General features: G+C 63.8%; 393 protein-coding genes, 1 tRNA gene, 5 pseudogenes and 2 riboswitches (1 of these 401 only partly in view). Of the genes and pseudogenes, 189 read left to right on the top strand and 210 right to left on the bottom strand.

Annotated features, from left to right (window positions below; genetic code table 11):
- Window positions 1-264: 264 nt before the first annotated feature.
- Complete coding sequence (locus ACO07C_RS27735) at window positions 265-1,821, bottom strand: glycosyltransferase family 39 protein (RefSeq protein ID WP_421917404.1); 1,557 nt, start codon at window positions 1,819-1,821, stop codon at window positions 265-267.
- A gap of 315 nt (window positions 1,822-2,136) precedes the next feature.
- Here ACO07C_RS27735 and ACO07C_RS27730 point away from each other — a divergent pair, with 315 nt between their 5' ends.
- The 4 genes from ACO07C_RS27730 to ACO07C_RS27715 all read left to right on the top strand — a co-directional run bounded on the left by ACO07C_RS27730 (window position 2,137) and on the right by ACO07C_RS27715 (window position 4,462).
- Window positions 2,137-2,706, top strand: a complete 570-nt coding sequence (locus tag ACO07C_RS27730; protein WP_421917403.1) for a DUF4337 family protein — start codon at window positions 2,137-2,139, stop codon at window positions 2,704-2,706.
- 67 nt (window positions 2,707-2,773) lie between these two features.
- Entirely contained in the window at window positions 2,774-3,475 is a 702-nt protein-coding gene (locus ACO07C_RS27725; RefSeq protein WP_421917402.1) for a hypothetical protein, read from the top strand.
- A 16-nt stretch (window positions 3,476-3,491) separates the two neighbouring features.
- Window positions 3,492-3,656, top strand: coding sequence for a hypothetical protein (locus ACO07C_RS27720; RefSeq protein WP_421917401.1), 165 nt, complete (start codon window positions 3,492-3,494; stop codon window positions 3,654-3,656).
- Window positions 3,657-3,784: 128 nt separating this feature from the next.
- A complete protein-coding gene (locus ACO07C_RS27715; protein ID WP_421917400.1) occupies window positions 3,785-4,462 on the top strand; it encodes a hypothetical protein in 678 nt (225 codons plus the stop codon).
- Window positions 4,463-4,527: 65 nt separating this feature from the next.
- Here ACO07C_RS27715 and ACO07C_RS27710 read toward each other — a convergent pair whose 3' ends face one another.
- From ACO07C_RS27710 to ACO07C_RS27685, 6 genes are all read right to left on the bottom strand, one after another.
- Window positions 4,528-4,848 (bottom strand): hypothetical protein, encoded by a 321-nt coding sequence (locus tag ACO07C_RS27710; RefSeq protein WP_421917617.1) that lies wholly within the window; start codon window positions 4,846-4,848, stop codon window positions 4,528-4,530.
- A complete protein-coding gene (locus ACO07C_RS27705) occupies window positions 4,848-5,048 on the bottom strand; it encodes a hypothetical protein (RefSeq protein ID WP_421917399.1) in 201 nt (66 codons plus the stop codon). Before ACO07C_RS27705 ends, ACO07C_RS27710 begins: the two co-directional genes overlap by 1 nt.
- Window positions 5,033-5,272 (bottom strand): ABC transporter permease, encoded by a 240-nt coding sequence (locus ACO07C_RS27700; RefSeq protein WP_421917398.1) that lies wholly within the window; start codon window positions 5,270-5,272, stop codon window positions 5,033-5,035. The genes ACO07C_RS27705 and ACO07C_RS27700 overlap by 16 nt, the downstream gene beginning before the upstream one ends.
- Before the next feature lie 94 nt (window positions 5,273-5,366).
- Complete coding sequence (locus ACO07C_RS27695; RefSeq protein WP_421917396.1) at window positions 5,367-5,570, bottom strand: hypothetical protein; 204 nt, start codon at window positions 5,568-5,570, stop codon at window positions 5,367-5,369.
- Window positions 5,571-5,582: 12 nt separating this feature from the next.
- Window positions 5,583-6,233, bottom strand: a complete 651-nt coding sequence (locus ACO07C_RS27690; protein WP_421917394.1) for a lysozyme — start codon at window positions 6,231-6,233, stop codon at window positions 5,583-5,585.
- Between the two features lie 260 nt (window positions 6,234-6,493).
- Entirely contained in the window at window positions 6,494-7,237 is a 744-nt protein-coding gene (locus ACO07C_RS27685) for a glycosyltransferase family 25 protein (RefSeq protein ID WP_421917393.1), read from the bottom strand.
- 274 nt (window positions 7,238-7,511) lie between these two features.
- On the opposite strand from ACO07C_RS27685, the gene ACO07C_RS27680 reads away from it, so the two are divergent.
- A complete protein-coding gene (locus ACO07C_RS27680; protein WP_421917391.1) occupies window positions 7,512-7,655 on the top strand; it encodes a hypothetical protein in 144 nt (47 codons plus the stop codon).
- A 390-nt stretch (window positions 7,656-8,045) separates the two neighbouring features.
- Here ACO07C_RS27680 and ACO07C_RS27675 read toward each other — a convergent pair whose 3' ends face one another.
- From ACO07C_RS27675 to ACO07C_RS27590, 18 genes are all read right to left on the bottom strand, one after another.
- Window positions 8,046-8,561, bottom strand: a complete 516-nt coding sequence (locus tag ACO07C_RS27675; RefSeq protein ID WP_421917390.1) for a GNAT family N-acetyltransferase — start codon at window positions 8,559-8,561, stop codon at window positions 8,046-8,048.
- A gap of 68 nt (window positions 8,562-8,629) precedes the next feature.
- The gene (locus ACO07C_RS27670; protein ID WP_421917388.1) at window positions 8,630-9,241 is read right to left on the bottom strand and encodes a hypothetical protein; all 612 of its coding nucleotides are present in this window, start codon (window positions 9,239-9,241) and stop codon (window positions 8,630-8,632) included.
- Window positions 9,242-9,420: 179 nt separating this feature from the next.
- Window positions 9,421-9,864, bottom strand: coding sequence for a hypothetical protein (locus ACO07C_RS27665; RefSeq protein WP_421917387.1), 444 nt, complete (start codon window positions 9,862-9,864; stop codon window positions 9,421-9,423).
- Between the two features lie 11 nt (window positions 9,865-9,875).
- On the bottom strand, window positions 9,876-11,849 hold the full coding sequence (locus tag ACO07C_RS27660) for a hypothetical protein (RefSeq protein WP_421917386.1): 1,974 nt from the start codon (window positions 11,847-11,849) through the stop codon (window positions 9,876-9,878).
- Between the two features lie 235 nt (window positions 11,850-12,084).
- Window positions 12,085-12,369: a hypothetical protein gene (locus tag ACO07C_RS27655; RefSeq protein ID WP_421917385.1), complete on the bottom strand. Its 285-nt coding sequence runs from the start codon at window positions 12,367-12,369 to the stop codon at window positions 12,085-12,087.
- Window positions 12,370-12,653: 284 nt separating this feature from the next.
- The gene (locus ACO07C_RS27650; protein WP_421917384.1) at window positions 12,654-13,298 is read right to left on the bottom strand and encodes a hypothetical protein; all 645 of its coding nucleotides are present in this window, start codon (window positions 13,296-13,298) and stop codon (window positions 12,654-12,656) included.
- Between the two features lie 94 nt (window positions 13,299-13,392).
- On the bottom strand, window positions 13,393-13,707 hold the full coding sequence (locus tag ACO07C_RS27645; protein ID WP_421917382.1) for a hypothetical protein: 315 nt from the start codon (window positions 13,705-13,707) through the stop codon (window positions 13,393-13,395).
- 286 nt (window positions 13,708-13,993) lie between these two features.
- Window positions 13,994-14,152, bottom strand: coding sequence for an HNH endonuclease (locus tag ACO07C_RS27640; protein ID WP_421917381.1), 159 nt, complete (start codon window positions 14,150-14,152; stop codon window positions 13,994-13,996).
- Window positions 14,153-14,283: 131 nt separating this feature from the next.
- Window positions 14,284-14,751 (bottom strand): hypothetical protein, encoded by a 468-nt coding sequence (locus ACO07C_RS27635; protein ID WP_421917380.1) that lies wholly within the window; start codon window positions 14,749-14,751, stop codon window positions 14,284-14,286.
- An 8-nt stretch (window positions 14,752-14,759) separates the two neighbouring features.
- Window positions 14,760-17,291 carry an HNH endonuclease signature motif containing protein gene (locus ACO07C_RS27630; protein ID WP_421917378.1) on the bottom strand — a complete coding sequence of 844 codons (2,532 nt, stop codon included), beginning with the start codon at window positions 17,289-17,291 and terminating at the stop codon, window positions 14,760-14,762.
- A complete protein-coding gene (locus ACO07C_RS27625) occupies window positions 17,292-17,729 on the bottom strand; it encodes a hypothetical protein (protein WP_421917376.1) in 438 nt (145 codons plus the stop codon).
- A 77-nt stretch (window positions 17,730-17,806) separates the two neighbouring features.
- Window positions 17,807-18,466 carry a hypothetical protein gene (locus tag ACO07C_RS27620; RefSeq protein WP_421917374.1) on the bottom strand — a complete coding sequence of 220 codons (660 nt, stop codon included), beginning with the start codon at window positions 18,464-18,466 and terminating at the stop codon, window positions 17,807-17,809.
- 215 nt (window positions 18,467-18,681) lie between these two features.
- On the bottom strand, window positions 18,682-21,147 hold the full coding sequence (locus ACO07C_RS27615; protein ID WP_421917373.1) for a hypothetical protein: 2,466 nt from the start codon (window positions 21,145-21,147) through the stop codon (window positions 18,682-18,684).
- Window positions 21,144-21,746 (bottom strand): hypothetical protein, encoded by a 603-nt coding sequence (locus ACO07C_RS27610; RefSeq protein ID WP_421917372.1) that lies wholly within the window; start codon window positions 21,744-21,746, stop codon window positions 21,144-21,146. Before ACO07C_RS27610 ends, ACO07C_RS27615 begins: the two co-directional genes overlap by 4 nt.
- Before the next feature lie 197 nt (window positions 21,747-21,943).
- Window positions 21,944-22,510, bottom strand: a complete 567-nt coding sequence (locus ACO07C_RS27605) for a hypothetical protein (RefSeq protein WP_421917371.1) — start codon at window positions 22,508-22,510, stop codon at window positions 21,944-21,946.
- 165 nt (window positions 22,511-22,675) lie between these two features.
- Window positions 22,676-23,665, bottom strand: a complete 990-nt coding sequence (locus ACO07C_RS27600; protein WP_421917369.1) for a Coat protein — start codon at window positions 23,663-23,665, stop codon at window positions 22,676-22,678.
- 42 nt (window positions 23,666-23,707) lie between these two features.
- On the bottom strand, window positions 23,708-24,616 hold the full coding sequence (locus ACO07C_RS27595; protein ID WP_421917367.1) for a hypothetical protein: 909 nt from the start codon (window positions 24,614-24,616) through the stop codon (window positions 23,708-23,710).
- A gap of 249 nt (window positions 24,617-24,865) precedes the next feature.
- The gene (locus ACO07C_RS27590) at window positions 24,866-25,441 is read right to left on the bottom strand and encodes a hypothetical protein (protein ID WP_421917365.1); all 576 of its coding nucleotides are present in this window, start codon (window positions 25,439-25,441) and stop codon (window positions 24,866-24,868) included.
- 311 nt (window positions 25,442-25,752) lie between these two features.
- Here ACO07C_RS27590 and ACO07C_RS27585 point away from each other — a divergent pair, with 311 nt between their 5' ends.
- Together ACO07C_RS27585 and ACO07C_RS27580 are read left to right on the top strand one after the other, a co-directional pair.
- On the top strand, window positions 25,753-26,079 hold the full coding sequence (locus ACO07C_RS27585) for a YMGG-like glycine zipper-containing protein (protein WP_421917364.1): 327 nt from the start codon (window positions 25,753-25,755) through the stop codon (window positions 26,077-26,079).
- 172 nt (window positions 26,080-26,251) lie between these two features.
- Entirely contained in the window at window positions 26,252-26,557 is a 306-nt protein-coding gene (locus ACO07C_RS27580) for a hypothetical protein (RefSeq protein ID WP_421917363.1), read from the top strand.
- Window positions 26,558-27,139: 582 nt separating this feature from the next.
- Here ACO07C_RS27580 and ACO07C_RS27575 read toward each other — a convergent pair.
- From ACO07C_RS27575 to ACO07C_RS27530, 10 genes are all read right to left on the bottom strand, one after another.
- Entirely contained in the window at window positions 27,140-27,463 is a 324-nt protein-coding gene (locus ACO07C_RS27575) for a hypothetical protein (RefSeq protein WP_421917362.1), read from the bottom strand.
- Complete coding sequence (locus ACO07C_RS27570; protein WP_421917360.1) at window positions 27,460-29,622, bottom strand: hypothetical protein; 2,163 nt, start codon at window positions 29,620-29,622, stop codon at window positions 27,460-27,462. Before ACO07C_RS27570 ends, ACO07C_RS27575 begins: the two co-directional genes overlap by 4 nt.
- Before the next feature lie 340 nt (window positions 29,623-29,962).
- Window positions 29,963-30,283 (bottom strand): hypothetical protein, encoded by a 321-nt coding sequence (locus ACO07C_RS27565; RefSeq protein WP_421917359.1) that lies wholly within the window; start codon window positions 30,281-30,283, stop codon window positions 29,963-29,965.
- Window positions 30,280-32,070 (bottom strand): portal protein, encoded by a 1,791-nt coding sequence (locus ACO07C_RS27560; protein ID WP_421917358.1) that lies wholly within the window; start codon window positions 32,068-32,070, stop codon window positions 30,280-30,282. The genes ACO07C_RS27565 and ACO07C_RS27560 overlap by 4 nt, the downstream gene beginning before the upstream one ends.
- Window positions 32,071-32,545: 475 nt before the next feature.
- On the bottom strand, window positions 32,546-33,019 hold the full coding sequence (locus ACO07C_RS27555) for a hypothetical protein (RefSeq protein WP_421917356.1): 474 nt from the start codon (window positions 33,017-33,019) through the stop codon (window positions 32,546-32,548).
- Between the two features lie 13 nt (window positions 33,020-33,032).
- Window positions 33,033-33,392, bottom strand: coding sequence for an STAS-like domain-containing protein (locus tag ACO07C_RS27550; protein WP_421917354.1), 360 nt, complete (start codon window positions 33,390-33,392; stop codon window positions 33,033-33,035).
- Window positions 33,389-34,591, bottom strand: coding sequence for a hypothetical protein (locus tag ACO07C_RS27545; RefSeq protein WP_421917353.1), 1,203 nt, complete (start codon window positions 34,589-34,591; stop codon window positions 33,389-33,391). The genes ACO07C_RS27550 and ACO07C_RS27545 overlap by 4 nt, the downstream gene beginning before the upstream one ends.
- Before the next feature lie 532 nt (window positions 34,592-35,123).
- Window positions 35,124-35,249 carry a hypothetical protein gene (locus ACO07C_RS27540; protein WP_421917352.1) on the bottom strand — a complete coding sequence of 42 codons (126 nt, stop codon included), beginning with the start codon at window positions 35,247-35,249 and terminating at the stop codon, window positions 35,124-35,126.
- Window positions 35,236-35,787, bottom strand: a complete 552-nt coding sequence (locus ACO07C_RS27535) for a hypothetical protein (protein WP_421917351.1) — start codon at window positions 35,785-35,787, stop codon at window positions 35,236-35,238. Before ACO07C_RS27535 ends, ACO07C_RS27540 begins: the two co-directional genes overlap by 14 nt.
- A 1,032-nt stretch (window positions 35,788-36,819) precedes the next feature.
- Complete coding sequence (locus ACO07C_RS27530) at window positions 36,820-37,398, bottom strand: hypothetical protein (RefSeq protein WP_421917350.1); 579 nt, start codon at window positions 37,396-37,398, stop codon at window positions 36,820-36,822.
- A gap of 406 nt (window positions 37,399-37,804) precedes the next feature.
- Here ACO07C_RS27530 and ACO07C_RS27525 point away from each other — a divergent pair, with 406 nt between their 5' ends.
- Entirely contained in the window at window positions 37,805-38,083 is a 279-nt protein-coding gene (locus tag ACO07C_RS27525; RefSeq protein WP_421917349.1) for a hypothetical protein, read from the top strand.
- A 650-nt stretch (window positions 38,084-38,733) separates the two neighbouring features.
- Here ACO07C_RS27525 and ACO07C_RS27520 read toward each other — a convergent pair.
- From ACO07C_RS27520 to crcB, 10 genes and pseudogenes are all read right to left on the bottom strand, one after another.
- Window positions 38,734-39,039, bottom strand: a complete 306-nt coding sequence (locus ACO07C_RS27520; RefSeq protein ID WP_421917348.1) for a hypothetical protein — start codon at window positions 39,037-39,039, stop codon at window positions 38,734-38,736.
- A 246-nt stretch (window positions 39,040-39,285) separates the two neighbouring features.
- Window positions 39,286-41,613, bottom strand: a complete 2,328-nt coding sequence (locus ACO07C_RS27515) for a TNT domain-containing protein (protein ID WP_421917346.1) — start codon at window positions 41,611-41,613, stop codon at window positions 39,286-39,288.
- Window positions 41,614-41,933: 320 nt separating this feature from the next.
- Window positions 41,934-42,086 (bottom strand): hypothetical protein, encoded by a 153-nt coding sequence (locus tag ACO07C_RS27510; protein ID WP_421917345.1) that lies wholly within the window; start codon window positions 42,084-42,086, stop codon window positions 41,934-41,936.
- Window positions 42,087-42,712: 626 nt separating this feature from the next.
- The gene (locus ACO07C_RS27505) at window positions 42,713-43,144 is read right to left on the bottom strand and encodes a hypothetical protein (RefSeq protein WP_421917344.1); all 432 of its coding nucleotides are present in this window, start codon (window positions 43,142-43,144) and stop codon (window positions 42,713-42,715) included.
- 175 nt (window positions 43,145-43,319) lie between these two features.
- A complete protein-coding gene (locus ACO07C_RS27500; RefSeq protein WP_421917343.1) occupies window positions 43,320-45,419 on the bottom strand; it encodes a hypothetical protein in 2,100 nt (699 codons plus the stop codon).
- 528 nt (window positions 45,420-45,947) lie between these two features.
- Window positions 45,948-46,706, bottom strand: a pseudogene (locus ACO07C_RS27495) (terminase large subunit domain-containing protein); the annotation flags it as partial.
- A 248-nt stretch (window positions 46,707-46,954) separates the two neighbouring features.
- Window positions 46,955-47,643, bottom strand: a pseudogene (locus ACO07C_RS27490) (terminase large subunit domain-containing protein); the annotation flags it as partial.
- Window positions 47,594-47,950 carry a hypothetical protein gene (locus tag ACO07C_RS27485; protein WP_421917342.1) on the bottom strand — a complete coding sequence of 119 codons (357 nt, stop codon included), beginning with the start codon at window positions 47,948-47,950 and terminating at the stop codon, window positions 47,594-47,596. The pseudogene ACO07C_RS27490 and the gene ACO07C_RS27485, both read right to left, overlap by 50 nt.
- Window positions 47,943-48,347, bottom strand: a complete 405-nt coding sequence (locus ACO07C_RS27480; RefSeq protein WP_421917341.1) for a hypothetical protein — start codon at window positions 48,345-48,347, stop codon at window positions 47,943-47,945. The genes ACO07C_RS27485 and ACO07C_RS27480 overlap by 8 nt, the downstream gene beginning before the upstream one ends.
- Window positions 48,348-48,746: 399 nt before the next feature.
- Window positions 48,747-49,178 carry a fluoride efflux transporter CrcB gene (gene crcB / locus ACO07C_RS27475; protein ID WP_421917340.1) on the bottom strand — a complete coding sequence of 144 codons (432 nt, stop codon included), beginning with the start codon at window positions 49,176-49,178 and terminating at the stop codon, window positions 48,747-48,749.
- Window positions 49,179-49,246: 68 nt separating this feature from the next.
- Window positions 49,247-49,309, bottom strand: a riboswitch (Fluoride riboswitch).
- Between the two features lie 247 nt (window positions 49,310-49,556).
- Here crcB and ACO07C_RS27470 point away from each other — a divergent pair.
- Window positions 49,557-49,826, top strand: coding sequence for a hypothetical protein (locus ACO07C_RS27470; protein WP_421917339.1), 270 nt, complete (start codon window positions 49,557-49,559; stop codon window positions 49,824-49,826).
- A 21-nt stretch (window positions 49,827-49,847) separates the two neighbouring features.
- Here ACO07C_RS27470 and ACO07C_RS27465 read toward each other — a convergent pair whose 3' ends face one another.
- Window positions 49,848-50,216 (bottom strand): phospholipid-binding protein, encoded by a 369-nt coding sequence (locus ACO07C_RS27465; protein ID WP_421917337.1) that lies wholly within the window; start codon window positions 50,214-50,216, stop codon window positions 49,848-49,850.
- A gap of 225 nt (window positions 50,217-50,441) precedes the next feature.
- Here ACO07C_RS27465 and ACO07C_RS27460 point away from each other — a divergent pair, with 225 nt between their 5' ends.
- The 4 genes from ACO07C_RS27460 (at window position 50,442) to ACO07C_RS27445 (ending at window position 52,837) form a co-directional block, all read left to right on the top strand.
- Complete coding sequence (locus ACO07C_RS27460) at window positions 50,442-50,747, top strand: hypothetical protein (protein ID WP_421917336.1); 306 nt, start codon at window positions 50,442-50,444, stop codon at window positions 50,745-50,747.
- 83 nt (window positions 50,748-50,830) lie between these two features.
- Window positions 50,831-51,427, top strand: a complete 597-nt coding sequence (locus ACO07C_RS27455; RefSeq protein ID WP_421917334.1) for a TMEM175 family protein — start codon at window positions 50,831-50,833, stop codon at window positions 51,425-51,427.
- A gap of 2 nt (window positions 51,428-51,429) precedes the next feature.
- Entirely contained in the window at window positions 51,430-52,176 is a 747-nt protein-coding gene (locus tag ACO07C_RS27450; RefSeq protein ID WP_421917333.1) for a hypothetical protein, read from the top strand.
- A 226-nt stretch (window positions 52,177-52,402) separates the two neighbouring features.
- A complete protein-coding gene (locus tag ACO07C_RS27445) occupies window positions 52,403-52,837 on the top strand; it encodes a cupin domain-containing protein (protein WP_421917332.1) in 435 nt (144 codons plus the stop codon).
- Window positions 52,838-53,198: 361 nt separating this feature from the next.
- Here the strand turns inward: ACO07C_RS27445 and ACO07C_RS27440 are convergent, their stop codons facing one another.
- Both ACO07C_RS27440 and ACO07C_RS27435 read right to left on the bottom strand, forming a co-directional pair.
- Window positions 53,199-53,618: a DoxX family protein gene (locus ACO07C_RS27440; RefSeq protein WP_421917331.1), complete on the bottom strand. Its 420-nt coding sequence runs from the start codon at window positions 53,616-53,618 to the stop codon at window positions 53,199-53,201.
- A 96-nt stretch (window positions 53,619-53,714) separates the two neighbouring features.
- A complete protein-coding gene (locus tag ACO07C_RS27435) occupies window positions 53,715-54,527 on the bottom strand; it encodes a sterol desaturase family protein (protein WP_421917330.1) in 813 nt (270 codons plus the stop codon).
- A 289-nt stretch (window positions 54,528-54,816) separates the two neighbouring features.
- On the opposite strand from ACO07C_RS27435, the gene ACO07C_RS27430 reads away from it, so the two are divergent.
- The 5 genes from ACO07C_RS27430 to ACO07C_RS27410 all read left to right on the top strand — a co-directional run bounded on the left by ACO07C_RS27430 (window position 54,817) and on the right by ACO07C_RS27410 (window position 56,850).
- Window positions 54,817-54,990 carry a hypothetical protein gene (locus ACO07C_RS27430; protein ID WP_421917329.1) on the top strand — a complete coding sequence of 58 codons (174 nt, stop codon included), beginning with the start codon at window positions 54,817-54,819 and terminating at the stop codon, window positions 54,988-54,990.
- A gap of 318 nt (window positions 54,991-55,308) precedes the next feature.
- Complete coding sequence (locus ACO07C_RS27425) at window positions 55,309-55,500, top strand: hypothetical protein (protein ID WP_421917328.1); 192 nt, start codon at window positions 55,309-55,311, stop codon at window positions 55,498-55,500.
- A gap of 602 nt (window positions 55,501-56,102) precedes the next feature.
- The gene (locus ACO07C_RS27420) at window positions 56,103-56,282 is read left to right on the top strand and encodes a DUF3606 domain-containing protein (RefSeq protein WP_421917327.1); all 180 of its coding nucleotides are present in this window, start codon (window positions 56,103-56,105) and stop codon (window positions 56,280-56,282) included.
- Between the two features lie 71 nt (window positions 56,283-56,353).
- A complete protein-coding gene (locus ACO07C_RS27415) occupies window positions 56,354-56,605 on the top strand; it encodes a DUF982 domain-containing protein (RefSeq protein WP_421917326.1) in 252 nt (83 codons plus the stop codon).
- On the top strand, window positions 56,605-56,850 hold the full coding sequence (locus ACO07C_RS27410; RefSeq protein WP_421917325.1) for a DUF982 domain-containing protein: 246 nt from the start codon (window positions 56,605-56,607) through the stop codon (window positions 56,848-56,850). Before ACO07C_RS27415 ends, ACO07C_RS27410 begins: the two co-directional genes overlap by 1 nt.
- Before the next feature lie 76 nt (window positions 56,851-56,926).
- On the opposite strand, the gene ACO07C_RS27405 is transcribed toward ACO07C_RS27410, so the two are convergent.
- The 4 genes from ACO07C_RS27405 to ACO07C_RS27390 all read right to left on the bottom strand — a co-directional run bounded on the left by ACO07C_RS27405 (window position 56,927) and on the right by ACO07C_RS27390 (window position 59,295).
- Complete coding sequence (locus ACO07C_RS27405; RefSeq protein WP_421917323.1) at window positions 56,927-57,178, bottom strand: hypothetical protein; 252 nt, start codon at window positions 57,176-57,178, stop codon at window positions 56,927-56,929.
- A 138-nt stretch (window positions 57,179-57,316) separates the two neighbouring features.
- On the bottom strand, window positions 57,317-57,598 hold the full coding sequence (locus ACO07C_RS27400; RefSeq protein WP_421917321.1) for a hypothetical protein: 282 nt from the start codon (window positions 57,596-57,598) through the stop codon (window positions 57,317-57,319).
- A 32-nt stretch (window positions 57,599-57,630) separates the two neighbouring features.
- Window positions 57,631-58,602, bottom strand: coding sequence for an SDR family oxidoreductase (locus tag ACO07C_RS27395; protein ID WP_421917319.1), 972 nt, complete (start codon window positions 58,600-58,602; stop codon window positions 57,631-57,633).
- A 162-nt stretch (window positions 58,603-58,764) separates the two neighbouring features.
- Entirely contained in the window at window positions 58,765-59,295 is a 531-nt protein-coding gene (locus ACO07C_RS27390; protein WP_421917318.1) for an MgtC/SapB family protein, read from the bottom strand.
- Window positions 59,296-59,933: 638 nt separating this feature from the next.
- On the opposite strand from ACO07C_RS27390, the gene ACO07C_RS27385 reads away from it, so the two are divergent.
- A complete protein-coding gene (locus ACO07C_RS27385; RefSeq protein ID WP_421917317.1) occupies window positions 59,934-63,986 on the top strand; it encodes an autotransporter domain-containing protein in 4,053 nt (1,350 codons plus the stop codon).
- A gap of 81 nt (window positions 63,987-64,067) precedes the next feature.
- Here ACO07C_RS27385 and ACO07C_RS27380 read toward each other — a convergent pair whose 3' ends face one another.
- Window positions 64,068-65,132, bottom strand: coding sequence for a PAS domain S-box protein (locus tag ACO07C_RS27380; protein WP_421917316.1), 1,065 nt, complete (start codon window positions 65,130-65,132; stop codon window positions 64,068-64,070).
- Window positions 65,133-65,969: 837 nt separating this feature from the next.
- On the opposite strand from ACO07C_RS27380, the gene ACO07C_RS27375 reads away from it, so the two are divergent.
- The 5 genes from ACO07C_RS27375 to ACO07C_RS27355 all read left to right on the top strand — a co-directional run bounded on the left by ACO07C_RS27375 (window position 65,970) and on the right by ACO07C_RS27355 (window position 68,906).
- Window positions 65,970-66,263, top strand: coding sequence for a hypothetical protein (locus tag ACO07C_RS27375; protein WP_421917315.1), 294 nt, complete (start codon window positions 65,970-65,972; stop codon window positions 66,261-66,263).
- 92 nt (window positions 66,264-66,355) lie between these two features.
- A tRNA-Gln gene (locus ACO07C_RS27370) sits at window positions 66,356-66,429 on the top strand.
- A 147-nt stretch (window positions 66,430-66,576) separates the two neighbouring features.
- On the top strand, window positions 66,577-66,783 hold the full coding sequence (locus tag ACO07C_RS27365) for a hypothetical protein (RefSeq protein ID WP_421917314.1): 207 nt from the start codon (window positions 66,577-66,579) through the stop codon (window positions 66,781-66,783).
- Window positions 66,784-66,879: 96 nt separating this feature from the next.
- Entirely contained in the window at window positions 66,880-67,620 is a 741-nt protein-coding gene (locus ACO07C_RS27360; RefSeq protein WP_421917313.1) for a GGDEF domain-containing protein, read from the top strand.
- 278 nt (window positions 67,621-67,898) lie between these two features.
- Window positions 67,899-68,906 (top strand): aldo/keto reductase, encoded by a 1,008-nt coding sequence (locus ACO07C_RS27355; RefSeq protein ID WP_421917311.1) that lies wholly within the window; start codon window positions 67,899-67,901, stop codon window positions 68,904-68,906.
- Window positions 68,907-68,941: 35 nt separating this feature from the next.
- Here ACO07C_RS27355 and ACO07C_RS27350 read toward each other — a convergent pair whose 3' ends face one another.
- Together ACO07C_RS27350 and ACO07C_RS27345 are read right to left on the bottom strand one after the other, a co-directional pair.
- Window positions 68,942-69,775 carry a class I SAM-dependent methyltransferase gene (locus tag ACO07C_RS27350; RefSeq protein WP_421917309.1) on the bottom strand — a complete coding sequence of 278 codons (834 nt, stop codon included), beginning with the start codon at window positions 69,773-69,775 and terminating at the stop codon, window positions 68,942-68,944.
- Between the two features lie 87 nt (window positions 69,776-69,862).
- Complete coding sequence (locus ACO07C_RS27345) at window positions 69,863-71,821, bottom strand: AI-2E family transporter (protein WP_421917308.1); 1,959 nt, start codon at window positions 71,819-71,821, stop codon at window positions 69,863-69,865.
- A 197-nt stretch (window positions 71,822-72,018) separates the two neighbouring features.
- Here ACO07C_RS27345 and ACO07C_RS27340 point away from each other — a divergent pair, with 197 nt between their 5' ends.
- From ACO07C_RS27340 to ACO07C_RS27330, 3 genes are all read left to right on the top strand, one after another.
- Entirely contained in the window at window positions 72,019-72,588 is a 570-nt protein-coding gene (locus ACO07C_RS27340) for a TetR/AcrR family transcriptional regulator (RefSeq protein WP_421917307.1), read from the top strand.
- A 127-nt stretch (window positions 72,589-72,715) separates the two neighbouring features.
- Window positions 72,716-73,585 (top strand): SDR family NAD(P)-dependent oxidoreductase, encoded by an 870-nt coding sequence (locus tag ACO07C_RS27335; RefSeq protein WP_421917306.1) that lies wholly within the window; start codon window positions 72,716-72,718, stop codon window positions 73,583-73,585.
- Window positions 73,582-74,538, top strand: a complete 957-nt coding sequence (locus ACO07C_RS27330) for an SDR family oxidoreductase (RefSeq protein ID WP_421917305.1) — start codon at window positions 73,582-73,584, stop codon at window positions 74,536-74,538. Before ACO07C_RS27335 ends, ACO07C_RS27330 begins: the two co-directional genes overlap by 4 nt.
- Window positions 74,539-74,554: 16 nt before the next feature.
- Here ACO07C_RS27330 and ACO07C_RS27325 read toward each other — a convergent pair whose 3' ends face one another.
- Window positions 74,555-75,940, bottom strand: coding sequence for a protoporphyrinogen/coproporphyrinogen oxidase (locus tag ACO07C_RS27325; protein WP_421917304.1), 1,386 nt, complete (start codon window positions 75,938-75,940; stop codon window positions 74,555-74,557).
- 398 nt (window positions 75,941-76,338) lie between these two features.
- On the opposite strand from ACO07C_RS27325, the gene ACO07C_RS27320 reads away from it, so the two are divergent.
- The 4 genes from ACO07C_RS27320 (at window position 76,339) to ACO07C_RS27305 (ending at window position 82,996) form a co-directional block, all read left to right on the top strand.
- Window positions 76,339-77,301, top strand: coding sequence for an AraC family transcriptional regulator (locus tag ACO07C_RS27320; protein ID WP_421917302.1), 963 nt, complete (start codon window positions 76,339-76,341; stop codon window positions 77,299-77,301).
- Window positions 77,302-77,448: 147 nt separating this feature from the next.
- Complete coding sequence (locus ACO07C_RS27315) at window positions 77,449-78,426, top strand: AraC family transcriptional regulator (protein WP_421917300.1); 978 nt, start codon at window positions 77,449-77,451, stop codon at window positions 78,424-78,426.
- Window positions 78,427-78,617: 191 nt separating this feature from the next.
- Window positions 78,618-79,628: a DUF3592 domain-containing protein gene (locus ACO07C_RS27310; protein WP_421917299.1), complete on the top strand. Its 1,011-nt coding sequence runs from the start codon at window positions 78,618-78,620 to the stop codon at window positions 79,626-79,628.
- 305 nt (window positions 79,629-79,933) lie between these two features.
- Window positions 79,934-82,996, top strand: coding sequence for an autotransporter outer membrane beta-barrel domain-containing protein (locus ACO07C_RS27305; RefSeq protein WP_421917298.1), 3,063 nt, complete (start codon window positions 79,934-79,936; stop codon window positions 82,994-82,996).
- A gap of 65 nt (window positions 82,997-83,061) precedes the next feature.
- Here ACO07C_RS27305 and ACO07C_RS27300 read toward each other — a convergent pair whose 3' ends face one another.
- Together ACO07C_RS27300 and ACO07C_RS27295 are read right to left on the bottom strand one after the other, a co-directional pair.
- Window positions 83,062-84,123 (bottom strand): D-alanine--D-alanine ligase family protein, encoded by a 1,062-nt coding sequence (locus ACO07C_RS27300; protein WP_421917296.1) that lies wholly within the window; start codon window positions 84,121-84,123, stop codon window positions 83,062-83,064.
- A gap of 16 nt (window positions 84,124-84,139) precedes the next feature.
- Entirely contained in the window at window positions 84,140-84,763 is a 624-nt protein-coding gene (locus tag ACO07C_RS27295; protein ID WP_421917295.1) for a C39 family peptidase, read from the bottom strand.
- 147 nt (window positions 84,764-84,910) lie between these two features.
- Between ACO07C_RS27295 and ACO07C_RS27290 the strand changes: the two genes are divergently transcribed.
- Together ACO07C_RS27290 and ACO07C_RS27285 are read left to right on the top strand one after the other, a co-directional pair.
- Window positions 84,911-85,555, top strand: coding sequence for a GntR family transcriptional regulator (locus ACO07C_RS27290; protein WP_421917294.1), 645 nt, complete (start codon window positions 84,911-84,913; stop codon window positions 85,553-85,555).
- A 139-nt stretch (window positions 85,556-85,694) separates the two neighbouring features.
- Window positions 85,695-85,910, top strand: coding sequence for a CsbD family protein (locus ACO07C_RS27285; RefSeq protein ID WP_421917292.1), 216 nt, complete (start codon window positions 85,695-85,697; stop codon window positions 85,908-85,910).
- Between the two features lie 53 nt (window positions 85,911-85,963).
- On the opposite strand, the pseudogene ACO07C_RS27280 reads toward ACO07C_RS27285, so the two are convergent.
- Window positions 85,964-86,471, bottom strand: a pseudogene (locus tag ACO07C_RS27280) (GNAT family N-acetyltransferase).
- On the opposite strand from ACO07C_RS27280, the gene ACO07C_RS27275 reads away from it, so the two are divergent.
- A complete protein-coding gene (locus ACO07C_RS27275) occupies window positions 86,400-86,735 on the top strand; it encodes a hypothetical protein (RefSeq protein ID WP_421917628.1) in 336 nt (111 codons plus the stop codon). The pseudogene ACO07C_RS27280 and the gene ACO07C_RS27275 overlap by 72 nt on opposite strands.
- 132 nt (window positions 86,736-86,867) lie before the next feature.
- Here ACO07C_RS27275 and ACO07C_RS27270 read toward each other — a convergent pair whose 3' ends face one another.
- From ACO07C_RS27270 to ACO07C_RS27255, 4 genes are all read right to left on the bottom strand, one after another.
- A complete protein-coding gene (locus ACO07C_RS27270) occupies window positions 86,868-88,322 on the bottom strand; it encodes a S1 family peptidase (RefSeq protein WP_421917290.1) in 1,455 nt (484 codons plus the stop codon).
- 4 nt (window positions 88,323-88,326) lie between these two features.
- Window positions 88,327-88,956, bottom strand: coding sequence for a hypothetical protein (locus tag ACO07C_RS27265; protein ID WP_421917288.1), 630 nt, complete (start codon window positions 88,954-88,956; stop codon window positions 88,327-88,329).
- Window positions 88,957-89,241: 285 nt separating this feature from the next.
- Window positions 89,242-90,507: a class I SAM-dependent methyltransferase gene (locus ACO07C_RS27260; protein ID WP_421917286.1), complete on the bottom strand. Its 1,266-nt coding sequence runs from the start codon at window positions 90,505-90,507 to the stop codon at window positions 89,242-89,244.
- Between the two features lie 310 nt (window positions 90,508-90,817).
- The gene (locus tag ACO07C_RS27255; RefSeq protein ID WP_421917285.1) at window positions 90,818-91,543 is read right to left on the bottom strand and encodes a pyridoxamine 5'-phosphate oxidase family protein; all 726 of its coding nucleotides are present in this window, start codon (window positions 91,541-91,543) and stop codon (window positions 90,818-90,820) included.
- 70 nt (window positions 91,544-91,613) lie between these two features.
- On the opposite strand from ACO07C_RS27255, the gene ACO07C_RS27250 reads away from it, so the two are divergent.
- The 3 genes from ACO07C_RS27250 to ACO07C_RS27240 all read left to right on the top strand — a co-directional run bounded on the left by ACO07C_RS27250 (window position 91,614) and on the right by ACO07C_RS27240 (window position 94,059).
- Window positions 91,614-93,041 carry a PLP-dependent aminotransferase family protein gene (locus ACO07C_RS27250; protein ID WP_421917284.1) on the top strand — a complete coding sequence of 476 codons (1,428 nt, stop codon included), beginning with the start codon at window positions 91,614-91,616 and terminating at the stop codon, window positions 93,039-93,041.
- A 138-nt stretch (window positions 93,042-93,179) separates the two neighbouring features.
- Entirely contained in the window at window positions 93,180-93,557 is a 378-nt protein-coding gene (locus tag ACO07C_RS27245) for a DUF4189 domain-containing protein (protein ID WP_421917282.1), read from the top strand.
- Window positions 93,558-93,867: 310 nt separating this feature from the next.
- Complete coding sequence (locus ACO07C_RS27240) at window positions 93,868-94,059, top strand: YodC family protein (RefSeq protein WP_421917280.1); 192 nt, start codon at window positions 93,868-93,870, stop codon at window positions 94,057-94,059.
- Between the two features lie 48 nt (window positions 94,060-94,107).
- Here the strand turns inward: ACO07C_RS27240 and ACO07C_RS27235 are convergent, their stop codons facing one another.
- Window positions 94,108-94,959, bottom strand: coding sequence for an SPFH domain-containing protein (locus ACO07C_RS27235; protein WP_421917279.1), 852 nt, complete (start codon window positions 94,957-94,959; stop codon window positions 94,108-94,110).
- A gap of 295 nt (window positions 94,960-95,254) precedes the next feature.
- On the opposite strand from ACO07C_RS27235, the gene ACO07C_RS27230 reads away from it, so the two are divergent.
- The 3 genes from ACO07C_RS27230 to ACO07C_RS27220 all read left to right on the top strand — a co-directional run bounded on the left by ACO07C_RS27230 (window position 95,255) and on the right by ACO07C_RS27220 (window position 96,609).
- Complete coding sequence (locus ACO07C_RS27230; RefSeq protein ID WP_421917278.1) at window positions 95,255-95,599, top strand: hypothetical protein; 345 nt, start codon at window positions 95,255-95,257, stop codon at window positions 95,597-95,599.
- A gap of 244 nt (window positions 95,600-95,843) precedes the next feature.
- The gene (locus ACO07C_RS27225; RefSeq protein WP_421917277.1) at window positions 95,844-96,269 is read left to right on the top strand and encodes a hypothetical protein; all 426 of its coding nucleotides are present in this window, start codon (window positions 95,844-95,846) and stop codon (window positions 96,267-96,269) included.
- A 109-nt stretch (window positions 96,270-96,378) separates the two neighbouring features.
- Complete coding sequence (locus ACO07C_RS27220) at window positions 96,379-96,609, top strand: hypothetical protein (protein WP_421917276.1); 231 nt, start codon at window positions 96,379-96,381, stop codon at window positions 96,607-96,609.
- A gap of 137 nt (window positions 96,610-96,746) precedes the next feature.
- Here the strand turns inward: ACO07C_RS27220 and ACO07C_RS27215 are convergent, their stop codons facing one another.
- From ACO07C_RS27215 to ACO07C_RS27205, 3 genes are read right to left on the bottom strand one after another with little or no spacing between them, the layout of a single operon-like run.
- Window positions 96,747-99,005 (bottom strand): xanthine dehydrogenase family protein molybdopterin-binding subunit, encoded by a 2,259-nt coding sequence (locus ACO07C_RS27215; RefSeq protein WP_421917274.1) that lies wholly within the window; start codon window positions 99,003-99,005, stop codon window positions 96,747-96,749.
- A complete protein-coding gene (locus ACO07C_RS27210) occupies window positions 98,995-100,053 on the bottom strand; it encodes an FAD binding domain-containing protein (protein ID WP_421917272.1) in 1,059 nt (352 codons plus the stop codon). Before ACO07C_RS27210 ends, ACO07C_RS27215 begins: the two co-directional genes overlap by 11 nt.
- Window positions 100,050-100,562 (bottom strand): (2Fe-2S)-binding protein, encoded by a 513-nt coding sequence (locus tag ACO07C_RS27205; RefSeq protein ID WP_421917271.1) that lies wholly within the window; start codon window positions 100,560-100,562, stop codon window positions 100,050-100,052. The genes ACO07C_RS27210 and ACO07C_RS27205 overlap by 4 nt, the downstream gene beginning before the upstream one ends.
- A gap of 458 nt (window positions 100,563-101,020) precedes the next feature.
- On the opposite strand from ACO07C_RS27205, the gene ACO07C_RS27200 reads away from it, so the two are divergent.
- From ACO07C_RS27200 to ACO07C_RS27160, 9 genes are all read left to right on the top strand, one after another.
- Window positions 101,021-101,671: a TetR/AcrR family transcriptional regulator gene (locus ACO07C_RS27200; RefSeq protein ID WP_421917269.1), complete on the top strand. Its 651-nt coding sequence runs from the start codon at window positions 101,021-101,023 to the stop codon at window positions 101,669-101,671.
- A 271-nt stretch (window positions 101,672-101,942) separates the two neighbouring features.
- The gene (locus ACO07C_RS27195) at window positions 101,943-103,601 is read left to right on the top strand and encodes an ATP-grasp domain-containing protein (protein ID WP_421917268.1); all 1,659 of its coding nucleotides are present in this window, start codon (window positions 101,943-101,945) and stop codon (window positions 103,599-103,601) included.
- A gap of 41 nt (window positions 103,602-103,642) precedes the next feature.
- Entirely contained in the window at window positions 103,643-105,187 is a 1,545-nt protein-coding gene (locus ACO07C_RS27190) for a hypothetical protein (RefSeq protein ID WP_421917266.1), read from the top strand.
- Window positions 105,188-106,660 (top strand): pyridoxal phosphate-dependent decarboxylase family protein, encoded by a 1,473-nt coding sequence (locus ACO07C_RS27185; RefSeq protein ID WP_421917265.1) that lies wholly within the window; start codon window positions 105,188-105,190, stop codon window positions 106,658-106,660.
- A gap of 241 nt (window positions 106,661-106,901) precedes the next feature.
- Window positions 106,902-108,110 (top strand): ABC transporter substrate-binding protein, encoded by a 1,209-nt coding sequence (locus ACO07C_RS27180; protein WP_421917264.1) that lies wholly within the window; start codon window positions 106,902-106,904, stop codon window positions 108,108-108,110.
- Window positions 108,111-108,133: 23 nt separating this feature from the next.
- Window positions 108,134-108,907 carry an ABC transporter ATP-binding protein gene (locus tag ACO07C_RS27175; protein WP_421917616.1) on the top strand — a complete coding sequence of 258 codons (774 nt, stop codon included), beginning with the start codon at window positions 108,134-108,136 and terminating at the stop codon, window positions 108,905-108,907.
- A complete protein-coding gene (locus tag ACO07C_RS27170; RefSeq protein WP_421917262.1) occupies window positions 108,900-109,610 on the top strand; it encodes an ABC transporter ATP-binding protein in 711 nt (236 codons plus the stop codon). The genes ACO07C_RS27175 and ACO07C_RS27170 overlap by 8 nt, the downstream gene beginning before the upstream one ends.
- 286 nt (window positions 109,611-109,896) lie before the next feature.
- Window positions 109,897-110,784, top strand: a complete 888-nt coding sequence (locus ACO07C_RS27165) for a branched-chain amino acid ABC transporter permease (protein WP_421917261.1) — start codon at window positions 109,897-109,899, stop codon at window positions 110,782-110,784.
- A 1-nt stretch (window position 110,785) separates the two neighbouring features.
- Window positions 110,786-111,757 (top strand): branched-chain amino acid ABC transporter permease, encoded by a 972-nt coding sequence (locus tag ACO07C_RS27160; RefSeq protein ID WP_421917259.1) that lies wholly within the window; start codon window positions 110,786-110,788, stop codon window positions 111,755-111,757.
- A 26-nt stretch (window positions 111,758-111,783) separates the two neighbouring features.
- Here ACO07C_RS27160 and ACO07C_RS27155 read toward each other — a convergent pair whose 3' ends face one another.
- The 3 genes from ACO07C_RS27155 to ACO07C_RS27145 form a co-directional block, all read right to left on the bottom strand.
- On the bottom strand, window positions 111,784-112,059 hold the full coding sequence (locus tag ACO07C_RS27155) for a hypothetical protein (protein WP_421917258.1): 276 nt from the start codon (window positions 112,057-112,059) through the stop codon (window positions 111,784-111,786).
- Between the two features lie 97 nt (window positions 112,060-112,156).
- Entirely contained in the window at window positions 112,157-112,915 is a 759-nt protein-coding gene (locus ACO07C_RS27150) for a DUF899 domain-containing protein (RefSeq protein WP_421917257.1), read from the bottom strand.
- Between the two features lie 15 nt (window positions 112,916-112,930).
- Complete coding sequence (locus ACO07C_RS27145; RefSeq protein WP_421917256.1) at window positions 112,931-113,122, bottom strand: hypothetical protein; 192 nt, start codon at window positions 113,120-113,122, stop codon at window positions 112,931-112,933.
- Window positions 113,123-113,256: 134 nt separating this feature from the next.
- On the opposite strand from ACO07C_RS27145, the gene ACO07C_RS27140 reads away from it, so the two are divergent.
- The 3 genes from ACO07C_RS27140 (at window position 113,257) to ACO07C_RS27130 (ending at window position 116,407) form a co-directional block, all read left to right on the top strand.
- Window positions 113,257-114,477, top strand: a complete 1,221-nt coding sequence (locus tag ACO07C_RS27140) for a helix-turn-helix domain-containing protein (RefSeq protein WP_421917254.1) — start codon at window positions 113,257-113,259, stop codon at window positions 114,475-114,477.
- Window positions 114,478-114,553: 76 nt separating this feature from the next.
- Entirely contained in the window at window positions 114,554-115,183 is a 630-nt protein-coding gene (locus ACO07C_RS27135; protein WP_421917253.1) for a DUF5074 domain-containing protein, read from the top strand.
- 393 nt (window positions 115,184-115,576) lie between these two features.
- Window positions 115,577-116,407: an aldo/keto reductase gene (locus ACO07C_RS27130; protein WP_421917251.1), complete on the top strand. Its 831-nt coding sequence runs from the start codon at window positions 115,577-115,579 to the stop codon at window positions 116,405-116,407.
- Window positions 116,408-116,487: 80 nt separating this feature from the next.
- Here ACO07C_RS27130 and ACO07C_RS27125 read toward each other — a convergent pair whose 3' ends face one another.
- From ACO07C_RS27125 to ACO07C_RS27110, 4 genes are all read right to left on the bottom strand, one after another.
- Entirely contained in the window at window positions 116,488-116,760 is a 273-nt protein-coding gene (locus ACO07C_RS27125; RefSeq protein WP_421917250.1) for a hypothetical protein, read from the bottom strand.
- A gap of 211 nt (window positions 116,761-116,971) precedes the next feature.
- Window positions 116,972-117,277 (bottom strand): hypothetical protein, encoded by a 306-nt coding sequence (locus tag ACO07C_RS27120; protein ID WP_421917249.1) that lies wholly within the window; start codon window positions 117,275-117,277, stop codon window positions 116,972-116,974.
- Window positions 117,278-117,402: 125 nt separating this feature from the next.
- Complete coding sequence (locus ACO07C_RS27115) at window positions 117,403-118,605, bottom strand: MFS transporter (RefSeq protein WP_421917248.1); 1,203 nt, start codon at window positions 118,603-118,605, stop codon at window positions 117,403-117,405.
- A gap of 169 nt (window positions 118,606-118,774) precedes the next feature.
- Entirely contained in the window at window positions 118,775-119,362 is a 588-nt protein-coding gene (locus ACO07C_RS27110; RefSeq protein ID WP_421917247.1) for a dihydrofolate reductase family protein, read from the bottom strand.
- Window positions 119,363-119,471: 109 nt separating this feature from the next.
- Here ACO07C_RS27110 and ACO07C_RS27105 point away from each other — a divergent pair, with 109 nt between their 5' ends.
- Both ACO07C_RS27105 and dinB read left to right on the top strand, forming a co-directional pair.
- Window positions 119,472-119,888: a winged helix-turn-helix transcriptional regulator gene (locus tag ACO07C_RS27105; RefSeq protein ID WP_421917245.1), complete on the top strand. Its 417-nt coding sequence runs from the start codon at window positions 119,472-119,474 to the stop codon at window positions 119,886-119,888.
- A 337-nt stretch (window positions 119,889-120,225) separates the two neighbouring features.
- A complete protein-coding gene (gene dinB, locus ACO07C_RS27100; RefSeq protein ID WP_421917244.1) occupies window positions 120,226-121,473 on the top strand; it encodes a DNA polymerase IV in 1,248 nt (415 codons plus the stop codon).
- 58 nt (window positions 121,474-121,531) lie between these two features.
- On the opposite strand, the gene ACO07C_RS27095 is transcribed toward dinB, so the two are convergent.
- Window positions 121,532-122,554: an LLM class flavin-dependent oxidoreductase gene (locus ACO07C_RS27095; protein WP_421917243.1), complete on the bottom strand. Its 1,023-nt coding sequence runs from the start codon at window positions 122,552-122,554 to the stop codon at window positions 121,532-121,534.
- A gap of 147 nt (window positions 122,555-122,701) precedes the next feature.
- Between ACO07C_RS27095 and ACO07C_RS27090 the strand changes: the two genes are divergently transcribed.
- Window positions 122,702-123,133 carry a hypothetical protein gene (locus tag ACO07C_RS27090; RefSeq protein ID WP_421917241.1) on the top strand — a complete coding sequence of 144 codons (432 nt, stop codon included), beginning with the start codon at window positions 122,702-122,704 and terminating at the stop codon, window positions 123,131-123,133.
- A gap of 71 nt (window positions 123,134-123,204) precedes the next feature.
- Complete coding sequence (locus ACO07C_RS27085) at window positions 123,205-123,999, top strand: alpha/beta hydrolase (RefSeq protein ID WP_421917240.1); 795 nt, start codon at window positions 123,205-123,207, stop codon at window positions 123,997-123,999.
- A 53-nt stretch (window positions 124,000-124,052) separates the two neighbouring features.
- Here ACO07C_RS27085 and ACO07C_RS27080 read toward each other — a convergent pair whose 3' ends face one another.
- Together ACO07C_RS27080 and ACO07C_RS27075 are read right to left on the bottom strand one after the other, a co-directional pair.
- Window positions 124,053-124,652 (bottom strand): hypothetical protein, encoded by a 600-nt coding sequence (locus ACO07C_RS27080; protein ID WP_421917238.1) that lies wholly within the window; start codon window positions 124,650-124,652, stop codon window positions 124,053-124,055.
- A complete protein-coding gene (locus ACO07C_RS27075; protein WP_421917237.1) occupies window positions 124,649-125,848 on the bottom strand; it encodes a cytochrome P450 in 1,200 nt (399 codons plus the stop codon). Before ACO07C_RS27075 ends, ACO07C_RS27080 begins: the two co-directional genes overlap by 4 nt.
- 223 nt (window positions 125,849-126,071) lie before the next feature.
- On the opposite strand from ACO07C_RS27075, the gene ACO07C_RS27070 reads away from it, so the two are divergent.
- Window positions 126,072-126,956 (top strand): Lpg1974 family pore-forming outer membrane protein, encoded by an 885-nt coding sequence (locus ACO07C_RS27070; RefSeq protein ID WP_421917615.1) that lies wholly within the window; start codon window positions 126,072-126,074, stop codon window positions 126,954-126,956.
- Between the two features lie 31 nt (window positions 126,957-126,987).
- Window positions 126,988-127,839 (top strand): alpha/beta fold hydrolase, encoded by an 852-nt coding sequence (locus tag ACO07C_RS27065; RefSeq protein WP_421917236.1) that lies wholly within the window; start codon window positions 126,988-126,990, stop codon window positions 127,837-127,839.
- Window positions 127,840-127,894: 55 nt separating this feature from the next.
- Here the strand turns inward: ACO07C_RS27065 and ACO07C_RS27060 are convergent, their stop codons facing one another.
- Entirely contained in the window at window positions 127,895-128,452 is a 558-nt protein-coding gene (locus tag ACO07C_RS27060) for a cytochrome b (RefSeq protein ID WP_421917235.1), read from the bottom strand.
- 420 nt (window positions 128,453-128,872) lie between these two features.
- Entirely contained in the window at window positions 128,873-129,760 is an 888-nt protein-coding gene (locus ACO07C_RS27055) for an EamA family transporter (RefSeq protein ID WP_421917234.1), read from the bottom strand.
- Window positions 129,761-130,046: 286 nt separating this feature from the next.
- On the opposite strand from ACO07C_RS27055, the gene ACO07C_RS27050 reads away from it, so the two are divergent.
- A complete protein-coding gene (locus tag ACO07C_RS27050) occupies window positions 130,047-130,970 on the top strand; it encodes a glycosyltransferase family 8 protein (RefSeq protein ID WP_421917233.1) in 924 nt (307 codons plus the stop codon).
- A gap of 43 nt (window positions 130,971-131,013) precedes the next feature.
- Here the strand turns inward: ACO07C_RS27050 and ACO07C_RS27045 are convergent, their stop codons facing one another.
- The 7 genes from ACO07C_RS27045 to ACO07C_RS27015 form a co-directional block, all read right to left on the bottom strand.
- On the bottom strand, window positions 131,014-131,955 hold the full coding sequence (locus ACO07C_RS27045; RefSeq protein ID WP_421917232.1) for a carbohydrate kinase family protein: 942 nt from the start codon (window positions 131,953-131,955) through the stop codon (window positions 131,014-131,016).
- Window positions 131,948-132,463: an ureidoglycolate lyase gene (locus ACO07C_RS27040; RefSeq protein WP_421917231.1), complete on the bottom strand. Its 516-nt coding sequence runs from the start codon at window positions 132,461-132,463 to the stop codon at window positions 131,948-131,950. Before ACO07C_RS27040 ends, ACO07C_RS27045 begins: the two co-directional genes overlap by 8 nt.
- Window positions 132,460-133,230 carry a BtpA/SgcQ family protein gene (locus ACO07C_RS27035; protein WP_421917230.1) on the bottom strand — a complete coding sequence of 257 codons (771 nt, stop codon included), beginning with the start codon at window positions 133,228-133,230 and terminating at the stop codon, window positions 132,460-132,462. The genes ACO07C_RS27040 and ACO07C_RS27035 overlap by 4 nt, the downstream gene beginning before the upstream one ends.
- Window positions 133,231-133,399: 169 nt before the next feature.
- The gene (locus ACO07C_RS27030; RefSeq protein WP_421917229.1) at window positions 133,400-134,149 is read right to left on the bottom strand and encodes a GntR family transcriptional regulator; all 750 of its coding nucleotides are present in this window, start codon (window positions 134,147-134,149) and stop codon (window positions 133,400-133,402) included.
- 10 nt (window positions 134,150-134,159) lie between these two features.
- A complete protein-coding gene (locus tag ACO07C_RS27025) occupies window positions 134,160-135,026 on the bottom strand; it encodes an ABC transporter substrate-binding protein (protein WP_421917228.1) in 867 nt (288 codons plus the stop codon).
- 46 nt (window positions 135,027-135,072) lie between these two features.
- On the bottom strand, window positions 135,073-135,837 hold the full coding sequence (locus ACO07C_RS27020) for an amino acid ABC transporter ATP-binding protein (protein ID WP_421917227.1): 765 nt from the start codon (window positions 135,835-135,837) through the stop codon (window positions 135,073-135,075).
- Window positions 135,834-136,775 carry an amino acid ABC transporter permease gene (locus tag ACO07C_RS27015; RefSeq protein ID WP_421917226.1) on the bottom strand — a complete coding sequence of 314 codons (942 nt, stop codon included), beginning with the start codon at window positions 136,773-136,775 and terminating at the stop codon, window positions 135,834-135,836. The genes ACO07C_RS27020 and ACO07C_RS27015 overlap by 4 nt, the downstream gene beginning before the upstream one ends.
- A 408-nt stretch (window positions 136,776-137,183) precedes the next feature.
- Between ACO07C_RS27015 and ACO07C_RS27010 the strand changes: the two genes are divergently transcribed.
- Together ACO07C_RS27010 and ACO07C_RS27005 are read left to right on the top strand one after the other, a co-directional pair.
- Window positions 137,184-140,234, top strand: a complete 3,051-nt coding sequence (locus ACO07C_RS27010) for an NB-ARC domain-containing protein (RefSeq protein WP_421917225.1) — start codon at window positions 137,184-137,186, stop codon at window positions 140,232-140,234.
- A 208-nt stretch (window positions 140,235-140,442) separates the two neighbouring features.
- Window positions 140,443-141,945 carry a helicase HerA domain-containing protein gene (locus ACO07C_RS27005; RefSeq protein WP_421917224.1) on the top strand — a complete coding sequence of 501 codons (1,503 nt, stop codon included), beginning with the start codon at window positions 140,443-140,445 and terminating at the stop codon, window positions 141,943-141,945.
- A gap of 54 nt (window positions 141,946-141,999) precedes the next feature.
- Here ACO07C_RS27005 and ACO07C_RS27000 read toward each other — a convergent pair whose 3' ends face one another.
- The 3 genes from ACO07C_RS27000 to ACO07C_RS26990 form a co-directional block, all read right to left on the bottom strand.
- Window positions 142,000-143,166, bottom strand: coding sequence for a sugar ABC transporter substrate-binding protein (locus ACO07C_RS27000; RefSeq protein WP_421917223.1), 1,167 nt, complete (start codon window positions 143,164-143,166; stop codon window positions 142,000-142,002).
- Window positions 143,167-143,272: 106 nt separating this feature from the next.
- Window positions 143,273-144,631, bottom strand: a complete 1,359-nt coding sequence (locus tag ACO07C_RS26995) for a sensor histidine kinase (RefSeq protein WP_421917222.1) — start codon at window positions 144,629-144,631, stop codon at window positions 143,273-143,275.
- Window positions 144,632-144,772: 141 nt separating this feature from the next.
- The gene (locus tag ACO07C_RS26990) at window positions 144,773-145,921 is read right to left on the bottom strand and encodes an amidohydrolase (RefSeq protein ID WP_421917221.1); all 1,149 of its coding nucleotides are present in this window, start codon (window positions 145,919-145,921) and stop codon (window positions 144,773-144,775) included.
- 178 nt (window positions 145,922-146,099) lie between these two features.
- On the opposite strand from ACO07C_RS26990, the gene ACO07C_RS26985 reads away from it, so the two are divergent.
- Together ACO07C_RS26985 and ACO07C_RS26980 are read left to right on the top strand one after the other, a co-directional pair.
- Window positions 146,100-146,480, top strand: a complete 381-nt coding sequence (locus ACO07C_RS26985; protein WP_421917220.1) for a nuclear transport factor 2 family protein — start codon at window positions 146,100-146,102, stop codon at window positions 146,478-146,480.
- Window positions 146,459-147,088: a DNA-3-methyladenine glycosylase gene (locus tag ACO07C_RS26980; RefSeq protein ID WP_421917219.1), complete on the top strand. Its 630-nt coding sequence runs from the start codon at window positions 146,459-146,461 to the stop codon at window positions 147,086-147,088. Before ACO07C_RS26985 ends, ACO07C_RS26980 begins: the two co-directional genes overlap by 22 nt.
- A 12-nt stretch (window positions 147,089-147,100) precedes the next feature.
- Here ACO07C_RS26980 and ACO07C_RS26975 read toward each other — a convergent pair whose 3' ends face one another.
- Entirely contained in the window at window positions 147,101-148,273 is a 1,173-nt protein-coding gene (locus ACO07C_RS26975) for a GDSL-type esterase/lipase family protein (RefSeq protein ID WP_421917218.1), read from the bottom strand.
- A 447-nt stretch (window positions 148,274-148,720) separates the two neighbouring features.
- On the opposite strand from ACO07C_RS26975, the gene ACO07C_RS26970 reads away from it, so the two are divergent.
- Both ACO07C_RS26970 and ACO07C_RS26965 read left to right on the top strand, forming a co-directional pair.
- Entirely contained in the window at window positions 148,721-150,757 is a 2,037-nt protein-coding gene (locus ACO07C_RS26970) for a putative bifunctional diguanylate cyclase/phosphodiesterase (RefSeq protein ID WP_421917217.1), read from the top strand.
- Between the two features lie 131 nt (window positions 150,758-150,888).
- The gene (locus ACO07C_RS26965) at window positions 150,889-151,323 is read left to right on the top strand and encodes a DOPA 4,5-dioxygenase family protein (protein WP_421917216.1); all 435 of its coding nucleotides are present in this window, start codon (window positions 150,889-150,891) and stop codon (window positions 151,321-151,323) included.
- A 168-nt stretch (window positions 151,324-151,491) separates the two neighbouring features.
- Here the strand turns inward: ACO07C_RS26965 and ACO07C_RS26960 are convergent, their stop codons facing one another.
- Complete coding sequence (locus ACO07C_RS26960; RefSeq protein ID WP_421917215.1) at window positions 151,492-151,875, bottom strand: VOC family protein; 384 nt, start codon at window positions 151,873-151,875, stop codon at window positions 151,492-151,494.
- A 211-nt stretch (window positions 151,876-152,086) separates the two neighbouring features.
- On the opposite strand from ACO07C_RS26960, the gene ACO07C_RS26955 reads away from it, so the two are divergent.
- On the top strand, window positions 152,087-152,506 hold the full coding sequence (locus ACO07C_RS26955; RefSeq protein WP_421917213.1) for a VOC family protein: 420 nt from the start codon (window positions 152,087-152,089) through the stop codon (window positions 152,504-152,506).
- A gap of 95 nt (window positions 152,507-152,601) precedes the next feature.
- Here ACO07C_RS26955 and ACO07C_RS26950 read toward each other — a convergent pair whose 3' ends face one another.
- Together ACO07C_RS26950 and ACO07C_RS26945 are read right to left on the bottom strand one after the other, a co-directional pair.
- Window positions 152,602-152,835, bottom strand: a complete 234-nt coding sequence (locus tag ACO07C_RS26950; RefSeq protein WP_421917212.1) for a hypothetical protein — start codon at window positions 152,833-152,835, stop codon at window positions 152,602-152,604.
- A gap of 190 nt (window positions 152,836-153,025) precedes the next feature.
- Window positions 153,026-153,913 carry an SDR family oxidoreductase gene (locus ACO07C_RS26945; protein WP_421917211.1) on the bottom strand — a complete coding sequence of 296 codons (888 nt, stop codon included), beginning with the start codon at window positions 153,911-153,913 and terminating at the stop codon, window positions 153,026-153,028.
- Between the two features lie 116 nt (window positions 153,914-154,029).
- Here ACO07C_RS26945 and ACO07C_RS26940 point away from each other — a divergent pair, with 116 nt between their 5' ends.
- From ACO07C_RS26940 to ACO07C_RS26895, 10 genes are all read left to right on the top strand, one after another.
- A complete protein-coding gene (locus ACO07C_RS26940) occupies window positions 154,030-154,845 on the top strand; it encodes a helix-turn-helix transcriptional regulator (protein ID WP_421917614.1) in 816 nt (271 codons plus the stop codon).
- Between the two features lie 148 nt (window positions 154,846-154,993).
- Window positions 154,994-155,995, top strand: a complete 1,002-nt coding sequence (locus ACO07C_RS26935; RefSeq protein WP_421917210.1) for a hypothetical protein — start codon at window positions 154,994-154,996, stop codon at window positions 155,993-155,995.
- Between the two features lie 151 nt (window positions 155,996-156,146).
- Window positions 156,147-157,748, top strand: a complete 1,602-nt coding sequence (locus tag ACO07C_RS26930) for an ABC-F family ATP-binding cassette domain-containing protein (RefSeq protein WP_421917209.1) — start codon at window positions 156,147-156,149, stop codon at window positions 157,746-157,748.
- 87 nt (window positions 157,749-157,835) lie between these two features.
- Complete coding sequence (locus ACO07C_RS26925; protein ID WP_421917208.1) at window positions 157,836-158,069, top strand: hypothetical protein; 234 nt, start codon at window positions 157,836-157,838, stop codon at window positions 158,067-158,069.
- Between the two features lie 208 nt (window positions 158,070-158,277).
- Complete coding sequence (locus ACO07C_RS26920) at window positions 158,278-159,393, top strand: calcium:proton antiporter (protein WP_421917207.1); 1,116 nt, start codon at window positions 158,278-158,280, stop codon at window positions 159,391-159,393.
- A 228-nt stretch (window positions 159,394-159,621) separates the two neighbouring features.
- Window positions 159,622-160,503, top strand: coding sequence for a metal ABC transporter solute-binding protein, Zn/Mn family (locus ACO07C_RS26915; RefSeq protein WP_421917206.1), 882 nt, complete (start codon window positions 159,622-159,624; stop codon window positions 160,501-160,503).
- Complete coding sequence (locus tag ACO07C_RS26910; RefSeq protein WP_421917205.1) at window positions 160,500-161,294, top strand: metal ABC transporter ATP-binding protein; 795 nt, start codon at window positions 160,500-160,502, stop codon at window positions 161,292-161,294. The genes ACO07C_RS26915 and ACO07C_RS26910 overlap by 4 nt, the downstream gene beginning before the upstream one ends.
- Complete coding sequence (locus tag ACO07C_RS26905) at window positions 161,278-162,150, top strand: metal ABC transporter permease (RefSeq protein WP_421917204.1); 873 nt, start codon at window positions 161,278-161,280, stop codon at window positions 162,148-162,150. The genes ACO07C_RS26910 and ACO07C_RS26905 overlap by 17 nt, the downstream gene beginning before the upstream one ends.
- A 48-nt stretch (window positions 162,151-162,198) precedes the next feature.
- Complete coding sequence (locus ACO07C_RS26900) at window positions 162,199-162,579, top strand: Fur family transcriptional regulator (RefSeq protein ID WP_421917203.1); 381 nt, start codon at window positions 162,199-162,201, stop codon at window positions 162,577-162,579.
- A 120-nt stretch (window positions 162,580-162,699) separates the two neighbouring features.
- Window positions 162,700-164,292, top strand: a complete 1,593-nt coding sequence (locus tag ACO07C_RS26895) for a putative bifunctional diguanylate cyclase/phosphodiesterase (protein ID WP_421917202.1) — start codon at window positions 162,700-162,702, stop codon at window positions 164,290-164,292.
- A gap of 35 nt (window positions 164,293-164,327) precedes the next feature.
- Here the strand turns inward: ACO07C_RS26895 and ACO07C_RS26890 are convergent, their stop codons facing one another.
- On the bottom strand, window positions 164,328-164,642 hold the full coding sequence (locus tag ACO07C_RS26890; protein ID WP_421917201.1) for a hypothetical protein: 315 nt from the start codon (window positions 164,640-164,642) through the stop codon (window positions 164,328-164,330).
- A gap of 311 nt (window positions 164,643-164,953) precedes the next feature.
- Between ACO07C_RS26890 and ACO07C_RS26885 the strand changes: the two genes are divergently transcribed.
- Together ACO07C_RS26885 and ACO07C_RS26880 are read left to right on the top strand one after the other, a co-directional pair.
- Window positions 164,954-165,094, top strand: a complete 141-nt coding sequence (locus ACO07C_RS26885; protein WP_421917200.1) for a hypothetical protein — start codon at window positions 164,954-164,956, stop codon at window positions 165,092-165,094.
- Window positions 165,095-165,404: 310 nt separating this feature from the next.
- Window positions 165,405-166,796 carry an FAD-binding oxidoreductase gene (locus ACO07C_RS26880; protein ID WP_421917199.1) on the top strand — a complete coding sequence of 464 codons (1,392 nt, stop codon included), beginning with the start codon at window positions 165,405-165,407 and terminating at the stop codon, window positions 166,794-166,796.
- Between the two features lie 140 nt (window positions 166,797-166,936).
- On the opposite strand, the gene ACO07C_RS26875 is transcribed toward ACO07C_RS26880, so the two are convergent.
- The 3 genes from ACO07C_RS26875 to ACO07C_RS26865 form a co-directional block, all read right to left on the bottom strand.
- Window positions 166,937-167,086, bottom strand: a complete 150-nt coding sequence (locus ACO07C_RS26875) for a hypothetical protein (protein WP_135902868.1) — start codon at window positions 167,084-167,086, stop codon at window positions 166,937-166,939.
- Between the two features lie 76 nt (window positions 167,087-167,162).
- Window positions 167,163-167,447: a PRC-barrel domain containing protein gene (locus tag ACO07C_RS26870; RefSeq protein WP_421917198.1), complete on the bottom strand. Its 285-nt coding sequence runs from the start codon at window positions 167,445-167,447 to the stop codon at window positions 167,163-167,165.
- Window positions 167,448-167,674: 227 nt separating this feature from the next.
- Entirely contained in the window at window positions 167,675-167,998 is a 324-nt protein-coding gene (locus tag ACO07C_RS26865; protein WP_421917197.1) for a DUF2934 domain-containing protein, read from the bottom strand.
- A 729-nt stretch (window positions 167,999-168,727) separates the two neighbouring features.
- Here ACO07C_RS26865 and ACO07C_RS26860 point away from each other — a divergent pair.
- Window positions 168,728-169,213, top strand: coding sequence for a hypothetical protein (locus tag ACO07C_RS26860; protein WP_421917196.1), 486 nt, complete (start codon window positions 168,728-168,730; stop codon window positions 169,211-169,213).
- 126 nt (window positions 169,214-169,339) lie between these two features.
- Here the strand turns inward: ACO07C_RS26860 and ACO07C_RS26855 are convergent, their stop codons facing one another.
- From ACO07C_RS26855 to ACO07C_RS26835, 5 genes are all read right to left on the bottom strand, one after another.
- Complete coding sequence (locus ACO07C_RS26855) at window positions 169,340-169,792, bottom strand: DoxX family protein (RefSeq protein ID WP_421917195.1); 453 nt, start codon at window positions 169,790-169,792, stop codon at window positions 169,340-169,342.
- 305 nt (window positions 169,793-170,097) lie between these two features.
- Window positions 170,098-170,577 carry a tetratricopeptide repeat protein gene (locus ACO07C_RS26850; protein WP_421917194.1) on the bottom strand — a complete coding sequence of 160 codons (480 nt, stop codon included), beginning with the start codon at window positions 170,575-170,577 and terminating at the stop codon, window positions 170,098-170,100.
- Between the two features lie 31 nt (window positions 170,578-170,608).
- Window positions 170,609-171,580 (bottom strand): MBL fold metallo-hydrolase, encoded by a 972-nt coding sequence (locus ACO07C_RS26845; RefSeq protein ID WP_421917193.1) that lies wholly within the window; start codon window positions 171,578-171,580, stop codon window positions 170,609-170,611.
- A 113-nt stretch (window positions 171,581-171,693) separates the two neighbouring features.
- Window positions 171,694-171,939 (bottom strand): hypothetical protein, encoded by a 246-nt coding sequence (locus ACO07C_RS26840; protein ID WP_421917192.1) that lies wholly within the window; start codon window positions 171,937-171,939, stop codon window positions 171,694-171,696.
- Between the two features lie 381 nt (window positions 171,940-172,320).
- The gene (locus tag ACO07C_RS26835; protein ID WP_421917191.1) at window positions 172,321-173,445 is read right to left on the bottom strand and encodes a KamA family radical SAM protein; all 1,125 of its coding nucleotides are present in this window, start codon (window positions 173,443-173,445) and stop codon (window positions 172,321-172,323) included.
- Between the two features lie 236 nt (window positions 173,446-173,681).
- Here ACO07C_RS26835 and ACO07C_RS26830 point away from each other — a divergent pair, with 236 nt between their 5' ends.
- Window positions 173,682-175,343 carry an acyl-CoA synthetase gene (locus tag ACO07C_RS26830; protein ID WP_421917190.1) on the top strand — a complete coding sequence of 554 codons (1,662 nt, stop codon included), beginning with the start codon at window positions 173,682-173,684 and terminating at the stop codon, window positions 175,341-175,343.
- 58 nt (window positions 175,344-175,401) lie between these two features.
- On the opposite strand, the gene ACO07C_RS26825 is transcribed toward ACO07C_RS26830, so the two are convergent.
- A complete protein-coding gene (locus tag ACO07C_RS26825) occupies window positions 175,402-175,683 on the bottom strand; it encodes a hypothetical protein (RefSeq protein ID WP_421917189.1) in 282 nt (93 codons plus the stop codon).
- A gap of 212 nt (window positions 175,684-175,895) precedes the next feature.
- Here ACO07C_RS26825 and ACO07C_RS26820 point away from each other — a divergent pair, with 212 nt between their 5' ends.
- Complete coding sequence (locus ACO07C_RS26820; protein WP_421917187.1) at window positions 175,896-176,870, top strand: hypothetical protein; 975 nt, start codon at window positions 175,896-175,898, stop codon at window positions 176,868-176,870.
- Window positions 176,871-177,092: 222 nt separating this feature from the next.
- Window positions 177,093-178,013, top strand: coding sequence for a hypothetical protein (locus tag ACO07C_RS26815; protein WP_421917186.1), 921 nt, complete (start codon window positions 177,093-177,095; stop codon window positions 178,011-178,013).
- A gap of 102 nt (window positions 178,014-178,115) precedes the next feature.
- Here the strand turns inward: ACO07C_RS26815 and ACO07C_RS26810 are convergent, their stop codons facing one another.
- Window positions 178,116-179,738, bottom strand: coding sequence for an ABC-F family ATP-binding cassette domain-containing protein (locus ACO07C_RS26810; RefSeq protein ID WP_421917185.1), 1,623 nt, complete (start codon window positions 179,736-179,738; stop codon window positions 178,116-178,118).
- A 153-nt stretch (window positions 179,739-179,891) separates the two neighbouring features.
- Window positions 179,892-180,665, bottom strand: coding sequence for a Crp/Fnr family transcriptional regulator (locus tag ACO07C_RS26805; RefSeq protein WP_421917184.1), 774 nt, complete (start codon window positions 180,663-180,665; stop codon window positions 179,892-179,894).
- Window positions 180,666-180,904: 239 nt separating this feature from the next.
- Between ACO07C_RS26805 and ACO07C_RS26800 the strand changes: the two genes are divergently transcribed.
- The gene (locus tag ACO07C_RS26800) at window positions 180,905-183,016 is read left to right on the top strand and encodes a catalase (RefSeq protein ID WP_421917183.1); all 2,112 of its coding nucleotides are present in this window, start codon (window positions 180,905-180,907) and stop codon (window positions 183,014-183,016) included.
- A 102-nt stretch (window positions 183,017-183,118) separates the two neighbouring features.
- Here ACO07C_RS26800 and ACO07C_RS26795 read toward each other — a convergent pair whose 3' ends face one another.
- Window positions 183,119-184,282 (bottom strand): alpha/beta hydrolase family esterase, encoded by a 1,164-nt coding sequence (locus ACO07C_RS26795; RefSeq protein WP_421917182.1) that lies wholly within the window; start codon window positions 184,280-184,282, stop codon window positions 183,119-183,121.
- Between the two features lie 125 nt (window positions 184,283-184,407).
- Window positions 184,408-185,145, bottom strand: a complete 738-nt coding sequence (locus ACO07C_RS26790) for a 2OG-Fe(II) oxygenase (protein ID WP_421917181.1) — start codon at window positions 185,143-185,145, stop codon at window positions 184,408-184,410.
- Window positions 185,146-185,387: 242 nt separating this feature from the next.
- Between ACO07C_RS26790 and ACO07C_RS26785 the strand changes: the two genes are divergently transcribed.
- Genes ACO07C_RS26785 through ACO07C_RS26775 form a run of 3 tightly spaced genes read left to right on the top strand, consistent with a single transcriptional unit; the run spans window position 185,388 to window position 189,488 of the window.
- Window positions 185,388-185,840, top strand: a complete 453-nt coding sequence (locus tag ACO07C_RS26785; protein ID WP_421917180.1) for a (2Fe-2S)-binding protein — start codon at window positions 185,388-185,390, stop codon at window positions 185,838-185,840.
- A gap of 19 nt (window positions 185,841-185,859) precedes the next feature.
- The gene (locus ACO07C_RS26780; protein WP_421917179.1) at window positions 185,860-188,166 is read left to right on the top strand and encodes a molybdopterin cofactor-binding domain-containing protein; all 2,307 of its coding nucleotides are present in this window, start codon (window positions 185,860-185,862) and stop codon (window positions 188,164-188,166) included.
- Between the two features lie 2 nt (window positions 188,167-188,168).
- Window positions 188,169-189,488, top strand: a complete 1,320-nt coding sequence (locus ACO07C_RS26775; protein ID WP_421917178.1) for a c-type cytochrome — start codon at window positions 188,169-188,171, stop codon at window positions 189,486-189,488.
- Window positions 189,489-189,540: 52 nt separating this feature from the next.
- Here the strand turns inward: ACO07C_RS26775 and ACO07C_RS26770 are convergent, their stop codons facing one another.
- The 6 genes from ACO07C_RS26770 to ACO07C_RS26745 form a co-directional block, all read right to left on the bottom strand.
- Window positions 189,541-190,140, bottom strand: coding sequence for a methylated-DNA--[protein]-cysteine S-methyltransferase (locus tag ACO07C_RS26770; RefSeq protein WP_421917177.1), 600 nt, complete (start codon window positions 190,138-190,140; stop codon window positions 189,541-189,543).
- 120 nt (window positions 190,141-190,260) lie between these two features.
- Window positions 190,261-190,509 (bottom strand): hypothetical protein, encoded by a 249-nt coding sequence (locus tag ACO07C_RS26765; RefSeq protein ID WP_421917176.1) that lies wholly within the window; start codon window positions 190,507-190,509, stop codon window positions 190,261-190,263.
- Between the two features lie 11 nt (window positions 190,510-190,520).
- The gene (gene alkB, locus ACO07C_RS26760; RefSeq protein WP_421917175.1) at window positions 190,521-191,171 is read right to left on the bottom strand and encodes a DNA oxidative demethylase AlkB; all 651 of its coding nucleotides are present in this window, start codon (window positions 191,169-191,171) and stop codon (window positions 190,521-190,523) included.
- The gene (gene ada / locus ACO07C_RS26755; protein ID WP_421917174.1) at window positions 191,171-192,268 is read right to left on the bottom strand and encodes a bifunctional DNA-binding transcriptional regulator/O6-methylguanine-DNA methyltransferase Ada; all 1,098 of its coding nucleotides are present in this window, start codon (window positions 192,266-192,268) and stop codon (window positions 191,171-191,173) included. The genes alkB and ada overlap by 1 nt, the downstream gene beginning before the upstream one ends.
- Window positions 192,269-192,382: 114 nt before the next feature.
- Window positions 192,383-192,832, bottom strand: coding sequence for an ester cyclase (locus ACO07C_RS26750; protein WP_421917173.1), 450 nt, complete (start codon window positions 192,830-192,832; stop codon window positions 192,383-192,385).
- 205 nt (window positions 192,833-193,037) lie between these two features.
- Window positions 193,038-193,517 carry a hypothetical protein gene (locus ACO07C_RS26745; RefSeq protein ID WP_421917172.1) on the bottom strand — a complete coding sequence of 160 codons (480 nt, stop codon included), beginning with the start codon at window positions 193,515-193,517 and terminating at the stop codon, window positions 193,038-193,040.
- A 152-nt stretch (window positions 193,518-193,669) separates the two neighbouring features.
- Between ACO07C_RS26745 and ACO07C_RS26740 the strand changes: the two genes are divergently transcribed.
- Window positions 193,670-194,272: a DUF922 domain-containing Zn-dependent protease gene (locus tag ACO07C_RS26740; RefSeq protein ID WP_421917171.1), complete on the top strand. Its 603-nt coding sequence runs from the start codon at window positions 193,670-193,672 to the stop codon at window positions 194,270-194,272.
- A gap of 165 nt (window positions 194,273-194,437) precedes the next feature.
- Here ACO07C_RS26740 and ACO07C_RS26735 read toward each other — a convergent pair whose 3' ends face one another.
- Window positions 194,438-195,961 carry an acid phosphatase gene (locus ACO07C_RS26735; RefSeq protein ID WP_421917170.1) on the bottom strand — a complete coding sequence of 508 codons (1,524 nt, stop codon included), beginning with the start codon at window positions 195,959-195,961 and terminating at the stop codon, window positions 194,438-194,440.
- Window positions 195,962-196,237: 276 nt separating this feature from the next.
- On the opposite strand from ACO07C_RS26735, the gene ACO07C_RS26730 reads away from it, so the two are divergent.
- Both ACO07C_RS26730 and ACO07C_RS26725 read left to right on the top strand, forming a co-directional pair.
- A complete protein-coding gene (locus ACO07C_RS26730; RefSeq protein ID WP_421917169.1) occupies window positions 196,238-197,515 on the top strand; it encodes a cytochrome-c peroxidase in 1,278 nt (425 codons plus the stop codon).
- A 229-nt stretch (window positions 197,516-197,744) separates the two neighbouring features.
- The gene (locus ACO07C_RS26725) at window positions 197,745-198,470 is read left to right on the top strand and encodes a 3-keto-5-aminohexanoate cleavage protein (protein ID WP_421917168.1); all 726 of its coding nucleotides are present in this window, start codon (window positions 197,745-197,747) and stop codon (window positions 198,468-198,470) included.
- Window positions 198,471-198,473: 3 nt separating this feature from the next.
- Here the strand turns inward: ACO07C_RS26725 and ACO07C_RS26720 are convergent, their stop codons facing one another.
- Together ACO07C_RS26720 and ACO07C_RS26715 are read right to left on the bottom strand one after the other, a co-directional pair.
- Window positions 198,474-199,157, bottom strand: coding sequence for a YoaK family protein (locus ACO07C_RS26720; RefSeq protein WP_421917167.1), 684 nt, complete (start codon window positions 199,155-199,157; stop codon window positions 198,474-198,476).
- Between the two features lie 678 nt (window positions 199,158-199,835).
- Window positions 199,836-200,729, bottom strand: coding sequence for an SDR family oxidoreductase (locus tag ACO07C_RS26715; protein ID WP_421917166.1), 894 nt, complete (start codon window positions 200,727-200,729; stop codon window positions 199,836-199,838).
- Between the two features lie 126 nt (window positions 200,730-200,855).
- On the opposite strand from ACO07C_RS26715, the gene ACO07C_RS26710 reads away from it, so the two are divergent.
- On the top strand, window positions 200,856-201,815 hold the full coding sequence (locus tag ACO07C_RS26710; RefSeq protein WP_421917165.1) for an AraC family transcriptional regulator: 960 nt from the start codon (window positions 200,856-200,858) through the stop codon (window positions 201,813-201,815).
- Window positions 201,816-201,990: 175 nt separating this feature from the next.
- Here the strand turns inward: ACO07C_RS26710 and ACO07C_RS26705 are convergent, their stop codons facing one another.
- The 5 genes from ACO07C_RS26705 to gcvA all read right to left on the bottom strand — a co-directional run bounded on the left by ACO07C_RS26705 (window position 201,991) and on the right by gcvA (window position 207,859).
- Complete coding sequence (locus ACO07C_RS26705) at window positions 201,991-202,278, bottom strand: GIY-YIG nuclease family protein (protein ID WP_421917164.1); 288 nt, start codon at window positions 202,276-202,278, stop codon at window positions 201,991-201,993.
- Between the two features lie 343 nt (window positions 202,279-202,621).
- Entirely contained in the window at window positions 202,622-203,722 is a 1,101-nt protein-coding gene (locus ACO07C_RS26700) for a serine hydrolase domain-containing protein (protein WP_421917163.1), read from the bottom strand.
- A gap of 120 nt (window positions 203,723-203,842) precedes the next feature.
- On the bottom strand, window positions 203,843-205,441 hold the full coding sequence (locus ACO07C_RS26695; protein WP_421917162.1) for an ABC transporter substrate-binding protein: 1,599 nt from the start codon (window positions 205,439-205,441) through the stop codon (window positions 203,843-203,845).
- A 58-nt stretch (window positions 205,442-205,499) separates the two neighbouring features.
- Entirely contained in the window at window positions 205,500-206,651 is a 1,152-nt protein-coding gene (locus ACO07C_RS26690; protein ID WP_421917161.1) for an NAD(P)/FAD-dependent oxidoreductase, read from the bottom strand.
- Between the two features lie 308 nt (window positions 206,652-206,959).
- Entirely contained in the window at window positions 206,960-207,859 is a 900-nt protein-coding gene (gene gcvA, locus ACO07C_RS26685; RefSeq protein ID WP_421917160.1) for a transcriptional regulator GcvA, read from the bottom strand.
- Window positions 207,860-207,989: 130 nt separating this feature from the next.
- On the opposite strand from gcvA, the gene ACO07C_RS26680 reads away from it, so the two are divergent.
- The gene (locus ACO07C_RS26680) at window positions 207,990-208,694 is read left to right on the top strand and encodes an SDR family oxidoreductase (RefSeq protein ID WP_421917159.1); all 705 of its coding nucleotides are present in this window, start codon (window positions 207,990-207,992) and stop codon (window positions 208,692-208,694) included.
- Between the two features lie 234 nt (window positions 208,695-208,928).
- Here ACO07C_RS26680 and ACO07C_RS26675 read toward each other — a convergent pair whose 3' ends face one another.
- Complete coding sequence (locus ACO07C_RS26675; RefSeq protein WP_421917158.1) at window positions 208,929-211,019, bottom strand: EAL domain-containing protein; 2,091 nt, start codon at window positions 211,017-211,019, stop codon at window positions 208,929-208,931.
- 114 nt (window positions 211,020-211,133) lie between these two features.
- Window positions 211,134-212,144, bottom strand: coding sequence for a LacI family DNA-binding transcriptional regulator (locus ACO07C_RS26670; protein WP_421917613.1), 1,011 nt, complete (start codon window positions 212,142-212,144; stop codon window positions 211,134-211,136).
- A gap of 369 nt (window positions 212,145-212,513) precedes the next feature.
- On the opposite strand from ACO07C_RS26670, the gene ACO07C_RS26665 reads away from it, so the two are divergent.
- Window positions 212,514-213,500, top strand: coding sequence for a sugar kinase (locus ACO07C_RS26665; protein WP_421917157.1), 987 nt, complete (start codon window positions 212,514-212,516; stop codon window positions 213,498-213,500).
- Window positions 213,497-214,777 (top strand): D-tagatose-bisphosphate aldolase, class II, non-catalytic subunit, encoded by a 1,281-nt coding sequence (locus tag ACO07C_RS26660; RefSeq protein ID WP_421917156.1) that lies wholly within the window; start codon window positions 213,497-213,499, stop codon window positions 214,775-214,777. Before ACO07C_RS26665 ends, ACO07C_RS26660 begins: the two co-directional genes overlap by 4 nt.
- A 49-nt stretch (window positions 214,778-214,826) precedes the next feature.
- On the opposite strand, the gene ACO07C_RS26655 is transcribed toward ACO07C_RS26660, so the two are convergent.
- The 4 genes from ACO07C_RS26655 to choX form a co-directional block, all read right to left on the bottom strand.
- On the bottom strand, window positions 214,827-215,402 hold the full coding sequence (locus ACO07C_RS26655; protein WP_421917155.1) for a hypothetical protein: 576 nt from the start codon (window positions 215,400-215,402) through the stop codon (window positions 214,827-214,829).
- Window positions 215,403-215,546: 144 nt separating this feature from the next.
- Window positions 215,547-215,681, bottom strand: coding sequence for a hypothetical protein (locus ACO07C_RS26650; RefSeq protein ID WP_421917154.1), 135 nt, complete (start codon window positions 215,679-215,681; stop codon window positions 215,547-215,549).
- Window positions 215,682-215,851: 170 nt separating this feature from the next.
- The gene (locus ACO07C_RS26645) at window positions 215,852-216,697 is read right to left on the bottom strand and encodes an alpha/beta fold hydrolase (protein WP_421917153.1); all 846 of its coding nucleotides are present in this window, start codon (window positions 216,695-216,697) and stop codon (window positions 215,852-215,854) included.
- Window positions 216,694-217,632, bottom strand: coding sequence for a choline ABC transporter substrate-binding protein (gene choX, locus ACO07C_RS26640; protein ID WP_421917152.1), 939 nt, complete (start codon window positions 217,630-217,632; stop codon window positions 216,694-216,696). Before choX ends, ACO07C_RS26645 begins: the two co-directional genes overlap by 4 nt.
- Window positions 217,633-217,715: 83 nt before the next feature.
- Here choX and betI point away from each other — a divergent pair, with 83 nt between their 5' ends.
- The 7 genes from betI (at window position 217,716) to ACO07C_RS26605 (ending at window position 222,557) form a co-directional block, all read left to right on the top strand.
- Window positions 217,716-218,339, top strand: coding sequence for a choline-responsive transcriptional repressor BetI (gene betI, locus ACO07C_RS26635; RefSeq protein WP_421917151.1), 624 nt, complete (start codon window positions 217,716-217,718; stop codon window positions 218,337-218,339).
- 160 nt (window positions 218,340-218,499) lie between these two features.
- A complete protein-coding gene (locus ACO07C_RS26630; RefSeq protein ID WP_421917150.1) occupies window positions 218,500-218,898 on the top strand; it encodes an EF-hand domain-containing protein in 399 nt (132 codons plus the stop codon).
- Window positions 218,899-218,919: 21 nt separating this feature from the next.
- Window positions 218,920-219,477: an RNA polymerase sigma factor gene (locus ACO07C_RS26625; protein WP_421917149.1), complete on the top strand. Its 558-nt coding sequence runs from the start codon at window positions 218,920-218,922 to the stop codon at window positions 219,475-219,477.
- Window positions 219,478-219,492: 15 nt separating this feature from the next.
- Window positions 219,493-220,002 (top strand): hypothetical protein, encoded by a 510-nt coding sequence (locus ACO07C_RS26620; RefSeq protein WP_421917148.1) that lies wholly within the window; start codon window positions 219,493-219,495, stop codon window positions 220,000-220,002.
- Entirely contained in the window at window positions 220,002-220,472 is a 471-nt protein-coding gene (locus tag ACO07C_RS26615; protein ID WP_421917147.1) for a periplasmic heavy metal sensor, read from the top strand. The genes ACO07C_RS26620 and ACO07C_RS26615 overlap by 1 nt, the downstream gene beginning before the upstream one ends.
- A gap of 216 nt (window positions 220,473-220,688) precedes the next feature.
- Window positions 220,689-221,237, top strand: a complete 549-nt coding sequence (locus ACO07C_RS26610) for a hypothetical protein (protein ID WP_421917146.1) — start codon at window positions 220,689-220,691, stop codon at window positions 221,235-221,237.
- Window positions 221,238-221,243: 6 nt separating this feature from the next.
- Window positions 221,244-222,557, top strand: coding sequence for a DUF1254 domain-containing protein (locus ACO07C_RS26605; RefSeq protein WP_421917145.1), 1,314 nt, complete (start codon window positions 221,244-221,246; stop codon window positions 222,555-222,557).
- A 180-nt stretch (window positions 222,558-222,737) separates the two neighbouring features.
- Here the strand turns inward: ACO07C_RS26605 and ACO07C_RS26600 are convergent, their stop codons facing one another.
- A complete protein-coding gene (locus tag ACO07C_RS26600; protein WP_421917144.1) occupies window positions 222,738-222,941 on the bottom strand; it encodes a glycine zipper 2TM domain-containing protein in 204 nt (67 codons plus the stop codon).
- Window positions 222,942-223,344: 403 nt separating this feature from the next.
- On the opposite strand from ACO07C_RS26600, the gene ACO07C_RS26595 reads away from it, so the two are divergent.
- Window positions 223,345-223,572, top strand: coding sequence for a GcrA family cell cycle regulator (locus tag ACO07C_RS26595; RefSeq protein WP_421917143.1), 228 nt, complete (start codon window positions 223,345-223,347; stop codon window positions 223,570-223,572).
- 42 nt (window positions 223,573-223,614) lie between these two features.
- Here the strand turns inward: ACO07C_RS26595 and ACO07C_RS26590 are convergent, their stop codons facing one another.
- Complete coding sequence (locus ACO07C_RS26590) at window positions 223,615-224,277, bottom strand: glutathione S-transferase family protein (protein WP_421917142.1); 663 nt, start codon at window positions 224,275-224,277, stop codon at window positions 223,615-223,617.
- A gap of 327 nt (window positions 224,278-224,604) precedes the next feature.
- Between ACO07C_RS26590 and ACO07C_RS26585 the strand changes: the two genes are divergently transcribed.
- From ACO07C_RS26585 to ACO07C_RS26575, 3 genes are all read left to right on the top strand, one after another.
- The gene (locus ACO07C_RS26585; RefSeq protein WP_421917141.1) at window positions 224,605-224,985 is read left to right on the top strand and encodes a pentapeptide repeat-containing protein; all 381 of its coding nucleotides are present in this window, start codon (window positions 224,605-224,607) and stop codon (window positions 224,983-224,985) included.
- 420 nt (window positions 224,986-225,405) lie between these two features.
- Window positions 225,406-225,687 carry a DUF5076 domain-containing protein gene (locus tag ACO07C_RS26580; RefSeq protein WP_421917140.1) on the top strand — a complete coding sequence of 94 codons (282 nt, stop codon included), beginning with the start codon at window positions 225,406-225,408 and terminating at the stop codon, window positions 225,685-225,687.
- A 40-nt stretch (window positions 225,688-225,727) separates the two neighbouring features.
- On the top strand, window positions 225,728-226,417 hold the full coding sequence (locus ACO07C_RS26575; protein ID WP_421917139.1) for a hypothetical protein: 690 nt from the start codon (window positions 225,728-225,730) through the stop codon (window positions 226,415-226,417).
- 43 nt (window positions 226,418-226,460) lie between these two features.
- On the opposite strand, the gene ACO07C_RS26570 is transcribed toward ACO07C_RS26575, so the two are convergent.
- A complete protein-coding gene (locus ACO07C_RS26570; RefSeq protein WP_421917138.1) occupies window positions 226,461-226,925 on the bottom strand; it encodes a hypothetical protein in 465 nt (154 codons plus the stop codon).
- 347 nt (window positions 226,926-227,272) lie between these two features.
- On the opposite strand from ACO07C_RS26570, the gene ACO07C_RS26565 reads away from it, so the two are divergent.
- Window positions 227,273-227,713: an ester cyclase gene (locus tag ACO07C_RS26565; RefSeq protein WP_421917137.1), complete on the top strand. Its 441-nt coding sequence runs from the start codon at window positions 227,273-227,275 to the stop codon at window positions 227,711-227,713.
- 91 nt (window positions 227,714-227,804) lie between these two features.
- On the opposite strand, the gene ACO07C_RS26560 is transcribed toward ACO07C_RS26565, so the two are convergent.
- On the bottom strand, window positions 227,805-227,924 hold the full coding sequence (locus ACO07C_RS26560) for an NAD-dependent epimerase/dehydratase family protein (protein WP_421917136.1): 120 nt from the start codon (window positions 227,922-227,924) through the stop codon (window positions 227,805-227,807).
- A gap of 82 nt (window positions 227,925-228,006) precedes the next feature.
- On the opposite strand from ACO07C_RS26560, the gene ACO07C_RS26555 reads away from it, so the two are divergent.
- The 5 genes from ACO07C_RS26555 to ACO07C_RS26535 all read left to right on the top strand — a co-directional run bounded on the left by ACO07C_RS26555 (window position 228,007) and on the right by ACO07C_RS26535 (window position 230,030).
- A complete protein-coding gene (locus ACO07C_RS26555) occupies window positions 228,007-228,330 on the top strand; it encodes an ArsR/SmtB family transcription factor (protein WP_421917135.1) in 324 nt (107 codons plus the stop codon).
- On the top strand, window positions 228,327-228,752 hold the full coding sequence (locus tag ACO07C_RS26550) for an SRPBCC family protein (RefSeq protein ID WP_421917134.1): 426 nt from the start codon (window positions 228,327-228,329) through the stop codon (window positions 228,750-228,752). Before ACO07C_RS26555 ends, ACO07C_RS26550 begins: the two co-directional genes overlap by 4 nt.
- A 59-nt stretch (window positions 228,753-228,811) precedes the next feature.
- Window positions 228,812-229,033, top strand: coding sequence for a hypothetical protein (locus tag ACO07C_RS26545; protein WP_421917133.1), 222 nt, complete (start codon window positions 228,812-228,814; stop codon window positions 229,031-229,033).
- A gap of 95 nt (window positions 229,034-229,128) precedes the next feature.
- Window positions 229,129-229,521 carry a VOC family protein gene (locus ACO07C_RS26540; RefSeq protein WP_421917132.1) on the top strand — a complete coding sequence of 131 codons (393 nt, stop codon included), beginning with the start codon at window positions 229,129-229,131 and terminating at the stop codon, window positions 229,519-229,521.
- A 107-nt stretch (window positions 229,522-229,628) separates the two neighbouring features.
- Window positions 229,629-230,030: a DUF1801 domain-containing protein gene (locus ACO07C_RS26535; protein WP_421917131.1), complete on the top strand. Its 402-nt coding sequence runs from the start codon at window positions 229,629-229,631 to the stop codon at window positions 230,028-230,030.
- Between the two features lie 17 nt (window positions 230,031-230,047).
- Here the strand turns inward: ACO07C_RS26535 and ACO07C_RS26530 are convergent, their stop codons facing one another.
- The 3 genes from ACO07C_RS26530 to ACO07C_RS26520 are packed head-to-tail and all read right to left on the bottom strand — an operon-like array spanning window position 230,048 to window position 234,166.
- A complete protein-coding gene (locus ACO07C_RS26530) occupies window positions 230,048-232,348 on the bottom strand; it encodes a molybdopterin cofactor-binding domain-containing protein (protein WP_421917130.1) in 2,301 nt (766 codons plus the stop codon).
- Window positions 232,341-233,705: a c-type cytochrome gene (locus ACO07C_RS26525; RefSeq protein WP_421917129.1), complete on the bottom strand. Its 1,365-nt coding sequence runs from the start codon at window positions 233,703-233,705 to the stop codon at window positions 232,341-232,343. The genes ACO07C_RS26530 and ACO07C_RS26525 overlap by 8 nt, the downstream gene beginning before the upstream one ends.
- A 2-nt stretch (window positions 233,706-233,707) precedes the next feature.
- Window positions 233,708-234,166, bottom strand: coding sequence for a (2Fe-2S)-binding protein (locus tag ACO07C_RS26520; protein WP_421917128.1), 459 nt, complete (start codon window positions 234,164-234,166; stop codon window positions 233,708-233,710).
- Window positions 234,167-234,372: 206 nt separating this feature from the next.
- On the opposite strand from ACO07C_RS26520, the gene greA reads away from it, so the two are divergent.
- The 3 genes and pseudogenes from greA (at window position 234,373) to ACO07C_RS26505 (ending at window position 236,690) form a co-directional block, all read left to right on the top strand.
- Window positions 234,373-234,855 (top strand): transcription elongation factor GreA, encoded by a 483-nt coding sequence (gene greA / locus ACO07C_RS26515; RefSeq protein WP_421917127.1) that lies wholly within the window; start codon window positions 234,373-234,375, stop codon window positions 234,853-234,855.
- Window positions 234,856-235,022: 167 nt separating this feature from the next.
- Window positions 235,023-235,463 carry a hypothetical protein gene (locus tag ACO07C_RS26510; RefSeq protein ID WP_421917126.1) on the top strand — a complete coding sequence of 147 codons (441 nt, stop codon included), beginning with the start codon at window positions 235,023-235,025 and terminating at the stop codon, window positions 235,461-235,463.
- Window positions 235,464-235,715: 252 nt separating this feature from the next.
- Window positions 235,716-236,690: pseudogene (locus tag ACO07C_RS26505) on the top strand (nucleoside hydrolase).
- Between the two features lie 386 nt (window positions 236,691-237,076).
- Here ACO07C_RS26505 and ACO07C_RS26500 read toward each other — a convergent pair.
- Genes ACO07C_RS26500 through ACO07C_RS26490 form a run of 3 tightly spaced genes read right to left on the bottom strand, consistent with a single transcriptional unit; the run spans window position 237,077 to window position 240,100 of the window.
- A complete protein-coding gene (locus ACO07C_RS26500) occupies window positions 237,077-238,027 on the bottom strand; it encodes a restriction endonuclease (protein ID WP_421917125.1) in 951 nt (316 codons plus the stop codon).
- Entirely contained in the window at window positions 238,024-239,289 is a 1,266-nt protein-coding gene (locus tag ACO07C_RS26495; RefSeq protein ID WP_421917124.1) for a three-Cys-motif partner protein TcmP, read from the bottom strand. Before ACO07C_RS26495 ends, ACO07C_RS26500 begins: the two co-directional genes overlap by 4 nt.
- 22 nt (window positions 239,290-239,311) lie before the next feature.
- Window positions 239,312-240,100 carry a DUF5131 family protein gene (locus ACO07C_RS26490; protein ID WP_421917123.1) on the bottom strand — a complete coding sequence of 263 codons (789 nt, stop codon included), beginning with the start codon at window positions 240,098-240,100 and terminating at the stop codon, window positions 239,312-239,314.
- A gap of 436 nt (window positions 240,101-240,536) precedes the next feature.
- Between ACO07C_RS26490 and ACO07C_RS26485 the strand changes: the two genes are divergently transcribed.
- A complete protein-coding gene (locus ACO07C_RS26485) occupies window positions 240,537-241,034 on the top strand; it encodes a hypothetical protein (RefSeq protein ID WP_421917122.1) in 498 nt (165 codons plus the stop codon).
- Between the two features lie 285 nt (window positions 241,035-241,319).
- Here the strand turns inward: ACO07C_RS26485 and ACO07C_RS26480 are convergent, their stop codons facing one another.
- Window positions 241,320-242,213 (bottom strand): LysR family transcriptional regulator, encoded by an 894-nt coding sequence (locus ACO07C_RS26480; RefSeq protein WP_421917121.1) that lies wholly within the window; start codon window positions 242,211-242,213, stop codon window positions 241,320-241,322.
- Between the two features lie 118 nt (window positions 242,214-242,331).
- Here ACO07C_RS26480 and ACO07C_RS26475 point away from each other — a divergent pair, with 118 nt between their 5' ends.
- The 4 genes and pseudogenes from ACO07C_RS26475 to ACO07C_RS26460 all read left to right on the top strand — a co-directional run.
- Window positions 242,332-243,057, top strand: a complete 726-nt coding sequence (locus ACO07C_RS26475) for an SDR family oxidoreductase (protein WP_421917120.1) — start codon at window positions 242,332-242,334, stop codon at window positions 243,055-243,057.
- A gap of 7 nt (window positions 243,058-243,064) precedes the next feature.
- Complete coding sequence (locus tag ACO07C_RS26470) at window positions 243,065-243,412, top strand: Atu4866 domain-containing protein (RefSeq protein WP_421917119.1); 348 nt, start codon at window positions 243,065-243,067, stop codon at window positions 243,410-243,412.
- Between the two features lie 167 nt (window positions 243,413-243,579).
- Window positions 243,580-243,960, top strand: coding sequence for a hypothetical protein (locus ACO07C_RS26465; protein ID WP_421917118.1), 381 nt, complete (start codon window positions 243,580-243,582; stop codon window positions 243,958-243,960).
- A 105-nt stretch (window positions 243,961-244,065) separates the two neighbouring features.
- Window positions 244,066-244,167: pseudogene (locus ACO07C_RS26460) on the top strand (hypothetical protein); the annotation flags it as partial.
- A 102-nt stretch (window positions 244,168-244,269) separates the two neighbouring features.
- On the opposite strand, the gene ACO07C_RS26455 reads toward ACO07C_RS26460, so the two are convergent.
- Window positions 244,270-244,983 carry a helix-turn-helix transcriptional regulator gene (locus ACO07C_RS26455; RefSeq protein ID WP_421917117.1) on the bottom strand — a complete coding sequence of 238 codons (714 nt, stop codon included), beginning with the start codon at window positions 244,981-244,983 and terminating at the stop codon, window positions 244,270-244,272.
- 94 nt (window positions 244,984-245,077) lie between these two features.
- Here ACO07C_RS26455 and ACO07C_RS26450 point away from each other — a divergent pair, with 94 nt between their 5' ends.
- The 3 genes from ACO07C_RS26450 to ACO07C_RS26440 all read left to right on the top strand — a co-directional run bounded on the left by ACO07C_RS26450 (window position 245,078) and on the right by ACO07C_RS26440 (window position 248,160).
- Window positions 245,078-245,512 (top strand): VOC family protein, encoded by a 435-nt coding sequence (locus ACO07C_RS26450; protein ID WP_421917116.1) that lies wholly within the window; start codon window positions 245,078-245,080, stop codon window positions 245,510-245,512.
- A 103-nt stretch (window positions 245,513-245,615) separates the two neighbouring features.
- The gene (locus tag ACO07C_RS26445; protein WP_421917115.1) at window positions 245,616-247,007 is read left to right on the top strand and encodes a DUF1800 domain-containing protein; all 1,392 of its coding nucleotides are present in this window, start codon (window positions 245,616-245,618) and stop codon (window positions 247,005-247,007) included.
- A gap of 4 nt (window positions 247,008-247,011) precedes the next feature.
- The gene (locus ACO07C_RS26440; protein ID WP_421917114.1) at window positions 247,012-248,160 is read left to right on the top strand and encodes a DUF1501 domain-containing protein; all 1,149 of its coding nucleotides are present in this window, start codon (window positions 247,012-247,014) and stop codon (window positions 248,158-248,160) included.
- On the opposite strand, the gene ACO07C_RS26435 is transcribed toward ACO07C_RS26440, so the two are convergent.
- Window positions 248,138-248,296, bottom strand: a complete 159-nt coding sequence (locus ACO07C_RS26435; protein WP_421917113.1) for a hypothetical protein — start codon at window positions 248,294-248,296, stop codon at window positions 248,138-248,140. The two genes, ACO07C_RS26440 and ACO07C_RS26435, sit on opposite strands and share 23 nt — an antisense overlap.
- A 686-nt stretch (window positions 248,297-248,982) precedes the next feature.
- Between ACO07C_RS26435 and ACO07C_RS26430 the strand changes: the two genes are divergently transcribed.
- The 10 genes from ACO07C_RS26430 (at window position 248,983) to ACO07C_RS26385 (ending at window position 261,254) form a co-directional block, all read left to right on the top strand.
- Window positions 248,983-249,864, top strand: coding sequence for an AraC family transcriptional regulator (locus tag ACO07C_RS26430; RefSeq protein WP_421917112.1), 882 nt, complete (start codon window positions 248,983-248,985; stop codon window positions 249,862-249,864).
- Window positions 249,865-250,126: 262 nt separating this feature from the next.
- Window positions 250,127-251,188: a sugar ABC transporter substrate-binding protein gene (locus tag ACO07C_RS26425; protein ID WP_421917111.1), complete on the top strand. Its 1,062-nt coding sequence runs from the start codon at window positions 250,127-250,129 to the stop codon at window positions 251,186-251,188.
- 75 nt (window positions 251,189-251,263) lie between these two features.
- Window positions 251,264-252,091, top strand: coding sequence for an ATP-binding cassette domain-containing protein (locus ACO07C_RS26420; protein WP_421917110.1), 828 nt, complete (start codon window positions 251,264-251,266; stop codon window positions 252,089-252,091).
- Window positions 252,088-253,347, top strand: a complete 1,260-nt coding sequence (locus ACO07C_RS26415) for a sugar ABC transporter permease (RefSeq protein ID WP_421917109.1) — start codon at window positions 252,088-252,090, stop codon at window positions 253,345-253,347. The genes ACO07C_RS26420 and ACO07C_RS26415 overlap by 4 nt, the downstream gene beginning before the upstream one ends.
- A gap of 39 nt (window positions 253,348-253,386) precedes the next feature.
- On the top strand, window positions 253,387-254,115 hold the full coding sequence (locus ACO07C_RS26410) for an SDR family oxidoreductase (protein ID WP_421917108.1): 729 nt from the start codon (window positions 253,387-253,389) through the stop codon (window positions 254,113-254,115).
- 88 nt (window positions 254,116-254,203) lie between these two features.
- Window positions 254,204-255,826 carry an FGGY-family carbohydrate kinase gene (locus ACO07C_RS26405; protein ID WP_421917107.1) on the top strand — a complete coding sequence of 541 codons (1,623 nt, stop codon included), beginning with the start codon at window positions 254,204-254,206 and terminating at the stop codon, window positions 255,824-255,826.
- A gap of 158 nt (window positions 255,827-255,984) precedes the next feature.
- Window positions 255,985-257,121 carry a flavin-containing monooxygenase gene (locus ACO07C_RS26400; RefSeq protein ID WP_421917106.1) on the top strand — a complete coding sequence of 379 codons (1,137 nt, stop codon included), beginning with the start codon at window positions 255,985-255,987 and terminating at the stop codon, window positions 257,119-257,121.
- A 435-nt stretch (window positions 257,122-257,556) separates the two neighbouring features.
- Window positions 257,557-258,279: a Crp/Fnr family transcriptional regulator gene (locus ACO07C_RS26395; protein WP_421917105.1), complete on the top strand. Its 723-nt coding sequence runs from the start codon at window positions 257,557-257,559 to the stop codon at window positions 258,277-258,279.
- A 179-nt stretch (window positions 258,280-258,458) separates the two neighbouring features.
- Window positions 258,459-259,592 (top strand): helix-turn-helix domain-containing protein, encoded by a 1,134-nt coding sequence (locus ACO07C_RS26390; protein ID WP_421917104.1) that lies wholly within the window; start codon window positions 258,459-258,461, stop codon window positions 259,590-259,592.
- An 81-nt stretch (window positions 259,593-259,673) separates the two neighbouring features.
- The gene (locus ACO07C_RS26385; RefSeq protein ID WP_421917103.1) at window positions 259,674-261,254 is read left to right on the top strand and encodes a serine hydrolase domain-containing protein; all 1,581 of its coding nucleotides are present in this window, start codon (window positions 259,674-259,676) and stop codon (window positions 261,252-261,254) included.
- Between the two features lie 27 nt (window positions 261,255-261,281).
- Here the strand turns inward: ACO07C_RS26385 and ACO07C_RS26380 are convergent, their stop codons facing one another.
- A complete protein-coding gene (locus tag ACO07C_RS26380) occupies window positions 261,282-261,701 on the bottom strand; it encodes a hypothetical protein (protein ID WP_421917102.1) in 420 nt (139 codons plus the stop codon).
- On the bottom strand, window positions 261,698-261,988 hold the full coding sequence (locus ACO07C_RS26375) for a hypothetical protein (RefSeq protein ID WP_421917101.1): 291 nt from the start codon (window positions 261,986-261,988) through the stop codon (window positions 261,698-261,700). The genes ACO07C_RS26380 and ACO07C_RS26375 overlap by 4 nt, the downstream gene beginning before the upstream one ends.
- 266 nt (window positions 261,989-262,254) lie before the next feature.
- On the opposite strand from ACO07C_RS26375, the gene ACO07C_RS26370 reads away from it, so the two are divergent.
- Window positions 262,255-263,016 (top strand): helix-turn-helix domain-containing protein, encoded by a 762-nt coding sequence (locus ACO07C_RS26370; RefSeq protein ID WP_421917100.1) that lies wholly within the window; start codon window positions 262,255-262,257, stop codon window positions 263,014-263,016.
- A gap of 114 nt (window positions 263,017-263,130) precedes the next feature.
- Here ACO07C_RS26370 and ACO07C_RS26365 read toward each other — a convergent pair whose 3' ends face one another.
- The 3 genes from ACO07C_RS26365 to ACO07C_RS26355 form a co-directional block, all read right to left on the bottom strand.
- The gene (locus ACO07C_RS26365; protein WP_421917099.1) at window positions 263,131-263,727 is read right to left on the bottom strand and encodes a YdeI/OmpD-associated family protein; all 597 of its coding nucleotides are present in this window, start codon (window positions 263,725-263,727) and stop codon (window positions 263,131-263,133) included.
- Window positions 263,728-263,759: 32 nt separating this feature from the next.
- Complete coding sequence (locus ACO07C_RS26360) at window positions 263,760-264,989, bottom strand: aromatic ring-hydroxylating oxygenase subunit alpha (protein WP_421917098.1); 1,230 nt, start codon at window positions 264,987-264,989, stop codon at window positions 263,760-263,762.
- Window positions 264,990-265,174: 185 nt separating this feature from the next.
- Complete coding sequence (locus ACO07C_RS26355) at window positions 265,175-266,815, bottom strand: peptidoglycan D,D-transpeptidase FtsI family protein (protein ID WP_421917612.1); 1,641 nt, start codon at window positions 266,813-266,815, stop codon at window positions 265,175-265,177.
- A 156-nt stretch (window positions 266,816-266,971) separates the two neighbouring features.
- On the opposite strand from ACO07C_RS26355, the gene ACO07C_RS26350 reads away from it, so the two are divergent.
- Window positions 266,972-267,529 (top strand): TetR/AcrR family transcriptional regulator C-terminal ligand-binding domain-containing protein, encoded by a 558-nt coding sequence (locus ACO07C_RS26350; RefSeq protein WP_421917097.1) that lies wholly within the window; start codon window positions 266,972-266,974, stop codon window positions 267,527-267,529.
- Between the two features lie 27 nt (window positions 267,530-267,556).
- Here the strand turns inward: ACO07C_RS26350 and ACO07C_RS26345 are convergent, their stop codons facing one another.
- The gene (locus ACO07C_RS26345; RefSeq protein WP_421917096.1) at window positions 267,557-268,987 is read right to left on the bottom strand and encodes a cryptochrome/photolyase family protein; all 1,431 of its coding nucleotides are present in this window, start codon (window positions 268,985-268,987) and stop codon (window positions 267,557-267,559) included.
- A gap of 394 nt (window positions 268,988-269,381) precedes the next feature.
- Complete coding sequence (locus ACO07C_RS26340) at window positions 269,382-276,302, bottom strand: hypothetical protein (protein ID WP_421917095.1); 6,921 nt, start codon at window positions 276,300-276,302, stop codon at window positions 269,382-269,384.
- Window positions 276,303-276,953: 651 nt separating this feature from the next.
- Between ACO07C_RS26340 and ACO07C_RS26335 the strand changes: the two genes are divergently transcribed.
- Window positions 276,954-277,166 (top strand): ParD-like family protein, encoded by a 213-nt coding sequence (locus tag ACO07C_RS26335; RefSeq protein ID WP_421917094.1) that lies wholly within the window; start codon window positions 276,954-276,956, stop codon window positions 277,164-277,166.
- Entirely contained in the window at window positions 277,163-277,939 is a 777-nt protein-coding gene (gene map, locus ACO07C_RS26330) for a type I methionyl aminopeptidase (RefSeq protein ID WP_421917093.1), read from the top strand. Before ACO07C_RS26335 ends, map begins: the two co-directional genes overlap by 4 nt.
- Before the next feature lie 29 nt (window positions 277,940-277,968).
- On the opposite strand, the gene ACO07C_RS26325 is transcribed toward map, so the two are convergent.
- Window positions 277,969-279,483: an FAD-dependent monooxygenase gene (locus ACO07C_RS26325; protein ID WP_421917611.1), complete on the bottom strand. Its 1,515-nt coding sequence runs from the start codon at window positions 279,481-279,483 to the stop codon at window positions 277,969-277,971.
- A 532-nt stretch (window positions 279,484-280,015) separates the two neighbouring features.
- On the bottom strand, window positions 280,016-280,660 hold the full coding sequence (locus ACO07C_RS26320; protein WP_421917092.1) for a TetR/AcrR family transcriptional regulator: 645 nt from the start codon (window positions 280,658-280,660) through the stop codon (window positions 280,016-280,018).
- Window positions 280,661-280,856: 196 nt separating this feature from the next.
- On the opposite strand from ACO07C_RS26320, the gene ACO07C_RS26315 reads away from it, so the two are divergent.
- Window positions 280,857-281,153, top strand: coding sequence for a GCG_CRPN prefix-to-repeats domain-containing protein (locus ACO07C_RS26315; RefSeq protein WP_421917091.1), 297 nt, complete (start codon window positions 280,857-280,859; stop codon window positions 281,151-281,153).
- A gap of 1,276 nt (window positions 281,154-282,429) precedes the next feature.
- Window positions 282,430-283,614 carry an alpha/beta fold hydrolase gene (locus ACO07C_RS26310; protein WP_421917090.1) on the top strand — a complete coding sequence of 395 codons (1,185 nt, stop codon included), beginning with the start codon at window positions 282,430-282,432 and terminating at the stop codon, window positions 283,612-283,614.
- 15 nt (window positions 283,615-283,629) lie between these two features.
- Here the strand turns inward: ACO07C_RS26310 and metH are convergent, their stop codons facing one another.
- Both metH and ACO07C_RS26300 read right to left on the bottom strand, forming a co-directional pair.
- On the bottom strand, window positions 283,630-287,439 hold the full coding sequence (gene metH, locus ACO07C_RS26305) for a methionine synthase (RefSeq protein ID WP_421917088.1): 3,810 nt from the start codon (window positions 287,437-287,439) through the stop codon (window positions 283,630-283,632).
- Between the two features lie 115 nt (window positions 287,440-287,554).
- Window positions 287,555-288,127 (bottom strand): histidine phosphatase family protein, encoded by a 573-nt coding sequence (locus ACO07C_RS26300; RefSeq protein WP_421917087.1) that lies wholly within the window; start codon window positions 288,125-288,127, stop codon window positions 287,555-287,557.
- A 105-nt stretch (window positions 288,128-288,232) separates the two neighbouring features.
- A riboswitch (adenosylcobalamin (AdoCbl) riboswitch) is annotated at window positions 288,233-288,382 on the top strand.
- Between ACO07C_RS26300 and ACO07C_RS26295 the strand changes: the two genes are divergently transcribed.
- The 3 genes from ACO07C_RS26295 to ACO07C_RS26285 all read left to right on the top strand — a co-directional run bounded on the left by ACO07C_RS26295 (window position 288,383) and on the right by ACO07C_RS26285 (window position 290,156).
- Window positions 288,383-288,592, top strand: coding sequence for a CbtB domain-containing protein (locus ACO07C_RS26295; RefSeq protein WP_421917086.1), 210 nt, complete (start codon window positions 288,383-288,385; stop codon window positions 288,590-288,592).
- 161 nt (window positions 288,593-288,753) lie between these two features.
- A complete protein-coding gene (locus tag ACO07C_RS26290; protein WP_421917085.1) occupies window positions 288,754-289,500 on the top strand; it encodes a CbtA family protein in 747 nt (248 codons plus the stop codon).
- 2 nt (window positions 289,501-289,502) lie between these two features.
- On the top strand, window positions 289,503-290,156 hold the full coding sequence (locus ACO07C_RS26285; RefSeq protein ID WP_421917084.1) for a hypothetical protein: 654 nt from the start codon (window positions 289,503-289,505) through the stop codon (window positions 290,154-290,156).
- 12 nt (window positions 290,157-290,168) lie between these two features.
- Here ACO07C_RS26285 and copD read toward each other — a convergent pair whose 3' ends face one another.
- The 3 genes from copD to ACO07C_RS26270 form a co-directional block, all read right to left on the bottom strand.
- Complete coding sequence (gene copD / locus ACO07C_RS26280; protein WP_421917083.1) at window positions 290,169-291,053, bottom strand: copper homeostasis membrane protein CopD; 885 nt, start codon at window positions 291,051-291,053, stop codon at window positions 290,169-290,171.
- A complete protein-coding gene (gene copC / locus ACO07C_RS26275) occupies window positions 291,050-291,436 on the bottom strand; it encodes a copper homeostasis periplasmic binding protein CopC (RefSeq protein ID WP_421917082.1) in 387 nt (128 codons plus the stop codon). The genes copD and copC overlap by 4 nt, the downstream gene beginning before the upstream one ends.
- Before the next feature lie 208 nt (window positions 291,437-291,644).
- Window positions 291,645-291,971 (bottom strand): DUF2946 family protein, encoded by a 327-nt coding sequence (locus ACO07C_RS26270; RefSeq protein WP_421917081.1) that lies wholly within the window; start codon window positions 291,969-291,971, stop codon window positions 291,645-291,647.
- A 233-nt stretch (window positions 291,972-292,204) separates the two neighbouring features.
- Here ACO07C_RS26270 and ACO07C_RS26265 point away from each other — a divergent pair, with 233 nt between their 5' ends.
- The 4 genes from ACO07C_RS26265 to ACO07C_RS26250 all read left to right on the top strand — a co-directional run bounded on the left by ACO07C_RS26265 (window position 292,205) and on the right by ACO07C_RS26250 (window position 295,347).
- Window positions 292,205-292,570 carry a hypothetical protein gene (locus tag ACO07C_RS26265; protein WP_421917080.1) on the top strand — a complete coding sequence of 122 codons (366 nt, stop codon included), beginning with the start codon at window positions 292,205-292,207 and terminating at the stop codon, window positions 292,568-292,570.
- Between the two features lie 103 nt (window positions 292,571-292,673).
- Window positions 292,674-293,225, top strand: coding sequence for a copper chaperone PCu(A)C (locus tag ACO07C_RS26260; protein WP_421917079.1), 552 nt, complete (start codon window positions 292,674-292,676; stop codon window positions 293,223-293,225).
- Window positions 293,206-293,832 (top strand): SCO family protein, encoded by a 627-nt coding sequence (locus tag ACO07C_RS26255; RefSeq protein ID WP_421917078.1) that lies wholly within the window; start codon window positions 293,206-293,208, stop codon window positions 293,830-293,832. The genes ACO07C_RS26260 and ACO07C_RS26255 overlap by 20 nt, the downstream gene beginning before the upstream one ends.
- A gap of 114 nt (window positions 293,833-293,946) precedes the next feature.
- On the top strand, window positions 293,947-295,347 hold the full coding sequence (locus tag ACO07C_RS26250) for a PepSY-associated TM helix domain-containing protein (protein WP_421917077.1): 1,401 nt from the start codon (window positions 293,947-293,949) through the stop codon (window positions 295,345-295,347).
- 93 nt (window positions 295,348-295,440) lie between these two features.
- Here ACO07C_RS26250 and ACO07C_RS26245 read toward each other — a convergent pair whose 3' ends face one another.
- Entirely contained in the window at window positions 295,441-296,766 is a 1,326-nt protein-coding gene (locus tag ACO07C_RS26245) for an aromatic ring-hydroxylating oxygenase subunit alpha (RefSeq protein WP_421917076.1), read from the bottom strand.
- 109 nt (window positions 296,767-296,875) lie between these two features.
- Between ACO07C_RS26245 and ACO07C_RS26240 the strand changes: the two genes are divergently transcribed.
- The 3 genes from ACO07C_RS26240 to ACO07C_RS26230 all read left to right on the top strand — a co-directional run bounded on the left by ACO07C_RS26240 (window position 296,876) and on the right by ACO07C_RS26230 (window position 298,716).
- The gene (locus tag ACO07C_RS26240) at window positions 296,876-297,901 is read left to right on the top strand and encodes a LysR family transcriptional regulator (protein ID WP_421917075.1); all 1,026 of its coding nucleotides are present in this window, start codon (window positions 296,876-296,878) and stop codon (window positions 297,899-297,901) included.
- Between the two features lie 186 nt (window positions 297,902-298,087).
- Complete coding sequence (locus ACO07C_RS26235) at window positions 298,088-298,363, top strand: hypothetical protein (RefSeq protein ID WP_421917074.1); 276 nt, start codon at window positions 298,088-298,090, stop codon at window positions 298,361-298,363.
- A 44-nt stretch (window positions 298,364-298,407) separates the two neighbouring features.
- Complete coding sequence (locus ACO07C_RS26230; RefSeq protein WP_421917073.1) at window positions 298,408-298,716, top strand: hypothetical protein; 309 nt, start codon at window positions 298,408-298,410, stop codon at window positions 298,714-298,716.
- Between the two features lie 171 nt (window positions 298,717-298,887).
- Here ACO07C_RS26230 and ACO07C_RS26225 read toward each other — a convergent pair whose 3' ends face one another.
- The gene (locus ACO07C_RS26225; RefSeq protein ID WP_421917072.1) at window positions 298,888-299,994 is read right to left on the bottom strand and encodes a transporter substrate-binding domain-containing protein; all 1,107 of its coding nucleotides are present in this window, start codon (window positions 299,992-299,994) and stop codon (window positions 298,888-298,890) included.
- 165 nt (window positions 299,995-300,159) lie between these two features.
- Between ACO07C_RS26225 and ACO07C_RS26220 the strand changes: the two genes are divergently transcribed.
- Window positions 300,160-300,504: a VOC family protein gene (locus tag ACO07C_RS26220; protein WP_421917071.1), complete on the top strand. Its 345-nt coding sequence runs from the start codon at window positions 300,160-300,162 to the stop codon at window positions 300,502-300,504.
- 96 nt (window positions 300,505-300,600) lie between these two features.
- Here the strand turns inward: ACO07C_RS26220 and ACO07C_RS26215 are convergent, their stop codons facing one another.
- The gene (locus ACO07C_RS26215) at window positions 300,601-301,488 is read right to left on the bottom strand and encodes a LysR family transcriptional regulator (protein ID WP_421917070.1); all 888 of its coding nucleotides are present in this window, start codon (window positions 301,486-301,488) and stop codon (window positions 300,601-300,603) included.
- A gap of 45 nt (window positions 301,489-301,533) precedes the next feature.
- Between ACO07C_RS26215 and ACO07C_RS26210 the strand changes: the two genes are divergently transcribed.
- Window positions 301,534-302,547, top strand: coding sequence for a DMT family transporter (locus ACO07C_RS26210; protein ID WP_421917069.1), 1,014 nt, complete (start codon window positions 301,534-301,536; stop codon window positions 302,545-302,547).
- Window positions 302,548-302,616: 69 nt separating this feature from the next.
- Here the strand turns inward: ACO07C_RS26210 and ACO07C_RS26205 are convergent, their stop codons facing one another.
- Window positions 302,617-303,522, bottom strand: coding sequence for a S1C family serine protease (locus ACO07C_RS26205; protein WP_421917068.1), 906 nt, complete (start codon window positions 303,520-303,522; stop codon window positions 302,617-302,619).
- A gap of 377 nt (window positions 303,523-303,899) precedes the next feature.
- On the opposite strand from ACO07C_RS26205, the gene yghU reads away from it, so the two are divergent.
- Both yghU and ACO07C_RS26195 read left to right on the top strand, forming a co-directional pair.
- Entirely contained in the window at window positions 303,900-304,772 is an 873-nt protein-coding gene (gene yghU, locus ACO07C_RS26200; protein WP_421917066.1) for a glutathione-dependent disulfide-bond oxidoreductase, read from the top strand.
- A gap of 316 nt (window positions 304,773-305,088) precedes the next feature.
- Entirely contained in the window at window positions 305,089-305,367 is a 279-nt protein-coding gene (locus ACO07C_RS26195; protein WP_421917065.1) for a hypothetical protein, read from the top strand.
- A gap of 53 nt (window positions 305,368-305,420) precedes the next feature.
- Here ACO07C_RS26195 and ACO07C_RS26190 read toward each other — a convergent pair whose 3' ends face one another.
- Entirely contained in the window at window positions 305,421-306,185 is a 765-nt protein-coding gene (locus ACO07C_RS26190; RefSeq protein ID WP_421917064.1) for a hypothetical protein, read from the bottom strand.
- A 120-nt stretch (window positions 306,186-306,305) separates the two neighbouring features.
- Window positions 306,306-307,502 (bottom strand): PLP-dependent aminotransferase family protein, encoded by a 1,197-nt coding sequence (locus ACO07C_RS26185; protein WP_421917610.1) that lies wholly within the window; start codon window positions 307,500-307,502, stop codon window positions 306,306-306,308.
- A 665-nt stretch (window positions 307,503-308,167) separates the two neighbouring features.
- On the opposite strand from ACO07C_RS26185, the gene ACO07C_RS26180 reads away from it, so the two are divergent.
- On the top strand, window positions 308,168-308,908 hold the full coding sequence (locus tag ACO07C_RS26180) for a sulfotransferase family protein (RefSeq protein WP_421917063.1): 741 nt from the start codon (window positions 308,168-308,170) through the stop codon (window positions 308,906-308,908).
- Window positions 308,909-309,011: 103 nt separating this feature from the next.
- Here the strand turns inward: ACO07C_RS26180 and ACO07C_RS26175 are convergent, their stop codons facing one another.
- Together ACO07C_RS26175 and ACO07C_RS26170 are read right to left on the bottom strand one after the other, a co-directional pair.
- Window positions 309,012-309,101: a putative RiPP precursor gene (locus ACO07C_RS26175; RefSeq protein ID WP_421917062.1), complete on the bottom strand. Its 90-nt coding sequence runs from the start codon at window positions 309,099-309,101 to the stop codon at window positions 309,012-309,014.
- 473 nt (window positions 309,102-309,574) lie between these two features.
- Window positions 309,575-309,673 carry a putative RiPP precursor gene (locus tag ACO07C_RS26170; protein WP_421917061.1) on the bottom strand — a complete coding sequence of 33 codons (99 nt, stop codon included), beginning with the start codon at window positions 309,671-309,673 and terminating at the stop codon, window positions 309,575-309,577.
- Between the two features lie 587 nt (window positions 309,674-310,260).
- Here ACO07C_RS26170 and ACO07C_RS26165 point away from each other — a divergent pair.
- Complete coding sequence (locus tag ACO07C_RS26165) at window positions 310,261-310,566, top strand: DUF982 domain-containing protein (protein ID WP_421917060.1); 306 nt, start codon at window positions 310,261-310,263, stop codon at window positions 310,564-310,566.
- 192 nt (window positions 310,567-310,758) lie between these two features.
- Window positions 310,759-311,064 (top strand): hypothetical protein, encoded by a 306-nt coding sequence (locus ACO07C_RS26160; protein ID WP_421917059.1) that lies wholly within the window; start codon window positions 310,759-310,761, stop codon window positions 311,062-311,064.
- Window positions 311,065-311,104: 40 nt separating this feature from the next.
- Here the strand turns inward: ACO07C_RS26160 and ACO07C_RS26155 are convergent, their stop codons facing one another.
- On the bottom strand, window positions 311,105-311,308 hold the full coding sequence (locus tag ACO07C_RS26155) for a hypothetical protein (protein ID WP_421917058.1): 204 nt from the start codon (window positions 311,306-311,308) through the stop codon (window positions 311,105-311,107).
- 201 nt (window positions 311,309-311,509) lie between these two features.
- Between ACO07C_RS26155 and ACO07C_RS26150 the strand changes: the two genes are divergently transcribed.
- Both ACO07C_RS26150 and ACO07C_RS26145 read left to right on the top strand, forming a co-directional pair.
- Entirely contained in the window at window positions 311,510-311,962 is a 453-nt protein-coding gene (locus ACO07C_RS26150; RefSeq protein WP_421917057.1) for a GNAT family N-acetyltransferase, read from the top strand.
- A 300-nt stretch (window positions 311,963-312,262) separates the two neighbouring features.
- Window positions 312,263-313,261 (top strand): DUF535 family protein, encoded by a 999-nt coding sequence (locus ACO07C_RS26145; protein WP_421917056.1) that lies wholly within the window; start codon window positions 312,263-312,265, stop codon window positions 313,259-313,261.
- A gap of 58 nt (window positions 313,262-313,319) precedes the next feature.
- Here ACO07C_RS26145 and ACO07C_RS26140 read toward each other — a convergent pair whose 3' ends face one another.
- The 4 genes from ACO07C_RS26140 to ACO07C_RS26125 all read right to left on the bottom strand — a co-directional run bounded on the left by ACO07C_RS26140 (window position 313,320) and on the right by ACO07C_RS26125 (window position 316,242).
- Complete coding sequence (locus ACO07C_RS26140) at window positions 313,320-313,703, bottom strand: type II toxin-antitoxin system VapC family toxin (protein ID WP_421917055.1); 384 nt, start codon at window positions 313,701-313,703, stop codon at window positions 313,320-313,322.
- Entirely contained in the window at window positions 313,700-313,957 is a 258-nt protein-coding gene (locus tag ACO07C_RS26135; protein ID WP_421917054.1) for a type II toxin-antitoxin system Phd/YefM family antitoxin, read from the bottom strand. Before ACO07C_RS26135 ends, ACO07C_RS26140 begins: the two co-directional genes overlap by 4 nt.
- A 97-nt stretch (window positions 313,958-314,054) precedes the next feature.
- Window positions 314,055-315,254: an amidohydrolase family protein gene (locus ACO07C_RS26130; protein ID WP_421917053.1), complete on the bottom strand. Its 1,200-nt coding sequence runs from the start codon at window positions 315,252-315,254 to the stop codon at window positions 314,055-314,057.
- A 436-nt stretch (window positions 315,255-315,690) separates the two neighbouring features.
- The gene (locus tag ACO07C_RS26125) at window positions 315,691-316,242 is read right to left on the bottom strand and encodes an isochorismatase family protein (protein WP_421917052.1); all 552 of its coding nucleotides are present in this window, start codon (window positions 316,240-316,242) and stop codon (window positions 315,691-315,693) included.
- Between the two features lie 134 nt (window positions 316,243-316,376).
- Between ACO07C_RS26125 and ACO07C_RS26120 the strand changes: the two genes are divergently transcribed.
- Both ACO07C_RS26120 and ACO07C_RS26115 read left to right on the top strand, forming a co-directional pair.
- Complete coding sequence (locus ACO07C_RS26120) at window positions 316,377-316,787, top strand: hypothetical protein (protein WP_421917051.1); 411 nt, start codon at window positions 316,377-316,379, stop codon at window positions 316,785-316,787.
- Entirely contained in the window at window positions 316,763-317,092 is a 330-nt protein-coding gene (locus tag ACO07C_RS26115) for a hypothetical protein (RefSeq protein WP_421917050.1), read from the top strand. Before ACO07C_RS26120 ends, ACO07C_RS26115 begins: the two co-directional genes overlap by 25 nt.
- 48 nt (window positions 317,093-317,140) lie before the next feature.
- Here the strand turns inward: ACO07C_RS26115 and ACO07C_RS26110 are convergent, their stop codons facing one another.
- Both ACO07C_RS26110 and ACO07C_RS26105 read right to left on the bottom strand, forming a co-directional pair.
- Window positions 317,141-317,848, bottom strand: a complete 708-nt coding sequence (locus ACO07C_RS26110; RefSeq protein ID WP_421917049.1) for a hypothetical protein — start codon at window positions 317,846-317,848, stop codon at window positions 317,141-317,143.
- A 142-nt stretch (window positions 317,849-317,990) separates the two neighbouring features.
- Entirely contained in the window at window positions 317,991-320,036 is a 2,046-nt protein-coding gene (locus tag ACO07C_RS26105; protein WP_421917048.1) for an amidase, read from the bottom strand.
- Between the two features lie 539 nt (window positions 320,037-320,575).
- Here ACO07C_RS26105 and ACO07C_RS26100 point away from each other — a divergent pair.
- Both ACO07C_RS26100 and ACO07C_RS26095 read left to right on the top strand, forming a co-directional pair.
- On the top strand, window positions 320,576-320,851 hold the full coding sequence (locus tag ACO07C_RS26100) for a hypothetical protein (protein WP_421917047.1): 276 nt from the start codon (window positions 320,576-320,578) through the stop codon (window positions 320,849-320,851).
- Complete coding sequence (locus tag ACO07C_RS26095) at window positions 320,848-321,222, top strand: outer membrane protein (RefSeq protein WP_421917609.1); 375 nt, start codon at window positions 320,848-320,850, stop codon at window positions 321,220-321,222. The genes ACO07C_RS26100 and ACO07C_RS26095 overlap by 4 nt, the downstream gene beginning before the upstream one ends.
- A gap of 38 nt (window positions 321,223-321,260) precedes the next feature.
- On the opposite strand, the gene ACO07C_RS26090 is transcribed toward ACO07C_RS26095, so the two are convergent.
- On the bottom strand, window positions 321,261-321,974 hold the full coding sequence (locus ACO07C_RS26090; RefSeq protein WP_421917045.1) for a GntR family transcriptional regulator: 714 nt from the start codon (window positions 321,972-321,974) through the stop codon (window positions 321,261-321,263).
- A 264-nt stretch (window positions 321,975-322,238) separates the two neighbouring features.
- On the opposite strand from ACO07C_RS26090, the gene ACO07C_RS26085 reads away from it, so the two are divergent.
- The 6 genes from ACO07C_RS26085 (at window position 322,239) to ACO07C_RS26060 (ending at window position 328,096) form a co-directional block, all read left to right on the top strand.
- The gene (locus ACO07C_RS26085) at window positions 322,239-323,327 is read left to right on the top strand and encodes an ABC transporter ATP-binding protein (RefSeq protein ID WP_421917044.1); all 1,089 of its coding nucleotides are present in this window, start codon (window positions 322,239-322,241) and stop codon (window positions 323,325-323,327) included.
- Window positions 323,328-323,361: 34 nt separating this feature from the next.
- The gene (locus ACO07C_RS26080) at window positions 323,362-324,651 is read left to right on the top strand and encodes an ABC transporter substrate-binding protein (protein ID WP_421917043.1); all 1,290 of its coding nucleotides are present in this window, start codon (window positions 323,362-323,364) and stop codon (window positions 324,649-324,651) included.
- Between the two features lie 117 nt (window positions 324,652-324,768).
- Complete coding sequence (locus ACO07C_RS26075; protein WP_421917042.1) at window positions 324,769-325,686, top strand: ABC transporter permease; 918 nt, start codon at window positions 324,769-324,771, stop codon at window positions 325,684-325,686.
- Between the two features lies 1 nt (window position 325,687).
- A complete protein-coding gene (locus tag ACO07C_RS26070; protein WP_421917041.1) occupies window positions 325,688-326,506 on the top strand; it encodes an ABC transporter permease in 819 nt (272 codons plus the stop codon).
- Between the two features lie 2 nt (window positions 326,507-326,508).
- On the top strand, window positions 326,509-327,255 hold the full coding sequence (locus ACO07C_RS26065) for an aspartate/glutamate racemase family protein (RefSeq protein WP_421917608.1): 747 nt from the start codon (window positions 326,509-326,511) through the stop codon (window positions 327,253-327,255).
- A 4-nt stretch (window positions 327,256-327,259) separates the two neighbouring features.
- A complete protein-coding gene (locus ACO07C_RS26060) occupies window positions 327,260-328,096 on the top strand; it encodes a GNAT family N-acetyltransferase (RefSeq protein ID WP_421917040.1) in 837 nt (278 codons plus the stop codon).
- Between the two features lie 137 nt (window positions 328,097-328,233).
- On the opposite strand, the gene ACO07C_RS26055 is transcribed toward ACO07C_RS26060, so the two are convergent.
- Window positions 328,234-328,668 carry a hypothetical protein gene (locus ACO07C_RS26055; RefSeq protein ID WP_421917039.1) on the bottom strand — a complete coding sequence of 145 codons (435 nt, stop codon included), beginning with the start codon at window positions 328,666-328,668 and terminating at the stop codon, window positions 328,234-328,236.
- Between the two features lie 47 nt (window positions 328,669-328,715).
- On the opposite strand from ACO07C_RS26055, the gene ACO07C_RS26050 reads away from it, so the two are divergent.
- Window positions 328,716-328,973: a hypothetical protein gene (locus ACO07C_RS26050; RefSeq protein ID WP_421917038.1), complete on the top strand. Its 258-nt coding sequence runs from the start codon at window positions 328,716-328,718 to the stop codon at window positions 328,971-328,973.
- A gap of 34 nt (window positions 328,974-329,007) precedes the next feature.
- On the opposite strand, the gene ACO07C_RS26045 is transcribed toward ACO07C_RS26050, so the two are convergent.
- The 8 genes from ACO07C_RS26045 to ACO07C_RS26010 all read right to left on the bottom strand — a co-directional run bounded on the left by ACO07C_RS26045 (window position 329,008) and on the right by ACO07C_RS26010 (window position 336,705).
- Window positions 329,008-329,778 carry an exodeoxyribonuclease III gene (locus ACO07C_RS26045; protein WP_421917037.1) on the bottom strand — a complete coding sequence of 257 codons (771 nt, stop codon included), beginning with the start codon at window positions 329,776-329,778 and terminating at the stop codon, window positions 329,008-329,010.
- A 299-nt stretch (window positions 329,779-330,077) separates the two neighbouring features.
- Window positions 330,078-330,716, bottom strand: coding sequence for an alpha/beta family hydrolase (locus ACO07C_RS26040; protein ID WP_421917036.1), 639 nt, complete (start codon window positions 330,714-330,716; stop codon window positions 330,078-330,080).
- A gap of 91 nt (window positions 330,717-330,807) precedes the next feature.
- Window positions 330,808-331,926, bottom strand: coding sequence for a tetratricopeptide repeat protein (locus tag ACO07C_RS26035; RefSeq protein WP_421917035.1), 1,119 nt, complete (start codon window positions 331,924-331,926; stop codon window positions 330,808-330,810).
- Window positions 331,923-332,831 (bottom strand): Ku protein, encoded by a 909-nt coding sequence (locus tag ACO07C_RS26030; protein WP_421917034.1) that lies wholly within the window; start codon window positions 332,829-332,831, stop codon window positions 331,923-331,925. The genes ACO07C_RS26035 and ACO07C_RS26030 overlap by 4 nt, the downstream gene beginning before the upstream one ends.
- A 361-nt stretch (window positions 332,832-333,192) precedes the next feature.
- Window positions 333,193-333,480 (bottom strand): GIY-YIG nuclease family protein, encoded by a 288-nt coding sequence (locus ACO07C_RS26025; protein ID WP_421917033.1) that lies wholly within the window; start codon window positions 333,478-333,480, stop codon window positions 333,193-333,195.
- Between the two features lie 116 nt (window positions 333,481-333,596).
- Window positions 333,597-336,098 (bottom strand): DNA ligase D, encoded by a 2,502-nt coding sequence (gene ligD, locus ACO07C_RS26020; RefSeq protein WP_421917032.1) that lies wholly within the window; start codon window positions 336,096-336,098, stop codon window positions 333,597-333,599.
- An 83-nt stretch (window positions 336,099-336,181) separates the two neighbouring features.
- The gene (locus ACO07C_RS26015) at window positions 336,182-336,406 is read right to left on the bottom strand and encodes a hypothetical protein (protein WP_227346058.1); all 225 of its coding nucleotides are present in this window, start codon (window positions 336,404-336,406) and stop codon (window positions 336,182-336,184) included.
- Between the two features lie 119 nt (window positions 336,407-336,525).
- A complete protein-coding gene (locus ACO07C_RS26010) occupies window positions 336,526-336,705 on the bottom strand; it encodes a Flp family type IVb pilin (RefSeq protein ID WP_421917607.1) in 180 nt (59 codons plus the stop codon).
- A 497-nt stretch (window positions 336,706-337,202) separates the two neighbouring features.
- Between ACO07C_RS26010 and ACO07C_RS26005 the strand changes: the two genes are divergently transcribed.
- Complete coding sequence (locus ACO07C_RS26005) at window positions 337,203-337,514, top strand: EthD family reductase (protein ID WP_421917031.1); 312 nt, start codon at window positions 337,203-337,205, stop codon at window positions 337,512-337,514.
- Window positions 337,515-337,870: 356 nt separating this feature from the next.
- On the opposite strand, the gene ACO07C_RS26000 is transcribed toward ACO07C_RS26005, so the two are convergent.
- The 3 genes from ACO07C_RS26000 to ACO07C_RS25990 form a co-directional block, all read right to left on the bottom strand.
- Entirely contained in the window at window positions 337,871-338,587 is a 717-nt protein-coding gene (locus ACO07C_RS26000) for a Stf0 family sulfotransferase (RefSeq protein WP_421917030.1), read from the bottom strand.
- A gap of 61 nt (window positions 338,588-338,648) precedes the next feature.
- Window positions 338,649-338,957 carry an EthD family reductase gene (locus ACO07C_RS25995; RefSeq protein WP_421917606.1) on the bottom strand — a complete coding sequence of 103 codons (309 nt, stop codon included), beginning with the start codon at window positions 338,955-338,957 and terminating at the stop codon, window positions 338,649-338,651.
- A gap of 84 nt (window positions 338,958-339,041) precedes the next feature.
- On the bottom strand, window positions 339,042-339,389 hold the full coding sequence (locus tag ACO07C_RS25990; protein ID WP_421917029.1) for a hypothetical protein: 348 nt from the start codon (window positions 339,387-339,389) through the stop codon (window positions 339,042-339,044).
- Between the two features lie 266 nt (window positions 339,390-339,655).
- Between ACO07C_RS25990 and ACO07C_RS25985 the strand changes: the two genes are divergently transcribed.
- A complete protein-coding gene (locus ACO07C_RS25985) occupies window positions 339,656-339,877 on the top strand; it encodes an alkylphosphonate utilization protein (RefSeq protein WP_421917028.1) in 222 nt (73 codons plus the stop codon).
- 24 nt (window positions 339,878-339,901) lie between these two features.
- On the opposite strand, the gene ACO07C_RS25980 is transcribed toward ACO07C_RS25985, so the two are convergent.
- Entirely contained in the window at window positions 339,902-340,129 is a 228-nt protein-coding gene (locus tag ACO07C_RS25980) for a hypothetical protein (RefSeq protein WP_421917027.1), read from the bottom strand.
- A gap of 407 nt (window positions 340,130-340,536) precedes the next feature.
- Between ACO07C_RS25980 and ACO07C_RS25975 the strand changes: the two genes are divergently transcribed.
- Window positions 340,537-340,824 carry a hypothetical protein gene (locus ACO07C_RS25975; RefSeq protein ID WP_421917026.1) on the top strand — a complete coding sequence of 96 codons (288 nt, stop codon included), beginning with the start codon at window positions 340,537-340,539 and terminating at the stop codon, window positions 340,822-340,824.
- Between the two features lie 363 nt (window positions 340,825-341,187).
- Here ACO07C_RS25975 and ACO07C_RS25970 read toward each other — a convergent pair whose 3' ends face one another.
- On the bottom strand, window positions 341,188-342,108 hold the full coding sequence (locus ACO07C_RS25970) for an HNH endonuclease (protein WP_421917025.1): 921 nt from the start codon (window positions 342,106-342,108) through the stop codon (window positions 341,188-341,190).
- 134 nt (window positions 342,109-342,242) lie between these two features.
- Between ACO07C_RS25970 and ACO07C_RS25965 the strand changes: the two genes are divergently transcribed.
- The 4 genes from ACO07C_RS25965 to ACO07C_RS25950 all read left to right on the top strand — a co-directional run bounded on the left by ACO07C_RS25965 (window position 342,243) and on the right by ACO07C_RS25950 (window position 345,059).
- Window positions 342,243-342,671 carry a very short patch repair endonuclease gene (locus tag ACO07C_RS25965; protein ID WP_421917024.1) on the top strand — a complete coding sequence of 143 codons (429 nt, stop codon included), beginning with the start codon at window positions 342,243-342,245 and terminating at the stop codon, window positions 342,669-342,671.
- A 1-nt stretch (window position 342,672) separates the two neighbouring features.
- On the top strand, window positions 342,673-343,854 hold the full coding sequence (locus ACO07C_RS25960) for a DNA cytosine methyltransferase (RefSeq protein ID WP_421917023.1): 1,182 nt from the start codon (window positions 342,673-342,675) through the stop codon (window positions 343,852-343,854).
- Window positions 343,851-344,615: a GIY-YIG nuclease family protein gene (locus ACO07C_RS25955; RefSeq protein ID WP_421917022.1), complete on the top strand. Its 765-nt coding sequence runs from the start codon at window positions 343,851-343,853 to the stop codon at window positions 344,613-344,615. Before ACO07C_RS25960 ends, ACO07C_RS25955 begins: the two co-directional genes overlap by 4 nt.
- Window positions 344,616-344,720: 105 nt before the next feature.
- Window positions 344,721-345,059 carry a hypothetical protein gene (locus ACO07C_RS25950; RefSeq protein WP_421917021.1) on the top strand — a complete coding sequence of 113 codons (339 nt, stop codon included), beginning with the start codon at window positions 344,721-344,723 and terminating at the stop codon, window positions 345,057-345,059.
- Window positions 345,060-345,142: 83 nt separating this feature from the next.
- On the opposite strand, the gene ACO07C_RS25945 is transcribed toward ACO07C_RS25950, so the two are convergent.
- The 3 genes from ACO07C_RS25945 to ACO07C_RS25935 form a co-directional block, all read right to left on the bottom strand.
- On the bottom strand, window positions 345,143-345,745 hold the full coding sequence (locus ACO07C_RS25945; RefSeq protein ID WP_421917020.1) for a DUF6456 domain-containing protein: 603 nt from the start codon (window positions 345,743-345,745) through the stop codon (window positions 345,143-345,145).
- A gap of 292 nt (window positions 345,746-346,037) precedes the next feature.
- On the bottom strand, window positions 346,038-346,262 hold the full coding sequence (locus tag ACO07C_RS25940) for a hypothetical protein (protein ID WP_421917019.1): 225 nt from the start codon (window positions 346,260-346,262) through the stop codon (window positions 346,038-346,040).
- 13 nt (window positions 346,263-346,275) lie between these two features.
- Window positions 346,276-347,004, bottom strand: a complete 729-nt coding sequence (locus tag ACO07C_RS25935; protein ID WP_421917018.1) for a YdaU family protein — start codon at window positions 347,002-347,004, stop codon at window positions 346,276-346,278.
- 203 nt (window positions 347,005-347,207) lie between these two features.
- Between ACO07C_RS25935 and ACO07C_RS25930 the strand changes: the two genes are divergently transcribed.
- Window positions 347,208-347,486 (top strand): DUF982 domain-containing protein, encoded by a 279-nt coding sequence (locus ACO07C_RS25930; protein WP_421917017.1) that lies wholly within the window; start codon window positions 347,208-347,210, stop codon window positions 347,484-347,486.
- Between the two features lie 117 nt (window positions 347,487-347,603).
- Window positions 347,604-347,909 carry a DUF982 domain-containing protein gene (locus tag ACO07C_RS25925; protein ID WP_421917605.1) on the top strand — a complete coding sequence of 102 codons (306 nt, stop codon included), beginning with the start codon at window positions 347,604-347,606 and terminating at the stop codon, window positions 347,907-347,909.
- Window positions 347,910-348,088: 179 nt separating this feature from the next.
- On the opposite strand, the gene ACO07C_RS25920 is transcribed toward ACO07C_RS25925, so the two are convergent.
- The 3 genes from ACO07C_RS25920 to ACO07C_RS25910 all read right to left on the bottom strand — a co-directional run bounded on the left by ACO07C_RS25920 (window position 348,089) and on the right by ACO07C_RS25910 (window position 349,612).
- Window positions 348,089-348,823: a GcrA cell cycle regulator gene (locus ACO07C_RS25920; protein WP_421917016.1), complete on the bottom strand. Its 735-nt coding sequence runs from the start codon at window positions 348,821-348,823 to the stop codon at window positions 348,089-348,091.
- 145 nt (window positions 348,824-348,968) lie between these two features.
- A complete protein-coding gene (locus tag ACO07C_RS25915; protein WP_421917015.1) occupies window positions 348,969-349,355 on the bottom strand; it encodes a hypothetical protein in 387 nt (128 codons plus the stop codon).
- Window positions 349,352-349,612, bottom strand: a complete 261-nt coding sequence (locus ACO07C_RS25910; protein WP_421917014.1) for a transcriptional regulator — start codon at window positions 349,610-349,612, stop codon at window positions 349,352-349,354. The genes ACO07C_RS25915 and ACO07C_RS25910 overlap by 4 nt, the downstream gene beginning before the upstream one ends.
- 82 nt (window positions 349,613-349,694) lie before the next feature.
- Here ACO07C_RS25910 and ACO07C_RS25905 point away from each other — a divergent pair, with 82 nt between their 5' ends.
- The gene (locus ACO07C_RS25905) at window positions 349,695-350,390 is read left to right on the top strand and encodes an XRE family transcriptional regulator (RefSeq protein WP_421917013.1); all 696 of its coding nucleotides are present in this window, start codon (window positions 349,695-349,697) and stop codon (window positions 350,388-350,390) included.
- Between the two features lie 117 nt (window positions 350,391-350,507).
- Window positions 350,508-351,602 carry a GSU2403 family nucleotidyltransferase fold protein gene (locus tag ACO07C_RS25900; protein ID WP_421917012.1) on the top strand — a complete coding sequence of 365 codons (1,095 nt, stop codon included), beginning with the start codon at window positions 350,508-350,510 and terminating at the stop codon, window positions 351,600-351,602.
- A gap of 82 nt (window positions 351,603-351,684) precedes the next feature.
- Here the strand turns inward: ACO07C_RS25900 and ACO07C_RS25895 are convergent, their stop codons facing one another.
- Entirely contained in the window at window positions 351,685-351,987 is a 303-nt protein-coding gene (locus ACO07C_RS25895) for a hypothetical protein (RefSeq protein ID WP_421917011.1), read from the bottom strand.
- Between the two features lie 331 nt (window positions 351,988-352,318).
- Here ACO07C_RS25895 and ACO07C_RS25890 point away from each other — a divergent pair, with 331 nt between their 5' ends.
- The 3 genes from ACO07C_RS25890 (at window position 352,319) to ACO07C_RS25880 (ending at window position 354,317) form a co-directional block, all read left to right on the top strand.
- A complete protein-coding gene (locus ACO07C_RS25890) occupies window positions 352,319-352,678 on the top strand; it encodes a hypothetical protein (protein ID WP_421917010.1) in 360 nt (119 codons plus the stop codon).
- Complete coding sequence (locus ACO07C_RS25885) at window positions 352,675-353,121, top strand: hypothetical protein (RefSeq protein WP_421917009.1); 447 nt, start codon at window positions 352,675-352,677, stop codon at window positions 353,119-353,121. The genes ACO07C_RS25890 and ACO07C_RS25885 overlap by 4 nt, the downstream gene beginning before the upstream one ends.
- Window positions 353,122-353,183: 62 nt before the next feature.
- Complete coding sequence (locus ACO07C_RS25880; RefSeq protein ID WP_421917008.1) at window positions 353,184-354,317, top strand: serine hydrolase domain-containing protein; 1,134 nt, start codon at window positions 353,184-353,186, stop codon at window positions 354,315-354,317.
- 13 nt (window positions 354,318-354,330) lie between these two features.
- Here the strand turns inward: ACO07C_RS25880 and ACO07C_RS25875 are convergent, their stop codons facing one another.
- Entirely contained in the window at window positions 354,331-354,582 is a 252-nt protein-coding gene (locus ACO07C_RS25875) for a hypothetical protein (RefSeq protein WP_421917007.1), read from the bottom strand.
- Between the two features lie 209 nt (window positions 354,583-354,791).
- Between ACO07C_RS25875 and ACO07C_RS25870 the strand changes: the two genes are divergently transcribed.
- From ACO07C_RS25870 to ACO07C_RS25860, 3 genes are all read left to right on the top strand, one after another.
- Window positions 354,792-356,045: a GGDEF domain-containing protein gene (locus ACO07C_RS25870; RefSeq protein ID WP_421917604.1), complete on the top strand. Its 1,254-nt coding sequence runs from the start codon at window positions 354,792-354,794 to the stop codon at window positions 356,043-356,045.
- Between the two features lie 150 nt (window positions 356,046-356,195).
- A complete protein-coding gene (locus ACO07C_RS25865; RefSeq protein ID WP_421917006.1) occupies window positions 356,196-356,447 on the top strand; it encodes a hypothetical protein in 252 nt (83 codons plus the stop codon).
- Window positions 356,448-356,652: 205 nt separating this feature from the next.
- A complete protein-coding gene (locus ACO07C_RS25860) occupies window positions 356,653-356,877 on the top strand; it encodes a hypothetical protein (RefSeq protein ID WP_421917005.1) in 225 nt (74 codons plus the stop codon).
- A gap of 96 nt (window positions 356,878-356,973) precedes the next feature.
- Here the strand turns inward: ACO07C_RS25860 and ACO07C_RS25855 are convergent, their stop codons facing one another.
- From ACO07C_RS25855 to ACO07C_RS25835, 5 genes are all read right to left on the bottom strand, one after another.
- Window positions 356,974-357,471, bottom strand: coding sequence for a ferritin-like domain-containing protein (locus ACO07C_RS25855; RefSeq protein ID WP_421917004.1), 498 nt, complete (start codon window positions 357,469-357,471; stop codon window positions 356,974-356,976).
- 103 nt (window positions 357,472-357,574) lie between these two features.
- Window positions 357,575-357,973, bottom strand: a complete 399-nt coding sequence (locus tag ACO07C_RS25850; protein ID WP_421917003.1) for a GFA family protein — start codon at window positions 357,971-357,973, stop codon at window positions 357,575-357,577.
- Complete coding sequence (locus ACO07C_RS25845; protein ID WP_421917002.1) at window positions 357,970-358,152, bottom strand: hypothetical protein; 183 nt, start codon at window positions 358,150-358,152, stop codon at window positions 357,970-357,972. The genes ACO07C_RS25850 and ACO07C_RS25845 overlap by 4 nt, the downstream gene beginning before the upstream one ends.
- Window positions 358,153-358,397: 245 nt before the next feature.
- Window positions 358,398-359,246 carry an undecaprenyl-diphosphate phosphatase gene (locus ACO07C_RS25840; protein WP_421917001.1) on the bottom strand — a complete coding sequence of 283 codons (849 nt, stop codon included), beginning with the start codon at window positions 359,244-359,246 and terminating at the stop codon, window positions 358,398-358,400.
- A 147-nt stretch (window positions 359,247-359,393) separates the two neighbouring features.
- Window positions 359,394-359,855, bottom strand: coding sequence for a hypothetical protein (locus ACO07C_RS25835; RefSeq protein ID WP_421917000.1), 462 nt, complete (start codon window positions 359,853-359,855; stop codon window positions 359,394-359,396).
- Between the two features lie 304 nt (window positions 359,856-360,159).
- Here ACO07C_RS25835 and ACO07C_RS25830 point away from each other — a divergent pair, with 304 nt between their 5' ends.
- The gene (locus ACO07C_RS25830; RefSeq protein WP_421917603.1) at window positions 360,160-361,044 is read left to right on the top strand and encodes an AraC family transcriptional regulator; all 885 of its coding nucleotides are present in this window, start codon (window positions 360,160-360,162) and stop codon (window positions 361,042-361,044) included.
- An 82-nt stretch (window positions 361,045-361,126) separates the two neighbouring features.
- On the opposite strand, the gene ACO07C_RS25825 is transcribed toward ACO07C_RS25830, so the two are convergent.
- The 7 genes from ACO07C_RS25825 to ACO07C_RS25795 all read right to left on the bottom strand — a co-directional run bounded on the left by ACO07C_RS25825 (window position 361,127) and on the right by ACO07C_RS25795 (window position 365,940).
- Window positions 361,127-362,092 carry an anti-sigma factor family protein gene (locus ACO07C_RS25825; RefSeq protein ID WP_421916999.1) on the bottom strand — a complete coding sequence of 322 codons (966 nt, stop codon included), beginning with the start codon at window positions 362,090-362,092 and terminating at the stop codon, window positions 361,127-361,129.
- Window positions 362,089-362,661, bottom strand: coding sequence for a sigma-70 family RNA polymerase sigma factor (locus ACO07C_RS25820; RefSeq protein WP_421916998.1), 573 nt, complete (start codon window positions 362,659-362,661; stop codon window positions 362,089-362,091). Before ACO07C_RS25820 ends, ACO07C_RS25825 begins: the two co-directional genes overlap by 4 nt.
- Window positions 362,662-362,674: 13 nt before the next feature.
- Window positions 362,675-363,013, bottom strand: coding sequence for a cupredoxin domain-containing protein (locus ACO07C_RS25815; protein WP_421916997.1), 339 nt, complete (start codon window positions 363,011-363,013; stop codon window positions 362,675-362,677).
- A 12-nt stretch (window positions 363,014-363,025) separates the two neighbouring features.
- On the bottom strand, window positions 363,026-363,982 hold the full coding sequence (locus ACO07C_RS25810; protein ID WP_421916996.1) for a metallophosphoesterase family protein: 957 nt from the start codon (window positions 363,980-363,982) through the stop codon (window positions 363,026-363,028).
- 272 nt (window positions 363,983-364,254) lie between these two features.
- Entirely contained in the window at window positions 364,255-364,677 is a 423-nt protein-coding gene (locus tag ACO07C_RS25805) for a hypothetical protein (RefSeq protein ID WP_421916995.1), read from the bottom strand.
- A gap of 81 nt (window positions 364,678-364,758) precedes the next feature.
- A complete protein-coding gene (locus ACO07C_RS25800; protein WP_421916994.1) occupies window positions 364,759-365,265 on the bottom strand; it encodes a MarR family transcriptional regulator in 507 nt (168 codons plus the stop codon).
- 144 nt (window positions 365,266-365,409) lie between these two features.
- On the bottom strand, window positions 365,410-365,940 hold the full coding sequence (locus ACO07C_RS25795) for a dihydrofolate reductase family protein (protein ID WP_421916993.1): 531 nt from the start codon (window positions 365,938-365,940) through the stop codon (window positions 365,410-365,412).
- Window positions 365,941-366,235: 295 nt separating this feature from the next.
- Between ACO07C_RS25795 and ACO07C_RS25790 the strand changes: the two genes are divergently transcribed.
- The 3 genes from ACO07C_RS25790 to ACO07C_RS25780 all read left to right on the top strand — a co-directional run bounded on the left by ACO07C_RS25790 (window position 366,236) and on the right by ACO07C_RS25780 (window position 367,357).
- On the top strand, window positions 366,236-366,406 hold the full coding sequence (locus ACO07C_RS25790) for a hypothetical protein (protein ID WP_421916992.1): 171 nt from the start codon (window positions 366,236-366,238) through the stop codon (window positions 366,404-366,406).
- Window positions 366,407-366,488: 82 nt separating this feature from the next.
- Window positions 366,489-366,857 carry a hypothetical protein gene (locus ACO07C_RS25785; protein ID WP_421916991.1) on the top strand — a complete coding sequence of 123 codons (369 nt, stop codon included), beginning with the start codon at window positions 366,489-366,491 and terminating at the stop codon, window positions 366,855-366,857.
- Between the two features lie 56 nt (window positions 366,858-366,913).
- Window positions 366,914-367,357 carry a hypothetical protein gene (locus ACO07C_RS25780; RefSeq protein ID WP_421916990.1) on the top strand — a complete coding sequence of 148 codons (444 nt, stop codon included), beginning with the start codon at window positions 366,914-366,916 and terminating at the stop codon, window positions 367,355-367,357.
- 76 nt (window positions 367,358-367,433) lie between these two features.
- Here ACO07C_RS25780 and ACO07C_RS25775 read toward each other — a convergent pair whose 3' ends face one another.
- Window positions 367,434-368,360, bottom strand: a complete 927-nt coding sequence (locus ACO07C_RS25775) for an NAD(P)-dependent oxidoreductase (RefSeq protein WP_421916989.1) — start codon at window positions 368,358-368,360, stop codon at window positions 367,434-367,436.
- Window positions 368,361-368,568: 208 nt separating this feature from the next.
- The gene (locus ACO07C_RS25770; RefSeq protein WP_421916988.1) at window positions 368,569-369,309 is read right to left on the bottom strand and encodes an SDR family oxidoreductase; all 741 of its coding nucleotides are present in this window, start codon (window positions 369,307-369,309) and stop codon (window positions 368,569-368,571) included.
- Between the two features lie 98 nt (window positions 369,310-369,407).
- On the opposite strand from ACO07C_RS25770, the gene ACO07C_RS25765 reads away from it, so the two are divergent.
- Window positions 369,408-370,310, top strand: a complete 903-nt coding sequence (locus tag ACO07C_RS25765; protein ID WP_421916987.1) for an AraC family transcriptional regulator — start codon at window positions 369,408-369,410, stop codon at window positions 370,308-370,310.
- 28 nt (window positions 370,311-370,338) lie between these two features.
- Here the strand turns inward: ACO07C_RS25765 and ACO07C_RS25760 are convergent, their stop codons facing one another.
- The 4 genes from ACO07C_RS25760 to ACO07C_RS25745 all read right to left on the bottom strand — a co-directional run.
- Window positions 370,339-370,890 carry a sugar O-acetyltransferase gene (locus ACO07C_RS25760; protein WP_421916986.1) on the bottom strand — a complete coding sequence of 184 codons (552 nt, stop codon included), beginning with the start codon at window positions 370,888-370,890 and terminating at the stop codon, window positions 370,339-370,341.
- 162 nt (window positions 370,891-371,052) lie between these two features.
- Window positions 371,053-371,514, bottom strand: a complete 462-nt coding sequence (locus ACO07C_RS25755; RefSeq protein ID WP_421916985.1) for a GNAT family N-acetyltransferase — start codon at window positions 371,512-371,514, stop codon at window positions 371,053-371,055.
- A gap of 84 nt (window positions 371,515-371,598) precedes the next feature.
- Window positions 371,599-373,992, bottom strand: coding sequence for a tetratricopeptide repeat protein (locus ACO07C_RS25750; RefSeq protein ID WP_421916984.1), 2,394 nt, complete (start codon window positions 373,990-373,992; stop codon window positions 371,599-371,601).
- A gap of 75 nt (window positions 373,993-374,067) precedes the next feature.
- A protein-coding gene (locus ACO07C_RS25745; protein WP_421916983.1) for a hypothetical protein crosses the window boundary here: on the bottom strand, window positions 374,068-374,136 show its final stretch. 408 nt of this gene lie beyond the right edge of the window; only the last 69 of its 477 coding nucleotides appear in the window; the start codon falls outside the window, past its right edge; its stop codon occupies window positions 374,068-374,070.

The following is a 374,136-nucleotide window of genomic DNA, read 5'->3' as shown; positions in this document are numbered from 1 at the left end:
ATCGGCAAGGGCGGACCCGGCCATCGCGGATATTGCGACAACGGCGAGAAGTGTGTTTCGCAGGATTGTGGTCATATGAACTCTCCGATGATGTGTTTGCGTCTACGATGATGTGTCGCGCATCGAGACGGAATGGTTCACGGAGAATGCGAAAATCTTGCCTGGGACGGCCAATTGCATCGCGGGACGAATACCAGTTACCTGTAGTCAGCGGCCGCTATTGCGGAATGTGATCGGTGGTCGCGCGGCCAGCCCGGCAATTCGTCATTTTCCCTGGCTTGCCGCAACCGGCAGGTCGGGCGTTCCCGGTGGGACGGCCACGAAGCTCACCGGCACGGGCGGGGCCTTGAGCGACCAGTTGAAAAGAACGGTCTTGACCGGAAGATCCTTTACCCACGCCTGGACCTGCGCCGGTGGCGCACCTGTTCCTTGCCAGACGATCAGCATGCCCTGTTCCTGCAATCGCTGCGGCGTGATCCAAGGGGCGAACTGCATGTCGAGATCGGTGAAGATCGACGGCTTGTCGTAAGCTTTCAGGCCCGCGACCATGGCCACGCCGGTCTCGCCGCCGACGATGCCGAGCGGTGCCTGCACCTTTTCATGCCAATAGGCTTCCGCCTCGTCTGCAATCGCTTGCGAAGGCCAGCAGACAGGCTGCATGTGACCGAACAGGTTGCAACTGGACCAGCGGATTCCCGCATAGGCGCTGGACACAACGACGATGCAAGCGGCCGAGCAGATCATCAGCGCGCGCATCTCCCGGCTGCCGAGCCTCTGGCCGAGAAGAGCAAGCGCAACCACGCCCACAAGATTGTACATCGGCGCGCCCCAGGCCTCGCCGATGCCGGAAAACAGCGAGGCGATCATGACGATGATCGCCGGGCCGAGCCCCATCCAGAGCACATACAATAGCGCACGGCGTTCGACAGGTGGCTCGCGCTCCGGCTCGGTGTCCGGTGCCGCCCCTCGACGGAACAGGCCCGATATCGCGAGCACGACAAAAAAGCCGATAAGCGCCGAACATTGAACGCCGATGTAATAGAGGCGCGCCCGGTTTGCCATCACCCATGAATCCCGATTTGCGACATAGGAGAAGGGCAAGAAGTCCATGCGGATAAGCGCGATGGTGACCGGGGTAATGACAGCCAGGAACACCGCAAGTGCGAGCCACGGCCATGGTGTCGCAAGCCGGCTACGCGCGCGCGGGTCATACAGAATCCATAGTCCGCCGAACACGAGCAGCAGGCCGGTGGAGAATTTGGCGTAGATGCCGACGCCGGCGACCAGCCCCAGCGCAAGCCACCAGCCCGGCCCGTTTCTGGAAACGCTGCGCCACAGCAGCCAGCAAATGGCTGCCCAGAACGGCATCTGGGCATAGTCGTGATTGAATTGCGGCGTTGGCCAGCCAAAGAAATAGATCGACGGCATCAACAGGACGGCGGCCAGCGCGCGCCTGCCGCCGAGGATGTCGCGGCCCAGTAGATAGACGAATATGAAGGTCGACGTAACAACCAACTGGCTCAAGAGATATTGCGGCCATCGGAATGAGCCCGTCAGGAGATGGGCGGTTTCGAGCAGCCATGCGGGAAGCTGCGGATGCTTGTAGGTCAGGAGAACCCACTCGCGTCCCCACATGAACCCTTCGACGACATCGCCGGGCGGCGCAACCGCCACCAGCGCCGGCAACGCAGTCCAGAAGATGATCTGCATCGCGCACAGAAGCGACAGAGCATAGGCAGGATGACGCGACAGGACCGACAGGGTCGATACGGAATGTCTGTCTTGCGTAACGGGCGCGTTTGCCGGCAACCACTTATTCATAGGGTCTTCGATTTCATGTCGCGTTTGGATCATACCGGGCGGGTTAGGCCTGTGCCTATGGCATAGACTTGCGGCCGGAGCCAGCGGGGGAACAACAGCCCGGGATCGCTTGCTGCCAGTCGCGTGCTGTCCCACCGCACAGCCAGGCGCCCTCGCCCCGCGGTCAAGCTACCGTTTCTCCTCGCGTGGCAGGAATTGCCGCCTCCGGCACCGCCCAAACCTTACGGAAATGTATAATGACGCCACCATTGCAAAACCAAGATTGCAGCGGAGATTGCCACGCGACGCCCCTTACCTCGAATCCAGGCAAACAAAATGGCAATGGAAGACGCCACCCAGGAGCATCTCGAAAACGCCGAGCATGCCGAACACGCCGAGCGTGAAGGCAACCCGTTCATCACCACTGTCTCGGTCACCATAGCGGTCCTGGCCGTTCTGGCGGCGACCGTCGGCAGCTTTGAATCGCTGGAGACCGCCGAGACCATCAACGACAAGAGCGAAGCCGCCTACCTGCAGAACAAGGCGAGCGACCAGTGGAGCTTCTTCGAGGCCAAGAGCATCAAGAAGAACAGTTATGAGATCGCCGCCGCCATGGGCGGGCCAGCCGCCGCGCAATTTCAGGCCGGCGCCAAGCGCAACGAGGCCGACAGCGCCGACATACAGGCCAAGGCGCAGGACTATGAGAAACAGGTCGACGAGAAGTTGCGCGACAGCGAGATCCGCGCCGGGCGGCACCACGTCCTGACCTTTGCCGTGACGGTGTTGCACATCTCCATTGCCGTGGCGACGCTGTCTATCATCATGCACGGCAAGCGGTGGCCGTGGATCGGGTCGCTGATCCTGGGCGCATTGGGCCTCGTCGCGGCAGGCTTCGCCTACGTCTGATCGATATCGACCCACGCCGCCTTCAAGATACCCTTCATCAAGATTTATCCATTGACAGGACTTTGCGATGAGCCAGCATGCCGTCATCCATCATCGTGCCCTCGACTTCTGGCTGGCGCGCGCGGCCGTGCTCGTGATCATCTGCCTGCAGCTTCTGGTCATCAACGATCTGTCCTTCGGTCCGCGCTGGCTGGCGCCGGCACTCGAAACGGCCCTGCTGATACCCTTGTCGGTGGCGACGGCCTGGACACAGGCCGAGGCCAGGAAAGCCGCCCAGGATCATCAATGGCACTCGATCGGCGAGTTTCGTGTGTTGATCCGCAGGGCGGCCCTTGTCATGACCGGCGTCATCAGCATCATGAATTGCGGTTCGCTGTTCCTCTTGGTGCGCGCTCTTCTGGCGGGTCACGCCGGCGGCGGAACCACCCTTCTCGTCGATGCCCTCAACATCTGGGTCACCAATGTCATCGTCTTCGCGCTGTGGTTCTGGAGCACCGACCGCGGCGGCCCGCCGACCTGCGGTCTGGTCAAGCGCGCCCAGTCCGATTTCCTGTTTCCGCAAATGACGCTGAACGACAGCGACCTGCGCAACTGGCTGCCGGGCTTCATCGACTATGTGTTCCTCGCCTTCACCAATGCCACGGCTTTTTCCCCAACCGACACCATGCCGCTTTCCCCACGCGCCAAGCTGTTGATGATGGCCGAGGCGATGATCTCGCTGCTGACGATTGCTCTCGTTGCCGCCCGCGCGGTGAATATTCTGACGTGAGCCTGGAGCCGGATCTATGCCGGCCAAGAGCATTTTCCGTTTCGCCGAAACGCAAAAAAGGCCCGCCCGGCGAACCGGAGCGGGCCTGAAGATTTTCCCGAACAACGGGCTGAGACAATTACTGTGCCTGCCGCTTGCGGGTGTTGCCGCCAGGCTGGTTGATGCTGATACGGCGCCTTGAGAGACATGCTGCACATGCCGCCATTCAACGGCCGCCAGCCGCCAGGGGCGAAGTCACGCAGTTGCGAGTTGGATGCCGCCTTGAAGGGGCGCACTATCATTCCGTCGATTCAAGAGGGGGAGAAACCCATGGCGTTCGACTATTGCCACCCGACTGCACCACACAAGAAACTGCGCATTCCCAATTGGTACGTGTCGAGCTTGATGATGGACCGGGCGCTCGACGCCGTGGCGCGCAAGGTCAAGAACCTCGACCGCGAGCACGACATCCCCTACCTGGCCGGCTATTCCAAGGACGGCAAGACGATCTATATCGACCGGCATATGCCAAGCGAATGGCAATACAAGGGCCGCACGATCAACACCGACCGCTTCCTGCTGTTGCACGAGGAGGTCGAGAAGACGCTGATCGACCAGTTGGACCTGCACTATCTGCACGCCCATCAGATCGCCACGCGGGCCGAGGAAGCCGCGGTGCGGGCGGCCGGCATCTCCTGGCGCGAGTATGACCGCTTCATGCAGAATTACGTGAAGAAGATGGACGACGAACGGCTGACCAAGGTGCCTGCCGATCTCGACCTGAAACCCTATCGCGACGAGCACGACACCGACCTGCTGGAACGCATGGCCGCCGACGTCGAGAAAGGCATCCAACCGGCAGGCGTCGACAAGCCCGGCCTGCACGACAGGATCAAGGGCCAGTTGAAGACGATGCTGGCACATTCGCATCTGCACGAGCCAAACGGCAGTGTGGAATCGAAAGTAAGGCCGGCCACCACGAAAGGAAACCGGAAGGCGCCGAAATAAGTCCTACGCCAACCGGTATCGCGTAGGTTTTGCGTGAAATAGCGGATGAAAGGCCGCCTAGAGGCCTATTTGCCTTCGGGTCCCGGCTTGAACCTGCGCACGATCACCTCGAACAAGATGTCGGAAATCCACATCGCCGACACACCGATAAGGAAAGCGGCGGCCAGCGTCGTGGTGTCGTCGTCGGCGAGCGGCAGGCCCGTGGCGCGGAAATACTGCACGACGGGCAGCGTCAGATAGGCTGCCGCCAGCGCGCCGCAGATCGGCGACGCCACCATTTCGCGCAGCTTGTAGCGATGGCGCGACAAGGCCCTCAGGATGCCGCCGGAAAGACCGGCGACCACTACCGGCGCCTTGATGCCGAGCGCGTCGAGAAACTCGTGCATCATGGCGCCCACCCGCACAACATTCGTCCCTTGCGGTTGTGCCCGAGTACCGCCTTCACCTCGGCGTCGGACAGTGTATCCACGGCAGAGGAAGAAAGCCGAAGCGGGCTCGAGATCGAGCAAAAACCGCCTTTGGTCGTGGAGCAACCGCCGAGCGCGATCAACATCGCGACCGGCAGCATTCTCAGTCCCTTGCCCATGATTTCAGCTCCCTTCGGGCTTGATCGGCAGGCAATGCCCCGATGTCGTTCTGGACCTGGTCGGCAATGTCGCGCGCCACGGCTTCCGCCGTCGCCTGCTTGGCCCGTTCGGCCTTGACGCCGGCCAGCCTCTGTTTGAAGCCGAAACCAAGCGCCCCGATGATCGCAGCCCCGATTGCGAGGATGGTTGGACTGCCGAGCAGGAAGGCGAGAACCCCGGTCATAGCAGCCATCCGACGATGGCACCGACGACAAAGCCGATTGCGCCGCCAATTGCGTAGGGCAAGGCCTCGTTGATGCAGGCGGTGAAGACTTCCTTCATTTCGCCCACCCGAACCTGTGGGCCGCCCAGTACCAGCCCTCCGACAAGCCAGCCATCGCCAGCCCTAGCCCCGTTTCGACGGCCATCTGGATATCCGGGTCGACCGAGAAGGCCGATGCGTCGTCGGCCCCGATAATGCCACGCGCCACGAGGATGCCCGCGCCGTAGCGAAGGCCGATGCGGATGATAACGGACAGCATGTGCGTTGCCTTTCAGAAAAAGGAGTGAAACCAGGCGGTAAGCTCGTGCCACCAGTTGGCGAAGGTTGCGGCAATGATGATGACGACGCCGACGGCGGCGGCCGGCTTGCCCGCACTCTTGCGGGCACCAGGCACGGTTTCGGCTGGTGGCTCGGAAGTGCCGGCTGTGGATGTTTCGACCGCGGAGTGCTGCGGAGCGGCTGCCAAGGCCGCTTTGAGGAACTGGGCGCGCTCATCCCGCCGGCGGCTGGCAAGACCCTTCAAGACGACCTTCTTGCCCGCGAACGTGCCCTTGTTCCAGGCCAGCATCGCATCCGCGGCGCCGGGCCGGTTCCCGGCATTGAGGTTTTTCAGGACAGACGAGCGCCTGAAGGCGCCCGCGCCGATGTTGAACACCAACGAAACCAGCGCATCGAATTCGTTCTGGTTGAGCGGCACAACAACCATCGAGGTGACAGACGCTTCAACGCTTGCCAGATCGCGAGACAGGATCTGGTCGGATTGCGCGGCGGTGATCGTCAGGCCTTGTTTGACCTCGGGCGGCCCGGCAGCCGAAGTATGGCCAACGCCAATCGTCCAGACGCCCACGCTGTCAAGATAGGCGACGAGCTTGTTTCCTTCGCGACGAGCGATAGCGGCCCGCCCGGATGGGCTGGTCTGCATGGGCTTTCCTTTCTGATGATGATCAGGAGTTGCGAATCTGGCCAAACAGCCGCGGCGCGCGACGCGGCCATGGAGATTTGACCGGCCAGCGGAGCGCCTGCATGGAACGAAGCAGCGGCGTGTGTTCGCCCGCACGCGCGTCCCCACGGATGGAGAGCACCCATGGACCGATCCGGCATTTCCGATCAATGCCATGCGGCGAAGCTTGCCGTTTCAGGACCCGGATCCCCGGCAAACGTAACGCCTAGAAAGATAACCCGCTAACGATGGGGCCTGGAGGTGTAGCCAAACAACTGGCGCCGGTATTTCTTCCAGTTCCATTCCAGGCGCTGATAGATGCGCGCGCGCGACTTTCGACCGATGATCGAGGTCGAGAACGTCCCGTTCTGCGTGCCCTGTTCGACAATCGGGCGTTCGAACCACAGAACCTCGACCCCATTTTGGGCATCGATACGATCGATCTGATGGTCGATCGGCAAGGTGATCTTGTTGGCCGCGAACCAGGCACACCGCGCTTCCGCGACGCGCCGCGTGATCAGGTATGAATCCGTGTTGCGGCAGTGTGGCGCGGGATACAGGTGCCTGCCCTTCTTCAATCGCCACAGTGCCGTGTAGTAATTTCCGCCATTGCCGAGATAGACGACGGCATTCCGGTCCGGATCAGCGAATTCGGCCAGGCCCTCGTTGAATTTCCGGGAAAAGCGATTGGACAGAATGACATCGTCCTCGAAAACCAGGCAATACGGATAGCCGCTGGCCAGGAACTCCTGCCAAACGCCGATATGCTTCATCGCGCATGAAATCTCGGCCGGCAGCAACTTCTCGGAATCGACACGCCGCGCTTTTTCTTCAGCGGAAATGTCGGAGATGTCCCAGTCCAGGAACCAGTTTACCGGAATGCCATGCCGCGCGAAGCCTGAGGTGATGTGGCGCTCTCGGTCCTCGTAGCCTCGCTTGACGTGGCACACGCGGACAAAAACCCTGGCGGTTGGAAATTCTGTCATGGCCAGCCTGTACTGTTCCGGATCGCGAAAATCCAGAGATAGCATTCAGCCCGCACTCGGCGCCAGAAGAACGCCTATCGGGCGCGGAACTCGCGACAATCGCCTACCCTTGCCGCGTCGAAGCCGATTTTCAGGTAGCGCCAGCCATATCAAGCCCCCTCTCAATGCAAGCCAGCACAAATCCGCTTCCGGCCCTTTGCACCGACATTACAGCCGGTCCTGAAACTTTGTCGTGGACCCGCGCGTTGCCCTTGCGGATGCAAGAGGAGTTCAGATGGGTTTCGTGGACGGAGGAGTGACGGCGCTGGTCGTTCTTTTCATCATCCTGTTCGTGATCTCCGCCATGCGGGATTTGAACAGTGCCCCATGCTTCCACCGCCTGCGCTCCTGGATGCAAAGCCGAGAACATAACGATTGACTGCATTCGCCACGGTCATGCGGCGGATGATTTCAAGCGTTGGGGAAATTTGATGAAACCCGACGCGGCAGATGCCGTTGGTGGTTTCGCCCCTGACGCAAGAATGCGCCGCGAGACGCGTCCGGTGCCAGGCACATATAGCTGCGTGCCCGGATGGGCTGGTTTTCAAGGGTGTACCTTTCATGTGATAGTTGGGTATGGTCGCCCCAAAGTCGGTGCTGATGAACTTCGATGTCGAGACGATATGCGACGGCGTAGCCGAGGCTTATGCCGCGCTTCAGGCCTGCAAAGATCTCGAGGCGGCGAAGACCCCCGGCCAGGATGACCCCGTCAGACCGGGAGCCTACGGATGGCGAATGGGTCCACATCATGCATATAGCCAGTTGCCCCTCAGAGGCGAAGGGACTTAGCCAATGCTAAAGTTCCAAGTCTCAAGGCCGTAAGAGGCCCAACTATTCGCTTGTGCATTCGGATCATAGGCATGCCGTCGTGAAAGCCGGCCGGCCGAGGACTCCGCCGAAGCGAGCGGCGGAAACCAGCCCTCCTGTAAAGACGGATGGCCCGGTCATTGTCAGCCCGTACGATGAGGCGCAACGTACTGTACCCCCTGCAAACGGCCTCTGCGGCCGCCGCATGCAAAAGCGCTGCGCCTGCGCCTTTCCCCATTTCGCTTGATATAACAGCGATGGCGTCGAGCGTCGCCGTTGCTCTGCCCTTGCGAAATATTAGGACACAGTATCCGACAGTCGTTTTGCCCATCTCGGCCACCAGAACATCACCATCTGAAATCAAGATATCGAGCTTCTCCCGCCTATGAGAATTTGCCTTGAAAGCTCTAAACCCTATCTCCGCTATAGCCTCCAAGTCCTGATTTTGAGCAGTTCGAATGTTCACGGTATCACACATATACACCAGCCAGTAATCGTTGGTCGGGATTCTCAAACGTTGTAAATACTTATTGCGGATCGTCGCGTCTAGACCGACCAACGCCGCTGAAAGGATGCCCTGATGGCGTCTAGTTGAGCTTGAGTAAGCATCGTGTTGAAAAGCGCGAGACCGTAGAGCCGCCGTCCGCTCGCCATGTACGCGGAGCCATCTGATACCGTGCCATAGGCTATCTTGCGGGTAGCTGCCGTAGTGGCGGGCACTAAGTTGGTCGTGTAGTTAGCAGAATTATAGGTCCCATTTAAATAACTCACAAAGTCGCGACTTGTGTTTGAGTTATATCTTGAACCGTCTGCACGAATTACCAATGTATTTGCTGGATATGACACCAAGTTACCTGATCCATCACTATTACTTCCATTATTTATTTGTAGCCAAGGACTTCCATTAGAAATGTAGGTAGTAACCCCTGGACCGCCCGTGGTCGCATTGACCGCCCCGTTCTTCGTATTGAACCCAACACCGTAGCCGCTCGAATAGAACTCCACGGTTAAAAAGGTGAAGTTCCAAGCCGTTTGGTGAAGGCTGTCAACGAGGGCGTCGTTGGCAGTTAGCTTGTTCATACCTCCCGCACCTGCCGAGGATAGGAAAACATCGCCACGCTCGCTTCCGATCTGTCCGTTGAGCGTTAGGCCGGTCATCAGAAAGTCCCGACCATTCCCGCTTGTATCAAGAAGGGTGGAGCCTCCAGCGGCCGGCAAGGACCGTACGTCGCCGGGATCAAGGCAGATTTGGAGGTTAGCCGTGCCGATGGCATCCCGTATGAGCTGCTGCATAGATTTCCGGTAGCCAACCGAACGGGGGATCAAACCCGGCAGCACTATGCGCTCAGCTCAAGGACAACCTTAAGCTCCTCCAAGGTCATCTCGTAGCTGGCGAGCAGCGCGGTCAACTTCTCCAAAGCGGTCGGGGGCTCTGGTGGTGGTGGGATAACCTCCGTGGCGAACGACTGGCTAACCGCCCCGGTTCCGTCGTCGGCGTACGCAGGATTGCCCACCGTGCGGTAGCCTTCCGGAACGGTGAATGGCACGGCAATCTTTCCGCCAACCGCCTCGATTTCTTCAAGGCTCCAGATACCGAGATCATAGAATCCCCGGATCATGCCACCGTTTAGGCTCACCGGAACGGGGTATGGGTCACAGGCCATCTCCGCCGAACGGCCATCCGCGTAGGTAGCCGTATAGGTGGTCACGGTGCGGCTGCCCTGCACTGTCTCGTGCCACTCAACCCAGATCTCACCATCTTTTCGAACGAGTATCGACATAGTGTGTCTCCTTAGGTTCTCACAACGCCTGTCACAATGATGCGGCTTGAGGTGTCAACGAAACCGACGATGAAGACGGTATCCGTGGTAGCGATGCTGATTGGGAAGACTTCCACGCCAGTGGCAATCACCCAGTTAGCGCCCTTGTCTAGCGTCCGAGTGGAGGTGGCGGCCGTGACCTTGAGGACAAACCCGAACAGAGGATTGACATTGCTGGGATTGCCGAGAACTCGGTTGCCGGCAAGGACTACGAGGGCGTTGTTGCCAAGCGACATGTCCCAAGCGATGGTGGCTGCGTCGGTCAGCGTCTGGTAGGCCACAGTGCTTTTGAGGGCCGCTGCCGTGAGGAGCTTTGACGCCGTCCCCAGTTGGAACTCTGAATTTGATGCGATCGCGCCAGGGGCCAGCATGGCATAGGTCAGCAGGCCGGCCGGCACCATGCCCGCCGTCAACTGGCCGAAGCCCAAGGCAGAGGCCGCGCGCCTAAGCAGGGTGTCGTCCGAGCCGGCCGCGATGTCAGCGCGCGCGCCGCTGGAATTGGCAGATCGGCCGAGCACGGAAAGAGCAGCGCTGTCCGCAAGGGTGTTGAGCGCGATAGCGTTGGTCGGCGGTGAGAACGTTCCGGTGAATGAAGCGTTCGCTTTCGGCGCCAAGCTCGACACAGCTACGCCGCTGTCCTTAACAACCTTACCGGTCGCACCATTGAAGGTCGCCAAGTTGTCGCCGATTGACGATGCGGGGCCTGTGACAACATCCGTCACTCTCACGCCACTATCCTTGCCGGCCTTTCCTGTCGTGCCGCCGAAGGTGACTATATTGTCGGTCACGGAGGATGCCGGCCCGATGAAATCGCCGCTTCCCAGGCCATCCGCGCCCTTATCCCCTGCCCGGTCGAACATCAGCCAGATGCCGTTCGCTGTCGTCGGCAATGCGCCGGCGCCGTTTATGAAAGCCAGGCTCAGCTTGCGGAAGCCGGCGCCATCGACGACCGATCCGGTCACATTGTAGACGTAGGAGATCGCGGCGTTCGCCTTGGAGCGCAGGGTCAACTGGCCCTTGATGGTGTTGGTGCTGTCGTCGAACGTGTCGAGAATGCCGCTCACCGTGGCGCCGCTGGCGTCGAGATTGTCGACATAGGCGGCCGTGGCCAAGGCGGCCGAGGCATTGTTCAGCCGCAGCGTGCCGTTGCCGGGGTCGGCGTCGGTGGTGGCCGTCGAGAAAGTGTAGCCCAGCGCCCCCACCGAGGTCGCCGCCGCCGAGGCTGACGTCGCCGCACTGGTGGCCGAGGCTGCGGCGTTGCTTGCCGAGGTGGCAGCCGCCGTGGCGGAGCCGGACGCGGCGCCGGCCGAGCCCGCGGCGGCGGTGGCGGAGCTGCCGGCATTGGTGGCCGAGCTCGCCGCCGTGGAGGCCGAACCGGATGCGGCGCTGGCCGAATTGCCGGCATTGGTGGCGGAGTTCGCCGCCACGGAGGCGGAACCGGACGCCGCCGTGGCCGAGCCGGCGGCCGCGCTCGCCGAGGTGCCGGCATTGGTGGCCGAGGTCGCCGCCGCGTTCTTGGAGGTCAATGCCGCGGCGGCACTGGCGGCGGCCGCATTGGCTGCGCCCACGGCGTCGCCCAGCGTGTCCTCCGACAGATAGAAGGCGATCGTGATGGCGTCGGCGCCGATCACCGGGTCGAGCGCCTGGAACGCGTAGACGAAGTCCGCCGACACCGCGCCCTGCTGCACATGCACCGTGGTGCCCTTCTGCAGTGTGCGCGCGGTCCGGGCGTCGGCGGCGCGATACCAAACGCCTTCGCTCGCGGTATAGATGCCGTTCTCGCGGGCGTCCGCCTGGTCCTTCACCAGCACGCGGTCACCGACATCGACTGAGACACCATCGATGGTCTGAAGCCCATGGAGGGCGATGTTTGCCGTGGTCGCCAGGCGCACGGGTTCGCGTTCCCCTGTCAACAGGCGAACGGCGGCGGTTGCAGGTCGGGCCATAAGGGCTTTCTCCATGAAAAAAGCCCCGCGAAAGCGAGGCTGAAGATGTCGGGTTCAATATACTGGCGCGAGCGGAGGCGATGGCCCTGCTTGGGCCGCCTCCGCCTTATCGGATCACCGCCACGACACCGCCAAAGGAGGTCTCGTCCTCATCCAGATCGAGGATGTCAGGTCCGGCTCCCGTTTCCAGCGGCTTCCTGAAATTCTGGCCGTGTCGATAATATTTGCAGCCGGATCAGCCGGCCGGCTGGCTCTGCTGACGACGGCCGCGAACGATATCCACCACGAACCAGATCAACTGGGCGCCGATGTAAGGCGCGATTGAGGACCAGTCCGGCGCTCCGGCATCGGCGTTGCCGTAGGCCGACGCGATGCAGGCGAGCACCCCGGAAATCAGATGCAGCAGAACAAGGCGCAACACGCCTCCATTCCAGCGCCTGCTTGCCCAGAACAAAAGGCGGCTCAGTAAAAACGTCGGAACCAACGCACCCAGAAGCATTGCAGCAAAACCAGCGCCCATAAAATCCCCCTATGCCAACACTCAAATCTATCTTGTGAGTGACTTCCACAATTTTCTCGATATCGAATTCATCGGCGCCGCAGATTTCCATGCGGGCTTCACCGGCTTGTGTATGTTTAGGCGTGTTCCAGGTGGCATCACTCTCACCTTCGCGATGATTTGGGCCATGATGTGCCCATAGACACTACGGCGGCGAGCCATCGCCCCATTGGAAAAACCTCCACATTCATTGGACAGCCTGCAGCGTTTCTTCGATTCTAAACTCATACAACCTAAAGTTGCCGTTAGTCAATATGCGCGCAGTTCGCGCTATTGCCGTCGAAGTAGCGGCAGGATCTTTTCATCGAGGAATTTGAACGTCCATCCAGCATCTCCGCGTTGGCGGGATTGGCATCAACATTGACAGGGATCAGCTTTGCTACCGACTTCCCCCGGCGCGCGGCCTTAACCCATTCCTCCATAGCTCCGATATATTCGTCCAGCGCCTCGTACGGCGTCGTAGCACCGTCGCCAGGTATAAACGCCGAAGGAACATCCCCCACAATCAACCATATCCATTTGGGACATCCGGTCTGCCGGGGTGAAATTTCAAAAAGGAAAATATAGATTATTCCTTCCGCGCCATAGCCAAGATACTCGCCTTTGATGGTGCACACCCAGTTGTAGAATTCGAGATATTGGCGCGCCTCGATCCGCGCAAAATCAAGGTCGTCTTCGCCGGTACTGATATTGGCAGGAGGCAGACGAGTAACGCTGCTTAAGTCCGGATTGGCATCGTTCTTCATGGCTGGCTCCGGGAGAGAGGTTGACACTTGGACCAGCGTGCAGCTCGGGCGCCTCGTAGCCTTAGCCGGAAATCCAATCGCTTGCTTCGAGCGGTCTTTTGCCTTGACGTAGGTTACGATGCCGATTTCGGGCAGTTCGGCCATCAGGCGGGCCGCGGTGCGGCCGGCCGCTAGGGAGGAGGTGGCGTGCATCCTCGCCTGGATCCGGGAGGAATGAACCTAGTTCAGTAAGAACCGCTCAAATCCCGAAGTTTTCATCGACGAACATCTCGGAAAACTCCTGTGGAGAAAGCGTTACGTTGTTGTCGCGAGCAATTTCAAGGTTCCTTGCCCATAGCTTGCGTATTTCCGCTGGTATTTCCTCGGATAAATGAACTGATGCGGCAATTGCACCCTGCCACTGTCCATCGCCTCCATAGAGAGCGTGCAGTTTGGGAGCCATCGCCTTCAGGGATCTATCTACTTCTTCGGGCAGTTCTCCAATCGCCCATAAAACATAGAATTCTAGAAGTTTGAGCAACGGTTTTCCGTCATAACGCGGATTGTGTTCCATTTCATTTCCTATGCGTCATATGTAGCGTATTCTATAAGCCTCTGGCAGGTTTCTGATAGACTAGGTTTTTGCGGCAGTGAAGGAAGCCAGCCCTCAATAAATTCTCTAGAGATAAATATCTCAAGGAAATATTCCATACCCGCTTCGGAGGCTTCCAATGGCAATCCTCCGGATTCTGGCTCGGTAGCAACCATCGCGTCCGAATTCTCTGTCCACGGCTCAGCTGCATAAATCGTGTCGTACTCGTCAAACTCAGACAGCCTCGCGACTATCTCAATCAACCTGCCTACTTGCCCCATTGAGAAAACCCTCCGCCACGATTCGGATGCAGAACCTTCTGGAATATGCTGCCATTACGATGTTGGGATCTAGGGACGAGTTGCATAACTCCGGGTTTATCGCTGTGATGCCACGAGAAACCGTCGGGTGCCGTTCGGGGAGCCAACCTGGGCGTCGAATCTCCGAGAGAGATTGCCAAAAGCGGCCGCGTCTAATGGAGCGCTTTTGATTTACCTAAGCGCCAGCGCTGACGCGACGACGTATCGCCCTGCAAGCGATGTAGTGAGAGCCAACGCGCTATTTTTTAAGCAACGGGAGTACATTGTCGTAAAGAAACTTGAGACGCCCCCCCAACATTTCGGCATAGGCAGGCGTGGCAGGCACGTTTACCGGGATGATGTCTTCGACTGACTTTCCATCTCGCGCAGCTTCAACCCACTCTTCCATGGCACCTATATATCCGTCCAAGGCAAGATAAGGTGTCTTGCCGTAATCGCAGTCTATATACGCCGGAGGCACGTCGCCAACAATCACCCACACCCATGATGGCACATTCGGCTTGGCAGGTACGAACTCGAATAGAAAGACGTATATGACGCCGTCAAGTCGATATCCAAGGTATTCGCCTTTAATATCCGACACCCAGCTATGAGATTCCAAATATTCGCGCGCTTTGCGACGGGCGCCTTTGAATTCCACACTGCCCCGCGAATTGCCGGGCGGCAATGGCTTTACGCTACTTAGATCAGGACTTGCATCATCCATACCTATTGTCACTGCTTTGACCCTCTCTTGCCGCCGCCCAAACGGCCCCATCTCTTGTAATCGCCCCGCTCCTTGTGATGCTTGATATGGTCAGCTCTACTGAGGGGCTCGAAGTTCCACACGTCGTCTGTCCCGCCTTCAGACCGTGCACGCTTGTGATGAAGATCCATGTTCCAGCCTGTATCGGGATCTATGGGCCAGTCCTTCTTATAGTGCACTTCCCACTTTCGACGAAGAGGCCTGGAACGTGCCTCGAGCCAGCCTGGCAGCTCGTGAATTGCAGGTGACGCTTCCTTCAAGAACTGATTGCCGGCACCCCACAGCGCGCCGGAAACTACTCTGCTGCCGATTGGTTCGTCACGGCCCGTGGCTTCGACCGCGCCATAGGTCGCCCCCTCAACACCCATAAGGCCAGTGCGCGCAAGAAGGCCGGACAAGCCCTTCATTGTGGCTGTGCCAAACCTGCCACTGAGGGTAATGCCGGCCTCTCCAAGACCTCGGCCCGTCAGATACGCGCCAAGTGCCTCTGCAGCCGCTCCAGCAGATCCAGATCGATCTCTCGCATTTTGAGTTCCCGCACGCTCAGCCGCGAGTTCTTCCTCGTAGTTGCTCCCCGAGATCAACGAATTCATGTGTGCGGCGAATTTGTCCGCGTAGCCTAGCGTTGCTCCGTCAGCCATCAGCCGCACGATGTCATTGAGGGCGACGAGCGGCTTCAGAGACGCAGGCAGGGCGTCGAAAGCCGCCAGATTTCGGTTCACGCGTTCCTCTGCGGACACCGGAATTGAGTTGCCGGCGATGCTTCGCGCAATCCGCGACTGGTTCTCGTCGGCCAGTTGTAACGCGATGGCTGCCTGAACACCCGGATCTGACGTGCCCGCGAACAGATCACGCAGGATTGAATCCCGCTCGCGTTGCGGCACGTTCTCATCATTCAAGGTGTCGACAAGGTACTTGACGACAGACTGCGGCAGCGGCTGGATGTTTTTGATGCCAAGCTGCTGCTGCACGGCGACAGAACGGGCAATCGCCTTCTGATAGGCAGCCGGATCATAACTGTCTTCGCTCGATATCGCATTCCATGAAGCGTCGGCTGCCGGGTCGATTTTGCGGGCAAAATCGGCGGGAGCGGCGGCCCGAGCTTCCAAGACTTGCTTGGCAGCGGCCGCGGTTATCACAGACTGCGAATGATCCTGCTCAGGCGTCGCACTGCCTGGCTTGGGCATGGCTTCCAAGACCTTCGCCTCAATGGCGCCTTTCGGCATTCGAGCCATCTCGAATGCCTGACGGCCGACATCGAAGGTCCTGCGGAGGTTCTCGGATTGATTTCGGCCCTCCTCAGTGCCGAAAACTGTTGTAAAATCCTGGTCGCTCGGCGTTTTTCCGAAGTAGTTGCCGGTATACATGAGGTCGGCGGGTGCATTCTGGTAAGCAAGCTGGACGTTGGTGCGCGCGTCGAAGATTTGCGCCGTCGTTACCGCCTGAGCCTGCAGGCCGAGATCCTGCATGGCGTTTGGAGAGAGATCGGCGATCCAAGGAGCAGCAGCCAGGACGGCTGCCCGATCAGCCGGCGCGGAATTGTCGTTCTGAACGCGATCGCCTTTCGAGGTCGCAGCCCCAGAGCCATTCGCCGGGGCAAAGCCAGGAACCTGTTGGAAAGCCTCCTGACTATCTTCTGGCGGAACGGCTACCTGTCCGTTCGGCGCGCTCAGTTGGACGGAAGAAACGTTGCCGGCGGGCACATCATCGGAAGCGTCGGCGCTCTTGTCCGCTGTAGCGGCGCTGCCCGCAGAACTGGCCGCCTCAACGACGCGACCTGCTGACGCCCCCGCTTGCGCAGCACCCAGCAATTCGGCGGCGCGCTTCGGGTCCTTGGCGATGAGTGCCTGGACCCGCGCCTTTGCGGTGGCGCCGAACCAGTCCGTCATGGCCTGCAGCTTGGTCTGCGAGTCAGCGCCCATCTTGGCGATCAGGTCGAGGCCGTCCTGCAGCTTTGCCTCGAATGCCGCGCTGTCGTCGGGGTCGCCCTGCGCGATGGCAATGGCGTTGGTCTGCAGCACCGTGTCGACCTGCGCCATTTCATAGTCATTACGTCGATCGCGCTGCCGTATCCCCATGCGCCGCGCGCCAACCGTGCGCGTCGGCTCTCGCTGCGTTGCGAATGCGGCACGCTGGCTCGCGGGCATGTTCGCCAGCGCCTCATCGAACAGCGTGTCGAACAGGCCGGTCTTGACCACTAGGCCGGTACGCGGATCGACCTGGCCGTACATGGTTTCGTGAAGGCCGGCGCCGTCGGCCGGCGCGTTCGCCGCAACCTCGTCTTCCGCCTGCGCCACCCGGCCGTTGAACCGGCGGCGCGCAAGTTCGGCGTCGAACGCCTCCTGCTGGTCTTTCATCTGCTGGTAGCGCTCGGCGACAGCGGAGAGCCGGTCGCCAAAGCCTTGGATGACCGCGGCGATCGGCGAGCCGTTGGAATATTGAACCGCATTGCCGGTATCGAGCCGACGCTGGGCAATGGAGAGCGGAATGACGTGGACCATTTAGTAGAGCCCCGTATAGCCTTGGAAGATCGCCGCGCTCGCCCGGGGCGAGAGTGACGAACCGCCGAAGGTCACGGCCTTGGGCTGGTCTTGGAGTCTGGAGAGACCACCAACGAGCGCACTGCCCGCGTCGAAGATGCTTGCCGTCAGCTTCTGCTTGCCGGAAAAACGCGAGATATCGGCTTGGGTGTAGACATTGTTCTGCCGCAGCCGCGAGCCGTACAGCATCGCGTCGAGGTCCATCTGCCCCTGCCTGGCACTGGCCGCCAGCACCTCGGTCGGCGAGCCGGCGATGCCGACGCCCGATGCACCGGCCTGGGCACGCGCCTGCGCCTGCAGCAGGTCTTGCTTGCGGCGCTCCTGGCCTTGCTCGAATGCAGCGGATTGCGCTTCGGCCTGCGCCTGCTGCTCGTAAGCCTTGGCCTGGTAGTCGGCCATCTGCTTCTGCTGCTGCCCTTGCATAAGAGCACCGCCGACGGAAATAGCCGTTCCGAGAAGAGCGAGTGTGCACATGGTCAGCCTCGCTCGCTTGCAACTGGAATGAACTTGGTCTTGACGCCGTCGACAGGCGCGCCCAGTGCCGGGCGCGGGTCGAGCGCTCCGCCGGGGCTGAGAAAGGACAGAAGCAGCCTGTCGGCCTGAACGGCCGGACGGCTGAGCCGGGAGGGTGCGGCCGCGCGTGGCCCGGCCATGGCGGCGCGGCGTGTGGCGGTCAGGTTCACTTTGAGCTCGGCCACGCCGGCTGCATCGAACAGGCCGTTGGCGGTGGTGATCGCGCGGTTCAGCGCATCGGCCTCGAACAGTTCCTGGCGCAGCTGCTCGATCAGCCGGTGGACGCACCGCCAGCGCGCGCCGAGGGCCGCCGCCTTGGCGGCGATCTCCTCGCCGAGTGCCGTGATATCGGCGCGGGCCTCGCTGGCAGCCGCCTCCTTGCGGCGCTTGCCGGCGACATCGATTGTCTTTTCCAGCAGCGCGATCGCGTCGTTGCAATCGTCAAGCGCCGCACGCGCGGCGGCCAGGTCGCCATCGCCGAAGACCGCCCGGTCCTCGGCTTCGGTCAGATGGTCCTTGCGCGTGATCGCATCGCTAAGGTCGGTGTCCAGCAAGGCGATGACGGCGGCAAAATCGGCAGCCGTCCGCGCCCTGCCGAGGTGCTCGGCATAGGGGGATGTCATGGGGGATGTCCTTATTCCGGAGAAAGATTTGCTTGGGCGAACGCGGCGCCGGAGCGTCAATCTCCCCCCTCGAGGGGGAGATGGCCGGCAGGCCAGAGGGGGTCGCCTCGCGTGAGGCGCTGGCCTTCTCTTTTCGAAAAGAGGAGGTCGCGTCCCGTCGTGCCGCCCCCCTCTGTCGCCTTCGGCGACATCTCCCCCTCGAGGGGGGAGATTAGCTACGGCTCGGCGTCGAACACCGGCGTTAGCGCGCGGATCGTGCAGGGCGTCGGGTTGGCGTGGCGGATTTTCACCTGGCCCTGCCCCTCCCAGCTGTCGTCGATGGGGACGTCGACATTGCCGGTGAACAGGGTGGCCTTACCGTCCGGCGCAACGATACTGGGCATTCTCACCGGCTCCCAGCGGCCGCGGATCAGCGACTGCACCTCGAGCCCGGTCGTGTCGGTCTCCATGAGGGACAGGATGACCTTACCGACCTTCTTGCGGCGGCCGATGACGGAGCCGTCGCGGCCGCCCACATCGAGTTCCAGCGTGTTGGCTTCCGAGCCTGTACGCAATCCAACCTGCCACTTGCCGGCCTGGGCCCCGCCGGGCAATGTCACCTGGCCGGAGGCAACGGCGAGGCCCTTGTAGACCTTGCCGTCCGCCAGCACATCGACGCGCTGCCCGTTGAGATGGTCTATGCCGCCAACGACATTGACCGCCGCGCCCACATAGGTCAGGCCGCAATCGACCTGAAACGCGTCTTCCAGCGCACCATATTCGAACGGCGTCGTCATGATCTCGATGTAGCGCCGCGTGACTCCGCCGATCGTGCGCTTGACGAACAGCCAGATGTCGTCGACGCCGCTCTGTCCGGGCGTCACCACGGCGCTTTCGACGATCGCCCAGTCCGAGCCGGCAAAGCCGCCGCCGATCCGGTGGCGGTGCAGGCCGCGCACATCCTGCGAAGGCTGATGGGTATAGCCGCCCAATTCGCCGGTCTGGAGCGGAAACCACAGTACCGGATCGGGGTCGGTCTGGAACGCGAGTTCGACCACGCCCTTTTTCGGAATGTGTTCGGAAATCTGCCCGATATCGTCGGAAGAGAACTTGTTGGCGGTTGTCTGCGTCAGCTCCGCGATCGCCTTGCGGCTGCGGGTGACGTAGAGGAACGACTGGCCGGCATCCACGGGGCGGATGCGGGCGCAGCCGAATGTGCGCGAACGCCGGTTCTTGAACGACGACGGCGTCAGAGCCTCGTCGATGCCGGAGCCCGACAGCGCCCGCACGCCGCCGCTTGTACCGATCATCAAGGCGCCGTCGGAGTCGGCGATCCAGACGATGTCGTTGGCCTGCCCGCCGCCGGCCTGGATGAACTCCAGCGCGTCATCATCCTTCTCGCCCAGTGCGAAATTGTTGAAGTCGCCTGTCTTCGAAGCATAGACTGAGAACCTGCGGCTGAAGGCAAGCCGCTCTTCATAGAGCGATCCGCTTTCGACATATTTGCCGGGCACGAATGTGCCAAGCCGCCAGCGCGTGATCGGGCTGAGATTTGGCAGGGCATGACCATAGAGCACGATCTTGACCACTGTCGCGCTGGTGCGACTGGTGATCTTCGCCCAGCGCCACACGCCGTCCGAGCCCAGAAGCCGGATGGCGCGGCCGACATCGGTCGGCTGGAATCCGCTGTTCGCGTTGATCCCCACGATCGAGGATGCCGTCAGGTCGAACGGCGTCTGGTCGCTGGCGGCAAGGTGAAAGGCCAGTTCGGCTGCATAGGTGTCAGCTGCGTCGTCACCGCCGCCGGCCGAGAATTTCAGTTGGTAGTATTCGAAGGCGGCCTTGTTGCCGAACTCGTAGAAGCGCGTCTCGCTGTTCGCCCATCCTGTCTCGGCGGTGCGGGTGTCGAGCGTCACCCAGTTGGTGCCGTCGTTCGAACCCTGGATTTCCCAGGCGGAAAAGTAGTTGTAGGCGTTGGTCGCCCTCAGCTCCGTCGTCAGCCAGTAGGCGTCCACGACGCGCTGCGCGCCGCCGGGGTTCCGGTAGCGGATGTATCCGGTGGATCCGCCATCCAGGGCAACCGCCTGCGCTTTGTTGCGGTCGAACATCTGATAGGCGCTTGCAGTACCGCTCGCCGTGGAAGCGGTGCCGCTGGGCGCGGTGTTGCTGGTCATCTGCGGCGTCAGATGGCCCGTACCGCCCGGCGTCAGCGTGGTCGCCGTGTCGTTGATCGGGTCATACGGTCCGTCGAGGAATTCGTAGTCGCTCAGCGTCCATGCCGTGTGCGCGGTGCGCGTCAGCACCTTTGGCGGGTAATTCCTGTGCGTGATCCACATCTGGTCAGCGGACTGAACGTAGGCGAGGTCGAACAGGTCGGCCTCCAGATAGGGCGACGCCACCTCCACCGTACCGACGCGCGCGCCATAGGCGTAAACGCGGATGTACTGGTCGCCGAACTCCAGGCAATAGGCTTGCTCGGAGGAAAAGATGAACGGAACGCCGCGCGTCTTCTTCGCCGGGTTTTTCACCTCTCCGACGAAATAGGTGCCGCCGCGCTTGCGGATGCCGCCATGCGGCAGCGTGACGAAATTCTCGCATTTCGCCAACGCCGCCCGGTAAAGGTCGAGCGAGGCGCGGGCATGCAGGCGCGGCGAGATCTCGCCGCGAACGAACGTGTCCTGGATCGGATAGAGCGCGGTCATCGGCGGTATGCCCTGTTGTCGCCGCGCTGGATTGTCCAGGAGGCGGGGTAGGACCGGCCGCCACGCTGGATGGCATTGGCGGTGAAGGCCGCGTCGACCGCCCGGTCATAGGCCGCGCGGGCGACGTCGATCATGCCGGACTTGTGGGTCAGCGGATGCGCGATCTTGATGGCGAGCGCGGCCACCAGCACCTCCGTGAACAGCGCGTCCCAATCGTTGGGATCGGTCAGGTTCGCGACATAGCGGATGGCCAGCGGGCCCGGCTGGTCGGAATAGATCAGCCCAGCCTCCTGCCGCCATGAGATCGGAATCCCGTCAGGCTCGCCATTGTGCGTCGGCGGCATGGGACGCAGGCAGTCGGCGGGAAGCTCGTAGGCGAAGTTCAGCGTACCATCGCCGCCGCCGGTATCGGCGCCGGTGACAGACGCCGACAGGATGGCGAACACCCAGGCATGCCTGGTCAGCTCCCCTTCCCGCGTCAGGTCGAAATGCAGGTTGAGCAGCCGGGCGGCCTTGACGTCCTGGTCGAGACTGTCGATCGGCGCCTCGTCGAGCACGGCGAGCGCCATGTTGGCGATATCGAGCGGTGTGGTGGCCATGGCTCAGCGCCTCGTCCATATAGGTCGAGCAAACGTCATGATTTTCTCCAGGCATGAAAAAAGCCGCTTGCGAAGCGGCTGAAAAAATTTAGATCCAATAGATAAGGCCGCTTTGGGCTACCAATCTCTCGCCGGCGGCGAGGCTGATAGTTTCAACGCCTCATCATTTTCGCATTGTTCAGCCCAATAAGTCACCGTCACTTCCTCGGAATGACAATGCTCTTCGCTAAATCCAACCACGTCTTTCTAGCGATCTCGTAGTCGCCCTCGCTGCTATTGCAAGTGAGCGTGACCACGCCGAACGGCGCTTCTTCAACCATCATCCACGTCCGCGTTGGTGAGCCCAGAAAACTTAGACGGACCGAGGAGATAGAGACTTCCTTTCCGTCGATCGTCACCATGGCCGGCTTGTCGACGACAACGGGATTCAAACCAGACATGGAAGCCTTCACGATAGCATTCTTGTTTATCTCGTTGCGAAATCGATCGAAGAACTCCTGCGATCTCAGACCGGTCGGGGTCATGGTCAGCACAACATCACAATCGCCACCGCAAGCCGAAGCCATGCAGGACAGCAAGATGTCCTGTTGGTCGAGCCTGGCCCACCATAGATTGTTTTGATAGGTCAGGCTGACGCCCTTGACGGGTTCGGAAATTTCGCCCGACACTGCAGGTGCGGCAGTGGAAAGCAGGAACAGAATTGTGGCTGCGAGGCGCATGGGAAAGATCGTGCTTTCTGATCTCGGAGTGGCTGAATAGCTCATCGCCAGTCTCTTCCAAACAAGTCGGCTGCACCATCCGTGGGCGACAGCAATCCACAGTTGCTGGACCGCCTGCCGCCTTTCGAAATCTCTCGTGCCAAGGTTTGAAAAGAGAATGCCAGTATTCCTGAAAGGAGCGGGCGCTCTTCGCACCCGCCCCTCTCGAAATCAGGCCTCGGTCGTCTTCAGCGCGATGAACGACATGTTCTTGACGCTCGACGCCGTGCGGTCCCAGTTCGCCGCCAGCGCCAGTTCCGCGTCGGTGGCGAACTCGCCGGCAAGCGACGCGGCGAGGAAGCGGGTGCCCGGCACATGCGGCACGAAGTGCCGGCGGCCGACCATTTCGGTTACGCCGCCGCCATGGCCCTGGCGCGGCTTACGGTCGAACTCCAGCGGGCCGCCTTCCGTGTTGACCGGAAGCTCGTTCCACAGGATCGCCTTGTCCTTGAACATGAAGGCCGTGTAGACGCCCGCCGTCACCGGGATGTCGTCGTCGACCACGGCCCGCAGCCCCATGTAATAGGGGATCAGCGGCCCGCCCTGCTGCGAGGACGGGACATAGTCGATGAGGTCGGCGAGCTTCAGCGCCTTCATCTGCTTGGAGTGCATCCAGATCGTCTTGAACTTGTCGGCGCGGTCGCCCATCAGGTAGGCGGCCTCGATGATGTCCGTGTCGACGATGGAGGCGCCGGTGGTGCGCACCAGGTCGCCGCCGTCATTGGCAATGTTGTCGGCCAGCACGCCCTTGAGGATGCCCAGCAGCGTCAGCTTGTTGGCGCGCTGCCAGTAGTCGGTCTGGCGGCGCACGATCAGCTTCTGCGGATCGTCGCCGGCCAGGATCGAGGTCAGGTCGGGAATGCCCCAGGCCTGGGCACGAACATTGCGGGCCGCCACTTCGCGGCGCGCGCCGACCTTCTTCATTTCGATGGAGTCGGCCGGGTTGTCGTTGACCGGCTCGGACGGATCGTTGCCCAGATCCTTCCAGCCGGGCATGTCGACCGAGCGCCCTCCCATCGAAAGTTTCGCGGAGATGGACGGGTCGGAAAACAGGATTCCGGCCTGATAGATCTCGAGGGACTGCACATGCTCCTCGAACGAGTATTGCGCATAGACGGACGGAACGATCGCGTCCGCGATGCGGGTATAGGCGTCTGCCATTATTGTCTTCCTTCAGGTTTGAATTGGCGGCTGGTGCCCAAATCACAATGGGTTGTCGGGCATCCACAGGGCCGGATTTTCGCCGGCCTCGCGTGCCAGCCGCCGGGCTCGTGCGGGGTCGCTTTTGACGAGGGCTGAAATCGCCGTCAGGTTGCGTTCGCCGGCGGCGTTGCGCTTGAACGGATTGCCGCCGCTCGAACGCACCCCACCGTCGATCGTGTCTTCGCGGAACATCGCTTCGCCAATGGCATGGAACGCCTTGGCGATCTGCGGGTCGGTCAGGGCCCCGTCGGGCAGGAGAATGCCCTTCGCCTTGTAGGCATTGACCAGACCGAGCTTCTTCATCGCCCGGTTGGCGACCTCCAGGCGCTGGCGAAAGCCGTCGCTGTTGGTGGGTCCCCAATCCTTGACAAGGTCGTCATGCGTGGTCTCCACCGAGCGGGCGAGCGCGATCTGCTGCGCTTTGGCCTGCTGGGCCATGTAGCCGACGAACTTGTCGTGATAGGCTTGGGCGATCTTCGGCGAGGCGCCGGCCTCGACCGCCCACGCCTTGGAGGCGTTGGCGAGCTCGTCCGAATAGGCGAAGGTTTCGGGCAACCCTTCCGGGCGCCGGTACTCGACCTTCTCGGACGATGTCACCGGACGCATGGTCTCCGGCAGCCGGGCATGGAACCTGTCCCAGTCTTCCTTCGGCGCGTCCGGCGCAGGAACGCGCAGGCTCTCGCCCTGCTGCCGCTCCAGTTCCGCATAGGATGTGAAAACCCGGTCGAGGCTTTCAGGCTTGGTCCAGCCCTTGGCTTCAGCGATTTTACGGTTGCCTTCGGAAAGACCGTCAAACCAACCAGGGCCGGCCGGCGGGGCGGACCCGTTGTCCCCGTTGGCCGGTGGCCGTGCAAGGTTGCCCGCCGGCTGCTGCGCAGCCACGGACCCGGCGTCTGCCAGATCTGTCATGTGATGTGTTCCTTGTTGAGGTTCAGAGAGAATTTGTCGCTGCCAAAATCGACGAACAGCGCGAAAAGAGTGCCGGCGAAAAGGCTTGATATCTCCCCCCTCGAGGGGGGAGATGGCCGGCAAGCCAGAGGGGGTAGCCGCGCATCGAGCGCTGGCGTCCTCCTTTCAACTCAGAAGGTCGCGCCCCGTCGTGCCGACCCCCTCTGTCGCCTTCGGCGACATCTCCCCCTCAAAGGGGGAGATTAGCGCCTAGACATTGTCGCCCCAGTGCTCCCACAGCAGCGTGATCGTGCCGGTCACCGCCAGCGTGCCGTCGCCGTCGATATCGGTGCCCGTCGCAAAGGCGAGGTTGAGAAACAGGTCGGCCGGGGTTGTCGTGCCGTCCAGGGTGAAGGCTGTGGCGACGACATCGGCGGCCGAGGCCGTCGAAAGATTGGTGCCGGCGCCATCCAGCGTGCGAGCCGTGGAGGCCAGCACATTGACCATGTTGGAAGACAGCGCGGCACTGGCGGCGGCCGCGGAGCCGATGCCCCAGGTCAGCGCCGCGTTGTCGTTGATCGTCGAGGCCCGCGCCGTCAGCACCGCGAATTGAAGCCGGGCGGTGCCACCCTTGATGCGGATCTTGCCCTCGGCGAAATCGAAGATCTTCTGGCTGGCATAGGCCTGCGCATCGGTGATGGGCACCTGCATCGCGTTGAAGGAAAACACGCTTCGGTAGGCGCCGCCCTGCCCGCTGGTGCGGACCGAAAGCCCGGCCTTGGGTGGAACAAGGCCGCCGTCTCTGGCGGCGGCACGGGAAAGCGTCCGGGGAAGACCTCGGGCCATGTTGTATCTCCATTCTTGTGGATTCTTGGGGGTGGTGTGTCTGTCGGCTGCACCCGCCGCGGGCAGAACTGTCCTGACGACGCTTGAATCGTTTCGTCAGCGCAACGCGCCATCATCCTGTTCCGGATGATCTTTCCGGGCGCGTCCAACCCATGTCCAGGGCGCTTCCATTGCCATCCAACCATCAAGATGGCGGAAACCATGTCTGATATTGCAACGGAAACCATGTCTTGTATCGTATGGCATCGCGCCTAGGTTCCGCCGCAATGCGCCCGCACTGGACCTCAGGGCTTCAGGAGAGGATCTCGAAGATGATTATGAAAAAGACCATCGCGGCCGTGCTGATGACTGTTGCGACCGTCGCGCTGGCAGGCTGTGAGACGCAGACCGAATCCCAGCAGCGTGCAACCACCGGCGCGCTGGTTGGCGGCGCTGGCGGCGCTCTCGTCGGCCAGGCCATCGGTGGCAACACCCAGAGCACGCTCATTGGCGCCGGCGCCGGCGCCCTTCTTGGCGCCGTTGTCGGCAGCTCGACCACGCCGCAGCCGCGCGGCCAGCAGATGTGCCGCTACCAGGACCGCTACGGCCAGATCTACACCGCGCCCTGCGACGACCGTTACTACAACGGCAATTATTGATCGTTGGCCCCCTTCTCCCCGTTCCACGGGGAGAAGGTCCAGGCAGAGCGCCGAGGGTCGGACGACGCCGGCCTTGAAAGTCTGTTTCGCGCTGTAGTTGCACTGCAGCTTTGCTCTTATCGCAATTCGCGCTATCGTTTCCTCCGGTTTTGGGGGTGACGATGCGGAGCTGATGATCCTGCTGCTGGTCCTGTGCGCCGATAGCGCACTGGCCAATGAGGCCGACCGACTTGAACTGAAAATCGGCGGTTGCCTGGCCTTGCCGGGGGCGGCGGTCGACAATGCCGTCAAAGCTACTTTCGAGGTGACCTTGGACAAAGCCGGCAAGGTCGAGTCGGTTGCCGTTGTATCCTATGACTCGCATTCAAAGGTTGCGGCGGGAGTCGCCCGGATGCTTGCGAAATCGCTCCAGAGATGTTGGCCGCCAGGCGTCAAAACCAGCCCGGTGCGCGTCACCGTGGATTTGAGCAAATTCTAGCTATCAATCCGCGAAGTTATTATCCACGAACATCTCGGCGAATTGTTGGGGCGTGAGCGTTACATTGTGGTCTCGGGCGAATCGGCCTGATCCGCCACAGGTAATTCGTCCGGCGAATGCGGGGAACCCTAACGTGACTCTGCTACTCCAAGCAGACAGTTCCTGGGCACACACGATAGGGCAAAACCCAAGGTTGAAAGAAGCGCCGCCGAAGCGGAAAGCAGCTCGCTCAAGCTCAGAATGCCAGTATCCATCGACAACCCAGGCGTGCGATCAGCGTCCACGGAAAAGCTCTTCCGAAATTTTTGAAGCACCACCGATCTCCGATCGTTACCTTGTAGCCTCGTGAAGTAGATGCTTTATTTGATAATATATTTGGTATCCCAGACTGCGATTAACAATGGAATCGAGTGGATGCATATTATACGTCGCGCCATAACCTCCTAGAAACAAATCACGTACATGATCCACGTCTTTGCGGGTAGGTGCTTTATTGCCTTCGGCTTTTCACCTGGCACTGGCTAAAACAACTAGAACTGCCACCGTCATCACAAGACACCGATAACATCTCAATAAGCCATGTCAATAGCCGCTAAATTCAACTATTTTACAACCTTCAACACGAACAAAGACGATAATATTCAAATTTCCAGTTAAATAACCGTCTCTATTAGACACATCGTCACAATTTACCTCAAAATCAGATGACGAACTCACAATATTCGGGATAACAAATAAGTGATTGCCCTTTGAAACAGCATACTCGACACCAAGGAATTTTATATTCCCTCCTGGATAGTCCTTCATGGAAACTACGAATAAACAAGCGCTTAATACCTCTATAATGATCAAAACAATCAAAAGCGCAGCGACACATCCAGCAATCCAGGAGGCGAAGCGTTTCATTTTTTTCTCGTATGCACAGGTTCAATTTGCAGATAACCGAAGCGAAAAGCGAGGTCCGCGATATCGTTTGGGGTCAAGTCTGTATCTTTCAATGCTTCGGCCAGTTCGCGTGCTTTCGCATCGCCCTCATTGTTCCACCCTTTGGTACTCTCCGCGCGAGAGGAAGCTATTTTACCATAAACGGCTCCTATGGGGTCTCCAAAGAACGCTCCCCATTGCCCCGGCCCATTTGGGTTGAATGCCAACTTTGATTCGTCGATGACCGCAGACTGTAGGATCCCATTTACATCACGTTTCATCCCCGGCGGAAATATAAGTTTGTCTCTCACTCCTTCCCGACTTACAACGGCCGCAAACGTGACCTCTTTACTTTTCTGCCGAGCTCCCTCGTCTTGAAGAAACGGCCTAGCCCGCTTGTCGAAATCCTCTTGCCCAAGAGGCACCGGGGCAAGCTCCTGCTCGGCCTCCCGAGCCGTTTCCCCCATGGCAGCCGTCGTAATCGGATCGATTTGAGCAGGCATTGAGACACGAGCCTGGCTCAGTTGTTGGAACAGGGCGGCTCGAACGCCGGAACCTGTTACTCCCGAGCGCAACCGATGCAGCAGAACATTCTTGTCCCCCTGGGACACATCCTTGCTGTTCAGGGTTTCGGCGATGTTTTGAGCAATAGCTTGCGGCAAGGGTTGAAGATTTTCGATACCCAGTTGTTTCTGCGCGGCAACGGATGTCGCTATGGCTTCTCCATAGGCACTAGGGTCGGAGCCGCCTGACTCGATCACCTTGTTCCAAGCAGCATCCACACTGGGGAAAACCTTACGGACATAGCCGGCCGGATCGGCTCGCCTCGTAGTCAGCACCCGGAGAGCGGTCGTGGCCGCAACTTGATACCGTGATTGATCCTCTTGCGAACTTCCTGGGCCTGGCTCAGCATCCCGAAGCGCGGCCTGAATTCCCTGGTTTGAAGAAAAACGCATGTTGAAGGTCTGCTGACCGATGTCGATTTTGCGATTGAACTCCTGGAACCGCTTCCCGCCGTCCTCCGCGCCATAGATGGCGGCAAAGTCCGCCGGGCCGGGCATTGCGCCGGAATAACTCCCCGTATCGGCAATCGCCGCCGGGGCATTGTGCACGGCGAGGTCGATGTTGGCACGCCCATTGATCAGTTTCCCGGCCGTCGCTACACGCGCCTGCATGTGGAGAGCGTTAGCGGTATCAGGTGAAAGATCGGCAAGCCAGGAACTGACCGGCGCACCTTTTTCATCGGGCGCGACAGCATCGCCTCGAACCGCGAGTGGGCTGGCATCGCGATCGTTGGCGACACCCTTTGCCTGCTGGCTCGCGTTGTTCGCACTTGCGTCTTTGAGAATATTTGTCGGGCCTTTTGCGAAAACATTTGCGCTGCCAACGGCCGCAGCGGCACCAACTGCATGACCTGCTGACGCCCCAGCCTGCTCGGCACTCAGCAATTCGGCGGCACGCTTCGGGTCCTTGGCGATGAGTGCCTGGAGTCTCGCTTTTGCCGTAGCGCCGAGCCAGTCCGTCATGACTTGCAGCTTGGTCTGCGCGTCAGCACCGATCTTGGCGATGAGGTCGAGGCCGTCCTGGCGCTGTGCCTCGAATGCCGTGCTGTCGTCCGGGTCGCCCTGAGCGATGGCGATGGCGCTGGCCTGCAGCGCCGTGTCGACCTGGGCCTGCTCGTAGTCCTGCCGGCGCTGAAGCTGCCGCTGCGCCATGCGCCGCGCGCCGGCCGCGTACAGCGCGCCCTTCTGGTCGACGAAAGCAGAGCGCTGGCTCTCGGGCATGTTCGGCAGCGCCTCGTCGAACAAAATGTCGAACAGGCTGGGCTTCACCACTTTTCCGCTGCGCGGATCGACCTGGGCGGAATACATGGCGTCATGCAGGCCGGCGCCATCGGGCGCGGCGTTCGCCGCCACCTCGTCCTCCACCCGCGCCACCCGGCCGTTGAACGCGCGGCGCTTCAGCTCGGCGTCGAACGCTTCCTGCTGGTCCTTCATCTGCTGGTAGCGCTCGGCGACGGCGGAAAGCTGATCGCCAAAGCCCTGCATGGCGCCGCCGATCGGCGACCCCTGCGGATATTGCGGCGCATTGCCGGTATCGAGCCGGCGCTGGCCAACGGAAAGGGGGATGACGTGGACCATTGGCGGCTTCCTGCTTGAATGGCTTTGAACAAGGCGCGCGCGCCACTGGCGATCACGGCAGTGCCGATCGCGCGCAGCTGGCCGCCGCGTTTTTGCGGGATTTTCAGACTGAGGATTTTGGGGACGCGCCCAGCGTTGACCGGACTTTCGTCATCCCATGGCGAAGCCAGGAGCGAAGCGACGCGCGCGGACCACGGGATCCATGCCGTGACTTTCGAGCGGTGCAGCGGTTCAGAATTCTGATGCGCGGCAATCTTCGGCGATGGCCACGGCATGGATCCCCGGGTCAAGCCCGAGGATGACGAAACGGCGGCACTCGCGACACTAGGCGGCGCCTAGCCTACCCCTCTGCCCTCGCCGCCTTCTCCAGCGCCACCAGTTGGTCCTCGTCCAACGTCAGAAATCCCATGATGTGCTGCACCACCTCGGCGCGCGCATTGCTCAAGGCGCTGTGCAGCTCGAAACCGCCGGGCGTTTTCGTCCTGGCCATCCACTCGCCATAGGATGGGCGCCGATAATAGCCGGTCACCGCCGCGAGATCGGCCAGAACCATCTCGCCATCCTCGCCTGAAAAGACCCTGAGATACGCCTTTGTCAGCGCATCCCGTGCCTTAGCCGCGCTGCCGGCCTGCGCGGAGTGGGCAAAGCGTTTGCCGCTCATGCGCCGCCCGCCGCGCTGGAGCCGGCCGGCGCATTTTGTGTCGCCGGCGCGCCCTGCCCGGCCGGTCCACCCGCGCCGCCGCCTTGCAACAGTCCCTGCAACCCATCGAGCAGCCCGCTGTCGCGCGCCTGCACCGCGGCCGGCACGGCGTCCTTGGCCACCTTGCCGGCGGCGGCGATGGCCGCCATGCCGGTCTGCGCCTGCTGCGCCTGCGCGCGGGCACTGCGCATGCCGTCCACCTCTTGCTTGCGGCGAAAAATGCGCTGCGGGCTGCGGCCGGCGCTCTGCACGATCTTGATCGCCTCGTCGCCGTCGATATTGTCCATGATGCCGGGGTCGAACTGCGCCATCTGCATGGCCGTCGTCACCACCTGGATGGTGTCGCGCGCCTCGGCCGAACGCCTCAGCACGTCGAGCGGGCCGGTGAAGGTCGGCCGCACCGCCTTGCCGGCGAGGCTCTCAGGCGGCATGAAACGGCTGTCCTCGTCATAGAGGCCCTTGTCCTCGAGAATGCCGAGCTCGCGGTCGAGATTGGTGGCGAAGCCCGCCTGGATGATCGAGCCGGAGGGGCCGAGCAGCGCGCCCTTCTCCTCCTGCCGGATCAGCGCTTCCGTCGCGGTCATCTGCGGGTTCTGGACCAGCGTCTGGAACAGGTTGACGAACATCATGTCGCGAATTTCCTCGGCCCGGCTCTGCGCGTAGTTGAAGGCATAGGTCGGGTTCTGCCCGGTGGTGATCGGCGCGATCAGCGGCCGCCCGCTGTCGTCGATCAGGCCGGGATAGTTCTCGCCGGGATTGAGCACCGGCACATAGTCGAGCCTGGCTTTCGAGGCGGTTGCCGGATCGGTGATCTGCTGCAACGCGCGCAGGCCCGAACGGCGCACGGCGTTCTCCTCGCGCACCGTGGTCAGCGCCTCGATGGTCGGCGAGATGCCGTAGGGGTCGCCCTCGTAGCGGCGCCAGTTGAAGCACGACACCGGAAAGGTGCCGAAACCGCTTTCGCGCACGATCACCTCCTCGTCCTCGATGACGTGGTAGGAGGCGTAGGCCGTGTCGAGATACTGGTATGAGCCGCCCAGGCGATACATCTTGCGCTCTTCGCGCGGCTGGATGCACTGGATCAGCGAGATCTTCTCGTCGCACTTGGCGGGATCGTCGACCAGCACCTTGATGCGCGCCGGCAGCTTTTCGTAGCCCAGCAGCTGCGCCGCCTGCCGCGCCGTGCGCTCGTAGCGGCGGTGGAACGTATCGACCTGGCCCCAGCGGTTGCGGCTCAGATACCCCTCGGCCACGGGGATCGAGGCATAGCGGATCAGCGTGTTGTCGAACCCCTCCTCGGCGTAGAGATAGGCCGGGCCATAGCGCACGACATTGCGCAGGCAGGCCTGCGTCGCCGGCACGAAGTTGGAATTGGCGGAGTAGCGCAGCGAGAACAGGAAATCGCGCAGCGCCTCCGCCCACTCCTTCTCCTCGTCGGTCTCGTCGTCGTTCATGGCGGCGGTCGACAGCCCATGCCATTTTTCCGACTGAGGAATGATCAGGCTTTCCAGCCCCGCCGCCAGCCGGTTGGCGGCCGAATTGATGGTGTTGGCGTAGACACGGCTGCCCCGCCGCTCCTGCCGCTCGGCCTGCGAATCCGCGCGCCCGCCGCGCCGCCCGCTCCAGATGTCGGGCGCGTCGGGGTCGCAGAACTCGGAGACGGCCTCCCAAACGGCCTCGTACTGGCTGCGCTCGGTTTCGAATTCGGACTGGCGCAAAAGAATATCACGGGCGCGGGAATCGCTCATGGAGTGCCTCACTAAGATACGGAAGGGAATGGGAATTATGAGGACGGCGAAGCTGCCTATCTCCCCCCTCGAGGGGGTGAGGAGTGGTCCGCGCGGCGGATGGAAAGCCAATTGCTTGGCGCTCCGAACGACGAACGCCGGCAGGCCAGAGGGGGTCGGCACGACTGGGCGCGGCCTCTTGCGACAGATCAAGGTTAACGCTCCACGCGCGACGACGCCCTCTGTCGCCTTCGGCGACATCTCGCCCTTGGGGGGAGATTATCCTCGCCGCTTCAGCGACCGCGCGTGCCGGCGCCATATCCACCAGTCCCACACGCGCTTGCGGAACGTGCGCTTCATCGCGGTCATGGTCAGACCCCCAGCAGCACGCGGCGCTGGCCGGTCAGAGTCCGATAGTGGCGCGCTTCACCGCAGGGGTGGCCGGCCGAGCAAGTGCTTTACGGTCCTAAAGCTCTGAGGGTTATAGTGAAAAAAATCACTTAAACAAATATGCCCATAGCCACCATATGAATCGTCTCAGAGACATAATATCGGTTCGAGTGAGCCTTAGCAGATGTACAATCTGCACAGCAAGATCGAAGGATTCCATAGCTCGCGCAGGATCTGCTTTGCGATCTGCGCTCTCGAAATTGCCACCAGTTGCTGATTCATAGACATTACGAGAGAGTCTCTTGTATTCGTCAGCTCTCCGACCACAGACTTTCAATATCAACGGATAAAGCAACGTCGTAGCTGCGTGATGCGCCTTCACTTTCCCCGCAACAAGTATTTCGTCTGACGCATCCTTGGGCTCTTTCAACCAGTAAGATTGGGCCGAGTCACCCAACTTCTCAATGTCTTTTATATGTTCATTGACTAGAGCGATTTCTTCAGACCGCATCAGCCGATATTGCTGCAAAAACCAACCTATCATCGCGCCAATAAACGCGAATGCGAGCTTGTCTAACACCGGGAATTTTCCCTCAGTGAGGTTGGATTACGGGCCTAGCCTGTTTGATGTAGGACTCTATCATTTCTTTAAAAAATTGCAGGTGCGGCTTATGACAGCGAATTTCGAGGTGTCGCAACAGATCGGCTTGCGTAAACGCTCCAGTCCGGATCAAGCCACCAAAGGCCTCCTCCAAAAACGACGAGCCGAACGACCTTACACCGTCGATGTCTATAACCAATCTTTGATTGGGGCCTTGCTCAATGGCAGCGCTCAATGCTGGCACAAGCACCTCTTTGCGAAACCGCTCACCATTAAACGTGCCATCGTTCGGCACTCGACCGGAGGGATACGGGCTGAATTCGGAAGCTACGTCGATCATATTTTGAGTCATGATCTTATGTCCGAAAGTTGGACTGACCACTCTACCAGAGTACCACCTATCGAGTGCGACAAGGATCCAGAGCTTAGACGTTTACCGTGCGTCGTTTGTCGGCACCATCCGCCTCTGCTATAAATCGTCAGGATGCCAGGCCCAATTTTTTGGAGCGTTTCGAACATTTGAGGGAGACCCTTGCCTCGATGTTTCTCATCCGTTCTTGACCCGCCATAACGCATGGCAGCCCGTATGTAGGTACCATCGTCCTCGTACTCAAATTTCTTATCTGGCTTTAGCGCCAGTGCCAAGAACCTTACGACCTTCTTCAAACGATCCAAACGAGGATAGGTTGCGGGTATTGTGGCCCCTTGATCGTACACAACGACGGTTAAGGAATTCGCATCGCGATCCGCAGTGGCAGCCACCCAAAGGCTCTCAATATGATCATACGGTAAGGGAATACCATTTCCATATGCATGATTTGTGACGTTACTGATGGCCTCGCTGAGCCCTGTAAGAAACTCGATAATTATTTTTTCTGGCAAGGCCTGGTCAGGACTGAGAAACTTTCCTAGTTGCTGTAAAGACTTATCAATTGTTTCCAAATCATCGGAATTTTTCGAGCTAACGATACGCATCGTTTGCTTTTTTTCTTCTTCGAGTACAAGATTCTTCAACGGAGGGGTAAGGCCGACAATTTCGAAGAACCCGATCTGATATAGTTTTGCAAACACGGCGTCGTGCCATTTGTCCAGCTCAACGGTCGGCGGAACGATATGCAGCAACTTTCCGATGCGCTCATATTCGGCGGCAAGCACAACCGCCGCAGCAGTCGAGATCTCCTTCAGTTTGGAGAAATCAAAGTAACCCGATATCTGAGGAAGCGCGCCTGGGCGGCTCGATCGTTCAACGAAAGGGACACCTTTATCTATCGCATTTTGAGACGATCGACGTAGTCTTTCGAACCACGCGAAACTTGCGGCCCGGTTTCGATCGAAGCAAAGCAGCGACGGAGGAATGATGGGCTTACTTAGACATATAGCCCATTCCGGATCGCCGCCCTCCCAAATTTGGACCCGGCTGACAGACCGCATCCCAGGTGTATCGAACTTGGCAGCCCACCTTCTTCCACCACCTTTTTTCCCATGACGTCTCGCTTCGTTTTCAGCACGCAGCGAAAGCCACTTGCGGCGACTCAGGTCCAGTCTCTTCAAGTTCGTCTTCTCGTATGCGGAAAGTCACAAGAGTTTTTATCGGCTGTGTCTGGAAACAGATCTTCTAAGCGCAGCCAACAGAATAGCGAGAGAAAAAAAAGAAATTGATGCCGGCAGTTGGTCGAGCAACGTCTTGAGGCCTGACCAAGAAGCCGAACTGTCGGTAAGCGGCACCCCTACGACGCGAAGCAAGTTGCCCGCAGACAGTGATACCCAGATGCCGTCCCTGAGATACCTCATACACTGCGCGAACACGACAACAAATGCATAAAGTATCAGAGCGGCGGTTCCCAAGATCTGCGTCGCGTAAACGTACTCAGCGCACCGACGAACAAAACTCTCCAGTATTCCCCTGACTGACGAACGCCCACCATTTGATATCATTGATCCCCCGATCACCTAACGATGGAGTATTTACGATCTCAGCGCAATGGATTACGCCCGCCTCGCCGCTTCAGCGACCGCGCGTGCCGGCGCCATATCCACCAGTCCCAAACGCGCTTGCGGAACGTGCGCTTCATCGCGGTCATGGTCAGACCCCCAGCAGCACGCGGCGCTGGCCAGTCAGGTCGGTGGGCGACAGGTCGGTCTTGACCGTGCCGGCGGTGCCGTTGTTCTGCTCGAGTTCGGCCCGCAGCGCGGCCTCACGCGCCTGCACATCCTTGTCGGCGATCGTCGGCGCCGCCGGCAGCGGCTTCAGTTCCGGTGGTTTTTGAAACAGACACATGGTTCCAACCTTCTCTTGTCCAATCGTAGAGGAAAAAATCTTCGCCGTTGCGGCCGTAGCCCGGCAACAGGCAGCGTTGCGCGGCACCGAGCCGTCCGAGCCAGCGCAGCGCAAGCTCATTGCCGGCCAGCGCCCGCGCCTCGACCCGCCAGGCGCCCCCTGCCGCGACCCGAGGCCCAAGCACCGTGTGAAAGAACTCCGTGATCCCCGGCACGCAGCGCTTCATGCGGCGCGTGCCCCAGCTCCAGGCGATCCATAGCCCGCTCCGCTGCTCGGCTGCGCCGAACCCCGCTTCGGGATTGCCGTCGAGCTCGGCGACATAGGCAAAACCCTGCAACGCCGTCAGCGCCAGGAGCGCCGGCGACCAATGGTCAAGCTGGCAGTCGATCTCGGCGCGATCCTCGGCACGAAGATTGGCCGCGATGTAGGAAAGATCGCGCAGCGTGGCGGGTATGATGCGGACGGTCATGGATGGCCTTTCGTCAGTCGGCTAAGCCATCGTCGGCAAAGGAAGCGCCAATGCCACCTTTCGTCATCCTATGGCGGGGCAAGCAGCGTAACGACGCGGCGCTGACCCTAGGACCAGCCCTGACCCGCGAGGCGGCGACGATGCGGCATTCAGAGGCGCCACGTTCCGTGGCGATCGTTGCGGCATCTATCCGAACCGACCATCGCCCAAAACAAAACCCGCCTCGAGGGCGGGTCCTTGGCGCAAATCAGCACCATGGATAAAATATACCATTGCTGCCCTCACACCGTCAATCGGCTTACAAGAAAAAATTCCTATTTCGTACTATGCTGAGACCGCACTGATCGGCTCCAGCGCGCTTGTCGAAAAATGTCATGCCCGCCGCCTGGACGCTTGCGACAGCCAGACGAGCGCTCTAACGTGAGATGCAACCATAGAGGGTAATTTTGAAGCCATTTCTCGGCACCGCTGTTGCGGCATTGGCGCTGCACACAATGGCGACGTATTTCGCCGTCGGATGCTCGGCGACGTCACTGGGATAGAATGGCTCCGAATATCAGCAACATGTACATGGACATCAATCCGGGGACACTGAGCGCGGCAGCGCCAAAAAGAAGAAGCGCACGCTGAAGCGGCGCAATCTCTTGAAATTTTACGCCAGTCACCGCCAAGGATATCGCGAGTACGAAGCTGACAAGTCCAAACAAGACTATCAAAAAAAGCTGCATATAATCACCCCGCCTTAGATCGATGCCAAATAAATCAACTCCACGGAAACAGCCATATTATCCTGTACACAGCGAAATCCCATATAACCATAAACCCTGGCATGCTGATAAGTGCGGAAACGTAGATAATGCCATTACGCAATTTAGGCCCGATATTTTTGAAGAACACACCGAACGCGGCCAGGCCTATCGCAAACAAGAGCGAGACAAGGCCAAAAAAATAAAAACCCATCCGCTGCCACCTTAAAATCAATCTCGAATCACGACCGGGAAGACAACAGGACACTGAAATCATTCCGGATCGCTACCAGTTCCCAAACGACATGCCGTTTCCGAACCGTGCCCTACCAACGGTCGATTGCGCGTCGTCGTAAGCCCTTTTCGCCTCATCGCGAATATGAACCTCACCAGCGACCTTGGCTTGAAAGGCTTTCATCGCGCCCCAGGCATATTCATATGCTTCATCCCGCTGCTTTTCGGTCTTCAAGGCTGGATCCGTAACGTAATGCTTATTGTCGAGATATGATCTCAAGGATGATATAAGTTTCCTGTCTGCGGCGATAGTCTCGTCCGGCGTCTTCGCGTCATCATAATCTTTGTCATGTTGCTTATAAAAGCCATCCTGAATATCAAAGGGCGGCAAGTCAAAACCGCCACCCCTGGCCCCGCCCGTCCAGCCTGGACCGCCGTAATTTCCGTATGTGGGCAGATGCGCCCAATCTTGACTTTCGTTATTTCTGCTATGGCTTTTGCTTCCGCCATGACCACGCCATGTTTCGGAGAGCCCTCTAAGAAAAGTTACTCTGTAGAATTCGTCCTCAGGGTGAGTGATGGACGATTTTTTGGCGGATCCGCGACCTGCAAGGAGAAAAGCGACTGCCACGCACAGTTCGAAAAAGGTTTTCGAATAAGCTTTATCGACTACAGAGATGGCTACGGATTGTCAGTATATAACATTGGTGATGACACTAAATTATTGCGATGCTGTTCATTTAAAAACGGTAAGGAGACTATATACCTAAATAAATCCGATATTAAGCAAATTGTAACTTTATATTACCTGTCCGGAGACAATCTGGTATATAGGATACCCAAGAAATACGGCGACATATACATAAATATTTCGAAGAGAAATTAGAAAATGATAAGAATTAATATATATAATTTATACCTGGATCGTTGGTCCTGGCGCTTAGATTCTGCCTTGCAGCCTCCGCGAGCACATCGCGATCTCCTTGATCTTCATCTTGTGAGCTTCCCGGGCCAGGCTCGGCATCGCGAAGCAAGTCATGCACCGCCTGGCTGGGCATGAACCGCATGCCAAAGGCTTGGCGGCCGACATCAATCTTTTGAGCAAAGTCTCGGTGCTGCTTCCCGCCCTCTTCGGCACCATCAACGGCGGCAAAGTCCGCTGGGCCAGGTACAGTGCCGGAATAACTGCCTGTTTTGGCGATAGCGTCCGGGGCATTCTGCGAAGCAAGGGCGATGTTGGTGCGCGCTTCGACGAGTTGGGCGGTGGTCCCGGCGTGCGCCCGGTCGATCAGTCACTTAATGTCATCTTGAGATAGATAAGCGAGAGCGTCGGCGGCCAACCTTCCGACGCGGTTGCCTTTCGCTGCCGCCGCCTTGAAGCTGCCCGAGACAGAGCCGCTTGCGGCTTGCATAGTATTACCCGCAGTCTCGCCGCCGTCGGCCGGCGTTCGGGCTATCGTCTGCCCTACCTGAACGCTCCCAGCGGATCACTCTGCCTGCCAGGCCGCCACGCCGCCTTGAACTCCGAGGAATCGACCACCGCTTCGCGCAGCATCATCACGCCGTGGCATGTCGCCGCCAAAAATCAATCTTAGGTTGCGACAAGTATATCTACTTGGAGCGCAGTTTTAATAAGCGCACCCCGAAGTCGCCGGACTGCACATTGCCGCCAAGCAGCCTTCAAAGTTGGGTGCAACCAATGTGCACCGGCAGATGGACCTTTCCGAGCCATTTGGACCCGGAGCAATCACGTATTTTCCGACTACTCCTTTTGGAAGCGCTCTCGCCACGACTGCCTCATACCCCTCACCAATCGCTGCCTTTTGGTGGCTATGGAGCCTTCTGCCCGCCCTGTCGCGCCGGAACTGACCGACTCAATTGCGCTCGGTTACGGTGACGGCACTGTTACCAGTAATTCGTGACTCGACCGAAAACCGTGGATTGTCGAGCGTACTGTAGAGGCTGCTCATGTCCTCGGGGCAGCTAAAACGCTTTGCAATCCTCTCGCAAGATCCGCCCTTCTCATGCGCAAACTGTCGCTGCCAGGATTCAGGAGCAGCATCTGGTCATCACTGAGGATCGAGATGAGAAGACTGCGGTCGATCGAAATACCTTGTTTTTCGAAACCGCTGCCGGCCGCCTCTCGCTTGAATGTCGCCTCGTCGACAAAAATCGGAATGAACGATTCTCCGTTTATGATAAAGTCCTGGAGCCGAATGTCGTGGCCTTTGTCGTCCTCCCAGCCACCGATAACAATGACATGGTCGTTCATCTTAAAATCCTCTTGGTCCTTGTCGCGATGTATGACTTGCCATAAGTATTTTCAAAAGATATTCCAAAGCATCAGATTCCGTCTTAAACCTCTCGCATCTCGACTGGGAGCCGCGCTCAGTGTAATATACACACCACGCATTACCGATCTTATCCAAAACAAATGAATCATCTTTGGTATCATACAAGCTGTAAGAATGAGACATAATATTCTCGCCATCAATGGCCGAATAAAACTCATCTCTGGTCATTCCGGCAACCTCCTTAGGTATCCCTCTACATCGATCGCATCCCCAATCGAAGTACGGAATTTATACTGCTTACCGCCGCCACCTTGACCAAACCAGGGCGCACTCTTTCCTGACAGAACCTTAACAGGCTTTGCAACCTCGTACACGTTGTATGGCTTGAACTCTACAGTACCAGGAACGAGGCTCCGCATCCAAACAGGAGTACCTTCGGGAGCCGCGAAGGCACCCGTTTCGATCCCGTAGCGATCAATACGGGCTCCGACAGGTAACGTCTCCTCCACAATAGGTCCGAGGAAGCCGTCATTGGGCGGGTAGTAGGAGTATAGGCTGGTGCCGGTCTCCGCTTTCGCTCCTGCGTCAGCAGTCTGACCGGGAGCGACCTTGGAGGTTGGCGTATTTGCGGCCTCCAGACCACCAATGGATCGTTCCGCTTGCCCTGCCGCCCTGGAGCCGAGCCATTCAATCGCTCGCGCTATTCCTTTCCCAGCACCTTCGCCCAAGGCCCAGGTCGCCGCATCAGATCCCTGATGCATCATAAGGTTCTCAACGTCGTTCGCCGGCTTGTAATAGACGTCCTTGTTTCCTGGAGACTCGATGCTGGCTCCGCCAAGTGAAGCAAGGTTGGAGCCCATCCGGTCACTGACCTGGCCCAAAAATATCCCCGCATTCGCAGCCAGCTTGCCAAGCGCTTTGGCCTGCGATGCAAATATGGAACTGGTGGATGGCGGTTGATAACCAGTCTCGGCCGGCATGATCCAACCAAGACCGGCGGTGGCCAATTGCCTACCCACGGCCGCTCGAGCAACAGGGCCGGATGTTTTCCTAAGCAGGGCGATTATTTTCGCGTTCTTTTCCTGCTGATACGTACTAGGACTGTCACGACTGTCCGAAAGCTCTTGAATAATGGACTGCGGCACGAGCTGTAGGTTCTCGATACCCAGTCTTTCCTGCGCGGCAAGAGCCATGATTATCGCTTTGTCGTAAGCTTCCTTGTCATAGCCGTTGGGGTCTTCGAGCCCGCCGCCCACCACAGCTTTCCAGGCCGTAGCGATGGCCGGCATCGACTCCGTGGCCGAACCCCAGGCATCGGTTCGTCTCCCGGCGAGAACTCGCATTGCCGCGACGCCGGTCGCCAGGCGATGCAGATTGTCTTCCTGTGATCCGCCGGACTCCGAAGTGGCATTTAGAAAGGCGACATTGACCGCCTTGTTCGGCATGGTCCTCATGTCGAAGACCTGCCTGTTGACATTGACCTGCCATTCGAGACCCTGCCGACGCCTGTCGCCCTCATCGAGGCCGTAGATAATCCTGTAGGCGTCCTTGCCCGGCATTGGGCCGGAATAAGCGCCTGTGCGTGCGATCTCGCCCGGCGCCTCCGCCTCCGCGCGGCCGATCGCGACGCGCGTCTCGATGTCTTGAGTGAACTTGACCAGCTTTGCCTTTAAGGTCAGAGCTTCCTGTTCCTGCTGCGGAAGATCGTCCCTGAACGCCTGCGCTATGCGCTCATCGGGAGTCTGCGTGCCGACGCGAGCTTCTTTTCCGGGCGCCATCTTTGGGCCATCCGACAAGGAACGGCCCCGCCCGCCATCCTCGGTGGCCTCGCTGCCGGAGGCCGGCGTGCCCACACCAAACATCTCCAATGCACGCTGCGGATCCCTGGCGATCAGCGCCTCGAAGCGCGCCTTGGCGGCAGTGCTGAACCAGTCCTTGGCCTTCTGCTGCCTGATCCCTTGGTCGACCCCCATCTTGTCGATCAGGTCGAGCCCTTCCTGGCGGGCGGCCTCGAAGGTGACGAGGTCGTCAGGATCGGCCTTGCCGATGGCGATGGCGCTGGTCTGCAGCGCCGTGTCGACCTCAGCCTGCTCATAATCGTTGCGGCGCTGGCGCTGCCGTATCGCCATGCGCCGCGCGCCAACCGCGAGCAGCGTGTCCTTTTGGTTGGCGAAAGCGGCGCGCTGACTCTCGGGCATATTCGGCAGCGCCTCGTCGAACATCACGTCGAACAGGCTTGGCTTCACTTTTCCGCTGCGCGGATCGACCTGGGCGGAATACATGGCGTCAAGCAGGCCGGTGCCATCAGGCGCGGCGTTGGCCGCCACCTCGTCTTCCGCCTGCGCGACCCGGCCGTTGAACCGGCGGCGTGCCAGGTCGGCGTCAAACGCCTCCTGCTGCGCTTTCATCTTCTGGTAGTGCGCGGCGACCGCGGAAAGCTGGTCGCCAAAGCCCTGCATGGCAGCGCCGACCGGCGAGCCGTTGGGATATTGAACGGCATTGCCGGTATCGAGCCGGCGCTGGGCAATGGAGAGAGGAATGATGTGGACCATTGGCGGTTTCCTGCTCGCATGACTTTGAAAGGGCGCGCGCCATCGGCGATCACGGCAGGGCCGGATCGCGCGCAGCTGGCCGCCGCGTTTTTGCGGATTTTCAGACTGAGGATTCTGGGGACGCGCCCAGCGTTGACCGGACTTTCGTCATCCCATGGCGGAGCAAGGAGCGAAGCGACGCGCGCAGACCACGGGATCCATGCCGTGACTTTCGAGCGGTGCAGCGGTTCAGAATTCTGATGCGCGGCAATCTTCGGCGATGGCCACGGCATGGATCCCCGGGGCAAGCCCGAGGATGACGAAGTGTTGGGGCCTTGCCCCTACCGAAACGCCCCCAGCGGATCGCTCTGGCCCTTCGCCGGCCTTGCCGCCTTGAACTCCGCCGGATCAACCAACGCCTCGCGCAGCATCATGACGCCGTAGCGCGTCGCCGCCATCAGATCATCGCGCAGTTTTACCACCTGCCCGTCCATGATCGCGTGATCGCCAAGTCCGCCAGAAGAAGTGAGGACTCTGCACTCCTCAGCGAAATGTTTCTGCCACCCTTGGTCTCGAAGGGCCAAGCATTGCTACTGGCCATCGTAAAGCTCGATCACAGCAAATGGTATTCCCAATGATTGCAGCAAATCGAGAACACGCTCTGAGATGACAAGATCATAGTTCGCTGCGATCCCGAAGTCGTCGCGGCCTGCCTTCCCATTCACTTTCAACCAGACGAGGGGTGGAAGTTCCTGCCCAGGTTGATCCTCACGAAACTCTTGGGATATTGTCACTTCGACGCCGCGAAGGTCGCACCTGAAAAGCCCATCTTCTGCAGCGCGCGCTGGGTTTCCTCAGTGACGAGGTAACATGGGAACGTCGTTACGAGCACATCACCGAACCAGCCCTGTACTTCGTAGTGAAGCTTGGTCGCAAGCGGTGGATGAACGCTCGGCTCAAGAACGGTGGTTGCCAAGCCCATCAGCGACGTTTGGCTCTATGTAGAAGAGTCCTGTCGACCCGTCGGTGGCGTGCCCTCGTGTCACTCCGGCAGGTTTGGACCTCAGGGCAGCAATCCATCGTTTCAACGCCCCCCACCAAGAGCCGCCAAGGTCAAGGATCAAGAAACTTCAAAAGGCTCTATCAAGGCATTGGAGATTCCCAACGGCTTGAGTGCATCGAGAACGCGCTCGGAAACGACGAGGCGGTAATCTCTCGCTATTCCAAAATCGTCGCGGCCGGCATTCCCGTTCACTTTCAGCCATACGAACGGCGGAAGCTTCTGGTCCGGCTGCATTTCCTCAAAGAGGTCAGAGGTACTTACTTCGACCGGACCGAGTATCACACCGGAGATACCTATTTCCAATAGCGCGCTTTTTGCTCCTTCGGTGACAATGAAGCACGGAAAACTCTCGAGCAACACGTCGCCAAGCCAACCTTGAAATTCGTAGTGCAGCTTCGTTATGATTGGCGGATGGACACTCACATCCCTCACCGTGTGGTCGCCAAGCCCGCCCGCCACTTCGGGCTCTATGTAGAAATATAGCATCATTTACCTACTGGCGGGTTGAACAAATGGCCAAATCTTCTATCGATTTCAGCGGCTTTATCAAGGAATTGTTGCTTTGTCGGATTGGCGAATTCTCTATAAAATTGATTCCAAGCCAACCTAATATCTCGAAGATGCAAGGTTGCATTTAGATCTTTCGGAATTCCTACCAGATTTTCTAGAGAATGCATGAATTTTCGTCAAAAAGACCTGGAAATTTTTTAAGGACATCCTGTTCTATTCTGTGATGTATGAAAACTTTTCCTATTAGCTCTGGATATTTTTCAAAGAAGACCCTTTGATATTTCTTTGAAAAAACCCTTCCAAGGTCTATCGCCAGACTTTCGGCGACAGGAGCCTCTTTAGCAAGGCCAGTACCCAACCACCGAAGACCTGCGGCTCCCCCGGCAGTTACCCCAGAGGCAGAACCAACCGGCAGTTGACTAAGTGCATCCAACGGATCGTCGCGCAGATCCCGGAGAAACAGCCCGATGTCGTGCGGGATGCGGCCTAGTGCCTCGAAACTCTCGCTGAGATAATCGCCGAAGTCCTCCGCTGCTTCACGGAATGCCGACCGGGGCTCGCCAGGGTCCGCTGACGGAGGCCGGCTTTGCCCTGTCGCATTTGTGATGATTGGGTCGACTTGGGGTGGTTGAGGAAGGCGGGCTTGGTCCAACTGCTGAGATAGGGCCTCGCGAGCAGCCGGATCGGGCGCTGCCGCCAGAAGATCACGCAGGGTGATGTCCTTCTCAGCCTGCGGACCGTCTTCGTCGCTAAAGGCGTCGGCAAGATCCTGAACAATGGCCCTCGGTAAGGGTTGGAGGATCTCGACCCCCAGTTGCTTCTGGGCTGCAACAGAGGCGGCGATGGCCCATTTGTACGCCTCCGGATCGCTGATCCTGGACTTGCTGTCTGGATCCGTTGCCGCCCTCCAGGCGGCGTCAACATTGGGGAAGACCGCACGAACATAACCAGCAGGGTCTTCCCGCCTCATGCTCAGAGTCTTGAGGGCAGCAGCAGCGGTAGTCTGATAGCGTGTCTGTTCCTCCGTGGAACTGCCCGGCGCAGGCTCTGCATCGCGTAGCGCTGCGTGGATCGCCTGATTGGGCATGGTCTGCATGCCGAAGGCCTGACGGCCGACATCGATCTTTTGGGCAAAGTCCCGGTACTGTTTCTCGCCCTCTTGAGTGCCGTAAACGGCGGCGAAGTCCGCAGGGCTAGGTACAGTGCCGGAATAACTGCCTGTTTTGGCGATTGCGTCCGGGGCGTTCTGCGAAGCGAGGGCGATGTTGGTGCGCGCCACGATCAGTTGGGCCGTATTCGCCGCGTGTGCCTGGTTGATCAGTCGCTGAATGTCATCTGGAGACAGGTCGGCGAGATGGTCGGTCGCTGGCTTGATCGCCATTGGGTCGGGCGCCAGATCGCTGTCCCCAAACGCCTGCTCCACTCGCTCGTCAGGCGTCAGCCTGCCGACGCGATCGCCTTTCGCTGCCACCTCATCCGAACTGCCCGAAACGGGGATCCACTCCATGGGCTGAACGTCGGCGGCATCGCTGCTGACAGCCGGTGTCCCGACACCAGCCATCTCCAGCGCTCGCTTGGGATCCTTGGCGATCAGCGCCTCGAAGCGCGCCTTGGCGGCGGTGCTGAACCAGTCCTTGGCCTTCTGCTGCCTGATCCCTTGGTCGACACCCATCTTGTCGATCAGGTCGAGCCCTTCCTGGCGGGCGGCCTCGAAGGTGACGTGGTCGTCGGGATCGGCGTTGCCGATGGCGATGGCGCTGGTCTGCAGCGCCGTGTCGACCTGCGCCTGCTCATAATCCCTGCGCCGCTGAAGCTGCCGCTGCGCCATGCGCAGCGCGCCGGCCGCGTACAGCGCATCCTTCTGGTTGGCAAAAGCGGCGCGCTGGCTCTGAGGAATGTTCGGCAGCGCCTCGTCGAACATCATGTCGAACAGGCTGGGCTTCACCACTTTTCCGCTGCGCGGATCGACCTGGGCGGAATACATGGCGTCATGCAGGCCGGCACCGTCGGCCGGCGCGTTCGCCGCCACCTCGTCTTCCGCCTGCGCCACCCGGCCGTTGAACCGGCGGCGCGCCAGGTCGGCGTCGAACGCCTCCTGCTGGTCCTTCATTTGCTGGTAGCGCTCGGCGACAGCGGAAAGCTGGTCGCCAAAACCCTGCATGGCGCCGCCGACCGGCGATCCCTGCGGATATGGCGGCGCATTGCCGGTATCGAGCCGGCGCTGGGCAATGGAGAGAGGAATGATGTGGACCATTGGCGGCTTCCTGCTCGAATGACTTTGAAAGGGCGCGCGCCATCGGCGATCACGGCAGGGCCGGATCGCGCGCAGCTGGCCGCCGCATTCGAAAGATCATGATGAAATCGGGTTGCGTGCCCCACGGCCGGAAGCAACTCGCCCGCGGCAACTTGACACCGCGCAGCCAACGCGCTGGCGCCGGCGCGGGAACGACGCCGGGCGAATACAGCTCTTTCGGAAGTATTGAACCTGTATTAGAATAACAATCAGAAGCGGGGGAACTTCCTATTGTTGTTTAAACGATTGCTGACTGCGATTCGCCTAGCATGGAGTGCAAAGCTGATAAGCCGGATTGAGATGGAGAACTATCGCTGCACGATGACATTCAAGATTTGGGAAAAAGAGGACGGCGAAAGGGCCGTCTACTTGGAGGGTTATCGAAACGGTGAAAGCAACAGTTATCCCTTCTCTCCACAGGAATTCGATCGCTTCATGGAAGCGGCCACCGCAACTCAAAAGGCACTTCACGAACCGGGCAAGAGGTAACTACCGAAACGCCCCCAGCGGATCGCTCTGCCCCGCCGGCCGTCTTGCCGCCTTGAACTCCGAGGGATCGATCACCGCCTCCCTCAGCATCATCACGCCGTAGCGTGTCGCCGCCATCAGATCGTCGCGCAGCTTCACCACCTGGCCGTCCTTGCGGTGGTAGAGCCGGAACTCCTCGAACCAGTCGGTCAGCGTCGAAAAAACCTTGAAGCGGCCGGACTGCATGCGGTCCAGAATTTCCATCAGCCCGGCCTCGACCGAGACGGAGCCGTCGGCGAACCGGGCATGGCCGGACAGCATGTTCAGCCCATGCGCCTGATACTGCCGGGCGAGCGCCACGCCCGCCCCCTCCAGCGTTTCGCGGCGGCCGTCGCGCGGCCATGCCCAGGGCAGCCATTCGCCCCAAGGCTTCAGCGTCAGCGCCTGCATGGCCGGTGTCTGCTGCGAAGCGCGGATGGCTTTCGAGACATAGACGACATCAGCCTCCGTATCCCAGGCGAGTTCGACGGCCGCCGACGGATGGTCCCAGCCGAAGTCGAGCGCCCCGATGCGCGGCCAATAGCGCGGCAGCCGGAACGGCTCGCGGACGATCAGCTCCTCGGCCACCGGAAAGATGCGGCCCGAACCCAGCACCGGAATGCCCGCTGCCCGCGCCTCGCGCTCATGCGCGGGATAGGCGGCCACGATCGCCGCGCGCTCCCGCGGCGTATAATGCTCGGCATCGTCGATGGTCATGAAGGTGACGTGGCGGGACATAGACGGCTTCCTGAATCATGTTGAGAGGTGCCGGTGGGATCGTATTGTTCTGGCGCGATTTTCCGGCCTGACGCGGCGGCTATGCCTTCTCCCCTTGTGGGAGGAGGTGGATCAGCGCGCAGCGCCGAGACGGTTGAGGGGTGCTGGACTGAGCATCGGCGGCGCAAAGCTGGAGTCCCTCTCATCCGACCGAGCTTCACTCGGCCACCTTCTCCCACAGGGGGAGAGGAAGAAACGTCGCGCATTGAGCCGTCCGTCACCCCTTCCCCATCCCCTCCACCTCACCCGCCGACAAGAACAACAGCACCACATCGCTCATCCCGAGCAGCGGCGTGAAGGTCACGATGGTGATGCCGCCGGTCGCGTTGGTGCGGGTCAGGCCTTCGGAATAGATGTCCAGCGGCGGCTCCTCGTCGAACCACACGCCGTGCAGTGTTTCGCCCTGCCACTTCTCTCGGCCCTTTTCATAGCTCTTGAACGACAGCACACTCTCGCCGGCCTGCACGTCGCCGCCGCCGCCATGGCGCACCACGACGCTGTCCAGCGCGCCCGGCGCGCCACGCCCCATGATGGTGTTGACGATGGCGTCGCCGGGGATCATGCCCGTGCCCCAGGCCGCCTGCCGCTGCGGCGGGCCCATCAGCACGCGCTGCGGGTTGTCGCGCGTGCCCTCGCCCGTCACGCCGGCGGCCCACAGCCGCACGGCGCCGTCGAAGACCTTGCCTTGCCACCAGTCCGGATAGCGGCCGGTCAGGTGCATGGCCCATTCCGCCCCGCCGGCCCTGGTCTTGCCCAGCTGGTTGCCGGCCATGAACAGGCGTTCGCGGTTGACGGCGCCCGCCGCGTGGAACTCGGCCTGGCGCCGATACGGCCTGTAAACAGCCAGGAGATTACCGCGCCGCCTGCGGTCCAGTTCCGCCAGCAGCGCCAGATATTCCATCCTCGCCGAGAAGGAAGGGCCGGACGACGGCTTCGAGCGCCCGGATGCGGATGCGGATTTCGTCATCGCTCAGCGCGTCCAGTTGGTTGATGGTGACATTGAGATCCTTGGGCAGCACCGAAAGCACGATCTTGAGATACTGGTCGGGCTTGTCCGCCCGCACCTCTGCGATCACGCCGGCGCCGTGCGCCTTGAAGTCCGCCCGAACCGCCTCGAGGAAATCGTCGCCCAGCGTCTGCTTCGCCCGCTTGGGCCGGGCTTTCGCGGATGGCCTTCGGGAGCCGCCGATATCGCCGGCGTCAGCCATGGGCGGGGCCTTCGGCGGCTCCGGGTTCAACGATCCGGGCCCGCCCTGCCTTCTTGCCCTTGCCGGGCTTCTTGCGCTTGGGCCTGGCCTTGCGCGCCGCCCTCTTCGGCCCTTGCGCGGGTGCGGCAAAGGGCACGATGTCCGGCTTCGCCTCGGTCCTGTTCAGCAAGGCAAGACCAATCGCAAGGCCCTCAACGCCGGCCGAGCCCGACGGAAAACCGAACCCGCCGGCGGCATCGACCGCCCCGCCCCGCACCATCCCGATCAGCACGCCCGCGCCCACCGCCTCGACGCGCCCGGCCGAAACGTCGGGAGCCGCGCCCGCGAACAGGCCAATGGCACTGACGACCTCGCGGCCGTCATCGCCGGTGATGATGGTGGCATAGCGTGTGGACATGGGATGTCTCGGATTTGGTGTGGAAGATCGTTGGCGTGGATCTGAACGAGGAAGCATTACTTCGCGGCCCCTCTGTCCTGCCGGACATTTCCCCCACTTGTGTGGGGAGATCGGCAGCCTCAACGTCCCGCCATGCTTGCAACGTTGGCGATTGGCGAAAGCCGTGGTTACAGCCAATCTCCCTCCTTGTGAGGGAGATGTCCGGCAGGACAGAGGGGGGCGTCGTGGAGCGCCGGCATTCAATGTCGGCGTTCGTCTTGTGGGACCGCCGAAAACAAACCCACCTCGGCGGCGGGTCATAGGCGCAAATCAGCACCATGGACGAATATGTAGCACAGCTGCCCTCAGCCGGTCTACGGGTTTTAAGAAACAATTCCTAAACGTCTCGCAACCATGAGCCTACCCCTCCTCCTCGATCACACTCTGCGCGATCTGCGTTGCGCCGCCATTGATCCGCGCCGCGATGGCATGCCCGAGCGCCACGGCGCCCACGCACAGCACCACCGACAGGCCGATGTTCAGCACCGCCCGGCCAAGCCCACCCGCCCGCATCAGGTCGAGCGTCTGCAGGCTGAACGACGAGAAGGTCGTGTAGCCGCCGCATAGGCCGATCATCACGAACAGGCGCAGGCTTTCGGACGCCGGATAGCGCCCGCCGGCCAAGGTCAGCGTGCCGAAGAAGCCGATCAGCAGCGAGCCGCTGATGTTGATGATGATCGTGCCCCAGGGCAATTGGCTGCTCACCGGCAGTGCCCATGTGGAAACGAGATAGCGCGCCAGCGTGCCCAGCGCACCACCGACCATGACGACAAGGCAATTCGTGAAAGACATGCTCGATCCTCTCTGAGGCGAGCACGAAGCCCGCCATTGCGGCGGGATCGACAGACTCCCACCGCGGTTTCGCGGCAGGAGTCATCAGCCATTATCGGCGGTTTCGGGAGAACTCCATTCCCATCAAATTCAGGATGCCAGACATAGACCTGCTCGACAAGCCGGCGGTTTGGCGGCTGAAAACAAAAAACCCGCCTGGCGGCGGGTCTGGAAGGTCACGGCGCAAATCAGCACCGTACTTGGGACGATAGCATATCTGCCCTCACCCGACAAGCATTGCCGCCCGAGGACCGGCATCGTCGCCGCAACCTTGCACGGGCTGGTCTTTAGCCGGCACTTGTGGGATCATCATGTTCCGCGGCCTTGTGGGAGAGGACGATGGACAGACCAGCCATGGCATCCGTGTTCAGGATGCGGAATGCGCCGGCCACGGTTTCCGGCATCCGCAGCCTTGGCCAGGGTCAGGCTGATCCCGTGTTCCGCCCACGCTCGCTCGGCGAGGCCATACAGATCGTCGCTTCCGCCTACCCCCATTACGACATCAGCGCCGCCGTCATTGCCTATGGCGATCCGTCCACCCCGCGCCTCGGCAGCCTGGAGGCGAAGATGCTTTGGCGCGAGTATGGCGAACGCTGGCGCGAGGCGTAGACCCTTTCCTGTCTGGCGCCGTTACGGAAACCGTCTTCGCGCCTTGGCCGTGGCGAGCGCCTTGCCGCCGGCATCGAGCGCCCGCACCGAGATCTCATAGGTGTGCGGCCTCGGCGGGCATGGTCCGCGATAGCTGAAGGCTCCATAGGGCAAGGTCTTCTGGCCGCCGAAGGCCAGCGTGCCGCCGCCATGTTTGAAGCCGGGCGCATCGAGATCGACCATGTTGAAGGCCAGTGTCTTCGTGCCGGCGGGAACGCCCGAGAGCGTGATCGGCGGCGATTTCGCATCGAAGCACTTGGCCGTAGGCCCCCATTCGAAGGTCATGCCCATGTCGGCGGAGGCAGCCGTGGTCATCGCCAGGGCAAAACCAAGGGCCAGGTAAAGGCGCAAGACAACCTCCCTGCTTCGAAACCAGATCGCCATCATAGCCGCTTTTCGCGGGCAAGGCATCGCGGCCGCGCCGGAACGGCCAGACGCACATGAAAACAAGCCTTTAGGCACATTGCATGAATCAGTTCATGGGCGGCGCGTCTTGCCGGTCTTCGGCATTTGCAGGCCGCCGTCCGGATCGGAACCGGGCTTCGCGCGTTTGGGACCATCAATGGGAGCAAAGCCATGAACGTCGCCAATCTGCAAATCGAAGGCCTGCTGATGGCCATCGCCGCCATCAACCACGCGCTTGTTCGCAAGGGGGTGCTCTCGGCCGAGGAGATCGACGTCGCCTTGCGCAAGGCCGAGGCCAGCGAGACCGGCGAGGAACGGTCCGGGGGCATGTCGTCGTCGAGCCGCGACGCCGTCAATTTTCCGATCCGGCTGCTGGAACTGGCCAACCAGTGCCAGCCGGAAGCCGACATTCCCTCATTTTCGAAACTGGCGCGAATGGTCGGGCAGATGAAGGAAGCCTACAACGACCAGGTGTAAGCGAAAGCCCGCCCTGCCCTGGTCGCTCGATCTGGGATTGTCGCGTCTATCCAGGTTTATACGCCTTCGCGTATAAGCAGAGGATGACGGCAACATCCTACCTGCCCCGCAATCGCCTGGATGCGCTCGTCGATGGCATTATCGCCATCACCATGACGCTGCTCGTCTTCGGGCTGAAGCTGCCCGACGATATCCATGGCGATCTGTTCGGTGCGCTCGGCACGCTGCGGCCGAAGATCGTCTCATGGGTGGTGAGCTTCCTCATCCTGGCGCTCTGCTGGCAGCGCCACGTCAGGGACTTCCGACACGTCGGTCATATCGACGGGCGGCTGTTCAGGCTTGTCGTGCTCTGGTTGCTGGTGACCAGCGTCGTGCCCTTCACCACCTCGCTGATCGGCGAGCATGACGAGCTGCCGCAGTCGCACATCATCTACGCCGTCAACATCGTCGCCATCCAGCTGGTTGCCGTGTTGCGCAACCTGCACCTGAAGGCGCACCCGGCGCTGTTTACCGACGGCACGGCCGAGGGCCACGACACCGGCTGGCGGGCGGCATTGATCATCGGCGTCAGCGCGCTGGCCAGCGTCGCCATCGCCTTCGTGCGCCCCACCGATGCCTCGCTCGCCTACTTGCTGATCTGGCCGCTCAGCCTGCTCGCCAATTGGCTAAGGCCGCAATAGCGATGCAGCCCGACGCCGAGCTTCAGCGCCTGATTGACGAATGCTATGCGGCGTTTTCAGACTATCCACGGCCGAGGACCCTGCACGCCTCGCCGCTCCGCGATCCCGCCGAAATCCTGAAGACATTGACCTCGGCGCCTTTGCGCCAACTCACTGGCGAGCAGATCGGACCTTACGCCGGCTATGCGCTGACCACGGTTGGCGATGTCTTCGACTATAAGCATTTCCTGCCACGCATCCTCGAAGAGGCGGTGCACGAGCCGTTCTGGGTTGGCACCAACCCGCCGGTTATCGCCGGCAAGCTCAGGAGGGCAGAATGGCTACAATGGCCGGCACACGAACAGGCAGCCATCCGCGCACTGTTTACCGGAGCGTGTGCGCAAGCAGTCGAGGAGCATCCTGATGACGCGGACTGCGCTAATTGGATTTGCGCCATGGCCATGCTCGCATTGGATCTGACGGCCATTATGGAAGCATGGCTTATCGCGTCATCTGCAAATGCCACCGTGCAACTGGCCTATTTCGTATCAAGCACATCGGGGTTTTTGTTCGCGACCGACGTCTTCGAGAGTGCTTATTGGGGCAACCTTGACGAGGACCAAATCTATTGGATGCGACAATGGGTGCTCAGCGAGCCTGTATATCGGGTATTGTTGACGACACAGCGACAGCTCAATCCTTCCAGAGACGAGAATGTCGACAAAGCCCTTGAGTTTTTAGCCTCCTTGAAGTCGCCGAGGCTACATTAGGGCCGCTATTTCGGTACGGCCGGCGTGCTGAGTTCGACGAACGGCACGGGCGAGCCGGGGATCATCGATTGCTTCACTTTTATGGATTGTGGATTGGCAAAGGTGAATTCACCAACGCCGCGTCCGGCCGGACGTTTTCCGAACACAGATAGCGCTTGGCCTTTTTCCACGGTGGGATGATGATGCCCTTGCCTGGCGCGGCGTGCGCCGGCCGAGGGAGCGGAAGATGGCGATCGAAACGATACGCATGGGCGGGCTGGAACTGCGGTTCCTGCAGTCCAGGGAGACCACCGGCGGCAGCATCGACATGTTCGAGATGACGGCGCAGCCCAACGCCCGCATGCCGGTCCCCCATTATCACGACAGCTGGGACGAGGCCGTCTATGGGCTGGACGGCACCATCAATTTTCACATCGACGGTCAGGACGTCGCCATCGGCCCCGGACAATCCGCCTTCATCAGGCGCGGCGTGGTGCATGGCTTCACCAACAGGACGCAAGCGCCGGCGACATGCCTCTGCGTACTGACGCCGGGTGCGCTGGGACCCGGCTACTTCCGTGAGATCGCGGCACTCCTTGGCGCCGGCGCGCCCGATCCGGCGAAGATGAAGGAAGTCATGCTGCGCTATGGCCTGATCCCCGTCGCGCCGCAACCGGGCTGACGCGAGGAGGCAGCCAGGGCGACTGCATCAGGGCGTATAACCAAGCATCGTCATCGCCGACAATCCGGCAACAAGGCCAATGGCGATGACCACCCCGAAATACCGCTCCAGGAGACTGGACGGCTTTTCCCAGCTATGTCGCATTTTGAAAACTCCCGCCCCACCAAACTGGGGCGAAACAAGGCTACGTCAAGGGCCAGCGCCCGCGGGCCGGCATGTCGCGATCTGGATCTGTGCGCTTTTCGCACGCCCGGCTCACACCCCGAGCCATGAAGGCCGCCAAATCGCAGGCCTGCCGATAACCGGCGACCACCATGACGACGCGGCGGTCGCGAGCCACATCGTCAGCGCATGGCCGGGGTCAGGACCTGGCGGGATTCAGCGTCAGTACCCGGCCCGGCCCATTGGCGGCGGCAAACAGCAGTCCGGCCAGGAACGTAAAATGGTCGACGAAAAAGCCGAACTCGTCCTGGTTGGCGGCCCAGTGTCCCGGCCCATGGAAGGAAAAGCCAAGGAACAGCACGTAGACGGCGGCGGCGAGGGCAGCCTGCGAAAAGAAGGCGCCGGTCAGGAAGCAGATCACCAGGGCGCATTCGAGCAGCGCCGCGCACCAGGCCAGGAACAGCGGAACGGGAAAGCCAGCCGCGGCGATGTAGCCGGCGGTCGCTCCCATGCCCAGGAACTTGAACGTCACGGCCATCAGGAAGACGGCGGCGAAGATCAGGCGGCCAATGAGAATGGCTGTTGTCTTGAGCGGCGATGGAACGGCTTGCGATAACATGACTTGGTCCTTCAGGGCGCGGGTTTCCACCCAAGGACGACGAAGGGTTGCCGCTTCCGACAGGCCCGCGAAACTTTTTGCCGGATGCCGTTTGGCTCAGCTGTCCTTCGGCGATTCGGCGGCCAGCCGTGGCTGCGCCAGTGCCGCGGCGTTGGCCACGAACGGATAGGCCAGCTGCTGGTGGTAGAGGTGGGGAACAGGGTCGTCGACGCCGTATTTGTCCGGCATCCGGTCGGGCATGAACAGCGTGCCGCCCAGCATGTCGAGGAAGGGCAGCTGCCCGGCGAAGTTCTTGTCATAGGCCTCGCGCTGGTTGGCATGATGCCAGTGATGGAACTGCGGCGAGGCAAGCAGCCATTTCAGCGGCCCGAACCTGATGCGCGTGTTGGAATGGATGAGCAGCGATTGCCACTGATAGATAAGCGTGAAGATCAGGATCGCCGAGCTGGAAAAGCCAAGCGCGAACAGCGGCAGGAACGAGGCCGATTTGGTCAGGATCTGGTCGACGGGGTGCACCCGGTGCGCCGCCAGCCAGTCCATCTCCTCGATCGAATGGTGGATGGAATGGAAGCGCCACAGGAACGGCACGGCGTGAAACGCGCGATGCGCCAGGTAGAAACCGGTGTCGGCGATCACCAGCACCTCGATCGCCTGCAGCCAGACCGGCTGCGACTGGACAGCGGCCGTCACGCTGTCCGGAACGACCCGGTGGACGGCCAGCATGGCGAAGCCGATGACCAGCAGCAGGCCGAGCTTGATGAGGATGCCGTTGAAGGCCAGGTAGACGAGGTCGTTGAGCCAGTGGCGCCGCGCCGGCGACTGCTCGGCATGGAGCGGCAGCAGCCGCTCCAGCGGCAGGAAGATCAGCGCGATGATCAGGATCGCCTTGAGATCGATAAGATTGGACACCCTGCACTCACTGTCTGACGCGGGCCGCGCACGCCGCCGCCGCGGCCGTTACGGCCGTGGCATGCGAAAAAGCCAGACTAGCCGCGCAGGATGAACGGATCGTTGACATGCGTCGGCGGCGATCGTCCTTGAGCCGGATCGCCATCTGCCCTATAGGCCGCGCGCGGGCTGTTGCACCGGCACGAGAACCGGACCCGGTTTCGGCAGGCGCGGTGCATGATTCAAGGGACTTGGGACAGGTTGCGCTTCCGCTTGAACGCGCAAGGATGTTCCAGGAAGGAATGGGGACATGGAACAAAAACTGCAGTCATTGCTGGCACGCCTGAAGGCCGAACAACGCCAGCTCCTCTACGCGGCGGCCGAGATGGAGACCATGCCGAGCGCAAGCACATTGCAGATGGTCGCACGGCTGGAGCTCAACATCGCCGCGATCGAGAACACCCTGGCTGACGACCAACGCTGAGGAGCCTTGCCCGGAAGATCCTGCCGGCGCTTCCGGCGGATTGGCGCGCGCCGGCCCATGCATCGCCGCTGGCCTGCCCTCCAGCCGGATGGAACGTTATATGTCCGCGCGACCGTGGCCCGGATTGAAGCCGTTGGCCGCACGGACCTTGGTGCGGACCGGCTGACATCCCTGTGACGTGTTCGCCAGCCGGCCGACGGAGCGGGTGGCAAAAAAGCCTCCAAGCCGTTGAATCCATGCGGCCGGGCCGCGGAAATCGATTCCGATTCACCTGCCGGTGTTATAGATTCGCGCTCAGTGACGGAGGGGATATCGGACATGGCCAAGGCACTCACCATCAGTGCGCCGCAACACCAGGCAATGCACGCCGCCTATGAAAAGGAATGCAGGGAGGTGATCGCCCCTCACCTTGAAGCATTGCTCGAAAAGGTCGAAGCCGCCGGCTGGGACCGCAGGCAGGCCGCCTCGGCAATCATGTATCTGTCGGCCATGCACCTGAAGCCGGCCTGAAGCCGGCAAGGCTTCATCTCGGAACCGGAACAAGATGGTCTCGCATGTCCGCGATGGCCTCTGGCTCCGGCATGACGCGCGACCCGCACAAAATCGTGAAACTTGTCTGTAACGAGTTCCGTGCTAATTTAAGCGCGGGCTTAAATGCCGTGGCAGGCATGTTTCGAGTGGGGCGTATGTCGGGCGTTAGTGCGAAGTACGGAGCGCGGTCGTATCTGGTCCGGTCGGAGATGCCGGAATGCCATGGCTGCGGCGGCGCGGGCCAGGTCTTCCATTGTAGCCGCTGGGACAACTCCAACGGCCATTGCTGTCCGGCAGGGACGCATCAGCGCGGCTGCCCCGGGCAGAGCGCCCCCTGCACGGTCTGCCGGGAAAGCCGGGAGGCCGGCGCGGGGCTGGCACTGCAGGCCGACCAGACGCCCTCCTGATCGCGCCGGTCGCCCGAAATCGCTGGAGGTAACCGGGCGATGGAACCTTGCCGTTGTTTACCGCGCCTGCCATCCCCATCTTTGGCTTGAACAGGCCGGGCCGCCCGCGAACCGTCGCGGAAATCCAGCAGCAGCGAGAAATCCGCTCCCCGGCAACAGATGTGAGGATCCCACATGACGGACGACAAATCGAAGACCAAGGAAGACCGCAAGCTGGTCGCTAGCGAAGAGCCCTATGAGGTCGCTGCATTCGCCAAGAAATACGGCATCCCGCCCAGCGAAGCCAAGACCATCATCAAGCGCTACGGGCCGTCGCGCAAGAAGCTCGACTCCTACATGGCGGCACGGAACTAAAACCGTTCGGGGGCAAGGAACCTCGGACAATGAGTGACGTTATCCGGCGTTCCAAGCGACGGAGAACCAAGTTGAACGACAAGTTCTTCCCCCACCCTGTCAGGTTGAAATTCGGCCCGGCACGGGAGCGTGTGGTGCGCAGCGCCTGGGAAGGCCTCGAATGCCTGGGCGACTGGCCGACACATGAAGGCCGGCGCTACCGGGCAGCGATGCGTTGCTGCCGCGATGCGCTCGACGGCTGGACGCCGCCCGCGAAGGCGATGAAGGCCATTATCGACGCGGCGCGCGAAGCGGAACTCCTGTCCCATGGCGGGAGATCCTGATGGTCGACCCGCGCCTGGCCGCACCGATACGGATCAAGCCGCATGGTTCGGACACCATCCGCACTGTGTCGACGCTCAAGGACGCGAGCGAGATCCTGATCGATTGGCCGCATGCCAAGCGCGGCCCGTTCTATCAGGCCGCGCGCGAAACGGTCGAAGCCGCGATGAATGGTAACGGGAGTGCTTCTCAAGCACAGGAAGCCTTTGGCGCCCTGTGCGACCATGCGGGCGTGGTCGCTGAATAGGGCTATCGTTTCTATCGGCGGGCCGTTGGCTTGAAACCGACCCATCCATTGGTACGGGGTGTTCAGCCCAACGCGCTTAAGGCGCCGCTCCAGCCTCGACGATCGGATGCGAAGAATCAAATCCAAGGCTCTTGGGCGCCATCAACATCAAGGCGATCACGATGGCGATCGAGGCGAGAAACGTGGCGGTACTGGCAATATCTCTCACGATGATATCCTTTGCAATTCTATGATCGTGACAGAAACGCTCGTCGGGAAGCGAAGTTCCGCTCGAAACGGCAAGTGTTTTATGCGCACCAGACGTGCCTGTTCTCTTCGCGCCAGACATGCCGTTCTGCCGCTTGACACACCATTCGTGAGGCCCCGCGAAATCCGAACAAAGCACGTGGCTGCTCCAGCCGCCCCCGCCTCCGGAGCTTCTTTGGCGGCAGGCTCGCCAGGCATGGAGATATGGCAAACGGCTGGGCTATTGCTTCGGCGGCTGGGCCGGCACTTCGCCCGGCTTGATCACCGGCGTGTTGCCCTGGGCCGGAGGGGGCGTCGTCATGCCCTGGTCGCCGGTTACCGGCGGCTTCAGCACACCGCCGCAATTGTCCAGCGTCTCGCTCAGCGTCTTGTCAGCCGGCTTTTGCTTGCCATCCGTCGACGCACGGCATTTGTCGCTGGTCGGGTTTTCGTTCAGCTGTGTTTGCGCCGCGGCGGGCGCCGCGAGCATCATGGTTATGGGCAGCATGAGAAGCACTCTCATCCTCGCCTCCTTCTTCTCGTAGGGGAGCAGCTTCAATAGCCGCCGATGACCGGCAGGATTTCGCCGGTGATGTAGCTGGAGCACTGCGGCGAAGCCAGGAACACATAGGCCGGCGCGATCTCTTCCGGTTGCGCCGGTCGCTTCATCGGCACCTCGGCGCCGAATTGCGAGACGTCCTTCGCCTGCTTTTCGGATGGATTGAGGGGCGTCCAAACCGGCCCCGGCGCCACCGCGTTGACGCGGATACCCTTGCCGATGAGATTTCCCGACAGTGCCCGCGTGAAGGCATGGATCCCGCCCTTGGTCATCGAATAGTCGATCAGCTCTTTCGAGCCGTCGATGCCGGTGATCGACCCGGTGTTCACGATCGCGGAGCCAGGCTCCATATGCGCGACCGCTGCCTGCGCCATATGGAAGTAACCGTAGAGATTGGTCTTCAGCGTGGTGTCGAAATGCTCCTCGGTCAGGTCGGCGAAATCCGTCGAATGCACCTGGAAGGCCGCATTGTTGACCAGCACGTCCAGGCGGCCGAACCGTTTGACCGTGGCCTCGACGGCCTTGCGGCAGAAGGCGCGCTTGCCGACATCTCCACGCAAGGCCAGGAAGCGTCGGCCCTCGGCCTCGACAGCCCGCCCGGTCGTTTCCGCGTCCTTGTCCTCCGACAGGTAGACGACAGCGACATCCGCGCCTTCGCGCGCGAAAAGCACCGCCACCGCCCGGCCGATGCCGGAATCGCCGCCGGTAATCAGCGCCACCTTGCCGTCGAGCTTTCCCGATCCCGTCCAGAAGGGCGCGTCATAGAGCGGCGCCGGCCTGATCTCGGACTCGTGGCCGGGCTTGCGATGATGCTGTTTCGGGAATGGCGGCTCCGGATATTCGCGCGCGCCCGCCTGCATGGCGCCCTTGGACTTGGATTTCGGCGCGGCGCGATCGTCCGCATCGACCTTGCGCTGCACGCGTCGCTGCCTTTGCGTCGCCTTCGACGTATTGGACTTGGTCAGCATGGGCATCTCCTTCGGTTACGAAGGGCTAACGTCCATGTTGCAAAAAGGTTGGCCCGAAAAAGCCGACGCTGTCCGCACTGGCCAAGCAGTTGTGGACATGACGGCCGTCAGAGGCGCCCTTCGCGAAACGGCGCCCCTCGCGCGGCATCGCGTCAGGCCGCTCTAAGCCCGGCGTTTCGCTGTGGCGGCGCGGGGCGATTTCGCTTGTGTTTTCTCTGGCTCGTCGGTCGTGGGGATCTGAAATCGTGCCAGTAGGCCCGAGACGATCAGCACCAGCAGCGTGCCGAACCCCGCCACCTGCCACAGGCCGAGCCCGCATGCGAGGCCGATACCGCCGGCAAGCCACATGCCGGCGCCCGTTGTCAGGCCGCGCACCTCTCCCCTGGAAAAGATGATCGAGCCGGCGGCGAGGAAGGCAACGCCGGCGGTGACCGCCTCGACGACGCGGATCGGATCCACCTTGACCGAGTCCATGGCGAACATCGGCGCATGGATAATCTCAATGGTGAGGATACCGAATGTCGCCGCCGCGACGCAGACCAGAACATGGGTGCGCAGTCCGGCAGGACGATTGCGCCACTCACGCTCGAAGCCGATGACGGTACCGAAAATCGTCGCCAGCAGCAGCCGAGCCGCTATCACCGGGAACGATGTGTAAGTGGGATGGCCGAATTCCTCGACGAGTTGTTCCATGATTTCTCTCTGAACGACTGGTGCCCATAACGTGGCCGCCGGGTGCGGGTTCCTTCTATCGGCGCAAACGTCTCGAAGTTCCGCCGAACCCTGCGCGCAACATCTCGCATTGGTTTCCCAACGCCGGCGATTGTCGTCTTGCAGTGCCGTCGCCGCCTTCCCCGCGCGACAGCGCCTTGCACGCCAGCACAACCTGCGCGGCGCGGGTCAAGCCAGGCCATTGCGGAAATTTGCTGGACGAACTCCTTCATCGCAACCCATTCAGCTTCGTTAATAGCGTACGATAACCACTATTTTCCATTATTTTCAATTGGATAGCCTATTAAGATGGATCGCCGCGTCAAGCTGATTCCAACTGGTCCAACCAGAATCCGGCTGCCACCTCAGATTGCCGGTTGCGTTCACGAGAAATTGATCCGATAAGCATCCTGGGGTCTTGGGGGTCTTGGTTCGGGTGCATAACCCTTGCCGGCCTTGGGCTTTTGACGGCTGCCAAGCCGATCAAAACCCGTGGTCGCGGCAAGTTATCGCCTCATCGAGATACGGCTTCATCGTCTGGAGCGGCCTGTCGATTTCGACAGGCCAGTTCGTCGTGTTCGACCGTGAAGGGTCGACCGGCAGGAGCGCGGGGTTATTTCATGATTTCGAGATTTGAGAGTTCGGTCGCATCGGGCAAGAAGGCACTTCTTGGCAGCGTTTCATCCACCTCGATGGTGGCGGCGCTGGTGGCCGGCGCCATTATACTGGCCTTGGCGGCATCACCGTCACACGCCGGCGGCGGTGGCGGCGGGGAGAACCCGCCGGGCGGCGCAGGCGGCCAGGACAGCGTGACAGGCGCGGGTCAGGACGGCGGCAATTCTTCCGCGGGGGGCTGGGCGGGCGGCGGCGGCGGCGCAGGCATAATCGGTGGAAACGGGGGCGCTGGCAGCATCAACGCTTTTCCCGGAGGGGCCGGCGGCTTGACACCCGGCGCTGATGGCGCGGCGGCTACGAGCGGAGATGGTGGTCGCGGCGGCGGCGGCGGCGGTGCTCACGGCTATGTCGGCGCCACACTGCCAACCTCGGCAACAGCCGGCGGCAAGGGCGGCGATGGCGGCGGCAACAGCGGAACCGCCTCCGCCGACGCCGGTGGCGGTGGCGCCGGCGGCTATGGCGCGGTCATCACAGGTTCAGGCGACCTCGCCACCTTGACCCAACAGGTCAGCGGCGGCAATGGCGGCAATGGTGGGGAAACCGCCATCTCGGCCGTCGACGCCTATGGTGGCGGCGGCGGTTCGGGCGGCAACGGGCTTGTCATGACCGCTAGCGGCGCGGCGCTGACAATTGCAACCACGGTGAGCGGCGGCAATGGCGGCAATGCGGGTCAAGCGTCCGCGGCGGCCAACCGGCGCGCGAAAGCTGGCAATGGCGGCATCGGCCTGTCGGGCAACGGCCTTTCGGTCACGATCGCATCGGGCGCTTCCGTGCTCGGCGGCAATGGCGGCGTCAAGGACCCGAACGACCCCGGCATCACGAATGTCGGCACGGGCGGCGTCGCGATCTCCGGCTCGGGCCTCAAGATCATCAATGCCGGCACGATCAAGGGTGGCTTGTCCGGCAATGGCGTTCAGGCAAGCGCCATCAACTTCACCGGCGGCGTCAACAGCCTCACCATTGCCGGCAGTTCCGTGATCCAGGGCAAGGTGAGCGCCTTCAGCGCGGCGGACACGTTTGGCCTCGGCGGATCCGCGAACGCCTCCTTCGATCTCTCGCGGCTCGGCGCTTCAGGTTCGGGTGCCCAGTATGAAGGCTTCGGCATACTGGAGAAGTCAGGCAGCAGTATCTGGACCGTCTCGGGCACGCCGGGCACGGTCATGGCGTGGTCCGTCAAGGAAGGCACGCTCGATCTCGGCGCCACCACGCAGACCGCTACCGGCTTCAAGCTCACCGGCGGCGAACTCAGCAACGGCACGCTCAGCAGCAGCGGCAGTTTCGACCTGAGCGCGGGCACGGTGTCGGCCGTGCTGGCGGGAACCGGCGGCCTGCACAAGATCGGCTCCGGAACGGTCACGCTCAGCGGCGTCAACACCTATACCGGCGGCACGACCATCGATGGCGGCGGCACTCTGGCGCTATCCGGCGCGGGCAGCATCGCGTCCTCGAGCGGCGTGATCGTCAGCGGAACGTTAGACATCTCGGCCACCACCGACGGCGCTTCGATCAAGACGCTGACAGGAGGCGGCAAGGTTGTGCTGGGTGCCAAGACACTGACCGTCAGCGCGGCCTCGGGTTCGTTCGTGAACGTCATCGAAGGCGCTGGCGGCCTCACCATCGCCGGCGGCACGCAAAAGCTCGACGGGATGAACACCTATACCGGCAAGACCACCATCGACAGCGGCGCCACGCTGGCACTCACGGGACAGGGCCGGGTCAACGCGTCGAGCGGGGTCGAGGTCAATGGCACATTCGATATCTCGGCGTCGGTAGGTGCACAGATCAAGGCGCTCACCGGCAGCGGCGCCGTCGAGCTCGGTGACAAATCGCTCATCATCACGGCCGCGTCGGGCACCTTCTCCGGCGCCATCCACGGCACCGCCGGCATATCGGTCAGCAGCGGCACACAGATACTGACCGGCGCGAACGATTTCAGCGGCGGCGCGGGCATTTCGTCCGGCGCGACGCTGCAGATCGGCGACGGCGGCACGGTGGGTTCCCTCACCAGCAACGTCACCAACTATGGCACGCTGGCCTTCAAGCGCTCCGACGAGGTGACCTACGCGGGCACCATCACCGGGCCCGGCGGCGTCACCGTGGGCGGCGGCGGAACGTTCATCTTCACCGGCGCCAACAGCGGCGGCAACAACGCGACAATCGCGTCGGGTACCACGCTGCAACTCGGCAATGGCGGCACCACCGGCTGGATCGGCGGCGTCGGCAACTTCGCCGGCACAATCACCAATGACGGCGCGCTGATCTACAACCGCTCGAACGCTGTGACCTGGAAGGGCGTGTTCTCCGGATCGGGCACCATCGAGCAGGCGGGCGGCAACTCGCTGACCCTGACCGGCGACAGTTCCGGCTTCACCGGTAGCACGACCGTCTCGTCCGGCTCGCTGATCGTCGGGGTGGCCGGCGCAGGCAAGCTCGGCGGTGACATCGAGGTCAAGTCCGGCGCCCGCCTCGGCGGCTCCGGCACCATTGGCGGCGACGTCACAATCGCGTCGGGCGGCACGCATGGTGTTGGCAACTCGATCGGCAGCCAGACCGTTGGCGGCGACTATACGAACCACGGCATCTTCGAAGTCGAGGGTTCGCCCACGGCGGCGGACAAGCTCGTCGTCGGCGGGACGGTAGACATAACAGGCGCGAAGCTGAAGTTGGCCTTGTCTCCGACAACGCCGGCAAGCTGGAGCGTGCTCAACGGCCCGTATACGATCATCGACAATCAAGGCAGCAGCGCCGTCATCGGCGAGTTCGATGTCAGCCCGCTCAACAACCTGATCTTTCTCGACCACCTTCTCAACTATCAGGGTGGCGACGGCAATGACGTGATGCTGAGCCTGATCCGCAACGATATAGACATCGCCGACATTGCGGAGACATCCAACCAGGAAGCCACCGCCCAGGCCATTGATGGCCTTGGCACGGGCAATCCGCTGGCCTTCGCCATGCTGATGCTCAGCAATGAGGACGCCGCGCGCCAGGCGCTCGATGCCTTGTCCGGAGAGATGCACGCGGCGGCCAAGGGCATGCTTGTGCAGGACAGCCATTACGTGTCCGACATGGCCACGGCGCGTATTCGCTCGGCGCTGGATGAGGTCGCCGCGCCCGCGCTTCCGGTCATGGCTTATGGCGAGGGCGGCCCGGAACTGGTGGCCGCTAACACCCAGCGCTTCGCCGTCTGGGGCCAGGCTTTCGGCTCCTGGGGCCGGATCGATGGCAACGCGAATGCGGCGGGCCTCGACCGCAGCACCGGCGGCTTCATTGCCGGCGCCGATGGCGCGGTGGGCGACGCCTGGCGGATTGGCGTGCTGGCCGGCTACAGCCACTCGTCCTTCGACGCGGACAACGACGCCTCGTCGGGCTCGAGCGACAATTACCATCTGGGCGTCTATGGCGGCGGCCGGTGGGGAGCATTCGGGGTGCGCGCCGGCGCGGCCTATAGCTGGCATAGCATCCAGACCGACCGCACCGTCGGCTTCCCCGGTTTCGACGATGCGCTGAGCGCCAACTATGACGCAGGCACGACGCAGCTGTTCGGTGAGGCCGGGTACCGGATCGAGTCGCCTATCGCCGCCTTCGAGCCCTTCGCCAATCTCACCTACGTCAACCTGCACACCGACGGTTTTGCCGAAAGCGGCGGCGCCGCCGCCTTGACGAGCGCGGCGTCCAACAACAGCGTGACGTTCAGCACGCTGGGCGTCAGGGCTTCCACCGATGTCTCGCTGGGCGGCTTGCCGGCAACGGTTCGCGGCACGCTGGGCTGGCGCCATGCCTTCGGCGACATCACGCCGACATCCAGCGTCAACTTCACTGGCAGCGATGTCTTCTCTGTCGCCGGCGCGCCGATCGCCGTGGACGCAATGCTCGTAGAGGCCGGCATCGACTTCGCCGTCAGCGAGACGGCAAAGTTCGGTCTGACCTATTCCGGTCAGTTCGGCAGCCGGTCGAGCGACAATGGCTTCAATGCCAAATTCGGCCTGGCGTTCTAGGCACCCAGCGACAAGGCACCGGTTTCAAGAACCGGTGCCTTCAGTCCGCCGGCCGCCCCGCGGACGGCGGAGTTGGACCCTTTAGAGGCCGAAAGCCGGCACGCTGTCCGTGGCCGTTATCTCGACGCCGAGTTGCGGAACGATGATCGAGTCCAGCGGCGCGGTCAGTTCCCATGTGAGATGGCCGGCACTGCGCTCCAGAACCGCCGAACCGTTCAGCGATTGCGGCGTGACCCGCTGCAGCACGATGGTGCCGAAACCCTTGCGTGTGCTTTCGGCTTGCCCGGCATGGACGGGCGATGTTTCGTCCCAGAGCAGGTGGATTTCCCGTCCGCCCGAAACCCCGGTAACGATCTGCCAGGTGATCTCGAGCCGTCCGGCCGCGCCCGACAGCGCGCCGTATTTGGACGAGTTGGTGCCAAGTTCGTGAAAGGCCATGCCGAGATTCTGCACCGCGTTTGATTGCAGGGTCAGGAGCGGGCCGGACAGCGAAATCCTGTCCTCATGGCCGAATGGCTTGAGATGCTCCTGGATGAGGTCGAACAGGCTGGCGCCCGCCCATTCCGAATTCACCAGGAGGTCATGCGACCGCGACAGGGCCATGATCCGCGCGCGGATCAATTCCTCGAACTCGCGCGGGTCTGTTGAGCGCCTGCCCGTCTCCCGGACCATCGAGAGGATCACCGCGAACTGGTTCTTGACGCGATGGTTCACCTCCCGCATCAGGAGCCTGATCCGGCGCTCGCTCTCCTTGGTCGCGGTGATGTCGCGCGCGATCTTCGACGCGCCGATGATCTCGCCTGCTTCGTTGCGGATCGGCGAGACGGTAAGCGACACCGCGACGAGGGTGCCATCCTTGCGCCGCCTTACGGTCTCATAGCTTGCCACGCGCTCGCCATTGCGAACCCTGCCGATGATATCGGCCTCTTCGTCCCTGAGATGATCGGGGATCAGCATCAGGATGGACCGGCCCACCGCCTCTTCGGAGGTGTAGCCGAACATGCGTTGGGCCGCGCCGTTCCAACTGGTGATGACGCTGTTCAAATCCTTGCTGATGATGGCATCGAAGGAGGAATCGACAATCGCGGCCAGCCACGCGCCAGCAGGGGCGACGGTCAGGGCACCGATGCCGGCCAATTCTGTCATGCCCCTGCTTGCCTCTCCGTTCCGCACCCGTCACGGAATTCTGTCGCCCACGCCAAGCAATGCGCGGCGAGGCATTTTGGTTGCGATCGACAGGCGACATTCTGCGTTCGCGGTCGAACGGCATTGTCAGGAAGCGTTGTCAGGGCGCCCGGCGAAGCGGGCCGGCGACCTCCGGCCGACACCTCGGTAGCCGTAGATACCGATCTCGTCCGGCTGCAGCGGGCCTGCGTCGGGGGCGAAACGACGCCGGCCGATGCCGAAGCGTCATCAATATCCAGGCTGCCGTCTGTCGGCCTCGCCATTGCCCGTGGCTGCTAAAGGATCAGCAAGTCCGTGGTGTTGACGGGAACTATCAAAGAGATGCCTGGCCTCACTGCCCGGCTACGTTCCACATCGAACGGCGCACCAGGATCCCGAGCCAGGGCATCATGCCCCATGCCGCCATGATGGGCCGATCATGGCGGAAAATTGCTAACAACGGAGATCGGGAGGTCTCAGCCGGGATAGATCCCGGCCTCGTCGGCGTTATCGGGTGGGACCACCGATGAATTTTCCTGCTGACACTGCTCATAGCTGTGTTCCCGACTTCCGCAGCGCGAACAGCACATGGCTGGGCGGTCCTCGTTTCCGGTCCACCTCGGCGTTTCGTAGGGTTTTCTGCTGTCCATGACCAGCAATGCACACATGCGACTTGGTTGCCAGACATGTTGTCACCAAGCGGTGTGGCCGGATTTGGGCATCGGCCGCTCGGGCCGCTCGCCGCATCGTGACCGGGCTGTTGCGGAACCATGTCGCAAGATGCGAATTTGACTGAGAATGCTTTGTGAGGATGCCGTCATGACCATTCGCAACATTACGCTATGCGCCGCCGCCGTGCTGATCGCCGCGACAAGTGTCGCCGAGGCCCGGCCGGACGCGCGCAAAATGACCTGCGAACAGGCCCAGGGGCTGATCAGCAGCCGGCACGCGGCGGTGCTGACCACCGGCCAGAACACCTATGACCGCTACGTCCGGCAATACGGCACGGAGTGCGACTTTCCCGAAGTGCCGGTGCCGGCCTATGTCAGGACACTCGACGGCACCTGCCCTCTCTATCGTTGCGATGAGCCGTCGAACAGCTTCCCGAATTGATCCGCTCGATGTCAGACGGAAACGCACCGTAATGCGCTCGGCGCGTTGATCCCGCGGTCCGAACCGGCTAGGGGTGGTGCCACGTTGCCTTTTCCCGCTTCGTCTAATGGTAGGACAGCGCCCTTTGAAGGCGTGAATCGTGGTTCGAGCCCATGAGCGGGAACCAGCTTCCAAGCACAGGATGACAACCCGCCGGATCGAACGGCAAATCCTGAATCCTTGCTTTCGCGGGATCGCCACCTGGCTTTCTTTGAACCATTTCGTGCCGCTCGCGTTGACGGATGAGACCCATCGGAAGCATCGGAGACCAGCCATGACCGTCAGTTGCCGCGTATCGATCGACAACCGCCCGGAATCGACCGACGTCATATTCCAGGCGGTTCCGCGCATCGGCGAAAGCGTATCGCTGCCGATCGATGGCAACACCCAGGATCTGCGCGTGTCCCGTGTCGTCCATATGCCCAATGGCTCGCTCGACGGCGCCGCCATTGTGGTCGAGGTCACGACCAGCATCCTCTAGCGCCGCCTACGGTGGTGGGCCTTTGCCGGATTATTTTTGGCTGCCCTTAACACTTGGACGCTATCAGCCGGCCTGTCGAAAACACAGGGGCCGGGCATGTGGAAGATCGCGTTCAAGGCCGTATTGGTGACTCTGGGCGTCATCGCCGTCAGCCAGATCCTGTCCTTTGCGATCCGCGCTTCGGCCGGTCAGCCCTTCACCCTGTTCGTGTTCGCGATGAACTCGATACTTCCGGTCGTCACCGCCTTCCCTGCCGCCTTCATCATCTTCCTGCAGAACGGCAAGTTGAAACGCGCGCTCGCCGAACTGTCGCAGGCGCATGCGCGGCTGCATGAAAAATACAGGCGCGATGGCCTGACCGGCTTCCTCAGCCGGGAAGCGTTCTTCGACCAGATGAAGCGAAGCCGCCGGCAGAGCGATTCAGGCGCGCTGTTGCTGATCGACGCCGACCACTTCAAGCGCATCAACGACACGTTTGGCCACCTGACCGGCGACGAGGCGCTGGTGATGATCTCGAGGACGATCCAGGGCTCGATCCGGGAGCTGGATTTCGTCGGCCGTGTCGGCGGCGAGGAATTCTGCGTGTTCCTGCCCAGCACCAGCCGCGAAGAGGCGGCGACGATCGCCGAACGCATTCGCGCCTCCGTTGAGCAGATCGACTTTCGTCCGAACGGCGCGAGCCGTCACGGGCTCACCGTCAGCATCGGCGTCGCCATGGCGCAAGCCGGCCAAAGCCGCACCCAGCTGATGCGGCAGGTCGACCGCTGCCTTTACGAAGCCAAGGAACAGGGCCGCAACAGGGTGGTCTTCGCGCAACCGCTGGAACTGGCGGCCTAGATCCTCCGGGGCCGAGTGGGTCATCCGGCGTCCGCGTAGATGCGCAAAAACAACTGGTTGGAGCGCAATCGTGATTCAGTGCTGAAAGGCCGGCCCATGCCGGGCAGCGAGCCGATCCTCGGTTGCCGGCGCAAATCCCAAGCCGTCATGATCCGTCGACAGCCCGACCACCGAGAGCCTGGGGGAATTGAGCGCCTGGGGGAATTGAGCGCCTGTGGGAATTGAGCGAGCGCTCTATATAGTCCCTGTCATCCCCTTCCCTCCCGGAGATCCCAACCATGACCCTCAGGACACGCAAGCTCGGCAGCCAGGGGCTGCAGGTATCGGCCATCGGCCTCGGCTGCATGGGCATGAGCCAGTCCTATGGCCCGGCCGACGAGGCCGAATCCATCGCCACGCTGCACCGCGCCATCGAACTTGGCTGCACCTTCCTCGACACCGCCGAAGTCTATGGCCCGCATGCCAACGAGGCCCTGCTCGGCCGCGCGCTGAAGGGCAAGCGAGACCAGGTGACGATCGCAACCAAGTTCGGCTTCAAGCTCGTGGACGGTAAGCAGGTCGGCGCCGAGCGCGACAGCCGGCCCGCAACCATCAGATCCGCCGTCGAAGGCTCGTTGAAGCGGCTCGCCACCGACCATATCGACCTCCTCTACCAGCACCGCGTCGACCCGGCCGTGCAGGCCGAGGATGTCGCTGGAACCGTTGGCGAACTGGTCGCCGAAGGCAAGGTGCGGTTCTTCGGCCTGTCGGAAGCCGGTGCCGCCAACATCCGCCGCTCGCATGCCGTGCATCCGGTGACGGCGGTGCAGAGCGAGTACTCGCTGTGGGAGCGCAACCTGGAGCCGCGGATCATCCCGCTGCTCAGTGAACTTGGCATCGGCCTGGTGCCGTTCTCACCGCTCGGCCGCGGCTTCCTCACCGGCGAGGTCAAGCGCGCGGAAGACTATCCCGAGGGCGATTACCGCCGCAACGATCCGCGCTACCAGGGCGCCAATTATGACGCCAATGTCGAGGCGGCGGCCAAGGTGCGCGACATCGCGACGGCCAAGGGCGTCAAGCCCGGCCAGGTCGCGCTGGCATGGCTGCTGCAAAAGGGCACGGATTTCGCGATCGACATCGTGCCGATCCCCGGCACCAAGCGCAGAAAATATCTGGAGGAGAACATCGCCGCCGCGTCGCTGAAGCTCGACGCCGCCGAGATGACAGCTCTGGACGAGGCGCTGGCGCCGGGAAAAATCTCCGGCCCGCGCTATCCCGAGCGCACCATGGCGACGATCGACCGGTAAGGAAGAGCACGGCCCCGAGAGGGGCCGAGCCGGGCTTACGGCTTCTGAAATTTCAGGATGAAGCGATCGCTCTCGCCGATGGCCGCGTACTTTGCGTGATCCTGCGCGCCGAGCTTGAAGGTCGGCGGCAAGGTCCACACGCCGGCCGGATAGTCCTTTGTATCCTTCGGATTGGCGTTGACCTCGGAGCTGCCGACAAATTTGAAACCGGCCGCCTCTGCAAATCCGATCGCGACGTCCTGGCGGACATAGCCGGACTTGGCGAGCGGATCCTGCGGCTCGTCCGGCTTGCCCCGGTGCTCCTCGATCCCAAGAATGCCGCCGGGCTTCAGTGCCTTGTAGAAGGCGGCGAAAGCATCCGCGGTCGTGCCCGCGCTCATCCAGTTGTGGATGTTTCGAAAGGTCAGCACGAAGTCCGCGCTTCCTGGCGGCGCGATTGCGTGCTTGTCCGCGGCAAATTCGGTGACTTCGACCTTGCCGTAGTCCGTGGGATCGGCGGCGAGCTTGGCTCCCAGGGCCGCATTGTCTTTCTGGACTTCGGCCGAAGGCGACGCCTTCTCGCCATTCGCCGCGATATAGCGACCGTTCTGCTTCAGGTAGGGCGCCAGGATCTCGGTCCAATATCCGCCTGCGCCAGGAAGGATTTCGACGACCGTGCTGTCGGGCTTCACGCCAAGGAATGTCAGCACTTCGCCGGGATGGCGATACTTGTCCCGCACGCTGTTGGCCTGTGAGCGCTGAGCGCCGCCGATCAGGCTCTGGAGTACCGGATCGACACTTTCCGCGAATGCCGCCGAAGCGCAAAAAGCACTGATCGAAACGCCGAGCAGAGCGACAAATTTCAAGGCAATGCGACGACTCGGGGACATGAAATCATTCTCTTATGCATTGACGCGGCATCACACTCCGTCGGTGGGCCCGCTATGTCAACAAATGCAGGTGATCCGGTCTCGACCCTAGCTCGCGGCCGCGGCCGGAACCTTGCCGGGAGCGGGCCGCTTGCGGCGCATGCGGCGCTTGACGACGAGCTTGAGGGCCACCGGCGGATCTTTTGACAGCGCGCCCAGCACCGCGTCCACCATGCCATGCGCCACGAAATCCGCGTTCATGTCCTGTGCCAGCCTGGCGGCGGCCTCCTTGTCGTCGTTGCCGGCCTCCGACCAGAACACGATGCCCACCCGCAGGGCGGACTTCGCACGCTTCAGCCGACGAACCAGAAACCGCGCGTGCTTGACGGAATCCCGGTTCAGGAAACCGACCACGACGGTGTCGATTGTTTCGAGTTCAAGACGACGAATGCTCGAGGGTTCCATGTCGGCGAAGCCGGCCTTCGTTGCCGTCGCGCCCTGGACTTCCAGCACCTGCGCCAGCATGGCGGCGGCGGCATCGTCGAGTTCGCCACGCCCACCCGCGCAAAGCACCGACATTCCGGCGCCATCCGGCAACTCGACGTCATCCTCGACCTCGCTGTCGTCGCCCGCCTCCCCGGTCCCGATCGGGCCATCCTCCTCGTCCGCTTCCTCTTGTGCGTTCTCATCGAGATTGGCCACCAGCGTCAGGGCGCTGGCCGCCACCTGCCGTCTTTGGAGGTCGCCCATGACGCCGCGCACGCGATCGCGTTCGCCCAGCAGAAGTGCTGGAATGGCCACCTTGTCGTAAAAGTCGACCAGGTATTTCTCTTCCAGCATCTCCTCGGCGTGGTCGGTGGCTTCGTCCGGATCACCCGCCAGCAGCCGCTGGTAGAGCCTTGCATGGGGTTCCAGCACAGGCTCGTTGCCGAACAGAACGTCCAGGAATTCAAACTGCGGCACGTGCCTGCCCAGCACCACCAGGCAGACCGTGAGCGGCGTTGACAGGACCAGTCCCAGCGGCCCCCAGAGCCATGTCCAGAACACGGCTGCAACGATGATCGCCAGGGGTGACAGCCCCGTTCGCGAACCGTAGAGCCAGGGTTCGACCACGTTGCCGGTGATCAGTTCCATCACCACGAACAAGCCCGCCGTCCACAGGACGAGCGACCAGCCGGGTGCCACGGCCAGCGCCAGGAACAGCGGCAACAGCATGCCTATGGCCGGGCCGATATAGGGAACGAAACGCAACGCCAGCGCCAGCAGCCCCCACAGCAGCGCATTCGGAATGCCGAGGATCCACAGGCCGAGCGTGATGGGTATGGCGTAGACGATGTTGACGACCAGTTGCATGAGCAGATAGCGGCCCACCCGCTTGCCCGCATCGCGAAGCGCCTCGGTGGTGCGGTGAAGGTCGCCGTAACCGACAAGCCGGATGAAGCGGTCGCGCAGATCCTCCCGCTCGAGCAGCATGAATATGACGACGATGATGATCAGGCCGGCCGATCCGAGCGGGCTGATCAGCGGGCCGACGATGTTCTGCAGGACTTCGAGCGGTTTTTCGCGCGAGACGATTTCGACGGGCACTGGCTCGCGCGGCGATTTGTCCGCGGTGGCGGCCGGCAGCGAGGTGTCCTGCTTGTCGATCTCCTGGCCGACACGCTCGACCACGCCGCTCAGCCTGGCAATGATCCCTCCCCCGACGCCGGTTTCCTTGAGGGAACGGATCTTGGCCAGGATGTTGGTCTGGTAGGCCGGGATGTTTTGCGCCAACTCGCTGACTTGCGAGGCGATCATGAAGCTGAACAGGGCAAGGACCGCGAAGGCGCCGAGCACGCTGGCGATGACGGCCGGAAGCCGGGGAATGCCGACCCGCTTGAGCACTGAGACCAGCGGTGCAAGCGCGAAGGTCAGCAGCAGCGCGATCGCGATCGGCAGGAAAACCTCGCGTCCAAAATACAGCGCCGCTACCGTCGTGACGATGGTTGCCACATTGGGCAATGATGTCCGGGGCTGGGGCGCGGCGGCCGCAAGGATATCATCCAGGCCACGAGCCGGAGACGCCATGCCGTTTCGACGATTGGCCGCCACTTGATGTCTTCCCCTGCTGTCAGCCATGATCGGCTATATTGAGCCGGCATGCAACTTCCGCCGGCGGCAAAACCGCGGATCACCCGCCATCGCGCAATGTTGGGATGCCCATACTTGACAAAACCCGCTTCCCCCCATAAATGAGTGACCACTCACTCAAATTGGTTTCTAGCATGGCCCGCCCCCTCAGTGACGAAAAGCGCCAAGCAATCCTGGCCTCGGCCGCCGCCCTGGTGGCGACGCTCGGGACAGGCGCGCCAACCGCTAAGATCGCCAGGGATGCCGGCCTCGCCGAAGGCACGCTCTTCAACTACTTCGCCAGCAAGGACGAGTTGCTCAACCAGCTCTACCTGGAGATCAAGGCCGATCTCGGCAGCGCCCTGCTGACGTCCTATCCATCGCAAGCCAGCGTGCGCGAGCGCAGCCGCCACGTCTGGAACAACTTCATCGACTGGGGAGCGAAACACCCGATGAAACGCAAGGCGATGCGCCAGCTCACCGTCTCCGAGCGGATCACGCAGGAGAGCAAGCAACAGGGCAACGCGGCGTTCGGCGACATCAACAGGATGATCGAGGAAAGCCTCGCCGACGGCGTGCTGAAAGGCTGCCCGATGGCCTTTGCCGGCGGCATTTTCGAAGCGCTGGCGGAGACGACGCTCGAATTCATCGCTCGCGACCCACAGCGGCGCGAACACTACAAGGACGCCGGGTTCGCGTTCTTCTGGAACGGTATTTCCAAATAACGGCCCGGATAGCGCCTCAAGCAGCAAAAACGCGGATCACGATCACTACAAACCACGGCCAAATCAATGTCAATAAATGAGTGCCTAATCACTCTTTTATTGATCAACTCCCTGAAAGGACAACACAATGTCGAACATATGGTTGATCACCGGCAGCGCCCGCGGACTGGGTCGCGATATCACCGAGGCAGCACTTGCCGCCGGGAACAACGTCGTGGCGACGGCGCGCGATGTCACACGCCTCGCCGATCTCGAAAGCCGCTACCCCGGGCAGATCAGGAGCTTCGCGCTCGACGTCACCGATGCGAACGCGGCGCGGGCATCCGTGGACTTCACGATCGCAACGTTCGGCCGCCTCGACGTTCTCGTCAACAATGCCGGCTTTGGCCATGTCAGCCCCTTCGAGCAGACCGAGGAGGCGGATTTCCGGTCGCAGATCGACACCAACCTTTACGGCGTGATCAATCTCACCCGGGCAGCGATCCCCGCGATGCGCGCCCAGCGCTCCGGCCATATCATCAACATCTCCTCGATCGGCGGACGGACGGCCACGGCCGGCCTCAGCGCCTACCAGGCGGCAAAATGGGCTGTGGGCGGCTTCACCGAAGTCCTGGCGCTTGAGCTCGCCCCCTTCGGCGTCAAGGTCATCTCGGTCGAGCCCGGCGGCATGCGCACCGACTGGGGCTATGCGGCTGTCGCCGACGCCCCGGCGCTGATGCCCGACTATGAACCAACCGTCGGCGCGGTTCTGGGCATGCTCAAGGCCTATGCCGGCAATGCGATCGGCGACCCGCGAAAGGTCGCCGATGTCATCGTCGATCTCACAAAGCATGACACACTGCCCGCTCATCTGATCCTTGGCAGCGATGCGCTCTATGTCTTCGGTCAGGCAGAGGCGGTACGCCAGCGGGCGGCCAAGGAATGGGCGCCGGTCAGCACCTCCATCGACATAGAGGGCGTCGACCTGTCCTTCCTTTCGGGAGCGATGCAATCATGAGCACCTGGACGACACATGACATCCCGCCGCAGCACGGACGCAAGGTTGTCATCACCGGCGCGACCGGCGGCCTCGGCTACGAGACCGCGCTGGCGCTGGCACGCGCCGGAGCGGACGTGCTGATGACCGGACGCAACGCAGCCAAGGGCCGGGACGCGCTGAGCCGCGTCCAGGCCGCTGTCTCCGGCGCGACTGTGCGTTACGCCCATCTCGACCTTGCCGACCTGGCTTCGGTCGAGGCCTTCGCCGGCCAGCTTGCCGGCCAACAGGATGCGATCGACCTCCTGGTCAACAATGCCGGCGTGATGACGCCGCCGACCCGCCACGAAACCGTTGACGGCTTCGAACTGCAGTTTGGCACCAATTATCTCGGCCATTTCGCCCTGACGGGACGCCTGCTGCCGATGCTGCGCAAGGGGCGGCAAACGCGCGTCGTCAATCTCAGCAGCGGCGCCCATCGGATCCAGGCGGCGATCCATTTCGACGATCCGCAGTGGCGCCAAGGCTACCGACCCTGGGCAGCCTATGCTCAGTCCAAGCTGGCCATGATCCTGTTCGCCTTCGAACTGCAGCGGCGCAGCGACGCCCGTGGCTGGGGTTTGCTGAGCAACGCGGCACACCCCGGCTATGCCCTCACCGATCTGCAAACCAGCGGCCCGCGCATGGGGCGTGGCGGCCGTCCGTCACCGTTCGATCGGCTTGGCTGGCTGATCGCGCCGGTTCTTGCCCAATCGGCCGCGCAGGGCGCGTTGCCGACGCTGTTCGCGGCGACGGCGCCCGATGCCAGGCCGGGCGGCTATTATGGCCCGCAAGGCCTGTTCGAGATGAAGGGCGAGGTCGGCGAGGCGAGGATCGGCAAGCAGGCGCGGGACAAGGCCGTCGCCGCCCGGCTCTGGGACGTCTCGCGGGACTTGACCGGCGTCAGCTGGCCAAGCCTGTCGCCAGCTGGCTGAAGGATGACGTACCGCCTCACGCGGCGCGGACGCGCTCTTCCTCGGATGGGGTCATCATCCGCTGGATTTCCGCCGCGAAGGGCAGGTCCGCCGGCACTCCGCCGACATAGTCGGCGACGTCGCCCATGCGCCTGATGGTGCGCCAGTAAACGTCCTCCATCAGGCTGTGCGCGAATTCGCCATTGCGGCCGATGCTGTAGAGACCGTCGACGCCGGTCGAATTGGCGAAGCGCTGCCGCTGCTCCTCGTATTTCATCAGATACACCGGATACGAGATCGGCGTGCGGATGACGCCGCCTCCGCCGATGAAGGCGCGGCGCAGTTTCGGATACATCTCGCAGATGCCGTCGAGGCAGACCTGGGCGAGCGTCTCGTCGTTCATCGTCCAGTGCTTGTCGCCGACCTCGCAGCCTATGTCGAAGGTGATCAGCGTCTTGCCCTCGGGCGCCAGCCAAGGCATCGAGATCGGCGTTTCCGTCAGCCGGAAGAAGGGCTGAGCGCGGTCCGGCACCCACGTCACCGTATCCGGCAGCAGGCCACGGCCCATGAAGCGCAGGTTGACGAAGATCATCGGCCGGTAGCGGAACGCCGCCATCGGCTCCAGTGCGCTGGTGCCGCTGACCAGTTTCGGCAGGATATGCACGGGCGCCGTGCTGATCGCGGCGGAGACCTCGATCGTCTCGCCCTTGACCCGCACCGCCTTCACCTGCTCGTCCTCGACCAGGATTTTTTCGACCGGCGATTCCAGCCGGACCAGATCGCTGACCGCGTTGGCGACCGGTTCGAGCAGCTTCGCCATGCCGCCTTCGGGATAGACGTGGTAAACGTCGGCGCTCTCCGGCATCTCGTGCGAATAGCCGTTGCACACCGCCCTGCCCGTCATCTTCGCCGCCGCGTTCAGATAGAGCGACTTGAGGATGCGCGGACCGAACTTGCTGCCGATCGCCGGCGACAGTTCCTCGGCCGCCGCGCCCGACCACGCTTCGGCCAGCGGAATGGCGACCTCCTCGGCCAGCGTCGTGCCATACTTCTTGGTGAACCAGTCGGCGGCCGACACCACCTTGCGGTCGCGGGTGCGCTCGGCGATGGCCGGCGGCGCGAAGCGCGGCGACAGCATCAGGCCGAACGGGTAGCTGTAGGACTTGCCGCGTAGATGCACGGCCTCGCCATAGTGCTTGACGGTCCGGCATATGCCGCCGGCGCCGAGCGCGTTGGCCAGCCGGTTGCTGACGAAATGCGCCCCGAAATCGTACGAGAATCCGTCGGCGTCCTTGAACGACGAGGCCATGCCGCCGATCGATTTGCCGGCTTCGAAGACCAGGGTCGGCAGGCCTCGCTTCTTTAGTTCCAACGCGGCAGTCAAGCCGGCAATGCCGGCGCCAATCACAGCAATCGGTTTCATGAGCGTTCCACGGCTGATGTGCATTCAGACGCGAGAGGCGTACCCACCAACATTGAAGGTGGGCGAAACCGATTGATTAAAATCCGAGCTTTTGCCGGCAAATGGCTGGGAGCGCTTGCTCACATTGTCGTGAACGAAGGCCGCAAACCGCCGACGGGCCCACGCGTCACGGGGCCGGCTTCCGACATGAATCAGCCCTCATAAGGCCGCCAGTTGCGAGCAAACAGGCGTCAAGGCGGTGGTTCGCGGCAATACTCGCGCCTGGACGGGAGCATGGCCAAGCCCGAGCCGGAGCGCTTGCTGCATCGCAACACCGCAGCCTAGGATGACGGACGGATGGACCGCCACCCTCGGCATATCCGCCTGCCACCAGTCCACGCCAGCGGGTGACCGGACAAATGGACACGCTTCGAATTACCACCGCCGGCTTGCCAGCCGCGCACCGCCTTGAGAACTTTCGCGAGGTTTTCGGCCGAAGGCTGTTCCGGATCGAGATGGAGCCCGAGCCCGGCATCGATTTCGATGTCGACATCACCTTGCAGGCCTTGCCCGGCCTGCGCATCTCCAACGGATCGCACTCGGCGATGCGCAACCGGCTTACCCGCGAATTGATCGACAGCGACGATCTGACCCTCGTGATCATGCAGAGCGGGCTGGCGACCGCCAGACAGCGAGGGCGCGAAGAGACGATCGGCGATGGCCAGGCAATCGTCACCGCCAATGACGAACCTGGCAGCGGCACAGGGCATTCACGCGTGCACCTCACCAATTTGCGATTTGCGCGCAAACGGCTCGCTCCGCGACTGGCGAATGCGGACGCGAGCGTTCTTCGTCCGCTGTCGAGGGATAACCAGGCGTTGCGGCTGCTCACGTCCTACCTCCGGATCGTAGGCAGCGACCTGTCGGGATCAACGCCCGGCTTGCAACAGGCTTCCGCCGACCATGTCCACGATCTCGTCGCTCTTGCCCTCGGCGCGACGCGCGAAGCCGCCGAGATCGCCAGGGGACGCGGCGTGCGGGTTGCCCGGCTGCGGGCGATCAAGGCGGACGCCGTGGCCCACATCACCGCGAGTTGGCTCTCCATCGATGCCCTTGCCGCGCGTCACGGCGTATCCCCGCGCTACATCCGCTCGCTCTTCCAGGGCGAGGAAACGACCTTCACCGATTTCGTGCTGAACCAGCGCCTGGCGCGTGCGCATGCACTTCTATCCGATCCTCGCCTTGGCGATCGCCTCGTCAGCACCATCGCATTCGCGGTAGGGTTCGGAGACCTGTCCTATTTCAATCACCGTTTCCGCCAGCGGTACGGGGCAACCCCGTCCGATGTACGTGCCAAGGCGCTGCTGGATTGCGAAACGTAGCGCGTTAGGGGATAGCGCCGCGCTGCCGACCGTGTTGCCGCGGCTGAACCCTCCTGTTCCTCACAGCCCAAGGCGACACGCCATCCAGCCCAAGAACCCGCTGGCTCCTCCCTATAGCTTCCCCCCGCTATTGGCTGGGGATCTGCAGTGCAAGAGGATGAGCCGGCCTTCCGGTTTTCGACGGATGAATTGCCGGAGCGCGACCGGCTGCCGATCTGGCGCGAAGCCTTTGGCCGCCGCATCGTCAAACTGGGTATGGAGCCCGTGGGTGACGGGCCGCTGCGTATCGAGGGCCATATCCAGGCGCTGCCGAACCTGGCCATCGCGTCTTTTTCCAGCACGCCGGCCAGGGTCACGCGGACCAGGGCTCTTGCGTCCGACAGCAGCGACGATCTCGTTCTCGTCATTTCGAACGGAGGCGTGATGTTCCATCAGGGCAATAAGGAGGTCGAGCTTGGAACCGGCGAGGCCTTGCTGTGGTCGAACGCCGTGCCCGGCGGCTGCCTCCACAACGTCCCGATCGACCGGCTGCTTACACTCGCCATACCTCGCATCGCCCTCACCCAGACCCTGGCCAATCCGGACAGTGCCCTGATGCAGCGCATTCCCCGCGACAATGAAGCCGTGCGGCTCCTGGCCGGCTATGTCAAAATACTGCAAGGCGAGATCGGCGCCATGTCGCCGGAGCTCAAGGCGGCAAGCAGCGCGCATGTGCAGGACCTCATGGTGCTGGCGCTGGGCGCCAATCGCGATGCAGCCCACCTCGCCAGGGGGCGCGGCGTTCGCGTGGCGCGGCTGCAGGCGCTCAAGGCCGATATACTCGCCAATCTGACCAGGCGAGACCTGTCGATCGACAGGCTGGCGGCACGCCACGGCATTTCGCCACGATACATAAGGGCCTTGTTCGATGGCGATCAGACCACATTCACCGATTTCGTGCTGAACCAGCGCCTCGCACGCGCCCATCGCTGCCTTCAGGACATTCGCTTTGCCGGTTACATGATCAGCACCATCGCCTTCGAAGCCGGGTTCGGCGATCTGTCCTATTTCAATCTTGCCTTCCGGCGCCGCTACGGCGTCACGCCATCCGACATTCGCGCCAAGGCAATTCCAGGAAAAGGGTAAAACGGTTTTCCGTCCGGACTTGCGTAAACAACGAGATCGCGAGCCGCAACGCCAAGGGCGGCAGCGCCAGGCCTTTGAGGACAATCCGGCCGTTGGTGCCGCATGGCCCAAGCCGCCGCGCCGTCCAGCCCAAGCACCATTCCGCCTCTGCCCGCTATCCTTGCGCGGCTATCGCCGTTTTGGGTCCAGTGATGATCTCGCCACAACAACTCTTATGGGCACGAATTGCCACGGGCATTCTCGCGCTGTTGATCGTCAACCAGGCTGTCGGTATCCAGCGCCTTCGCCGCAAGGCCGCAAAGGGCCGGAAATGGCCGTCGACCAAGGGGGAAATAATCGCCTCCGATGTCCAACCCTATTCCGTCGATGACGAAACAGGCGACGAGCGTTCCTGCGTCTCGATCGGCTATTCCTATGCGGTCAAGGGCAAGACCTACAAGGGCGACCGAATAGGCTGGAGCAAGAAAACGATCATGCCGACGCCGGCAGCCCTCAGCCTGTCGGCGCGTTACCCCGTTGGCGCGTCCGTGCCGGTTTTTCATGACCCCGACAAACCGGGTTCATCCCTGCTGGAGCCTCGCGGCCAAGGCAGGTCCGCGACGATGATGCCGATGGTGCTTTTTCTGATCGTCGTTTCGGTGATCGAGATCAGCCTGCTTCCGCTCGCCTTGCTCGGATACAATCCGACCACGCCGGGCGGGATGCCCCTGTTCGGCTTCTTCCTGCCGCTTGCCGGCCTTGCCATGGCGATCGGCGGCGTCCTCTCGTATCTGCGGCTGCGGCGGATGGCCGTGGCGAGTAGGCATTGGCCCAAGGCAGCGGGCAAAATCATCTCCGCCACGGTCTCGACGGTCCATGAGCACGAGCGTGGAGACACTGAAGGCACGATCAGCCGCGCGACGAAAAAATACCGCGCCGATATCCAATACGCCTACCGTGTCGGTGAACGTGGATTCGCGGCCGCGGCAATCACCCTGGGATGGACGCCATTGTACGGGCTCGCGCGGGACGCGGAGGCCGTGATCGCGAAATATCCCGTCGGCGCGAAAGTGGACGTCTACTACGACCCGGCAAATCCCGAGGTCGCGGTCCTTCAACCCGGCGGCAAGGATGGAGTCCTGACGCCGTTGATCTTCGCGATCGTCTTCGGGGTCGGCAGCGCCCTGTTTGTCTGGGTCTTCGCGACGATGCGATTTGGCTAGCACAGTCTGCCGACCGTGAGTGTTGAGGGCTTTCGCCGCGACCCTAATCGCCCGTCAAGCTGGCCGTTGCAAAACCGCAACATTGCTGTCGCGTCCGCGTTTGGTGCCGCGCAGCCTTAGTCGCCGCGTCACCCAGCCCAAGCCTCCAATGTCGGTTCGGCCCACTAAATGCGCCCCAGCTTCACCGCGTGATTTGGGCTCCCGATGATCCTTGCATTGCTCTCAAAACGAATTCGACGCGCACTTCACCAACATTCTCCCGAAGGTTCCCAATCATGATCGTCTCGTCACCTGGATTGCGTCTGGTGAAGTCATATCGCTCAGCCAGGCTGGCCGCGCTGCTGCTTGCCGGCACTGCCTTCGCGGGGTTGCCGGTATCCTCGGCCAACGCGATTGAGACATGGACGGGCACGGCCTCGACCAACTGGTTCACCGCCGGCAACTGGAGCACCGACGCAACCCCCACGAGCGGGGACACCGTCATGATCGACACGACAACTCCAAACATCGCCACCATCAACGGCGGCAATGCCAACAGCGACATCCTGCAAATTGGCACCACCGGAACCGGCGCGTTGAGCATCCTGAATGGCGGCGTTCTCAACAACACCGGCGCCGCCTTGTTGGGCATCTCCACGAGCGGTGACGGTACCGCGACGGTGAGCGGCGCCAACTCGACCTGGAACGTCAATGACGACACGCTGAGCGTGGGTTTCAGGGGGACCGGCTCATTGACGATCCAGAACGGCGGGCAGGTCAACGCTGCTTTCGCCAGCGTTGGCGAGATGGGTGGCACGGGAGCCGTTTCGGTGGACGGAGCCGGGTCCGATTGGACCATTCAGAATGGCCTTGGCCTGGGACAAGGCAGTTTGACAATTACGGATGGCGGCGCGGTGACCGTCAACAGCGACTTCGAACTCGGCAACAGGTCAGGTCTGACTGGCACGACAACAGTCGACGGCACAGGGTCCAGCCTGGACGCAAAAGGGGATCTGTCCATTGGCGTGGCGGGCGGAATCGGCGGGCTGACGATCCAGAACGGCGGTCTGGTCTCCGACGAGAACGGCTATGTTGGCAATCAGGCAAGCGGCAACGGCACGGTCGTCGTGGCAGGCGCGGGTTCAACCTGGACCAACAGCACGGCGCTTGTTGTCGGTGGAGACCTGACGACCGGCGGCACGGGCGCGCTCACGATTGAAAATGGCGGTACGGTGAGCAACGGAGCAACCGCGATCGGCTACGCGGCGGACTCAAACGGGTCGGTGACGGTCACCGGCACGGGCTCATTCCTGTACAGTACCGGCAATCTGCAGGTCGGATATCTGGGTAGAGGCACGCTCACGATTGCCAATGGAGGTGCGGTTACGGACCTGACCGCCAATATCGGCTTCGCTACCGGCACGGGCACCGTCACGGTCGACGGCATCCACTCGAGCTGGAGCAACACGGGCGATCTTTACATCGGCACTGGCACCGGCGGTTCGGGCACCCTTGCCATCTCGAACAGCGCCGGCGTGTCGGTGGATGGCAATCTTTACCTGTCGTATGCGCTCGGTTCGACCGGCACGCTCAATATCGGCGCGGCGCCCGGATCGGCTGCCGTGGGCGCTGGTACGCTCGATGCCGCGTCCGTACAATTCGGGGCCGGTACAGGCACCATCAACTTCAACCACGACAGCGCGAACTACGTCTTCGCACCCGCGATCAGTGGTTTCGGCACCATCAACCAGATCGCCGGCACGACGAACCTGATCACCGATTCCAGCGGCTTCACCGGGTCCACCAACATCACTGGCGGCGAACTGGCGGTGTACGCCTCGCTGTCCGGCTCGCTGGTGACGGTGTCGGGGGGCGGTATTCTCGGCGGCACCGGTGTTGTGGGCGGCATCAACGCTCACTCCGGCGGCATCATTGCCCCGGGCGACGGCATCGGCACGCTCAATGTCGCCGGCAATGTCGCGCAGGCGTCCGGCTCGACCTATCAGGTCGAACTGGACTCGACCGGCTCGTCCGATCTCCTCAAGGCGACGGGCACGGCGACGATCGACGGCGGTGCGCGGATCGACGTGGTCAAGCTCGACGCGGCCCCCTATGTCGTGGGCACGCATTACATGGTGCTGGAGGCCGACAGCGGCGTTACCGGAACCTATACGCTGACCGGCGACCTCGGCACGGCCTTCCTTGGCCTGACCGACAGCTACGATGCGGATCATGTCTATCTTGATGTTGTCCAGAGGACCTTCGCGCAGGTCGGCCAGACCCCCAACCAGATCGCCACCGGCGGTGGAGCGGAGAGCCTGGGTAGCGGCAATTCGCTCTATGATGCCATCGTCGTGCTGCCGACGGTCGCCGCCGCTCAAGACGCCTTCGACCAGCTTTCGGGTGAAATCCATGCCTCGACCAAGGGCATGCTGCTGGAAGACAGCCACTTCATCCGCGACGCCGCCACCAGCCGCATCGATGCCGCCTTCGGCGATGCCGGCGTGGCCGCCCTGCCGGTGATGGCCTACGGCGACGGCGGACCGGAAATTGTCGCCGCCGACACCGACCGTTTCGCCCTATGGGGCCAGGCTTTTGGCTCATGGGGCAATATGGATGGCGACGGCAACGCCGCTGCCTTCAGCCGCTCCACCGGCGGCCTGCTGGTTGGAGCCGACACGCTGGTCGGCGGCTGGCGCGTCGGTGCGCTCGGCGGCTACAGCCATTCCTCCTTCGACGTCGACGATCGCAACGCCGCTGGTTCCAGCGACAACTACCATGTCGGCCTCTATGGCGGCACCAACTGGGGGGCACTCGCCTTCCGCACCGGTGCCGCCTACAGTTGGAGCAGCATCTCGACCAAACGCTCCGTCGTCTTCAACGGCTTCGCCGATGCCCTGTCGGCGGGCTATGATGCCGGCACCGCGCAGGCCTTCGGCGAGCTCGCCTACAAGGTTGAAGCCAATCGCTTCAGGTTCGAGCCCTTCGCCAACCTCGCTTATGTCGATGTGAGAACCGGCGCCTTCACCGAAACCGGTGGTGCGGCAACCCTGACCAGCACCGGCACAAGCACCAACGCCACCTTCACCACGCTGGGCCTGCGCGGCTCGACCGATTTCGCGCTTGGCGGCATCGACGCCACGGCGCGCGGCACGCTGGGCTGGCGCCATGCCTTTGGCGATGTCACACCAACCTCGACGTTGGCCTTTGCCGGCGGCGATGCGTTCACCATCGCTGGCGTGCCCATCGCTCGGGATACGGCCGTCGTCGAGGCCGGGCTTGACCTGAAAATGTCGGCCAATGCCACGCTTGGCGTTTCCTATGACGGCCAGTTCGGCGGCCGTGCCGCCGACAACGGCGCCAAGGCAAACCTCAATGTGAGGTTCTGAGCCCAGTCGGTTAGTGCTTCCCCAAAAATGGTCTTGGTCGCATTCCCTCACCAGCGTTCAGGACATCAGGCCAGCCGCGCCGCATGCCGCGCCAGGGCGTGCGCGATCACCGTTTCCACGACCTCCTCGTAGCTGATGCCGCCCGCCGCCAGCGCCTTGGCATACATGCTGATATTGGTGAAGCCGGGAATGGTGTTGACCTCGTTGAGCAGCAACTGGCCATCGGGGCGCAGGAAGAAATCGACCCGCGCCATGCTCTGGCAGCCCAGGGCGAGAAAGGCCTGGCGAGCCATCTCCCTGGCCTTGTCGGCGATTGCGGCGGGCACATCGGCGGGCGCCTTCACCACCGCTCCGTCGGCATCGATGTATTTGGCTTCGTAGGTATAGAAGCCGTGCTTGTCGGCTGGGATGATCTCGCCCGGCAGCGACACGGTCAGCGTGCCGTCGGCGCGCTCCAGCACCGCGCACTCGATCTCGCGGCCCTCGATGAATTCCTCGATCAGCGCCTTGTCGTCGTAACGCAATGCCGTCTCGACAGCGCCCTGGTAACCATCCCTGTCATCCACCTTGCTCACGCCGAAGGAAGACCCCTGGCGGGCCGGCTTGGCGAAGAATGGCAGGCCCAGCGCTCCGGCAATCTCCTGGAAGGAATGGGCATCGTTTCGTCGCAAGGTCACCGAGCGGGCGACGGCAATGCCGGCCTCGCGCAGCAGACGCTTGGCCATGTCCTTGTCCATGGCAGCGGCGGAGGCGAAGACGCCGCAACCGACATAGGCGATATCGGCGACCTCGGCGTAACCCTGCACCGACCCGTCCTCGCCGAAAGGACCATGCAGCACCGGAAAGAGCACATCGACCGGCGCGATATCCGCTCCCGAGACGGCCACCAGCCTGCCGCAGCCACCGGGCAACAGGGCGACTTCGATCCCATCAGCCGTTTCGAGGTCCCCTTCGGGAACCTCGTCCCTGGTCAGCAGCCATCTGCCGCTTCTGGTGACGGCGATCGGCACGATCCCGTGGCGCGTCCGGTCGATCGCCTTCATCACATTGGCGGCGGAAAGGCGCGACACGTCGTGCTCGGCCGAGCGGCCGCCAAACAGCACCGCGACCCTGGTCTTGCTGGTCATGGAAAATCCCCGAATGTCAAATGGTCACGGCTATGCCGCGATTGGCAAAGAAGCGGTCGAACACCGCCGGCGGCAATACTGCGTTTTCCTGTGTGGCGCGATCATGGCCGGACGGGTTGTGAAAGCAGAACCCGGCCTGCGAGGCTGCGGTGACCAGCACCAGATGGCCGCCCTTGCGGGGCGGCTCGCGCTCGGGCCAGCGAATGCCGGCGGAGACCGAGGCGATGAAGAAGCGCGAGCGAGCCAGCAGCGAAGGGATGTCGGATGTCGCCACTCCGGTCATCACCCGCGCCTCCAGCCCGAAAGCTTCCTTTACGAAGGTGACGAACGGCGCGTAGATCAGCCCCTTGATCGACCCGTCCTCGGGGTTGACGACATAGCCGCCATGCTCGGCGCAGCGGCGCGCCAGTTCCAGCGTCGGCACGATTTCGCCGCGCGCCGCCAGGATCATCTTCAGGCAGGCCATGCCGCAGACATTGTCGGCCCACACGGCATATTCATCGAGCGTCGCGGCGCCGGAATTGCGCCAGAGCGGATCGCGCCTCAGCGCCACCCTGGCGCCTTCCGCCAGCACCGCCATGGTCATGTCTGGCGTCTCCCACTGGCTGAAGAACGGGACGGCTTCAGGCGCGGCGGTCATGCAAATCCCCAAGCAAATCAGGCAATTACCTATACCATCGTATACGAGGATACGGATTGACAGGCAATCACGGACCCATTCATGAATGGTGATGCCGGAAAAAATGGGCGACAAATGGACCCGCTTGGCAAACTGAGCCCGAGCGCCGTGAACAGGCCGAGAACCGCCGCCGACCAGGTGGCGGAAGTTCTGCGGGAAGCCATCGTGACGGGGGAGATACCCGCCGAGACCACTTTGCGCCAGGACGATCTGGCGGCGCGTTTCGAGCTGAGCAGAATGCCGGTCCGCGATGCGCTGAGGTTGCTTGAAGCCGAAGGCCTCGTCTCGATCCATCCCACGCGCGGCGCATTCGTATCCCGCATCGACGCCAGGGAAGCCGCCGAGATCTACGCGATACGCGCGCTGATCGAAAGGAAGGCGCTGAAACTGTCATTCCCGCATCTCACCGCGGCGGTCCTGGACAGGGCTGATGCCATTCTGCTGGAGATCGACCACGAACAGGAGGTCGGCCATTGGGGCCAGCTCAACCGTGACTTCCACATGGAGCTGTACAGCCTCTGCGGAAACAGCCGTCTCCTGCTGCTCGTCGAACAGTTGCACCGCACCGCCGACCGCTACGTTCGCCTGCTGATGTCAAACTTCGACCATCGGTCACAGTCGCAGCACGAGCACCGCCAGCTTCTCGAAGCGTGCCGCAAGGGCGACCGGAGCGCGGCGCTGCATCTGCTGAAACAGCATCTCGAACAAGGCCGCCGCAAGCTCGTCAAGCACGGCGCGCGAGAGAACGCCTGAGGCCGGCGCGGTCCACACGCCGATATCATTCACACTCCTTCGAGGCCACGAAGACATGCCTGGCCACCATTTCGATGGCATGGAACTTCCTGCCGCGACTGACGTTCCCATTGGCAACATCAACTGAAGGAGCCACACCATGGGAAGCACAAGCGATAAAGCCGCGGGCCTCGCGAACCAGGCAGCCGGTAGCGTCAAGCAGGGCGTCGGCAAGGCTGTAGGCAACGAAAAGCTTCAGGCCGAAGGCGCTGCCCAGGAAGCCAAGGGCAAGGTCCAAAAGGCCGTCGGCGACGTGAAGGCAGCCGCCAAGGACGCCACCAACAAGGCAGCCGCGGCCGTCAACAAGAACCTCTGATCATCCGTTGGGAAACAAAATGGGCCAGCCGGCAGGCTGGCCCATTTTCGTTGCTACAGCGCCATCTTGTAGCCGAGATGGCTGGCGGTGAAACCAAGCCGTTCGTAGAAGGCATGGGCCTCCGTCCGTCCCTTGTCGGTGGTCAGCTGCACATGGCTGCAGCCGCACGAACGGCATTTTTCGATCGCCCATTCGAACATCTTGCCGCCGATGCCGCCCGAACGACGCTGCCTGGCAACGCGAACAGCCTCGATCTGGCCCCGCGAGGCGCCCTTCCTCGACAGTCCTGGAATGAAGGTGATTTGCAGGGTGCCGATCACTTCCGCGCCATCGACTGCCACGACCAGCAATTGGTTGGGATCGGCTTCGATCGCACGGAAGGCATCGAGATAGGACGGCGCCAGCGGGATGGACGGATCTTCGCGGGTCGCGCCCAGCGGCATCGTCGGCCAGCAGCGCGACGATGGCAGGCAAGTCCTGGACATCGGCGTGCCGGAACACGATCTCGCTTTTCTTCTCGTCGGCGGTTCCGTCATTGGCCAGGGTATCGACATCGATCATGTCGCGATATCCAAATCTGGCGAGCGGATACTGCCCGTCATGAAGATTCCGTGCCAGATTCCTCAGTGCGGCAAAATCCATCCGCTTGGCGCCCGTGGCATATGCGTCTTTCCACTGAACCTCGATTTTCTGGGCAAGCTCGCTCAATTCGACGGCAAATTCCTCCTTGGACAGCAAACCTCTCTTGGCCAGGTGCCTGACGAGGGTTTCCAGAATGAGCCCATGGCCGTTCGCAAGGGAATAAAGCGCCAATGGATCTTCTGACATTTTGCAACCCTACGGACTTTCCGGTCGAACGCAGGATGACACCCCGCCATCAACTTGGCCCACCCCGCCATCAACTTGGCCCCAAGCCGGATACACTCGGTCGAGCAGGCTGAACAGGCGGATGCGCCCCTAGAAAAGTGGATAGGTCGACATCTGCGTCGCGAGCACGAAATACGCCCATTCCTCCACATAATTCGGGTCAAATGAACACAAGCCGACCCGCCCGGCCGCGTTCCAGCATAGATCGACCCGGCTGTTGATCGTTGCCACGCCGACGAAAGAGCCGCCGCGCGCCATGAGGGTCTCGAACTGATGGATGGCGAGGGCCCGGCCCGGAGCCAGATTCTGCTTTCCAACGAAAAAGGCCCTGCGGTTGACCATCAGGCCATCCTGGCGGGTTTCCGGCCCGTTGAAGCTCAGTACCTGATCCGCATAGAAGCCGATATTGGGCATCGCGATGGGCGTCATCAAGTTGTTCTCGAAGGCCAACGCGGCCTGCTGAGCCTGAACCGCGTTGGACGCTGGGCTGCCCCACACCACCATGTAGAACAGGCCGTCGGCGGAGTGCGCCACACAGCCACCGCCATACTGTTGCAATGCGGCGCTGGCGGGCACGACAACCGTCGCTCCGCTCGCCTTGTGGACCCAGATGTCGAACTGGAGTTTCTCGATCTCCGAACGGGGGCTGCCGGAGAAATTGACCGTGGTGCTCAGCCGCAAGGAGTTGTCCGACGATGCCGCGATCTCGGCGAAGGACACCCGTGCCGACTGCACGAAGTCCAATTGGCCACAGCGGATGGACGATTGCGGCTCGGATCGCCCGCCATAGGCAAATTGCGTTTGAGATACGTTTGCGCTCGATGCCGTCGAGTCCTTCGACGTCCGCAGGCTTTGCAGCAGCTTCGCGGGCCAGCCCCAGCTGGCGGCGACGGCGCCATTCTTCAAGCCGCCCGCGACAATGGCGACCACATTGCCGTTCGCATCGAAGATCGGACCGCCCGACATGCCCGGATAAAGTGGGCGCGAGAAGCGATAGATCGTCGTCAGAAGGTCGATGCCGGTTTCGCGGCTGATCTCCGCGCGGTTCTCCGGCGGCAGCATGTCCCGCAGAATATTGCTGCCGATGGAGATGGCAAGGTCGAGATCGCCAAGCGTCGGCTGCCCCACGGCATAACCGATGGCCTTGAGCGGCTCGGCCCTGTCGACATTGTCGGCCAGCGACAATGCGGAACTGTTGGGTGGCTGGTCGACATGAAGAAGTGCCAGATCCTTGTCGATCAGAACATGCGTGACCGACGCCGCCCGTCTCGGCTGGCCATCGGTTCTTTCGTACCACAACTCGATCTGACCGCAGCCTGCGACGACGTGGTTAGCGGTAACGATCTGGTCGGCACTGCCGAAGGCGAAACCCGTTCCTGTCCGCTCATGCGGAAGGCCGCTGCAATTTGTCGCCGTGATCTCGACCACCGCGGCCGCCACCTTGTCTGAAACATCGGGTGAAATCTGCGGCCATGCGGCGTTGCCCCCGCAAAACCAGACGACCGCGGCGGCCAAGGTGATGTTCAGGCGGGTTCGCGCGCGCATGGCCCTAGCTCCCGCAGAGATAGAATTCAGCGGCATCCAACATCGCCGCCTGGCGGTCGTCCGGCAATCGCCTGATCCTTGCCGCGACGTCGCTGAACGGATCGCCATACCCGGCCAGCCGGGACAGCCGCTCGGCGACGGACAGCGTCTGATCGCGGTGCAGGTTGTTGCATTGGTCGCCGCCATAGCTGAACAGGCTTGCCATGCTGGCCTTGACCACCGGATTGTCCGAGGCCGCGGCCTGGGCGGCGGCAGGCAGCAGGCCGAAATTACGGAATCGGGCCAGGGCGCGGGCTTCGTCCGCGGAATATCCGGCGTCGGTCAACTCGGCGACGAGCGCCTTTGGGCTGGGCGACAGAAGGTCGTGCGTGCGTATGGCGACCCCAGCGACCAGCGCCACTGCGGCCACGAGCGAAAAGGCGGTAAGCCGCACCGCGCTCGCCGATGTGAAGATGACGCTCGTGTCCTTGTTCAGGCCGACAAGAGCGACGATCAGGGCGACGAGCGAACCAAGGACGGAACCAACGACGCTCGACGTCGTCATGCCGATCAACAACCCGACCAGCAGGCCGAGTGCTGAACCCGCGATCAGGTCCTGCGCCGGCGACGAGCTTCCATCGGCTTGATCGGCCATGTCCCCACCCCTTCTGGAAACGCTGCACCATGCATCCGATGAACGCCCCTGCTTGTCGATCAAGTCGTTCTGCAGTCTTTCGAAATTTCCAAGCAGAACGCCAAGCAATCACCGGCCATCGGCCCGGATCAGGGAAATCGATTTCAAGAAATCAGAGATTTACAACGCTTCCTCGGCAAGAGTTGCACAACTGGTGACGCCCGGCCAATCAAAATAACGTAGGCATACGCAGGCGGTAGCGGCATTTGGCCATCGCCGGGAACCACGACCGCGACCGTTCGCCGTTCAGGAGCCTGCGGCCCTCTGCCCCTGCCCCGCATGCGCCATTCCATGCAGTTCCAGCAGCTTCTCGCCGTCGGCGATGTAATCGCGTGTCATCGGCAGCGTATCGTTTTTCCTGGCGATCTGGATCTGGAACACCACCAGATCCTGCCAGCGAAACGAGGCTTCGGAGGCCGCCAGATAGAACTCCCACATGCGGCAGAAACGCTCGTCATAGATCGCCCTGGCCTTGTCTCGGTTGGCGGCGAAGCGCTCGCCCCAGTGTTTCAGCGTCTCGGCATAGTGCAGGCGCAGGATTTCCACGTCGGTGACGACCAGCCCGGCCTTCTCGATCGCGGGCAGCACTTCCGACAGCGCCGGCACATAGCCGCCCGGAAAAATGTGTTTGCGCACGAAGGCGCTGGTCACCGAAGGTGGCCCGGAGCGGCCGACCGTGTGCAGCAGCATGACACCGTCTCGGTTCAGCAGCTTGGCGCATGTGCCGAAGAAGGTCTTGTAGTGGTTGACGCCGACATGCTCGAACATGCCGACCGAGACGATGCGGTCGAACCGTGCTCCGAGTTCCCGGTAGTCCTTGATCTCGAAACGGGCCCGGTCCGCCATCCCCTCCGAAAGCGCCCGTTCGGTCGCCACCGCATGCTGTTCGCCCGACAGCGTCACCCCCAGCACATCGAGGTTGAAGGCGCTGGCCAGATAAAGCCCAAGCCCGCCCCAGCCGCAGCCGATGTCGAGCAGCTTGAGACCGGGCTTCAGTTGCAGCTTGGCGGCGATATGGCGCTTCTTGGCCGACTGCGCCTCGTCGAGCGTCATTTCCAGCCTTGGGAAATAGGCGCAGGAATATTGCAGGTCCTCGTCGAGAAAGAGCCGATAGAGATCGACCGACAAATCGTAGTGCACCTCGACATTGCGGCGCGCGCGCTGCGTCGTGTTGATCTGCTGGAATCGCCGGAAGGTGTGGCGCACCTTGTCCAGCGCCCGCGTCCAGGCCGTATCGATGCCCTCGGCGTCGCCGATGTTCTGGAACACGATGCGCATGAGGCCGAGCACCCCGCCCTCGGGAAGGTCGACCTCGCCGCTCATATAGGCTTCCGGCAAGGCAAGCATCGGGTCGATGGTGATGGCGCGCTCGGCCCTGGCGGTCTTGATGTGGATATGCGCCGGCGCGCCAGTGTCATCGCCGAACCGGTCGGTCACGCCGTTCGGACTGGTCACCATCAGGCGGCCTTGCCGCACCAGGCTGGTAAGAACATGACGCAACAGGATATTCATCGCACGCCGCCCCGCTGATTGCCTGACCGATGGTTAGGCAATCATCGTGACGCTTGTTTGTCTGGGTGGCGTGGGTTGGCGCATGCGTTGCTCAGCCGCACAAGTCGGCGCTGCCCCCTCATTGTCCTGCCGTACATTTCTCCCCGTATAGTGACGGGGAGAAAGACGCTGTCGAGAATGATTTCGCCAATAATCAACACAGCAAAAAGAGCGCCAAGGTTTGTGACAAGCCCCTTCTCCCCGTCACTATACGGGGAGAAGTGCCCGGCAGGGCGATGAGGGGCGGCGCCTACCTTGGCCCTTGTCGCCCTCAGTCCTCGCCATCATAGGCCAACTGCGCTTCCGTCAGCGCCCGATCGAGCCGGGCGCCCTCGACATAGCGCGACAGATAGTCCGGCCGCTCCATGCCGGGGAGCAGGCGCGGGCATGGTTCGGCGGCACCTACCACCATGCTGACCGGGATGACGCCCGCCCACACCGGATGCTCGTAATCCTCCTCGTCGTCGGCGACGCCCTTGGCGCGCACTTTCGCCGACGCCTCCTCGATGCGCATGCCGATCACCATCGTCGCCTTGGCTTCCTGGGCCGAGATCGGCCGCAAGGTTGCGGCGCGCCCGGGGTAGAAGCGGTCGACCACCCCGGCCAGCGCCTTCAGCTTCTCATGCGGCTCGTCGATGATGCGGGCCGTCCCGAAACACATGGCGGAACGATAGTTGGCGGAATGGTTGAAGCCCGAGCGCGCCAGCACCAGCCCGTCGAGATGCGACACGGTCAGGCAGGCCGGCGTGCCCGCGCGCAGGTGGCGCAGCATGCGGCTGGCCGACGAGCCGTGCCAATAGAGCATGTCGTCCTCGCGCCAGTGGATGGTCGGCGTGCAATAGGGCTGGCCGTCGAACGTGTAGGCGACATGGCAGAGCAGACCGGCATCAAGCACCGCGAACACAGAGGCGTGGTCGTAGCTGCCACGGTCGTGGCGCCGCTTCACGCGGTTGCGCTTGCTGGTCGGAAAGCTGGCTGTTGTCGGAATCTCGTTCACGGCGCTTGCATCCTGTTTGTGGGTCTGCCAACCATGCGTCGGAAAATTGGTCCGAAAAAGAACCAATCATATGGATAAAATTCAGACCAATCTCCCGGACTGGTCGACGCTGATCCCCGTCTTGCCGGGCGAAGGCCCGCGCAGCCACGAGCTTTACGCGGCACTCAGGCGCCTTATCGAGACCGGCGCGCTGGCCGCGGGCGCCAAGCTACCGACGACGCGCGACCTTGCCCAGCGTTTCGGCCTGTCGCGTTCGGCGGCGGTTGCCTGTTTCGAAATGCTGATCGCCGAGGGATTTGCCGTCGCCAAGGTCGGTGCCGGAACCTTCGTCGCGGCCGACGTGCCGCATCTGCCGGCGACGCTGAAGCGGGAGCGCGCCGACGATATCGACGTCTCGACGTCCCTGCCCTGCGGTCTAGGTGTCGCCGTGTCGGACCCGCGCACGCTCAGCCTGTTCCGCATCCGCTTGTCGCGCCACCTCGCCCGCCCCGGCCCCGAGCATTTTCGTTACGGCGATCCGCGCGGCGGGCTGGAAATGCGTACTGCGATCGCCGCCTATCTGCGGACCGCGCGCGGCGTGCGCTGTAATCCCAGCCAGATCGTGCTGACCTCCGGCACGCAACAGGGGCTGGACCTCCTGGCCCGCGCCGCCATCGGGCGCGAGGATGCCGTGTGGATCGAAAACCCGTGCTATCCGATGGCGCATGCGGTGCTCGCAGGCACCGGCGCCAGGGTGGTCGGCGTGCCCGTGGATGCCGAAGGGCTCGATCCGGATCTCGGCGAAAGGCTCTGCCCCGGCGCCCGCGCCGCCTATGTCACGCCCTCGCATCAATATCCGCTCGGCGTGACCATGACGATGCGCCGCCGTCTCGCACTGCTCGACTGGGCGAGGCGTAACGATGCCTGGATCTTCGAGGACGATTACGACAGCGAGTTCCGCTATGGCCGCCCGCCGCTCACCTCCTTGCAAGGCATGGATGGCACGGGCCGCGTCGCCTATCTCGGCACGTTCTCGAAAATCCTCTTTCCCGGATTGCGCATTGGCTATGTCGTGGTGCCCGAAGCGCTGCTCGATGACGTCATGGCGGTCAGGGCGCGCTCCGACCGCTTCCCTTCGACACTGGCCGAGGGCGCGCTGACCGACCTCCTCAACGAGGGTCATTTCGCCGCGCATCTGCGCCGGGTGCGCCGGCGTGTCCAGGCCGCGCGCGACGTGCTGGTCGCCGGTCTCGAGGCGCATTGCGCGGACCATCTCGACGTGATCGTGCCCGAGCAGGGCCTGCATCTGGTGGCGACATTGAAGCAAGCCGGAGCGGACAGCAGGTTTGCGGACACCAGCCTTGCCGAAGCCGCCATCGCAGTCGGCGTCGGCGCACGCGCCCTGTCGTCGATGTTCGTCGACGGCCCCGCGCGGCATGGCCTGGTGCTGGGTTTCTCCGGCTTTTCAGACGACGACCTGCGTATCGCCACGGCAAAGCTCGGCAGGCTGTTTGGATAGATGCAGGGTCCCCGCGCGGCAGGCGTGAACGGTCGTGGCAAACTCGCGGGATACACGGCTGCGTTTGTTCCTTGTGGGACTCGGCGCCCCGTGGCAGAGCACGGCAAATCCCCTGCAGCAAGCGAGACTGAAAAACAGATGTTCACTCGAACCCGCACCACGGCAGCCCTGACCCTCCTGGCATTCGGCGGCCTGCTGTTTGTCGCTGTCTCCGCCAGCGCGGATTCCTGGGGGGCCATCTCCATCGACTTGAAGACGGCGGAAACCGAACCCTATTTCGGTGTCGGCGGCGGCGGCAGCGAGGACGAGGCAACCGCCAACGCCCAGAAATTCTGCGCGGAAGCCGGCGGCGCCGAATGCAAGACCGTCGTCACCTACCCGCAATGCGGCGCCTATGCGGCCAGCAAGAAGGGCGGCGGCTGGGGCAAGTCCACCACCCAGAAGACCGCCGAGGACCAGGCGATGGCGGGCTGCAATGACGATGGCTGCAAGATCGTGACGTCGGACTGCAACTGATGCCTGTCGCCCAAAGGCGCTGGCCGGCCTTGGGCGATGCATGCACAGACCACACCCCTCAAGCGCGTCGCCCCGTCGACCGCGACGCGCTTTTGGACTTATTCAATCGAAAGCTAATACTTCCTGCCCCCCGTTGCGAACAGCAGCGTCCGCGCACAGCAAGCGCGACGCGCCCTTCAATGTAATCAGGTGCCGAACCAGCGCGGATCTTGGCCACTGGAATGATATCGACTGCCGCATACTTGCTGCTTGTCCGAGAGCGCCATCGGGGATTACCATCGGCCGTTGTCAAACGTCGGGAGGAACCATCATGGCCGGCACTTTCAAGACAGGTGACGTCGTCAAGCTGAAATCGGGAGGTCCGGAGATGACCGTCAGCGACGGTTCCGCGTCGGGCTCGTATCTATGCCACTGGTTCAACCGCGAGGGTGACATCTGGACCCCGCAGCATGTCGGCTTCAAACCCGACCAGTTGAAACTGGTTGAACAGTCCTCGACGTGAGTTTGCGCCTGAACAGCTTCCGTGCGAAGGGACATGTCGCTTCGGCCCCTACGCAGTACCTTTCAGCGCCGCCGCTTGGCCCGCGCGCACCAGGGCGCCGGCCGGGTTCAGGCTGTCGACCATGGCGGTGGGGATGAGAATCGTGGCGCCGCGTTCCTTCGTCGTCTCGTAGATGATGTTCATGGCGCGCAGCTGCAGCGCCGCCGGATTGCCGGCATAGATGGTGGCTGCCTCGACGAACTTGCCGGCGACCTCCGCTTCGGCGGAACCGAGGATGACGCGCGCCTGTTTCTCGCGTTCGGCCTGCGCCTGGCGCGACATCGCATCCTGCAGCGCAACGGGAATGGCCACGTCACGAATCTCGACCGACATCACCGTGACGCCCCACTGGGTGGTCTTGAGGCCGATGACATCGCGCAGATGCTCGTCGGCCGCCTTGCGGTCGGACAACAGCGACGACAGCATCGAGGAGCCGATCATCTCGCGCAGCGATGTCTGGGCGACACGGTCGATCGCTTCACGGTAATTGGTGATCTCGAGCGCCGCCTGGCGCGCGTCATGGACGTGCCAGAAGATGATCGCGTCGACATTGACCGGCACCGTGTCCTTGGTCAGCGCCTGCTCGGCGTTGAAGGCCGTGGTCTGGATCCGCTCGTCGATCACGGCCACCACATTGTCGATGACCGGAATGATCAGGAACAGCCCGGGGCCCCTGACGCCCTGCAGGTTGCCGGCGCGCAGGACGACGAATTTCTGCCAGGTGTTGGCCATCTTCAGCGAGGCGAAGATGAGCAGCGCGATGATGATGAAGGGCGCGCCGAGCCACGGGCTCGTCGTGACGCCGAGGCCAATGCCCAGGAGGCCAAAGACGCTGGTGAGGAACAGGGTGATCGGGTTCATGATCGTCTCTCCGTTGGTGCGACCTCTCCTGGTCGCGCAATGCCGCGGCAAGTGTCGCAAAGGGCGTCAATCGGCCCCGTCGCTGGGGCCGTTGGCCGGCAATCCATGGAAACGAACATGACTGCGCCTCTTGGAGGACAATCGTCATCTGGCTGATGTCATATGGTGACGGGCTGGCTGGCCGTCAAAGCCGGCGCTTGTCGCGCGAAGTTGATGACGGCCAATCTCCCGGTGCGGCTCCAGGGGGCCGGCGATCATTAAATTGTTCGGATGCCGATTAACGCATCGGCGATCAATGCTTGCTATCAGTCGCCTTGTTATGAAAGCGACAGCTAACATGCGAAAATCCCTTCTCGTCCTGGCGGCGCTCTGCGGCGCCTGCTTTCCCGCGTTCGGCGCCCAATCGAAGGCCGACGGCAAATGGCCGTCCTTTGTCTTTTTTGGAGACAGTGAAAACCAGACCATCGATCCTTCCCTTTATTTCAAGGAACAGGAAGGCAAGCCCGCTCCGGAACCGCTGAGCAGCATTGGTTCCGGCAACGCCGCAACCCCAGGCGCCGCACAGCCCGTCGCTGTGAGCGGCGATGCCCACGGGACCGGCAAATTCGTAAAGCCATCGTTCTCGGGCGCCCGGCAGTAACGCTTTCTGGCCGGCAGTCGCTGGAGCCCATCGCGCTCGCGGCCTGCCGAAACCATTGTCTCGACCATCAATCGCATCCAGAGCAATTCCAGGAATAGAATGAAACGGTTTTTCCGGGAAGCGCGCGGCGCTTTCCTAGGAATTGCGTCAAAACAACGAGATGGCGCGGTTCGGCGTTTCCGCGAAACGATGAACTGCTGTAGAGCTTCGCGGGCACGATTCCAGTTTCGCGCTTGGGGGAAAGATGAGCCTTGTCCGGATCGGCCTGCTGGCCGCGATCGTGTCCGCCGCGCCTGTCGGTGTTGCCGCGGCCTACACCGATGAGGATTCGTATACGGCGGTCAGCGGCACGGCCATGAGCGTGACCGGTGACATCCAGTTCGATGATTTCGGCATAACATTCGCGAATGGCGAAACGCTCAAATTCGCCGAACTCGTCGACGACCATTTCAGTGTCGGTGGCGAGGATGTTCCAGCTTCCGTCTATCGCGTCGGCCGGCCGCGCGACCCCCAGCTCGAAAATGGCAACCGCCTGTGCGGTGCCGGTCCCGTGACATTCATAGCGAGCTGGGCTTCAGGAGAAAGCGGCTCGGTCATTGCCGTGTTCACCGGCGAGGACGCACCGTCGAGTGATGACGAGATGTGCGCCTCATACACTTACGAACAATAATCCCGACAGGGCAACCCAGTCGGGCAAGCCGCTTCTGGACCTTGCCGGCCGGAAATGTTGGTGGTTACCTGACGTGCGGATGATCCCGTAACGTGACTGGAGACCTGACTTGGCTAAATGGTTCGTGGAGGAAATGACACTGATGGGAGCATCGGGCGAGCCGATCGAGGTCGAGGCCGCCACTGCGGTTGCCGCGGCAAAGAAGGCCCTGAAGCACAACCTCAAGGAGAGCAATGACGGCGGCAGGCTCAAGGCGAAAGCCTGGCAGCTTCCGGTGCCCGGAAACCCTCCGCAAATCATCTATCTCTACGAGCCGGCCAAGCACGAGCACCATCAGTGATGTCGATCGAGGCCCCTAAAGAAAACCCGCCTCGAAAGGCGGGCTTCCAACGATGGCAAGGTGAGTGAGGACACCTGACGCGCAAGCGGCTGCCGTTCGGGCGTTCGCTCGGAAAGCCAGGGCTTTGCGTCCGCTCCTCAACCCATCACATCCTCGATGCGGATCGGAAAGCGCCGGGGGCGCGCGCCGGTGGCGTGCCAGACCGCGTTGGCGATGGCGCCGGCGGTGCCGGTAATGCCGATCTCGCCGACGCCCTTGATGCCGAGTGCGTTGACGTAGGGGTCGTGCTCCTCGATCAGCAGCGCCTCCACCGAAGGCACGTCCGCGTTCACCGGCACATGGTATTCGGCGAGATTGGCGTTCTGGATCCGGCCCGAACGCCGGTCGGTGATGGCCTCCTCGTGCAGGGCGAAGGAAACGCCCCAGATCATGCCGCCGAAATACTGGCTGCGCACCATGCGCGGGTTGACGATCCGACCGGCGGCGAAGGCGCCGACCAGTCGGGTAACGCGGATCTGGCCGAAATCGGGATCGACCTTCACCTCGGCGAAGACCGCCCCATGCGCATGCATGGCATAGGCTTCCTGCGCGGCGGGATCGGAGCCGCTCTTGCCCCGGGCCTCGACCTCCTTGAGGCCGGCGCGGGCCAGGATCTCGCCATAGCTTTCGCTGCGGCTCTCGTCGTCGCGGCGATAGAGCCGGCCATTGCGCGCCAAAACGCCCTCATTGCCGGCGCCAAACAGCGGCGAGGCCTCGTTGCCGGTAGCGAGATCGGCGAGCTTGGCGATGACGGCGGCACCCGCATTGTGGATCGCCATGCCCGCTGTCGCCGTGTGGCCGGAGCCGCCGGCAATGCCGGCATTGGGCAGGTCGGAACTGCCGGCCCGGAAATCGACGTCGTCAATGTCGAGGCCGAGCCCGTCGGCGGCGATCTGCGCGAAGGCGGTCCAGGCGCCCTGTCCCATGTCCTGCGCGCCGGTTTCCATCAGGCCGCTGCCGTCGGCCCGCAGCACCGCGCGCGCCTCGGCCTGGAACATCAGCGCCGGGAATGTCGCCGTGCCCATGCCCCAGCCGGTGAGGAAGCCATCCTCGTCGCGCATCCGGCGCGGCTCGAGCGGCCGACCCATCCAGCCGAACCGCACCGCGCCCTGTGCGTAGCATTCGCGCAGCGCCTTGGAGGAGAACGGCTTGCCGGTCATCGGCTCGACCTCGGCATAGTTGCGCAGCCGGAACTCCAGCGGGTCCATGCCGCAGGCGTGCGCCGCCTCGTCGATGGCGCTCTCCAGCGCGATCGACCCGGTGGCTTCGCCGGGCGCCCGCATGAACAGCGGCGTGCCGGTGTCGAGCCGCACGGCGTCGTGCGAAGTGGTGATGGCCGGGCTGGCGTAGAGCGTGTGCGATGCGTCCGCCGCCGGCTCGAAGAAGTCGTCGAAGGTGCTCGATGTGGTCCTGGCGTGATGGTCGATGGCCGTCAGCCGCCCCTCGGCGTCCATGCCCATGCGCAAGGTCTGGCGGGTCGGCGCGCGGTGGCCGACCGGCCCGTACATCTGCTCGCGCCGCAGCACCAGCTTGACCGGGCGGCCAACGAGGCGCGCCGCCAGTATACCCAGCACCTGAGGGCCGGAAATCATGCCCTTGGAACCAAAGCCGCCGCCCAGGAACGGGCTGCGGATGTGGATGTTTTCCGGCGCGATGCCGAACAGCCCCGCGATGCGGCCCTGCGCCATGGCAAGGCCCTGGCTCGGCGTGTCGATCGACAGAGTGTCGCCGTCCCAGGCGGCGACGATGGCATGCGGCTCCAAGGCATTGTGATACTGGGCCGGGGTCTCGTAGGTGGCTTCGATGCGCGTGGCAGCGGACTTCATTCCGGCCTCGACATCGCCCTTGTGATGGACGGCGGGATTGCCGACGCCGACACCGGCCGGCACGAAGCTTTCGGCGCCATCGAGACCGACGCGCGCCGGCAGCGCTTCATAGCGCGGCGACAAAAGCGCCGCCCCTTCGGTCGCCGCCTCCAGCGTCTCGGCGATCACCACGGCGATCGACTGGTTGGGGTAGCGGACCCCATCGTTCTGCAGCAGTTCCATCCGGAACATGAAGGGATGGTCCTTGGCATCGGGATCGACGGCAAGCGCCGGGCGGTTCTTGGGCGTCATCACCTCGACCACGCCGGGATGCGCCTTGGCCGCCTCGACATCGAGCGAAGCGACCCGGCCGCGCGCGATGCTGCTGACCGCCAGCACCGCGTAGAGCATGCCGGGCGGATGGTTGTCGGCGGCGTAGCGGGCCGAACCGGTGACCTTCAGGAAGCCGTCGCGGCGGGTCAGCGGTTGGCCGATGCTGGAGCCCTGGCGGGTGTGCGCGGGTTGCTGGTTGAGGCTGAGTTCAAGCGTCATGATGCACTCCGGGAAGGGAGGAAAAGGGAGAGGCAGGCAGCGCGGGCAGCCGCTCGGGCGTTCCCGAATGGGCCGACGTCAGCGCTCTGACCACGATGCGGCGGGCAAGCTCGATCTTGAACGCATTGTCGCCGGAAGGACTGGCATCCGCCAACGCGGCATCTGCGGCGCTGGCGAAGGTCTCGGCGTTCGCCTCCGCGCCAAGCAGGATGGCCTCGGCCGAACGCGCCCGCCACGGCTTGGCCGCGACGCCGCCAAGCGCAAGGCGCGCCTGACGGATCTTGCCGCCTTCGACAATGAGCGCGGCGGCCGCCGAGACGACTGCGAAGGCATAGGAAGTGCGCTCGCGTACCTTCAGGTAGCGGGCATTGCCGGCGAAGGAGGCGGCTTCCGCCGGCAGTCGCACGGCGACGATGAGGTCACCGGGCTCCAGCGTGTTTTCCCGCTGCGGCGTCTCGCCGGGAAGCCGGTGAAATTCCTCCAGCGTCACATGGCGGCGGCCCTCCTTGCCTTCGATCTCGACCACGGCATCGAGCGCCACCAGCGGCACGCAGAAATCCGACGGATGGGTGGCGATGCAGGCATCGCTCCAGCCGAGCACGGCGTGCAGGCGGTTCTCGCCGCCCAGCGCGTCGCAGCCTGAACCAGGTTCGCGCCTGTTGCAGGCGCTGGCGGTGTCGTAGAAATAGCTGCAGCGGGTGCGCTGCAGGAGATTGCCGCCAACGGTGGCGGCATTGCGAAGCTGCGCCGACGCGCCCGACAGCAGCGCCTCCGCCACCGACGGATAGGCCTTGGCGAAGTCCGCATCGTGGGCGAGGTCGGCATTGCGGACCAAAGCGCCGATGCGCAAGCCGCCATCGTCAAGCCGCTCGATGCGGTTGAGTTCCGGCAGCCGCGTGATGTCGACGATGCGTTCGGGACTGGTCACGCCGCCCTTCATCAAATCGAGCAGGTTGGTGCCGCCGGCCAGATAGGCCGAACCCGGCTCCGCCGCGGCGGCGATGGCCTCTGGGATGGTGGCGGGCCGGATATAATTGAAGTCTCTCATGCCGCGGTCCTCCGCTCGATCTTTTCTGAAGCCTTCTTGGCCAGGTTCTCCTGCGCCTCCAGCACGGCCTCGACGATGCCGCCATAGGCGGCGCAGCGGCAGATGTTGCCGCTCATGCCCTCGCGGATGCGCTCGGGGTCGTCGCCGGCCTGCCCCTCGTCGATGAGGCCGAGCGTGCTCATGATCTGGCCCGGCGTGCAGAAGCCGCACTGGAAACCATCATGGGCGATGAAGGCGGCCTGCACCGGATGCAGTTCCTGGCCGTGGGCAACGCCCTCGATGGTCAGCACCTCGGCGCCGTCATGGCTGACCGCCAGCGCCAGGCAGGAATTGATGCGCTTGCCGTCGACAAGCACCGTGCAGGCGCCGCACTGGCCGCGGTCGCAGCCCTTCTTGGTGCCGGTGAGTTCGAGCCGCTCGCGCAGAAGGTCGAGCAGGGTTACGCGCGGATCGACCTCGAGTTCGTGTCGGTGTCCGTTGATGGTAAGCGAAATGGGAAGGCTGGTCATGGGCGTCTGGCTCCAGTTTGCTTGACGCGGATGGGGGGTGAACTGGTGTCGGGGAAGGATACGGCAAGGGTGGCGCATACGTCGGAGAGTGTGATCTCCCTCCTCGAGGGGGAAATGTCGCCAAAGGCGACAGAGGGGGTCGGTTCGACCGGATGCGACCTCCTCGGGCCGTACGAGGTTGGCGCTCCACGCGAGAGGACCCCCTCTGCCCTAACGGGCATCTCCCCCTCGAGGGGGGAGATCACGCTCGCAAGCGCCTTCACCAATCTCTTGCCGTCGGTGGCGGCTTGCGGTCTGGAAAGACATGACATACGCGATCCCCGGACTATATTGGTGACAGGCCCGTTATTGTTGAGAAGCAGGCTCATGTAAACGGAGGCGCCTCCGCTTATGTATAGGTAGACCGCCGCCTCCCGGTTTCAAGCGGGTCGGGCGGAAAATTCGTAACGGAGTGAAAATTGGCCGCGCAGCCATCCGCCCTGACCGCCGAGAAGGCCACGGACCCGTCCGACGCCGGCGCCGTCGCGGGCAAGACCTTGCGCGCGGATGCCCGGCGCAACCGAGACAGGCTGATCGAGGTCGCCGCGACCGCCTTCGCCGAACACGGCGTCGATGCCTCGCTGGAGGAGATCGCGCGGCGCGCGGGCGTGGGCATCGGTACGCTCTACCGGCATTTCCCGACCCGCGAGCATCTGGTCGAGGTCGTCTACCGGCGCGAGGTCGAGGCCGTCTGCGCGGCCGCCGGCGACCTCGCCCGCCAGCATCCGGCCGATGTCGCGCTGGAACAGTGGATGCAGCGCTTCGTCGACTACATCGCCACCAAGCGCGGCCTGTCGACCAGCCTGCGCATCCTGATCACCACGAACTCGACCTTCCTGTCCGAAACGTTTGGCCGCGTCTCGCAGGCCTTGCGCCAACTGGTCGACGCCGCTGTCGCCGACGGATCGATCCGAGGCGACGTCGACAGTTCCGACGTGCTGCATGCGCTGTCGGGCATCTATTCGTCGCCCGACACCAAGGACTGGCGCGACCGCTCGCGCCGCCTGGTCTCGCTGCTGATGGACGGGCTGAGGTTCGGGGCGAAGAAGAGCACGAAGGCCGGCGGATAGGAAAAGCGGCTTCCGCCTCCGCCCCCGCCAAGCGACCCGAAGCAAGCGAAGTCGCTTCGTGCGGCAGCTTCTGTGATCCGTAAGGCACGATTGTTCCGGCCCATGCACGGAACCCACAAGGCTCGCACAAGCGCGGGGAGCCAAGGTGGGACCGCACATCGTGCAAGCGGCGTGGAGGCCGAATCGGCCGTAGCCACCGCGTGACAGAAGGCTTGACGGCTTGAAAAGCGCGGCAGCTCAAATCGAGACATTTGAAGATACCAACCTGATCATGGGCAAGGCACCCATCGTGCGGGCCGTCTTTGAGGGGCGAGATATCTCACCTTTGTGGGACAGGTTGTTCGGGCGCGTTTCCGCCGATCTCACCGATGCTGCCGCATTCATGGATGTATCGATCCTGCTTCATGCAATCGGCGAGCAAGACAAGGCGGCGCTCAGCCAGAAAGCCGCACTCGAGATCAGTCGAACATATCGGATACGCAACGGACGCGGCACCGGCCCCAACGTCCTTGTCTTCGTCACCGCCGGCGACTTCATGGCCAACACGCCGATCGAATTCCTGCTTGAGGAGTCCGACGCGAACATCCTGCTCCATTATGTCGATGCCGATACGCCGGATCTGAAGGACGTTCCCGAACATGATGTAGCGTTCGTGGCCGTCGGCGAGTCGGCGGCAAATCTCGCCGTGTTGGAGAACCTTGAAAGGCTGCTGCACGGTTGGGCCGGCCCCATAATGAACAATGCGCCACGCCTCATCGTGGGTCTTTCCAGGGATGGCGTCGCGGAAGCTCTTAAGGAAGAGCCTTCGATACTTGCCCCGCCCGCCGCGCGCGTTGATCGAGCCGCGATCGAGAAACTAGCTTGCGGAGAAACGGAGGTCGGCTCGATCCTCGTGGCAAACACATTCCCGGTAGTTGTTCGTCCGCTTGGCACGCATGCCGGCAAGGGGATGGAGAAAATCTCCACACGAGCGGAGCTTTCGACATACCTGAACACCCACGACGAAGGCGAATTCTACGTCACGCCATTCATCGACTACAGCGGCACGGACCACAAATTCCGCAAGCAGCGCATCGCATTCATCAACGGGCGCACCTATGCCAGCCATCTCGCGGTTTCCGAGCATTGGATGGTGCATTACCTGAACGCCGGAATGACCCAGCATGAAGACAGGCGCGCAGAGGAAGCGTTGTGGATGGCAAACTTCGACAGCGACTTCGCGGTGCGCCACGCGCGTTCATTCGATGCGCTTCATCGGCGGCTCGGACTGGACTACTTCGCCATCGATTGTGCCGAGCTTCCCGACGGACGACTGCTCGTCTTCGAGGCGGATGTCGCGATGATCGTCCATGCGATGGATTGGGAGAGTATCTTTCCCTACAAGAAGAGTGCCATGCGCAAACTCTTCGCGGCTTTCGAACATGCGCTGGTACGGCGCGCCGCGCGGATGCTGCCAACACCGGCCACCGAATGCGCCCATACGGGAAAACCAGCCGTCTACCAGAGGACCCATGACGACTGCCTGGTTTGCGCCCTGGCGATGTTCACCGGCCGAACCTATGACGAAATCCAGGACGTCGCGCGAGGCTGCGACCCCGCGTACCCGCTCGGCGGCCCGATGAGCCACTCCATCATGCGCGGCGTCGCCAACAAATGCGGCTTCGTTCTTCTGAGCGGCATCTACATGCTGTGGGCCAAACCCGCGATCATAGGCGTCATCTCGCCGACCGTCCCCGATGCAGGGCACGCCGTCTTCTGGGACGGCGAGAAAATCATCGACCCCGGTTTCTGCGAACGCGTCGACCGTGCCTATGTCGACCGGTGCGGCCTGGAGTTCACGCAGCGTGCGACCGATCTCGAACCGCTGATCAGCCACGACATCCAGATTTCCTCCCTGGCCGGTGCGGTGGCGGCTCATGAGCCGCTTTGACCTGGACCACCTCGCTGCCGCCCTGGATACGGAGAACCATCATGCCCGCAGTTCAGCGCGGTAACCTGCGGGCCCTGGACGCCCGCTTCTCGCGAATCGGCCAAAGCGATCACCTTTCCCATTCGCCGGCGTCCGTTTCATTACTCCTCGGGACGGGTGGCGACAGGCGCATCTGGCCGGATCCGGTCACGCGGCGTAATCGCTATGGAACGCTGGCAGCGCCGGCGGATGATGAGATTTCATTCTCCTCGACAACGGCGAGCAACGTTTCCGGCGAAGGCTTCCTGGCGGCGGGCATCGCATTGCGGCGGCTCATCGATCTGGAATCGCCCTCGCCTGTCCCCTACGATGAATGGTTCGCCGACATTCGCCAGGCAATTGCGCGCAGCCTTGGCTGCGTCGATGCCGAAATCGTGCTGGCCGCCTCTGGCACGGATGCAGAGCTCATAGCGCTGTGCCTGTTTGCCGGCCTTTCGAAACGCCCACTGACCAATGTGCTTGTGGCCCCCGACGAAACGGGAAATGGCGTTCCAAGGGCGGCTGCCGGATGTCATTACTCCGATCTGACCGCGCTCGGCGGCGCCGTGGAAGCCGGAGCCCCGCTGGAGGGCCTGTCGCCAGGCCGCATCGAAGTGCGCACGATTGCCATCCGCAATGAAACGGGCGAGCCCCGGTCTCAGCATGAAATCGATGCCGATGTCATCGCGGCAGTCGAGCGGGAACTGAGGCGGGACCGGGATGTCCTCGTTCATGTGCTCGATACGTCGAAGACGGGTTTGCCGGCGGTATCGCGCCCGGCCGCGCGCCACATGGCCGCCCTCGCCCCCGGACGCGTGCACATCATCGTCGATGCCTGCCAGTTACGGGGCTCCATTTCCAGCCTGAGGAAGGACCTCGCCGACGGCTTCATGGTGGCGATGACCGGATCGAAATTCATCGCCGGTCCTCCGTTTTCGGGCGCGCTTCTCATCCCTTCCACATTCGCTGAAGCGTTTGCGACAAGGGCCGGCATTCCGGAGGGCCTTGCGGAATACACCGCGGCACAGGACTGGCCGGCGGCCCTTCGCCAACGGACGAGCTTCGCGTTCACGTCGGAACTGAATCTGGGCCTGGGTTTGCGTTGGATCGCGGCCTTGGCCAATCTCGAGGGCTATGCCGCAATCGCCGAATCCCGGCAACGCCTCATCAAGGAGGAATTTGTCAGCCTGGTGCGCTCTCGAATTGAGGACATGAAGGGCGTCTCGCTTCATCCGCATGATGATGGCGGCCACCTCGGCTCGCGAGCGATCGTCCCATTGACGATCACGACGGCCTCGGGCTCCCTCGCCTCGTTCGAGGACTCCCAGAATATCCAGGTGCTTATGCGCACTCTCGGCCAGGGGCCCATCTGCCATATAGGCCAGGCCGTGCGTCTGGGATCGCGCGCGGTCCTGCGCGTTGCCGGCTCAGCGACGGATGTGGCCGCTGTCTCGGCGCGCATGACAGAAGGCCAGTCCCTGCCTCAGGCGATGGAGCCGATCAGGGCCAGGCTGGACGTTTTCTTCGACGGATTGTCAGCGGCCCTTCAGCACCTCAGAGGTGCCTGATTGTCACTTTCCGCCAATGGGATATTCGCCGCTGCTGGCGATCTCGCCGAGCCCAGCCTCGATCCGGCGGACTGGGATCAGTTCCGCCAGACCGCCCATGGCTTGCTCGACGACATGATCACCCACATCGAAACGATCCGGCAGCGGCCGGTATGGCAGGCGCCGGCCGATGAAACCCGCCAGCGGTTTACCCGCCCGTTGCCGAACGGATCGCGCGAACTGGGCGACGTGCTGGATGACGTGCGCACGCACATCATCCCCTTCGCGACCGGCAATCTGCATCCGCTGTTCATGGGTTGGGTGCATGGCGCCGGCACGCCGATCGGGATGGTGGCGGAAATCGTGGCCAGCGGCCTGAACATGAACTGCGGCGGCCGCGACCATGCCGGCATCGTGGTCGAACAGCAGATCGTGCGCTGGATGGGTGAGGCCCTCGGTTACCCCGCCGGCGCCAGCGGCCTGTTCCTCACCGGCTCCTCGATGGCGAACTTCGTCGCCGTCACCATCGCCAGGACCGAGGCGCTGGGCCAGTCGGTCCGGGATACCGGCCTGCGCGGCGAAAGCCAGCTTGTCGCCTATACGTCCGCCCAGGCCCATTCCTGCATTGCCCAGGCGATGCAGCTGTCCGGCATCGGATCGGCGAATCTGCAACTGGTCGAGGTCGATGCGGCCGGGCGGATGCTGCCCGGCGCTTTGCGCGCGATGATCGCGGAAGACCTCGCCAAGGGGTTACTGCCCTTTCTCGTCGTCGGCACCGCAGGCACGGTCAACACCGGGGCCATCGATCCGCTCGCCGATATCGCTGACATCGCGTCGCGGGAAAATCTCTGGTTCCATGTCGATGGTGCGATCGGCGCTCTCGCCATGTTGTCGACTTCCCTGCGCGACCTGTTCAAGGGCATTGAACGGTCGGCGTCGGTGGCGCTCGACTTTCACAAATGGGGCCAGGTTCCCTACGATGCCGGATTCCTGCTGGTGCGGGACGGCGATGCCCAGAAGCGAACATTCGCGCAGCCCGCGGCCTATCTTCAGCGCGCGGACCGTGGGCTTGCCGCCGGCGAGACCTGGCCCTGCGACCTGGGTCCGGACCTGTCGCGCGGCTTCCGGGCGTTGAAGACATGGATGACGATCGAGGCGCTGGGAGCCGATCGTATCGGACAGTCGATCGCACACACCTGCATGCTCGCGCGCTATCTCGCCGAGCACCTGGAACGCCACCCGGCATTCAAACTGAAGGCACCGGTCGCCCTCAACATCGTCTGTTTCGGCATTAGAGGGGCGAACGCCGAGTTTGTCCGAAACCTGGTGCTTGACCTGCAGGAATCCGGCCTGGCTGCGCCTTCATGGACCACCCTCGACGGCGAATTGGTGGTGCGCTGCGCCATCGTCAACCACCGCACGACCATGGCCGATATCGATCGGTTCCTAGATATTCTCACCAGATATCTCGCCGATCGCGGTGTAGGGAGCTAGCCTCCGCAAAGGGACCACCTGCCCATCGCATGGCAATCGACCAGAGCAGGAACGACGGCGTGCTACGAAAGCAGCAGTTCTCGTGACCGCGTGTCGATGCTACGACTTCGCATGGGCGGTTCGGGGTTGCGAACGTATGCTGCAAACATACTATATTTCCAGGAAAATCGGGGGCGTTCTTGAAGCAGTGACAAGGCTGACGCCGGGTTGACCGACGGATGGCCGCAAGGGAGGAGTTCCAGTGAAGACGACGTACCTCGTTTCGGCCGCGTTTTTCGCGGCGACCATGGTTTCGGCATCGGCGGCCGAAATCTCCGACGGCAAGGTGAAGATCGGCATCCTCAACGACCAGTCCGGTGTCTACGCCGATTTCGGCGGCAAGTGGTCGGTCGCGGCGGCCAAGATGGCGGCCGAGGATTTCGGCGGCAAGGTGCTGGGCGCGCCGATCGAGATCGTCGACGCCGACCATCAGAACAAGCCCGACATCGCCTCCAACATCGCCCGCCAGTGGTATGACACCGAGCAGGTCGACGCCATCATGGAGCTGACGACGTCCTCGGTGGCGCTGGCTGTCCAGGGCATTTCCAAGGAAAAGAAGAAGATCGACATCGTCACGGGGGCGGCCGCCACCGATCTCACCGGCAAGCAATGCTCGCCCTACGGCTTCCACTGGGCCTACGACACGCATTCGCAGGCGGTCGGCACCGGCGGCGAACTCGTCAAGCAGGGCGGCAACAGCTGGTACTTCATCACCGTGGACTACGCCTTCGGCTATTCGTTGAAGGACCAGACCTCCAAGCTGGTCGAAGCCGCCGGCGGCAAGGTGCTGGGCGAGGTGCGCTATCCGCTGGGCTCCACCGATTACTCGTCCTTCCTGCTGCAGGCGCAGTCCTCCGGCGCCAAGATCGTCGGCCTCGCCAATGCCGGCCTCGACACGTCCAACGCCATCAAGCAGGCGGCGGAATTCGGCATCGTCGCCGGCGGCCAGCGGCTTGCGGCCCTTCTGTTCACGCTGGCCGAAGTCCATGGCCTCGGCCTCCAGGCGGCGCAGGGCGTCGTGCTGACCGAAGGCTACTACTGGGACCGCGACGACAAGAGCCGCGAATTCGCCCAGCGCTTCTTCAAGCGCACCGGCCGCATGCCCAACATGATCCAGGCCGGCACATACTCGGCGGTGACGCAATATCTGAAGGCGGTCGAGAAGGCCGGCACCGACGAGACCGAGGCGGTCGCCAAGCAACTGCATGAAATGCCGGTCAACGACGTCTTCACGGCGAACGGCAAGGTCCAGGCCGACGGCTCCATGGTGCACGACATGTATCTCTACCAGGTCAAGAAACCGGAGGAGAGCAAGAAGGACTGGGACTACTACACCTATCTGGCCACCATTCCGGGCGACCAGGCCTTCATGAAAGCGCAGGACAGCGGCTGCCCGCTCGTCACCAAGTGAGGGCAACGGCCGCCGTGGCCGTGATGCCCGCGAGCGCGGATGCGGAACCTCGGGTGGTCCTTTCCGCCCGAGGCCTCAAGCGTGACTTCGGCGGCTTCCTCGCCGTCAACAATGTCGACCTCGACGTCCACCACGGCAGGATCCACGCGCTGATCGGCCCCAATGGCGCGGGCAAGACCACCGTCTTCAACCTGCTCACCAAGTTCCTGCAGCCGACCAGCGGCCGGATCGAACTGCTGGGACGCGACATCACCCGCACCGCGCCGGCCAGGGTGGCGCGCATGGGGCTGGTGCGGTCGTTCCAGATATCGGCCGTGTTCCCGCATCTCAGCGTGCTCGACAATGTCCGTGTCGCGCTGCAGCGGCCGAATGGCCTCGGCGTCCAGTTCTGGCGCTCTCTGTCGGCGCTCGACAGCCTCACGCCGCGCGCCGAGGAACTTCTGCGGTCCGTGGGCTTGGACGATGCCAGGAACCGCTCGGCCGGCGATCTTTCCTACGGCCGCAAGCGCGTTCTGGAGATCGCCACGACGCTGGCGCTCGACCCCAAGGTGCTGCTGCTCGACGAGCCGATGGCCGGCATGGGGCATGAGGATGTCGGCACGGTTTCCAATCTCATCCGCTCGATTGCCAGGGATCGCGCCGTGCTGATGGTCGAGCACAATCTGACGGTCGTGGCCGATCTCTGCGACTGGATCACCGTTTTGCAACGCGGCGAGATCCTCGCCGCCGGCGACTACCAGACAGTCAGTTCGGACGAGCGCGTCAAGGTCGCCTACATGGGGACTGATCATGGCTGAGGCGGCTCCCCTCCTCCGCGTCCGCGATCTCAACGCATGGTATGGCGAAGGCCACGCGCTGCACGGCGTCAACCTCGACGTCTTCGAAGGCGAGACGGTCACGCTCATTGGCCGCAACGGCGTCGGCAAGACGACGACCCTGCGCGCCATCATGGGACTGATCCGCAAGCGCACCGGCCAGGTCAGCTTCGCCGGCCAGGATCTGATGCGGTTGCCGCTGCACAAGACCGCCCATGCCGGCATCGGCTTCGTGCCGGAAGAGCGCGGCATCTTCGCCACGCTGACCGTCGACGAAAACCTGATCCTGCCGCCGGTCGTCGCCAAGGGCGGCATGAGCGTCGAGGAGATATTCGCGCTGTTCCCGAACCTCAAGGAGCGCCGCAACAGTCCGGGCACGAAACTGTCCGGTGGAGAACAGCAGATGCTGGCCATCGCCCGCATGCTGCGCACCGGGGTCAAGCTGCTGCTGCTCGACGAGCCGACCGAGGGCCTGGCGCCCGTCATTGTCCAGCGCATCGGCGAATTGCTGGCGACGCTCAAGCAGCGCGGCATGACGATCCTGCTCGTCGAGCAGAATTTCCGCTTCGCCAGCCGCGTCGCCGACCGTTTCTACCTGATGGAACACGGCAAGGTGGTGGGTGAATTCCCGGTTGGGGAATTGTCGTCGCACATGACGCAGTTGCACGAGGTTCTGGGCGTATGACCGCGAAAGTAGCCTTTATCTGCCTGGCGTCGCCGCTGCCCCTCACCTGCCTGCCGGCATCCTCTCCCCGTATAGTGACGGGGAGAGGGGCGCTGTCATTGATGATTTCGCCAATCAGCAGCGTTGCAGGAACGGCGCCTAAGCTGCGTTCAGCCCCTTCTCCCCGTCCTTATACGGGGAGAAGTGCCCGGCAGGGCGATGAGGGGCAGCGCAAACGCCGACAATTGGCCGGTCCCGGCTCAATTGCCCTGCTCGCGAATGCAGCGGCCCTTTTGGTGACGCCGCCATGACCATGATCTTCGGAATCCCCGTCCAGGCATTGCTCGGCCAGTTGCTGGTCGGCCTCATCAACGGCTCGTTCTACGCCATGCTGAGCCTGGGGCTGGCCATCATCTTCGGCCTGCTGCGCATCATCAATTTCGCCCATGGCGCGCAATACATGCTCGGCGCCTTCGTCGGCTACCTGCTGCTCGTCCATCTGGGCATAGGCTACTGGCCGGCCCTCATCCTCGTGCCGCTGGTCGTCGGCGTTTTCGGCATGGTGGTCGAACGCCTCGCGCTGTCCAGGCTCTACGACCTCGATCCGCTCTATGGCCTGCTCTTCACCTTCGGCCTCGCCTTGGTCATCGAGGGTGTCTTTCGCTACTTTTACGGCGTTTCCGGCAATCCCTATTCCGTGCCGCCGCTGCTCGCCGGCGGCACCAATCTGGGCTTCATGTTCCTGCCCAACTATCGCGGCTTCGTGGTGGTGGCGTCGCTCATCGTCTGCTTCGGAACCTGGGCGCTGGTCGAGAAGACGCGACTCGGCTCCTATCTACGCGCGGCGACGGAAAATCCCCGGCTGGTGCAGGCCTTCGGCGTCAACGTGCCGTTGCTGCTCACCCTGACCTATGGGCTGGGCTCGGCGCTGGCCGGCCTTGCCGGCATCTTGGCCGCCCCCGTCTACCAGGTCAGCCCATTGATGGGATCGGACCTCATCATCGTCGTCTTCGCCGTGGTCGTCGTCGGCGGCATGGGGTCGATCCTCGGCGCCATCGTCACCGGCTACATGCTGGGCCTGGCCGAAGGGCTGACCAAGGTGTTCTATCCCGAAGCCTCCAACCTGGTGATCTTCGTCATCATGGCGATCGTGCTTCTGGTCCGGCCGGCCGGCCTGTTTGGAAGGGACGCCTGACATGGTAGCTGTCACGCCCCAGGATGCCGCCGCCAAAACCTCGGCCCGGCTGGAATGGGCGCTGGTGGCGCTGGGCATCGTGGCGCTGCTGGCGGCCCCCTTCTTCGTCTATCCCATCTTCCTGATGAAGATGCTTTGCTTCGCGCTGTTCGCCTGCGCCTTCAACCTTCTGCTCGGCTATACCGGCCTGCTCTCCTTCGGCCACGCCACCTTCTTTGGCGGCGCCGCCTATTTCTGCGCCCATGCGATGAAAGTATGGGGCTGGCCGCCCGAAGCCGGCATACTGCTCGGAGTCGCGGGGGCTGCCCTGCTTGGCCTCGTCATGGGCTTCTTCGCCATCCGTCGCCAGGGCATCTATTTCGCCATGATCACGCTGGCGCTGGCGCAGATGTTCTATTTCTTCTGCGTGCAGGCGCCCTTCACCGAAGGCGAGGACGGCATCCAGGGCGTACCGCGCGGCCACCTCTTCGGTCTCATCGACCTCAATGATCCCCTGAACATCTACTATGTCGTGCTGACGGTCGTCCTGATCGGCGTGTTCGCCATCTGGCGCATCGTCAACTCGCCCTTCGGCATGATCCTGCGCTCGATCCGCGAAAACGAGAACCGCGCGATATCGCTCGGTTATTCCGTCGCCAACTACAAGCTGGCCGCCTTCGTCATGTCGGCGGCGCTGGCCGGACTGGCCGGCGCGCTCAAGGCCATCGTCTTCCAGTTCGCGACGCTCACCGACGTCACCTGGCAGATGTCGGGAGAAGTCATCCTGATGACCCTGCTCGGCGGCATCGGCACCATGGTCGGCCCGATCATCGGCGCCGGCCTCGTTGTCGGCCTGGAAAACACGCTCGCCACCTCCGGCTTCCCCGTGACCATCGCCACCGGCCTGATCTTCATGATCTGCGTGCTGGTCTTCCGGCGCGGTATCGTCGGCGAATTTTATGCGCGGGTTTTCAAGACGAAGGATGGCGCGTAGCTGGGGTCGGCATGACCGACCCCCAGCTATTGCCGGGCCTGCCGACCGGATAGCACCCTCAACCAGGGGGCCAGATGAAAGGCGCTCATCAGGAGATACATTACCGGCATGCCGGTGAGAGGCGACGCATCCGGCATCCCCATGCACAACATGGAAGCATTACCGCCAAGAACGCAGGTGGCCAGCGCCATAAGCGCGAAGATCGGCGCGGCGGCCAGGCACAGCCAGTCGGCGATGCCCAGAGTGGCCGTCCTGGTGTTTTCGGGAACTACCCCACCGGCGGCTGCGTGGATATCAGTCATGGTCTTTATCCTTGATGGTTACCGGCCAGGACTTGGGTTCCTCGCCCCCGCCGAAGGTGGGGCGAGGAACCCAAGCTGGTCTCAGACCCGCCAATCCTTACTGGGCGCTCTTCTCGCGGAAAGCCGCCTCTCCGGCATCAGACACCTCGACCCACCTCTTGTCGGGCGCCGCACCTTCCTCGTAATTGTCGTGCCAGTTCCACCATTTGTAGGTCTGGGTCTGCGGATAGCCTTCGGGCGAATCCTCCCAGACCTCCTGGCGGCCGAGCGGCGTTATGTCGAGATAGCTCCAGACGGTGCCCATGACCTCGTCGCCACGGTTGTTGATGAAATAGGTTCGGAACACCCGGTCGCCATCGCGGAAGAACACGTTGTGGCCGTGCCATTCATCGACGCCGAAATCCTTGTCGAAGCTGTCGGTGATCGTGTACCAGGGCATCTCCCAGCCCATGCGGTTCTTGAGCCTGGCGATGTCGGCCTGCGGCGCCCGCGAGGCGTAGGCCAGCGTGGTGTCGCGGGCGTTGAGATGGGCGAGATGCGAGACCTGGTCGGCGCCGAGCGAACAGCCACGGCAGGCATGATCGGGCCAGCCATAGACGCCCGGTTCAAAGAAGGCGCGGTAGACGATCAACTGGCGGCGGCCTTCGAACAGGTCGACGAGGCTGACCTTGCCATTGGGGCCTTCGAACACATAGGCCTTGTCCACTTCCATCCATGGCATGCGCCGCCGCTCGGCGGCCAGCGCGTCCCTGGCGCGCAGCGTCGCCTTCTCCTTCATCAGCAGTTCCTCGTGCGCGCCCTCCCAGGCCTCCTGGGAAACGATCGGCGGCGTCTTCATGGCTACGTGCTTGTTCATCGGTCTTCTCCTTGATCAATCTGTCGTCGCGTCGTTACGGCGCGGTGCTGTGAGCCGGTCCTGGGCCAGGCTGGTGTCGCCGGGCCGGGAGGCGGGAGTGACAAGCGTGGCGGGATTTGCGTCCTCGGGCCCGCCGCAGCAGGGGTGGCGGGCGCGCGCGGACGTGGCGGTTGCCGCCCCATGGGTCAGGTCGTCGCAACTGTGCATGTTCGGTGTTCTCCTTGGCGTGCCGCGCATTGCCCGCGATTTTCTGGGCCGAGGCGGCTTGCCGGTTGACGGTACGGACGTAAGTTAGGACCGCGGCGCGCCGGGGTGGGAGTTACAAGTGTGACGGGATTCGAATGGACTCGCTGATCACCGCGGCCGGGCTGGCGCTGGCGGCGGGTGATCCGCTCGGCGCGCTCGACCGCGTCGCCTTGCGCGACGATGCCCCGGCGCTGGCGCTGCGCGGCATCGCCATGGCGCAGCTTGGCGAGTTCGAGCGCGCCAAGGCGCTGCTGAAGCGCGCCGCCCGCGCCTTCGGCCCGAAGGAGGCGGTGGCTCGTGCCCGATGCGTCGTCGCCGAGGCCGAGATCGCGCTGGTCTCGCGTGACCTCGGCTGGCCGGCCAAGGCGCTCGACGCCGCCCGCGCAACACTGGAAAAGCATGGCGACCGGCTGAACGCGGCGCATGCCGGCCATCTGAAAGTGCGGCGCCTGCTGCTGATCGGCCGTCTCGACGAGGCCGAGCAGGTGCTGGCCGGGCTGGATCCCGCACCGCTGCCGCCGGCATCGCGCGCGGCACACGAACTCGCCGTCGCCGGCATCGCCATGCGGCGTCTCAAGACAAAAGCCGCGCGCACGGCGCTCGAATGGGCGCGGCTCGCCGCCCGCCATGCCGGCATTGCCGGCCTCTTGGCGGAGGTCGACAGCGCGTTCCTGGCACTGGACACGCCGGCGGCGCGCCTGATCGCAAACGGCGAGGAACGCCCGCTGCTGCTCGCGGAGGTCGAGGCGCTTCAGGCATCGCCGTCGCTGGTCGTCGACACGTTCCGCCATGCCGTTCGCAAGCAGGAAACGGCGGTTTCGCTGGCAACGCGTCCGGTGCTGTTCGCGCTGGTACGCGCGCTCGCCGAGGCATGGCCGGGCGACGTGGCGCGGGCAACGCTGATCGCTAGGGCTTTCGGCGGCAGGCATGCCGATGAATCGCATCGTGCGCGGCTGCGCGTCGAGATCGGCCGGCTGCGGGCCGAACTGCGGGAGTTGGCCGACATCGGCGCCACCAGCCGAGGTTTTGCGCTGGCGCCGCGCCAGCCAGGCGCTGTTGTGGTGCTGGCGCGGCCGATCGAGGAGCGGCACGCTTCGGTGCTGGCCTTGCTGGCCGACGGCGAGGCGTGGGCGAGTTCGGCCCTGGCCCTGGCGCTCGGCGGCGGCCAGCGCAGCGTGCAACGCGCGCTCGAGCAACTGGCGGAAGCGGGCAAGGTGCAGTCGTTCGGGCACGGGCGGGCGCGCCGCTGGATGACGCCGCCGGTGGCGGGATTCACGACGACCTTGTTACTCCCGGCGCCGCTGCCGAACGGCTAGAGCATGAGGCCGGACCGACTGCCAGCGAGGCGGCGTTCAAGCAGGACATGTCCGATCATTCTGGAGAGAACAAGACATGAAACACTCAACGGCGGAAATCCTGCGCGAGTATCCCTTTCCGGAGGCGGAGACGGTCGCCGGCGTGAGCTTCGATGGGGAAAACGTCTGGTTCGCCGCTGGCGACATGCTGAATGCCTTCGACCCCGAGACTGGAAAGACGCTGCGCTCGATCGATGTCGCCGCCCATGCCGGCACGGCCTATGACGGCAGGTATTTCTATCAGATCGCAGGGGATCGCATCCAGAAGATCGACCCCGACACCGGCAAGGTCCTGTCCACCATCCCCTCCCCCGGCGGCGGCCGCGATTCCGGAATGACATGGGCCGAAGGCAGGCTGTGGGTCGGGCAGTACAGGGAGCGCAAGATTCACCAGATCGATCCCGAGACCGGCGCGATCCTGCGCACCATCGAATCCAACCGCTTCGTCACGGGCGTGACCTGGGTCGACGGCGAGCTGTGGCACGCAACCTGGGAGGCCGAGCAGAGCGACCTGCGCCGCGTCGACCCGCAAACGGGAAAGGTGCTGGAGACGCTGGACATGCCCGCGGGCATGGGCATTTCCGGGCTGGAATCCGACGGCGGCGACCGCCTCTTCTGCGGCAGCGGCAACGCCCGCGTCATCCGCGCGGTGCGGCGGCCAAGGTAGCGCGCAGTTCGTGGGACGCGCCAGCCCTGCCACGGTCCGCTAGTCTAGTCAAAATCGCGAAAGGCAGCGCTGCCCCTCATCTGCCTGCCGGCATCTTCTCCCAGTATAGTGACGGGGAGAAGGGGCCGGCCGCTACCTTTGCTCCATACTCCGCAACGTTTATAGTTGGCGAAATCATCGGCGCATGCGTCCTTCTCCCCGTTCACGGGGAGAAGATGCCGGCAGGCAGATGAGGGGCAGCACGGCGGCTGAGGATAGAGCTGCAACATCCGTGACCACCACCCGCAACATCGGCAATTTGTCCACCGCGACTGGTCGTCACCCGATGTAGTGCCTAGATAGGCTGAGCGCCGGACCATGCGTCCGGCCCTCCCGCCTCAGAAGGACACGACCATGCCCCAGCAACTGAAATTGAACGACGGCGCCACCATCCCCCAGATTGGCCTTGGCGTCTGGCAGGTCGACCCCAAGGTGACGGCAAAGGTCGTGGGCTGGGGCATCGAGGCCGGGTACCGGCTGATCGACACCGCCGAAGGCTACAACAATGAGGAAGGCGTCGGCGAGGCGATCCGCGCCGCCGACGTGCCGCGCGGCGATCTGTTCATCACCTCGAAATTGCGCAATGGCGCCCACAAGCGCGACGCGGCGCTGAAGGCGTTCGACGACACGATGGCCAAGCTCGGCATCGACCAGCTCGACCTGTTCCTGATCCACTGGCCGGTGCCCAGCCAGGACAGATATGTCGAGGCCTGGAAGACGCTGATCGAACTGAAGAAGGACGGTCGCATCAAGTCGATCGGCGTTTCCAACTTCAACCGCGACCATCTGGAGCGGATCATCGGCGAGACCGGCGAAACGCCCGTCGTCAACCAGATCGAGTTGCATCCGCGCCTGCAGCAGCGCGACCTCCGGGATTTTCACGCCCGGCACGGCATCCACACCGAAAGCTGGAGCCCGCTCGGCTCAGGCCGCCTGCTGAGCGATCCGACCATCGAAACAATAGCCCGGAACCATGGCAAGTCCGTCGCGCAGACGATCATCCGCTGGCATGTTCAGGAAGGCCTGATCGTCATCCCGAAGTCCATCCACCAGGACCGCATCGCCGCCAATTTCGATGTCTCCGACTTCGAGCTGACGGCGGCTGATATGTCGACCATTCGCGGCTTGGACTCGCCAGACGGCCGTACCGGCCCGGACCCGGCGACGGCGGCGTTTTTGTTCTGACGGCGCATAGAGAGAACTCCATCCCGATTCCATCGGGATGGAGACCCTAACCTCTTCAGGCTACCGGCCCTGCGGGGCGCCTATCTTTTCGATTCAACAAGGATCACCAGCGATTCTGGCACGACCCCATCATGCGCCATCGCTTCGGCGGCTTTCTGGCTGGTCATGGCCGCCGCCAGGGCGTCCATGTCCGGAACATCCATCATCAGGGCCACCCGGGTCGGGTTCCGCGGATCGACAAATGTGCGGATGTTGGTGACCCCGAGCGCCCCGAACAGTTCCGCGCGCTTGGGCGAGTTGAGCCAGTGCCTGGCGTCCTTGGTGATGGTGTGATGGCCTATGACTGTTGGCATGGCGTCCTCCCAAAGGCGGCGCCGACGGTCGAATTCTTCGGCCTTATGCCCGCGATCCACCTGCACGGTCAGTGAGCGCCGTTTCAATCGGGCTGTCAATTAGCAATTGCTCATATGAATCGGGCCACCACGCAAGATCGCCGGATGATCTGAAATGCCTTTGCACCGAGGCTGCGGCGTTGTCGCTACCGGCCGCGTGAAACGCCCCGTCCTATATCCCCGACCCATCCAGTTGCTGGGCGTCTTCGCCCTCCCAAGGCGCCGGCATCGAACCGCGGCCCGCATTGGCGGACGGCAGCGGCATCCAGCACTTCAACTCCGGCTCGGCATATTCGATGACGCGTCCCGGCGAAGAGTCGGAAGCGCGCCATCCCTCGCTGGCGAACTGGTCGGCGCGCGACCAGTAGGCGAGGTCGACTTCAGCGGGGCCTTGTTCGGACGGCCGGACCGTAACCAGGATTCGGCTGCCATCCCTTGGCGCCGTCGACATGTGGCGCCAGCGTTCGGGCTCGTCCATCGCATTTCCTCCTGCAGTCGGCTCTCGGCCATTCCCGGGTCGATACTCGCTTCGCACCCCGGAACGGTCAACCCGATCTTTGCTCGGGCATGGCGATATCCAGCCTGATGGATCGCCCCTGCCCTCTATGCCGGCTGCAATTCCCGGCGCGGCAGTGGCGGGAAGGCAATCGCGATGCCCGCCGCGCCCAGCCCGACGATGGCCGAGCCGATGAACAACCAGGAATAGCTGGCATAGGCATCGAACACCATGCCGCCGGCGAGCGGCCCGAAGGCCATGCCGAGGCTGGACAGCATGGTCGCGGCGCCAAACACCGAGCCGAGGATGCGCTGCCCGAAATACTCGCGCGCCAGCACCGCGTAGAGCGGCATGACGCCGCCATAGGTGGCGCCGAAGATGACGGCCAGCATGTAGAAATGCTCGAGTTGGCTGACCGCCAGATAGGCGGCGATGACCACTGCCTGTATGGCGAGCCCGGCGATCAGCACGGGCTTGACGCCCAGCCGGTCGGCAAGCAGGCCATAGAGCAGCCGGCCACCCAGGCCCGCCAGGCCCTCGACGCTGTAGATCGAGACCGCCGCCATGGGCGCCACGCCGCACAGCATGGCGTAGCTGACCATGTGGAAGATCGGCCCCGAATGCGCCGCGCAGCAGGCAAGGAAGGTAAGGCCCAGCACGATGAATTGCGGCGAGCGCAGCGCCTGCCCCAACGACAGGCCCGCCCCTTCCGCGACCGGCTCCGGGCCGGTCGCGTTCACGGCGGGCTTGGGCGGCTGTCGCACCAGGAACACCACCGGTATCAGCAACACCCAGGCCATCACGCCGATGTCGAACATGGCGGTGCGCCAGTCATAGGCCGAGATCAGCCAGCGCGCGAAGGGCGAGATGGTCATCGGCGCGACGCCCATGCCGGCCGAGACCAGCGACACCGCAAGGCCGCGGTTGGTGTCGAACCAGCCGGTGGTCAGCGCGATCATCGGCGCGAAGAAGGAACTGGCGGCAAGACCGACCAGCACGCCGTAGGTCAGTTGAAAGGACAGCAGCGAGCCCGCCCGGCTGGCCAGCACCAGCGCCAAGCCGAGCATGACCGCGCCGATCATGACGACGGGGCGCGCGCCAAAGCGGTCGTAAATCGCGCCCCAGGCAAAACCGCCGAGCCCCATCACCAGGAAATTCAGCGTCATGGCGCTCGAAATGCCGGCGCGCGACCAATTGGTGTCGAGGGCCATCGGCTCCAGGAAGATCGCCAGCGAAAACATCGCGCCCAGCGCGACACAGGTCATCACGGCGCCGGCGGCGACGATGACCCAACGATAGGAAAGGCTCATGCTTTTCTCCCGAATGGTGTCCGCACGGCGTGGCTTGCCCGGGCTTCACCACGCCGCTTGCGTCCGGAGGACGCCGGCGCGGACCCTGTTCCGACAATCCGGTTGCACTTTTTATCCAGTCGCCGCGAAAACTCCATTCCGATGGCTGTGCGCCACAATGCGCCATGGCTCATACAGCGGGCGCGTAGCGGTTCACCACCATGCCGCAGGCATAGGCCTTCGAGCCGAGCAGCCGCGGCCGAGAGAACCCGCCGGCATCGAATATCCGAACGCCGTCGCCAAGCACCGCCGGATTGATGAACAGCTGCAGCTCGTCCACCAGCCCGGCCGCGATCAGCGCCGATGCAAACCCCGCCCCGCCGAAGACAGCGATGTCTCCCTGCCCGGCGGCTTTCAGCCTGTTGACCTCGCGTGGCAGGTTGGCGCTCACAACCGTCGTGCGCTCCCACCGCGATGCCTTGATCTTGTCGGTTGGCACCACCTTGCGGATATCGACGACGCGTTGCGCGAAGGCATAGAAACTGTCTCGCGGGTAGTTCCTGGCCGCCTTGCCCCAATGGCTCAGGTACCCCTCCTCGGCCATCTTGCGGCTGAGCAGGATGGTGTCGATGCCGACGAACACGGCGTTGAAGTCCTGCTTCAACGCATCGTCCCAGGGACAGTCGCCGCCCCAGTTCCAGAGTTGCCAGTCATGCCCGGCATCCGTGCCGACAAATCCATCGACCGACATTTGCATCTGCAGGATGAGCTTTCTCATGCGGCACCTTCCGTGAGCGTGACAGGGCTTAATGGTTTACAATTGGAACTGTTGATCTTCTGTCAAATTGATGTCAATAGTAAAGCGATTTAAAAATGGAACCATAGAGATGTCGACGACGCGGAAATCCGGCTGCCCCATCAACCTGTCGCTTGAACTGCTCGGCGACCGCTGGACGCTGCTGATCATCCGCGACCTGGTATTCGCCGGGAAGAAGCATTTTCGGGAGTTCCTGCAATCGGACGAAGGCATCTCCTCGCGCACGCTGGCCGAGCGGCTGCAGACATTGCAGGATGAAGGCATCCTCACCCGCGGCGACGATCCCAGCCACAAGCTCAAGGCGATCTACCGGCTGACCGAGGCTGGAATTGACCTTGTACCGGTGCTTGCGACCCTGGGCGCCTGGGGAGCCCGGCACCGCAAGGCGGACAGCGATCTGGCTGATATCGCCGAGGGTCTGGCGGCCGGCGGCGATGCCGCGCTGGAACGGATGAAGGCGGCGTTGCGGGCGGAGCATATAGTCTAGGCGAGGATCGTCCGACATCCCTCTTCAGCTACCTTTAGTCAGCGCCGCCCCTCATTGTCCTGCCGGATATTTCTCCCCCTAGAACGGGGAGAAAGAGGCTGGCCGCAACGCCGATCCCTTCTATGCAACGCAGACAATTGGCGAAGCCATCGATGAAAGCACCCTTCTCCCCGTTCACGCGGAGAAGATGGCGGCAGCAGATGAGGGACAGCGCAGGCGTCGACGAACCCAACGCGAAGATCGCCGTAGAATGCATTCAAGCCCTCACACTTGACAATCATCCGCCTTTGTTCTCTATTTGTTCGCATCTATCAGCAACTGCGGATGTGCGGTCGGGATGGAAACGACAGCCACCGTCCTGCATGCCGATCTCGACGCTTTCTACGCCTCGGTCGAGCAACTGCTCGATCCGTCGCTGCGGGGCAAGCCGATCGCCGTCGGCGGCGGTGTGGTGCTCGCCGCATCCTATGAAGCAAGGGCTTACGGCGTGCGCGGCGGCATGCCCGGCCGCAAGGCACGCGAGCTTTGCCCGCAACTGATCTTCGTCGGCGGCAATTTCGGCGAATACCAGCGGCTGGGCGATGCCGCCATAAAAGTGCTCGACGATTTCACGCCGCTGGTCGAACGCATCTCCATCGACGAGGCCTTCGCCGATGTCGCCGGCTGCACCCATCTGTTCGGCCCGCCGGCTGACATCGCCGCCACCATTCGCCGCCGCGTGAGGGCCGAACTCGGCCTGCCGATCTCGATCGGCGTCGCCCGCACCAAGCATCTGGCCAAGATCGCCTCGCAGGTGGCAAAACCCGACGGGCTGGTGGTCGTCGATCCCGGCACCGAGCTTGAATTCCTCCACGAACTGCCGGTCGGGCTGATGTGGGGCGTCGGCCCGGTGACCAGGGCGAGGCTCGCCGAAATCGGCGTCGAGACCATCGGCCAGTTGGCCAAGACGCATGGCGGCGCGCTGCAGCGCCTGCTCGGTCCGGCGGCCGGCGAAAAACTCGCCGCGCTCGCCTGGAACCGCGACCCGCGAAAGCTCGAGACGCATCGCCGCGCGCGCTCGGCCGGTGCCCAATCGGCGCTTGGCATCAAGCCGGCCGTGGTGAGCGTGTTCGTGCCGACGCTGCTGCACCTGGCCGACCGGGTCGCCAGCCGGCTGCGCGCCAAGGCGCGGCTGGGCCGCACGGTAACGGTGCGCGTACGCTTCGCCGATCTCAGCGCCGTCACCCGCTCGATCACGCTGGAGCAGCCGATTTCGGCGACCGCGATGCTGGCCGAGATCGCCGAGGACCTCGTGCGCGGCGTGCTCGCCGCCCATCCCCGCGAGAAGACGATATCGCTGCTGGCGATCTCGGTATCGCATCTGGAGGAAAGTGCCGAACTGCAACTGGAATTGCCGCTCGGCCTCGCCGACGAGAAGCGCCGCCCCGGCACGAAAAAGGGCATGGCGCGCTTCGGCGCCGACCGCGCCATCGACAAGATCCGCGAACGCTTCGGCAAGCAGGCCGTCGGCTACGGCACGGTGGCGCTGGAAGCAGCGCGCTCGGTTCCCGATGAATTCAGGGAACTGGCCGAGAAGGAGCTTTGATCAAGGCGCCGTATTACATTCATATCGCGGATCGACGACCAGGACAGTTATTCGTCTGTCAGCGCCAGCCCAGCGCCGGAGCGACATGGGTCAGGATCGCCTCGATGATATGCGCGTTGTAGTCGACGCCGAGTTGGTTGGGGACGGTCAAAAGCAGCGTATCGGCTTCCGCGATGGCTTCGTCCCCGGCCAATTCCTTGATCAGCACGTCCGGCTCGGCGGCATAGTTGCGACCGAAGATCGCCCTTGTGTTCTCCTCGATGAAACCGATCTGGTCGCTGCTCTGTCCGCCCCGCCCGAAATAGGCGCGGTCGCGATCGTCAACCAGCGCGAAGATGCTGCGGCTGACCGAGACGCGCGGCTGGCGTTCGTGCCCTGCCGCCTTCCACGCCTCGCGATAGATGCGGATCTGTTCGGCCTGCTGGATGTGGAACGGCTTGCCGCTTTCGTCGAATTTCAGCGTCGAGCTCTGCAGGTTCATGCCGAGCTTCGCCGCCCATTCGGCGGTGGCGTTGGTGGCCGCGCCCCACCAGATCCGCTCGCGCAGGCCCTGCGAATGCGGCTCGAGGCGCAGCGGACCGGGCGGGTTGGGAAACATCGGTCGTGGATTGGGTTGCGCGAATCCCTCGCCGCGCAGCACGTCCAGGAACACTTCGGCGTGGTGCCTCGCCATGTCGGCGTCGGCCTGCCCCTCCGGCGGAGCGTAGCCGAAATACTTCCAGCCATCGATCACCTGTTCGGGCGATCCGCGGCTGATGCCGATCTGCAGGCGTCCGCCGGCGATCAGGTCGGCGGCGCCGGCATCCTCGGCCATGTACATCGGATTCTCGTAGCGCATGTCTATGACCGCGGTGCCGATCTCGATGCGGCTGGTCTTCGCGCCGACAGCCGCCAGCAGCGGGAATGGCGAGGCGAGCTGGCGGGCGAAATGGTGCACCCGGAAATACGCCCCGTCGGCGCCCAGTTCTTCCGCGGCGACGGCCAGATCGATGGACTGCAGCAACGCGTCGGAAGCCGAGCGCGTTTGCGACTGGGACGAAGGCGTCCAGTGACCGAAAGACAGAAAGCCGATTTTCTTCATAGCGCGAATGGATAGCACGCGCGGCCAATGCCGCAAGCCTTCCGACAATGGGCGGGGATGAGGACGATCGCCGCGCTTGTGCCTATGGCTTAATGGCATGCGATCGGATTAAGAAGAAATCCGTCTCAATCTCGATCAAACAGTCCCATGCGCCAGCTCCTGATCTCCCGTGTACCCAGCAATCCGGTATCCTTCGGACTCGTGTGCAATTTCGTGGCGCACTATCCGCCTTTCGACGGTTACGAGTTCGGGCTTATGGCGAAGACCTTGCGCTATCAGCTGGAGCAGCAGACTCACATGGTCGGCTCGATCGACGATGCGATCGTCGCCTATGTCGGCTGGATCGAAACCAGCCGGGAGATCGCCGAGGCCTGGGCGATCAACGGTGGACCCCTCAATCCCTTTCCCGGCGGTGGCGCCACGGCCGTTACGGTGCTGGCCACGCGATCGTCATCCCACATCCTGCCGCTGATCAAGGAAGCCAAACTCCTCAACCTGGACAAGTCGGTGTTCTGGAAGCGCGATTTCATCGACAGCCGCGGCGCGGTCAAGCGGGCCGTCCGCAAGCGTGACATCTGATGGACGGCGGGCAATCCTTCGAAGCGCTGACGCAGGAAATCCTCATCCGCCTGGACGAACGATACGCCTCGATGTTCGTGCGCATCTGGCGCCCGATCGGTACGCCGCGCGCCACCGTCTTCTGCCTGCACGGCTTCACCGGCAACGGCTCCGACTTCGATTATCTGGCCGCCTTCCTTTGCCGCAACGGCTTCCTGGTGGTCTGTCCCGACTTGCTCGGGCGCGGCCGTAGCGCCTATCTGGGCTCGGGCTATGATATCAACATCTATTATAAATGCCTGCGCGCTCTCGGCGAATTTGCCGGCAAGGAGAACCACTTCATCGGCTCCTCCTGGGGCGGCACGATCCTGCTGCTGTTCCTCTATATGACCCGCTCCAAGGCCAGCAAAGTGGTCCTGAACGACGTGCCCATGCTTGGTGGTTCAAACGTCGATTCAATGCGAAGCGAGATCATCAGGGATAGCCAAGAAAAGTTTCCCACCCGCCAGGAAGCCGAAGCCTACGTCCGCGCCACGCGAGACTTCCTCGGCCCTGTCGACACTGCTGTCTTCGACCGGTACGTTGCCAACAAGGTCGTCCCGGGCGCCGATGGTTTTCGCCTCGCTTATGATCCAGCAACCACAGAAAGCTTTGGCACAATGACCGGACGGGACTACGACCTGTTCCTCGTCGCCGCCAAGATCGACGCTCGGTTCTTGCTGATGTATGGCCGCGAAAGCCGTTTCATCGATCGTCAGGCGCTCGCCCGCGCGCGGCAGCAACGCCCGGACGTTTGGGTTGTCGACAATATCGATGCCGGTCACCCACCGTCGCTGATGACACTCGATCAGGCACTGCTTATCCTGGGATTTCTGACTGCCGTCTAGGAGCGACGGAGGACAGGACAAGTCCCACGCCGCCACGATACGGCGGGGATCCGCTAGGATGGCATATCCATGGCCTGGGAACCGATCATTTCGATCTGGCACCAAGGCCGGCCCCGCCGGGTGATAGCGCAGCTTTGCAATATCTGTTCTCTGCTTGACGACATCAGGCTTATCCGCTCCACAATCGCGGCTGGCGCCCGTTGGAGGCGTAGCGACCTCAGCACGAAGTGCCTGCTCACCGCCGCCTGGAAGCGGTGAAATACCATGGCCAGGATGTCGGCATGAGTTCGGCGGCCAAATACTATGTAGTCATGGCGCCTCCCACGTCGCGGCAGCGCAAGATGCGGCACCAGCGGAGGCTCCGGCAACGGACGTTGCGTTACGGCTTCGAGGTTTATGATGAACAACTCGACCGGGTCGCCCATTGACGGCGTTATGGACACGGCCACCGCAATGCCGCTGCACCGCGTGCTCCGGATGACCGCGCGCTCTGCCAACGGCCGCAGAAACTTCAGGTCGAGTCGGTCGAAATCCGGAATACGTGCTTCCAGAAGCGTCACGATATCAAGGCCGCGAATGTAGCGGCGGCGCCCGACATGTTCAAAGGCAAGCACTTCCCCGTCCATGAACATGGTCTTGCCGATAACGGTCAACGCCTTGAAACACCGAGCGAGGATCCGCCGGCTGGCCGCAGCGCCAGACCGTAGTCGAAACGGATCACGTTGTCGGCACGGGCAAAAGAAAAGCGGCGCACGAGCGCCCGCACCGCTTCCTTCACTTCAAGTCGCCCCAGACGGGCACCGCCGCACATACGCGGTCCGGTAAGGAACGGAATGAAAGCCCGCCGGTCGAAACTGTCCTCCATGAACTCCCCGCGGCTGGCGTCGAAGGTTCGAGGGTCGCTCCAAAAGGCCGGATGCTGGTGCACACCGACGATCGACAGCAGGATCAACTGCCCCTCTCTCAGACTTTTTCCGTCGAGCAACGTGTCGGCACCGACTTCACGCACAAGGAACGGTATCGGCGGCAGGTAGCGCATGGTCTCGTTTATCATGCAATCGGCATAGGGGGTCTGGTTGTTGTTGGAGTCGATCTCCGACTGGATGCGCTCTTGCACCTGCTGGTTGGCCCCTAGCCGGTCCATGACCCAGGATACGGTCGCCACCGTTGTCTCGACGCCAGCGAAAAGGTTCATCACGAACTCCTCGATAGGCGAAAAGCCTTCGATGCCGCGGGCCTTGTCGGAGAAGCGGTGCATCTCCGCCGCCGAGCGGGGATGGGCCATCAGTTGCGAGCCGAAATCAGCGATTACCGCACGAGCATCATGGATGGCACTGTTGCGTTCCAAGGTCGTCGGCGGAACCCAAGAATAATACTGCAAACGCCTCAGCACGTCCCGCACCCGATCAAGGAGCGCCGCAGTCGGGGCGATGTCCGGAACCAAGCCGAGCGCGCCGTAGAAAATAGTCAAGGACGCGGCAAAGAGAGCCTGCTGGATACCAGGCATCGAAGCATCGCAATCGTCCAACTGCTTGTTGTAGACGGTCGAAATCGCTCGCTCGCTGGACGGTTTCGCGGCAGCCAAATAGCGGTCTTGCGTGATCGCGCGCCGCGCCGCCCAATCCTCATCGTTGGTGTTGAAGCGGCTAAGGCCGAGGGCCGAAATCAGCGAGAAATTCTTGCGGAATACAGCCGGCGACTTGACGATCTGGTCAACGGTTTCGGGATGGTCGAAAACCGTAAGATTGCCGATCTCCCTAGGCGCGGCATGCTGCAGACCGCTTTGGCCAAAAAGCGCATAGACAAGGTTGTTGAGAACGCTCTCGATTTGCGTCGGATTGTCCACCATGCCCCCTGTCAGCCGCAGCCGGCCAGCCCTGTCGCGACGCTTATCATATCTGTTCGACGGCGCTACCGCGCCACTGTGGCAAAGGCGTAACACCACGCCGTAAAGTTGCTGAGCGGGCTTGTTGCAATATGCCGTTAGGTTATGTCTGAAATGCTGGATTTGGGGCAAGATTCTAAGGGGTTAAGTAATGCGGGCTAGGGCATCTGGTAAACTATTGGCGACCGTGGCGGCATCCGCGGCTTCAGTGACTTCCGTCGGCGTGGTTGCAGCGCGCGCGGAGGATGCGAAGGTCACGGACCAGTCGGTAATTGACTCGCGGGTCAAGATCGCATTCGAAGGTGCATTCTTCCCGAACAACGTCCACAGCGCCGATAAGCTCGGCAATTCGGACAAGCTCGGCATGGGCGACAGCAAGAACCAGTTCTCCGGATCGATAGCGCTGACCAAGCAGATTTCCAATGATCTGGATTGGCGTCTGGCCGGTGCCTTCCACGTTGGAAAAGACTGGTCGGTTGGCGCGAGCGAGACGGTGCCGGGCGGCACTCTTGCTGCTTCTCTCAGCGACGGCTTTTCCTTCCAGACAGTAGACTTCGATATCGGCAAGCATGTTAAGGTTCAAACGGCCGATATCCGTTTCTTCGGCGGCTTGCGCCTCCTCCATGCCGACCAGAAGGGATTCGATTATTCCTTTTCAGCGACCCCTACCGATCCCGCCGACAAGGGCGGCACATATGACAAGATCGGCACTTCGGAATATTGGGGCGTCGGCCCGCGCGTCGGTGCCGAGGCCTATTATCCTCTGGGCGAAACCTGGGGTTTGACAGGTGGGGTTTCCGGCTCGGTCATGTGGGGCCGCCGCACCGACCGTCTAGGGGCGACCCTCACCAATAATGAAGGAGGACGCCAATCGGCGACATTCTTCAGCGAGTCTTCGAATGAGACGGTTGCCAACGTCGATGCCTCGGCCGGCTTGAGCTGGACCCCGCTCAAGGGGGCTACGTTTACCGCCGGGTACAAGATCGAGCAGTGGCATAACCTTCTTGAGAATTCCGACCACCGCAACCAGACGTTTGATGGCCCATTCCTTCGCCTGGAAGTGAAGATGTGACCACGGCGACCCGCACGCGGTGATTGGAGCGGTGTTCGAGTCCAGGATCGCGACCAACGGCGGCGTGAAACTGCACTACACGACGGCGGGCTCGGGCCCGCCGATCGTTTTCCTGCACGGCTTTCCCGATCACGGCATGGGCTGGCGACGCCAACTGGAGACGCTGTCGTCCCGGTATCGCGTGTTGGCGCCGGATTTGCGCGGCTTCGGCCGGAGCGATGCGCCGCCGGGCTTTGCCAGCTACGCGCTGCCGAATCTGGTGGAGGATGTGCTTGCCGTTCTGGCAGCTGAAGGGCTTACCCAGGCCTCGGTCGTCGGCCATGACTGGGGCGGCATGATCGCCTGGTGGCTGGCCATGCGCGTGCCGCAAGTCGTGCGCCACCTCGTGCTCTTGGCCGCGCCGCACCCGCGCAACTATCTACGCGCGCTGGCCGATCCGGCTAACGCGGGAACGACTGCCTATGTTCGCCGTTTGCAGGAACCCGGGACCGCAGCGGCCCTGCGCCTTGAGGAACTGACCGCCTGGATCGCCGACGGCCCCGACAAGCAGGCTCTGGAAGACTCGCTCAGGCGGTCCGATCCTGAGGCAATGCTAGGCTATTACAGGGCCAACATCCCTCTCGGCAGGGTGCCCGACATCGGCCCGCTGCCGCTGGTCAGGGCCCCGACCCTGGTGATGTTCGGCACCGAAGATCCTTATGTTCCCGCCAGTGCCTTCGACGGCACATTCCGCGAGGTGGACAATGTCACTGCCGTCGTAGCCCTGCCAGGCGCCGGCCACTTCATCCATTATCATCAGGCGGCTTTCGTCACCCAGCAGATCGAAGCGTGGGTGGCTCGGCCGCTTTCGGCCTACAGGCACCTTACCCAGACCGGTTCTTGATTGGCTGGAATGAAGCGGCTCGTTGAGACCAAGCGCCTGAGGCACGGTGGAGCGGTCAAAGCATCCGCCGCATCACTCCGTCCTTGAGGAAAAGATGGTGCCAGAGCGCCGCCAGGACATGCAGGCTGAGGATCGCGTACAGGCAATAGGCGCCATACTCATGGATTTCGGCGGCGGCTTTCTCCAGCGGCTTGTTCAGCGGCAGGAGGTCGGGCCACTGGAAGAGCCCGAACCATGGCAGGTCGTGGCCACCGGCCGCCGAGGTGGTGTAACCAGCGAGCGGCATCACGATCATCAGGGCGTAGAGCAGGATATGCGTGCAGCGCGCGGCATAGTGAACGAAGGTCCCAAGCGGCGGCCGATTGGCAGGTTCACCGAAGGACAGCCGGAGAGGCACTCGGATGGCGATCAGGAAAAGCGCGGTCATGCCGAGCGACTTGTGCAGGTCGAGCAAAGCGCGGCGGAGCGGCGTGCCCTGCACGAGATAACTGCAATAGAGGCCGATGACGAGCGCCGAGATGACGACGATGGCCATCAGCCAGTGCAGGACGCGCTGGGACGGTCGGTACCGCGACATTGGCACATCCGAGGCGGTCTCGGTGAAAGTGGACATGGGATTCTCCGGTCTTCCTGCAAGCGATGGCCCAGGCGATCTGTCGGAATATGGTTGATTTGAGGGCTTGGCCGTTCACCTCTTTGCGAGCGGATCGGCCACCGTCACCCTCCAGCTCTCTATGAACGCAGCCGCGGGGACACGACCAATGGCCGTGTTTTGGTCTCCGCTTGAGACCGCCAACGGCTGAAATGTCGGAACGGAAGACCACCCAGGGCGATATGGATCATGGCGTCGGAAACGCCGATGCGGCCTCCGTATCGGGCTCAACCGAGCTCTTGGGCAGGCCCGATGAGAAGCCCTTCAGGACGGCATGGCCGGGCGTAGGCGAAGCTCGGCCCCGCCTATGCCGGCCAGTTTGCTGGCGGCGGCCAGAGCCATGGCTCCAGCGGCAATCGGACCGTGACGTTCCGACCAGGCCTACTCCGGCGACGGCACCGGCGGCTTCGTCGTCACGGCAGCGCCGAAGGCGGCGGCGATCACGGCGGCGATGCCCGCGCATTGCAGCCCGGACAGCACTTCATGCAGGAACAGGAAACCCATCAGCGCGCCCAGTGCCGGCTCCAGGCAGGTCAGCGTTCCGTAGAGCCGCGCCGGCATCCTCGTGAGTGCCGCCATCTCCAGCGAAAACGGCAAGGCGCTGGAGAACAGCCCGACGATGACGGCGCTGACCAGGATCGATGGCGCGAACAGCGCGGATCCCGCCTGCGCCACGCCGAACGGCAGCACCAGCACGGCGGCGATGGCGATGCCCCACGCCGTCGTCTGGCCGCCGAGTTCAGCGCCCGCCTTCTGCGCGAAGACGATGTAGAGTGCCCAGCAACCGCCCGCCGCCAGCGCCAGCATCACCCCGGTCGGGTCGATCGCCCCGCTTGCATGGAGGAGCGGCGACAACAGCAGGATGCCGGCGACGGCCAGCACGATCCAGGCAAAGTCGCTGGCGCGCCGGGAGGCTAGCGTCGCCACCAGCAGCGGCCCGGAGAATTCGAGCGCCACCGCGATGCCCAGCGGGATTGTGGCGAGTGCGGCGTAGAACAGCAGGTTCATCGCCGCCAGCGTGACGCCGTACGCGGCAAGCCAGGGCCAGACGGCGCGAGATGGCCTGACCCGCCACGGCCGCAGCACCGCCGCCAGCATCAGCGCGCCGACCACGAGCCGCAACGTCGTCGTGCCTTGCGCGCCGATAAGCGGAAACAGGCCCTTGGCGAAGGCCGCACCGATCTGGATCGACACCATGGCGCCAAGCAGCGCGGTGATGGGCAGGGCTTTCGCCCCGGAAACAGGCTTGGCGGCCGACGACGATATCATGGCTTCCTCCCGCCGCGAGGAGATTCCCGACGGCATGGGAGGCAGATAGAGTCCGCCGGCCCGCATGTCGTGAGGCAGTGGCGCTGGCTTGATGGGGCACGGAGCAAGCCCAGGGTTGGCGGCCATGGGCGGGCAAGAAGCTCTATTGGCTGATCCACCGGGGCTGGTCAGGGCGGCATCGAGCTTTCAGCGCCGATCGATTTTGGGCGAACTGAGCCGTTGACGCCAGACTCTATTTTGGGTCTCAAAGTGGCCAGTGATTCCGCAAGCGATCCATGGGGTAGTCTTGATCATCGTCAGTGCAAGCGACAACAATTTTGTTCCGGGCCTATTTACACTTGTCTACTCCGCATGGCTTCACAATCGTGCGGTCAAATTCTTCATAATAAGCGTCGACATTGAACCGGAAAATATAAGCTCACTGCTGACTTTTTGCAGGAAACATCAAATTTCCTGTAAGATCATCCATGTAAACGACGGGTTCGCACGCGGACTTCCGACGAACGAGCAATGGACAGGCGCGGCATACGCCAGATTTCTTATTCCCGATTTGCTCCCGAACGAGAGCAAGGCGATATATCTTGACGCGGATGCCGTTGTGGTTTCCAGCCTGGACGACCTCTGGTCCATGAATATGGGGGATAATCTTGTCGCAGGCGTTCTGGATGGATTTGTCCATCAGGGAGAACTCGACTCTATCGAATTGACCGCGGACGAATATATAAATTCCGGCGTCCTTGTCATGAATCTGGACGCCTGGCGTAGGGAAAATATCGCCGACAAGATGTTCAAGGAAGCGCGGAGATCGAAGAAGATCACCTTTCCGGATCAGACCGTTTTGAACTCCGTGGCACGCGGCCGCGTGCTTCTTCTTGGAAGAGAGTGGAATTTCTGTTCGGGCAGATATGTTTCCTATGAACGCAAGACCCCGAAGATACTCCATTTTTCCGGCGATGGAAAACCATGGGTGATAAGGAACGCCCCGTTTTCGAGCATATACAATTCGTACCGGATTTTGTCCGGGTCAAACATACCCGCGGCGTCTGTCGATCAGAAACTCATCTCCGCACGAAAAATGGCGATGGGTCTTGTACGGTTGAGGTGGAAATACTGGAGCGTGGCACTGGCTTTCATGTATTACAAGTTCACGTTCATGGATCCGCACATTCGGAAATTGAGGAAACAGGTCGAAGGCGCGCGCTCAGCCTAGGGCATGAACCCGAAAACCGGCCTCCACTTTTCGGGATCATGCTCTAGCTCCTCTTCCCGGCAAACTCCGCCCTGAACTTTTCGACCGTTTCCAGCGTGGCGACGCCGCCCTGCGGGCCCTCGATGGTGACCGCGCGGGCAGCCGCCGCGATGGCCAGTTCCAGCGCCTCGGACAATTCCAGGCCTTCACCCAGCGCGTAGGTCAGCGCGCCGCCGAACGTGTCGCCGGCGCCGGTCACGTCGACGACGGGAACCTTGTAGCCCCGGACCGCGATGCGGCCTTCCCCATCGAAAGCTTCGGCGCCGACGGCGGCCAGCGTGCGGATGACCGTGCCGACCTTGTGCCGGCGCATCCAGGCATTGACGCCGGCGAGATCGATGTCGCCGAAGGCGTGGCCAAAGCCGATCTGGTTCATGATCAGCACGTCCGCGCCATGCAGGTAATTGAGGTCGCCGTCGGCAAAACCGTCGACATCGAGATCGAGGATCAGCTTGCGGCCATGGCGGCGGAAATCCTGAAACAGCACCTTGCCTTGCAATCCGCCCGCCCGCAGCCGCCTGGTGCGGCCAAGGCTCATATAGAGGTATCCCGGCGTGCGCAGCGCGGCCAGAGCCTCGGGGGGCAGGTGCATCGGCTGGTTGCCCATCTCGATGATGAGAACCACATGCTCGCCGCCGGTGAGGAAGATCAGGTTGCGCGAATCCGCCAGCGAGGGATCGCGCAGCATGTGGCGCGTCGAGACGCCGAGGTGTTCCAGCGCCGCGCACAGCCGCGCCGACAGCGGGCTGTCGTTGAGCAGCGAGATGAATTCCGTTCGGCCGCCAAGCCCGGCATGGACGCTCGCCGCATTGGCGATCATGCCGCCGACATAGCTCTTCACCTCCCTAACGGTGGCCTTGTCGGCGATGCCGGGCCAGCGCTCGGCGGTGAAATAGTCGTCGAGAGCGACATCGCCGATAAAGAAGGCGGCGCGCGCCTCAACCATGCGAATAGCCCTCGGCGGTCACATGCACCGGCCCGCCCTCGACATCGACCCAGACCGAACCGAAGCCGCAGGTCGCCATCCAGTAGTAATGCGTCGGCGCGTCGATCCCCCGGCAGGCATCGTGCCAGGTGCCCTTGTGCATGACCACGACCGTGCCCGGCTCGATGATGAAGGCGCGGATGTCCCCGGCCTTCGGCCGCGCCGCGTCCGTGGGCGCCCCCACCGCCAGCACGATCGGCCTGGCCGCGCAGAACAGCGCCTCCTGCGTGTCGGGATGGCGCTCCATCTTCACCGTGTCGAACGGCCCGCCCTCGCCCAGCGTGAAGCCGAGGCTGCCATTGCTGCCGAGCAGCGGCGCGGCCGTGTAGACATCCGTCCAGCCGAGGCCGGAGGAGCGCACCAGCCGCGCCTCTCCCTCCGGCGTGCCGGGTGTCGCCATGGAATGGACCGTGCCATAGGCGGAGAAATCCGCGTCGCGAACCGGAACGGCGTTGATGCTGATCGTCATTCCGCGGCTCCTGCTCTCGCCGCCATCGGCTGGTGGCGGATATCGGCGACGACGCCCATCAACTCCCTGACATGCGCCTCGTCGACGATGCCGGTGTCGACATACGTATCCTTGAAGAAGCTGCCGACAATGGCGCCGTCGGCGAGCGCCAGCTGTTCGGCGGCATTGGCTGATGTCAGCCCCGCACCGATCAAAAGTGGGAAGCCGCCGCCGGTCAGCGCGCGAAAACGCCGGACTTTGTCGAGGTCTGTCTCCTGGCCGGTGGCGTCGCTGGTCACGACGAAGGCATCGCAGCGTTGCATGCCCAGTTGCAGGTCTTCCGCCTCTGTGCGGCCGGAATTGACCGGCTGGTACTTGAACCGCACGCCGCCCAGCAGCAGCGATTTGACACCTTCCCGAAGCGCCTTGAGCTCGGCGGCGAAATCCGCGTCCTCGTCCGGGCGCAGATGGCCGGCGACCGAATCCATCTGGATGAAGTCGACGCGGAACTGGCGGGCAAGCTCGAACGCCAGATGATGGTCGCGCAGCACGTTGAGCCCGACCAGCGCGCCGGGCTTGCGCGTCTCCAGCCATTCCAGCACGCGGCGGACATCGTCCTTGTCGCCAAAATAGTTCTCGACGATGACGCCGTCGACGCCGTTGGCCAGCAGGATTTCGGTTTCGCGCCGCGCGATGTCCAGCCGCTCGGCCGGCGTTGCGCCGGTCAGGTGCAGCATGCCGAGAATGGGTTTTGGCGTGACGAAGGTCTGTTCGAAGCGGGAGTCCAAGGCAATTTCCAATCAAGATGGGATGTGAATGCAAGATGGGATGTGAAAGTCTGTCGCGCCGCCTGTCCTCCCCCCAGGATCGCCGACCGGCCGGACGCGATGATGCTAACGAAAACAAGGACTTGAGCGCGCCGCCTGACTCAGTTCCGCAGCGGCGCGCCCGGAAGTGTCAGGCGGCGGGTGACTGGCCGCCGCCGGCGCTCCACGAGGTGCCGACGCGCATTTCCAGCGTCGGCGAGTAGATGACGGAGGTTCTTTCAACCAGTTCGTCGCTGCTGGAAAACACGTCGCCGGTGGCGCACAGGAAGCCGGGCACGTCGAGCCCATCGCCGAATACTTTTGCGATGAGCGCGGAGGGCGCCACCACGGAAAGCGTCAGTTCCGAGCGCGCCGGCGAGACGCCGTAATGGTCGCGCAGCACCTGGTAGAGCGACTGCTTCTCGAAATCGAAGCCGTCGAGACCGGGATAGCGCTTCAGCGACAGCCACGACGTGTCGAGGTTGAGGAACAGCGTCACGTCCTCCACCGCGATGCCGCGCGCGCGTACCAGCTTCAACACCCGCCCGTTCGCCCCGTCCTCCACCGCCTGCTCCAGCAGCGCGGTGACCGGGCGCTGTCCGCGTGCCCGCGAATAATCGGTGAAGCCGCCGAAATTCCAGACGCTATTGTTGATGGGCGCGTAGCTGACGATCGTTCCCTTGCCGCGAAACTGGCGCACCAGACCCTCGTTCACCAAAAGCGCGATAGCCTTGCGGACCGTGCTGCGGGTGATGCCATGCTCGTCGCGCAGCACGTTCTCGGAGGGGATGGCATCCCCTTCCGCGTACTGCCCCTCGAGGATCCGCAGGCGCAGGATGCGGTAGAGCTGCGTGTACAGCGGAACCGGTGCGTGCGGATCAAGAACGATCGTGTCAGCCATCAGGCGCCCCTTACCTGCCGGCGTTGACGGTGAATTCCGGCACGGCGGCGTTTTTCAAGCCATAGCGGTCGAGGATCGCGACATAGCTGCCGTCAGCCTTCATGGCCTCCAGCGTTGCCTTGACCGCCCCACGCAAATCACCAGAATCCTTGGCGAAAGCAATGCCGTAATGGCCGGGCTCGAGCAGGTCGCCGATCGTGTAGAACTCGCCCGGCTTCTGCTTCTGCAGTTCGAGGATGCCCTCGAAACCCATGATCGAGGCCTGGGCGCGGTCCTGCTTCATCTGCAGGATGTGCTCGGCCTCGGTCGGCAGCTGCAGCACGGTGAGCGGCTGGGCTTCCGTGCAGGTATCCTTGCCGACGCGCTCGACCAGGCCCACCCAGCTGGTGCCGGTGGCGACCGCGACGGACTTGCCGCACAGGTCCTTCACCGACTTGATGGTGTCCTGGTTCTTCACCATCGAATAGAGCTGGTTGCCGGTCTGGAAATAGTCGATGAAATCGAGCTGCGTCTGGCGCGCGGTGAGATCGGAAAACGCCGTCCAGATCATGTCGGCGCGGCCGGTGGTCACCGAGGTGATCAGCTGCGGGAACTCGACATTCTGGAAATTCACCTTCAGCCCGAGACGGTCGGCCACTTCCTTGGCCATGTCGATGTCGGCGCCCTTGAGATCGGTGGAGCCGGCATCGGAATATTCCATCGGCGGATAGGCAAGGCTGATGGCGATGTTCAGCGCGCCGCTGTCGCGCACCTTGGCCGGCAGCATGGCGCGCAATTTGTCGTCGGTGCCGGCGTGGGCGGCCGAGGCCAGTACGCCCAGCGAAACCATGGCGCCGGCGAGGATCCGCGAGAGCGTCGCGGCGGTGGAAGTCGTCATGTCAGGCTCCTTGTTGTGAAGATGTTGCGGAAGTTGGCGGGGGCGTTCAGGCGAGCACGCGGCTGAGGAAGCTGCGCACCCGGGGGTCCTTGGGGTTGGCCAGCACCTCGGCCGGCGGGCCCATTTCGCGGATCTCGCCGTCGACCATGATGGCGACGCGGTCGGCGACATCGCGGGCAAAGGCGATCTCGTGGGTGACGACGATCATCGTCGTGCCGGTGGCGGCGAGCGCGCGCATCACGTCCAGCACCTCGCCCACCAGTTCGGGGTCGAGCGCCGAGGTCGGCTCGTCGAACAACATGATCTTCGGCTTCATGGCCAGAGAGCGCGCGATCGCCACGCGCTGCTTCTGGCCGCCCGAAAGCTGCGCCGGATAGGCGCCGCAGTGGTCGGCGAGCCCGACGGAGGCCAGCAATTCCCGCCCCCGCGCCTCGGCTTGGCGCTTCGGCTCCTTGCGCACGGTGACCGGGCCTTCGATGACGTTTTCCAGCGCCGTCATGTGCGGAAACAGGTTGAAGTGCTGGAACACCATGCCGATCTCGCGCTGCTGCAGGCGCAGCCGGCGCGGCGGCAGTTCGTGCAGCGTATTCCCCTTCAGCTCGTAACCGATGATCTCGCCATCGACCCAGACGACGCCGTCATCGAGGTCTTCCAGATGGTTGATGCAGCGCAAAAGCGTGCTCTTGCCGCCGCCGGAAGGCCCCAGGATGCACAGCACCTCGCCATCGGCGACCTCGAAGTCGACGCCGCGCAGCACCTGGTGCGCGCCGTACTTCTTGTGGATGTTGATGGCCTTGACGATGGTGGTCATGCCTTGGACTCCTCGACCCCGCCCGACAGCGGCGTGTTGCTCCTGAACGGCATGCGGAAGGAGAATTTGGCGGGAGCGCCGGCCACGCCGCGCCCAAAATGCTGCTCGATATAATACTGGATGATGCTGAGCACGGTGGTGCCGGCGAGGTACCAGATGCCGCAGACGAACAGCAGCTCGATGACCGCGCCGTTGATGAAATAGATCTGCTGCGCCGCGTTCAGCATCTCGCCCATCGAGATGGCGGCGGCGAGCGAGGAGAATTTCAGCATGCCGATGGCCGAATTGCCCATCACCGGGATGATCAGCCGCATGGCCTGCGGCAGGATGATGCGCCGCAGCGTCTGGAAGCGCGACATGCCAATCGTCTTGGCGGCTTCCGTCTGGCCGTGGTCGACCGACGAGATGCCGCCGCGCACCACCTCGGTCATGTAGGCGCCCTCATTGATGCCGAGCCCGAGCAGTGCGGCGACGAAGGGCGTGACGACATCGACCATGCGCGCCTCGTAGAGGCCGGGAATGACCAGCCGCGGAAACACCAGCGCGATGTTGAACCAGATCAAAAGCTGCAGCATCACCGGCGTGCCCCGGAACACCCAGACATAGAGCCAGGCGACGAAGCGGGTGACCGGATTGGCCGACAGCCGCATGATGGCAAACAGCGTGCCCAGCGACACGCCGATGATCATGGCGAAGAACGAGATCAGCAGCGTGTTGCCGAAGCCGCGCACGATGACGCCAGCCGTCAGGAACTCGCCCACCGTCGCCCAGTGGATCTGCCCATGCGCGAAAGCCTGCACCAGCAGCGCAAGTGCCGCGACCACGACGACAGCGCCGATCCAGCGCCCGACATGCTTCAGCCGCACGATCCTGTAGCTGCGCTGGCTGAGCGCCCCGACATCGACGCGCACCGCGCCGGAGGCACGTTGGAGAGTCATCAAGCTGTGTTCCCGAGTATTGGTATTGTAGGGTTAGGTGTACAACTTGATAGGGCGGAATTGGGGGCGGAGTCAATTGGGGTGTGGGGGATTTTGGGTGGAGGGGGTGGCGCCGGAATTGGTGTATGGTAGCGTTCACAGGCGCAGCGACTGATGATCACGCTGCCTTGCAGATCACGAACGCGGAGATCAATGACGCACCGATCAAAATCGGTGTCAGTGGGCGCCTTGATCAAAGCTCGACTAGATGACGAGCGCACTCTTCAAGCTGTAAGTTCCCAGCATTTGGCGGTTTTACCATGTGTCGTTTGCGGCATTTATCCACGGCTTTATTCAACGCGAAGCGTGGCCTAACGAGAGGCAGCGCTACATGGTAAGCCCTTCAATACGGGGACTGGGTATCTTTACATGCTGAATGAAGACATGACCTTCTTTGACAAGGACGCTCTGCTCTACCGTTTACACGAAGGCCTTGAACAATCGGACAAGGATGTCGTCTTTGTCCTAGGTGCACCGCTTACTGCTCCATGTGAAAGTGTGCCGGGCGTTGCTGACGTTAACGCCGTAGTGGAACTCATCAGATCCGAATTTTCATCGAAGCAGGCCCAACTCGAAAAACTCGACGCCACGCTGAAGATGTCCACGAACATATACCAGTCGGCTTTCGACTTTCTATCCGGAAGGGCGGGGCAGGATGCAGCGAACCGCATCATTAAGCGGGCCGTCGGCCAAGCTCTGGTAGCAACCGGAGAGTCTGACTGGACTGAGACGATCGGCAAACTCCCTGAGGATTCACTTAGGGCCTTGGACGCCGATCCTAAGGTCTGGCATCTCAGCCCCGGCGTCGCCTCGCTTGGTGCGCTGATCGCGAGATTTCCAGACCGGTTTGGTCAGATTGTCCTCACCTCGAACTTCGACCCACTCGTAGAGGTGTCGGTCGTTCGGAGCGGTGGGGCCGCCTGGCGTACATCTCTGTCCGTCGATGGTTCGATATTTCAGAGCACTGCATCTGGATGCCAAGTGATCCACATTCATGGCTTTTGGCATGGCACAGATACCCTCCACACCAACAGACAGCTCATCAAGAATCGCCCTACCCTCAAAAACGATCTTCTGAAGCTCCTTCAAAACAAGATTGTCGTTGTGATTGCTTATGGCGGCTGGCCGGACATATTCACTGGCGCGTTAAGTGGCGTTGTCAGCAATGACAATCTTTTCCCGGAAATTCTCTGGACTTTTTACGGAGACCACCCGAGCTTCAGCGATCATCTCTACGCCACCCTGCAGCCCGGCATCGATCGCAATCGTGTTACATTCTACAAAGGAATCAATTGCCACGAATTTTTCCCAGAGCTCCTAGGCCTGTGGGACAAGAAGATCGCACCTCCCGGCGCCGAGCCTATGTCTGGCACAGGGCAGTTGCCCGCGCCTTCGGTCCGTTTCCATGATCGGGCTAAGTTGTTCCGTCTACCGCCGCTCGAGTGCGACCGTCCTCCGAGCGTCGAGATATGGGTTGGCCGCGAAAATGAACTACGTGCGCTAGAAACCTCAAGCGCAAAGGTAGTGATCATTTGCGGCATTGGCGGCGAAGGCAAATCGGTTCTCGCTGCCCATTATATAACCACCCTCGAAGAGCGGGAGGGGCGCTACCGCTTTTGGGATTGGCGCGACTGCAAAGAGCAGAGCGATCGGATACGAACGCAAATCGTCGAAATCATCGTCCGATTTTCGAACGGTACTATTTCCGCAGATGGGCTTGCCGATGCGGAGGATGGCGAGCTTGTTGAGGTATTGATCGACCAGATCAAGCAGGCCAACGCGGTCTTGGTTTTCGACAATGTCGATAGCTACGTCGATCTCGAGAATCGCACATTTACCGGCATTATCGATATGCTCATCCAACGTATGTCTGCATCCGACGTGGGCAGCCGGATTATTCTCACCTGCCGCCCCGATGTCCAGTATTCGGCATCGTCCGTCATAACCTTTGTCATGAAGGGCATATCGGAAGACGAGGCCATCGAGCTTTTTGCCAAGCGTGCCCCCAATCAGGAGATTCCTGAGGCCGATATACGCGAAGCGCACGCGCTAACCAAAGGTCATGCTTTCTGGCTGGACCTTCTTGCGGTCCAGGTTACCAAAGTCCCCGGTACGACACTGCGCAAGCTGCTCAACGATATGCGTCGCGGGCGCGAAGACATTCCGGACGTGCTCTCATCCATCTGGGACAAGCTCGCTCTCAGGGAGCAGACCCTGCTCCGCTTCATGGCGGAGGCAGTTCGACCAGAAACGGAGAAGACAATCGAAGGCTTCGCCGCCTCTCAACTCAATTATAAAAACTTCAGCCGGGCGCTCCGATCGCTGATTTCTCTCAATCTGATCGTCGTGAAACCCGAAACCGACGCCCCCGACCTCTATGACCTTCATCCCCTCGTACGCCAGTTTGTCCGAGCAAAGTTCGAACGCACGGAGAGGACCAGCTTCATACGTGTGGTCATAAATCAGTACGAACTGATTATAGGCACGATCGAATCCATGCTCGGCATTCACTTGCCTTTTCCTATGCTAGAGCGCTGGTCGCAAAAGGCGGAGCTCGAAGTCTCGGCCGGCCTCTATGAAGAGGCGTTCGAAACCTTGGTAAAAGTTGAAGACGCGCTCATCGGCGGCGGCCATGTACAAGAATATGTCCGGGTCGGGCGCCTCCTCTTTGAATCGATCGATTGGGAAACCGCACCCACGCAGTACAAGAGATTTGACAAGGTCGTGGGCGTGATGGTTGGCGCGCTTGACCAACTGGGTGATACGGAATCCGCAGACAGCTTCTTAGCTCGGTACGAGGACACAATTCCTCAGAAGACTGCGCGCTACATCCAATTCTGCGACGTTCGGGCTTATTCGTACTGGCAGCGAGGCGATTTTGATTCCGCTGTCGATTGGGCCATGAAGGGCGTCACCTTAAAGAGCGAGACCAACGTCGACACAGAATTTGATTGTCGACACACATTGGCACTCGCGCAACGGGATGTCGGCCAGCCAGCAGCAGCGTTGGATTATTTCCGACAGGGCTTTGAGATAGAGGACTTTGTAGCCGGGACAGAAATCGTTTCTTCGGACGGTGCGATGTTCGGCAACGTAGGGCGCTGCCTGCACTTCATGGGACGATTGGATGAGGCGCTTGCCTGCTACAAGCGATCGATGGCGATCCTGGAAAAGGGCTCCTCTTCGATGAGCAAATCCAACGGCGCCTATGCGCGGCGCTGGATCGGTCAAATTCTCGCGCAAAAAGGCGATACCTCCAAGGCCACAGCATTTTTCGTCGATGCTATCCGAATGCTGGGAGCCTCCGCACCAGTGCGTGTACGCCAGCTCTGCGCGGACTTAGAGGAAATTCGCGGTAGCGACGCCATCGTCGGTGACGAAAAGGCTGCGCGGATCGTGAGCGGGTGGATGCGCAGCTGAATAACCGTCGTTCAGTCGTCGGAACCGGCTTCCCGACGCCCATCATTCCTCTCCGCAAGACACAAAATTCGCGCTTAAGTAGCACGCGAAGTCGAGAGCCCATAACCTTCGATTGCAACCCGTTGTGCGCAACGCCCCGCCTGCCCGCATCCCCGCTCGACGGGTCGCACCCGGGTTGATAAGCCCTCCGCTCAAGGAGAGTCGAGACATGACCGTTGCGATCGAGATGGGACAGACGACAGCGGGCGCGCCCGCTACGCTCGATCTCGAGGAACTGCTGGCCACGCGTCTTCTGGTGCAGGGCAATTCGGGCTCGGGCAAGTCGCATCTGTTGCGGCGGCTCCTGGAGCAGAGCGCGCCCTGGGTGCAGCAGACCATCATCGACCCCGAGGGCGATTTCGTCTCGCTGGGCGAGCGTTACGGCCATCTGGTCATCGACGCCGAGGAACATACCGAACGCGGCCTGCAGGCGGCCGGCGAGCGGGCGCGCATGCACCGCGTCTCCACCGTGCTCAACCTCGAAGGGCTCGACGCCGAGAACCAGATGCGGCGCGCCGCCGCCTTCCTTGGCGGGCTGTTCGAGGTCGCCCGCGACCACTGGTACCCGATGCTGGTGGTGGTGGACGAGGCGCAGCTGTTCGCGCCCGCCGTGGCCGGCGAAGTGTCCGACGAGGCGCGCAAGCTGTCGCTGGGCGCCATGACCAACCTGATGTGCCGTGGCCGCAAGCGCGGGCTGGCCGGCATCATCGCCACGCAGCGGCTGGCCAAGCTCGCCAAGAATGTCGCGGCCGAAGCCTCCAACTTCCTCATGGGCCGCACCTTCCTCGACATCGACATGGCGCGCGCCGCCGATTTGCTCGGCATGGAGCGGCGGCAGGCCGAGGCGTTCCGCGACCTGGAGCGCGGGCATTTCATGGCGCTCGGGCCCGCTCTGTCGCGCCGGCCGCTGGGCCTGCGCATCGGCCCGACCGACACCAGCCCGCGCAACGGCACGCCGCGCCTGATGCCGCTGCCGGAATCGGCGCTCGAGGATGCCCGCTCGATCATCCTGGCCGCACCGCCGCCCGAGACCGTTCGGGCGCCGCGCCGCCAGCCCTCGCCCGATCTGCTCGACCAGCTGATGGCGGCGAAGTCGGCGGCGCTGGAAATCCGACCCGAACCGGCGGAACCCGCCGTCAGCGCCGAGGACCTCGCCGAGCGGCGCGAGCGCATGGACGGCATACTGTCAGCCATCCTGGCGCAGCCCGACGCCGGTTTCCGCGTCATCGGCGTGCTCTACCAGGAGTTCGTGGTACGCTGCCGCATCGAGGGCCTCGCCTCCGTCGTGCCCGATCTCGGCGGCTTCCGCCGGATGCTGACGCGGGCGCGCGCCGGCGTCGGTTCCAACATGGCGAACGACGACGCCTGGCAGGATGTCTCGGTGCGCGCGTCGCTGCTGCCCGAGGACATGCAGGGCGTGTTCATGATGATCGCGCGCGCCGCCAAGGAAGGCTGGCCCTGCCCCAGCGACGCGGCCATCGCCCGCGCCTATGGCTCGCATTCGCTGCGCCGCGCGCGCCGCCTGCTCACCTATATCGAGGAACAGGGCCTGATCGTGTGCCAGTATGACGGCACCGGCAAGCGCACCGTCACGCTGGTGGAACTGGCCTGGGCGACAGCCCCCGGCGACCCCGGCGCCGAAGAGGTGGAGCAAGGGAGTTTGGCGCTTTGACGGGCCGACGCGCGACCAGCCCTGCTTCGTGCGCCGGTCGCCGCTGTAAATCCGCTACTTCTGCTCGGACGACCAGGGGAAGTTCACATAGCGGTCGCGCGTGTCGTAGCAGATGTTGCCGTACATCTTGAGGTAGCCGTCGCGCCGCGCCGGGTCGGCGAAGACCGGCGCGGGGTTGGCCAGGTCCGCCTCGTACTGCGCCATGTTGGCGCTGGTCAGCGCGATGGGCAGGATGTCCATGGCCTGCGGCACGCTCTTGCCCTCCAGCCAGTCGGCCGCGAACTGCCCCATGGCGTAGCCGAAGACGGGGGACGACAGCGAAATGCTGGCCTTGTAGGGGCTGTCGCCCTTCTTGATCTCGGCCACCGCTTCAGGCTCGCCGTCAATGCCGCCGAGGAACTGGTCGGGCCGGTCCTTTCCGGCGGCCCGCAGCGCCTGCAGCGCGCCCAGCACCACAGCGTCGCCGCCCAGCACGACGTCGATCCTGGGGTTTGCCAGCAGAACGGTCTTCATGGTCTCGAAGCCGCCCTCCTTGGTCACCGGCCTGGGCGCGATGTCGGCCACGATCGTGACCCCGGGCATGGCGTTGAGGCCGTCACGCATGGCTTCGAAGCGCGGCGCCAGGAATTCCATCGTGTCCTGCGTCAGCAGGACCACATTGGCCTTTCCCCCCAGCCTGGCGTTGATGTGGGCGATCGCCGCGTCGGTCAGCACCTTGCCCGTGGCATATTGCGGCGCGTTGAGCAGCAGCGTCGCCGGCGGCGGAACGATGGTGCCGACGAAGGCCCCCGACCAGATCGCCTGCTGGATGGAACGGCTGACCACGCCCGGATCGGACGACGTGGCGATCAGTCCGCCGACCTTCCCGGCGGTGAAGGACCGTATCTGCTCGGCCGCCTTGGCCGGATCGTTCTGCGTCAGCACACGGCGATATTCCAGCCCGCGATCCTTCGCCGCCATCGCCAGGCCGTGATCGGCGCCTTGCAGGAAGTCGCGGTCGTTCTCCTGGACGAAGCCCAGCACCTTGCCCAGGCCCGGCGGCGGCGAGCACGCCGGCGCGGCGGGATCGAAGGCAGGAAACACGGTGCGCTGCGTGATGCCGGGCGCGCCGTCCCGCGCGCTGGCGGGGCCGGACACGCAGGACATCGACATCGCCAACGCAAGCAGCAACACCGGCCGCGCGGCCCTGACCGCCGCAAAAATCTTTCGATCGAAAGGCATCGAAAGTCCTCCCCATTTCCGCGCAGGATAAAGCAGGGTGCGGCGCTCTTCGCAAGCAACCGCGTGACATGCCGGTGCAACCGGTTCCGCTCCCGCGTGCGGTCGCCTATTGCGCTGGCGCGGTGCGCCGGGGCTTGGTCGAGAACACCAGGCGGGCGGCGGTGCCGGGGTGACGTTTCTGATAGTCTATCTTCGCCCCCAGGCTGACGCACATGGCGTTGACGATCCTGCTGCCGACACCCGTGCCCTTGGCCGGCGCGCCTTCGGCGCGGCCAACGCCATCATCCTCGACGACCAGCTCCGCCTGTTGGTCCGGCAGCTTTTCAAGACGCACGCGGATCTCCCCGACCGTGTCGGGATACGCATATTTGAAAGCATTGGTGACGAGTTCGGTGACGACCACGCCAAGGTTGATGCTGATGTCGGTTTCCAGCTCTATCGGATCGATGGCATAGGACAGGTTGACGCCGTGAACCTGGCTGCGCAGCGAGGTGCGCAGATGATCCAGCAACCCGCTCAGATACTCGTCGAGGGAGACCGAGCCGACCCCGCCCGTTCCATACAGCCGCTTGTGGACGAGCGAGATGGCGAAGATGCGATCCTGCGTTTCGGCCAGCGCATCCTTCGCGCCGCTGTCATTGACGGCCTTCGATTGCAGGTTCACCAGCGACGAGACAAGGGCCAGGCTGTTGGCCACCCTGTGGTTGACCTCCGACAGCAGCAGCTCGGCCCGGTCACGCGCCTGCGCCAGGTCGGCGGTTCGAGCGGCGACGCGCCGCTCGAGGTCGCGGTTGAGCGTGTTGACCTCGTCGCGCGTGCCGCGAAGCTCCCTGGTGTAGCGGGCAACGCCATAGGCGGCGCCGCTGACCACCGCGACGATGACCAGCGCGCCGATGGCCGAAACGAGCCGCAGCAAGCCGGTGTTGGTGCGCTGCTCGTCGACGCCGGCCGTCAGCCGGTCGTCGGCCCGGCCGATGATGCCGGCGAAGAAGACGTTGGCTTCGTCCGTCAGTGCCTTGCCCTTGTTGGTCCGGAAGATCGCCAGCACCTCGTCGTCGCGCTGGCTGCGCTTGAGTTCGATCGTGTGGTCCAGTTCGTCGAACTTGCTGGAGATGATGGTGGAAAGCCGCTGCAGCGTCGCCGCGGAGTCCGGCGATGCCGGCAGAAGCGTCTCCAGCGCCAGCAGGCGACGCTGCGCCTGCGTCTTGGCGGACTGGTAGGGCGCCAGATAGATCTCGTTGCCGGTGATGATGAAGCCGCGCTGGCTGGCCTCGGCGGTCTGCATCGCGTTGCGCAGCTCTACCGCCGCGATGCGCGTGTCGCGCGCCGCGATCGCGTCGTCGAAATAGGATTGCGCGCGCTCGCCCAGCCAGAAGTTCATGGCGACGATGGCCGTCAGCGCGAGAAATCCGACCAGCAAGGCAGCGGAAGTGAATCGGACGATATAGCGGCTGGACATGGGCATGGCCTACTCCTGCCCGATTTCCGCCCGCCGCGCCATCATGGAGTGCGCGCTAATATGGCCGGTGTGCTGAACCCCTCCGTTCGGCGCGAACACGGCCAATGCCGCCATGAGGCCGCGCTATCCCGCCCGAGCAGCACCACGTCACCCCAGCAGGTTGCGCGCAGTGCGCATGAAGATTTTCGCGCCGATCGGGATCAGGTCGTCGGGAAAGTCGTAGTCGGGATTGTGCAAGGCAGGGTGCCGCTCACCTGCCCCGAGGAAGAACATCGCCGACGACGCGCCGTGGCCGAAAATGCCGAAATCCTCCGAAGCGCGCATCGGCAGGTCTTCCTCGCGCTGCGGTACGCCCTCTTCATCGAGTGCCCGCCGCAGATGCTCCACCGCGTCCGGCGCGTTGACGCTGGCGACGAAGATCTCGTGATAGTCCCAGCTTACCGAAAGCCCATGCTGGCCGCCTATCTCCGTGACCAGCGCCTCGGCGGCCGCGCAAAGATCCGCCATGCGTTCGTCGCGCCTTGTGCGCAGCGTTGCCCAGACCTCGGCATGGGCAGGCGCGATGCCGAACACGGCTTCGCCCATCGCGGCATGGGTGATGGTGACCATGCTGAACTCGTCATCGGCGAAGGTACCGCGCCCGAGCGCGGGAAGTCGCGGCATCAGCTGGCTGATCGCCAGCATCGGCGAAACGCCGGTTTCCGGCATCGACGAATGCGCGGTCTTGCCCTCCAGCATGATGCGCATGCCGCGCGACGCGCAGTTGACCACGCCAGGCTTCACCCGCACTTCGCCGAACGGCACGCCGGGCAGATTGTGCAGCGAGAAGGCGAAATCCGGCGCGATCTCGCCAAAGCGCGGGTCGGCGACGACGCCCGCCGCGCCATTGCCGGTTTCCTCCGCCGGCTGGAACATCAGGACGACGCGGCCGCGCGCCGGCCGCGCGCGCCCCAGCTGGCGGCCAAGCGACGCCAGGATGGCTGTATGCCCGTCATGGCCGCACATGTGCGACTTGCCGGGCACCAGCGACGCATGCGGCGCGCCCGACAGCTCTTCGATCGGCAAGGCATCGAGTTCCGAGCGAAACAGCACCGTCGGCCCTTCCCTGCCGCTGTCATAGACCGCCGCCACGCCATGGCCGCCCAATCCGGTCAGCACCTTGTCCGGTCTTGTGTCCGCGAGGAATTCGACGACCTCGCGGGCGGTGTTCTCCTCCTCATTGGAGATTTCCGGATTCTGGTGCAGCCTGCGCCGCCACGCCGTCAGCTCGACAATGTCTCTGTTGGTCAGGGTCAAATTCTTCCGCCTCCGTTTGCGCCGTATTCTCCACAAAAGCAGCCATTGCTCCAGCGCCTTCCCGGCCCGCATCGATGATCCACGGATAAGAGCCGCCCGTCGCGGTCCGCCATCTGGAAACGGCGCGGCGCGAGGGCATATGGTAGGACATCAGCGGGGGTGGCCAGGGAGGTTCGACATGGACGACCGGGAGATACGAGCGGCGCTCGATCGCCACTGGGCCGCTTCAGACAGGGATGATTTCGAGGCGGAACACGCGATCTACCGCGAGGACGCGATACTCGACTATCCGCAATCGGGCGAGCGTATCCGTGGACGGCAAAACATCCAGTCATCCCGCGCCGCGCAGCCGAACCGCAAGCGCTTCACCGGGCGGCGCATTGTCGGCGCCGGCGATCTGTGGATCACCGAATATGTGCTCAGCTATGACGGGCGGCCGTCCTACACGGTGAGCATCATGGAATTCCTCGACGGCAAGGTTGCCCGCGAGACGCAGTATTTCGGCGACCCGTTCGAGCCGGGTCCGTCGCGCGCGCAATGGGTCGAGCGGATACCGTGACCTCCACCAGCGACGACCACCCACCGATTGGGCGCGCGGAGCTGCCGGAGGATACGGCCGCACTCTCCCGCTATCTCATCGGCAAGCTGGTGATGAGGCAACTGCCCGAAGGCATGGTCAGCGGCCGCATCGTCGAGACCGAGGCCTATGTCGTCGGCGACGCCGCCGGCCACGGCTTTCGCGGCATGACCCGGCGCAACCGTTCGCTGTTCCTCGAGCGCGGCCACGCCTATGTCTATCTCGCCTACGGCGTCGCGTGGATGCTCAATGTCTCCAGCGAGGCGCCGGGGACTGGAACCGGCGTGCTGATCAGGGCGCTCGAACCGGTCGAAGGCGTCGCCATCATGCGGCAAAATCGCGGCGTCGATCGCCTGCGCGACCTGACGCGAGGACCGGGGCGGCTGGCCGCCGCGCTGCGGATCGACCTTTCGCTCGACGGGCTCGATCTCTGCCAGCCGGGACCGCTATGGCTTGCGCATGATGACCGTGAACCCGGCGAGATCGGCCAGAGCACCAGGATCGGCATCACGAAGGACGCGGACCGTCCCTTGCGGTTTTATCTCCGCGGCAGCCCGTTCGTCAGCGGCCCGGCATCCCTCAGCAAATGAGGACGGCCGCTGTCACCGGGCAGACAACGCCCCGCCTTGCGCGAAAGCGAAGGCGGCGAAGCGCTCGCCGATGCGGCGATGCGCGGCGGCGCCTGGGTGAAGCGCATCTGGCAGCGGCAGGTCGGCGAAGTCGGCCGGACCGTAGAGGTCGAGGCCATCGAGATAATGCAGGTTGGGATCATCAGCCATGCGCTGCCGAGCGATCCGTTGCAGTTCCTGCCGGATGCCGACCAGCGTCAGCTTTCCCCGCGCGCGATCGGCCGGATTTCCCGTCGCCCGGAAGCCAATGCTGCCCGCCGCCAGCGCGTCCATGTCGAAGGCGCCGGGACCCGGCGTCTCCTCGTGGATCGGACAGTAGAGCGGCGACACCAGCAGGAGCGGCACGGCTGGCCGGCCCTCGCGTATCACGTCGAGAAAGCCATGCATGGCGGATGTGAAGGCGCGCAACCGCATCAGATCGGCATTGACCAGGTTGATGCCGATCTTCAGGCTGATCAGGTCGGCCGGCGTATCCCTGATGACGCGTGCCGTGAAAGGGTCGAGCAAGGCGCTGCCGCTGAACCCCAGATTGATCAGTTCCACGCCGCCTCGAGCGGCCGCCAGCGCCGGCCAGCTCGTCGAGGCGCTGGCCGTATTCGAACCCTGGCTGATGGAACTGCCATGATGCAGCCAGACCTTGCGTCCCTCGCCGGCAAGAGGCTCGAGCGGCATGTCGGCTCGCAGTTCAACGAGTTCGGTGGTCTCGTTGTAGGGCAGCCAGATCTCGATCGCCTTGTCGCCGTCCGGCAAGCCGGTGAACCGCAGCGTGCTGATCCGGCCCTGCCGCTTCGAAACACCGCCCGTGGCCATGTCGAATGTCACGACATCGGCATCGGCGGCGCAGGCCTGACCCGCCAAACGCCCATCGACATGCAGATCATATTGGCCGGGGGGACGCTGGGGCACGCCGACATAGACGAACCGTGTCGCAAAGCTGTCGACTTCGATCGCCGTTGCGCGCGAGCGAAACGCGATCCGCACGCCTGAAGGCTGGGATTCGGCCATCGCCAATTGCGGATCGGCGCACTGCGCCCTCGCCCATGCCGGCAAGCGGTGCGGCAGCACGCCCCGCGCGGTCTGTTCGAGCTCGATGAAGCCGCGCAGCAGCGCATGCCTGATGGGGGTGGTGATCCAGTTTTGTGCCATGAAGGGTCTCTGAAGGGTCTCTGACGCAATGGCTGTCCCGCCCGCAAATGCGCCGTCATGCGGACGTCCGAGCAATCGCGCCGAAGGAAGACAGGATGAAGGCCGCGCATAGAATAGCGGTCGCGATATTCACAGCCAACTGCTCCCGGAACCGGCATTCTGGAAACAGAAAATCAGCGGCGATAATGATTTCTGAGATCGCCACGACACAAGAACGACAGATATACGTTCGCTCATCCCAATGAGCCTCCGCTTATCCGCAACGTTCCCTCGACAGATTGAATGGCGGGCAATGGAGCCGTGAAATATGCGGGCCTCGCGGCTGATTCATAAGGCCTGCCCGCGAAAATACTTCTCGCGCGTGTTGCCTGCCTTATTTCGGGTTATGCACCGTAAACTGCTGAAATCCTTAACACGATTTTCATTTCGCTGGCCTACCACGATGCCATGGCATGGCATTATGAGCGGCTGATTGCAGGGCCCCGTCCCCAGGGGCAGAGCGAAGCCGTGGAAGCCGGAATCCTGCGCGACCAATTGGCCGATCTGAGGAAGGGGATCTTCATCTCCATGCCTATCGGCACGGTGCTGTCGGCGCTGATCCTGGCCGTGCAGATGTTTTCAGGCGGCGGGCTCGCGGCGGTGCTGTGGTTCGCGGCCGTCAGCACGCTGAATTGCTGGCGCATGGCGCTTGCCTTCGGCCAATCGAACACGGCCGCCAGCCGCCACAAGACGGTCGGCGCCCGGCTTTCCATGTATGGGATGCTGTCCCTGGCGTCGGGCATTGCATGGTCTTTTCTGGCCGTCCTGACCGACGGATACAGCACGCCCCAGGCTTCGCTCTATCTGATCGTGCTTGCCGGCACATCGGCAGGTTCAGTCACCTACGGGACATCTTACGCGCCGGCCTCGATCAACTTCATAACGCTGCCACTCCTGGTCGCCGCCGGATGCATCCTGGCGAAAGGCAATATCGAGAATTCTGTGCTCGCCTTCACGATCCTGCTCTTTCTCGGCGGCATGATCCGGGGCTCGCTTATCGGGCAGGCCCGATTCCGCGAGACGAGCCGCCTCAAATACGAGGCGCGGGAATTCGCATCCGAGATGCAACGGAACTCCAGGCGCGATCCGCTGACAAATCTGCTCAACAGGCATGGGCTGGAGAATGCCATCCGGCAGCTCGGGCCCGCCGACGGTCCGTTCGTCACGATGCTGATCGACCTGGACGGCTTCAAATCGGTCAACGACACCTATGGCCACAACATCGGTGACGAGCTTCTGGTCAAGGTCGCGCGCGAGATAGAGAGCCATGCACCGGAAGGCGCGACGATCGCGCGCATCGGCGGCGACGAATTCGTGCTGCTGTTTCCCGCCGGCGGTTCCCCGCGTCCCGTCGACGACCTTGCATCCGCCATCATCGCGGCCATCGCCAATCCGGATCCGCGGTTGAATTCGGTGCGCGTCGGCGCTTCGATCGGCATCTACTTGTCGGAGAACCCGCTGCTGGCGCGGATGCTGCCGCGCGCGGATTTCGCCCTTTACGCGGCCAAGCGCGCCGGCAGGAACGAGTATCGTCTCTTCGACGCCAAGCTCGACAGCGCGCTCGAACGCAAGCACTGCATCGAGCGCGACCTGCGCGGGGCCATCGAAACCGGCGGGCTGTGCTCGTGGTTCCAGCCCCTGGTGCGCATGGACACCAATGCCGTCGTCGGCTTCGAAGCGCTCCTGCGCTGGCAACACCCGGTTCATGGCGCCATTTCCCCGCCCGAGGTTGTCACCGCGGCGCGCGAAACCGGCCTGCTTTCCCTGCTGACGGAAACCGTGTTCCACAATTGCTGCGGCATGATCGAGGAACTGATCGGACTCGGCCGCCGCGATGTGCTCGTCGCGATGAACCTCTCGCCGCGCGAGCTCGAGGCCGGCAATGTCGACGAGATGATCCTGGACATCCTGAAGGCGAAGAGCCTGCCCGCCGCGATGCTCGAGATAGAGATCACGGAAGAAGCGCCCGTGGATCGCGACAGGGTGGACGAAAAGGTGGGGCGCCTCGCCGACGCCGGCATATCGATAGTGCTCGATGACTTCGGCACCGGCTTTTCGACCCTGGTTGCGCTGAAGGACAGCCGCATCCGCAAGATCAAGATCGACAAGAATTTCGTGCGCGACCTCGCCAAGTCAATTGGGGACCAGGCCCTCGTCAAGGCGGTCATCGATCTTGGCCACACGCTGGGGATAGAGGTCATGGCGGAGGGGGTGGAGACCGACGCGGATCGCCTCATCCTGCGCGGGCTCGGCTGCACGATCGCGCAGGGTTTTCTTTACTCGGCGGCACTTCCCCAGTCGGACGCGCTGGCTTTCGACGCGACACATTCCGCCGGCGCCGGATTGTTCGATGCGGTTTCGCTGCGCATTGCCCAAAGCGGCAACGCGGCCCGACGCGTCAGTGCCGCGAGCACGACGCCCAAGGGCCATCAGCCTGTCGGGTGACCTTGCTCAAAGCCTCGTTCTCTGGCTGAATGCCCGGATATAGCCATTCGCCGCACCGCCGGGACAGGAGGGGCAGCCCCCGACCGGGATGCGGTTCCCGCGGCGCGACAATCATCGAGGAGTGCATCGAGGTGAACGAAGACGCCGCCGGTCCAGGCCTGCCCGATCCGAGGCCGCTCGCCGAGATTGCCAGCTATCACGCCCATGTCTACTATGACGGGCCAACCGAGCGGCAACATGCCGAATGGCTGCGCCTTCGCATCGGAGAGCGGTTCCGCGTGCGCCTGGGCAACTGGCATGACCGGAAAGTCGGCCCGCATGACCAAGCCATGTACCAGGTCTCGTTCGCCAAGGAGATTTTCGCCTCTCTCGTCCCGTGGCTGATGCTGAACCATAGCGGATTGAGCATCCTCATCCACCCCAATACGACCAACCCTCGCCGCGACCATCTGGTCGATCCCGTCTGGATAGGCCGGCCGCTGGCGTTGCACGGCGATACCCTTGGCGACGATCATGAGGCGGAGGAGGCGCTGGAGCCGAACACCACCCCCTCACTGCCTGTGTAGCGTTCCCCAGCGCAAACCTTGTCGATCGCGGTCAGCTCTACGGGGCGGACGGCTTTGCCGCCCGTTGACCCTAGGCAATCAGAAGCATGACGCATCCGGGTTGGCGGACTTCATCCGCCGGCCGCCTATGCCGCCTTGGGCGGCGTCGCGGCGCGTTCGAACCTTTCCTTACGGGGTTTCGTAGAGTTCCAGCGGCAGTCCGTCCGGGTCCCTGAAAAAGGTGAACCGCTGGTCCGTATACGGGTCGATCCGGATCGGCTCGACGGCAACGCCGGCGGCTTCCAGCCGCACTATTACGGTTTCAAGATTCGCCACTGCAAATGCCAGATGCCTCAGGCCCGCAGCCTCTGGCTGGGACGGCCGCGTCGCTGGCGCGGGAAAGGAGAACAGTTCCAGCTGGACGGAACCTATCCTCAGATCCGCTTTCCATGACTGCCGCTCCTCCCGATAGACCTCCCGGATCAGATCGAGTCCGAGAAGGTCGACATAGAACCGTCGCGACCGGTCATAGTCGGTGCAGATGAGTGCGACGTGGTGAATGGCGTCCAGCATGCCGCGAACTCTACCTAAGCCAGGGTTCGAGGCCAAGCGTGACACGTTCAACGCCAAGCCCCGGATCGCGGGATGCCCCGGTGTCTCGAGCCGTGCCGCCGCGCGGGCGTCTAAAAAAGTTGAGATGCCGTGTCGGATCCGATGGCGGTCAACCGTCTTCAAACAGGAGCCGTTCGCCGGACTGGCATCCCAGCACCGAGAGGAATCATGGATGAGCAAGAAGATCTTTGTCAGCCTGCCAGTTGCCGACCTGAAGGCATCCCTGGCGTTCTACGAATCCATCGGATTCAGGAAAAGCCCCAGGTTTCCGGATGAGACGGCTGCATGGATGGTGTGGAGTGAAGACATCAACTTCATGCTGCTCAGCCACGCCAAATGGCGGACCATGACCACCCGCCCCATCCCGCCATCGACGTCCAGCGAGGTGATGCTGGCCCTGTCCCTGGACAGTCGCGAGGCCGTCGACGCGATGGCATCCGCGGCCGCGGCGAATGGTGGAATTGCAGACATCAATCCGGTCGAAGATCACGAGTTCATGTACGCTCGCGACCTCGCCGATCCCGACGGCCACGCCGTCGGCGCGATGTGGATGGACGTTTCCGCAATGCCTTCGGGCGACAATGCGGACTGACCGGGTTTGATCGACCGGACTCGAGGCCGGGGCCGGCCTGGAAATCCCGGCAGAGCCCCAATGCCCGCGCGGCTCTACTCGGCCCGCGCGCGGCTCTACTGGCCCGAAAAGCTCACGCTCACGCCGCGCTGCCGGAAATACGCCTGCATCAGCTTGCGGCCCGAACGGTTGCCCTGCGCCAGCTTGCTCGGATCGAACACCGCCTGTTTTGTACCCTCTCGTGCCAGCGCGGCCTTGAGCGCCGCGATATGCGCGTCGAGATCGGCATTGTCTGCCCGCAGCGATGCATAGATGCTTTCGGTCGCCTCGGCCACGGTCGGTTCGCTCACTTGTGTCGTCCTTTTGGTTGGTCGGGCGGCGGCTTAGCACAGATTCGTGCCACGTCGATACCAATGAGACCGTCGGTGCGAGGCTCCTGGGTTCCGGTAAGCGGCTAAAGCGCCGACTGGAACCTGTCCCCGCCCCTCGATGCCGAGGCGGCTTGCGCGATGCCACGGACGAACCGTGGAAGCCGCCCGATCACACCCGCAACTGGTCGAGATCCTCAATCAATCCCGGCCCGGTCGGGTGCCATCCCAGCGTCCTTCGCGTCTGCTCGCTTGAGGCAGGCATGTCGCGGCTGGCAAACATGGCCAGCCAGCCGAAGAAGGTCTGCGACTCTTCCGGCGTTATGGATTTGACCGGCAGTTTCAGGCGCCGGCCGATGGCCTCGACGACATCGCGCATCGGCACGCCCTCTTCCGCGACGGCGTGATACCTGGCGTTCGGCTCGGCCTTCTCGACCGCCAGCCTGTAGAGGCGCGCGACGTCGAGGACATGGGCGGCCGGCCAGCGGTTGAGACCGTCTCCCACGTAAGCGCATAGGCCCTTTTCGCGATAGAGTCCGATCGCGGGCGTGATGAGACCTTGGGTGACGGGATCGTGGACCTGCGGCAGCCTGACCACGGAGACGTTGACCCCGCTCGCGGCGACCTCGACGGCGGCTTCCTCCGAGGCCGCACGGGGATGAACGTCGGCACCGATGGTCGCGTTGCCTTCCCTGGCCGGCTCGCCGGGCACGGTGTTGGCGATCGGCGTCCCCGACGTCACCAGCAAGGGCCGGTCGGAGCCGGCGAGCGCCGAACCCAGAACCCGGATGACGCGCCGGTCATCCTCGCAATTGGCAACGAAATTCGCGAAATTGTGGTTGAAGGCCAGGTGGATGACGCCGTCCGACCGGGCAGCACCGCGCTTCAGGCTGTCCTCGTCCTCGATCGAGCCGCGATGGACCTCGGCGCCGGTTGCGGCGAGCGCCGCCGCCTTGTCGTCCGAGCGACAGAGGCCGAGCACCTCATGGCCGGCCGCGATCAGGTCCTTGACGACGGCCGAGCCGATATTTCCGGTGGCACCGGTTACGAACACACGCATGAGCAGGTCTCCTTCTTCGTTGGAGACAGCTATGTGCCGTTCCTGTATCCTGTTAAAGTAGTGACCTTATCGGGGTATAATTGCTAACAGGATACGGGCGCGTGACCAACGCAAACATGCTGGGAACCTATCTCAGGGATCGCCGGGCCAAGCTCGATCCGGCGGCCTTCGGCCTGTCCCCGGCACGCCGCCGCACGCCGGGACTGCGCCGCGAGGAGGTGGCGCGGCGCGCCAATATCAGCCCGACCTGGTATACATGGCTGGAACAGGGACGCGGCGGCGCGCCCTCGGCCGATGTGCTCGACCGGATATCGCGCGCCCTGATGCTGACCGATGTCGAGCGCGAGCATCTCTTCCTGCTCGGCCTCGGCCGCCCGCCGGAGGCGCGCTACAGGACGGAAGGCGTCACGCCGCGGCTGCAGCGCGTGCTCGACGCCCTGGAGCCGAGCCCCGCCCTGATCAGGACCGCCGCATGGGACATCGTCGCATGGAACAGGGCCGCGACCGTCATGCTGCACGATTACGGATCGCTGCCACCGGAGCAGCGCAACATCCTGCGCTTCATGTTCCTCGATCCGCGCGCCCGCGCCGCGCAGCATGACTGGGAAAGCGTCGCGCGCTTCGTCGTGGGCGCCTTCCGGATCGAGGCGGCGCGGGCGGGCGCCGCGTCGGCGGTGGAACCGCTCGTCGAAGAACTCAGCCGGCTCAGCCCCGAATTCAAGGCCATGTGGCGCGACAACGATGTCCGCGCCCATGGCGAAGGCGTCAAGCATATCCGCCACCCGCTTCTCGGGCCAATCGCGTTTGAATATTCGGCATTCGCGGTCGACGGCCGCCTCGACCTCAGCATGATCGTCTACAATCCGATCGCCAAGGAGGACGCCGACAGGATCAGGTCGCTCATGGCGCCGCGCAAACCCGGGTCGGCGTGATCCGGTGGAACACGTGCCTCCCCCTGCACGCCCGCTGAACAACGCGCGCCCCGCTAAACAAGATGTGTTTCGCCGATCGCCGCGCTCCCCTTTATGATACAGGCCCGGCAGCAACAGCGAATCGCTGGTGGTTTCGTCAGGAGGTCCGGTGCGGTTGAAATCTGTTCCCGTGGGGTTTGTCGCCATTCTCGGCCTGCTCGTCGTGGTCATCGGCCTGACGGCGTCGGCGCGCTCGTTCGCCGCCTTGCCGCCGGGCATACCGGCCTGGCTGAAGGCCCATGTCGGCGACGGCGAGGACCAGATTTCGCAGGTGGTGCTGGAGCGCGCACGCGCGCTTTACCAGCGCAAGGTTGGCGAAGGCGCGGTCAAGAACCCCTGCTATTTCGCCATGGACGCCACGCGCCCCAGCGACCTCGGCAACGGCGTGCTCGGGCACCGCTACTACATCATCTGCGAGGCCAACCAGACGTTTCGCGCGGTGGCGGCGGGCCATGGCGCCGGCCGCAACTTGAAGGGCGTCGTCAATTTCGCCAACGGCCGGGAATGCTCCAAGAACTTCGGCAACGCCATGGATTCCGAGCTGACGGCGGGCGGCGCCTACATGACGAGCGACACCAAGACCTCGTTCAAGGGCTACTACCGCGTCGGCGCCAAGCAGAACGCCGTGTTCATGCGCACCTTCGTGCAGTTCAACGGCGAAGGGGAAACCGCCAACGCAAGACCGCGCAAGATAGGCGGCCACGCGGCCCAGGTGCTGAAAGGCCTGTGCATGCGCAAGGATCCGGCCAGCCCCTATGCCAACCATGACGGTTTCGTGCCGGCGGGCACGCTGGTGACCTACGCCGGCGGCCGCAGCAATGGCTGCACCAGCTGGACGCCGGAGGACGCCCAGCTGATCATCCCGCTGATGAAGGACAGGCCGACGACGCTCTACATCTATCCTGAATCGCGCGACATCGCCGCCGTCGCGAAAGCCGCGGCTGGCGGCCACGCGCTGGCGGGCACCGGCCTCTACTGGAACGCCGCCTGCCTGAAGCAGATCGGCACGCCGAAATTCTGGCCGAAGGAGACGCTCGAGCCGGTCATCGCCAAGTACAAGGCCGATCATCCCGCGCCCCCGCCGCAGCCATTGCCGATCTGCACGCAGTAACGGGTCTCCCCTGCCTGGCTCGCGGAGCTTGATTTCAGGGTGCGGCGGGCCTAGCTGACAGACATCGGACATGTCTACAGGATTATTGCCGCCATGGATTTCACCCCCAACGCAACGCCCGCCCGCCTTGCCTCCTGGGGAAATCATATCCATGCCTGCTTCGATCGTCCTGTCCGACCTCACCATTTCGACGCCTGACGGCCGCCCGCTTCTCTCCAATATCAACCTGAGTTTCGGCGCCGGGCGCACCGGCCTTGTCGGCCGCAACGGCATCGGCAAGAGCACGCTGCTGGCGCTGATGGCAGGCGAGCGCGGCCCGCAATCCGGCACCGTTTCGGTCCGTGGCAGCGTCGGCCTGCTCCGCCAGAACGTGCAGGTGGCGCGGGACATGGCGATTGCCGACCTGTTCGGCGCCCGCCACGCGCTTGGTGCGCTGCGCCGTGCCGAACAGGGCACGGCCACGCTCGATGAACTCGCCAATGCCGACTGGACGCTGGAGGCGCGCATCGCTTCGGCGCTTGGCCGCGCCGGGCTCGACAAGGCCCTGGATACGCCGCTGGCGAGCCTGTCGGGCGGCCAGATGACGCGTGCCCGGCTGGCGGCGCTGCTCTGCGCCGAGCCGGACTTCCTGCTTCTGGATGAGCCGACCAACAATCTCGACCGCGCCGGTCGCGACGCGGTGATCGGCCTGCTCGCCGAATGGCGCGGCGGCGCTGTCATCGTCAGCCATGACCGCGAGCTGCTCGATACGGTCGACGCCATCGTCGAACTGACATCGCTCGGCGCCAGCAGCCATGGCGGCAACTGGAGCCGTTATCGGGAGCGCAAGGCCCTGGAGCTCAGCGCCTCCCAGCGCGATCTTGCCGATGCCGAACAGCGCGTGGCCGACATCGACCGCAAGACGCAGGAAAGCACCGAGCGCAAGGCGCGCAAGGACGGCGCCGGCCAGCGCAAGCGCGCCAAGGGCGACATGCCGCGCGTCCTTGCCGGCGCCCGCAAGGACCGGAGCCAGGACAGCGGCGGCGAGGCCGCGCGGCTTGGCGAGCGCCGCCGCGCGCAGGCGCGGGAAGCAGCCGCCTCGGCCCGCCAGCGCATCGAAATCCTTCAGCCTTTCTCGGTCGGTCTCGCCGCCACCGGCCTGCCGGCCGGACGCACCGTCCTGAGCCTCGACCGGGTCAGCGCCGGCTACGAGCCCGACCGGCCAATCCTGCGCGACCTGTCCTTTTCCATCACCGGGCCGGAGCGTATCGCCGTCACTGGCCCCAACGGGTCGGGCAAGACGACGGTGCTCAAGCTTGTCAGCGGGGCGTTGCTTCCATGGGTGGGCACCGTGCGCGGCCCGACGGACTTCGCCATGTTCGATCAATCGGTCAGCCTGCTCGACTCGTCGGCCTCCATTGTCGACAATTTCCGCCGCATCAATCCCTCGGCCGACGCCAATGCCTGCCGGGCAGCCCTTGCCCGCTTCATGTTCCGCGCCGACGCAGCCCTGCGGACAGTCTCCAGCCTGAGCGGCGGCCAGTTGCTGCGGGCAGGCCTCGCCTGCGTGCTCGGCGGACCGACGCCACCGTCGCTGCTGATCCTCGACGAGCCGACCAACCATCTCGACATAACGTCCATCGAAGCGGTCGAGGCGGGATTGCGCGCCTATGACGGCGCCCTGCTCGTCGTCAGCCACGACGCGGCCTTCCTGGACGCCATCGGCATATCCGGAAGACTCGATCTCGGCGACACGACGGGAACGCAGGGATGACCGGCGAAACCGTCCGTGTCGAATAATTCCCTTTTGGCCGCGAGATGGTTTAGGCTCCCGGGGCGGCAGCCAACATGGAGTTCCCTGATGGAAGCGAACGAGATGCAGGCGATCGGCGATACGCTGATGCGGCTCGTCACCCCCGACATGACGCCCAAGCAGCTCATCAAGGCGGCAAGGAAATTTCATCCCAACGCGTCCAAGAAGGACATCGCCAGGGCGGCTTTCTTCTCCCTCATTGCGAACGCGGACCAGGACATCGGCAAGGCAAGGAATTTGCAGGCCTTTGCCCTGGGGGAGCGTACGCAGGAGGCTGAATAGGCGCCCTGCCCGCATCTCCCGATCCCGCCATCGGAGCCCCGGGCTAGCCCGGCCCGTTTGGAGGTCCGCCCTCAAGGGCCACGCCGCTGTTTCGAACGGTTGGCCAAGATTTTCCGGACAAGCCGAGGTTGAGCTTGTAGAGGGCTACAGTGCATTGTGGTCGTCGCGGCAACGCCGTCATGCGCGGAAAATCTCAGGAGGTCACCCGATGTCCGGACACAGTCACGATTCCATCCCGACCTGGACCTGGGTCGCGCCTGTACTGGCCGCCGTTCTGCTGGCGCTCAAATTCACCGGCATCGTCCCCTCGGACGCGACACTGGTGCTTGTTCTTGCCGCCGTTCTGCTTGCCGCCGCGGTTTTCGCGGCCGTCCACCATGCGGAGGTCCTGGCGCTCAAGCTCGGCGAGCCGTTCGGCTCGATACTGCTGGCGGTGGCCGTTACGGTGATCGAGGTCGCGCTGATCGTGTCGATCATGCTCACGGGCGCCGAAGGCAGCGACGCGGTGGCGCGCGACACCGTCTTTGCCGCCGTGATGATCGTGCTCAACGGCGTCGTCGGGCTTTGCCTGATCATGGGAGGAAGACGCCATTTCGAGCAGACATTCCAGTTGCAGGGCGCCTCATCCGCGCTGGCGGTGCTCGGGACGCTCGCCGCCCTGGCGCTGATCCTGCCCAATTATACGATCACGGTGTCAGGGCCGTCCTTTTCCAGCCTGCAGGTCGTCTTTGTCGGCATGGCGGCGCTGGTGCTGTGGGGTGTTTTCGTGTTCGTCCAGACCGTGAAGCACCGCGACTATTTTCTCGATGCGCCGGTCGCGATCGACCCGACGGCCGAGGACACGGAGGCTTCGCCGGAGAAACCGAGCGACCGTATCGCCTTGTTTAGCCTCGGCCTGTTGCTGGTCTCCCTGGTGGCGGTCGTGCTGCTCGCGAAAGTCCTGTCCTATCCGCTGGACAAGGGTATTGCCGCCGCCGGGCTGCCGCAGGCCTTCGTCGGCGTGATCATTGCCGCGATCGTGCTTTTGCCGGAAGGCATGGCGGCCGCGAAGTCGGCGGTCAGGAACCAGCTGCAGAACAGCATCAATCTGGCGCTGGGATCGGCGATCGCCTCGATCGGGCTGACCATCCCGACCGTCGCGATCGTGTCGCTGGTGCTCAAGCAGAACCTGGTGCTCGGCGTCTCGCCCACCAACATCACCTTACTGGCGCTGACGCTTTTCGTCTCGACGCTGACGCTGGGGACCGGCCGAACCACGGTGCTGCAGGGCGCGATCCACCTCGTGATCTTCGCCGTCTTCCTGCTGGTCTCGGCGGTGCCCTGATCCAGGGCGTCCGGGCGCGCAAGGACAGAGACTTAGCCCTGCAAGCGGATCGACAGCCCGATAGTCCGAACACCATCGAGGCCGTCAAGCGCCTCACGGCTTCGTGTACGCACGCCCGCGGCGGCCCTGGCTTGCGCCACATTTCGACCACAAACGTTATTGTATTACATAACATCAGTGGGCGGAGTTCCCCGCGCACGCAACTTCCCGATTGCTGAGGAGACCAGAATGCGTTCCGTTCCATTGCTGGCGGCACTGCTCGTTGCAGCGCCGCTGTTGGCTGGCAATGCCGCCAGGGCCGACGAGAAGATAAACATCGTTGCCGCCGAGAATTTCTATGGCGACCTCGCCCGCCAGATCGGCGGCAGCCATGTCGAGGTCACCAGCATTCTCTCCAATCCCGACGACGACCCGCACCTGTTCGAGACCAGCCCCTCGACGGCGCGCGGCATCGCGGACGCCAAGGTCATCATCTATAACGGCGCCGACTACGATCCGTGGATGGACAAGCTGCTGTCGGCCTCGACCAGGCCCGACCACACCACCATCGTCGCCGCCGACCTCATCGGCAAGAAGTCGGGCGACAATCCGCATCTCTGGTACAATCCGGCGACATTGCCTGCCGTCGCCAAGGCGCTGGCGGACGACCTCTCGAAGCGCGACCCCGCCAATGCCGCCCACTATGAGGCCAACCTGAAGACCTTCCAGACATCGCTGCAGGGGATCGACAAGGAAATCACGGAGGTCAGGAAGACCTATGCTGGGACGCGGGTGACCGCCACCGAGCCTGTCTTCGGATACATGGCCGAGGCGCTTGGGCTGAAGATGCTGAACTATGATTTCCAGGTCACGGTGATGAACAATGCCGAGCCCAGCCCGACGCAGGTGACGGCGTTCGAAAACAGCCTGAAGGACGGCTCGGCGAAAATCCTGTTCTACAACTCGCAGGTGACCGACGAGGCGACGACCCGCCTTCTCGACATCGCCAAGCAGAACAAGGTCACCGTCATCGGCGTCACCGAGACGGAGCCGGCGGGCAAGACGATCCAGACCTGGTTTGGCGGCCAGATCGACGAGGTGCGGAACGCGCTGGCTGCCCGCACCCAATGAGCGCCGTCGCCTTCGAGCGCGTCACGCTGGGCTATGGGGGGCGCCGGGTTCTCTACGACGTCTCCTTCTCCATCCCGCAAGGCGCCTTTGTCGGCCTGCTCGGCGCCAATGGCGCCGGCAAGACCACGATGCTGCGCGCCATTCTCGGCCTTGTCAGGCCGCTCAGTGGCGCAATCTCGGTGCTTGGCCGGCCGCCGACGCGGGGCAACCCGACCATCGGCTACATGCCGCAAACGCGGCGCGCTTTGCCCCATGCCGGCATCAGCGGCATCGACTTCGTGCTCACCGCCGCCGGCGGCCATCGCTGGGGCTGGCCGGTCGCCACCGCCGCCGAGAAGGAGGCCGCCTGGAAGGCGCTGGAAGAGGTCGGCGCCGCCGACCTTGCCCGGCGTCCGCTGGCGGAGCTTTCCGGCGGCGAGCGCCAGCGCATCCTGATTGCCCAGGCGCTGATCGGCGCCCCCGGGCTTCTGCTGCTCGACGAGCCGCTGATCAGCCTCGACGCCGCGCACCAGCGCGCCATCATCGACCTCGTGCACGAGGTCAGCGGGCGGCTTGGCATCGCCGTGCTGTTCTGCTCGCACGAGATCAACCCTCTGATGCGCGCCGTCGACCGCGTGCTCTACCTCGGCAACGGCAGTGTCGCGATCGGCGGCGTCGACGAGGTGATCAACGGACCCGTCCTGTCGCGGCTTTATGGCACGCCCATCACGGTGATGCGGGTCGCCGGCCGGATCTTCGTCATGGCCGATGATATCGAACTGGAGGGCGCGGCACATGGCCACGATGTTTGACTATGAATTCATGCGCAATGCCTTCTATGCCTGCACCGTGGTCGGCATCGTCGCCGGGGCTGTCGGTTATTTCCTGGTGCTGCGCGGCCAGACTTTCGCCGGCCACGCGCTCACCCATGTCGGCTTCCCCGGCGCCACCGGGGCCGGGCTCATCGGCCTGTCGCCGTTCTTCGGCCTCACTGTCTTCACCGTCATCGCCGGCATCGGCATCGGCCTGCTCGGCGAGCGCGCGCATCGCGACGTCGCCATCGGCATCGTGCTGACCTCGTCGCTTGGCCTTGGCCTGCTGTTCCTGCATTTCTACACCGCCTTTGCCGGACAGGCGGCGAATGTGCTGTTCGGCAATGTGCTGGGCATCAGCCTGCGCACCGTCATCATCCTTGCAGTGCTAGCGGTAGGAATCCTGGTGGTGCTGGTCGTCATCGCCCGGCCGCTGCTCTTCGCAAGCCTGCAGCCGGAGTTGGCCGAGGCACGGGGCGTGCCGGTGACCATGGTCTCGACGCTGTTCATGGTCCTGGTCGCCTTCGCCACGGCGGAAGCCGCCCAGATCGTCGGAGTGCTTCTGGTCTTCGCCTTGATGGTGGCCCCGGCGGCAACCGCCTTCAGGCTGACACGCGGCGTGTTTGCCGGCATGCTGGTGTCCGTCGCTCTGGCCATCGCCATCGCCTGGATCAGCCTGGCCCTCGCCTACCGGACCGACTGGCCGACAAGTTTCTGGATCACGGCACTGGGTGCGGCGGCCTATCTCGCCAGCGGCTACGTCGGACGCCTCCCCGCCTCTCGCCGCATGGGCCAGCCGGCGGCCGATGAACCGCGAATGATGGAAACTCTCGAAGACGGCGCCGAGCCTCGATGAAGGCTGGCTCTTTGAGGGCATATGGCCATGACCAGGAATGAGGAGCTTGTGCTTGGCGTGCTCGCCCAGGCGACGAAGCCGCTCGGCGCGTACCAGATCCTCGAACGGCTGCGCCCGCGCGGTCTGCGCGGGCCGATGCAGGTCTACCGCGCGCTTGACCATTTGTGCACGCGCGGCCTGGCACACCGGCTGGAAAGCCTGAAGGCATTCATTGCCTGCCCGCATCCTGGCGCCGTCGACCATCCGCCCGGTCACGCCATCTGCGAACAGTGCATGACGGTCGCTGAAATCGACGTCGGCCATCCGCAGCCGCTGATCCGGGACATGTGCGCGCAATCGGGCTTCCGGGCGACCGGCACGTCGATCGAGATTCGCGGCCTGTGCGACAAGTGCGCGCGGCCCGGGAGCCAATCGCGCGGGATTTCCTGACATTTTGCGGCTTTCTTCGGGAACCTGCATTCGTTCCCAACAGCCTCGGCCCGTCCTGGCCACCCGCGTCCGGAATTTGTTAATCGCTTGCATCCATTCTCAACCAAAGAGGATTGAGAAATGCGCTTTCGACTGCCGGAACGGCGGCATCTGGCTTCGGCCATCCACGACCAGCGGCGCGCGGCCATCGACACGATCGCGATCGTGGGCGGCCTGCTGCTGGTGTTCGGCGTGGCCCAGGCCTTCGATGCTCACGCCTTGCTTCTAAACATCGATCACAGGCTCGACGGTTACTCGGACTCGCTGTTCGATGAGATCGTCCTGGCTGTCCTGCTCGGTTTCGTCGGCCTCATCCTGTTCGGCGTGCGGCGTCTTCAGGAGATGCGCCGCGAGATCAGGGCGCGCCAGCATGCCGAGGACAGGGCCCAGCACCTTGCCTTGGCCGACGCGCTGACCGGCCTTCCCAACCGGCGCCAGTTCGGCAATCGGCTCCTGGCATCGCTTGGCGGCAACGCCGGCAGCTTCGCGCTGATGATGATCGACCTCGACCGCTTCAAGCCGGTCAACGACGTTTTCGGCCATGGCGTCGGCGACAAGGTGCTGATCGCGTTCGCCCGGCGCGCCTCGGCGATCGTCGGCACCGGTGCCATGCTCGCCCGCTTCGGCGGCGACGAATTCGCGCTGTTCCTCCCGGCTGCCGACACGGAGGAGCCGGCGCGCGTCGCACGCAGGTTGCTCGCGCTGTTCGAGCGGCCGTTCGACATCGACGACGTACAGGTGACGCTCGGCGCCTCGATCGGCATCTCGATGGCGCCGCAGGATGCAACGGACCCGGAAGAGCTGTTGCGGCGCGCCGACATTGCCCTTTACCGGGCAAAGGTGAACGGCCGCGGCAATTTCTGTTTCTTCGAACCCGACATGGACGCCCAGGTGCAAAAGCGCGCCAGGATCGAACGCGATCTGCGCAAGGCGATCGCCGACGGCACGGTGCGGCCGCACTATCAGCCGATCGTCGACCTGAAGTCGGGCCTGATCATCGGTTTCGAGGCGCTGGCGCGCTGGGATCATCCGGAATTCGGACAGCTGGAGCCGGAGCAGTTCATCGGCATCGCCGAGGATGGCGGGCTGATCATCCCGCTGTCGGCCCATCTGCTGCGCATCGCCGCGCGCGATGCCACCCAATGGCCCGTCGACGCCAAGCTCTGTTTCAACATATCGCGCGTGCAGCTCGCCGATCCGCTGATGGTGCCGCGCATCCTGCAGATTCTCGGCGAAACCGGCCTCAGCCCGACGCGGCTCGAGGTCGAGATCAGCGAGCAGGTGCTGGTGGGCGACATCGTTGCGGCGAAGGAGGCGTTCGCGGCTTTCCGCACGGCGGGCGTGCGCATCGCGCTCGACGATTTCGGGACCGGCAATTCCAGCCTCCAGCATCTGCGCGCCTGCAACTTCGACCGCCTGAAGATCGACCGTTCGTTCGTCATGTCGATGGCCGGGTCCGAGGAGGCGACATCGCTGGTCAACGCCATTCTCGGCCTGTCCAAGGCGCTCGGCCTGCCGGTCACGGCCGAAGGCATCGAAAGCGAAGCGCTGATCGAGCAGCTCTACGAGGGCGGCTGCTCCGAGGGACAAGGCTTCCGCTTCAGCGAAGCCGTGCCACAGGAACAGGCGATACGGCTGCTTGGCCAAAGCGCGGTCGCCCGGGCATCGGCCTGAACCGGGTCACGGCCTGAGGCATTGTCCAAACGAGGTCAGATGCGCGGCGAAGCGTCGTCCGTCGCCTGCACCGGCTTGATGCAATCCACCGCCTCGAGCATCAGCGACGACACCTTGGCCGCCGGGAAAATGTCGACGAGGCTTGCCATGGCTTCCAGATCGAAGACGATGTCGACAGGCGGGTCACTGTCCAGCGACGCGGCGGAACGACCGAGCACTTCGCGACGGGCCCTGATCGCCGAAGCGGCGCGGCGCAGCAGCCTGCCGCGCTCGAATTTTGTCAGCCCGTCGATCTCGCCGGAAGCCCGGGTCAGTTCCGAGATGAGATGGTCCGTCGATCGAAGCCACATGCGCATGATCCCCCTGCGCATCTGTTAGCGCCTGGCGCGTGATTCTCCCAAGACCGTCAACCGGCCTCGCACAGGAATATGCGTGACAGGAGCGCCGGCTGGCGCCGCCAGATCATCTGGGCAGGCGCCATTCGGGACATCGACCCTCTGGAAAGCTCGGACGCGGCCGGCGGGCACACGGGAGCGCTTGGATCCGCTGCTTTCCCCCGATCGCGTAACCATCGTGCCGTCGCGGCGGGCGCGTTTACGGTCTGGCCCGTTCCAACGGAACGAAAGACCGCCGTGCACGTTGGCTCGAATAGGAATGCATCATGACCGACGCAGCGCTGAACGGCGCTGGAGGAGGTTCGCACTCCAGGGAGTCTCAGATGAGCACCACCACGCTTCTTGTCATCATCATTGTCATTCTTCTGCTCGGCGGCGGCTGGTTCGGCCGTGGACGCTGGTACTAAGTCACGCATTCAAGTTCGCACCGGTCACCGCGCGCCGCAGGTCGTGATGTTCCAGGCCGTGCTCTATTCCATGGCCAGGCAGGCTGGTGCCCACCTTGATATAACGCACCGCGCTTGATCCCGTCACGGGCGATAACCGCTGAGGACGGTCGAGAGCACACTGTCGCGACCTCTTTCCGCGCGTCCGATGCGGAGAAGAATATCGGTGGACAGGCCCGGAGAGGCAAGCACTGAAACGCAAGCCGTTGCGTGACTTCGATCCTGACCTGCCTCTATAGATTGGCTCCCTGCTGTACCCCGGAGCCTCCGCATGCCCGCTTCCCTCATCGCCGAACTTCGCGCCGCTTGCCCCAGCGCCATCGTCTGGGACAAGGCCGAGCTTGCAAGCCGCGATCCCGGCTTCGACGCCCGCAATTTCGGCGCTTCGGCTCTGGTTCGGCCGAGGGATACGGAGGGGGTCGCGGCGCTGGTGAGGTTCTGCGCGGCGCATGGGTTGAGCCTCGTCGCGCAGGGCGGACGCACCGGACTTGCCGGCGGCGCGGCGACGGTCGAGGGCGAGGTGATCTGCGACCTCGGCGCCTTGAACCAGATCGAGGAGATCGACCCGTTCGCGCGCACCGCCATCGTCCAGGCCGGCACGCCCTTGTCCGTGCTGCAGGAGGCGGCGGCCGGGCATGGCCTTGATCCCGGCATCGACCTCGCCGCGCGCGGCAGCGCCACGATCGGCGGCATGGTTTCCACCAATGCCGGCGGCATCATGGCCTTCCGCAACGGCACGATGCGCCACCGCGTGCTGGGCCTCGAGGCCGTGCTGCCCGACGGGCGGATATTCTCCGACCTCACCCGCGTGCTGAAAACCAGCGCCGGCTACGACCTGAAACATCTGTTCATCGGCGCCGAGGGCACGCTGGGCATCGTCACTCGCGTTGCGATCCGGCTCGAGCCCGTTCCGGGCGCCAGCGCCACGGCTCTTGTCGGCGTGCCCGACGCGGCGAGCGCGCAGCGCATCGTCCGCCATTTCCTGTCCTCGACATCAGCCAAGCTCACCGCCGCCGAGATCCTGTGGCAGCGCTTCGCCGCCGCCATGCGGCGCGCGCTCGGCTACCCTACCGGCCAGCTGCCATTGGACGCGCCTTGCCTGCTGGTGCTCGGGCTCGGCGCCGACAGCGTCGAGGCCGCGCAATCGGCGCTTGAGGAAGGGCTGGCCGCGATCTGGGAAGAAGCCGGCATCATCGACGGGCTGGTCGCCACCTCGCAGGCCCAGGCCGAGGCGATCTGGAGGCTGCGCGAGGAAACCGGCGAAATCGAACGCATGCACCATTTGCCGCCCTCCTTCGACGTCTCGGTGCCCGGCGGCGCCCTCGACGCCTATGTCGAGCGCATCGAGGCCGGGCTGAAGACGATCGACGCTGATTACGCGCCCTACGTCTTCGGCCATCTCGCCGACGGCAATCTGCACATCTCGATCAACACCGACGGCCCGCTTCCGCACGCGCTGCACGAAGCGATCGAGGACGTGCTCTATGAGGGCCTGAACGAAGCCGGCGGCTCGTTCTCGGCCGAGCACGGCGTCGGCCTCGAAAAGCGCGAAGCCTATGAGCGCCACGCCGACCCGGTGAAGCAGGCGCTGGCAAGGTCGATCAAGGAAATGCTCGACCCCGGCAATATGATGAACCCCGGCAAGATTATCGCGGTGGATTAAGGAAAAGCCGCGCCAGCTTGGCCAAGGCATGGCAGCCGCCTCTTTCTCCCCGTTTACGGGGAGAAATGCCCGGCAGGGCAATGAGGGGCAGCGCTGGCCTTTGCGAAGGGATTGGCTTCCTTGCAGAACCGGCCATCCCGTCAGTGCCGCTTGAAATACTGCACCTCGCGCTCGTGCTTCTCAGCCGCTTCGCGGGTGTCGAATGTGCCGAGGTTGCGGCGCTTGCCGGTCGTTTCGTCCTTCTTGCGCGAATAGAGGCGGTATTTTCCGTCTTTCAGCTTCCTGATCATCGGTCTCTCCTTGCGCGAAAGAAAAAGGGCCGGACCGTGGACGGCCGGCCCCTCTCCGCCTTCAGTCGCGATGTCTTCAGTCGCGATGTTCGGGCATGGCCTTGAGCTGGTCCTTGGTCCAGGCGGTGACGGCGTGGACATCGCCATCCTCGTCGCGCATGAAATCCAGTTCCCGCGCCCCGACGGCCACGGGCTTCGCGCCGATGCCCAGGAAGCCGCCGACATCAATGACGATCTGGCTGCCGTGGACATGATCGACGGAACCGATCTTCTCGTCATCGGGCCCGTAAATGGTGGCGCCGTCGAGCGTGTCCGAGTTCAATTCGGCATCGGTCAGCCGGACGTGATTGCTATGGTCCATGAGTGCATCTCCTTGGGTTGGGACATCAGCAACTTGGGAGATGGCGAAGGGTTCCCGAGCATTTCTGACGAAGGCTAGCCCTCTTTTTTGACAAGGGCTTATCCGGTTCGGCCGGACCTGCAACCAGATGGGCCCGCAACGGGCGGGCGTAGAAAGGGAGCGACACGGCAGCCTGCAGACCGACAAGCAGCCTCCGGCAGAGGACGACCATCCCTACTGCCTACTGCCTAGCTCCGCCGCTTCGCCTTGAGCCCCCGCGCCGCATGCTCGATCGCCGCGCGGTCGCTGCCCAGCCTGTCGATCAGTTCCAGCGCCTGTTCGTCCGATATGCCGGTGCGCGCCGCAAGTTCCTCCACCGTCAGCACATCGGCGCTGGCGATCTCGCGGGTCTCCGGCAACGCATCATCCGCCGTCAGCGGCAAGGCCGACTCCCTGTCGATCTCCGCCCGCGCCTGATGCCAGTGCCGCTCGGGATCGCCATGAACCCCGCCTTCGCGTTCCCAGATCTCATACGCGCGCTGCTGGATTTTCTCGTGCCGTTCGTCGCCCATGGTCGGTTCTTCCGGTTGCGTGCTGGATGAACGCCGCGTGGAGAGGAACGATCCGGAACTTCTGCGTGATCGTGGGGTGGGGTTGGCAACGCGATGGTGACTGCAACCGAGTGCCTACTGAGGAGTCGCCAACGAAGGCCGCACCGTGCCTCCGCGTACCATGCCTGAGATCTATTGAAAGTGCGACCAGCAGAGCGCCAATTCGCAAACTAATTATCAGCACGGCCTCATACTGATATCAGCGCAGGCCACTGAAAATAATCATGTATTACCAAGTACGCAATACTTGCTGTAACAAAAACGCCATCTCCAACGTGAAATGCAGATCCGATTCCTTCGTCGCCGTTTTTTTCACGACGATTGATGCCATGCAGCACCCGTATCGGAGGTATTGTTGCCTAATTCTATCATTGTTTTCACTTGCCATCAGCACCTCCCGCTACCTACGAATTTTCCTAAATTGGATCTGCAAAAAAGCGTGACAGTAAGAGCTATGTAAATAGACACTTCAAGAACGTAAATTCCACGCTTCCACCTACTCCCTCAGCCCCCTAATACCTCTTGACGCGACCATCACGTTCGAGTTTCCAATCGTCGCTCCTGCTAGCCGTCGCTGCGTCCCGGGGAGGTCTGGCTGTCGCGAACTGCGTGGACCGGTGGCCTTCATATCGAAGTTTGTAGATGTTCCGTTGAGCACGAAAAGCGTTTCTTTGTTCAAAGGAGGACTCAATGACACAGAACCCCTATTTGAAACCAAATCGGCTCCCCGATGTAATAGCTGCCATCACGTCACTGGGTACGTACAAATTCTACAAACTCAATGCCGAAGGCTGGGCAGACAGAATTTCGGGGCGCCAAAAGTCAGCGGAGCACTGGACTACAGTATTTAACGAGCATCCTGAATTTTTCCGCAAGGCAGCAGAGCACGACAAATTCTCTTTAGTTCTGCGCAGGCAATTTCCTCGCAATTTCGACGTCGACGCGGAGGCGGAAGTAAGCCCTGATCATCAGTTAACTGGAGATGCATACGATAAGATTAGCCGCAGGCCACTATCACCTGCGGAGCTTACCGCGCTCATTAATGTGTCGGTCAATCTGCATCAAGCCGCGTTAGGCGAAGACACTTCGCGCAAATGGTGGATCCCCTTGGCTTCCGCAGCGTTGAGTTTCGTAGGGGCGATCATCGGCGTATTGATCAGTCGGCTTGGATCATAGGCCTCCAGCCCCAGCGTGATTACGGCCGCCTAGCTACACATGTCGCCTGCTCGCTATTGGCTACTAACCTGCCACATCTCATCGTAGCAGCACAACAAGGTCAAACAAGCACCTTCACCCCTCCGCCTAGCCATACACCGCCGGCAGCGCATTCACCACCAACCCATCCAGCGACATCCTCCCGGCCCCCGCGATCGCCAGCACGAACATGCCGCCGGCGATCGCCAGGTCCTTTTCGAAATGCAGCAATTCGTTCTGGCTTGCGAAGTTGGTGTGGAAGAGGGTTGCGGTGGCCAGGCAGAACAGGCCGAGGCCGACGGCGCCGAGGCGGGTCAGCAGGCCGAGGCCGATGGAGAGCCCCGCCCCGAGTTGCAGCGCGATGGTTGCCACGAACAGCGGCAGGCCGACGCCCTGCGCGGCCATGGCCTTGGCGGCGGCGTCGAAATGGGTGGTGAGCGTCACGCCTTCATGCAGGAACAGCAGCGAAAGCAGCAGGCGTCCGGCCAGCAGGGCGATGTCCTTGACATGGAGCCTGTTGGCGAGGGTTTGCAGTTTTGTGGTGAGTTCGGTCGGTGTCATGGTCAGGCTCCAATCTTTTGAAACAGGCAGGCGCCGCGCGTCCAGGCGGGACGTGGAAAATGGCTGACGCCAAGAGGCGGATAGTCGAAAGGGCCGGAGCCGGCGCAATGGCGGACGATGCCGGCTCCGGCAAGGGGCGCCAGCCATGCGCGCCCGAAGCTGTGGTGCATTAAAGGTGGGGTTGTGCCATTCCCCCCGCTCCGTCTTGGCTTCGCCGAGCCACCCTGCCGGGGCTAGCCACTGGTCTCGCCCGTCCTTCGGCCCCCCGCTTTGCGGAGGGAGAGGAAAGGCGCCGCGCGTCTGCCTTACTTCGTGACCTTGGTGTCGATGGCCTTCCGCAGGTCTTCGAGTTCCTCGCAGCCGGCGGGGCAGAGTTTTTGCAGCGATGCCAGCTGCTCGTTGGCCTTGGGCATGTCGCCGGTCTCGACATAGAGCTCGCCCAGATATTCGCGGGCGGCCTTGTGGTCGGGCTTCAGCTCCAGCGCCTTGTTGTAGTAGGTCAGCGCGGTCTTGTAGTCGCCGGTCTTGCGCAGCGTGAAGCCGAGCAGATTGTAGACGTCGGCCTGCTGGTTGTCCTGCGCCAGGTCGCGCAACTGGGCCAGCGCGCCCTGATAGTCCTTGGCGTCGATCTTGGCCTTCACGGCGGTGAGATCGGGCGCGTCGTCGCCCTCTATGTCGTCGACGGCATAGGCCGGCATGACGGTGACGACGGGAACCACGGTCAGCACGGCAATTGCGCCGAGCAGGCCGAACAGGGCATGTCTGCTGAAATGGGAATGTCTCATTGTCTTTCTCGCTTGGGTTGGAGTTACCGGTTCAAATCTGAACGGGAGAGAAGCCGTAGGCGTTGCCGTCCTTGACGAAGGTGCCGGTGCCCGGGAACGGGAAGTGCGAACCGGAAATACGGATGTTGTCCGCAATCACCCGGTCGATGATCCTGTGGCGCGTGGCGATGGCCGTCGGCCCGTCCTGGTCGTAGCTGCCCTGCCATTCCGGATGCGGCGCCAGCAGCGCGGGCACGTACATGGTGTCGGCCGAGATCATGATCTGCTCCTTGCCGGAGTTGGCCAGGTACACCGAATGTCCCGGCGTGTGGCCGGGCGCGGCGATGATCTGGATGCCCGGCGCCACCTCGGCCCCGTCATCGACCAGCTTCCAGTTCTTCCACTTGGGAAAGTTTTCGGCGATGCGCTTGCCCGCCGGCTTGCGGCCCTCGGGCAGCTTGGCCAGCCGGCTGGGATCGGTCCACCAATTGTATTCGGTGGCGTTGACGATCAGCTCGGCATTGGGGAACACCGGCGCACTGGTGCCCTTTTCCATCAGGCCCCAGACATGGTCGGGGTGGAAATGCGAGATCATGATGGTGTCGATCGCCTTGTAGTCGATGCCGGCGGCAGCCATGTTGGCCGGCAGGTGCGTGGCGTTGGTCTGCCACTGGCCGACGCCCGAGCCGGCATCCATCATGATCAGCCGCCCGTTCATCCTGAGCACCACGACGGTGAGCGGAATGGGCATGAAATCGGTCGTCAGGCCCGCCTTGGCCAGCGCCGCCTTGGTTTCGTCCACCGAGGCGTTGGCGATGAAGGCGGGATCGTGCGGCTTGCGCCAGATGCCGTCATAGATGGCGGTGATCTCGATATCGCCGACCTTGTATTTGTAGAAGCCGACGGTGGGTTCAACCGGCGTCTGCGCGAAGACGGGACGGGTGAATTCCAGCGTGCCGGCCAGGCCGAAGGCGGCAGCGGCGGCGGCGGAACCCAGCAATGTGCGACGTGTCATGCTGAACATGGTGATCTCCTGTGTGAATGGGTGGCGAGGGGTGACGGAGGGCCACGCCACATGGCCCTCCGTCCTGATGCGGACCGGGTCGGGGCCTTGAGGAGCAGCCCCGAACCGTGAATTCAGTTGCCCGGCACAGGCGGGCCGACGAATCCGTCCTCATCAGTCTGCGGAGCGGTCTGGCTGGGGCCGGTCGTCACCTTGGTGTCGACCTTCTTCTGGTGCGCCGTGTAGGGGATCGAGGCGGTGGCGGCGCCGTCGACAGCGGCAAGCGGCTGATAGGAATTGTTGCCGCCATGGTCACTGCCGGCAAAGGCAGCGCTGGAGGCAAGCAGCATTGCAGCCACGCTGAGAGCGAGCTTGGTCATGTCCATAAGTCCTTGTTTCGGTTTCGGGGTGCGGGCCGGAACAATGGCCTCGCTACAGAGCAAGACCCGGGAGGGCGCGGGTTTATTCCCGGATGGCGTCAGATTTTTTTGGAGGGGGGAATCAGGGGATGGCGGGCGCAATGGACGGCCGCGCCCAGGACAATCGCTTTAATCGCCAAAGTCGGCGCCGCCCCTCATCGCCCTGCCGGGCACTTGTCCCCGTATAGTGACGGGGAGAAGGTACTTGGCCGCGGCCTCGGCGCCTATCTTGCAATGCTGACAATTGGCGAAATCGGCGAAGAGCGTCTTTCTCCCCGTTCCACGGGGAGAAATGTCCGGCAGGACAATGAGGGGCAGCGCCAACGCCGGAAAAAGCGTTTCCTACGGCTCAACGACCTCAGTATACGCCCTCACCTCGCCGTCCAGCCCGCGTATGCGCCAGTCCTCCCCGTCCCGGCCCTCGACATAACAAGGCCCGAGCGGCACCTTGCCGCCACCTTCCGGCAGGTCGAGCACATAGACGGGGTTGCAGATGCCCGACAGGCGCGCGCGCAGCGCGGCGGCCAGCGCCTGGCCGTGCGCAATCGTGGTGCGCCTGTGCGCCATGCCGCGCGCCAGGTCGCCATGGTGCAGGTAGTAGGGCTTGACGCCCAGCCGGTACATCAGCTCGCGGCAAAGCTCCTCCAGCACCTCGACCGTGTCGTTGACGCCTTTCAGGAGGACGCTCTGGTTCAGCAGCACGAAACCGCCTTGCCGCAACGCGCGGCAGGCGGTTTCGGTGGCGTCGGTGATCTCGCGCGCATGGTTGAAATGGGTGACGACGGTGACCATCAGCCGGCCCTGCAGGGCAGATATCAGCCCGGCTGTGACTCGCGAGGGCAGCGCCACCGGCACGCGCGTGTGGATGCGCAGCAGCCGCACATGGGCGATGGCCTCGATGCGGGCGCGGATTTCGGCCAGCGCCTTGTCGGGCAGCGACAGCGGATCGCCGCCGGTCAGGATCACCTCGCGGATTTCCGTGTGCTCGGCGATGTAGGCAAGCGCCGGCTCCAGCGCTTCGCGCGAATAGCCACGGCCGATCGAGGTCAGTGACTCCTTGCGGAAGCAGAACCGGCAATAGACGGCGCATTGATAGGTCGGGAACAGCAGCACCCGGTCGGCATGGCGATGCGTCAGCCGCGGCACCGGGCTGAAGCCGTTGTCTGCGATGGGATCGTCGAGCTCGCCCTCCTGCTCGACCAGCTCCTGCGGCTGCGGGATGACTTGAAGCCGGATGGGATCGGCGGGGTCGTTCCAGTCGATCAGGTCAAGGTAGGCTTTTGGAGCGCGGACCTTGTGGTTCGCGGAGGCCTCTTGTGCTGCCGCGCGCTCGGCTGGCGACAGCGGCAGGTGGTCGAGATCGCCGGCATGGCGCACGCCGGCGCGGACATCGGCCTGCCAGGCGGCGTCGGCGTCCGGGGCGGGCGCGGCGTCGGGCGCGTGAAGAAGGTTGGCGTTTGAAGTCATCGGGTTTCTCGGAGGGTGCGCAGGTTTGCGCGGACCTATCGGGCGGAAGGCGTGCGGGGTCAACCACCTGCTTGCCGCGGGATCGTCACCCGTCTCGTTCCTTCACACGCGACAGAGCGCCAACCTGTGTGAAAGGCCCCACCGACTTTCGCCGCATCGACCCCGGCGGCGATTTCGGGCATCTAATAACGGACAGCGTTCCATGGGGAGATGGACCGCCGCCAGGGAGGACTGCCATGACCAAGACACCAGCGCGCCTGCCGCGCTATGACGATGCGGTGCGGCACTTTCGCATCGAGGACGAAATCGCCCGGCTTCAGGGAAATCCCGCGACCGGCATCAACGCCTGCATCGAATGCTGCGATCGCCATACCGGGAAGAACCGGCTGGCGCTGCGCGCGATTTCCGCTGACGGCCAGCTGCGCGAATTCACCTTCGACCAGCTCAGCGAGATGTCGGCGCGGGTCGGCAACATGTTGAAGGCCGCCGGCGTCGGCCCCGGCGATGTCGTCGCCGGCATGCTGCCGCGCATTCCCGAACTGGTGGCTGTCATCCTGGGCGCCTGGCGCATTGGCGCGGTCTACCAGCCGCTGTTTACCGCCTTCGGCCCGAAGGCCATCGACCACCGGCTGAAGACCAGCGGCGCCAGGCTCGTCGTCACCAACACCGCCAATCGCGGCAAGCTCGACGAGGTGGAGGATTGCCCCCGCGTCGCCACCATCCTTGCTGCGGGCGAAGCCTTGCCGGCCGGCGACATCGATTTCCGCGCCGCCTTCGCCGCCGCCTCGCCCGATTGCGAGCCGGTCATGCGCAAGGGCGACGACCTGTTCATGATGATGTCGACCTCGGGCACCACCGGGTTCCCGAAGGGCGTGCCGGTGCCGCTCAGCGCGCTGCTGGCCTTTGGCGCCTATATGCGCGATGCCATCGGGCTGCGGCCCGACGACGTCTTCTGGAACATCGCCGATCCCGGCTGGGCCTACGGCCTCTACTACGCCATCACCGGCCCCCTGCTGCTCGGCATCGCCACGACGCTATACGAGGGCGCCTTCACCGCCAGGAGCACCTACGACATCATCGAACGCCTCGGCGTCACCAGCCTTGCCGGGTCGCCCACCGCCTTCCGCCTGCTGCTGGCCGAAGGGCCGAAGGCGGCGGCCGCCGTCAAGGGACGGCTGCGCGTGGTGAGCAGCGCCGGCGAACCGCTCAATCCGGAAGTGATCCGTTGGTTCGATGCCCATCTCGCCGCCCCCATCCACGACCACTACGGCCAGACCGAGAACGGCATGATGGTCAACAACCATCACGGCCTGTCGCACAAGGTGCGCGCGGGCTCCGCCGGCTATGCCATGCCCGGCTACCGCATCGTCGTGCTGGATGAAGCAGGCCGCGAGCTTGGCCCCAACCAGCCCGGCATCCTCGCCGTCGACATCGCCAACTCGCCGCTGCGCTGGTTCGGCGGCTATCACCGGTCGGAAACGCCCGCGATTTCAGGCGGCTATTACCGCACCGGCGACACCGTCGAGTTCGAGCCGGACGGCTCGATCTCCTTCATCGGCCGCGCCGATGACGTCATCACCTCGTCGGGCTACCGCATCGGCCCGTTCGACGTCGAAAGCGCGCTGATCGAGCATCCGGCTGTCAACGAGGCCGCGGTCGTCGGCGTGCCGGATCCGCGGCGCACCGAGATCGTCAAGGCCTTCGTGGTGCTGGCGGCGTCCCATCAAGCCAGCGAGGCGCTCGCCGAGGAACTGGCCCAGCATGTGAAAAAGCGGCTCTCGGCACACGCCTATCCGCGCGAAATCGATTTCGTCAAGGAATTGCCGAAGACGCCGAGCGGCAAGATCCAGCGGTTCCTGCTGCGCAAGGCCGAGGTGGAGAAGCGGACGCGGACCTGAGCCAGGCGGGGGGACACAGGCAGCGCCGAAGTCCCGACCACGGCCGGCTCGGGCTGGATCAGTGCGGCGCGGCGCCGGACCGATATAGCTGCCGCCAGGCCGAGCCGACGCGACCATCGAACCGCGATGCGAAATCGTGGGCGGCGACGTCTTCCAGGCCGTCATCGACCAGCGCCTCGATGCTTCGGCGCATCAAGGCGAGTTGCATTTCCCGGGCGTGTTCGAAATCCGCCTCGCTCATGATCGCCATGACGTGGTAGGCGACAACCGGCTGGCCCAGGCACGATAGCAGGGCATTCGCCTCGGCCGTCACTGCCGTCACTGCTTCTTCGATCTTCATTCCGGCGCTCCTCATCAAAAATGATGCTGACGCCTCCCCGTTCGGCGACGGTGTTCCGCCGCTTCTGTTTTTGGAATTCTGCCTGTCGTGCACGGACAAAACCGGCGCGCCAGTTCAACGATTGCTCTATTGTTTCAGGCCCCTGGGAGAACCCCGTTGACAAAAATCAGTATCCTGCAAATTTGAATCAAAGGCGACAGGATAGTTAATTGATGGTTAATGCGGCACGCTCGCACGGCCGCCGCCGCACAATAGCCAAGAAGCCAAGCGATGTGCTGCCGAAACGGGAGGGTTACATCATGCGGTTGGTCTGGACGCTCATCTTCGCGCTGGCGAGCGGCGCTGCTTTCGCGGCCTCGCCGGAGGACGACTACATCGCCGCGCGCGACAAGGCGATTGCGGCCATCGCCGCCCTCAACAACGACAACGCGCCGGTGGAAACGCTCGATGCGGCCGACGCCAAGGCCAGGGCCGACCTCGAATCTCGTCTGTCCACCCTGCTCGGCCCCCTGACGGTCGCGGATTTTCCGCCGACCGGCACCATCAACCTGGAAAGCCTGAGCGACGCCGATGTCGGATACGGCATGCTCGACGGGCTGCGATACGCCAAGAGCGACGATGGTCCGAGCCTCGTCGCAACAACGCGGGGACTGCTCGATCGCTGGCTCCAGTCCAGGGCAGCGGATACCGATACGGGGCTCAGACTGCCCACCGGCATCGATGAGGCGCTGAAGCTCGATGCCTTCTACACACAGGCGATCACCAGCGACGCCGCCTTCTCGGGAACGCTCGACTTCCCGCTGAAGAAGCCCGAGGGCGCCGACATCGCTATTGCGCGGCTCGGCGGCTGGACGCAGGATGTCGGTCCGATCTACGAGCAGCAGGTCGTGGTCACGCTCGTCAAGGGCGACAAGGTCATGATCGCCACGGCGCCCGCGAACCCCGCCGTTCCCAGGATCGACGCCTGTGACATGTTGTGGACCTCGGCCAACGACGCCGCCCAGAAGCTGGCCGCCCAGGCTTCCGAGCAGAACGACGAAAAGGCGTATGACACCGCCAATGCCGCCTGGGAAAAAGGTGACGGCGACTATCGCGCCTGCATGGCCCAGCGCCTGCCGGGCGACCCCGCCTTCCCCGCGCTTGTCGCCCAGGCGCAGCAGCTTGCCGATAACATGGCCGGCAAATAGGCCTCTCGGCGGCGAAGGATTTCAACCTACCGGGAGCATGCGGCCGACCGAAAAGAACCGAGCGACAGCGCCCCTCGGCGCTGCCGCTAGCGGAACCACTATTCGAACTCTTGTCGCTTGCTGAAAGCTGTGTTGCGCGCTATCGGCTGCAACGCAAGCATTCCGGGCTGCCGCGGGTGTCTAGGGGCCAGGACGATCTGGCCGTTCCAAAGGGTAGTTACATTGCGATTGTTCAGACCTTTGGTACGCACGCTCAACAGCAACCCGCTGGTCCTGCGCGTAAAATACGTCCGTGACGTCGTCCGGAGAAACTATTTCCGTTCGAGGGCCTCGGCCGAGGGAGCGGCTTTCGCCGATGCCTTGAAACAGACCGGCTCGACGCGGTTCTGTTTCGTGGTCGCCTTCAACACGCCATGGGTCATCGATGCGATGACAAAAGCCTGGTCGATGTACTCCAGGAACATGACGCTCGTGGTCATCGACAATTCATCGAACGCCGCCGCGCGCGACGCCATCGGCCGCATCTGCGTCGCCAGGGGGATAAAGTATTTCGCCCTCCACAAGAACCCGGAGCGTCACCCTTCCCGGTCCCATGGCGTGGCGCTCAACTGGATCTTCCATCATGTGATCAGCCGGCTGGAGCCAGACCTGTTTGGCCTCCTCGATCACGACTGCATTCCGATCGCACCTCTGGACATTCCAAGTCAGCTTACCGACAAGATCGGCTACGGCGTGAAACGCGATGCCACCACCAATTATCTGTTCACAGCGGGCCCGAATGAGCCCGGATGGTATTTCTGGCCCGGATTCTGCTTTCTGAAATTCTCGGCCGTGCGTGGTCTCGACCTTGATTTCACCCCGCGCATGGAGTGGGGAATGGACACCGGCGGCGGAAATTGGCCGCTGCTTTATTCCCACCTGAAGCTGGACGATATCGCGATCGCGTATGAAACGGTCGTCACCGTCCACGCCGAAGGCACGGAAGGAAGCCACCAACTGGTCGATGGAAAGCTGTTTCACGTCCTGGGCGCGGCCGACAAGAAGTCCACCGTAAACAATGACGGCTACGGCAAGCGCCTGTCGACCTATATCTGGAACACCCATCTCGGCGGCGTCGAGGGGCGGATCGTCAACGATTTTTGAACCTGGATCGGGTCATCGTTTCCCGACGGCGCGGAATTGCTGCATCTTGTGCCGTCACGCGTTTCCGGACGGAAAATCGCACCGCACTTTTCCCGGAATGATCTAGCTCCGCAGCCCCGGCGCTTCCTGCCCGGTGCGTTCGACATACTCCGTATAGCCGCCGCCATAGGTGTGGATGCCCTCGGGCGTCAGTTCCAGCACGCGGTTGGAAAGTTTCGCCAGGAAGTGGCGGTCGTGCGAGACGAACAGCATCGTGCCTTCATACTGCGACAGGGCGTCGATCAGCATTTCCTTGGTGGCGATGTCCAGATGGTTGGTCGGCTCGTCCAGCACCAGAAGGTTGGGCGGATCGAACAGCATCAGCGCCATCACCAGTCGCGCCTTTTCGCCGCCTGAAAGCACGCGGCATTTCTTGTCGATCTCGTCGCCCGAAAAGCCGAAGCAGCCGGCGAGCGCCCTGAGCGGCGCCTGCCCCGATTGCGGGAACGCGTCTTCCAGCGTCTGGAACACCGTGCGCTCGCCGTCCAGAAGGTCCATGGCGTGCTGGGCGAAATAGCCCATCTTCACGCTCGGGCCGCGCGCCACCGTGCCGTCGTCGGGTTCGGAAGCGCCGGCCACCAGTTTCAGCAGCGTCGATTTGCCGGCGCCGTTGACACCCATGATGCACCAGCGCTCGCGCCGGCGGACCTGGAAATCCAGCCCGTCATAGATGGTGCGGCTGCCATAGCGCTTGTGGATGTTCTTCAGCGTCACCACGTCCTCGCCTGAGCGCGGCGCCGGCTGGAACTCGAAATTCACGACCTGGCGGCGCTTGGGCGGCTCCACCTTGTCGATCTTGTCCAGCTTCTTCACCCGGCTCTGCACCTGTGCCGCATGCGAGGCGCGTGCCTTGAAGCGCTCGATGAAGGCGATCTCCTTGGCCAGCATCGCCTGCTGGCGGTCAAACTGCGCCTGCTGCTGCTTGTCCGCGATGGCGCGCTGCTGCTGGTAGAATTCGTAATTGCCCGAATAGGCGGTGAGCGAACCGGCGTCGATCTCGACGATCTTGTTGACGATGCGGTTCATGAACTCGCGGTCGTGCGAGGTCATCAGCAGCGCGCCGTCATAGTTCTTGAGGAAGGATTCCAGCCAGATCAGGCTTTCGAGGTCCAGATGGTTGCTCGGTTCGTCGAGCAGCAGGGCATCGGGGCGCATCAAGAGGATGCGTGCCAGCGCCACGCGCATCTTCCAGCCGCCCGAGAGTTTGCCGACATCGCCGTCCATCATCTCCTGGGAGAAGCCGAGACCATCCAGCACCTCGCGGGCGCGGCCATCCAGCGCGTAGCCGTCGAGTTCCTCGAAGCGATGCTGCGCCTCGCCGTATTTCTCGATGATCTCGTCCATCTCGTCGGCGCGGTCGGGGTCGCCCATGGCGGCCTCCAGCTCGCTCATCTCCCGGATCAGCTCGCTCACCGGCCCGGCGCCGTCCATGGTTTCGGCGACCGCGCTGCGGCCACCCATCTCGCCGACATCCTGACTGAAATAGCCGATGGTCACGCCGCGATCGACCTGCACCTGGCCCTCGTCGGGCAGTTCCTGCCCGGTGATCATGCGAAACAGCGTGGTCTTGCCCGCGCCGTTGGGGCCGACGAGACCAACCTTCTCGCCTTTCTGCAAGGCAGCCGAGGCTTCGATAAAGACGATCTGCCGGCCGTTCTGCTTGCCGATGCTTTCGAGACGAATCATGGATTTTCCGGGGAGATCTGGAAATTGAAGGAGATTTTCCCCGGGCCCTTACGACATCGGCGGCGCCGGTGGAAGCGCGCAAATTGTCCACGCGTGAAGACTTGCCTCGGGAGCAAGCATGTCGCATCGGGCGCTATCGCGCCGTATGACCGATCACCGTGCGGCTTCCGGCAAGCCAGGCTCCGTGGTTGCATCGAGACTGGAGCGGTCCGCTCCGCCGATTTCCCCGACCAGCCTCAGATACTCGGCCTCCGGCTGGCCATAGCCATCGGCCATCGCCTTGAGCCCGTCGCGGTCCCTGACCAGGATTTCGCCACGCCGGGCGCGGATGAGCCCGCGCCCTTCAAGCAGCTGGAGCGCCAAGGTGACGCCCGGCCGCCTGACACCCAGCATGATGGACAGGAACTCGTGGGTCATCGAAAAATGGCTTCCTACGACCCGGTCGTCGCACATCAGCAGCCACCTCGCCAGGCGGTCTTCCAGTTTCAGCCGGGCATTGGTCAGCGCCGTGTAGCTGGTCTGGATGTGCAGGCAATGAACATAGCGTAGCAGGAACAGGCGCAGCGTCGGGCTCGCCACCAGCACTTCGCCGAACCGACCCGCGTCGATGCGCAAGGCATGCCCGGCCAGCTGGACGCGGCAGTCATGCGTGGCATGCTCCACGCCCATGACCAGCGGCGAGCCGGTCATGCCCTCGAAGCCGATGAAACCAACTTCGGCATCGCCGTGCTTCAATGTCCGGGCAATCACCGAACCGAGACCATCCTCGAGAAAGTACACCACGTCGATCCGCGCCCCCGCCGCCTCCAGCGTCGCTTTCGCATCGAGCGGGCAGTGCTGGAGGAATGGCTGAAGGCGAGCCAGGTCGTCGGCGCTCATTCGGCGCAGAAGTTCGTTTCTGTGCGGGGCTTGTTGGGGCTCGGCCATGCCGGCATTGGCCCAGCAATATCGCCCCGCGTCTTTGCGCAAGATCAAAAAGATCGCGCTTTGGGAACGCTAATCGCGTTGCCGAAGGTCTGGACCAGACCTGGTATGGCGGCGCCCGGCCACAGCCGCCCGGGATACGGACTGCTGACATGTCGGAACCTGATCAGCCTCGGGAACTTGTGACTGAGGGCAGCGAACCAAGAACGACGACCCGAGAACAAAACAAGGAAGAACAAGCCATGGCCAAGTCTCCAAGCCGGAATGCCGGCAACCAAGCCATCATCCATGACCAGAAACTGGTTCGGGGCGAAGGCGGCGAACTGCACCAGCATGCCGGTGGCGCCACCCCTGTGCTGACGACCGCGCAGGGCGGGCCGGTCGCCGATGATCAGAATTCGCTGAAGATCGGCGCACGCGGCCCGACGGTTCTGGAGGACTTCCATTTCCGCGAAAAGATCTTCCATTTCGACCACGAGCGTATTCCCGAGCGCGTCGTGCATGCGCGCGGCTATGGCGCGCACGGCTATTTCGAAACCTATGAGTCCCTCGCCAAATACACGCGCGCGGACATCTTCCAGCGCGCCGGCGAAAAGACGCCGGCCTTCGTCCGCTTCTCCACAGTGGCCGGCAACAAGGGCTCGGCGGACCTGGCGCGCGACGTGCGGGGGTTTGCCGTCAAGCTCTACACGAAGGAAGGCAACTGGGACATCGTCGGCAACAACATGCCGGTGTTCTTCATCCAGGACGCGATAAAATTCCCCGACCTCATCCATTCCGTGAAGGAAGAGCCCGATCGCGGCTTTCCCCAAGCGCAATCGGCGCATGACAATTTCTGGGATTTCATCTCGCTGACGCCCGAGAGCATGCACATGATCATGTGGGTCATGTCCGACCGGGCCATCCCGCGCTCGCTGCGTTTCATGGAAGGGTTCGGCGTCCACACGTTCCGCATGGTCAACGCCAAGGACGAATCCACCTTCGTGAAGTTCCACTGGAAGCCCAAGCTCGGCATGCAGTCCGTGGCCTGGAACGAGGCGGTGAAGATCAACGGCGCCGATCCGGACTTCCATCGCCGCGACCTGTGGGACTCGATCCAGGCCGGCAATTTCCCCGAATGGGAGCTGCAGATTCAGCTGTTCGACCAGGCCTTCGCCGACAGCTTCGATTTCGACGTTCTCGATGCCACCAAGCTGATCCCCGAGGAAATCCTGAAGCCGGTGCCGGTCGGCCGCCTCGTGCTCGACCGCATGCCCGACAATGTCTTCGCCGAGACCGAGCAGGTCGCGTTCATGACCCAGAACGTGCCGCCCGGCATCGATTTCTCCAACGACCCGCTGCTGCAGGGCCGCAATTTCTCCTACCTCGACACGCAGATAAAGCGGCTGGGCGGGCCCAACTTCACGCATATCCCGATCAACGCGCCAAAATGCCCGTTCCACAATTTCCAGCAGGACGGCCACATGGCCATGCGCAATCCGGTCGGCCGCGTGAACTACCAGCCGAATTCCTTCGGCGAAGGCCCAAGGGAATCGCCGCAGCGCGGTTTCCGCTCGTTCGCCGAGGAAGAGCAAGGACCAAAGCAGCGCATCCGCGCGGAAAGCTTTGCCGATCACTACAGCCAGGCGCGGCAGTTCTACATCAGCCAGACGCCGCCGGAGCAAGGCCATATCGCCGATGCGCTGACCTTCGAGTTGAGCAAGGTGCAGACCCCGGTCATCCGCGAGCGGATGGTGTCTCACCTCCTCAACATCGACGATGGCCTGGCAGCCAAGGTCGGCGACGGCCTCGGGCTGAAGGCGATGCCGAAGCCCGCCGACGCGGCCATCGCCACGCGGCGGGACTTGGCCGAAGCGCCGTCGCTCAGCATACTGGCGAAAGGGCCGGACCGCTTCGAGGGCCGCAAGCTCGGCATCCTGGTGACGGACGGCACCGACGCGGCGCTGCTCAAGGCGTTGACCGGCGCGCTGGCAAAGGCCGGCGCCAGTTTCGAGATCATCGCCCCGAAGGTCGGCGGCGCCAAGGCCAGCGACGGCAGCCTGATCGAGGCGCAGCAGATGATCGGCGGCGGCCCTTCCGTGCTTTACGATGCCGTCGCCTTGCTGCCTGCGGCAGGCGCGATGGCCGCATTGGTCAAGGAAGCGACGGCGCGCGACTTCGTGGCTGACGCCTTCGCCCATTGCAAGTTCATCGGCTATGTCGATGCGGCGATGCCGCTTCTGGAAAAGGCTGGCATCGCCGGCATGCTCGACGATGGCTTCGCTCACCTCGCCGGCCCCAAGGACGTTTCGAACTTCCTGACGCTGCTTGGCGCGCTGCGTTTCTGGGGGCGTGAGCCGAAGGTGAAAATGTAGGGCTAAAGCATCCCCGGGAAAGCGTGGAGCGCTTTCCCGGGGAATTGCGCGGAACTAAGGGATAGAGCGCGGCGGCGTTTGCGGGAAACGGTAAACCGCTCTCTAACGCATCAATCCAGCCGCGCGCAGGGCATCCTCGATGACCTTGGTGATACCTGCGGATGAACCGCGAGCCGCGGGCGCCGGCTCGTGCGCCGGCTCGACCCGTACCGCACGTGGCTTTTCCTCCGGCTTATAGGTTCGCACCGCCGTGCCGGACGCGGGTGCGGCCGAGGCGGTGTCCGTTTTCGCCTGGCGGCGTGCGCCAGCCGCGGCGATGCCCCAGAACCGGGCGATATGGCGTGTGGAAGATATCCCCGCATCCAGCATGAACGGGCCTGCATGGCCCAGGCCGTCATCGCCATTCGTCTTCAATGGCGTGCCATGGCCCATGCCGGCAATGGCATACCTCTCGACGAGTTCGCGGCCATCGCCGTCGCACCAGACCTGACGTTTCTGTCCATCGACGGTTTCCACGCGCGTCGGGCTGGCGCCAAGCCCATGCACCCCTTGCCATTGAGCGAGGATTGCCTCCGCGTTGGACGGCACGACGGTGGTGTCGGCCGAGCCCTGCCAGAGCGAAATCCTCGGCCAGGGGCCCTTGTGCGGCGAGGCCTCGCGCAAGTGCTTCTGCAGTTCGGCCTTGGACGGACCGCCATGGCCACGCATGCGGTCGAAGGCCTCGGGGATCGTCGAGGCGCTGCCATGAGCCAGGCCCGCAATGATGGCGCCGCCGGCGAACACGTCCGGATAGGCGGCCAGCATTGCCGCCGCCATGGCGCCGCCCGCCGACAGGCCGGTGATGTAGATGCGATTGCGGTCGAGGCCATGGGCGACGACCAGCGCTTCGATCATCTGGCGAATGGAAAGCGCTTCGCCGCTGTCGCGGCTGGTGTCGCCGGGCACGAACCAGTTGAAGCAGAGATTGGCATTGTTGGCGCGTTGCTGCTCGGGAAACAGAACCGCGAACCCCTCCTGCTCCGCGAGCTGTGACCATCCGGAACCATGATCGTAAGCCGCGGCGCTCTGGGTGCAGCCATGCAGCACGACGACGAGCGCTCTATTCTCGGGCATGTTCACGGGGATATAGGCGCGTGCCCGCAAGGCGCCGGGATTGGAGCCGTATCCGGTCACATCCGACAATCGATCCGCATAGTCGTCGTGCGAAGTGCCTTGCCGGCCGCGCATGGCGCTCAGGCGAGCGATCGTGTCTGAGATGTTTCGCAACTCGATATCCTTGGCCGCCGGATTGGCGGATGTCCGCGCACAACGCACACGCAGCAATATCGTTGCTGCACTGCACAATAACAAGCGGCAACGTATCCGGCGCGGCGCTTTCCCTTGCAGGCCAGCTATTTCGAGTCGTGGAAAATAATCCCCACCGTATGCCGCATCCCCGACCGCAGGCGGCTTACACCGTGCCTGAGATTCACGCGGTAATTGCCCTTCGTGCCCTGCACAGGGCGGTTGTGCACGGCAAAGACCACCGCGTCGCCTTGCCTGAGGGGCACCACTTCGACGCGGCTCTGCATGCGCGGGCGTTGTTCGGTCAGGCAGAACTCGCCGCCGGTGAAATCCTCGCCGGGCTCCGACAGCAGGATCGCCACCTGCAGCGGAAAGGCGAGATCGCCATAGAGGTCCTGGTGCAGGCAGTTGAAGTCGCCGGGCACGTATTGCAGCAAAAGCGGCGTCGGCCGTGTCTGGCCCTGGTCGTGGCACTGCTTCAGGAACACGGCGTGCTCGGACGGGTAGAGCTGGGCCTGTCCCATGCGCTTATTCCATTCGTTGGCGACCGTCGCCAGCCTCGGATAGAGCGCGCCGCGCAGGCTGGCGATCAGGTCGGGCAGCGGATAGCGGAAATAGCGGTACTCGCCCTTGCCGAAGCCGTGGCGGGCCATGTGGATATGGCTGCGGAAATGGCTCTCGTCGGGGTAGAGGCCGGCGATCCGCCGGCACTCGTCCGGCGACAGGAGTTTCTCCATCACCGCGCAGCCATGGCCGCTCAATTCGTCGCCCAGCGCCGCCCAGTCATATCGAGCGACGCGAGCCTCCGTCAGCCGGGCGGCGGCGTCTGTCGAACGTATGGTCATGGCCTTGATCTCCAGCGGTTTTCCTCCTTGAGCGTCGTCGAAACGGCGCCGGCAAGCCACCCGTTTCCTGCGTGGTTGCCGGAGAGGCCGACACCGACGCCGGCCGCTTTGTTTCCAAATTTTTCCGGAGAAAACCGACGCCTCCCTTGCCGATGTCGGGACACATTCCATTTGACTGGACACATCGCGCGAACCGATGCCTATTTCGCACGCCGGGGATGCGGACAAGCAAGGAGCAACCCATGATTGCGCTGAACGTGAACGGCCAGGATCGCAACGTCGATGTTCCCGACGATATGCCCCTGCTCTGGGTCTTGCGCGACGTCATCGGCCTGACCGGCACGAAGTTCGGATGCGGCATCGCCCAGTGCGGCGCCTGCACGGTGCAGCTCGACGGGCAGCCCGTCCGCTCCTGCGTCCTGCCTGTCGCCTCGGTGGGGGCGCGGCACGTCACCACCGTCGAGGCGATCGGCGCCACGCAATCGGGCAAGAAAGTGCAGCAGGCCTGGCTCGATCTCGAGGTCATCCAGTGCGGCTATTGCCAGTCCGGCCAGATCATGTCCGCCTCGGCGTTGCTGGAACGAAACCCCAACCCGAGCGACAGCGACATCGACGCGGCCATGTCCGGCAATATCTGCCGATGCGGCACCTACACGCGCATCCGGGCGGCGATAAAACAGGCCGCCAAGGCCTGAAGGACGGGAGACAGCCAGCATGAGCAAGCCATTCTTCTCCCCGAAAACAAGCCCCTCACCGAAATCAGGCGCCACGCGCCGGACCTTCCTGCAGGGCGGCGGCCTTGTGCTGGGCTTCGCCATGCTCGGCGCCGGCATCAGGCCGGTGCTTGCCGCGACCGACCCTGTCGAGGGCGACGTTTCCGCCGCCTTCGCGCCCGATGCCTTCATCCGCATCGATACAGACGGCAAGATCACCTTCATCCTGCCCAACATCGAGATGGGACAGGGCACGCATACCGGCGAGGCCACGCTGATCGCAGAGGAGCTGGAAGTCGGCCTCGACCAGGTGAGCGTCGTCGACGCGCCGCCCAACGACAAGCTCTATGCCACCGCCGCCCTTGGCGGCCAGGCGACGGGTGGCTCCACGTCGATGCGCGCCACCTGGGAATCGCTGCGCAAGGCCGGCGCCACGGCGCGCATGATGCTGGTTGCGGCGGCGGCCGCGCAATGGTCGGTTCCGGTGTCGGAATGCGTGGCCAAACTGGGTGTTGTCACGCACCAGCCGACCGGCAGGCAGCTTGCCTATGGCGCGCTTGCCGACGCGGCGGGCAAGCAGCCGGTGCCGAGCGACGTCAAGCTCAAGGATCCCAAGGATTTCGAACTGATCGGCAAGTCGCTGCGCCGGGTCGACACATCAGGCAAGGTCAACGGCGCGGTGGTTTATGGCATCGACGTGCGCGTGCCCGGCATGAAGGTAGCGACCGTATCCGCCTCCCCGGTCCTTGGCGGGACGCTGGGGGATGTCGACGAGAAAGCCGCGCGCGCCATTCCGGGCGTACGCGACATCGTGCGGCTGCCCAATGCGGTGGCCGTCATCGGCGATCATTTCTGGGCGGTGAAGAAGGGGCTGGCGGCACTCGACATCACCTGGAACGACGGCGCCAACGCCAAACTCGGCAGCGCCGATATCATGGCCGCATTGAAAGCCGCGTCCGAGCACAAGGCGCCGATCATGGCGCGCAAGGAAGGCGATGTCGAAGGCAAGCTGAAATCGGCATCGAAGACAGTCGAGGCAGCCTACGAACTGCCGTTCCTCGCCCATGCGCCGATGGAGCCGATCAACTGCGTCGTGCATGTGCGCGCCGACGAATGCGAGATCTGGGTCGGCACGCAGGTGCCGACCCAGGCGCAGGCCGGCGCGGCACAGGTCACCGGCTTTCCGCCAGACAAGATCATCGTCCACAATCATCTGATCGGTGGCGGCTTCGGCCGCCGGCTGGTGGCTGAATCAGTGGCGCAGGCCGTGGCGATCGCCAAGCAGGTCAGCTATCCCGTCAAGGTGATCTGGACCCGCGAGGAGGACATCCAGCACGACCTCTACCGGCCCGCCTATTACGACCGCATCTCCGCCGGGCTCGGCCCGGACGGCCTGCCGACGGTCTGGATCGACCATGTCGCCGGCGGCTCGGTGCTGGGCAACTACATTCCCGGCGGCTGGCCGGAAGACAAGCTCGACGACGACGCCGTCGAGGGCGCGGTCAAGCCGCCCTACGACCTGCCGGTCATCCAGGTCGACTGGGTGCGCCAGGATCCGCCGGTGCCGATCACCTGGTGGCGCGGCGTCGGCTCCACGCACAATGTCTTCGTCGTCGAAAGCTTCATGGACGAACTCGCCCACGCGGCGGGCAAGGACCCCGTCGAGTATCGGCGGGCGCTGACGAAGAACCAGCCGCGCGCGGCCGGCGTGCTGGAACTGGTGGCCGAGAAATCAGGCTGGGGCACGCCCATGCCGGCCGGCTCGGGACGCGGCATCGCCCTGCACGATGCCTTCGGCAGCTACATGGCGGCGGTTCTGGAAATCTCGGTGGCGCCCACCGGCGAGATCACGCTGCACCGGGCGGTGGTGGCGGTGGATTGCGGCATCGCCATCAATCCCAACACCGTCGAGGCGCAGATCGAGGGCGGGCTGATCTTCGGCCTGTCGGCGGCGCTCTACAGCGGCATAACCTTCACCGATGGCCGTGTCGACCAGAGCAATTTTCACGACTACCGCATCCTGCGCAACAACGAGGCGCCGAAGATCGAGGTCTATCACGTCAAGAGCCTGGAATCGCCGGGCGGCATCGGCGAGACGGCGACGGTCTCGGCGGCTCCCGCGCTCGCCAATGCGATCTTCGCCGCGACGGGAAAGCGCCTGCGCGGCCTGCCCTTCGACCGCAACCAGCTTAAGAGCGACGGCGCCGACAAGACCAGCGTGTCGATGATGCCGCCGCTCGGCGTGCCCGTGCTGGCGGCACTGGCGGTGCGCGACGAGCCCGATGACTCAAAGCCCGAGGCGGCGTAACGATGAGAAGACTGGGCCGCATTATTCTCGCCGCCGTGGTGGTCATTGCTGCTGCCGTAGCGGTGTTCCTGTTCAAGCCGGCATCGCTGCCGGATGTCTCCGCGGCGCAGGCCGCCTTACCCACCGGCCAGGCGCTGATCGATCGCGGTGAATATCTGGCGCGCGCCGCCGACTGCGTTGCCTGCCACACGACGGCGGGGGGCAAACCCTATGCGGGCGGCCTCGCCTTCAAGCTGCCGTTCGGCACGCTCTATTCGCCAAACATCACCGCCGACAAGGAAACCGGCATCGGCGACTGGACCGATGCGCAGTTCGTGCGCGCCCTGCACCAGGGCATCGGCTGGCAAGGCGGCAATCTCTATCCGGCCTTCCCCTATGCCACCTATGCGCGGATGACCACGGAAGACGCGCTGGCGATCAAGGCCTATCTGTTCAGCCTGCCTGTGGTGCACGCGGACAGGCCGAAGAACGATCTCATTTTCCCGTTCAACCAGCGTTATATGATGCGCTTCTGGAACCTGCTGTTCGTGCCGAGCGGCCCGCTGCAACCCGATCCGCAACAAAGCGCGGACTGGAACCGTGGCGCCTATCTGGTCGAAGCCATGGCGCATTGCGGCGAATGCCACACGCCGCGCAACCTGCTCTATGCCCTCGACAACGGCAAGAAATTCGCCGGCGCCGAACTGCAGGGCTGGAAGGCTTACAACATCAGTTCGGACAAGCGCACCGGCATCGGCGGCTGGAGCGACGAGCAACTGGCCGATTATCTGTCCAAGGGTCATGCCGACGGGCGCGGTTCGGCGACGGGCAGCATGGGTGAAGCGGTCGACTACAGCCTGCGCCATCTGACGCCCGAGGACATCAAGGCGATCGTCGCCTATGTGAGAACCGTGCCGCCGCAGGCGAGTTCCGACCAGGCCATCGTCGAGGCTGAACCGGCCACGCTCAAGGCGTCGACCGCCTATGCCCCTGCTCCGGACGCTGCGGCTCCGGACGCTGCGGCGCAAGGCGGGCTTGGCCTGAAACTGTTCCAGGGCGCCTGCGCCAGCTGCCACGGCTGGAACGGTGAAGGGCTGCAGACGCCCTATGCCGCGCTGCGCGGCAGCCGCACCGTCAACGATCCCGACGGGACCAATCTGATCCAGGTCATCCTCAAGGGGGCGCACATGACGACGCCGACAGGCACCCAGGCGATGCCCGCCTTCGCCAACGCCTATTCGGATGTCGAGATCGCGGCGCTCGGCAACTACGTTCTCGGCCATTTCGGCGGCAAGCAGTCGGCGATCACGCCGGCCGACGTGGCGAAGGCGCGAGCGCAATAGCACCAATGCAGGCCCGGCGGCGATAGCACCGCCGGGCCTGTCGAATGATCGCTCATGCCTTGATCGCCCGCGACGCGATCTCGCTCTCAAGCAGCGCGCGCTTGCTCTCGACGCCCCAGCGATAGCCCGACAGCGTGCCGTCATCGTGGATGACACGATGGCAGGGAATGCCCAGAGCGATCGCGTTGGCCGCGCAGGCATTGGCGACAGCACGCACGGAGCCGGGCTTGCCGATGCGCCGCGCGAGCGCGCCGTAGCTGATCGTGGCGCCGGTCGGAATGGTGCGCAGCTCGTCCCACACGCGCCGCTGGAACGGCGTGCCCCGGCTCACGTCAAGCGGCAGGTCCAGCTCCTCGCCCGGATTGGCGATGAATCTGATGACGCTGGCCAAGACAGGGCGCAGCCCTGCCTCGTCGCGCCGATGCCGGGCCGCCGGAAAGCGGCCGGCAAGGTCGAGCATCAGTTCGTCTTCATCCTCGCCGATGGCGATGGCGCAGACGCCAACAGCGCCGCGGGCAACCAGAACCATGCCGAGCGTGCCGTCGCCGATCGCGAAGGCGATCTCGTTCGAACCGCCCGCGCGTCTTGTCGGCCGAGGCGGGAAAGTGGCGGTGTTCATTGTCTCGATGGCATTGATGTCCAGGCGTTCCATCCGTTTCACTCCTTGTGGACTGTTGATGTCCGACATTAGGATGCCGGCCATCCGCGCTCACTCCGCTCCTTGCTTTCAAATCGATTTTGGTTGCGGCCGGCCGCTCGAAAAGAGCGGACGTCAGGCGATGCGCGTCATCGTCGTGCCGCCGAGCAGGAAAACCTCGCCCGTGGCGAGCCGCAGCTCGACATCACCACTCTCGGACAGGCGCCAGCTGGCGCGGCCGTCATCAACAAGCCGGCCGATACCGGCGAACACCAGCGCCTTGGCACGGTCGGCGGAAGACTCCGCAATCGACTCAGGGGCATCCATGGTGCTGCCGGGTTTGCTGCCGCGCTTCGTCCCCTGCACCCCCGTCGGCGGCATCATCCCCTCCCCGGCTACAGCGCGCCGCGAAAGGTGAGGTTGACGCGCATACGGCCGAGCACCTCGTGCTCGCCGTCCTTCAGCTCCGAGACGCCGTGGAAGCAAAGCCGCGACGGCCCGCCCCAGACGGCGATGTCGCCATGGCGCAGCGCGTATCTGCGGACCGGGTCGGTGCGGTTGAGGCCACCGAACTGGAAGATGGCGGGCAGGCCGAGCGAAACCGAAACGATCGGCCGCGAAAAATCGCGCTCGTTGCGGTCCTGATGCAGCGACAGGCGGGCGCCGGGTTCATAGCGGTTGATCAGGCAGGCATCCGGAACGAAATCCGGGTAGCCCGCCTCGGTGGCGGCAGCGACAGCGAGTTCGAGGAAGCAATCCGGCAGCGCCGGCCATGGCAGGCCGCTGTCCGGGTCGATGCGGTCATAGCGATAGCCGCCGCGGTCGCTTACCCAGCCGGCGGCGCCGCAATTGGTCATCGCCACCGACATCACATAGCCGCCGGGCGTCGTCATGTGGCGAAACGGCGCCCGCGTCGTTATCGTGTCCAGCGCGGCAAGGATGGCAGCTTCAAACGGTAGTGCCGCGCCGCGCAGAAGCACGGCGCCTTCGGCCATCGCCTCGCGCGGCGGATCGACGGTTTCAAGCCTGTCGAACAGGTCGGCCATCAGTCTGCGGCATCCATGCCGGGCGCTGCCTCGCGGTCGATCAGGCGGCGCTTGCGGTCGACACCCCACGCATAGCCCGACAGCGCACCATCGTTCCTGACCACGCGGTGGCAAGGGATGGCCACGGCGAGCGTGTTGGCGGCGCAGGCGCCGGCCACGGCGCGCATCGCTCCCGGCGCGCCGATGCGGCGGGCGATCTCGGCGTAGGAGACGGTCTGGCCGGCCGGTATCTCGCGCAGCGCCTGCCAGACCCGCTGCTGGAAAGCGGTGCCGCGCACGTCAAGCGGCAGGTCGAGGCCAAGGCGGGGCGCCTCGACAACGCCGACCACACGGGCCACCAAAGCTTCATAGTCGCGGTCGGCGCCAAAAAGCCGGGCCCTTGGAAAACGATCCTGCAGGTCTTCGACCAGTCTGCCGGGATCATCGCCAAGCAGAATGGCCGCCACGCCCTTGTCGCTCGACGCCACCAGCACCGCGCCCAGCGAGGACTCCGCGACAGCGAAGCGTATTTCCTCGTTCTCGCCGCCGGCGCGGTAGCGCGAGGGCGTCATGCCCAGCATGTCCGTGGACTTTTCGTAGAAGCGGCCGCTGGAGTTGAAGCCGGCATCGTAGATGGCGGCGGTGACGCTGGCGCCGGCTTCCAGCCCCTGCCGCACCTTGGCGGCGCGCTGCGCGGCGGCATAGGCCTTGGGCGTCAGCCCGGTCGTTGCCTTGAAAAGGCGGTGGAAATGGCTGGGGCTGCGCCCGACCGAGGCGGCAAGCGTGGCCAGCGACGGCTCATCCTCGCTCTGCTCGATCAGCCGGCAGGCCGATGCCACGATCGCGGCATTCGCGCCATCGGCGGCCAGTTCGTCCGGCCGGCAGCGCTTGCAAGGCCGAAAGCCTGTTGCCTTCGCCGCCTGAAGCGTGGCGTGGATCGCGATGTTGCGGGGGTTGGCCGCGCGCGACGGGCAGGACGGCCGGCAATAGACGCCGGTGGTCGAGACCGAATACCAGAACTGGCCGTCGGCGCCACGGTCACGCGTAACGATACGTGCCCAGCGCGGATCGTCGATGACCGCCATCGATTGCGGAATGTCGCGCGGGGCCATGTTCATGATCGTGCACCTCCTCGGTCTGCCCGCATCGGGTCGTGTCCTGAAGATGGGGGCAACAGCGCGCTCGAACCACCCGTTTCCTGCCAAGCCGGCCGGAAACGGGTGGGGCTCTGCCTATGCCTGCTTGATCAGGCCAAGCTGCGTCAGCGCCTTGACGCCGTCGTCGAGGCCGATCTCCGAGACGATCCTGCCATCCTCGATCTTCAGTACGGTGGTGCCGGTGAACCGCATTGTGCGGCCGCTGGCTGCCGGCAGTGACCCCACGAGGAAGTCGCTGAAGGCCGGGCCGGTATGCGTGCCGCCGCCATCCCACTGGCCAACGACATAGTCGCCCTCGGCGATCAGCTCGGCCGCGCCCCAGAAATGCAGGTCGGGGAACGCCGCGCGGAAGTCGGTCATGAAGGCCTTGATGTCGTCGCGGCCACGGCGCGGCTCATGCAGCGAATAATGCAGCAGCATGTCGGGCGCCGCCAGTTCGTCGACGATATCGAGGTTGCAGGTCTCGCCCCAGAAATGGGTGAACCAGCGGCCGACAATGGCCTTGTTGTCGCTCTCTTTGGACATGATCGATCTCTTTCCTGTCTGTCGGTTGGCCCACCCTGATGGCTGGGCCTGATCGATCTCTAGCCTTTGCCTGAAGCCGCCAAACTCCGGTTCTTGCCCTGGTATCGAAAGCGGCATCGAGGCACGCAGTGTCCGAGCCGGAACAACGGGTTGGGGGCCGATCCTGATTCAGCCCCGCAGGATCAACAGCCGCGACAGCAGCCGCTCAATCGTCGTCGCCACCGGCGGGCTTGGCCTTGCCGCACTGCGCCAGAACCTTGCCGATGGCCGCGCCCGAGCCGGCGAGCGGAAAACTGTTCGCGCCATAGCTGTCGGCGCTGACCGTGATTTCGCCTTTCGAGCGCAGCAGGTCCAGCAACGGGTCGCCACGCGCCAGCTCGATGGTGAAATAATTGTACATGGCTTCGAGCTGGAGCGTCTTCGTCACCGTCTTGCCGCCGGCCTTGAACTCGAATGAAGCGCTGATGCCCGGCTCAATCTGCTGGCCGGCATCGCCGAGATCATAGCTCAGCACCGGCTTGGCGAAGCACGCCAGCAGCAGTTGCGCATCGCCTTTCGGCCCGCCGCGGACCGAGGCAGTCAGCACCTTGCCGCCCTCGTCTTCCTCCATCCTGGCGCTCCAGCCACACGGCGCGGCAAACGCCGGCTGCATCGCCAGCAATGCCAGGACCGTGCCGCGGGTCACGATTTTAACCGCGCTGATTACCAATATTCCTCTCCCCGACAATCCCCGGGCATTTGCCGCATCCGCCCTGAGCATATAGGACGAACGGCCTCGCGGCATCGCTTGTCGCGGTGCATGCCGAGGGTTTCGGCTCGACTGTCTGGGAGAGTGGCTTGGGTTCCTGTGTTCGACTGTTCTGGCTGGCGGCCACGTTGGTGATCCCGTCGATTCCGGCGCGTGCCGAATGGAAGCCGGTCGAGAAGGTCGAGACCTACACCATATCGGGCCAGACCGGGGAGCAGCTTTATCGTTCGATCGGCGAGCACGGGCCGCTGATCCGGGGCGCGACGACACGCGCCATCGCCTACACCAACTTCAAGCTCACCTGGGTTCGGGACTACCAGCCCAGGGGCAAGGATTGCGTGCTCGCCTCGGCGAAGCCGAAGCTCATCGTCACCTATACCTTGCCGAAACCCGCGGGTCCGCTCCCGCCGGCGGTCCGGAAAAACTGGGACGTCTTCATCGCCGGCGTCACCGCGCACGAGAAGGTGCATGGCGCCAGCATGATCCAGATGGTCCACGACATCGAGGCGGCGACGATAGGCCTCACAATTCCAGATGATCCCAAATGCAGCAAGATCAGGGACGAGGTGGTCAGGCGGCTCGACGCGATCTCGAAGGCACGTGTGCAAGGCAGCCGCGATTTCGACCGTGTCGAATTCGGCCAGGGCGGCAATCTGCAACTGCTGGTGCGTGACCTGCTGATCGGTGGATAGCCGAAGACGCCAGGTTCGACATAGCGCCGACGAGAAGGATCGCCACATCGGGAAGATTGCGCGTCGCGACGACGTGCCCGCATCGCCATCGCCAATCGAACCGGCCGTTCGGCAAGATCGTCGTCACGCTCTGACGGCCAGGCTGCCAGAGCGCGAGATGACCGGTTACCGGCTCAAGTCGAGCGCGGCGCTGAGATCGCCCATCGGCGGCTCGCCATTGGCGGCAAGCGCCTTGTCGCGGGCGACGATGCCCGCCAGCACCGGCAAATCGTAACGCTCGGTGATGAAGCGCAGGATCGACGTCGTGTCGTATTGCGTGTGGTCGACGGTTCCCATCCTGGCATAGGGCGAGATGATGAAGGCGGGAATGCGGTTGCCCGGCCCCCACCGATCGGCCTTCGGCGGCGCGACATGATCCCAGAAGCCACCATTCTCGTCGTAGGTGACGACGACCAGCATATGGCTCCATTGCGGGCTCTTCTCCAGATGCGAGACGATGTCGGCCAGATGCTGGTCGCCCGACGTCACGTCGGCGTAGCCGCTGTGCTCGTTGAGATTGCCCTGCGGTTTGTAGAAAGTCACCGCCGGCAGCTTGCCGTCGTCGATCGCCTTGATGAACTCCGCGCCGCCGAGGCCCCCGTCGCGCAGATGCTGTGCGCGTGCGGCGGTACCCGGCGCATAGGCGGCGAAATAGTTGAAGGGCTGGTGGTGGAACTGGAAGTTCGGCACCGGGGTGGCGTTCTTGCCGTCAAGCGTGGCTTGCCAGGCGCCCGCGTACCAGGCCCAGTCGATGCCCCTCAGCGACAGCAGGTCGCCGATGGTCACCTCATGCTGCGGTGGCAGCGTTGTTGGGGCTGCCGGGTCGGCGAGTGCCGCATCGCCGCCCGCCGCCGGCTTGTTGGCGCTCGGCTGGTAAGGCGGCTGCATGGTGTTGACGGCGTAGAAGTCCGGCGTGATGGCGCCGTCATCGACGAATTTCGGCACGCCGCCCAGCGCCGAGGGCGGCGAATTGTCAGCCACCTTGAGCGTCACGCCATCCGGTTCGACGACGGCGATCTGGCCCTTCACCGGGCTGGTGTCGGCATGCGGATAATAGGGCGCGCAGGCGCAGGCGAGCATGATGTGGTTGAAGAAGGAGCCGCCGAAAGCGCCCTGGAAGAAATTGTCGGCCAGCACATATTTCCTGGCCACCGCCCACATCGGCAGGTTCGAGCCGTCGTAATGGCCCATGACGAGGCTGCCGGAATCGGCCCAGGCGACGAATTTGTCGTTGCGGCCGGCGTCGATCTGCATCTGCTCCTGGTAGAAGCGATGCCAGAGATCATGGGTGACGACACCGGTGCTCTCGTTGAAGCCCTTGGGATCGTCGATGGCGAAGCTGGCATTGGCCAGATGCGCCGACTGCGCCTCGGTCACGGCCGGCACCACGCCCTTTGCGGTCAGCCCGCCCCAGGCCGGCGGCAGTTCGGCCAGCGGCTGGCCATCGCGGTCGAGCTGGCGCGCCTGGTCGGCGCTGACATTGGCCAGCCCGTTGGCGCCGGGAAAGCCGCCATAGAGATTATCGAAGCTGCGGTTCTCGGCGTAGAGAACGACGACCGTGTCGATCTTGTCGTAGCCGGGAGGTGCCGCGTTGGCCACCGACGCCAGAGCGGAGGACGCGAGGCAGAGGGAGAAAAGCGACCTGATCATGGGAGCCTCATTGGCTGGGCTAGAGGAGCTTGTTGACGCTAGGACCGGCACTTGTCAGCTTTGTGACATGTGTCTGGATCAAAGGAAACGTATGCGGGACAGAGGGGGCGACGGAACACTGCCTATCCGGATACAAAGCAGTCACATGCACGGTCATCAACCCGTGGCAATCCAGATCCCTAATCGGCCACATCCCTAATCGGCCCACATCCTAATCGGCCCACATCCTAATCGGCCCACATCTTAATCGGCAAAGAGACAATCGGACCAGTCAACATGACAGCGCGACAAGGGAAAGGCCGATCCATCGCAGCCGCATTGCTAGTTGGCCTCGCAATCCTGCCCGGCAACTCCCTTTCCGCCGGAACCGATCGCCTCCACCCCGGTCCGATGTCGCGCGCGGACGCCTATGCCCGGGCCGCCGCCCTGACCGAACTCGGCCGAAAGCTGTTCTTTGACCCCTCGCTGTCGGCCTCGGGCAAGCAGGCCTGCTCATCCTGCCATGATCCGCGTCACGCCTTTGGTCCGGCTTCCGCTTCGCCCGTCGAGATGGGCGGGCCAAACCTCGACCAGCCCGGGCTGCGCGCCGTGCCGTCGCTGCGCTACATCCAGGCGGTGCCAGCCTTCAACGAGCATTTCCATGATTCCGACGACGAGGGCGACGAGAGCGTCGACAACGGGCCGACCGGAGGCCTGACCTGGGACGGCCGCGTCGACCATGGAGTGGACCAGGCAAAAATCCCGCTGCTGTCGCCTTTCGAGATGGCCAACAAGGATGCCGGCGCAATAGCCGCCAATCTGCGCAAGGCGCCCTACGCCGACGAATTCAGGGCGGCCTTCGGCGACGCGGTGTTCGACCACCCGGACGAGGCGCTCAACGCGGCCGCCGAAGCGCTCGGCACGTTCGAGCAGGGCAGCGCGGATTTCTATCCCTATTCCAGCCGCTACGACGGCTTCCTCGCCGGCAAGGCGACGCTGACGGCGCGGGAAATGCATGGCCTCGAACTGTTCGAGGATGAGTCGAAGGGCAATTGCGCCAGCTGCCATCTGAGTCGCCCGGCCAATGACGGCGAACCGCCGCAATTCACCGATTTCGGCCTGATCGGCGTCGCCGTTCCGCGCAACCCGGCAATCCCGGCCAACGCTGATCCCACCTATTTCGATCTCGGCCTGTGCGGCCCGCTGCGGACCGATTTCAAGGGTCGGACCGAATATTGCGGCCTGTTCCGCACCCCCTCGCTGCGCAACGTGGCGCTGCGCAAGAGCTTCTTCCACAACGGCACTTTCCACACGCTGCGAGACGCCGTCGCCTTCTACGCCACACGCGACACCGACCCCGGCCACTGGTATCCGAAGAACGCCGACGGCACGGTCGATAAATTCGACGACCTGCCAAAGGCCTATTGGGGAAACCTCAACACCGACCCGCCCTTTAACGGCAAGAAACCCGGCGACAAACCGGCGCTGACGGATGCCGAGATCGACGACATCGTGGTGTTCCTGGGCACGCTGACGGATGCGGATCAGGTGGCTGGTGTTCAGGCGGCGAAGTGAGGTTGGGCAGTGCGTGACGAGCACTTAGACAATAAGCGTCGCGCTGCCCCTCATCCGCCTGCCAGCTGCAATCTCGCCACCCATCTTGCAACGCTGGCCATTGGCGAAATCATGCGCGGTGAGGGGCAGCGCCGGCGTTGGATGGAATGGTCTGTCAGCACACTCACCCTCGCACCCTTGCCGCCCCGACACGCGCGGTTAGACTAGCCTCCACACCCGAGGAACCCCGATGATCGTCCAGGCCTGCATCAACGGCGCTCGCCCCAGCGACTTCCACCCAAAACTGCCGCTCACCGCGCGGGCGATGGCGAGCGATGCCGCCGCGTGCGTCGCCGTTGGCGCCGCCGAACTGCATATCCACCCGCGCAACGCGGACGGGCGCGAAAGCCTCGGAGCCATCGACGACACCGTGCTGGCCGTACGCCGGGCCTGTCCGGGCACGCTGATCGGCGTCTCGACCGGCGCCTGGATCGAGAACGACGAGGAACGCACCCGCGCCGCGATCGCCGGCTGGCGCGAACTGCCCGACTATGCCTCGGTCAACCTGTCGGAAGCCGACGCGCCGGCCGTCATGGCACTGTTGCGCGAACGTGGCGTCGGCATCGAGGCGGGCCTTGCCACGGTCGCCGATGCGCGGCGTTTCGTGGCGCTTGCCGGCCATGACCGGGTGCTGCGCATCCTCATCGAGATCGATATTCAGGACCTGCCCGCCGCGAGGAACGAAGCCGACGGCATCGCCGCTGTGCTCGAACGCGCGGGGGTGCGGCGGCAGATACTGCTGCATGGCGTCGACGCCACCGTCTGGCCGTTCGTGAAGATCGCGCATCAAAGGCGCTGGTCGACGCGCGTCGGGCTGGAGGACGGCAAGACGCTCGCCGATGGCGCGGTGGCGAAGGACAATGCGGAAATCGTCACCGCCGCGGCAGCGGTTTTCCGTGGCGCGCCGGCGGGCTGACGCCTACTTCGCTTCCTCATCCGGCGCCGACAGCCGCAGCACCAGCGCGGCCAGCGCCACCACCGGCGGCGCCACGAAACACCAGACGCCGGCATAGGCAAAGCCGAGCGCCGCCGCACCGCAGCCGATGGCGAAGACCACGACGGCGGCCGCCATGCGCTTCAGGCGCGCAACGATCGCCGGCCGGGCTTCCGCCGTCACGCCGCCCAACAGGTCGCCAAGGTCGATCATGATCTGCGTCGTCGTGCCGGTCATCAGTGTCGAGGGCGGCGCGGCGGAGAGATGGATGCGATGCACCGCGTTCTGGATCGCCATGGCGGCGACCAGAGTCATGCCGGTAACGATGGCGGCCAGGCTGTCGCCGCTCGGAAACGGGCCAAGCCTGATGGCCAGCACGGCCCCGGCGACGAGCAGCGCCAGCTTGACCGCCAGCAGGATGCCGAGCGCCGGCAGCTTGCGCCGGCGCAGGCGGGTGCCGACCAGCCGCGACAGCATGACGACGACGCAGAACACCGGCAGCGCCAGGAGCTTCGCCACCACGCCGGAAATGCCCAGCACCAGCGAGGCGCCCAGCGTGACGAAATTTCCCGTGACATGCGCGGTGAACAGGCCCTGCAAGGCGAGGAAGCCGGCCGTATCGACATAGCCGGCATTGAGGCTGAGCAAGAGCGGGAGGGTGGGTTTCACTGCGGCTTTTTCCGTGGCGAGGGTTCGCCGCAGCGTGTCACATCTTCGATGGTCTCTCCACCGCGAATGACGGCAGAAAATACCACCCCTTTGTTCAGCCTGCAGGGTCACCCATGAAGATTCTTGCGAAGAAGACCACCCCTATCTCATATGGCGTTCCCCCACTCCGTCTCGGCTTCGCTACGCTATGCACATATCTTCTGTGACTGGCGTGACTGGTCGGCCCGAGGCTTGATTGCCACGTGGTTCCCCCAATCCGTCGCTGCTTCGCAGCACCACCTTTCCCCCCTCCGGAGGGAAAGGAAGGGAGCGCTGCTGGACGAGCGTTGACGGCAAAAAGCTTGGCGCCTTTCCTCTACCCCGTCGATCGGGGGAGAGGTGGCGCGGCGAAGCCGAGACGGAGTGGGGGTCGACCAGCGCAGCATAAGACAATGCATGCGCCAAGCTGCCATGCACGCTACGGCCAACGACCGGCCGCTTGGAGATGTGTGCATGCCGTAGCCACATTCGTGGGGGAGAGGAAATGCCAACCGCCAAGGCCGCAGCCTTGAAAGCTTGGGTTTCCCCTCTCCCATGGACATGGGGGAGTGGGGGCTGGCGCCGCCATATGCGATTGCCCTACTTCGGCGGGAAGGGTTAGGGGTTAGGGTTGTCCCCTCCCCGCAAGAACCCCATGCCTCAGCCGCCGAAGTAACGGGGATGATCGAGATCGGCGATCAGCCCGGCCTGCTTCGGCTTCCAGCCCAGCAGTTCTCGCGTCTTCGCGCTCGAGGTCGGCCAGTCCATGGCGAAGAAATGGCCGATGAAGCCGAAATGCGCGGCCGCCTCTTCAGCCGTCATGGACACGACCGGCAGGTTGAGACGCCGCCCGATGACCTCGGCGATCTCGCGGGTCGGCACACCCTCCTCGGCAACCGCGTGGTAGCGGGCGCCGCCCTGCCCCCTTTCCAGCGCCAGCCGGAACAGGCTGGCGGTGTCGAGCCGGTGCACTCCCGGCCAGCGGTTTTGCCCCTCGCCTATGTAGGCAGAAACACCCTTCTGGCGCGCGACGCCGATCAGCATCGGCACGAAGCCGTGATCGCCATCGCCATGCACGGAGGGCGAAAGACGCACCACGGAGGCGCGCACGCCGCGTGCCGCCAGCGCCTCGGCCGCCGCTTCCGAAGCGCGCGGCAAGGAAGCCGAAGCGGGCATCGGGTCGTTGTCCTCGCTTGCCACGCCGCCATTCCTCACCAGCGCCAGGCCGGAGGTAACCAGCAGCGGCCGCTCGGACCCTTCCAGTTCCGCGCCGATGGTCTCGATGGCCCGCTTGTCCACCTCGCAACTGGCGGCGAAATTCGAGAAATCATGGTTGAACGCCGTATGGATGACGCCGTCCGCCTGTGCCGCGCCCTGGCGCAGGCTTTCCAAGTCCTCGATGTTCCCGCGCAGTGCTTGCGCCCCGGCGGCCGTGACAGCCTTGGCGCCCGCTTCCGAACGGGCCAGACCGGTCACCTGATGGCCCGCGTCGATGAGTTCGCGCACCACGGCTGAACCGACAAATCCCGTGGCACCGGTAACGAATACACGCATGAAATATCTCCTTGCCTTCGCTTGAAGAACCGCATCGGCGGCCCCGTTGCGATCAAACTAGGCGGTTGAGGAAATACGATCCATGCTGTAAAATCCGCATTATCTTCGCGATCGTCCGGAAATGCCATGGATCCCCTATCAGACGTCCTGTCGCTGCTGAAGCCGCGCAACTACCTGTCCGCCGGCCTCGACGCGGGAGGCGACTGGGCGATCCTGTTCCCCGACCAGCAGGCGACCATCAAATGCGGCGCCGTCGTCTCCGGCCAGTGCTGGCTCTCCGTGGAGGGCGAAGCCGAGGCGGTGCGACTGGAGACGGGCGACTGTTTCCTGCTGCCGCGCGGTCGCCCCTTCCGTCTTGCCAGCGACCTAGCGGTGACGCCGGTCGAGGCGTCGGCGGTGTTTTCGCCGGCCCGCAGCGGGGGCGTCACCACACACAAGGGCGGCGGCGATTTCCTGCTGGTCAGCAGCCGCTTCGGCCTGTCGGGCGACCATGCCGGCATCCTGTTGCGGATGCTGCCGCCGATCGTCCACATCCGTGCGCAAGCCGAGCATTCGGCACTGCGCTGGCCGGTCGAGCGGATGATGCAGGAATTGCGCGCGCCCCGGCCGGGCGGCTTTCTCATCGTCGAGCACCTCGCCCACATGATCCTGATCGAGGCGCTGCGCCTGCACATGACGGGCTTGCACGGCGGCGTCGGCTGGCTGTTCGCGCTGGCCGACCGGCAGATGGGCGCGGCGATATCGGCCATGCATGACGACCCCGCGCATGGCTGGACATTGCAGGCGCTGGCCGAGCGCGTCGGCATGTCGCGATCGACCTTCGCGCTGCGGTTCAAGGAGACGGTCGGGCTCTCGCCGATGGATTACCTGACACGCTGGCGCATGCTGCTGGCCGGCGACAGGCTGGCCAATTCCAGCGATCCCATTTCGGTCATCGCGCTGTCGCTCGGCTACGAATCCGAAAGCGCCTTCAGCACCGCCTTCAAGCGCGTCATGGGTTGCTCGCCCCGGCAACATGGCCGGCGCGGAAGCCGGCTGTCCATGCCGGAGGAAGCGTCGCCGTCCGATGCACGCGACGCGGCCTGACTGGCATTGTGGAAATCGATGACCCCCGGGGTAAGTCGGACACTCTCTCCTTCGTCATCCCAGGGCGAAGCAGGAGCGAAGCTCCGTCGCGGAGACCCTGGGATCCATGCCGTGAAGGAGAATATCCAACACGGCGGTGCAGAAACTGCTCTCATGTTCCGAGTTGGGGCACTCACTACCAGCCGGTTCCACGAAAGAGCTCGAACCACTCCGGATTTGTCTTCTCGATCAGTTCAATCTTCCACTGGCGCGGCCAGCGTTTCAGCGGCTTTTCACGCTGAATGGCATCAGTAATGTCGAAGTATTCCTCATACCAGACCAGCCGCTGCACACCATAAAGGCTGGTGAAGCGCGAGCCTGTACCGGATTTATGTTCCGGCATACGTCGACCGAGGTCATTGGTCACGCCGATGTAGATGGTGCCGCGCTTCTGGCTCGCAGTCATGTAAACATAGCCGGTCATAAACGCAGATTAGTGGCCATTCCGCCAGGCGACTATCCTCGTCCGGGGCATTCTTTGATTCACGAAACGGCATGGATCCTAGGGTCTGCGCCGCGTCGCTTCGCTCCTTGCTTCGCCCTAGGATGACGAAGGCATGGGGGACCTGCAGCTAGTCACGAACGTTGGCAGCTGGCATCGGCTTTGAGATCTGCCGAGCAATCCCTCACTTCGTCATCCCAGGGCGAAGCAGGAGCGAAGCTCCGCCGCAGAGACCCTGGGATCCATGCCGTGACACCGGCCAAGGAACACAACGGCGCGGACCGAGTGCAGAAAACTCAGCCGACAAATACGCCCGCGCTTGCCCTCACCCCAGCAAAATCCGGATCGCCTCATCCACCACCGGGTGCAGGCCGCTGGCCTGGAAGGACAGGCGGTTGCCGGAGCCGACATTGCTGGTCATGGCGATGGTCAGGTGCGATTGCGGGTCATGCAGCATGACCGAGACATAGCCGGGGATGCTGCCCTGGTGGCCGTAGAAGGCGCGGTCGGCGTAGGCGCTCTGGAACAGGCCGGCACCCGTCTCGCGCATGCGCGTGCCCGGAAAGCTGACCTGAGCGCGGCTCTCGAACATCTCGGCGAAGAAGGCGGGCGAGATAACCCGGCCGCTAAACAGCCCGCGCATGAAGCCCACCATGTCCGTCGGCGTCGACACCATGTCGCCACAGCCATAGGCGCCGCTGAACGGAAACAAATTCGACGAATCCTGCAGCTCGTTTGAATATTCCAGCACGCCATCCATGCGCCACATCTCGCCGCCCGAGGCGAGGTCGGTCGGCGCGCCCGGGGCCGGCGGCGGGCGGTGAAAATAGCCGCGCACCATGGATTTTTCCGGAAACGCCTCCGTGGCTGGCGACCATGTGTTCTTCAGGCCCAGCGGCTGCAGCACGGCGGTCCGGACATAGCCGCCCAGCGACTGTCCCGACACGGCCTCGATCAGCATGCCGGCCAGCACATAGCCGGTGTTGTTGTAGACGGCCGGGCCGCCCGGCGCCTTCGGCTTTTCGGAGGCGAAGGCGATCTCGACCAGTTGCCGCGGCGTCCAGCGCCGGGTCGGGTCCATCGGAATATAATATTCGAACTCCGGCAGGCCGCTGCGATGATTGACCAGCTGGCGCACGGAGATATCCCCGGCGCCCGGCAGGTCGGGAAACCAGCCGGAAATCGGCGCCGACAGGTCGAGCTTGCCGTCCTGCGCGAGCTTGACGAGAGCGGCGGCCACGAAGGTCTTGGTGCAGCTGCCGATCTTGAACAGCCGGTCGGCCGAAACCGCGCTGCCATGTTCGCGGTCAGCCAGGCCAGCGGTGACGGCGACGGGCGCCGCGTTGCCCTTGGCATAGGCGAGTGAAGCGCCCACCGCGCCGTCGGCGAGGTAGCTGTCGAGTAGGGAGGTGAGCTCTTTCAGCATGGTGGTCTCGCTTTTGTGGAGTATCGGACATCGCAAATCGGCTGCGCATGCCCTTGTGGAAGGCCACTCATCGGGCCGCGCAGCGGCCGGATGAGGGGGACACCCGGCGTGATTAGCCTGCTACTCCGCCATATCCACGGCCGCGAAATTCTGCCGGCCGAAGGGGTCTAGCACATAGTTCAGCACGCTCTTGCGTACGGGGATCGCCACCATCGAATGGGCGATCGGCGCCACCGGCACCTCGGCCTTCAGGATGGCCTGCGCCTTCTGGTAGATCGCGGCGCGTTGCTTCGGGTCGGCGGCGACGCGGCCTTCGTCCAGCAGTTTTTCGAAATCCTTGTCGCACCAGCGCGAGCGGTTGGAGCCGCCCTTCACGCCGTCGCAGGACAAGAGGTAGCTCAGCATGTTGTCGGGATCGCCATTGTCGCTGCTGCCGCCGAGCAGGAACGTGTCCTGCTCGCCCGCCGCCGTGCGCTTCAGGTACTCGCCCCACTCGAAGCTGACGATCTCCGCCTTGACGCCGACCTTCGCCCAATCGGCCTGGATCATCTCGGCCATGCGCTTGGCATTGGGGTTGTAGGGCCGCGATACCGGCATCGCCCACAGGCTGATCTTCAGGTCGCTTTCGTGGCCGGCTTCCTTGAGCAGCTTCTTGGCGCCATCCGGATCATAGTCGATGCCGGCATCCGTGACCGCGCCGAGCTGCGCCGGTGGCACCACGCTGCCGGCCACCGTGCCGGCGCCGGCATAGACAGCCTCGACGATCGCCTTGCGGTCGATGGCCTTGGCCAGCGCCATGCGCACGCGCACATCGCCCAGCGGCGGGTGCTCGACATTGAAGCCGAGGATGCCGATGTTCTGGCCCTTGAGGTCGAGCACGTTGATGTCGGGATCGGACCGCAAGTCGGCGACAGCACTCGGCGGCGGCGGTGCCGCGACCTGGCATTCATTGGCCTTGATGCGCTCGACGCGGGTGGTCGGCTCCGGCGTGATGGCGAACACCAGCGTGTCGATCTTCGGCGCGCCGCGCCAATAGTCCTTGTTGGCGGAATAGCGGACCTGGCTGTCGGGCACATAGGCATCGAGCACGAACGGACCGGTGCCGACCGGGGCGCTGTCGATCAGCTCCGGCGTGCCGGCGGCAACCATCTTTTCGGTCTGCTCCAGCGACAGGATGGACAGGTAGTCGAGCGCGATGCCGGCCAGGAAGGTGACATTGGCCGACGTCAGCGTGAAGCGCACCGTGTAGTCGTCGACCTTTTCGATCTTGTCGATCAGCGTGCCCATGCCCAGCGCGTTGAAGTACTCGTAAGCGCCGCCGCCGAGCTTGTGATACGGGTTGTTGGCATCGCGCTGGCGGTTGAACGTGTAGAGCACGTCATCGGCATCGAAATCGCGCGTCGGCGTGAAGTGCTCGTTCGACTGGAACTTCACCCCGTGGCGAAGGTGGAACGTGTAGGTCTTGCCATCCGGCGAGACATCCCAGCTCTCGGCCAGCGCGGGCCCGACCTCGGTCGTGCCCGGCTTGAATTCGACCAGCCGGTTGAAGATCGTCTTGGCGGCGGCATCCATGGTTGAGTCGGCGATGCCGATCGCTGGATTGAACGTCTCGGGATTGGCTTCCGAGCAATAGACCAGCGTCTTGGCATAGGCTTGTCCGCCCAAAAGGACGGAAGAAGCCAGAAGGGACGAGGTGAGGACTGCGCGCAGAGATTTCATCGCAAACGCTCCTGATGACTGTGAGGGGGTAGGCACGGCTGAAGACGTGATCCGAGGCTCATCGCGTCGCCGCCTGTCCGCTGAGGAAACGCTCGGGTGAAAGCGCTTGCGCCGTAACGCCAAGCTCTACCACGTCGGCGGGCAGCGCCTCGCCACGTATCAGCGCGGCGCCGATCCGCGCCAGCGTCAGCGACACCTGGAAGCCGTAGCCGCCTTGCCCTCCCAGCCAGAAGAACCCGGGCAGGCGCGGATCGAAGCCCGCGACCGGCGACCGGTCTGGCGAAAAGGTGCGCAGGCCCGCCCACGGCGTCGAAGGACGGCCGATGCGCATCGAGGTCACCTGCTCGATACGGTCGACGGCGATGGCAACGTCGATGTCTTCCGGATAGGCGTCGCACGGCTCGGAATTGGTCTCGTCGGCCGGCGAACCGATCAGCCGTCCGGCATCCGGCTTGAAGTAGAATTTCTCGTGCAGGTCGACCACCAGCGGCCAGGCGCTGATATCCGTGCCTTGCGGCGGATCGAACAGGAAGGCCGTGCGCCGCTTTGGCTGGAAGCCCAGACGGGGAAGCCCGGCCAGCCCGGCGACGACATCGACCCAGGCGCCGGCAGCATTGACGACGATGTCGGCCGCATAGCTACCGGCAGTGGTCGTCACCGTGAATCCGCCGTCCTCCCGCGCAATGGCGAGCACCTCCTCGCCGGTGCGGATGATGCCACCGCGGGACTTCAGTGCCGACGCATTGGCCGCCAGCATCCTGGCCGTATCGACGTCGACCGCGCCCGGCTCATAGACGCCGCCGCAGGTGGTCGAGGGATCGATGACCGGAACCAGCGCATGGACTTCCGCTGCCGTCAGACGCCGCACGCTGGGCACCAGCGCCTGCAATTCGGCGGCCAGCCTGTCGATCGCCGCACCGTCCTCGGCACGCCCGACATGCAGCGCGCCGCGCTTGTGCGCGACGAAGCCGCCATCGAAGATCGCCTTGCGGCTGGCGATCGTCAGCCCGCGCACCAGCCGGTTGCCATAGGTCTCGGTGAACAGCGCCGCCGAGCGGCCGCTGGCATGGTGGCCAAGCTGGCTCTCGCGCTCGATGACTGTGACATACGCCCCGTCCCCCACGGCCGCCGCCAACGACAGGCCGGCAATGCCGCCGCCGATGACGACGATCTTTCGGTGATGGGCTTGTGGGGAGGCGTTCGGCTGCATGCGCCCAGTCGTAAAAATAATTTCGTATGCAGTCAATCTTTAGCGGATAAGAAAACTCTGGTGCAGGACGATAACGTGAGGGCAACGGCGCGGGATTCGGATCATCCTCCTTCCGTCAGCGCTGCCCCTCACCTGCCTGCCGGCATCCTCTCCCCGTATAGTGACGGGGAGAGGGGTGCTGTCATCAGCGATTTCGCTAGTCATCGGCGTCACAAGAAGCGTCAGCGTTGCGGCCAGCTTCTTTCTCCCCGTTTACGGGGAGAAATGTCCGGCAGGACAATGAGGGGCAGCGCTGACCGACAATGAAGTCAGTTCACCCCGCCCGCCCCCGCATCCAATAGCCACTGCCTCACCGCCTGCGTCGGCTCGGGGTGCTGCTGCTTTCTCGGCATCACGACATAAAAATCCTGGGTGCCGCGCATTTCCGCCTTGAGCGGTTGCACCAGCCGGCCGGCGGCGAGGTCGGCCGCGACGAGGAAGCGGCTGGCCAGCGCGATGCCCTGGCCGGCGATGGCGGCGTCGATGGCCAGCCCCGTCTGGTTGAAGCGCATGCGCTTCGCCTCCGCCACCATCTTCAGGCCAACGGCCCTATCCATGAATTCCGGCCACAGATTGTGCGCGTCGTGCAGCAGCACGTGATGCTGGATGTCGGCGGACGCGATCTCCCCGGCGCCGGCGGGCAGCAAGGCCGGGCTGCACACGGCAATGAGCTGTTGCGGAAACAGGAGGTCGACGATCAGGCCGGCGCCGAAGGGCGGACGCCCTTGCCGGACCGCGATGTCGACGCCGTCGGCCTGGAAGCTCGACAGGCTTTCGCTGGCCATGATGCGCAGGTCGACCAGCGGATTGTCAGTGACGAAGTCCGGCAGCTTCGGGATCAGCCATTTGGTGGCGAAGCTCGGCGTGACCGAGATCGTCAGCCGCGCCGGCTCGGGGCGCAGCAGAAGCGTCGCCTCCGAGATCAGGTCGAAGGCGCGGCGGATGTTGGGAATATAGGCGCGGCCCTCGTCGGTCAGCGCCAGTCCGCGCGGCAGCCGCTCGAACAGTTTGACGCCGAGATCGGCCTCCAGCCCGCGTATGTGCTGCGCGACAGCACCTTGCGTCACGCTCAGTTCCTCGGCGGCGACGCGGAAGTTGAGATGGCGCGCCGAGGCCTCGAAGGCGCGAAGCGCGTTCAGCGGCGGCAGGCGGTGCAGGGCGTCAGGCATGCAGGAGTTTTTCTACAGGTTGAATTCAGGCATTCTGGTTCGAACCATCGGCCAAAACCCGTTATATCACTGCCCGAGCCTCGAAAATACCGACTGTGAACTCGTGCCAACCCCGGGAAGGAAAAATCCGATGAGTGTAGAAAAAGTAGCTGTCGTCACCGCTGGCGGCAGCGGCATGGGCGCGGCGGCGGCCAAGCGCCTGGCGGCGGACGGCTTCAAGGTCGCCATCCTGTCGTCCTCCGGCAAGGGCGAGGCGCTGGCCAAGGAGTTGGGTGGCCTCGGCGTCACCGGCTCCAACCAGTCGAATGACGACCTGCAGCGCCTGGCGGACCTGACACTCGAACGTTTTGGCCGCATCGACGTTCTGGTCAACAGCGCCGGCCATGGCCCGCGCGCGCCCATCCTCGAAATAACCGACGAGCAGTGGCACACCGGCATGGACGTCTACCTGCTCAACGTCATCCGGCCGGTGCGCATCGTGGCACCCCAGATGGTGAAGCAGAAGGCCGGCGCCATCGTCAACATCTCCACCGCCTGGGCGTTCGAGCCGAGCCCGATGTTCCCGACCTCGGCGGTGTTCCGCGCGGGACTTGCCGCCTACACGAAGATCTTCGCCGACAAATACGCACCCGACAATGTGCGCATGAACAACGTGCTGCCCGGCTGGATCGACAGCCTGCCCGCCACCGAGGAACGCCGCGACAGCGTGCCGATGCGGCGCTACGGCAAATCGGAAGAGATCGCCGCCACCATCGCCTTCCTGGCCTCGGAAGGCGCGGGCTACATCACCGGCCAGAACATCCGTGTCGATGGTGGGCTGATCCGCTCGGTGTGACGGAGGGCGCTTCCCCTTCTCCCCTTGTGGGAGAAGGTGGATCGGCGGGCGGCGCCGAGCCGGATGAAGGGTGCTGGAAGGAATGAGATGCTGGTGTTTTCTGGAACACCCCTCATCAGCGCTAGAGCATGATCCCGAAGGTGGAATCCGGATTTCGGAAAAGGTCATGCTCAAACAAACAGATAGAGCCCCATCCCGATTACATCGGGATGGAACAGGCTCTGTGGCTCCGTCCTAAGCCTTCCGTCGGTCCGACTCGACGCCAACACTCGCACGCGCCACGATCGCCTCCAGCGGTTCCGGCCGGTGCAGCAGGAACCCCTGGCCGAAGGCAACGCCCATCTCGCGCAGGATGTCCAGCATGTCCTGCCGTTCGATCTTCTCCGCAACAACGCTACAGCCGAGACTCCTGGCGATGCTGGTGATGGCCGAGACGATCTCGCGGTCGAAGCTGCTCTCGGCGATGTGCTCGATGAAGGAGCCGTCGATCTTGATCGTATCGACGGGAAAGCGGCGCAGATATTCGAACGAACTCATGCCGGCGCCGAAATCGTCGAGGCTGACGCGGCAGCGCCGCTCGCGCGCCTTGCGCACGAACTGCTCGGCGGCATCGAAATTGGTGACGGCCGCGGTTTCGGTGATCTCGAAACCGATGCCGTGATGCGGCACGCCGGTCTCCTCGATGACGCCGTCGACGAAATCCCACAGGAGCGGGTCGCTCAGCGTCTGTGCCGACAGGTTGAAGCCGAGCGTCAGCGCGCCGGCGCGCAACGCCGCACCATGCTGGGAAAGTGCCGTCCTGATGATCCAGCGGTCGAGCCGCGATGCGATGCCGAAACGCTCGGCGACCGGGATGAATTCGCCGGGCGGCACCAGGCGACCATTGCGGCCGATCATCCGCGCCAGCACCTCGACATGACGGATCTTGTCCCAGGCGTGCCCGAGCAGATGGATCTCCTGGCCAAAAAGTTTCAGCCTTCCGTCTTCCATCGCATCGACCGTGTCGGCGGCGATGCGCGCGGCGTTGAGGCCGCCGGAGCCCGAGGCGGTCTCGGCCGAGAACACCGCGAAGCGGTTGCGCCCGGCGGCCTTCGCCGCGTAGCAGGCATCGTCGGCGCAGGCGAGCGCGTCGGCCACCGTGGTGGAGGCGTCGTCGACAAAGGCGATGCCGATGCTGGCCGCGAGCTTGCGTGACGTCGCCGATCCAAGGTCGGCGTTGCGCACCGAAGCGAGCAAGGCGACGGCCAGCCGCTCGGCCTGCGCGGCATCGCAATCGGGCACCAGCAGCGCGAATTCGTCACCGCCCAGCCGCGCGGCCTGCGCCAGCGCCGGCAGGCAGCCGACAACGCCCCGTGCGACGCTTTTCAGCGCCAGGTCGCCGGCGGCATGGCCGGCGAAATCGTTGAGCGCCTTGAAGTAATCGAGATCGACATAGAACACCGCCAGCGGGCCCGCCGCGATATGCCCGGCCAGCAGCCGGTCGAACGCGGCGCGGTTCAAGAGCCCGGTCAGCGCGTCGTGGCGGGCGGCGTAGGCCAGTTCCTGTTCGCGCAGCTTGTCCTCGGTGATGTCACGCACCGTGCCCAGGATTTGGCCGGCGGCACCGGCGCCGATGAAGCGCACCAGCGATTCCACGTGGCGGATTTCGCCGTCGCGCTTGATGATGCGGTATTGCGAAGCCACCACGCTATCAGAGCCCTCCGGCGGCTGGTGCGCCCGCTCGGTGGCGGCCTTGTCATCGGGATGCAGAAAGGTGTGCCAAAGGCCGGCCGTCACCTCGTCGCTGTCGGCGACCACGCCAAAGATATCGCGGGTGCGCGAGTCCCAGTAGCTCTTGTTGGTGGCGATGTCGTAGTGCCAGATGCCGGTGCCGCTGGCCGCGAGCGCCAGGCGAAAGCGCGCATTGACCTGCTCGAGCTGGTATTCCGCCTGCTTCTGCCGGCTGATGTCGGTCTGCACGCCCATCAGCCTTGTGGGCAGGCCTTCCGCGTCCCGCTCGACGATGCCGCCGCGATCGAGCACCCAGATCCAGTGGCCATCCTTGTGCCTGAGCCGCAGCTCCGTCTCGATGCTGTCGCTCAGCCCAGCAATATGGCGGTCGCCGCTGGCCAGCGCCCGCTCGCGGTCGTCGGGGTGAGTCAGTTGCAGCCAGAGGTCGCTGCTGGCGGCAAGTTCGCCCTCCTGATAGCCAAGCATCCGCGCCCAGGTGGCGGAATAAAAGCACTCGCCGCTCGCGATATCCCAGTCCCACACGCCAAGATGCGCACGTTCCAGCGCACGCGCCCAAAACGTTCCGTTGCGGTTCTTCTTGTCGTTTTCAGCCATGCCCTGGCTTTTGCCCCACGCCAATCAGGCCAATGTGCACAAAACCCGACAAGAAACAGTTACCGCTAAAGCAGCATTTTCGAATGATGCGCGAGATGCTTGTCCGCCAAGGGTTCAGGCGGAACTCCGCAGCATCAGCTCGGCATTCAGCAGTATGCGTCCGGTTCCCGGTTGTGCCGGTGGGGATTTTTCATCGAGCCTCTCCAGCAGAAGCTCGATGGCAAGGCGGCCGATCTCGTTGTAGTTCTGCGCGACCGTCGTGAGCGGCGGACAGGCGTAGCGCGACAGCGGGTGGTCGTCATGCCCGGCGACCCGCAGGTCGCAGTCCGCGCCGTGCCCCACTTTCAGGCCCAGCTGATAGGCGGCGGAGATCACGCCGAGCGCGACGCGGTCATTGGCGCAAAGCACTGTCCTGGTTGGAAAGCCTGGCCCTTTCAGGATGCGGAGCGCCTCGTCGAAGCCGAATTTCTCGAAATCCCACGACCTCGTGTCGGTGACGGGCACGATGGTCGGCGTCATCTTGAACTGCCGCATGGCCTCGACATAGGCATCCTGCCGGGCCTGGGCATTGTTGTTGACGAGCGGCATGGCGAAGTAGCAGGGCGGCTCGCCCGACCGGCAGAGATAATCGACCATGAGCCGGAAACTCTGCCGGTTGTCGGTACCGACGAAGGCCGAGGTCTCGTCAAGCGGCGAGTCCACATAGATCAGTGGGATACTGGCCCCGAGTTCCGCCAGGATGCGATGATGCGACTGCACGCCGAGCGGCGCGATGACGGCGCCGGCTATGTTCATCGACCTGAACGTCTGGATCGCCTGGTCTTCCATTTCGGCGCGCCCGTCCGACGACAGCACGAAGGCCAGGAAGCCGGCGTCGTTGGCGATCGTCTCGATGCGTCGCGTCAGCGCCATGTAGAACGGATCGGTCGAATTCGGGATGATGACGCCGAGGATGTTGCTGCGGCGCCGGTTGAGATTGACGGCGAACATGGAGGGCCGGAAGTCGGACTTCTCAAGCGCCACCTCGATGGCGCTGCGCGTGTTCTTGCGCACCGAACTCGGATCGTTGAAATACTTCGACACCGTCGTGCGAGACAGTCCGACAAAGGCCGAAAACTCCTCCATCGTCCGGATCGTCCTGGCCATTCATGCGCTCCCTGATGCATGTCGCCCAAAAGTGCCCGGCGGTTTTGGGATAACGACATGCATGAAACAAACCCTAGAGCGCGACGCGCTGTCGGGCGCGAACTTAAAATTGAACATATGTCCACATCATACCTCCCAGAAAGATTGCTGTGTCAACCTCGGCAGGGTCGGAATCGCTTAAAGACATGCTCCAGAGCCGTGACCATGCAGCCCACGACAAGTGAACGCGCGTCCAGTTTCTGTTGACTTCATCTTCATCGCGATTTACCCCAGCCGCGGACAGGCGCTATCGTGCAGGCAGGACGCCGCCCGCATTCAGCCCGGCCGGGACGAGAAGGAATTGCAGCAATGAGCCTTTCCCGACGCGGGCAGATCGCCGCCGAATCCGCCGGGGCGACGATTACCGCCGGCGAAATCCTGGTCGAGATCATGGCGACGCAGTTGGGCGTGGGTTTCCTCGAACCGCAGCCGCTGATAGGCCCCTACCCGAGCGGCGCTCCCGCCATCTTCATCGATCAGGTGGCCAGGCTGGGCGGCGGCGCCGGGATCATCGGTTGCGTCGGCCGCGACGATTTCGGCACCATCAATCTGGAAAGGCTGCGGCGCGACGGCGTCGACGTCTCGGCCGTGACGGTCAGCGACCGCTACCCGACCGGCAGCGCCTTCGTGCGCTACCGGCCCGACGGTGGCCGGGACTTCGTCTACAACATCGCCGAGTCCGCCGCCGGTCGGATCGGCCTGACCGCCGAGGCACGCCGCCTTGCGGATGGCGCCGGCCATTTGCATGTCATGGGCTCGACCCTGTCCGTGACCGGGCTGAAGGAGATCGTCGCCTATGCCGCGAAAGCGGTGCGGGCGCGCGGCGGCTCGACATCCTTCGATCCGAATGTGCGCAAGGAACTGATCGACGGCGCCGACGGCGCGCAGTTTTCAGGCCTGGTCGACGATGCCGACCTTCTGCTCCCCTCCGGCGATGAACTGCTCGCGGCCGCCGGGGTCGACGATGAAGACCAGGCGGTGAAGGCATTGATCGCAAGGGGGGTCGGCGAGATCGTGCTGAAGCGCGGCGCCACCGGTTCTTCGTGGTTCGGCGCCGATGGCGGCAGGATCGACTGTGCCGGCTTCGTGGTCGAGGAAATCGATCCAACCGGAGCCGGCGACTGTTTCGGCGCCACCTATCTGACCTGCCGGCGCAAGGGGATGGAGCCGGCCAAAGCGTTGTTCTATGCCAATGCCGCCGGCGCCCGCAATGTGACGCGGCGCGGCCCCATGGAAGGCACCGCCGGCTTCGATGTGCTCGACGCCTTCATCGCCGGCGCAGCGAGGGCGGCATGACCAATCCCCTCGCCGGCCTTGCCGCCGCCCGGAAGAACGGAAGGCCCTACGGCATCACCTCGATCTGCTCGGCACATCCGCTGGTGATCCAGACGGCGATCCGGCGCGCCGTCGCGGACCCGGACGCCGCGCTGCTGATCGAGGCGACCTGCAACCAGGTCAACCAGTTCGGCGGCTACACGGGCATGACGCCGGACCTGTTCATCGCCTTCGTTCGGGAGATCGCCGGCAAGGAAGGTCTTGATCCCCGGCGCATCATCTTCGGCGGCGACCATCTGGGACCGAACCCATGGCGCGCGGAGCCGGCGGCGCAAGCGATGGATAAGGCCGAGGCCATGGTCACCGCCTATGTCCGGGCGGGCTTCACGAAAATCCATCTCGACGCCTCGATGGGATGCGCCGGAGAGCCGGCGGCACTCGACGACGAGACCATCGCCACGCGCGCGGCGCGGCTGGCCAAGGCAGCCGAAAAGGCGGCACGCGCTGCCGGCGGCGCCCTGCCTGTCTATATCATCGGCACCGAGGTTCCCGCCCCGGGCGGTGTCGACCACGCGATCAGCGACCTGAAGCCCACGGAAGCGGCGGCGGCGCGCCGCACGATCGAGCTCCATCGCGAGATCTTTGCCCGCGAGGGTCTTGTGGAGGCATTTGCCCGCGTCATCGCGGTGGTCGTGCAGCCGGGCGTCGAGTTCGGCAGCCAGAACGTCGTCGCCTATCGGCCCGAGGCGTCGAAGGCGCTGACCGGTCTGCTCGATGAGGAACCCTCGCTCGTCTACGAGGCGCATTCCACCGACTACCAGAGCCGTGCGGCGCTGACCGCACTGGTCGCCAACGGCTTTCCGATCCTTAAAGTAGGCCCCGGCCTGACCTTCGCCCTGCGCGAGGCACTTTACGGGCTCGACCTGATCGCCTCCGAAATGGTCAGCGACTATGGCGAGCGCCCGCTTGCCCGCACGATGGAGCGTGTGATGCTGGCATCACCCGGCCATTGGCACAGCCACTATCATGGCAATGAGACGAGCCTCCGTCTGCAGCGCCATTACAGCTACAGCGACCGTATCCGCTATTACTGGACCAACCCCGCCGCCGCCCTTGCCGCCGGCCGGCTGGTCGAGGCGCTGAGCGGCGCCGGCATCCCCGAAACGCTGATGCGCCAGTTCCTGCCGATGCTGCCGGCCGAGCTTGGGCCGGCGGGAAATCCAGAGGCGATCCTCCACGCCGCGATCGGCCAGGTTCTGGCCGACTACGACGCCGCCTGTCGCGGGCATGAAGCCTGAGCGCCCTGGAGCCTGTTCCATCCCGATGTAATCGGGATCATGCTCTAGTTCAGCTCAGCGGTATGCGCGGTTCCTGCACCAGCCAGAAGATCTTTTTCGGGACCAGGTCGGTGATCAGGAAATCGAAGGTCGCCGTCTTCAGCGGGTCGACCTTGCCGCTCCTGAACAGCAGGCGGTCATAGGGCGCCATTTCACGATAATAGTCGGCGAAGCCGCTGGACGCGATGTAGTCCGGCGTCTTGTTGGGCTGATCGAAGGACAGGCCGTCGTCGTCCGTGCTCGGCTGGCCGAGGATAGACTGCAGTTCGAACTGGAATTCGATCCAGCCTTGCCCGCCATTGTTGAGCACGTCGATGCGCATGTTCAGGATGCCATTGGCGAATTCGGCCGCCGCGCCGAACGGCTGGATCGGTTTCACGGCACGGATCGTCAGCGTCACCGGCGTCGCCGAATTCAGCTCTTCGGTGATAACGAACGGGTCGTCCCTGCTGCCGTTGCCCGAGGCGCTGGTGATGTGGAAGCCGCCGAGTTCGTCCGAGAAGGAATAGGCGCCGGTCGTCAGGACGGTTTGTCCGTTCGCGGGCATCGCAAGCGCGGCCAACAGCAAGGCTGCCAGACAGGCCATCGGGCGGATCCGGCCGGCCGGCAAAGGAAAGCGCGTCGACGAAAGGCCAGAAGGCCCGGAAATGCGCATGAAGCCAGTATGGCCTATAAGCCGGCCGCCGAATACTGAAAAACGCGCGTGCCGGGCTCGGTCAGGGCCGCGACATCACGGCGAGGTCACGGTCTCGACGGCGGACCTGGCCGGTTGCTCGGGCTTGCCGAATGGGCTGCTTCGCTCGCAACCGAACAACGCCAGTGAGCCCGCGACGACGAGCAGCATACGAAAAATCAGACCACGCATTGGACGTCCCTCCATCCGGCACAAGGGGTCGACCAGACCCGCCAACGGAACAATCCGGCGATTGAAATGGCCTCCATGGCCAATTTTCCTGGTTTACCGAAGGGTGAGTCGTGGCACGTTGCCGTTGCCGCGACGGTGAAGACTTTCACGCACGGCGAGCCGTCACGCCATCAGGCAACAGCCCGCGGCGCCCGCAGCTCGAAATGCGTGGCGATGGCTCGCGCGACCAGCGCCGGGTCTTCCCAATGCGGATTGTGGCCGCGGTTCTCGGCGCTGACGAAGGCGGCGCCCGCGATTTCATCGCGCAGCCGCTGTTGATGTGTCGCGTCGAACAGCGGGTCGCGTCCGCCACCGATGATGAGCGTCGGTACGCGCAAGGCGCGCGCGCTGGCGGTCAGGTCGGTGCGGCGCACCTGTTCGAGGATGGCGCGCCACAGGGCCGCCGGCATCGCCGACGCTTCCCGCGCCGCCATCATCAGGAACTCCGGCGAAACCTCCGCCTCGCAGGCGTGCCAATAGTCATAGAACGGGTCGGCTGACGATATCGGGTCCCTGAGCCCGCCGACACCGGTGACCATCGGATGGTCGTCGGCGAATTCGGGACGCAGCGTGCCGGCCAGCACAACAAGCCCGCTGAGCAGGTTGGGATGCGCGGCGGCGGTCTCGATGGCCACCATGCTGCCCAGCGAATGGCCGACCAGCACCGGCCGCCGCAACCGTAACGCCTCGATCAGCCCGGCGATATCGGCAGCGAAATCCGCCGGGCTTAAGCCTCCCCTCCCGGCCGGCGAAGCGCCGTGGCCACGCAAATCCGGGATGATGAGCCGGTGGCCTTCCAGATGCGGCGCCATCAGCGAGAAGCTGCGGCTGGTGTCGGTGAAGCCATGCACCAGCACCAGCGCCGGTCTCTCGCCGGGGTTCACCGTCCCGGCGATGTCGACATAGGCGATGTCGGCGCCGCCGACATCGGCACGGAGCTTGGCCTGCGCCCAGCCTTGCTGGTCCGTCGCGATCACAGGCCGAGATTCTTCTTCACGGCCTCCAGCCCGGGCTTGCCATCGAATGTCGTCACCCCGGCCAGCCACGCCTCCAGCTTGCCCGGATTTTCCTTGATCGCCTTCAGCCCCGCTTCCTCCGGCTTCAGGCCGTCATTGATCAGATAGCCCATGCCGACATTCTCGAAATCGACGTCGAAGGCGAGATTCCCCAGGAGCTGCCCGACATTGGGACACTCGGCGACATAGCCCTTGCGCACCTGGGTGCTGACCGTCGCGGCGCCGAAATTCGGCCCGAAGAACTTGTCGCCGCCGGTCAGGTACTTGAAATCATACATCCGGTTCATCGGGTGCGGCGCCCAGCCCTGGAAAACGATGAAGCGCTTTTCCTTGATCTGGTAGCCGACCTCGGAAAGCATGCCGGCCTCGCTGGACTCCACAACCTCCCAACCCTTGAGATCGAGCGACGGGTCGGCGATCGCATCTATCATCAGCTGGTTCGAGCCGGGCTCGATGCCGTACATCTTCTTGCCGAACTTGTCGGCGAACTTGTGCAGGTCGGCGAAATCCTTGACACCGGCCTCCCAGACATAGGTCGGCACGGCGAAAGTGTATTTGGCCCCGGTGAGATTGACGCGCACCGTGTCGATGGAGCCGTCCTTCTTGTATGGCTCGAAATAGGTGACCATGGCCGGGTCCCAATAGCCGAGGAACACGTCAAGATCCTTGTTCTTCAGGGATTCGTAGATGACGTTGACGCCCAGCAGCGAACTCTCCGTCTTGTAGCCGAGCGCGTCGAACAGGGTGCGGGCGACGCCGGTCGTGAAGGCAAGGTCGTTCCAGCCGGGCTCGGCCAAGCGCACGGCCTGACATTGCTGGGGGTCGGCCGCGACGGCCGGCTGCACGGCCAGCGCCAGCGCGAACAGCGAGGCGCCCATTCCAAGGATGCGAAGCATTACAGTTCTCCTCATTGCGGTGTTCTTGACCATTCGGTCCGATTATTGTCCGGCCGGTCAATTGTTGATCTCGGCGGACGAAAATGTCAACGTGGATTCTTGAACGGGGATCGACCGGTGTGAAACTCACGCGCATAAGCGACATCAGGCGCAAGGAGTTACGGCAGGCGGCTTATGTCGTGCTGCAACGCGAAGGGATAGCCGGCGCGACCATCGAGAAGGTCGCCGCCCAGGCCGGCGCGTCCAAGGGCATCGTGCTCCACTATTTCAAGAGCAAGCAGGAGCTGTTCGAACATGCCATGCGCGAGTCCAACCTGGTGCTGCGCGATGCGGTGGTGGCCAGGCTGAAGCAAGCCGAAACGCCGATGCAGCGCATCGACGCCGTCATCGACGGCAATTTCGAACCGCATCTTTTCCAGCCCTCGCTCTGCCACGCCTGGCTGTCGCTGTGTGGCGAGGTGCCGCGCGACGAGAAACTGCGCCGCATCCAGAAGGTCATCCACGGGCGGATGCGTTCGAACCTGATGTCGGGCCTGCGCGACCTCGTTCCCGTCGACGAGGCCGAGGACATCGCCTTCGGCATCACCACGCTGATCGACGGGCTGTGGTTGCGGCTCGGCCTTCAATCCGATGGCGTCACGCGCGACAAGGCGCTGCGCCAGGTCAAGGGTTACGTCGAAGCCCGGCTGGCGATCGCCCGCGCCTAACCGAGTACCGCGTCGGCCGCGGCGCGCCGGCAAGGAGCGGGCCGGAAATCACGCCCTGTTCACCAGATTCTTTTGCCTGCCGCCGACGGAAACTGCGGTGGCGCCCGTTCAATGCTGGACTGAACCGATTGCCTGACAAATTGCCTGAAAGGACGCACTTATGGATTTCAGACCCAGGCTGCGCCACGCGCTCATCCCGCTTGCGCTGCTCATCGCCTCGCCGGCGTTTGCCGGCATGAAGGGCGACACCGATGGCGATGGCAAGCTGTCGCTGGCCGAGTTCCAGGCGTTGACCCGCAAGCAGATCCTGCGCGCCGACACCAATGGTGACGGGAAAGTGTCCCTGGACGAGTGGAAGGCGCGCCCCGCATCAGCCAAGATGAAGGACCCGGAGAAGGTGTTCAAACGGCTGGACACCAACGGCGATGGCTTCATCGATGGCAACGAGATCGACGCCCTGGCCAAGAAGCGCTTCGAGCGGCTGGACACCAATGGCGACGGCTTCCTTAGCCAGGACGAACTCGACGCCCGCAAGGCGGCGAAGAACACGAACGACTGACGACGCAATTGTGCGGACAGCATGCCTTTGACCGCAGGGGAGACAGACGAGGAGCTCCTTGTGCGGATCGCGCGCAATGACCCGGCCGCGACCGCCGACATGGTCGCCCGCAAATTGCCGCGCCTGCTTGGGCTTGCCGCCCGCATGCTTGGTGACCGGGGCGAGGCCGAGGATGTCGCACAGGAAGCATTCCTCAGGATTTGGCAGCAGGCCGCGCGCTGGCAGGCCGGTACCGCGCGCTTCGACACCTGGCTCTATCGGGTGGCGCTCAACCTCTGCTCCGACCGGCTGCGGCGCCGGCGAGAAACCTATGTCGCCGAGGTGCCCGAACAGGCCGACACCGGACCCGCTCCGGACCAGGGCTTGTTCGACAGCGAACGGCAGCGAACCGTGGAAGCCGCCTTGGCGGCCCTGCCAGATAGGCAGCGCGAAGCGATCGTGCTCCATTACTATCAGGAGCTTTCCAACATCGAGGCCGCGTCCATCATGGAGGTCAGCATCGATGCGCTGGAAAGCCTGCTGGCACGGGCGCGGCGCAATCTCAGCGCCTACCTGAAGGGGGACGACGATGAACACTGACAAGGACCGGGATCGATGACGCCCGAACGCTTTGCCGAGATCGTGGAAGCCTATGGCTCCCGCCCCGAACGCTGGCCGCGGGCCGAGCGCGAGGGCGCGCTTGCCTTCATGCAGCGAAATCCCGAAGCGATCGGCAAGCCGCGCGCCGAGGCCAGCCTGCTGGACGGGCTGCTGGACAGGTCCATCGTGGCGCCCGCCAGCCACGAGTTGCGGCAGGCCATTCTTCGGGCAGCCGCCAATCGCCAGGCCGCCCCTGCACTCAGGGCCGCCGACACCCGCCGCAAGGCGAAATCCACGCTCTGGCAACGGATGGGCTTCTGGGGCCGCGGAGCCGGCATTGTCGGCATCGGCCTGGCCGGCGCGCTGGCCGGCGTCTTCACGCTCGCCATTGTCGTGCCGTTGATCGGCCCGGCCTATGACGAAAGCGATGGCCACAACCTCACCGCCTTCAACGATCCCTTGCAGACGGTCTACGGGCAGACGGCAGACGGGCAGGCGCCGGATGAGCAGACGGTGGACGAGTGATGAGTCCGGGATCGCGCACCATCCTCATCGCGGCGTCGCTCGCCTTCAACGTGTTCTTCGTAGGCGCCGCCGGCGGCGCCCTGCTCTGGTATTCGTTCGGCCACGAGCGGCTGGCGCAGCAGGGCCAGGGCCTGCGCTTTGCCGCGCAGCACCTGTCGGCGCCGCAGCAGAAGATTTTCCGCCAGAGGCTGAACCAGGCGCGGCATGACGCGGCCGCCGATGTCGAGGCGGCGCGCAATGGCCGCGCCCAGCTTGCCACGCTGCTGTCGGCCGACACGATCGATCAGCAGGCGGTGGACATCCAGTTGGAAGTGGTGCGCAAGGCCGACATAAACGTGCGCACCGCCGTCGAGAAGGCCGTGCTGGATTTCGCCCAGACGCTGACGCCGGACGAACGGCGCATCTTCGTCCAGGACCTGCGCGGTCGCGGCGCCATGCTGCGCAACGCGGCGCAGAAAAAAGCGCCATAGGCTGCGAGGTTCGCCAGTGGCCTGCTCCACGGTCGGGAGCGGACAGGCCGCCTTCGGATAATTTCAGCGAAAGTGGACATCGGCCCGCCAAGCCCTCGCAAAAAATTGTGATCATTGGACTTGGCCGCCGTTCTTCTCCCTGCGTATGCTGCGGAACGTTCGCAATGAACTGGCTCGCTGGCTCGGCAACCGGGCCATGTAGCGGAGGGCATTCAGGTGGGCATCTTACTTGGCTTCTTGCCCTTTATCGCGTTCTCGCTGCTGGACGACCGGCTCGGCCCAACCAAGGCGCTGGCCATCGGCGCGGCCATCGCGCTGGTTTTGTCGATCAGGGCCTGGCGACAACCGCCACATTCCATCAAGATACTGGAAGGCGGCACGACAATTCTGATGGGTGGCCTTGCGCTCTACACGGCGCTCTCCGGAGCCGCGCTGTCACTGGTGGCGGTACGTCTTTGCGTCGATGCCGGCCTGCTGCTGATCGTCCTCGTCTCAATGGCGATAAAGCAGCCTTTCACCATCCAGTATGCGCGCCAGGAGGTCGATCCCAAATACTGGAACAGCCCTGGCTTCCTGCGAACCAACTACGTCATCACCGGCGCGTGGGCAGCGGCCTTCGCGGTCATGGTGGTCGCCGAAGCCGTGATGGCCGCCGATGCTGATTTTCCACGCGCCGTCGGCTTCGGCGTGGTCATCGCGGCGCTGCTTGCCGCGCTTGGCTTCACAATCTGGCGTTCAAGGCGCGCGCGCTCCATGGCGGAGTAGGAAAAGATGGATACGCTGGCGCGAGCAATCGTCTACGGCATTCCGCTCGTGATGATGGAACTGACGAGGAAGCGCATGACCAATGTCGCCCGCGCCGGATACAGCGCGGCGCCTGTCAACCAGTTTGCGCATGTTCCAATCTACCCCCCCGCCGACTTCAAGAATATCGTTCGAGCAAATGTCGACACCCTGTATTCCTCGGCCTTCCTCGATCTTTCCGCTGAGCCGGTTGTGTTGTCGGTTCCCGACACCGAGGACCGCTACTATCTGCTGCCGATGATGGACGCATGGACGAATGTCTTTGCCTCGCCGGGCGCACGGACAACGGGCACCAGGGCCAGCGCCTTTGCCATCACCGGCCCAAACTGGCGCGCGCCGCTGCCGCCAGGATTGCAAGGGCTTGCATCACCCACGAACATGGCCTGGATACTGGGCCGGACACAGACCAACGGGCCGGCGGACTACCCGGCTGTGCATGCTGTCCAGGCCGGCTTCAAGCTCACGCCGCTATCCCAATTCGGCAAGTCCTATGTCGAGCCGCAAGGCATCGTCGACGCAAGCACGGACATGAAGACGCCTCCGGTCGAGCAACTTCAGGCCATGACAGGCGAACAGTTCTTCGCGGAGCTGGCGCGGCTGTTGATATCGAATCCGCCAAGCGCCGCGGATGCTGCGATGGTCGCCGAACTTGCGACGATAGGGATCGTGCCGGGCGAGCCATGGAACGTCGGCGAACTCGACCCGGCCATGCACGACGCGTTGGAAGGCGCGGTTGCCGCGGCCATCCAGATGCTTCGTCGCAAGGCCGGCCAGATCATGGCGACCTCGGTCAACGGATGGCGCATTCCCAGGATGGATATTGGCGCGTTCGGCACGAATTATGAGCTGCGGGCGTTGATCGCGCTGATCGCGATCGGCGCCAACATTCCGGCCGATTCCATTTATCCCACGGCATATGACGACGCGGCCGGCGAACCGCTCAACGGCGCCAATCGCTATGTCCTGCATTTTGATGCGGGGCTGACGCCACCCGTCAAGGCCTTCTGGTCGGTGACCATGTATGACCCCGACTCGTTCTTCGTGAAAAATGCCATCGATCGCCATGCCGTGAGCAGCTGGATGCCGCTTTCACGCAACGCCGACGGCTCGCTGGATATCTTCATCCAGAACGAGGCGCCCGGTGACGGCAAGGACGCGAACTGGCTTCCCGCACCGGAAGGCGCGTTCAATATCACGATGAGAATGTACTGGCCGAAGGCCGGAGCCCCATCCATTATCGACGGATCCTGGCAGCCTCCGGCCATCGGCAAGGTAAACTAGGAATCTGTGTGGAAGGTTGGGCCGGGGATACACCCCCGGCGTCTCCTGAACACCCGGATCGCAGGACACCCGCCAATGCAAGTCGCCCAAAAGCGTGCAGCGGTTTTGGGATAGCGAGATGCATGAAAATCAAGACCTGAAGCGCGTCACATGACCCACTTCAAGCGGGCGGGTGATTGTTCACTGGCTGGATCCAACCACCGCGCCAACAGCCGCGCCGCCTAGCCCACCAACCACCGCGCCGCCGGTTCCGGCAATGGCGGCGCCAGCCAAGGCGCCCGAGCCGGCGCCGATAACCGCGCCGGTGGCGGTGCGCATCGCGTGCGTCGAGCCACAGCCGGCAAGTGAGACCGCCATGAAGGACACGATGAGAATTCGGTACATATCTGCCGCTCCAAAGGTTGGGTTGAGCGCGGAGGGTGGAGCGACAAGGTTAACGTTCCCTTGCCGCGCGGGATACAAATCGCGCATTTCCCCAGCCGGCTTCAGCGGCGGTTTCCCGCCGGTCCATGCCCCGGCGCAAGTCGCGCCGGTGCCTTCAAGGCAATACGGCACTGCCGGGCGAGGCAGCCACGATGACGCGTGTAGGTAAGTTCCAGCTCGCGCGGGTGTGTCCTTAAGTCGCGAATTATTGGCTTCTTATGGCAGGCCTCGGGCTTCACTGAGGCCGCGACCAACACCATATGATGATCCACAGCCTTTTAAAACGAGACAAGCTCGCCTCGGCGTGGTCGCGCCGCGGCCGTCAGCCGGCATCGGCTCATGAACCAGGACCCTGAAAACCATCATGCGTGACAATATCAGACCGATTTCGAAAGACGTCCCCCTCATCCAGCTAGGCGTCCATCAGTGCCGCTTCCCGGTCAGCGAAGACCCAACCGTACCCGGCGGTTACCGTTTTTGTGCCGGGCCAACGTCGACGGAACGCGTCTACTGCGATCACCACCACGGTATCGTGACCGCCGTCGACCCGCGTCGAGCCCGTCACTCCCTCGCCCAACGACGCGCCGCCTAGCTTACATTTTGCTGGGTCGAGCCGTGCGCGCTGGAGGCCCTCTCAACCGGCCGATGTGGCGGTGAAAACCGCGAACTGAGCATCGAAAGCGCGCCTGAAGGCAGGCCTCGCTTCGCCGCGCGAGACATAGGCTGACAGGTTGGGAAATTCGTTCAGCATGCCCGATGCGCTCAACCGGCGCAGCACGCCGATCATGACCAGGTCGCCGGCGCTGAACGTGCCGTCGAGCCAATCGGCATTGCCCAGCCTGTCCGAGAGCGCGGCCAGGCGGCTGCGTATGCGATCGTCGATCAGCGGCATTCGTTGCGCGCGCCAGGTCGCATCGCCCTCCACGAACATTGCCGTTGAACGTTCGAGGATCGGCGGCTCGATGGTGCTGAGCGCGGCAAACATCCAGGTGATCGCGCGTGCCCTTGCATTCGCATCGTCCGGCAGCAGGCCACGATGGCGTTCCGCGACATGGAACACGATCGCCCCGGACTCGAACAAAGTGAGATCGCCCTCCTCATAGGTCGGAATCTGCCCGAAGGGATGAAGCGCCAGATGCGCGGGTTCCTTCATGTCGCCGAAGGAAACAAGACGGACATCATAGGGCTGGCCGACCTCTTCCAGCGCCCAGCGAACCGGCATGTCACGCGCCAGCCCCCTGCCACCGTCGGGCGACCGTTCAAAGACGGTGATGGTGGGGATCGTGGATGCCTTCATGTCGTCGTCTCCCTTTGAAGATCGTGGCAAGCAAAGGACGAAGCGGGAGTTTGAGTTCCGACACGAGGGTGCGAAAAGTTCGCCAAGGGCCTTGGTAAGTGTAAGGCAAGGTCAGCCTTCGACCCCTTCGCTGTCGCTGGTCGCTATGAATGACGTTCCTTATTCCGGACGCTAGGGTGGCCGAAGCTGTCGCAATTTTGGGGAATTTCGCGACAAACGGCATGGCCAGAACTGGCATGGGCTTGTTTTAATTTCAGATTGGCCGGTCGCAAATGACTGTGCAATCTGGCATCCATTGGGGCCTAATCATGATCGACCGGAGGAACAATGAGCGATCACCAAGAACACAACCCATTTGATGGCCCTCAGATGCAGGGAATGCACTACGAGCGGGCTGATATGTCGGGCGCTAATTTCGATGGTGTAAACCTCACGGACGCACGATTTTACGCTGTTTTGACTAAGGCAAAATTCACCGACACCAATTTAAGCGAAGCGCTTTTTGACGATATCTGCCTTGCAGACGCGCGCTTTAACAACATCGATATGTCCGGAACCACCATCACGAACGCAAATCTATCGCGATTGACCATACGCGATGTCACATTGGCAAATTCAGACATCCAAGACGCCGATTTGACCGGGATGCGGATCAACGGCGTTCTCGTAACCGATCTATTCATGGCCTATGAACAGACAAAGACCTGAAGAAACTCGACTTACGCGACTGATTTTCGCGACATTGGGGAAGTCCGCTTTCGCACCGTGTCAGCCCGGAAGCTGACTGATCGGTTCCCACCCCATCTAGGTCGTTTGGGGCAGCCAACCGATTGTGCTCTACCGGACCTGATGTAGTATTCAAACAGGTTATCCTGACGATCACTGATGAGCCAGTGACCGATAGCGCGGTCGAAAAGGTGCTGCCCTGGCTCGCTGACTTCTACACAGTGCCTTTGGTTGACCCCAATCAGCGAACCCAAAACCCGCCTGACCTTCTAATTCGATCCATAACTTCTGGCGCCTTTAAAACAAAGGGCCAAGGCTAGTCCGTGAACCCATAAGGCCGGCTCGAACCGTTGATGCCTTGAGCTGCGTATGTCATCGATTGACTAAACTTGGAGGTGGTGAATGTTTGGGAAGCCTAAGAACGATCTCTCGCCGCCGCCGAATGCGAAGAGCGCGAAGGCTGTCGAAGTTTTGCGGGTATGGGCGGAGCCTGGGACCGCACAGCAACTTGTTCTCAGAACAACGCGGAAAGAACCCGGCGCGTGGGGGCTTTTGCTCGCCGACGTCGCCCGTCATGCAGCAAAGGCCTACGCCACAGAAGGTTTGCCCGAAGCGCAGGCTCTTGATCGGATTCTGCAGTTGTTCCAAGCTGAATTTGCCGAGCGCACGGGCACGCCATCGTAGATTGTGGAGATATAAAAATCTTCATCCAGGACAGTTAGCGATGACCCGCAGGACTATTGCCATCTGGGCAGCTATTCTTCTCGCCGCTTGGTTTCTTGTGCCGCCTCTGTTTGGATTCAGAGGCTGGGAATGGCATCAGAAGCTCGTGCTTGAGGTCGAGACCCCCAGCGGCATCAAACGGGGTGGGAGCACTGTCGAAATTCACGCCCGCACGGAACCGAATTGGCTCCCTATTTCAGCAGCGGGCGGCATCCAAAGCTATGTCAAAGGGGAATCGGCCTTTGTCGAAGTAGCTCCAGGTAAATATCTATTTGCGATATTGGACTACGCGTCCGGCACCGATCGTGCATTCTCCACGTTTCCGGAGGTCGGAACGGACGGCTACCGCCGCGCCAGCGCAATGAAGACGTTTCGGGGAACACGTGTCGTGGCCCGAGACAAGTATCCGGATTTTGTCACGTTCGACGATATATCTAATCCAAAGTCGATAAAGAGAGTCGATCCCGACAACCTGTCGGCGACGTTTGGACCTGGTGTAGCACTCAAAGGGGTTACCCTGACGATCACTGATGAGCCAGTGACCGATAGCGCGGTCGAAAAGGTGCTGCCTTGGCTCGCTGACTTCTACACAGTGCCTTTGGTTAACCCCAATCAGCGAACCCAAAACCCGCCTGACCTTCTAATTCGATCCATAACTTCTGGCGCCTTTAAAACAAAGGGCCAAGGCTAGTACCCGAAATGCACTGGATGACAGGTACAACCAAGCCCCCCGCCTATCCCCCCAACGCCAACAGGGCGAATGCGACGCCTGCCTTGTAAAAACCGTGAGCAAGACCCGCGATGCAGCCTCCGACAACCAAGACTGAGCCGACAATCGACAAGAGGATAATCTCCTTCGGGCTCGGGTGGTGAATTGGCGGATAGTTCTCCCGAATTTTCAGGATTTCTTCGCGAAGCTGCGGGTCCCTGGCCAGGTCTTCGTACTCGCGGTGAAACGCCACTTTCCGTGCGAGCGTCAGCAGCATCGTCAAGGCCATCCAGCTTATCCCGAAAAGCCAGATGCTGATCAGATAAATCTGCGGATGAAGAACATGATGGCTGTCCAAACATACTTGTTGAAAGGAAATCTTGCGACTTATTGAACTGCGACTTCCGGAGAACCACCATCCGTTTTCAGTCGTTGTCAGCGGTTGAGAACGAGGTTGCGAACCCGGAATCCGCTTGAGAGAAAAAGGCATGGATGAACGCCGCGAGCAGGGCAACTACAGTGCCGGCAGTCATGCCCGCCCATTGACTGTCTTCGTACCTAAGTTCCAAACGACGCTTCAAGTCAATTCTTCTCCTGCTTGTCTCGAATACTGTTAAATCCTTACCCCCCGCTTGCGACGCTGCCGACAGCGATAAGGTGTCGACCACTCAGGGCAACCACCGATTGCGTGCTGCCCCCACCGGCATGATCTCGAAGATGTGATCCGGTTTCCGCGACGGATCATGCTCAAATAGGCAAATGGAGCTGGCCTCGATTCCGTCGGGGTGCAACAGGTTCCAGTCGTGGGCGGGAAATTCACCTCATCTTACTTTGGGAATGGCGCCAGTGCGGAAGACGGGCCAAATCGCCGTGATCAAGACCGACCTGTCCGATGTCTATCTCGGCTACATCTCCTGCCTGAACAAGCAGGACTGGAACAGGCTCGGGCGTTTCGTCGATGACGAGGTCCACCACAATGGCCGCGGGCTTGGCCTGTCCGGCTATCGCGAGATGCTGGAGCGGGATTTTCGCGACATCCCCGACCTTCAGTTCAACGTCCAGATGATGATGGCCGAACCATCCCGCATCGCCAGCCGCCTCCTCTTCAACTGCACGCCGAGGGGAGAATTCCTCGGCCTGCCGATCAACGGCCGGAAAATCTCCTTCAGCGAGAATGTCTTCTACGAGTTTCGCGCCGACAGGATCGTGCGCGTCTGGTCGGTCATCGACAAGGCGGCCATAGAAGCGCAACTGCGGCCCGAGCTTGCGACCGCCTGACAGTCGTGACTTCAGGGTTGCGGCCAACGTTTGCACAGTAACCAGCGCCCCAGCATCCTCATAACCAGCGACGCGCAGTGCTGTTGCGATATCAGCGCCAGCCCGCGAGAACCACAACCCGCACCATCGCGGCCACCTCGCGGCCGCGTGACGCCAGCTCCCGCACGACCGCGCGCCCGACATGGCCGGTGGCTCCCGTGACGAGGATCATTTCGCTGCTCCGACATTGCCGCTTGACCAACATATATCTCTGCGGTTATACGTCAACCAATAGCCAGCGGGTTATCAATCGAATGCCGAACGCTCACGATATCCTCTTCACGACGCTTGCCGATCCGACCCGGCGCGCGATCTTCGAACGGCTGTGCCGCGAGGGAGAACAGACCGTCGGCGCGCTCACGGCACAGGCCGGCGTATCACAGCCGGCCGTTTCGAAGCACCTCGGCGTGCTCAGGCGCGCGGGCCTGGTGCGCGACCGCCATGAAGGACGCCAGACCCATTACAGCGCCCAGCTGGCGGCACTTTCGCCGCTGGTCGACTGGACCAGACAGATGAACGCGTTCTGGGAAAGCCGGTTCGACGACCTCGAAAACCTGCTCAAGAGAATGGACCAATGACCAGCATCGCGACCGAGACGCGCTCCGTGATCGTCGAGCGCGAGATAGCCTATCCGCCGGAAAAGATCTGGCGCGCGCTGACCCAGCCGCACCTGATCGAGGAATGGCTGATGAATAACGATTTCGTGCCGGTCGCCGGCCATCGCTTCAACCTGCGCAAGGAGCCTCAGCCCGGCATCAGCATCGTCGTCGACTGCAAGGTCACGGCGGTCGAGCCCAACAGGACGCTGTCCTACACATGGGATGCCCATGGCCTCGAAAGCACCGTCACCTGGACGCTGACGGCCACCCCCACCGGCACGCGCCTGCGCATGGAACAGTCGGGCTTCCGGCCGGACCAGGAACAGGCCTACCGGGGCGCGAGAAGCGGCTGGCACCATTATCTCGCGGCCCTGGAGCGGATCCTGGCGCGCACGGACTGAAGACCGCCGGCAAGCGGATCGCCCGATCCGCATCGGCTCAATTTTGACGGGAGGTCCCCTTGAACTGGAACAAATGGTTTCGGCAGGTCCATCGCTGGCTGTCGATCATCTTCACACTGGTCGTCGCCGCCATCTGGATCGCCCTGGGCCTCGGCAGGCAACCCGCCCAATGGGTGTATTTCCTGCCGCTGCTGCCGCTCGCCTTCCTGCTGCTCACCGGGCTCTATCTGTTCGCCCTGCCCTATGCCTCCAAATGGCGGGGATCGCCGGTCGCAGGATGAACGACGCTTACATTGACGCCTGCCGGAGCAACTGAAGACCAAGCCCTGCTTTTGCGGGGCGGCGCCAACACGCCCATCTGCAAGGAGAAATAGCGATGAAGATCAAGTTGACCACCATCCATGTCGACGACCAGGAAAAGGCCCTGCGCTTCTATACCGACGTGCTCGGCTTCACCAGGAAAGCCGATTTCAGCAACGGTCCCTATCGCTGGCTGACGGTGACCTCTCCCGACGATCCCGATGGAACCGAACTGCAGCTTGCGCTCAACGACAACCCGGCGGCAAAGGCCTACCAGCAGGCGATTTTCCAGCAGGGCCAGCCGGCGGTGATGTTCTTCACCGACGACATCAAGGCCGACCACGCGCGCATCCAGGCGCGCGGCGCCACCTTCACCATGGCGCCGACCGAGGTGACGGGATCGACCATCGCCCAGCTCAACGACGGCTGCGGCAACCTCGTCCAGATCACCCAGCTGGCGCGCTGGTGACGAACGGCAAAATGGCCCGCCCGGCGAACGGCGCGCCGCCGTCGCGGGATATGGTGCAAACCGCCGTTTGACGGCAGTATGAAAGCGCATTGAAGCAAGGGTGCCGCATGACTCCATCCGACCATATCGACCAGTTGATCGCCGGGCTCCCGGACTGGCGCGGCAAGACGCTCGCCGGCATTCGCAAGGCCATTCTCGAAGCCGGTCCCGAGATCGTCGAGGAATGGAAGTGGATGGGCAGCCCCGTCTGGTGCAGCGACGGCAACATGGTGGTCGGCAACGCCCACAAGGACAAGGTGAAGCTCACCTTCTCGCACGGCGCGAGCCTGCCCGATCCCGCCAAGCTGTTCAACAATGGCTTTGGCGGCAAGGTGTGGCGGTCGATCGACCTCTTCGAGGGCGACGAACTCGACGCACAGGCGTTCAAGGAACTGATCCGCGCCGCCGTCGACTACAACCAGGCCAAGGCCAGGAAGAAGGCGCCCGCCCGGACCAAGGCCGGGAAGTAGCAGGCCGGCGCGTCTCCTCAAGCTCCCAGCGAATAGCCGAGGTCGCGCAGCGGCAGTTTTCGCACGCGCTCTCCGGTGGCGGCGAAGATGGCGTTGCCCAGCGCCGGCGCCAGCGCCGGAAATGCCGGCTCGCCCATGCCGGTCGGCGGATTGTCCGACTGGATGAAATAGGGATCGATCGTCATCGGCGCGAACGGCATGCGCAGGATCGGATAGGCATTGTAGTTCTGCTCCCCGATCCGGCCATTCTCGAAGCTGATCTTGAGACCCATGGCGGTGGAAAGCGCGTCGGTCGACGCGCCCTGCGCCTGGGCTTCTGAGCCCGCCATGTCGATGATCGGGCCGACGTCGAGCACCACCAGGATGCGCGCGATCCGTATCCGCCTGTTGGCATCGACGCTGAGCTCCACCGCCTGCGCGACATGGCCGGCATGCGAATAGCACCAGGCGAGCCCGAGCCCGCTGCCCTTCGGCAGCGTCTTGCCCCAGCCCGCCTTGTCGGCGCACATTCTGATGACGTCACTGGCCCGCTTGGGGCTGAAGTTCACGCTCTTGTCCTTGGGCGCCAGTTCCGGCACGTCGCGGTTCACCGCGTCGAGCAGGAATTCGACATGGTCGCGGCCAGCCGCGACAGAAAGTTCATGCATGAAGCCCTGCGCGGCGAAGACCTGGGCATTGTCTCCGGGCGCTCGCCAGGCGCCGGTGGGAATTTTAAGCGGCAGCATGGTCTTGGCGCGGCGCAGATTGGGCGCCTTGATCGAATATCTGAGATTGTCGGTCAGGTTGGCGCCCGAGGCTTCCTTCTTGCCGTCGGCGGTGAAGGTGATGAAATGCTCCTGCCAGGCGTCGAGCCGGCCGCCCTTGTCGATCGCGCCCTTGAACTGGTGGTAGCCGGCGGGCCGGTAGAAATCATGCGCGAAATCGTCTTCCCGGGTCCATTGCAGCTTGACCGGGGCGTTGACCCTCCTGGCGATGGCCGCCGCCTCGCAGGCATAGTCGTTGACCAGCCGGCGCCCGAAGCCGCCGCCGACGCGGGTCTGGTGCATCACGACCTTTTCGGGCGCGATCCCCGCCGCCTTCGCGACCAGCGGCAGGCCGCGATCGGGCTGCTGCGTCGGCACCCACATTTCCATCACCCCGTCATGCCAGTGCGCGGTGGTGTTCATCGGCTCCAGCGGCACATGGGCGGCGAAGGGATATTCGTAATAGGCCTCCACGGTCTTGGCGGCATTGGCGAAGGATGCGTCCACGTCGCCGACATTGTCGTCGCGCTTTTCCGGGAAACTGGCCGCCAGCCTGCCGGCCTCGGCCGAGAATTGCGACGTGGAGTCGTTCGAAGCCGCGCTCAGGTCCCAGTCCACCACCAGCTTGTCCTTGGCCTGGAAAGCGCTCCAGGTATCCCTGGCGATGATGGCCACGCCCGGCATGACTTCGACCATCATGCCGGTGCCGTCCACGGCGAAGGCATCGAGCACGCCGCGCTGCGCCTTGATCGCGTCCACATTGAAGGACCTGACCTTGCCGCCGGCGGCCAGGCATTTGGTGAAGGTGGCATAGACCATGCCGGGAAGCTGGACATCGATGCCGAACAGCGGCTGGCCGGTGACGACCTTGGGGTCGTCGACGCCGCGATAGCGCTTGCCGATCAGGCGGTAGTCGGCGCGGCTCTTCAGCTTCAGGCTCTTCGGATCGGGCACCGGCATTTTCGCGGCGGCGGCGGCAAGCGACCCATAGGTCGCGGATCGGCCGCTGGCGGCATGGGTCAACACTGAATCCTCGGCCGTGATCCGCGATGGCTCCACCGCCCAGGCCTGGGCGGCGGCGGCCACCAGCATAGCCTTGGCGCCGGCGCCGGCCTGGCGCAGCTGGTCCCAGGCATGCGGGATGGAGGTCGAGCCGCCCGCCCCCTGGCTGCCATAGACCTTGGGGTTGATGTCCGCCTGTTCCATGACGACATGGTTCCAATCGGCGTCGAGTTCGTCGGCGATGATCACCCCGAACGAAGTCTTGATGCCCTGCCCGATCTCCGGGCATTTTGAATAGATGGTGATCGTGTTGTCGGGCGCGATGCGGATGAAGGCGTTCAGCGCCTGGTCCCTGGCATCGGCCGTATCGACATTCGCCGTCTCGGCCGCGAACGCCCTGCCGCCAAGATGGAAGCCCAGCACGAGCCCGGCGGCGCCCGCGCCGGCCAGCTTGAAGAAGGTGCGTCTTCCCATGGCCAGGGATGCATTGGCCGTCGGCACGGCCCGCACCTCGCGCATCAGCGCCGACAGATAGGCATCGGACCGTGCAAAACCGGATTGCGTGTCAGCCATTGGGGGCCTCCCTGGATTGCTGGGCCGCCTGCTTGCGCAAGCCGGCAACGTCCTTGCCTGTCAGGTCGGCGCCCTTGGCGCCGAAGCGGGCGGTGACGTAGTTGGCCACGGCCGCGATGTCGTCGTCTGAATAGCCCTGCCCGAAGGCCGGCATGAAGATCTTGCCGCCGGCGGTCTGGCGGTTGACGCCATTGATCACCGTCTGCGCCACATTGGTGGCGCTGGGATCGTTGACCGCGCGCACGCCGGTCAGCGTGGCAAAGCCGGTGACCGGGCTGACGCCGGTCCAGTCGTGGCAGCTGGCGCAGGCGCCGGCAAAGACCTTTTCGCCGCGCGCATTGGCAGCAGCCGCCAGGCCTTCCTTGTAGGACGCGGGCGCCGCCGTCGTGACCGTGCGCGGCAGGTCGCTGGCTTGCGCGGGTATGCTGCGCAGATAGGCGACCAGGGCATGGGTGTCGTCGGGGACGAGATAGCTCAGGCTGTCATCCGCCGCCTCGCCCATCGGCCCGGCCGCGCCGCCATGGCCGTTGGCATGGCCCGTCGAGAGATAGGCATAGAGGTCATCGTCGCTCCAGTCGCCAATGCCGGAAACGCTGTCGCCGCTGATGTTGTAGGCGCGCCAGCCCGCCGTGACGGCGCCCGCGAATTTGCTGTGATTGTCCAGCGCGAAGGCAAGGTTGCGCGGCGTATGGCATTCGCCGCAATGGCCCATCGCCTCGGCAAGATAGGCGCCCCGGTTCCATTGCGGGGTCTGGCCGACATTGGGGCGGAAGCGCTCATCGGCATTGAACATGACGTTCCAGACCGCAATCAGCCCGCGCTGGCTGAACGGCCAGGAAAGCTGGTTCGGCTTGGCGGGCGCGTTTGCCGGCGCCAGCGACAACAGATAGGCCTTGATGGCCAGCGCGTCGGAGTCCGTCATGTAGGCATAGGAAGCGTAGGGCATGGCGGGATAGAGCTTTTGGCCGTCGGCGCGGACGCCCCTGTGCACGGCCGCGAGGAACTGGGCGTCGGTGTAATTGCCGATGCCGGTCTCCCTGTCCGGCGTGATGTTGGTGGAATAGATCGTGCCGAACGGCAGGTTGAAGGCGAAGCCGCCGGCGAAAGGGGCGCCGCCCGGCGCGGTGTGGCAGGCCTGGCAGTCGGCCGCATGGGTCAGGTATTCGCCGCGCTTGACCAGGTCGGCATTGGCAAGCTCGGCGGGAACACCGCTGACCTTGGCGCCCTGGTACTCGGCCAGTGCCACGGTCGATCCGCTGGCGAAGGACATCGGATCGCGGCCCAGATAAAGCCAGCCCGCCAATCCAAGGCCGATGACGACCAGGACCGCAACGACGATGCCGACAAGCTTTTTCATGGTCAGGCCGATTTGGAGGCGGCGTTCTTGATGGCGCGGCGGATGCGGATATAGGTCCCGCAGCGGCAGAGATTGCCGGCCATGGCCGCATCGATGTCGGCATCGTCGGGTTGCGGGTTGGCATCCAGCAGCGCGGTGGCCGACATGATCTGGCCGGCCTGGCAATAGCCGCATTGCGGCACCGCGGCTTCCAGCCAGGCCTGCTGCACCTTGGCGCCATTGGGCGTGCCGCCGATGCCCTCGATGGTGACCACCGCGCGGGTGCCGACATCGCCAACCGTCAGCTGGCAGGAACGCACCGGCTTGCCCGCGACATGCACCGTGCAGACGCCGCACTGGGCGATGCCGCAGCCATATTTGGTGCCGACAAGGTTGAGATGGTCGCGCAGCACCCACAACAGCGGCATGTCGTCGGGCACATCGACGTCGCGCGGTTGCCCGTTGATCAGAAGCGTAAGCATGTGTCCATCCCTGCCTGACAGCGACGCGTTTCCCTTGAGAGTCTAGGGGGCGGCGGCGGCGCAGCCAGCATTGGCCGGATCACATTTAAGGCACCGCCGCCTCGCGCCTCTGCCTGAAACGGTGTCGCGGCCCTGCGGATTGTTGCAGCTTTCCTGCCCGCGATGGCGTATCCGAAGGGCAACGATGTTCCACACGGAGCCCAAAATTGAGCGTTGCATTCGCCAAGGAAGAAAGTGCCGAAGCCGCCTCCGAGACCATCCTGCCGGCGCGTCCCGTCTCCGACAGGATCAACCTCGTGACACAGGCCGGCCTCGCCATGCTGCGGGACGAACTGACCCGCGCCCAGCAGGCGCTGGACGTCGCCAACGCGCTGGACGACGTCAACGAGCGGCGCCGGCAGTCGGCGGTTCCGGTTCGCGACATACGCTACCATGCCGAGCGCGTCAGGACGGCCCAGCTGATGCCCGCGCCGACGAGCTTCGACGCCATCGCCTTCGGCCACACCGTCACCTTCGCGCGCGACGATGGCCGCACGCAGACCTTCCGCATCGTCGGCGAGGACGAGGCCAACCCGGCACAGGCGACCATCTCGCATGGCTCGCCGGTCGCCCTCGCGCTTCTCGGCAAGGCGGTCGGCGACATCGTCCAGCTCGGGCCGCGCGAACTGGAGATCCTGTCCATCTCGTGAAGAAGGCATGGGGTCGAGGCGAAGCCGCCCCCATCGTTCGCGGCGGGTCTTCTGGCAAACGGATCCCGCCTGTTTGGAACCAATACCGGGCGAGACTGTTTAGCTACGCATTTGCTATGCTGACGTCCCCGCCGGCTGGGTAAGCGGCTATCCTGAGGAGCCTCCACATGAACATTTCGTCCAAATTCCGCTCGGTCGCGGTTGCCGCCATCGCAGTCGCCGGCGTCGGCTTTGCCAGCGCCGCGCACGCCGACAGCGGCACGATCCGCTTCGCCGTCTACAAGGCAGCCTTCTTCGTCGGCGGCTCCGGCGGCGAAGGCACGCTGACCTTCCACGGCCGCAGCTATCCGATCTCGATCGGCGGTGTCTCGGGAGGCCTGGCCTTCGGCGTGTCGAAGACCTATTTCCACGGCACAGTGCGCCACATTCGCCGCGCCAGCGACGTGACGGGCGTCTACGGCGCGGCCGGCGGCGGCGGCGCGATCGGCAAGGGCGCGCAGGTGATCCTGATGACCAACGACAAGGGTGCCCAGCTCGAGCTGACCGGCAGGCAGGTCGGCCTGCAGGTGAACGCCGACCTCAGCGGCCTGGCCATCACGGTCAAGTAACGACCGTTCCATCCTGATGATCCTGAAAGGGCCGGTCTTGCGACCGGCCTTTTCCATAACCGAGAGACACGCGGCGTCGGCCATCGATCTGGCAGCCCTGCCCGGCCAACCGGGACAGTATCCTTGTAGGCCATCCTGCGCACCATGTTTGCGCAAGCCGCGTCAGCGCGGATGGCGGTCACGCCGGAACCTTGACGGCGCGGGCGCGGCGGGCTCTTGTCCGAGCGTTCCGGCGACCAGGGAGGTGCCACCATGGAAAAGATCATCCTCGACTGCGATCCGGGCCACGATGACGCCATCGCCATCCTGCTGGCGGCGGGCAATCCCGACATCGACCTGCTCGGCATCACCACGGTTTCGGGCAACCACAATGTCGAGAACACCACGCGCAACGCACTCTCCGTATGCACCGCCTATGGCATCAAGGTGCCGGTGGCCAAGGGTTCCCCTGGCCCGCTCATCATCGACCAGGTGCTGGCCGTCGAAATCCACGGCGACACCGGGCTCGACGGTCCGGAACTGCCGCCCGCCTCGTTCGAGCTCGACAAGCGCCATGCCGTCGACTTCATCATCGACACCGTCATGGCGCATGAGCCCAAGACCGTCACGCTCGTGCCGGTCGGTCCCTACACCAACATCGCGCTCGCCGTGCGCAAGGACCCTCGTATCGTCGGGCGGGTGAAACGGGTGGTGGCGATGGGCGGAAGCTATACGCGCGGCAACATCACGCCCGCGGCCGAGTTCAACGTCTATGGCGATCCGGAAGCCGCCGACATCGTGTTCCGCGCCGGCTGGGACGTCACCATGGTGGGGCTCGACCTCACGCACCAGGCGCTGGCCACGCCCGCGCTGCAGGACAGGGTGCGCGCCGTAGGCGGCCCGATCGCCAGGTTCATCCTCGACATCTAGGAATTCATAGCCACCACGCATGGCGGCCTGCTGCAGATCGAATATCCCGCCGTGCATGACGCATGCTGCGTCGCCGCGCTGATCGACCCGACCGTCTTCACCACCGAGAAGGCCGACATCCGCGTCGAAATCGCCGGCCGGTGGACCAAGGGCATGACGGTCTGCAATTTCGAGAAGATGGGCGGCATGCGCCACTTCGGCGGCACGGCCAGCGAGCAGATGAACTTCCGCCACACCGTGGCGATGAAGCTCGACCACCCCAAATTCTGCGACCTGATCGTCGACGCGCTGGAACGCCTTGCAAGGCGCAAGGCGTGATCGGGGGCGCCGAAGTCGGGATGGAAAGTCCTTTGCGACCTGCGGACAAAAATCCAATTCACGGCCTCTGGTTTCGCCAGCTTGGGGGAAGCGGCGCGGCGGAACTTGATGAGCGGACGAGCCGCATCGGTGTTCGGCCGCTTTGGGGCCGGAGACGGAATGGCGGCTGTCGAAAGCAAACTTCAGAAAGCCGACATTCTCTTACAGCGGCGCCTATTTGTACTCAGTTCAAAACCGCCGCACCTGCGCTCTGAGGTGTGCAACACGAAAGGTTTGGCGCACTAGGTTGGTGATCTCGCCGGGGGCGTTTCCAGACCCGCAGTAGCGCGTTGCGCGTCTCGATGCAGGAGGCCAAGCTCGCCATTGTGGCGGTGTCACGGCGATTATTATTCTTTGGCGTGAGGCCAATTTCCGCTAACTCGAATCTCATTGCCGTCTTGGGCGTCAGATTGTGCCTGCAAAGATATGCGCCAGTCTTGTGTCCACTGAGATGAAAACTCGACCCGATGAACAGAGCTACCATCAGGATCTGAGTACGACACCTTAAGCGCTTCCTCGATTGGGATCATCTCCGGCTCGATCCACATCGCCATGCCCAAAAAAACATGGCCCAGTTTCCACGGCCCGTGCGGAGTGTCGATGAAGACCGTTCCGGGGTAGGGAATACGGGCAGTCCGGGTGATAGCAGGCTCGCCCTTCGCAATCTCGGCATAGGGGTTCAAGGCCTCCTGAACCTTTCGCCAAACGTCATTTAGCGACCAACTTGAGCCGTCGTCGGTGTCGTGAAAGATTGGGGCAAACAAGTCTGTATCAGGCAGAAGTATGTACTCCACGTCGTCGGGGGGCTCAGGAACTGTATCGTCCCCAGCCCTATACGCCCGAATGCCGGCCCCGGTGATGGCACATGCCTTATGCCAGAACATAACCGGGTCGAGGCCAAGGATTGGATTGATGTCCGTGACCGTTAGATCGGAGATTTTGCGAAGCGAAACGCCTGCGTGAGATGCCGCAATCTGAGCCTCGGCGGAGAAGCCAGACACGCTAACAGCGATGGTGCGATCCGCTCCAATCGAAGACTTCTTCGTAGCTAGCTGCTCGATCCATGTGACATCCTGAAGCTTTGACCTGCGCCGACATTCGATCGTGACAAGCATCTCGGTTGTGCCGACTTTGGCACGAATGCTGGCATCCACTTCTCTGAGGCGACCTGTGAGTTTGCAGCGCAGACGATCTGGCGACTTAACAACTAACCCTCGGGGACCTGCGTCGGCCTCAATCCGAGCGATCAGGAGCTCTAATTCGCGCCATTCGGGATTCCGACGTCGGCGCGCCCTCATTCTTTTGGGCCGCCTTTTGTCCCGGCATTTAGGAACATTGGGAAGAAGCTGATCTGCTTCTTCATTTTGATGACGTCATCAACGCCAATCGTATTGGCCTTCCGCCGCTCCCCGCCGGCCGGGGTTATAACCTCAAGGTCTGGGTTTTCGATGATCGCTGCATGGACATCGTCGGCGTGCGCCGGGGTAATGTTGTATATGCTTTCGTAGAAGTCCATGACAGCCATGGAATCCCCGGATTCCGTGATCAGGCGCGGAATATCCCCTAGAAGCTGGTTCTTTGCCGACGCTCGACCGCTGATATCAAAGAGGTAGAGCATGCCCTCATCATGCTTTGGGTCGTAGGAGAGCATGTTGAGGCCGGATCGACCGAAGTGTGCCTGCAAGCTGGCGTTGTCGTGAAGAATGTTGTTGTAGACCTGCCTTGCCCGATAGGCATTTGCGAAATGGATCAGCCAATACCGCCAACCGCCGGGATTATTGATCGAGAATGGGCTGACATAGGGGGCGCACAATCGGAAAGCGTCGAAGACGATTTTCTCGGCTGTGCCGAGCCAGTCCTTTTGACTCATTAGCGCATCGAGCGCCTGGATATCGTTGCTCGTCAATCCGAGATGATCGAGCTGGGCGCGAAGCCGCTCCGGCTGGTCCTTTTGAAGGAAAGCGAGCAGCGAACTGATGACGAAGGTATAGAAAATCTCAGCTGCGGGATAAGAGCGCATGATGTCGAGGATTGTGTTCCGCTCGACATGGCTGTGACCGCATTGATCTAGGTTAAAGATGACGCTCCGATAGCGACCTTGCCCCAACAGGCGCTTGATATCGAGAAAAGCGGCTTCGAAGAACTCGTTCAGATACTCGACCCGCAGATGCAACTTGGGGCAGTTCTGGCTGGCCTCTGCTTGCATCGGTGCGACATGCGTCTTCAGAAGTTCGATCGCATCGCGACTGGCATCGTTGAAAATGAGGAGGCATTCGACTTCGACTGCGCCAAGCCCTTGGACGGCGCGTTGTGTGTTCACGGCGTCGACGGCTCGCTTCAATTCCTCAATGAAAATCAGGGGCGATCCGGGCGAGCCACATTGATATCGCCCCCCGCCGGCGAAACCGTCGATGATTGCGAGACGAAACCGCTCCTGCTGAGGAAGCCTGCAACGAACGGTGAGATAGTCGAAGACATACTCACGTAGAATTTTGTGTTTGCGGCGTGAATGCTCGTCAAGTTTTGCGCCATCGGCCCATTCGTATCTTTTCTCGACCACCGTATCCCCCGACAGTATTTTTTTACATTACAGTCACGCCTGTTGGAGTGACTGGCATCTCGTCCCAAGTGCGGCCGCGATACTCTCGACCGTTGGCTTTCTTAGAGCGTTTTTTGTTGTCTTTGCCCCATGTCCCCCACTGTTTGAAGAAGAAGGCGGTGCCCGCCGCCAGGCATTGGCCGTGGATCTCGTCAATCCACTCCTCTTTGATCGGCCGAGCCCATTTGCCGCTTTCGCCGCCGACGATTGCCCAATGGATTTCACGGAGATCGACAGCGCCAACCGATCCAATCAGAGGCTCGAAGGAGATGAACCGAATGTCCGCAGGCGCCTTGCGGAGATGGTCGACACGGCTCACGACATCCGAGTTTTCGATGCTGGTGCCGAGCCAGACATTGGGAAGGACGTCACCCATCTGCGAGGCGACGAGCGCCGCCATTCGTTCGGGGCGCTTGGTGAGGATCTGATAATTGTGGCGGGGAGTCTCGCGCATGACCCTCCAAACCCGGAGGATGAATTCGTCGCTGACACCCTCGTGAAACAGATCGCTCATCGAGTTGACGAAAATTTTCCGCGGCTTTTTCCATCGGTATGGAATGGAAAGAGCCTCGTGATCTTCCCGGACGACACCGTTCCACACCGTCCGCTTGCCGGTTCTCCGGGTCAGGCCAGTATATTTTTCGATGCCCATGGCTTGAAGACGCTTGGCCATTTCCATGGCATAGCAGTGGGTACAGCCAGCGGTGATGATCGAACATCCCGCTACCGGGTTCCAAGTGGAATCCGTCCACTCTATCTGAGTTTCAGCCATCAGATCCTCCAAGGCCACGCGAGATGGGATTTCCCCGTTCATAGAATTGACTGTGAGGCATGCGAATTTTCGACGCTTCGGACCTAACTTTGTGCCTTATCGCACTTGCAAAGCCAACCGCGCTCTCGATTTTCTTCATCAATAGCGCCCTTTGCCGGCGCGACGATTGGCGGTCATCCCCGCAAACGACATTGCGGCTAAATGATTGCGGTACAGTAGGCGCCGCCCGAATATCCGCTTTCGAGCGAGGGGCAGAGATATCTCTATGGCCGACATGCGGCGCAGAGCCGTCATGAGCCTTCAGTCGACAATCGTCATGCGTGCCCCGATGATCGGCCGTCCCGCCCCATGGAGTTTGGGAACCCGGCCATGCTAGCCTGATCGTCCATCGAGCCGCCTGAAGCTCGGGCCAGTGGCAAGTCGAGAGGGGCAAGTCATGTTGGATCAATGGATCAATTTCTTCGTCATGGTGGGCGGCGGGGCGGCAGGGCTTGCCGGGTTGATCTTCGTCGCAATCTCGATCAATCCCGAACGCATCGTCCGCAACACGACGCACAAGAACCGGGCCATCAACATGCTGTCGGGCTTCAGCGCGATCTTCATGGCATGCAGCCTTGCGCTTCTGGGAGGTCAATATCTTCCCGCGCTCGGCGTCGAATGGCTCTTGCTCTGGCTCGTGGCGACATTCATCTTCGTCAGGGGATATGTCGTCGCCATCCGGTCGGGGATGAGCTCCATCGGGCTGACCGTGCCACGGCTGGCCGGCGGCACGGCGTGTTACCTCGCCGAGGTCGCTGGCTCGGTTCTCCTTGTTCTCGGACGCGGCGCGGGCCTTTATATCGCCGCGCTTGGAACCATCGTCCTGTTCGCCTTCCTCATCTCGGGCGCGTGGCTGCTCATCATCGGCATCTACGAGGAGCCGGCCAAAGGGTGACGCCCGGCGCTTCTGCCAACCGAGGCGTCTTCGTTCACATGCTTGCGAACGCTGTTTTGTTAGTCCGGGAGCCTTACTTCGCATTTTCGCATACTCCATGGATCACCATGGGCGATAAGCTTTCCCTGATACTCGATCGTTGCGGTCGTGCGCCGGTCATTCCCGGCAATCCATCGACCAACGAAATCCTCTATCGGCATGCCCTAGATCTCCGCCATTGCTCTTGCACAGATTACCTCGGCCCTCGCGCCGATGCACCTCGCGATGCCGGTGATCGATCGAGATTCAACCCCTGAACCGCTGCACATGATGGATCAGCGCCCGCAGCTTGGGCGCGATGTTGCGGCGGCTGGGGTAGTAGAGATAGAAGCCGGCAAAGTATGGGCAGAAATCTTCGAGCACGGGCACCAGTTCACCCCGCTCGAGCGGCGCGCGAAAGCTCTCTTCCATGCCGAAGGCGATGCCGGCGCCGGCGATGGCGAGCTTGATCATCAGCGCCATGTCATTGGTGGTGAAGTCCGGCGGGACGGTGACGCTGAACTCCTTGCCGGCTTGCGCGAATTCCCAGCGATAGGGCTGCACCCTTGGCGCGCGGCGCCAGCCGATGCAGCGATGGCCGGCGAGGTCGCGCGGATGCCGGGGCATGCCGAAGCGTTCGCCATAGGCGGGCGCGCAGACGGCGAGTTGCCGCTCCTCGCCGGCGATCGGCACCGCGATCATGTCCTGCTCGATCACCTCGCCCAGCCTGACGCCGGCATCATAGCCCTCGGCGACAATGTCGAACTCCTCGTCGGTGACGTTGATGTAGAGCTGGACCTGGGGATTGGCCTCCGCGAAGCCCGCCAGCAGCGGGCCTGAGAGAAAACGCTCGGCGATCGAAGAGACGGCAAGCCGCAACTGCCCGCTGGGAACACCGCGCAGGTTTCCGGTGGTTTCGATCGCCGCACGCATGTCGGCGATGGCCGGCGCCACCTCGCCATGCAAGCGCTCGCCCGCCTCCGTCAGGCTGACGCTGCGCGTCGTGCGCTGGACCAGCGCTATGCCCATCGTCTCCTCCAGCCGCCGGATCGTCTGGCTGACCGCCGAGCGCGTGACGCCCATGCGGTCGGCGGCGGCGCGAAAGCTCCGCTCCTCGGCCACCAGGGCAAAGACGGCGAGCGCGTTGAGGTCCGGCTCCATTGGTTAGCTGTTCTTTCCAGGCTGGAAACAAATGGTTGGCTTATCGCGACAATGAAACAGATCCATTTTCCCTGCAACCCGCCGTGAGCGGTTCGACCATCAATCCGGAGAAAGAAAAATGTCGCTCGACAAAGTCATCCTCATCACCGGCGCTTCCAGCGGCATCGGCGCCGGCATCGCCCGGGAACTCGGCGCCGCCGGCGCGAAAATCGTACTCGGCGCGCGCCGCACCGACCGGCTGGAGGCGCTGGCTAAGGAGATCGAAGCCAAGGGAGGAGAAGTGCTAACGCGCCGGCTCGATGTCACCGACCGCGCCGATGTCGCGGCATTCACCGACGCCGCGCGCCAGCGCTTCGGCCGCGTCGACGTGATCGTCAACAATGCCGGCGTCATGCCGCTGTCGCTAATGGCCTCGCTGAAGGTCGACGAGTGGGACCGGATGATAGACGTCAACATCAAGGGCGTGCTCCACGGCATCGCCGCCGTGCTGCCGGAAATGACGGCGCGGGGCTCCGGCCACATCATCAACATCGCCTCGGTCGGCGCACTCGGCGTCTCGCCGACGGCCGCCGTCTATTGCGCCACCAAATACGCGGTCCGGGCGATCTCCGACGGCCTGCGGCAGGAGAACGACACCATCCGTGTCACCTGCATCCACCCCGGCGTGGTCGAGAGCGAGCTTGCCGACACGATCACCGATCCGGCGGCGGCGACGCTGATGAAGACCTATCGCGCCATCGCCCTGCGGCCCGACGCCATCGGCCGCGCCGTGCGCTTCGCCATCGAGCAGCCCGATGATGTCGACGTCAACGAGATCGTCATCCGGCCGACGGCCACAAGGTGAGACGGCCATGAAGAATGTTCCGTCCCGCCTCCCCCACTGGGCACTTGCAGCAGCGCTCGTGCTTTCACCCCAGAAAGGTTTTGCCGACATGAATGCCAACCAGAAACCCGCGGCCGCGCAAACCCACCCCTATGCCGGCATGTGGGTGACCGCCGACGGCCATATCCGCCACGAGCTGCTGCCCAACGGCCGCTATGACGAAGCGCGCGGCAGCCGCGAAAGCGCCTACCGGGGCCGCTACGAGGTGCGGGGCAATCACATCGACTATTGGGACGACACCGGTTTCACCGCCGATGGCGATTTCATCGACGGCGTGCTGCACCATGCCGGCATGATCCTGTACCGGCGGCCTTAGGCCGGTCGATGCGCCGGAACATGTGCCGGTGGCATTCGCCGCCGGCGCATGGACGCTTTGGAATGCTCTCCGCTGACGACGAAGCCGTCTTCACGCGTCAGCCACGGAGCTTGTCAGCCGGGGACATAGGTGGTTTCCTGACGTCCGCACCACAGGAGGCGCACCAGATGAGCGATCGACGTCACTCGGGCCTGAAGTTGGCTGCCTTTGCAGGACTCTGTCTGGCGGTCGCAGCCTGCACCACCAGCTCAAGGCGCGATGACGGCTGGCTGACCACGGCCCAGGCGAACGCCGAGAGCAAGCAGATGCAAAAGAAAGGCATGATGCCTGTCGCCATCGATTGCTGGTCGGAAAAGAGCTCCTCGACCCCCAAATACCTGCTGCGCACCAAATGGGCGCCCAATCCCAGGAATCTCATCTGGAGGTGGGATGTCGGCGATGCCAACTACATGAAGCAGCGCAAGACCGCCGCAGCCCGTGACAAGCTGAGGATCGTCCAGTTCAAGTCCGACATCAATGCGTACTGCGCCATCTGGCGAAGCGCCTGACGGGCAAACGCGCTGCCGGGCCGCCGCGGAAATCCGATACCCTGCATTCATCGGTTCGGCCTGGTGGCGACACGCACCCTGCTCGACCGCACCAGCTTCTCGGCCATGTGCCGCATGAGCGACATGCGGGCCATGGGCGCAACCGTGGCGCTGCGCGAGCGCAGCTTGAGCGTTCCCGAAGACTGCGCGGTGATGGACTTCGACAACACCTACATCGCGCCGCTGCTCGTGCGCGCCCTGTCGACGGTCGATCCCAGCGCGAGACGACATAGCGGTGAAGACAGGCCGCGCCTTGCGGGCTGGCTTGCGTCAGAACAGGCCGGCGCCGCGCTCGGCCTCGAAATGGCGCGTCCATTGCGCCCTGAGATCGGCGGGCCGGCGGCCGTGGCGTTCCTCCAGGAATTCGGCGGCGATGATGCGATCCATCCGAAAATGCCGGAAGTTCGCGCGCAGCTCGCACCAGGCGGCGAGCAGCCGGACGGTTTCGGCATAGCCGATGATCGTCGGCCAGATCGTCCGCTCGCTCTCCCTGCCCTGGTCGTCGCGGTAGCGTATGCGCATCTTGCGGCCGGCGCGGATCCACTGCCGGGTGCGCGTCACGTCGATGCCGTCCGGCACGGTCTCCCTGCCCGGCGGCGCGCCCAGCGTCGGGCCGATGGTGGGATTGGCGATGAAGGGGCGCAGATGCTCGGGCACCGACGCCGATATCTTGGCGATAAGATCGCGCGCGGCCGCCGCCAGCACCGCGTCGCCCCTGTCGGCCACCCATTGCGCGCCCAGCACGGCCGCCTCCAGCTCGTCGGGCGTCAGCATCAGCGGCGGCATGTCGAATTCCCTGTCGAGCACATAGCCCAGCCCCGCCGCGCCCTCGATCGGCACGCGCTGCGCCATCAGGTCGGCGATGTCGCGATAGACGGAGCGCTTGGACACTTCCAGTTCCTCGGCCAGTTGGCCGGCGGTCACCGGACGGCTGGAGCGCCGCATGATCTGGATGATCTGGAACAGTCGATCGGCGCGGCGCATCGCATCCTCCTGTTGCCACTATGCTGGCAGCAGCCCCGGTTTACCAGAAGGGACACGGGCCCGGTCGCGGGCTCCGACACTGGAAGGAAGCCACATGAACTTCGTCTCGATCCGCGTCATCACCGCCGACGTCCAGCGCCTCGCCCGCTTCTACGAGGCGATCACCGGAATGACCATGACCATGTACACGCCCGACTTCGGCGAGCTTGTGACACCGTCCTGCACGCTGGCCATCGCCGGCACGCGCACGCTGCAGCTATTCGGCGGCGACATCGCCCGCCCGGTGGGCGCCAATGTCGCCCGCCCCGCCGACAACCACACCGTCATCCTCGAATTCCGCGTCGGCGACGTCGATGCCGAATTCGAACGGCTGTCGGGCACGCTCGCCGGCGCCATCGTTCAGGAGCCGACCACCATGCCCTGGGGCAACCGCTCGCTCCTCTTCCGCGACCCGGACGGCAATCTGGTCAACCTCTTCACGCCCGTCACCGCCGAGGCAATCCGGAAATTCGACAAGGTCGGCGCGTGAGGCCCGTTGCGGCCGGGCAAAACTAAATCCGGCCCACCGCGACGGATCGGCCGCCACCAGCCGTTCAACCTTGCAACAGGCCAACCTTGCAGGGATTGCACGCATGGCGATACCTCCCAATGCCGACCAGGCCATCGCGCTCAACCGCTTCGGGCTGGGCGCGAGGGCCGACGACACGGCGCCCGCCGACCCCAGGGCGTGGCTGCTCGGCCAGATCAGCCACTATGAGACGGCGCCGGCCGCCTTCGCCTCGGCCGACACGTCGGCGGCGATCGCGTCGCAATACCGGGAGGATCGCGCCGACCTGAAGGCTGACGCGAAGGACGACGATGCCGACGCCAAGGCGGCGGCGCGCAAGGCGCTGCGGCAGAAGGGCCAGGAGCTCTACCGCGCCGAGGTCGCCATGCGCGTCGCCTCGGCGCTGACCACGCCCACCCCTTTCCTGGAACGCCTTGTCTATTTCTGGTCGAACCATTTCGCCGTTTCCGCCGACAAGCCGCAGGTGACGATCCTGGCCGGCGCCTTCGAGCGCGAGGCGATCCGGCCGCATGTGCTGGGACGTTTCGAGGACATGCTGATGGCCGTCGAGCGGCATCCGGCGATGCTGTTCTTCCTCGACCAGGTGCGCTCGGCCGGGCCGAACAGCAAGCTTGCCGAGCGCGTGGAGCGCAACGGCAACAAGCGCAAGATCGGCATCAACGAGAACCTTGCCCGCGAGATCATGGAGTTGCACACGCTGGGTGTGCGCACCGGCTACAGCCAGGCCGACGTCACGCAATTCGCGCTGGCCCTGAGCGGCTGGAGCATTGGCGGCCTCAACGCCAAGACCGAAGGCGACGAGACCGCCGGCTTCAAGTTCCGCCCGCCCCTGCACGAGCCCGGCCAGAAGACCATCATCGGCAAGACCTATCCGCAGCAGGGCGAAGGCCAGGCGCGCGCGGTGCTGCACGATCTCGCGTCTTCGGACGCCACCGCGCTGCATCTGGCGACCAAGCTCGCCCGCCACTTCATCGCCGACGATCCGCCCGCCGAAGCGGTCTCCGCCCTGCAGGCCGCCTTCATCTCCTCGCGCGGCGACCTGCCGACGGTCTATCGCGTGCTGATCGACCTGAAGGCCGCGTGGACGCCGCAGTCGGTGAAATTCAAGACGCCGTGGGAATGGACGATCTCGGCACTGCGCGGGCTTGGCGTCACGACGGTCGCCGACATGCCGGTGGCGCCGATGCTCAACCAGCTTGGCCAGCCGGTGTGGCGGCCACGCTCGCCCGCCGGCTATGACGACATCGCCGCCAGTTGGGCGGCACCGGACGCGCTGGTGCGCCGGGTCGAGATCGCGCAGCGGCTGACCCGGAAGCTCGACCTCGATCCGCGCCAGCTCGCGCCCCGCATCCTGCCCGCTGTCAGCACCATGACCGCGACCGAAGTCGGCCGCGCGGAATCGCTGCGCACCGGCTTAGCACTCCTGATCGTCTCGCCCGACTTCCAACGGAGGTAAGACCATGATCCACCGCCGCCAGTTCCTCCGCTTCGCCGCCGCCGGCGCCGGCTCCCTGTTGCTCGCGCCGCACATCGTCTTCGCCAATGTCGCGACCGAGCGGCGCTTCGTCTTCATCATCCAGCGCGGTGCCGCCGACGGACTGAACACCGTGGTTCCCTATGCCGACCCCGCCTATGCCGGGCTGCGCGGCGACCTCGCCATCGATACGGCGACGGCGCTGAAGCTCGACGGCACCTTCGCGCTGCATTCCTCGCTGGCGGAGCTTTCGAAAATGTATGCGGCAAAACAGGCGCTGTTCGTGCAGGCCGTCGCCTCGCCCTACCGCGACCGCTCGCATTTCGACGGCCAGAACGTGCTGGAAACCGGCGGCGTCAATCCCTACCAGCTCAAGGATGGCTGGCTGAACCGGCTGGTCTCGCTGATGCCCAAATCGAAGGGCGATGCCATCGCCTTCGCGCCGACCATTCCGCTCGCCTTGCGCGGCAACGCCGAAGTCACCTCCTACGCGCCCTCCAACCTCAAGGACGCCGACGACGACCTGCTGACGCGCGTCAGCACGCTCTACGACGCCGACCCGCAATTGCACGCGCTGTGGAGCGAGGCGATGCAGGCGCGCGGCCTTGCCGACCAGCATAAGGCCGGCCAGAGCCCGCAGGATGTCGGCCGCACGGCGGCGACCTTCCTCGGTCGCGCCGATGGCCCGCGCATCGCCATGATCGAGACCAATGGCTGGGACACGCACAGCGCCCAGGCCGGCCGTCTCGGTAACCAGCTGCGCGGCCTCGATGCCCTGATCGCGGCACTACGCGACGGGCTCGGCGACAATTGGGCCCAGACCACGGTGTTCGTAGCCACCGAGTTCGGCCGCACCGCCGCCGCCAACGGCACGCAAGGCACCGACCACGGCACGGCGTCGGCCGCCATGGTGGTGGGCGGCGCCGTCAAGGGCGGCCGCATCCTCTCCGACTGGCCGGGCCTTTCGGCCAAGGCGCTCTATGAAGGCCGCGACCTCGCGCCCACCCTCGACCTCGACGCATTGATCGCCACCGTCGCCGCCGAGAGCCTGCATCTCGACCCCGAGCTGACCATGCGCACGCTGTTTCCGGACCGCCCCTTCAACAAGGCGCTCAGCGGGTTGATATCGGCGTGAGTGTCGCGAGGCCCCGACCGCTGCCGACACCGCGCGCAATCTCGGCGCGGCGCTCTGGCGTCATGTTCTCGGCGCGCTTCTTTCCGCCCTTGGCGCCAAGCGCCTTGGCGGCGGGGTCTTTGCCGTCGTCAATCACGTCGTCGGCTTCCTCGCCTGTCGCAATGCGCATAACGCGGACGGCGTTGCCGATTACGTCGGCGGGGCGCTTCTGGCCTTTAGGTCCGGTTGGTATTCACTTGCCTTTCGCTCTTGGGTAAGTGAACCCAGCAAACTCCGTTTGCTCCCGCCACTCGGGAAGGCCGCGCGCTCTAATACGCTCTACCGTGCCGCGTTGCCGATAGATTGTTTTTTCCGGCCACCCGTCTCTTTCCATCTCGCGCAATTGTTCGCGCGCGATCCACAACGCCGCTCGCCAATTCTCTTCGGGTGTCCGTTGCACGCTTCAAAATCCCATACTTTCCGGTGAGCATAGGCGGTTTCGCCTAGGGCCTCAAACGCGACCGACGATTTTCTAAATTTCAAACTGAGACACTACCGGACTTTCACCATGGTATTGACCTGAGCGTCAGGGACATCAGCACGACCCCAGACATGCCAAACGGCGCGGCATGACCGTTCGGTGGGCGGGCTCGCCGCTCCCCGCAAATAGACGTGGCGCGTATCGAAACGACAAAAAAGTATCGGTCGGGTGGACAGACCGTGGTGGCGGCGGCTTGAATTGCCGCCTAAGCTCTTGTCACTGCGGAGAGCGGCAAACGCGGCCTGCGGGAATGAGGCGTAGCAACTGGTCACAAGACCGGACCCGCGCCGGGAGGAACGACAATGAATCCGGACCTGGAAGTCGTCGCCATCAGACGTGGAGAGTCGTTCAAGGCCTGGGCCCACGGCTATCCCTTCCGCACCGTGCGCTGGCACTTCCACCCCGAATATGAACTCCATCTCGTCGTCGCCACCACCGGCCATTATTTCGTCGGCGACTTCATCGGCGAATTCGAGCCGGGCAACCTGGTGCTCACCGGCCCCAATCTGCCGCACAATTGGGTCAGCGACGTGCCGCCGGGACAGACCGTGCCGCTGCGTGGCCGCGTCGTCCAGTTCTCCGAAGAATTCATCGCCGGCTCGACCGCCGCCCTGCCCGAACTGGCCGCCTGCGCCGGCATCCTCGAAACCAGCCGTCGAGGCGCGCTGTTCTCGCCGGCCACGGCGGAACTGGCGGCCCCCCTGCTCGCCGAACTGGTCGAGGCGCAGGGCGTTCGCCGGCTCTCGCTGTTCATGGGGGTACTCGATATCCTCAGCCGCGCCACCGATGTGCGCACGCTGACCAGCGCGGAATATCTTCCCGACCCGTCCGGCTTCATGTCGGCCGGCATCAACAAGGCGCTGGCCTACATCAACGCCCACCTCACCGAGCCGTTCAGCGAGGGCGATCTCGCGGAGATCGCCGGCCGCAGCCCCAGCGCCTTCTCGCGCAGCTTCCGCCGCCACACCGGCATGGCGCTGGTGCAGTATGTCAACCGGCTGCGCATCAACCTCGCCTGCCAGTTGCTGATGAGCGAGGCGCAGACCCCGATCACCGAGATCTGCTTCGCCGCCGGCTACAACAACATCTCGAATTTCAACCGCCAGTTCCTGGCGCAGAAGGGCATGTCGCCTTCGCGCTTCAGGGCCTTGCTGGAGAACATAAACGCGGACATCGCCGCCTAAAAGGGAGGACCGGGAGGAGCCCAAACACAATCTGCAAGGCATGACGCGGGTGCGTTGGAGGCGCCCCGTGCTGGAGATCGCTTGTCCTGAAATCCAGCAATATCAAGAGGATGCGGGTACGCGCTGAGTGATGATCGAGGACGATCGTCCTGATGCAGCGGGTCATAGTCCTCGCAACAGTCCGACGTGCAGTCAAGGCCTGGCGCGCCATGCGGCGCTCAGGTTTTCGTGAAACCATTTTCTTCAAACGGAGATTACTCGAATGACCACATTTGCCTGGAAATCGACCGGTGCGGCAGCGCTCGCCCTTTCTCTCCTTGCCGGCACTGCCCATGCCGCCCCCGTCACCGAAGCCACGGTCGCGTTCCTGATGCCCGACCAGGCCTCGACCCGCTACGAGCAGCACGATTATCCCGGCTTTGCCGCCGAGATGAAAAAACTCTGCCCGGGCTGCAAGGTGCTCTACCAGAATGCCGATGCCGACGCCTCGCGCCAGCAGCAGCAGTTCAATTCGGTGATCTCGCAGGGCGCCAAGGCGATCGTGCTCGATCCCGTCGACTCGACCGCCGCCGCCTCGCTGGTCAAGCTGGCGCAGAGCCAGGGCATCAAGGTCATCGCCTATGACCGCCCGATTCCGACCGCGCCCGCCGATTTCTACGTCTCCTTCAACAATGAAGGCATCGGCAAGGCCATCGCGGATTCGCTTATCGAGCATCTGAAGGCGAAGAAGATCGACCCCGCCAGCGGCGGCCTGCTGCAGATCAACGGCTCGCCGACAGACGCGGCCGCCGGCCTGATCAAGAAGGGCATCCATGAAGGCCTCGACAAGAGCGGCTATCCGATCCTGGCCGAATACGACACGCCGGAATGGGCGCCGCCGAAGGCGCAGCAGTGGGCGAGCGGCCAGATTACCCGCTTCTCGACCAAGATCCTCGGCGTCGTCGCCGCCAATGACGGTACCGGCGGTGGCGCCATCGCGGCCTTCAAGGCGGCCGGCGTCGATCCCGTGCCGCCCGTGACCGGCAACGACGCCACGATCGCGGCGCTGCAGCTGATCATCGCCGGCGACCAGTACAACACCATCTCCAAGCCGAGCGAGATCGTGGCGGCCGCCGCCGCCAACGTCGCCGTCAAGCTGCTGTCGGGTGAAACCCCGAAAGCCGAGATGACCCTCTACGACACGCCCTCGCAGCTCTTCACCCCGGCTGTCGTGACGCAGGAAAACCTCAAGGCCGAGATCATCGACAAGAAGATCAACACGGCCGCCGAACTCTGCGTCGACCGCTACGCCGAGGGCTGCAAGAAGCTCGGCATCACCAACTGATCCACCAGACCGGGCGTCCGGCCGATGGCGGCCGGACGCCAGTCTTTCACTGGCCACCGGAAAGGTTTGCCCGAAATGACCGACATGACCGACAAACCGGTTTCGACCGGCGAACTGGTGCTCAGCCTGCGCGGTATCTCGAAGAATTTCGGTGCCGTCTCCGCACTGACAGACATAGATCTCGACGTGCATGCCGGCGAAGTCGTGGCGCTGGTCGGCGACAATGGCGCCGGCAAGTCGACGCTGGTGAAGATCCTCGCCGGCGTTCACCAGCCAAGCTCCGGCACGATCAATTTTCGCGGCAAGCCGGTCACCATGCCCGACCCAAGTGCCGCGCTGACCTTGGGCATCGCCACCGTCTTCCAGGACCTGGCGCTGTGCGAGAACCTCGACGTCGTCGCCAACATCTTCCTCGGCAAGGAACTCAACCCGCTCAGGCTGGACGAGGTGGCCATGGAAATCCGCGCCTGGACGCTGCTCAACGAATTGTCGGCGCGTATTCCCAGCGTTCGCGAAGTGGTCGCCTCGCTGTCGGGCGGCCAGCGCCAGACGGTCGCCATCGCCCGCTCGCTGCTGCTTGAACCGAAGCTCATCCTGCTCGACGAGCCGACCGCCGCGCTTGGCGTCGCCCAGACGGCGGAAGTGTTGAACCTGATCGACCGGGTGCGCGACCGCGGCCTCGGCGTGCTGATGATCAGCCACAACATGGAGGATGTGCGCGCCGTCGCCGACCGCATCGTCGTGCTGCGTCTCGGCCGCAACAACGGCGTCTTCGCGCCCGACGCGTCCAACCAGGAACTGGTCAGCGCCATCACCGGCGCCTCCAACAATGCGGTCTCGCGCCGCGCCGAGCGCCGGCAGGCGCAACAGAATCAGGCCCAAAACCAGGAGCAAAGGCCATGAGCGCCGAGATCAAGCACGACACCTCGTCCTCGACGGCGCTCGACCGCGGCGACGTGCGCGTCAAGCATGAGGCCGGCGTCGGCGGCGCCTTGCGCGCCTTCCTCGACCGCGTGCGCTCCGGCGATCTCGGCTCACTGCCGGTGGTCGTCGGCCTGGTCATCATCTGGACCGTGTTCACCAGCCTCAACCCGGTGTTCGTCTCGTCCAGCAACCTCGTCAACCTGCTGTTCGACTGCTCGACCGTCGGCGTCATCGCGCTCGGCATCGTCTGCGTGCTGATGGTCGGCGAGATCGACCTGTCGGTCGGCTCGATCAGCGGCTTTGCCTCCGCGCTCGTCGGCACGCTGTGGGTCAACCAGGGCTGGCCAGTGGCGCTCGCCATCCTCGCCGCGCTTGCCTTTGGTGCCGCCATCGGCTGCCTCTACGCGCTGCTGTTCAACCGGCTGGGCATGCCGAGCTTCGTCTCGACGCTGGCCGGTCTGCTGGCGGTGCTGGGCATGCAGCTCTACATCCTCGGCTCCAGCGGTTCGATCAACCTGCCCTATGGCTCGAACCTGGTGAATTTCGGCCAGCTGATGGTCATGCCGCACTGGGTCTCCTTCGGGCTCGCCGCCCTGCCCGGCATCGTCATGCTGGTCACCGGCCTGCGCACCATCAGCCGCCGCCGCGCCGTCAATCTGTCGGCGCCCTCGCTCGGTGGCCTCATCGTTCGCGCCGTCGCCATCACGTTGGTGCTGGAACTGATCGTCGGCTACCTCAACCAGGCGCGGGGCATTCCGTGGATGTTCGGCCTGTTCGTCGGCCTTGTCGTGGCCATGAACTACGCGCTGACCCGCACCAAATGGGGCCGCTCGATGACGGCTGTCGGCGGCAACCGGGAGGCGGCGCGGCGCGCCGGCATCAAGGTGCGGCTGATCTATCTCAGCGCCTTCGCCGCCTGCTCGATGTTCGCGGCCCTCGGCGGCGTTCTGTCGGCGGCCCGCCTCGCCTCGGCCAGCCAGCAGGCAGGCACCGGCGACGTCAACCTCAACGCCATCGCGGCGGCCGTCATTGGCGGCACCAGCCTGTTCGGCGGACGCGGCAGCGCCTATTCCGCGCTGCTCGGCATCATCGTCATCCAGTCGATCGCCAGCGGGCTGACCTTGCTCGATCTGTCATCGTCGCTTCGCTACATGATCACCGGCGCCGTCCTGGCGATCGCGGTCATCGTCGACTCCCTGGCACGCCGCTCGCGGGTTTCCCACGGCCGCGCCTGACATCCCCCCAAAACACAGAACACACGAGGACCAACCAACATGGCTCAGGATCTCACAGGCAAGGTGGCGGCGATCACCGGCGCCGCTTCGGGCATCGGCCTCGAATGCGCGAAACATCTCATCGCGGCGGGCGTGCGCGTGGCACTGGTCGACCGCGCCGAGGACGCATTGAAAACCATCTGCGCCGAACTTGGGCCGAACGCCATTCCCGTGGTGGTCGACCTGATGAAGCCCCAGAGCGTGGCGACCATGCTGCCGCAAATCCTCGACAAGGCCGGCCAGCTCGACATCTTCCACGCCAATGCCGGTTCCTATGTCGGCGGCCCGATTGTCGATGGAGATCCAGATGCCTGGGACCGGATGCTGAATCTCAACATCAATTCGGTATTCCGCTCGATCCACGCCGTCCTGCCGCACATGATCGGCCGCAAGACCGGCGACATCATCGTCACCAGTTCGATCGCCGGCCTCGTGCCAGTCGTCTGGGAGCCGATCTACACCGCCTCGAAGCATGCCGTGCAGGCCTTCGTCCACACGGTGCGCCGCCAAGTCGCCCCGCACGGCCTGCGCGTCGGCGCCGTCGCGCCCGGCCCGGTGGTGACGGCGCTGATCAGCGACTGGCCGAAGGACAAGCTGGAGGCCGAACTCGCCGCCGGCGGCCTGATGCAGCCCGTCGAGGTCGCCGAAGCCGTGATGTTCATGCTGACAAGGCCCAGAAACATCACCATCCGCGACCTGGTGATCCTGCCTCAGAGCAATGATTTGTAGACAGTAGGCAAGCCAGATTCAGCTGACGAAGCCGGCCGTCTTTCTACCCTACTGCCTACTGCCCAATCCCTGAACCGAAGGTCCCCCCATGCCCCACTATATCGGCGTCGACGTTGGCACCGGCAGCGCCCGGGCGGGTGTCTTCGACAGCGAAGGCAACATGCTGGCTTCGGCCAGGCGCGACATCGCCCTGTTCCTCGAACCCGGCGAGATCGCCGAACAGTCGAGCGAGGATATCTGGCGCGCGGTTTCAGTCAGCGTGCGCGAGGCGGTGACGCAATCGGGCATCGATGCCAGCGACATCGCGGGCATCGGCTTTGACGCGACGTGCTCGCTGGTCGTGGTCGGAAAAGGCGGGGCGCCACTGCCTGTCGGCGCCTCGGGCGACAGCCAGCGCAACATCATCGTCTGGATGGACCATCGCTCGCTCGACCAGACGCGGCGCATCAATGCCGGCAAACATGCCGTGCTCGACTATGTCGGCGGCACCATTTCGCCGGAGATGGAAACGCCGAAACTCTTGTGGCTGAAGGAGAACATGCCCGGCAGCTTCGCCCGGGCCGAGTTTTTCTTCGACCTGCCCGACTATCTCACCTGGCGGGCGACCGGCAGCACGGCGCGCTCGATCTGCACCGTCACCTGCAAATGGACCTATCTCGCGCATGAAAGCCGCTGGGACGAGGCCTATTTCCGCGCCATCGGCCTCGGCGAGGTCGCCGACGAGGGCTTTGCGAGAATCGGTACCGAAATCGTCGCCGGCGGTACGGCGCTGGCCCGCGGCCTCACCGAGGCGGCGGCCGCCGAGTTCGGCCTGCGGCCGGGAACGGCCGTGGCCGCCGGACTGATCGATGCTCATGCCGGCGGCGTCGGCACGGTGGGCGGCAAGCCTCCCGAAACGGGCGACGCCGCCGGCACCTTGCAGTCGCGCATGGCCTATGTCTTCGGCACCTCCGCCTGCACCATGGCCAGCACCAGCGAGCCGGCCTTCGTGCCTGGCGTCTGGGGGCCCTATTTCTCGTCGATGGTGCCCGGCCTGTGGCTAAGCGAGGGCGGCCAGTCGGCGGCGGGCGCGGCGATCGATCATCTCGTTTCCTTCCACCCGGCCTCCGCGGCGGCCGCGTCCGAGGCCAGGGCGCAGGGCGTCAGCCTGTCCGCCTGGCTGGCCGGGCAAGCGGCGCGGCACTCGCCAGGCCTGTCCGCCGCGGCACACCTTGCCGATGGCCTGCACGTCGTTCCCGAATTCCTTGGCAACCGCTCGCCCTTCGCCGACCCGCAGGCCAGGGGCCTGATCGCCGGGCTCGGCATGGAGACCTCATCGGACAGTCTCGTGGCGCTCTACATCGCCGGCCTCTGCGGCATTGGCTATGGCGTGCGCCAGATCGTGGCGGCGATGGCTGGGAAGGGACTGGCCATCGATACGATCGTCGTCTCGGGCGGCGCCGCGCAAAGCGAACTGGTGCGCCAACTGCTCGCCGATACCACGGGGCTGACGGTCGCCGCATCGACCTCGCCGGAGCCGGTGCTGCTCGGCTCGGCCATGCTGGGCGCTGTCGCGGCGGGACGCTACCCCGACCTGATATCGGCGATGACAGGCATGTCGGCCATGGGCGAGATCTACCGCCCGGCCGGCGGGCCGCTGAAGGCCCTGCACGACAAGCGTTTCGGCGCCTTCGAACTGCTGCAGAAGGCGGCGCGGGCGGTTCGCGGCTGAACGGTCACGGCAAATTGTACTGGTACGGCCGGCCGCTGGTCTGGCTGTTGCCATAAACAAGGCCTATCAGCGGTTTGACCGGCATCAAACGGCACGGTCAGCGCACTCTATAGAATGGGTGGTGGAGCGCGCATAATCGATTGTCGCCGAGGCCGCCCATGCATGGAACCAGGATATTCGACGGAGTTATCGTCATTGGCGCTGGTGCCGCGGGCCTCGCCGTGACACACGCGCTGCTGCGCGCGGGCGTGCCGGTGCGGCTTCTGGAACAGGAACGGCACATCGGCGAGCCCTGGCGGCGGCGGCACAAGAACCTGGAGCTCAACACCCATCGCACGCTGTCGGCGCTTCCGGGCGTGAGCTATCCCGTCGGCACGCCGGCCTTTCCCGGCAAGTCGCTGGTCATCGACATGCTCGACAGGTTCCGCCAGCAGCACAAGCTGCCGATCGAATTCGGCGTGCGCATCGATAGGATCGCCCGCACCGGTGGCCATTGGACGCTTTCCTCCAACATGGGCACGCGAACCGCCTCCCATGTCGTCGTCGCCACCGGACGCGACCGCACGCCCCATATTCCAGACTGGAAAGGCATGGCCGCGTTCGGCGGCCGGGTCGTCCACGCCGCCGATTTCGGCGACGGGGCGGACTATGCGGGAAAGAAGATCCTGGTGGTCGGCGCCGGCAATTCGGGGTTCGACGTGCTCAACCACCTCTCCCGCGTCGACACCGCCGACATCTGGCTGTCGGCAAGGCATGGGCCCACACTGCTTCCCAAGCGCATCTTCAACATCTCCGTTCACCTGATGTCGCCTTACATAGCGCGCCTCCCGGTCAGGCTCGCGGATGCGCTGTTGCGCGCGGGCCAACGCATCGCCTTCGGCGACCTGACGCGATATGGCCTGCCGCCGGCTCCGGCCGGAGGCGCCAGCCGCCTGGCCGACGACTATGTGGCGATCGCCTCCGATGATGGCGCGGTGGATGCCATCAAGTCCGGCAGGATCAAGGTGGTGCCGGAAATCGGCCAGTTCTCCGGCGACGGCGTCATCCTCGCCAATGGCGAAAGGGTCCGCCCCGACATCGTCATCGCCGCCACCGGCTATCGCACCGGGCTCGAACAGATGGTCGGCGCGCTGGGCGTGCTCGATGCCAAGGGGTATCCCCTTTTCAACGGAGCCGATCATTCTTCCGGCCTCCCCGGCCTGTGGTTCACCGGCATGCGGCCGAGCATCCGCGGCTGCTTCGCCAATGCTCGGCTGCAGGCCCGCGCCATCGCGGCTGCGATCAAAGTCGGCTGACGGGTATTGCAGGGGAACGGGCCAGTGCTCAATCGTCGCGGATCACCTGGCACATGTGCCATTCGCGACAGTGCGTCGGCTCACCGGTCACGGCATGCGCCCACCCGGCAAAGGAAGCGGCGGGCCGGCAAACGCTGCTGCGCAACGACAAGTAGCAAGGCGCCGAGCACCACCTACCGACAGGTAGGCCATATCTTGAGCCGGCTAAGCACGGACACATAATGTCGCTTTTATACCAATCGGGATTGTTATGATTCCAACACTAACGTTCCCACTGATCTTTTCGTATTCGGGCGATGGGGGTCGCCGTGAATCGAATTCAGTACCGCATTCTTGAGTCTTTCTATTTCCATTCCCCACATGCCGGAAAGTGCCGACGCGTCGCGCCGGGCATGGCGAAGGCGGGATGGTTTGTCCCCCCTGCCGGGCGGTACCATGTCTGATCCCCGACCGTACCGGAACGAGCTGTTGCGGCGGATGATGCCAGACGATCTGGCGCTGATCGAACCCTATATGACGCGCCGCGACCTGCCGTTGCGGACCATGCTCGTCACTACCGACATGCCCATCGAGGCCGTGCATTTCATGGAGCACGGCATCGCCGCCGTCATTGCCAGGACGGCGAGCGGTCATGGCGCGGAAGTGGGTTTCATCGGCTTCGAAGGCATGACCGGTGCTTCGCTGGTGATGGGCGACGACCGCGCGGCGCACGCATGCTCGATGCTGTTCGAAGGCGAAGCCATCCGCATCGACGCGACCCATTTCAAAGCCGCGCTGACGGCAAGCCCGACCTTGCGCCTCTATTTGCTGCGCTTCGTCAACTACATGCAGACCCAGACCGGCTGTACCGCGCTCGCCAACGCCCAGTTGAAGCTCGAGGAACGGCTGGCCCGCTGGCTGCTCATGTGCGACGACAGGCTGCCGGACGAACGCATGGCCATCACGCATGAGTTCCTCGCCAGCATGCTCGGCGTGAGACGGCCCGGCGTCACCATCGCACTGCAGCTGCTCGAGGGCCGTTCGCTCATCCGCTCGCGCCGGGGCGAGGTCATCATCCGCGACCGCGCCGGGCTCATCGAACTCGCCAATGGCAGCTATGGCGAGGCGGAAGCCGAATATGCCAGGCTGATCGGAGACATCGGCGGCGCCCGGGCATAAGCCCGAAAGCATGCCGCCAGGTTCGATTCCGTGCCGGAGGCGCCGCGAGTCGCTTGCCGGAAAATCCCGGCCAGGTTCACTTTCCGCGACAGGTTGCGCATTGTAGAACTTTGCCGCGCGAAGGACGGTCGCCCGTGATCGATCGCTCCTGGCCCGCGTGGCGGAGGAGCCTCCAAGGAGTGAACAGCGCGGGTTTCATCGCTCTCGATACCGGCTTTCGCGGCGCGGCGGCGGCATTGCTTGTGATGGTTGCCGCCGTCTTCCTGCGCCATCGTCCCGCCGAGTTTATCCGCGCTGCCCTGGCCGGAGCGGGCGCCGCCTCCGCGATCCTCGAGGCGCCGGGTTTCCCGTCGCAATGGCATTGGGCGAGCCTGCCGCTCGTTGCATTGTCGTCGGGTACGCCGGTCGTCTTCTGGCTCTGGGCCCGGGTGGTTTTCGACGACGACTTCGTCTTCCGGCCCTGGCACGGCGGCGTCTGGGCCGCCGCGGTCGGCCTGGGGCTGATCGCTTCCTATGGCGCGATTACCGGCTCCGCCGCTTCAGCCATCAACCGGGCCTTGATGCTGGCCAATCTGGGCTTCGGAATGCTCGCCATGATGCAGACGATTGCCAGCTGGCGCCTGGATCTGGTCGCCGGTCGGCGGCGGCTGCGTGTCGCCGTGCTGATGGGAACGCTGGTGTATATCGCCGTCAATTCGGCCGCCAATCTCTCGTCCGTTGCAGCCCTGTCATGGTCTTCCCCGGCGCGGAACCTGGCCAACGCACTCGGCCTTTGCCTGTTGGCGGTGCTCGCCGGCTGGACCCTGTTCCGCACGGCCTCGCCCGTTCGCGCGCTCGTGCCGGAACCGGCCGTTGCATCCGCCGGCCGACTTTCTTCCACGCCGATCCGCAACGATGGCCGTCCAGCGATCGAACCGGCGCTGCTCGCCCGCCTGGAGCGCCTGATGACGGTCGAGCGTACCTATCGCCGCGAGGGGTTGACCATCGGCTCGCTCGCCGCGCTCATGCGCCTGCCGGAATACCGACTGCGCCAGGTCATCAACGAGGGCCTTGGCTACCGCAACTTCAATGCATTTCTCAACCGCTACCGGATCGACGAAGCCAAGATGGCGCTCGCCGATTCCAGCCAGAAGGACGTGCCGGTCCTGACCATCGCCATGGATGCCGGCTTCCAGTCGCTGGGTCCGTTCAACCGCGCCTTCAAGGCCGACACCGGCCGGACGCCGACCGAGTTTCGCCGCCTCGCGCTGGGCAACGCGCGGGCTGGACCTTTGTCCTACGCGCCGAATCCTGACATCGGCGCGCCGCGTTGAGGAATCGGCCAGCCGTTTCCAAAATCCGGCGAGACCGCCCCGCCGCCTTGCGACATCGTTTCCGCGAGATCGGAGACAGCCATGGACATGCAAGCCGCGAAACGTTTCGTCTTGAGCGCACTGTTGAGCCTATGCGCTCTGCCGAGTGGACTTTGCCTCGGGCGCGCGCTGGCCGATGACCCGGCGCCATGGCCAACCGGCGGATGGCTGACCTCGACGCCCGAAGAGCAAGGCATGGATTCGTCAGCGCTCGCCAGCCTTGTCGGCTATGGCGCAAGCCACGGCTTCGACAGCCTGCTTGTCGTGCGTCATGGGCACATTGTCACGGAGGCCACCTACGCCCCTTACACGGCGGATATCCCCCACAACCTGTTCTCCGCGACGAAGGCGGTTACCGGCACCCTTCTCGGCATGGTCTACAAGGACGGCCTGCTCGACCGTCTCGATCATCCCATGCTGGATTTCTTCGCCGGTCGCCACATTGCGAATGTCGATGACCGAAAGAAAGCCATCACGGTCCAGAACCTTCTGGACATGACTCCCGGCCTCGATTGGGATCAGGGATATGAGGGCGGCCCGCAGCGATCCATGTTCGACCTGGCACGGAGCTCCGATTGGACCCAGTTCATTCTCGACCGCCCGATGGCGCATGCTCCCGGAGAGGTGTTCAACTACAGCAACGGCAATCCGGACCTGGTATCCGCTGTTATCACGAGGTTGACCGGCAAGCTTGCCGAGGACTATGCGAGGGAAAGGCTTTTTGCTCCGCTAGGCATTGTTGACTGGCACTGGGACCGCGATCCCCAAGGTCTCACCATGGGACACGGCATGCTGTATCTGCTGCCGCGCGACATGGCCAAGCTCGGCTATCTTTACCTGCACCATGGCGAATGGGAGGGAAGGCAGTTGATTCCGCGGGGCTGGGCCGATGTTCTGGACCATAAGCTCGTGAATGTGCGCGCCTCGGATGACCCTGACGAGAGCTATTCGAACTTCATCTGGGTCTTTCCAGACAGGCATGTCTACATGATGAACGGCAAGAACGGCCAGTTGATCGTGGTGTTCCCCGATCTGGATGCCGTCGTGGTGACCACGGCCAGGAAGCAGGTCCGTTATAAAACCCTGATCGATGCTGTTACCAGCGCGGTCAAGTCCGGGTCCGCATTGACGTCGAGCCCGAAAGCCCTCGAGCAGCTTGCCGATGCAATCAGGAACGCCGCGGTCGAAAAGCCGGCGCCCGTCGGCCCAACGCCACAGATCGCTTCCGCAATCTCGGGGAAGACCTACCAATTCCCCGACAACGAATTCGGACTAAAGTCCTTTGCCCTCGATCTGACCGAGCCTAATCCGCATTTTGACGTCGAATTCTCCTTGCGCTATCCGGCCGGCTCATCCGTGAAGTACAGCCAGCCGATAGGGCTCGACGGGTTCTATCGCAAGGGAGCGCCGAAGGCCTCCGACCCTGGCATCGGCCACATCACCGAGGCCAAGGGGACGTGGCTGAACGGGCAGACCTTCGTGATCGACGTGCCCGTTGTGGGATATGGCGAACAGCAGGAAGTCATCCTGACATTCAGCGGCAAGAAGCTGAACCTTCACCGTACGGTCACCGTCGGCGAGGGCCAGGATCTATCGATGGATGGCGAACAGGTGATGAACTAGACAGGCGTGCGACCGACGGCGGGCAGCTCACTCTCCCGGTTCGTTTTCGGACTCCAGCCGCGCCGTCGGCACACGATCGACCTCAGCCGCATCCCGAACAATCGGGGCCGGGCTCTGCCAGGAGGGCAGGCTGATCTGCCGGCACAATCCCTCGAATTCCTCCACGGTGCCTGGATGCTCGAAGAAGGGCGCCGAAACCATCAGCGGCGTCACGTCGAAGCGGGCTCCCGTCCTGTCCTGCTCGACCACCACATGTTTCTCGAGAATGGCTCCATGGAGGAACAGCCAGCCCCTCACCGCGCTGAAGCCCGCCCTCTCGGCGACGAAGGCTTCGACATTTTCATGCGCCCTGTCGGCTTTGGGAATGCCGGATTCCAAAAGCACGAACTTGTAGGGAACCACACCTGCCGAAACGCTGCCGGCGCGAAGTCTTGTAAACAGGCTCAAGGGGACCGCCTTGCCCTTGGCGAAAGACCTCGCCCTGCCCTGTGCGGCGGAGTCTTGCCCGGCCTAACCGTGCCGTCAACTGCTTCGATGCTCTCACGGCGGCCGATCGGCATCTGGCCGCGATCCAGGCCGGCCAGCTTGCATTTCGCCTGTTCGGCGGCGGCGCCAACCAGGCAATCGATGCTGAACATCACCCTGGCATGCCCGCTTGCCGCGACAGCGCTGCGAATCGTGTTCAACTGGGTATGGGTAAATTCAAGAAGGTCGCGCAGGTCGGTATTGTCCACACCGCTCTCCATCCCACGATGTCGAGAGGCCGGTCCGCAAAAACGGGTCGCTCTTGCAACCGGAAATACGCCCATTCTGATCATTTGCCTAGCCGAAATGTCGGAAACGTACCGTTTCTCGGCCTTTTGCGGATTGCAAAACATGTCTCATGTCATTTTTTCGCGAGCCAATCGCTTACGAACGAAAATTGGTGCAGTATTGGTTGGGGACTTGTAGACGGGTAAATGGTTCGAGTTTGTACATCTGTCGCGGCGGGGACGATGTCGTGCCAATTCGAAAGATTATTTCTGCCAACCTGAAAAGGCTTTGCGAGGGCCACGCCTCCATAAGTGCCGTGTGCCGCGAGCTTGATATCAACAGAACACAGTTCGAGCGCTACCTGCAGGGCACGACGGTCCCCAACAAGAAAACCGCGAAACTGATCTGTGATTACTTCGGCATAGACGAGGATGACCTCTACCAGGACCACGGCGCGCCGGGAACGCGCGTTCCGGGCCTGCCGCCGATTTCCAGAAACCTTTTCGAAAACTTGACGCGGCCGCCAACGCCGGCCATCGCCGGCGGCACCTATTTGACCTATTTTTCCATCCCCGGCCAGGCCGACCTGCTGATGCGGTCGGTGACATTCGTGCGACGCGACACCGAGCTGGTCACGTTCCGAAGGGTCACCGGCTGGGTAGAGCGCAATGGACCGGCCACCCTGTCGCGGGCGCGTGGCAACCATTACGGCGTGGCCATCTCGCGCCTGAACTGGATCTACTTCAACGGGGTCAACCGCCGGCAGGTGGGAGAACCGTCGCTGATGGCCGTGCAATGGGCGCCGATCTCGGAGCCGGTCCTGAGGGGCACCGCCATGGTGCTGACCGGCTCCGGGCCCGCCTTCGTCTCGGTGATCATGCGCCAGCACGTGACCCGGATCCGCCCACGCGACGCGATCCGCATGGCCCATGTCGTCAGCCTCGACGATCCCGGCGTGGACCAGCTCGTGGTCAGCCTGACCCGGGAGAGCCAGGCATCAGGCGGCTAGGCGGCGGTCGCCGTGCGATATGGCATGAATAGTCGCCTTGCTTTTTGTCCGGGGCCGCGTTCCTTCGCGGCCCGCGCAAGCGCCGGCGACGACAGCGCACCGCCGCCCCAATCCTCACTTGCCCTGCGGATGGATCGTCTCGCGGCGCTTCAGCATCTCGACGAAAGCCTCGATCTTCTTGCGGCGTCCGGCCTCGGTCTTCAAATTGTGCATCCGGAACGCCAGCGCGAAACGGTTCTGCGCGCTGAGCTTGCCCAGCATCGCCTTGGCTTCGGGCTCGGCGTCGATCGCCGCCTGCAGGTCGTCGGGGATCTTCAAGTCCTTGCCGCTGCCATAGGCGCGGTCCCAGCGGCCGTCGGCCTTGGCGGCCTCGACCTGTTTGAGGCCGTGCCCGGTCATGCGGCCTTCCTCAACCAGCCGGGCGACATTGTCGATGTTGATCTTGCTCCAGATGCTCTTTCTGCCGCGCGGCGTGTAGCGCTGCAGGAAGCTCTTGTCGTTGAACGACTTGCGCACCGCGTCGATCCAGCCAAAGCACAGCACCACGTCGACCGCCTGCCTGGCCGTGATCGACCTGAGGCCCGAATCCACCTTGTGGATCTTGATCCAGACTTCGCTTTCGGCGGCGTGGTTTCCCGCCAGCCAGGTGTAGAAACTGGCTGCGTCCTCGAACTCCCTGACCTTGTCGGGGTCGACCTTGACCGGCGCCATCAGCCGGCCCTTTCCATGTCAGGCATCACCGGTCAGGCGCGCGCGATCTCTTCGAGATACCAGTTGATGTAGCGCAGCTCGTTATATTCCATCGGCGCGATCGGCCCCGGCACGAAATAATGCGAGCGCACGCCGCGCGAGGTGTGCTCGATGATCTTCTTGTCCTCGTCGGTGGTGACCTTCCACAGCCAGGTCAGCTTTTCGAGGTCGTAATCTTGGCCCTCGACCGCGTCGCCGTGCACCAGCCAGATCAGTTCCATCTCGCAGGTGTCGGGAGTCTTGGGGATGAAGCGATAAATCATGCCGTGGTCGGGATAGCAGACCAGGAATGTCGTGCCGCCGAGGTGGATGGAGGTGACGCCGCCATCATAGTCGGTGAAGCGGCCCATCAGCGGCGCCACCGGCGAGCCGTCCTCGCTGCCGCTCGAAACGCCGTCATAGAGCGCGTAGCGGAACGTATCGATCGCTTCCTGTCCGGCCGCCGAATTCTGCCAGCGGTTGCCGCTGTGGATCTCGATGCCGAGCGCGCAGGTGCGCTGCTCCATCGCGGCGTTGAGCTGCTCGATCATCTCCTTGGGCTTTTCCAGCGCGTGCGTCTGCGAATATTCCGGATGCGCCGGGCCGCAATGATAGCACTCGACATAGTTCTCGACGGCGAGCTTCCAGTTGGCGTCGACCGGATAGCTCTGACGGTGCGCGACCTTTGCGTCAGCCCAGCCATACTGGCCGCAGCTGGTGCGCAGCGACTGCTCGATCGGGTCGAAGTCGAGCGGCGTCTCGGCGAAGGAGATGAACACCAGGCCTTCTGCGACGCGGACATGCAGCTTCTTCAGGCCGTGCGCCGCGCGGTCGAAATCCTTGGGCATCAGCCGCGCGGCGCGCAGCGATCCGTCATTGGAATAGGTCCATGCGTGGTAGGGGCAGACGAACATCTTCGCATTCCCCTTCTCCTTGGTGCAGACTTCCGCGCCGCGATGGCGGCAGACATTGAGCATGGCATGGATGGTCCCATCCGTGCCGCGCGTCAGGATGACGGCCTCGTCGCCCAGCTTGAACAGTTCGAAATCGCCGGGGTTGGGAATGACACTGGCATGCGCCAGGCAATGCCAGTGGCGGCGGAACACACGCTCCATGTCGCGCGCGTAGATGGCGGGGTCATGGTAGAAGGCGCGGACCAGGCCATGGCCCGGCCGGTGCGACGCGACCAGCTGGTCGATGGCATCGCCTTCGGTGTGGGTTTGCTGGAGAGGACGCACGCTCATCTGCCGTTCCCTTGTCTGGCGGTTTGTATTGTCTGGCTGTTTATTGTTTGGCGGTTTGTTCGCGCGATGGTAGCCGCCCGGCGCCGGGATGTCGACGCCGCCTCCCGGCCCTCACGGGCGGATTCCGTTGGTACAGCCGCCCAGCATCGCCAACCGGCGGGCCACCTGACCGTGAAAAGCCTCCATCACCGCAGACTGTTGACCGTGAGCTGCGTGTCATCGGTGAAATCCGGCCGCACGCCGAGCATCGCCGCCGTCCTTTCGATGATCGCGCCTGCCACCGGCGCGGCATTGGAGGCCGCGGTGATGCCCATGCCGGGGCGTTCGGACCGCGGATCGTCGACGACGACGAGAACGATGAATTGCGGATCGTTCATCGGGAAGGCCGCCGCGAAGACGTTGAAATTGTGGTTCTTGGCATAGCGCCCGGCAATGACCTTCTCGGCCGTGCCGGTCTTGCCGCCGACGCGGTAGCCCATGATGTTGGCGCGCCGCCCCGAGCCTTTTATCCCGTTGAGACGATAGAGATAGCGCATGCTTCTGCTCGTCTCTTCGCTGACCACGGTCCGCGCGAGCGCTCTCGCCTGCTCCTCGGTCCGCCGCACGAACGTCGCCGGAACAAGCTTGCCCTGGTTCAGGATGGCCGCGATGCCGACCGCCGTCTGGAGCGGCGTGGTCGCAAAGCCGTGGCCGAAGGCCGCGGTGATCGAGGTCGCCTGCTTCCAGACCTTCGGCTGGACGGGCCGGGCGACCTCCGGCAGCTCGGTGGTCATGCGCGACAGGAGGCCCATCCGCTCCAGGAAGTCGCGATGCCGCTCCACGCCGACCATCATCGCCTCCTTGGCCGAACCGATGTTGGAGGAAAACAGGAAGACCTCCTCCAGTGACAGGGGGCGCCCCTTGCCGTGGGCATCGCGCACGCGTTGCCGGCCGACGATGATGGGCGCACTGGCGTCGAACATCGTCGAGATGCTGGCGCCGCCGATCTCGATCGCCATCGCGGTCGTGAACGTCTTGATGGTGGAGCCCATCTCCGCCGTGCCCGCCGACATGCGGTTGAGGCGGTCCTTGTCGAGCGCGTTGAACGGGTTGTTGGGGTCGTAATCCGGCAGCGACACCATGGCCATCACCTCGCCCGTCTTGACGTTCAGGATCACGCCGCCCGCCGCCGTGGCCTTGTAGTGCTCCATCGCGCTCGAAAGCTCGTCATGGACGGCATGCTGCACGCGCGCATCGATCGACAGCCGCACCGGCTGGAACGCCCCGCGACCACCCAGGCCCGCCCCGCGCAAATCGACAAGCCCCTGCTCGTCGATCCATTTCTCCATTCCCGACAGGCCGACATTGTCGATGTTGGTCAGTCCCAATATGTGCGAGGCCTGGACGCCGCCGGGATAGAAGCGCTTGATTTCCGGGCGAAAGCCGATGCCGGGAATGCCCAGCGCCAGGACATCCTGCTGCTGCCGGGGCGTAAGCTGCCGCCTGAGCCAGACGAAACCCGAGCCGCTCCTAAGCTTGTGGTAGGTCTGCTCGTAGTCGAGCTCGGGCAACACATTCGCCAGCTTCTCGACGGCTTCGTTCGCGTCCACGATCCGCCGTGGCTCGGCATAGAGCGACGCCATGCGCACGTCCGTCGCCAGTATCGTCCCGTTGCGATCGATGATGTCGGGCCGCGCCGCGCCGACCGGGCGCACGAGCGTGTCCGCCACATGCGGCGCGGAAAGGCCGTAGAACACCAGGCGCCCGCCGATGATGCAGAAGATCGACGCGAAAGCCGCCATGGCGATCGCCATGCGCCGGCGGCCGCGCTTGCGCTCGCCATCCATGCGCGGCTTGTCCTGGCGTCGCCGCGACAGGGAATACGGAAAGATATTGGAACCGAGGGAATACATCTGCTAAGCCCTTGGACAGTCGATGCGAAGGGGCATTGCCCTCAGCCTTAATGCAATTCCTTAGCTTTAATCGATTAACGGTTTTTTACCATGGCGGGCCCTCCCCTGATCCGACCGGGTGGACGCAGCGAGCGGATACAGAAAGCCGTTCATGAGGCCGTAAAAGCCCTCAAGGCCGAAGACGAAACCGTCGAGCTCAGCGTGCCGATGATCGCCGAACGGGCGAACGTCACCCCGTCGACCATCTACCGGCGCTGGGGGACGGTCGGCGAGCTTCTGGCCGATGTTGCCGCGGAGCGCTTGCGCCCGGACGCCGACCTGCCGGATTCCGGATCACTGCGCGGAGATCTGGAGATATGGCTCGAACGCTTCGTCGACGACATCTCGACCGGCGTCGGCTTCGCGCTGATCCAGGAGCGGGTCGCCAATACGGCGCTCGCGCGCCGCGCCGCCGGATACGCCCAGGCGAATTTCGAGGTGCTGGTGAACCGTGCAACCGGCCGATCCGAACCCGCGCCGGACCCGAACCGGTTGATCGACCTGCTGGTCGCTCCGGTCATCTACCGTCTTGTCTTCGCGGGCCAGCATATCGAGAAGCGCTACCAGCTCGAGCTGATCGAGCTGGCGATGGGTTTGCTGCCTGGCTGAGGCGAAGCCCGCCCGGCGGAAGGAATGTCACTGCCCGCGCGCGCCGCGATAGGCCGCCAAGGCCCTGTCCCTGGCCACGGCATGGTCCACCACCGGGCGCGGATAGTCCTTTCCGAGCGTCAGCCCGCACTGTCGCAGCACCTGCGCCGGCGCTTCCCAGGGACGGTGGATGTACTTGTCGGGCAGCCCGGCGAGTTCCGGCACGTAGCGGCGGACATAGATGCCCCGGGGGTCGAATTTCTCGCCCTGCAGAACCGGATTGAAGACGCGGAAATAGGGCGCGGCGTCGGCGCCCGATCCGGCCACCCACTGCCAGCTCGCGGGATTGCTCGCCGCGTCGGCGTCGACCAGCGTGTCCCAGAACCACGCCTCGCCTTCTCGCCAGTCGATCAGCAGGTCCTTGACCAGAAACGACGCCACGATCATGCGCACGCGATTGTGCATCCAGCCCGTGCGCCACAATTCGCGCAGGCCGGCATCGACGATTGGGTAGCCGGTCAGCCCCCGCCGCCATGCCTTCATCTCGGCTTCGGCGCCCTGCCATTCGAAGGCATCGAATTCGTCACGGATGTTCTCCCTGTCGATTTTCGGCAGGTTGAAGAGCAAGTGGTAGGAGAACTCGCGCCAGCCGACCTCCTTCCTGAAGGTGTCGGCGTCCGCCGAGCGTTTGCTGCTGACGGCGGCCATGATCTGGAACGGCGTGATCTCGCCATGCGCGAGATGCGGCGAAAGCCCGGACGTGCCGTCTTCGCCTGGAAAGTCACGGTTTTCGGCGTAGCCGTCGAGGTGGTCGTCGACGAAGGTTTCGAGGCGGTGCAAAGCGCCCTCCTCGCCGGGCTGCCACCGCTCGGAAAGTCCGCCCGACCAGTCCGGCCTGCCCGGCAGCAGCGCGAACGCGCCGAGCGGATCGCCATGCAGTTTCCCCTTCCAGCCGGCGAGTGAAGCCGGCGCATCGACCGGATGGCGATGCTGCAGTTCCGACAGCTTCCGGTAGAACGGCGTGAACACCTTGTAGAAATCGCCCGCTTGCGTCCTGAGCCTCAACGGCTCATGCAGCAGGAAGCCCTCGAAGCTTTCCGCCACGAAGCCGTCTTCGCGCAGCTTCGCCATCATGGCCTTGTCCGTCGCTATGTCGGCCGGCGCATAGCGGCGGTTCCAGAACACCGAGCCGGCGCTCGTGGCTTCGAGCGCCTCGGCGACGATCCCTTGCGTCGCGCCCTGCCGCAGGATGAGCCGCGCGCCGAGTCCGTCCAGGTCGCGCGCCAGCGCATCGAGCGAATGGTGCAGCCACCAACGGCTGGCCGCGCCCCTGCGGCGCGCGCCCTGGCCCTCCTCGTCGAGGATGAACAATGGCACGACGGGCCGGCCCGTGGCGGCGGCCGCCGCGAGCGCCCGGTTGTCGCGGATCCGCAAATCGTTCCGGAACAGGACGAGGATCGGGGCATCATTGCTGGTCATCAGGCAAACTCCGGAGCGGTCCGCGACGCGCCCTGCGAGCGCCACCGACCCATACAGCCGATGAACTAGATTACGGTCGCCAAAGGCAAGGGCCGCGCGACATTTAGGCGTTCTCATCCACCGCAAGCGCGGCAAGAACTGCAAAGTGCCTCAAGCGCGCTTGCGCTCCCTGTCTTTTGCAAGATGATAAGGCCGCACAAGGACTTCGGCTGCAATGTGCCACTCCCTGTTGAGCCGGAAGACCATATCCATGGTGAGTGCGCGCTTTCGGTTCAGCACCTCGGTCGCGCGAGGCGATGACCCGATATCGGCATCACGCTCGAAAAGAACGGCTACATCGCCGATACCGGCAATCTGGTCGGCGGGATGAATCCCGCCGCCAGAAGGGTGATCCCTACCAGTTCACCTTGAAGCCGACATTGCCGCCGTAGGTCCGCAGGCCCTCGCCGAACTTGCCGTCGAAGGTGGTGAACATCGAGGTGTTTTTGCTCAGGTTCATCTTTAGCCCGGCATCGACCGCAACCGCGTTGACGGCGGCGGCCGCGCCCTGGATGACGAGAGGATAGCCGGGCGCTGCCTGGAACTCGGGGCTGACCGAGCGGTCCGGCTCGAACTCATGCACCCAGGCCGCCCGGCCCCAGGCCTGCAGCGACTTGCCGTCGCCGATCCCCACCGTGGTGTCGAGCTGCAGGCCAAGCGACACCGGCAGCGACAGGATCGTGCGGCGGTCGAAGTCGAGGCCAAGCGTGCCGCCGTTGAGCGAGGTCTCGTTGAAGGCATCCATCGACAGCATCGAGAGTTGCACGCCGGCAAACGGGGTGATGGCGCCCGCGCCCACCGTCTGCCGCCAGCCCGCCTCGACATTGGTGCTGAAGCCCGCGCTCAGGAAATGGCTCTTCCAGCGCTCGGCGGCGCCGGCCACCGGATCGAGCGGTGCGCTCGAGCCGGGAAGCGTCACGTCGCGGTCGACATCGTTGTTGAAAAGGCCGAAGGCGAGCGCGCCGCTGACGTAGAACTGGTCCCATTTGCGCGTCAGATAGGTGCCGACCTGGCCGCCGATGATGTTGCCCGAGGTCTGGCGGCCATCGACTGCAAAGGAAGCCGCCGCGCCACCCAGAGCGAATCCCATCAGCACGTCGGGATCGCCGGCGGAATCCATGCCCGCCGCGAAATTGCCGCCCTGGTAGACATTGTTCGCACTGCCCGTGGCCGCGTTGCCGCCGATCACGCCGCCGCTGCCGCCAGCGGACGCCCAGTAGTTCCAGCGCCGCTCGTCCGGCTGAAGCGCCGCGAACGGATCTTTCCCGGCTTTGCCCGGCTCGTCATAGGCCTGCGGCGGGATCGTACGGTCCAACGGGTTGGAGCCGAGGCCGGTGCGCCAGAAATCCGCCTGATGGCTCATGGCTGTCAGGAAGGTGCCATAGATATCGAATTGCGGCTGCTCGACGCCCGAGACGCCCTCGCCCGAGATCGCATTGTAGACGCCGCCAAGCTGATCGATCGTCGGAGCGTAATACAGTGCGGCGGCTATCCTGTTGAAGCCCGGCGAGGACGAGCCGCTCTGGATCGCGTTGACCGCATTGCCAACCGCGGCCTGGTTCCCGGTCAGGCCGGTGGGGGCGAAGTTGATGTCGACGTTGAGGACAATGTCTTCGGCATTCGGGTATAGCAGCTGGTACTGTGCCACCGCGCTGGAGATCGCGTTCAGCGTCAATCCGGTGTGGGTGACGCCGCCGTTGGCGTGCAGGATCAGGAAATCCTGGCTGCCGGGCTTGGCGGCGGCCGGATCCATGATGTTGAGATCGATCGCGCCTGCGGCAACCGCCGTGCCGCTTATGTTGAACAGGTCCGATCCCGGATCGAGGTCGACGTCGAGCTTGTAGACGCCTGTCGAGGACTGGTTCCAATTGCCGACGAGACTGGTCGTCATCACATTGCCGGCGCCGCCCGGCGAGAAATAGCCATTGTCGGTGAACAGGTTGCCGGCGCCGAGCTTGGCGTCGGCGCCGGCATTGAAGGTCGCGCCGGCGATGTTGGTGAAGCCGTTGGCGCCTGTGCCGAGATCGAACGAGCCGGTCACCGTGCCATAGTTGGTCACGGTCTCGTTGCCCGCGCCGGCAAGGATCGCCCAGCCGCCGGCGGTGCCGCTAGCGGTCGTGATCGTGCCCTTGTTGCTGATCGTGTTGGCGTCGCCGTCGATGATCCAGACGCCGACGCCGATATGGGTCGCATCGGTCGCGCCGCCCTTTACAAGACCGGTGGTGCTGTCGAGGTTGATGGCGATGTCGCCGTTGCCCTCGACCGCCTTGCTCTGCGCGACGATGGCGCTGGTGCCGGCGGCATGGGTGACCACCGAGCCGGTCAGGTCGACCGTCACGTTGCCGGCGGTGCCGAGATAGTTCTGCGTCGTATCCTTCGAGCCGCCATTGCTCTGCGCGAAGATGCCGATGGAACCGTCGCCATAGGTGTCGATCGTGCCGGCATAGTTGACGTGGACGATGCCTGAATCGCCGGCGTCGCCATTGCTGCCGACGGCCCAGTTCGTGACGTAGTGGATACCCGGGATCAGCTCGTTGCCGAGCGTGCCGAGAATGCCGCCGCCGCCGCCGACCGACTGTGCGAAAATGCCGGCCGAGGACGAGCCATGGGTGATGATCGCCCCATTGCCCTCGACGGTGACGTCCTTGCCCGAGCCGCCATCGCCGCCGCCTTGCCCGAAGGCCAGGCCGATGCCGAGATTGAGCGCAGGGATCGGCCCCATGGCGCTTTCCAGCACGCGGTCGACATTGCCGGCGACACCGCCGCCGCCGCCGACTGACTGCGCGAAGATGCCGTTGGAGGCCGCGCCGAAGGTCTCGATCTTGCCGTTGCCATCGTTGGTGACGGTGACGATGCCGCCGTCGCCGCCGCTGGTGCCCCTGCCGCCGATGCCGAGCGTTCCGGTGGCGCCGATATTGGCCTTGCCGCCGACACCGCCGCCGCCGCCGACCGACTGCGCGAAGATGCCGTTGGAGTTGCTGCCCTTGGTGGTGATGTCGCCGGTGTTGGTGACCTCGACGAGGCCGCCCGTTCCGGTGCTGCCGCCATTGCCGCCGACCGCGATGCCGAGATTGCTGTAGATCTTGGTCTTGCCGAACAGCACGTTGGCGATCAGCGCCGCGGGCACCGGGATCAGCTCGCCGGTGCCGAGGATGCCGTTGCCGCCCGCGCCGCCGCCGCCGCCCACGCTCTGTGCGTAGATGCCGTCCGACAGCGAGGCATTGGTGATGATGTCGCCGCTGTTGGTGACGGCCACATGGCCGCCATTGCCGGCGCCGCCGCCATCGCCGCCGACCGCGACCGACATGGCGATGTTGGTCTGGGCGTCGGGCGGTGCGTCGCCCTTGCCCACCAGCACGTTGATCGAGTTGGCCCGCCCGCCAATGCCGCCGCCGCCGCCGATGGACTGCGCGAATATGCCATAGGCGCTGTTGCCGGTAATGATCGGATCGCCCTGGGCATCGACCGTCTGGGTATCGAGACCCGTCTCGATGCTGCCGTAATTGTGGACGGTCACATCCTCGCCATTGCCGGCCGCGCCGCCCTTGCCGCCGACCGCGACGGAGACATTGACCGTCTGCGCGCTCGAGCTGGTGGCGTTCGCCCAGCCGAGGACGCCGGTGATGGCGTTGCCGCCATCGCCGCCGCCGCCGCCGGCGCTCTGGGCATAGATGCCGACGGAGTTGTCGCCGTAGGTCCGGATGCCCGACCAGTTGTTCACCGTCACCGTCGAGCCGTCGCCGGCAACGCCGCCGCTGCCGCCGACCGTGACGCCGATATTGCCCTGCAGCAGCTCGCTGTTGTTGATGCCGATGTTGACGCCGACCGCGAAGCCGCCATCGCCGCCGCCGCCGCCGATCGACTGCGCGCGGATGCCGTTCGCGCCGATGCCAAAGGTGGTGATGAGGGAATCCGCGATGATGTTGCCATCGCCGTCCTTGCCCGCGTCGACGATGACGGCGCCGGCGGTCTCGCCCTTGCCGCCGGTGCCGCCGACCGCGACCTCGATGTTGACGCCGCCGCCGATGGTCATGGAGCCGCTGGCCGCGTAGCCGCCGATGCCGCCGCCGCCGCCGATGCTCTGCGCCCAGATGCCGTGGGCATCGGTGCCATGGGTGGTGATGACGCCGCCATTGGTGACATGGACGATATCGGCGATGCTGCCATCGCCGCCGCCGCCGCCAACCGAGATCGAGACCGCCACGGTCGGGATTTCGGACGGATCGGGCGAAACCCCCAGCGTGAAGGCCACGGCCGAACCGCCATTGCCGCCGCCGCCGCCCACCGACTGTGCGAAGATGCCGTATGCCTTGTCGCCGGAGGTGGTGATGCCGCCCTGGTTGTCCACCGTCACGGTGCCGCCATTGCTGCCGCCCCCGCCATGGCCGCCGACCGCGGCCGACACAGCGCCGACCGCGATGGCGCCGGAGATCGCGAACCCGCCATTGCCGCCGCCGCCGCCGAGGCTCTGCGCGTTGATGCCGATCGCGCCGTTCGCATGGGTGATGATCGTCGAGGCATTGTTGACCGTGACGGCCTTGGCGAGGCCGCCCGTGCCCGCGTCGCCGCCGAGCGTGACCGTCATGGCCACCGCGCCCAGCGTGCCGCCGCCGGCAAAGCCGCCATTGCCGCCGCCGCCGCCGACGCTCTGCGCGAAGATGCCGTAGGATTGAAGGCCGAAGGTCTCGATCGTGCCGCCTGTGGTGTTGACGCTGACGATGTCTCCGTCGCCCGCCACGCCGCCCTTGCCGCCCATGGCAAGGCCGAAACTGAAGGCGCCGCCGGCGCTGACGGCGACGGAGCCGCCGCCATCGCCGCCACCGCCGCCGACGCTCTGCGCGAAGATGCCGTAGGCGCTGTCGCCCTGCGTTGTGATGTCGCCCTTGTAGTTGACGGTCACGTCCTTGCCGTCGCCGCCGGGCCCGCCGGTGCCGCCGAGCGCGAAGCTGATGCCGACGCCGGTGCTGGTGCCGCCGGCGACCGCCACGGCGAGCCCGCCGCGGCCACCGCCGCCGCCGACCGATTGCGCGAAGATGCCGTAGGCCTTGTTGCCGGTGATCTGCGGCGCGCCGCCGCTGCCCACGCCGCGCGTGCCGGTATCGATGACCGAGGCGACGAGGCCGCTCAGATCGCCGGGCGTGGCGACATGGTTGACCTCGACCGAGCCGCCGTCACCGCCTTTTTCGCCGGCCCCGCCGATGGCGATCGCCACGGTTTCGCCGACCGTGTACGAGCCGCCGCCATTGCCGCCGCCGCCGCCGAGCGACTGGGCGAGGATGCCCACCGAATTGTCGCCGCTGGTCGTCAGGTGGCCTGAGGAATTGACGGTGACTTTCTCGCCGCTGCCCCCGCCCCCGCCCGAGCCGCCGATGGAGAACAGGCCGCCCGCGGAGCCGCCATCGCCGCCGCCGCCGCCGATGGACTCCGCCTGGATGGCGTTGCCCGCCGTCGTGATGGTGCCGGTATTGTTGACCGTGACCGTGCCGCCATTGCTGGTGGAGGAGCCCTTGCCGCCGATGGCGACGAGGCCGCCGCTGTCGCCGCCATTGCCGCCGCCGCCGCCGATCGACTGGGCGAAGATGCCGCGCGCCTTCGGGCCGATCGTGATGAGCGTGCCGTCATTGCTGACCGACACGGACCCGCCGATGCCGCCCGCGCTGCCTTCGCCGCCGATGGCGACCAGGCCGCCGCTGCCCGAACCGTTGCCGCCGCCGCCGCCGATCGACTGCGCCACGATCGCGTCGGCGCCGACATCCTGGATGGTGGGGCCGAGATCGGTGACGCTCGTATCCGAGCCGCCGAACGTCCTGATGACGTTGCCCGCGGCATTGGTGACGATGACGGTACCGCCGTCGCCGCCGGAGCCGGCGTCGCCGCCGATGGCGACGAGGCCGCCGGCGCCGCCCGCATCGCCGCCGCCGCCGCCAATCGACTGCGCCAGGATGCCGAAGGCGCCGACGCCGTAGGTGGTGATGCTGCCGCCGGCATTGTTGTTGACGGTCACCGTGTTGCCGGTGCCGCCGCCGGAGCCGAGCTTGTTGCCCAGCGCGACGATGCCGCCGGAATCACCGGCATCGCCGCCGCTGCCGCCCAGCGACTGCGCCCAGATGCCGTAGGAACGCGCGCCCTTTGTCTCGATGACGCCGGTATTGGCCACGGTGACCATGCCGCCATTGCCGCCGGCCGAGGCCGAGCCGGGCTCGCCAACGACGCCGAAGCTGTCACCGCCCGCACCGCCGCCGCCGCCGATCGACTGGGCGAAGATGCCGACCGACTTGTCCTGGTTTGTGGTGATCTGGCCGCTATTGTCGACAATGACCGTTCCGCCGGTCGTCGGCGGGCCGCCGGCGCCGCCTTCGCTGAAGATGTAGCCGCTGCCGCCGGCGCCGCCCTGGCCGCCCTTGCTCATCACGAAGATGCCGTCGGCGCCGACCGCGTCGGTGGTGATCGTAGCCGCAGAGGTCAGCGTGATGTCGCCGCCCTGGCCGGCGGCGCCACCCTGGCGGGCCTTCTGGTTGCCGTAGGAATCGCCGCCGGTGCCGCCATTCCCGCCAACGCTGGTGACCTCGACCGCGGCCTTGCCCGCCTGGCTGGAACTGTAGCTGTCGCTCGCGTGCAGCGTGTCGTTGATCGTCGGTCCGTTGCCGCCCGGCTGGCCGTCGGAGCCGCTCACGCCGATGGTCAGGCTGCCGAGAATGCCGAAGTCGATCTTGATGCCATAGGCGTTGGAGCCGCCCGAACCGTTGGAACCGGTCTGGCTGTCGACAAAACGCACGCTGTTGCCCTGGGTCACCGTGCCGCCGCTGCCGGCGCCACCCGCCCCGCCGCCATCGATCGGCACATCGAGCTGATAGGCGTTGAGCGTGGATTGCGGTTTGCCGGAGTCGGTCTCGTTCTCGACATTGATGTTGGTGACGTACACGGGATCGCCCACGTTCGCCGGCGTCGTGTAGGTATAGGACAGGACCTTGTAAGTCTTCCCGCCGGAGACGAAGGTGCTGTCGAGCGCGGGCGGCGTGACGATGACGGCATTGAAGGTGGTGGTACCGCCGGACGAGACCGCGGTCACTACCCAGCCATTGGGCGGCGACGGTATCTGGACGATCGTTTCGAGATTGCCGGTGCCGGGGTTGTAGACCTGGTCGCCGACCGCCAGCGCGAACGCACGGCCCGCGGGCAGAAGCAGCACCGAGGCCGTCAGCAGTCCAAAAACGCTCGACCGGGCAGACCGGCGCAGAGCCTTGAGCCCGATTGCATGCACACCAATAGTCTTCATTGCCGCTGTGTTCCCCGCCCCGGGCCAGATCCGATTCGGCGGAATCCGAGGTCGGCCCTGCCCAAGGCAGGCCTCACTCGATTTCACGCGTTGCGGAATTCTTCCCGCCTTACGGGTATCTGGTTTTCAGCGGGGTTGACTGTGTTATATCGAGCACAGTTGAGATCATTCTAAATCAGGCAAGTATTTCACGGCCTCGATTGAGTGACGTTCCCTGGGTGAGCCGGTGCCTTCCACCGAGGGTGGGAGCCCACAAGTATCTGCCGAGAAGGCTATATCTTGTGGATATTTACCGGAAAATACGCAAGAAGCACGATATCTCGTCCAGCATTTCGGATGGATAAAAAGGCATTTGGTCGGCGCCGGCCAGGGACCTCAGCCGATGGTCTTCAGACTGGACTTTTTTTGGGTGTTTCCCGCCTCTCACGCGAAAAACAACCGCTATCCGCGTCGAAATCGATGGTGTCACTCGATCGGTCGCGGAGGCGAATCAGATCGCGATTTCCGCGAGGTCAGTCGAGGATGGTGACGAGCCAGCGCTGGCAGCCTTCTGGATCAGGGACCCACACCTCTCCTGGCCTGCAACCGCCCTTGGCTTTCCGGTCCATGCCAACTATATGCTTCATATACGATTCGTATACGGAGATCCCCATGGGTATTGTGAACATAGATGACGATTTGCACGATCTGCTGCGCAGGGCGAGCAAGGTATCGTGTCGTTCGATCAATGCGCAGGCCGCCTACTGGATCAAGGTCGGCATGCTCTGTGAGGCCAACCCGACCCTCGGTTTCACCGAGATCATCGCACGCGAGATGAGTTCCGCGGGAGTTTCGGCTCAACCACTGGCCCTGACCGAAGCATGACCAAGCAGCCCCGGGAACTCGCACTGATGGCCGAATCCGGCCGGCTGCTGGCATCGGTGTTCGACCTGCTGGACAGAACCACGCTCGCCGGCATGTCGACACTTCGGATCAATGACATGGTCGAGCGTTTCATCGTCCATGATCTCCAGGCCCGGCCTGCGAGCAAGGGCCAATATGGCTATGGTTTTGTCTTGAATTCATCGGTGAACGATGTGGTCTGCCACGGCGTTCCATCGCAGTCGGACGTTCTTGGCGATGGCGACATCGTCAATATCGACATCACGCTGGAGAAGAACGGCTATATCGCCGATTCCAGCAAGACCTACCTCATTGGCGAGGTCAATCCAGCCGCCAGGAAACTGGTCCAGACCACCTACGAAGCCATGTGGATGGGCATCCGGGCGGTTCGCCCGGGCGCCAGGCTGGGGGATATCGGCTGGGCGATCGAACGGCACGCCAAGCGCAACGGCTATTCCGTCGTGCACGAATTTTGCGGTCACGGCATCGGCCGGGAGATGCATGAGGAACCGCAGGTTCCGCATTTCGGCAAGCCGGGAACCGGCCCCACGCTGCGCGAGGGCATGGTGTTCACGATCGAGCCGATGCTGAACAGGGGCCGGCGCAGTGTGAGGACCGAGGCCGACGGCTGGACCGTCGTCACCAGGGACGGCTCGCTTTCCGCCCAGTTCGAGCACACCGTCGCCGTCACGGCGTCCGGCGTGTCGGTGCTGACGCTGCGTCCCGACGAACTGGCTTCGGCGCAGCGCCCTTGACCATGGGCCGGTCGACCTTGTTTCGCTGATCAGCCGGGCTCATGTCCAGCTAACGGTGGTCCGAACCAGGCGGTCAGCGCGTCGGCGAGTCCGAGCTCGGCCGACTGCCCCACCCAGGCCACATAGCCATCGGGCCTGATCAATACCCCTGTCGGCGCGGCGACCACGCCAAGGGCCGGCAGCTCCCACTTGCCGTCGTATCTGGCGTCGATCCGCTGGACCCGGTCCTCCCACGGCGCAATGTCGAGGGCGCCGGGCTCACCGAGGTTCAGCAGCACCGGCCGGCCGCCATGAAGCAGGGTGAAGACCCGCGGCGGGCCATTGGCGGTGACGATGTCGAGATCGGGCATGCGGCGCCCAAGCAGCGGATGCCCCTCGCCCAGATCGTAGTGAATATCGAGACCCGCCATCATCGCGGCGAAATGCCTGCGCGGCTCCTCCATGCCCAGAAGCTCGGCCATCGTGTCGCGCAGGGCCTTCGTGCGGTCATCCTCGCGGCGAAGCGCAACCGAGGCCATGGTGTTGCGCAACACGCGGGCGGCGACCGGGTGGCGCTCGGCGTGGTAGGTGTCCAGCAGGCTATCCGGCGATGTCCCCTTGACCACCTGGGCCAGCTTCCATCCCAGATTCACCGCATCCTGCACACCGGTCTGCAGGCCCTGGCCGCCGTCCGGCGGATGCACATGCGCGGCATCGCCGGCGATCAGCACGCGCCCCTTGCGGTAGGTCGCTGCCTGCCGGGTTGTATCGGTGAACCGGGATATCCAGGTGGGAGAGTGGATCCCGTAGTCGGTCCCGTAGACGGAGATCAGCGCCTCGCTCACGTCTCTCAGCGTGGGTTCGGTCGTGGCGCCGACATGCCGTTCGGTCACCAGGACGCTGACCGGCCCCTCATCCGCGTAGACCACCTTGCCGTCGCGGATCGTATACTCCACCCTTCCCAGGGCATGGATGCCGAGGGCATCGCGGCGGATGCCCCATTCCGGCGGCAGCTCGGCCAGCTCGGCCTCGGCGATCAAGTTGCTGGTTGTCGGATCCGATCCCGGGAACGCGATGCCGGCGGCCTTGCGGATCAGGCTGCGTCCGCCGTCGCATCCGACGAGATAGTTCGCCCGCAGCGATCGGCCGTCGGAGAGTTCGACGTCGACGCCCGCATCGTCCTGCGCGAAACCCGTCACCTCGGTGCCGCGATAGATCGGCACCGACAGTTCGCCGACCCAGCCGGCCAGGATGCGCTCGATGTGGTTCTGGCGCAGCCCGAGCCCGTAATCGTGCCGGGTTGGAAAGCCACTGATGTCCAGCCGGGACCCGGCGAACATCCCGACCTGCGCCTTCTGCCCCTCCGAAAGGAACCGGTCGGCGATCCCGCGCTGGTCGAGGATCTCGATGGTGCGCGAGTGCAGGCCGCCAGCGCGCGAGCCGGCGAGTTCCTGGCTGGCGCGCCGCTCGACAATGGCAACGTCGACGCCCGCCAGCGCCAGCTCGCCCGCAAGCATCAACCCGGTGGGACCGCCCCCGGCGATCAACACCGCATGGCCGGTCATTACATCGTAATGGCCGGCCATTGCATCGTGACGGCCGGTCATCGCGACACGCCTTCCAGCGACGGCTCCACGTATCCGATCCGCGGTTCGACATCCCCACCCGATCGCGCCGGCAACAACATCAGCATTTCGTGACTCCCGTTTCCGTGGCTTAGGCCGGCGGTTTTACGGCAGGGGCCGGGTCTTGAAGCAAGTCCCTTGTGCGCCATATGTATGAAGTGGAGAGAGGTGGTTACGCCTCTCTGCCTGCGGCGGGAACCGTGTCGCGGCGACGACAGCGCCCCCCGGGGCGGAATAGCTCCAAGCCTTGGCGTAACTCTCCAGAGAATAAATTCAGAATAGCGCTGGACCTCTGCCAAGGTTATCTGCGTGCATGCGCCCCGGCGAGGCGGCTTTCCGGCGCCTTGACCATGATCGAGGAACAATCGTCGTTCGCCCGCTCGACCCCCGGCGATCGCCAACGCCTCGATACCGGCGGTGACGATGAAGCCGCCATAAAGGCCGGGCCTTGCCTCGCCCTACCGGCACCCCTTCATTTCGTCTTCAGGCCCCCCAGGCTTGCCTTGGACTCGGATTCCACCTCCAGACCGCTGTTTCCAGCCTGGTATGTGAGAGCGAAGTCCAACAACCCCATCGTATCGGTCCCTGGCGGGGCGATTGCCATCAGGCGGGCGAGACGGCCATCGATCGCCAGCACCGCAAAGCCATGCAGTAGGCACCATTGCGCGGTCATCGCGCCGATGCGCGTGCGGTCCTCGGCAAGATCGGAGCTGCGGCCGAACTGCTCGAGAACGCCAAACACGGTTTGTCTTGCAGCGCGCAGGCGCGGATTGTCCGCGTTGAGCCGCTCGCCGCGAAACATCAGCGAGAACAGGCCCGGATTGTCGATCGCGAAGGCCACGTAGGCGTGGCTGGCCGCGCTCCTCCAACTCGGCTCCGTGGGGCTTACTTCCTGCATCATCGATGTCAGGCGCTCGAAGCCCAGGGCGGCAAGTTCGCTCAGCAATTCCGACAGGTCCTTGAAGTGATGACCGGGCGCGCCATGCGACACGCCTGCCTCCCGGGCAATGGCGCGAAGGGTCAGCGCCGGCAGGCCGTCTCGCCGCAATATCGATTCGGCGGCCGCGAGCAGGGCATCGTGCAGCGCGCCGTGATGATAGGGTTTGGGTTGCTTCAAAATTAAATCCTTACACCGTCTAGATTTCCGTTGACTCCCTTCGCAGAATGAGAGAAAGGAGCATTTAGACAATGTCTAGATAGACGCTTGGCCGGGGCAAAGCAAGCTCCAACAAGCGCCAAGGCTGGCGTCATCGAAATGACCGCGCGCCGTCACGAAGACGGCGGCTCCTATCAACAACAACAGGATGAGAAAAATGACTTCGAAGATGTTTCTGACCGTGGCGGCTGCTGCCGTCATGACCCTTGGTGCTGCGGGCGCCTCACAGGCACAAAGCCTCGCCCTGGATTCGACGGGACAGCCGTCGGCCCGCCTGATCTACGTCGCCGATGGCTGCGGACCCGGCTGGTATCGCGGTCCGGGCGGCGCCTGCCACCGCTTTGGTCGCGGGCCTTACCCCTGGGGCTATTATGCGCAGCGCCCCTATCAGTGGAACCCATGCCCTCCGGGCTTTCATCTCGGTAGAGGCGGGCAGCGCTGCTGGCCCAACTAAGCGGATGCCATGCTCGCGACGGGAAAGGCCACGCCTGCTCCCGTCGCCAAGCCTTTCGCCACGCGGGCGCCAAGCGGTCGGGCGCCGATCCTGCATCGGGCGTGGTCGTCATACTCGCCGGCGGCCGGCCGATTGTCTCCTGGGCCCGTGCGACGACAGGCATCGGGCCTCAATGATGCCAGCTATTAACCAGTTCACAAAAAGTTTCTTCGCGAGCTATTCTCTTGCTTAAAAAAGCTCTTGCTAAAATAAACACGCTATAGAAATCTTGCCTTTGAATTGGGAGGCTAGATTTCAATGCCTTGCATTCTAACGTCGCGCCGCAGTCTAGTCGCGCTCGCCGGTCGAGCTGTTTTGTCAGCCGCGGCTATCGGGAGCCTCTCTAAAGAGGCCGCAGCCGAGCAAGGCAACATGGAAGCCGCACTAAGGGCACTTCACTCGGCATTAGAGTCACTTCGTGCCGCGACGCCAATCGTTGCATCGTTGATGAAAGAGCAAAAGCGCGAAGCTCCGGCATTTTTGGGAATGACCGACAACCCGCATTCACCTCAACCGACAAGCGAGCTTTGGATATTCGAAAGCGAGCACGGCTTGAACTAAGTCTGGTTTCGACACCGCGCCAGCGCCTTTCTCGCGGAAATCAGACTTCGGTGCAGGCAAGGAAAGCTCGAACAAGCGCCGAAGCTGGCGTGATCGACATGGCTCCGCGCCGCCAGGAAGGCGGCAGTTCATTATCGAAGAAGGGATGAGAAATGACTTCCAAGATGCTTCTGGCCCTAGCGGTCGGCGCCGTTGTCAGCGTTTGTGCGGCAGGCACCACACAGGCACAAAGCCTAGCTTTGGATTCGATGGTACAGTCCCCGGCCCGCTTGATCTACGTCGCCGATGGCTGCGGACCCGGCAGGTATCGTGGGCCGGGCGGTGCCTGCCACCGTTTTGGTTACGGGCCATATCCAGGCGGCTATTATACGCAGCGCCCGCGTCACTGGAACCCATGCCCTCCCGGCTATCATCTCGGTAGAGGTGGCCGGCGTTGCTGGCCCAACTAAGGCGGATGCCCGCTCGCGGCGGGAACGGTTACGACCGCTCCCGTCGTAGGGCTTTTCGCCAGTCCTGTGCCTTGCGACTGGAATTGCTGTCACCTGCCCGAAGAATCGTAATGACGGCGATCGTCAAAGCCACCAAGCATGCGCTGCAGACATTGGCCGCCCCTTGCGTCGATCACCGTTGAAAGCCGATCATGATCACTAAAATATCCATCCGGACCCAAACCGGCGTGGCTCAAGACAGGCGCAATGCCGCATTCCATGCCAGTCAAGTACTGGCGGGATTTGTCTTTGCCGCTGTCATCTACATCGCGGTGGCATTTGCGACCGGCCGGGCACAGGCATCGGACCTTCCGGGATCGCTGGTCAGCACACAACGCATGTCCGGCGCCCCGGATGGATCTACAGCCTATCGCATCGTCTATATGTCGAAAGGCCTGTCGGGCGCGCCGATCCCTGTATCGGGCGTGGTCGTCATACCCGCCGGGCATGCACCGACCGGCGGCCGCCCGATTGTCGCCTGGGCCCATCCGACGACAGGCGTCGAGCCTCAATGCGGGCCTTCGAGGGCGAGAGTGTTCTTCTCTTCTGTCCAGGGGCTGCGGGATGCGCTGTCGCGTGGATATGTCGTCACCGCCACCGACTATCCGGGGCTTGGGATCGACGCCGCGGGCCCTCACCCGTATCTTGTCGGAACGAGCGAAGGCAGGGCCGTACTCGATTCCGTGCGCGCCGCCCGGCAGATTCCGGCTGCTGGCGCCAGCGACAGTTTCGCCGTCTGGGGCCACTCGCAGGGCGGGCATGCCGCGCTCTATACAGGGCTTCTTGCCTCCACCTACGCGCCGGAACTGCATCTGGTTGGCGTCGCCGCGGCCGCTCCGGCGACCGAGCTTGGCGAATTGATGAGGGAGGACCAGGGCACGGGCGGCGGCAACAACATCACCGCGATGACGCTATGGTCCTGGTCGCGGGTCTACGGCGCGCCGATCGATCATGTCGTGACGCCGCAAGCCCTGCCCGTTGTCGACAGATTGGCGGGCAAGTGCATCGAGCGCTGGTTCGACGTTCTCGACCGCCGGGGGCCGACCAGGTCGCTGGAACACAGCTTCCTGCGTGTCGACGATCTCTCCGACCTGCAGCCCTGGAAGCATCTGCTGGCCGACAACACGCCCGGGCCGCTGCCCTCCCGCATTCCCGTGTTCATCGCGCAGGGCACCAAGGACAATCTGGTGCGGCCCTCGGTTACGGCTGCATATGCGAACGGGCTGTGTCGGCGCGGCAGCAGGGTCGAGCTGGAATCGCTGAAAGGCGTGGGCCATGCCTTCGCCGCGCGAAAGTCCGCCCGCGATGCCATGGCATGGATCGCGGGGCGTTTCGCGGGAGCGCCGGCGCCCAGCAATTGCAGAAACTCCTGACGGGAGGATGATCTCCTACTCCGCCGCCTCGGCGTAACTCTCCGGAACATAATTCAGGATCGGCCCCAGCCAGCGCTCGACCTCGGCCAGCGGCATGTCCTTGCGCCCCGCATAATCCTCGACCTGGTCGCGCTCGACCTTGGCGACGCCGAAATAATAGCTTTCGGGATGCGCCAGGTAGATGCCGGACACGGACGAGCCCGGCCACATCGCATAGCTTTCGGTCAGGCTCACCCCGGCATTGCGCTCGCCGTCGAGCAGCCGGAACAAAGTCTTCTTCTCGGTATGATCTGGCTGCGCGGGATAGCCGGGCGCCGGGCGGATGCCGCGATAGGGCTCGCCGATCAGCGCGTCGGCTGCGAACGATTCATCCGCCGCATAGCCCCAGAACTCCCTGCGCACCTTCTCGTGCATGCGCTCGGCGAAGGCTTCGGCGAAACGGTCGGCCAGCGCCTTGACCATGATCGAGGAGTAGTCGTCATTGGCCCGCTCGAACCGCTCTGATATCGCCACCTCCTCGATCCCGGCGGTGACGATGAAGCCGCCTATGTAATCGGGCTTGCCGCTGTCGGCCGGCGCGACGAAATCCGACAGCGCGACATTGGCCTTGCCGTCGCGCTTGGTGAGTTGCTGGCGCAGCGTGAAGAAGGTCGCCAGTTCCCGCGATCGCTTGTCGTCCGTGAACAGCCTGATGTCGTCGCCCAACGCATTGGCCGGCCAGAAGCCGATGACGCCGCGCGGCGCGAACCATTTTTCGGCGATGATCTTTTTGAGCATCGCCTGCGCGTCCTCGAACAGCTGGCGCGCGGCGGCACCTTGCGCCTCGTCCTCGAGGATTTTCGGATAGCGGCCCTTCAATTCCCAGGTCTGGAAGAACGGCGTCCAGTCGATATAGCGTGAGAGTTCCGTGAGGTCCCAGTTCTCGAACACTTTTACGCCCGTGAACGACGGCTTCGGCGGTTCATAAGCCGACCAGTCGATCTTGTGCGCGTTGGCCCTCGCCCTGGCCAGCGGCAGCCGCTGCTTGTCGGCCTCGGAGCGGGCATGCGCGTCGGCGACCTTCCTGTACTCGGCCCGCACATTGTCGACAAAGCCGCCCTTGGTCTCATTCGACAAAAGCGACGACACCACGCCCACCGCCCGGCTGGCGTCGGTGACATAGACCGTCTGCCCCCTGGCGTAGCGCGGGTGGATCTTCACCGCCGTGTGCACGCGGCTGGTCGTGGCGCCGCCGATCAGCAGTGGAATGTCGAACCCCTCGCGCTCCATTTCGGCGGCCATGTGCACCATCTCGTCCAGCGAGGGCGTGATCAGGCCGGAAAGGCCAATGATATCAACGTCCTGCTCGCGCGCCGTCTGCAGGATTTTTGCCGCCGGCACCATGACGCCGAGGTCGATGATTTCGTAATTGTTGCAGGCCAGCACGACACCGACGATGTTCTTGCCGATGTCGTGGACATCGCCCTTCACCGTCGCCATCAGGATTTTTCCCGCCGTCTGGCGCTCGCCATTGTCGATGCCATTGGCGGCATTGGCCAGTTTCTCGGCCTCCATATGCGGCAGCAGTCCGGCCACCGCCTGTTTCATCACCCGTGCCGACTTCACCACTTGCGGCAGGAACATCTTGCCCGCGCCAAAGAGGTCGCCGACGACATTCATGCCGGCCATCAGCGGGCCTTCGATGACATGCAAGGGCCGCTCGGCCGCTAGCCGCGCTTCCTCGGTGTCGGCATCGATGAATTCAGTGATGCCGTTGACCAGCGCATGCGAAATCCGCTGCTCGACCGTCCATTCGCGCCAGGCGAGATCGCGCTCCCGCGCCTCCTTGCCGGCCGTTCCCTTGAAGCGCTCGGCTATCTCCAGCATGCGCTCCGTCGCCGTGCCGCCGGCCTTGGGCACGCGGTTGAGCACGACATCCTCACAGGCCTCGCGCAGCTCCGGCTCGATCGTGTCGTAGACAGCGAGCTGGCCGGCATTGACGATGCCCATGTCCATGCCGCGCTGGATGGCGTGGTAGAGGAACACCGCGTGCATGGCCTCGCGCACCGGCTCGTTGCCGCGAAACGAGAAGGACAGGTTCGACACGCCGCCGGAAATATGGACATGCGGCAGCGTCGCGGTGATCTCGCCGGTGGCTTCGATGAAGTCGACGCCGTAATTGTCATGCTCCTCGATGCCGGTGGCGACCGCGAAGACATTGGGGTCGAAGACGATATCTTCCGGTGGGAAGCCGGCCTGTTCGGTCAGGAGCTTGTAGGCGCGGGTGCAGATCTCGACCTTGCGCGCCCTGGTGTCGGCCTGGCCGGCCTCGTCGAAGGCCATGACGACCACCGCAGCGCCATAGGCGCGCACCAGCCTGGCATGATGCAGGAACGCTTCCTCGCCTTCCTTCATCGAGATGGAATTGACCAGCGGCTTGCCCTGCACGCATTTCAGGCCGGCCTCGATGATCTCCCATTTCGAGGAGTCGACCATGACGGGAACGCGGGCGATGTCAGGCTCGGCGGCGATCAGGTTGAGATACTCGACCATCGCCTTCTTCGAGTCGATCAGGCCCTCGTCCATGTTGATGTCGATGATCTGGGCGCCATTGGCGACCTGGTCGCGCGCCACGTCGAGCGCGGCGACATAGTCGCCCGCCGTGATCAGCTTGCGGAACTTGGCCGAGCCGGTGACATTGGTGCGCTCGCCGACATTGACGAAGGGTATCTCGTCGGTCAGCGTGAACGGCTCCAGGCCCGACAGCCGCATCTTGCGCTCGATCTGGGGAATGGCGCGCGGCGGATATTTTTTCACCGCCTCGGCGATGGCGCGGATGTGGTCGGGCGTCGAGCCGCAGCAGCCGCCGACGACATTGACCAGCCCTTCCCGCGCGAAATCCTCGATCTGCGCGGCCATGAGTTCCGGGCTCTCGTCGTAACGGCCGAATTCATTGGGCAGGCCGGCATTCGGATAGGCGCAGGTGAACGTATCGGCGACGCCCGAAATTTCGGCCAGATGCGCGCGCATGGCGCTGGCGCCGAGCGCGCAGTTGAGGCCGATGGTAAAGGGACTGGCATGGCGAACCGAATGCCAGAAGGCCGTCGGCGTCTGGCCGGACAGCGTGCGGCCCGACAGGTCGGTGATGGTGCCGGAAATCATCACCGGCAGGCGCACGCCCTTCTCGATGAAAATCTCGTTGCAGGCAAAGATCGCCGCCTTGGCGTTCAGCGTGTCGAATATGGTTTCGATCAGGATGATGTCGGCGCCGCCGTCGATCAGCCCGCGCAGCTGCTCGCCATAGGCAAGGCGCAGATCGTCAAAACTTACAGCCCGATAGCCGGGATTGTTCACATCCGGCGACATCGACGCGGTGCGGTTGGTCGGCCCGAGCGCCCCGGCGACGAAGCGGCGCTTGCCGTCCTCCAACTCCGCCCTTTTCGCCGCACGCCGCACCAGCCGCGCCCCGTCGCGGTTCAGCGCGTAGACGGCATCCTCCATGCCGTAATCGGCCTGCGCGATGGAAGTCGACGAAAATGTGTTGGTCTCCAGGATGTCAGCGCCGGCGATGGCATACTGATAGTGGATGTCCTCGATCGCCTTGGGCTGCGTCAGGATCAAGAGGTCGTTGTTGCCCTGCTGGTGGCAGGCGCAGCCGGCAAAGGCCTTGCCGCGAAAATGCGCCTCGTCGAAGCCGAGCCCCTGGATCTGCGTGCCCATGGCGCCGTCGAGAATAAGGATGCGTTCGCGCGCCGCCGCCGCTAGCGCCGCAAGCACCTCCGAACCGTCGGGCGTGGCCGCGACGGGGCCCAGGAGGTCGTCCAGCGATGGCGAATTCCGCGACATTTTTTATCCTTGGGGCGACAGTCAAACCCAAGTCACATAAAGACATCTTTATGTCAACATACGCCTTCGGGCGATGTTTGTCACGCCGCTTCCCAAGGGCTTCGCACTCGCACGCTCAATCGGCCTTTCCCGGTCTGGCGATCCTGAGCATCCAGCGGCGTCCGTCGCTGGAGAACTCGGCGATCCCCAGCGGCTCGACGTCGATCTTGCGGCAGGCGGAAAGTGGCGCGCCGAGGACATGCGCTATTGCCGCGCGGATGACGCTGGCATGCGTCACCGCGATCGTGCGGCTGTGTTCGGCGATCAGGCGATCCATGAGCGCCGAAGCCCGGCGCGACACATCGGCCAGCGATTCGCCGCCATGCGGCGCGGCATCGGGGTCGGCGAGCCAGGCCGCGATGCCGTCGGGATCATCGGCGTGCACCTCTTCAAGGCTCTTGCCGGCCCAGCGTCCGTGGTCCTGATCCGCCAGAAGAGGTTCGACGGATGCCTGCAGCGACATCGCCTCGGCGGTCTGCCGGGCCCGCTGCATCGGGCTCGTCAGCACCCGGTCGGCGCGGCGCAACCCCGCCCCCACCGCCGCCGCCAGCCCATGCGCACTCTGTTCCAACGGCTCATCGAGCGCGAACGCCCCCTTGCGCGTCGCGGGCGTCGCTCCGCTGCGGATCATGGTGAGGCGTACGAGCATGGGAAGCTGCCTATTCAAACCACGGGTCGCGGATCGCCCCGCGATCTGGCACATACAGGATTTCGTGCCAGCGATCACAATTCGTTGACGGCTATCGATCCGGTGGATAGTGTCTTCAACGATACGGGTTTGGAAGCCGGTGTAAATCCGGCACGGTCGCGCCACTGTGATCGGCATTTTTCTTGCCGAAAGTCAGGCCTTCTCCCGTAGCCGATGGTTCGATCAACGGGACGCAGCATCCCAGGAGAGGTCTAGATGTCCAACGCTACTTTCGCACCCACCTACGGTCCGGTGCCGATCCCAGTAAAAGAACTTTTGCCGTGGGCGATCTTCGGCGGCCTCCTGATGGTGCTGGCGATCTATTTCATCGGCGCGGAGCAAGGCGCGACCTCGCTGATCTCCGGCATGGGTGTGCACGAATTCGTGCATGACGGCCGCCACCTGCTCGGCTTCCCCTGTCACTGATGCATCGTGCCAGCGAGCGCGCCGCGCTTCGGGCAATTGACATAGTGCTTTAGGCCGCGCGTCCCTCGGGGGCGCGTTGCGGTCTTGCAATGCAATGAACATGCAACAAGCGCATGATCCCTGCCGAGGGACGGCACGGTCATGCCGTGGGGACAATGACCATGGTTGGAAATCTTCTTCTTCGCGGGATGCTGATCGGCGTCTTCGCCGGCATTCTCGCATTCGGCTTTGCCAGGGTCTATGGCGAACCGCAGGTCGACCGCGCCATCGCCTTCGAGGAGGCGAACGCGCAAGCCGCCGGCGAGGCGCCCGAACCCGAAATCGTCAGCCGCTCGACACAGGCCGGCCTTGGCCTGTTGACCGGCGTGCTGGTCTATGGCGCGGCGATCGGCGGGCTGTTCTCGCTGGTCTTTGCCTATACCTATGGCCGCGTCAGCAATTTCGGTCCGCGGGGCACGGCGGCCCTGCTGGCGCTGGCCGGCTTCGTCGCCATCGTCCTGGTGCCCTACATCAAATATCCGGCCAATCCGCCCTCCGTCGGCAATGGCGACACGATCGGCGCGCGCACGGAACTGTTCTTCGTCATGCTGGTGGTTTCCATCGCCGCACTGGTCGCCGCCGTGGCGCTGGCGCGGCGCCTGTGGGCGCAGTTCGGCGCCTGGAACGCGACGATCATCGCCGGGGCGGCGTTCATCATCTTCATCGCCCTCGTCCAGTACGCGCTGCCGGCCATCAACGAAGTGCCGGAAAAATTCTCGGCTGATCTGCTGTGGCGCTTCCGCGTCGCCTCGCTCGGCATCCATGTGGTGCTGTGGACGACGCTCGGCCTCGTCTTCGGCGCCGTGGTGGAACGCAGCTACGGCGGCCAGCTCACCCGCCCGGCCACCAAGCGGCCGGCCATGCGCTGACAATGTTGGCGCGCGCCAACAAGTCCGTGCGCCTTGCGGCGGCGTCCCTCGCGGGCGCCGTTTTGCTCCTGGTTTTCGCGGCTCCCGCCGGCGCCCATAGCGTCAGCACCGGCGGGCCGACCAGCGGCATTGCGATACCCAGCCTCACCCACGGCCAGATGGCTGTCATTCACGACTATCGCGGCAGGATCCTCGATCTCGCCGCGCGCCAGCAGCGCACCGACCTGACGTTCAGGCGGCTGATGAACTACGGCAACATCCAGTACAGCTACTGCCTGTGGGGACTGGTGCCCGGCAGCCTGCGCGACGAGGAAAGCCCGTTCAATGAATGCAGCCACGCCTATCTGTCGGCGGCGCAGGCGCTGCTCGTCTACATGCAGGGGATGGGCGACCAGAAGCAGGCCGTCGATGCCCTGATCTCCGACATCGACGCGGACATGGTCCGCAACCACGCATCGTTCGTGATGTGCCGGTTCAGCGGCGAATCCTTCAACACCACCAACATCATCGCGCCTGGCTGGAGCGGCATCTTCTTTCATGTGCCGAGCCTGATGACGTTTGCAATGCTGGCGCTGCTACTCGCGGCGGGCGTATTGGCGCTTGTGGGGCCAAAAGGTCGGCACCGCGATGGTCCCGGCGGCATCAATCCCGTCTGACAACCGCACCGCTCATACCGGTTCCAGCATCCCGAACACCGAGACCAGGGCGACAACAGCCACGCCCAGCACGATTTCCGTGATCGTGACCAGCCGGATGGCGCGCATGCCCTCGTCGTGATGGTCGGCCAGTCGCGGCACGAAATGGTAGCGGTTGACGATGGCAAGGCCGGTCATGACAGCCACCAGCATGATCTTGGCGGCAAGCAGCGCCTGGTAGGGCGACGACCATTGCGTCGGCCAGCGGCCGAGCACCAGCATCGTGTTGACGACACCGGTAGCCAGCACGGCAGCCACGGCGAAATGCCCGGCGAATGAGAAGCTCCTCAGCGCCGTTCCCGCCTGCCGCCGGCTGTCCGATTCATCGAACGCCCTGAGCACCAGAAGCAACGGCGCCAGCGCGCCAACCCAGGCGCCGCCGGCCAGGATGTGGCAGGCATCGTTGAGGCGATGCGCGATACCTTCCCAGCCGCCCTGCATGACGGCATGTCCGGTCAGCGCGGCGGTCGCGGTCGCCAGCGCCGCGGCGAGCGCGACAGCGCCCATCCGCATCCGCGCCGGCGCGGCGAATGCCGCCAGCACAAGAAGCACCGCAAGCGCCCGCCCTTGCCAGGCATGGCCGACACTGGTTTCGAACAACACCGCCTGAAGCGTCGCCGGGTCGAAAGCGTCGGTCCAGCCTTCGCCGATCATCGCCGCCTCAAGCGGCAGCGCGGCGGCGATCGTCGCGACCGCTGTCGCGGCCGCGACGATCCACAGCCATCGCAGGCGCCGCCCTATGCCCGCCGCAAGCTCCAGGGGCACCAGCGTCCAAAGAAAGGCAAACGCTCCCCACAGGAGCATCACGGACGCAAAGTGCAGGAACCGGCAACCGGCCAGGGCGGCATCCGCCGTCACTTGGACTTTACAGTGAACGTGTAGCTGCCGTGGGTCTTGTGGCCGTCGCCCGAAAGCGCATGCCAGTCGACCTTGTAGGTGCCGTCAGCGAGCGTCCCCGAAACCGGCACCATCAGTTCGGTGTTGCTGTCCATCAGCATGCTTTCGCCCAGCTTCACCGCCTTCTTGTCGGGGCCGGTGACCTTCACCCCGCTGAACTTCAGATTGAGGTCTTCGGAGAAGGTAAGGTCGATCTCCGGCGGGGAAGCGGAGACGGAGCCATTGGCGGCCGGAACGGCCGTCTTCAGTTCCGCATGGGCGAAGGCCCCGCCGGTAACAGCGATGACGGCGACGATGGCGATGCTCGATGCAAAAGCGGTTCTGGACGTTGTTGTTCTGGACATGGGATTTCCTTTCAAGGTTTGCGCGGGCCGATCGCCTGCATTGGATGGTTACTTTCCGGGCCCGCCGGCCTGGCCGTGGCGCTGGGCTCCAGCGGGGATCGCTTGCCTGTCGCGCATGGCCACGCCGGACGCGGTCCGTGTGTGGGATTTCGGATGGTCTCCAGACGCAAGCGTCTGGTCTCCAGACGCAAGGCGTCTGGAGGGGGGGTCAGGCCGTCAGCGGGGGCGCGCGGGGATTGCCCGGCACATAGCCGCGCTCCGGGAAGACGATCGTTGGCCGGATGGGAGTGACGACCTGCAGGGACACAGCCAGCTTGAGCGGAAGCGATGGCGCATCCGGTGGCGGCATGAGGCTCGCCGACGACAGGCAGCATCCCGCCAGGCAGCATCCCGGCTGCCTGGAATGGCCGCTATTGTCCTGGCCCGACGAGGAATGGTCGGCGCCGTTGAGGCACAGCGGATTGCCGAAGGCGTCCAGTTGGAAAGCGTTGGCTTCCGGGTCAAAGGCGAGCGCGCCGGTCGTCAGCTGAAACATCAGGACGCAGGTCGCGGCGAACGCAACCCACCAATCCCATCGTTTCCGCCGTATCCTCATCGGTCGCTTGCCCTCGCAACTTGGTTGGAGCCTAGCACCTTAAAAGCGGTTGGAACATCGGCATTCGTGGGAACGCCGCGGGCACGGGCGCCAGATTGCCGCACGGCATCTCCGGCGGTTTCCTCCCGTGGCCGGCGCTGCTATCAATCCGCGATCGACTGTGGGGGATGCTCGTGAGATCACGACGCGCGAGGCTGGGGATTGCGCTTGTCGCAGCCTGTCTGCTCGTCCTGCAATCCGCGTTCGGCGCGTTTGCCCTTGGGGCCGGCCCTCGGCAGCTCGATGCCTTCGGCAATCCGCTTTGCATCGGCAGCGGCGACCATTCCGGCTCGGGCAAGACCGATCACGGCAGCCTTCCCAGCTGCACGCTTGGATGCCCGATGGTCGGGCAGACCCTCGGCGCCCCGCCGCAGGTCGCATGGCTTCCCGCCAGCCTGCCGCTCGGCGCCGGCACGGTCACGCATGTGCCGCCGGCCGCGGTGGTCTCAGCCGATGACCACAGGCCGGGCAATCCGCGCGCGCCTCCACGCCACGTCTGATCGCACGCCGCCCTGCCCGACACGGCACGGCCGGCGCCTGTTCGCCATCAGAAATCGTTCGCGGCCCTGACCGGCGCGAACCCATTGTCCGTGGAGTTTTGCCATGACATTTTCCGCTCGCGCCTTCGCGCGCTCATTCCCCCTTGGCTGGCCGGCATCCAGGTTGCGCAGCCCGGAGGAACGCATCGGCCTCGCCGTCTTCGCGCTGGCCTTGCTTTTCGCCATGACCCATTCCCTGTGGGCGCATGAATTCAAGGCCGGCGACATCGAGATCGTCCATCCTTGGTCGCGCGCCACGCCGGAGGGCGCCAAGGTCGCCGCCGGCTATCTCGTGCTGAAGAATCACGGCGGTTCACCCGACCGGCTTGTCTCAGCCACCGGCGAAGTGGCTGGCGTGACCCAGATCCATGAAATGGGCGTGGACGCCAACGGCGTCATGTCCATGAAGCAGCTCGCCGACGGGCTGGAGATCCCCGCCGGCGGCGAGGTCGCGCTCAAGCCCGGCTCGTTCCACATCATGTTCATGGACCTGAGGAAGCCGGCCAGGGAGGGACAGTCCTTCAAGGGAACCCTCACCTTCGAGAAGGCGGGCACGGTCGAGGTCGAGTATTCCGTCGATGCCATGGGAGGCGAGCATGCCGACCACGGAGGCTGAGATCCGCCCAGCAAGGCGTCTGGGCTCGATCATCGCGCTCGCCTGCCTGGCGCTGGTGCTGCTCGGCATCGCCGCGATGCTCGTCTGGCCGCGCGCCGTCCAGACCGCCGTTTCGCCGGTCGGCGGTCCCTTCACCTTGACCACGCAGGCAGGAGAAAAGCTCTCCGACACCGACCTGCGCGGCAAGCCGTTCGCGATCTTCTTCGGCTTCACCCGGTGCCCGGAAGTATGCCCGACCACGTTGTGGGAGACGACGCAGGCGCTGAAGAGCCTGGGACCCGACGCCGACAAGCTCAGGGTCCTGTTCGTCTCGGTGGACCCGACGCGGGACACGCCGGAGTTCATGGCGCGCTACCTGCAATCCTTCGATTCCCACATCACCGGATTGACGGGAACCGAGGCCGAGATCGCCGCCATCGGCAAGGCGTATCACGTCTACTACGAGAAGGTGCCTACCGGCGACGGCGACTACACCATGAACCACACCGCGCTGATCTTCCTCATGGACGCCAACGGCCAGTTCGCCGGCACGATCGCCTATGAGGAGGCCATGGATGCCCGGCTTGCCAAGCTTCGCAAGCTGATCGCCGGCAAGGAAGCCTCGTAAGACCCTGCCCGTTCGCAACCGGGCCGGACCGACCCTTCGCATTGTCATCATCCGTCAGCGTCGCCCTCGCCGGGGCGACTCCCATCATCCATTTCAATCCCGAGGGGGATAATCATGACTGCAATTTCGGCGGCATCGCACGATGCCCTGGCAAGCACCCGGCTCTACCGGGCAATCTGGCGCTGGCATTTCTACGCCGGCCTCATCACCGTCCCGTTCCTGATGGTCCTGGCCGTGACCGGCCTGATCATGGTCTACGGCAATTCGATCGAGACCTTCCTCGGGCAGAAGCACTATGTCGCGCCCGGCGGCGAACGCGCCACGCTTGAGCAACAGGCGCTCGCCGCGCGGGACGCCGTCCCCGGCGGCAAGGTGAAGCTGCTGGTCAGCCCGGCCAATCCGGACCGCGCCAGCGTCTTCATCGTCGACGCCAACGGCCAGGATGTCGTCGTCTCGGTCGACCCACACGGCCCGGCCGCCGTCGACACCATCGTCAAGGACCAGACATGGTTCTACTGGGCCAACAACATCCACGGCACGCTGCTTATCGGCAAGGTCGGCGACCGCCTGCAGGAGATCGCCGCCGGCCTCGGCATCGTGCTGGTGCTGAGCGGCCTCTATCTCTGGTGGCCGCGCACCGGTCGCTCCCTGTCGCGGGTGCTGTTGCCCAATCTCGCCGCCAGGGGGCGCCCCTTCTGGAAGGAACTGCATGTCTCGCTGGGCTTCTACATCTCCATCGTGCTCTTGTTCTTCTTCATCTCGGGAATGGCATGGACCGGCATCTGGGGCCGCGAGCTCGTCCAGGCCTGGAGCACCTTTCCGGCCGCCAAATGGGACAATGTCCCGCTCTCCGACAAGACCCATGCCAGCATGAACCACGGCGCCATGAAGGAAGTGCCCTGGGCGCTGGAACAGACGCCGCTGCCGGCTTCCGGTTCGAATGCCGGCGCGGCCGGCCTGCCGATGGGCACACCCGTCAACCTCGACACGGTGGCGGCGCTCGCCAGGTCGATCGGCTTCAGCGAACAGTTCCGCGTCAACGTCCCGCAGGGCGACGACGGCGTCTACACGGTCTCGGCTGATTCCATGGACGGCGACACGCACAACGCCACCGGCGACCGCACCGTTCATATCGACCGCTACACCGGCAAGATCCTGGCCGATGTCCGCTTCGCCGACTACGGGCTCGCCGGCAAGGCCATGGCGGTCGGCATCGCGCTGCACCAGGGCAATCTCGGCCTGTGGAACACGCTGCTCAACACGCTGTTCTGCCTCTGCGTGATCTTCATGGGCGTGTCGGGCATGGTCATGTGGTGGAAACGCCGGCCGGCCGGTACGCTGGGCGCGCCGCTCTATCCCAGGAACTATCGCGTTCCCGCGACGATCCTCGGCATCGCCATTGCCGTCTGCATCGTCTTTCCGCTGACCGGGCTCGGCATCGTCGCCTTCGCGGCCATCGACTTCCTGCTGCCCAGGCGACTCAAGGAAGCTGGCTTCCAGTCGTCATCGGCCTGAGCCTTGGCAGCGACTTGCAAGGACGGCGCGTGCGCCGTCCTTGATCCGCAAGGCGAGATGCCCGGTTCAATCCCAGGCCCGTGTGCCGCCCGTTCAATGATGCTCGAGCGGCGCTCGGCTGGAACTTGCTTGCGACTCCCCTGTCGGCGCGAGGCTGCCCTCGACGGCGCCGGAGATGACGCCGCGCAATTCGATTGGCCTTGCGTCCACGCCCGTGCGCGCCGCGATATAGTCCATCGCCTTGTCGCAGTACCAGTCGGCGAAGCGCTGGACATAGGATTCGTCGGGCAGGCTGTAGGGTCCCGGCACATAGCCGACCGAGTTCACGCCGCGCTGATTGACCTCCACCAGGTCCCGATCCTGGAGGTTGGTGACATTCCACAAGGCGGTGAGATGCTCGACGTCGTAGTCGACGCCCTCCACCGCGTCCTTGTGCACCAGCCATTTGCAGGTCACCACCGTCTCGCCCGCCGCGGTCGGCATGGCGCTGAAATACACCGTGGTGTCGGCGGTCGAATGGCAGAAACTGTGCGGCTCGATGGCCCAGCGCAGTGAGCCGATGTCGCCGGCGCCCTCGACCATCGGCTTCCCGCACGCAAGCGCGCCGTCGATGGTGAGCGAGGCATGCCCCTTGTTGAGCGGAAAGCGCTCGACCTGCCACCATGGCCCGAGGAACGGGCCCTTGCCGAGCCCGGCTTCCTCGACCCGGGCGGCGAAGGCCGCATAATGCGGATCCTCCGCGACCACGAAATGCCCGTCGACGCTGGCTCCGATGGGGAAGGTCAGGCACAGTTCGGGATGGCTGACGCCGCAATGGTAGCACTCGCGCGCATTCTCCATCACGAGCTTCCAGTTGCCGCGCTCGACCAGAGTGTTCTGGAAGGCGATCTTGGCGTCGTCCAGCCTGTGCGGGGCAAGCAGCGGCTCGAGATCGGCGCGGAAGCGCGCGAAGGAAGGCGGCGTCTCGGCGAGGCAGACGAAAAGCGCGCCCGCCACATTCTCGAGATGCACCGGCCGCAGCCCGTGCTCGGCCCGCTCGAAGGTTTCCGGCATGCGGGCATGGACCAGCCTGCCGTCGAGATCGTACACCCACTGGTGATAGGGGCAGGTCAGCCGCGCCCGTCCGCCCGCGCCCTCGGCGCAAACCTGCGCGCCGCGGTGGCGGCAGGAATTGTGGAAGGCACGGTAGACGCCATCTCCGTCGCGCGTGATCACCACGGGCGAGCCGCCGATGGAGACGGCGAGATAGCCGCGCGGCCGGGGGAGCTCGCAGGTGAACCCCGCCAGGATCCACGACTGGCCGAATATGGCGTCGAGATCGAACTTGAACGCCTCCGGACTGTTATAGAGGTCCCTCGGCAGCGTATGCCCGGGCAGGCGCTGGTTGACGAGGTCGCGGATTCTCTCCAGATCGAACATGGCTGTTTCCCTTTTGGGTCACCTTGGCACCCCGGCTGGAACTGTTCAAATTGCGTTTTTAGATAGCCCTATCGAATGCGGGCAAACGGCGGCAAGGCGGAGACGGACAATGAGCAACAAGGGAAGCAAGGGTTCGGCGCTTCCTTCCGCCGATGCCGCGGGCAGCCTGCCGGCCGACGACGCCACTGGCGATCCGAAAAGCGGCCGGGTCTGGTTGCCTCTGAACGCGCTGCGCGCCTTCGAGGCCGTTGGCGCCCGGCTGAGCTTCACCGGCGCGGCCGCGGCGCTGCACATCTCGCAAAGCGCGCTCAGCCGGCATGTGGGGCGGCTGGAGGAATATCTCGGCTGCAGGCTTTTGGAACGGCGCGCGCAGGGCATGTCGCTGACCGCGGCCGGCGCCGCCCTGCTGCCGGTGGTGACGGGCTCCTTCGACCGGATGGAGGAAACGCTGAAGATGCTGCGGCGCGAGCGCGGTTCCGGCGGCCGCATCCTCAAGGTTCACATGCCGCCGACCTTCCTGCATGTCGCGGGCCTGTCGCTGATCGGAGAGTTCCGCCGCGCCTTTCCCGATGTGCCGATCGACATATCGAGCAGCAATGGCATCGGACTGCCGGCAGGGCGCAGCGTCGACATCGCCGTCGTATTCGACCGTCCCCATGTCGGTGACGCGATTCGCGATCCGCTGTGGATGATCAACCAGACGCCGGCCTGCGCGCCCCAGATCGCCGCGCGGGCGCAGGGGCTCGGCCTCGCCGATTTCCTGCGCGCCAACGAACTGCTGCACGTCAAGCTGGAAGGCGAGCCATTCGACGTCTTCTGGTCGATCCACGCCCGCCATTGCGGCATCGATCTCGGCGCCACGCGCGGCCTTGCCTTTGAAACCGAGGCGCTTGCCGTGCAGCATGCCATCGCCGGCGGCGGGATCACGCTGGTCGATCCCGACATGTTCGCCGCCGAGCTTGCCGATGGCCGCCTTGTCGCCCCCTTCCCCAGGACGACCAGCCCCACCGGCTTCGGCTACTATCTGACCGTCCATCCCGACGACATGGTCGATCCCGCGGTCGCGCTGTTCCGCTCCTGGGTCGTGCGCCACTATGCGTCGGCGGATGCCGAGGACGACACGCCCGGCGATTGACCATCCCATCCGCCGGCACGCGGCCTCGCCCGGGCGCCTGGGAAACAATCCAGAAACAAGATTCAATATTCGAGAAAAACTGGCGAAAGAATCCAGTGGCATAACCCTATCCGTGGGCGCCGGAGATACCGGTTGCCGCGAAAGCAGACGGGGCGATGGCCGACAATGAAACGATCGTATGGATGGATGGGTGCTCTGCTTGGCATGTCGTTCGCCATGCTCGCGGTCGGACAGTCGAACGCGCAGGCGGCCATCACCCGGAGCGAACATTGCAACCGGCTCAGTCTTCAACTCGACGAGGCCATCGAAACCAAAGCCGACGCGACGCAGGCCGCGCAGGCAACGGCGCTTCAGCGGCGCGCGTCCCAGTTTTGTGCCGACCATAAGCAGGCACAAGGCATCCGGACCTTCGCCAACGCCCTGAAGCTTCTTGGAGTGACACCGGACGACCAAGGCCAGTGAATCTCCCGACCAGAAATCATCATTTGAAACAAGGAATGCTCACAGTGAACAAGTCCATCCTCTCCGCCCTCGGCCTGGCCCTCGCCCTCGCCTTCTCGATGCCGATCGTCGACGCCAACGCGCAGACGACCACCACGGCTCCGGCCACGACAACCACCGCGCCGGCCGCGACCACGACGACCACTCCGGCCGCCGCGACGCAGGCCCCCGCCAAGGCTCCGGCCCACAAGCGGATCCGCAAGCATCGCCGGCATCACGTGCGCAAGCATCACCGTCATCACCACCACAGGAAGCATCACGTCCGCAAGCATCACCACCGCAAGCACCACGTCCGCAAGGCAACCAAGGCCTGATCGGCGTACCTCCATCCGGGCATGATCCGCGCGAAAACCCGTTCCCGCTTTCACGGGATCATGCCCTGATCTTCTGACCTCCTCCCGCGAAAAAGCCGCCTTGCGAAAGCTAGCGCGGCTTTTTCGTTTATGGCGAAGATCGGCTCTGGCGAAGACCTGGGGGAGCGGCCTCTACTTTTCGCCCAGATACTGGAAGACGGCCTGCTTCCACCAATCGCTTTCGACGGTCTGCAGCAAGGCGACGTCGAGGGGCTTGCGCAACGGGCTGCCGAGCGGCACCGCCATGGCATATTGCTGCTGGTCGAAGGTCGCGTCGAGAACCTGCAGATTGCTGGCATAGTTCTGCCGCACCAGCCAGCCCAGCAGCGGCTTGTCGTGCACCAGCGCATCGATCTTGCCGGCGCGCAGCGCATCGAGCCCCTCCTGCACGGAAGCAAAGCCCTGATGGCGTATATGCGTCGAATCCAGATAGGCCTCGGTCGAGGAGTTCTCGACATTGCCGACCCGGACCATGCCGAGGTCGCTTTCGCCTTGCACCAGCCCTTCCATCTGCGTCACCGTCAGCACCGAGGTGACGCCGGCCGTAAACACGGCAATGGCGATGATCGATCCCATCATCCACAGCGCCGCCAGCACGCGGCCAGGCACGGTGCGCGGGCCGAAATCGCCGGTACTGGCCTGCGTGGCGGCAACGGTCGACCACCACATGCTGGAGAACAGGCCCTTGGCGGCGCCGCCGCCGAAATCTTCATTGTGGCGGCGCTCGAACAGCCAGATCAGCACGCCGACGGCGACCGAAATCACGATCAGCGCCAGCACCGCCTGCAGGAAGCCGAAGGAGGTCAGCGCATTGATCACCGGCCGCCAGGACGGCTGGTTGGCGAGCGGCGTGGCGATGCCCAGCCCCGTGCTGAAAAAGGGCTGCGTGAAGTCAACAGCCTTTTCACGGTCGGCGGTGACGGTGATCGCGGCGGTGGCGACATCGAACTTGCCGCTGGCGACGCCATCGATCTGCGCCTGCACCGTCGGCACCTCGACATAGTGGAAGCGCAAATTGAGCCGGCCGGCGATCTTCTGCCAGAGATCGATGCTGAGCCCCGACCAGCTTCCGTCCTGCAGCTTGAAGGCGAAGGGCGGCGCTACCTTGATCCCGACCGCCACATCCTTCGATGCAAGATCCGGAGCAGGCTGCGACTGGGCAAGCGTGGCGCTGCCTGCCCAAAAGCCGGCGAAGGCGGCGACAATCAGCGCCATCGTCCATGAAGCCACACTCTTCACCGCTGCCGATCTCCCGGTCTCCGCGCTGCCGCGTCGTCGCGGCGCGGCGCGGCGCGAAAGGTAGCCAGCGCAACACCTTTCGTCCACCTGCGATGTCGGCACCGGAACGCACCGCGCGTCCTTGCATTGACGAAACAACGCAATCCGCCAAATGGAGGTCCTCCAATGCCGATCCAGACCATCTTCGCCCATGTCAGCTGTTCCGACATCGACGCCAGCACGCCATGGTATGAAAAGCTGTTCGGCAGGCCGCCGCTGCGCAAGCCGATGCCCGGTCTCGCCGAATGGCAATTCAGCGACAGCGCCGAGGTGCAATTGTTCCAGGACCGGGAGAAAGCCGGCACCAGCACGCTGACGCTGGGTGTGCTGCCGCTGGCGCCGGAGCGCACGCGGCTGCTTGCGGCGGGGCTTGAGCCCGGTCCGATCGAGGAAGCCGACGATTTCTACATCATGCGCATGCGTGACCCCGACGGGAACCTCATCGTGTTCGCGAGCGCGGAGCGGGAATGAACGTCAAGACTGGCGTTCGGACACCCCCGTCTGACCGGCCGGGCATCTTCACCTCAAGGGCGGAGACCGGCTGTCGCCGACCACCAGCGTGGAATCTCAGCCAAGCAGTGCCAGTCCACCGTTACGGCCGACGTCCCTCTCGATTTCAACGACAAGGCTGTCGAGAGCCGGATTTCTTGACTTGCGTGCCCGCCGTACAACGTAAGCCAAGGATGGCGGCGCAGGCAAACGGTCGGTCATTATCTGCATCCCGCCATCGATATGGCGGTCGCTCAGCAACGCCACCCCCATCGCGGCGTTCACGGCGGACACGATTCCAGCGGCGCTTGAGCACTCGAATACGGTTTCGAGAATAGAATCGACCTGGCCGATGTCGAGCGCCCACTGTCGATAGAAACATTCGTCATCGAACGACAAGAACGGTATCGGTTCATCCTGCCGGATCATCAACTCGGGATGCTTCACCCAGTGAAGGTCCTCTCTGTAAAGAACCACGTCGTTCGGCCGCACCTCGTGGCTAAAGACCTGGACGATCGCGGCATCAAGTTCTCCGCGCTCGAGCATGGCGCGGAGGACCAGGCTCATGCGTACCTTGGTTCGGACCGCGACGTTTGGGTGAAGCCGCCTGAAGCGGCCAAGGATGCGAGCGAGATCCGTACACGCGGTGTCTTCGGTGAGCCCGAGCAGAAGTCTTCCGGCGAGCGGCGTTTTGGACAGACTCAACAGCGCCTCGTCGTGCAGCCCAAGAATGCGGCCGGCATAGTCCAGCAGGTCTTCGCCGGCTGCCGTGAACATGGGTCCGCCCGATTTCCTGCCAAGCAGCTCGCAATCGAGGCTGACTTCGAGCCGTTTGATCTTATGGCTGACGGCGGATTGCGACAGACGAAGCGCGACGGCTGCCCTGGTGATGCCGCCATGTTGACGGATCGCGCACAGCGCGCGCAAGGCGTCGATTTCGAGTCGGCGGCTGTTCAGCTCGTTCATGGTCGTATCCAGCAGGGTTTCCACCCAATGAGCCTAACACGAACCATGGCGGTCATGACCGGAATTTCAAAAAAGTCATGTCTCCATCGATATTTGTCATGTGCGCCGATGGCGATCACACATTACCGGTGGGAACCCGTATTCCTCGCGGCAGAGTCCAGATTGACCGACACCTCTCTCAGTTCCGTTTCCGCCGGCCGGCATCCCCTGTTGTGGCCATTACTCGCCACGCTCCTCATCATCGGATGGAGTTCAGGGTTCGTCGGCATCAGGTACGCCAACCAGGAGGCGAGCGTGATGCTCGTGCTCTTCTGGCGGACTTTGCTGTCAGGACTGATCCTCCTGCCCTTCGCGCTTGCAATCGGACCCCGCATATCGATGCGTGCGGTCGCGGATCAGGCGCTGTTCGGCGTCATGTCGGTTTTCCTTTATCTGGGAGGCTTCGCGCTTGCCATCGAGCAAAAGGTACCGACCGGGCTGGTTGCACTGATCGCCGACCTTCTTCCGCTCGCCATCGCCGCGCTTTCACAGCCTGTCCTCGGTGAACGGCTGACGGCACGGCAATGGCTGGGCACCGCGATTGCAGTCGTCGGCGTGTTGATCGTGTCCTTCGACAGCCTCGGTTTCGGCACGGCTCCTGCCTGGGCTTACGGCCTGACCGTAGGTTCGATGCTGGTGTTCGCCGTCGCCTCGGTTCTGCACAGGCGACGCAAGACCCGGCATATGCCGGTCCACCAAAGCCTTTGCATCCAGACGCTGACGGGTTCGCTTCTCTTCGGCCTGTGCGCATTGACGCAGGGCAGCCTTGCTCCACCGATGACCCGCGACTTTGCAATCGGGATGGTCTGGCTGGTGCTGATCGCAACGTTCCTGGCCTATGCGGTCTACTACACCAGTCTGCGGTTGTTCCCCGTTGCCAAGGTCAGCGCCGCCATCTACCTCAGCCCACCCGTTACAATGCTGTGGGCATGGGCGTTGTTCTCTGAACCCCTGACCTTCGCGATGTTCGCCGGGCTGGCGGTGACATTGGTTGGTGTATGGATGACCTCGCGGGGCTGACCAGCGGGCAATCGGCTACTTCCGATCGCAAGTACGCCGATCGCTAGCACATCGGTCATGATGCGCCCGCTATTGCAGATGCGGCTTTCGCAGGAAACTCGCCCGATCGGCCGACTTCACGCGCAGCCAGGTTTCGCGCCCGCCGCGCACCACGCGCATCGGAATCTCGGCGCCCGCCGGGCCGCTTTGCCAAAGCTTGCGATAGAAATCGGCGAGGCCGTCGACTTCGCCGTCGCGCACATCCGATATGACGTCGCCCTGGCGCAGGCCGGCCTTGGCGGCGGGGCCGCCTTCGGTGACGCTCATCACCACCACCTTGCCGTCGCTTTCGGCCGAAAGCGCGCCGAGCCATGGGCGCGGCGGCCTGGACACCTGGCCGCGCGTCAGGAGATCGTCGAGGATCGGTGTCAGGAGATTGATCGGCACCACCATGTTGATGTCGGCGACCTCGCCATTGCGGCTCATCTGCAGGCGCAGCGAGCCGATGCCGAGCAGACTGCCGTCCTCGCCGAACAGCGCGGCACCGCCCCATGACGGATGCGCCGGCGCGATGAAGATCGCCTCGTCCAGAAGATACTCCCAATAGCCGGCGAATTCCTGCTTGGTGACGATGTGGGCCTGCACGGACTGACCGATGCCGTCCGTCAGCACCACCGCGTCGCCGACCTTGGCCTTGGCCGCGTCGCCCAGGTCCACCGCCGGCAGGCCGAGCGGCGCCAGCGCCTGCACCAGGCCGAACCCTGACTCCTGGTCGTAGGCCAGCGCGTGAGCCGGCACGACGCGCCCGGTGTGGTCGGTCAGCCAGACTTCCTCGGCCTCGGTGATGAGATAGCCGATCGTCAGCACCAGCCCGTTGTCGCGGATCACGACGCCGCTGCCTTCCCGGCGCGTGCCCAGCGCACTGGCCGTGAAGGCGTCATCGGGAACGGTGGCGCGCACGGCAACGACGGAGCGCGAATGAGGGGGGAGGGTCATGCTCTTATCCTGGGCGGGCTTTGCTATCATGTCTTATAGGTATGACGCGCAAGCCGAGGCGCAAGGGGTTGTGGGAAGGCCAATCGTTGATGCCGGCGCCGCCCCTCATCGCCCTGCCGGGCACTTCTCCCCGTATAGTGACGGGGAGAAGGGGCTGGCCGCAATGCCGGCACTTTGTTTGCAACGCTGGAGATTGGCGAAATCATTCGTACAGCGTCTTTCTCCCCGTTCTACGGGTAGAAATGTCCGGCAGGACAATGAGGGGCGGCGCGTACATTGACAATAGTTCAACGCAAGTTGAACTTCCCTCTTTGCAGCCCGCCCTATCTTCCCTACCTGTAGCGGGCTCCGCCCACCCAAACACGAGGCCTTCCGAGATGACCGAATACACGCCCCCGAAAGTCTGGACCTGGAAACAGGGCAATGGCGGCACCTTCGCCAACATCAACCGGCCGATCGCCGGTCCCACGCATGAAAAGGAACTGCCGGTCGGCAAGCATCCGTTGCAGCTTTACTCGCTGGCGACGCCCAATGGCGTGAAGGTGACGATCATGCTGGAAGAGCTGCTGGCGCTGGGACACAAGGGCGCCGAATATGACGCATGGCTGATCAAGATCGGCGATGGCGACCAGTTCGGCAGCGGCTTCGTCGAGGTCAATCCGAACTCCAAGATCCCCGCCTTGATGGACCGAAGCGGCAAGGAACCGATCCGCGTCTTCGAATCCGGCTCGATCCTGGTCTATCTGGCCGAGAAGTTCGGCGAATTCCTGCCGGCCGAGCAGCCGGCGCGGGCCGAGGCGCTGTCCTGGCTGTTCTGGCAGATGGGCTCGGCGCCCTATCTCGGCGGCGGCTTCGGCCATTTCTACGCCTATGCGCCGGAGAAGTTCGAATACGCCATCGACCGCTTCTCGATGGAGGTGAAGCGTCAGATGGACGTGCTCGACCGCCGGCTGGCCGACAATGAATATCTGGGCGGCGGCGACTACAGCATTGCCGACATGGCTGTCTGGCCCTGGTATGGTGGGCTGGCGCTCGGCCGCATGTACAATGATTCAGCCGAGTTCCTGTCCGTGCACGAGTACAAGCACGTGCAGCGCTGGGCCAAGGCGATCGACGAACGGCCGGCGGTGAAGCGCGGCCGCATGGTCAACCGCGCCTTCGGTGAACCGTCCCTGCAGTTGCATGAGCGCCACGACGCCAGCGATTTCGACACCAAGACGCAGGACAAGCTGGCGGCCGCGGCCGAGTAGCCCGGACCGGCGCAGTGCGCCACCCGTGCCCCCTGACGCAGCGCACGCGGCGATAAGGGCCCTTCCCATCCAAAAGGGGAAAGCCCGCCACCTCACGGTGACGGGCCCGGTTCCTCGACAGGCCTTGTTCGGCCAGGCGCTTAGGCGACTGGCCGCTGTAACAACCGTGATGTCGGCGAAACGTTCCCTTCCCGCCACCGGCGGCCTCACTCAAACGTGACCCGCCAAAAATATAAGAAAGCTCTAAAGAAACGTTGTTCGGTGATACTGTTGTTGGCTGCCCCCGTTAGGGGGCGAAAACAGGGAAGAGGTAATCATGAACATCAAGACTGTATGCTTTGGAGTACTGGCCGCGTCAGTAATCGCCGGTTCTGCATTTGCCGGCATCCTCGATGAGCCGAAGATGATGGCCCCCTTCTTCACCGACAAGGCAATGACGACCATGAAGTCGGATGCCGAGATGAAGAAGGTTTGGGACAAGGAGTCCAAGCGGCACAAGACCGCCATGATGAAGGAATGCAACGACGCGGCAATGAGCAAGCCACACGCTCAGTTCTGCGAGAAGATACACGCGCTGGGCGGCGGCAAGGCGTAATTCTCTCCGCGATTACAAGAATGGCGGGTCGATTGGCCCGCCATTCGTTTGTGTCAGGGGCGTTCGACCGCCGAAATCCACATCCGGTCGATATCGGCCAGCGGCCGCTCGTCGATCTCGTCGAGATGGTTCCAGTACATGCCGTCCTCGTAGAAATAGCCGAGCTCCTGCTCCGCCCTCTCCGCCTGCTCGGCCCGGTCGAGCCGGATGCCGGCGATGATATGCGATTTCATCCTGGCGATCCGTTCCTGTGACAGGCCCGTCAGTTCATCGAAGCCCAGCCTGGGAAAGGTCAGCCGGCTGCGCGGCAGGTCCGACAGGTTGACGCAGAGGCAGTCGCGCTTCAGCGCCTGGACCAGCAGACGGTTCGACTTCGCCTCGAGATTGCGCAGCGTGACGTCGTCGCGCAGCGGATCGGGGTGGCCGATGCCGTAGAAATGCGTCTTGTCGGGCCTGTCGTAGATCATGTCGCAGCCCAGGAACGCCAGCACATCCAGCCTCTGGCTGTGGATGGTCCAATAGGCCGCCGTCAGCGCCATGGTGGCGCCGGCATAGACGAAGCCGCCAAAGGCGTTCTGCGCCGGCACATAGTGCGGGGCGCTGAAGATCTGCGCCTGCCGCAGCCTTGCATCCCCCGGTAGCCGGTCCGCCGGGAAATCGCCGGCATGCACCAGAAAATCCCAGTCTGGCCGCACGCGCCAGGCATTGTTGATCGCCACGATCCGGCTGAACGCGGCCTTCGGCCACGCCTCGCAGCGCACCACATCGGGCGCGCTGCCGAGCAGCAGGATGATGCGTGGTGGCGGGGCGCTTGGCATCCTATGTCTCGCGGCCACGGCTGACCTGCCCGGCCGGCTTTAGCCTGTCACGTCCCGCCGGATGGCTCAAGAGGCGAATGAATAGCGCAACGGCGGAATTGGCGGTTCGGGCGTCGGCGCCTATTTCAGCAGCGCCGCGAGCCTCGGAATCCCCTCGCTCACCGCGCGATGGTCGGCCAGCGTGAAGGACAGGCGCAGCGTGTTGCGGCCGGTGCCGTCGGCGTAAAAAGCGTTGCCGGGCACGAAGGCGACGCGCGATTCCTTGACCGATCGGGCCAGAAGCTCGGTGGCATCGATGCCTTCCGGCAGCGTCACCCAGACGAACATGCCGCCTTCCGGGCGGCTCCAGGTCACGCCATGCGGCATATGCGCCTCGAGCGCGCCGAGCAGCGCGTCGCGGCGCGCGCCATAGGCGCCGATCAGCTTCTCGACCTGGCCGTCGAAGACGTTTTCGGCGGCGCGGTGCATGACCATCTGGTTGATCGACGGGCTGTGCAAATCGGACGCCTGCTTCATCAGCACCAGCTTTTCGATGACGGCGCGCGGCGCGCAGATCCAGCCGACGCGCATGCCCGGCGACAATATCTTGGAGAACGAGCCGCAATAGATGGTGCGCGCCTTGTCGATGCCGCCGGAGCGGGCGCAGTCCAGCGCCAGGATCGGCGGCACGGCCTCGCCGTCATAGCGCAGCGCGCGATAGGCGGCGTCCTCGATGACGGCGATGTCGAGTTCGCCGGCAAGGTCGAGCACCGCCTCGCGCTGCTGGCGGCTCAGCGTCTCGCCGGTCGGGTTGGCGAAATCCGGCACCAGATAGGCGAATTTCGGCCGCCCGCCATTGGCCGCCGCCGCCGCGCGGTAGGCCGCCGGCGTCATGTTGCCGCCATCGGGCGTCAGCCGGTCGTAGCGCGGCTCGTAGGCGTTGAAGGCCTGCAGCGCGCCAAGATAGGTCGGCCATGTCACCAGCGCGGTGTCGCCCGGCGACAGGAAAAGCTTGCCCAGATAGTCCAGCCCCTGTTGCGAGCCGGAAGTGATGAGGATGTTGCCCTCGTCGCAGGGTACGCCGAGCTTGCCCATCAGGCCGACCAGCCAGCGCCGCAGCGGCAGGTAGCCTTCGCTGACCTGGTATTGCAGCGCCGCGCCCGCCTCCGCTCCAGCGAGCACCGAGGCATAGGCCTCGGCGATCGCCGCCGACGGAAACAGCGAAGGGTCTGGAATGCCGCCGGCGAACGAGATGATGTCGGGCTGGTCGAGCAGCTTCAGCAGCTCGCGGATTTCCGACGCCTTCATGCGCGACGAGCGCGACGCCAACAGGTCCATCAAAGTCAACACGACCTCCCAGTCGATCCAATGCATGCCGCCCAAAGCGAGCTTCGGGATGACGGCATGTAGCAAACAAAACCAAAGCGCGTCAGCCGTTCAGGCGCAACGCGCTTTAGGTCAATCTCACTGACCTATTATCACCGGTCGGCGCCCGCTGGAATAGCCAGAAGGTCGATATGCGTCGCGCCAGCTAACGGCAACCACGATGGAACACGCGGCGGCGCGTTCTCGCGCGATGAGGCGGTCCGGCCCGCTCGGCGCCCGCGCGGCCAGATCGCGCCGCCGGTGATCGCGCGGGGCGAGACCGAAGAGGCCATGCTTCCCCGCATGCGGCAGGCCTACGTCCGATCGCCTTGCGCCGCCGAGGTTTCGCCCCTGACGGCCGACCTGATGATGTGGACACGCAATCGCTTGGCCGGCGCGCCTTCCGGGCCGGGCTGCGTCGATTGTTCTGGCTGGCAGGCCGGGAACAGTCGGCGATGGCGGCTACGCCAGCCATCCCGGACGAAGCCGGATTGACGACATGTCTGTAGTGTTTTTCCCCACTGACGAGGAAATTCGTTGCGCGCCAATTCAGGCGGAGGCAACATAAGCCCGCACTGAAATAACCCGTGAAAAGGGGGGGCAGCGGCCAAGGGGACGGCCAGTGAGGGGACAGGAAAATGACGCTCAAGGTCATCGGGGCCGGCTTGGGCCGCACCGGTACGTGGTCGACCTTCGCCGCGCTGAACAGGCTCGGCTTTCCCTGCTACCACATGCAGGAAGTGATCATGATCAAGGCCAACAAGGGCCATCTCGATTTCTGGCGCAAGGTGGCCAACAGCCCGCCTGGCAGCCAGCAGGACTGGGAGCAGGTTTTCGCCAACTATACCGCCACGGTCGACAATCCCGGTTGCTGCGTTTGGAAGGAATTGCTCGCCGCCTACCCCGACGCCAAGGTGCTGCTCACCCTCCATCCGCGCGGCCCCGCGGCCTGGTATGACAGCACCGTCGACACGATCTATTTCACCAGGAATGTCTGGCAGTTCAAGATTCTGGAATGGCTGACCCCGCTCGGCTGGCAGTTCGGCGACATGGCCAACAAGCTGATGTGGGGCCGCACGCTGAACGGCGTGATGGACGACCGCGAAAAGGCGATCTCGCGCTATAGCGCCTATATCGAGGAGGTGCGGGCGGCGGTGCCGCCGGACCGGCTGCTGGTTTTCAAGGTGACCGACGGCTGGGCCCCGCTCTGCCGCTTCCTGGGTGTGGCCGAACCCGACGAGCCCTTCCCCAACATCAATGACCGCGCGACCTTCAAGAAGATCATCGCCGAGATCATCAACGGCTCCTACATCATGCTGGGCCTGTCGGTGGCGGCCATTTTGCTGGCGCTCGCCGCCCTGCTGTTGTCGCTGGGATAAGGCAGCCGCATTGGTAGGGCGATGACGGCGAGGGATGCCTCTTAGCCCCCTGAAACGAAAAACCCGCCACCTTGCGGGTGGCGGGTCATTCTTGTCCGGACCGTCAGCCCACCTTGGATGGCGACGGAGCGGCGGTGACCCGCGACAGCTTTTCGCGGCGCACCAGCACCGGCTTCTCGTAGACTTTCTTCATTCCTGACTCCCCAATTGGATGCGGCCGGAAACTCGCGTCCAGCCCGCCTGATGTCAACCCTTCGCGCCAGGCTGTCTTTAGGTCCAGCAATGCATGGCAAACGAGCCATGCTGAAGCCGTACGGCCCGACGCGACGCCTCGGCGCTCCATGACGTTTAAGGGCTTGGGAAGAAACCCGGCTGCCGCGGCAGCGGGTCGGTCAGAACGATCAGGCCTGCTGCGACGGTAGCGGCTGGGCCGTGACGCTCGAGAGCTTTTCGCGGCGCACCAGCACCGGCTTCTCATAGATTTTCTTCATGCCATCTCCTGTGATAAATAGGTTGCAGGCTCTCGCCCGGCTTGTTCGCATGTCAACCTGTCGCATGCATTTAATAGCCGGATAACGGACAGTTCCCCGCCCGGTGATGCAGGAAGGGCCCACAAGAGCCTTGAAAAAGCCCGCCGCCTTGCGGCTGGCGGGCTGGCTAGTAACCTCAAACCGGACCGATATTGCCGCTTTGCGGTCCGGCCGCGGTGACCTTTGACAGTTTTTCACGGCGCACCAGCACCGGCTTCTCGTAGGTTTTCTTCATCCCCGACTCCCCAAGTTGGATACGGGCGGATAACACGCGCCAAGGTTGCTCACTGTCAACCCTTCGCCAAGCGCGACCGCGGGAACACCGCCGGAAATCGATTGTTCCAGCCCGTCGATGCCGGGGCCACATAAACCCCGTCCACATAAACGAAGCCCCACCGGACGGGGAGGCCGGTGGGGCTGTACTTGGGGCTTAGGATCGCGAGGGGGGGCGATCCAGCTATAAAACGTCCCCACGGCGCGAAGGTTCCATCAGCCTTGGATATTGCGTTTGCGCGCATGATCCCACGCATTTGATTCGAAGCCGAACACGCCTCGCGCCAAGGCCGCGAACCACCCGCCCAGAGGAAAAACCAGCGCCCCTTTTGCAACGGGCCGGGCGATGCAACCACTTTGCGGAAGTGACGTTATGCCCACGATTTGCAAACCGGTTCTCAACAGCAGAAAGTGACCTTGCGATGGCTCCGCGACCCTCGATGACCAGGCATCCCCTGACGATGATGCTGGTGTTTCTCGTCCTCGTCGCGCCCTTTGCGGGCCTTGCCTGGCGCACGCGCGAGTGGCTCGGCTGGTGAGCCCAGCGCAATGCGCGCCCTGCCCTCGCTGACCCTGCGCTTCATCGATGCCCGCTCCATGGTGGTGTCGTCGCTGGCCGACGCGCGCCGGGCTCTCGAAGGCCGCTGGTGCAACAAGGAGGCCAGAAGCTACAAGACCGCCGCGCGCCTGCTGGCCGCGGCCGAAAGCGGCGCGTGCCGGCCCGCCGTCGCCTGGTCCGCCTTCGAGCGCGCGGCGCGCGAACAGGGCCTGCTCAGGGCCACGGAGCGCCCCGGCGGCCTGCGTGCGCTGGACAAGCTCGCCGCCTCGCTGTTCGCCCCACGTCCCCAGGCGTGATCCGCCTTTCGATCGACAGGCCGGAACCATGGCGCTTCAGCCGACTTTCGCTTGCAGCCGTTTAGACTCACTCGACATTCGAACTGCGATGGCACCGGCAAAAATTGGTGCCCGAGCAAGGCTATAGAGCGGCGAACGGATTCAATTTCGCAAACCCCGCGACTCCTGCAGTCGCCACATAGGGAGACCAGAATGGCACCGCGCGGACAACCACCCATCCACACAGAAAACCCCTTCGAGGAGCAGGACGTCGAAAGCCAGGACGTCGACGGCCCGACGATCGGCCAACAGGATTGGGACGCCATCAAGGGCGCAGAGATCCTGCCCGACGGCATGCCGGAAAACGACGACCGCTTCGACACGGAGAAGGATGGCGACCTGCCGGAAGAAGACGACGACAACCCGTATCAGGACAGCGATGACGCGCTGCCCGACGACGAGGAGGAAGCAGCGATCACGCGCCACCCCACCCGCGAGGGCCGCTTCGACGAGATCTGATCAGGCCGGCGGTCCGGAGCGCGTCGAGCCGGGCTACCGCCTACTCCGCCGAGCCATTGTCGGTGAAGGGCGAGGCGCTGGGAACGCACTGCAGCGACCAGCCCGCCGGCGCCGGCTGCTTCTGATATTCGGTGATCGCGGCGGTGCATTGTTCGCGCTTGTCGAACGTGCTGGGCAGCACAACCATGCCCCCTTGCGGACCGGCGATGACCAGATACCAGACTAATGCTGCTGTTGTAGCCATGGGATTCTCGTTTCTGCCCGGTTCGGGCGATTGCGGATCAGGGTTTCAGGACGGTTATAGACGCTGGCCGCGTGGCGAAACGATGATCGCCGGATATTTTTACCAAAACCCGACGGAGTGGGCCGATGAGGTCGCTTCAGGAGCAGACCAGGGTTATGTCCGCGATACGATAGGGCGGGAACAACGACGCTGGAGCCCGCAATGGAGTACGCAGTTCGAGCCGCCCGCGAAAGCGATGCCGAAGGCATGAGCGCGGTCATCTTGCGGGCGCTGCGCCAAACCAATGCCAGGGACTACCCGGCGGACATCATCCAGCGCGTGGAACTGAGTTTCAGCCCATCCGCCGTGCGCAAGCTCATCGGCAGGCGCAAGGTGTTCGTCGCCGAGATCGCCGGCCGCATCGCCGGAACCGCCAGTCTCGATGGCGGCGTCGTCAGGACCGTGTTCGTGGATCCCGACCTTCAGGGGCGAGGTATCGGCAGGCGGCTGATGGACGAGATCGAACATGCCGCGCGCGAGGCCGGCATCACCACGCTGGCGGTCCCCTCGTCCGTTACGGCGGAAGCCTTCTACGCCAGGCTGGGATTCACCGCTATACGCGACAGCTATCATGGCGAGGAACGCACCATCATCATGGAGCGCGTGCTGCCATAGGCAAGCTGCCATGGCTAATAAGCGGCTGGCACGCACCTCTCCTTGGTGCACCAAGTCGGCGCGCCGTCTCGACTTCGCCCTATACATACATTCAAAGGCTCTAATCTATACAAATCCGTATAGTCCATGAGTTTCGCGAATGTGTAATGTCTAGGCAATGTTCGGGGGATAGCAACCGCGGCGTTTGGCCTTGAGACCATCATCCGCACTGCGGAAGGGTGTCCGAAGACTGCTTTCATCGTCCGGCTGATGGGAAACGGCGAGGCGCGTGGGCGGCTTGCCTTTGCGCTGGAAAGACATGTGGTACGGATTTTGAGCATCGATACCAGCAAGAGGCCGGATAGGTCCGGCTGGCTGCGGGAAGCGGGCGGCGTCGCCGCGCAGCTTGGCGGCCTCTGCGCCCGCATGGGCGCGAAGCGGTCGGCGGTCTTCCTTGGCCGGTTCGCCTGCAAGCCGGCAAATTTCTTCAAATGGTTCAGCTTCGTGTCCAGCTTCGGGCGGCAGTACCGGCTGGGCGGCCCGATCGACGAGCTGCTGCGCAAGAAGACCTACAAGTTCTTCGCGCTTAGGGTGCCGGACGGCCGCGGCTTCGAGCTGGTTGCCGATCATTTCACGCTTGCCGCGGCGACCTTGCCGCGCGAGCGGCTGGAGGCGGCCTGGCTTGGACGTCCGATGCACATCGGCGTGGTGGCCGGAAAGCGCGATGCCTATGCGCTGAGCATGCACCTTGCCGTCATGTCCGCGGCCGCCCATGAGGGCGTCTTCACGATCAGGCTCACCCGGCAGAGCGACCGCCTTGAACTGGTCAAGCTGAGCTTCATTCTCTACAGGCTGCGCGGCGGCGGCTACACGGTCGCCATAGGCGGCATCCAGGGCAACAGGCGGCAGGGCGCCAAGCGCGGCGTGATCGACGCCACGCGCGACATGGGCGGGCTGAGGCCGAAGGACGCGGCCCTGCTGGTGATGGAGGGCATAGCGCTGGGCGGCGGCGCCGATTATTTGCTCGGCGTGTCGAATGCCCGTCACACGATCAACTACCGCGTCTCAAAGAACCGCATGCGCAAGCATGCCGACATGGACGAATACTGGCTCGACCGGGGCGGCGAGGTCGGCGGCGAATTCGGCTTCATCATCCCCGCCAGGAACGCGCTGACCGCGCCGGCTTCAACCCGCCGCGATCTCCACAAGCGTGAGTTCCTGGACATCGGCAGGAGCCTGTTTTCGCCGCAACCCCTGCCGGCCGCACCAGGCCTGGCCGTGGCATCCGGCAGTCCCTACTGGTGCGAGGGCCAGGCCTGATGCGGCGTGCGCGCTTCGCCGGTTCAGCCAAGCCTTCCGGCGCGGCCATTTTGGTGAACTAGAGGGCGCCCTCAATATCGGTCTTTGAAAAATCGTCGCCGACATAGAGCAGGCGGCAGACATGTTCTTTCGCCACCTCATAGGCGAAGCAGTCACCGAAGTTCAGTCCGGCCGGATGAATGCCTTTGCCCCAACTCTCATAGGCCATCGCGATACGCCGGGCCGAGGCGGGCGTCACGCTGACGATTTCAAAGCCGAGCCCGTCGATCAGCCGCGCCATTTCCTCACCGACATTGCGCCTTGCCGCGACGATGAGCGCTTCCGCCACGGTGCCGGACGAGATCACCAGGTCATCTTCGACCTCGATCGCCCGGATGCAGGCACCGGCCTCCGGTTCATCGAGTATGATCGCCATCAGCGCCGACGTATCGACGGCGATCATTCGGGCAGACCGTCATCGCCATAGAGGAAATCCTGGCTGCGGGCGGCACTTGGCCCAGCTGATGCCTTCGGGGCGGCGGAGATCCGCACCGCCTCCATCAATGCCCGGCGGGATTTCCTGTCCGATACAGCATTCACGGGCACGAGCCGCACCGCGGCGTGGCCATGCCGGGTCAGGATGACTTCGTCACCCGCCTCCGCGCGCCGAACCAGTTCCGTCAACTGCCCCTTCGCGGCTGTCACCGATATCTGCATTGCGGCACATCCTGTTCTGGACCAGATACTGGTCCAAGCCCAGGCTAAATCTAGACCATTCCATGGTCCATTTCAACGCAAGACAGACAGGCGCCTCTCACCCCAGCAGCTTGCCATCCCTCGCCACCGCCCTGCCCCGGCGGTAAACTGTGCGCGCCTTCGGGACCGCCACCACCGCCTCGGGGACATGCTGCGCCCCAAGCGTCACGAAATCGGCGGCGGCGCCGACCCCGATGCCATAATTGTCAAGCCGCAACGCCCGGGCGCCTGCATGGGTGACCACGTCGAAGGCCGCATCCAGCTCGTGATCCTCGTAGAAGCCGGAGCGGTAGCCGATCATGTTGGCACGGTTCAGCATGTCGCCATCGCCATAGGGCCACCAGGAATCGCGGATGTTGTCGGAACCGCTGAACACGGTGACGCCGGCTTGCCGCAGGGACGCGACCGGCGGGAAGGCGTGGTTGCCCGGCGCGTTGGTCATGATCGCGACGCCCGAGGCCGCCAGCATGTCGCCGGCCTTCTTCAGCGCGTCGCCGGAAAACTCGCCCAGCGCGTAGGCATGGCTGACGACGACATGCCCCTGCATGCCATCAGCCTTCGTCCGCGCGGCGATCTCCTCGATCTCGAACAGGCCGAGCGTGCCGCCATCGTGCAAGTGGATGTCGACGCCGACGCCATGCTTTCGCGCCAGGCCGAACACCACGTCGAGATGCCCCTTCACGTCGCGGTCGAAGCTCGCGGGGTCGAGCCCGCCGACCAGATCGCAGCCGAGCTTCAGCGCCTCCTCCAGCAGTTCGGCCGTGCCCAGCGAGGACAGGATGCCGCTCTGCGGGAAGGCGACGAGCTGGATGTCGATGAGGTCGCGGTGCGCCTCGCGCACGGCCAGGATCACCTCAAGGTGCTTCAGCCCGACCGAGCCGTCGACCATGACATGGCTGCGCATCGAGAGGCTGCCATGGGCGACGCACAGCTCCAGCTGGTTCTTCGCCCGCACCGCCATCGGCGCCGCGGCCGCAAGGTTGCGCGACTGGAACGCCACGCGCTCGCGCACGTCGAAACCGGCCGTGCAGGGAATATGCGGCCGCCACGCGTCGCCATGGAACGATGTGTCGAGATGGATATGCCCTTCGACGAAGCCGGGCACCGTGAGCTGGCCGCCGAGATCGATGGTCTCGATGGCCGGCGCACTCTCGCCGGCCGGCGCGATGGCGCTGAAGCGGCCATCGGCGACGGTGAGGTCAACCAGCGACCCATCGGCCAGCCTGGCATTGGCAAATCGGGTATTCGAGGCGGTCACGGCATCACCATCGTCAGGATCGTTACGCCAAGGCTAGACCATGCGCGCGCCGCGAGGGTCAACATGGGAAAAGGTGGAAAGTGTTTTCAGGTGAATGTGTGCTCAGGCGGGAAAGATGATGCCGAACAAGGAGATGGAGCGGGATAGTGATTCAGGATGGAAGGGCCGGGCGCATCTTCCCTTGTTCGATCCAACGCTGGCGCTGCCCCTCATCCGCCTGCCGGCACCTTCTCCCCGTATAGTGACGGGGAGAAGAGAGTTGGCCGCATTCTCGGCACCCATCTTGCAACGTTGGCAATTGGCGAAATCGTTGGCGAAGGCGTCTTTCTCCCCGTCACTATACGGGGAGAAATGCCCGGCAGGGCAATGAGGGGCAGCGCGGCGCCGGAAGAAGGCGTTTGCGCCATCGCTCCCGTGCCAAGCCTAATCCCCCGCCTCACCGGCCCACCAATTCCTCCGTCGTCACCAGCGTCACGCCCGCCCCTTTAAACTCCACATTGTGCCGGGCGATGATCTCGCCTGCCGTCTCGCCGCCGCTGTCCAGCGTCGAATGCGCATCCTCGACCACCGTGACGCCGAGCTCCCTCGCCATCGCGCCCTTCACGGTCGCGGCCACGCAAAAGTCGGTCTGCGCGCCGGCCAGCACCACAGCGCCTGCGCCCTGTTCGCCCACCCAGTCGGCGAAGGCCGGGTTGCTGAAGGCATCGCGCACGGATTTGGCGAAGGTCGGCTCGTCGGCTGCCTGGGCAAGTGCTGCCCATACCGGCCAGCCGGGTTCACCAGGCGCCAGCGGATCGCCCGCCGGCCCGTCATGGCGGATGAAGGCAACCTTGCGCCCGTCCCGCCGCGCCCAGCCGATCAGCGCGCGGGTCCGCTCGACAATGCCCAAGGCATCATGGATCGGCGGCTCATGCACGCCGTCGAACATGCCGGTCTGAAGGTCGATCACGACGAGCGGGGCGGATGATGGGAGGTCTGGCTCTGACATGTAAGTTACTTACCATGGCGGTTGGGCCGTTCAAGGATCGCGGCTATTGGTAAGAGCATCGACAAACAAATAGTCGACTGCTGGAAAATTCGACTTTATCAAACCACGCTTCGGACGACGCCGAAGGGGAGAGTATGGCAGAACAGCGTAGCGTGTTCCTTGTAGGTGGAGGCACCGGCGGGGATGAGCAGGCAGTATTTACACTTGACCGCAACGGCACCAGTTGCAGCTTGACCTGCACCTATCGAGGCAAGGTGATCGAGGCCGAGGAGGACGACTTTTTCGAAGCCTTGTTCCAGATACGTCAGCACCTCGAAGTCGATGGCCTGCTGCCCTTCTGTTACGGGGCGAGCGCAAATGTCTATCCGGAAGAAACCACCATCAAGATGAGCCTAGGTTTGATGGCTTGCAAAGTGAAGATGGGACAAATTCCCCAAAAGACGGATCTGGTCGACATATTTGACGAAGGCCCCGATATCATCCCTGTCTTCGTCCACATGCATCAGGAATTCTGGGAGGCATGGCTGGCCTCGCTGCCGTCATGACCAACGACAATTGGCCCTTCGATGAGCCTCGCAATGTCGCGGTCATCACGACACGCCGGATCATGGGCGGCGAACATTCCGTCGACCATGTGGTGCACGACGAGGATGACGGAGCTTGGCAATTCCTCAATTGGGAAGCCGGCTTCGAAATGAAAGAGGCCATGCTTGTCGGCCTTGAAGAGGTCATCGCGACAGACAAGTCGCTGCTGCAGATCAGCGACCTGCCGCCTGGATGGTTTGCCCGCAGACAGCGCAAGGGCGGGCCGTGGCGCAAGGCGATGAGCGATAGTTGCGACAACCCCTGAGGTTGTGGGGGCACCAGCGTCTCCGCCCGCCAACCACGCCCAGCCTGCCTACGAGCTTCGCCCGTCGCCCTGGCACATGGCGACAGCCCTGGTCGCCTTGATTAACTGGGCCCGCACCGGCAGGGGCTGGCGCAAATTCTGCCAGTAGGCAGCCGCGCCCTTCATCTCGTGACCAACGCCGCCGCCGATTAGCCCGTCCTTGCCGACCAGCATGGTGACGACCTTGATGCCGCAGGCAAGGTTACGGTCGGGATCGGTGATCTCGGCCTCCGATTTGAAGCCGCATTTGTATCTGGGCTCGTCGGCAAGCGAGAGCTGCATGAGGCCGATGGAGTACTGGCCCTGGTCTTCCTCCCAGAAGGCCGCCGCGCTGCTGTTGACGGATTCCGCATGGACCAGGGCCGAGAGCAGCGTGCGCCAGAACACGGCGCGGCCCTCGCGGTCCTGCCTGAGATAGCCGGGGCAGAACTCGCCGATGTCGGCCGGCTCGAGCGCGGTCAGCGGATGCTCCGCCCCGATCAGCGCCGTCATCTTGCGGGCAATGGTCTTGTCGTCGAACTGCCTGGCCACCACGCCCTGCGCCTCCAGGCATTTCCTGGCGAAAGCCTGCGCCTCCGGCTGGCTGGTGTGGCCATGCGCGAGCCATTGCGCGGTGCAGGATGGACGGGCTTCGACGGGAGAGGCCATGGGAACCGCGCTTTCAATGGTGCGAGGGCCGGCGCAGCCCTCGATCATGCCCACCAGGGCGGCGGACACCACAAGAGCCTGCAGAAATCTCGAACGCAAAACCGCAATCAGCGGAGCTGACCCGTACGCATGCACACACCCCTCCCGAGCGCTGCTTTAACACCACACCGAACGCCCGGCCTTGCCACCTTGGCAGATCGGCGTTCGTCTGTCACCCGATCCCGCCGGTCACCACATAGGCGCCACTGGTGCGCCCATCCTGCGAGCGAACAATGGCGGTCACGATCGAGCCGTAGGCGCCGCGCCAGGCACTGTGAACCCTGCGATGCTCGTCGGCGGGCACCAGCGCGACGCCGGTGAAGCGGATGCTGCCCTTGGGCGTTTCGACCGGCGGCGTCTCGCTACGTCGCAATTCGACCGCCCATCCATTCACATGCGCCTGCACGCTGGCCAGCGCCGCCGCATCGCCGGCGATATCGATGTTAATGACGACCTCATCCTCGTCGCCCGCTCCGAGCGTATCGGCTGCAAGCGTGATCGCCAGCGGCGCGGTGCCGGCCTTGGCGACGCCGCCGGCCCGCACCGCGAACACGTCATCCGCAAGTTCAGGCGTGCGCGGCGGGCTGGCGCGGCGCCGTGTGGCGCGCTCGTAATCGCCGGCGAGGCACAGCAGCCTTGTGTCGTCATAGGCCTTGCCGGCAAAGGTCAGCCCCACCGGCATGCCGATGTCAGCCATTGTCCCCATCGGCACCGTCACGGTGGGGATGCCCAGGTGCCGCCACACAAGGTTGCCGTTGGCCACCCAGGTGCCGTTGCGCCAGGCAAGCACGGCCGAGGCTTCGTTGACGTCCGCGTCGGCCGGCCCGACATCGGCGACGGCCGGCAGCACCACCGCATCAAGGCCTTGCGCGTCCAGCCAGTTCTCGAAATCGATCCGCCTCGTCGCCTCCAGCCCCTTCAGCCCGTCTTCCAGCGCCGGAATGTCGGCTATTGCAGCGACGCCAAGCTTCGCCCGCTCGACATAGTCGGCAACGCTGAAATCGCCGACATAGCGGTCGGGCAACGTGCCCGGCGGCTGCGGAAAAATGTTCGGACCATCGACGGAGGCGAGATCCGGGATGTTCGGATCGGCATTGGCCCGCAGGAAATCGTCCCAGCCGAAGACGCAGAGGTCCCAGATTTCACGCTCGGCGAAATCCAGGGGCACGATGCCGCGATCGACCATGCTTTGCGCGCCGGGACGGTCGCGTTCGTAATTGGAGACGACGGGAAAATCGACCTCGACCACCTCGGCGCCGAGCCTTCTCATATCTTCCGCAGCCTGCCGCCACAAGTCCAGCACCGAGGCGCGGGTTTCGATCGGTCTGGTTGCCTCCGTATCGCGCCCGACATACATGCGCGGCACGCCCAGCCGCTTGCCTTTCAGCGCGCCTTCCAGCGGCAGCCCGACATAGCTTGGCGGCCGCGAGGCCGAGCTTGCCGGCAGCGTCACCCAGGGCTGCGCGCGCCAGAAATCGCCGCGCGTCCGCGCATCGTCGGCCACGATCACGTCGAGCAGTTCCAGCATGTCGGCAACGCCGCGCGTATGCGGCACCACCACATCCATGGTCGGCACCAGCGGCCAGTTGCCGCGCACCGAAATGACGCCGCGCGACGGCGTGTAGGCAACCAGTGCGTTGTTGGAAGCCGGCGCGCGGCCGGAAGACCATGTCTCCTCGCCCAGCCCGAAGGCGGCGAAGCTGGCGGCGGTGGCCGTGCCCGAACCGTTGGAAGAGCCCGACGCGAAGGCGGCCGTCAGGTAATCGGCATTGTAGGGGCTTTCGGCCCGGCCATAGACGCCGCGCTGCATGCCGCCATTGGCCATGGGCGGCATGTTGGTGAGCCCGACCAGCACCGCGCCACCGGCGCGCAGTTGCGCGATGGTGAAGGCGTCTTCGTTGGCCACGAGATGCTCGAAGGCGGGCGAGCCGGAAGCCACCGTCAACCCCGCCACTTTGTAGCTGTCCTTGGCCGTGTAAGGGATGCCGTCCAGCGGCCCCAGCAGGCCGCCCGCCTGGCGGCGCCGGTCGGAAGCGGCGGCCTCCTCGAACATTCTTGGATTGAGTATGGGAACCGCGTTCAGCGCGATGCCATGCCGGTCATAGAAAGCGATGCGCCGCAGATAGGCGCCGACCAGCTCGACGCTGGTGACGACGCCCTCCTCCAGCGCCCGCCGCAACTGGGCGATCGTCGCCTCGACGATGTGAAGGTCGGTCATGGGATTCTTCCGGCGTTGTTAGGCTGGCTGTTATTGGCTGTGAAAGGAGGCCGGGTAAAGACCTGTTGCACACCTCGCGCGCATGGCGGGCGCCAGCATTGCGACAGCCCCTTCTCCCCGTCACTATACGGGGAGAAGGTCCCGGCAGGGGGATGAGGGGCGACGCCGACGGTACGAGATGATTGAACAGGTCGGCCTGTTCAATCGGAAAGCCGATCGGGGACAAAAACCGCGACCCGCATAGATGGGTAACAGAAAGGGCCGATTGCATGGGTGACAGGTTCTTGCATGCTAGCGGGCTAGCATCATAACGAACCGTCAGCGCTGCCCCTCACCCTTACCCTCTCCCCGTATAGAGACCGGGAGAGGGGGGCGTCGACGTTGGCACTCCCTCAAGCGCGTCCACTCGACAGCGGACCTTTTTATCCATGCGTTGCCAATAGGTTACAGACTCACCGCCGCGACGCGCCTAGAACTCGGCCTATTGAGGGTTGAATTCGATGCGGATTGCACTGGTCATTGGGATATCCTTGCTCGCAATGAGCACGGCCCATGCCGCCGATATGCTGGAGCCGGCCGCTTCCCCATCGTTTTCCTGGTCCGGCGTCTATGTCGGCGTCCAGGGCGGATTTTCCTGGGTCGATACCAGCATCACATTTCCCGGCTTCCCCGGAGGCTTTGAAGGCTCACCCTCGCCCAATGCATTCACCCTGGGCGGCCAGGCCGGCTATCGCTATCAGTTTGACAACAACGTCGTCCTTGGCATCGAAGGCGATCTCTACAGCTACTTCAACAAGGAGCTGCCGCCCGGCTGAACACAGGCCCCAACGGAGAATCAGTTACTCTTAACTATGGCGGGTCGCTGCGCGGCCAGGTCGGCTATGCCTACGACCGCTTCCTGCCCTACGTGACCGGCGGCGTGGCCTTCATCAACTACAACGGCGGCGGCATTCAAACCTTCCCCGGCCCAATTGTTCCGGGAGCCGATTACAGCGGCACCAAGGCCGGGTGGACCGTGGGTGCGGGCCTTGCCTACGCCTTCACCGATCACTTCGTCGCCAATGTCGACTATCGCTATACCGACCTTGGCAGCACCACCTTCGACACACCGGCCGCCGGCAACGGCGGCACCGAGGTGAAACTGAAGGAAAACGCCGTCAAGATCGGCTTCAGCTACAAGTTCTGACGCCGCGTCGGCAAGCCGCTGCAACAAGCTGATCGTCCTCAGAAATCCAGCGCGTCCTTGAGCGCCACGCCCGGGCGCTTGCGCAGGTCGAGATCGGCCTCGATGTGGTCGATGTGGTGACCCATCAGCCGGCTGGCGAGGCCCGCATCGCCGCGCTCCAGCGCGTCCAGCATCCGCAGGTGCTCGTTGTGGCCGCAGCTCGAGACGCCGGAGCGGCCGTAGAGCGCGATGACCAGCGACGAGCGCGCCACCAGTTCCTCCATGAAGCGCTGCAGGATGGCATTGCCGGCGACGGACGCGAGCAGCAAATGGAAATCGCCGGACGCCTTGATTTCGGAACGGCGCGCGGTCGGGCCCCGCGCGGCGATGAAGCGGCCTTCCTCGTCGAGCTGCGCCTTGAAGGCGGCGATGTCGGCGGCGGTGATGCGCCCGCAGGCGGCAATGGCGATGCCGGGCTCGATCAGCCGGCGTGACGCGAACACCTGGCGCGCTTCCTCGGGCGACGGATTGGCGACGAAGGCGCCGCGATTGCGCTCGGTGCGCACCAGCCCTTCGAAGGACAGCATCTGCAGCGCCGCGCGCGCGACTGTGCGCGACACGTCGAACAGCGTGCCGACCTCGCCTTCCGACAGCTTGGTGCCCGGCGCCAGCCGGCGGTCGACGATGGCGTCGCGCAGATTGTCGCGGATCGCCTGGGCGCGATCCTGGTTGGCGCTGTCGGCGGCGGAATAGATCTGATCGGCGATGTTCATGGCGATGATGGTTCCCGCCTCCTTCTAACGCGACTCGTCCTTCCCTCGCGAGAGGCAAAGTGAACACGAAGCCAAAAAAGATTGCATACGATTTGCGTGCAGATCGCGCACAATCGCCCATAATTTGTGCAACGCACAAAGCAGCCTCGCGGTTAGGCAGCGGCCAGGAACCCTGATTTTTCCGACAATTCAAACGCTTGGCCGGTCAGCCCGAGATTGGCACGCATGATGCATTGGTTAATACGACCAAACGGGGAAGCCTGAATGTCCAAAGCCGCCGAGATCGACATCGTGTCCGTTTCGAAAGTCTATGGAACGACGACCGCCGTCGAGGACATCAGCCTGAAGATTCCGGCCGGCACCTATTGCTGCCTGCTTGGTCCGTCCGGCTGCGGCAAGACCTCGACGCTGCGCATGATCGCCGGCCATGAAAGCATCTCGTCGGGCGATGTCCGCCTCGGCAATACCGTCGTCACCGACCTGCCGCCGGCCAAACGCGGCACGGCGATGATGTTCCAGTCCTATGCGCTGTTTCCGCATCTCGACCTCATCGACAATGTCGCCTTCAGCCTGAAGATGAAGGGCGTGGACAAGGAACAGCGCCGCGCCAAGGCGCTCGACATGCTGAAGCTGATGCAGATGGAGGCCTATGCGACGCGCCGCCCCGCGCAGCTTTCCGGCGGCCAGCAGCAGCGCGTGGCGCTCGCCCGCGCGCTGATCACCGACCCGGAGGCGCTGCTGCTCGACGAGCCGCTGTCGGCGCTCGACCCATTCCTGAAGATACGCATGCGCGCCGAGCTGAAGAAGCTGCAGACCTCGCTCGGCATCACCTTCGTCCACGTCACCCACAGCCAGGAGGAGGCCATGGCCTTGGCGGACCTGATCGTGGTGATGAATGACGGCCGCATCGAACAGGCGGCACCTCCGCGCGACGTGTTCGAAAGGCCGGCCACGGCCTTTGTCGCGCGCTTCATGGGCGACCACAATGTCATCTCCGGGCGCGTTACGGGCGAGCGCGACGGCATGGTCGTCTTCGACGTCAATGGCGGCGCCTCGCTCGCCGCCCGCGGACAGGGCCAGCAGCCGGGCGCGCCGATCGACATCGCCATACGCACCGACCATGTGCGCATCGGCGAGGCGCCCTCGCCCGGCCTCGGCTTCAACGGCATCGTCTCCAACATCGAATATCGCGGCGCCACGGTAAAACTGTCGGTCAGCGGCGCCGGCATCGACGACTTCACCGTCATCATCGACGATTCCGACTTCTTCGCCCGGCCCGTCGCCATTGGCGACGCGGTTCCGCTCGCCTGGGATGCGCAGGACGCCATCGTGCTCGGGCGCCTTCACTCATGAACTCAACCAAGCAAAACAAGACAGGGGAATAGGCATGACAAACACGATAGAAACCAAGACTGGCATTTCGCGCCGCTCGCTGCTCAAGACCGGTGCCGCCGCCATCGGCCTCGCCGCGGGCTCCGGCGTCATCACCGGCTTCCCGACCATCTGGGCGCAGTCCAACATCACGCTGCGCCAGTTCGGCACCGGCGTGTCGAATCTCAACGCCATCGCCGACAAGTGCAAGGCCGACCTCGGTATCACGCTGGAGATGACGGCGACCGATTCCGACGCCGCCGCACAGCGCGCCGTGACCCAGCCCGACAGCTACGACATCGCCGACATCGAATACTGGATCTGCAAGAAAGTGTTCCCCACCGGCGTGCTGCAGCCGATGGATGTCAGCAAGCTGAAATATTACGACGAGCTGGTGCCGCTGTTCAAAACCGGCAAGCTGACCCCCGATAGCGTCATCGCCCAGGGCACGGCGCCGCACACGGTCGGCTTCGTCGAGGCGCAGGATTCCAAGACATTCGCCAAGGCGCCGACCAACTGGTTCACCATGGTGCCCACCATCTACAACGCCGACACGCTGGGCATCCGACCCGACCTCGTCGGCCGCGACATCAACAGCTGGGCCGACATCATGGACCCGGCCTTCAAGGGCAAGACCGCCATCCTCAACATCCCCTCCATCGGCATCATGGACGCCGCCATGATCATGGAAGCGATGGGCAACATCAAATACGCCGACAAGGGCAACATGACCAAGGATGAGATCGACAAGACGATCGACTTCCTGATCAAGGCCAAGCAGGGCGGCCAGTTCCGCGCCTTCTGGAAGTCCTTCGACGAGAGCGTCAACCTGATGGCGTCGGGCGAGGTCGTCATCCAGTCCATGTGGTCGCCGGCGGTGGCCGCCGTGCGCTCCAAGGGCATTCCCTGCCGCTTCCAGCCGCTCAAGGAGGGCTACCGCTCGTGGGGCGGCGGCCTTGGCCTCGCCGCCCATCTCAAGGGCGCCGAACTCGACGCGGCCTATGAATACATCAACTGGTACACGTCGGGCTGGGTCGGCGGCTATCTCAACCGCCAGGGCTACTACTCGGCCAACATGGTCTCGGCCAAGAAGTTCATGTCCGAGGACGAGTGGGGCTACTGGATCGAGGGCAAGCCGGCCAAGGGCGAGATCAAGGCCCCGGACGGCACCGTCATGGAAAAGGCCGGCGCCGTGCGCGACGGCGGCTCGTTCGAGGAACGCATGGGCAAGGTCGCCTGCTGGAACTCGGTCATGGACGAAGACCGCTACATGGTGAAGCGCTGGAACGAGTTCATCGCGGCGTAGGGGCAGCTAACTGGACATGCTCCGTTCCTTCGCGCCCCCTCTGCCCTGCAGGACAGAGGGCGGCGCGAAGGATCGCGGCTTACGAAATCCTCCCACCACACCCCAAAGGTGTTCCGCATGACAGTCGCGCTCGAACGCCCCGCCATTGCCACAGCCGCCAGCTCCACGAGGCGCCGCCGCCGTCTCTCGCTCGGCGCCGTCACGCCCTACCTGCAATCCGCCCCGCTGGCCATCATCCTCGGCGCGTTCCTGCTGCTGCCCATCATCATGATCGTCGTCGTGTCCTTCTGGGATTACGACTTCGCCGCCATGTACCCGGATTTCCTGACCACCAACTATTCCGACGTGCTGGGCTCCTGGGTCACCTGGAAGACCTATCTCAACACCATCAAGTTCGCCGTCATCGTCTGGGCGCTGACCTTGTTCATCGGCTTCTGGGTCGCCTATTTCCTGGCCTTCCACATCCGCACGACGGCGATGCAGATGGTGCTGTTCCTGGTCTGCACCGTGCCGTTCCTGACCTCCAACATCATCCGCATGATCTCGTGGATCCCGGTGCTCGGCCGCAACGGGCTGATCAACTCGACGCTGGTGCATCTGGGGCTGGTGCCAAAACCGATCGAATGGCTGCTCTATTCCGAATTCGCCGTCGTGCTGGCCATGGTGCATCTCTACACGCTGTTCATGGTGACGCCGATCTTCAACACGCTGATGCGCATCGACCGCTCACTGGTCGAGGCCGCGCGCGATGCCGGCGCTTCCGGCTGGCAGGTGCTGTGGAACGTCATCATTCCCCTGGCCAAGCCCGGCATGGCCATCGGCACCATCTTCGTCGTCACGCTGGTCATGGCCGACTTCTCCACCGTGCAGGTGATGTCGGGCGGCCAGAGCGCCTCCGTGGCGCTGATGATGAAGAACCAGATGTCGCTGCTGCAATATCCGGCCGCCGCCGCCAACGCCGTGGTGCTGCTGGTGCTGGTGCTGCTGATGGTCGCCGGCATCCTGCGCATCGTCGATATCCGCAGGGAGCTTTGACGTGAGCCACGAGAAACGCACCCTCGAATTCTACGTGCTGGCGGCCTTCTTCGCGCTGTTCGTGCTGTTCCTTTACGGCCCGCTGTCGGCGATCCTCATCCTCTCCTTCCAGGGCGAGACCGGCGGCCTCACCTTCCCGCTCAACGGCGTATCGCTGCACTGGTTCGCCAATCTGTTCGAGCGCCAGGCGGTCGGCGATTTCGGCGGCAGCTTCAAGCGCTCGCTGGTGCTGGGCCTGATGGTGATGGTCGTCACCGTCGTCGTGTCGCTGCTGGCCGGCCTCGCCTTCCGCCAGAAGTTTCGCGGCGCCACCGCCCTGTTCTACCTCGCGGTCGCCAGCCTCGTCGTGCCCTCCATCATCATTTCGCTCGGCATCGGCGTTGTCTTCCAGCAGGTCGGCTTCCGCCCGGCCTGGTACACGTCGGCCTTCGGCGCGCACCTGACCTGGACCCTGCCCTTCGGCGTGCTGATCATGTTCGCCGTCTTCAACCGCTTCTCGCCGGCCTATGAGGAAGCCGCGCGCGACCTCGGCGCCACGTCCTGGCAGACCTTCGCCCATGTCGTGCTGCCGATGATCGCGCCGAGCCTGATCGGCGTCGGCCTGTTCGGCTTCACGCTCTCCTATGACGAGTTCGCCCGCACGCTGATGACATCGGGCACCTTCAACACGCTGCCGCTCGAAATCTACGGCATGACCACCAACGTCACCACGCCGGTGCTCTACGCGCTGGGCACGGTGACCACCGTGTTCTCCTTCCTGGTCATCCTGGCGACGCTGGGCTCGATCATCTATGTCGGCCGCCGCCGGGCGAGAGCGTGACCGTGCGGATCCTTGTGGTGAACCCCAACACGACGGCGAGCATGACCGAGACGATCGCCGCGGCCGCGCGCGGCGTCGCCGGCGGCCGCACCGAGATCGTCGCCGTCACCTCGTCCATGGGCCCGGCCTCGATCGAGGGCTATTATGACGAGGCGCTGGCCGTGCCCGGCCTGCTGGTGGAGATCGCCGCCGGCGAGCGGTCGGGCGCACAGGCCGCCATCATCGCCTGTTTCGACGACACCGGGCTCGACGCCGCCCGCGCCATGGCCGCGATCCCCGTCATCGGCATCTGCGAGGCGGCGCTCAGCCTCGCCTCCTTCATCGCCCAGCGCTTCAGCGTCGTTACCACGACGGACCGTTCGCGCGTGCCGGTGGAGGCGCTGGTGCAGCGCTACGGCATGGCCGGCCGCGCCCGCGTGCGCGCCGCCGACATTCCCGTGCTTGCGCTGGAAGACCCCGCCTCCGGCGCGGTGGAAAAGCTGCGCGGCGAGATTGCCCGCGCCATGGAGGAGGACCGCGCCGAGGCCATCGTGCTCGGCTGCGCCGGCATGGCCGACCTCGCCCACCGGTTGCAGAAGGAGTTCGGCCTGCCGGTCATCGACGGCGTCGGCGCGGCGGTGAAGCAGGCCGAGGCGCTGATCGCGCTGGGCCTGTCGACCTCCAAGCGCGGCGCCTATGCCAGCCCGCTGGCCAAGCCCTATAGCGGCGTGCTGAAATCCTTCTCGCCCGGGATGATCGCCGCGGAGTGAGTGCATGAAACCGACCATCCGCGCGCTGTCGCTGCAGGAACTGGCCGTCCTCATCGACTGGGCCGCCGCCGAGGGCTGGAACCCCGGCCTCGACGATGCCGCCGCCTTCCACGCCGCCGACCCGGAAGGGTTTATCGGCGCCTTCGTGGGCAACGAGATGGTCGCGGCGATCTCGGCTGTCGCTTATGGCGGCGACTTCGGCTTCATCGGCCTCTACATCTGCCGTCCGGATATGCGCGGCAAGGGCCTTGGCAAGGCCGTATGGACCGCCGGCATGAAGCGGCTCGCCGGCCGCGCCATCGGCCTCGACGGCGTCGAGGCGCAGCAGGCCAATTACCGCCGCCGGGGTTTTCGGCCGGCCTACGAGACCATCCGCTACAGCGGGCGCGGTGCCGGCCCGGCGGTCAGGGCCGAAAGGTTGCGACCGGTGACCACGCAACTCGTACCCGACATCATCGCCTATGATGCCCAATGCTTCCCGGCGCCCCGCCGCGCCTTCCTGCAGCGCTGGCCGCAGCCGCCGCATCGGGGGCTCGCCGCCATCAGTTCGCGCGGCACCACCGGCTACGCGGTCGCGCGCCCCTGCCGCGCCGGGTTCAAGATCGGCCCGCTTTTCGCCGACGACCTCGACACCGGGCTGCATTTGCTGGACGGCCTTGCCGAAGCCTGCCAGGGCGGCGACCTGCATATCGACGTCCCCGCCGATAACGCCGCCTTCATCGCCGCGCTGGAGGCGGCGGGCTTCGCCCCCACCTTCACCACCACCCGCATGTACAAGGGCCCGGCGCCCAAACTCGACCTGTCGCGGATATTCGGGGTGACGACGCTGGAACTGGGGTGAGACGCGACGCCTGCCTCGGCACAAACGCCGATGACAACTGGTCTTATCGAGACAGACCGGCGTCCGCGCCGGAATTAGCCGGGGTGGACGCTGCTCCAGCAGAGCATACAGCGTCGGCCAACCTTGTTCGTCGCCGCTCAGCCGCCCGGCCGAGGCGGGGGAACCTCATCGCGGCTGTCCAGCAGCAGCGACAGGCGCCGCGTGGAAGCGCTTTCGACGATGAGTTCTTCCAGGTCGTGATCGCTGAGGTCGGTCTTCAGTCGCCGCCGAACCTCCGCGACCGCCGCACGGATCGAGACAGGAACGTTGTGCGCCTGATCGTCCAGATAGGCGCCGATTTCCAGCACCGCGTCGACATCGATATCTCTTGGCAACGATCGCATCGAGAATGACCCCGGGCCGATCTTACGCGGCGCCGGCAAAGAGTCGAGTGCCCGTCCCGAGCGAAATGACATCTTCGGATTGACATCCATCGTCATCCAGACCGGCCGTTCCTGCTGCGATCGGCAACGGCCTTTACACACCAGGCTCACGAAAATGCGATGGTTGCCACCCGCGAAATACGGAACCATCGTCCCCCCTCAACGTTGGGCCGCGCATTCCACCCGTGAGGCAAAGTGTGATTCCAGTTCCAAAGAAGCCGATTTCGAAGGGCACCGCCAGCCCGCCCGCCAACGACAACAAGACGCCCGCGGGCCAGGAGATTTCGGAATTCCTGCGCGCGCTGATCCCGCAGGACGATGCCGCCGCCGATGCGCTCTGCCGGCGCGGCGAACGCACGGCCAACGTCGTCGTCGTGGTGATGTGCGTCTGCCTCCTGGCCGTTCCCCTCCTCGTCGCCGGCCTGTTCTATGCCGGAATTGCCGCTGTTCCCTAGCAGCGGCGGTCTTTCGCCCGCGATTGCGTGCGACCTACCGCAATTCCACCCACACAGGTGCGTGGTCGCTGGCGCCATCCTCTCCGCGCACGTCGCGGTCGATGCCGGCGGCGATGAGCTTGCGGGACAGTTTTTTCGACAAGAGGATGTGATCGAGCCGCAGCCCCGCGTCGCGCGGCCAGCGGTTGCGGCGATAATCCCAGAACGTATAGAGCGTCTCCTTCGGATGCTTCTTGCGCAGCGCATCCGTCCAGCCCTGCTTGAGCAGTGCCGCGAAGGCGGCCCGGCTTTCCGGCTGCACCAGCGCATTGTCGTCATAGGAGCGCGTGGCGTAGATGTCGCGGGGCTCGGGCACGATGTTGAAGTCGCCGGCCACCGCCACCGGCAGGCCGGTGTCGATGAGCTGTGCGGCATGAGCCTCCAGCCGCGCGTGCCACGCCAGCTTGTAGGCGAATTTCGGGCCCGGCTGGGGATTTCCGTTCGGCGCATAGAGGCAGGCGATGATGACGCCGTTCACCGCCGCTTCGATATAGCGGCTCTGCCTGTCCGCATCATCGCCGGGCAGGACATCGCGCGTCAGCACCGGCTCCGCGCCGCGCGCCAGTATGGCAACCCCGTTCCAGGTCGGCTCCCCCTTCCAAACCGCGCCATAGCCGGCATCGGCAAGGGCCGAGCGCGGAAACTGCGTGTCGCGTGCCTTCAGCTCCTGCAGGCAGACCACATCGGGCTTGGCTACGGCCAGCCACGCCAGCAGGTTTTCCAGCCGGCTGTTGATGTTGTTGATGTTGAAGGAGGCGATTTTCATGGGGGTTATGAGAGCAGGAAGGGGAAGCGAGTGGCAAGGGGGAGCGGCGCGACGGCGTTTGGCGTGCTTCCGGCCAATGTCGGCGCCGCCCCTCATCCGCCCGCCGGCACCTTCTCCCCGTATAGTGACGGGGAGAAGAGAGCTGTCGCAACCCTCGGCGCCTTCTTTGCAACGTTAGAGATTGGCGAAATCAGCGATGACAGCACCCCTCTCCCCGTCACTATACGGGGAGAGGATGCCGGCAGGCAGGTGAGGGGCAGCGCCGACGCCGGAAACCAGCGATCGAATCCGGCGCGGCCCTAAAGCCTCCCCGCCCAAGCCTTCACCGTCTCGGCAATCGTCTTCAGATGATCCGCCGCCGAAAATCCCGAAACGCTCTTGCGCGGCTTGAGGTCATGGTCGCCATCCTCCAGCCACACCACCTCGATCTGGTCCGACAGACCATACCCCGCCACCTCGTCCTTCGTGCCGAACTCGTCGCGCGTGCCCTGGAAAATCAGCGTCGGCGTCTTCAGCCCAATAAGATGCTTTGTACGCAATTGATCGGGCTTGCCTGGCGGATGGAAGGGGTAGCCGAGGCAGACCAGCCCTGAAATCTCGCCCTTGGCGAGCATCTCGTCCGCCACCATCGAGGCAACGCGCCCGCCCATCGACTTGCCGCCGATGATGAGTTTGCCCGTAATGCCACGGGCCCTCAGATCGGCGATCGCCTTGATGTATTCCGGGTTCACCGTCTCGGCCCGAGGCGGAGGCTTGCGCTGGCCGTAACGGCGCGCCGCCATATAGTGGAATTCGAAGCGCGCGACCTGGAAGCCGACGGCGGCCAGCGCCTTGGCGGTGGCCGTCATCGAGGGCGAATCCATCGCCGCGCCGGCGCCGTGGGCCAGCAGGATGGTTGTTGGCGCGGTGTCGTCGCCGTCGAAGAGGAAGGTGGTCATAGGGCGGTCTTCCTATGAAAGCCGAGTTTCGTCGCGCCCCCCTCTGTCCTGCCGGACAGACGGGCGTGTTCAAGCACCACCATACCCCGCCTCACCCCGCCGTCCGCGCCAGCTGCATATCCACGAACTGCACGCCCCTGGCCGCCACCCCGGCCCATTCGGATTCCGAGTCAAGCTCCAGATAGCGCGCCCACAACCGCCGCGCCTCCACGAGATTGCCGGCGTCGAATTCCAGCCGCGCCAGGTTGAACACCGGATCGGCATAATTCCTGTCGAGCGCGATCGCCCTCTGCAGATGCCGTCGCGCCGAAGCGTCGCGTCCCTGCTCGCTCATCAGCCCCGCGAGGTTGAACCAGGCTTCGACGAAGGCCGGGTCGAGCTTGATCGCCCGGGCATAATCATGCGCGGCATCCGCCGGATGGCCGCCGGCGCGCAGGCAATTGGCGCGGTTGAAGGCGGCGATCGCGTCGGTGGGATCGATGGCAAGGCAGCGCTGGTAGAGTGTTGCCGCGCTTTCATGGTCGCCGCCCTCCTCCGCCGCTTCAGCCTCGGAGAACAGCTCTTCCAGCGTGTCGTCGCCATGGGCCGCGGCACCCAGGTCGAACAGCAGCTGCCCGTCGAGTTCGCTCTGGCCGCCTTCGAGATAGATCGCGTCCGCGCGCCCATGCTGCGAACCGACATTGAGCGACTTGGCGGTGAGCGAAGCCACCGGGCCGGAGCGGTGCACGGAACGCGCGATCGCCGCCCAGTTCGCGCCACCGGCCACCAGCCCGGCATATTTGCGCGCCAGGATCAGGTCGCGAAAGGAATAGGGTTCGCTGTCATGCTCGAAGGCATCGAACAGGGAAAGCAAATCGAGGTCGGCGCCCGACAGCCTTGATTGCTCGATCAGCGAATGCCGCGACAGTGACGATGCCTCGGGTGCCTTCATCAGCCCGAGCAGGCGCAGGAAGCCGTTCTCGCTGATCAGCGTTCGCCCCGCCGCGCGCTCGGCGGCAACATGGCGCTCGATCCCGGCATCGCCGGTTTTGGTCATCCCCGCCTTGGCCAGAAGTGTCCGGCCGAAAACGACATGCGTGGTGCGCCTGGTGACGCCGCGCCGCAACTGGCCGTGCTGGCGCTCGACCTCGCGCGCGGCGAGCCTCAGCGGAAACGCCGCCAGCGCGCCGATCGTGCCGAAGACGGCGCCGGCAACGGCACCTGCCGTCATTTCTTGCTCTTGCCGACCGCCTTCAGCAGATTGGCTTTCAGCGGATTTTCAGGCGCGCCACCCGCTGCCGCCTTCTTGGCGGCGGGTTTTGCCGCCGCCTCGTCGGCCTTGCTCTTCGACTTGGCCGGCGGCTTCGACTGCGAAAGGCTGGCCTTCAGCGCATCCATCAGATTGATGACATTGCCGCGCTCGGGTGCGGCCGCGATGATCGGCTTATGGCCCTTCAGCTTCTCGCGGATCATCGCCATCAGCGCGATCTCGTAGCGGTCCTCATAGTTCTTCGGATCGAAGGTGGTTTCCTTCTGCTTGATCAGCGCTTCGGCCAATTCAAGCATTTCCTGGTCGGGCTTGCCTGCCGGAATGTTGCCGAAATACTCAGCCGTGCCCCGCACTTCATTCGGGTTCCTCAACGTGCACACGAACATGCCGTTCTCGCGCGCGCCGATGGTCACCACCCGCTCGCGGCTGGACAGCACCAGCCGGGCGATCGCCAGCTTGCCGGACTTGCGCATGGCTTCGCGCAGCACCGCAAAGGTCTCCTCCGCCATCGCGCCATCCGGCGCCATGTAATAGGGCGCGTCCTGGTAGATGACGTCGACCTCGCCCTCGTCGACGAAGGCCTCGATGTTCATCGTGTGGTTGGATTCGATCCGCACCGCGTCGAGGTCGGCATCATCGATGATGATGTACTGCTTGTCCTCGTACTCGTAGCCCTTGACCAGGTCCGAGCGCTCGACCAGCCCCAATTCCGGATCGACCGGCTTCATGTTGATGCGGTTATGCGTCTTCTTGTGCAGCTGATTGAAGCTAATGCGCTCGCTGGTCGTCGTCGCCGGATAAAGCCGGACCGGACAGCTGACGAGGCTGAGCTTGAGATAACCCTTCCAACTTGCCCTGGGCGCCATGACATACTCCTACGCGGCGATGCACTGACATTCTATCTTGAGCATGATCTTGTCCGAAAACCGGTTCCCACTTTTCGGGATCATGCTCTCTGCAGCGCTTTTCGTCCGAAGGACGAATAAGGCTGCGCAAATCCTACACCGACCCCGCACAATACAGGCAAATCCCCAACGAAATGTTTTATTGCGCCGGGGGCCTGTGGTGGAGGATAATTCAAATTGTCGAAAGCGTCGATGGTGGGCGAGGCGCTGGTGATCAGCCTCTAAACTTCGTCATCCTAGGGCGGAGCAAGGAGCGCAGCGACGCGGCGCAGACCCTAGGATCCATGCCGGGACCTGCGAACCCCGCAGCGGTGCGGAAAGCTCACCATCCAGTTCCGCGAAAGAGTTCGAACCAATCCGGATTGCCCTTCTCGATCAATTCGATCTTCCATTGGCGTGGCCAGCGTTTCAGAGACTTCTCACGTTGGATCGCATCAGTGATGTCGAAATACTCCTCGTACCAGACAAGGCGTTGCACGCCATAGCGACTGGTAAAGCGCGAGCCCTGACCAGACTTGTGTTCTGGCATCCGACGGCCGAGATCGTTGGTGACACCGATATATATCGTTCCACCTTTCTGACTTGCAGTCATGTAGACATAGCCGGTCATGCGACGACCTTAGCTCGCGTTTCAGTTAGCGACCATTCTGAACCGCCGCATTTTACCGCGAACGTCACGGCATGGATCCTAGGGTCTGCGCGCGTCGCTTCGCTCCTTGCTCCGCCCTAGGATGACGAACGGAGGACCGGCAAATCCCTGGCAAATTCCTCAATCTCCGCCCACGGATCGCCCGATGTCTCCAGCAGCCCCGGCAGCGAGGAATAGTTCAGATCCTGCGGCGCATCGATCGCTTCCAGATCATCCCAGCTCACCGGCGTCGAGGCCGGCAGGTTTGTCCGCGCCCGCAGCGAGTAGGGCGCGGCCGACGTGTGGCCGCGTGCGTTGCGGTGATAGTCGATGAAGATACGGCGCTTGCGGTTGTCCTTGCCCATGGTGGTGGTGAAGGTGTCGGGCGCGGTGGCCGCCAGATGGGTGGAGATGGCGCTGGTCGCCTGGTGCAGCGTCTTCCAGTTCTGCTTGCCCGTCACCGGCACGGTGATGTGGATGCCGCTGCCGCCGGAGGTCTTGGCGAAGGGCACCAGCCCCAGCCCCTCCAGTTCGCCCTTGATGTGGACGGCGGCCTCCACCACTTCGCGCCAGGAAATCCCCTCGCCCGGATCGAGGTCGAAGACTATCTGGTCGGGCTTGTCGAGATTCAGGCGGTGCGTGCCCCAGGTGTGGAACTCCACGACGCCGAACTGCGCCAGCGCCAGAAAACCCTTGGCGCCTTCGACCGAGAGGTAGGATTTGGTCTCGCCCTCGGAATTGGTTGCCTGGAACGTCACCACCGAGGGCGGCATGCCGGTGAAGGCGTGGCGCTGGAAGAAACAGTCCGCCGGCTTCCCCGTCGGGCAGCGCACCAGCGACACCGGACGACCAAGGATATGCGGCAGCATGAAATCGCCGACCAGCGCGTAGTAGACGGCGATGTCGAGCTTGGTCGGCCCGGTCTTGCCGAACAGCCGCCGCTCCGGGTTGGTGACCCAGATGGTGGCAAGATCAGCCTCGGAGATCAGCCGTTTGCGCTTGGCCGAGACCGGCGTCGACAGGCCGACATCCCTGAGGCCCTTGAACACGGCATGACGCAGCGCATTGTCGGCCGTGCGGTTGGCGTAGTGGATATGCGCCGAAAACAGCGGCTTCACCCAGTGCATCTCGCGCATGATCTCGCGCGGCACGCCTTCGGGCGGCGTCGCACCTGATGTGAGCGGCTCCAGCCGGATGAGCAAATCCTCCGCCGTATCGCGGTCGAAGCCGGTGCCGACCTTGCCCCGATAATGCAGCTCGCCATCCACGAACTCGGCCATGCCAAGGGCTGCCAGCCCTTCCGCCGCGTCGGAGACCGTGTAGCCGGCAATGACGAAGTCGTCGCTCTTTAGCGCCTTGGTCTTGGTCCAGCTCTTGGTGCGGCCGCTCTGGTAGATGGCGGTCGCCCGTTTCGAGACGACGCCTTCGAGCCCCATATCCGAAGCTTGATCAAAGAGCCCCTGTCCCGAGCCTTCGACATGATCGGAGAACTGGATGGCGGAGTTCGCGCCGAGGCCGGCGAGCAATTCCGCCAGCAGCGCCTTGCGCCGGATGAGCGGCGCCTTCGTCAGGTCCCAGCCATCGAGATGCAGGAGGTCGAAGGCATAGAAATGCAGCTTGCTGCCGGCGCCCGTGGCCAGCGCGTCCTGCAGCAGCGCGAAACGGCTAATGCCCTTGGCGTCGAGCACGACGATCTCGCCATCGATGATCGCCTCCCGGCACGGCAACTTGGCGAAAGCATGCGGCAGGTCGCCATAGCGTTTCGTCCAGTCGATGCCGCCACGGGTGATCAGCCGCACGTCTCCTTCGGAGACATGCGCCATGGTGCGGTAGCCGTCGAACTTGATCTCGTGCAGCCAGGGCTCGTTGGTATTTTCCGCGGGGCCTTCGCCGCCCGGCGGCTTTGGCACCTGCGTCGCCAGTTGCGGCTCGATGCGGCCGGGCGCGGGCGCCTTCACCGCGCCCGGCAGCGTGCCGGGCTTCAGCGAACCCGGCTTCGGCGCGGACTTTGCCGCCGGCTTGGCGGCCGCCGCCAGTTCCTCGATGCGCAGGCCGGATTTCACGCTTTCCGGCCGCGCCGCGAGGATATCGAGCCTGGCGTCGGCAGCGAGGTCGCGCTCCTTGAACAGCAGCCAGTTCTTCTTGCCCTCATCCTCGCCAAGCTTGGGCTTCAGCCGCGTCAGCATCCAGCCGCCATTGAGCTTCTCGCCGGCCAGCCGAAACTTGAAGGCACCCGTGCGCAGGCTCTTTTCCACATCGTCCATCGGCGCCCAGGTCCCGGTATCCCAGACGATCATCGGCCCACCGCCATATTCGCCCTCGGGAATGACGCCCTCGAAGTCGATATATTCCAGGGGATGATCCTCGGTTTCCACCGCCAGCCTTTTGTCGGCCGGGTTGAGCGAAGGCCCGCGCGGCACAGCCCAGCTCTTCAGCACATCGCCCACCTGCAGGCGCAGATCGTAGTGATCGGCGGTGGCGTGGTGCTTGTGCACGACGAAGCGGTTGCCGTCGCCGGAGACGAGCCCGCCCGCCGGTTCGGGCGTTTTCGAGAATTCGCGCTTGGCGCGGTAGGGCTGGAGTTTGGGTGGGGTGGGCATGTTAAGGCGCGATCGATCGGTGCGCGGAGGGGGGAGCGAAGGAACGGGGCGCACGGTAAGGACCGCCGTGCTGCTCACGCTGCTCAATCGTCGGTGGCGGGCGTCAGTTCGAGCTCGGCGGGGGTCAGCCCTTCCCGCAACTGCGCGAGCCGGAACTCATCCACCCAATAGGCCTCGCCATCCACCAGCACGCGCGCGCTGTAAGCGCCGGCCGAAAAGCTCTGCGCGGTGATATAGACCTTGTGGCGGTCGAGCGCCTTGCGCACCGCGGCGCGCTTGGAATTCTGGCTGGTGACGGGACTGGCCATGCACGTTGCCCTCGGCCGCTCTCAATGCCCGGCGACTGGCCGCAAGGATGGCCGAGACGACGGGTTCTGTCAATTTGACGGCGCGGCTGTCCGTGAAACAGCCGCGAGACGAAACCCGTTCAGGGGGCCGTGCCGGTATTGACGGCGGTCGCGATGGCCTTGAACTTGCTGTTGAGACCATTTCCGAGCTGACCGGCGCCGACCATGATGGCCAGCGCGATCAGGGCCGCGATCAGCCCATATTCAATGGCCGTGGCGCCGGATTCATCACTGATGAAACGAGATAATTTCGTCGGCATATCCCATACCTTCCGTACTCGATATCCCCTCGACGCAACCCAATACATGCCACTGATTGTAAAACCATTAAGCCGCGACGATCTTGCTGTTCGATACGCAGGCGCTTTGACGGGAGCATCCATGGCTCCCGCTGCATCCGCATCGCACACCCTTGGCGACGGAAGATGGCCCCTTCTGGCGGCCGGCGACCGAGGCAAGGATCGCGGAGACCGGGGCTCCCGTCAATTTCTCAAGGTTACGGGTGGTCCGCGCCGAGGCTGTTTCCAGCTTATAGGGGCACGACCCGGACCACCCGCCCGCCTTGCGTCCTTCCCAAGACGGGGGATCAGTTAGGCGCGTCCGCGGTGCTCCGCCTTGATCAGGATCAACGGCGGGCGAAGGCCCGCGCGAAAAATCCGCCACCTGTCGAATTCAGCCATTGCCGGACGACATTGCTGCGGCGCCGATGAACCCAGCGCGCGCCCGTCACGCAAGACCAGACAGGAAGAACACCGCCATGGCCAAGATGCTCGTCATCTACAAGACCCCCACCGACCCGGCCGCCTTCGAGCGCCACTACCACGACATCCATGTGCCGCTGGCCAAGCAGTTGCCCGGCCTGCACCACTACGAGATCAGCCAGCCGCCGATCGTCGGCCTCACGCCGGACGAGACCCCCTACCGGGTGGCGACGCTTTATTTCGACAGCCTGGAAGCCATTCGTACGGCCTTTGCCAGCGATATCGGCAAGGCCTGCGCGGTGGACCGCCGCAAACTCGCCGAGGACGATGCCGTGACGATCCTGCTGTTCGATACGAAGGAGCTGTGACGGGGCGTCATGCCTCCCGATGCGTCCGGACCGCAAACCCTTCGCGGCAGCATCGATGACATCGAACCCGCCGTCTCGCGGCGGCGGGTTCAATGGTTGTGACCGCCGGCTGGCTTGTTACTTGACGATTGACGGAGACGTACCCGCCGTAACGCCCGACAGCTTCTGACGCTTGTTCAGCGTCGGCTTTTCGTAAGTCTTCTTCATCGGTATCCCCACAGCCCAAATGGCTGGCGGACGATGGTGTTTGCAATGCGGCTTTGTCAAGTCATCCCTAAAATACAACGACCCAGGGAACCATGTCCAGGCCCGCGCCGACCGCCTCACCGCAAGGCAGGCGCCCGATCCGTCCTGCGTCACCGGCCGCGCCACAACCGCCAGCGCCGACGCGCCTTCGGCACGCGGCCGTCGAAATCGTCGGGGTCGCCGGCCTCGGCAATGAAGCGCCGGCGCCACGCTTCGTTGACCGCGCCGCGCTGGCGCTGCAGCACCGGCGGCGCCGGCATCGCCCTCAGTGCCACGCCGAGCCGTTGCGCGATCATCCGGCACGCGTCGCTGGCGTCGCCAATATCTTCATAGACAAGATCCAGCGGCTCGATCCCGTGGCGCGCGAAGAAAATCGGCCAGCGCGGCTCCGCCAGTTGCCGGAGCGCCTGCTCTATGCCTTCGCGCGAATAGAGGGCGGTCCCGACGGCCTTGTCGTTGGAGTTCCAGGCCCTGTCCTGCATGGCGATGGCCAGCGAGATCGCCTGCCCCAGAAGGTCGCGGCGGCGCAGATACACCCACACGGGATCGGGGAACCAGTCGCTCAGCCGGACCTCCTGGCGCAGCCAGTCGAAATGCAGCGGAAACAGCTTCATCGACACGACGCCGTTGGCGGAGCGCCCCTTGTCGAGCACCAGGCGGCACCTGTCGGCGGGAGGCAGGGCTGGCGCCCAGCCGGGCTCGAAATATTCGTCGGGCTTGCCCAGGCAGCCCGTGCTCGCCATCATCTGGCCGAGCATCGTACTGCCCGAACGCGGCGTCGCCGCGATGATCACCGTCCTGAATGTGTCCGCCGGCACACCGGTCACGATGCATCGCCTCCGTGACTACAGCCGCCACGGGCGGCTGGCCGGCGGAGGTCGGGACGCCTCACACATCCTCGCTGTCGAAGATGAACATCTCCGCCCCGCCCGTGGCGAACACTTGCACATCGGCGGCGGCCTTCTGGCCTTCGGCGCTGGCAAAAGCGTTCTGGATGGCGGCAAGGTCGTCGAACAGCAAGGTGGCGACAAGGTGATATCTGGAAGGCCCGGCTGGCGTCGCCACCGGCCCCCGGCTGATCTCGTAGCGCCGCAGGCCCGGAATGGCCTTGGCGATGGGAATATGGGTTTCGCGATAGTAGCGGTCGAAAGCCGCCGCGTCGCTGGGCGTGCCGTACATCACCACAAGACTGGCCATCATCATCCTCTCGAAAGCCGCAGGCGCCCGGCAGCGTGGCCGCCGTGCGCCCATTGTGTCAATCAAGCATTTCTAACGACAGTCTCAGCAGGCCAGCGCCTTGAGGATGGCCGCCTGGATGGCGGGGGTGATCTCCTGGTCGTCGGGCATGTCGGCGGGGACATGGTCCAGCACCTGGTCGATCAGGGTCGGAATCCGATCGCCGAAGTCCATGCACAGTTTCGGCCCCTGCCGGGCGGCAAGCGTCACGGCCGCATCGATCTGGCCGAGCAGATAGTTGGTGCAGGCATGCTCCTTGCGGGTGTCCAGCTCGCGGTCGCGGCACATGCCCCAGAATTCACCGGACTTGATGAGCGTATAGGCCTGCCGCGGCGCGGCGATGGCGGGCGCCATGCCGGGCAACGCCACAAGCAGGGCTGACGACAGGACCATGCACCGACGCCGCATCGAGAAACTCCGCTCAAGCCGGCCGCACAGCCGGCCCGGCACCTTCCAACCCGCCAAAACTGATGGCTGGCGGCAGGGGCTTCGTCAATGCGCTGGACGAACAGGCAGCGGATTTCTACAAGCCCTCGAGTCTCTATAGGCGCTTGAGTTTCTGAAGAGCCTCGAGTTTCCACAAACAACTGAGAGGGCGGCCGGCATCGCGGCACGCTCCAAAAGACGCCCCCCAAAGGGGACCGCGGGAAAGACCGGACATGACCGACGCGATCGTGAGAGACAGCAACGGCGCCCAGCTGAATGACGGCGACAGCGTCACCCTGATCAAGGACCTGAAGGTCAAGGGCACGTCGGAGACGATCAAGCGCGGCACGATGGTGAAGAACATCCGCCTGAACGGCAATCAAGGCGAGATCGAGTGCAACACCAGGCAGGTCAAGGGCCTGGTGCTGAAGACCGAGTTTGTGAAGAAGGCCTGAGCCATATCGCCCGAAAGCGCGCGGTCAGCCGGTGCGCAGGAGATTGATATGCTGGCGCGACTGCATTTCGGCCAGCAGCGCGGCTTCGCTCGCCAAGCCGTTCTGGAAGAGGCCGAGCAGTTCGGCGGCAAGCATCTCCGCGTCCACCGCCGCATCGTGCCAGCCATCGGCACGGATTTCATCGAACACGCGCTGGAGCATCGCCAGTTCGCATGGGTAGAGCACGCATTGCTCAGAGTATCGATTGACCATCTCACGCCTCGTAGCAGGGCAAGAGTACGATCTGCGCTCCCAAGCACCGGGCGCCGCAAGCTTAATCCGGTGATGCCGTCATTAAGCAGGCATTGCGGCGCAGCGTCTATTCACTTTGACATAGGAGCGCAAAAAAGCCCGCTATCCGAGGGGGACAAGGATGCGGGCTCTTCGACAATCGATACATTCAGGTGACCGATCGGTGAGACAACCGGCTCGCGTGGCATTGGTTCCATTCCTTCGCCTGCCCGAAGCAGCACCACCCGTCGGCGACGACCTGCCAAATACCTGCCAAATCTCGCTTCACGTCTTTCTTACAACGGCGCGAACAAATCTTACCGATTGATATGGGAACGACCTGTCGCCTCAAGACTTTATATGCATAACCACTAAAGGAGGACGACATAATGAAATCCCTTTTGATTGCATCCTTGTTAGCCATTGCTTCCGCAACCGCGATGATCGCCCCGGCCAATGCCGCGAGCATTGTCCTCAGCCCCGACGGGGCCGATGTGGACCAGAATAACGGCGACAATTATTATCCCCCCCGCCACAGGGAATACTACGACGAGAACGCCCAGTACGACGGCGACAACGGCTATCGCCGCCATCACCGTCACCACTGCCACATGGAAACGGTCGTGCACTGGCGCCACCACCACCGCGTGGTCGAAGACGTCCGCGTTTGCGGCTAGGTTCGGGGTAGGAAGCGACCCGGCCGGCGCAAGCCGGCTGGGTCGCTTTTTGCTTAGCATGAGCGTCCCTTTCGAGGCAGCTACAAATCATTCAGCAAGCGGCCGCTTGACCGGCAGGTCAGCGCGGCGTTGACGGGCCCTGCTGGGCGGTGACTGCGGATAGGCGCTTACGCTTGCTCAGCGCCGGCTTCTCATAAATCTTCTTCATCGCTATTCCCCGAGTCCCCAAGGCGAAGTCGGCAACCTGGATCCGGAGCGAGAGCTTTGCCAAGCTGAGCTGAAGTTCCCCGGCCGGGGCCCGGCGAGAGCTCAAACCATCGCTAAGCCTGCCAGGGAGCCGCGCACCTACCGAGCGTTCGCGTTTCAGTGCATTGCTCCGGCAAACGCCTCACGATGGTGGGTCAGGAATGCCGGATGCGGCCAGAGTTTCGGATCGGAGGGCAAACGCAAACCCTGCGATTCCGGGCGGAAGAGATTCCGCAATTCGCCGGGCACGCGGTTGTGGGCAACGAGGAGACGATGGTTCTCGTCGATCGAAATCAGATGCCTGTCGAACAGCCAGTGCACCGTCGCGGACAGCGCGATGCCGTTCTGGACAACGTCCGGCCCACCGGCCGCGACCGGCTTGATGTGGGCCGCCTGAACCTCCGCCCTGCCGCCGCCATTGATGATACGCAGGCCGGTGACGGCGCAAGTATCCTCGTAGGCTCGGCAGACCTCGAGCCGGAAGGTCGCGTCGCGGATTTTGCGATTCAGCAATATCTGTTCGACCTGGCGATCGACCGTCTCGGCAAAACCGGGCTGTGATGGCGAAGCCATCCGCGAAGGCAGCAAGTCGAGATCGAGCTTTCTGGCGTTGGCGGGATCAAGCGTCTCGCTGAGCCCGGCCAGAACGATGTCGCCAAAATCCTCATCCAGTATCGGACGCATCGACCTGCCCTGAACCGCCTGACCGACGCGGCTGGGGTCCAGAACCTCGCGCAGCAGAGCCTCCGCGTAGCGACCGTCCCTGATAAACGGCACCGGCGTCGGAAATTCGAGATAGTCAGCCACATTGGCGTAGCAATGGTCGAACCGTTCAGGGTCCGGCACGACACTCGTCACACGCGCAAAGGCAATATAAGCGCGGCGCCCGCCATTGCGCCGCGGCTCGCGAAACAGCACCCAATCGCCAACCGCGTTGCGCGCCACCTCCAGGTAGTTCCGGCGGGCCGGGAAATGATACCGGCGGGTTATGTCATCGTCATAGCCAGAGCCAGGCTTTACGTCGAAAACGGCCTTCACGATTCCCTCAAACTCTGCGCGGCGTCGAAGCTTAGCGAGCTTTTGCATATCGCGCGAGATCACTGTCGCCATCAACCCAGGAGTTCGTGGGCCTTCCCTTTCGAGGCAAAACGCAACACCATCCGTGCGAATCGATGAGACTACTGAAAGTGGACACCCTCTCCACCAGTGAACGCAGCGAGCGGATGGCGCGTATCCATGGCAGGGATACGAAGCCAGAGATGGTCGTACGCCGGCTTCTTCACGGGATGGGCTATCGCTACAGGCTTCATCGTGGCGACTTGCCCGGGAAACCGGACATTGTTTTTGGAAAACGCAAAAAGGCGATTTTCATTCATGGGTGCTTTTGGCATCGTCACGATGATCCAAACTGCCGCCTTGCTCGCCTGCCAAAATCCCGGCTGGAGTTTTGGGGGCCGAAACTGGCGGCGAATGCGCAGCGCGATGAGCTCAAGCAAGACGCTTTGAAACGACTCGGTTGGAACGTACTGGTTGTCTGGGAATGCGAATTGCGGCAGAGTGAACAATTAGAGAACAAGCTGCGCCAATTCGTGGGGGAATAGCATGAAATCGATCGAGCTCTTCGCGGGCGCCGGCGGGCTTGGCATGGGCGTCAGCCGTGCTGGTTTCGCGCCACAGGCCGTGATTGAATGGGACCGGTGGTGCTGCGACACCATTCGCGAAAATCGGGCGGATGGCCTCGGCCTGGTTGGCGATTGGCCAGAGCCGACCGAGGGCGATGTCCGCGATGTGGATTTTCGCGACCACGAAGGCAAGATCGACCTGGTGACAGGCGGCCCGCCCTGCCAGCCATTCTCGCTCGGCGGCAAGCACCGCGCCCACGCGGATTCCCGCGACATGTGGCCGGAAGCGGTCCGGGCGCTGCGCGAAACAAAGCCTCGCGCCTTCATCTTCGAGAATGTGAAAGGCCTGACGCGCGAAACCTTCGCCACGTATTTTTCGCACATCGTCCTGCAGATGACCTACCCAGAGTTGGTCGCCGGACCGGACGAGGGCTGGGAAAGCCATCTGCGCCGACTCGAAAAACATCACACCGGCCGCCGCGGCTCGGCGGGCTTGGAATACCGGGTCGTTCAGCGTGTGTTGAACGCGGCCAACTATGGCGTCCCCCAGCGCCGCGAGCGCGTCGTCTTTGTAGGCTTCCGTAGCGACCTGGACATCAAGTGGGCCTTTCCGCTGGAAACACATTCCTTGGATGCCATGCTTTGGGATCAAACCAAGGGTGACTATTGGGATCGACACAAGGTCCGCAAGGCCGATCGCAAGGTCGGAGATCGACATCATGAACGCGCGGCACGTCTCGACGGTCAGCCGAAGACGTCGCCTTGGCGGACAACCCGGGACGCGATAGGCGACCTTCCCGATCCGGAGCATGAATCGCGCAAGGCCGCGAACCACAACAACCATCGGTTCCAGCCTGGCGCCCGTTCCTATCCTGGCCATACCGGCAGCCCGCTCGATGAACCGGCCAAGACCTTGAAGGCCGGCGTGCACGGCGTGCCAGGCGGAGAGAACATGCTGCTGAGGCCAGACGGCAGCGTGCGCTACTTCACTGTGCGCGAAAGCGCCCGCCTGCAGACATTCCCAGATGATTTCCGTTTCCACGGAGCGTGGTCCGAAACCATGCGCCAGCTTGGCAACGCCGTGCCGGTGGAGTTGGCGGATATCATCGCGCGCAGCGTGAAACGCCATCTCGACTTCGGCGGCGCGAACTTCCTGAAATGAAGGCCTACGTCGAGTTCGAGTTCGACCTTCCAGGCGCCTTGTTGGCCAGGCTTATCCAAGTGCTGGACGAACTCGAAACCGCCCCATTGAACAATGCGAGTTTGCTGGAGGTTCCCGAGGAACAAGGCGTCTACCAGCTTCTGCTCGACGATCGCGTCGTCTATGTCGGCAAGACCGACGCGGATGCGGGACTTCACAAGCGGCTGGCTCGTCATGCACGCAAGATCATGCATCGAGTTGGTCTCGATCCCGCACGTGTAAGTTTCAAGGCAGTGCGCATCTTCGTGTTCACCGCGGTCGATCTGGAATCCGATCTCATCCGGCACTACGGCGGGGTGAAGGCGATTGATTGGAACGGTAGCGGCTTCGGCTCCAATGATCCCGGCCGGGAACGCGACACCACCAAGGTAGATCCCAAGAACTATGACGCTAAATTTCCGATCGATATCGACCGGGAATTGGCGTTCGCGATCGATGATCGCGAACCAGCGGCAAACGCGCTCTCCCGGCTCAAGGAGGCCTTGCCCTACACATTCCGCTACCAGGGAAGTGGCGGCCGCAACCGGAAACCTCACGACGACTTCGAAGGGACCGTGCTTTCGCCGCTAAGCGGACCGCTCACGCCGCGCTCGGCGATCCGCCACATCGTCCAGGCTTTGCCGTCGGGATGGCAGGCGACGGCACTGCCTGGCTACATAATTCTCTACAAGGAGGCGCGAGAGTATCCTCAAGCCGAGGTGATCGCGGTGTCAGGCGTCTAGCTGGAAAATCGGCGGCATGGCTTTTTTCAAGCGACTATCAATCAACGTCTTGGCTTTGGCACTGGCTACTTTCATCGGACTGGCGCAACAACGCAGGCCGCGTATGTGTTTCACATCAATGTTGGGCGCCAGCCAATGGGGCCACCGATTTTAGGACTTCTTGTTTCGCTGATCGTTGCCGCGGTTGCGCCGAGGACGACGTTCCTGCCAAGATTTCTCGTGTTCACCGGCATCTTCATCGCCGAACTGGCGCTGTCCATCGGCTTTGCCAATGCGATGCTGCACATGATCAACGTCTATTGGGCTGGAAATGTGGACGCAGGCAAGCCTTGGATATACGGCGGGATCTTGATTCCTGTCATCAACTGCGTTGCCGGCATCATGGTCCTGCGCCGGTTCAGGACACCAAAGCCAACTGACATAGACGTTGATTGGGCCCGATAGCCAACGCGCATGAGCTCTCCTGACCATTCCAGGCGCGGCAAGCTTCCAAGAGGTCGCGACAGCGGCGAATCTCGCTGCCCCCGTCACCCCACCTTCCTCCCCAGCATCATCCCATAGTGCACCGCCAGCAGGTCCAGCCCGACCTTCAGCAGTTTCGTCACCACGTCCCGCCCCTCGCCGGTCTGCTCGGCCAGGCTCTTGATCGAGCCGCCGGCGCAGCACACGGCCTGCACCACGGCGGCCACCTCCCAGTGCGCGAGCGCTTTGGTGGCGGCGGCGTGCGCGCGGCCGGCGTCGAGCACGCTGTCGGCGATGCCGCCGCCCTGGCGGCCGCCGTCGACGCGTTCGCTCCAGCGCATCGGCTTGACGCTCGCCTGCTGGCTGCACTGGAAATGCAGGCGGTAGCGCTGGCCGGCTTCCCGCTGCTGGCCCGACAGCGAGGTGATGCCCAGCAGCGGGTCGACATTGCGCACCCGCACGATGCCGCCGGTGGAGGTGTGGCCGTCGTTCGACACTTCGTAGACGCGCCGCGCCTCCTGCGTGCCGGCCGCAAGACGCTTGCGGCCGTGGGCGTCGTCCCTCAGCGCGAAATCATGGCCGATCTCGCGGCGGATGCGCACCTGCTCGGCCTCGCCCTTCGGCAACTTCGGCGTCTGCGGCTTGGCGGCTTTGGTTTTCTTGCTCATGGGTGCTCCTTGGGTTGGGGTGTTCGAATTGGGTTGGAGCGGCGATCAATGCGCATTTTGCCGCTTTGATTGTGCAAGGCTGGCGCTGCCCCTCATCGCCCTGCCGGGCACTTCTTCCCGTATAGGGACGGGGAGAAGGACGCCGTCACAGATGGTTTCGCCAAATCACCAGCGTCAGCAGAATGAAGCGCGGCGGCCGCGTTCTCCCTTCTCCCCCGTCCCTATACGGGGAGAAGGTGCCGGCAGGCGGATGAGGGGCAGCGCCAACCGACCGAAGCAGTTGCGCGCATCCTTACGCAGCGCCCCTCCTCCCCACCTGTTGCGCCAGCGTGCCCGCCGCGCGCCGTGCCAGCAGCTCGCGTATCGTTCGGCGCTCGCGCACCTCGATGCAGAGCTGCGCGCTGGAGGGGCAGAACTGGGCGGTGCCGGCCTTCACCTCGCCGCGCATGAAGCGCTGGATGGCCGATTGCAGGTCGGCGAGATCGGCGTCCTGCACCGAGGCCAGATAGCCGCGCATCTGCATCTCCACGTCAGCGAGCGCGGATTGCGGGAAGCATGAGAACATCGCGGCCAGCGCCTTCGTCGCCTGCTGCAATTCGGCTGCTGTCATGGTTCAGGATCTCCTCGATGATGGTGTTGGCGGCGTCGGTGTGGGTTTTGGGCTGATGCCAGCCCGGTGGTCTGGCGAAAGCCAAAGGCTTTTTGCTCGATGAGCCGGACGATCGTCGTGCGTTTTCGGCGGCGCTTTCGCTTGATGAGCCCGAAGATCGCCTTGCGATCTCGGGCGCGTGGCGCCGCGAAAAATGCTTCGCGTTTTCGCTGGGGTTTTCGCTGGAAAAAGCGCCGGCTTTTTCCGTCTGGTTTCTGGACTCTGGAAGATGCTCCGGCAAATGGCTGTCGTTTGCCACACTCTCCCCTCGTGTTTTCAAGGCCTTGGCCGCACCGCCCAGCGCTCCGGCGGCGGCCCTCGCCTCGCTTTTCACCAGGCTTTTGCGCAGCTCTTTCGTCAGCCGCTTGTGGCTGATCTCGCCATTTGCGCGCTCGAAGAAGGTCAGCAGGTCGGCGCTGATCGCCCGCCATTTCTTCAGCGACATCCGCACCACGCGCGACAGCTTCACATCGTCGTCGGGCAGCGTGCCACCGGCGTTCCACATCGCCATCAGCATCAGCATGTAGGCGCCGATCTGCTCGGTGGAGAGTTGCAAGGTGTCGCCGACGAAATCGGAAACGTAGAGCTGCATGAACGGCCGTTCGCTCATCGCGGCCCATCCCGCGTCGTTCCCGCCGGATTCAAGCGTTGCCTGATGGAACCACCGCCGCGTTTCGACGTTGTGTCGCGTCGAAGGCATGAGCCTGATGCTCGCGAGCGGTTGGCGCGGTTCGTGCATGAATTCAATGTGTTGCAGCGTGTCCCGCGTGCCCGTCGGCGCGCGCGCCGCTGCACGAGAGGAGGCTCCCGACGATGACGACATTCCACCCGATCACGCTGCGTTTCTGCGACAACAAGACCATGATGGTCGGCTCGGTCGCCGAGGCCGCCACGGCGCTCGGCCAGCAGTGGCCCGACAAGACCAGGCTGAGCTACCAGGCCGCCGCGCGGCTGGTGGCGCTGGCCGTCGACGGCACCTGCAGCCAGCGTCCCGCCTTCGACGCGCTCACCAAAGCCGCCACCGAACAGGGAATGCTGGTGGTCAAGCCGAGGTCGCGCGCCAATGAATGGCTCGATGCCGTCAGCCCCTGAAACCGGCAAGCCGAACGGCGAACCGGCTGATGATGTGATGCAACCAAACGGGCTGATCGCGCGTTGATCGATGCGAGGGTTTGCATGACAACAAGGGAGAAAAATGCCTTGGGTACGATGAAAACCAGCCTCACGGTCAGGGTTTGCCTGGATGGGCAGACAGAGGATATCGAAAACGTCAATCACGCCGCCGACTTCCTGCAGCGCTGGCCGATCGAGCGCCGCGGCCATGTCTACCGCACCGCGCTCAACGCCTGCAGCGCCGCCATCGCGGCCCAGATCTCGGCGTCCGATGCCATGAAGGCCTTTGCCGGCTTCGCCAGGGTCAGCGGCATTCTGGTGCCGAGCGGCGAAGCCATGGTGCTGGAGCAGCGGACCGTGCAGATCCGCATGCCTAAAGAAGGCCGCCATATGCCGAAATAGGCGTCTTGCGCCGCATTGCATGGGCAGTGTCCTTAAAGTCAGCCGGTTGGGCAACGCTCGACCGGCTTTTGTTTGTGTGGCGATAGGATGAGGTGCCAGCGAGCTCTCCCTTCTCCCCGTCCCTATACGAGGAGAGGCGAGCGTCATCATTGGCGTCTCCCGGCCGAAGCTCGCAGCCATTACCCGAGCCCCGCGCGCTCGTTGGCCAGCAGCGTGCGGCGATGGTCGTGGAAGCGGGCCTGATGGTAGGCGCAATAGCTTTGCGTCGCCTTGGTGCGCAGGCCGCAGCACAGCATTTCCGGCCCGGGCCGCGCGCCTGGCGGGTCATTCTCCGGCTCTTCCTCCAACGTCAGGTCCAGCGGCGCGCGGCAGCGGGAAAACAGGCAGTCGATGAAGCGCATGGCCGCCACCTGCGGCGGGCGACCGGCGGCGGCGGGGCGCGGCGCCGGCACTTTCAGGCGAAAGGCCTCGCCCTCAGGAACAAGCCCGGCCTCTTGCAGGAAAAGGCGCGGCGGCAGCCAGGCCGGCGGCGGCAGCTTGCGGTGCCGGCACGGCCTGGACGAACCAGGCGCGCCCTCCCCGTATCGGCCCTGCCCCGGCCGCGGCCCGGTTAGCCCAGCGTTCCCGCTCTGCACGGCCGAACTGCTCTGTCCGGCCCGCTTGCCAGACGTGCCTGCGAATCCGCCCTGGGCCGCCGCCAGCTTCCTTGGCCGTCCACCCGCCCTGCCGCCCTTGGGGTTGGCAAAGCCGATGGCGCGCAGCGACACGTTCCGGTGCACGATGCCGATGATGGCGTTGCGCGAAACCGGGATACCGCGCAGCACGCTGAAGCGCGCCGCGATCTTGGAGGCGGAGAGCCCGTCCTTCAGCCAGGCGGCGATCTCCATCAGTTCAGTGTCGGTATAGGCGCTCACGGTCTGCCTCCTTGTTTCGCGCAGCCTCCGGCCGCGCCGAAAAGACGCTGGGAAGGCCGATATCGGGGGTTCAGCCGGCGTCAGGGCCGGCGGCTGTCAGCTTTGTCCGGTCGGTCGCCGCCGTTCAGGTCGGCCCGCCGCCCTTTCAGGGCGGCGCATCGCCGGCATCAGGGCACGCCAGCCGAAACGCGGCCTCGGCCTGCGCCACCGTGGCGGCGGAAACCGCCCTGCCCGACAGCCGGTCGAACAGGATGACCGTGCCATCCTGCGTGCGGATGCATGACCTGCCCGGACGTATCCGGGATGCCAGCCATGTGGCGCGGTCGCGACAGAAAAGGGGGCCGGAGCCGAGGGGAGCGGCGGCTCCGGCCGTTCCGGTCGCCGGTGACGGGCGGACCGGACCCGAGGCATCGGCATGGCGCGCCGACCCGGCTTGCGGGTGACGGCATGCGTTCGAGGGAGCCTCGGGCTTCGCTTCGGCCGGGGAGGAGGACGGCCGGAGCGGAAGGGAATGGGTTGGGTGCGTGCTCATGCGACATCTCCCGTCAGGTCGCCCGCCACGCCTTGCGGGGCAGCACCGTGGGGCGCCGGCCCAAAAATGTCGGGGCGCAGCATGTGACGGGACACGCCGGTGAACTGCTCGACCTCCAGCACGCGGCGCGCCGGCACGTCCTGCCATTGCAGCACGGCGGACGGCGTCACCCGCAATTGCCTGGCAAGCGCGCTGGCGCTGCCGGCCCGTTGCAAGGCGAGGTGGAGCGCGGACAAGGGATGGTGCGTGTTGCTCATGGATAGATATAAGCATAACTCAAAAAATGATGCAAGCGATTCTTTCATAGACGAGAACCGCTTTCATCGCTCACATGGCGCCATGGCGAAAACGGAACTGTCGATCAAGGTCGGGGCGGCGATCCGCAAGGCGCGCAAGCAGCGCGGCATGGTCATGCGCCATATCGCCGAGCACAACGACACCGATGTCGCCGCCGTCGGCAACTGGGAAACCGGCCGCAATCTGCCCAAGACAGAGAACCTCCTGAAGACCGCGGCCTTCCTGCGCGTCGACCCGGTGGCACTCGGCAAGGGCGAGGTCGTGTTCCTCGAGGATGCCGGCCCGGTGGCCGACGCCGAGATCGTCACCGACGCCGCCCCCCTGCCCGCCGGCTCGATGGACATCGAGGTGCTAGGCGCCGCGGTCGGCGGCGACGATGGCGACTTCACCTTCAACGGCGAGCCAGCCGGCTATGTCCAGCGCCCGCCGGGCGTGCGCAACCTGCCAAAGGTGTTCGCGCTGCACGTGCTCTCGGATTCGATGGTGCCGCGCTACGAGCCCGGCGACCTGATCTATTGCGGCGGCCGCGACGCCGTGCCCGGCGACCATGTGGTGATCGAAACCTTCCCGGAAGAAAACGAGCGAAACGGCAAGGCCTTCATCAAGAAACTGGTCAAGCGCACCGCCGCCGAACTGGTGGTCGAGCAGTACAATCCGCCAAGGACGCTGACCTTCAACCGTTACGCCATAAAACACGTCTGGCGCGTCATCCCGCTCAAGGAACTGCTGGGCTACTGAGGGCATTGCGCGCCCGCGTTGTAAATTTTTCGCAAAAACTTTACAACGGCTTGAATTCCGCCATCTCGACAGCTACAGTTGTACATAATTTGCAAAACATTTACAACCGAGCTTCGAATGAAAGAAGTCGATATCGTCTACAGGACCATGTTCGCCGAGCTTGATCAGCGAACCTTCGACGCGGCCTTCGCATCGGATTTTTCCAGCGATGGACTTTTCGTGAAGCAGAAGTCCAAGAACCAGGAGTTCTGGTATTTTCAGACCAATGTCGACGGAAAGCCTGTCAGGAAATATGTCGGTCCCAGTTCCAGCAAGGAGATAGACGACCGGGTCAAAACATTCAAAGAGCTGAAGAACGACCTGAAGACCCGCCGCAAACTGACGTCGACCCTCGTCAGGAATGCTTACCTGCCCGCCCCGGAACGATTCACCGGCGACGTCGTGGCCGCGCTCTCAAATGCCGGCCTGTTCAGGCTCAGGGGCGTCCTGGTCGGGACGGTCGCCTACCAGTGCTACGCCGGCCTTCTCGGAATTCGACTGCCGTCAACGGCCATGCAGACGGGCGACGCCGATTTCGCGCAGTTCCATTCGATTTCCGCCGCCATCGAAGACAGCCTTCCGCCGATACTGGACGTGCTCAAGGCGATCGACCCGACCTTCCGCGATATTCCACACCAATCGGACGGCAAGTTCAGCACCCAGTTTGAGAATGCCGGGAAATTCAGGGTCGAGTTCCTGACCCCGAACACGGGGAGCGAAGAACATTCGGGGCGCGCGGCAAAAATGCCGGCGCTGGGCGGGGCCGCCGCCCAACCCCTCAGATTCCTCGACTTCCTCATCCAGGATCCGGTGCGCACCGTCATGCTGCACAAAAGCGGCGTTCCCGTCACGGTCCCCGCGGCCGAGCGCTATGCGGTCCACAAGCTGATCGTCAGTTCACGGCGACGCAACGATATGTCGGGCTACGCCAAGCGCGCGAAAGATACGCTGCAGGCCGCCTCCCTTGTCGAAGCCCTGGTTCAAACGCGGCGCCACGGCGACCTCGCCATGGCCTTCGCGGAAGCCTGGAACCGAGGTCCTTCGTGGCGCGAAGGGATTTCCGCAGGCCTGTCCTATATCGAGGACAACAAGCGCGGTCTTGTGGAGGACGGACTTCGAAAAGGCTTGCTTGAGATCAATGAAGATCCCAGGGACTTCAGCCTCGCCTCCTGAAGACCAGTCCCGGCCAGCACTTCAAACGTCCGAAACCCGCAAGGACAGGCAACTGGCTTTGCGCCGTCACGCGGATCACGTCTCACGCCCTCTTGCCCCACTCCAGCGGCACCTCGCGGCTGCTCAGCATGCGCGCTTCGGCGAGCGTGCGCTGCCTGTCGTCGATGAACGCCGCCTGGATCGACACCGCGCCGCCCGGCAATCCATCGGCCCGGCAGGCCGAGCAGATGATGCGGCCCGAAAGCGCCGACAGCGGCGTCTGCCTGGTCACGCCGAAACGCTTGAGCTGATCGGGCTTCCACCACCTGTTGCGGCCGCAATCGACGCATTCGACGGCGATCGACACGACATCGGCGATCGTTGGTTCCCTTCCCGGCAATGCCATCGCCCCTCCCTCATGTTCCTGATTTGTTCACATAATCGTGTGTTTCGGCGCGAGAGTCGAGTCGCGCCGCTCAAACTTTTACAAGAGTATCACTTGTCTTGTTTTTGAGTTATACTTATATCCATAGGGCGAACACGAGTCGCCTGGCATGGTCGGCGCGGTTGGCTCCGGCACATCGACACATAGGGGGACAGATGACTCGGGCTATCGCCGGTCATGGCCGGATCGTGATGCCGCTTTTCCAGACATCGCGGCGCGCCGAGGCGGCCGGGCATGCACCCTCACCGGGCCGCGCCAGTCACGAGCCGATCCGCACGCCGGAATCGCCGCGATGAGCGAGGGCTTCGCGAGCGCCTGCGGCTATAACGGCAACAGCCCTGCCCTTCTCGAGGCTTTCGAGGCGATCCGCCAGTGCGGCATTCGCCAGGCACGGCAGGAGCACGACCGCCGCAAGGCGCTGATCGACGGGCTCGCTCTTGGCGAGGACCTGTTCCTGGCGGCCATCCGCCCGGCGCTGTCGGCCGAAGAGGCCATCGAGGACGCCACCCGTTTCATCGCCTTCTGGCGGAACATGCCGCGCTGGCGCCAGGAGCGGCGGTTGCCCGATCTCGCGCGGGCCAGGCAGCGGCTTCTGCTCGCCCGCTTCTTCCGCCGCTACGGCCGCCGAATCTGGCAAAGAGAGGCGGCGTGAACATCTGGCATGTGGATCCTCTATATCATGGCACGAGAAGCCATTTTTCCACTTATTTTCAAGTTAAATTGCATGATCATCAAGTCATTTATGAAACACAGGAGGCGAACTTTGCCCTCCGCAACCGGAAGACAACTTTGGCGCGCATTGAACCATTTACTCTCCATCCGCGTTATATTGGAAAGGAAGAGCCAATGCCTTATGCCACACCACGATTCGAATGCCTGCCAGACAGCGCCGGGACATGGATGGTCTGGGACAACGTGACCCGGGCACCCGCCGCGCTTGGCGGTTGCGAGCTTCGCGGACGACAAAAGCACAGGGCCGAGGTGGCTTGCGGCATCCTCACCCGCATTTTTTCCAACCGCATGGATGCCAAGGCCGTCAAGAGCGACGCGAAGAGTCCCGGCCGCGACGCGGCGGACGCGGACAGGAAAGAGTGAGGCTCCCGCCCGCGTGACAGCCCGGTCTTTCCGATCCGATGGCCTGCCGCTATAGGCAGGCCATGGACCGCAAGACCTACATATCGAGCCTTTTTACCGGCGCCGACCAGCGGCGGAATTTCCAGACCCTGGATACAGTCTTTCCTGTCGCGCGCATGTCGGCATCACCGGCGCCCTTTGCCTTTCCACGCGGGCCGGCGCTCGTCCTGCCGGCGATCTACACCCACGACGGCGTCGACCATTCGGTCGATTCAATGCTCGACGAGACCGAGACCATGGCCTTGTTGGTGGTCAGGGACGGGTCAATCGTCTTCGAACGCTACGCGGACTGGGGCGGGCCTGACAGACGCTGGAAGTCGATGTCGGTTGCCAAGAGTGTCATCTCCGCGGCGCTCGGCATCGCGTGGGGCGAAGGCCTGCTCCCGTCGCTGGATACCTCCGTGTCATCCATCCTGCCCGAGCTCGCCGGCTCGGCCTATGACGGTGTCGGCATCAAACATGTGCTGCAGATGTCGTCGGGCGCGGCATGGAACGAGGACTACAGCGATCCCGAGTCCGATATCAACCGCTTCGCCGCGATCACCGCCAATGGCGGCTCCTTCAACGCATTTGCGGCAACGCTGACCAGAGCCCGCGAGCCGGGCACGTTCAACCTCTACAACAGCACGGACACGCAAGTGCTTGGCATGCTGCTGACGCGCGTGACCGGACGGCCGATCCACGACTATGTCGGCGAAAAACTCTGGCATCCGCTCGGCATGGAGGCGGAAGGCTTCTGGCTGCTCGACGACCACGGCATGGAGATGGCCTATGCCGGCCTCAATGCCACGGCGCGCGACTATGCCAGGATCGGCGAGCTTTTCCGCAACCGGGGCCAGTGGCATGGCCGGCAAATCGTGCCAGCGGCTTGGGTCAAGGCATCCGTCACACCCGACGCGCCGCACCTCATGCCTGGCGAAAGCGGCCTGTCGGACTCACTCTTCGGCTATGGCTACCAGTGGTGGGTGCCCGCTGGCGATGATGGCGAATTCGCCGCGATCGGCGTTTACAACCAGTTCATCTACGTCAACCCCGCAAGGCGCGTGGTCATCGTCAAGCTTTCGGCCAGCCGCCGCTACGGGCTCACCAGCGACGAGACATCCTATCGCGAATATGAGACGGTCGACATGCTGCGCGCCATCGCCGTCGCGGCATAATCCCGGCGCGGCATCATCCGCGCTTCGCTGGCGGCGTGTCGGCGGGCTTGGGATTGTCGACGCTGTTCTCGTTCACCTGGAAGGCCTTGCCGTCGACCTTTTCCGGTCTCGTTCCGTCGCCGGATTTCTGTTGCGGCGGCTCCTTTGGCAGCACTTTCTTCGTCCCGTTGTCGTTCACGCTGTTCTCATTGATCTGGAACGCGACGCCTTCGACATTGTCATGGTGAAGCTTCTCGCCGGTCTTGGGATTGATGTCTTTCGCCATTGGGAAATCTCCATGTTGCGCCGCATCGGCACGCGTGCCGCCGGGGAGTGAACGTTCGCCCGCGCGGCGGGTTCCCAGGCGAAACCGGCAATCCTGGTCCGCATTTGCGTGAATCGCACGAATGCAAGGACCGCTTTACCGATTGTTCAAGAAGCTTTCCCATTGTCGGGTGGGGCGGTTCGAACGGAAACTAGGACAGGACCGTGGACATGCACCGCAATGCGATAGAGACGCCGCCACCGCTGGCGACGGATGACAGCGCGGAGGCCGGCCGCCTTGCCGCGCTGGACCGGCTCGACATACTGGACACGCCACGCGAGGAGAGTTTCGACCGCATCACGCGCATCATCCGCAACGTCTTTGAACTGCCCGTCGCGCTGGTCTCCATGATCGATGGCCACCGCCAATGGTACAAGGCCTGCGATGGGCTTGGCGACGGCACCGAGATCGACAGGGCCGGCTCATTCTGCAAATACACCGTGCGCGAAATGACACCGTTGATCGTCCCGGATGCCAGCCTGGACGCAAGGTTCAGTGTCCATCCACACGTCATCGGCGAGCCGCATGTGCGCTTCTATGCGGGCGTCCCGCTGCGCACCGGCGACGGCAACAACATCGGCACGGTCTGCGCCATCGGCTTCGAGCCGCGCCAGTTCAGCGCCCGCGACACGGAAATACTGTCCGACCTGGCGCAGCTCGCCATGGATGCGCTGGAGTTGCGCCAGCAGGCTTCCTTCGACATGCTGACGGCCGCGCTATCGCGCCGCGCCTTCAAGGAACAGGCCGGCAAGGCGGTGGCGCTGGCGCAGCGCCACAAGCATCACCTTGGCTGCATTGCCTTCGACCTCGACCATTTCAAATCGGTCAACGACAGCCACGGCCATGCAGCCGGCGACAAGGTGCTGGCGGCGGTGGCCAAGGCCTGCCGGGGCGAACTGCGCGGCACCGACCTGTTTGGCCGACTGGGCGGCGAGGAATTCGCGATCCTGGTCCCGCACACCGATCCGGGAAGCGTCATCAATGTCGCCGAAAAGTTGCGAGCGGCGATCGCCCGCATCGTCGTCGACGCCGGCAATGCCCAGGTGCGGATCACCGCCAGTTTCGGCATCGCGGCGCTGGATGCGCGCACGCCCGACATCGACACACTGCTCGCCAATGCCGACGCCGCGCTCTACCAGGCCAAGGGCGCCGGCCGCGACCGTTGCATGGCTTGGCACAATGCCGCCAGCGAGAGGAGCGTGCGGCGCCGGGTGCTGAAAGCGGGCCGCATCCTGTTCAACGACCGGCGGTCGTCAATCGACTGCACTGTCAGGTCGCTGGCCGGGGATTCCGCCGGACTGGACGTGACCACCTCCATCGGCGTTCCCGAAACCTTCAACCTCGCCATTCGCGCCGACGGCTTCGAAACCCGCTGCCGCATCCGGTTGCGAACGGAACGGCATATCGAGGTCGAATTCTGCTAGGGATTTCCGCCGGCCGGTGTTCGGCTTCGCGGTGCCGCCCGCCAGTCGCGATGCCCCGTCCCACGCAACGCCGACGCCACATCAATCTATTTTTGGAGGCATCGCGTTATCGGCCGGAACCGTTTGCCATCGGGCGCCGTTCTCCCGGGTATGAAAAAGACGTTGACCTTTGTGATTGTCGCCCAGGCTGCCGGCGCGTTGGCGCTGCTGGTGGCGGCGGGCTGGGAAATGATGCCGGGTCCGGCGGTCGCGGCGCAAGCGGTGGCCATGGAAAAGGCATCAGTTCCCAAGCCCGACGATTGCAGCAAGGCAACCTGGCCCAACATCCCTCAGAAATGCCTGGATACCAGTTCCGGCGCGGGCCGCACGGTTTCAGCCGTGGTCGTGATTCCGAACAACTAGATCCCGTCCCACCCTGGATGGGGAGTTTGTTTCGGCCGCTGACTGGCCGAGGCCTTAGCCAGAACATGCCATGACGCCCGCGCTCACAAAATCGTGGGGTGCCAGCCGAAAAACCTCAAGACAGGCTCTTATCGGTCGCGTTAGACTGAACTGATTTGGCGCCGCGGCGGTGGCCTGATCTCCAAATATCAGGGAAGTTGCAAATATGAACCGAACGCTTACCGGGCTTGCCGTCATTCTCGGCATCCTCCTCATAGTACTGGGCGTCGTCTACTGGACGGTTCCCGCCGGCTCGCTGCCGGGCTTCATCCCCGGCGCCGAAGCCGGATCGACGGTCGTTCATTTCAAGCATGGGCTGGGCTCGGTCATCGTCGGGCTGGCGCTGTTCGCTTTCGCCTGGTTCCAGAGCGGCCCCAAGCAGAGCCGATAAAGCAGAACCTAAGCACACCGATCGGGCGAAACCGATCGGGGCTTCGATCTTCCAGTGGACGCCCGCGCCCGTGTGAACAGGCGCGGGCATTTTGTCTCAGGCCGCCTCGGCCTGCTGGTTGACCGCTGTCTTGGCGATGTCGGTCAGCGCCAGGTCGGTGGCTTTCTCTTCCTTGAGCGTGGCCTCGAGCAGCGTCACGGCGTCGTTGAGGCCGAGCTCTTCCGCCCAGGTCCGCAAGGTGCCGTAGCGCGACATCTCGTAGTGCTCGACAGCCTGCGCGGCGGCGAGCAGGCCGGCGTCCAGCGCCGGCGAGCCCTTGTATTCGGTCATGATCTCGGCGCCCTCCTCGGTGATGCCGACGATGGCGGCGCAGGTCTTGCCGGCCGGCTTCTTGCCGATGACGCCGAACACCTTTTCCAGCCTGTCGACATGGCCTTGGGTCTCGCCATGATGCTTTTCGAAAGCCGCCTTCAGCTCCGGGCTGTGTGCCGCCTTCGCCATTTTCGGCAAGGTGGCGAGGATCTTCTTTTCAGCGAAATAGATGTCCTTCAACGTGTCGTGGAACAGGTCTTCGAGCAGTTTTTGCTTGGCCATGTGGTTTTCCTTTCTGGTGGTCCCTCGCATCTCCAATCTCCGACACTTCCACTTGTTCCGGCGAAAACAGCCGGCTGCCGGGGCGCAACGCCGAAGGTGCCGACTATGGCGGCGCGGTCTCGCCCGTCTCGCGGTCATGCGCGAACTGCTCGGCCCATTGCAGGTTGAGCAGCCACGGCTCGCGCCGCCCGATCCACAATTCATAAGCCGGGATAAGGTCGCTGGGCGCCTCGTCCAGGCAGCCGAGCATGATCTCCGCCTCGTCCTGGCGCAGCGACGCGACGCGCGAGCCGCATGTCACGCAGAAGCCGCGGCCCGCGAACGCGCCGAGTTCTCCCGTCCCTTCATAGGCCGAACGTGGCCACACGCCGAAAAAGTTGAAGGCGCTGCCGCTGGCGCGCCGGCAATCCTGGCAATGGCAGACGCCGACCCGCAACGGGTTGCCGGCAAGGCGAAATCGCGCGGCGCCGCAAAGGCATCCGCCGGTTCGAACATCGCTCATGATGCCTCCGCGTGTTTTGGCGGCTCGCGGTTCTCGTCGGGATTTGGCGTCGGCATTTCGTCGGGAAGCAGGTCCGGATCGGGCTCGCGCACGTCGGGCGTCCAGGTGGGGGCGTCGGCGGGCGGTTCCTCGGCCGGTTCGGGCTTTGGCGGGTTGGCAATGCTGGTGCTTTGGTTCATGCCGGCAATCTCCTTCGAGCGCCAACGAGCGACCGGTTGGATTGTTCCCGCCAGCCGGATCCCAGTCTAGACTTGGAATGTCCATGAAAAAAGCCCCGCCGGCTGGGCCGGCGAGGCCTTGTCCGAAGGCCGACGCGATCAGCCTTCTCACCGCCTGAGGGAAGCGGCTGTTTTCTCAACTTCCAGCGCGCCGCTAGGTTCCCTTCCAATCGGAAGCCGGAACCGGGAAGCCAGCCCGGGCGCCTTCAGAGCTTGAGCACCGCCATCGCCAGGCAGCCGGCCACGACGCAGTATATGGCGAAGGGCGTGAGCGTGCGCGTCTCGAAATATTTGAGCAGGAAGCGCACCGACAGATAGGCGCTGACGCCCGAACAGACAGCGCCGACGAGCGCGGGCGCCAGCCCGGCCGCGTGGTTGGCGAACAGGTCCGGCACTTTCAGCACGGCGGCGGCGAAGATGATCGGCGTCGCCAGCAGGAAGGAATAGCGCGCCGCATTGTCGTGCGACAGCCCGGTCACCAGGCCGCCGGCGATGGTCATGCCGGTGCGCGAGAAGCCGGGGATCAGCGCCAGGCATTGCGCCACGCCGATGACGATGCTCTTGCCCCAAGACATGCCGGCCAGCTTGCGGTCGTCATAGGCGCCTTCGGTGGCGGCATGGCTGCGCAGCCATTCGACGCCGTAAAGCGCGATGCCGTTGAGGATCAGCGCGCCCGCGATGATATCGGCGGCGGAGAACAGGTCCTTCAGCCGCTGCTCGAACAGGATACCCAGAATGCCCGCCGGTATGGTGGAGACGATGATCAGCCAGCCGATGCGCGCATAAGTGTCTTCCTTCCTGATCTGGCGCTCGGCCAGCGAGCGCAGCACACCGCTGACGATCGCCACCCAGTCGCGCCAGAAGAAGCCCAGCAGCACCAGCGCCGTGGACAGGTGCGTCAGCACGAGGAACGACAGGAAGGCATCGCTCGACTGGTCGAGATTCCAGCCGAGCAGCGCCGGAATGAGCACGCTGTGGCCGAGGCTGGAGATGGGGAAAAGTTCCGAGAACCCTTGCAGCAATCCGAGAATGACTGCTTGAACATACGATACCATTGAGCGCCTTTCCTTGTCATGGCCGCGGTAGCCCACGCCTCCCGGACATCGTGGACTTGCCGTTTTTCCGCCGGTTCAACCCGGCCGGTCAGTTTTCCCGTGGTTTTGATACGCGCGTAAGACACCAGCCCGCAAGGTCCGCCGGGATCACGGCTCGCCGATGAGCTTGCAATGAATCTTGAGCGGCGCCTGCCGTGCGAGCGCCAGCGCATCGTCGAAGAAATCGCAGTCCAGTATGTTGTCGGGACCGCTGCGGCGCGCCGAATAGACGTTCACATTGACCATGGCCTTGCCGTCGGCGAGCCATTTGACATGGCCGTTCTCGAAGGTCTTGCCGGTGACGTCGACAAAAGCGGCAACGCCCTCGACCGTGATCTCTTCCCGGCCGAGATCGATCTGCCCGACTTCGTTGGCTTTCCTGGCGAAGGCGGGTTTCGGGTCGCCATAATAGGAGGCGGCGACGACGATGCCTTCGTGCAGCCGGGCAAGCTCGCTTGCCGCCTTGGCGGACAGCGACAGATCGATCCTGAAGCCATGATCGCCAGCGGCCCATGCCGCGCTCCCCGACACCACCAACAGGGCCACGAGCCCCACTTTCGACCAGCCCATGCCCGTCCCCTTCATCGGTGATCCATCGCAATATGTTTTGCGCGCATACGATCCTTGTACCGGCCCTGCCGTCACGGCGCTTCTCTTTTCCGGATCGATTCGTACATTTTTTGAACGAAGATCGAATCAGAACCACCGGATGCGTAATCTCCGCGAGACCCCTTGGGAGCCATGGTTGCCGGGCTGGTTTTGGATTCCCGGACACCAGACCGACGTCATTTCGCCGTGCGCGACAAAAAAGCAAGATCGGTCGAGCACGTTACGGCCATCAGCCACTAGCTGGAGCCGCCACGGAGGACGGACGATGAAGGCGGCGCTTCAGAACCACCATGCCCGGATGCAGCGGGTGCTGGACTACATCGACCGGCATCTTGACGGTGATCTGGACCTGGAAACGCTGAGCGGTGTCGCGGCCTTCTCGAAGTTTCATTTCCACCGGCAGTTCACGGCGGCCTTCGGGTTGTCCGTGCATGGCTATGTACAGCTTGCCCGCATGAAGCGCGCTTCGCACCGGCTGGCCTACATGGACGCCCAAAGCGTGACGGACATAGCGATGGATGCCGGCTACGATGCACCGGACGCCTTCGCCCGCGCCTTCCGGCAAAGGTTCGGGCAATCGCCTTCATCGTTCCGGAAGTCTCCCGATTGGGGGCCGTGGCATGCGGCCTTCGGGCCTCTCGACAACGCCAGGAGCAAGCTCATGCGGAAGACTTTTACCACGGACGACGTAACGATTCGCGATGTGCCGCCCACGCCGGTGGCGATCATGGAACATCGCGGCGACCCGGCGACGCTCGGCGCCACCATCCAGCGGTTCATCGCGTGGCGCAAGGCCGCGGGCCTGCACCCCAGGACAAGTCCGACCTTCACTGTCTGGCGTTCCGAGCGGCGTCCTACGCCGCCCTGCGCCTACAGCGTGGACCTTTGTGTCGGAACCGACCAACCGGTCCAGGCGAACGGCGAGCAGCGGATCAAAGCCGGCGAGATCCCCGGCGGACGCTGCGCGGTGCTGCGCGTCGTCGGCAACACCGACAATCTGGAGCCCGCCGCGCTCTACCTTTACCGCGAGTGGCTTCCGGCCAGCGGCGAGGAGGCGCGCGACTTCCCGATCTATTGCCAGCGGCTGGGCTTGTTGGCGGAAGTGCCGGAGCATGAGGCGGCGGCGGACCTGTTCTTGCCGCTGAAATAACGCCCTCCAATAGCGTTCCGGCGTGTACGAAAGCGCCGGGACGCGGCTAACAGAGGCGCGTCCCGGCGGCTGTCCGCCCCCTTCACTTCGCCGCCGCCCTGAAGCGCGCGGCGAAGTCGTCGAGTTCGGGGCGTTCCATGTCGGAGATCGCCCAGTAGGAGAAGGCGCCGTCGCTCCAGCGCACCATCGAGAAGCCGCCGGCCGACAGGTCCGTCGGCGCGGTGGCCGCGCCCTTGTCCTGCGGGGACGCGACCAGCGTGATCAGGTGTTCGCGGTGCCGGTAGACCAGCGCCGGCACCGGCCGGTCGGCGATCACCTCGACCCGTCCGCCGACAAGCGCGTAGCCATCGGCGGCAAGGTCCGGCGCCGGCGGCGACACCCCGATCCGGGCATCGAGCCAGGGCTTGACCGTGTGCCGGTCGGACGAGGCGATGTCGAAGGGGCTTGAGGCAAGCAGGCTGCGGCGATGGCCGCCGGCCACGGCTTCAGCGAAACTGTCGGGTGCGCCGCTCGTCATCACCCATTGCGTCGCGCCGCTGGCCAGCACCGCGGTGACCACGATCGAGGCCGCCAGCGAGCGCCATTCGAACGAGCCTAAGCCCCGCCGCGCCGGCCGCGCCCGCGACGGCCGGCCCTGTGCGTTCTGCCTGCGGGAGGTGTCGACGGGCCCCGCCGCCGGGACCATGCCCAGCTGGATATCTTCCGCCTGTGCTGGTGCGGCCCCTGCTTGCATGGAGGCGGCTTGCATGGAGGCGGCCTGCGTCGGCGCGGGCCGCGAAGATGATGATGTGGTCCGCTGAGCGCCGATCGAACCGATCGCCGCCATCCGCGCCATGAAGTCATCGCTCACCTCGGCGCGCGGCAGCCGCGCGACCGCCCCCTGCAGGGCGACGATGCGGGCATGCTGGGCGGCAAGCGCCGGATCGGCGGCGATCCGCCTTTCCACGGCGAAGGCCGCGGCCGCGTCGAGTTCGCCATCGACAAGGGCATGGATCATCAGCGTCATGCCTTCGGCATCTTCGGGCAGTCCATCGTCACGGGCGCTCATGGCGCTCTCCCAAGTTCGCTCATCAGCAGACCGCGCGCCCGCGCCAGCCGCGACATCACCGTGCCGATCGGCACGTTGAGCATGGCCGAGATCTCGCGGTAGCTGAGGCCGTTGATGTCGCGCAGCACCAGCGTTTCGCGAAACGGCTCCGGCAGCCCGGCGATCGCCGCTTCCAGCGTCGCCGTATCCGCTTTGGCGATCAGGCTCGCCTCCGGACTTTCCATGTCCGGCATGCTGGCGCCGTGTCCCGCCGCCATGTCATCGAGGTCGGCGAGGTCGCCGACCGCCATCACGGCGCGCGGCCGGTTGCGCGCCAGCCACGAATAGGCGGCGTTGCGCACGATGGTCAAAAGCCACGCGCGGGCATTGCCGCCGGCATAGCTGGCAATACCGGCATGCGCCTTCAGGCAGGCCTCCTGCACCACATCCTCGGCATCCGCCATGTTGCCCGTCAGCCAGCGGGCGAGCGACAGCGCATCGCCGAGATGCGGCAGCACCACGGCGCCGAAGCGCTCTGTCGCGGCCTGCTCGCTCAACACCGTTTCATCGCCGGGCACTCCGGACAGCATCTGCCGCGCGCCTTCAAGGGGCGACGGTGATCTTGCCCTGCATGTGCGGGTGAAGCCCGCAATAATAGGCGAAATCGCCTGCTTTGGTGAAGGTGAAGGCATATGTGTCACCGGTGTCAAGCGCCTTGGAGCGGAACGAGCCGTCATTGGCGACGACCAGGTGCGGGATGTCGTCGTCATTCTCGAAGGTCACGGTGGTGCCGGGCTTCACCGTCAGCACCGCCGGCGTGAAGGTGAAATTGTCGATCTTCACCACCTGCGCGTCGGCCGCCCTCAGCGGCACGGGCGCCAGCAGAGCGAGGCCGAGCGCCGCGAGAGGACCGACAAAAGGCCGGGTCGGAAGGCTGATCATGCTGTTGTCCTCTCACGCCAGCGTCGAGTCGATGATGGCGAGCTCCTGCCCGCCCTGCTTCACGGCGACGCTGGAGGTGCCCAGCAGCCCGCGCAACTGGCCGGCCGGCACCGTCATCGGCCCGGGCGACGCGGCGGTGCCGGGTGCGGGCTGCGGAAAGGCGGTCGAGCGCGCGGTGTGGAAGGTGACGTTGCCTTCCACCTTCTGCATGATCTGGTGGATATGGCCGTTGAGCACGGTGACGGAACCAAAGCCCTTGAGCAGGCCGAGCGCCTGCGCGGCGTCATCCGTGCCCCAGCCCCATTCGGGATAGATGGCCCACAGCGGAATGTGGGCGAAAACGACGATCGGCGTCGACGTGCCGACCGCTTTCAAATCATCGGCCAGCCATGCCAGCTGCTCGGGCCCGAGATTGCCGAGCCCGCCGGCCTTGAGGTTGACGACATTGACCAGCGCCACGAAATGCACGCCGTTCTGGTCGAACGAATACCAGCCGGCGCCCTTGGTGCCCTTGCCGTAGCGGTCGAGATAGGCCTTGCCATTGTCGTCGTCGATGACGTCGTGCTCGCCCGGCACATAATGCACGTCGAAGCCGGCGCCGCCGATGATCTCAGCCGCATTGTCGAACTGCGCCGCCTTGGACAGATGCGTGATGTCGCCGGTATGGATCATGAAGGCCGGCTTTTGCGGCAGCGCCTGGATCTTGCCCATCGCTTCCTTCAGCGTGTCGATGGCATGCGGGTTGGCCGCCTTGTCGAAGCCGATATGGCTGTCGGAAATCTGCAGGAAGGTGAAGCCGGTCGTCATGGCCTCGGCGGCCTGCGCCGCGCCCAAGAGGTTAAGCGATACGGGCACGCCGCCCGACATCGTCCACAGCACGCCGGTGCCAGCCCAGATCATGCATTCCAGCGCATGGCGGCGGCTGATGCCTTCGCCTTCGCGGTCGTCATCATGGTGGTGATGGGTCATGTCGATCTCCTCGACGCCGCAAGTGGCGTCTGATGAGGAGACAGACTGAGGCGGGGGTTTATTCCCGGCGGGCGCGATTTTGCCGATCACGGATTGGTGATCGACTTCATTGTCTCCGCCTCCAGGGACCAGGGCGGCTCCGGCCTGATGATCCCCGGCTCGAAAAACCAATCCGGTCAGTGGGATAAAAGCCTGTCCGGATTCAAATCCTGAAGCAGGCCTAAATTGCGCCAAGCAATGCCCATTGTCGAGGAACGCCGCTTAGATGGCGCTCACATGCATTCCTGCTCCATTGCGCGGGCGGACTTCTGGCGCGCGGCTTCGCCGACCACCGCCGCCCCCGCGCCGGCGGCAGCACCGGCGATGCCAGATGCCGATCCGCCAAATGGCACCAGTCCGATTACGCTCGAAAGGACGGCCGTTCCGGTCGCCGTCGCCTGGGCGTTCTTTGTCGCCTCGGCGCATTTCTGGCCGTTGCGCTGCACCTGTTTGCCGCTGCGGGCTTGCTGCTTCTGGGCCTTTTGCGCGCCGCGCCCGCGCGGCTGGTCCGCCAGCCCCAGCGCCTTCTGCCTGGCATATTCTTTCTTGTTCGCGGCCCTCTGCGCCGCTGACATCTCGACATCGTCGGCCATGGTCGCGGAGGTGGGGACGATAGTGGCGAAGATGAATGCGCAGATAAACAGACGTTTCAACATGACCTGTTCCTTGTTGCTGGATCAGGCCGTGCTATTGGCAACGCGACGGCAGTTCAAACCGGATCGATTTCAGTTTGATGGCTATTGTCGCGCGCCCGATCGCCCGGGATCGAAGACGTAGCCATGCTTGCGGGCGATTTCCTTGCGCGCCTGAAGGAAGATCCGGCCGATCTCGAACAGACGCTGCGTCGGCATCAACAGCAGGCGCCGGCGATCCTCGGGATCGGGCGTGCGGACCAACGTGCTGGATGCCACCATGTCGTCGATGTGCCGGCTGATCGTGACCTCGCTGGCGAACGCCTTGAAGTATGTGGCCACCTGTTTCAGCGTCAGGATCTCGCCCTGCAACCATTTGTGGCCGATCAGGGTGAAGATCATGTCGGCTTCGAAGATGCTGCGCCAGGGATGCTTGAGAAATCCGCCCTTGATCATCTGCCGGCGAAACTCGGCCCGGTATTCCAGCCAGGACACATCCCACGCCAGCAACGCGCGCTGCTCCGGGTCGAGCGCAACCTCCTGGTGCCGGTCGATGGAGAGAGCCTTATTCAATATCTCGGCGGAGCCGATCGCACTGTCCGTATCTTTCATGAGCCAATATCTTTCGTCAGCCAATATCTTCCATAATTCGAAATTCGATATCGTGAGAATAAAGCACTTTATGTTCCAGCCGCGAGCGGTTGCAACGGCCCGTTGTACTTTTCCTGGGGTCTCCTGGATTGATGAGATCGGCGTTCAGGCAGGAACGTAAGTCAGCCTGATCACGCCCTCGCCAATGTTATCGGCCGCGACAAGACGTAGCGGCGGGCGCGGACCGGCGAAGAATGGCTTGCCGTGGCCGAGAACCACGGGGTGCAGATAGAGCCGGTACTCATCGACAAGACCAAGGTCCGTCAGGCTGCCCGCCAACTCCGGTCCGGAAACGGCGATCTCGCCTTCGAGTTCATCCTTAAGGCCGCGCACCACCGCCTCGATGTCATCCTGGACAAGCGTGGCGTTGGGGCCGACGGATTTCAGCGTGCGCGACACCACCCACTTCGGTTGGCGCCGCCACGCCGCCGCGAATTCGCGGTGATCCGCGCTCCACTCCGCACGGTCTTCGTCCCAATAGCGCATCAGCTCGTAGACGCGGCGGCCATACACGCTGGCCGCAAGGCCGCCCACATGATCTATCCAGTGGCGGAAAAGAACGGGCCCCGTCGCCATCCTATCATGGTCGACATAGCCGTCCAGGGACTGGTTCATTCCAAAGACGAGTTTCGCCATGCCGCAAATCTCCATCACAAGCTGTTCAGAATAGCTTCAAAAGACATTGCGCAGAAGTGCGGCTGGACATTAACGGGCCGCCGCTTTTGTCGAAGAAAAATAGCATAAGAATTGTAACTAATTGCCTCTTCAGCCAGCGGCGGCCGTTCGCTATTGGTCCGCGCGGTATTCGCGTTCGGCCCGGCGGCGTGAGCGGGGGCGCCAGACACACAATGGAGCTTTCACCCTTCGGGCGCTCGCGTGCCCGTTGCCAGCGGAGCTTTGTCCGCGTCCGGAAAAATCGGGAGCATGAAAATTGCAGGACGGAACTTTCACCCCCCAGGGGTCGGCGGCCAGGACGCGTCTCCGGCATGCGCAATCGCCTTTGGCCGGTGCGGCGATGATCGCGCTTGCCCTGCCGGAACGGCACGCGGCGCTGTCGGGCGCGCTTGCGGCCCGGGCAACCCTGCCAGGGCTGGCACTCTGAAACTTCGGACGGACCAGAAGATGCGCCGATGGCGGCGACACTGGATGCTCGGCATCCGCGACAGGAAAAGGGTATTTCGACCATGAAGACAAGATGGGCTCTCCCCGCCCTGCTCAGCCTGCTTTGCGCGGGCTGCAGCAGCGGCGACGCGCGCATGAGTGCGTTGCGCGCCGACATGGCCGGTCGCCAGGCGGCCGCGGAACTTGCGGCCAGCCGCCCCGGAGCCACACCGGAAGACAAGGAACGCGCCAAAAGCTACGCCGCCGCGCAATCGTGCATCGATCAGTTGCAGGCGCATTCAAGGGCGACGCAGGCGGCAAACATGGCGACGAGCGCCGGAATGGCCGCTGTCAGCTTCGCCGGACCGGGCGGCGCATTGGCGGCGCGCGCGATGGCCCCGGTCAACGGCATGGCGATACGAAACCAGGGACATTACCGGGTCGCCTGCTGATGCATGCCCCCAGGAGCGCGCGGCGGTTTTGGGCGAACATGCATGAAAACAAAGGCTTGGAGCGCGGCGCTTCAGGCAACGTGCGGATGGATGATCTCGTCAGCCTTCAAGGTAGTTCACAGATGCATTGGTATATCATTCGTGCAGCCCTCGCATTGCTTGCCGCATCAGGTCTGGCCGCATGCCAGAGTTCTCAATCCAGTTTCCAGGGGGAGAATTTTTCAGGCGAAACGCGAGCCCTGGAAAAGCAGCTGAATGCCGAAGCCGCGGCGTTCGGCGCCGCTCAGGGCGCGACAAGCATCGCGGCGTCGGCCGATCCGACAGGCATTGCCAACATCGTCAAAGCCCCGGTCGCGATGGCCGCCCGCAACGCGATGGCGACAAGCGCCAACGCACGCATGGATGCCCAACTGGCCCGCGACGAACAGGCGCTCTATCGCCGCTACGGCATGAACCCCGACGGCACGCCTTCCGGAAAGAAGCCCGTCGCCGGCCAGTGACGGCGCCTTCGCGCGGACCCGCCCCGGGCGGCGGCCGATGGCGCGGCCTCGGAGCCGGCCCCATGCCCCGCCACCGTCACCCCTTCGGCGGCGCCACCTCCCAAGGGGCGATCCAGTTACCGGCGACGCGCAGCGCCACGCCGGCATCGTCCTCGATCAGCTTGCACACGGTCATTTCGCCGGCGCCCATGCCATAGCGCGCGCCCGCTTCCTTGAAGCGTTCATGCGTGGCCCGCGTCAGTTCGTTGCGCGTGCCGGTTTCCGCCAGCAACTCCTCGATCAGGCCGAGGTCCTTGAGGCACAGCGCGATCGGAAAAGACGGGTCGTAATGCCCGGCAAAGATCGACGGCACGTCGTGCTGCAAGACGAAACTGTCGGCGGCCCCGCCCTTCATCACTTCCCACCACACTTCCGGCTCCAGGCCGGCGAGCTTGGCGGTGACCATCGCCTCGCCGATGGCCGCGGCGTGGATCTTCCACAACTGGTTGTTGACCAGCTTGGCGACATAGCCATTGCCATGCTTGCCGACGCGGCGAACCTCGCCCATCGCCTCGATCACCGGCCGGACGACCTCGATATCGGCATCCTCGCCGCCGACGAACATCGGCATGTCGCCGCGTATGGCCGCGTCCACCGAACCGGTGACCGGCGCATCGACTGGATGGCCGCCCCTGGCCGAAAACGCGGCCCCCAGTTCGCGCATCAATTTCGGGCCGGAGGTGGTCAGGTCGATCCAGTATTTGCCCTGGCAGTCGGTCGACAGGAAACCATGCGGGCCGCGCACCACCTGTTCGATCTCCTTTGGCCCGAACACCATGGTGACCACGACATCGCAGCGGTCGAGCACGTCGGCCGCATGCAGCCCCGCCTCGGCCCCAGCCGCCACCAGCACCGCGGTCGCCTCGTCGCGAATGTCGTTGACGACCATGGCAAAGCCTGCCCTCCGGATGTTGAGCGCGGCGTTGCGGCCCATCATGCCGAGACCGATGAAACCCACTTTCATGGAAAACTCCCTCAAATCGCCGGCGCAGCCGCCGGCATGGTCAAGCTGCGACATGGCAAGCCGCGACGCAACTTTGGCCGGCGACATCCGATAGCCCGGGAGCGCCCGGCGCGGCGGTATCCGGCAGCGCACCGCCTCTCCGCATGCGACGCCGGACAACGCGCCGGTCTGAAACAACGGGCCGAGCCGCTTTGGCGTTGGCAAGGTGCTACCGACGAAACAGCGCCAAGGCGTCGGGACCGGCCGGGTAGCGCAACTGCCCGTACTCATCGTTGGCCGCCTGCCATACAGCCTCCGCCACGTCGGCCTCGGTCGTCACCAGCGCCGGCCGCGCGAAGGACGCCAGTATCGGCTGCGCGAAGGCCGCGTACGGTGCCGGAATGACGTCCTCGAGGTTGATATCCGTGTTCTGGGCGAAGCGCGTCGTCGGGCCATAGCCGGGCTCGACCAGCTTGACGCGCACGTTGAAGGCGCGCAACTCATGATCGAGCGATCCGGTAAAACCTTCGATCGCCATCTTGCTCGCCGTGTAGACCGAAGCGAGCGGCATGGGCGCCAGCGTGGCGCTCGACGTGACATTCACGATCACGCCCGACATCTGCTTGCGGAACCGGGGCACCACGGCCTGGGTCATGGCGATCACCCCGAATGTGTTGGTCTCGAACACCTGCCGCGTCTTGGACATGGGCGTTGCTTCCAGCGCGCCGATCACGCCGATCCCGGCATTGTTGACCAGCGCGTCGATCGGGCCGGCGGCGTCGAGGGCCGCCGCGATGCTTTCGGCGCTCGTTACGTCCAGCGCCAGCACCCTCAGGCGGTCGTCGCTCGGCAGGATACCCGGTCGTGGCGTCCGCATCGTGGCGATGACGTTCCATCCCTTGGCCAGGAAATGACGGGCGGTCTCCAGGCCATAGCCCGACGAGCAGCCGGTGATCAGTACAGTTTTCATAGCAGCGTCCTTCAGATTGCGATGACGCGACTTTTAGGCGAAGCGATCAGGACCATCTACAATTGAACGTCCATATTTCATTGGCTATAGTCCGGACAATGATCGACCCTCTTTCCGAAGTCATCGCGCTGCTGCGGCCGCGCACCATATTCGCCAAGGGCATCAGCGGCGCAGGCCGCTGGGGCGTTCGCTACAGCGACTTCGGCGAGCCCAGCTTCTGCACGGTGCTGGAGGGCAGCTGTCGGCTGCATGTCGACGGCCAGCAGCCGATCACGATGGAAGCCGGCGACTTCGTGCTCTTGCCGGCCACGCCCGGCTTCGTCATGTCGGGTTTCGAGCCGGTAAAGCCGGAGGTCATCGACCCCAGGTCGGCGCAGTCGCCGCTCGACGAGGTCCGCCATGGAAATCCCGCAGGAGATCCGGATGTGCGGCTGCTCGGCGGCTACTTCGTCTTCGATTCGCCCGACGCCGAGTTGCTGGTGTCGCTGCTGCCGCCGCTGGTGCACATGCGCGGCGCCGACAGGCTGTCGACGCTGACGCGGCTGGTGGGCGAGGAAGCCCGCGAACACCGGCCGGGTCGCGATCTCGTGCTGTCGCGGCTTGTCGAAGTGCTGCTGATCGAAGCGCTGCGTTCCCTGCAGGGCGACGGCACACAGCCGGGCCTGCTGCGCGGCCTGGCCGACACGCGCATATCCGCCGCGATACGGCGCATGCATGGCGATCCCGCCCGCCCCTGGACGGTCGTCGAACTGGCGCGGGAAGCAGCCCTTTCCCGCTCGGCCTTCTTTGACCGCTTCCTGCGCATCGTCGGCATACCACCGATGGAGTACCTGCTTGCCTGGCGGATGGCCGTGGCGAAGGACTTGCTGCGCCGCCGCGACGTGACGCTTTCAGAGGTCGCCGAACGTGTCGGCTACAGTTCCGCGAGCACCTTCAGCACAGCATTCAGCCGGCATGTGGGCCGGGCGCCCGGCGGCTATGCACGGGCGCTCACCAGCTAGGCGGCGGAACGTCCGCAACCCGCCCACCTCACCCGGCAAGCGAGCGAATGACCCGCGCCGGGTTTCCGCCCACAAGCGTGTTCGGGGGAACGTCCCTGGTGACCACCGAACCCGCCGCGACGACCGAGTTCTCGCCCACCGTCACGCCGCCGATGACGGTCGCGCCGGCCGCGATCCAGACGTTTCTCCCGATCACGATGGGCTTTGCCGTGACGCCTGCGCGCCGCCGGGAGGGCTCGATCGGATGGCCTGACGTGATGAGGCTGACATTCGGCCCGATCATCACATCGTCGCCGATGTCGAGCCCGCCAAGGTCATAGAAGGTGCAGTTCTGGTTGACGAAGACATTGCGCCCGACGGTGATGTCGGGACCGCCGGTCGTGTAGAAGGGCGGGATCAGCATGAAGCTGTCGTCCACCGTCTTGCCGGTGAGCTCGCTGAACAGGGCCCGAACCTCGTCCGCGTCGTTGTATGTCAGGCGGTTGAGCGCGGCCGTGATCGTCATCGCCCGCCTGACATTGGCCGTCATGGCCGCGGATTCCGGCGTTCTCCTGGGAATGAGGATGGTGCGGTCGTCCATGCGTTGTATCCTCTGGGTCAAACCAGCGCCCGGCGCATGACGGTCGGGCCGGGAATAGCGGAGCCTGATCATAAGGCAAAAAAACACCAGAATCAGCTCAGCCGACACATCCAGGCAATCAAGGCCGATGAGTTATCGGGATTTCGAGCGTTGCGTGTCTGCTCAGAGGTCACGATCCAGAAACACCTGGTCGAGCAACGGGATGCCGTCGACGAACAGCCCTTCCGCATAGCCGGTCGCCAGGCCGAAGGCGTCGCGCACGATCCGCTCCATGCGGAACCCCTGCTTCTGGTAGAAGCGCAGGTTGCCGGTGTCGGCGGCGGCGGTCGAAACGACCAGGCGGCGCCCGCCCCGCTCGCGGCAGAAAGCCACCGCCGCCTCGACCAGGGCGCGGCCGATGCCCTCGCCTTGCCGCGCCGCGTCTACCGCCATGCTCTTCAATTCGAACACGCCGGCCCCCTCGGCCGCGATGACCTGCACATGGCCGACAATGGCATCGGCCTCGCGGGCCACCAGCACCTCGCCGAGCGCGATATAGCCGGCGATCTGCGCAGCGGAATCGTCGGCCAGGGTGAACAGCGGCAGCAGCGCGCCGCGGTCGGCTTGATAGGTTTCGATATGCATGGGAACCCCGGCGGATGATGAGGCGTCAAGCCTCATAGGCCGCGCCGCCGCGAACGCCAAGATCGACGGTGCGACATCCCTTGATCAAGGTGTCATGCCCAGTTCGCGCAGCGCGGCCTCGGCCGCACTGTATTCGACGAAACCTGTCGGGCAATCGCTGAAGGCGACCCGGTAAAGCCGCAAAGCTTCATCGCGGTGCCCCTGCAGGCGGTTTAGCTCGGCGTTGAAAAAATTCGCCTCGCACGAATTGCCGCGTGTGGTTGCCTTGTCTGGATCGACGGCTGCCGCCAGCGTGTCGGCGGATGTCTGTTCGCCCAGCAACATTCGAACCACTGGCGCCGGCCACTTCGCCATGTCGAGCTTGCCAGTTGCTTCCCGCAACTGGCTCGCGGACCCATTGCGTCGCTCCGCAATGTCTAGCCACATTGCGGAATATGCATCATCGGGCTTGAGCGTGGCCGCCTGTTCGAAATCGGTACGCGCCTTGGCAAGCGCTCCGGAGTAAAAATAGACGATGCCTCGGTTTCTGTAAGCCTCGACTCGTTTTGGATCGAGAGCGATGGCCTGACTGTAGTCAGCAATGGCCCGGTCTTTGTCGCTTTTGCGCGCCCAGGCGGCGCCTCGGCCGTTATATGTGGCGGCGTCTTTTGGATCCAGACTGATCGCCTGATCGTAGTCCATGATGGCGCGATCGGTTTCACCCTTGCGGACCAGGGCGATACCTCGGTCCAAGTAAAAGGTGGCATTCTTAGGATCGAGGCTGACAGCCTGGTCGTAATCGGCAATAGCATGGTCGTAGTCGCCCTTGCGTGCCCAGGCTATTCCACGACCTTGATAGGCCAAAGCATCTTTCGGGTTGAGCTCGATCACCTGGTTGTAGTCCGCGATGGCGCGGTCGAAATCGCCCTTCCTTTTCCAGGCGGCCCCTCGATTGTAATAGGCATTCGCATATTTGGGATCGATACTCACCGCCTGGTCGTAATCGGCGATGGCACGATCGAGGTCTTCCTTGTGCGCCCATGCGAGGCCGCGATTGTTGTAGGCGTCAACATCCTTGGGATTGAGGGTGATCGCCTGGTCGTAGTCGGCGACGGCGCGCTCGTAGTTGCCCTTGTGCATCCAGGCGAGGCCTCGATCGTTGTAGGCACCAACATCCTTGGGATTGAGCTTGATCGCCTGGTCGTAGTCGGCGATAGCGCGGTCGTAGTCGCCCTGGTGCGCCCAGGCGAGGCCACGATTGTTGTGAGCAGCGGCATCGTTCGGATCGAGATTGATTGCCTCACCGTAATCGGCGATGGCACGATCGAGGTCTTCCTTGTGCGCCCATGCGAGGCCGCGATTGTTGTAGGCGTCAACATCCTTGGGATTGAGGGTGATCGCCTGGTCGTAGTCGGCGACGGCGCGCTCGTAGTTGCCCTTGTGCATCCAGGCGAGGCCTCGATCGTTGTAGGCACCAACATCCTTGGGATTGAGCTTGATCGCCTGGTCGTAGTCGGCGATAGCGCGGTCGTAGTCGCCCTGGTGCGCCCAGGCGAGGCCACGATTGTTGTGAGCAGCGGCATCGTTCGGATCGAGATTGATTGCCTCACCGTAATCGGCGATGGCACGATCATCATTGCCCTTGTGCGCCCAAGCGAGGCCACGATTGTTGTGAGCATAAGCATATTTCGGATCGAGCCTGATGGCCTCATCGTAGTCGGCGATGGCTCGGTCGTAATCGCCCTTGCGTGCCCAGGCGAGGCCACGATTGTTGTGAGCATCGACATCGGTTGGATCGACGTTGATAGCCTCACCGTAGTCGGCGATGGCACGATCATCATCGCCCTTGTCCGCCCACATCCGGCCTCGATTGAGGTAAGTGTTGGCATTTTCCGGATCGAGGCCGATCGCCTTGTCGAAATCGGCGATCGCGCGGTCGTATTCTTTCTTGTTCGCCCACACGACGCCGCGATTGCCGTAAGCCGACGCATGTTTCGGATCGAGGGCGATCGCCTGATCGTAGTCGGCAATGGCGCGGTCGTAGTCACCCTTGCGCACCCAGACAAGACCGCGATGGTTGCGGGCGTCGGCATCCTTCGTATCAAGGCTGATCACCTTGTCGAAATCGGCGATGGCTCGGTCATCCTCGCCTTTGTGGAACAGCACGATGCCTCGATTGTAGTAACCACCCGAAAATGACGGATCGAGGCTGATCACCTGACCATAGTCGGCAATGGCGCGGTCAAAATCATGTTGCGCGACCCAGGCATTGCCACGCTTGAAATATGCGGCCGAGCGATTGTAAGCCGGCTCGGTCGGATCCTCGATCATATGCGTGCAGGCGGCGATCCGCCGTGCAGCTTCGACGTCATTATCGCCGACACAATCGCTGCTGGCAGCCAGGGCAGGAAGGCGCAGGACGAGCAGCAGGATCATGCTCGCCAGCATTCGCCGGAAATGCCAGCGCCCGCCCGGCGCGACCGGCTTGCCCGCGCTCATCGGGAGCCCCCAATCGATTTCACAACCGATCCGAACGACAGGGTTGGTCACTGTTTGCATTTGCCCTGAACCGCCCTATTTGTCGGGATCATTCGCGCCGATGTCATCGACAGTCGCGGTATCGGACACAGCAGCAGACCCATG

The organism is Mesorhizobium sp. (assembly GCF_965229135.1).
GTDB lineage: Bacteria > Pseudomonadota > Alphaproteobacteria > Rhizobiales > Rhizobiaceae > Mesorhizobium.
Note: the sequence above shows the minus strand (reverse complement) of the source record. Positions and strands in the feature narration are given on the sequence as shown.

Excerpts from the sequence above, each read along its gene's own strand:
- ACO07C_RS27735 (WP_421917404.1), bottom strand. The coding sequence starts at position 1,821 with ATGAATAAGTGGTTGCCGGCAAACGCGCCCGTTACGCAAGACAGACAT.
- ACO07C_RS27730 (WP_421917403.1), top strand. The coding sequence starts at position 2,137 with ATGGCAATGGAAGACGCCACCCAGGAGCATCTCGAAAACGCCGAGCAT.
- ACO07C_RS27725 (WP_421917402.1), top strand. The coding sequence starts at position 2,774 with ATGAGCCAGCATGCCGTCATCCATCATCGTGCCCTCGACTTCTGGCTG.
- ACO07C_RS27720 (WP_421917401.1), top strand. The coding sequence starts at position 3,492 with ATGCCGGCCAAGAGCATTTTCCGTTTCGCCGAAACGCAAAAAAGGCCC.
- ACO07C_RS27715 (WP_421917400.1), top strand. The coding sequence starts at position 3,785 with ATGGCGTTCGACTATTGCCACCCGACTGCACCACACAAGAAACTGCGC.
- ACO07C_RS27710 (WP_421917617.1), bottom strand. The coding sequence starts at position 4,848 with ATGCACGAGTTTCTCGACGCGCTCGGCATCAAGGCGCCGGTAGTGGTC.
- ACO07C_RS27705 (WP_421917399.1), bottom strand. The coding sequence starts at position 5,048 with ATGGGCAAGGGACTGAGAATGCTGCCGGTCGCGATGTTGATCGCGCTC.
- ACO07C_RS27700 (WP_421917398.1), bottom strand. The coding sequence starts at position 5,272 with ATGACCGGGGTTCTCGCCTTCCTGCTCGGCAGTCCAACCATCCTCGCA.
- ACO07C_RS27695 (WP_421917396.1), bottom strand. The coding sequence starts at position 5,570 with ATGCTGTCCGTTATCATCCGCATCGGCCTTCGCTACGGCGCGGGCATC.
- ACO07C_RS27690 (WP_421917394.1), bottom strand. The coding sequence starts at position 6,233 with ATGCAGACCAGCCCATCCGGGCGGGCCGCTATCGCTCGTCGCGAAGGA.
- ACO07C_RS27685 (WP_421917393.1), bottom strand. The coding sequence starts at position 7,237 with ATGACAGAATTTCCAACCGCCAGGGTTTTTGTCCGCGTGTGCCACGTC.
- ACO07C_RS27680 (WP_421917391.1), top strand. The coding sequence starts at position 7,512 with ATGGGTTTCGTGGACGGAGGAGTGACGGCGCTGGTCGTTCTTTTCATC.
- ACO07C_RS27675 (WP_421917390.1), bottom strand. The coding sequence starts at position 8,561 with ATGTGTGATACCGTGAACATTCGAACTGCTCAAAATCAGGACTTGGAG.
- ACO07C_RS27670 (WP_421917388.1), bottom strand. The coding sequence starts at position 9,241 with ATGACCGGCCTAACGCTCAACGGACAGATCGGAAGCGAGCGTGGCGAT.
- ACO07C_RS27665 (WP_421917387.1), bottom strand. The coding sequence starts at position 9,864 with ATGTCGATACTCGTTCGAAAAGATGGTGAGATCTGGGTTGAGTGGCAC.
- ACO07C_RS27660 (WP_421917386.1), bottom strand. The coding sequence starts at position 11,849 with ATGGCCCGACCTGCAACCGCCGCCGTTCGCCTGTTGACAGGGGAACGC.
- ACO07C_RS27655 (WP_421917385.1), bottom strand. The coding sequence starts at position 12,369 with ATGGGCGCTGGTTTTGCTGCAATGCTTCTGGGTGCGTTGGTTCCGACG.
- ACO07C_RS27650 (WP_421917384.1), bottom strand. The coding sequence starts at position 13,298 with ATGGCCGAACTGCCCGAAATCGGCATCGTAACCTACGTCAAGGCAAAA.
- ACO07C_RS27645 (WP_421917382.1), bottom strand. The coding sequence starts at position 13,707 with ATGGAACACAATCCGCGTTATGACGGAAAACCGTTGCTCAAACTTCTA.
- ACO07C_RS27635 (WP_421917380.1), bottom strand. The coding sequence starts at position 14,751 with ATGGATGATGCAAGTCCTGATCTAAGTAGCGTAAAGCCATTGCCGCCC.
- ACO07C_RS27630 (WP_421917378.1), bottom strand. The coding sequence starts at position 17,291 with ATGGTCCACGTCATTCCGCTCTCCATTGCCCAGCGTCGGCTCGATACC.
- ACO07C_RS27625 (WP_421917376.1), bottom strand. The coding sequence starts at position 17,729 with ATGGCCGACTACCAGGCCAAGGCTTACGAGCAGCAGGCGCAGGCCGAA.
- ACO07C_RS27620 (WP_421917374.1), bottom strand. The coding sequence starts at position 18,466 with ATGACATCCCCCTATGCCGAGCACCTCGGCAGGGCGCGGACGGCTGCC.
- ACO07C_RS27615 (WP_421917373.1), bottom strand. The coding sequence starts at position 21,147 with ATGACCGCGCTCTATCCGATCCAGGACACGTTCGTTCGCGGCGAGATC.
- ACO07C_RS27610 (WP_421917372.1), bottom strand. The coding sequence starts at position 21,746 with ATGGCCACCACACCGCTCGATATCGCCAACATGGCGCTCGCCGTGCTC.
- ACO07C_RS27605 (WP_421917371.1), bottom strand. The coding sequence starts at position 22,510 with ATGAGCTATTCAGCCACTCCGAGATCAGAAAGCACGATCTTTCCCATG.
- ACO07C_RS27600 (WP_421917369.1), bottom strand. The coding sequence starts at position 23,665 with ATGGCAGACGCCTATACCCGCATCGCGGACGCGATCGTTCCGTCCGTC.
- ACO07C_RS27595 (WP_421917367.1), bottom strand. The coding sequence starts at position 24,616 with ATGACAGATCTGGCAGACGCCGGGTCCGTGGCTGCGCAGCAGCCGGCG.
- ACO07C_RS27590 (WP_421917365.1), bottom strand. The coding sequence starts at position 25,441 with ATGGCCCGAGGTCTTCCCCGGACGCTTTCCCGTGCCGCCGCCAGAGAC.
- ACO07C_RS27585 (WP_421917364.1), top strand. The coding sequence starts at position 25,753 with ATGATTATGAAAAAGACCATCGCGGCCGTGCTGATGACTGTTGCGACC.
- ACO07C_RS27580 (WP_421917363.1), top strand. The coding sequence starts at position 26,252 with ATGATCCTGCTGCTGGTCCTGTGCGCCGATAGCGCACTGGCCAATGAG.
- ACO07C_RS27575 (WP_421917362.1), bottom strand. The coding sequence starts at position 27,463 with ATGAAACGCTTCGCCTCCTGGATTGCTGGATGTGTCGCTGCGCTTTTG.
- ACO07C_RS27570 (WP_421917360.1), bottom strand. The coding sequence starts at position 29,622 with ATGGTCCACGTCATCCCCCTTTCCGTTGGCCAGCGCCGGCTCGATACC.
- ACO07C_RS27565 (WP_421917359.1), bottom strand. The coding sequence starts at position 30,283 with ATGAGCGGCAAACGCTTTGCCCACTCCGCGCAGGCCGGCAGCGCGGCT.
- ACO07C_RS27560 (WP_421917358.1), bottom strand. The coding sequence starts at position 32,070 with ATGAGCGATTCCCGCGCCCGTGATATTCTTTTGCGCCAGTCCGAATTC.
- ACO07C_RS27550 (WP_421917354.1), bottom strand. The coding sequence starts at position 33,392 with ATGACTCAAAATATGATCGACGTAGCTTCCGAATTCAGCCCGTATCCC.
- ACO07C_RS27535 (WP_421917351.1), bottom strand. The coding sequence starts at position 35,787 with ATGACCGTCCGCATCATACCCGCCACGCTGCGCGATCTTTCCTACATC.
- ACO07C_RS27525 (WP_421917349.1), top strand. The coding sequence starts at position 37,805 with ATGCACCGCCTGGCTGGGCATGAACCGCATGCCAAAGGCTTGGCGGCC.
- ACO07C_RS27520 (WP_421917348.1), bottom strand. The coding sequence starts at position 39,039 with ATGAACGACCATGTCATTGTTATCGGTGGCTGGGAGGACGACAAAGGC.
- ACO07C_RS27515 (WP_421917346.1), bottom strand. The coding sequence starts at position 41,613 with ATGGTCCACATCATTCCTCTCTCCATTGCCCAGCGCCGGCTCGATACC.
- ACO07C_RS27510 (WP_421917345.1), bottom strand. The coding sequence starts at position 42,086 with ATGGACGGGCAGGTGGTAAAACTGCGCGATGATCTGATGGCGGCGACG.
- ACO07C_RS27505 (WP_421917344.1), bottom strand. The coding sequence starts at position 43,144 with ATGATGCTATATTTCTACATAGAGCCCGAAGTGGCGGGCGGGCTTGGC.
- ACO07C_RS27500 (WP_421917343.1), bottom strand. The coding sequence starts at position 45,419 with ATGGTCCACATCATTCCTCTCTCCATTGCCCAGCGCCGGCTCGATACC.
- ACO07C_RS27485 (WP_421917342.1), bottom strand. The coding sequence starts at position 47,950 with ATGGCTGACGCCGGCGATATCGGCGGCTCCCGAAGGCCATCCGCGAAA.
- ACO07C_RS27480 (WP_421917341.1), bottom strand. The coding sequence starts at position 48,347 with ATGTCCACACGCTATGCCACCATCATCACCGGCGATGACGGCCGCGAG.
- crcB (WP_421917340.1), bottom strand. The coding sequence starts at position 49,178 with ATGTCTTTCACGAATTGCCTTGTCGTCATGGTCGGTGGTGCGCTGGGC.
- ACO07C_RS27470 (WP_421917339.1), top strand. The coding sequence starts at position 49,557 with ATGGACAGACCAGCCATGGCATCCGTGTTCAGGATGCGGAATGCGCCG.
- ACO07C_RS27460 (WP_421917336.1), top strand. The coding sequence starts at position 50,442 with ATGAACGTCGCCAATCTGCAAATCGAAGGCCTGCTGATGGCCATCGCC.
- ACO07C_RS27455 (WP_421917334.1), top strand. The coding sequence starts at position 50,831 with ATGACGGCAACATCCTACCTGCCCCGCAATCGCCTGGATGCGCTCGTC.
- ACO07C_RS27450 (WP_421917333.1), top strand. The coding sequence starts at position 51,430 with ATGCAGCCCGACGCCGAGCTTCAGCGCCTGATTGACGAATGCTATGCG.
- ACO07C_RS27445 (WP_421917332.1), top strand. The coding sequence starts at position 52,403 with ATGGCGATCGAAACGATACGCATGGGCGGGCTGGAACTGCGGTTCCTG.
- ACO07C_RS27440 (WP_421917331.1), bottom strand. The coding sequence starts at position 53,618 with ATGTTATCGCAAGCCGTTCCATCGCCGCTCAAGACAACAGCCATTCTC.
- ACO07C_RS27430 (WP_421917329.1), top strand. The coding sequence starts at position 54,817 with ATGGAACAAAAACTGCAGTCATTGCTGGCACGCCTGAAGGCCGAACAA.
- ACO07C_RS27425 (WP_421917328.1), top strand. The coding sequence starts at position 55,309 with ATGGCCAAGGCACTCACCATCAGTGCGCCGCAACACCAGGCAATGCAC.
- ACO07C_RS27420 (WP_421917327.1), top strand. The coding sequence starts at position 56,103 with ATGACGGACGACAAATCGAAGACCAAGGAAGACCGCAAGCTGGTCGCT.
- ACO07C_RS27410 (WP_421917325.1), top strand. The coding sequence starts at position 56,605 with ATGGTCGACCCGCGCCTGGCCGCACCGATACGGATCAAGCCGCATGGT.
- ACO07C_RS27405 (WP_421917323.1), bottom strand. The coding sequence starts at position 57,178 with ATGTCTGGCGCGAAGAGAACAGGCACGTCTGGTGCGCATAAAACACTT.
- ACO07C_RS27400 (WP_421917321.1), bottom strand. The coding sequence starts at position 57,598 with ATGAGAGTGCTTCTCATGCTGCCCATAACCATGATGCTCGCGGCGCCC.
- ACO07C_RS27395 (WP_421917319.1), bottom strand. The coding sequence starts at position 58,602 with ATGCTGACCAAGTCCAATACGTCGAAGGCGACGCAAAGGCAGCGACGC.
- ACO07C_RS27390 (WP_421917318.1), bottom strand. The coding sequence starts at position 59,295 with ATGGAACAACTCGTCGAGGAATTCGGCCATCCCACTTACACATCGTTC.
- ACO07C_RS27385 (WP_421917317.1), top strand. The coding sequence starts at position 59,934 with ATGATTTCGAGATTTGAGAGTTCGGTCGCATCGGGCAAGAAGGCACTT.
- ACO07C_RS27380 (WP_421917316.1), bottom strand. The coding sequence starts at position 65,132 with ATGACAGAATTGGCCGGCATCGGTGCCCTGACCGTCGCCCCTGCTGGC.
- ACO07C_RS27375 (WP_421917315.1), top strand. The coding sequence starts at position 65,970 with ATGACCATTCGCAACATTACGCTATGCGCCGCCGCCGTGCTGATCGCC.
- ACO07C_RS27365 (WP_421917314.1), top strand. The coding sequence starts at position 66,577 with ATGACCGTCAGTTGCCGCGTATCGATCGACAACCGCCCGGAATCGACC.
- ACO07C_RS27360 (WP_421917313.1), top strand. The coding sequence starts at position 66,880 with ATGTGGAAGATCGCGTTCAAGGCCGTATTGGTGACTCTGGGCGTCATC.
- ACO07C_RS27355 (WP_421917311.1), top strand. The coding sequence starts at position 67,899 with ATGACCCTCAGGACACGCAAGCTCGGCAGCCAGGGGCTGCAGGTATCG.
- ACO07C_RS27350 (WP_421917309.1), bottom strand. The coding sequence starts at position 69,775 with ATGTCCCCGAGTCGTCGCATTGCCTTGAAATTTGTCGCTCTGCTCGGC.
- ACO07C_RS27345 (WP_421917308.1), bottom strand. The coding sequence starts at position 71,821 with ATGGCGTCTCCGGCTCGTGGCCTGGATGATATCCTTGCGGCCGCCGCG.
- ACO07C_RS27340 (WP_421917307.1), top strand. The coding sequence starts at position 72,019 with ATGGCCCGCCCCCTCAGTGACGAAAAGCGCCAAGCAATCCTGGCCTCG.
- ACO07C_RS27335 (WP_421917306.1), top strand. The coding sequence starts at position 72,716 with ATGTCGAACATATGGTTGATCACCGGCAGCGCCCGCGGACTGGGTCGC.
- ACO07C_RS27330 (WP_421917305.1), top strand. The coding sequence starts at position 73,582 with ATGAGCACCTGGACGACACATGACATCCCGCCGCAGCACGGACGCAAG.
- ACO07C_RS27325 (WP_421917304.1), bottom strand. The coding sequence starts at position 75,940 with ATGAAACCGATTGCTGTGATTGGCGCCGGCATTGCCGGCTTGACTGCC.
- ACO07C_RS27320 (WP_421917302.1), top strand. The coding sequence starts at position 76,339 with ATGGACACGCTTCGAATTACCACCGCCGGCTTGCCAGCCGCGCACCGC.
- ACO07C_RS27310 (WP_421917299.1), top strand. The coding sequence starts at position 78,618 with ATGATCTCGCCACAACAACTCTTATGGGCACGAATTGCCACGGGCATT.
- ACO07C_RS27300 (WP_421917296.1), bottom strand. The coding sequence starts at position 84,123 with ATGACCAGCAAGACCAGGGTCGCGGTGCTGTTTGGCGGCCGCTCGGCC.
- ACO07C_RS27295 (WP_421917295.1), bottom strand. The coding sequence starts at position 84,763 with ATGACCGCCGCGCCTGAAGCCGTCCCGTTCTTCAGCCAGTGGGAGACG.
- ACO07C_RS27285 (WP_421917292.1), top strand. The coding sequence starts at position 85,695 with ATGGGAAGCACAAGCGATAAAGCCGCGGGCCTCGCGAACCAGGCAGCC.
- ACO07C_RS27270 (WP_421917290.1), bottom strand. The coding sequence starts at position 88,322 with ATGCGCGCGCGAACCCGCCTGAACATCACCTTGGCCGCCGCGGTCGTC.
- ACO07C_RS27265 (WP_421917288.1), bottom strand. The coding sequence starts at position 88,956 with ATGGCCGATCAAGCCGATGGAAGCTCGTCGCCGGCGCAGGACCTGATC.
- ACO07C_RS27260 (WP_421917286.1), bottom strand. The coding sequence starts at position 90,507 with ATGAATATCCTGTTGCGTCATGTTCTTACCAGCCTGGTGCGGCAAGGC.
- ACO07C_RS27250 (WP_421917284.1), top strand. The coding sequence starts at position 91,614 with ATGGATAAAATTCAGACCAATCTCCCGGACTGGTCGACGCTGATCCCC.
- ACO07C_RS27245 (WP_421917282.1), top strand. The coding sequence starts at position 93,180 with ATGTTCACTCGAACCCGCACCACGGCAGCCCTGACCCTCCTGGCATTC.
- ACO07C_RS27240 (WP_421917280.1), top strand. The coding sequence starts at position 93,868 with ATGGCCGGCACTTTCAAGACAGGTGACGTCGTCAAGCTGAAATCGGGA.
- ACO07C_RS27235 (WP_421917279.1), bottom strand. The coding sequence starts at position 94,959 with ATGAACCCGATCACCCTGTTCCTCACCAGCGTCTTTGGCCTCCTGGGC.
- ACO07C_RS27230 (WP_421917278.1), top strand. The coding sequence starts at position 95,255 with ATGCTTGCTATCAGTCGCCTTGTTATGAAAGCGACAGCTAACATGCGA.
- ACO07C_RS27225 (WP_421917277.1), top strand. The coding sequence starts at position 95,844 with ATGAGCCTTGTCCGGATCGGCCTGCTGGCCGCGATCGTGTCCGCCGCG.
- ACO07C_RS27215 (WP_421917274.1), bottom strand. The coding sequence starts at position 99,005 with ATGACGCTTGAACTCAGCCTCAACCAGCAACCCGCGCACACCCGCCAG.
- ACO07C_RS27210 (WP_421917272.1), bottom strand. The coding sequence starts at position 100,053 with ATGAGAGACTTCAATTATATCCGGCCCGCCACCATCCCAGAGGCCATC.
- ACO07C_RS27205 (WP_421917271.1), bottom strand. The coding sequence starts at position 100,562 with ATGACCAGCCTTCCCATTTCGCTTACCATCAACGGACACCGACACGAA.
- ACO07C_RS27195 (WP_421917268.1), top strand. The coding sequence starts at position 101,943 with ATGGGCAAGGCACCCATCGTGCGGGCCGTCTTTGAGGGGCGAGATATC.
- ACO07C_RS27190 (WP_421917266.1), top strand. The coding sequence starts at position 103,643 with ATGCCCGCAGTTCAGCGCGGTAACCTGCGGGCCCTGGACGCCCGCTTC.
- ACO07C_RS27175 (WP_421917616.1), top strand. The coding sequence starts at position 108,134 with ATGCCCGCGAGCGCGGATGCGGAACCTCGGGTGGTCCTTTCCGCCCGA.
- ACO07C_RS27170 (WP_421917262.1), top strand. The coding sequence starts at position 108,900 with ATGGCTGAGGCGGCTCCCCTCCTCCGCGTCCGCGATCTCAACGCATGG.
- ACO07C_RS27165 (WP_421917261.1), top strand. The coding sequence starts at position 109,897 with ATGACCATGATCTTCGGAATCCCCGTCCAGGCATTGCTCGGCCAGTTG.
- ACO07C_RS27160 (WP_421917259.1), top strand. The coding sequence starts at position 110,786 with ATGGTAGCTGTCACGCCCCAGGATGCCGCCGCCAAAACCTCGGCCCGG.
- ACO07C_RS27155 (WP_421917258.1), bottom strand. The coding sequence starts at position 112,059 with ATGACTGATATCCACGCAGCCGCCGGTGGGGTAGTTCCCGAAAACACC.
- ACO07C_RS27150 (WP_421917257.1), bottom strand. The coding sequence starts at position 112,915 with ATGAACAAGCACGTAGCCATGAAGACGCCGCCGATCGTTTCCCAGGAG.
- ACO07C_RS27145 (WP_421917256.1), bottom strand. The coding sequence starts at position 113,122 with ATGCACAGTTGCGACGACCTGACCCATGGGGCGGCAACCGCCACGTCC.
- ACO07C_RS27140 (WP_421917254.1), top strand. The coding sequence starts at position 113,257 with ATGGACTCGCTGATCACCGCGGCCGGGCTGGCGCTGGCGGCGGGTGAT.
- ACO07C_RS27135 (WP_421917253.1), top strand. The coding sequence starts at position 114,554 with ATGAAACACTCAACGGCGGAAATCCTGCGCGAGTATCCCTTTCCGGAG.
- ACO07C_RS27130 (WP_421917251.1), top strand. The coding sequence starts at position 115,577 with ATGCCCCAGCAACTGAAATTGAACGACGGCGCCACCATCCCCCAGATT.
- ACO07C_RS27125 (WP_421917250.1), bottom strand. The coding sequence starts at position 116,760 with ATGCCAACAGTCATAGGCCATCACACCATCACCAAGGACGCCAGGCAC.
- ACO07C_RS27120 (WP_421917249.1), bottom strand. The coding sequence starts at position 117,277 with ATGGACGAGCCCGAACGCTGGCGCCACATGTCGACGGCGCCAAGGGAT.
- ACO07C_RS27115 (WP_421917248.1), bottom strand. The coding sequence starts at position 118,605 with ATGAGCCTTTCCTATCGTTGGGTCATCGTCGCCGCCGGCGCCGTGATG.
- ACO07C_RS27110 (WP_421917247.1), bottom strand. The coding sequence starts at position 119,362 with ATGAGAAAGCTCATCCTGCAGATGCAAATGTCGGTCGATGGATTTGTC.
- ACO07C_RS27105 (WP_421917245.1), top strand. The coding sequence starts at position 119,472 with ATGTCGACGACGCGGAAATCCGGCTGCCCCATCAACCTGTCGCTTGAA.
- dinB (WP_421917244.1), top strand. The coding sequence starts at position 120,226 with ATGGAAACGACAGCCACCGTCCTGCATGCCGATCTCGACGCTTTCTAC.
- ACO07C_RS27095 (WP_421917243.1), bottom strand. The coding sequence starts at position 122,554 with ATGAAGAAAATCGGCTTTCTGTCTTTCGGTCACTGGACGCCTTCGTCC.
- ACO07C_RS27090 (WP_421917241.1), top strand. The coding sequence starts at position 122,702 with ATGCGCCAGCTCCTGATCTCCCGTGTACCCAGCAATCCGGTATCCTTC.
- ACO07C_RS27085 (WP_421917240.1), top strand. The coding sequence starts at position 123,205 with ATGTTCGTGCGCATCTGGCGCCCGATCGGTACGCCGCGCGCCACCGTC.
- ACO07C_RS27075 (WP_421917237.1), bottom strand. The coding sequence starts at position 125,848 with ATGGTGGACAATCCGACGCAAATCGAGAGCGTTCTCAACAACCTTGTC.
- ACO07C_RS27060 (WP_421917235.1), bottom strand. The coding sequence starts at position 128,452 with ATGTCCACTTTCACCGAGACCGCCTCGGATGTGCCAATGTCGCGGTAC.
- ACO07C_RS27055 (WP_421917234.1), bottom strand. The coding sequence starts at position 129,760 with ATGATATCGTCGTCGGCCGCCAAGCCTGTTTCCGGGGCGAAAGCCCTG.
- ACO07C_RS27045 (WP_421917232.1), bottom strand. The coding sequence starts at position 131,955 with ATGGTTGAGGCGCGCGCCGCCTTCTTTATCGGCGATGTCGCTCTCGAC.
- ACO07C_RS27040 (WP_421917231.1), bottom strand. The coding sequence starts at position 132,463 with ATGACGATCAGCATCAACGCCGTTCCGGTTCGCGACGCGGATTTCTCC.
- ACO07C_RS27030 (WP_421917229.1), bottom strand. The coding sequence starts at position 134,149 with ATGGCTGACACGATCGTTCTTGATCCGCACGCACCGGTTCCGCTGTAC.
- ACO07C_RS27025 (WP_421917228.1), bottom strand. The coding sequence starts at position 135,026 with ATGACGACTTCCACCGCCGCGACGCTCTCGCGGATCCTCGCCGGCGCC.
- ACO07C_RS27020 (WP_421917227.1), bottom strand. The coding sequence starts at position 135,837 with ATGACCACCATCGTCAAGGCCATCAACATCCACAAGAAGTACGGCGCG.
- ACO07C_RS27015 (WP_421917226.1), bottom strand. The coding sequence starts at position 136,775 with ATGACTCTCCAACGTGCCTCCGGCGCGGTGCGCGTCGATGTCGGGGCG.
- ACO07C_RS27010 (WP_421917225.1), top strand. The coding sequence starts at position 137,184 with ATGCTGAATGAAGACATGACCTTCTTTGACAAGGACGCTCTGCTCTAC.
- ACO07C_RS27005 (WP_421917224.1), top strand. The coding sequence starts at position 140,443 with ATGACCGTTGCGATCGAGATGGGACAGACGACAGCGGGCGCGCCCGCT.
- ACO07C_RS27000 (WP_421917223.1), bottom strand. The coding sequence starts at position 143,166 with ATGCCTTTCGATCGAAAGATTTTTGCGGCGGTCAGGGCCGCGCGGCCG.
- ACO07C_RS26995 (WP_421917222.1), bottom strand. The coding sequence starts at position 144,631 with ATGCCCATGTCCAGCCGCTATATCGTCCGATTCACTTCCGCTGCCTTG.
- ACO07C_RS26985 (WP_421917220.1), top strand. The coding sequence starts at position 146,100 with ATGGACGACCGGGAGATACGAGCGGCGCTCGATCGCCACTGGGCCGCT.
- ACO07C_RS26980 (WP_421917219.1), top strand. The coding sequence starts at position 146,459 with ATGGGTCGAGCGGATACCGTGACCTCCACCAGCGACGACCACCCACCG.
- ACO07C_RS26975 (WP_421917218.1), bottom strand. The coding sequence starts at position 148,273 with ATGGCACAAAACTGGATCACCACCCCCATCAGGCATGCGCTGCTGCGC.
- ACO07C_RS26970 (WP_421917217.1), top strand. The coding sequence starts at position 148,721 with ATGGCATGGCATTATGAGCGGCTGATTGCAGGGCCCCGTCCCCAGGGG.
- ACO07C_RS26960 (WP_421917215.1), bottom strand. The coding sequence starts at position 151,875 with ATGCTGGACGCCATTCACCACGTCGCACTCATCTGCACCGACTATGAC.
- ACO07C_RS26955 (WP_421917213.1), top strand. The coding sequence starts at position 152,087 with ATGAGCAAGAAGATCTTTGTCAGCCTGCCAGTTGCCGACCTGAAGGCA.
- ACO07C_RS26945 (WP_421917211.1), bottom strand. The coding sequence starts at position 153,913 with ATGCGTGTGTTCGTAACCGGTGCCACCGGAAATATCGGCTCGGCCGTC.
- ACO07C_RS26940 (WP_421917614.1), top strand. The coding sequence starts at position 154,030 with ATGCTGGGAACCTATCTCAGGGATCGCCGGGCCAAGCTCGATCCGGCG.
- ACO07C_RS26930 (WP_421917209.1), top strand. The coding sequence starts at position 156,147 with ATGCCTGCTTCGATCGTCCTGTCCGACCTCACCATTTCGACGCCTGAC.
- ACO07C_RS26925 (WP_421917208.1), top strand. The coding sequence starts at position 157,836 with ATGGAAGCGAACGAGATGCAGGCGATCGGCGATACGCTGATGCGGCTC.
- ACO07C_RS26920 (WP_421917207.1), top strand. The coding sequence starts at position 158,278 with ATGTCCGGACACAGTCACGATTCCATCCCGACCTGGACCTGGGTCGCG.
- ACO07C_RS26915 (WP_421917206.1), top strand. The coding sequence starts at position 159,622 with ATGCGTTCCGTTCCATTGCTGGCGGCACTGCTCGTTGCAGCGCCGCTG.
- ACO07C_RS26910 (WP_421917205.1), top strand. The coding sequence starts at position 160,500 with ATGAGCGCCGTCGCCTTCGAGCGCGTCACGCTGGGCTATGGGGGGCGC.
- ACO07C_RS26905 (WP_421917204.1), top strand. The coding sequence starts at position 161,278 with ATGGCCACGATGTTTGACTATGAATTCATGCGCAATGCCTTCTATGCC.
- ACO07C_RS26895 (WP_421917202.1), top strand. The coding sequence starts at position 162,700 with ATGCGCTTTCGACTGCCGGAACGGCGGCATCTGGCTTCGGCCATCCAC.
- ACO07C_RS26890 (WP_421917201.1), bottom strand. The coding sequence starts at position 164,642 with ATGTGGCTTCGATCGACGGACCATCTCATCTCGGAACTGACCCGGGCT.
- ACO07C_RS26885 (WP_421917200.1), top strand. The coding sequence starts at position 164,954 with ATGACCGACGCAGCGCTGAACGGCGCTGGAGGAGGTTCGCACTCCAGG.
- ACO07C_RS26880 (WP_421917199.1), top strand. The coding sequence starts at position 165,405 with ATGCCCGCTTCCCTCATCGCCGAACTTCGCGCCGCTTGCCCCAGCGCC.
- ACO07C_RS26875 (WP_135902868.1), bottom strand. The coding sequence starts at position 167,086 with ATGATCAGGAAGCTGAAAGACGGAAAATACCGCCTCTATTCGCGCAAG.
- ACO07C_RS26870 (WP_421917198.1), bottom strand. The coding sequence starts at position 167,447 with ATGGACCATAGCAATCACGTCCGGCTGACCGATGCCGAATTGAACTCG.
- ACO07C_RS26865 (WP_421917197.1), bottom strand. The coding sequence starts at position 167,998 with ATGGGCGACGAACGGCACGAGAAAATCCAGCAGCGCGCGTATGAGATC.
- ACO07C_RS26860 (WP_421917196.1), top strand. The coding sequence starts at position 168,728 with ATGACACAGAACCCCTATTTGAAACCAAATCGGCTCCCCGATGTAATA.
- ACO07C_RS26855 (WP_421917195.1), bottom strand. The coding sequence starts at position 169,792 with ATGACACCGACCGAACTCACCACAAAACTGCAAACCCTCGCCAACAGG.
- ACO07C_RS26850 (WP_421917194.1), bottom strand. The coding sequence starts at position 170,577 with ATGAGACATTCCCATTTCAGCAGACATGCCCTGTTCGGCCTGCTCGGC.
- ACO07C_RS26845 (WP_421917193.1), bottom strand. The coding sequence starts at position 171,580 with ATGTTCAGCATGACACGTCGCACATTGCTGGGTTCCGCCGCCGCCGCT.
- ACO07C_RS26840 (WP_421917192.1), bottom strand. The coding sequence starts at position 171,939 with ATGACCAAGCTCGCTCTCAGCGTGGCTGCAATGCTGCTTGCCTCCAGC.
- ACO07C_RS26835 (WP_421917191.1), bottom strand. The coding sequence starts at position 173,445 with ATGACTTCAAACGCCAACCTTCTTCACGCGCCCGACGCCGCGCCCGCC.
- ACO07C_RS26830 (WP_421917190.1), top strand. The coding sequence starts at position 173,682 with ATGACCAAGACACCAGCGCGCCTGCCGCGCTATGACGATGCGGTGCGG.
- ACO07C_RS26825 (WP_421917189.1), bottom strand. The coding sequence starts at position 175,683 with ATGAAGATCGAAGAAGCAGTGACGGCAGTGACGGCCGAGGCGAATGCC.
- ACO07C_RS26820 (WP_421917187.1), top strand. The coding sequence starts at position 175,896 with ATGGTTAATGCGGCACGCTCGCACGGCCGCCGCCGCACAATAGCCAAG.
- ACO07C_RS26810 (WP_421917185.1), bottom strand. The coding sequence starts at position 179,738 with ATGATTCGTCTCGAAAGCATCGGCAAGCAGAACGGCCGGCAGATCGTC.
- ACO07C_RS26805 (WP_421917184.1), bottom strand. The coding sequence starts at position 180,665 with ATGGCCGAGCCCCAACAAGCCCCGCACAGAAACGAACTTCTGCGCCGA.
- ACO07C_RS26800 (WP_421917183.1), top strand. The coding sequence starts at position 180,905 with ATGGCCAAGTCTCCAAGCCGGAATGCCGGCAACCAAGCCATCATCCAT.
- ACO07C_RS26790 (WP_421917181.1), bottom strand. The coding sequence starts at position 185,145 with ATGACCATACGTTCGACAGACGCCGCCGCCCGGCTGACGGAGGCTCGC.
- ACO07C_RS26785 (WP_421917180.1), top strand. The coding sequence starts at position 185,388 with ATGATTGCGCTGAACGTGAACGGCCAGGATCGCAACGTCGATGTTCCC.
- ACO07C_RS26780 (WP_421917179.1), top strand. The coding sequence starts at position 185,860 with ATGAGCAAGCCATTCTTCTCCCCGAAAACAAGCCCCTCACCGAAATCA.
- ACO07C_RS26775 (WP_421917178.1), top strand. The coding sequence starts at position 188,169 with ATGAGAAGACTGGGCCGCATTATTCTCGCCGCCGTGGTGGTCATTGCT.
- ACO07C_RS26770 (WP_421917177.1), bottom strand. The coding sequence starts at position 190,140 with ATGGAACGCCTGGACATCAATGCCATCGAGACAATGAACACCGCCACT.
- ACO07C_RS26765 (WP_421917176.1), bottom strand. The coding sequence starts at position 190,509 with ATGATGCCGCCGACGGGGGTGCAGGGGACGAAGCGCGGCAGCAAACCC.
- alkB (WP_421917175.1), bottom strand. The coding sequence starts at position 191,171 with ATGGCCGACCTGTTCGACAGGCTTGAAACCGTCGATCCGCCGCGCGAG.
- ada (WP_421917174.1), bottom strand. The coding sequence starts at position 192,268 with ATGAACATGGCCCCGCGCGACATTCCGCAATCGATGGCGGTCATCGAC.
- ACO07C_RS26750 (WP_421917173.1), bottom strand. The coding sequence starts at position 192,832 with ATGTCCAAAGAGAGCGACAACAAGGCCATTGTCGGCCGCTGGTTCACC.
- ACO07C_RS26735 (WP_421917170.1), bottom strand. The coding sequence starts at position 195,961 with ATGATCAGGTCGCTTTTCTCCCTCTGCCTCGCGTCCTCCGCTCTGGCG.
- ACO07C_RS26730 (WP_421917169.1), top strand. The coding sequence starts at position 196,238 with ATGACAGCGCGACAAGGGAAAGGCCGATCCATCGCAGCCGCATTGCTA.
- ACO07C_RS26725 (WP_421917168.1), top strand. The coding sequence starts at position 197,745 with ATGATCGTCCAGGCCTGCATCAACGGCGCTCGCCCCAGCGACTTCCAC.
- ACO07C_RS26715 (WP_421917166.1), bottom strand. The coding sequence starts at position 200,729 with ATGCGTGTATTCGTTACCGGTGCCACGGGATTTGTCGGTTCAGCCGTG.
- ACO07C_RS26710 (WP_421917165.1), top strand. The coding sequence starts at position 200,856 with ATGGATCCCCTATCAGACGTCCTGTCGCTGCTGAAGCCGCGCAACTAC.
- ACO07C_RS26705 (WP_421917164.1), bottom strand. The coding sequence starts at position 202,278 with ATGACCGGCTATGTTTACATGACTGCGAGCCAGAAGCGCGGCACCATC.
- ACO07C_RS26700 (WP_421917163.1), bottom strand. The coding sequence starts at position 203,722 with ATGCTGAAAGAGCTCACCTCCCTACTCGACAGCTACCTCGCCGACGGC.
- ACO07C_RS26695 (WP_421917162.1), bottom strand. The coding sequence starts at position 205,441 with ATGAAATCTCTGCGCGCAGTCCTCACCTCGTCCCTTCTGGCTTCTTCC.
- ACO07C_RS26690 (WP_421917161.1), bottom strand. The coding sequence starts at position 206,651 with ATGCAGCCGAACGCCTCCCCACAAGCCCATCACCGAAAGATCGTCGTC.
- gcvA (WP_421917160.1), bottom strand. The coding sequence starts at position 207,859 with ATGCCTGACGCCCTGCACCGCCTGCCGCCGCTGAACGCGCTTCGCGCC.
- ACO07C_RS26680 (WP_421917159.1), top strand. The coding sequence starts at position 207,990 with ATGAGTGTAGAAAAAGTAGCTGTCGTCACCGCTGGCGGCAGCGGCATG.
- ACO07C_RS26675 (WP_421917158.1), bottom strand. The coding sequence starts at position 211,019 with ATGGCTGAAAACGACAAGAAGAACCGCAACGGAACGTTTTGGGCGCGT.
- ACO07C_RS26670 (WP_421917613.1), bottom strand. The coding sequence starts at position 212,144 with ATGGAGGAGTTTTCGGCCTTTGTCGGACTGTCTCGCACGACGGTGTCG.
- ACO07C_RS26665 (WP_421917157.1), top strand. The coding sequence starts at position 212,514 with ATGAGCCTTTCCCGACGCGGGCAGATCGCCGCCGAATCCGCCGGGGCG.
- ACO07C_RS26660 (WP_421917156.1), top strand. The coding sequence starts at position 213,497 with ATGACCAATCCCCTCGCCGGCCTTGCCGCCGCCCGGAAGAACGGAAGG.
- ACO07C_RS26655 (WP_421917155.1), bottom strand. The coding sequence starts at position 215,402 with ATGGCCTGTCTGGCAGCCTTGCTGTTGGCCGCGCTTGCGATGCCCGCG.
- ACO07C_RS26650 (WP_421917154.1), bottom strand. The coding sequence starts at position 215,681 with ATGCGTGGTCTGATTTTTCGTATGCTGCTCGTCGTCGCGGGCTCACTG.
- choX (WP_421917152.1), bottom strand. The coding sequence starts at position 217,632 with ATGCTTCGCATCCTTGGAATGGGCGCCTCGCTGTTCGCGCTGGCGCTG.
- betI (WP_421917151.1), top strand. The coding sequence starts at position 217,716 with ATGTCAACGTGGATTCTTGAACGGGGATCGACCGGTGTGAAACTCACG.
- ACO07C_RS26630 (WP_421917150.1), top strand. The coding sequence starts at position 218,500 with ATGGATTTCAGACCCAGGCTGCGCCACGCGCTCATCCCGCTTGCGCTG.
- ACO07C_RS26625 (WP_421917149.1), top strand. The coding sequence starts at position 218,920 with ATGCCTTTGACCGCAGGGGAGACAGACGAGGAGCTCCTTGTGCGGATC.
- ACO07C_RS26620 (WP_421917148.1), top strand. The coding sequence starts at position 219,493 with ATGACGCCCGAACGCTTTGCCGAGATCGTGGAAGCCTATGGCTCCCGC.
- ACO07C_RS26615 (WP_421917147.1), top strand. The coding sequence starts at position 220,002 with ATGAGTCCGGGATCGCGCACCATCCTCATCGCGGCGTCGCTCGCCTTC.
- ACO07C_RS26605 (WP_421917145.1), top strand. The coding sequence starts at position 221,244 with ATGGATACGCTGGCGCGAGCAATCGTCTACGGCATTCCGCTCGTGATG.
- ACO07C_RS26600 (WP_421917144.1), bottom strand. The coding sequence starts at position 222,941 with ATGTACCGAATTCTCATCGTGTCCTTCATGGCGGTCTCACTTGCCGGC.
- ACO07C_RS26595 (WP_421917143.1), top strand. The coding sequence starts at position 223,345 with ATGCGTGACAATATCAGACCGATTTCGAAAGACGTCCCCCTCATCCAG.
- ACO07C_RS26590 (WP_421917142.1), bottom strand. The coding sequence starts at position 224,277 with ATGAAGGCATCCACGATCCCCACCATCACCGTCTTTGAACGGTCGCCC.
- ACO07C_RS26585 (WP_421917141.1), top strand. The coding sequence starts at position 224,605 with ATGAGCGATCACCAAGAACACAACCCATTTGATGGCCCTCAGATGCAG.
- ACO07C_RS26580 (WP_421917140.1), top strand. The coding sequence starts at position 225,406 with ATGTTTGGGAAGCCTAAGAACGATCTCTCGCCGCCGCCGAATGCGAAG.
- ACO07C_RS26575 (WP_421917139.1), top strand. The coding sequence starts at position 225,728 with ATGACCCGCAGGACTATTGCCATCTGGGCAGCTATTCTTCTCGCCGCT.
- ACO07C_RS26570 (WP_421917138.1), bottom strand. The coding sequence starts at position 226,925 with ATGCCTTTTTCTCTCAAGCGGATTCCGGGTTCGCAACCTCGTTCTCAA.
- ACO07C_RS26565 (WP_421917137.1), top strand. The coding sequence starts at position 227,273 with ATGGCGCCAGTGCGGAAGACGGGCCAAATCGCCGTGATCAAGACCGAC.
- ACO07C_RS26560 (WP_421917136.1), bottom strand. The coding sequence starts at position 227,924 with ATGATCCTCGTCACGGGAGCCACCGGCCATGTCGGGCGCGCGGTCGTG.
- ACO07C_RS26555 (WP_421917135.1), top strand. The coding sequence starts at position 228,007 with ATGCCGAACGCTCACGATATCCTCTTCACGACGCTTGCCGATCCGACC.
- ACO07C_RS26550 (WP_421917134.1), top strand. The coding sequence starts at position 228,327 with ATGACCAGCATCGCGACCGAGACGCGCTCCGTGATCGTCGAGCGCGAG.
- ACO07C_RS26540 (WP_421917132.1), top strand. The coding sequence starts at position 229,129 with ATGAAGATCAAGTTGACCACCATCCATGTCGACGACCAGGAAAAGGCC.
- ACO07C_RS26535 (WP_421917131.1), top strand. The coding sequence starts at position 229,629 with ATGACTCCATCCGACCATATCGACCAGTTGATCGCCGGGCTCCCGGAC.
- ACO07C_RS26530 (WP_421917130.1), bottom strand. The coding sequence starts at position 232,348 with ATGGCTGACACGCAATCCGGTTTTGCACGGTCCGATGCCTATCTGTCG.
- ACO07C_RS26525 (WP_421917129.1), bottom strand. The coding sequence starts at position 233,705 with ATGAAAAAGCTTGTCGGCATCGTCGTTGCGGTCCTGGTCGTCATCGGC.
- ACO07C_RS26520 (WP_421917128.1), bottom strand. The coding sequence starts at position 234,166 with ATGCTTACGCTTCTGATCAACGGGCAACCGCGCGACGTCGATGTGCCC.
- ACO07C_RS26510 (WP_421917126.1), top strand. The coding sequence starts at position 235,023 with ATGAACATTTCGTCCAAATTCCGCTCGGTCGCGGTTGCCGCCATCGCA.
- ACO07C_RS26500 (WP_421917125.1), bottom strand. The coding sequence starts at position 238,027 with ATGAGGGCGCGCCGACGTCGGAATCCCGAATGGCGCGAATTAGAGCTC.
- ACO07C_RS26490 (WP_421917123.1), bottom strand. The coding sequence starts at position 240,100 with ATGGCTGAAACTCAGATAGAGTGGACGGATTCCACTTGGAACCCGGTA.
- ACO07C_RS26485 (WP_421917122.1), top strand. The coding sequence starts at position 240,537 with ATGTTGGATCAATGGATCAATTTCTTCGTCATGGTGGGCGGCGGGGCG.
- ACO07C_RS26480 (WP_421917121.1), bottom strand. The coding sequence starts at position 242,213 with ATGGAGCCGGACCTCAACGCGCTCGCCGTCTTTGCCCTGGTGGCCGAG.
- ACO07C_RS26475 (WP_421917120.1), top strand. The coding sequence starts at position 242,332 with ATGTCGCTCGACAAAGTCATCCTCATCACCGGCGCTTCCAGCGGCATC.
- ACO07C_RS26470 (WP_421917119.1), top strand. The coding sequence starts at position 243,065 with ATGAAGAATGTTCCGTCCCGCCTCCCCCACTGGGCACTTGCAGCAGCG.
- ACO07C_RS26465 (WP_421917118.1), top strand. The coding sequence starts at position 243,580 with ATGAGCGATCGACGTCACTCGGGCCTGAAGTTGGCTGCCTTTGCAGGA.
- ACO07C_RS26455 (WP_421917117.1), bottom strand. The coding sequence starts at position 244,983 with ATGCGCCGCGCCGATCGACTGTTCCAGATCATCCAGATCATGCGGCGC.
- ACO07C_RS26450 (WP_421917116.1), top strand. The coding sequence starts at position 245,078 with ATGAACTTCGTCTCGATCCGCGTCATCACCGCCGACGTCCAGCGCCTC.
- ACO07C_RS26445 (WP_421917115.1), top strand. The coding sequence starts at position 245,616 with ATGGCGATACCTCCCAATGCCGACCAGGCCATCGCGCTCAACCGCTTC.
- ACO07C_RS26440 (WP_421917114.1), top strand. The coding sequence starts at position 247,012 with ATGATCCACCGCCGCCAGTTCCTCCGCTTCGCCGCCGCCGGCGCCGGC.
- ACO07C_RS26430 (WP_421917112.1), top strand. The coding sequence starts at position 248,983 with ATGAATCCGGACCTGGAAGTCGTCGCCATCAGACGTGGAGAGTCGTTC.
- ACO07C_RS26425 (WP_421917111.1), top strand. The coding sequence starts at position 250,127 with ATGACCACATTTGCCTGGAAATCGACCGGTGCGGCAGCGCTCGCCCTT.
- ACO07C_RS26420 (WP_421917110.1), top strand. The coding sequence starts at position 251,264 with ATGACCGACATGACCGACAAACCGGTTTCGACCGGCGAACTGGTGCTC.
- ACO07C_RS26415 (WP_421917109.1), top strand. The coding sequence starts at position 252,088 with ATGAGCGCCGAGATCAAGCACGACACCTCGTCCTCGACGGCGCTCGAC.
- ACO07C_RS26410 (WP_421917108.1), top strand. The coding sequence starts at position 253,387 with ATGGCTCAGGATCTCACAGGCAAGGTGGCGGCGATCACCGGCGCCGCT.
- ACO07C_RS26405 (WP_421917107.1), top strand. The coding sequence starts at position 254,204 with ATGCCCCACTATATCGGCGTCGACGTTGGCACCGGCAGCGCCCGGGCG.
- ACO07C_RS26400 (WP_421917106.1), top strand. The coding sequence starts at position 255,985 with ATGCATGGAACCAGGATATTCGACGGAGTTATCGTCATTGGCGCTGGT.
- ACO07C_RS26395 (WP_421917105.1), top strand. The coding sequence starts at position 257,557 with ATGTCTGATCCCCGACCGTACCGGAACGAGCTGTTGCGGCGGATGATG.
- ACO07C_RS26385 (WP_421917103.1), top strand. The coding sequence starts at position 259,674 with ATGGACATGCAAGCCGCGAAACGTTTCGTCTTGAGCGCACTGTTGAGC.
- ACO07C_RS26365 (WP_421917099.1), bottom strand. The coding sequence starts at position 263,727 with ATGGCGCCGGTCAAGGTCGACCCCGACAAGGTCAGGGAGTTCGAGGAC.
- ACO07C_RS26360 (WP_421917098.1), bottom strand. The coding sequence starts at position 264,989 with ATGAGCGTGCGTCCTCTCCAGCAAACCCACACCGAAGGCGATGCCATC.
- ACO07C_RS26355 (WP_421917612.1), bottom strand. The coding sequence starts at position 266,815 with ATGGATGGCGAGCGCAAGCGCGGCCGCCGGCGCATGGCGATCGCCATG.
- ACO07C_RS26350 (WP_421917097.1), top strand. The coding sequence starts at position 266,972 with ATGGCGGGCCCTCCCCTGATCCGACCGGGTGGACGCAGCGAGCGGATA.
- ACO07C_RS26345 (WP_421917096.1), bottom strand. The coding sequence starts at position 268,987 with ATGACCAGCAATGATGCCCCGATCCTCGTCCTGTTCCGGAACGATTTG.
- ACO07C_RS26340 (WP_421917095.1), bottom strand. The coding sequence starts at position 276,302 with ATGAAGACTATTGGTGTGCATGCAATCGGGCTCAAGGCTCTGCGCCGG.
- ACO07C_RS26335 (WP_421917094.1), top strand. The coding sequence starts at position 276,954 with ATGGGTATTGTGAACATAGATGACGATTTGCACGATCTGCTGCGCAGG.
- map (WP_421917093.1), top strand. The coding sequence starts at position 277,163 with ATGACCAAGCAGCCCCGGGAACTCGCACTGATGGCCGAATCCGGCCGG.
- ACO07C_RS26325 (WP_421917611.1), bottom strand. The coding sequence starts at position 279,483 with ATGACCGGCCATGCGGTGTTGATCGCCGGGGGCGGTCCCACCGGGTTG.
- ACO07C_RS26315 (WP_421917091.1), top strand. The coding sequence starts at position 280,857 with ATGACTTCGAAGATGTTTCTGACCGTGGCGGCTGCTGCCGTCATGACC.
- metH (WP_421917088.1), bottom strand. The coding sequence starts at position 287,439 with ATGTCGCGGAATTCGCCATCGCTGGACGACCTCCTGGGCCCCGTCGCG.
- ACO07C_RS26300 (WP_421917087.1), bottom strand. The coding sequence starts at position 288,127 with ATGCTCGTACGCCTCACCATGATCCGCAGCGGAGCGACGCCCGCGACG.
- ACO07C_RS26295 (WP_421917086.1), top strand. The coding sequence starts at position 288,383 with ATGTCCAACGCTACTTTCGCACCCACCTACGGTCCGGTGCCGATCCCA.
- ACO07C_RS26290 (WP_421917085.1), top strand. The coding sequence starts at position 288,754 with ATGGTTGGAAATCTTCTTCTTCGCGGGATGCTGATCGGCGTCTTCGCC.
- ACO07C_RS26285 (WP_421917084.1), top strand. The coding sequence starts at position 289,503 with ATGTTGGCGCGCGCCAACAAGTCCGTGCGCCTTGCGGCGGCGTCCCTC.
- copC (WP_421917082.1), bottom strand. The coding sequence starts at position 291,436 with ATGTCCAGAACAACAACGTCCAGAACCGCTTTTGCATCGAGCATCGCC.
- ACO07C_RS26270 (WP_421917081.1), bottom strand. The coding sequence starts at position 291,971 with ATGTTTCAGCTGACGACCGGCGCGCTCGCCTTTGACCCGGAAGCCAAC.
- ACO07C_RS26260 (WP_421917079.1), top strand. The coding sequence starts at position 292,674 with ATGACATTTTCCGCTCGCGCCTTCGCGCGCTCATTCCCCCTTGGCTGG.
- ACO07C_RS26255 (WP_421917078.1), top strand. The coding sequence starts at position 293,206 with ATGCCGACCACGGAGGCTGAGATCCGCCCAGCAAGGCGTCTGGGCTCG.
- ACO07C_RS26250 (WP_421917077.1), top strand. The coding sequence starts at position 293,947 with ATGACTGCAATTTCGGCGGCATCGCACGATGCCCTGGCAAGCACCCGG.
- ACO07C_RS26245 (WP_421917076.1), bottom strand. The coding sequence starts at position 296,766 with ATGTTCGATCTGGAGAGAATCCGCGACCTCGTCAACCAGCGCCTGCCC.
- ACO07C_RS26240 (WP_421917075.1), top strand. The coding sequence starts at position 296,876 with ATGAGCAACAAGGGAAGCAAGGGTTCGGCGCTTCCTTCCGCCGATGCC.
- ACO07C_RS26235 (WP_421917074.1), top strand. The coding sequence starts at position 298,088 with ATGGGTGCTCTGCTTGGCATGTCGTTCGCCATGCTCGCGGTCGGACAG.
- ACO07C_RS26220 (WP_421917071.1), top strand. The coding sequence starts at position 300,160 with ATGCCGATCCAGACCATCTTCGCCCATGTCAGCTGTTCCGACATCGAC.
- ACO07C_RS26215 (WP_421917070.1), bottom strand. The coding sequence starts at position 301,488 with ATGAACGAGCTGAACAGCCGCCGACTCGAAATCGACGCCTTGCGCGCG.
- ACO07C_RS26210 (WP_421917069.1), top strand. The coding sequence starts at position 301,534 with ATGGCGGTCATGACCGGAATTTCAAAAAAGTCATGTCTCCATCGATAT.
- ACO07C_RS26205 (WP_421917068.1), bottom strand. The coding sequence starts at position 303,522 with ATGACCCTCCCCCCTCATTCGCGCTCCGTCGTTGCCGTGCGCGCCACC.
- yghU (WP_421917066.1), top strand. The coding sequence starts at position 303,900 with ATGACCGAATACACGCCCCCGAAAGTCTGGACCTGGAAACAGGGCAAT.
- ACO07C_RS26195 (WP_421917065.1), top strand. The coding sequence starts at position 305,089 with ATGAACATCAAGACTGTATGCTTTGGAGTACTGGCCGCGTCAGTAATC.
- ACO07C_RS26190 (WP_421917064.1), bottom strand. The coding sequence starts at position 306,185 with ATGCCAAGCGCCCCGCCACCACGCATCATCCTGCTGCTCGGCAGCGCG.
- ACO07C_RS26185 (WP_421917610.1), bottom strand. The coding sequence starts at position 307,502 with ATGGACCTGTTGGCGTCGCGCTCGTCGCGCATGAAGGCGTCGGAAATC.
- ACO07C_RS26180 (WP_421917063.1), top strand. The coding sequence starts at position 308,168 with ATGACGCTCAAGGTCATCGGGGCCGGCTTGGGCCGCACCGGTACGTGG.
- ACO07C_RS26175 (WP_421917062.1), bottom strand. The coding sequence starts at position 309,101 with ATGAAGAAAGTCTACGAGAAGCCGGTGCTGGTGCGCCGCGAAAAGCTG.
- ACO07C_RS26170 (WP_421917061.1), bottom strand. The coding sequence starts at position 309,673 with ATGAAGAAAACCTACGAGAAGCCGGTGCTGGTGCGCCGTGAAAAACTG.
- ACO07C_RS26165 (WP_421917060.1), top strand. The coding sequence starts at position 310,261 with ATGCGCGCCCTGCCCTCGCTGACCCTGCGCTTCATCGATGCCCGCTCC.
- ACO07C_RS26160 (WP_421917059.1), top strand. The coding sequence starts at position 310,759 with ATGGCACCGCGCGGACAACCACCCATCCACACAGAAAACCCCTTCGAG.
- ACO07C_RS26155 (WP_421917058.1), bottom strand. The coding sequence starts at position 311,308 with ATGGCTACAACAGCAGCATTAGTCTGGTATCTGGTCATCGCCGGTCCG.
- ACO07C_RS26150 (WP_421917057.1), top strand. The coding sequence starts at position 311,510 with ATGGAGTACGCAGTTCGAGCCGCCCGCGAAAGCGATGCCGAAGGCATG.
- ACO07C_RS26140 (WP_421917055.1), bottom strand. The coding sequence starts at position 313,703 with ATGATCGCCGTCGATACGTCGGCGCTGATGGCGATCATACTCGATGAA.
- ACO07C_RS26135 (WP_421917054.1), bottom strand. The coding sequence starts at position 313,957 with ATGCAGATATCGGTGACAGCCGCGAAGGGGCAGTTGACGGAACTGGTT.
- ACO07C_RS26125 (WP_421917052.1), bottom strand. The coding sequence starts at position 316,242 with ATGTCAGAGCCAGACCTCCCATCATCCGCCCCGCTCGTCGTGATCGAC.
- ACO07C_RS26120 (WP_421917051.1), top strand. The coding sequence starts at position 316,377 with ATGGCAGAACAGCGTAGCGTGTTCCTTGTAGGTGGAGGCACCGGCGGG.
- ACO07C_RS26115 (WP_421917050.1), top strand. The coding sequence starts at position 316,763 with ATGGCTGGCCTCGCTGCCGTCATGACCAACGACAATTGGCCCTTCGAT.
- ACO07C_RS26105 (WP_421917048.1), bottom strand. The coding sequence starts at position 320,036 with ATGACCGACCTTCACATCGTCGAGGCGACGATCGCCCAGTTGCGGCGG.
- ACO07C_RS26100 (WP_421917047.1), top strand. The coding sequence starts at position 320,576 with ATGAGCACGGCCCATGCCGCCGATATGCTGGAGCCGGCCGCTTCCCCA.
- ACO07C_RS26090 (WP_421917045.1), bottom strand. The coding sequence starts at position 321,974 with ATGAACATCGCCGATCAGATCTATTCCGCCGCCGACAGCGCCAACCAG.
- ACO07C_RS26085 (WP_421917044.1), top strand. The coding sequence starts at position 322,239 with ATGTCCAAAGCCGCCGAGATCGACATCGTGTCCGTTTCGAAAGTCTAT.
- ACO07C_RS26080 (WP_421917043.1), top strand. The coding sequence starts at position 323,362 with ATGACAAACACGATAGAAACCAAGACTGGCATTTCGCGCCGCTCGCTG.
- ACO07C_RS26075 (WP_421917042.1), top strand. The coding sequence starts at position 324,769 with ATGACAGTCGCGCTCGAACGCCCCGCCATTGCCACAGCCGCCAGCTCC.
- ACO07C_RS26060 (WP_421917040.1), top strand. The coding sequence starts at position 327,260 with ATGAAACCGACCATCCGCGCGCTGTCGCTGCAGGAACTGGCCGTCCTC.
- ACO07C_RS26055 (WP_421917039.1), bottom strand. The coding sequence starts at position 328,668 with ATGGTTCCGTATTTCGCGGGTGGCAACCATCGCATTTTCGTGAGCCTG.
- ACO07C_RS26045 (WP_421917037.1), bottom strand. The coding sequence starts at position 329,778 with ATGAAAATCGCCTCCTTCAACATCAACAACATCAACAGCCGGCTGGAA.
- ACO07C_RS26040 (WP_421917036.1), bottom strand. The coding sequence starts at position 330,716 with ATGACCACCTTCCTCTTCGACGGCGACGACACCGCGCCAACAACCATC.
- ACO07C_RS26035 (WP_421917035.1), bottom strand. The coding sequence starts at position 331,926 with ATGACGGCAGGTGCCGTTGCCGGCGCCGTCTTCGGCACGATCGGCGCG.
- ACO07C_RS26030 (WP_421917034.1), bottom strand. The coding sequence starts at position 332,831 with ATGGCGCCCAGGGCAAGTTGGAAGGGTTATCTCAAGCTCAGCCTCGTC.
- ACO07C_RS26025 (WP_421917033.1), bottom strand. The coding sequence starts at position 333,480 with ATGACCGGCTATGTCTACATGACTGCAAGTCAGAAAGGTGGAACGATA.
- ligD (WP_421917032.1), bottom strand. The coding sequence starts at position 336,098 with ATGCCCACCCCACCCAAACTCCAGCCCTACCGCGCCAAGCGCGAATTC.
- ACO07C_RS26015 (WP_227346058.1), bottom strand. The coding sequence starts at position 336,406 with ATGGCCAGTCCCGTCACCAGCCAGAATTCCAAGCGCGCCGCGGTGCGC.
- ACO07C_RS26010 (WP_421917607.1), bottom strand. The coding sequence starts at position 336,705 with ATGCCGACGAAATTATCTCGTTTCATCAGTGATGAATCCGGCGCCACG.
- ACO07C_RS26005 (WP_421917031.1), top strand. The coding sequence starts at position 337,203 with ATGGCCAAGATGCTCGTCATCTACAAGACCCCCACCGACCCGGCCGCC.
- ACO07C_RS25995 (WP_421917606.1), bottom strand. The coding sequence starts at position 338,957 with ATGGCCAGTCTTGTGGTGATGTACGGCACGCCCAGCGACGCGGCGGCT.
- ACO07C_RS25990 (WP_421917029.1), bottom strand. The coding sequence starts at position 339,389 with ATGGTCCTGTCGTCAGCCCTGCTTGTGGCGTTGCCCGGCATGGCGCCC.
- ACO07C_RS25985 (WP_421917028.1), top strand. The coding sequence starts at position 339,656 with ATGACCGACGCGATCGTGAGAGACAGCAACGGCGCCCAGCTGAATGAC.
- ACO07C_RS25980 (WP_421917027.1), bottom strand. The coding sequence starts at position 340,129 with ATGGTCAATCGATACTCTGAGCAATGCGTGCTCTACCCATGCGAACTG.
- ACO07C_RS25975 (WP_421917026.1), top strand. The coding sequence starts at position 340,537 with ATGAAATCCCTTTTGATTGCATCCTTGTTAGCCATTGCTTCCGCAACC.
- ACO07C_RS25965 (WP_421917024.1), top strand. The coding sequence starts at position 342,243 with ATGAGACTACTGAAAGTGGACACCCTCTCCACCAGTGAACGCAGCGAG.
- ACO07C_RS25960 (WP_421917023.1), top strand. The coding sequence starts at position 342,673 with ATGAAATCGATCGAGCTCTTCGCGGGCGCCGGCGGGCTTGGCATGGGC.
- ACO07C_RS25955 (WP_421917022.1), top strand. The coding sequence starts at position 343,851 with ATGAAGGCCTACGTCGAGTTCGAGTTCGACCTTCCAGGCGCCTTGTTG.
- ACO07C_RS25945 (WP_421917020.1), bottom strand. The coding sequence starts at position 345,745 with ATGAGCAAGAAAACCAAAGCCGCCAAGCCGCAGACGCCGAAGTTGCCG.
- ACO07C_RS25940 (WP_421917019.1), bottom strand. The coding sequence starts at position 346,262 with ATGCGCGGCTATCTGGCCTCGGTGCAGGACGCCGATCTCGCCGACCTG.
- ACO07C_RS25935 (WP_421917018.1), bottom strand. The coding sequence starts at position 347,004 with ATGAGCGAACGGCCGTTCATGCAGCTCTACGTTTCCGATTTCGTCGGC.
- ACO07C_RS25930 (WP_421917017.1), top strand. The coding sequence starts at position 347,208 with ATGACGACATTCCACCCGATCACGCTGCGTTTCTGCGACAACAAGACC.
- ACO07C_RS25925 (WP_421917605.1), top strand. The coding sequence starts at position 347,604 with ATGAAAACCAGCCTCACGGTCAGGGTTTGCCTGGATGGGCAGACAGAG.
- ACO07C_RS25915 (WP_421917015.1), bottom strand. The coding sequence starts at position 349,355 with ATGAGCACGCACCCAACCCATTCCCTTCCGCTCCGGCCGTCCTCCTCC.
- ACO07C_RS25910 (WP_421917014.1), bottom strand. The coding sequence starts at position 349,612 with ATGAGCAACACGCACCATCCCTTGTCCGCGCTCCACCTCGCCTTGCAA.
- ACO07C_RS25905 (WP_421917013.1), top strand. The coding sequence starts at position 349,695 with ATGGCGAAAACGGAACTGTCGATCAAGGTCGGGGCGGCGATCCGCAAG.
- ACO07C_RS25900 (WP_421917012.1), top strand. The coding sequence starts at position 350,508 with ATGAAAGAAGTCGATATCGTCTACAGGACCATGTTCGCCGAGCTTGAT.
- ACO07C_RS25895 (WP_421917011.1), bottom strand. The coding sequence starts at position 351,987 with ATGGCATTGCCGGGAAGGGAACCAACGATCGCCGATGTCGTGTCGATC.
- ACO07C_RS25890 (WP_421917010.1), top strand. The coding sequence starts at position 352,319 with ATGAGCGAGGGCTTCGCGAGCGCCTGCGGCTATAACGGCAACAGCCCT.
- ACO07C_RS25880 (WP_421917008.1), top strand. The coding sequence starts at position 353,184 with ATGGACCGCAAGACCTACATATCGAGCCTTTTTACCGGCGCCGACCAG.
- ACO07C_RS25875 (WP_421917007.1), bottom strand. The coding sequence starts at position 354,582 with ATGGCGAAAGACATCAATCCCAAGACCGGCGAGAAGCTTCACCATGAC.
- ACO07C_RS25870 (WP_421917604.1), top strand. The coding sequence starts at position 354,792 with ATGCACCGCAATGCGATAGAGACGCCGCCACCGCTGGCGACGGATGAC.
- ACO07C_RS25865 (WP_421917006.1), top strand. The coding sequence starts at position 356,196 with ATGAAAAAGACGTTGACCTTTGTGATTGTCGCCCAGGCTGCCGGCGCG.
- ACO07C_RS25860 (WP_421917005.1), top strand. The coding sequence starts at position 356,653 with ATGAACCGAACGCTTACCGGGCTTGCCGTCATTCTCGGCATCCTCCTC.
- ACO07C_RS25855 (WP_421917004.1), bottom strand. The coding sequence starts at position 357,471 with ATGGCCAAGCAAAAACTGCTCGAAGACCTGTTCCACGACACGTTGAAG.
- ACO07C_RS25850 (WP_421917003.1), bottom strand. The coding sequence starts at position 357,973 with ATGAGCGATGTTCGAACCGGCGGATGCCTTTGCGGCGCCGCGCGATTT.
- ACO07C_RS25845 (WP_421917002.1), bottom strand. The coding sequence starts at position 358,152 with ATGAACCAAAGCACCAGCATTGCCAACCCGCCAAAGCCCGAACCGGCC.
- ACO07C_RS25840 (WP_421917001.1), bottom strand. The coding sequence starts at position 359,246 with ATGGTATCGTATGTTCAAGCAGTCATTCTCGGATTGCTGCAAGGGTTC.
- ACO07C_RS25835 (WP_421917000.1), bottom strand. The coding sequence starts at position 359,855 with ATGGGCTGGTCGAAAGTGGGGCTCGTGGCCCTGTTGGTGGTGTCGGGG.
- ACO07C_RS25830 (WP_421917603.1), top strand. The coding sequence starts at position 360,160 with ATGAAGGCGGCGCTTCAGAACCACCATGCCCGGATGCAGCGGGTGCTG.
- ACO07C_RS25825 (WP_421916999.1), bottom strand. The coding sequence starts at position 362,092 with ATGAGCGCCCGTGACGATGGACTGCCCGAAGATGCCGAAGGCATGACG.
- ACO07C_RS25820 (WP_421916998.1), bottom strand. The coding sequence starts at position 362,661 with ATGCTGTCCGGAGTGCCCGGCGATGAAACGGTGTTGAGCGAGCAGGCC.
- ACO07C_RS25815 (WP_421916997.1), bottom strand. The coding sequence starts at position 363,013 with ATGATCAGCCTTCCGACCCGGCCTTTTGTCGGTCCTCTCGCGGCGCTC.
- ACO07C_RS25810 (WP_421916996.1), bottom strand. The coding sequence starts at position 363,982 with ATGACCCATCACCACCATGATGACGACCGCGAAGGCGAAGGCATCAGC.
- ACO07C_RS25805 (WP_421916995.1), bottom strand. The coding sequence starts at position 364,677 with ATGTTGAAACGTCTGTTTATCTGCGCATTCATCTTCGCCACTATCGTC.
- ACO07C_RS25800 (WP_421916994.1), bottom strand. The coding sequence starts at position 365,265 with ATGAAAGATACGGACAGTGCGATCGGCTCCGCCGAGATATTGAATAAG.
- ACO07C_RS25795 (WP_421916993.1), bottom strand. The coding sequence starts at position 365,940 with ATGGCGAAACTCGTCTTTGGAATGAACCAGTCCCTGGACGGCTATGTC.
- ACO07C_RS25785 (WP_421916991.1), top strand. The coding sequence starts at position 366,489 with ATGAAGACAAGATGGGCTCTCCCCGCCCTGCTCAGCCTGCTTTGCGCG.
- ACO07C_RS25775 (WP_421916989.1), bottom strand. The coding sequence starts at position 368,360 with ATGAAAGTGGGTTTCATCGGTCTCGGCATGATGGGCCGCAACGCCGCG.
- ACO07C_RS25770 (WP_421916988.1), bottom strand. The coding sequence starts at position 369,309 with ATGAAAACTGTACTGATCACCGGCTGCTCGTCGGGCTATGGCCTGGAG.
- ACO07C_RS25765 (WP_421916987.1), top strand. The coding sequence starts at position 369,408 with ATGATCGACCCTCTTTCCGAAGTCATCGCGCTGCTGCGGCCGCGCACC.
- ACO07C_RS25760 (WP_421916986.1), bottom strand. The coding sequence starts at position 370,890 with ATGGACGACCGCACCATCCTCATTCCCAGGAGAACGCCGGAATCCGCG.
- ACO07C_RS25755 (WP_421916985.1), bottom strand. The coding sequence starts at position 371,514 with ATGCATATCGAAACCTATCAAGCCGACCGCGGCGCGCTGCTGCCGCTG.
- ACO07C_RS25750 (WP_421916984.1), bottom strand. The coding sequence starts at position 373,992 with ATGAGCGCGGGCAAGCCGGTCGCGCCGGGCGGGCGCTGGCATTTCCGG.